Genomic DNA, 461,373 nt, shown 5'->3' with positions numbered 1-461,373 from the left:
ATAATTGCCTGTGGCTGCCCGGGACCGACCATGCCGGTATTGCCACCCAGGCGCGGGTAGAGGAAGCACTGGCGGCCGAGGGACTTACCAAGCATGATCTGGGGCGGGAAAAGTTCCTGGAACGGGTATGGGAATGGAAACATCTTTATGGCAACCGTATTACCAGCCAGCTGAGCCTGATGGGTTCTTCCTGTGACTGGAGCCGGGAGCGCTTTACCATGGATGAAGGATGTTCCCGGGCAGTTCGGGAAGTGTTTGTCAACCTTTATGAAAAGGGTTTGATTTATCAGGGAGACTACATAATCAACTGGTGTCCCCGCTGTCATACGGCTATTTCCGATATCGAAGTGGAGCATGAAGACAGTGACGGTTATCTCTGGCATATCAAATATCCCATCCAAGATTCCGACGAATTCCTGGTTGTGGCAACCACCCGCCCGGAAACCATGCTGGGGGATACAGGGGTAGCGGTTCATCCCGATGATGAGCGTTATACCCATCTGGTGGGGAAAAATGTGGTTCTGCCTCTGGTCAACCGGATAATTCCTGTTTTTGCCGATAGTTATGTGGAACGTGAATTCGGCACCGGTGCAGTCAAGGTTACTCCGGCCCATGACCCCAATGATTTTGAAATGGGTCTGCGTCACAACCTGGAGCAGGTGGTGGTCATAGATATTGATGCCTTTATGAACGGGAACGCCGGGCCTTATCAGGGGATGGAGCGTTATGAATGCCGCCGCAGGATCGTGCAGGATCTGAAAGAGCAGGGCTATCTGATTAAGGTGGAAGACCACCGGCATGCGGTAGGGCACTGCCAGCGCTGTGATACCGTAATCGAACCCCTGGTATCGAAACAGTGGTTTGTCAGGATGAAGCCTCTGGCCGAGCCTGCCATAAAAAAGGTTTTAAATGGTGAGATACGCTTTGTACCGGAACGCTTCACCAAGATTTATATAGGTTGGATGGAGAATATACGAGATTGGTGCATATCCCGGCAATTATGGTGGGGTCACCGCATACCGGTATGGTACTGCCAGAATTGCGGGGAAATCATTTGCAGCAAAGAAGACCCTGACCGTTGTCCCTCCTGCCGGTCGGCCGAACTGGAACAGGATGAAGATGTGCTGGACACCTGGTTTTCCAGCGCTCTATGGCCCTTCTCCACCCTGGGCTGGCCCCAAAGGACGGCTGACCTGGATTACTTCTATCCCACCAGTGTGCTGGTGACAGGCCGGGACATAATCTTCTTCTGGGTGGCGCGCATGATATTTTCAGGTATCGAGCATACCGGCCGGGTACCGTTTTATGATGTTAATATTCATGGGCTGATCCTGGACGGGCAAGGCCGTAAGATGAGCAAATCGTTGGGCAACGGCATCGACCCTATAGAGGTAATTGAGAAATACGGGGCCGATACCCTGCGCTTTTCACTTATAACCGGCGTAACACCCGGCAATGATGTGCGTTTTCATTGGGACAAGGTAGAGAATACCCGCAATTTTGCCAATAAAATATGGAATGCTTCCCGGTTTGTGCTTATGAATCTGGAAGGCTACGAAAAAATAGAGATCGACCCCGAAGAACTTACCCTGGCCGATCGCTGGATAATTTCCCGGCTCAATCAGAAAGCGGAGGAGGTTAACAGCCTGCTGGAACGCTACGACTTGGGTGAAGCCGCCAAGGTGCTCTATGATTTTAGCTGGGACGAATTCTGCGACTGGTATATAGAATTGGTCAAACCCAGATTGGGGAAGGAAGCCGGCCGGCGGGAAAAGCTGGTGGTGCAGAATGTGCTGAACGAGGTACTTACGGGTATATTGAGGCTCCTGCATCCCTTTATGCCTTTTATCACTGAAGAAATATACCAATATCTGCCCGGCCATAATGAAACCATAATGCTCGATCCCTGGCCGTTGAAAGATGACCGCCGGATATGGCCGGCCTCCCTGGATGAGATGCAGCAAATAATGAGCGCCATTCGCGCTCTGCGCAATATCCGGGCCGAGTTTAATGTTGCCCCCGGATCGCAGATTAAGGCGATTTTAGTGGTTGCTGACGATGACTGTCGCCAGGTTTTTGCCGCCAATCAATCCTATATCCGGCAGATGGCACGGCTGCAGGAAATGGAGATTGCAGCCAAGCTCAGCCAAAAACCAGCCCAGGCAGTTTCAGCTTTAACTGCTCAGACAGAAATATATGTACCTCTGGAAGGAATTATTGATGTAAACAAGGAAATAGCTCGGCTGGAAAAAGATTTGAAGGCTGCTGACGGTGAACTGGCCAAGGCCCGTGACAAGCTGAACAACGCCAATTTTGTCTCCCGGGCGCCGCTGGAGGTCATCGAGAAAGAAAAGTCCAAGGCTGAAGAAGCCGGAATCAGGAAAGAAGGTATTTTACAACGTCTGCAGATACTGAAAGATGCCTAGCAGGAGAACTGGCCAGAATAAGCATGCCCGGGCTTAGGCCCGGGCTTGAACGGATAGGGGTCCTGTTACAGGCTATGGACAATCCCTGTAAAGCTTATCCTTCCATTCACGTTGCCGGTACCAACGGCAAAGGTTCGGTAACGCTGATGATTGCTTCCGTATTGCAGCAGGCCGGTTACCGGGTGGGGCGTTTTATTTCGCCCCATATTCATTCTTACCGGGAAAGGTTCCTTATCAACGGGCAGGAAATAGAGGAAAATCTCCTGAAAAAATACCTGCAGGACATAGAGCGGAAGCTGGAGGCAATCAAAGGGCCGGCCTTCGCTGGGGTAACCGAATTCGAATTGCTGACCGCTCTGGCATTTAAATACTTTAAGGACGAACAGGTGGATTTGGCTGTACTGGAGACCGGTCTGGGGGGAACGTATGATTCCACCAATGTAGTGTCTCCCCTGTTATCGATAATTACCGGAGTAGACTATGACCATCAGGCTTATCTGGGTAACAGCCTGGAGGAAATAGCTCGCAACAAGGCCGGTATAATCAAGCCCGGGGTACCGGTAATAGTCGGTGACATGGAGCGGGAGGCCTATCTGATTATAGAAGAAAAGGCCAGCAGCCGGAATGCCCCGCTCTATCCTGGCGGCGCCTGCCGGATTCAGCGCCGCAACCGCCCTTCCCTAGATGGTCAGATAGTAGATGTGAACGGTGCAGGCATAAAAATGGAGGGGATACCCTTCTCATTGCTGGGGGATTTCCAGCTAAAGAATCTGGCAGTGGCTGTTACCGCCCTCATGGTGCTTAAACAGCAAGGTTATAACATTGCGGCAGAACACATGAGCCAAGCCCTGGCGGGTTTAAAACACCCGGGGCGCATGGAGTTAGTCAGCGAGCATCCTCCGATAATGCTTGATGTGGCTCATAACCCTCAAGCTGCCAGAGCGCTTAACCGCTCCCTGAAAAGCCTGTTTCCCGGCAGGCAGAGGATATTGGTCTGCGGAATATTGGATGATAAGGACAGTATGGCTATTCTGCGCGAACTGGGAGGGGATTGCCGGGGCTGTGTGGTTACCAGACCCGAGGGTGAGCGGGGGGCCAATTGGCAGCGGCTGGCAGAGCAGTGGCTGTCGCTTTACCCGGACAAGGAAGTGCGAATCAAAGAGGAGATCGAAACCGCGGTTGAGACCGGTGGGAAATGGTTGGAAGCTGGAGAATATCTGTTGGTGACGGGGTCGTTTTACGTCCTGGACCGCGCCCGGGCTCATTTTAATGAGTATTTAAGCTATTATTAACACATTCTTAACATAGAGTTAAACTTATTAGGTGTTATAATTGAGAAAAAGTATCTTGTATACATTTTAAGGAGGTATCGGGCTTGTCTTTTAGACTAAAGCCACGAGATGATAGGTTTTTCAAGTACTTTGACGACCTGGCCGAGGCCATATCGGAAGCAACCTTAATTCTTAAAGGTTTTATAGAAAATCAGAGCGATCCGGCGGTAAATCTGGAAAATATCAATAAAGTTGAAGAACGAGGCGATATTATCTTATCCGAGGTAATGAAGCGTATAAATAACTCCTTTATCACCCCCTTTGACCGCGAAGATATACTGCTCCTGACCCGGGAACTCAATAACGTATTGGACCATGTCCAGGGTACTATGGAGAAAATTGTAATATTTAAAGTGGGGCAGCCGCAGGATGTATATGTGCTAAAATTGGTACAGGTACTGGAGGAAGCCTCCCAGGAGATAAAAAACGCGGTAGCCAATCTCCCCCATGTAAGGAATATGAGCAAGGAAATTATTGATTCATGTGAAAAAATTCGCTCCTACGAACATGAGGGGGACTACCTTTACCGGGCGGGCATAGCCCTTTTGTTTGAGAACACCCGGAATGTTATTGACATTATCAAGTGGAAAGAGATTTACGAGCACCTGGAGACTACTTTGGACTACTGTGAAAATGTCAGCAACCTTTTAAAGGGAGTTGCTGTTAAATATGTTTAGTATTGGAGTAGTCATTGTAGTAGTATTTCTGGCCCTGGTTTTTGACTATGTCAATGGTTTCCACGATACCGCCAACGCAATTGCCACTTCGGTCTCCACCAAAGCCCTTTCGCCCCGCACCGCAATCTTTATTGCCGCCACTCTGAATTTCCTGGGAGCCATGAGCGGAACGGCCGTTGCCGAAACCATAGGCAAGAGTATAGTTGCCCCCGACATGGTAACTCCGCTGGTGCTGATAAGCGCCCTTATCGGCGCTATATTCTGGAACCTTTTTACATGGCGCTTCGGCATCCCCAGCAGTTCATCCCATGCCCTTATCGGAGGACTTATCGGAGGAGTTATCGCCGGGTTCGGTGCCGGTTTTGTCAATTGGCACGGATTTCTGGTCATTTTTACCGGACTCATTATCGCCCCGATTATAGGACTGGCTGCAGGAAGCTTGATTATGACCATATTGTTCTGGGTCTTTAAAGGAACTTCACCCGCCCGGCTTAACAACAATTTTCGTAAATTGCAGGTGGTTTCCGCTTGTATGGCTTCTTTTGCCCATGGTTCCAATGATGCCCAAAAGACCATGGGGATCATAACTATGATACTGGTGAGCAGCAGCCTGATTGCCGCCTTTCAGGTTCCCCTCTGGGTCAAGATTGCCTGTGCCGGAGCCATGGCTTCCGGAACCGCAGTAGGCGGCTGGCGTATTATCCGCACGATGGGAGGTAAAATATTTAGAATTGAACCTATAAATGGTTTTGCTGCCGATTTTACCTCCTCCCTGGTTATTTTCTCTGCCAGCCACTTCGGCGCTCCCGTCAGTACTACCCATGTTGTATCCTCATCCATTATGGGGGTGGGGGCGGCTAAAAGGTTAAAGGGGGTGCGCTGGAACATTGCCCGCCAGATAGTAATCGCCTGGTTTGTGACCATCCCCTCATCCGCCCTGGCTGCAATTCTTATTTACAAATTGCTAACATTATTAGTATAATAAGGGATATTCTTGACGTGGCCGATAAAGATATTTTCTGCCCCTATTTGTCGCGCTTTTTTTCACAAGGTGGTAAGATATAAAGAAGATATTAATTGAGAAGGAGTAAGGGAGCTTGAAAGTGTATAAGATTCCTGAAGCTACGGTAATGAGACTCTCAATCTATTCACGTTATCTGCATCAGCTGATAGATGAGGGCGTGGAAACTATTTCCTCGGGAGAGATTGCTCAGGGGGTTGGAGTCAGTTCCGCCCAGGTGCGTAAGGACTTGGCCTACTTCGGAGAGTTCGGTACTCGGGGAGTAGGATACAAAGTGGAAGAACTATACGGGCATCTCATGAAGATTCTGGGTCTGGATCGTAAGTGGAATATTATTATCATCGGAGCTGGCAAGTTGGGTTCGGCTCTGGCCCTTTACCATGGTTTTGCTGACCGCGGCTTTAATATCAGCGCAATCCTTGACGTGGATCAGGAAAAAATCGGCAATAAACTCGGCGACGTAGAGGTTGAGACGCTGGAACTCCTGGAACAGAGAGTAAAGGAATCCAACGTAAGCATAGGAGTAGTGACGGTACCGGCTCCAGTAGCCCAGGAGGTTACGGACAAGCTGGTGGAAGCAGGGGTTAAGGCTATCCTAAATTTCTCCCCCCGGGTGTTAAGGGTTCCTAGCCATACTGTACTGCGCAATGTGGATCTATCAGTGAATTTGGAAGTGCTAAGCTTTAATCTCGCTTTTAACAAGTAAAACTGACTATATTAATTTATTGAGCCGGATAAAGGAGGGAAGAGCTTCTGATGGGAGTTTTCACCTCCTTTGCCTATTTTATGGCGCAGACGGCAAAAGCGGCAAAGGTGCCTGAAGGGTCAATCTTGTTTTTACCTATTGGTAATGCTAAACTTTAAAAAACACAGCTTTGCTGGAGGGTAATTAATGACTGGTAAATCTCATGCCTATCCAGGATGGCAGGTTTTGTTGCTTCTACTGATAGTAGGGGGAATTATCGGCGGTTGGATAGGGGATGCTGTAACCGGAATATGGCCTGTACTGGGGGGACTGGGAAAAGTACAGAGTGTTGGCATTCCTCAGTTTAATCTCAATCTGAAAGTTTTTTCTTTATCGTTCGGTTTTATGCTCCATATCAGTTTCTTTACCATCCTGGGATTTATTCTATCCTATCTGGTCTATAAGAGATTATAATGGTGAGGTATAGTTTTTGAAGAATATTATCCTGGCATCAGCTTCCCCGAGACGTAAAGAACTGTTAGAGATTTTTGGACTCTGTTTTTCTACCATTTCTGTAGATATTGACGAGAGTCTCCTGCCCGAAGAGTCTCCCCGTGATGCAGTTAGAAGATTGGCCCGGTTAAAGGCTGACGCAGCTATGCCCGGGCTTAGCGGAGATAGCATAGTAATCGCTGCCGATACGATTGTGGTCTTGGATGGGCAGATAATGGGCAAGCCCTTTAATGAGGATGATGCCCGGCATAAACTTTCCCGGCTCAGTGGTCGTCAGCATGAGGTAATAACGGCTGTTTGTGTTAGAATTGGAGAGGAAGTCTGTGAAGTTGAGGATGAGACCACCCGGGTATTTTTCAGGCCTTTAAGCGTACAAGAAATCGCGGCTTATGTTGCCAGCGGCGAGTCGGCAGACAAGGCCGGTGCTTATGGCATTCAGGGTCGGGGCGGGCTCCTGGTGGATAAAATAGAAGGGTGTTATTTTAATGTGGTGGGATTACCTTTGAGCCGTCTTTACCTGATATTAAAAAAATATGGTATAGATCTGCTGGGGGTGTAAGCTGGTGAGTGGATACAGCGTAAACATTAAGGACATGCCCGTAAATATGCGGCCCCGGGAAAAACTTATGTCGCGGGGAGAACGTGACCTTAATGACGCTGAGCTGCTGGCGATTGTGCTGGGCATGGGGACTAAGAATATTAGTGCACTGGATCTTGCTACCGGTTTGCTGGTCAAATACGGCAGCCTGAGAAATTTAAAAGAAGCCAGCCTGGAAGAGTTAACCGGGGAAAGGGGAATCGGACCGGCCAAGGCGGTTGGGATTAAAGCGGCCATAGAGATGGGGCGCAGGATAGCAGGAGACGTTCATTCCAGAATTCCTATTAAATCGCCCGAGGATGTTGTCAGTACGGTTACCGGTATGACAATGGAAGAAATGAGATACTACGACCGGGAGCATTTCCGCGTTATGTATCTTGATCGTAAAGGCGGACTGTTAATAATGGAAGACATCTCGGTAGGAGGCCTGCACAGTTCCATAGTTCATCCCCGGGAGGTATTCAAGACAGCGGTCAAGAAAAGCGCAGCTTCAATGATATTGGTCCATAATCATCCCAGCGGTGACCCTACCCCCAGTCGGGAGGATATTGATATAACCCGCAGATTGCTGGAAGCAGGCAAGCTTATGGGGATAGAAATAATTGACCATGTAATAATAGGTGATAATAAATACTGCAGTCTAAAAGCCAAGGGATTAATTTAAATTAAGGAGGAACTACAGTGTTTGGCAAAGACTTGGGAATAGATTTGGGAACGGCCAATACTCTGGTGCATATAAAGGGTAAAGGCGTGGTTTTGACTGAACCGTCGGTAGTAGCGATTCAGAGCGATAACGGCAAGGTTCTGGCCGTAGGTGACGAAGCCAAGCGCATGATAGGTCGTACGCCTGGCAGCATAATCGCCATTCGCCCCATGAAAGACGGAGTTATTGCCGATTTTGACGTTACACAGGCTATGCTCAGTTATTTTATTAACAAGGTTCTGGGGCCGAGGACCCCGTTCATGCGCCCCCGGGTGATTGTAAGCATTCCAACCGGATGTACTACCGTGGAGGAGAGGGCGGTCAGGGAAGCTGCACTTCAGGGTGGCGCCAAAGAAGCCTATTTGATTGAGGAACCGATGGCTGCTGCTATAGGCGCGGGCTTGCCTGTGCATGAACCGACCGGCAACCTGATTGTAGATATAGGCGGAGGTACTACCGAGGTGGCAGTTATATCCCTGGGTGGAATCGTTACCGCCAAATCAGTCCGGGTGGCAGGTGATAACATGGATGCCGCCATTATGCAGCATCTCAAGAAAAACTACAATCTGCTTATCGGTGAGCGGACGGCGGAGGATATAAAAATATCCATTGGTTCAGCTCTCTGGGAAGGTGATGAGGAGTACTACGAAGTGCGGGGGCGTGATTTAGTTAGTGGTTTGCCCAAAACTATAAAGGTTTCCTCATTAGAGATTCAGATGGCTTTAAAAGAGACAGTTGACCAGATAATAGAAGGGATAAAGGTCTGTTTGGAAAAAACGCCTCCGGAACTGGCTTCCGATATAATCGACCGGGGTATAGTAATGGCCGGTGGCGGAGCCATGCTGCTGGGGTTGGATAAACTCATCAGCAAAGAAACCAATATGCCGGTCTATGCCTGTGAAGACCCCCTGCTGGCCGTTGCCCGGGGGACGGGTAAAGTGCTGGAGAATATTGAGGTTTTAAAAAGAGTGTTGGTACAGCCCAAAAAATCCATGTAAGACTGGGTGAGGAGTTTTGTTTAAGCTTTTCAAAAATAAGTTCCTCTGGTTGCTGTTGCTGATAATTGCTGTTTCCCTGGTATTGATGAATTCTACCACTGCCCACCGCAATAATATTACCTTGGCGGAAAAAATTGTTCGTGATGCCTTTGTTCCGCTGCAAAGCGGGGTTAGCAGCTTTAAAGGCAGCTGGGACGGGTGGACCGGGGTTTTTAGCGACAAGAACCGTTTACAGCAAAGAATCAAGGAATTGGAAGCTGAAAATGGCAGGCTCGCTTTCGAAAACCAGTCATTGCGGGAGTATAAACAGGAAAGCATGCGTTTGCGCCGGATGTTGAATTTTGAGGATACCAACCGGGATAATTACGATTTACTTGCCGCGCATGTGATTGCCCGCAGCCCCAATAACTGGTACAAGTGCATTACCATTGACCGTGGCTCCCGGCAGGGGGTCAAAAAAGATATGCCGGTGATAAGCACGGGGGGATTGGTGGGATTGGTAGCCAGCGTCAGCGAGAACTCGGCTCAGGTCAGTTTGATTACGGACCGGGAGATGGCGGTAGGCGCAATAGTTCAGGAGACCCGGGAAACTAACGGCATTGTAGAAGGTCTGGGCGACAGCAATCAGTTAAGAATGATTAACATCCCCTATTACTCAAAAATCAAGAAAAGCGACCTTATTGTAAGCTCCGGGTTATCAGCCATATATCCTTCAGGCATCATGATAGGAACAGTAACCGAAGTTACGCGGGAACCTAACGGCCTGTTGTTATTGGCCGAGATAAGACCAGCCGTAAATTTTGACAAATTGGAGGAGGTTTTTGTGGTAACCGGGTACCAGCCTGAGACGGGCGCCAAGGTGGAAGAGGAGTAACTCTATTGCGTATCCTGGTTCTGATATTATTGCCGTTGATGGCAATATTTTTACAGTCTACATTCTTCAGCGTCTATAGTATAAAAGGTACGACTCCAGATCTGGTTCTGGTTTTTGTTACCTTTTTTGCGCTTTTTAACCGGGTGGAAAAAGGGACTGCTTATGCATTTGCCTGCGGCTTGCTGGAAGATCTGTACATGGGACGATTCATCGGTTTAAACGCTCTGTCCAAAGGTCTAACCGCTTATATTGTAGGGAGGGTGCAGGGCAATGTTTTTAAGGAAAATATATTTGTAGGCCTTTTGTCTGTACTGATAGCTACAGCTCTAAATTCCCTGTTTCTTTTCCTCCTGAGCATCGTGGTTTTTGAAGTATTTCACATTGATGCTGGTATGCTGGATAGCATCCTCTATCAGGCTGCTTACAATGCGGTGGTGGCAGTACCACTCTACATCTGGTATTATAATTCAGCTAAAGGCGGCGTCCTGAAGACCCCGGGGAGGGTAAAATGAAACCCAATACCATTAAAACCAAGCTAAAAGTTTATTCCTATATAGTTATTGCTTTATTGACCGTTTTGGCTGCAAGATTGGCTATTGTGCAATTTTTTCACCAGCAGCTTTATCAGACCCAGGCCAAAGAAAACCGTATTCGACTGGTGGCGGTGAAGGCCCCTCGGGGGGAGATCTATGACCGGAAAGGAAAAATACTGGCAGCCAATGAACTGGTTTATACCTTAAGCTTGAGTTATCTAGGTTTGAGCGGGCAGGATACTGTGGTAAATAGCCTGGTTAAGCTGATGCAATCCTACTATCCGGAAATAGATAATCAATTTATAGAAGAAAAAATAAAACTGCAGAAATATCGCCTGTTCGAGCCGGTTATAGTCGTCCGTGATATTCCTTGGGAACTGGTGGTAAAACTGGAGGAGAACCGGCAGATTTTGCCCGGGGTCGCTATCACGGTTGAACCCCTGCGGTCTTATCCCGAAGCTGCTTTAGCCGGGCACGTGCTGGGCTATATCCATTCTATCAATGCCGAAGAGTTGGCTCGCAGTGAAGGCAAGTACAGTATCAACAGCCTGATTGGCAAAGCAGGTATTGAGAAACAATACGAAAAGGAACTGCGGGGCAGTGACGGCGCCCGGCGGGTAGAGGTTGACGCCAAGGGGAGGCCGGTAAGAGAGCTGCTCACCATGGAACCGACTCCGGGCAATAACCTTTACCTCACCCTGGACATGGAAATGCAAAAAGTACTGGAAAAAAGCATGGATGAAGTCTTGGCACAGTTGCAAGAGAAATACCCTAAAGCCAAAGTGGGGTCGGCGGTAGTAATTAATGTCAAAACCGGAGAAATACTGGCCATGACCAGCAGGCCAGGACTGAATCCGGATGACTGGAAAGGCAATCTCAGTGATGAAAGGGCTTCCTACTATTATCCTTCCGGCAAATATGACCCCATGAACCCCGGGGCGGAGGTCAACCGGGCTTTGCAGGAGAGCTATCCGCCCGGCTCGACCTTCAAACCTGTTACCGGTATGGCGGCTCTGGAAAAGGAGGCCATGGATCCCCTGCGTGATTCCGTAAACTGCGCCGGCCGTTACTGGATAGCGCCCAGGATAAAATGTACGGGAGTACACGGCAATGTTAACTACTATGCGGGTATGGCCCATTCCTGCAACACCTATTTCCAGGAGATGGGGCGCAGGGCAGGCAAGGATGAGATTATCAAAGTAGCCCGTGAGCTTGGGCTGGGCAGCAAAACCGGAATCGACCTGCCCGATGAAAGCAGCGGCCTGCTTCCCACTCCGGAATGGAAGAAGAAGGTTAATGTCCCGATACTTAACAGTCGTTACGAGAATTTGATTAAGGATTTAGATGCCAAGTATGAGTCTCTGCAGCGGGGCGTTACCGATGAAGAAGAATTGAAAAAACTGCAGCGTAAAAAACAGCAGGAAAAGAATAAGATAGATGCCGAACATGATAGCAGATATCGCTTTGATACTGTCTGGCAGGATTACGATACCTTTAATATGTCCATAGGCCAGGGGGGGAACGACTATACGGTTCTGCAACTGGCCAACTATGTGGCTACCATTGCCAACGGCGGCTATTTGATGAAACCCCATGTGATGGCTCGGGTGGTATCGGATAAGGGCAAAGTACTTAATACTACCAAACCGGAAGTTGTCCACGAGGCCGATATCAAACCTCCGACTATTGCTGAAACCAGAAGGGCCATGCTGGCGGTTGCCGAGCCGGGGGGAACGGCCTATTTCCTGTTTGCCCACTTCCCCGAAACGATCCGGGTTGCCGCAAAAACCGGAACGGCTGAAACCAGCAGGCAGGGAGACAACCCCAAAAAAGATTTTCACGGAGTGTTTGTAGCTTTTGCTCCTTTTGACGACCCGGAGATCGCCTTTGCCGGGGTAATAGAATACGGTTATAGCGGCGGTTCCTCGGCAGGACTGGTTGCCCGTGATGTATTTGAACATTATTTTGGCATCAAAGACCACCTGGCAGAGGAGAAAGCATTGGAGGCAACTGCTGCCAGTTCTGAAAACCAGGTGGATCCTAACCAGACTGGTGAAATCGACCCTTCGGCACGACCCCGTTAGGTAATTGGATTCAGTATTTTTAATGACTATGTTAAGCAGGTGAAATCAACCTGTTTTTTTATTTTTTACTAATAAAGGCCAAAGTGTGATAGGGTGAAAGAAAAAACATTGGTTTAAGTAATATCTGGTAGACAAAATGTTATTATGTGCCATAGTTGACACCGATAGCTTTTAATGTTGATAGGGAGGGTAAAAAGTGAAGAGGCTTTTGTGGATTGGAGGCCTGGTAATACTAATGCTGTCAGGCCTGCTGGTTTTTAACCACTTCTATTATTTCCGGCCCAATTTGTCGGAAGTGCAGATAAAAGAACAGGCGGAAAAAAAATTAGGCCGGGAATTGCCTGACTGCTTGCGCCGATATACTGATCCCTATGTAAAAACCAGCATACATAAGGTCGAAGTTTTGGATATCAGCCAGCTGGGCGGAAAAACCTATCTGGTATTCAAGGCGGATCTAAAAGTGGTTGGAAGCGGACAAGGATATTCAGGGCCTTTTCAGGGAGGAGGCTATATGGTAGGCATAAGGCTGGTGGAAGGCAACCTTGGCGGCATCAGCCTCAAGGATGGGATGGAGTTTACTACCGACCTGGTGGGGGGAGCAAATCCGGCTGAATGTGGGCAAATGCCAAACGGGATCTTTTTTGCCTTCTGCAAGGATCCCCGGATAGATAAAGTGGTGTTGGAACTTAGCGATGGCAATAATATCAAAGCCGAGGTCCGCAGCCGAGTTGTTATGGCCCAGATCCCCAGGGACCAGTCCGGGATAACCCCCCGCTTTTATGACAAGGAGGGCGTTGAGATAGAGCCTTCCTGGGGGATGAAGATTGCCTTTGTATCGCAAAACGAGAAGTATTACCGCCAGTACACCAACTATCCTCTCGAGTGGTGGAATATGAATGCGGAAGATATCGAGGTTATAACCCCGGCCATGGTAAATGGCATTTGGATTTTCCCTGATCAGCAGAAAAATACACTGCAGAAAGAACGGGCGAAAAAGCTGCTGGAATTGGCCGATGCCGGTGTTCCGGTGATTTTTGTGGGTATGAAGGATTTTAAAGAGTTAGAGGTACTGGGTTTGGACCGGAATGCAATTATAGACCCAGAGGTACCTGCCAAGGAAGTGGAAGCTCTTTATCTAGGCAGGAATGATAAGGGGACTGTTGAAGCCGGGGTGATAACCCTGGATGACGAGCAGGATTCGCCAGTTTTGATGAAGACGGTAAACCTGCGCTATCATATGGATTTGCCCGGCCAGACCAAGAGCAAAGCAGTGGCAGGTACTAAAACCATTAAAATACCGATGCAACCGGCCGCGCCGGTAGTCAAGGGTGTTGTATCAGGTGGGGGGAGGTAGTGAAAATGAATCGCAATCGTTTTAAAAAGCATACCCGTTTTTTATTCATACTAGGGTTGTGCATGGTTCTGGCATCGATTCCCTGCCTGCCGACATGGGCTGAAGGAGAGAGCGCCCCCTCCATCAAGGCTAAAGCCGGTTATAACGGCTATGTACGCACGGGAGAATTAGTATCCTTTAAAGTGGAGATCGAGAATCCGGGGTCGGAGATAAAAGGGACTTTGAAAATAAGCAGCAATCAATATGGGGCGCAGGTGGTGTTCAGCCGGGAGGTAGTTTTACCTTCAGGTTCCCGCAAGAGTTTTAACCTTTATGTCTCCGATGACCAGAGCCAGAGCTTTAACCTGCGTTTGGTTTCCGGCGGCAAAGAGATAGCTTCCACCCGCATCCGGATTAATCGCCTGCCACCTCAGGAGATGATGCTGGGGGTGCTGTCAAGTAATCCGGCGGCACTGAATCAACTGGGGGCATTGAAGCTGCCTGGCAATGCGCAGAGAGCTACGGTAATACACCTGGACGCACAGGATTTGCCAACCGATCCCCTGATGCTGGAGAGTCTTGATGTTTTGATAATGAGTGACTTTTCCAGCCGCAGCCTGAAAACGGAACAGCTATCCGGTATCCAAAGCTGGGTTGAAGGAGGAGGTTTGTTGGTAAGCTGTGGCGGAGCCAGCTGGGAGAAGACTCTGTCCAGCCTGCCGCCGGAACTGGTTCCGGTTCAGAACTCGGGCAGCATCCAGGTAAACCGTTTACCTGGTTTGGAAAAATGGACCGGACAGCAGCTTCCTGCAGGCAGTAATATTATTATAACCAAGGGGCAGGCCCGGGGGGCTACCTTGATGTCCAGTGACAACCTTCCAATTCTGGTGGGAGCCAAAATGGGGCGCGGCAACGTTTATTACCTGGCTTTTGACCCTGCCGCCGGTCCTTTTGAGAACTGGGTGGGTAATGAAAGCCTGTGGCTGAACATCTTTACCGGCAGCGATCCACATCAGATGATAAGTGCATCCAACTCCCGGGGCATGATGATGGATCGCAGGCACGATATGAACTGGGCTCTGCGCAGCATCCCCGCATCCGATCTCCCTTCCCGGGGAGGGCTGGCAGCGATACTGCTGGCTTACATACTTATATTGGGGCCGATTGTTTACCTGGTGTTAAAGAAAATGGATCGCCGGGAACTGGGCTGGGTAGTCATACCTTTAGCCGCCCTATTGCTGTTCAGTGCCACCTATCTGGTCGGCTTCAAGGGTAAAGGGCGGGATGTATTCACCCGGGTCATATCCATAGTGCAAATGGAACCTGGATTAAATAATGCCCGGGTAACCTCCTACATAGGCGCGTTTGCACCTACCCACCGGCAATATTCGATTAATCTGGCCGGTAACCGGCTGGTGGATGTATTGCCGATAGACAGTTACCGTGACCGGGGTATGATGGTGGGTACCGCTCAGTTACCGGTAATGGCAACGGTTAAGCAGGGTAAGGATACCACCGTTGAGTTCGGTGACTTAAGCCGTTGGTCCACCCGTTCCATCCAGACCCGCAGCAGCATGTACAAGCCGGGAAACATAGAAGCTGAACTGCATACGGAGGGTAACCGTATCAAGGGGACACTGACCAACAACACCAGCCAAACCCTGAATGAATGTACGATATACAGCCGCTATGGATATCAGAAGCTGAACAAGCTTAAACCCGGGGAGACGGTTGAAGTCGACCTGTCTTTATACATGACCGTACAAAGCCGGCCGTTGTACCTGCGCTTATTTGAAAGCTATCCTATTCATTACCCGCCGGGATATAATCCCTTCAGGGCTGAGAGTCAGAGCAAGATGAGAGTAATGGAGATGTATTTTAACGGCGGACAGGATCATGATAGTGATAAGCTCATGTTTATAGGCTGGTCCCAGGAAGAGGTGGAAGGCGTAATGGCAAGTCATGGGGCGGGGAAGACTTATCCGTCCACGGCATGGCTGTCGCCGCTTCCGGTAGAACTGCTGTATAAGGATAAGATATCGGTTCCTCCGGGGATAATAAACGGGCGTATTATCGATGTTAAAGCCAATCATTGTTCCCAAGATTTAAATGGAATTCAATTCGGTGGGGGGCCGGTTACCTTTCAACTGGATATTCCTTATGAGTTGAGCTCTATGCAGGTAAAGAAATTAACCCTGCTGGCTCCAACCGATAATTTCCAAACTGCCCGGGGATTAGCCATGGAGCTATACAACTGGTCAACCGGCAATTGGCAGGAAGTAAAATATCAGTTGATGGGCAATCTGATTCCGGACTGGCAGGATTACTTGTCGGAGCAGGGCAGCTTGCGGGTCAGGATAACCCCCTCCGGTACAGACGGTTTTGCTTATTTAAAAGGGGTGACCCTTTCGATGGAGGCTGTCTATCTGGATGATGCTCAGCAGCAGGCTGTGACCAGCAGTGGGGGGAGGTAAGGAAATGCTTCAGATCGAGAACTTGAGCAAGAAATACGGAAAATTGACGGCGGTAGACAATCTATCTCTTAATGTGGAATCAGGATCCATATTTGGCCTGGTTGGGCCTAATGGGGCGGGCAAGACCTCAACCATGAAAATACTGGCCGCACTCTTGACTCCTACGGCGGGCCGGGCTTGGATTGCCGGGGAGGAGGTCAGTGCCAATCCCGCCCGCATCAGGCAACTGGTTGGATACATGCCGGATTTTTTCGGGGTTTATGATGATCTTAAGGTGGAGGAATACCTGGATTTTTACGGTGCCAGTTATGGTATGCCGGCTCGGGAACGACGTGTGGTAATAGGTGATTTACTGGAACTGGTGGACTTAAGCCATAAAAGATATGCCTATGTGGATTCCCTTTCCCGGGGTATGAAGCAGCGTCTCTGTCTGGCCCGCAGCCTGGTTCACGACCCCTCCCTGCTGATTCTGGACGAACCTGCCTCCGGTCTTGACCCCCGGGCGCGGGTGGAGATGCGGGAGTTGTTAAAAGAGCTAAAATCCATGGGCAAAACCATTATAATCAGTTCTCACATACTTCCTGAATTGGCCGAGCTCTGTACCCATATCGGCATCATGGAAATGGGGAAATTGGTTATAAGCGGTACCAATGAGGAGATAGTGCATCATACCCGGGCCGGCAGAACCCTGCAGGTACGGGTTATAGGCCGGGCCGAGGAGGCCGGACTGATATTGCAGGATGAACTGGGCCTGACCGAAATACCGTTTCTTAACAATAGTGCGGTTCTTCCCTTTAGCGGCAATGATGAAGACTTGAACCGGATTCTCACCCGTATGGTTGAGGGCGGTATTCCAGTGGCATCTTTCAGCGAAGGCAGAAATAACCTGGAGGACATTTTCATGCAGGTGACGAAGGGAGCGGTGCAGTGATGAAGCGCATAGTTTTAAACCCGGTACTGGATAAGGAATTCCGTTCCCGGATGAGAACCTGGAAATCACCCCTTTTAATAAGTCTGTACCTGGGGGTTCTGGCTTTGATTACCCTGGGCTATTACTGGACTCAGCAGCAAAGAGCTTTTTATTCCGGGTTTGGCCCGGAAGTGGGACCGCAGATATATGTTACCCTGACCATATTTCAGCTGATGCTGGTTTCTTTCGTAACTCCGGCTTTTACAGCCGGGGTAATCAGCGGTGAGCGGGAGAGGCAGACTTTGGATCTGCTGGTTTGCACCAGGTTGTCTGCCACCTCCATAATACTAAACAAATTGCTGGCGTCAATCGCCTACATATTGCTGCTGATTATATCTTCACTGCCCTTTTTCGGTGTGGTCTACTTTTTTGGCGGTATTCTGTTAAGCGAAATCGGTCAGGTATTTCTGGTCTATCTGATGACCGCCTTGACCTTTGGAGCCATAGGGGTTTTTTGCTCGACTGTTTTCCGCAAAACCCAGGTATCAGTAGTGGTAACCTATGTGATCGTATTTTTCTTTCTGGCCGGCACCGCTGCCATAACCGTCTTCCTGGCAAATGTGCGCCCCGACTTTGGCGGCTTGCCTCTTATTGCCTATCTTAATCCTGTCGTAGCTTTGTGCTCAACCTTTCCGGGTTCTTTCTCCCAGGGAATGATCATGGGCTTCGGATTTGGCGCCGGCAGAATGGTTGGTGCCAATGCCCCGGCCTCGACCCTGCTGCCCTGGCAATACAATTTCATCGGCGATGGACTTATAATAGTGGTGTTTTTGGTCATGGCGATTGTTTTGCTTGACCCGGTCGGTCGTTTTTCCAGGGTTAAGCAATTGTTTGGACGTAAGAGCAAGGTGCAGGTGGAAACAGATGAAGAAATTGAAAGCGAAGCTCATCCCGGATAGTCGGATTTTTACTGACCGGCAGCTTCAAGAGGCTTTACGGCCTGTAATAACACGTCTGCGTGGGGAACACTATTTAATTGCTCTTTTGCGGGCCGCGGCGGTAGCAATGGCGGTCTCGTTGTTGCTGCTTATCTTTGCCTTTCTTCGCCCCTGGGCAGATGTCTTGACCTGCTGCCTGATTTTGACGGGGGCAATCCTGCTTCTGGCTGCGGCCCTGGCCGTAATCTCACGTCCTGGTTTATGGGAGGCAGCTTGTCAGGTGGATGCGAAGGGCTTGAAGGAGCGGGTCAGTACGGCACTGGAACTTTCGTGCCGCAGCTCTGGAACTGAGTTGCAAACCAGGCAGAGAGAAGATGCGTTGAGACATCTGCAGGCTCTGGATATTGAAGCCGGTTTCCCTCTGCGTTTGCCTCGTCGTGAGGGTAAGGTTTTATTGACCCTGGCCCTGCTGCTAGTGCTGGTAAATATAATTCCCAATCCCCAGCGGGGAGAAGTTGAACGGCAAATGGCCATTCGAAGGGAAATAGCCCAGCAGCAAAAACAGGTGGAAAAGGTTAAGAATGATTTGGTAAAGAAAAACGAAAAAGCCCCGTCAGTCCGCCGGGAGGAGGGCATTAAAGCCCTGGAGGATTTACAGCGGAAGTTACATGAGGCCAAAAAACAGGAACAGGCTATGAAGTCCCTGGCCAGTACGGAGGAACAGCTAAAGAAGCTCGTTTTGGATGGGCAGGAAGATGTAAACAGTGATTTACAAGGGTTATCCCGGGCTTTAAAGCAAGAAGAGATAGGTAGGGAAATGGGTGATAAACTGGCTGCGGGGGATAGCCGGGAGATAAAAAAGAGTTTTGACCGGATGGCAGAAAAAGTGTCGGCTCTGTCGACTGATGATAGGCAGAAACTGGCTGCCAGTCTGAATCAGGCAGCAACATCCGCCAATGACGGGGATTTAAAAAGCCAGCTGAATCAGGCGGCAAGGTCGCTGAACAGCGGGTCTGCGCAGGCAGCCGGGAGTAAACTAAGTGCTTTGGGTGCGACCCTGGGACGGATGGGTGAGCAGTCAGCCGTAAATGCAGATCTGGCCCGGGCGCAAATGGCCTTGCAGTCGGCCCGGACCGGGATAGCAACGGCAGCCAGCAGCGGAACTGGCGCCAATATGGCTTCTTCTGGTGCTAGTTGCCAGCATCCGGGCTGCAATACCCCCGGAAGCAATGGAACCTGACAGCTTGGTGGCAATACCCCCGGAGGGGGAAATTCACCAGGAGGCGGTGGCCAGGGGACAGGGCAAGGTTCTCAAGGTCAGGGAGTTGGGCAGGGAGCTGGCGCCGGAGCCGGCGCCGGTATAGGCAGCAGCAATCAGGATGGACAGGTACAAAGATCCTCTTCCGGCGGACCTGCCGGAGGGAACCTTCCGGCCAGCATGAGTGTTGGGGAATACGAGAAAATATATGACCCTGCCCGGCTGGGCAGAGCCGGAGAGACTTCCTATGTAAAAGGGCAGGAAGGCAGCGGGCCGCAGCAGACTGTGGATGTAAGCAATCCCGACATTAACCCGGGCAGCATGTTGCCTTACCGTCAGGTTATCGGGGAATACAGCCAGGCCGCCCGGGAGTCGCTTAACCGGAGTATAATCCCGGCAGGTACCCAGGATTTGGTGCGCGACTACTTCACATCCCTGGAGGAGAATTGATCAGAATTAAACGGTTTCAGTAGATTCTGCGTGAATTAAAAACGGGAGGATGTTTTGAATGCAGATAGATGATTTTGCCCCGGTGGTTAACGCGATAGAAAAAGAGATAGGGAGGGTGATGGTAGGACAGAAGGATATTATCCGGGAGACTCTGATATGTCTTTTGGCCGGGGGCAATATCCTGCTGGAAGGAGTGCCCGGACTGGGCAAAACCATGCTGGTCAGAACCGTCAGCCAGGTTCTGTCCCTGGACTTTAGCCGGATACAGTTTACGCCCGACCTGATGCCGGCTGATATAGCGGGAACCAATATTCTGAGCGAGGACACCGGCGGCGGCAAATATTTCAGCTTTCAACCGGGGCCGGTTTTTGCCAACGTCGTTTTGGCCGATGAAATTAACCGGGCTACCCCCAAAACCCAGAGCGCGCTCCTGGAAGCCATGCAGGAAAAAACAGTCACCGTGGGCGGCAAGACCAGGGCTTTGCCGCAGCCATTTTTCGTTCTGGCTACTCAGAATCCGCTGGAAATGGAGGGAACCTATCCCCTGCCCGAAGCCCAGATGGATCGCTTCCTGTTTAAACTGCTGGTGCAATATCCGGGGGAAGAGGAATTGAGCAGTATTATTAACATCACTACCGGAAGCAGTTCTGTTGATTTGAAGCAGATAGCGGGTGCGCAAACTATTTCGGATATGACTGCCCTGGCTCGGGAAGTGCCGGTTGGAGAAAGAGTCTTGCAAATGGCTACCCGGGCGGTTCTGGCAACTCACCCTGAGAGTGAATATGCACCGGACAGCGTACGCCAGTATGTGCGTTACGGCGCTTCCCCCCGGGGAGGCCAGGCACTTATAGCTGCGGGGAAGGTGCGGGCCCTGATGGAAGGCAGGTATAATGTAGCCTTTGAAGATATTGAAGCCCTGGCCTACCCCGCTTTGCGCCACCGCTTTTTCCTAAACTTTGAAGGCGAAGCCCAGGGATTAAGTACCGACCAATTGATCGCCGATATACTGCAGACTTTAAAGGTGAAATAATATGGATGATCTTTTTGACCAGCAATTCCTGGCCAGTCTGGAGCGGCTGGCCCTGCAGGGCAGAAAAATTATTGCCGGTAAACACAGCGGGGAGCGGCGCTCACCTAACAAGGGCAGTTCGGTGGAGTTTGCTGATTTCCGCAACTATACCAGCGGAGATGATTTCCGCCATATCGACTGGAATGCTTATGCCCGCAGTGAACGCTTGTTTTTAAAGCTGTTCATGGAGGAACAGGATCTTTTATTAACCATATTTCTGGATCTCAGTCAGTCCATGGACTGGGGGCAGCCTGCCAAAGCCAGAACCGCCCGACAGATTGCCGCTGCCTTCGCCTACCTGGCCTTGAGCAGCTTTGACCGGGTGGCGATAGCTGCCTGCTCTGACCGTTTAAGCGCCTTTTTGCCGCCCCTTAGGGGAAGAGGCTCGTTACACCGGGCATGGGATTTTATCGGCGGCCTTCCTGCCGGCGGCAGCACTGACTTAGACCAATCCCTTAAGGATTTCGGACGTTATGCCCGGGGTGGGGGAATGGCGGTGGTTATTTCAGATTTTATGTCCCCCCCGGGGTTTCAGGAAGGGCTTAAGTACCTGCAGTATTTGAAACAGGATGTGATTGTGCTGCAACTGCTGGCGCCCGATGAATTGAACCCGGCTTTAAATGGCGATCTGCGCCTGGTGGACTGTGAAAGCGGCGAAGCCCGGGAAGTAACCCTGACCCCGATGGTGATCAAAGCCTATAAACGGAAGCTGCGGCAGTATACCGAGACTATCCGTAATTTTTGCTATCAACGCAATATGGGTTACTGGCAGTTAAGCTCAGCCGAGCCCCTGGAGGACATTATCCTGAAGAGTCTTCCTGCCGCAGGAATTTTAGGGCGAAGGTGAGTTAACCAAATCAGTATAAATGTTTTGCAACAGAGGAGAAAATATTTTGCAGTTTTTTAATCCGCTGGCCTTGGGTTTTGCCTTTATAATACCACTTATAATTTTGCTTTATCTTCTGAAGCCTCGCCGCCAGGAGATTATCATTTCCAGCACCTATCTGTGGGAGCAGGTCTTAAAGGACATTGAAGCCAGTAATCCCTGGCAGCGTCTTAAAAAGAATCTGCTGCTGCTGCTGCAACTGCTGGCAGCGGTTCTGCTGCTGGCAGCACTGACCCGTCCCTACTTGCCGGTGGCTGAAAATGGCGCCCGCCACCTGGTGGTGGTACTTGACTGTTCCACCAGCATGGCTGCTACTGATGTACAGCCGTCTCGTTTTGAAGCAGCCCGGCAGAAGACGGCTAAAATGACTGACCAATTAGGACCCCATGACCGCATGACCCTGATTGCCATGGCGGAAAAGCCGGCCGTTTTAGTCTCGGCCAGCCGTGACCGCAAGGAAATAAAACAGGTGCTGGATGAGATGACAGTGACATCGGGCAGTGCTGATTTACAAGCGGTAATGGCCATTGTCTCCGCTATGGCCAAAACAGACAACAGCATTTCCCTGCTGATTTTAAGTGATGGCGGAGTATTGCCGTCCGATAATAAGATAAAATTAACCTGTCCGGTTAAAGTTGACTTAATCGGCAAAAGCTCGGACAATGTGGGTATAACCACCCTTGCTACCCGTCACCATAATTCCCGGATATTAACCCTGGCTAGAGTAAAAAACTTCAGCCCGGATAGGATAGAAACTGATGTTGAGCTTAGAAGTGAAGAGGTACTGCTGGATGTAAAGAAGCTGGCGCTTAATCCGGGGGAGATGCGGGATATAATCTGGGATGGCTTGCCTATAACTGCGGATATTATTGAGGCCCGTCTGTCAAGAAAGGATATTTATTCTCAGGATAATCGGGCCTGGACGGTGGTACAGGCTGCAGTTGAGAAGCGGGCTTTACTGGTAACCACGGGAAATGTCTTTATGGAAAAGGCCCTTACGCTTTCCGGCGCTCTGGATTTATATAAAACTGCTCCTGCCAATTACCTGGATTATAGCGAAGATTATGACTTCTATATCTTCGACGGCTGGCTGCCGGAACAGCTGCCGCATACGCCTATGCTGATATTAAACCCTCCCCCCGGCAATCCTCATATTACAGTGAGCGGTTCCAGACAAAACATAATTTCCATCAATGGCAGAGCGGATGAACCCTTGCTGAAATATGTGGATGTCAATGGGTGGCAAATGGCTTCCGCCCGCAATCTGCTTCTTCCTGCCGGGTTCAAAACCCTGCTTGACTATCAGACTGAACCTTTGCTGGCAACGGGTGAACATCAAGGCCAGCGGATGGGAATATTGGGCTGTGACCTGCACGAGAGCAACATTCCGTTGCAGACCGGCTTCCCTATATTGATAAACAATCTGCTAAGCTGGCTTCTGCCGGAAAAGCAGGGTAATGCTGCTGCAATCAGTTCTGATGCCTACAGTTTTACGATTATGCCGGGAAGCGAAGAGATTATAGTGCAAGAACCGGATGGCAAGGAACATAGATATAAGCCTCCATTTCCAGCTATGTTTCCGACCGGGAATCCTGGCCCCTACCGGTTCACTCAGCTAGCTAACGACAGACAGCAAACTGTTTGTGCAGTTAAGAATTCCGGAAATTTGCTGGAGTCTGACCTCAAACCCCGCAGCATAAGCTGTATACGGGCAGGAGGCAAGTCGGCGAATAATATAAGCAATCGGGAAATATGGCCTTACCTGGCGGCGTTGTGTTTGCTCGTACTCCTACTGGAATGGGAGGTGTACCGCCGTGGCTATTAGCTTTAATCAGCCTCTTTGGCTTCTGGTTTTACCCATTTTTGCTTACCCCCTCTACTTGTGGTACGGCAGCAGCCGGCATCTGCCGGGCTGGAGGCGCAACCTGGTTATGGGCTTAAGGATAAGCCTTCTGCTCTTTTTAATTCTGGCTCTGGCGGGTATGGAATTTCGCTTTCCCCTGCATAAGCAGAGTGTGGTTTTCGTGGTAGATGGCTCGGCCAGTTGCGAACAAGTCAGAGATAGGGCGGAAAACTTCATTCAACAGGCCTTGAAAAAAAAGAAGGCCGACGACCGGGCGGCGATAGTTCTTTTCGGCGACGATGCCCGGGTGGACCAGCCTCTGACGGCTGATCCCTCCTTTAATCGTATTGAAAGCCTGGTGAACCCCGATTATTCTAACCCGGGTGAAGGCCTGAAGCTGGCCGATGCCTTAATGCCCCGGGAAACCCTCAGAAGGGTGGTCCTGATTTCCGATGGCTATGAAAACAGCGGCGACTTGATGAAAGAAGCGGCGTTTCTGGCGGATAAAGGAGTCAGGGTGGACGTTTTACCCCTGCGGCAGAAGCAGGGTCCCGAGGCGCGGGTGGAGAGCATGGTATTGCCGCAAAGGCTCTATCCCGGAGAACGGTTTAATGTCAGGATCAAGATAGACAGCAATACCGCTGCTCCGGTAATGCTGCGCATATACCAGGATGGCGAAGTGATCGGCGAACTTGACAGTCAGGTTAACCGGGGCGAGAATTCCTTCAGCTTATCAGCCATGATCAAGGAGAGCGGCTTCCATAGTTTTAAAGCGGTAGCCGAATTTAAAAAAGACACCATTGCCGAAAATAACATAGCCCATGCTTTTACCATGGTTCAAGGGCCTCCGGCCATTTTGCTGGTGGAGGGTTCACCGGGGGAAGCGGCTTCTATTAAACGGGCTCTTGATTCCCTTGACCTGGACAACCGGGTGATTCCCGCCTATAAGTTTCCCGGCAGTGCAGATGAACTGCAGCGCTACGCCGTCGTGATCCTCTGCAACGTACCGGCCCAGGCCCTAAGTGCGGATAATATGGAAGCTGTTAATATGGCGGTGCAGAATATGGGAATGGGATTGATAATGGTAGGGGGAGAGCAGAGCTTTGGGCCCGGAGGTTATTTTAAAACCCCGGTGGAAAAGGCCCTGCCGGTGCATATGGATTTACGGGGCAAAAAAGAGATTCCCAGTCTGGGGTTGCTGCTGGTAATTGACAAGTCCGGGAGCATGTCAGAAAACGCCGGCGGCTATGCCAAAATCGACCTCGCCCGGGAAGCGGCGGTGCAGGCCACCGAGGTTCTTGGCCCCATGGATCAGATCGGGGTATTGGCCTTTGACAGTGAGGCCAAATGGGTAGTAAAGATGCGCAAGGTGGACGACCTGGCCGCCATTCAGGATGATATCGCTACTCTGCGGGCTGACGGCGGCACCAGTATTTATCCGTCGCTGGCTTTGGCCTATGATACTCTTAAAAAAGCTAAGACGAAATATAAACATATTATATTGCTCACCGACGGACAGTCGGCTACTACCGGGGACTATTATTTCCTGGCCCGGAAAATGGAAAAGGCAGGTATAACCATGTCCGCCGTTGCCGTTGGCGACGGCGCCGATACCGATTTGCTGGAACTGCTGGCGGAATGGGGGCGGGGACGATACTATTTTACCAACGAAGCCTATACCATTCCCCGGATATTTACTAAAGAAACCATTACGGCACTGCGCAGTTACATAGTGGAGGAGAACTTTTCCCCCTTAAAAGCATCCGGAAGCGAGATATTGCAAGGGATAAACGCTGTTCCCGACTTGCAGGGCTATGTAGCCAGTACGGTAAAGGACTCGGCCCAGCTGATGCTGGAAAGTCACCGCGGTGATCCGGTGCTGGCGGGCTGGCAGTATGGGTTGGGAAGATCCCTGGCTTTCACCAGCGATGCGGGTGGGCGCTGGGCAGCCGGATGGGCTGCTTGGGAAGGCTACAATCATTTCTGGGGCAACATGCTGTCCTGGGTTCTTCCCCGCAGTCAGGACAGCAGTCTGCAGATGGAGGCTTATATCGAGGGCGGTCGGGGATACATAAAAGTAGATTCTGATAATCTGACCGCAACCTCACTGATAAACCGGGCTAACATTATCACCCCTGGCCTTAAGAGTCAGAGGCTTGAACTGCAGCCGACTGCGCCGGGTAGCTTTGCCGGTAGTTTCAGTGCCCGGGAGCCGGGGGTCTATCTGATCAATGTGCTGCAGAAAAGGGGAGAAGAAACCCTGGGCAGTATCAGCGGGGGAGCAGCGTTATCCTATTCTCCGGAATATGGTAAAGTCTCCCGGGACGAATCCTTCTTGCAGCAGGTAGCCGCCCGAGGGGGAGGAAGTGTTATTTCCAAGCCGGAAGAGGCCTTTGCCGATAACCTGCCCCCTTTAAAAGGGATAGTGGAATTGTGGCCCTGGCTTCTGATTCTGGCTACCTGCCTCTTGCCCCTGGATATCGCTGTACGGCGCCTTAACCTTAGCCGGGCCGATATCAAAAAAGCAAGTTCAGGTTGGCGCAGAGCAACAGATAATGAGTTCCAGGAAGGATTATCGCCAACTTATACCCGTCTGCAGCAGCGCAAACAGGCTATACAACAGCACCGGAAAACCATGGCTGATAACAGCCGACCGGAAGCAGGCTCGATAACACCATCATCCTCTGAGTCCGGCGGCAGTCCCAGGGTTGACTCCAGCAAGCAGGACAAGAAACATGAAGAAGGTTCAGTGCTCAACACTTCCCGCCTGCTGGAACGGAAAAGGAACCGCCCCCGGGGATAATCATTCTTATTTATGCCGGGCAAACCTATCTTAACTATTAATCGCAACAATTTGCCAGGGGGCGGATCTGCCCCCTTTTGTCCTGATTTACCCCTGTTAAAAAAGAGGTTACATAAGTTGCAGAAGTCTTGTTTCGATTCATGTTGCTATTAACTGGCGTTAATTAATGTCGAAGATGAATGCGAAACTTGATAGAATTTTGTGCCCGCAAAACGACCGTAAATGAGAGGATTAGCGGAAAAATCCCCTCATTTACGGTTTTTCTTTGCAGGAAAATTATTACAATAATAGAAAGCAAGGATATACGCTTTTATAGCGTTCAGGATTGGGGGGTAGACATTGTCAGCAGCTCTCAGGAGTATCAATGGGGAAATACGGGTCGACCTAAGACCATTCAACACCTTTGCGGAAATTAAAAGCCAGCTGGAAAGAAAGCTGCAAAGAATTGACAACTATGCGCTGGGAACCCTGGTTGTTCTTGATATGGGCGACAAACATCTCAGCAATAAACAGGTGAGGGAAATCGAAGACATTTTACTGGATCACGGGCTGCATCTGAAGGAAATGCGGTCCGACGAGCCACCGGTGGGACAGGAGCCGGACGACTATCCGTTTGGATATATGCCCCAGTATAGCGATACTACCCTTATTTGCAGGCACCTCAGATCGGGGCAGAAGATTTTCTGTGAAGGAAACCTGGTTATTCTGGGTGACATTAACCCGGGAGCAGAGGTTGTCGCCGGAGGTAATATCGTAGTTATGGGAACCTTGAAAGGTATGGCACATGCCGGTGCATTTGGTGATGATACTGCTGTAATCAGCGCCTACCGTTTAAGCCCGACTCAGATAAGGATTGCCAACCACATTACCCGACCGCCTGATGGGGAGGTAATCGTAGTTTCGACTCCTGAGACGGCTCGTATCAGAGCCGGTAAAGTAGTGATTGAGAAGTTAAAAATATGATTGGAGGATTGGAGATGAAAAGTAGAGTTATAGTCATTACTTCCGGTAAAGGTGGAGTGGGCAAGACTACAACTACAGCCAACCTGGGTACTGCACTGGCTATGATGGATAAAAAGGTAGTCATGATTGACACCGATCTTGGCCTGAGAAACCTGGATGTAGTGATGGGACTGGAAAACCGGATTGTCTTCGATATAGTTGATGTAGTAAACGGAAACTGCAAATTGAAACAGGCTTTGATTAAAGACAAGCGGTTTGACGGCCTGTATCTGCTGCCTGCGGCCCAGACCAAGGACAAGACAGCGGTAAGCCCTCATCAGATGAAAAATCTGACCAACGAACTGCGCAGGGATTTCGATTATATCCTGGTGGACTGTCCGGCCGGTATCGAACAGGGATTCAAGAATGCAGTGGCGGGAGCTGATAATGCCATTGTGGTTGCTACTCCGGAGATTTCTTCGGTACGGGACGCCGACCGCATCATCGGCCTGCTTGAGGCCAGCGGCCTTAATAATGCCAGGCTTATTATCAACCGGCTGCGCAGTAAAATGGTAAAACGCGGTGATATGATGGATATAGAGGATATACTTGATATTCTCTCCATAGAACTGCTGGGGGTAGTGCCTGAGGATGAGTCCATTGTGGTATCCACCAACCGGGGGGAACCTGCGGTACTGGAAACCACTTCCCGGGCAGGAGGAGCTTATCGGCGCATTGCCCGGCGGATCAGCGGAGAAAAAGTCCCCATGTTGTCTGTTGATGAAGAAAACGTAAAATTCGTCGACAGGTTCAGAAAGATGCTTAAACTAGCCAGATAAGGAGGGGAGGTATGGCTTTGTTAGACATAATCACCAGATTCTTCACAAAGGACAGCGTCTCCAGCAAGGACGTTGCCCGGGAAAGACTGCGCCTGGTTCTGGTCCACGACAGGGCCTCGGTATCCCCCGAGTTTTTGAACCAGCTTAAAGAAGACCTGATCAAGGTCATCAGAGAATATCTGGATATAGATGAGGAAGCCCTGTCGGTAGACCTGGAAAATGAGGACGATTCCATCGCCCTGGTGGCCAATATACCGGTCAAGGGTTTCAAGAGAGCGGGGTGATAATTCCAAAACCTAAAATTGAATATCTGAGCTCTCAAACCCGGGGGAGACCCCGGGTTTTGCCCTATTCATCCCGGAGCCGGGCCGATTAGCTCACCGCGGTAAATTTGCTCCCGGCGCCAACCGATGCTTATACTCGGCATACTTTTTGCGGTTCATATAAGCTATGGCGGCGCAATCATCGAAAGTAACCTCGTAGCTTCTGCTGCTGGTAGGCTTAAGGGTCAGAACCCGGGCAAGATTGATGATATATGAATTGTGTACCCGGACCAGCTCTTCAGGCAGACGGCTTTCCAACTCATTCAGATTGCAGTTGGTTTCATATGACTTCTGATCAGTATGAATACTTGTTTTCCCACCCTTCTTTTCAATACATGCGATCGAATAAGGATTCAGAAAAATCATGCCTTTCTTTGTCTTTAGGGCCACCTTATATTCTGACCGTCTTTTTTTCTTGGAGATGATTTCAGTGAGCAGATCGGCAAGCTTCTCCTTTTGTATAGGTTTTAACACGTAATCGTAAGGGTGGGCCGAATATGCGTCCAGGGCATAGCGGCTGTAGCCGGTAAGAAAAGCGCAAACCGTATCGGGGCTTACCTTGGCTATCATTTGGGCGGTCTGGATACCGTTAAAAGAATCATCCGGGCCTAACTTAATATCCAGCAGGGCAACCTGCGGCCAATAATCCTTAGCCGCCGTTACTGCCGACTGAGAATTATTAACCGCGATTACTTTGTCCACTAAAGGATGTTTTTCCACCAAGAATTTAATAAATTCCAAAATATACTCTTCGTCTTCAAGTATAAGTACGGTCGCCATCTTATTACCTCATTAATCCGGAGTATTAAGCTGATATCAATAGAGCAATATACCCGGGTAGGTCATGCATGTATAGCCTCCATAAATCCACCTGATATAACTTTATATTCAACAATAACCGATTTTTTCCTCCCGAATACCCAGATGATTCTTATATGGCCTGGAAATAACATATTCAGGTCTATTTATGACGTTTTGTAGTTTTGGGCATTTAATATTCACTGCTGTCCGAAATCGTGTTATTCAGACCAATTTATGTAGTTTCTAGACCGGTAGATGTGCTAAATGGGAAAATATATAGATTTTTCCAAAATACAGGATTAATATAAAGACATCGTACGAAATATCAGCAGTGGCCATAGAGGGAAGTGATCTAAATCAAATAGAACATATAGTGTGTAAAATAAGGGAATAATAGAATAATTTTCCAGTTTGACTGGATGCTTGAAGAATTAAATGAACTAGAAGAAGAAAGCGAGGAAAGGAAATGAGAATTAAAAGATTTCTATGCATAGCTTTAAGTTTCATCTTGCTTTTTGGAATAGTAGGAACCGCAGGAGCGACTCAATTGCAGGAAAAAGTTGTATTTCAAGCTGCTGAAATTACAGATGAGAACTTAATCCAAGAAAGAATGGACAAGGGTATTACGGATGATTCTTCTATAAAAGTAAGCGCCGATGTAAGTGGGGATGTATTTACGGATGATTCAGGCCAAAAATGGAAAGTAGTTGCAGCTGACGTTAAATATACCTCACAAAAACTCAAAGAAGTTATTCGAGGAACACAGCGACAACAAGATTTTGTGGTTCACTCATCAGTTGAAGCTTTAATAGTTCCTTACGATTATGGTAACAACATACCAATAAACGATACAGACGGTGGATCAACCTCCATGGCCCAATTAGACCAAACATCCTATATGTCTTTTGAAGATGATATCACTGCAAATCCGGGAGGATACACTGGCGGAACTGCAACAAAGTTTCACAGTACTAAAGCTAAAATAACTAAGAATGAATCAACTGCGGAATTGATTTCATTAAGAGTAGGCCAGCATGGAGAAGGCTTGTCTTCTACCACAAAGACAGGGACGTATGATTATAGATTTCCTGATGATGACTTAAGGAATATTAGCCGCCCTAGTAACGGTACTTATTATAGTGTAACAGCAAACAAAACGAACTATTGGTGGTGGATAAAGCCAGGTCAAGCCCCCAGTGCAACAATTGGTGGATTCGCAGGTGCAACCGTAAAAAGAGGTACTCAAACTTATAATTATAGCACATCAATATATAGATCATTATAATATATGGTATGAGCTACTAAAGCACAATTCATATTGTGCTTTAGTAAGCTAATTGAAAATACAAGGAGAATAAGGGTATGAAGCAAATGGTTCGTTTCCTATTTTATTTATTGGGTATCTTACTAATTGGATACCTGTATAATTATGGTTTAGAGTTTACTAGATCGTTCGAAATATCATTTCATAGTTATCTTAAAGCATTCCTTATTGTGGCTTACCCAATGTCTATAGGTATTTTATTAGGTCTTATGGAAGTTATATCAAAGCCTAGAGTATCTAAATTAGAGTATAATTGGGTCTTTGCTCTGGGAGCGGGTATTCCCCTAGCTTATTTAACTTTCCAGCCTTTGCTTCTTCGATTCCATATCGTCCTGCCATATTTACCGCATTCGTTCAATTATCCCATTTCTGGGATACTTTTAGGATTTGTTTTAGTCTCTGCCATAAAAGGTATTCCCCCTTATGATCTGCTTCGCAAAAACTAATCATCCGCAATGTAAAGGTATAGCAGACACAGAAACGCAGGAACATGACACAGGAGGACGGTTCGAGACCACTGAAAAAGTACCCTTTTTAAGCCGCTCTTGCGGCTGCCTTTGTCCAACCTGGTGGGTTAATAACCAACCGACAGAACAAAAAGTTCAAATTTGGAGCCAATATCCCTTTTGAAGCGGATACTATATGAATACTCCAGTCATCGAGAGCGATGCGTCCGGTAGTTGAGAGCCACCCGTTGAAATGCACCCCAATTATTAGACACTATGATATAATCATTTCAATCATGAAAGGGGTGCTAAAATTGGGGTAAAGGGACAAAAACTCAAACATTATTCAGGGGACTTTAAGTGTAGCGCAGTAGAAGAAGTTTTAGTCAATCATATGGGGCTTAGAGAGACTGCCCGGAAATATGCCGTAACTCATAAGATGGTACAAACATGGATAAAATTGTATCTGGAAAAAGGCAAGGATTATCTTTACAACGGTGATAACAAACATAAACATGCGTTGATTGATAAGTCGTCAACCAGTCTGAGCATAGATCATACAGCCCCTGTAGAAACAAGAAAACACGGCATTCAAAAGTGGACGAATCATCATTACCTAATGAAGTTCGTGATGAACTGAATAAGTTGCGAATGGAGAATGCGTACTTAAAAAATTAAACGCCTTAGTCCGGAAGAAGGAAAAGTCACAAATAAGGACAAAGCTCAAATAGTGCACGAGCTAAGGCATAAATTCAAAGTCACTGAGCTGATAAAAATAGCTGGCATTCCCAGAAGCACATATTACTATCACATTAAGAATCAAAGTAAACCTGATAAGTATGCCTCGATTCGTCCTGTAATAAGTCAGGTATTCACAGATAATAAAGGTCGTTACGGATACCGTAGGATAACTGCAGCGTTAAAGAAACAAGGGCTGATTATAAATCATAAAACCGTACAGAGACTGATGAAAGAGCTGAACCTGTATTGCTATGTAAGAATCAAGAAATATAACTCATATCGAGGCGAGGTTGGAAAAGTTGCTCCTAACCTTTTAAACCGCGAATTTATAGCAATAAAGCCTAATGAGAAGTGGGCTACAGACATCACAGAATTTCATCTGTTTGGCCAGAAGATTTATTTGTCCCCTATATTAGATCTATATAATGGAGAAATCATCAGCTATAATATTTCAAACCATCCACGATTTTCACAGGTGATGGCAATGTTAGATCAGGCTTTTAAAAAGATACCAGACAATACAGACCTAATACTGCATTCGGATCAAGGTTGGCAGTACCGTATGGCAGCATACCATCAAGCTTTGAAAGAAAAAGGAATCCGCCAGAGCATGTCGCGTAAGGCCACATGTTTAGATAATGCCGTAATGGAAAACTTCTTTGGCCATTTGAAATCGGAATTATTATATAATCAGGAATTTGAGTCTGTTGATCATTTTGTCCAGGAACTGCATGCGTACCTGGAATACTATAATCATAAGAGAATAAAGAAAAAGCTTAACTATATGAGTCCTATAGAATATAGGTTGTTACTGGCAGCTGCTTAATATAGCTGAAATTATCTGCGACATTTTGTCTAAATTTTGGGGTCCAGTTCAATTCGGATAGGCCCCTCAAAATGAGACACGCAATTTTTTGTGAACGACCCTCAGAGCCTGATTTCTGGGTGTGTCCCGAAGTTTGTGTAAAGTCTAAAAAAACGTCCGCACCTCCTTTGCTGTATTTTTTACTTGCCAAACACACTTGGTTCTTTTCCATGTTCTTGGTCGGGCTGTTGACATGAAACGGATTAACTATAACAAGTTTGTGACCCTGGGATTTAAGGAAATCTACCATTGTGAACCAGTAGTGTCCTGTGGGTTCGAAGCCAACGATAATATCCGCTTTATCATGCTGCTGACATGCGCCTTGATCCACTGTCTCAGATAGTCGAAAGCTTCTGCCATGTTGGTTCTACAAATAGAACAACCCCGGCTGAATAATGCCTAGTCAGCTTTGCACATCATTAAACTTTTCCCAGTCCTTTTTAAACTTCCTTTCACACATTTCCTTCATTTGTTCCTTTTAAATAGTCAGATGGTGATTTTCAATCACGGGAGCCTTTAGGGACGATTGTTACACTTCCTTTGCTTCGCAACATGGCGAGAGAACCGCCCCCCCCTGTCACAAACTTAATTTGCCTAAAATAGCATTGATTGGAATTAATGGATACATTAGAATTAAAATTAGGAATATTCATAATATTTGTTAAATAAAGCAAGTAAGGGGGAGGGTTAGGATGTCCAGAGACTTCAGGCAAATGTACCGGGAAAAGTTGTGTTCAGCCGAAAAAGCGGTGCAAATGATTGAATCCGGAGACTGGGTAGATTACGGCATGTTTAACGGGAAACCGGTAGCATGTGATAAAGCCTTGGCAGCACGTAAAGACGAACTAAAAGATATAAAAATCATGGCCGCGGTAACAGTTCCGCCACTGCCGGAGGTGGTAACCAGGGATCCTCAAGGTCAAGTATTTACTTATCTGGATCTCCATTTCAGCATAGTCAGCCGGATTATGCAGCAACGCTGCGAGGGGGTCTTTTATAATCCCCTCTGCTATGGTGAAGCTGAAAAATATTTTGTCGATGGCCGGGTTGACCCGGACAACGTCGGGGCGGTACTGAGAAAGGCTTTTATTGTGCAGGTTACTCCGATGGATAAGGATGGATATTTCAATTGGGGAGCTCATAATTCCACCAGCTATGCTCAGGCTGTGAGCGCACACAAAATAATCGTCGAGGTTAATGAAAAACTACCTTTATGTCTGGGTGGAGCTCGGGAAAGAATTCATATCTCCCAGGTCGATGCCGTAGTCGAGGGCGAAAATCCTGACCTGGCTGAACTTCCGCCGGTTGAGGCCAGCGAGGTAGACCGAAAGATAGCGGGGCATGTGCTGGGGCATCTGCGGGATGGCTGCTGTATACAACTGGGGATAGGTGCGATGCCTAATTTACTGGGCAAAATGATAAATGACACTGACCTTAGAGATTTGGGCGGCAACACGGAGATGTTGGTGGATGCATACATGGAGCTGTGGGAATCCGGCAAGATGAACGGAAGCAAAAAGAATGTTGACCAAGGCAGGATAAGTTATACTTTTGCGCTGGGCGGAAAAAGACTGTACGAGTGGATGGACAGGAATGTGGGACTGGCATCATATAATGCGGGCAACGTCTTGCATCCGTCGAGGATCTCGCAGATTGATAATCTTATTTCCATTAACCAGGCGCTGCAGGTAGATTTATATTCTCAAGTTAATGCTGAGAGCTTGGGCTTCAAGCAGATATCAGGCAATGGCGGTTTGACCGATTTTGTATTGGGAGCTTACTGGTCCGACGGCGGACGCAGTCTCATATGCCTTCCGTCAACCTACACCAGTAAAGATGGCGCGGTCCTATCCAGTATAGTCCCTTCTTTTGCGCCGGGTTCGATTACCACCATACCCAGGCAGATGGTGCATATGATTGTTACCGAATACGGCTGGGTAACGATGAAAGGGGCTTCAACCTGGGCACGGGCTGAAAAATTGATTGCGATTGCCCATCCGGATTTCAGGGATGAATTGATAAAGGCAGCAGAGGAAAGAAAGATCTGGCGCAGGAGCAACAGGATAATTTAGAAAGCCATGATTGCGATGGCAAACCGGTGCATGTACATGACATCGGAGGCCATAAAAAGGGAATCTAAAAATTAAAAGGGGGTAGTTTTTTAATGGAGAATTATCGGGGAGTTTCTTATGAAACCATACTGGCATGGGCGGAAGGCGGAATTGGTTATGTGCAGTTTAACCGGCCTAAAGCAATGAATTCAGTAAATATTACACTGCTGGATGAGGCTTATGAGGTCTTAACCGCCTATAGCGATGACCCGGAGGTAAGGGTTATCATTATTTGCGGCAATGAAAACGTATTCTGTGCCGGGGCCGATCTGGCAGCAGCCAAAGAGATGAATGCTTTTGAAGCCCGTGAGTTTTTGGATCATGTTCACCGCACCCAGTTTGCCATCGAGGATAATAACAAACCGGTTATTACAGCAGTCAGGGGAATGGCTCTGGGTGGCGGCATGGAAATTATACTGGCCAGTGATATCCGTATCGTTGCCGATAACTCTACCCTGGGTCTGCCGGAAATCAGCCTGGGAATATTTCCGGGAGCGGGAGGGACCCAGAGATGGCCCCGCTCAGCATCAATATGCTCGGCCAAGCTTTATATCTTCACCGGAGACTTTTTCAATGCCCAGGAGGCTTTTCGCATGGGTTTGGTAAACATGTTGGTTCCGGCTAATGAAGTCATGGATACGGCGGCAAAGATAGCAAGGAAAATAGCACGCAAGTCTCCGCTATCCCTTCGGGCAGCCAAGCAGGCAATCAACAATTCGATGAATGTGGGCATTAAAGCCGGGTGCAGTGCTGAACAACTGGCCTGGTCGATGATGTTCTCATCCGAAGACCAGAAAGAAGGAATGAATGCTTTCCTTGAATCCCGCAAAGCTGAGTTCAAAGGCAAGTAATAGTAAATATCACCGAAGACAGGGGGAACTGCATGCCAGAAACATTCCCCCTGTGTCCGGTGGGGTGTGTTCCGATCAGCAGCAGGAGCCGCCGTTTTTGCCCATTTTGGTCATGACTTCCGGCACCAATTGGAGTAGTTTTTCCAGGCTCCCCTTTTGATTGAGCGAATAAACCTGCACCTCATTTTCGTCAACGATCAACAGCGCGGTCGGCGATATGCTGAGCCCGGCGCCGCCACCTTCACCTTTGCCCACCCCCTGCTGGGGCGCACTGCCTTCCCCTCCGCCGGTACCGAAACCTACCCGCACCGAGAGCAGCGGAATGACTGTCTTGCCGTTGCTCTGGATAGGTTCTCCGACTACCGTCTTGGCTTGGACCATGTTTTCCAGATGGGAAACGAGCGCTTCGATATTGTCTTTAAGCATACTGAACAGCCTCCTTATGTTTTCTACTGTTTTTTATCTTCGGCCACCAAATGGCTCTGACCGCCTTCTTAAAAATAAGCCTCAATCCTATGATCAGTATGTGAAGGGGAATAAACCATGCTTTAATATCCCCCCGCAGATCGACCGCCTCCCCGGCAAATTCCGGTTTGAGATCTATGGAGTAGCTCATTCCGGTGTTCAGGGCGGTCATTACCCCCAGCACAATTCCGGTCAGGGACGGATCGTCAAAACCATAAACCCCTGACAGTTTCATGTTTAGATGCAGGGCCCGCAGCAGCCGGCGGATAGATTCATATACCGCCTGCAACAACCGGAGGTTGAGGAAAGAGAGGGGGGAAAATTCCGATTGTCCTTTCCTCTTTTTTTTACCGGAACGGAGTTTCAGGCCGCCGGGCTGCTTTTTTTCTTCGGCGTTTTTTAAAGTTTTTTTCAGCCCCAGGCAGCCCGGGGTCAGCTCCAGCCTTCCTTCGCCGTGTCTCAGGTCCAGGCTCAGCAGCCCTCCGGCCCACCTTAACCGGCCGTGAAAACTCAGGGTTTGCGCATATTCCCCTCTGAAATCGATATGCACCGGAGCCAGCAATATAACGCCCAGCAGCGCGGCCAGGGCGATAAGCACGTAAAACATAACCTCGGTCACTTAGCGGCCCCTCCCTGGTTGCTCCGGGGCGGGAATAGCAGCCGCCGGGCCACAGACGCGGCCCCCGACATCAATTTGGGGACCTGATGACCGGCCGCGGAAATCAGGCTTATACCCGGAAAATAACTGGCCCCCAGTAAGGCGGGGCGCCAGGCTAATTTCTGGGCCTCCCAGTAACTTGGCGCCGTCTTCGAATCATCCGGTTGATTGTGCAGAACCTGATGAAGGGTCTGTGAGCGAAGATAAGATAGTTCCGCCGGAATTTCCTCTTCACCGTTCTGCCCCAGTTCCAGCCACAGCAGCTGCAAACGCCCCATTTCCTGGCGGCATGAGCGGCAGCGGGCCAAATGCCCTTCCGTTTCTTTTCGGGTCAAGGCGTCCGTTTCCCCGTCCAGATACATCTGCAGATTTTCCTGATTGCACTGCACCTTATATCACTCCCAAGCGTAGTAGGTGGAGAATTCTTTCCGCAGCGCGGCCCGGGCCCGGAATAAATGGGTTTTCACCGTACCCAGCGGCACTCCGGTCTGTTCGGCTATTTCCCGATAGCTCATCCCTTCCTGATGGCGAAGGGTTATCAATAGTCGGTATACCTGAGGCAGTCTGTCCAAAGCCTCCTGAAGAAAGCGGCCGGCCTCCCGCCATTCGATTTCCCGGGCCGGGTCCTCCGGGGAAGCAACCGTATCGGCCAGGGTGAGTTTGCCGTCCCCCAGCGGCTGATCTAAGAACAAAGGGGCAGACGAATGCCTTTGCAGGAAATTGACACAGGTGTTGATGGCGATCTGACGCAGCCAGGGTCTAAAAGGACGGTTTAACTGATAACTGTCCAATCCCTGAAAAGCCCGGATGAAGGTTTCCTGGGTCAGATCCAGGGCATCCTCCCGGTTGCCGGTCATGCTGCGGCAAAGGTGGTAGACATAGCCTTCATAGCGGCGCATCAATTCGCGATAGGCCTTTTCCTGCCGGTCACGGCACCTTATTACCAGTTGGCGGTCTTCCTCGGCCAACGATGCTCCCCCTTTCTTATCATTAATCTATACCCGCAATTATATTAAAAAGTTTCAATAAAACAAAATAATTTGCTCCGGGCAGACCATGGATGACAGAAGTAAAGGCGGGGGTATAAAAATGCCGATAGATGAAGAACTTAATAAACAAAAGTTAAGGGGATACTTAAATTAAAAAGCTATTTCGGGCGTTCAACTATCTAAAACTTAAATCAGCCAACGATCAAAAAAAAGACCCGGCAGTTGACGGCTGTAAGGTACAGAATATTCCCCGGTCCCTAGAACAGGCCAAGCTGGAGTTAAACCGGGTATTTGCTGACTGCGACGACTTCTGTTTACGGGAGATCTCATTGGGGACGGATGATGAAATAAGCATTATGATCGGTTTTATGGAAGGCTTGGTTGACAAACAGATGGTTAACGCAGACATCTTGAAACCAATAATGATTGAGTCCCATAAAATTGACTTGAAATACAGCAATATCATCAACCTCCTGCAAAAAGAATTACTGACTGCCAATCAGTTGACTGGGGTTTACAATTTTACTGATGCGGTAGTCTCTATTTTATCCGGCGATACCGTCATATTCATATCGGGTTGCCATACCGCTCTGAAAGCTGACACCAAAGGATGGGAAAAAAGACCGGTTGAGGAACCCGATACGGAGTCAGTGGTGCGGGGTCCCAGGGAGGGCTTTATTGAGAACTTGCAAACTAACCTGGCCCTGATTCGCCGTAAAATCAAAAATCCTAATCTGAAGTTTGAAAAAATGAAACTGGGCTCCCAGACCAATACTGACGTATGTATCTGTTACATCAAAGGTATCGTTCATGAAGGTATCGTGGATACAGTCAGGAAGAGATTGGAAGAAATAAAGATAGATGCTGTTTTAGAGTCGGGGTATATAGAAGAGTTTATTGAAGATGCGCCTTTTTCACTGTTCCCGACGGTCGGCAGCACGGAAAAACCTGATGTGGCTGCGGCTAAACTATTGGAAGGCAGGGTGGCGATTTTTTGTGACGGAACCCCTTTTGCCCTGACGGTTCCTTTTTTATTTATTGAATCCCTGCAAGCCAGTGAAGATTACTATTTCCGATTTTATTTTTCTTCGCTGGTAAGAATTATAAGAGCGGCTGCGCTGGTAATAACCACTACCCTGCCGGCCGCTTATGTCGCGTTAATATCCTTTCATCAGGATGTAATACCCTTTAAACTCCTGTTAAATATCGCGGCATCAAGGGAAGGTATTCCTTTTTCACCATTTGCCGAGGCCCTCTTTATGGGAATCACCTTTGAGTTTTTAAGGGAAGCCGGAGTCAGGATGCCGAGACCCATAGGCCAAGCAGTCAGTATCGTAGGCGCCCTGGTCCTGGGTGAATCTGCTGTAAGTGCAGGCCTGGCCAGTAACATCATGGTTATAGTAACTGCCCTCACAGCTATATGCAGTTTTATTTCACCTTCCCTGGGTGTGACCACAGTGTTTCTGCGCCTTATTAATTTGGCTGCTTCCAATATTATGGGTTTCCTGGGGCTGACCTTAAGCCTTACGGCATTTTTGATCCATCTTTGCAGTCTAAGGTCTTTCGGGATCCCTTATATGGCGCCGTTTACACCTCTAGCCGGAATGGATTTAAAAGATACCGTTATCAGATATCCTATGTGGGCGATGTTTACCAGGCCGAGGTCTATTACCAGGAAAAACGTGGACAGAATGGATTTTAATCAATTATAAAGGGAAGATGGTAAATGCCGAGTCAGGTCAAATTAACAATAATGGTCCTGCTTTTAAATTTAGTCATGTGCATTGCCACCGGCTGCTGGAATAACCAGGATTTGTCCGAAACCAGTATTGCTGCGGCTATGGGCTTGGATAAAGCTGAGGATAACAAAATCGAATTGACGGTACAATTGGTCAACCCATCTGCTCTCAAAAGTGCTCAGAAAGGGGGGGGGAGCGGCAATAAGGCGGCCTTGACCCTTTCCAAAACCGGCGATACTGTATTTGAGGCCAATCGTAATCTGCTCTCAACTGCCAGCAATAAGATTCTGCATAATCACATTCAGATAATTGTTATCGGGGAAACTCTGGCCCGGGACGGGCTTACTCAGATATTGGATTTTCTGGAAAGAGGCAATCAAACCAACCGCAAGGCTGATATCCTAATTGCCAAGGGAACTACTGCCAGAAAGATACTTAACCTTCAGAGTGAGCTGGAAACGATTCCTGCAATTAACCTGGCCGACACCATAGACAATGAAGACAGCATCGGCAAGATCAAAAAAATCATGTTTACCGACTTAATGAAAGAATTGGCCACTCCGGGAAAAGATGCGGCGATAGGGGGGGTGGAAATAATGAATGATAAAGAGCAGCCTTTTATTAAGGATATTAGAATAGAAGGAGCTGCAGCTTTTAAAAAGGATAAACTGGCATTCTGGTTAAATCCGGTTCAGACCAGGGGATTATTATTTATGAAGGATAAGATATCCAGCGCGGTAATAAATGTCGCCAACCCCCTTGACCGCAGGACCAAAGTGGCTATAGAAGTCATATCATCCAAAGCCAAGACAAGTGTAGAGCTTAAGGATGGAAGTCCTGTTTTTAATATAGAAATTAATGAGCAGGGAGATATTGTTGAGCAGCAGGGGGGCGGTGACCTAAGCTCTCCGGAAGTAGTAGAGAAGCTGAAAAAAGAGACGGAAAGAGCTATTGCCGATGAAGTGAAAAACAGCATCGAATTAGCCCTGGATAATCAATGTGATCTTATGGGGTTTGGGGATATATTACATAAAAAACACCCCCAATATTGGAATAAGGTTAAGGAAAACTGGGATGAAGAACTAAGCCGGGTTCAGTTTAATATCAAGGTTTCGTCAAATATTGGCCGAGCAGGCTTGGTAAAAACTTCGGTATTGCCTAAATAAAAGGAGAAACAATGATGGTCATCGGTCTCATTCTGGTGTTCGCAATACTCATGCTGATTGATATTCCGTATTTGTTAAAAAACCAGAGCTTTAAAATTATTTTAGCTTACTCATTTTTGATGACTCTGGGATTGGCTCTGAGCCTGATTCTGGCTCTGGACATTTCCATCACGACTCCATCCCAAATTATAGAAAGTATTGTTAACATGATGTGAGGTGAGTATGTGCCTGAATATATCCGTATTTCTTATGTTCAATTAACACTCTTGCTTACCGGATTTTTATTGGGCAGTTCAGCGATTATGAATCAATCCGACACAGCTCTGCAGGATTCATGGCTGGCGGTTATCCTGGCCATTATTGCAGGAATCGCAGTTATAAGCATGAACGTCTGGATATCGTTGCTGAACCCGGGGAAGTCTTTGATAGGAATCTTAAAAGATAAATTCGGAAATGTTTTCGGCACTGTGACCGCTGTTCTCTATATCTGGTATTTCATTCATATAGCGGCACTGGTTACAAGAGAACTAGCCGAATTCATGGTCACGACCGCCTATGCCGAAACCCCGATCGTATTTGTCGCCATTTGCATGGTTTTAGTCACAGCTTATCTAGTCAGACACGGACTGGAGGTAATGGCCAGGACAAGTGAAATATTGATACCGCTATTGATTGTCAGCGTTATTGCGATTTTCCTGGTAATGATAAACCTTCATGAGTATAATATAGAAAACCTTTTGCCTTTTAATGAGCGGGGAGTAAAGCCCATTTTACATTCCTGGTTTCTAATGACGACTTTCCCCTATGGAGAAAGCATATTATTCACCATGATTTTCCCTTATTTGTATCACAGAAAACTGTTAAAGGCCTCAATTCTCGGAGTATTAATTTCCGGATTATTAATACTCGGCATTACGGTTCGCGACTTGATGATTCTGGGACCGGACTTGATATCCAGAGTGATATTCCCGCCTCATATAACCACAGCCTTGATTCCCAACCTGGATATTACTCCGTTAGTAGAAGTTAATCTCATAATCGCTGGGGGAGTAAAAATAGCTATTTGTATTTTTGCTGCTGCTCTGGGGATCGCCCAGCTTTTAGGGGATCACGACCACAAGCCCTTTGTTGTCCCGGTAGCGGTGCTGACAGTTGTATTATCCATATGGGTATTCGACAACATATTGGCGTTTTTTCATTGGATAAACGCAGTATGGCCTTATTATTCGATTCCCTTTCAATTTGCCATACCAGTCTTGCTGTTGTTAATGTCGTGGCTGAAGACCAGCCGACGTACGGTCTAAGTCACGGTTCAATCCCAGGCAAATCATTCGGGTTGATTCCTGGACAATTTAAGGATATCATATTGATTAGCAATATTTAGCAGGAAAAATGCTGTTCTATAGATTTAAGAGCCGGTGTTTTATATGTTCATAGCTGATTTTCACATCCATTCCAAATACTCAAGAGCCACCAGCAAGGACTGCGTGCCGGAAATGCTCGAATTCTGGGCTAGGCGCAAAGGCATCGGCCTTATCGGCACCGGCGATTTCACCCATCCGGCCTGGCGGGAGGAACTGAAAGAAAAGCTGGTTCCCTCGGGGGAAGGGCTCTATACGCTCAAGGACGGTTTCCGCCGAGATGATCAAGTCGCAGGCGATCTGCTCAAGCCTCAATTTATCGTGACCGGTGAAATAAGTTCCATATACAAAAAGAACGGCAGGGTCAGGAAGGTTCACAACCTGATCATCTTACCCAGCCTGGAGCATGCCGAACTGGTATCGCGCCGGCTTGAGGCCATAGGCAATCTGCACTCCGACGGCCGGCCCATATTAGGCCTGGACAGCCGGGATTTGCTGGAGATCGTCCTTGACACGTGCGCGGAGGCCATCTTCATCCCTGCCCACATATGGACTCCGCATTTCTCCCTGTACGGAGCCTATTCCGGCTTTGACCATATCCAGGAGTGCTTCGAAGATTTAACCGGCTGCATCTATGCTCTGGAGACCGGGCTTTCCTCAGATCCTCCCATGAACTGGCGTCTTTCCGCCCTGGACGGTTTTACACTGGTTTCCAACTCGGATGCCCATTCCCCGGCCAAACTGGGACGGGAAGCCAATCTTTTCGATACCCCGCTTTCTTATCACAACATCCTGCAGGCGTTAAAAAACCGCCATAGCAAAGAGTTTTACGGCACTATAGAATTTTTCCCGGAAGAAGGGAAATACCACTATGACGGGCATAGAAACTGCAAGGTATGCTGGAAGCCTGCGGATACCAGGGCTGCGCAAGGCGTATGTCCGGTATGCGGCGGCCGGATTACCGTAGGGGTACTGCATCGGGTTGAAGCCCTGGCCGACCGGGAGGAAGGGTTCATACCACCGCAGCCCCGGCATTTTGAAAGCCTGGTTCCCCTTCCCGAGATAATCGCTTCCTCAATCGGGGCCGGGGCCGCCAGCAAGAAGGTGGGCGAAACCTACCGGAATCTGATCAGAAGCCTGGGACCGGAGTTGTTTATACTCCGGGAGGCGACGCTGTCGGATATTGAACTGGCCGCCGGTTCCTGGCTGGCGGAAGGGATCCGCCGGCTGAGATGCGGCGAGGTCAGCGTACAACCCGGATTCGACGGGGAATACGGTAAAATTGCGGTCATGGACAAAAGCGAGATTGAGCGCTTGTCCGGCCAGTTGTGCTTTTTCGACGATACCGGCGACATTCTGCCCAGCCCGCCAATGCCTCCGGTGCCAGCCGATGAAAAGGGTTCGGCCCGGCAAGACGTACTGCCGCCGATTGCAGCCGACGCCCATCCGCTGGAAAGCGGCGGTAAAACCCAAGGTGCGGCTGCCGCGGAAATTCCCTATGATCTGAACCGGGAGCAGTGGGAGGCCGTTTCCTCCTCCAGTCCGGCCATTGCCGTGATTGCCGGCCCGGGAACGGGCAAAACCAAAACCCTGGTCTGCCGCATCGCCTACCTGGTGGAAAAATGCGGCGTCCATCCCGCGCAGATAACCGCAGTCACTTTTACCAACAAGGCCGCCCGCGAGATGCGCGCCCGCCTGGAAAAGCATTTCGGGCAAAAACGGACCGCCGCCGCCATGACCATAGGAACCTTCCACTCCATCGGTCTGCAAATTCTGTCGCAAGCGCGGGGCGGGAGCGATGTCGTGATTATTGACGAATACAATGCCCTGGCCATTATCGAGGAAATCATAAAGAAAATGCAGCTGGAGATTTCTCCCCGCGATGCTCTGCGCGGCATATCGCTGCTTAAAAACGGCCTGGCTGTGCCGGAAGAAAAGCGATCCGGCCTTCAGGAGGGGATAGGCCCCGACCACCGGTCCGGCAGCGGAGGCCGGACGGCAGTCCCCGCTCAATTCTACGATGCCTATTGTGCGCAGCTTAAGCGTTACGGGGTAATGGATTATGACGATATCCTCCTGGAAGCGCTGCAGAGCTTTGAAGGCGGGAACAGCTTCTCCTATTTGCTGGTGGATGAGTTCCAGGATATCAATGAAATTCAATATCGCTTGATCAAAGCCTGGGCCCGGGAAAGCCGAAGCATTTTTATTATCGGCGATCCGGACCAGTCGATCTATGGTTTCCGGGGTTCGGATCTGCGCTATTTCGCACGATTCGAAGAGGATTTCCCGGCCCTCCGGCAGTTCCGCCTGACCCGGAATTATCGCTCCACGCCCGAGATCATCCTTTGCGCCCAATCGCTGATCTCCCCGAAAAACGCCGACAGTCCGGAGGGAATCCTGGAGGCGAGCAGGTCGGGGGGACTCAGAGTGCGTTTGATAGAAAACCGGGATGAGTTTTCCGAAGCTCTGTTTGTGGCCAAGGAAATAAACCGTATGGTCGGCGGCATTGATATGCTGGATACCCAGACCCTGGCGGCGTCTCGCCGTAAAAGACCAGGAGCCCGGCCGCCCCGAAGCTTTTCCGATGTGGCCCTGTTGTACCGCACCAATCAGCAGGCGCGGGTGCTGGAGCAATGTCTGGTAAAAGAGGGGATTCCCTATGTGGTGGCCGGGCGGGAGGACTTCCTGGCCGATAAGCCGGTGCGCCGGGCCCTGGCTTTTTTCAGGCTTTTGCTCAACCCCGGGGACATAGCTTCCCTGCTGCTGTGTCTGCAAGGGGAAAAGAACGATTTGATCGGCCTGAAGCAAAAAGTTCTGGCCAGCTACGCGGCCGGGGAGAAGAACCTGGCCTCTCTGTCAAGAATCATGGAAGGGATTCGGCCCTCCCTGGAGCAGCCGAATCAGCCCGAGAATTTCCCGGCAATGCTGAGCAAGTATGCGCTTCTCATCCATAAAGAAAAGCCGGGGAAAGTCATAGATGCCTGGATTGACGACCATAACCTGTCCGACCGCCAGTCCATGACCTTGCTTTCCCATACCGCGGTCATGTATGACGACATGCCCGCTTTGCTGCAGAACCTGATACTGGGCCGGGAAAGCGATGTGGTCCGCAGCGGCGGCAAATCCTATTCCCCGGAGGCGGTTTCCTTAATGACCATTCACGCGGCCAAAGGCCTGGAATTTCCCATCGTGTTCATCTGCGGCGTCAACGACGGCCGGATTCCTTTGCGGAACAGCCGTTCTGACGTTAATGTGGACGAGGAGCGGCGACTGTTCTATGTGGGTATGACCCGGGCCCGGGACGAGCTTCTTTTACTGACTTCCGGCATCCTTTCTCCCTTTGCCGGCGACCTGGCTGAGGCGCAGCTTACCAGGGAGCATGCTGCCGCCGCCAGACCAAAGCCTCAATACCGGCAAGCCGCTCTTTTCGATTAATCGGGCCGGCCCCAACACCTACTATTATTAAAATTACCAAAACATGCAAGCGGATCGGTTGACCGGCGTATATCATTATATATCGAATGTAAGAACCCAAAATATTGAAGGAGGCCGCGGAAAAATGAGATTTAACCGGAGGGCGGGAGATTTTGTGATGAGAAACATGCCGCTAGTTGCGCTGATGGTGTTCGCATTGGTTTTGGTTTTGTCACCGGTCCTTCCGGCTTCCGGTTCAGTCCAGGAAGATTCCGGCATCAAAGTATATTGCAACGGTGATTTCCGGGGCAGCACCGCCTACATCGATCCCGCCAGCGGAGTGGGCATGTTGCCTCTGGCCCTCATTGAATCTCTTCCCGGATTGCGGCTGAACGTCCGTGATAATCAGGCCTGGTTTGCATTGAACGGCCGGCAGCTGCGTACTACGGTGGGGAGCAATGCTTACACCATCGACGGGCAGAACAAGACCTGGCGGTGCGGTCTGCAGCCCTGGCGGTACGGCATCGCCGCCCCCGGACGCGATCTTTTCGAGGCCCTGGGGGCCAGCGTCCGCTGGGACGGCAACGAGAGAGCTATTTACATCGACGCTCTGCCGCCCACCCCGAACGCGCCTGAAAACCTCAGCCAAGCAAGCCTGCCGCTGCGCCTGGCTTTCATTCAGAATGAACAGTTGTGGCTGCTGGATGCCAGCGCTCCGGGAACTCAGCCTTTACCGGTGCCCGGCCGCAATATTGAACAGATCATAGGCTGGTCCCGCGACGGAAAATGGCTGGCCTATTTGCAGAGAACGAGCGACGATCCGTTCTCGGGAGAGAAAAATCTGTGGGTGGTATCGTCCGACGGGCAGCGGCGCCAATGCCTTGATAACTTGCCGCTGGCCTATCATACCCCGGTATGGTCGCCGACGGAAAATATTATCGCTTATCAGGTCCAACCGGAGAATCAAGCTGACATTCAGAATATTGCCTTGAGGGTCGCCTATCAGGAAAACGGACAATGGCGATATCGGGAACTGGCGAAATCGGGCGAACGTTCCCTGGGCTCGGGACTGGCCTGGTTTCCGGACGGGCAAAGTCTGGCGGTAAGCTGGGTGCATGATAAGAACAATTTGCCCGAACTCAGCCGGATTGATTTGCAGGGCAGGGCCTGCAGCCTGCTGGTGCTGCCGGCGGCTTTGGCCGGAAATTATCAGGATGGAATGTATATCCGGGACATCACCGGTCTGAAATTATCGCCGGACGGACGCTATCTGGCCTGTTTTCTGGGCATGAACTCCGCTTCCATAAATGCTGACGGCATGAATCTGCAGATCGTCGATCTGCAGCAAAGGACCTTGTTTCCAGTCGGCGGCGCCCTGGGGTACCCGGAATGGGTGGCCTGGTCTCCCGACAGCCGGGCAGTAGCGGTCATACTCGGAGGAGGCCGGGAAGCCAGCATTCATAAGCATCTGGCTATAGTGCAAATAGGCGAAGACGGATTCAAGGTGCGGGAATTGGGCGAAACCGGCCGGGTGGACAGCAGGCCGATATGGGCCCCGGACGGCAGCGCTTTGTATTTCAGCCGCGGTCCGGAGAGCCTGGCCTGGGAGGAAGAGGGCCGGCATCAGGAAGCGCCGGTTCCCGGACAGCAGATATTCAGCCGTCGGGCTGAACAGGCGCAGAGCCTGAGCGGGCCCGGAGAAGAACAAGCCGACTACCCCCTGTCCTTATCTCCGGACGGCCGTTATCTGGTCACGCAGAGGCTGGACTACGTCGATCTGGGCGCCCTTCACCTGATGGATTTAAAAAACGGGCAAACGCTCAAATTTATGGATAATTTGCAGGCCCAACCCGGTTATTACGGCAACTATTACCCGGATGGGGTCAGCGTTTACTGGATGGAATGAAAGGTGACAGACCAATAACGCAAAGGCATCCGGCTGTGAGTGACAAGAGCCGTTCCTCTTGTAATCAGTTTTATGACAGCGAATAATTACGGCCGGATTTATAATTTAATGCAGAGGCGAAGCTATATTAAAAAGCCATAAATCACTTTAGCCGGAGAGGAGTAATCTTATTATGCAAGAAATTGCTTATACTGATTATGTTGTACCATTTTTAAACCAATTGCCCCGGGGAGCTTTTCTGACGGTAAAATCAGGAGATAAAATCAACACTATGACTATCGGCTGGGGCACAATCGGCCGTATATGGAATAAACCGGTCTTATCAGTATTGGTGCGCTATTCCCGCTATACTTATGAATTAATTAAAAATGCGGCTGATTTTACGGTTAGCGTCCCCTTGAATAAGGATTTGCAGCGAGCCATGGCCATGGCCGGAACGCGTTCGGGAAGAGAAGCCGACAAATTTCAGGAATGCCGGTTATCCCCAGAGCCGGGTCACAAGATCGACAGCCCTTATATTGGAGAATGCGGGCTGATCTATGAATGTAAAATAGTATTTCGCCAAAAAATGGAGGCGGAATGTTTGGATAAAGAGTTAAGGGAAAAATTTTACAAGGACAATGACTGGCATGAGATCTTCCACGGAGAGATCGTGGGCTGTTATTTAGCCGAATAGTTTAAAACAAGTCAGATGAATATGAAAAGGTTATGACAAGGGGAAGTTCTTCTTGTCATATTGTTTTTTGAGTGATTTTTTAAATCTTATTGATGAGTCTGTAATAACCGCCAACATAAACATAGCAAAACCCAACCATACTAGCCACGACATGTGCACAAGCTGTCCGGCAAACCATAGAAAAGTACCGGCTATCAGTGGAGCAAGGATAAAATACTTGTATTTAACCGCGTTCCAGTTGATAGCTAAGTAAAAACTTAAGGTTAACAATGGGATTATGGTGTTAAAGGTAAGAACCATTATCATATACCTCAAAAGTTTAGGCGGCATTATCTTTCCAGCCCTATCATACCGCTCAACATCATGGGCCAAGGGAACCGCGTCCCTTGAGGGACAGCGGTCCTCTGGTCCCCTTATTCTTTTGGCGGCAGTTAAAACCCAGCTTTGAGCTTGCTGCTCGTATTTCAGGATCACCGGTAACTATTGCAGCATCTTTATGGGGCTTATATTATAAGAAAGAGGAGGTACCCTTAATATGAATATCAAACACCTGCTTATAAGTATTTTAATTGATTTAACTGTGATAATAATCAGCATACGACAGTTTAAGAAAGCAACAAGTTCTTATCGCAGAAGATTCTGGGGCTTAATGATAATAATTTTCCCTATTTTATTGATATGGTCAATTATAATATATATTGGAAAATAGTTGATGCATTATTTTCAGGCTTCCGGAGATTATGAAATTATCCACAAAAGATAAGGGTTAAGATGTAATCAGTAAGGGAAGGCGCTCTCGTCATAAAGGAGAAAACCCGGGGACGACCCCGGGCTTGTGCTGCGTTAATCCCGGCGCAGGGCCTCTATCGGATCCAGATTGGCCGCCTGGTTGGCGGGCAGGATACCGAATACGATGCCGATAGCGGCTGAAAAGGTAAAGGCCAGTAAGATAGTAGTCCAGGAGACCAGGGGAGGCCACTTGGCCAGGGCGGATATCAGGAAGGCTCCGCCGATACCCAGGGCCATTCCGATAATACCTCCCAGCAGACAGAGTACTATAGCTTCGATCAGAAACTGGATCAGGATATCCCGGCGTCGGGCGCCCAGAGCCATACGCAGACCGATTTCCCGGGTTCGTTCCGTTACCGAGACCAGCATGATATTCATAACGCCAATACCTCCCACCAGCAGGGAAAGACCGGCAATTATTCCAATCACCAGAGTCATCACACCGGTTACTTTGTTTACGGCCGCGATTTCTTGCTCCATATCAAAGCCGTCATAGAGGCCTTCACTCCGGTGGCGCCTTTCGAGTATTTTTATACTGCTCTCCATGGCGGTTTTAACCTCTCCCGGGCTGCGGGTACCTCCTTCGAGGTAAGATATGTTGCTTTTGGGGTAGATGTCCAGCCAGACCCGGGTAGGAATATAGACGTATTTGGCCCCCGAGCCGAAGAAGGAGCTCTCGGCTTTGACCAGTCCGCATACCACCAGTACCTGATTATCAATTATAATTCTCTGCCCTATAGCGTTATCCCGGGGGAATAGTTCCCGGGCCAGGTCTTCGTCGATCACGGCTACTTTTCTTCTCCCCTGACAATCGCTTTCGGTAAGAAAGCGGCCGGCTGTCATCTCCAGCGGATGCAGGCGGGCATAGTCGGCCTCGGTACCTCGAACCTGGGCAGTTTTAGACTTATTTTGTCCCTTAACCTGGGTATAAGCTCCGGCGCCCGGGAGCAGGTATTGTACTTCCGGCACATTGGCTTTTATGATTTCAATATCCTGCATATTGAATTCATTGCCGGTGGGAAGCTCATCCCGCCGCCAATCAACCGAGATCTGAAACAGATTGCTGCCGAACTTCTCCATTTCTTTCAGTATTGACTGCTGTCCGCCCTGACCGACTGCAACTACCGCGATAACGGCGGTGATGCCGATCATTATGCCCAATGTGGTAAGGACCGACCGCAGCAGATTGGCTCTGATTGAATCCAGAGCAACCCGTATGCTTTCACTCAGATTCATTTCAGCTCACCACCTTCAACTGAATCAGATGCATCTGTGAGGTGAGGGCTGAGTACTTCACTTATCAATCTGCCGTCCCGAAAATGCAGAACCCGGCGGGCATAAGCCGCGATGTCAGACTCGTGCGTGACCAGGACGATGGTGCGGCCTTCCCGGTGCAGGGACTGAAAAATATTCATGATTTCCAGACTGGTTGCAGTGTCCAGATTGCCGGTAGGCTCATCGGCCAGGATAATATCCGGACTGTTTACCAGAGCCCGGGCAATAGCAATACGCTGGCACTGACCGCCGGAGAGTTCGGAGGGGCGGTGATGCATACGATCCAGCATCCCTACCCGGCTTATGCAATCAAGTGCCCGGCTGTTGCGTTCATCTTTGTCTGTGCCGGCATAAAGCATGGGCAATTCTACATTGCGCAGGGCTGTCATACGGGGGAGCAGGTTGAAATTCTGAAAAACGAACCCGATCTTTTTATTGCGTATCACAGCCAGGTCGTCACTGTTCATGCTGCTGATCTCAACTCCGCCCAGCCAGTATTGGCCGGAGCTGGGAGTATCCAGGCATCCCAGTATATTCATCAGGGTCGACTTGCCGGAACCGGAAGGACCCATTATGGCAGCAAAATCTCCCGCCGCGATATGCAGGTTTATGTCCTGAAGTGCGTGCACCGGGTTGGATTGAGGGCGATATATCTTGTTAATCTGCTCCATTTTAATCATGATGGTCATCCTTTGCGGCTGCAGAGGGCAGGGGGGCCTGGCGCACCTTTTGTCCCTCCTTGAGTTGAGGAGGCGGGCTCGGTATAATGGCATCGCCTTTATTCAATCCCTTGAGTACTTCCAGGTAGAGTTCGCCTTCCAGGCCGGTGGTTACTGTCTGCAGACGGGCTTTTCCATCATCATATATCCAAACCTGTTGTTTGCCTTTACTATGGTTTAACGCTTCGTAGGGTATCACCAGTCGTTTCTTTGCGGCTACGCTGATAATCTCCAAATCTACTGAATAGCCGGGTTTTAAGCGGCCCGACTTATCCTCTACACTGACCCGAACCGGTACTTCTACCGAGCGGGTGTTATTGCTCTCTTTTACCCGGGCCAGACCTGATACTTCGGTTACCTTTCCGCTGAATTTTTTTCCCGGGAGGGCGGCAGCCTCTATTATTACCTTTTGCCCCGGTTTTACCCGGGAAGCATCTGCCTCACTTACCCCCACTTTGACCTGCAGGCGCTGAGGTTGTCCTATGGTAATAAGCTTGTCTCCGGCCTTTATCATGTCGCCCGGCTGATTTTCGAGATTCAATACCACCCCATCCATTTCGGCTTTGATGAGGTAACGAGCCAAATCTTCTTCGGCTGCCTGTACTGCACTTTGGGCCCGTTCCAATTTGGCTTCAGCGGCATTGCGTTCTGCGGTCCGGGGCCCATTGCAGAGAATGTCATAAGCTTTTTGAGCTTTGAGGAAGGCGGCTTCCGCAGCGGCCAATTCCTGACGGGCGGTCTCCGTTTCCTGGGCACTGATAGCTCCTGCATTGTACAGAGCTTCTTTACGCTGCCAATCTCTCTGTTTATTATCGTAAGCTGTTCTGGCCTGTTCGAAGTCTGACTTGCCTATTGTCAGATCTTCCCCGGACGGGTTGATAAGGCCCTGGTAATCGACTTCTTCTGTTGCCAGGCTGGCTCTGGCGTCAGTCAGTGCTTTTTCCTCGGCCAGACAATCCATAACCGCCAGTAACTGTCCCGCCTTAACCCGGTCGCCGGTTTTTACATATAACTGTCTCAATATCCTGGTATCCCGGGCAACTACTTCCTGTTTCTGCTGCAGTTCTATGCTGCCGCTGGTATATACCTTTTCCCCCATAGCCTTTTCTTCCACTTTAGCGGTATGTACCAGAGTCCCGCTATGGGTACGGTTACGCCACAGGTTAAGGCCAATTATCAGAGCAACGACAATTATAATCAGCGCAATCTTAAATGCTGGTTTTTTGCTTATGGTTTTAATATTCAGGGCAGGCACTTTTAAAAATTCACTCCTTGCCGTCATTATTGTTTGGAATAGTAGCTAGATCATAGCGCTCATTTTTGCTGCACTATAATAGCTGGTACCCAGAGCGTAAACCAGCCATACCAGGAAAACGTAGAGGCCTACCTTCTTGATTTTGCTTTTCATCAGGATAGCTCCTCCCAGGGCGGTCAGGTAAAGGCTCCATAGCATGAAGGGGTCGATCTGGGATGCCAGCATGGCCGCAAAACTATGGGAATCAGGAGGGAACAAGAGATAAAGGCTGGTGCAGACATTGCCGAAGCTTTCTACCGGGGTTGTCAGACCCAGTCCCAACTTTATCAGGAAAGACAGCAGCATAGGGAGGTAGGCATAGACACAGACTGCAAACAGCTTGCGGTACTGTATCTTATCTCCGGCAAATGCATTAAACAACTTCAGCAATAAAGCCATTATTAATGCAAAAAGTAAAGGTGCCAGTACTGCACCCACTACGGTTGCAATAACCGTCACCTTGGATGCTGTAGCAAGGGCTTCCGGATTGGATAAAGCTGGATTATTGGCCATCTGCTGCAGCTGTATAATCCCGTAGTCTTTAATCTTGGAGAGCAGGGGCAGGGTAGCGGCCAGGCTGACACCTGCGATTATTAATAAAGTAGCGAGCCAGGAATGATTGCGTTCCAGGTCTGTAAAAACACTGCTCGGGCTGGTAAAAATACGGGACAATCGCTGCCCCAGGGACAGGTTTTCATTATTAAGTTCCAATTCCATATTAATCCCCCTTTTTGGTTTTTGGCAAACCATCAACCTCCGTTGACAGGAAAGGTTGCTTCAACCCCCTTTTCAGTCTACGGGTCTGATATATTAATTCTTGCATATAGGATAATAATTCCTGCTTCAATGGAAATAAATTAGCCCTGATATTCCTATTTTTAGCTAGCCTTGCCGTACAGAGAATTCCAACCCCCATTCAAGTTGCCTGGAATGGGGGGATTTATGCAACCTCTTTAACTGTAATAATTAATAATCTCATTCATGAGCATTAACCAGGTTGTTATAGGAGTGAACGGTAAGCAGATAGTAGAGCAAGTAAATCAGGGTATAGACTGCAATCGTAATTACTGTAGGCATGGTCAGGTCCTTATAGAGTAGAATACCCAGAGCCGATAAGGCGGTAAATGCGTGGGCAGTTCCGACCAGCAAAGGAAACAGGAAAATCACCATAACCTGGCGGGATATGGAGGCATGGATTTCCTGGCGCTTGACTCCGATCTTACGCAGGATTGCATAGTTCATCTGCTCCTTGCCGGCTTCGTTTAATTGCCGGAAATAGATGATACTGCCGGTAGCCAGGAGGAAAACCAGTCCCAGGAAAGCTCCGACGAACATCATCATGCCGCTGGCTTCAAGTTGTTCTTTATATGTGCTGTAATAAGAAGACAGCAAATCGAAGTTCTGCTCCAAATCCCGGCTAAGTTCTGCGCTGTCTCCTGCTTTATCCACCACAATGCCTCTTATTATGACTGGTTCCCGGGCACCGGCCATCCGGGTAAAATCCTCATCGCTTACTACCAGGGTAAAGAACATCGTGTTCATAAGTAAATAGGACCTGGCTTCAGTAATATTCATTTTCTGTTTGATCCGACTATCATCGGTAACGATAAAATTGCGGCCCTGCATACAGGAAGCATTGGCCCTTTCAAAAAGGACAGCTTCACCAGAATTAAGCCGGATATCTGGTTTTAGACCACGTGCTCTCATTAGTTCCCGATAAGAACTCTCTGAAATAATCTGGGCATTACGGTGAAAGCCTTCCGGGCCGGATATCTTACCCCTGAATTGCAGATAGGGCAGTTTCACATCAGCCACCATCCTGTGCTGGGGATAGCGGGCAATAGCAGCATCCACCCGGCTATCCTGATTAGTTTTGCTTTCTCTATAAACATAACTGAAAGGTAAATAATCCGGCAGTTCCTCTTTCAACCCGAAGTAAAAGCTGTAGCTCATGCCGACAGCGGTGAGGGTGGTAGCACTTAAAACGGCAATGGTCGCCAGCATGTTGGCATTGCTTTTAATCCGGTATAAAAGATTGGAGGTACTGATGAGATTCATTCCCCGATAGTAATAAGATTGGTTACGGCGCACCCGCTGCAGGGCAAAAACCGAAAATGACTTAAACAGGGCGAAGGTTCCGCTGATGACCAGCCCCAGTACTGCCACGGCGTAGACCGGAAATATAAGCACCAGATGTGGATTTAAGGCAACTATATAGCCTCCGGCAATCAACAGTATAGACAAGAGGGCCAGCATCACTGAACTGCGGGGTTGGCTTTCTCCCAACTGTTCAGCCCGAAACAGCTCTACCAGCTGGAAACGGTAAATGATGCGGCGGGCATGCCAGGAGATGGCCAGGAACAGCAGCAGGAAGACTGCCACCGTGTTAAGCGCGGCGCGGGGGGAGATAAAAAAGTCGACCTGGACATAGTGGCCCATCAGGCTGAGCAACAGCATGGCAAAAAGCTTGGAAAAGACTGCTCCCAGGAAAATGCCTGCGCCCAGGGCTGCCAGGCCCATCACCAGGTTTTCATAAAAGAGCATTCGGGCTACCTGCCTTCGCTGCAGGCCAAGAAGAGTATAAAGCCCGATCTCCTTCTTGCGCCGACGGGTGAAAAAGGCATTGGAATAGCCCATAAAAATGGCCGAGAATATTGCGGTCAAGACCGAACCGAAGGAGAGGAGAAAATTCATCTTGTTTCCCACGGCATGAGCAATCTGTTCATTATAGTCAATGGAATTGAACATATAAAAAACCAGGATACTGAAGACCATGGATATGAAATAGAGAAAATAGGTTTGAAAGTTCTTTTTAATATTGCGCAAGGTCAAATCAAATAAAGTCACGGTTATCCCCTCCCATCACGGCCAGTACATCCAGAATTTTATGGAAGAAATCCTTGCGGGTTCCGCCGCGGACGAGCTCACAACAGGCTGATTATTTGCTATTTTAATAGTAGTAAATAGGCAGACTATAACTAGTAATATGGATTTTTGCCTGGAAGCGAACAGGGGACTTGGTGATGTTTAAAATTATGTTGGTCGAAGATGATCCCAAGCTGCGCCGCCTTATCCTGGAGAACCTTAATAAATGGGGTTTTGAGGGATGGGCGGCAGAGGATTTTCAGCTGCTTTTGCAGGACTTCCTGCGCTTTGAGCCCCATCTGGTTTTGATGGATATCAATCTGCCTGCTTATGACGGCTTTTACTGGTGCAGCAAGATCAGGGAGCTTTCCAAAGTTCCGGTGCTGTTTATATCATCCCGGGACAGCGATATGGATATCATCATGGCCGTTAATATGGGCGGTGACGACTATATTATAAAACCCTTTTCCCTGGAGGTATTGATGGCCAAGATCAATGCCCTCCTGCGCCGGACCTACTCTTACGCTGATGCTGAAGTTATGGCCGTCGAGTACCGGGGGGTGGTATTAAACTTGAAGGATAATCATCTGCGCTACCAGGAGGAAGCAGTGGAATTGACCCGCAATGAGTTCAAGATAGCTTATATGCTGATGAAAAGCCAGGGGCGGGTGGTCAGCCGCGACCAATTAATGCGGGGCTTGTGGGAGGATGAAAGTTTTGTTGACGACAATACGCTTACCGTCAACATCAACCGCCTGCGCCGCAAACTGATGGCGATTGGTCTTAATGATTTTATTGACACCAGGAAGGGGCAGGGGTATATCATTCCATGAGGCTGTACGAGTATTTGCTGGACCGCCGGTATTCTATTCTCTATTATCTGCTGTTGATGTCATTTGTTACGGCGGTAATTGCCCTCGACCCCGCGAGAAGGGTAAGTGCCGATAATATTCTATATATCAACAGTGTGGCACTATTTTCGTTTATAGTTTATCTTCTGGGCGGCTACGGGTTCAGGCGGCAATTTTACCGTCAAATCAGCAGGAGCCTTGAGGAGAACACGGCAGAGGCAGCCCATAGCCTGCCAACTCCGGGTAGCTTCGAACAAAAACTGTTCCGGCAACTGCTGGAAAAGGTTTATGCCGGGCAAAGGAGAGAGCTGGAGGGGCTTAATACCCGGCGCAAGGAGAATCTGGAGTTTATAAATAGCTGGGTGCATGAAATCAAAACCCCGCTGGCAACCAGCCATCTGCTCATTGAGAACAGCCGGGGCAGTTGCCCTGATGGGCTCCTGGACAGCCTGGAAGAAGAAGTGAGCCGCATGGATGGTATGGTGGAGCAGGTTCTCTACTACGCCCGGATGGACGATTTTGCCCGTGATTATTTTATCCCAGGAATATGAGTTAAGGCCTCTGGTAACTGAACTGGTAAAAAATCATGCCCGCATTTTTATCAGCAAAAAAATTCGCGTCGACATAGATGATTTTGATGTCACGGTACTGACTGACCGCAAATGGCTCTTGTTCATTCTAGGTCAGGTTATAAGCAATTCCCTCAAGTACACCCCGGAAGGAGGCCTAATCCGGATTCAAGCTGAGGCCGATACGGAGGGGAAGAGGCTGGTCATTACCGACAACGGGGTCGGCATCAAGCCCGAAGACATCGAACGGGTTTTTGAGCGGGGATTTACCGGTCACAATGGCAGGAGCTCCGGCAAGTCCACCGGGATGGGTTTGTACCTGGCCCGAAGCCTGGCCCGCAAGCTGGGCCATGAAATGTCGATAGAGTCTGAATTTGGGAAATATACCAGGATGAGCATATGCTTTCCCCGCCTGCGGGATTACTACCGGCTGAACTAAAAAATTCATCATACCTGCCTGAACTTGCAAGCTGGACACTTTATTTTCGTAAGCTTTATAATGTACAGGGAGGTACGGAGAATTGGAAATCAAACGTCTGAAGTTTATAGATAAGACCTATGTTATAACCCTTTTAATCCTGCTGGTCTTTGGGTTGGTGGTACTGACCAGTGCCAGCAGCAGCATTTCCAGCGATCCCTATTTTTATTTAAAGAAGCAGATAACTTCCATAGCTTTGGGTGTTCTGGCCATAATAATTATCCTGCGCTATGAATATATTGAACTTAAGCGCTACAGCTGGTTTTTGTACGGCTTGGCGATTCTTATGCTGATTGTGGTTCTGGTACTGGGGGAAGAAGTGCGGGGAACGACCGGATGGATCAGCGTCGGGCCGCTGCCGGCCGTGCAGCCGGCGGAATTTACCAAAGTCCTTTTGATATTGGCATTTGCCGATTTCCTGAATAGCAGGAAAGGGGAACTCAGTACCCTGGCGCAGATGCTTCCTTGCTTTGCCTTTATGGGTCTGCCGTTTCTGCTTATTTTAATGCAGCCTGATCTGGGCACAGCTCTGGTCTACATAGCTATCACCCTGGTAATGATGTATATTGCCGGAGCTAATCCCAAAATACTGCTCACGCTGCTGTTTTCAGGCATACTGCTTACCGTGCTGCTGTTCCTGGCCCATGTTCATCTCGGGCTGCCCCTGCCTCTGGAAGATTACCAGATAAAACGGCTGATAGTATTCCTGGACCCCTACAATGATGGCCAGGGAGGAAGAGGGCCGGGATGGAACACTATTCAGTCCCTGGTTGCGATTGGCTCCGGCGGGCTGACCGGCAAGGGCCTGTTTCACGGTACCCAGGTACAGCTGAACTTCCTGCCCGAGCACCATACTGATTTTATTTATGCGGTTATAGGTGAAGAACTGGGATTTGTCGGTGCTGCTTTCGTTATCATACTTTATGGCATCTTGATATTAAGGGCTATCAATATCAGCTATAATGCCAAAGAGCTCTATGGTACCCTGATGGTATTAGGGATAACTGCCATGTGGCTGTTCCATATTTTTGAGAGCATCGGCATGTCGATTGGACTGATGCCGGTAACCGGGATACCACTGCCGTTTCTAAGCTATGGAGGAAGCTCCATGTTAACCAATTTAATTGCGGTGGGCATTGTTTTAAATGTAAATATCCGGGGTAAGAAAATAGTATTCTAATTATTGAGCCATACTATGTTAGGGTGCTGAAAAGACATTACGTCGTTAACTGGGTGCTAAAATCAAACCCAGGACTTTTTAGGGGGTGCGGTATGAGTACAGATGAGAATCGCAGTGCTGCTATGACAACTTTAAAGGAAAGCCTTTTGTTTATACCCAATTTTCTCAAACTTATCTACCGGCTGGTTCAGGACCCCAATGTGAGCAAGACTGACCGGGCTCTATTGCTGGGAACGGCAGCTTATGTGCTTTCCCCCTGGGATTTTCTCCCCGATGTCGTGCCTTTCCTGGGGCAATTGGACGATCTCCTGCTGATAGCCCTGGTTTTAAAAAGACTGATGGACAGTGTCAGCCATGATACCCTGTTGTCATACTGGGATGGGGATGAAGACCTGCTGGGACTGATGGAAAGTATAATTGATCTGGCAGTGCAGTTTGTTCCCCAGGGAGTTTACCGCAAATTGGTCAGAAAATCCCGTCCCCGGGGTTATACCGATGTGGAATACGAAGTAAAGGGTTAAGCTTGATTATAATATGAACCGCTCCCTGTCAAGTAGACAGATGAAAAAAGAAACCATTTCGCTGGGCTCCGTAAGACGGGGTCCAGTTTTTTTAGGCTGCATTTCGAACAACTGACGGTAGGTCATCGGAGGTAGTTTGTTCAGTCTCCTTTGCCGGCGTTCGTAGTTGCTCGTCCCGGCTTTGAGCATCCTGTTCTCTGCCCGAAGGCGCTCAACTTCGGTAAGGATTTTTCCTTCGGCATTTAATACCATCTGGTAAATGCAACCAGAAGGAAAAGTATTTGGCGTAGTTTCTTTCGGACTAAAAACGGTTTTTGTATTTACTATATGCAGTATATCCAAATCATAAAAAAACTAAAAAAATAAGCTAAAATACCGCAATGATGTCTTTCGGAAAAAGGTAAAAGATATAGAATTAGATAAGGAGAGAAAAAAATGGCAATAACAGCCATGCAGAAAGGCGGCACTGGTAATTTATCATCATCTAGATCAGGTAACTTATTATGGAGGGTTACACTCAATCCAGATGAATTGGCACACTGCAAAGGTTATGCTACCGTAAGAAACAATTAATGTTGGGGTAATAACCTAACCGCAATAATGAAAATTCAGTACCTGAGACCCTACCACAGATATATCAACATCTGATTTGAAATTATAGGGGTATTACCCTATACCCCTATAATTTACTTTGGTAATAAGGTGGGAGCCGATTGAGGAAATTGTATAAAAAAACCATGCTGATATTCTTGCGGAGCAGAAACCTTATTGTTCCGTATTTGGTCGTGCTGGCAATATTATCGGTGTATACTGCCCTCCGTTTTCTTCAATACATAGAATTTCATAATATATTCATGACGATTCGTTGGTTAGTGATCCCCTGTGTTTTTTTAATTGCCTGCTTCATATATTTCAGCTACGAGCTGACTATCAAAATGTATGAAAATAATATGGCTGAGTACTTCCAAACATACCGGCAGGGATTATGGCAGGCTTATAGCGCCATCATTCTGTGCTTATTAACTTTGGCTGCCATACCGGCCATACTGTTTTTGCTTTTTATCCTGTTCTTTTATTATTATATTGATGTTCAATATTATCCATTTCTGGCCCATCTGTTCAAGGTATCCCTGCTTTATATCGGGCTGTCATTGATTGCCGGCATCATGTTGGGAACAGTAATGGCCGCCAAGCTAAAAGACAATAGATTGGCGGTATATAGTCTTACGGTCCTTTTTATACTGATAAACACTACTTTCACCTCAAGCCTTTTTTTCCATATATCATATATGCTTCTAAACTCTTACTCGTTCGAGAAAGCGCTTTTTGGCATTAAAGATTTTTTTACATTAGTTCCCCACCAGTTAGGCAGTAATTTTGCTATTGATCCGATTTATGGCTTGCCGATGGAGCCGGCCAGGTGGATATCAGCAGTATTTTGGATCGTATTCCCTTTTATTCTGATAATGAGCGAATGCTTCGGTCCTAAAGCAAAGAAAGCACTTACAGCTACGGCTGGCCTGGTGCTGGTACTGGGTGTCGTTTTGTTTTCTTTCAGAGGATCTACTTTAATAATGGATTTGCGAAACGATTCCTATCCTTATAGTGATATGCTTTATTACCAGGATAGACCGGAGGTCGATTACCGGGGACATAAAGCCGGATTTAACATTAATAAATATGATATGGATTTGACGGTGAGCAATGAACTGCATGCCATAGTGAAAGTTGCTGTCGATGATCGTGATCGGGACCGGTATGAATTTACTCTTTATCGCGGCTATATACTGGACCATGTTCGCACTGAAAAAGGAGCTATCCCGTTCAAACGTGAGGGTGATTACATCAGTGTAGGCAGCTTGAAAGGCGCAGACCGCCTTATCTTTGAGTATCATGGCAAATCACCGAAATACTATGCCAATCGGCAGGCCATAACCTTGCCGGGGTATTTTGCCTACTATCCCAAAGCCGGCAAATCCAATATATGGGATACAGGGCAGTCCGCCTATGTCATCAATCTCTCCCCCAACGAAAGCCGGTATGAGGTGAAGGTTCACTCGGATCTGGAAGTGTTTTGTAATCTGCCCGGAAGCAAGAATGCCTTTAATGGAAAAACCAACGGATTATCGTTGTTTGCCGGTATGTATGATGAGATAGCGAATAACATATATGCCGAACCGATGCGCAGCGATTTACCTCAAAAGCAGACTATACCTGAAGCGGAGCAAATCCTTTCTGACATTTTTAAGCGTTTGGAACGGCCCGAACCGGAAGCGCTGAAACATTTAGCGGGCAAGAAACTTTTTCAAGTACCTGGTAATTTTACATTAAACTCCGGTATAGAGGCAGCTGTCGTTATGAGTGACCATATTACAGCTGTTCATTGTGCTAACGGCCCGCAAGTAGCTAGAAGCATTATGCAGTCCATAATTAAGCCCCCATCTACCTCATACCGCTTAGAGTACGACTACTTATCCTATCTTTTTAACCAGAAAGACATGACTGATCCTGTATTTAAAAAATCCGTGGATTTGCAGCAGTTCCTGCAAGAGATAGACGAATGGCAGTATCTTAAAGCAAAATGTCAGGATGTAAATAACGAACAATATAAAAGTATGACTGAACAAGAAAAAGACGCTTTTGATACTGATGAAAGGCGTATGTTTGAATTAGTCTCCGACATCAACGATAAAGCGGCTTTATACTTGTTTTATCAATCGCCGCACAAAGCAGAGAACTTCCGCATTTTTTATGATTATTACACTTCGGGAAGCACGCAAGATTTTTGGGAATTGGTCAAAAGCATCATCGGGGAGGAAATGAAAGATGATTAAAGTTAAAAACTTAAGCAAGGGTTTTCAGCGTAAAAAGGTGCTTCACTCCATAAATCTCGTATTGGATAAGGGGGTTTATGGGCTGCTGGGGGCCAACGGCGCCGGCAAAACCACCCTGCTGCGCTGTATGGCAGGCCTATTCGAACCTCAGCAAGGGGAAGTATTATACTACGACGAACCGATATATAAATCCAAAAGCTTTCACCACGGCCTGGGTTACCTGCCCCAAGCTTTCGGTATGTTCCAGGAGCTCTCTCTGTACGAAATGATGGATTACATATGTTCCTTAAAGAACATAGCCTCCAGCCAATGCCCCGGCGCAATAGCCAGGGCGCTTGAGAGCGTCAATCTGGCGGATAAGGCCGGGGAGCGGGTTAAAACATTATCAGGCGGCATGCTGAGAAGGGCCGGAATTGCTCAGGCTATTATGGGAGATACCAAAGTTATGCTGCTGGATGAACCTACAGCCGGGCTTGATCCCAGTGAGCGAGCCCGGTTCAAGAACACGATAAGCTGCCTGAAGCAAGAAAAGAATAAAACGATACTAATCTCCACCCACATTGTGGAGGATGTCGATGCCTGCTGTGATAACGTCATCGTTATTGACGAGGGACAATTATTGTTCAACGGGTCTTGTGCAGAATTAAAAAATATCGCCCTGAATAAAGTATACCAGGTAAAGGAGACTGATTTGGCCGCCATTGCAGGGGATAATTTCAGTCTTAAGATAAACGAAGTAAGGGGAACGGTCTATCATAGGATACTGGCTCGGGATAAGCAGGCTTTTCCCGGCGAAGAGCCCAGCCTTGAAGATGGCTATATGTGCTTGGTTAAGGGGTTGGCATAGTGCGAAGGTTATATCTTGAACTGAAGAACCTGCGGTTTTATTATTATATTCCTATTATCGTTCTTTTTGTATTGGTACCTCTGACAGTTATCGCCACATTAAAAAAAGCCGGTGATCCTTTCCCGTCTTTTACTGTTATATGTCAGCTATATATCCCTTGTTTTGCCCCCTGGTGGACGCTTTTTATCTTAAAGGATTACCTTAACTCGCCCGGCAAGGAATTGCTTTTTGTATATAAACAAAGCCGGGATAGCCTTCTGAGGAAAACTATCATCTTATGGGTTTTATATGTCTTGCATATCTTGGTAGTGTTTTTGGCCGCCGCCTTTCTTTATGATTTTGTTTGGTTTTTGTTTATTGCGGTAATCATTCAAAGCGTGTTTCTAACCGCCCTGGCATATTTTCTGGCTATTTTGCTTTTAAACACCTTTGTCCCGCTGATAACCAACTTTACCTACAGCTTGGTATTTATGCTGGCGGGAGGTTATTCTCCTTTAAATATTTTTGTAGAAGGATTAGGCAATGCCGGCAGCTTGGATAAATCTGTTTTTGTTTTTATCACCGCTTTAATTCTTTTATACGCCGGCTATCATATGGAGAAACGCTTGTATAAAAACAGTATTTAAGTTCATAAACAGTCTATAGGGAAAGATATGCGCTTTTTGCAATCTTCAATTGCCTCACCTATGCCAAGCTCCGTTTGATAAATCTTTTCCAATTTTTCACCTTCTTCACAAGCTTGGTTATCTCTACGCCGAGTTCAACGGGATATATGGATATCGGCGTCTGACAGATGAACTGAACGCCGGCAAAGGAGACTGAACAAACTACCTCTGATGACCTACCGTCAGTTGTTCGAAATGCAGCCTAAAAAACTGGGCCCCGTTATTGACGGAGCCCAGAAAAAGGTTATTCTTTTTTCATCTGTCTACTGTCAATGGTCAGGGAAAATGTCACCCCTTTACCTAGATAACTCAGCAGCAGAAATGTCATCCCTGCTGCGGCTCTTAGAATAGAAGATTTCACTATATGCGAACCAAGGTGATTTGTTCTTTGGCTTGATTTTGGGCTGAGCCGGCAGGCTATTCAAGGAATTGTCCTGCTGAGGTATTTGTACTATACTTTCCTTGGGCTGAGTTTTGAGCAATTCGGGTTTAATAACGAGGCCTTTGTAAAGGACCTGCATTCCGATATGCTTACTGGTTGCTACAGTAATCGTATCATGAGGGGATGCAGGGACTTTTATATTTTCCACCTTGGCAGGCAGACGGTATTTATGGTTCTCAAAGGAAAAGGAAAGCCCTGAATCGATTTTTCTTGTTACATGCTTGGCAAAAATCAACTGCAATGCAGACATATCTTGCTTAGGCAAATAGGCCTTTTCCGGGCTGGCAGCCTGGACGGCGAATTTACGGTTGTAGTAGGGAATATAATGCTTTAGGAAATCATTAGCCTGTTCGATAGAAGAAATTCCTTTACGCTGCATATCTTTCGCCAAACGGTCCTGTAAAGTCTCCCAGAGCCTTTCAATACCACCTTTAGCCTGAGCAGACCGGGCAATGATTAACAGGATGTTGAGTTCTTTAAGGGCTCTGGCAAAGTTAGTCTGCTTTTCCACTTTGCCGGCCAATTCTTCTTCAAGGGTTAATTCCTTTTTCTTTTTGCTGTTATAAACAAAAACGGTTCTGCCATCAGTGTAGATTTCTCTTGGCAGGTGCCCATTCTGATTCATCTGAAACATCAGTTCACAATAACCTTCAAAGGTTTCTTCCTTTTCGAAATGAAGAGCCAGGATACGACCAGTGGCATCGTCAACCGCACCGTGCAGGTGCAAGTAGGAACCATTGCCAAGCCAATCAAAGCTGGAAGCATCCATCTGAATCATTTCACCCTCGCGCTCCCGGGCATTTCTGGAACGATGTTTCTTGGGTCTGCGCTTGGCCTTTGGAGAGCGAATACCACTGGCCCTAAGATACCTTGAGACAGTGCTTACCGAAACAAAAATATCTTTATCTTCAGCAAGCACATCGGTAGCATGACAAAAATTATATCCGGACAACTCCGTTTGATAAATTCGGCAGATTTTTTCAGCAACTTCAGGATCCAATGCATTAGCCGGTTTCCGTCCTCTATTCTTATGCAAAATACTTATAACCCCATTTGCGGATGCCTCCGCTTTCATCCGCTGTACTTGTCTTACACTGAGGTCTAAAAGCTCTGCAGCCTGCTTATTTGTAAACCGGCCTGCCAACAGTTCTTCGATGATAGTTATTTTTCTTGCTTCTTGTTTGCTCATTTCTAATTTCATCCTCCCATTATATCTTTTCTGGGGGATGACATTTTCCCTGAAGAGTTATACCATGACATTATCACTGATTAACGACACTTTTTTCATCTGTCTACTTGACAGGAAGCGGTTCATTATGATTCCCAGAGGGTTTTCTGATTTTTAATCCAGGTTGCGGCGGTCAAACACCCGTTTGCTTTTCTTCTCACTGCGGGGCAGGGTCTGGTAAGGGGTTACTTCCACGTCGGCAATGATATTTATTATCGCTTTAATATTATGTTTAAACTCCTTGCCTACTTTGGGATTATGCCGTTCGGGGTCTTCTTCCACCCGGATGAGTACCGAGTCCTTGCCGGCTTCACGCTCGATTATCATCTGATATTCACTGGATAACCCCGGGGTCATGCGAATGACATCTTCCACCTGGCCGGGATACACATTGACTCCCTTTATCTTGACGGTGTCGTCACTGCGCCCAAGGATGCGGCCCATCAGAGGGTAGGGCAGGCCACATTTGCAGGGTTCAGGGTTCAGATAAGTAAGGTCACGGGTACGGTAGCGCAGGAGGGGCATTCCTTCCTTGGCCAGAGTGGTTATAACCAGTTCGCCCAGTTCTCCCGGAGGTAAAACCTCGCCGGTCTGGGGGTCGATTATCTCACAATAAATATATTCCGGGAAATAGTGAATGCCGCAATGCAAATCACAGTCGATACCGATACCGGGGCCATAAATCTCGGTAAGCCCGTAAATATCATAGCTCTCCAGGCCCAGAATCTCTTCCATGCGGGTACGCATCTTCTCTCCCCAGCGTTCCGAACCGAATATGGCCTTGCGCAGCTTAAGCTGGCCCGCGATGCCCCGTTTTTTTGCTTCCTCGGCCAGCAGCAGGCCATAAGAGGCCGTGCCTATCAGTGCCGTAGCCTGCAAATCTACCAGCATAGCCAGCTGCTTATCAGTGTTGCCCGGTCCCATAGGTACTGCCATGGCCCCCAGGCGTTCGCATCCGGTCTGAAAGCCGATGCCTGCTGTCCATAGACCATATCCGGGAGTTATATGGACCCGGTCCCGGTTATTGAGTCCCACAATACGCATGCAGCGTTCCATCATTTCCGCCCAATCATCCACATCCTTGCGGGTGTAGGGGACAACTACCGGTTTGCCGGTAGTGCCGGAAGTAGAATGAATACGGACAATTTCTGATTCCGGTGCCGCCATCAGGGCCAGAGCTTCCTCCTGCCGCAATTCCTCCTTGTCGGTAAAGGGCAGGTGTTTTATATCATCCACCGTTTTGATGTCAGCAAAACTAATTCCCGCCTGCTCCAGTTTTTTCCGGTAAAAACAGGAGTGTTCCTGCAGGCGCTCCATCAATCTCCGCAAGAGAATGGACTGCCGCTCCTTAAGAAATACCGGTTGATACTCATCTCCAATAACTTCCGCTGCCTTGCTCATCTCGTCTCTCCCTCCACATATTCTCTTCCCCGGTTAAAGGCCCGGGTATTTACTTCCTGTACCTTTTTGGGCAGACGGCTCAGGAGTTCTTCCAGCAGCCTGCTCTCGTCAATATCGGGACATAATGCTGAAAATGCTCCCAGCATAACGGCGCTGAGTGCCTTGCTATTCCCGGCCTGTTCTGCCAGTTGCCGGGCGTTGATTAACACGATTCCCGGAACCTGCTCCGTGAGGTAGGCAATCATTTCCTCCCGGTTGTAACTGGATATACCCAGGTAAACGGTTGGGGGTACTATCATGGCGGTATTTACCAGGGCCCGGCCTTGAGCCTTTAATTTATCCAGGTTACGCACTGCCTCTGCCAGCTCGAATCCCAGGAGATAATCGGCAGCAGCGTCAGGAATCAGGGGACCCTCAAGCCCATTACCGATTCTTACCTGTGATACCACCGGGCCTTCCCGCTGGGCCATACCTATAATTTCGGATGTACGAACCTCATAGCCCTGAGCGATAGCGGCTTCGCCCACTACCCGGGAGGCCAGTACGGTTCCCTGTCCGCCAACACCGCACATAATTATATCCATTAGCGCTCCCCTCCTTTAATGGCATCAAAGGGGCATACTTCTACACACAGGCCGCAACCGGCGCAGCTTTCCAGTACCTGCGGCTGCTGCCCGGCCTCCATCACCAGAGCCGGACAACCTATCTCGGTGACACAGAGGCCGCAGTTTTTGCATTTTTCTAAATCAATTACCACCGGGGCTTCATTTTTGACCTCGGGCAGATTAACGCAGGCACGCTTCATTATAACTACCGCCGGGCCATCATAGGCCAGAGCGTTTTTAACGGCTGCTTCCGCCTCTTTTAGATTAACCGGGTCAACCTGGCGAATAGAGGCAACCCCGCAGCCGGCCAGTACTTGCTGCAGGTCGAGTGCCGCTACCGCTTCCCCGGTAGCCGTTTTCCCGGTCCCCGGGTGGGGTTGAAAACCGGTCATGGCGGTGGTGCTGTTATCGACTATCACCAGGGTGAGGGGGTATTGATTATAAACGGCATTTATTACCCCGGGGATACCGCTGTGAAAGAAGGTGGAATCGCCCAGAACGGCGATACTCCGGCGGCCAGGTTCGGCCCGGCCGATGCCCTGAGCCTGGGTAATAGCTGCCCCCATGCACAGGCAGGTGTCCACCGCCGATAGCGGCGGCATCATACCCAGGGTGTAACAACCGATGTCACCGGTAAATACCACATCCGATTTTTTACCTGCTGCCTTGCGAATGGCGTAAAAGGAAGCCCGGTGAGGGCAGCCGGCGCAGAGAATTGGCCTGCGTATGGGCAATTCCGGTTTAATCATGACCGTTTTGCTGCTGGTATTTTTACCAGACCAGCCGGCAATGGCCTTTGTAACCAAATCCACGTTTAATTCGCCGATACCGGGAACCATGGCATCATTTTTCCCGCTCAACTGCACATGCAGGCCGTTTTTACCTGCCAGGCGCAGCATCGCGTCCTCCAGTACCGGGTCCTGCTCTTCTATCACCAGCAGCTTCTCATGCTTTTTCAGATAGCTGACGGCCAGTTGTTCCGGAAAGGGATAAGGGGTGGATATTTTTAAAATCTCAGTATTATCTATTAGATTAAGCCGATAAAGGGCTTCTTTGACATAATGGTAGCTTACCCCGGAACAGGCGATGGCATATTCGCCCTGACCTTCCCGTTGGTTGAAACGAGAGGCAGCGAATTCCTCGCTCAAATTTTTTAAACTCTCCAGCAGCTCACCATGTTTGCGATAGGAAACACTGGGGAAAATCACCCAATCTCCGCCTTTTTCAAAGTGGGCTGAAGCTTGTTTTATATTTATTTCCGGCAGTTCCACATCCTGACCCACGTGGCATACCCTGGTGGTGGGGCGCAGTATCACCGGCAAGTGGTATTTCTCCGATAGGTTAAAGGCTTCGATTACCATTTCCATGGCTTCCCGGGGATCGGAGGGATCCAGTACCGGAACCTTGGCAAAACTGGCAAACCGCCGGGTGTCCTGCTCGGTCTGGGAGCTATGGGGCCCCGGGTCGTCAGCCACTACCAGAACCAGTCCGCCCTTTACTCCCAGATAAGTGCCGGACAGGAGAGGGTCAGCCGCAACATTCAAGCCCACCTGTTTCATAGTGACTATGGTGCGGGCGCCGCTAATGGCAGATCCGTACGCAACTTCCAGAGCTACCTTCTCATTTACACACCACTCGGCATGAAAACCGTAATGCTTGGCCTGGGCGGCCAAGGTGCTGAAGATTTCCGTGGAAGGCGTGCCCGGATAGGCGGTAGCCACTTTTACCCCGGCAGCTATGGCTCCCCAGGCGATAGCTTCGTTCCCCAGTAATAACTGTTTGGTCAATTCTTACACCTCGCCTATAAAATAAAAGGCCAGGTCAACATAATGTGCTGACCTGGCCCGATTATCCGCAACCAGCTCAACTAATCTCATCTGTACCTGTCTCAACTCAACTCATCTATTCTAGATCTTATTCTAGCATTGGATGTCGAACGTTGTAAATGACTTTATGTTCCGCAGCCGCTAGAAACGGGCTAAATTCCTTGCCAAAATAGCCCGGGCATCGCCGACCATCGCTTGAATCAGTTCCCCGCAGGTGGTTACCTCTTTTACCAGGCCGATGGACTGGCCAACCATCAGAGGTGCATTCTCCACCTCTCCCGTCTGCCAGGCATCAAAGGAGCGCTGCCCGGCCAGCAGGGGAATAAGTTCTTCTATTTTAGCCCCTTTGGCTTCCAGGTCCAGAATTTGCCGGGTGAGGTCATTCTTCAAGGCCCGGCCCTGGAGACCAACACTTTTACATATCAGGGTGGTCTCATGTTCCTCCCGTTTAATAAGCTCTTCCCAGATACGGGGATGAACTGTGCATTCCCGGGTAGCTATAAAACGGGTAGCCATCAGGACCCCTTCCGCTCCCAGGCTCAGGGCCGCCGCCAGGCTGCGCCCGTCAGCCATACCGCCGGTTGCTATCACCGGTATCTTTACACTTTCAGCAATGCGGGGAAGCAAAACCATGGTGGTGACATCATCATTCAAGGGATGGCCGCCTTCCTCAATACCGGCAGCTATAACCGCATCATAACCGTAGCGCTCAATATTTAAAGCATGTCTTACCGCCCCCACCTTATGCATGACTTTAACTCCGGCTTTATGACACATATCCAGGTATTTTACCGCTGGTTTGCCGGAAACTTCTATGGCGGTAACTTTTTCCTCGGCACAAACTCTAAAAAAATCGTCATATATTTCTTCGGTGAAACGCATGGAAGGAAGCAGGGTGATGTTAACGCCGATTGGTTTGCCGGTAAGTTCCCGGGTCTTATGGATGGCTGCTCTGAATTCTTCACCGCTGTTGTAATTACAGGCAGTGATATTGCCCAGTCCTCCGGCGTTGGAAATAGCGGCACAGAGCTCGGGAGTAGCCAGCCAGAGCATCCCTCCGCATATAATGGGATACTCGATACCAAATAACTCCGTTATCCTGGTTTTCAATAAAAACCCCTCCCTCAGATTTCTTATACCTATATATTACATAAACGAAATATCGATTACAAAAACCTTTTAACAAACTGATAACCGGACCGGAGCGGAATCAGTGGCATAAAATCCGGTGGGGAACTATATATTGTATAAAAAATGAGGTACAAGTTTTGATTCGAGGTGATGCAGGTGCTGGGAAGTTTTAAAACCCGTCTGTTGATAGTAATCGTAATAGTTACTCTGGCGGGATTGGCCATGCAGTCAAACAACGGCAGCCGGGAAGTGGTTGAACCGGTAATTGCTTATGTGTTAAAAGATTATGGAGTGGAGAAAAAAATAGCCACCTTCGTACATAATGTCCGGGATAACCGCAGCGTAATAGCGGTATCGGGAGATGCCGCCATGCAGCTTCCCTGCGAGTACCTGGAGCTCACCCGGAAATATGGCTGGTACTGGGACCCGGAAGAACAGAAGCAGAGCTTCCATCCCGGACTAAGTTTAAGGGTGAGAGACAACACTCTGGTCAAACCGGTAATGGCCGGACAGGTAGCCAGGATTTCCAGGGATAGCAAGGGGCGCACCGTGCTATTGCAGCATGATGACGGGGTTTATTCCCTGTACAGCGGACTGAAAGAGGTGCTGGTGGAGGAGAAAACCAGGGTAGGGCTGGATGACACCCTGGGCAAATGCGGCAGCAGCTTGTATCTGGAGATGAAAAATCAGGATGGACCGCTTAACGTCAATTACCTTTTTGAATAATGCGGCTGGGTAAGCTGGCCGGGGTTCTGGTTAAGGTTAACCCGCTTTTTTTACTGCTTTGTATCATATATATATATTTGGGACTGGCCCGGGAAATACTGGTGATACTAACCTCGGTACTGATGCACGAAATCGCCCACGGCATCATGGCTAAAATTATGGGGCTAAAAATAGCTGAGATCGATTTACTGCCTTTTGGCGGGCAGGCTAAGATTGAGGATTTTACCGGCCTGGACCCGAATAAGGAGATATACGTTGCTCTGGCGGGACCTATTACCAGCCTGTCCCTGGCAGCGGTTTTTTATTTTCTGCCCCTGAAGTTCGATCCCCCAACCCTGGATATGATGTTCAAGGTTAACCTGTTGTTGGGATGCTTGAATCTTTTGCCGGCCTTACCCCTTGATGGCGGGCGGGTACTGCGGGCATTGTTGTCGCCCTATCGGGGCTATAAGAAAGCCACCCGGGCAGCAGCTCTGGCCGGGGAAATAATGGGGGCATTGATGATTGCCGGAGGAGCTTATCTCCTCTGGAGCAGCCGTACCGGCATCAATTTCATCATACTGGGGGTTTTTCTGTTCTGGGCAGCCCGCCGGGAAGCCAGTTTTTTGGTCTATGCCTTTATGCGCTTTCTGGTTCACAAAAAAGGCGAGTTGGCCCGGAAAGGCTTCTTGACTTCCCGTCAGGTGGTAAGCTCAGAAAACACCACCATAAAAACCATCCTTGACTCCAGCCAGCCCAGCCACTACCTGCTGGTGGTGATAGTTGACCAGGACCATCATATAGCAGGCATGCGCAGTGAAGCCGAACTCATCGAATGCCTGTTTGAAAAAGGTCCCCGGGCTACTTTACGGGACTGCTAAAGCAGATTCGGTAAATACCTCAATCACGGCAGGGATTACTTCAGCCGCTACCCAGGGATTGGAACCGCCGGAAAGCACAAAGAGCATGGGTTTGCCGGCAGCAAACTCTTTAATCCGAACGGCAAATTGCCGGTAGGCTGCCGTACTCAGATAGAAATCACCGTAATCCTGACCATGCCCGTCATGCCCCAGTATTACGATTAAAAATTCATAGTCCCATTGCTGTTGCAGGTAGCCATCTACTGCCTGCAAAAAGACCTTATCATCTGCTCCGTCAATAAGTATTCCAAAATTCTGCCGCTCATGGTCGGCATAATTGTATTCTTCATCCCCATGATAATTGATGTGAATTATTGCCGGGTCTTTTCCCAGAATATCGCGGGTACCATCCCCGGAATGCGGGTCAACATCAATAATCATAATTTTTCCTATACCCAGGGAGCGCAACTTGTTTACTGCCATAGCCGCATCATTGTAATAACAGAAGCCCCAGGTATAGTTGTACCCGGCATGGTGACCGGCGCTGCCCACAAAACAAAAGGCAAAATCCAGTTCCCGGCAGGCCAGTTTCTGGGCGGCCTGCATCACGCCGGCGGCTGAGAGCAGTGCAACTTCGTGGTAGGGGGTGGATTGTACCCGGGCGATATGCTCCTTATGGTGGGTCTGTAAGAGCAGTTGATTGCTTTCCTCATCAATATACGGGGTAAAGACCTGGATTTTTTTACTTTGAATGAGCTTGTGCAGGGCATTAAAACCAGGCTCTACCCGGTGCCGCAGTGTTATATGCCCCTTTTTTGAAAAATCAGGGTGATAAAATACTCCTGCTTTCATATTTCGTAAAAACCCCCCCATACTGCAGGTCCAAGGCTTAAGCATAGTTTATATCATTTGGAGTATTTTGGCACTGACTGGAAAAAAGACAAATCCGTGATACTTTAAAAATAAATAACTTTGTTGCTGCTTTTAAAAAAATATGGTATTATAAGGAAAATATGTAGGCGTTTTGGTTTATCATATAAAGTAACAGTTAAACATTTAACTGTTGTGGTACAGGGCGGGCGAATGTTTATGGAACCAATGCCGTTATGTATATTTTTTCTGCAGTCATTCCCAGAGACCCTTATATTGACATACATAGGCTTAGCTTTAACGGGAGCGAAGCCCCCTAATCGACAAGTAATACTTATAGCCTTAATCGGTGCTTTTTTAAGTTATTTGATCCGCGTTTTTCCCATGCCGCCAGGATCAAATGTATTTATTCAACTCCCTGTCATAGCACTTATGCTTTTCATAATATGCAAACTTCCGTTATGGCTGGCCCTGGTCAGTGTCATATTGGGTTTTTTGGTTGTAAGTTCTTCCGAAATGCTTTTTATTCCGTTAATGTCCGATATCAGCGGAATTTCTATACAAGAGGCTTTAGATACTCCTCTTTGGCGTATACTATTCCCTCTTCCCGAATTTGCTTTTCTTACACTTTTGATTGTGTGCCTTAGACGTAAACAAATCCATATTTTCAACACATTTGATATGCCGGAGTTAAAAACGTACGGTAAACCGCTGGCGATATTGGGTTTTTCAGTAGGTTTGGTCGTCTTAGGTTTTTATTACCGGTTTTTCATGGAACCGGAAGCCTTTCGATCAGATTCCATATTAGCTGTTTTATTAGCCGTGATTCTGGTAGCAGTCGTGTTATCTCTGCTCTTGAGCTGGAAAATGATTTCTATGACCAGGCAGGAAAGACGGTTGGAACTTCAGCAGTTTCATATCTCTAATTTACAGGAAATGACGCAAATTATTAAAGCGCAGCGTCATGACTTTATCAATCATTTGCAGGTGATATATGGATTAGTCAGTCAGGAGCATGCCGACCAGGCAAAGCTGTATATAAATACTCTCTATAAGGACGTGCAAGTCACCAGCAATGTGTTACAGCTAGCAGTTCCTGAACTAAGCGCGCTTTTGCTGGTAAAGACGGGTGTTGCTACTGCACGCAATATCTCCCTGGTAATAAGCCAAGAATCAGATCTGTCTGCTCTTGCTGTGCCACCCATGGAATTAGCAACAGTTGTCGGAAACCTGCTCAATAATGCCATGGAAGCAGTAGAAAGTTTCAACCCTGCTTTAAGAACCGTTAGATTAAAGATTTACGAAAAATCCGGACTATATATAATCCAAACTCAAAATTCCGGATATATGCCTCCGGAAATAAAAAACAAGATATTTGAACTCGGCTTTTCGACTAAAACAGGTGACCGGGGAATAGGGCTTGCCTCAGTAAAATACCAGGTGGAAAAACGTAATGGGATGGTTCTGGTAAGCAGCCATCCGCAAAAGGGTACCCGATTTACAGTATGCTATCCAGGGAGGAGAGGAGCATGAGTATTCACGAGCTGTCAGTAAGATTTGCTGCTTACCTGGCACAGGAACTTAGCAGTGACCAGCGGCAGGAACTTAGAATGGCTTATGGACTGGAGATTCTCTTAGGAGAAATCGTGAAGTTGATAGTGATTATTTCATTTTCATGGATGCTGGGCATTCTACCTGAAGTTTTAACTATAACTGTTTCTGCAGGGATTTTACGCCTGGCTTCCGGCGGGGAACATTGCAGTGAATACTATCGCTGCCTTATAGGCGGTACCGCCTGGTTTCTCTTCCTGGGGTGGGGGATACATTGTCTTAATGCTTTTTTGAATCAATCAACAATAAACATAAGTGCGGGACTGCTGTTTTTCATATCCATTATCATAATCTTTAAATACGCTCCCGGTGAAACTGAGAATAAACCTATAAATAGTGATGAAGAACGAAAGAAGTTTAAAAAGTGGTCAGTATCAATAATGATCATCTACGGCGTCATTGTTGTGCTGTTTACTTATCTTGAAGTCTTAAATACCTTTGTTTTGCCCATGGCAGCAGGTATAATAGCGCAGGCCTTTACAGTATCACCCGCAGGTTACGGTTTCATCCATTTTGTAGATAGGGCTTTGGATTTTTCACGAGGTTAAGATATGAGAGTCCTTATAGTAGATGATGAGCCGGCTACAGGCTTTTTTCTTGAATCCATCATAAAAGAAGTGCCGGGGGTAATAACCGATGTCGCTGCCAGCGGCAAGGAGGCTCTGGTCAAGGCTGCAGTAAATAAGCCCCAGGCGGTATTCCTGGATATTGATATGCCGGATATGAACGGCATTCAACTTGCTCATACCCTGGCCGAAAAATATGAACACCTGGCGCTCGTTTTTGCCACCGCCTATCCCGACCATGCCTTGGAGGCCTTCGAGCTGTATTCGGTGGATTACATTCTTAAGCCCTTCAATAAAGAAAGAATAAAGAAAACGGTAAAGAAACTGGTCGATGCATCAAACCTCAGCCAGTCCGAAGCCTCTATTCCGATAAAGACCCCCAAACAGACGTTTTTCATCAAGCCCGGCAATATTTTATACATTGAAGCCCGAAGCAGAGGAAATATTATAAAGACCTTAAACAGGAGTTATACTACCAGAGAAGACATACATGCTTTTGAAATCAGGCTGCAGCCCTATAACTTCTTCCGCTGCCATCGGAGCTATCTGGTAAACCTCAAATATGTTAAAGGAATAGTTCCTTCCGGCCGCACTTACCAGATCGTATTAGATACGGGAGAAAGAATTCTGCTTAGCCGCAAACAGGAAAATTTGCTGAGAATAAAGCTTCAGTAGAAATAACAAAAAACACAATAAAGTAATGTTATTTTGCCGGTTGATCCCCGGTTATTTTTCGTTTCTGGATAATTCCTTCCCGTAACAAAACCCATTCAGGTCGGAATCCCACCCATTGGGCGCAAAAGGCTTGATTTTCATCTCCGGTTTAGTATATATAGTACAGGCGATCATTACCAATTGGAAGGAGGTGGAAAATATGATTAAAAATAAGGTGTTAAATGTGTTGTCTGTGTTTTTGTTATTCGTAGCCAGTGCAGGTGTACAGCCAGCGTGCTTGTTCCACTGGTATCAGCCGAAGCTGCCGGAATAGGAAAAAGTGTTTCATGGCTGAAGTTGGATTACTGATTTAGCCAGTAAAAGAATTTTTCCAATAAACGATAATATCTCAAGGGGGTATTTTTTATGGCAAAAACCAAAATGAGCATGGTTATGATTTTGAGCCTGATGATTTGCTTATTCTTATCTTTCGGGTTTGCCTCTGCTGCGGAATCAACTCCGGAAAAAAGTTTATCGCTTGACTTGCTAGAAATTCAAGATTTATCAAAGGATGTTGATGAGGGTCAAGTAAAACAAACCGATGAAGATGTAGCCATACTCGGATCAGCTCCTCCTCTGACCGATTTATTTATATATGCAGCAATATCGTCGAATTATCCTCAATATGAATATTTTGCCCGCAATCAAGTATCTTCGGTTCAAGATCATGGCGGAGCAGAAATGTATATTGTAACTTACGAAAGAGGCTATGGCAAAAATCGGTTTGCCAGGATGAATGGGGACCTACTTGATATGTATGACTGGCTCTGGTTTGATGATAACGGAGATAATGTTAACGATGGCGTTTATATTTGGTGGGATGCAAGCGGTTATCAAAATGGAAATTTCACTTATGAAAGCACTTCGCAAAACAATCCTTATAATACCATGTCTGATTTTATGTATATAAAATAACGCGATTTCAAGGGAAGGGGGTTATTGATAATTAACTCGGTATGCATCAATAACCCCGTCCCCATTTCTGGCGGTAAAACTCATTTGAAACGGATGACTAAATCCGATATTTATGAGGAGATGATATTTTGAAGGTTAATACAAGTGATTATCAACCCAATGCCTATCCATCCGCGCAGAGCAGAGCTCAGAGCAAATCAGACGCCGCCGTTTTTACGGTCGCTAATCCTGGTACCGGGTCCAAAGAGGCATCTAAGGATATCTGGGCGGAACTGGGCGGTAAATATGACATTCGCCATGCCACCTTTGATGAATTATGTGAAATAGCTATTACATTATATAAAAAAGGAGAGATATCAGGAGGCGACTGTGCAATAATGACTTTTGATTGGAAAAGAGCCGCGGACGATTTAAGGAAAGACCATCCGGATGTAGTGGCCGATTTAAACATAATCCCCGCAGATGCGGAGGGCCGAAGAGATTGGATTGCCGAGTTTGAAGCCCGGGCCAAACGTGCTTTTAGCCAGGGAAATGACGGCGGTTATGTACATAACCAGAAACTGGCGGACATACTCCTGCGGATAAGCCAGGAAAAGTCATAAGGGCGCAGTCTTCCTACAGCTGTGTGAAGAATGACTGAATCCGATATTTATGAGGAGATGAATATTTTGAAGGTTAATGCAAGTGATTATCAACCCAATGTCTATCCAGGCACGCAGAGCAGAGCTCAGAGCAAATCAGACTCCGTCGTTTTTACGGTCGATAATCCTGGTACCGGGTCAAAAGAGGTATCTGAAGATATCTGGGCAGAACTGGGCAGTAGATATGACATTCGCCATGCTACTTTCGACGAGTTGTGTGAAGTAGCAGATAAACTATACTCTGCTGGACAAATATCATTAGGTGATCTGGCCATCATGACTTTTGATTGGAAAAGAGCCGCGGACGATTTAAGGAAAGATCATCCGGATGTAGTGGCCGATTTAAATATAATCCCCGCAGATACGGAGGGCCGAAGAGATTGGATTGCCGAGTTTGAAGCCCGGGCCAAACGTGCTTTTAGCCAGGGAAACGACGGCGGTTATGTACATAACCAGAAACTGGCGGACATACTCCTGCGGATAAGCCGGGAAAAGTCATAAGGCTCATTGCAAGGCATTAAACGCTGTTTCTATTTCCGCCCAACTCTTACCGAAATGATATGATAAAATAATTTGAAATTAAGGTATATGATCATTAAAACAGGATTAAGTTTAAATCTCACAGGTACGACTTCAGGGACAACGGTAGGTTGAATCCCGGCGGTATGGCCCCGATACTCTTCCTAACAACGAATATCCGTTAAGACTCATACTTTTTGGAACAGTTCGGATTGGAACAACTATAATCAGGAAGGGGAGTGATAACTATGAAAAAGAGAACATCCATTATTATAGTAGTATGTTGTCTGGCCGTTATTTCAATAACATACTTAAGTGTATCGAAATCTATTGGGTCCTCCTTAAATTACGAGTGGGGGCAGAAATGGAAAGAGTTTATAGCTAACGACAATGACGAAACGGTTATGGTGGTAAATGAAGTGCCGGTAACGCAGAAACAGCTAAAATCTAAAATGAAATTTCTGGCGGCACAACAGGCAGGTGCTTCTGAAGAAGCAGCTCTGCAGGCGCTGATTAAACAAATTGTTTTACGGCAGGAAGCGGAGAGAAGAGGTATTTCCGTAAATTTACAGGAAGCGGAATCATTTGCGGAAACCATAAAAAAAGACCTGTTAGATAATCAGGATACTCCCGGAGCCAAGGAAACCCTTGAGTATATTTCTGCTACCGGACAAACGGTGGATGAGTTTTTTAAAGAAGCGGTTCCCGATTATCAGAAAGCGCTGATAGTAGGAAAGCTCCGTTCCCAGGTTGCAAAAGAGACCAGTATGCAGTTTAAGTCATTATCTCAGCAAGAGTTGGAAGTCAAGCAAAAAGCTGAATTTAAAAAGCTGGAGCAGGAACTGATGGAAAAGGCGCAGGTAAAAATAATCGAATAACATGATTATACCGCCTTTAAAATGCCACAGGATCATACTTCAGCAGCAGTAACAAAAAATATTATAAAATGACACTAATAGCCGGTTAATCTCCGGCTATTTTTCGTTTTTGGATAATTCCTTGCCGTAACAAAACCCATTCAGGTCGGAATCCGACCCATTCGGCGCAAAAGGCTTGATTTTCATTTCCGGTTTAGTATATATAGTACAGGCGATCATTACTAATTGGAAGGAGGTGGAAATATGATTAAAAATAAGGTATTAAATGTGTTGTCTGTGTTTTTGTTATTCGTAGCCAGTGCAGGTGTACAGCCCGCGTGCTTGTTCCACTGGTATCAGCCGAAGTTGCCGGAGTAATTAATATGTTAATCGTATGAATAATCTTCCCCATCTGTTGTGAGAGCAAACGGTAATGATCAGCAACTTTCTGATGCCCGGATTAAACCAATGCCTGATGTGGGAAAAAGGATATCCTTGTACAGATTGTTTGCTTGAAAAGGCCGATTCAGTAAAATCAGGGTCTGCTTATCAGCATCCACGGTTCCAACCGGCGCCAATAGTACTATTTATGGCGCTGATCTGGACAAGGCGCTGATTACCATGGCGTATCCTAATTTTACAGAGCCCGGCTAGGAAGCGAATAATTGTTTTAGGATAGCCTGGGGGATGGGTTACCTGTCCCCCAACTTAATGAATAAGACCGTTTGGAAAGAAGGATAATATTTTTTTAAAAACCTCGGCTTAATAAGGCCTGAATAGCAGTACAAAAACGCCCGTCTTGATTTTTGCATCGAAGCTGAGAAAAGAAAAATACTTGCGGAAGTAAAGGGCGTTACGCTAGAAAAAAACGGGGCGGCGCTATTGCCTGATGCCCCGAATGCTCAATCATTCCTTATAGCCTCCAGGGCACTGAGTTTCATGGCCCGGAGAGCTGGAGCATAGCCCGAGACCAGACCGATGAGGGTGGCGAATATTAAAGCGCCCAAGGCGAGTTGGGGTTCGATGATAGAAATCTTGCTCCCCCCTCCCATGTTCATCATAAAGCTCCCCGCCACCCGGTTTAAGAGCCAGGAACTGCCATAGCTTAGGGTCAAGCCTAGTATTCCTCCTCCTAGGCCCAGCAGGCCTGCCTCCAGTAAAAAGAGACGCCTGATGTCGGCGATGTCAGCTCCCAATACCTTTATAATACCGATTTCTTTGGTTCGCTCGTAAATGCTCATTATCATGGTATTGGCGATACCGATAGCGGCTACCAGCAAGCTGACCGCTCCAATACCGCCCAGTATCGCCTGCATAGCACGGGAGGTTTTTTTCATCGACTCCAGCATGTCGGTAAGACTGGAAGCCTGATATCCCAGGGCCTGAATCTGTTTTTGAATACCCTTGACCTCTTCCATATCTTTAATTTTGATTTTTATATTGTCATACTGGTTTTCCTGATCAGATTTGCGGGAGCGGGTTTCCCGCTTCGTAGTTTTGCTGTCTTCCGCCATGATTTTGCGCAGCGAAGTGATATTCATGAGAGCTTGATAATCCTTTTCACTGCCGCTTTCCTTCAGGATGCCTACACCTCTTATTTCATGGGGACGGGGTGGTTTGTAGTCAGCATCGGGGGTACCCTGGCTGCGCTCACCATACTGCATGTCAGCCGTCAGCAAAAGCTTGCCGCCGGTTAAATCTACCGGGGGGAGAGAGTCGGCATCCGGCCCCATGTAACCCATAGTATAACTGTTTCTGATGCGGGGGTTGCGGAAGTTATAGGCCACATATTTTCCGAAAATAGCGGCATCTTTGTCAGAGGCTAAGAGCAGGCGGCCGGTATCGACCTCGTAATCAAAAGCGGAAAGTTTTTCGGGATCAACTCCGGTGATTTGCACGTCGCCAACCATTTTACCGGCAACTACGCGCATAAAAGTCTGTTTCAGACCCATCACAGCTACCACTCCGGGAATAGCGGAGAAGCTGGCTATGGCCTCATCGTTTAGCTTAACATCTCCCTGCCTCCCGTGATTGGACACCTCTCCCCCTGCTCCGGGGTAGACATCGATAATGGTGAGACTCCCCATGCGGGCAATCTGTTCTTTGAAGCTCTGATCCATGGCGGTGCTGAGCGAGAGCATGATTACGATTGAAGCGGTACCGATTACCACTCCCAGGATAGTTAAAAAAGTTCGGGTCTTTCTGCGCCTCAGACTGTTCAGGCTCATTCTTAGCAGATCCGTTTTATTCATCGTCAAAATCCACTTCCTCTTGGGCATGTTTACGTTTCCTATATACTATAGCTGCGATCACCAGCAGTCCGGCAACAGCCCCGCCGGGGATCATCCATTTTTTCCACTGGCTTTTTTTAGCGGTATCCGGGACCGGCGGACCGGGCGGCATGGGTTCGGCTTGTTTGACCACCTGCAGGTTAAAGCTTTTGGACTGTTGGTAACGCTTGCCGCTGTCATCTTCATACTCCATAAATACTTTACCCGCTAACTTACCTGTTTTGTGAGGAATTATGGTTACGTCACAATAATCGTTTTTACCGCTTTCGAGATTGCCCAGATATTGTTCGCCATCCTTTATTTCAAAATTTCCCTCTACCCGCAGGCTAAGATTGCGGACCAGGGCCTTGCCTCCGTTATGGTAGCTGACCGATATGGACTGGGGATTGTCCAAGCCGATTTCCGGGGGCACTTCTACTGCTGATAGAACAAATTTGGCTTCTTGATTGACGGGAATGCTGATGACTTCTTTTTCGGTCAGTTTGGCACCCTTGCTATCCTGGAAATCGATTTCCGCATTTATGTTGTAGACCTGGCTTTCAGCATTGGCTTTAGGCATAAACATAAGGGTTTTTTGAATTATGCCCTGAGCTTCCAGCTTAGCAATATAGATGGAATTGCTGTTTCCTGCCGGGGAAAAAACCTGACCATCAGAATTGAAGCTGACCTTGATGTTGCATACCGGTTTCGTCTCGCTGGTATTGGCAAAGGTGAGGGTGAGGGGGAAAGCGGTTCCGGGCGTAACCGTAGCCGCTCCATAATCATAGTTCTCCAGTATGATTCTGGGGGTGAGGTCATCCTGGCTGTCTTTACCGGCCACCGGTATGTAAACCTTGCTTTCCCGGGTGTATTCCTGATTGTATTCATCCTGGTATTTCATAGCCAGGTCCAGGGTATAGGTGCCGCTTTTTACTTCCGGGTCTACCAGGATCTTGTAAGTAACCAGCTTTATTTCACCGGCTGTCATTTTACGTATATTCTGGGTCTCAGGCCATTTGTCCAAACTTATACCGTTGGCTGAAAATCCGCCCAGACGCAATTCGATATTCTGCAAGGCCAGGTCGCCGTCGTTCTGCATCTGAAGCTTGATTACGGTAGTCTTGCCGGCAGGGAGCTTCTCCCCTTCAAACTTCACATCTGTGCATTGGAGAATAGGCTGCTTATAGTCATTGACGATTTTTACGTAAACCGTTCCCGATGCCTGCCCACCTGCACCCGATGGTGTTGAATAGCTGATATTAACCGGAATTGGATAGGTTCCGGTTTTGATGTTGGAGGGTATGGTCATATTAAAAGTAACCGCGATTGACCCGGGAGTAAAATGGGAAACATAACGACTGAAGGACATCTTATCGGTCTTGAAAGGGAATTTTTCAGGATCACTGACGGCCAGGGATATATTGACGTTGCTGGCTGCAGCAGTGCCGGTATTGTCTATAGGTATATTCAGGCTTACTTTTTCACCGGCTTTATATTCCGGCATCCAACGATCATTAGCGATAACAATGTGAGGTTCTCCTCTGGGAATTGTACTCTCCGAATCTTCCGCTGCAGCGGCAGAAGAGCAAAGGATGTTGCAGAATAAGAGGCAGAGCGCCAAAAGTATATATGCAGATTTTTGCTTCATGAAATATTTACCTCGTTTCTGGGATTGTTTTCAATTCGTTCAATATTTCCGTCCAGAATCCGGACTATTCTATCGGCATAACCGGCTACATTGGGATCATGGGTTACAATAATCAGAGTTTGCTGTTTCCTGTGGGCCATTTCAACGATAAGTTCCATAACCTCTGTGCTGGTTCTGGAGTCCAGATTCCCGGTCGGTTCATCGGCAAAGACAACCGGAGGATTGCTGACAAAAGCACGGGCAATGCCCACCCGCTGCTGCTGGCCGCCGCTCATTTGCGAAGGTTTGTGTTCGCGGTATTTTTTAAGGCCTACCGCTTCCAGCATTTTTGAAGCCTGTTTATCCCTTGCCGTTTTGTTTATTCCCCGGAAGGTCAGGGGCAGGCTGACATTTTCCAGGGCGTTCAGGGTGGGCAGAAGATTATAGGATTGAAATATGAAACCGATATATTTCTGCCGAAAACGGGCCAATTGCCTCTCGTTCATTTTGGCTATATCATGACCGCGAATTAATATACTGCCCCGCGTGGGTTTTTCAAGGCCGGCCATCATATTCAGCAGCGTTGATTTGCCGGAACCCGAGGTACCCAGGATACAGCAAATTTCACCCCGGGGTATCTGCAGAGAGATATTATCCAGCGCGATTATTTTTTGGTCTCCTACCCGATATACTTTTCTAAGCTGCTCAATTGCAACGATATGTTGACTGATTTTTACATCCTCCTTCCCAGGAAGCAGTTTCAATAACTTACAGGGCTCTGGTTTAATTTTCCACCCAGTATTATACCTGAAAGTAATTATGGAAAACGGCTTTGAAATCTTGCACAATTTTTTGTTTTAAGTGTATATATTTGCAATTTGGCCGATGGGATACACTGCCATTTTATTTTAAACCTAATCTAGGTTAAAAGGAGGTAGAAATCAAGAGGGGATAGATGAGAATTACGATGGGGAAAAACAGTCACCGGCTCAGCTTAACAGAGATACTCTGGTATAATCTATACTATAAAATGCTTAAATGGAGGACTAATGTCTGCCGAGAAATTATTTCTTAATCGTTACAACCGCTATCAAAATCTTGAAAAACGGTATGTGCAGAGCTTTGACCGGATAAGCAATCTGCGTTTATTTGTATTCCTGGTGGGAACAGCGCTTACCATACTCAGTTCGTTCATGGGAACCGCAGCACTGGCCGTATCCATTTTTCTTTTCTTCCTCTGTATATTCCTGGTACTTGTTTTTAGGCATGCTAAAGTTGAACGGGAATTGCAGACAGTTAGTGCCATGCTGGAAATACAGCGCAGGTATTTGAGCAGAATGAACGGGGAGTGGGTTTCGTATGAAGATTGCGGCCTGGATTTTATAGACGGCAATCACCCCTATACCTATGACCTGGACATTTTCGGGCCCAAATCTTTGTTTCAGTGGATATCGGCGGCTAAAACAGATCTTGGCCGTTGCCATCTGAAAACCCTCCTGGCAAGCCCGTCAAAAAGACCTGATGCCATAAAAATGCGCCAAAATGCAGTTAGGGAACTGGCTACCAAACTGGAGTTCTGCCAGAAACTGGAGTGCCACGGATTGCTGGCAGATAAGGCATCGCAGGGGACAAGCGGATTAATTAGCTATGCTGAAGAATCCAGGGTACTCTCCAAGGGCATACACATCATTCGCTTTTTTCCCCTCGTTACCATCCTGGCTGTGGTGCTGTATATTTTACGATGGGGTATACCCGTACAAGTGCCTGCAGTACTTCTGGCTATGCAGCTACTATTTGGTTTCCTGGGGTATTTAAAAGTCTCTTCAGATCTGAGCAAGGTATATCCATTCCAGAAAAGTTTAGAGGCCTTTAGAAACATGTTCTTGTTAATTGAGTCTGAACCATTCAAAAATGATTACTTATCCACCCTTAAATCTGAATTGTACAGTCAAATAGAGCCTGCTTCCACTAGCATGAAACATCTGGAAAGAATATCGGATGCGATTGACCTGCGCTACAACCCCATTTTTTATTTCATATTTAATATCTTTCTATTATGGGATTTCCATTGTGCGGTTTATCTGGAACGATGGAAAATTCGATACGGCAATAGAATTAGAGCCTGGTTTGAAACGATCGGGGCTTTTGAAGCCTTAAGCAGTCTTTCGGCAGTATCACACCTACATCCGGAATGGGTTTTCCCTGAGCTTCAGGATGATGGTATGAAGATTCGAGCGCGGGAGCTTGGTCATCCCTTAATCCAGCCGGAAAAGTGCGTTCACAATGACATTGTAATTGATAACCGCTCTTGTATTATTACCGGTTCAAATATGTCAGGGAAAAGCACCTTCCTTAGAGCGATGGGAATGAACCTGGTACTGGCTTATGCAGGGACAGCCGTTTGCGCCCGGCAGTTTAGGTGTTCTATTATGGATATATTTACCTCTATGGTGATAAGGGACGACCTTATAGACGGTATTTCTACTTTCTATGCAGAATTGACCAGAATAAATATGATATTAAAGCATTCAGACCAACAGCAACCGATGTTTTATTTAATTGACGAAATATTCCGGGGGACAAACTCATTGGACAGGATTGCCGGTGCCCGGGTTGTCTTAAGAGAATTGAGCAAGAGGGGGGCAATCGGTTTGATTTCCACACATGATTTCGAGCTTTGCGATCTGGAAAAAGACAGCCCATTAAACTTCAGGAATTATCATTTCGAAGAACAATACGCAAAAGGCGGAATCCATTTCGATTATAAGCTTCGTCCCGGCCGGTGTACCACTTCCAATGCCCGCTACTTGATGAAAATGGTGGGGATTCATATTCCCGAACATTAGAATAGAATACGAGCTTCCCTGCCCCCAGTATGCCCGGATAAAATCCTGTTAAATTTTATTGAAATTATTAAACCTGCATTGTTTAAAATCAAATTATTGTTTTCAATAATTCCAAAGATACAGGGGGACACAGCGAAAACGCCCCCCTGTGTCCGATAGAATGAGATTTTGGCATATCACAGTTATGGGATATACTGGGCTATAGGGTTGCGGTTGCAGATGGTTATTGAACAACGAGTCAGCAAGGAGGCAAATCATGATAGAACAAATAAGGAACAATTTATATCGTATTGAAATCCCGCTGCCACAAAATCCGCTCAAAGCTTTAAATTCCTATTTCATCAGGGGCTCTAACAGAAACCTCCTGATTGATACGGGTTTTAACCGGGAAGAATGCCGTATTGCTATGGATAGAGCCATCCAAGAGCTGGACATCGCTTTGGAAGAAACCGATATTTTAGTCACGCATATTCATGCCGACCATTCCGGGCTGGCAGGATATTTGGCCCGGCCAGAAACAAGAATATACACTGGCGGATACACGCACAAGAGTTTAACCCAAACAAACAATCTATCGAATTATCATGCTGATTTTATTAAGCAAAGCGGCTTAATGGAAATGGGATTAACCCAGGATCTTTCGTTTCATCCGGGGTATCGCTATCGCAGCGCCCCGGTCAGCCATGGAACTGTTGTCCGGGAAGGAACCCTGATCCAAGCGGGGGATTTCACGCTGCAGTGCCTCATGACAACCGGTCATGCCCCGGATCATATATGCCTGTATGATCAGAAACATAAAATATTATTTAGCGGAGATCATATACTGGGAGGAATTACCCCCAATAACACGGTTTGGGATTCACCCTGGAACATCCGGATCGATTATTTGGACGAATATTTTAAAAGCCTGGAAAAAATTCAGGATCTGGATATCGAGCTTACTTTGCCGGGGCATCGGCGCATCCTGACCGATTGCCAGGGCAGAATAGAAGAGCTGAAAGTGCATCATCATAACCGATTGAATAACGTCCTGGATATTTTAGGGAATAAATCTATGACAGGTGCACAGGTAGCCAGCAAGATGAAATGGGATTTAAATATTAAATCATGGGAGGAATACCCCCCGGCGCAAAAACTATTTGCATCGGGAGAGGCATTATCCCACCTAACCCACCTGGTATTTAAAGGGGTTTTGGCAAAAGAGCTGAGAGACGGTTTGGTTTATTACCATATAGTTTAATCTTGCTTCTGCTGTCTGTTTCGCTGGTTTCTGTCAATTTTGAGAACAAAATGAGGTATAATTAGTTGTATTGGAAGGATGTTCCATACCGGCCTTGAAGGACGCCGATGTTGCGGTCATCGATATAATTGAGGCTCTGGGATTGTTTATTAACCCATTGCGTCTGGCAGTCACGTTGAGAAGATAATAATGCAGCGTTAGGTGAGGTTATATGAAAGAACTGCGTCTATTAATGATTTCCCTTTTTTTTACTATATTAATTGCCGGCTGCACCGGAGCCAAAGCAGATAATCAATCAGCCCAAATCGGAAAGCTGATAAATAAACAAGACCGGATTAAAGCCGTAGATATCATAGAATCTGCTACCGAAGAAAAGACCGTGACGCTCAGTGATGCAACCGATATTTCTACATTTATAAACATGATTAAGGAGATACCGGTTAACAAACTTTCGAAGAGCGAAGATAATGATTTCATGCTGGAGAGAATACGAGATGATTCCTTATTAAATGTTTGTTTCTATACAGATGATACTGCTCGCAAGTCAATGGCAGGAATGTTATTTATATGGCCCGATGGTTATGTTTATGCGGTAGATGTTGGTTCAATGCAGAGTAGTGAAAGGACAATTGCGTATCTGTCAGAATCCCGATACCCTGAAATTTACGAGCATTTAAAGAAGCACCTGCCCTAAACTGCTTCCGTTTGCCCAATCCTATTTGCCTGCTGGTTTATGATTCCAATAATACCGGGCTTATGATAAAGCCAATACAAACCTACTAAAAAAGGGGAGCAAATTATGGACATAAAAGATAAAAAAGAAGACAAACAAAGCAAACGCAAGATAGAAGAATATAAAAAACACCCAATGATTAATTTTGCGGATTCAATAAACCGTTCAATGATAGGTGACTTAGGGGAATTAACAAAAGGAGGCTGCCTTACTAAGATTATCACGGCAGTAATAATTATTGGAGTATTATTTTTCCTTTTTCGATGTTCTCATTAAGTTAAATTCATAACATGTTATTTATGCGGCATAGAGTTTAAATCAAATAACCATGAAGACAGAATTAATGGCTATATTATTACGGACTAGGAGGAAATACATATGAACAGAATAAGATTTACGTTTGCTCCGGTAGTAGTTTTGCTCACGTTTATTGTCTGCCTGCCTTCAGCTTTTGCCCAGCGGGATATAGGGCTGCAGGTACAGGGAAAACTGATGGGGATTGAGCCTGCTCCTTACATTGATGGTGACCGGGTCATGGTTCCCGTTCGGGAGGTTGCCGGTAATTTGGGGGCAGAGGTAACCTGGGACGGGGAAAAACAGGCTGTTAAGGTAGTCCGGGGAGAATACCAGATTACGATGGTTATTGGTCAGACCCAGGCCGTGGTTAATGGGGAAAACGTACAGTTGGAAGGTGCTCCGGTTATCACGGACGGCAGGGCTATGGCGCCGGTCAGGGTTCTGGCAGACGGTTTGCAGGTTCCGGTGTCCTGGGATAGTGCGACCCGGGTGGTCAGCCTCGGCAAATCAGCGTTGGTCGCAGGGAGTTCGCTCGATTTTCCTCCTTTTGAGTATAAAGAGGGTAATGATATCGTTGGTTTTGATATCGATTTAATTATGGCTATTGAAGAAATGTGGGAAGAAGATATTGCAATCCAAGACATTAGTTTTGACCGGCTGATACCTTCTTTGCTTTCAGGACAGGTTGATTTAATCGTTTCGGGGTTGACGATAACGGAAAGCCGCCGGGAAGTAATAGACTTTACCATACCCTATTTTGAGTGGGGCGAGATAATACTGACCCCCAAAGGCGCTGATAATGATATGGTGCTTGAAGATCTGGCCGGCCAAAAAATAGCTGTTCAGGGCGGAACCACTGCCCATGATCTGGTCGTTGCCCTGGCGAAAAAACACCCGGATACCCAACTCATACTGTTCGATTCATTAGAGGAAGTTTGGGCGGCAGTAGAAGAGAACAAGGCTTATGCAGCCGTAGTTCCTTATCCCCTGACCGCGCATTATTTAAATACCCATCGTGAAAATAATCTGCAGCTGGTTGGAAAAGTGTTCTCCGTTTATCCGGAGGGGATTGCTGTCCAAAAGGGGAATCAGGAACTGCTGGATAAGCTTAATAAGAGCCTGGAGACATTAAAAGAGAATGGAACCTATGATCGCCTCTGGGAGAAGTGGTTCGGCTCCGGGAGATAAAGGGGTTTAAAATGCCGTAAAAATCAAATTTGATTTTTATGGCATTTTTGTATCGTTAACGAATCGCTTTTCGTCAAAAGGTATGAAAACGGAGCAAAGCGGGGGAGAGGAATGAAAATATCATTGGGGATTGGGGTTATAGCCGCAATAATAGGGGGACTGACCGGCCTGATATTAAATGACTGGTCGATGACAGTAAAAATTTGCGGATATATGGGCGGCGGCTGCCTGGCTTTGGTGGGTTTGTTAAACGGCGCATTTATCAGCGGGGACAGAAACAGAGCGAATTACCACATCGAAACCAAGGATACGAGACAAGAAAAGGAAAGGATAACCAACAGTCTATTAATGATATCTGCCCCCAATATAATTGTTGCGATACTAACTTATATTTTCGGATAAAAAAGCAATACCGAAATTAAGGGTGCTATCCCAGGGGGGGGGGGAGCGTAGTTATGGCCCATAAACCAGAGTTCGGAGATGATTCACTCTGGCTTTTAGCAATTGAAAACTACTACCCGAGAATTGTTAATTACCTATATTTTTTAACTGAAGACCGATTTTTGGCCGAAGACATTGCTCAGGAAACCTTTGCCCGGGGCATGGAAAAATTCCACCAGCTTAAAAATCCGGACAAGTTTTTTCCCTGGCTGCTCTCTATAGCCGTAAATATCAGCCGCAGCCAGCTTAAACGGAATCGACGCACCGTACCTGCCTCAGGTATGATATTTTATATTTCCAGGTTACCCGTTGATGATTCCGCTGCAGAATTACTGGAACGAAAAGAAACGACGGCGCTGGTGTTGAAAGCCATCCGCCAGCTGTCCCGCCAGGAGCAGCAGGTAACCATTATGCGTTATTATTTAGATATGAAGGAAAAGGATATTGCCTTTGCTCTGGGGGTAAGTGTCGGAACGGTAAAAAAACAATTATCCAGAGCGCGTTCCCGGTTACATAATGATCTTCAGCAGTTGTCTGAAAGCGCAGGTGATGAAAATGCCCAAGGATAAATTGGATGACTTTTTAAGCAGTTCACTGAAAGCCGCCGAAATTAAAGTCGACCCCCCTATAAATGAACTGGAACAGATGATTGCCGAAAAAATAATAATCAACCGGCGCCAGAAACGCCAAAAGCAACGTCGCGTGATAGAGATCGCGGCTGCAGTGATTTTGTTACTGGCTGTATCCGGGGCGGTTTTCTTTCCCGGGCCGGCTTACGCCCTAAAAAAACAGCTGTTTCAAACTATAATTAATATAGGCCAAAGCTTAAACATCAGTCTAAGCAGCGATGCCGACCAGCTTCGGCTCCAAAACCGGATAGCTCAAGAAGTTGCTGCTATTCAGGAGGATGTACCTTTTGGAATCTTAGTTCCCCGCTATATACCTCCGGGATTTGATTTGGAGAGCGTCAAACAGAGTCCTACCGATGAACAGGCTTGTATTATTATGTCTTTTAGCGCGCCGGATGCTAACATACTATTTGTTCAGACCGGCATTACAGATAAATTCAGTTCTTCTGTAAATGTAGACGCCCAACAGGCCAAAGCCAGGAAAGTCTCGATTGATAGATACGAAGGCAATCTGATTACTTTTGAGGATGGTTCCGCCAGTTTATTGTGGATTACGGACGACCATATCATGTGTCAGATATTCGGGGATATCAATCCTGAGCAGGCTCTTGAGATGGCTGAGTCAATTTAGCGGTACAAAGGTGAAATAGCAGTGGGAAAATGCAATTACCACTGCTATCAACCATCTATTGAACCAGCAGCGCTTTGGAAACCGACGCCTTGGCGCTGTCAGCGCCTGCTTTTTCCGCGTGATGAACCGCCCTGCAGCGGTAAGAGTACCCTCCGGCTATTTTAATTGACGCGGAACCCCTGACATAAACGCAGGAACTATCGCTATAGGTGCGGCTGGTTACATCGACCCAGCTTGATCCGTTCCATCGCTGCAGGAAAACCTCCACATAAATATAATCGACCGTACCGTAAGCCATTGTTTCGCCGTAAATAGCAACGGTTCCATCCGAATTATCAGCTATGGTGCAATTCCATTGCTTAATCAGCGAAGATTCTTCCTTGGAGCCTTCCTGCATATTGACTTCGATTCCATTTTGCAGATCAGGATGAACTGTTTCTTCAGCCGTTACCGAAGATCCAATCTCTTCCGCAGCAGCCACCCCAGACAAACAGACCGTAAAAGTCAGCAGAGACAGCAGGGAAACTAAGATACGAGCGCTTCTTTTCATGAGTATACCGCCTTTCAGTTGAATTCAATAATAAGACCATTTGAACAGGGAAAAGGTTGACAAAAAATCTTTAAAATCTTTGTCAACCTTTTTGCCTGCTTATTTGTCTAGTTGTCAGATACCCAATAAGTGGGAAGAAGAAATGTTGGGGATAAGGAGGTGGTGCCTATGGAGATTAAAGAAGAAATAGCAAGGGAGGTGGAAGCTTATACTAGGCAGCTAAATTATCTAGCAGAAAGAAAGGAGTTGTGAGTTAGTTGACAACAACTAAAAGAAAAACAATACCCATAATTATTTTACTGGTATTCAGTTTATTATTTATTCCGATTGCCCCGTCAAATGCTGAAGATGTATCCCTTGATAAACCTAAAGCCCAAGTCATTCAAATCGAAGAAAACGGTAATCAGATATTGGAAGTATCCCAAAACGATAAGAAAGTATACTGTGTTTTTTCACATGGTATCATCATGGATAAGCCAAATGAAGTGGAAGATAACGGAGTAAGATATTATTTTAGCTTAACTGAAAATATAGATGAAGCAAAAGAAATTGTTAAGTATGATCCTTCAGCCAATGAGAATCAAGACGATTCAAGTGAATTGTCAAGTAGTTTCTGGCATGGGAGTTATATAGAGTCATACTCAAATTGGTTACATGTTCATCTGGCACCTGTCGATGTAAGTTATATAACGAGTTTAGGATGGGTTGCAGCTGACACTTTAGCTGCAATTTTAATCGCAACTGGTGTTGTAAGTATTACAGTAGGAGTTGCTTTAGGGGGGATTGCAACTGTTGCAATTATTAGTTACTCTTGGTATGTACAAAATAACGATGGATCGGTCGATATTGAGACTCAGATCCCCAGTTTAAACCCATCCCGATGGGTTAATCCTGGACAATATTTAGGTTGGGCTACGTCAGGAACGAATTGGGGACATGATTACTATTGGCCGTCAAATGCTCCCGCTTATGGGTATCCTTGATACAAGGGGGAATTTAGTGTTTATTAGTATCTTAAAAAAATACGTAGGAATTGTCATGTTAGCTATTATTACGTTATTAAGTGTTACAACTATTAAAATACACTTTATTAATGCCGGTTTAAATAATAAAAGCGCTCAGCTAGTAACAGTCATAATTATCGCATCATTTTTATTGGGATACGTTACAGCTTGGTTCACATTATCTTCTCATAAATAATAAAAGATGAAGATACCGATATTTCCAGTGTATCAATTGGATTAGGGGGCATTTGCTCCCAAGGGAAAAATACCCTACACCGGTTCAGGCTATGGCAACTATAATGAAAGAGAGATTCTGGACAAACATATAGAAACATACGACGAATTATGGGACGAAACCGGCGATTCCTTGTAGGAATTCTTGTATAAATTTGCCCAAACTCGCCAACATACCGCAAGGTAACATATAAGATATATTGATGTTATACTATGGGGTAAGATATGCTTGCCCCATAGTATTACCAGGAAGGGACCTTAATGAAAGAGTTAAAATGTTTTACAATTACCTTGGATTATGGCAACGGAGCGTTTCCCACCTTTGAACAATACATATCTAAGAAGAAATTATATGCCCGGTATGCGGTAAAGCCAATTGGCATCAATTAAACGATCTGCATATAGATACCAGCGTAATTAAGAAAAAGTCGCTCATTAAACCTTCCGGCAGCAGCGAGTATGGAAGCTTTATTCTGATTTCCGACCGGATGGCCAAGGTACTGGGGAATGAAGTCATAACCGGTTACGAACTGCGCCCGGTGATACATGTGGGCTCAGAGAGGAAGCGAAAAGAAGTTCATCAATTTACCGTAAATAATATTTTGCCTCCTTTCAGCAGTAGAATGCGGTTTGAATCCAGACCGGGAGAATATTGTTCTAGCTGCGGGATTACCAGCCGCTTCAAGTGGCCGCTGCATTACGATTCTTCCTCTTTAAGAGATGTGAAAGACTTTAACCTCAGCTGTGAATACACAGGAAACGGAGCCGGTTATGAGCGTGATATCGTAATCAGCCGAAAAGCCAGAGACTTATTGATAAATATGAAGGCGCAAAAAGAGCTTCAGCCGGTGATTATTGTCGAGCAATAGCAACACCATTCAAAAGAAGATCTAGAAAAAATTTATAAATTTTCAGGAGGTTATAATTTGGATAGAGGTAATAATAAACCGATTATTAAACAATTTGGTGAACTTACTTTACACGATTTTTATGAATATCCAGTATGGGTTCAGTGTCATGTAATGGATTATGAAGAGCCATGGTATGATGAAACTGATGAAGAAACCTTCAGGCCTTGGTTGGGTGAACTTCCTGTATCACCTTCTTTAGCAATATTCCTCGTTAAGTCAAAATTTATTTTGGCCGACGGAACAAAATATGACGGCTTTATTACTCCAGGAGAACCAGGCAAAAGTAATAATGTCGGGGGATTAGGGTATATTCAGCCCTATGTTTTTGTAAATAATAAGAAAAAAATCGGCTTTTGGTTTGGAATTTTATCAGATAATTATGTTAAAGAGGAAAAGAAACTTATTTATTCCCTTATAGGGAAAAAGCCGGAGGATATTTTCCCCATTTTATTTGAAGCGGACAAAAAGTTGGCAGGAGGGGTGGTAAAAGGAACTGTTCCAGGTTTCTGCCAAGACTCTAACAAAGGGCAAGTTACTGTAGAAATATAATTTATTGTATGCTTGCCCCTGCGGTAGAATGGCTGCGATTTCTATTACGTCCTTTAGTCTAAAGATTATGTGCCAATCCCCGATTCTCAGCCTTTGAGTTTTGATATGTCGCCTTGGGGCGGAACCACAGCTAATTTCTGAATTATAAGATACCAATTAATAAAAATTTATTAATAAAGGGGGAATTACCAATTAGTAAGGTATATTATCATTGATAATAATCTCGGCTTTAAAGATAATTTCCCCTATGACTTATATGAAACGCTATGGAAAAAATTGTTCATTTATATGCTGGATAAGGCGGACTTGCTGAGAATGTTTCCGGATAAAGATTGTCCCAATAATCACCACTGGAAGGTTTTTTCGGAAAACTTTATACCCGATAAAATCATAAACGGTGATTGGATTTTCAACATAAAAGACTTTAAAGAGAAAGTAATTGAGCATATTGATAGTATTTATTATCTTAGTATTCATCAAGTATTGGAGAAAAATGGGCAGGAAATTTTTTTCACCTATGATATGCCCAGTTCAATTTCTTTGTTAATTGAGAATAAAGCTGAACTGCAAGCTATCAAAGTTATTTTAGAGCAAAACGGGATTAGTGAAACCGAATTGCAGCAACTTAAATAATTTAGCCAATGGATACGATACAATAGATATTCATTATTTCAGAAAACATAAGAGGAATTTTACGTATTTTTTCGGGTCAATTTTCAAAGAAAATCGCCGCCGTAAGCTCCGCCTGTTCCCGCTCTTACTTCATTCATGATCTTTCTGGCTGCGCCCATTGGAGTCCTATCTGGTCGCTTATCAATATGGATGCCCATTTTATTTCTGTGATAAAATTGGAAAAACGTCAACTATAAAGCGGTAAGGACTAAGGAGGAATTAATCATGTTTTGGGAAAAACCCGGGCCTCAGAATACCGATGCCACGCTGCAAGCGGCGGTCAAACGGGCCGGGGAGCTGGGGCTCAGGCATCTGGTGGTGGCCAGTTGCTCCGGGAGCACTGCTCTCAAGCTGCCGGACAGCGGGCTGGATATAGTATGTGTAACTCATCATGTAGGATTTGCCGGCCCCGGCCAGGATGAGATGCCGGAGCAAAATCGGCAGCTGCTGCTCAAGCGGGGAGTAAAAATTTTAACCACCACCCACCTGTTGGCCGGGGTGGACCGGTCTTTGCGCAAGCAATTCGGCGGGGTGTATCCGGCGGAGATCATTGCTCAGACCCTGAGAACCCTGGGGCAGGGGGTAAAAGTGGCGGTCGAGATTGCCTGCATGGCCAAAGACGCCGGACTCATACCCCACGGGGTGGAAGTGGTGTCCGTAGGCGGCAGCGCCCAAGGCGCCGACGCGGCTATCGTAGTGGCGCCCGCCCATTCCAATAACTTCTTTTCCACTGAAATAAGGGAAATAATTTGCATGCCCCGGCTTAAATAATAAAAATTTACCGTCCTTTATATCTGATCAAGGCTTTAATGATGTTAGTATAACTTAGTTTTCAGCTTTTTTGTTTCACCCTACGGAAAGCATTATAGTTACCGGAGGGCCGATTTCTTCCGCAGCAGCAGCAACACCAGGCAAACAGACCGCAAAAACCGGTAGGGAAACTAAGGCACGGGCGCTTCTTCCATGATTATACCGCCTTTCAATTGAATTCAATAATAAGACCATTGGGGCAGGGAAAAGGTTGACAAATAATTTTTAAAATTTTTGTCAACCTTTTTGCCTGCTTATTTGTCTAGTTGTCAGATACCCAACAAGTGGGAAGAAAAATGTTGGGAAGGTGGTGCCTATGGAATTCAAAGAGGAAAAATAGTTAGAAAGGGGGTGTTAGGATTGAAGATCTTTACCTGAATTATAACTAAATATTCAGGACTCTTAACTAAGTAGGTATTGTGGAGGTGAAAATTTTACTGCCTTATGTTAATAAAATCTAAAGGAGCTGGTATTAATGAAAAAAAGCAAAGCTAAGTGGATTACTTCCCTGGTTCTAATTTTTATAATGACTATAACCACTGCGGCTTTTGCAGTTACATCAAGCAATACTTCAGAGTCATCAGGAACAAAGACTACACTCAGTTGCGATTTCGTAATGAGTCCAGATGCTGCAGCTGTCGGTAGTGATGTGGTTGCAGATGGAAGTGCTCATTGTTACCAACTTTGTGGATTAGGGTATTACCACTTTGATATGATGTTGTTAAAAAACCTGTAGTTACAAATCATAGCAACCTACCCACAAAAGAATTCAAACGTATAAAAAAAGATATATGGATGACTGATGATTATTGTTGGAGTTATGATTCGGGACTTGTTCTACAAACAAATGCCGACATGTGGATAGCACTGGAAGCAGAAGCTGAAACACAAACCGCTGGACGACACTGGGGTAAATGGGGAAGTGGTTCTTGGGCTCCGGATGTATTTGTCACGGATCATGTAGAAGTCTATTCTGAATAGAAAAATGATTTCCCTACGGAAATTTGTTGCAAAAAATGGTAATAATTGAGTTATTTTTATATAATTGAAGAATATTAGGTTTTCCCGTAGGGGAATCAAAAATTAAAGTAAAAATTAGGTGATAATATGATTGATTCTGCAATAATATCAATTTGGTTAATAGTACATGAATTTAGAAGAAATTTTATTAATTATTTAAAGCATTATATAATACTCAGTCTATTATTCTCAGCCTTGGTTGTCATATATAATTTGCCAGCGTCTTATGAACATATCAGATTGACACCTTATAAAACAGCTGAATATGATGTGGAAATATCCGGGGATCTTTATGAACAGGATTATTATAAACTAATCAATTCTGGAAAAGTTGCTAAGGTTGCGTGTATAGATGTATGGGACGGATTAATTATTGCAGGTGAAAATAAAAAGAAAATGCAAGCACGGGTTTCTTTTGTTAAGAAAGTAGACGAAGTAGCAGAACTTTTGCCAGATAACCCCGGCTTTTTAAGAATTGGTTTTTATAAGCAAAATGGCGCAGTAATTACAATATCTAGGAGCTTTCATCAACCACAATATACAGTCCCTTATATAATCACAGGAATATTGCATGATTCACAATATGGACCACATATAATCGCAGATTATCAAAATAGCGCTACTGTATTAAATAGCATAAATAAAAATTATGATTCGCCAATAGATTTTACTTCAATGTTTATTAAATTAAAGAGTAAGGATTTTTCTGAAGAAGAGATATTTAATATTCTAGGTTCTGAAAAGAATATCACCATTGAATGGAAAGATAATGTACTCCTTGTTGAAGAAAATGAAGTAGGAAAGTTACAAACAACAACCTTCAAGTATACTCAGATTGGTATAATGTGTATATATTTCCTTGTATTTACGGGATATTTATTAATACGAATAAAACAAAGAGAAAAATTATACGCTATTTTATGCGCAACTGGAGCTAGAAACAGTTTTATTTATACTCATTATATGCTAGATACTTTTATATTGTTTTTATTGGTGATCATAACAGGAGGTTTCATAGGAAAAGTCATTACGGAAAAATATTTGCTTATGTATTTTCCCACAAATATTTTTAGTGGTTTCTTTATTTTGCTTGCTATAAATATTGTTGTAATGGTATTCATTTTGAGCATTTCTATACTAAAAATAAAAAAAATTCCTATTTCTAATTTATTAACGAAGATATTATAAGATGTTTACGGAGAACTTCAAGTGACTCATATTGTATTTATTAATAGGATTTAAGCGCTATATTTGCATTAACCAATGCTGCGATTTCAAGGGGATTATATTATTAAATTATTCAGATGGGAGCAGTAGTTATGGAGACTATTATAGAGATAAAAAATATTACCAAAGTATATGATACTTACAATAGTAAAATAACAGTTTTTCAAGACACTTCGTTTAAAATAAAAGAAGGTGAATTTGTAATAATTATGGGACCTTCAGGATCAGGAAAATCAACATTTTTAAATATAATTGCCATGTTGGAAAAAGCCAATAGCGGATTAGTGAAATTATATGGAAATGATATAGATAAATTAAATTATAACGAAAAAGCAGATCTTCGATTGTCATCACTAGGAGTTGTATATCAGGGGTTTCATTTGATTCCTTTTTTGTCTGCCAAGAATAATGTAAAATTACCACTTATATTGGCACCTAAAACCAATAACCGTAAACAACTAAATCTTATTGCAATAAATATATTAAATCAAGTTGGCTTAAGTAAGCGGATAAACCATTTGCCATCTGAATTAAGCTTTGGTGAACAACAGCGAGTTGCTATTGCTAGAAGTTTAGTTAATAACCCCAATATTGTATTGGCAGATGAACCAACAGGAAGTTTAGATTCAATGACTAGTCAAGAAATTATCACCTTAATGAAACTATTAAACCAAAAAAGGAAAACCGCTTTTTTGGTAGCAACTCACGATGAAGCATTTTTGCCGGTTGCTGATAGAGTGTTGGTTATTAGTAATAAATCACTTACAGAAAAAGAATAGGAACACAAGGGGACTGTTCCCCTGTTTTAATATTTCAGGCAGCTTGGTAAGCGCGCCATAATAAACCTTGTAGGGGTCAGTGCTTTTAAGATATATGGCGTTCCCTTCTGTTTAACTTATGACATCAAGTAGGACCGTTTGAGCAGGGAAAAGGTTGGCAAACAATTTTTTTAAAATTTTTGTCAACCTTTTTGCCTGCTTATTTGTCTAGCTGTTAGATACCCGATTAGGGAGAAGAAAAAATATTGAAGAATAAGGAGGTGGTGCCTATGACAACGGAACGGCAGTTTCAATTCTATGAGATTCAAAGAAGAGGATAGTAATTAAAGGGGGAATTTCTTATGAGGGTAAAGGTAAAGAGAAATCTTTGCAGTTTACTGATCGCCATCCTTTTGCTGGGAGCATTAAATATTCCGGTAATTTCTGCAGAGAAGAAGTCCAATGTAACAATCGAGATAACCAATGTTGAAAAAGATAGCATAACTGGCGAGGCAACGAAACAAAAAATGAGCATGTACGGGTACCTCTATATTACTGTATATTGGAAAAAGGAAAATGGAACGACCACAATTACCGGCCTAAAACGAGCTTGGACTGATGACCCGTATATGAAATTGATAGATGCCTGGACTGCTTCAACATATGGGAAAGCAAATTTTTGGGATGATACCCACCATGCTGGTGATAGTGTGAGAATTGATGCGTCAGAAATCTAAAGAGACCCGGATAAAATTGAAGGGGACAAGGGTGACGGTTCTCTTGTTTAGCACAAATCCCGGAAACAATAAGGAAGGAAAAAACGGGGGAACCGTCCTTGAATGGGAATGAAATATCACTATTAAGCGGTTATGAATTGCGGCCGATGATACATGTTGGTTCGGAACATAAGCGAAAAAAATATACCAGCTCGTATCCACCAGTATTCTACCCCCTTTGAGCAAGCAAATGCACCTCGAACCCATGCCCAATGAGTACTGCTCTGTTTGTGGCCTTTATGGCCGCTTTCCCTGGCCGTTGCATTACGATAGCTTTTCTTTGACCGATATTAAGGATATTAACTATATGGCGGAATATTTGGATTATGGGATTTGTCTGCAGAGGTATCTTATAATAAGCGCCAGGGCCAGGAATTTGTTCCTCAAGCTGAACAAGACTAAAAAAATCCGCTTTGAGCCTGTTATACTGATTGATAATTGAATTTACCCAGCCGGCATATACCCTGATTTTCAATAATGGATCTACACAGCCTTTTGCACATGGACACCGGAATAATTAAAAAGGAATTTATGATTGGCACATGGGATAATGCTCAGTTTACAATGTGCTGAGAGTAGCTAATGCCCGGCATAATCCTTATTTGCCGGGGAGCACTGTACGGTAAGGGAGGGTCCCTATTTGAATCATAGAACGTATTATAAGCAAATTGTCTATACGATTATACTTTTCGGTGCCCTTTTAGGTTTACATTATCTCAAAACGATATACTTGAATTTGGAGGGTAATTGGTTTTTCTTCATAAACAGTATATTTCCCTTAATTTTGGGACTTATATTAGGCGGCAGCTGGATAATTAATCCAACCGAACCTGATAAAACATTGTGTATCAAGTGGCATCAGATAATCTTCCTGACCATTCCGGCGGCTATTCTTCATTTAATGCCATATCTTTACTTCAGCTGGGGAGTGATTTTTATTACCAATAAAAATCTTCTGAAGACCTTATTGCATCCCGGCCTTACTACATTGGCCGGGATAATATTAGGTTACAGTATAACCAGCAGTATAGAATTTAAAAACTTAAATCCCGATCAAGTAATTGCCGGCGGGTAAAAATGAAGCGCTTTTCCAAGCGCGAATACCTAGCGGATTTAACCAGCTGGAGTTCTTTTGAATGTACCCTAAACGGCAAAAAAACTTGTATTTCCTGACATCCCTGACATATAAAAAGTCGGGAAAGATTGCAAACTTTCAATGTCGAAGCCTCCCCTAGGCCGCCGTGTTCGAAAATGTTTTGCCTGTACCATTATTAGAGTTAAAAACTTCCCCCAAAAGCATTTACATATTTACCTACACTGCGTAGGCTAATGCTGAGCCACATGACATAGACTGACATTAAACAATCGTGTAGCGAAAGCAACGGAGGACTTAAATGAACAAAATTCAACGAATGTCAGACGCAGAAAAACAGATTATGGAGCTCATATGGGCTGCCGGTCGCCCTATTACTACCAGAGAGATAATTGCCAATTTGCCGGAAGGTAATAACTGGAAGCAAAGCACAGTCATTACGTTTCTGGCCCGGCTGATGGAAAAAGGGATTCTCAAAGCTACGAGAATCAGTAAGGCCAATTATTACGAGCCGTGCCTAACGGAACAGGAATACCGAAATTTTGAAACCAAGCAGTTTATTGCCGATGTTCACAAAGATTCGGTATTAAGTTTTATAAGCGCCTTATGCGATAATGGCGACCTGACGAAAGAAGACATTGAAAAACTCATGAAGCGCCTGAAAGAGTAGGTGATTATATGCTCTTAAGCTTTTTACAATCAGATATTGATTATATCGGTTGCAGGTGGAGGGCTATACCTTATTCTGAAGCTTTTAAACGTGAAGCAATTACCTCTGTAGAGGCTTACATAGATTCCTATAACAACAACCGCATCCATTCAGCTTTTGGATTACCAGCAAAGTATTCTACGAAATGTGCCTAACTGTGTTGACAATATGGGGGCAGTACAATCATTATTATATTTTATCCCCCAGAAATTACTTGGCGCACCGAAACAGCCCTTCGCTTTCGGGCTCTTCATTTTTTGAGATTTTTGCATATTAGCAGGGGAAACTGTAGGTTACAGTAAGTTTAGCTTTTACTCCATTCCAGTCTGTAATGTAAATTTTTAAAAAAATGTAAAGGAACCTTGTCAAAACTGTTTTGATGCGTTACAATGTAAAGGAAACTTGTCGTAACGTTAGGGGGGTGCTTTCTTGAAAAACAGAGTCGAACAGTTGAGAAAGGAGCGAAGGCTGAATCAGGAGGAATTTGCAAAAGCAATTCGCGTTTCAAGGCAAACTGTCAGTTCTATAGAGAATGGAAAATATAATCCGTCTTTGGAATTGGCATTTATCATAGCAGACTTTTTTGAGAAGCCCATAGAAGAGATTTTCATATATGAAAGGAGTAAGACGAATGAAAAAAAATAACCTTTTAATAGGCATACTGTATATGCTAAGCGGTGCTATTTGCCTAATTATAGCATTGATGTTTGATACAAAGTTAGACAGCTTATTATTTGGATTTGCAGGCGCGTTTATTGCGCCCGGGATTGTGATAGTAAACAAATATTTTTATTGGACTTCACCAAAAAACAGGAACAGGTACGCCGAGAGATTGGAAAATGAAAACATAGAATTACACGACGAACGAAAAGAAAAGTTGAGAGACAAATCAGGAAGATATGCTTATTTACTGGGCTTAGCGGTCACTAGTTTTTTTATAGTACTTTTTTCAATATTGGGAAACCTGGAAGTAATTACAAACTACGAACTTATAATTTTTTATTTAGGAGGGTATCTAGTTTTTCAGTATATGGTAGGTGTCGTTATATTCAGGCATCTTAATAATAAGTATTAAGATTGTTTAAATGGATTTCCATGTACTAAGGTGTCCAATAGCTATGAAAAGATGATAAAAGACAGCGGGGATCAACCCCGCTGTATGCTATCTAGAGCTCACATGATTCTATGCCGATATCCTTAAGTCTCCGGTTTTACAGGTTCAGCTGCAGGGCGGTCAGCGGAATTTCGAACTGGGGAATGCCAGCCGCATAGGGGGCGAGTTCGTAGAGAGGGAAATATATTACCAAATTACCGTCTTCAATATAGTAGGGCTGATCTTCGGAGATCCCTTGCCATTCAGTTAATGTTTCGGGGAAGTATTTCTCCGGTTCAAGCTGCATCTGGCGCTTAATCTCCTGGTTTATGATCGCTTTATAATCGACTCCGGGTTTAAACAAATCTTTTAACTGCAGTTCTTTGCCGGTTTTAAGGTCTATGTTGGAGTGCGCCCGATCTGTGAATCCATGGGCGCCGCCGGTATAGCTGTAATAGTCTACGTACAGGCTTAGCAGGTCGTTTCTACTGTAGGTTACCCGGTAATTGGTCACGGCGGCATATGCTCTGATGGGCCAGCCCTCTTTTTTGGCTTCCTTTACATACTCGTCCAAGCCTGCAAAGGTTTCGTCTTTAAACTGCAGAGCCTTCTTTTCAAAACCATTATTTATGCTATTCTGAGTCTCTTTATCCTTCAGGCCCTCTATCTGCGGAATGCTTAATTTGAGTTGAGAAGCTTCCCTATTGTTTTCAATATTTTTGCTGCTTACCTTGAGGCCGGTCTGTATGTCTTCGCTTACCAGAGTGATAAAAAATCCATTGTCATTAACCAGAAGATCAGCTCTGGGGTAGGATTTACAGCCCAGATAAATGACCATGGCCGAGTCATCGGGGGGATAGGCCAGGCGAATCGCTTGCAGAAGATTATCATCACTCAGCTTGACGGTTTCCAGGCCCAGCTTATCCTGAAGAGCTGCGCTGGCCTGAATGTCGCTCAATAGTATTTCCAGACGATATTCCCCCAGGCTGGGGTCTTGCACCTGGTTTTCACCTTTGAAGACCAGGTCATTCTTGCCCAGCACCTTTAACTGCGGCGCCCGGGCGGTGGTATTGGTATAAAAGCTTATATCCGCTTCTTTGCTGCTGTTAGTGGGAATGATGTAATCACTCAGTTCTGTCCTGCCTGCTGCTTCCTTATCGCTGCTGGTCAGGGAGATTGTGCGCTGGGCATTATCCCAGTTTACCTTTAAGCCCAGCTCTTCAGCGATGAACCGCAGCGGTACCATCGTTTTCTCCTCTTTGATGAAAGGAGCAACTTCCAACTGAGCCGCATTGGAACCGGCATTGCTGCTGACGGTAGCTTGCTTACTGCCGATACTCAGCTGTATCTGCTTTTCCCCGATTTTAATCATAACCGTACGATTTTGATTATTCCAGTCGACTCCAGCACCTAACTCTTCGGAAATAACCCGAACTGGTACCAGAGTGGTGCCGTTTTCTATAACGGGGGCAGCATCACTCAGGATGTATTGGCCATTCAGGCTTATCTTAATCATGCCTCCATTCGCCCCGCTAGTAGCTGCGGTGGAAGATGACGGGCCGCTCACTGCGGCCAGCGCAACTGCCAATAATAAGGACAACATACCGCAAAGTGTTTTCTTTCTGATTTTTTTCATATCCCTAAAATCCTTTCATTTAATTTTCTTAAGTATAGGTCAGGTTTTAATAAAAATCGTTACAAATTCATTACAATAGACAGGAATTATAAAGCGGGGGCGGAGTCCAGAGGCAAGCGAAGCACTACCGTGGTGCCCTGACCCGGCGTACTCTGTATCGTCAAATCTCCTCCATGCATGGTTGCGATTTCACGTGCAATACTTAGACCCAGGCCGCTTCCTGCCTCCCTTGACTCACCCTTGTAAAACTGTTTGGTGATGTGGGGCAAATCTTTTTCCCTGATTCCAACTCCGTTGTCACTGATCTGAAGCAAGAGCTCACCATCCTGCCGGGAGCTCAAGACCCGTATCTGCCCTCCCGGTGCGGTGAATTTCAAGGCATTGTCCAATAGGTTGATCAATACTTGTTTTAAGCGGTTATAATCACCATGGACAATCAGCTTTGGGGCTTGCTCGCCCATCTGCAGGTCGATATTTTTCTCCCGGGCTCGTATATAAAACTGCTCCATAAGTTCCGCCAGCAAACAGTTAATATCAAATCTTTCCCGGTATAGTTCCATCCTTCCGGCCTTATACCGGGAAAAGTCCAGCAGTTCCTCCACCAGGAGTATCATGCGGTCGGTTTCCTTGAAAATAATTTCCAGCCCCTGCCGGGTCTCTTCCTTTTTATTCGGGTCACCGGTCAACAGGGTTTCGCTCCATCCTTTGATGGAAGTCAATGGTGTGCGCAGTTCATGCGATATGGAAGCAATAAATTCATTTTGCAGACGCTCGTTGCGTTGTACCTCCTGAGCCAGGTGGTTGAAAGTGACTGCCAGGGTTCCCAGTTCATCACTGCGTTCAACCGGAGCACGGACGGAAAAATCGCCCTGGGCCATATGGAGGGCTGCCCCGGTTAGATTCTTAATGGGCCTGATCAGACCCCGGGCCAGGATTAGGCTGACCCCAATTACCAGCAGGACAACGAGCCCTCCCAGCAGCAAGGCCCAACCATGGATGCTTGCAAGTTCGGCGTCCAGTGCTTCGACCGAGCTGCTGTAACGTAAAATCCCGATGGTTTTCCGGTCAGAGAACAGAGGATGAGAAATAGCCAGGATACGGACTCCGGTGACCGGGTCCCGCCCTATAAACGTACTTTCCTTGCCATGCCGGATTGCCTGCTCCACATCCGGGGTAGTGATTTTTTTTCCGCTGCGCACTCCACTGTCATTAAGGATACAGACTCCGCTTATATCGATCACTTCCACCGTCGCATAAGCCTCTTCGGGCTTGTTCTCAAAGATGTATTTGGCGCGGCCCTCCAGTTCATAATTACCGGCGTAGCGATTATAAAAAGACGATGCGACTGAAATGCTGTTTTTAAGGGTAGTGACGGCGCCATTATAGTAATACTGCCGCACTGCCAGGTTAAAAATCCCTTCCAATAGCAGCACCGTGAGCAGGATGATAAGGCCGTAGCTCAAAACGATTCGACGACGCAAGCCCCGCATAGTTTTAATCGTCCTTTCTCCAGCGATAACCATAGCCCCAAACGGTTTCCAGATAAACCGGCCGGGAAGGGTCATCTTCAACCTTTTGCCGCAAACGGCGTATATTGACGTCAACCGTTTTTACATCGCCATAATATTCTTCACCCCAGATGCGGTTCAGGATTTCGTCCCGGGAGATCGCCCGGCCCGGTTCCCGAACCAGCAGATGGAGCAGGGAAAATTCACGCGGGGTAAGGGCAAGCTCCTGACCAGCTTTGAGCAAGGTGCGTTCCTGCAAATTCAGGACAAAGGGGCCGGAGATAAGCTGACCGCTTGTTTCGGCCGCCGCCGCACTGTCCAGTCGCCGGCTTAATGCCCGCACCCGTGCTACCAGTTCGAGCGGGCTAAACGGCTTGACCACATAATCATCCGCTCCGTGGTCCAGGCCCTTAACCCGGTCGCCTTCCATACCGCGGGCGGTGAGCATGATGATACCCACCCGGGAATCTCGCGAGCGAAGATGCCGGCATACTTCGAAACCATCGAACTCACCCGGCAGCATCACATCGAGAATAGCGATATCAATGGGACTATGGATATCCAGGGCTTGCAACGCTTCTTCGCCGGTGCGGGCCTCCACGACCTCAAAGCCATTACGGTATAGATTGAGCCGTATAAAACTGCGTATCGATTCTTCGTCCTCAAGTACCAGCACCCGCAAAACCGTAACCTCCTGCTAATTATTGGCTTTAGCGCTCCTTTAGCAAATGAAAGCATTGTTCTGTTTCCCTGGCATCCAATCCATAGGATGTGTTCTTCTGCAAAGGCACAACCGAGAAGAAGGTATAGCCATCGTGCTCACCTAAAAAGGAAACGGTCCTGCCTTTTTCCTTTAATCTGTCCTCAACCTTGGCGCGCAGACTGGTATCACAGGATACAATTCCCACATAATCTATACCCGTACGGGTGTCAACAAAATCTACCCGGAAATATTGCTCCTGATCACTTTTTTTAATGGTAATGCGATCACGCCAGTTGGCAGGAAAGTCAAAAGTAAAACCGTAACCGTAGTTCCCATACTGCTCCAGCACCAGATTTAATCCGTTTTTCCCATCCCATTGAAACCACTGCGTGATCCAGGCAATTTCAGCCATAGCCGCATTCTCATAGCCTTCAGGCTGCTTCAGATTGCCTATCTCTCTGATGCCATCCCCGTTGATGTCCTGACTTCCTACCGGATACGGCTGAAAGGTAAGCGCAGGCAATCCGCTATTATCAGCCGGTAGAACCTGCTGCAGACGTTGATTAACCGGAATCCTTAAATCGGAGAAAGCGCTGTGGGCACCCAGGCCCCCGTCGATAAACAGGCCCATCTGGTTTTTGCTGGCCCGGTCAATACTGAGATCGACCCCCAGGGTTTCGAGACCAAAGGTATCGATTGTCTGCAACCCACCTTTTTTATAGGCGAGCCAGCTTACTTGGCATTTATACTCCTCGAATTCGCGCTGGCTTACTACTAAATCGTCTGTCCCATCTTCATCAAGGTCTCCCGTGGTTAACGAATCATATAATTGTTCCGCGATGTTTGCAAGCTTCTTGTTTTCATATCGATAAATGTTCAGGCTTTTAGGAAAATCGGCCCCGCCAGACCAGCCGATCAGAAGTTCCGGAAAATCTTTGCCATCTATTTCTGCCCGGCCCACATAATCCACTTCACTACCCGGGGCCTCAACCGTAATGGCTTTGGACCCGTCACCCGGAAAAAGCAGGACTCCTACCGTCATTTCTTTATGCTTTTGATAAAAAGCCAGTATTTCTGGCCGCTGGTCCTGATCCAGGTCAATCTTCTGGATCGCCGAACTGCCGCGAGGGCTCCCGGGTAAAATCAACCGTGCCCCCGGAGGCAAGGACTTATGCACCTGATTGCGGATTGCTTCCGAAGGCTCATCCATGGGGGCAGGCCGCAGCAATTCCCCCGGGGTGTTGCCGCTGCAACCCGTAATAGTACAAAGACAGAGGAAAAGTAAGACAGTGGCTAGTTTTTTCATCCAGTTATACCCCTTCGCTGGTCACAACCTGAAATTTATCCCTATGTATAATGATCCCTTTATAGTGTATACTATTCTTCCTTTAAGGGTCGTTACAAAATAGTTACAGTTAATTACTGGCACAACAGAAATGTCCCCCTCTTCTTATTGACAAAATAGGTTTATCGCAATAAACTCAATTTATAAAGTTTATCGTGATAAACCTATCAGGAGGAATTGGTGATGGAAGAAATAGGTCTTTTCGACGCGGAATATAAATTCATGGACATTATTTGGGAACTTGAACCAATAAACTCTACTGAATTGAGTAAAGTCTGTCTGCGGAAGTTGGGGTGGAAAAAATCTACGACCTATACCATGATAAGAAAGTTAGCCGGGCGCGGCATTTTAAAAAATGAAAATGCTACGGTGGCAGCTCTGGTAAAGCGGGAAGAGGTGCGAAAACACGATAGTGAGATGCTGCTGAAAAAGTCATTTAATAACTCTCTGCCTATTTTTCTGGCAGCGTTTTTACAAGACAAAAAGTTATCTAAGCAGGAAGCGGAGGAAATCAAGAAAATGATAGAGGAGGCCACGAAATGAGCAGTTGTTTTATAACCGTATTAAATATGAGTCTTACTGCCAGTTATGCAGTTTTGGCGGTTATTATAGTCAGGCTGCTGCTTAAAAGAGCGCCCAAGATATTCTCCTATGCTCTTTGGGCGGTTGTGTTATTCCGGTTGGTGTGTCCTCTTTCATTCGAAAGTACTTTTAGTTTGATACCTAATAACCATGAAATTATCCCCCACGATATTATCTATTCCCAAAATCCCGCTATCAGCACCGGGGTTGCAATAGCCGATAAAACCATAAATCAATCTACACAATCTGCTTTGCCGCCGGTCAATCCGGCAGCCAGTGTTAATCCGATGGGAATCGCATTGGAGATAGGAGCAACAATCTGGATACTGGGAATTATAGTGCTTTTAGCCTATGGGTTAATCTCCTATTATAGATTGAAGCGCACATTATCCGCCGCTACATTGGTTGGTGATAATGTTTATGAAGCCGATGGTATCGGAACTCCGTTCGTATTAGGCCTGATTAAGCCAAGAATCTATATTCCTGCCATTCTTCCGGGAAATGAACTGGGTTATATCATAAAACACGAAGAGACCCATATCAGACGCTGTGATCATATCATTAAGCCGGCGGCGTTTTTGGCCCTGGTTATCCACTGGTTTAATCCTCTCATATGGATTTCCTATTTCCTTATGGTCAAGGATATGGAGATGTCTTGCGACGAAAGCGTAATCAAGCAGTTTAATCAGGATATACGGGCAAGCTACTCCAACTCCCTGCTTTCGTTTTCCCTTAAGCAGAGTGGGCTATTAAGTCCCCTGGCGTTTGGGGAGAGCAGTATAAAGTCCAGGATAAAAAATGTGTTAAATTACAAAAGACCGGCATTTTGGGTAATCATTGTGGCTGTCATTGCCGTGGCGGGGATGGGAATAGGCCTGGCAGCTAACCCGGTAGGGAGTGTTACATATAAGAACCTTAACTATGGATTTTCAATAGTACTGCCCAAAGATTTTGCCAACAACGTGAATATAAAACAAGAGGGAAATTTCATATATTTCACCCATAAAGAAATCCAGCAATTGTATCCTGATGGGATAATCGGTGTAGTGGGAAGAATTGAAGTCTATAACAAAAAAGAAACCACCAAAGACCAGTTAAAAGAGTTGGCGGACGCTTACAATCTGAAATATTTGGGGGAAAACGATACCTATTATTTCGGTTGGGCTCATGCCACCGATGTTCAAATTCCCCCCGATGCCTCAGACTCGGTAAAGGAAAACTATAGAGCTCTGGAAGAGGAGTTTGACCAGGTTATTAAAACTTTCAAAATAAAAGGTGGCTCTGATCAAGAAATAGCAGAAAAGAAAGGTAATGAGGTCGCTTATGAAATTCCGGAAGTTTTTAAGGATACCAATCTGGGGGCCGAGTTACCATTCATCGCGTATGAATCCGAGCATCAACTAATTTTCTATAATTACATGGGGATTTTTATTTATGATCTCGACAGAGCAGAAATACTTAAAGCACTTATACCATCGGATTTGCAATTTTACCATAATCAAGCGACTATAGTTGATTACAATATTGATGAGAAGATTATCAGCATTTACAGAGCTGGAAATCAAGCTGAATATTTTTATGCCTACGACATCGATAATGATAAGCTTTACCAATACCCAATAGATCAGTTGAAGGTAAGTCAGGATAGACCGGAAGTAACCGGGCGAATGGATACAAAGGACTGGACTGCCTGGAATTCGTGGTATACTTCTGAGTTAACCGGGAAAACTTATTATCCCTTCAGAAGCATCGCCAAGTGATTTTGATTACTGTGTGTATCATAACAACCAGAAGAACCTGTAGCTTCAGTTAAGACATTACTTATTTATAAGTATTAATCCAATGACACAAAATACTGCGCCAAAGATTTTGTTAATATCAAACCCTTCTTTATAAAACAGAATCCCAATTGGAATAAGCATAAGGGCAAGAGCTATATTGGCTACTAAAGAGCCCAGGCTTATTTTCCAACCCGCCCTGTATGCCATTAAATATCCGAATTCGAGACCCACAATCGCAACCCCCAGGGCTAAACTTGTCCAGTTCAGGCCCTTAAATGATTGGAAAAGACCTTTATCGGCATGGCTGAATTTAAACATGATAAAGGCTAAAAAAGCTGCGACTAAATAGGTAATTAACAATGCGGAAAAAGGGTTGGCATTTTGGGGGGTTGATTTTTGACATATATTATATAAGACATTTGACGCGACTATAAGTACGATTGAAAAAACATACCAAAACATAAATTTGCTACCCCAATTCATTCAAATCTAACTACATATTCTACTATGATATGATATCTTTGGCTATATAAATACGGAACAGGCTAGTATTCTCACGGCTTAGCGGTGAAGAAATCTTTACCGAAATCCAGCTGTCCCTTACTCAGTCCAGCATTAACGATCGCCCCTTTTTTATATAGTTATATAGTAAAATAGCAACATTATCGTAAAATGGTAAATGTTTTCGGCAGAATAAAAATGCAGCAAGAGGGGATGTGGACGTTACGCAATGATTTTACCCATATCGGTTATGTCATACCCAAGGCTGGCAAATTCAGTTTGGAAAGTCTTGGAACGGATGATACTTAGCATTGTCATAATTTCGTGGCTTTGCATATATTCTTTTCTAATCACCAAATCATAACTCTCCTTCTGGAGTGGAATAAAATCAATGTTCTCTACCTGTCTGGCAATCTTTTCAGTACCTATTGCTACATCAGCATCCCCTCTGCTTACCGCGCTGGCTACGGAGAAATGAGACTGTATTTGGTTTTTATAGCCCTTTATAGAACTGCCATAGATTCCAAGCAATCGTAAATGTTCATCAAGTAGTACTCGTGAACCAGCACCTTCTTCACGATTGACCATGGTGATATCGCTCCGGCCAAAGTCCTTCCAGCCAGTAATGTTTTTGGGGTTTCCTTTAGCCACATATAACCCCTGTATTCGGGTTGTCATGTGGATTATTACCGTTGCTATTCCCGGCAGCAGACGACGAACATAGGGGATATTATACGTATCTGAATCGCTTTCCCACAAGTGGGCGGATGCCACGTTGACTTCATCCCGGTACAGGGATATGAGACTGTCGTAGCTACCAATATATGCACGTAGAGCTGGGATACCTTGGTGTCGCATGTGATTTGAAAGCACGTCAAGAATCATATCCTGCCCACATAAAACAAATCCATTTGGTTTTGCATTCGGGTCTGAAACCGGCCTCTGCATCATGGTGTTCAAAAACTGCGATTGGTTTTCCTGCGCTTGTGCGATATAGTCATTGATATCATGTTCTGTAAAACGCATTTTGCGTCCCACCTTGTAAGCACGCAGTTGTCCCGACTTCACCAAATTGTATATTGTACTGTTACTTACATGTAAAATATCTGCTACTTGCTGGGTGCTTAGCGCCTTTTTCTCATCCATGGCTATCCTCCGTATGTGTGATTTCATATTTTTTCATGGTGTGTCACACACAAATAGCGTGACCCGGTTGATTTATTAAAAATATTGTGCGATATTGTGTCTGTTACTACATAAATGGCAATGTATATGCTTTTTTGTATTATATCGCACAAATTGACGCAAAACAAGAAAGGGCAAACTGCTTATGGAGCTGCTACTGAAACTCTTGATAACCATTCTTATTAGCAGCTGCTTCGGACTTTTAGTAAATAAGCTAAAGGTGCCGGGCGGACTTCTGGTTGGCGCCATTGTCGGAGCTGCATTATTAAATATTCTTTTTAGTGCTGCATATGTGCCGACACAAACCAAGCTGCTGATTCAAATTATTGCTGGTGCCTTTATTGGTTGTTCCATGGAAAAAAGCGATGTAAAGAGGCTTCCCCAAATTATCAAACCAACCATTATCATGATTACAGGTTTGCTTATTTTAAACCTGGGTGCCGGGGTGCTCATCCATTGGGTCAGTCCTTTGGATTGGGTAACTTCTTTTATGTCTGTAGTTCCGGGCGGTATCAGTGATACACCAATTATTGCAGCTGTTATGGGAGCAGATGGCCCCAAGGTTGCCGTTATGCAGATCGTACGTCAGGTTCTTGGGATTGGTGTATTTCCTTTATTGATTCTTACCTATGATAACCAAAGAAACAAATCAGAAGAGAATGCCTACCGAGAAGCTTATAAAGAAAAGCGGCAAAAATCCGAAACCAAATCTTGGCAGGCTTTATTATGCGCTTTGCTTGTTGCAACGATATTTGGACTAGTAGGGAGTAAGACGGGTATTCCCGCTGGCACTTTTGTCTTCTCCATTATTTCAGTGCTTATTCTGAAGCTTCAATTTGATTTTGCATATCTCCCGAGGTGGCTGAAAAAATTCGCCCAGATTCTTAGCGGCTGTTATTTAGGCAGTACGATTCTTATGTCTGATGTATTGGAATTACGATTTCTTTTGATTCCCATTATTATCATAATTTTGGGTTATATGGCTAACTGTTTTGTTACAGGAATCGTGCTCAGTAAAACCTGCGGTTTTACAAGAAAGGAAGCGATGCTTATTACGACCCCTGCAGGTGCTTCGGACATGGCCTTAATTGCCTCGGATATGGGTGTTGAGAATACCGATGTAGCCATCCTGCAGATTCTTCGTGCAGTTATTGTAATGACGTTTTTCCCGCAGATCATTAGCTTGATTCTGCATTTCCTTTGATCAATAAAAAGCAGGAGGTTTTAAAAATGGCAATTAAGGTAGCGATCAATGGATTTGGACGCATTGGACGGTTAGCTTTCCGGAAAATGTTCGGCAGCGGTGATTTTGAAATCGTCGCCATTAATGACCTGACCAGTACGGAGATGCTGGCGTATTTACTAAAATATGATTCTACCCAGGGGACCTTTGCATTGGCTGAAACAGTAAAGTACGGCAAAGGCTATATCATGGTGGATGGCAAAACCATCTCAGTGTTTAAAGAGACTGATGCAGCCAAACTACCATGGGGAGATTTGGATGTGGACGTGGTGCTGGAATGCTCTGGTGCATACCTTTCAAAAGAAAAATCCCAGGCCCACATCGATGCAGGGGCCAAAAAGGTAGTTATCTCCGCTCCTGCGGGAACGGATATGCCCACTATCGTTTTTGGTGTTAATGAGAATACGCTGTCAAAGGAGGATGTGATTATTTCGGCAGCTTCCTGCTCTACGAACGCATTGGCCCCTATGGTTAAGACACTACATGTACTCTTCCCTGTTCAGAGCGGAATCATGACCGTCGTTCATGGCTACACAGCTACACAGATGCTCCAGGATGCTCCCCAACGCAAGGGTAATTTACGCCGCTCTCGTGCGGCAGCAGTTAACATCGTACCCTCCACAGCAGAGGCGGCAAAGGCAGTTGGCAGAGTCATTCCCGAGCTGAATGGGAAACTAACTGGTTCGGCAATTCGAGTACCGGTTCCGGTAGGCGTTTTCATCAATTTTGTTGCGGTTGTTAAAGGAAAAGATATTACTGAGGAGAGAATCAATGCAGCCATGAAGGAGGCATCCTCTGAAATATTTGCCTATACAGAGGAGGAATATGTATCTACTGATATCGTAGGCCTTACCTGTGCTTCCATGTTTGATGCCACCCAGACTTTGGTAAGCAAGCTCGATGATGAGACTTATCAGGTGCGCCTTGCTGCTTGGTTTGACAATGAGAGCTCTTTTACCTGCCAAATGCTAAGGACTACTCAATATTCTGCAGGGTTAAATTAAATTATTTCTACTCATTTTGATATCGGGATCAAGAAAGTATTCCTGTAATGCAGAGAAAATGAACTTTGGCAAAAAAGAATACTCCCCTACAATGATGCACAGGGTCAGAGCCCTAATAAAAAAGTCATTGAGAGGAAGTATCCGCATGAATTGTACCCAAAATGATTCATAGAGACGATCAAGTACAAAAAGAGCAGGTAGTCAGCAATAATCACTCCATCAGAGCCAAGACTCGGTATGAAAGCATCGCTGACACTCATCTTGTGGATAGGCCTCGATTAATAGATGTTATACCGTGATACTGTTTGATTTATAAAACGGTTAGCTTATTTATCATCCGTTGCCCCGCCATCACCAAATACCGGTATAGCTTCTCCTAAGAAGGTTGGCTGGGGTTTGATGACTTTGCATAGCCAGAAATCCTTATTCCGGGCTGCCATTTCCCGCACTTCATTTATAGCCATACAAGATCCATAGTCATGAAGATCGGAAGGAACTCCATAGGCTTCCAGCCCCAATTCTCTTGCGATAAAAAGTGCCCGCAGGAGATGATATTGCTGGGTCACGATAATAACCTTTTTAGCTTGGAAAATATCCCTGGCTCTGTACATACTCTCGTAGGTACTAAAGCCGGCATGATCCATAAAAATATCCTGACCGGGCACGCCATTGCTTTTAATGAAGTCTTTCATCGTATTTACTTCATCATAATCCTTACGGCCATGATCTCCGCTTACTAATAACTTGGGAGCCTTGCCTTGTTTGTATAAGTCATACCCTACTGTTACCCGATCCCTAAGCATGCATGATAAGGTCCCATCAGGAAAAACGTAGGCCCCCAGGATAATAACTGCATCCGCGTCAGGAACCTTATCGGGAGAAGTTATATATTTAGCTCCAGATCGCTCAACATAGTGATTTGTTGCCAAAAAAACAACTCCCAGCAAAGTAACAATAAGCAAAAGTGATATCATGTGCTTTCGATGCTTTGGCAGAAAGGATTTCAAACTTCCGATTTCCAATGTGCTAATCTTCCTTTATCTATTTGTAACACGGACTATATGAGCCAGCTTATTGTTGGGACAACAAAAATAATGCCTATGGTGAACTATACCACGAATATCCCGGGCTAACAACGAATGGATTTACAAAACGAGCGGGGGCTTTGAGGAAGAGGAAGCATCGGGAAGCGTGGGGACGTTCTTCTTGCTTCCTTAGCAAAATCTTAGTTTCAGTTTAAGATACATTCTGTTATGGAATGCGAAATATGCATTTTATACTCTGCAAAGAAATTGACCGCCCACATTCACGCCTTAAACAATTGAGTGCCATAACTTATAGTATTATCGATTAACTTGTTTCCTCACTTAGTTTAAGGTTCTTGAAATATAAAATAACCAGTATCAAAAAAAATATGGACAGACCCCAATATAGCGAGATCCCCCCTGCGTTGGCGGTTTGGATATAGAATATTTTCAAAGTTTCACTCAGCCCTACTGGGAAAAGTAAGGTGAAGCTTTTTATAAACAAAGCAGGAGTCAATAACAATCCCAAGCCTAGTCCCTTAGCGGTCATAATAGCGATGATGATAAACAAAGGCATTATGAAACAGAGATCCATAATATAGATGGAGTAAGTGGCTTCGATTTTTTGCCCGGTCTGGATCAGTGGTAAAAGCTTACTGATCCAGAGGGGAAAGAAGAGTACCGGCACAAACAGTAAAAATCCTATCGATACATTGCGCATTAGCCTGGGAAGTTGAACTCTTTGCAGAATATCTTGCCGGATATTAACTACACCGTAAACTATGGAGTAAAAAGAAAGGCCAAATATGGCCATATAAAGAAAGTACAGCGCATTATAGAACTGCTCAATGACATAGATCCCATAAGCATAAAATAAATAAGCGATTATACCAAGAACGATAATCTGCTTTATAAAATCTTCTTTTTTGGTTCGAACGATACAAAATAATATAATAATTGATGCTATAATTGTTGTTAAATCCTGGGATATCACGCCGGGCAAAAACTCTGGATCTACTACTTTGCTATAAATACCAGGATTTAATGCTCCGATCAATGAAGCGATTAAGGAAAAAAGTGCAAGCAAGAACCATAAAATTTTGTTAATACCCAGCTTTTGAAGCATTTGTAGCCTCCTTTAAAAAAGAAAAGCATTCAAATTAATAATCTCTAAGATTATGATTGTTTACCTAATTCAACTATCAAACATTAAAATCCTTTTAGGCTAGCAATGTGCTGTGCATTGCAAAGAGAAGGCGCATCAGTATCTAGTGACTAATGGGCAGCTACCAATTTATAATTTTATTAGTGAGAAAAGATGAACAATGATATAAGGTCAATGGTATTGAGCTTTGGTGCAGATGTTTGCGGGATTGCAGCTGCAAAAGATCTTAGCAACGCACCGGAAGGATTTCGTCCAACAGATATTTTTGAAAAATGCAAATCTAGGATTATACGTGTAAGATTCTTTATATTTTGCGGAGAAATATTAATGAAAAAGGTCGTTATTTCTTTAATTTCATTTGTTGCGGGAATATTGACGACTGGTATACTATTTCTTATTCAAGGACGAACAAACTGAGCATACTCTGTAATGTATATAATGTAAATTATGTGCAATGAGCGAAGGACAGGATATAATTAATGTTACTAGAATAAAAATGTATTTGGTGAGGTGTGTAATGGAATTCAAGGTAGCCCTTTTGGCTGTGAAAAACGTTGAAACATCTAAACAGTTTTATAAAGAGTTATTTGACCAAGATGTCGTTCTTGATTTGGGTAAAAATGTGACTTTCAATGGTGGGTTTGCCATTCAGGAAGATTTCGCGTGGTTAACCGATGTACCATTGAATTCCGTTGTTGAAAAATCAAATAATATGGAACTGTATTTTGAAGTTGACGATTTTCAAGGATTCATCGAAAAATTGAACACTTATAAGTCAATTAAATATGTCCATAAACCAAAGAAACATGAATGGCAGCAAAGAGTAGTTCGCATTTATGATCCAGACTATCACATGATTGAAATCGGTGAATCAATGGCAGTTATTGCCCGACGCTACCTTTCCGATGGTTATTCTGTTGAAGAAACTGCCAGGATCATCCAGCATCCTGTTGAGTTTGTAGAAATGTGCAAGCAAGGCATATGAACGTTCAACACTACTACACATTGCAAAGAGATAATGCAGCATTATCCGCCGCAGATTTAATAATGCTGAAAGCCTTGCAAAGTATGCTAAGTTTAATGATACTTTAGTCTGCTTCTGACTTGTTAAATGAGGTTATAAAGAAGTATGTAAATAGAGTAACCGTTAAGTTTTGAAATAGCCCTCCCCATTGTCCCAGATAGTCTCTTAGTGGCCAATAATGCACCCACTCCAATGGAATCCGTGGGGTTATACTAACATATAATGAAGGCACACATACTGCCAGGAATACAATCCAATCAAATTTCCATACCCCGGATTCCTTAATGGTATTCATAAAACGGGGTAGAGCAAGCATCAGGTCTATTAGGGCAAAATAAAATGCGAGATAAGCCCAAACAACTGGTCTGCCGAATAGATAATATTCCAAATACTTTGACCCGGGTCGCTGTAAATTATAAAAACCATATTCATATCCGTATTTTAGAAATAGGATAAAGATGATTATATAAATTAAGTAGGCTATAAATTTGTTTTTGCTTTTTATGTTCATAATATCCCTCCTGCTGGTTCACCCCGTTCAGCAAAGGATTTCCCAAATAGCGTTTATTCTCGCTAATAGGGTACAATTTCCTATCATCCAGTAAAGCATGCAGTACCTTATCGCAATTTCCTGCAACAACGGTGCCCAGTTTTTTAACCCTGGCAAGCATGGGGACGCTCTTCTTGCTTCCTTAGCAAAATCTTAGTTTCAGTTTAAGATACATTCCATTACGGATGCGTAGCAAAAGCCCCCAATAAACCCAATAAATAATTGAAATTAAAACCACCGAACAATATACCAGCTATTAGAAGTAGCCTGAATGCTTGCCAAAAGGTTATTTGATTTAACCTAAATAAATCAGGCATTGTTGTATTCCATAAATATTGAAGAAGAGACGTTATTATGAATATTAACAAGGGTATTAACAACCAATACAGCCACACCTGTATCAACTCCTTCTGAAGAATTAAAAACTATAGCGAATAAAAAGTGAACTCCATAAAATCATACGATATTAGTTCTCTATAGATAATATTCTAAATACTTTGACCCTGGCCGTTGTACACGCGAAAAGAAAACCTTTTAAATGGTACTGTTGCTGAAATTGTGTAAAAGGAGGGACATAGAACTAGAGAACTGACGCATCACGTTATAAATACGTAGTACTATTGTGATTGTTTATTGAACACAGTAACTAGCACATAGCCAAACACTATTCCACTTATGGTAACAAGATTGTTATGAACAAAACCTATCTTCCCAATCAAAGGCATTTCAGTTGTAACTTGTGTAAGAGATAATAGCGCTAATAATACGACGCCGAATGTTGGAAGACCAACGGCTAGTAATAATGTCCAATCACATTTCCAATAACCTTGCTTATGAACTGTTGAAATAAATCTAGGCAATCCAAGTAACAGGCCGACAAAAACAGGGAAAAAAGCCAGAAAGCAAATCTGTATCAGATTATAGTATTTACTGAAGATTTGCATATATCTAATATAATCATCGGCCTGAATAACAACATAGCCAACAGCAATGACATATATGTAATAAGATATAAATCTAACAATACTCTTATTAATAGTAACCACCACCATATGGGTATTAATATAAAATCACTAAATTAACTTAATTATCCTTTTTATTAGGGCGGGTCAAAGAAACTGCGCAGCTCCTTACATTAATGAGCTATTTTGGTATATTTAGCTATAAAAAATTATATCATAAGGCTTCTGCTAAATGTTTACAAGCCTTACTTTAGGATAAATAGTTTTGGATGCCCAAAACTGCCATATTCGTTTCGAGATACGATATGACAAGCACCCCTCCTCTCAGCCCCCCAATTCTTATCCCTCTCTTCTACAAAGCCAGCGTTCTTTAATATTCCGACATTCTGCTTAAAAACTGCCCGATGGTATATGGAAATATGAGGAATATGCTATAATTTCCATATAAGTTACACTAAATTGTTGCATAGGCGTAGCAAACGTTAGTATTCAAGCTTGCAATGCTTAACTAGACTTATATTGTAATGTATCGGTGTTTTCTAGCTATTCGGCGGATGCCTGGGCTCTGAAGGTAAATTGCTTACTGCAGGGCAGAAGATGGTTTGTAGAAGTATAAGCATTAATTATGGAATTGTAAATTTTACTGAGTAAAAAAGGCGTGTTATGTCTATTAGGGGAAGCTCAAGTTTTATGCTGTGTACAGTTGCTTAAAGAACAAAGTGTTGGACTAAAAAATGTAAGCTTCTATTCTTATTGTACCAACCGGCAGGAGAAATTTATCCTGCAATAACATCTCGTTTTTGAAGCAATAAAACCGCCAATGGCAAAATATCTGAGTTAAACCGGAGTTATGCTGCTTTTGAATGAAAAGGGTTAATATACTTTGTTCTGAAAGAGGTGATGGTAATGCCATCAAAAAATAGAATAAGTTATGAAAACAAGATGCTACACTACAATGCTGATCTTGAATTAGTTGACATCTTATGTACTTCAATCAATTTAGGAGAATTGAAAGTAGAAAATGAAAGTGCTTTGTTTTCACATATTGATCCTACAAAACATCCTGTTCTAAGTAAGAGAAGTGTTTGTCAAGAAAATAGGCGTATGGCAGCATATCATTTGCGGCAAACCGTTTTTGGGTCATACATAAAAGATATGTATGAAGAATTTTCACGTTTTCTCAGGAATACCATTGCGGAAGCGGTTGCCAATTTAAAGATAAATCCAGATAGACTGGTCGGAGAACATAAAGTCAATTTATCAGCTAAAGAAATTTTGAGTTTAAGGACAATAACTGCAATTAATGAAAAGGTTGTGGACATCCTTTTCCAAACGCTAGAAGCTGAACAAAGCACCATTAAACTGATAAAAAAGACTTGTGATAAATTGGGTTTAGATATAAGTGATGATTTGATTAACAATGCTTTGCCATATTTAGAGTTGCGTCATAAGTTAGTTCATACTGATGGAAAACTTGACGCAGAATTCAAAAGGAAATATCCTCATATACGTTGTACAAATAGGGATTATGTGGATTTACGATACGTTATGATACGAGAAGCTAGAAATCACGTCAATAATTTAGTGTTTGCTATGGATGATGAAGCATTGACGAAAGGTTTTGTAAATCCTCACGTCAGCTGATTACTCTAATAACAAACAAAAGTTGGCAATATAGCAATAATAGGAAGTTGCATGCTTAGTAATGGTAGCAATGATTTGCCATGGCAGTGCAGGTTTTGGGCGACAACCAGTTTCGGGCTATCGCTAGGGAAACTGCCGACAAGGTTAGAAAGAATGCGCAATTGACTTTGCTATCAAGGAAACCGCCCGCGCCCGGATTATGGTTATCATTCGCAGGATACTCAATAAATACGGCTACCCGCCCGACAAACAGCCTGCGGCGATAGATTTTGTTATGAAGCAGGCAGATGTGTGGACAGTGGTAAAATAACGCGGTTCTAGCGAGCAAAGGAGATTGTATGAGCAGAATCAGCAGCAATTTTCGAAATCTACAAGATGCTGTCATACGCCACTCAGAAGCAGACGAGTGGTATTCAGCGGTAAATGAGTGGATTATTAATGATGTTGAAGAGGACGAAACGCTTACGGAGTCCTGCGTCTGTGGGAAAGAAAAACTCCACTATCTCTTTACAATTCGCAATATACTCAATGGGAACATACTGTATCCGATAGGCAGTTCGTGCATTAGAAGGTTTGAAAGGGATGACCTTGACGAGGAAGTAGACCTAAAGGTACAGCTTTTCGAACTACTTCATGCTATTGAGCAAAATGAGTTTATTGTTTTGTCATCGGACTTTTTCTCTCGTAAGCTGCTGAAATACCTGTATGATCTGGGAGCATTTATAGGAAGTGAATATAACAATTATGACCCGTTTAGAGATTATCAGTTTATGCTGGACATGTTCAACAAACGAATGCGGACGCAAAGGCAGGAGAAAAAAGCGACTGCAATCATAATGAGTTCTATTCGTCCGTTTTTGCGGAGAATGCTTCGAGATAAAATCCGCTGAGAGCTATTCCTCTTGGGGTCGTTGCCTGTGATGCAGAGAGTTTGTAAGCCAAATAATACGGAGGGGGCTAGGTTATGCCGTCGACCATCGCAGAGATAAAGCTCAAAAATTATAAGCGATTCAGGGATTACACCATAATGCCTAATCCACGGGTTAACATTTTGGTCGGCGATAACGAGGTGGGTAAAAGCAGTGTCCTTGAGGCGATAGACTTGGTTTCGAGCGGCAACGTGCGTAAAGTCGAATCGATAGGGATAGATAAACTTCTTAGTATTGAGGCGGTTAACGCTTTTAATGATGGTACGCGGTCATACGACAATCTACCCGTATTGACCATTGAGCTATATTTGAGCGGCGATTTTGATCATACGATAAATGGTCGGAATAATAGCAAGGGTATAGTCTGTGATGGAATAAGGCTGGTGTGTGCGCCAAATCAAGATTTCCAGACAGCTATAACCGAATCCCTGCAAGAACAGACGGACTATTTCCCTTACGACTATTATTCTGTTCGGTTCTCAACTTTTGCCGATGAGGGCTATAACGGTTATAAAAAGCAATTACAGAGCATTTTAATCGACAGCTCTAATATGAATTCGGATTATGCGACAAATGATTTTATAAGGCGGATGTATAGCCAATACACCGAAGATGACATTAAGGAAAGGGCGGTGCACAAGGGTAAGTATAGGCAACTAAAAACCCGTTTTCGTACAGATAGTCTTGATGCCCTTAACAGACGTATCCCGGCTGACAAGAACTATGCGTTTGGTTTGAAGCCCAGTTCTGTTTATGGGCTTGAAAGTGATTTAATGATATACGAGGACGATATCGGCATAGATAGCAAAGGCACAGGAAAACAGGTGTTTATCAAAACCGACTTCGCTCTGGAGCGGTCGGGGAAGAATGTCGATGTCGTGCTAATTGAAGAACCTGAGAATCATTTAAGCCATGTAAATTTGCGAAAGCTAATCCAGCGTGTTTCTGAAACCCAGAGCGGCCAGTTGTTTGTTGCTACTCATAGCAGCATGATCAGCACTCGTTTGGAGTTGCAGAACTTGCTTATTATGCATGTTGAAAATACAGGTTCCCCCATTCCTCTCAGCGGCTTAAGCACGGATACTGCAAAATACTTTATGAAGGCTCCGGTTGCGGGGATTCTCGAATTTGTTATTTCGAGCAAGGCGATTTTAGTCGAGGGGCCGTCCGAATATATGCTTTTTGAGAAATTCTATGCATCGGTGGCCGGAAATAAGCCAGAAGCAGATGGGGTACATATTATTGACGTGCATGGGCTGAGTTTCAAAAGATACCTCGAAATAGCACAGTTGTTAGGTAACAAGGTTGCGGTTATCACTGACAACGATAAAAACGCGCAGAAGAACTGTGTCGAGAAATACTCGGGGTTTAGGGCGGCGAACATTGAAGTTTTTTACGAGGCAGAAGAGGCCAAGTATACATTTGAAGTAGTTTTATATGGCGATAACGGGACGCTGTGCGATACCCTCTTTGGTGATGATGCGCTGAATTATATGCTAACTAACAAGACGGAGTCAGCATATTCGCTATTGGGGCAGGACGAAGCCATCGCTGTCCCTGACTATATTCGGAGAGCGATAGTATGGATAAAAGGATAGTTTTCGCCGTTGCAGGATCAGGCAAGACAACTCATATAGTAGATAACTTGTCCGCCGATAAACGTTCGCTCATTGTAACCTATACACATGGGAATTGTGATAACCTGCACAAGAAGATAACTAAGAAGTTTGGCGGCAAATGGCCTGAGAACATAACTCTATTAACCTATTTTACTTTTCTTTATCGGTTTTGTTATAAGCCGTTTTTATCTGATGAATATAAAACGAATGGTGTGATATATGAGCGTAATAGCAACAAGTTTGCCCGGCAGACTGACCTTAGTTACTACATGACAAGAAATCGGTATCTATACAGTAACCGTTTGGGCTTTTTCATGGAGCAAAGCGGGATTGTTGATGAAATAAGAGATCGTATTAAAAAGTATTTTGATGAGTTTGTGATTGATGAGGTTCAAGATATTGCTGGGCGTGATTTTGGTTTTTTGGAAAGCTTAATGGAGACTGACGTAAACATGCTATTCGTCGGAGATTTTTATCAGCACACATTTGATACGAGTCGTGATGGTAATGTTAATAAGACTCTCTTTGATGATAGAGCCGCTTATGAAACTCGCTTTACCCGGAAAGGATTCGTGTCGGACAATACGACACTGACAAATAGCTGGCGTTGCAGCCGGAATGTCTGTGACTATATTCGGCAAAATCTTGGCATTGCAATATCCTCTCATCGAAGTGCAGAGGAAAACACCTTGATTGAGTATATTACTGACGCTGAGCAGATCGCTGCCATTCTTGAAGATAAGCAGATCATTAAACTCCATTACCAAAACGGCGCAAAAGCTGGTCTGGGTCATAAAAATTGGGGCGAGTCAAAGGGGGAGGATCACCATCAGGATGTCTGTGTGCTGCTTAACGGAACGACTGCGAGTAAAAGAGCCGTAGGTAAATTAAATGAGCTTGCTGCGTCCACTAAGAACAAGCTATATGTGGCGCTAACTCGTGCTAGGGGCAATGTGTTTCTTGTGGATGAGTGAAAATGACTGGCGAGCCCATACACTTAAAATATCCTTCCGATAAGTAGCGCTCATCTTATTAGCCGAGGGGAGATAGTCGAATGTCACTAAAAATCGAAGATGTATTGCAAAAGCTTACGTTGCCTAAAATGTATTTTGATAACGACTTCGTTATATATGAAAAGTTAAAAGATGAGGCAAGAACCTTTATCTCGCTGCTTGAGCAATGTGATGGTAAGGAGTTTGATACTGATGGCGAGGCAGCTATCAGCGGGCGGATGCCTGATATATTGGGCGTGGCGCGAAAGAACATCAAATTGCTTCTTGAAGCTGTGGAATATTACGAAAATGCTGACCACAAGGCTGCTCAAGAAGCCTTTGACGATTTGATGGAGCTGATGAAGGATGATGTTTTTATCAGTACGATTGATGATTTTGTTCGACTAGTTTTTGATGGAAAGACGTACTGGCCTAGTTTTCGGATAACGCGGGGGAGCAGATATTACAGGGTACGCGCCGCTGATTACGAATCGTCTAGCATTTTAGAAAATGCTGATGAGCTATTTCATCTTCCGCTTTCAAAGCGGGCAAATGCAAATAATGAGCGCTTTAGTATAGCTGGTTTTCCAAGTCTTTATTTGTCTACAATGCTGCCTTTGGCATGGCAGGAGAGCGGATATCCGCAGAAATACTATTATTCGGAGTTTCAGTATGAGCGTGGTGACAAGCCGGAAAATCAACTATGGTTTCTTTCCTTGTATTCGCCGGATGAAATATGTAATTGGGGAGGAACGGTGAAATACAATAACTTCAATCTTTGGCTTGAGGTTATTGATAGATATTTGAAATGCTATCCTCTGGTACTGGCTTGCTCTTTTGTGAATCAGAGCGGAAAAGTGCCGTATAAACAGGAATATATTGTGCCGCAAATGTTGATGCAGTGGGTGCGGCGTAATAATTCGTTGGTTCAGGGTATTACGTATTTTACTTGCGTTGATCTCAGCTCGCAGCGAAGCCGATGGTGCGCGTATAACATTGCTATGCCTGCGGCAGTGCCCTATGATGACAAGGGGTATAGTAGTCTTTTGAGAGAGAAGTTTTGCTGGGCGATGCCCCTATTTTATACTGTGCCGATAGTGGACAGGGGGCGCAACCAAGTCGACAGAGGGACTGTGTACAACTTTTTAAGCGATTTAGGTAGCGCAATGAGGAAGCAGCGTTTTCCAAGCAAGCTGCATACTAAAATGATTGAGATGCTGGGAGCTGCTGGCTGTTTTTTGAGTCTGTTGGAGGATGGAGATACTGTTGGGATGGAGTTGGCGTTACATATTCTGAATTCTATCAGGAGTAATTGTGACTTGGTGCGTGTTCGGAATATCGAGGGGTATCTGGAGGAATTGTCAAAGGCGGCGGTTTATCCTCTTGAAGAGCTGACAGGGGAATGTGCCGATTTATATAAAAGTCTGTATAGTAAGTTTGTTGGAAATGACAAGGCTAACGAGAGCATAGAGACGCTGATTCATAAGTATATTGATTTTTGCTGGAATGACTTGCATCCGCATTCAAATGTGGAGATTGTTTACTCTGATGAGGCGGATATTATTGAGCCTTTACGGTGGTTGCGGGAAAATCATATACTGCGGTGGACTCGGAAAATAGACACGATTGAAAACCCCGTTGAGTTTATTAAGGGTATTGCGAAAAAGGCGGCAGTTGATGTTCAGGAGCTTTTTGATGAGCCTGTTGGGGATGATGATTGGCTGAAGGCGAATATCGGGGCAATTAAGACGCCGGTTTTTATAAAGCATAACAGTGTTAGTATTTATTCTCCGGACGGAACTGCCTCAGAAGAGTTTGTCCACATAGGATTTGATAAAAACATTTTAAGTACAAAATTGAAGCTCAACAAATAGAAGCAGAAGTCTTTGTTGGCACTCAACTATTCTTTTGAAGGGAAAATTGCCAGTTTCCAAACAGCCAACTTCGCTTAATCCATATTAGGTGGGACTTTTGGTAAGAACTGAATTTCCCATTATGTTTATAACCAACTATTCCTGCTGAGTTGTGAGTTTCGCGTTTGGCTAATAATCAGAAGCTGGTCATAATGGCGATTATAAATATTTAGTATTGCACATTCTGTTAAAGATGTGACACAAAATATTTGCTGCCTATCTACCCTGTTTAAACAGAAAAAAGCCGACCGCTCCTACCGAGCATGTAACGATAATAATTGCTAGAATTAACAGCAAATTGCCAATATCATAAGGCTGATGTACTGAACTGTTTAGCCATAGGAGTTCGCCAATTAATATAGCAATCCAAACTTGAAATTTTTTAGCCATTATAAATAAAACCTCTTTATAGCATTTTGGTATATATTGTAACACAACAGTTATATTCAACATACGGGTATGTCGTAGTCTAAAGAGAAAGTACGGCACTGGTTTGCCAATGGGTAACGGCGCGTTAAATATCTACAATCTATGCATCATCCATATATTCGCACATCAATTCATCAGGATGACAGCATCTGGTCATACATATTGGCGAGGCTTTTTCCAGCAAAACATACTGCCAATACACGGCATCGTAGTAAGCAAGGGGATGTTCTTGCTTCCTTAGCAAATCTTAGTTTCAGGATTCTGTTATATTCTGGACTTCGGTAGAAATTTGCATACCATCGTATTCTGGCAGTATGAGTACCTTCTGTGTGATTTCGATAAATATGTAGGGAACGCCCCCTGTGTCGTTCCAGATCAGGGACGGTGTTTTTATAAATTTGCCGGAACGGCACAGGGGTCGTTCCTACAATATAATAAGATTTAAAATGCCGTAGGAATCAGAATTGATTTTACGGCATTTTTGTATAATACTTAAAGAATGCTCTTAATATGGAGGCAAATGTTAATGAAGGATAGGTTGTTTCGAGATATATTACCCCAGGTGTCCAAACCGGCTCGTTATACCGGTGGGGAAGTTAATATTATTCAGAAGGACTGGGAGCAGGCTCAGGCTAAGATGGTGTTTGCCTTTCCCGATGTCTATGAGGTAGGTATGTCGCACATCGGCGGCAAGATTCTTTATGGTCTGGTTAATGAAAAGAGCAATCATCTGATGGAGCGCTCTTTTGCTCCCTGGCCGGATATGGAAGAGGTTATGCGGCGGGAGGATATACCTCTTTATGCCCTGGAGTCGTTTCGCCCTCTGGGGGATTTTGATGTAGTCGGGTTTTCCCTGCAATATGAATTGTCTATTACCAATGTGTTAAATATGCTCGACCTGTCCGGGATACCTTTGTGGTCGAAGGACCGCCCAAAGGGATGCCCGCTGGTGATTGCCGGAGGGCCGGTAGTGTTTAACCCGGAGCCTTTTGCCGAGTTTTTTGATGCTTTTCTCATGGGGGACGGTGAAGAGGTAACTCTGGAGTTTTTGGACTGTGTGTATAAGAACCGGGACATGGCACGGGATGAGCTGTTGAAGCAACTGGCCCGGATAGAAGGGGTCTATATACCTGCCCTTTACCAGGTGGAATATAAAGAGGATGGCACGATAAAAAAAATGGTACCGGTGGCCGAAGAGGCGCCGACCAAGGTGCGGCGGCGGGTGATAGCTGATCTGGATACGGCTTATTACCCGGACAAACCTATTTTACCCTACATGGATATCGTCCATAACCGTGCGGTATTGGAGGTAATGCGGGGCTGCCAGCGCAGCTGCCGCTTCTGCCATGCCGGTATGGTTTATCGCCCGGTGCGGGAGCGCAGTGTGGACACCCTTAAGAAGCAGGCGGCAGCACAGCTGGCCAGTACCGGCTATGAGGAGATATCGCTGACATCGCTCAGCACCTTGGATTACTCCGGGGTAAGTCCCCTGGTGAAGGATCTGGTAAAGGAATATGGCCCCCGGGGAACGGGAGTTTCCCTGCCTTCACTGCGGGTCGATGCTTTTTCCATCGATCTGGCCAATGAGGTGCAGAAGGTGCGTAAAACCACTTTGACCCTGGCACCGGAGGCCGGAACCCAGCGTATGCGCGATATAATTAATAAGAATGTAAGCGATGAACAGTTGTTTAATGCGGTGGAAGCTGCTTTTAAGTCAGGATGGAATTCGGTTAAGCTTTATTTTATGATTGGCCTGCCGGGTGAAACTGAAGCTGACCTGGACGGGATTATAGAATTGTGCAGACAGGTTAAGGCTATCGGTAACCGGTATTCGCGGCGACCGGTAGAAATTCGGGCCAGTCTGGCTTCTTTTGTACCGAAGGCCCATACTCCCTTTCAGTGGCGGGCCCAGAACAGTATTGAGGAACTGGATAATAAGCGCCGCTATATGATGCGGGAGAAACGTAAGAATATCAAGCTCAGTTTTCATGACAGTGAAACCAGTTACCTGGAAGGGGTTATTGCCCGGGGCGATCGCCGCCTGGCGGCAGCTATCCATACGGCCTGGCAAAAGGGCTGCAAGTTTGACGGCTGGTCTGAGTATTTCCATTTTGACCGCTGGATGGAAGCGATGCAGGAAGAAAATATTGACCCCGGCTTTTATAATCTGCGCCGCCGAGACTATGAAGAAGTATTCCCCTGGGATTTTATCGAAACCGGGATTGACCGGGAGTATTTGATTGAAGAAGATGAAAGAGCGGAGCAGGGGATAAGTACCCCGGACTGCCGCCAGGAAGGCTGCAGGGATTGCGGGGTCTGTATGACTCTGGGAGTAGACCTTCAGATTAAGGGGGGCAATGCCGATGCGGTTGAGAGTTGAGTACAGTGTGGGATCAGACCTGCGGTTTTTGTCCAACCTGGATATGATGAATCTTATGGCCCGGGCCTTGCGCCGGGCTCAGATACCGTTTGCCCTGAGTGAGGGCTTTAATCCTCATATACGGCTTTCCATGGGCACTGTACTGCCGGTGGGGCTGTGGGGGAAACGCGAGTATTTTGACCTGGAACTGGAGCGGGAGATGGATGCCGGCAATTTTATAGAAAATATGAACCAAGCTCTGCCTCCGGCTATGCATGTTAATGCCTGCCTGGAGATTGGGGCTAAAACACCAACGCTTATGAACAGCATCAACTGCGCCTGCTATTCCTTTGTCATTGATGCTCCGGCAGAGCAAATGGAGCCATGGAAAAACCGGATACTGCAGCAGAATGATATGATAGTCAAAAGCCGGGGCAAAAAAAAAGACCTGGACAAAAATTTGCGCCCCGGAATTTTAAAAATTGAAGTGAATCGTTTACAGGATTTTGCTATTATTGATATATGGGGAACTACCGGTGAACCCCTCAATGTGCGTTATGATGAGCTAAGAGACCTCTTCATGCAGACCGGTATCAATAAGGAAGCCATTTTGGATGTTTGTCGCAGCGGCAATTACATCCGCGAAAACGATGAATACTATACCCCACTGGAAAAGGTGAAGTGACTTGGAACGGGAAATTATTACGGAGGTCTATCCCTGGGAGTCGCGGGTGGCGATTGTGGAGGATGGGCGTCTGGTAGAGGTTTTTTGGGCGGACCAGGATGAAAATGTAGGGAACATTTACAAGGGCAAGGTAAAAGATATATTACCCGGTCTTTCCTGTGCCTTCATAGATATAGGGCTATCGAAGAATGCCTTTTTATATGCCGGGGATGTGATGATTCCCGGCCAAAGAAAGGTGAGCAACGGCTTGGATCTTTTAAAGAGCGGCCAGGATATTATGGTCCAGGTAAAAAAAGAAGCCTTTTCCGAAAAGGGGGCGAGGGTAACCGGGAATCTTACCATCCCCGGTCATTTTATCGTCCTTTTGCCTTGCCAGATTGATATATCCATTTCCCGCAAACTCACTGACGACCAGCGCCGGGAGCATCTGCGCCGGTTGATGGAAAAACATAAACCGCCGGAGATGGGAATAATCCTGCGTACCGCCTGCCAGGAAGCGGAGGATGAAGAAATCCTGGGGGAACTGCAGGATCTGGTGCAGGCCTGGGAGGAGATCAACCGGCGCTTCGAGCGTATGCGGGCTCCCAATCTTATATATGAAGATATTGACGTACTGGAGAGGACCCTGAGAGATTATCTGGATGGAGATATCCGTCGGGTGATAATCAATAATGAAAAATTAAAAGAGAAAATAACCAGCTATATGAATAAGAAAAAATCGAACTTCGATTTTACGGTTCAGTTTGAAGAGGGCGACCTGTTCGAAAAATTCGGACTGGAAAAGGATATCCGCCGCACCCTGCGCCGCAAGGTATGGCTGCGCAACGGCGGTTATTTAATAATCGATGAGACCGAGGCCATGACGGTAATTGATGTCAACAGCGGCAAGTATACCGGTAAAAATGATTTTGAGGAAACGGTCTTTAAGCTGAATCAGGAAGCGGCGGTGGAGATCCCCCGGCAGTTGCGGCTGCGCAGCCTGGGGGGGATCATTCTTATCGATTTTATTGATATGCGGGTAAAGGAAAATGTGGATAAAATAGTATCCACCCTGAAACGGGAACTGGCCAAGGATAAGGCCCATACCCGCATCATCGGCATGACCGGCCTGGGGTTTCTGGAAATGACCCGCAAGAAGTCGCGCTACGGGGTCTCCGAGTTTTTCACCGACGAATGCGCCCATTGCAATGGCCGGGGACGGATGATAAACATGTTTGCCCTGGCCTGTGAGGTAAAGCGCAAGCTGGCCAATATGGGCTATATGGAGAATGAAGAAATAATCTGCGAGGCAAACCCGCGTTTGCTGGAGTTTATTCATAATGATGAAAAAAACCTGGGCTATATCGAAAAGCGTACCCAGAAAAAGGTCAAACTGCTGGCCAACCCTGACCTGGCCCTGGTTGATTATAAGATTTATACCGAGTAAAACTACCCCCAAGCTCTTTGCTGTCAATGGTCAGGGAAAATGTCACCCCTTTACCTAGATAACTCAGCAGCAGAAATGTCATCCCTGCTGCGGCTCTTAGAATAGAAGATTTCACTATATGCGAACCAAGGTGATTTGTTCTTTGGCTTGATTTTGGGCTGAGCCGGCAGGCTATTCAAGGAATTGTCCTGCTGAGGTATTTGTACTATACTTTCCTTGGGCTGAGTTTTGAGCAATTCGGGTTTAATAACGAGGCCTTTGTAAAGGACCTGCATTCCGATATGCTTACTGGTTGCTACAGTAATCGTATCATGAGGGGATGCAGGGACTTTTATATTTTCCACCTTGGCAGGCAGACGGTATTTATGGTTCTCAAAGGAAAAGGAAAGCCCTGAATCGATTTTTCTTGTTACATGCTTGGCAAAAATCAACTGCAATGCAGACATATCTTGCTTAGGCAAATAGGCCTTTTCCGGGCTGGCAGCCTGGACGGCGAATTTACGGTTGTAGTAGGGAATATAATGCTTTAGGAAATCATTAGCCTGTTCGATAGAAGAAATTCCTTTACGCTGCATATCTTTCGCCAAACGGTCCTGTAAAGTCTCCCAGAGCCTTTCAATACCACCTTTAGCCTGAGCAGACCGGGCAATGATTAACAGGATGTTGAGTTCTTTAAGGGCTCTGGCAAAGTTAGTCTGCTTTTCCACTTTGCCGGCCAATTCTTCTTCAAGGGTTAATTCCTTTTTCTTTTTGCTGTTATAAACAAAAACGGTTCTGCCATCAGTGTAGATTTCTCTTGGCAGGTGCCCATTCTGATTCATCTGAAACATCAGTTCACAATAACCTTCAAAGGTTTCTTCCTTTTCGAAATGAAGAGCCAGGATACGACCAGTGGCATCGTCAACCGCACCGTGCAGGTGCAAGTAGGAACCATTGCCAAGCCAATCAAAGCTGGAAGCATCCATCTGAATCATTTCACCCTCGCGCTCCCGGGCATTTCTGGAACGATGTTTCTTGGGTCTGCGCTTGGCCTTTGGAGAGCGAATACCACTGGCCCTAAGATACCTTGAGACAGTGCTTACCGAAACAAAAATATCTTTATCTTCAGCAAGCACATCGGTAGCATGACAAAAATTATATCCGGACAACTCCGTTTGATAAATTCGGCAGATTTTTTCAGCAACTTCAGGATCCAATGCATTAGCCGGTTTCCGTCCTCTATTCTTATGCAAAATACTTATAACCCCATTTGCGGATGCCTCCGCTTTCATCCGCTGTACTTGTCTTACACTGAGGTCTAAAAGCTCTGCAGCCTGCTTATTTGTAAACCGGCCTGCCAACAGTTCTTCGATGATAGTTATTTTTCTTGCTTCTTGTTTGCTCATTTCTAATTTCATCCTCCCATTATATCTTTTCTGGGGGATGACATTTTCCCTGAAGAGTTATACCATGACATTATCACTGATTAACGACACCCCCAAGCTCTTTGCTTGACTTATTCCCTTATTTATGTTAATTTCTAGTGTGGGTTGCGTGTTTTTGCAACCGCCCGGTTCGGGCTCCTAAATGGCGTAACAGCCTGCCTTGGTTCCGGCGAGTCTCAAAAATATGGAGGTGCCTTAGAAGATGTATGCAGTAATTGAAAGTGGCGGAAAACAGTACAAAGTAAGCGAAGGTTCAGTTTTAAAGGTTGAGAAACTGGATGCCGCAGCCGGGGACCGTTTGACTATCGACCAGGTGCTCATGGTCAGCGACGAGAACGGCAAGGTCAAGGTCGGCGACCCGGTGGTTAGCAATGCCCGGGTCGAAGTCGAGGTAATGGAACAGGGCAGAGACAAGAAGGTTGTGGTTTACAAGTACAAGAAGAGAAAGAACTACCGCAGAAAACAGGGCCATAGGCAACCTTTTACCAGACTTAAGGTAATAAAGATAGAAGCTTAATGATTGAGGTTAAGATTAACTACCAGGGTAATGATATAGTATCTTTCCAGGTCAAAGGCCATGCTGGTTTTGCACCTGCCGGAGAAGATATATATTGTGCCGGTATATCGGCAGTAGCCCAGACCACCCTGCTGGGATTATTGAAAAACCTCAGCCGTAAACCGGAGCATCAGATTAAAGACGGGTGGCTCAAGTGCCAGCTTCCCGCCGGACTGGACCGGGAAGAAATGGATAAAGCCCAGATAATTCTTTCTACCATGGAAGCCGGGATGCTTTCCATGCACGAGGCTTATGGTGATTTTATAAAACTTGAAGTAAGGAGGTCATAAAATGTTTAGATTTGATTTACAGTTATTTGCTCATAAAAAGGGTGTCGGCAGTTCCAAGAACGGAAGAGACAGTGAATCCAAGCGCCTGGGAGTTAAGAGATACGATGGTCAGGTAGTTCGTGCCGGTAATATACTGGTAAGACAGCGGGGCACCAAAATCCACCCGGGCAACAACGTGATGATCGGCGGCGATGATACCCTTTTCGCCGTTGTCGACGGCAAAGTTAAATACGAGAGAAAAGGCAGAGACAAAAAGCAGGTCAGCGTATATCCGCTGGAAGAAACCGTCAGCATGTAGTCTGAAAACTATATCAAAAGGGTAGTACGTGGGGGGAAAGCTGAGCTTTCCCCTTTATCTTTTCAATCCGCTTCAGCGTATTAATGCGGCAAGGGTATCCCTGGAGCTTTTCCGGGCTTTTTGCTATTATTAGGTAATGCAGGGGGGAATACCATGGAAACCGAACGGGCAGTAGATATTCTGAGAAGAGTGAGGCATGATTTTGGCAATTATCTTCAGGTCATCCTGGGGTATATTGACCTGAAGCGGCCGGAGCAGGCCAGAGATTACATATTGGGAGTAGTTGAAGACCTGGCCTCGGAACGGATTATTTTTGAAAACCTGGAAGAGGAAGCAGTTCTGTATTTTTATCAGCAGCTTCTAATGGCGCGCGATTTGGGCATAATACTGAGGTATAAAGAGCTTGGCCGCATTTCCTGGGCTGTTTTGCAGGGCAAGCTGGAATCTTTATCCCGGAAATTTCGGGCAATGGAAGACGACCCCGTGGTAAACCTTTCCCTCTATGGCACCGAGGACGGGGTTAGGATGCTGTTTGCATGGCAGCAACCGGAACCAGGCCAGTTGGAGGTTATTATCGAGGAGTTGAGATAATGTTTGTTGATCATGCCAAGATATATGTGCGGGGCGGAGATGGCGGAAATGGCATAGTGGCATTTCGCCGGGAAAAATATGTGCCTATGGGCGGCCCTTCCGGCGGTGACGGCGGAAGGGGGGGCAGTGTTATTTTTGTAGCCGATGAAGGGCTCACTACCCTGATGGACTTCAAGTACCGCCATCATTTCAAGGCGGTAAGGGGAGCGCACGGTCAGGGCAAAAATATGCACGGGGCCGGGGGCGAGGATTTACTGGTAAAAGTACCGGTAGGGACAGTAATTAAAGATGATGATAACGGCCAGGTGGTAGCTGACCTTACCGAACACGGACAGGAAGCGGTAGTGGCCCGGGGCGGGCGCGGAGGCCGGGGTAATGCGCGTTTTGCCACTGCCATCAACAAAGCTCCTTCCGTATCGGAAAACGGAGAACCAGGGGAGGAGAAGTGGATTCGGCTGGAGCTGAAGCTGCTGGCCGATGTGGGCCTGGTGGGTTTCCCCAACGCCGGCAAATCCACCTTGATTGCGCGGATATCTGCTGCCCGGCCTAAAATAGCGGATTACCCCTTTACCACCCTGGTGCCGAATCTGGGCGTGGTAGTGACCAAAAGCAAAGAATCCTTCGTGGTAGCCGACATACCCGGTTTGATTGAAGGTGCCCACCAGGGTTCCGGACTGGGCCATGAATTTCTGCGCCATATCGAGAGGACCCGGGTGCTGCTCTTTGTCCTGGATACCGCCCAGACCGAGGGGCGTGACGTATTAGAGGATTATCGGATTTTGCGTCGGGAACTGGAGCTTTACCGGCCGGATTTAAAGGAGAGGCCTTACCTGATTGCAGCCAATAAGCTGGATGTACCGGAGGCCCAGGCGAACTATGAACGATTGCAGGCGGAATTTGGCGACCGGGTCTATGCTATTTCGGCGGTATCCGGTCTGGGGGTCGAGGCTCTGGTGGAGGAGACCTTTCGGCTGCTGCAGACTGTACCCCGGGATATGGTTGTCGGTGAGGAGCCTGTAGTCCGGCGTTTTGAAGAAGAAGAACCGTTTATGATTGCCAATGTAAACGGTGTGTTTGAAGTGAGCGGCAAAAGGATCGAAAAACTTCTGACTATGACTAATTTCAATACCGACGAAGGTTTGCAGCGATTCCAAAGGATAGTGGAGAAGATGGGGCTGGAGGAAGCCCTGCGTAAAAAGGGCATCAAAGCCGGGGATACGGTGAAAATAAGGGATCTGGAGTTTGAATACAGCGAATAGCGTTTGGGGGTGGGGCATTTGAGCAGCCGCGAAAATCTGAGGCGTTGTCAGCGGGTAGTGGTCAAAATCGGAACCAGTACCCTTACATACAGTAACGGACAGCTTAATTTACAGCGGATTGAGCGCTTAGTCAGGGAACTGGCCGATTTGCACAACCGGGACATAGAGGTTTTGCTGGTCAGTTCCGGGGCTATCGGTGTGGGCGCGAGCAGGATGGGATATAAGAAGATTCCCCGCACCATGCCGGAAAAACAGGCCCTGGCAGCGATAGGCCAGGGAGCGCTGGTGCAGCTCTATGAAAAACTGTTTTCGGAATATAATAAAACGGTGGCCCAGGTGCTGCTGACCCGGGGAGACCTGGATGAACGCCTCCGCTACCTCAATGCTGCCAACGCATTGCTGGCTATAGTAGGCCTGGGGGTAATTCCTATTATCAATGAAAACGACACGGTAGTGGTGGAGGAAATAAAATTCGGTGACAATGATACCCTGTCGGCTCTGGTCGCCGGAATCGTGGATGCGGATTTATTGATCATACTGTCTGATGTTGATGGCCTGTATGATTCCGACCCCAGGGCTAACCGGGACGCTTGTCTGCAGAAGGAAGTTCGGGAGATCACCACCGAGATGGAGGATAACTCCAAAAACCGGGGCAGCAGCTTTTCCAGCGGGGGCATGCTGACCAAACTGAGAGCGGCCCGCATATGTATGGCCGCAGGTGTGCCTATGGTTATTGGCAATAGTGATGATGATAATATTATCCGCCGTATTGTCGGCGGTGAAGAAATTGGGACCCTCTTTATACCCCGGGAAGAGAAGCTGCAGGCGCGCAAGAAATGGATAGCTTTCGGAACGGTAGCCCAGGGTTCGGTGCTGGTTGATGCCGGTGCCGAAGCGGCACTGCTTAAGAAGGGTAAGAGCCTCCTGCCGTCCGGGGTGGTGGCAGTGGAAGGTGATTTTGAGCGGGGCACGGTGGTTGCGGTTGCGGCGGCAGGCGACAGGCGGGAGATCGCCCGGGGAATGGTTAACTACAGCTCGGATGAAATCCGGCAGATTGCCGGCAAGAAAAGTTCGGAAATAGAAAGAATCCTGCAGGGCAAGGACTATGACGAAGTAATCCACCGCAATAATTTATGGGTGGAGCACTAGATTGGTAAAGGAGAGAGAAGGTATGGACAGCAGTTTACAGGCGGTATTGATGGAGCAGGGGAGGGAGGCCCGGGCGGCGGCGCGCTATCTGGCCACTGCATCGACCACGGTGAAGAACGGGGCTCTGATGGCTATGGCTGACGAGCTGGAGGCCCATGTCCCGGAGCTGTTGGAAGCCAACCAGATGGATCTGGATAATGGCCGTAAGCAGGGACTCAGTTCCGCCTTGTTGGAACGCCTGGCTCTTAATGAAGCGCGGGTAAAAGATATGGCTCAGGGCTTAAGGGAAATCGCGGCTTTGCCGGACCCGGTAGGGGAAGTGCTTTCGATGTGGCGGCGGCCTAACGGGCTGGAGGTAGGGCGGATTCGCACTCCCATAGGGGTAATTGGCATAATATATGAATCCCGTCCCAACGTGACCGCTGATGCCGCCGGACTTTGCCTGAAAGCCGGCAATGCCATACTGCTGCGGGGCGGGGAGGAGGCCCTTAACTCCAACCGGGCGATTGCACGTATTATAGCCGGAGCGGCTGCCCGGTGCGGAATTCCCGAAGGGGCTATCCAACTGGTGGATAGCGAGGAGCGGGAAGCGGCCGTAATTATGATGAAGATGAACGATTGCCTGGATGTCTTGATCCCCCGCGGCGGTAAAGGACTGAAGCAGGCGGTAATGGAAAACGCCACCGTGCCGTATATCATGACCGGCATGGGCAATTGCCATGTCTATGTAGACGAGTACGCCGATCTGGAAAAGGCCTATCCCATCGTGTTTAATGCCAAGGTGCAGCGGCCTTCAGTCTGCAACGCGGCCGAGACCCTGCTGGTTCATGCTGCCGTGGCCGAAGCATTTCTGCCCTCGATGATTAAAGAATTGGAACAAGCGGGAGTGGAAATCAGAGCCTGCGAACGCAGCCGGGCGGTTGTCCCCCGGGTAAAGGCTGCTGTTCCCGAGGATTGGGATACGGAGTATCTGGATTTAATCCTGGCGGTTAAGATAGTTGATGACCTTGAAGAGGCGATACAGCACATAAACGCTCATGGAACCGGCCATAGTGAGGCGATAGTGAGCCAGGACTACAGCAATGTGAGACGTTTTATGGCGGCAGTGGATGCGGCGGCGGTTTATGCCAATGCCTCCACCCGTTTTACTGACGGCAATGTCTTTGGCTTCGGGGCTGAAATGGGCATCAGCACCCAGAAACTTCACGCTCGGGGCCCTATGGGGCTGCAGGAACTGACCACCACCAAATTCGTCGTTTACGGGGATGGGCATGTAAGGTAGGTCGTCAGTCGTCGGGGGCGTAAGGGGCAAAGGGATCTTTTTTCCTCACCCCTCACGCCTCACCCCACTTAGGGAGGGAGATTTAATTGCTGGGACATATGCTGGCTCTTTTTGAAGCTTACGGCCTGTGGGGATTACTGGTGCTGGCATTTGCCGAGTCGTCCTTTTTCCCCATTCCGCCAGACCTGTTATTAATTCCGTTATGTCTGTCCAGCCCGACCAAAGCCATGGTTTATGCTTTGCTCTGTACTCTGGCATCCGTTGCCGGCGGCTACCTGGGTTACGTACTGGGCAAGGTCATCGGGCAGCCTTTACTGTACCGCTTTGCTTCGGCCCGGACGGTAGAAAAAGTAGAATCCATGTTTGCCCGCTATGGGGCCTGGGCCATGTTTCTGGCCGGACTTACTCCGATTCCCTATAAGGTATTCACTATATCCGCAGGCATATTTGCCATGAGGGTCCCTCCCTTTATACTGGCCTCCCTGTTGGGACGGGGACTGAGATTCTTTACCGAAGCCATTCTGATCATGGCCATCGGCGAACAGGCGGTCAACTTTATAGGCAACAATTTTGAATGGCTGACACTGCTTATGGCCCTGCTGGCCATAGGCTGTTATATGCTTTACAAGAGAGGAAAATTTCTGGGACACTTGCTGGATAGAGGGAACGCAGCTGTGGTGGCTCCACTGCGTGAAAGGCTGGCAAAGATTAATGACACCGCCTACAAGACGGTGGGGGAATGGATGGCGGCGCTGGGCAGCGGCGCTTTCTTGACTTTCTTTCTGGCGGATATTATTGAGGATACCCTGGCTCAGGAACTGCACCGCAGCGATGTACTGGCAACCGATATTTTTAAGCCCTACCTGGGAGAAGGCTGGCTTTTACTGGACAAGTTGTTTAATGAGTGGACCCTGTTGCTGCTGATAGTATTACTTGTCTGCATCTGGTTGCGACAGGGGGCTTACCGGCGGATAAGGTTCCTGTTTATCTCCTTGCTGGGTTCCGGTGCAGTTTTATGGAGTTTCAGCCGGTTGTTGGCTCATAGTTACCTGCTGAGCACAGGTGCTGTTTATACTATCGGACCCCTGCATTATTTCATTATTGATAATCTGTGGGCCTCGCTGGCTATTGTTTTCTTTGCCGGGGAAAGGCCCTTGATGGGTGGGAGGATAAGAAGCCTGCTGGTGGGGGGAGCACTGCTTCTATTGCTGGCTGCCGGCCGAATTGCTGCCGGATTTAGGGTCTCGGAAATTTTAATCAGTTATGCTACGGCTGGGTTATGGGCGGTGGTAATGTGGATAATATTTCTGCAAAAGGCTTCCCGCCGGGAAAAAACAATATAGAAATGACTAAGCCCCGCTTGTACGGTATGGTAGCGGGGCTTGTAAGTCAGATTAAAACAATTAGGCCTGGTTAATTTTAAATCTCTCTACCATTTCCTGCAAACGTCCTGCCATCTCAGCCAGATGGGCTGAAGTCTCGCTGACCTCAATCATAGCCTGGCTGTTTTTCTCGGTTCCCCGGGCAACTTCCTGGGCGCCGGTACTGCTTTGTGCTATGGTAGCCGCTACCGATTCTATGGCCCGATTGATTTCATTATAGGCATTGACTACATTATTCGTTAATTCGCCTACTTTCCCCGTGGCTTGTTCAAACTGGTCGGCATCATCGGCGTATTGTCGACCGATTTGATTCATATTCTCTAATTCTTTAAGTGCAATATCGTCAATAAACTTGAGCAGCTTATTGGAGCTTTCCACCAGATTGGCAATAGCGGTTTGAACCTGACCGGTAAGCTTGTGAATACTGGAGACGGTCGAAGCAGACTGTTCAGCCAGATTTCTCACCTCTTCCGCTACTACGGCAAAACCTCTGCCCTGCTCACCGGCGCGGGCGGCTTCAATAGCTGCATTGAGGGCCAGCAGATTGGTCTGGTCGGCGATACCTCCGATATTGGCAGCCAGGCTGGATATTTGGTCTACAACCCGGGCTTCCTCTATTGCTGCCAGCAGTTTGGCTTCGATGTTTTCATATACACTATGCGCAGATGCTGTTGACTGCTGAGCGTTCTGCTGAATCTCCAAAGCTCTTTGCTCGATATCCTTGGCCTGGTTATTGCTGTAAATCATTTCCCGGTCCACTTCCTCGAGAGCCGCACCGATTTCCTGTCCCGATGCATTCATCTGTTCAGTGGCAGCAGATACTTCTTCCAGTCCGGCGGCAACTTCTTCCGTAGCGGCTGACGCTTCCTGGGTCGTAGTTACAACATCTTCGGCAATCAAGGAGAGATGCTGGCTGCTGTCATTTACTTCACGGGCAGTCACTAAAATATTTCCCAGCAGGGCCGATATGTTGCGAACCATCTCATCCAGTCCTTGCGCCATTATTCCGACTTCATCCCGGCGTTTAATGAGGTCTGCCGATACATTCCTGGTAAAGTCGCCTTGCGACATCTCTTTCATATGGAGTGCTGCAGCTGATAGGGGGGTGGCAATATTTTTAGCCAGAAAGACGGCGACCCCGATTGCTAATATTGCTGCTACCAGTGTTAATACAATGATGTTTCTGGTAGCCCGCGAATATACCGACTGAGCTTCTTTGACCAGTCTCTGGGCTTCTTGCTCGTTATACTCTTCAAGTTTGTGGGTTGTGGTTACAATGATATTTTTATCGACTATTCCTTCTACCAGGGCTTCGGCAGAATTATGCTGGTCGTCATCAATCAGCATGATATAATTGGATACATATTTGGAGTAAGTATCGACTCCCTGTTTTAATCGGTGGATTTCCTCTTTTTCATTATCCGTGATGGGAAAGGTATCAAATTCATCCAGTATAGATTTTACCTTTATTAGGTTTTTACTAATATCTGCCTTGATGGCTTTCTTTTTTTCATCACTGGTGACTATACCGTACTTGAGAGCTTCGTCGCCGACCAGGTTTATGGCTGCATTTAGACTGGCAAGGTGCTGAGCCGGTATGACAACCCGGGCATGCATTTCTTCCGTCCCTTGCTGCACTTCTTGTATATCCCGCCAGTTTGTAAAACCAACAATGGCTATGAGTACAGCAAGGGCTAGGAAACCTGTAAAAAGTTTAGTCATCGTCTTGGTGTTGTTTAGGCTTATATTGGGTTTATGTAGCTTGATTCCTGGTTTGATGTTTAGTTTCACTATTACTTTTCCCCCTTGCAAATTGACTGCTTATAGCTTGATTAAGATATCCTCCCTTCAGCAGAATCACTATAATCCGACTTGTTTTTACAATAATAGAGATTATAATTCCCATTATCCAATTGATACCACATATCATAGAACTATTCAAATTGAAAGACAACTGAATAATTCGGTTCTTAGATGTATATTTGGCGCTCCTGGCTTAATTCAGAGTAATCCATACCACAATTCGATAATTTATTAAAAATGAAAAAGGATCGGGAAAATCCGATCCTTCTGTTTCAATCTTCTGCCTTTGTTCTCAATTATTCTATTACTTCTAATTGATAGGAGGCCAGCTTATCCAGATCCTGTTGGCTCAGGGCATAATCCCGCTCCAGCAATTGCCGTTTAACTTCCGAACCGCAGAGTTCGGAGGAGAGATAGCGCAGTCCGTTATCATTTATTATAGTAACGATGCATTTTAAATCCGGGTATTTTTGCGCTACTTTGCGGGCCGCGGCTACATTGCAGCCTGACGAGGTGCCGCAGAATATGCCCTCTTTCCTGGCTACTTCCCGGGCCGTTTCCATGGCCTCGTCGGAACTTACCAGGACAACGCCGTCTACGTATTGCAGGTCCAGTATTTCAGGAATGAGGCCGTCGGCTATGCCCTGCACCTTATGCTGGCCGATACGTCCATAAGCCAGTATCGGTGATTCTGCCGGTTCGGATATGAACACCTTGATACCAGGTTTCTTTTCCTTGAAAAACTTGGCGTTACCAGTAACCGTACCCCCGGTACCCTGGCACATTATAAAGGCATCTACCTTGCCCCCGGTCTGCTCCCAGATTTCCGGGGCGGTATTTTCCATATGAGCCTTAAGGTTATCCTGTCGGCAGAACTGGCCGATTTCAAAGACCTGGTCACCATACTGCTGTTTAATCTTCTCCACCTCTACCAGCACCAGGTCAACATCAGTTTCGGCTCCGGGGGTAAGCACCAGTTCGGCGCCATAAGCCTGAATGGTTTTCTTCCTCTCTTCGGTCATTCCCTGAGGCATGACAATTATCACCCGGTAGCCTTTGGCCGCTCCGACCATGGCCGTAGCTATTCCGGTGTTGCCGGTGGTTCCTTCCAGAAGAATCATTCCCGGCTTAAGTTCACCCCGCTGTTCGGCCATTTCCACAATTTTATGAACCACCCGGTCTTTTAAACTCCCGCTGGGGTTGGCGTATTCAAGCTTGGTGCAAATGTCGGCGTTAAGATCGGCTGCTATCCGATTCAGCCGTATCAAAGGCGTTCTGCCGATGGAGCCAAGCACGCTGTCCAGTATGCCTTTGTTAGCGTCCCAGTTCATTCAAAATACCTCCCGCTGTTAATAAAAATATCTGATACTGTTTCTGATTTCTAATTATAGCCTATAAAGGCCAATCTCTACCATAATTTATCGCCCTTTTGACGGATACCGTTTCCTTAGCAGGCAGCTGGCTGAAAAATTCCGGTATTACGGCAGTTTGCAGTTCAAATAGTGCCTGCAGTTCATTCCAAAACTGCCCCCGCTTTTCCTCATTCCTGAGTGTCAGGCCCTTTTCCTGCAGCAAGGCGGCAATACGGTTGTTCAGTTCAATTTCGTAGTCGGTAAGCCGGGCAAAAAAATCCTTCCAGGGGCGCAGTTTAGGTTCCTTCTCCCAGGCAATACCGGGACAGACGAAGTGCCGGCACACTGACTCGCGCAGATTCTGGTCGAGCAGACAGCCGCCGTCTTTACGGTGAAAATGACAGCGATAGCTGTCGCCGTCAATACTGTTGTTAACCGTTACCGAGGCATCCAAAACGGTGATGTTGTCTATACTGAATATATAGTCTATCAGTTCTGGTCTATGCTTCAGCAGATAAACCAGGTCACTGGCATAGAATACCGGTGAGTAAAAACCGCAGCAGCCCTTATCGTCCTGCCGGGGGCATTCACGGCAGAGATCCACCTCGATATAGCTGCGCAAGCCTTGATTATGAAAGACGATTTTTATATCCTTATGCATGCTTTAACCTCGTAAGCGGTGATATTATCATTATAGATGTTTTCTTTATACCGGCAAAGTATAAAGGGCTTGACTGCTGGTACGTTGCGTTCTTACCCCGGTACAGGTATTATTTATAGGTAGAGAATTACAATGCTCTGGATTTATCCTTATTCATCCGGGCAGCCGCATCTATTTTATTTCTCAACCGGGCAGGTGACATATGCAAAGATTTAATTCCCTGGGTATTATGGGCGGGACTTTTGACCCCGTACATTATGGGCATCTGATAGCCGCCGAATATGCCCGCCATGAGTTTAAGCTGGAACAGGTTGTCTTCATGCCTGCTGCTCGTCCGCCCCATAAGGAGATGGAGCAGGTACTGGACAGCAATCACCGCTATGAGATGGTAAGAAGAGCCGTTAAGGGCAATCCGGCCTTCGCCATATCGGATTTGGAGATGAAGAGAACGGGGAATTCCTACACCATTGATACCATCCGCCATTTCCTAGAAGAGTGCCCGGGGAGAGCTGTCTTTTTTATTATGGGAGCCGACTCGCTGCTGACCATGACGACCTGGAAAGATTATCAGAATCTGGCTCGGTTATGCCAATTTGTGGTGGTTACCCGGCCCGGCTATGTGATTAGCGAAAGCGAACCGGTTCTCAAGCAGCTGCCATCAGTGCTATGGGAGAATGTGCATTTTCTGCCTATCCCGGCACTGGATATTTCCTCCAGCGACATCAGGGAAAGGGTGGCCGCCGGCCGGCCCATTAAGTATCTCCTGCCGGACGATGTGGAACAATACATTGCGGAAACAGGTCTGTACCGAGGCCAGGAAGGACTGACATGATGTTGAGTGAACAGGAAGCATTGGCTGTTATCAGTACCCGATTGTCCTCCCGGCGTTACAACCATTCCCTGCAGGTGGCCCAAGTGGCCCGGGAGATGGCCGGGCATTACGGAATTGACCCGGACAAAGCTTATCTTACCGGGCTATTGCATGATTATGCCAAGGGTATGGCTGCGTCCGAGCTCCTGGATATTGCCATCACCAACCATCTGCTGGAGGATGAGGCGGACAGCCTGGTTCCTGACCTGCTGCATGCTCCGGTAGGCGCTTTTTTATTGCGGTCGGAACTGGCAGTTGATGACGAAGAAGTGCTGCAGGCGGTAAAAAAACATACCCTGGGAGCTCTTAACATGAGTGACTTGGACAAGATAATCTATCTGGCCGACATGATAGAGCCGGGGCGGGATTTCCCGGGGCTGGAGCGTCTGACGTGCCTGGCCTGGCGCAATCTTGACGAGGGGATGCTGTTTGGTCTAGAATCTACAATAAAATACTGCCTGGATGAGCACAGGATTCTGCACCCTTTGACGGTCAAAGTGAGAAATCATTTTTTAGAAGAAGTTAGGTTTATCCATTGCTAGGTATCTATTAACATTTCTAGGAGGGCTATAGTTGGTAGAAGAGGAAAAATTGGCGCAAATGATTGCTGATGCCTGTCTGGAAGAAAAGGCCTTCGACGTTCTTATTCTTGACGTAAGGGAACTTACGGTCATAGCTGATTACTTTGTCCTGGCCAGCGGCCGCAATCCTATACAGGTGAAGAGCATAGTCGAGAACGTGGAAAAAGAGCTGCTGGAAGAGGATGTCAGACTATTGCGGCGGGAAGGGCAGCAGCAAGGGCTGTGGGCAGTTCTGGACTATAATGCCGTACTGCTGCATGTTTTTCGCCAGCAGGAAAGAGAACATTACAACCTGGAAAACCTCTGGGCAGATGCCCGCCAGGTGCCGGTGGAGAACAGGTTCCTATAAAACACCTTTTCCCGCCAGGTTTTTGCGCTCCCACTGCAGCATGTTGAGTTTGGTTTGCACGCCGCCGGAGGAGGTGAAGCCGCCGGGACCATTGCTGGCCACCACCCGGTGGCAGGGGACGATCAGGGGCAGGGGATTGCGCTTCATAACCTGGCCTACCGCTCTGGCCGCTCGAGGTTGCCCTGCCGCCCGGGCCACTTCGGCATAGGTCATGGTTTGCCCGTAGGGTATGGTGCGAACCAGTTCCATTATCCTGCGGCTAAACCGGGGAAAGGCATCAAGTTTGAGTTCCGCTTCCCAGTCCTCAATTACCGCACCTTCATAATAGGCTCTGAATTTATTTATTACCCTCCGCGAGTTGTCGTGCATTGCAATCAGCCGGGCTGTGTGCCCGGTTGATCCTATATATCGACCTAAACTGGTCAGGGGGATAGGCAGAACGGAAGCGCTTATAACTTCTTTTTCGCCTAAGACAGCGGCCCATCCCCGGGCGGTAAGGAATATATGCCAATACATGCCTGATACCTCATTTGACAACGATATTAACCAATTTTTCAGGAACTACTATTATTTTTACAATTTTCTTGTCTCTGGTCAATTGGCTGATTTTATCGCTTTCCAGGGCGATTTGGCGCAGCTTTTCTTCCGCGAGGCCGGCTGGGACCGTAATCCGGTCTCTTACCTTGCCGGAGACCTGCACCACGATTTCCACTTCATCCTGGAGCAGAGCAGCAGGGTCATAAACCGGCCACGGCTGTATGCAGATACTTCCCTCGTTGCCGGACAGCTGCCACAGCTCTTCGCAAATATGCGGCGAAAAGGGGCTGAGCAACAGCAGCAGGGAATTTATCGCCTCTTTGACTACCGGAAGGTCCTGTTCCTCATTATCGCTGTAACTGCTCAGGGCATTGGAAAGCTCCATGATAGCGCTTATGGCAGTATTGAAATTAAAGCGCCCCCCGATATCTTCACTTACTTTTTTGATGCTGGCATGGGTTCTAAAGCGCAGCTTGCGAGCTTCGTTATCGAGTTCGGCAAAAACTGCCGGAATATTCACCTCACCAACGATATCCGCATAGGCAGTGACCAAACGCCATACCCGGTTCAGGAAGCGATAGCATCCCTCCACCCCTTGATCGCTCCACTCCAGGTCTCTTTCCGGGGGAGAGGCGAAAAGGATGAAGAGGCGGGCGGTGTCAGCCCCGTAGGTATTTATGATATCCTCCGGGCTCACCACATTGCCTTTGGATTTGGACATCTTGGATCCGTCCTTCAGAACCATTCCCTGGGTCAGCAGATTGGTGAAGGGCTCCTCACAGGGAAGCATGTTTATGTCATAGAGAAACTTGGTAAAGAAGCGGGCATACATCAGGTGCAGGATAGCGTGTTCCACCCCCCCGATGTACTGGTCTACCGGCATCCAGTAATCTGCGGCCTCCCGGCGGAAAGGGGTTTCGCTTTCCTGCGGGCTGCAGTAGCGGTCGAAATACCAGGACGAACAGACAAAGGTGTCCATGGTGTCAGTTTCCCGCCGGGCCTCTTTCCCGCAACAGGGGCAACTGGTTTTATAGAAACTTTCCACATAGCTTAAAGGAGATTCCCCATAAGGTTTAAACTCCACATCCTCCGGCAGCATTACCGGAAGTTCTTTTTCAGGTACCGGAACCATGCCGCAGTCCTCGCAATAGACGATGGGAATAGGCGCCCCCCAGTAGCGCTGTCTGGATATGAGCCAATCGCGCAGGCGGAAATTGATAGTCCCCTTTCCGATACCGTGTTCTTCCATATAGGCAATAATCTGTTTCTGGCCTTCCGCAACCTCAAGCCCGTTAAAATCACCCGAGTTGACCATCACCCCGTCGCCGGCATAGGCCTCTGCCATTTCTTCTCCCCGGGCGGGAGAATCAGCGCTTTTAATAACAACCCGAATGGGGATGTTATATTTGCGGGCGAAATCAAAGTCACGCTGGTCATGGGCCGGAACCGCCATAATGGCTCCGGTACCGTAGTCCATCAAGACATAATTGGCAATCCAGACGGGGACCCTTTCTCCACTCATGGGATTGATAGCATAGGCTCCGGTAAATACCCCTTCTTTTTCGGCATCGCTGGCAGTGCGGGCCATATCGCTGGTCGCTTTCATTTTCTTGATGAAAGCTTGAACCTGTGTTTTCTGGGGCTTACCGGCAGCAAGCTTTTCCACCAGCGGATGTTCCGGCGCCAGAACCATGTAGGTAACTCCAAAAACCGTGTCCGGACGGGTGGTAAATACGCTTAAAGCTTCTTTACTGCCTTCTATGGCCAGTGAAAACTGACAGCCCTCGCTGCGGCCTATCCAGTTGCGCTGCATGGTTTTAACCTTTTCCGGCCAGCCCGGCAGTTTGTCCAGGTCGTCCAGCAGACGCTGGGCATAGGCGGTAGTCTTGAAAAACCATTGTTCCAGCTGCTTCTTCTCCACCATGCTCTCACAGCGCTCGCAGCAGCCTTCCACCACTTGTTCGTTGGCCAGAACCGTCTGGCAGGAAGGACACCAGTTGACGGCTGATTTTTTCTTGTAGGCCAGGTTGTTTTCGAAAAGCTTGAGGAACATCCATTGGGTAAATTTATAGTAATCGGGTTTGCAGGTAGTCAATTCCCGATCCCAGTCATAGCTGATGCCCATGGTCTTAAGCTGGCTTTTCATATTTTCAATATTGGCGTAGGTCCAGCGGGCGGGGTGAACCGCGTTACGGATAGCAGCGTTTTCAGCCGGCAGGCCGAACGCGTCCCAACCCATCGGATGCAGTACGTTATAGCCGTTCATGCTCTTAAAGCGGGCTACCACATCACCGATGGCGTAATTGCGGACGTGGCCCATGTGCAGATGCCCGGAGGGATAAGGGAACATCTCCAGGTTGTAGTATTTGGGTTTGCTTTCATCCTCGTATACCTTGAAATAATGGTTCTCTTCCCAGATTTTTTGCCATTTGGCTTCAATGGTTCGAAAATCATAGCGCCTGTCCATAAACTTCCTCCTTATATAAAGCAGAAAAATAAAAAACCCCCATCCCGGAAAGGGACGAGAGCTTAACTATCCCGTGGTACCACCCTTATTGACAGATATAATAATGGTGGAGCTAGTGGGATTCGAACCCACGACCTCTTGAATGCCATTCAAGCGCGCTCCCAACTGCGCCATAGCCCCACATATCTGTCCACTCGGAAACGATAACGGATTTACCGCTGCAGGCTACGTATCACCTGCAAGGCTCCCCGGCGAGTTCAACTGACTCTTGCCATCTTGCACCAACCGACGGCTCTCTGTAACATGTCGGTTTACTACTCCGGTTCCCGGCCTGTCGCTATTCAATTAGCACATTAGCAATTATAAGGGAATAATGATGCAAAGTCAATAAAAACTAAGCGTTTTCCTGCTCACTTAAAGCGGTCCGCAATTCCTGGATCCTGTCTTCGGCTTGGCGGTTGAGATTGTTATTGCCGCCTTTGCGCACTATACTGTTGCGAAAATGTTTAAGGGCTTCTTCCTTTTGCCCCAGCCGCAGGCTTAATTCACCCAGCAGCAGGGTCAGGCGCTGATCCTGTTCCACAGAGGTATCACGCCGGGTATTGAAATAGGATTCACTGTAGGCCTCCAGCGCTTGCCGGCTGGTGAAGGTGCACATCTCATCATCCTCGACGTCGCTGTACAGCCAGGAAAGACGCAGCCAGATCTTGGCCGCTTTGCCGGGATCGACCTTTCCAACCTGCAGGGTCTGTAAAATCATATAGTAGGAAGTGAAAACCTCATCTATCTTACGGGGGGAACTGAAGTTCACTGCTAGCTTGGCCTTGAGTTCCTGGCCCTGCTCCATTATCTTCTTTTTCAAGGCGTCGCTTACCTGTTTGAATTCAAAGTTAAAATTGGCGTAGTAGCAATGGGGGCATATCCAGGCCGCATACCATAAGGGCTCAAAGTCATAGAAACGCTGGCGCAGATCGCTGTCGATCTTATCCAGCCTCAGTTTGGAGGAGCGTACCATTTTTACCGGAAACTTATTCTCGCAAACCGGGCACAGGGTTTCACTGTCGAAAAGGTAAGCGTTGTGGGCCTCCGGCGCGGTTGCCGGATAGGATTTATGACCCGGGGGATAAATGGCGCTGTTAAGCGGCAAGGGCGCAGAACTCCCGGCAGCATTACCACCAGCATCGTTTTCCTCCGGTTTAGGTCCCCGTTTGAGAAAACTGAGCTCCTCATTCTGCTGGCGCAGGCGGTTGCTCATGCCTTTCATGATTCGGAAGGCCAGGCTGGGCTGCTGGGCTATTACCTGCTCAAAGTTGCTTTCGTCTATTACCAGGCAAACCGTATCCTCCAATGCCGTAATAGTTGCGCTGCGCGGCATGCCTTCCAGCAGTGACATTTCGCCGAAGAAGTCGCCGTCTTTTAAAACAGCCACCTGTAAAGGAGAGCCGTCAAGGGAGTTAATAAATACCCCCACGGTCCCTTTCAAAATAATGAACATCTCGTGGCCCGGATCGCCAAAATGGAAAAATATCTCATCCGCACCGTATTTACGGACCCCGGCCAGGCGGGCCAAAGCGGCAATATCAACCATACTGTTCCTCCTTTGTTTTCACTTACTCTCTTTTCTCTATGTTGCCGGAATTGTCCTGCTGCTTTTTCTTATGAGCAAGAAAAATACCGAGGCGGCAGGTAAATCAGTATTGGTTTTCTGATTTACCATAGGTGACACGGGAGGAACAATGTTAAAATAAACATTTTAGCCCTGACCCTGGAAGAAAATACGCAGGTTAGTGCTGACGTTAGTTTCAGCCCTGTATACAACCCTGATGTAGCGCAGAAAAGTACTGGCGACCAAGACTTTGCTTTGGCCGGCTTTGATACGGCTGTTATCATTGGGTTCGTTTATCCAATGAACAGCATCCGGACTTATCTGTAAATAAACTACCGCGTTGTGCTCACCCAAATTTATAACACAGTGGGAATAGGTAGCAAGGTTTATGACATCTTGAACGGTTGAATTACCCAAAATGGGCTTGGCAATAACATCTTCAGAGATATCCTTGCTTGATTTGGCTGTCTCGATTTTTCCCTGCATCAGTACTGGTTCAAGGATGCGCTTAATGCTTTCCACTGAGTTAATGTTCAATCTGCCCCGAGCATCGGCATTAAACTTATCTGCCGGAAAAACGCGTGAAAATTCCACATCTTCAATCCAGATGGCGCCTGGTTCCTTAAGGCCGATTTCGATATAAGCATAGTCAACCCCGGAGTTGATAGTTACGGTACTATAATAATACTCATTTTCAGGATCGATGCTGAAATCCAGAGTGGTCTGCAGGAGGCGGGAAGAAGCGGAGACAAAATGAACGATAACAGTTGTATTTAGTTTTTCGTTTGACCTGCATATCATCCCTATCTTCCAGACTTGTGCCTCATAAACGGGAATGCTGAAAAGACGCTGCTGGCATATGCTGGTCATTAGCCGTGTCCTGTTTTTAATCCTAATACTGGCTATATCGTTATTATTCCAGTCAATACTGTTGGTTTTCCCGCTCTTGTATTTCTGCCAGCCCATGGGAAAGTTTCCCGATGGGCCGGGAAGGCGAAAATCGTGGTTGAAAACGTAATTCTGTTGGTATTCATGATTTGTATGCACTTTCTCCAGATCCCCTTTTCCCAGTTGCCGTTATAGTATCTATCCTTATAAATTATATAAACATACTGCCCCATTCAGAATTAACGTCTGCAATACCCTTGTGCAAAAACAGGTTAATTACCAGCGCTTTCACCATTACTTTAATATAAACATATACTTTTAGTAGTATTGCTATGATAAATTTAGCCTGGCTGGAGGTTGAAAATTGGATTTAGCCAAGAAAAGAATCCTGGTTACCGGTGCCGACGGATTCATAGGCTCTCATCTCAGTGAGGAACTGGTTAAATTAGGGTATGGCGTGCGTGCCCTGGTATATTATAATTCGCATAATTCCTGGGGGTGGTTGGATCATGTATCGCGGGATATACAGGATAATCTGGAGATATGCGCGGGAGATATCCGGGACCCGCATGGAGTTGATTTAGCCATGCAGGGCTGCGAGGTGGTATTCCATCTTGCCGCTCTGGTAGGTATCCCCTATTCTTATTATTCTCCTGACACTTATGTGGATACCAACATCAAGGGCAGCCTGAACATTTTTCAGGCTGCCCGCCGCCTCGATGTGGAAAAAGTCATTCACACCTCCACCAGTGAAGTATACGGTACAGCCCGGTTTGTCCCTATTAATGAAGAACACCCGGTGCAGGGCCAGTCGCCCTATTCAGCCACCAAGATTGCCGCCGATCAGATGGCTCTGGCTTTTTATAATTCTTTTCTTACCCCGATTGCCATTATTCGTCCTTTCAACACCTATGGCCCCCGCCAGTCCGCCCGTGCCGTTATCCCCACGATAATCAGCCAGATAGCCAGCGGCCGCCGAACAATAAAACTGGGTAGTATTCATCCGACCCGGGATTTTAACTATATAAAAGATACGGTGCGGGGATTCATTGCGGTGGCTGGATCAGATGCTTCGGTCGGTGAAGTAGTCAACATAGGCAGTAATTATGAAATATCCATCGCTGACCTGGTTGCGGTTATAGCAGAAATAATGCGGGCAAAAGTAGAAATACAGACCGAAGAGGTGCGCCTGCGTCCGGAAAAAAGCGAGGTGGAACGCTTATGGGCGGACCATTGCAAGGCGCAGAGACTTCTGGGCTGGGAACCTGAATATGCCGGGCGCGAGGGTTTAAAACGCGGTTTGACCGAGACCATTAAATGGTTCTGTGCGGCCGAAAATCTAAAAAGATATAGGCCCAACATTTATAATCTATGAAAAAAGAATTCAGTCTCAATGCAATTATTGGAGCCCTGCGCGGTGTCTTGCCACCTAACCGGGATTTCATTCCCCTGCATGAACCTTGCTTTTACGGCAATGAATGGAATTATGTTAAGGAATGCCTGGACAGCGGCTGGGTGTCTTCGGCAGGCAATTATGTCGGCCGCTTTGAACAACTATTGGCTGATTATACCGGGATAAAACATGCGGTAGCGGTAGTAAACGGCACCGCAGCTTTGCATATAGGTCTGCAATTGGCAGGGGTAACGGCCGGTGACGAGGTTTTGATTCCGGCATTGACTTTTGTGGCCACAGCCAATGCGGTAAGTTACGGTGGAGCTATACCCCATTTTGCAGACAGTGCCGAAAGCACCCTGGGATTGGACCCGGGCAAGCTGGACAGCTACTTGCAGGAAGTTGCCCGGGTCAACCTGCAAGGTTGCTTTAATCAAAAAAGCGGCCGCCGTATCAAAGCGGCGGTACCCATGCATACCTTCGGGCATCCGGTGGATATGGAGCCTCTGGTCGAGGTATGCCGTAAATACCGGTTGGAACTTATTGAAGATGCCGCCGAGTCTCTGGGGTCCTTTTATCAGGGCTGCCACACCGGGAGCTGGGGGCGGGTATCCATTCTCAGCTTTAACGGCAATAAAATTGTTACTACCGGCGGCGGAGGGGCCATAATGACCAATGATAAATGCCTGGCCGGTCAGGCCAGGCATTTAACCACTCAAGCCAAGCTGCCCCACCGGTGGTCATTTAACCATGACAGGCTGGGTTATAACTATAGAATGCCCAATATCAACGCGGCCCTGGGTTGTGCGCAAATGGAGCAGCTGCCGGAATTCGTTCGGAAAAAAAGAGCCCTGGCGGCAAGATACCGGGAGGCACTGGCTGCAATTGAAGGAGCGGAGGTTTTCATGGAAAGCAGTCAGGCCCGCAGCAATTACTGGCTGAATGTTCTCTTGCTGAATAAGAACTATTCTGACCAGCGCGATAACCTGCTGGCCTTGAGCAACAGCCAGGGCATTATGACCCGCCCGGCCTGGACTTTAATGCCTGAGCTGCCTATTTACCGCAACTGCCCCCGTATGGATTTAAAGACCGCAGCGGATCTGGAAAAAAGGATTGTAAACCTGCCCAGCAGTGCATATTTATAATTAAACCTTGATGCCGCTGTAAAAACCTTATTTGACTAGGGAATATACGGTCAAAAGATGATATGGGAATTTTTATTTTTGATTATGGCGGAAATATTCCGGATTTCTTCAATGGGAGTTGAGCAGTCATACGTGAAATTGAAATTGGGTCACGAATAATCGGGGAAAATCATCCGTGCTATATTATTGCCGAAGCCGGTGTCAACCATGACGGCAGTCTGGACCAGGCCCTGAAACTGGTCGACGCTGCTTACGGCGCCGGGGCTGATGCCATTAAATTTCAACTTTACCGGCCTGATGAACAGGTTTCTTATCTCGCCCCGACTGCCGGTTACCAGTATAGGGCTACCGGTGCCGGAAATATGCTTGAGATGGGGCAAAGCTATTACCTGCCCTGGGAAAAACATGGCCTTATTGCCCAATATTGTAATAAGGTCGGTATTACCTACATAGCCTCCTGTTTTGAACCCCTGGCGGTAGAGTATTCGCTTAAGATAGGGGGGCCATGCATTAAAATTGGATCCGGTGAAATAAGCAACTATCCGCTATTGGCCTCCTGCGCCCGCAGCGGTTTGCCGATATTGTTGAGTACGGGTATGTGCACCCTTCAAGATGTGGCAGGAAGTGTCGAGCATATTCGCCAACATGGTAATAGCCCTCTGGTTTTGTTTCAATGTGTATCCAATTATCCGGCTGACCCGTCCGCCGTCAATTTACGCGCTATGCGGAACATGGCTGAAGCGCTGGGGACCCTGGCAGGCTACAGTGACCATACCCTGGGAATGGTGGCCGCAATAGCTGCTGTTGCCCTGGGAGCCCGTATGATTGAAAAACATTTTACCCTGGATAAAAAGCTGCCTGGTCCTGACCATGCGATGTCCATGGATCCAGTAGAATTTACCGGCTTTATTAAAACAATCCGGGCGGCTGAAGCGGCCCTGGGTGATGGGGTCAAACGTCCCCATCCGGACGAGGCTGAAATCAGGATGCTTGCGCGCCGTAGTCTGGTCTCAAGCCGGGTTATTGAGGCGGGTGAACGGCTGGATGATGATAATGTCACCCTTAAGCGTCCGGCTACCGGTATCGACCCCCGCTTATGGGAAAGCGTACGGGGGCGAACCACGAAACAGTCTATTCCTGACGACGTGCCCATAACCTGGGAGATGCTGGAATGAGGCGGATTTTATTTATAAGCGGTTCCAGAGCTGATTACGGCCCTGCGCGACGGGTATTGCAGGCCATCCAGGCTGCTCCGGATCTTACCCTCAGTATTTTGGTAACCGGCATGCATTTGGATATTACTCATGGTGAAACCTGGCGGGAAATAGCTGCGGACGGCTTTACTATTGCCGAACGGGTTTTTGGGCGTATCAGCGGCGATGATCTGTCAGCCATGGCAGCATCGCTGGGATTGTACCTGCTGGGGATAAGCCAGGCGGTTGCATCCATTAAACCGGACATCGTCCTGGTTCTGGGCGATAGGGGCGAACAACTGGCCGGGGCGATGGCGGCAGCTTGCCAGAATATTACGGTGGTACATTTATGCGGCGGCAGTGTTTCCGGTTCTATCGATGATTCCATTCGCCATGCCGTCACCAAGTTTGCCCATTTTCATTTACCCGCCACAGAAGAACATGCCCGGCGAATTATCCGGATGGGTGAAGACCCTGCCCGGGTGCGGGTGGTAGGATTGCCCGGGGCCGATATCCGTCCTGATGTGATCTATTCGCGGGAAAAGATATGTGAGGATTTGGGTTTGCCTGTGGAGCAACCGTATCTGTTGGTGGTTCAGCATGCCGTTAGCCACACCCAGGAGCAAGCCGGTTATCAGATCGTGGAAACCCTGGAAGCGGTAGCTTCGCTGCCTTATCCGGCGTTGTTAGCGAACCCGAATGATGATGCCGGGAGCCGGGTCATTCTGGCCACCATGAAGGAATATGCCAGGCGCCATCCTCATCTTCACCTTCTCCCGCCGTCAGGCAGCCGCGAGCGTTTTGCCAGCATTATGGCTCATGCGGAAGCCATGATCGGCAACTCCAGCTCAGGCATAGTTGAGGCTATGAGTGTGGGCCTGCCGGTTATCAATATCGGTGACAGACAACAGGGGCGGGAGACCTTGGCGTGCCTGCTGAATACCGATTATGACCGGGAACAAATCAAACAGGCCATCCGTAACGCCATCTTTGACAGGGATTACCGCCAGCGGTTGAGTGAATTCAAAAGTCCCATGAGCCGGGCTGATACCGAACAGAAAGTGGTGGATTTTCTCGGTAATATAGATTTAAGGGTAGCCGACAGGGCTAAAACCTTTTGGGATGCGGAGTTTATTGCAGATGCCTGACTCAGGAGGAGATATTTTATGAACATAAAAGGCAAACGGGTCACATTGCGGGCTATAGAACGGGAAGACCTGTCCCGTCTCCATTACTGGAGCAACGACCCGGAAATACAGACCGGGCTGGGTGGGTGGCACTTACCCAGCTCCAGTTGGCAAATGGAAAGGTGGTGGCAGAAATTACAGTCGGACCAGTTGAATCAGCGTTTTGCCATCGATACCCCTGAGCATGGATTGATTGGCATGGCTAATTTAGTCGCCATTAACTGGAAGGACCGCAATGCTTTTCACGGCCTGTTTATCGGGGACGAATTTCTGCGGGGTCAGGGGTATGGTTCGGATACAGTCATGGCTGTCATGCGTTATAGTTTTGAAGAATTGGGCTTGGAACGCCTGGATACTACCGTTATCGAATATAACCAGGCCTCCCTGGGGATGTATACGGGCAAATGCGGGTGGAAGCAGGAAGGCAGGAAGAGAAACTGCTATTACCGTCAGGGACGCTACTGGGATCAGATTATTATCGGCATCAATCGTGATGAATACTATCTACTGCTCAACCAAGATAATTAAGGCCTATTGGTTATGGAAAGCTTACGGGGTGGACGTATTGGTTATTCCCGTAATTAAGGGGGGGAAGCGCTTATAATGCCTATGGGCGGAGAATTGGGCCTGGGTGTAGATATTTTCCTAAAGCCGTTGGTTAATGACCGGTTTATGCCTTATAACAAAAAACATCATGTGCTGGTTGACACCGGCCGTTCAGCCCTGTATTTAGCGCTATTGGGAATTATTCAGCAGGGGGGGGCCAAAGAAGCCTGGCTGCCGCGTTATTGCTGTGATTCCATAGTTCTGCCTTTTTATCAGCTGGGATTCGCCATCCATTACTATTCCATGGGTGGCAACCTCCGAAAACCGGCAATGTTGCCTTACCGGATAAATAAAGGGACATTTTTATTTATCAATTATTTCGGTAAAAAAAACGGGCCCATAATCAAGTGGTTGACGGAACAATCACGATATGAAGATTCTTTTTTTATTATTGAGGATAACGTCCAGGCTTCGCTGAGTACTAATCTGGGGCAGTGGGGCGATTTCATAATCAACAGTTATCGTAAATTTCTTCCTCAGCCCGACGGCGCCCTCCTGGCTTATGACCAACCGATAAACTTCAAGCTCGGCCAGCCGGATGAAACATTTATATCGGCCAAACTGTCGGCCAAGTTGATCAGAGAAAATAGGGGGAGTCCGGAGTCTTTTTTAGAGTTGCTGGAGCAAGCGGAAAATACCATTGATTACCGCGTAGAGCCGCGGGCCATGTCCTTTCTGTCCAGATTCATTGGGGCGAGAACTGATATAAGTGAAATTTCCGGAATTCGCCGCCGCAATTGGATTTATCTGCAGGGTTTATTAGCATCCCGAAAAGTGCTCACCGGTAATATCACAGCCTTATTTGATGAGTTGGAAGACGGGGAAGTACCGCTGGGCTTTCCCATAAAAACCAATCCCGAACATCGCCATAGATTAAGGAGATTCCTGAGCCGGCATAGTATTTATTGTCCCGTTCACTGGCCCCTATCCGTTAATAATGAAGAATCGGCATTTAAGGATGATCTGTGCCTTAGCCGGTCAATACTTACCCTGCCCCTGGACCAGAGGATAAATGAAGCGGATCTGAACTATCTGGTAGATAAACTGGCCTTTTTTTATGGCTGAACCCGTATGGCCGGATTAAATTCTTAACGGGAGGTATTAACCCATGCCGATTCAATATGACCGGGCCCTGGAGGTCTTTAAGCGCTTCCCGGGCCATATTACCGCTCCCGGTCTCCATCCTGACTATGTTATGGCCGATGCCAAAAGAAACGATTTTTTAACCCCGGTTTTTTTTGTATTTGAAGCAGGTGGAGATTATTATTACCATGGCTTTCATAAAACTCCTGTAGAGGGAACAGAACTGTTTGATATTCAGTCTCCCTATGGTTATGGAGGCCCAATCGCAAGTACTGACAATAAAAGATTTCTGGCTCGCGCCTGGTCGGAATTCTCTGCATGGAGCGCAGACCAAAATATCCTGCTGGAGTTTGTCCGTTTTCATCCTTTACTCAATAACTGGCGTTATTTTAACGGCGAAATAATTGATAACCGCCCGACAGTCTGGGTTGACCTGCAGGTTAACGACCCGGTATCGCTCTACCGCTCCCGGGTCAGGACCACGATTCGCAAAGCCTTAAAAAATGGCCTGCAGGTTGAATGGTGTGACAGCCGGTATTTTTTACAGGTATTTCCCCCGCTCTATATGGCGGCGATGAATGCATTAGGAGCGAAGCCCTATTACCTTTTCCCGCGGGCTTATTTTGAAGAGATGCTGGTCGGGGATCAGGCCTGCCTCGCCATTTGCAGGCTGAATGACGAAGTCCTGGCGGCGGCTGTTTTTCTTGCCGGAGCTTATATTATGGAATACCATCTGTCAGCCTCCACAGCCCAAGGTAAATCATTGGGGGCCGGCAGTCTGATATTACATGAGGCCGTTTCCCTTGGTCAGCAACTTGGCTGCCAGGTATTGCATCTGGGCGGAGGTACCGACAGCAGTCCGGATAACGCCCTGTTATTTTTTAAAGCCGGGTTCTCCCAAGTCAGGGCCCGATTTAAAATTGGTAAGAAAATATACCGGAAAGAGCAATATGAACAGATGCGGAACGAATACCGGCTCACCTGCGGGGAAACCCCGCACCGGGTAATATTCTACCGGTAACTGGTTTTGCTGGAGTGAACGACCGATTGTGACCAGGCCAGGTCCGGGCAGGTCAACTTATACTGCGCGCCAGGAATTGGAGCCCAGGCACTGCCAGCCGGACTTTAGCATATTATGCAGTAATCATAGATCTATTTATATGGAGCGCTTAATGGAACAGTGGAAAAAGTGCATTATTTATCCGGACCGGACCATTTTGGAGGCTATCCAGATAATCGATAAATCAGGTCTGAAAATTGCCCTGGTAATAAATGAAAATAATTATCTGCTGGGAACAGTAACCGACGGAGATATTCGCCGCAGTATCCTGAAAGGTTTCAGCCTGGATAACCCGGTCAGACTTACCATGAACACCAGGCCCCGGTTTATCAGGGTGGATGATGACCGTGAAAAAGCCTTGACCATTATGAAAAATACCACCCTGCATCATATACCGGTTCTTGATTATGATGGTTCTTTGGTGGGGCTGGAATTAATTGATGATTTGGTTAACCAAGGCATCCGCGATAACTGGGTGCTGCTGATGGCCGGTGGTTCAGGTACCCGTTTGCGGCCCCTGACTGAAGCTTGCCCCAAGCCTCTTCTCCATGTTGGCGGCAAACCGGTTCTGGAAACCATTTTAGAAAATTTTATGGAACAGGGATTCAAACATTTTTATATATCAGTAAACTACCGGGCGGATATGATCATGCAGTATTTTGGTGACGGTTCGCGTTGGGGAGTGGAAATCAGTTTTCTGCATGAAGATAAATACCTGGGAACTGCCGGTGCTATAGGGCTGCTTCCCCGTAAACCGGATGAGCCGGTTTTATTGATGAATGGCGATATCCTGACCAAGGTGGATTTCCGCCATCTCCTGGATTTTCAAGACAGTCAGAATGCAGTCGCTACTATGTGTGTACGGAACTATTCCCTGCAAATACCTTATGGGGTAGTCACGGTCAATAAACAGCGGCTGAACAGCATAGAAGAGAAACCGGTGCAGCGCTTTTTTATTAATGCCGGATTATATGTATTGCATCCGTCCCTCCTGAAATATGTTCCGGCCCAATCATATTTGGATATACCGGACCTGTTCCGCAGACTGCTGGCTGAGCGCAAAGAAATAGCTGTTTTCCCTATAAGGGAATACTGGATAGATATTGGCCGGATTAATGATTATAAACGAGCCAACATGGAGTATGCCGAGGTATTTGGTTAAGCGCTGGGGGTGAACCTGCGATGCGTCCTTACATTATTGGGGAAACCGCCTATCATCATGAAGGCGATTTTAATTATCTGGGCAAGATGCTGAACGATATAGCTGAAATCGGATTAAATGCAGTAAAGTATCATTTGTTGCTTAAAGCGGAAAGTTATCTGGAAAAAAACCATCCCCTGCTGGCGGCAACCAGAAAGGCAATATTCACCCCCCAACAATGGGATGAAATTTTTGCCCGGTCAAAACAGCTGGGCCTGGATATCATTGCTCTTTGTGACGACATTGAATCAATACAATACATTAAGCAGGAACATCCTTGCCTATCGGGCATAGAAATGCATGCCACTTCATTAAACGACTATTATATGCTGAACGAAGCAGCCGGTTTCCCCAACCGGATTATACTGGGGGTCGGAGGTTCCACTATTGATGAAATAGACTATGCCGTTGACCTGTTAAGACAACGCGGGAAAAACGATATGCTATTAATGTATGGCTTCCAATCATATCCTACTGATTACTCCAATATAAACCTGGCCAAAATGTTAAAATTACAGGCTGTTTTTGATGTACCGGTAGGCTATGCCGATCATACCGGATATGATGACGAAAACAATGTCTATATTTCCGCTATGGCTGCGGCCATGGGCATCAATATTCTGGAGAAGCATTATACCCCGGATATGGGAATAGCGAGGATTGATTATCATTCCGCCGTGGGCAAGAAGGAAATGAAAAAGATAAAGCAACTGATGGAAATATACTTGTCGGCTTACGGCAGCGGCCGTCTGTTAATGTCGCAGGAGGAAATGGCCTATGGCAGCACCGGGCCGATGAAAAAGGCTATTGTAGCCAGGAAAAAGATAATGAAAGGCGAGCGGCTCTCCCTGCAAAACCTGTGGTTTAAAAGGACTGCAAGGGAAGCAGCGCTTAAGCAAAAAGAATTCCTTAACTTAATCGGGTTAAGGGCACAGCGGGATATTGATGAAGATGAGATAATCGATCATACCAAGGTGGAATACCAATATAAACAGCCGGGCTTGACCGATTTGACCGGAGGACTGGAGGCTGGAAAATGAAAACGGGTTTTCTGATAACTGCCCGACTGAAGTCCTCCCGACTGCCTTTGAAGATATTGAGAGGGTTAAAGGGCAAAACCGTTATCGAACGGATAATAGATCGCGCCCGGGAAGTTCGGGATATATCGGAAATAGTGCTCTGCACTTCAGCCGATCCTCAGGATAAGCCGCTGGTGGACATTGCTCAAAAAAACGGAATATATTACTTCAACGGCAGTGAAGATGATGTATTGCAAAGGCTATTGGATGCAGCCCGCTTTTTTAATATGGACTACTTCTTGAGTATTACGGCCGACAACCCCTTGTTTTCAATATACTATGCCAACCTGACGGCTGATACCCTGAAAAGGCAGAACAAGGATTTTGTAAAAACCTCCGGCCTTCCGATCGGAGCTGGTGTATATGGGCTAAAAACCAGGGCGGTAGAGACGGTCTGTTGTTTTAAGAGCCTTATTAATACTGAGATTTGGGGATATCTCATTGACAGGCCGGAAATTTTTACGATTGGAGAAATAAAGGCCGCCGGAAAACTTAACCGGCCCGATTTAAGGTTAACCCTGGATTATGAAGAGGATTATCAGCTTATTAATAATGTTTATTCCCGTATCCCTTTCGACCAAGTGCTTGATCTCGATGATGTCATAGATTACCTGGTTGAACATCCTGCTGTTGCCCGGTCAAATCAAAACTGTGTTCAGCTTGATCTGGATGAGTTGACCAAAAGGGAAATAGATCATCAGTTCAGCCAACGACAGGCCGAATTGTTGAGCCTGAAAGACCGGTTTTACCCCTGAACCGTTTCCGGCGGCACGATTAAGGTTTAAAAATCATACAGTATGACCAGGAATAATTAGCAATCGACACCTGATGCTCATGCTCCCTTGTGGCTGATGAGGGTTAATTTCTTGGGGAGGCGCTATGAAGGTAGTAATTCTGGCCGGCGGGTTTGGCACCAGATTGAGTGAAGAGACGGTGGTGAAACCCAAGCCTATGGTGGAAATCGGCGGTATGCCTATTCTCAAACACGTCATGAAGATTTATTCGGCCTATGGCTTTAATGAGTTTATTATCTGCCTGGGGTACAAGGGATATGTCATCAAAGAGTACTTCTACCATTATTTTCTGTACATGAGCGATCTTACCGTTAACCTTACCGACAACTCTATCAGCATTCATGACAATTATGCCGAGCCCTGGAAAATAACCATGGTAGATACCGGCTTGAATACGCTTACCGGGGGGCGGGTAAAAAGGATTCAAACCTATGTGGGAGATGAACCGTTCATGCTTACTTACGGCGATGGGGTGGCTGATATTGATATTAAGGAACTGCTCGGTTTTCATTATCGCCAGAATAAGGCTGCTACCGTAACGGCGGTTAAACCGGCCGGGCGTTTTGGCTCGCTGCTTATAAATGAAAACGACCAGGTGATATCATTTATCGAAAAGCCGGTAGGCGATGGAGCCTGGATAAACGGGGGCTTTTTTGTTCTGAATCCTGATTTTTTCAAATACCTGAAGGACGATAGAACCAGTTTGGAACGGGAACCGCTGGAGGCTCTGGTCCGGGCCGGCCAGCTTGCCGCCTATAAACACTGCGGCTTTTGGCAGCCCATGGATACATTGCGGGATCGAAAACTGCTGGAGGAACTCTGGCACACAGGACACGCACCCTGGAAGGTATGGTAATTTGGCAGAATCATGGGCAGGTTTTTACAAGCATAAAACTGTTCTGGTAACCGGGCATACAGGTTTTAAGGGCTCCTGGATAAGCATGTGGCTGAAACGTCTGGGGGCAAAGGTGATCGGCTATGCTTTAGATCCGCCTACCATGCCCAGTCTTTATAACTTGTGCAAGGTAAACGATATGGTGACAAACATTAAGGGAGATGTGAGGGACTATGAGCATTTACATTGGGCAATTAAGAATTATCAGCCGGAAATAGTATTCCATCTGGCTGCTCAGGCATTGGTAAGACGCTCTTATCAGGAGCCGCTGGCAACTTATGCGACCAATATAATGGGAACCGCCAACCTGCTGGAAGCGATGCGGAAAAGTCCGGTGGTGAAAGCGGCAGTGATTGTAAGCAGTGATAAATGCTATGAAAACCAGGAATGGCTCTGGGGCTACCGGGAGAATGACCCCATCGGAGGCAGTGACCCCTACAGCAGCAGCAAAGGTTGTACCGAACTCATCGTCGGTGCCTACCTCAAGTCGTACTTTCCTGCGGCTCAGTACGGTAAACATGGTATGGCGCTTGCGACTGCCCGGGCAGGTAACGTTATTGGCGGCGGAGACTGGGCAAAAGACAGAATTATCCCTGATTGTGTCCGGGCTTTCATAGAGCAAAAGCCGGTTTCTATTCGTTCCCCCCATGCCATAAGGCCGTGGCAGCATGTACTGGAGCCACTGGGAGGATACCTGCTGCTGGCGCAAAAACTATACCAGTCGGGCTCGGATTATACCGGAGCCTGGAATTTTGGACCGCGGGATGATGATATTAAGACGGTAAAATGGCTGGTTCAGTACATAAGTGGGTTATGGGGAGAGGCCAACTCCTGGATTACTGATGAAGGATCTCATCCTTATGAAGCCAATTATCTGATGCTGGACTGTTCTCGCGCCCAAAAGCAATTAGGCTGGCGCGCCCAATGGAACCTTGAACTGGCGCTGGGCAAGACAGTGCAGTGGTATAAGGCGTATTATAGCCATGCGGATATGTTGAAAATAAGCCTGGAGCAGATCGCGGCTTATGAAAGACAACTGAACGGCAACCTTCCCGGAAAAATATAACCGCAAATGGATTAAAGCAAGGTAATTCCGGGCAATGCAGATTTTGTAATACCCGGCTGCAGCGCAAATCAATATTCCTGGGAGCTATGCCGTTGGCCAATTCGTATCTTGCCCGGGAAGAACTGCTCGCAAGGGAACTTTTTTATCCCCTGGAGTATGTATGCGGCAGGTGTTTCCTGGCGCAGACCGAGGAAATACAGAGCCCCCGCGCAATTGGCCCGCATAAGAGAATGGAATGGCAGGTCTGTTGCCTTGATACCGAAAGCGGGAGAGGTGTTTTAATGATTTTCACCCAGCTGCAATTGCCGGGAATTTATATTATTGAACCGGAACCGATAAATGATGAGCGCGGTTTTTTTGCCCGCAGCTTCTGCCGCCAGGAATTTATAGAACACGGGCTTAACCCCTGTATTGCCCAGTGCAATATTTCATTTAACCCATATAAGGGAACACTGCGCGGATTGCATTATCAAAATGCTCCTTATCCCGAAGCAAAAGTAGTTACCTGCATCAGAGGAGCGATATACGATGTGTTTATTGATTTGCGTCAGGACTCACCCGCTTATTTGCAGTGGGGAGCAGTTATTTTAAGGGCCCCGGACCGGCGGATGCTTTATCTCCCCGAGGGCTTCGCCCATGGTTTTCAGACCCTGGAAGATGATACCGAGGTTTTATACCGGATATCAGAGTTTTATCATCCTGAATGTGCCCGGGGAATAAGATGGGATGACCCGGCCTTTCTTATACACTGGCCTGAAGTTCCCCGGAGACTGGTCAGCGCCAGGGATAAGGAATGGAGCGACTTTATGATATGAGAAAAGTTATAGTTACTGGCGCCGGCGGCTTTATTGGCAGACATTGTCTGGAGCTGCTGGTGGGGGCAGGTTTTGAAGTTCATGCCCTCGGTTTTCCTGAGCCAGCGGCTGATAGCGAAAACCTGTACTGGTATACCTGCAACCTGCATGATTACTCCCAAACAGCCTGCTTGTTGCAGGATATAGAAGCGGGATATATGCTGCACCTGGCCTGGTATACTACCTGGGGCAGATACGCCCATTCGCTGGAGAATCTTCGCTGGGTGCAGTCCAGCCTGGAATTGGTCAAGAACTTCCGGGCCTGCGGGGGAAAGAGACTGGTAGCCGCCGGGAGCTGCTGGGAGTATGATCTCGATTACGGCTATTTACAGGAAGATATAACTCCTGACGGCCACAATTCTTTATATGGAACCTGCAAATCCGGCCTATCCAGAATGCTGGCGGCTTATTCCCGGGAAACGGGTCTGAGTTCAGCCTGGGGACGGATTTTTTATGTATATGGGCCTTATGAAGACCCCGGCCGGGTAGTGCCTTATGTAATTAATCGTCTATTAAACAATGAAGCCGCATTATGCGCCAATGGAGAAAAAGTCCTGGATTATCTATATGTAAAAGACGTAGCAGCGGCACTGGTTGCATTACTGCAAAGCAACGTCAATGGTATCATTAATGTTGCTTCCGGAGTTCCCATTTGCTTGAAAGACCTTTTGGCTAAAATCGGCCAAAAAATGGGAAAGGCAAATCTGATAGCCTTTAACGGTAAACCGCAAGTATCTGACGAACCAGGCTTTATCGTTGCCAGCAGCAAAAAAATGGGGACTCAAGTGGGATGGGAACCTGCTTATAACCTGGAAGTCGGATTGGATGAAACCATAATCTGGTGGAAAACGCTGGCCGCAAGGAGGTGAACCGTTGGTTAAAAGCAACAGCTGCCCGGTTTGCGGCAGCGCCAATCTTGAATTGCTCTTAAAACGGGAGCAGGTTCCGGTGCATCAGAATCTGGTTATAAGCGACTGCCGCAAGGCAGTAGATGTACCCCGGGGAGACTTGGAGCTTACTTTATGCGAGAATTGCAGTTTCGTTTTTAATTCCGCTTTTGATTTAAGCAAGATGCAATATGGAACTGATTATGACAATAGGCAGGATCACTCGCCCTCTTTCCAAACCTATATGCAGGAAATAATCAATTATTTAGGGGCTGAATGCAACCTGCCAAACCCAATAATTATCGAAATTGGCTGCGGCCGGGGCTCATTTCTGCAAAAGCTGATCGCCATTACCGGCGCCAGAGGCTATGGCTTTGATCCTGCCTACCAGGGACCGGCAACAGTTGCTAACGGTAAAATAACCTTTATAAATGATCTCTATGGAGCCCCATATCAGGATATTGCTGCTGACCTGGTCATCTGCCGCCATGTCATAGAACATATCGCTAAACCGCTGGATTTAATGCTGCCGATACGCGAGGCCTTAAAAGCTTCTCCCCGGGCAATAGTTTTTTTTGAAACCCCTTCACTCGACTGGATATTGGAAAATAGGGTAATCTATGATTTCTTTTATGAACATTGTTCTTATTTTAACCTTATTTCACTGGAGTGGGCCTGCCGCCAGGCAGGGTTCAGTGTCATCGATAAACGACTGGTATTTAAAGACCAGTATATGTGGATTAAAGCCCGGGTGAACGATGCGCCGGGAGAATTGCCGAAGCAGCTGGCGAATTGCCGGTTGGCCCTGTCATATGCTGCAGCGGAAAATAACCTGAAAAACAAGTGGACCGATAAAATTGCAGACTTGCGTAATAACGGAGAACTGGCTGTATGGGGTGCCGGAGCCAAAGGTGTGACTTTTTTAAACTTGATTGACCCATTGCACCAAAATATCGACTGTGCCATAGATTTAAACCCTAATAAGCAGGGGAGGTGTATCACCGGAACCGGACATCCGATAATTGATTACAGGGAAATCGGCGCCAGAAATATTTCCGCCATTATAATAATGAATCCCAATTACCGGGACGAGATAGCTGCGTTGTTAAAACAATCCGGCTTGGTCGTATCCCTTATATCATGGGAGGCTTAAGCATGAGAATAATTATTGATACCGAAGAGCAGGTGCTGGATATTGAAAACCGGCATGAATACCGGCGGGTGCATCTTTATAGCAGAGAGGCCTTTGAGATCATATCGGAACAATGGCTCAAGGTAAGCTGGAACGAGAAATATAGCTATACCTTTACCTGGCTGGGGAGACCCATTATCCAGTTCCCGGAAGATATGATACGCATCCAGGAAGTTATATACCGGATCAAGCCGGATGTCATTATTGAAACCGGTATAGCCCATGGAGGTTCGCTGATATACTATGCCAGTTTATGCCGGGCGCTGAATAACGGCCGGGTGATAGGGGTGGATATTGAAATACGGCACCATAACCGCCAGGCTATAGAAGGCCATGCCCTGTCATCGCTTATAACCATGATTGAAGGCAATTCGATTGATCCGGCCGTTACCGGCTTGATAAAAACTATGATCCAACCGGGGGAGAGCGTCCTGGTCGTCCTGGATTCCAGTCATTCCAAAGCGCACGTATCGGGGGAGTTGGAAGCTTACCATGAGCTGGTTACAGCAGGTTCCTATATTATCGCTGCCGATGGGATTATAGAAGAACTAAGCGATCTCCCGCGGGGAGATAAGCAATGGAACTGGAATAATCCGGCTGAAGCGGCCCGGGAATTTGTTAAACGCCATCCCGATTTTGTGCTCGAACCGCCTTCCTGGATCTTTAACGAAAGCAACCTGAAAAAACCCCTGAGCTACTGGCCGGGGGCGTGGTTAAGGCGGAAGGGAAATTATGCCTGATTTTAAAGCGACGGTATTGATACCTACTTATAACCGTTCCCATTATCTTTTGCGTTTACTGCGCTATATAAGCGATCACTTTGACCGGCAGGAGATAAGATTTACGATTCTGGACGGTTCGGACAGAGAGGCCTTAACCAATCAGCGTTTATGCTGTGAACAGGGCTTTGAGTATCGCTATTATGATCCGGACACAGCTTTGATGGACAGATGGCTGGATGGGTTGAAAGGAGCAGGAAGTGAATTCGTCTCTTTCCTTGCGGATGATGATATCCTGCAGCCGGACGGTTATCATGCCTGCCTGGATTTTTTAAGTTCCCATCCTGAATATGCGGCGGCCCACGGTAGTTATGCCTGGCTGGCGGAACAGGACGGGCATATCCAACTATACCCCGGGTACCAGACTTTCTCTATTGAAGATGATTCTCCCCTGGAGAGGCTCTTTGTTTTTCTGGCCGATTATGTTCCCATAACATACGGTGTTTATCGTACGAAAATATTACAGACTGCTTATGCAGCCACCGTAGCCGCTATAGACAAGGATAATCTCCATTTTACCGAGCTTTTAAGCGGCTGTATACCGGTGGTGCTGGGTAAAGTGAAAAAAATAAATTATGATTATTACTGGCGCAGTTTGGCGATACCGGCTCCCCAGCCGAAAACAGTATATCCGCAATTGCTTTTTGCCCGGGATTTTTCCAAACGCTACAGCAGCATCAAAGCCGCTTTGAAAAAATTCCTGGAACCAAGCATTAATGCCGAAATCATAGATGACGCTATTGATTTCTGTTTTGCCGCTTATTATGGAAGGGTATTGGACAGAAAGAGGGTAACCCAGTATTTCACCGGGTTACTGGCTAAACAGCACCCAGCCGAAAAAACCTGATTTATCAATCCTCCTCCAACTGCAGTTCTTTATCCTCATACCTTCAAAAAATGAGTGTTCCCGCAAACCTATATGCTTAATCCCGGACCTCTCTCGTAATATCTCATTGCGGTAATCGGCAGGCGTTTTAACTTCGCCCCAACGATGATTCTCCCCGGGTCACAAGACTTGATACCGGACCATAATATATATAAAAAAACCATGTTTTTCTGGATCACTAAAAGCAGGGGGGAGATTATTATTTTAGAAAAAAACATGAATCTGCTCAAAGAACATTTTCCCATGGTGTGGAAGCGGCTTAAAGAGATGGAAAAGAACCTGGACCGGAAATTGATCAAACTCAATACTTCCGGTGCGGATATACTCAATTTCCGAGTAAAAAACAGAAAGAAGAAATCATTTCATGATAAAGATGACCCCTTGCAGGAAGCAGAAAATATCATTGAGCAGTACCCCAACGTAGAAGAATACACCGACATCCTGTTTTATGGAACTGGTCTCGGTTACCACATAAATGCTTTTGTCAAGAAGTATCCGGGGATGATTTTTTCCATATATGAACCGGTACCCGAAATCTTTTTTGCATTCTTGGCTCATGTTGATCTGGGAGAAATACCGGTGGCGTCAATTAAATATTTATTTATTGAAGACAAACCGGCCTATGCAGGTACCATTGCCCATGAATTTGTGGGCCAAATGCGCGATTCGGTATCGGTAATAGATTTTCCGGCTTATAAAGAGCAGTTTCCCCACAAGTATAACGAGTTTTTCACCAGATTTGAAGAAGCCGTCAATGAACGGAAAAGTGCGGTAAATACCACCTACGCTTTTGAAAAACTCTGGACCTTGAACAGTATGATGAATCTGGACAAAGTTATATCCACTCCTAACATATTATTAGCCCCAAAAAACGCGCTTAAAAACAAACCGGCCCTGCTGGTCGGAGCCGGACCTTCTTTGGATGATGAAATCGAAAACCTGCGCCATATAAAGGAAAATGGTCTGGCCTATATCTTTTCCGCCGGAGCAGCGATCAATACTTTAATTGACCATCATATTCACCCTCATGCCGCCTGTACCTACGATCCTTCCGGCCGCAACCATATTGTCTTTGAAAAACTGATTAATCAAGGTATTACCGATATTCCCTTAATATTCGGCAGCAGTGTAGGCTACCAGACCCTGCGAAAATACCCCGGACCTAAATTCCACATGCTGACCAGCCCGGACAAGGTGTCTCCTTTCTACCTCAAAGCGAAGTCGGGCGAAAAATTAGGAATAATCAGCGACGCCCCCTCGGTGGCTTCTATTGTATTACAGATTTTAATCAATCTGGGCTTTAACCCGATCATACTGGTTGGTCTCAATCTGGCATACAAGGATAATAAACAGCATGCCGCCGGATTGGATTACAGCAATCCTTCTCTTACCGAAGGACATATTAAAACAGCCTTAAAAGTGGAAGATGTCGACGGCAACGAGGTGCTGACCAACCCGACCTACAACCGAATGAAAATGCAGATGGAAATGTATACTGACTACTATAAGGATTTAACCATAATAAATACTACCCGCGGGGGCGCTAAAATCAACGGAACCGGCTTTCAGCCGCTGGATGAACTTATCCGGTCCAGGTTGAAGCAAACAGTTTTTGAGCCCCGCTGGCTGAATCTCGATGCTTGCAATTATGACCAAAAACATCTAGTAAAACAGTATCTGACCATGAACCGGGCCCATGAAAAAATGCATCAATTGATTATGACCATCAATTATTTTCTTTACAAAATAGACAGACAATCAGAAAGACGTAAATTCCGCAACATGGAATACATGTATGCCGCACTGAACGACGCCTTATCCAGGTTAAAAAAGAATGAATTTTTTCATACATTTATCATGCCAATGAATCAGCTGGCGGACGAGGTTCTGCAGCGGGGCGTCAACAATGTGAACCGGGAAAAAGACAATTACCAACAGGCCCGGAAAATGGTGGGCGAATATGAGGAGTATCTCTATAGCTGCGAAAATGATATCCAGATGATTGCTCCGGTTTTCCAAACCATGAATCGGGTAATCGAGAATTTCATTCAGGAACAGATTAAAGCCCAGGCTAAGAAAATCAAAATAATCATCATGAACTATGACGGCGTTCTTACTGATGGGAAAGTTTGCTGTTCCGGCAGTACGGTCAGGGCAACGTTAAACCGCCGGGATAAAATCGCGATAGAGCGCTTTAAACAGCAGGGGATAAAACCAGTCGTAATCAGCCGGGAAAAAAGCAAAAGCATAGATAATGCCTGCAGATTGCTGGGTATCCGGGATATTTTCATGGATGTAACGGATAAGAATTCGGTGCTGGAAGCAATATGTTCAGAACAGGGCATAAGTTATGATGAGACAGCATTTATTGTTGACGATATCAGCGACCTTGAGGTGGCCGGGAGACTGGGCCTGAGTTTTGCCGTCAACGACGCACTGGAAAAGGTTAAGGAAAGGGTCGATTATTTATGTCTGCTAAAAGGGGGAGAAGGAGTGCTGCGGGAAGTTGCGGAAGTTCTGCTGTCAGACAGTTTCCCTGTTCACGGCACCATAATCCGCGCCTAGGGTTTTGGAATTCAGCTTTTGCCGGGTTATGGTAAAAGTCTGGGGATGCTCTGTATAGAAGAATAAAACACCCCGGTCCCTTCCGCATAAAGCCAAAGGCAGGTTTTGCCTGCCTTTGGGCTATATAGGGTTATCCCCTCTGTCCCTGGAAATACCAGTGTACCCCACCGCTTCCTCCGGTATTCTTTACGGCAATTCTTGCATATTTCAAGAAAACGTCGGTGACAAAATATTTCCAGGCACCGCTGGCAATAGTTTCCCAGGTACCGTTTTGATCCCACCAGTTGGTTCCATCAGCGCTGATTTGCAGTTTAACGTCTACAGTTCCTGCACCGCCTGATTTTTTAACAGCATAGGTCCAGTCTTTATATTCCAATACATTCCATACGGTTGTTCCTGAGCCGCTTGACCCGGCGGCAAAAGCTACTCCGGTGCCTGAATCCATGGTAATGATATCAGAGGAAACTATCAGAGCACCGCTTGCCATCTGCAAAGCAGTGATGGCGCCACTCTGGCTGGCATACAATTTAACTACCAAACCGCCGCTATCTGACCGCAGGGGGACCATCGCCCCGCTTGATTCTGCATACGGCGCAGTTATCAGGCCGCCACTATCCATCTTTAAGGCAGTAGCTGCACCGCTTTGGGAAGCATACACTTTTACCCGCGCGTTTTCCGGAATATCCTGAAAAATCTTGTAATTAGGCACTTATTCTCACTCCTTTCAAAAATAAATAATATCGAAGCCATCCTCAAATAAAGAACTCTCATTCCCCGATAAACTGTTGTTTCCATTGAAAAACCCGGCGGGAGAATAGACTTTGGCATTGAAATCACTGTTGAGCTGCGGCATTGGCTTCCCGTTGTTATTTTTAAGATATAATAAGTCCCTTATTGAGTGGTGAACTCCTGCATTATCCTATTAAAATTTCCGATTAACTGTTACTTCCATTAATGGTATAAATAATATTCATAAACAAGATATTCGGGGTTGCGGTTTCAGACCAGAAACTTAAAATAAAGAATAATGAATTATATTCCATAAAATAAATATTTAATTAATTATGGAGGGAAATTACAGACATTGAAGAATAGAGCTACTGGGGGGCAAAATCATGAACATGGAGAAACGCTGGGTGGCAGTAGGGGTATTTGTATTGCTCATCTTCTTCAGCGCCGGGGTCAAGTATTCAGACTTCAAGCATCATAAGCAGGCTGAAGAGGATATCCTTTTGGAATCGGCAGATAATATGCCGGGTGAGGCTGAAGCGGAAGCTGAAAAAAAGATTATTGAGGTCTATGTTACCGGAGCGGTAAAAAACCCCGGGGTCTACCGGCTGAAAGAAGGCGATAGAATGCATCAGGCGGTGGAGTTGGCAGGAGGTACCCGGGAAGATGCCGATGCGAGGTATCTGGAAATGGCTCGTCTCCTGGTGGATGGTGAGACTATACCGATACCGGTCCAGGGAGAAGTCCGGGAGACAATGGCCGTTACCGGTGGGGGCTACAGCAGCCCGGCTGGTTCCGGTCACAGTTCCGGCGGCCGGGTGAATATCAACACCGCCTCCGCCCGGGAAATGGCCGATAGCCTGGATGGTATCGGCCCATCACTGGGTCAGAGAATAGTAGATTACCGCAATAGCAACGGCATGTTCAAAGACATAACGGAAATCAAGAATGTCAGCGGCATAGGAGATAAAAGATTCGAAGCGATAAAGGATAAAATAACTGTTCGCTAGAGGGGAGTGAAGGGGGAGGGATTATAAAAGAGTCTGCGTTAGTCATAAGAGCCAGCTTCCTAAAAGCGGCCAAAGGGAACATCAGTGTTCTCCGTGGGTATGTCCGTCTGCGTCCAGTTCCTTGTTAAAACCCGTGCAAATCCTATATAATCCATGGGATCCGCGTCCATTTAAAGGTCTATTTTCTAATTAAGTGGGATAATAACATGTTTCCGTTATGGTTTTTAGTTTTTATATTTTTATCTGCAGCTATACTACTGGCCAATTATCATTTATGGATACTGGCTTTTTTTGTTGCGGGGGGCTTGCTTGTAGCCGGATTCTTTAGCGAAAAGTATTCCCGGGAAGCTATAATCGGTGCAGCGGCGCTTATTATCGGAGTTCTTTATTTTAACCTTTTGACAACCCCGGCGCCGGAGCGTTTGCCGGTTATAAATAATACCGAGATCAATGGAATAGTTAAAGACTACCCCCGCCATGACGGTCAAAAAGCTGATTTTACCCTTCAGACTGACAGTAACAGCAGGTATGCTCACCGTATCAAGGTTTATTGCAATTTTCCGGTCAAGGTGAGGAAGGGTGACCGGGTATGGCTGAAGGGGTCCTTAAAGCCGCCTTCCCGGGCCGGCAACCCCGGGGAATTTGACTATCGCCAATACCTGGAGCAGAACGGAATTTATTATATCCTGTCAGTTAAAGATGAAAAAGATATTCAAATAAGGGAGCCGGCTGAAAATCTGCAGGCTCTGGTAAATTCTTATCGCTCCCATAGCCAGAAACAGATTAAAGAGGTACTGTCAGCCAGTGATGCTGCTATAATGCTGGGTATGCTGCTGGGGATAATCGAAGGTATTGACAGCAGCGAATACTCTGATTATCAAAAAACCGGTATCGTGCACATATTTTCGGTATCCGGTCTGCATGTTGGTTTTTTGCTGGTCCTCTGCGCATGGATAGGTTCGCTCCTGGGTCTGTCGCGCAAGGCCCGCATGCTTGCAAGCATTACCCTTCTGTTACTGTACGCCAGCCTGACCGGTTGGCCGGTTCCGGTGATACGCTCGGTCATCATGGGGGGACTGGGTTTAACCGCTTACTACAGCGGCCGGGAAAACCAGCTTATCAATACCCTGGGCCTGGCCGGTATAGTTATACTGCTTATCAACCCCTGCGCCCTGCTGCAGATTTCTTTTCAACTGTCGTTTGCCGCCGCCTGGGGACTGGTCTACCTCTTCCCGCTGCTGAAACGAAGAATAAATTATAACCACCGCTGGGGAGACCTGCTGCTGGTTCCTATCTGCGCCCAATTGGCGGTGCTGCCTCTTACCGCCTGCCATTTCAACCTGTTTAGCCCCTTGGCCCTGCTGGCCAACATCCCGGTAACCTACCTCTCCGGGGGAGCGGTTATCCTGGGGTTCTTAACCCTGCTGGGCGGGGGGATAATGCCTTTTATAAGTTCCTGGCTCCTTTACCCGGCGGGCCTGTGCATAGACTTGATTCGGGCGGTCAATCAACTGGTAGTCAGTATTCCCGGGGCCTATCTGCGGGTGGCAACTCCGGGCCTGGCTCTGACAGTGCTCTATTATGCAGGCTTGATTCTGCTGATTTACGGGTTTTGCCATGTCCGGGAGGAGAGGCGTGCATCGGCATGGATGGGTTGGGGTACAGGCCTGATGGCAGTTTTTATCTTAATCCTATGTTTGCCGGGGAGTGTATATAATCGCGGCCAGGTGGAACTGAGCTTTATCGATGTGGGCCAGGGGGATTGCATTTTAATCAAGACTCCCCGGGGCAAATTTATACTTGTTGACGGGGGAGGCAGCGAATTCACCGACCCCGGTTCCCGCAAGGTCCTGCCTTACCTCTATCACCGGGGGGTGCGTGAATTGTTTCTGGCCCTTAACACCCACCCTGACACTGACCACCTGCAGGGTTTGGAAACGGTATTAAAAGAGATGCCGGTGCGCTATGTTGCCGTCCCTGCCGATCTGGCTGAATCAGAAGAGTATCAGGGCTTAAGCCGGGTTATGGCCGATAAAAAAGTGCCTTTTATCCCCCTGGCGGCAGGAGATTCTATAGACACCGGGGAAAACCTGCAAATAAAAGTTCTGCATCCGCCGCCGAATTTTGGTTCTGATAGCGCCAATGATCAGTCACTAGTGCTGCGGATCGATTTTAGCGGTTTTTCTGCTCTTTTAACCGGAGATATAGGCATGGAGCCTATGCGAAAATTGGTAGAGCGACGGCAACTGCGTCCGGTCACCGTCTTAAAGGTCCCTCATCACGGCAGCAAAAATTCGCTGCTAATGCCTTTTTATGAAGAGACCAGACCCGAGTGGGCCGTTATCAGCGTAGGGGAGAACAACCTGTTCGGTCATCCCCACGACTCCATACTGGCAGCCTTGAAGGGAAAAAAGGTTGGAATCCTCAGAACCGACCGTGACGGAGCTGTTATATTCCGCACTGATGGCAAAAGGGTTAGATTGACAACAGGTCCGGGTGGTCTTAACCTGTTATCTCCGGTCTATAAATAATTACGATCCGGTTAATCAACGCAGCCCGGCCCGCCGGCAAACTCTCTGCAGCGAGGCCTCGGCTGCATTTTTTGTTTTCTCCTCATCAATGCTAAACAAATGACCGTCTTTCATGAGCAGGCGGCCGTCAACTATAGCGGCAGTGACATCACTGGACTGAGCCTGGTAAACCAGCTGGGAATAGACGCCGGCAGCATTGCGGGGCCGGGTGTGCCAGCCATCCAGGCTGATGAGAATCATATCGGCCTTCTTGCCTTCCTCCAGGCTGCCGATTTCATCTTCCAGTCCCATCGCCCGGGCCCCGCCCAAGGTGGCTGTTTCCACTACGGTTTGAGCGGGCATGGAGCGGGGGCCATGGAAAGGCTTCTGGACGAGTGCGGCCAGGCGCATCTCCATAAACATGCTGAGATTATTGTTGCAGGGCGCCCCATCAGCTCCCAGTGAAACCCTGGCCCCCATTCGGAGCAGGGTAGGGATGGGCGCAATACCGGAGCCCAGCTTCAGATTGGAACCCGGGCAGTGGGCGATATTAGTCTGGCTTGCGGTCAGTATCTTTATTTCGTCATCATCCAGATGGATGCAATGGGCCAGAATCAGGCTGGCATTACAAAGGCCCAAACTATCCAGGTAAATCACGTTGCGCATACCCCGCTCCCTTTCCACCAGTTCTATTTCTCCCCGGTTTTCCGAAGCGTGAGTGTGTACGGGTATATGATATTGCCGGGCCAGGGCGGCCGCTTGGCGCAGCAGGTTATCACTGCAGGATACGGCAAAACGGGGGCACAGGGCGTAACGGATACGTCCATTATCATAATTGTGCCAGCGTTGAAACAGGTCGAGGCTTTCATGCAGGGCCTGGTCAGGGGAATCCAGCAGTGCGGACGGTACTCCGCCGCCGTGATCCATCAGGCACTTGCCGCCCAGGTAGCGGATTCCCGCCTGTTTGACGGCGGTAAAAACGGATTCTGTATGTTTTACGGTGGCCATATCGATGACAGAGGTGGTGCCCCCCCGCAACAGTTCGGCGCAACCTAAAAGGGAAGAGCAGTACAGGGATTCTTCATCATGACTGGCTTCCAGGGGCCAGATGCGCTGCTGCAGCCAGTCCAGCAATTCCAGATCATCTGCCATGCCCCGGAAGAGTACCTGGCAGAGATGGACATGGCTTTGAATGAATCCGGGCAGCAGCAGCTGGTTACGGGCGTCTATAAACATATCGGCTGCGCAGCGATCCAGTTTGCCTATACGGCTGATGCGGTCCTTCTCGATAAGAAGGTCGCCCTTCAGAATATCCCGTTCCGGGTTCATGGTGACTATAGTGGCGTTTTTTATAAGTATGGACATATTAGCCTCCCTTTCTCCACAGTTATTGCCTGATAATCGACGCGGATTACGCGGGTTCTAAAAAATATAACTCAATCCCCATGGCCGAAAGCCGTACGGGCATACCCGGAAGGCTAACCGCGTATATAATTAAAAACCTTTTAAATCCGGGTTAATCTGCGGCTATTCCCGTCTATTTCTTATTAATATAAACAGCATAAGATATTTAATTAAAGCATAATTATCAAAAGGGGGTGCATTGCCAAATTATAGTCGAACCTCATGTTATTATGACACAAAAAGCAGGTCGGTGCACAACCGCTAAATTATAGGGAGGTGATACTTTGGAAAAATGGTTAAAAAAGGCAGTCGGTTTTGATACCATGATCACCCCATTTATAATAAAAATTGTTTTCTGGATTGGAGTAATAGGCTGTGTTGTGGGTGGCATAGGTATGTTCTTCAGCGGCGCCGGCGTGGTCAGCGGTTTGCTGTGTATTTTTCTGGGGCCTCTGGCGGTACGGATTTATTGTGAGTTAATCATGGTCATATTTAAAATATTTGAGGCTTTAAAGCAGATCGAAGAAAAGCAATCCGATGCCGGACCCAAATACAGCACCAAACCTGACATCCAGTTTGCTGCACCGCCTGCAGAACCGCCTGGTTTGATTGAATAAAGACTCCTCCATCCCGGGGCTATCCCGGGTTTTTTAATTAATCGGCAGTCTGCTTCCTTAAATAGCGGCCAGAGGGTAGAGGGTGGTTTTTTTACTGATATACCTCTTCCGTGCATATGCTTAGATGGGAGGAGGGCGAAAGCATAAAAAGCGATTACATGTTGAGTAAAAGCGTAGGCCGGCTGTTGCTGAAGCTGTCCCTCCCGGCCATGGTCGGCATGTTTGCCTACTCCCTGTTCAGCCTGGTGGACACCTTTTTTATTGCCCGCCTGGGAGCCCAGGCCTTGGCGGCAATAACCCTGACTATTCCTATACAGGTATTGATAAGCTCTCTGGCCTCGGCCACCGGCGTGGGTCTTACTTCTCTTATATCCCGGACTCTGGGCCAGGGTGATATCAGGTTGGCTGATAATATTGCCTGGCATGGATTATTCATCGGCATTGTTTACGGTCTGTTTTTTTTAATGGCGGGCAATCAGTATCTGGATCAACTGCTGCTGCTCTTCGGCTGCAACCAGGAAACCTTTCTGCTCTGCAAACATTACCTGAGTATAATCCTTAAAGGGTGTATTTTTACCTTCATCCCCATTGTCCTGAGCAGCATTATTCAGGGGGAAGGAAACACGCTCCTGCCTATGCTGGTGTCCCTTCTGGGTGCGGCGCTTAATGTTCTCCTGGACCCGGTTTTGATTTTCGGTTGGGGGCCAGTTCAGGGCATGGGACTGACTGGCGCAGCTCTGGCAACCGTTCTGGCTCAGTTGATTACGTCTATAATTATTCTGCTGGTAGTAGTCAGGAAACGCATTTACCTGAGTTGGTCGATCGTTCACTTTCGACCCAGCTTGGCGGTTTTGGCGGGGGTTTACCGGGTTGCTCTGCCTACCGTGGTGATGGAGATATGCAGTGTCCTTATCATGGCATTTATGAATCGCGTGCTTACAGCCTATAGCTGTACTGCGGTAGCAGTCCTGGGGATATTTATGCATGTACGCTCCATAATATATATGCCTGTGTATGGGCTGGCCCAGGGGGCCGCGCCGGTGGCGGGGTTTGCTTATGGAGCCGGAAACAATGACCGTTTGAAAGAGACTCTGATCAAGGCTTCGGTTATAGCTCTATTTCTGATAGGGTGGGGCTGGCTTATCGTCCAATACTGGCCCCTGTGGGTGATGCGCTTCTTTTCTGATGATCCGGCTTTGCTTATAATGGGGGTCAGTTGCTTGCGTCTGGCAACTATGGTTTTGCCGCTTATGGGCCCCATTATTATTCTTTACTCGGTTCTCCAGGCTATGGGCAAAGGCACCACCGCCATGTGGCTGTCACTCATCCGCCAGGGCGGGTTTTTCCTTCCCCTCTTGTTTATTTTACCCCGTTATTATAATATCCAGGGGATATGGCTGGCCTTTTCCGTTTCGGAGCTGCTGTCAGCGTTGCTGGCCCTGGCATTTTTCATCAGCCTGTGGAAGGAACTGCAGACGAGAAGAAGACCGGTAATTCTGATGTTCTTAAAAGGAGGATATAGCTTTAAGCGCCTGCTGGCCTGGCTTAAATGGTAAACCTAACCTGATGGTTTTCTATTGCAGCCGGCAAATATGTTATCATTTAACAATAGGATTATTATACTTGAGGTGACCGAAATGGCAGAAGCAGTACGCTTTGATACAAGTAAAACTATTTTAGAAACTCTGGGCATCAAAATAATAGAATTTACCCCGGAAAAGGTTGCGGCCACCATGCCGGTAACCCCCAAAATACATCAGCCGTACGGCCTTATGCATGGCGGGGCTTCCGTGGTGCTGGCTGAGACGGTAGCCTCGGCGGGCAGCTATCTTTTTATTGACTCCGCCACCCAACGGGCGGTGGGGCTGGAGATTAACGCCAACCACCTCCGCAGCAAGAGTGATGGCGTAGTTAAGGCGGTAGGGGTACCGGTGCATGTGGGACGGAAAACGATTGTCTGGGATATCCGCGTGCTGGATGAGGATGAGCGCTTAATTTGTATTTCACGGTGTACTATAGCTGTTGTTGATGCCAGGGATTAGGAGTGTTTCTGTGGTGGTCGGTAAATTGTATTTTATTTGGGGAGAGGAAGCTTTCCTTATTGACCGGAAGATAAAAGAAATCCATAGTCTTATGCAGCAAGAGGGCGGGGAAGAGGCAGAACTGCTTTATCTCGATGCCGATGAGCTTAACCCCCGGCAGCTATTGGAGGAACTGGAGTTTAGTCCGCTGTTTGCCCTGCAAAGAATGGTGGTTATAAAAAGACCTTCCTGGCTGGGCAAATCCCAGCGCAAAGCTAGTCGCAATGACGGAGTGCTAAAGGTTTTGCAGGATTATATACAACGTGATCCGGGAGGGCAAACCCTGGTGATTACTGGTGCTGAGCATAACGGCAGCAATCCGCTGGTCAGGCTGCTGGATAAAGAAGCGATAGTGTTTGAATGCAAAGCCGCTACCCCACAGTACCTGTCGGGATGGATCAAAGATGAGCTCGCCGCCCGGGGGCGCAAAATAGACGCCCCGGCGTTAAGCATGATGGTCAAAAGCGGTCAGGATATGTACTACCTCGGCAACCTGATAGATAAAATCTGCCTGGCCTATCAAGGGGGAACAATAAGCGTACAGGAAATCGAGGAACAACTGGATAGCCGCGATGAAATAAAGGTCTTTAAACTGACCGATGCCCTTTTGGAACGGAATGCGGCCGCCTCTTTCCGCTCTTTTTACCAGCTATTGGAGCAGGGGGAGCACCCGGTTTTCATACTGTACATGACCGCAAGGCAGTTCCTTTCCTTGGGGAAAGTTAAGCACCTGCAGGGAATTGGGGCCGATAGTAAAGAAATATCCCGGCTTACCGGGATGAAGGATTTCTCTATCAGAAAGCTTCTGGGTCAGGCCCGCAATTTTACCTGGGATGAAATAGAGGATCTGTTTAAAAAATTCCTGGAGGCCGACATAAAATTTAAAAGCAGCGGTCAGGATGAAAAGATCATCATGGAGGGCTTGATCATAGAAATCTGCACAAAAAAATAAACCTGTCCGCGAGACAGGTTTATTAATTACTGGCCTATACTGTTAAATTTCTTGGTCAGGGCCGATTTTCTCCGGGCAGCCGTATTCTTGTGCAAAATCCCCTTGTTTACGCTTTTATCAATAAGGGAGGTTACTTGTAAGAGATTATCCCTGGCAGCCTCCTGACTATCTTCTTTCAGGGCTGACTCGTATTTCTTAATAGCGGTTTTCAACCTGCTCTTATAAGCTTTATTATTAAGGCGATTTGCCTCTGCTCTTCTGGCTCTCTTGGCTGGAGTCTTACTTTTTGCCACACTTTCACCTCCTTGGATTCAAAGCTAACAGAAATACTATATCATTACCGGTTTCAAAATGCAATCTTAGAATTAATAATAGCCCTAAGATTCTCTGGCGCAAACGGAATTGCCGGGCCAGTTTAAATAGTTTGAGAATTCCTGCGTTCTATTCACCCGACAGCAGCCATAAACTTAATAAGATAAGCCATGGATGGTGGATAGGATGCAGGGCAATAATTTAATTACCTTCATAAAAAATATATTTTATCTGCAGCTATTTTTAATTGTTATAATAGCTGGGGTAGGAATTGATTTTGGCGGTATCGGGATGGTGCGGCCGGAACAGCTTGACCGCTATAGTTTGCGCCTGCCTTTGCCTACTGTAGCTATTGACTCGGATATGGCGGCAAACCTGGTGGCTTTCAACAGTGTGGCTCTGGCCGGTCAGAATAAAAAGACCGGGCTGTGGCCGGAACAGGGCGGGATGGGGATACCGCAAAAACTGATGGCGGCTAATTTTAATATACCCGTTTCCCGGGGTGAACCGGCAAGCATGCAAAAAGCGCGGGAAACTGAATTGCCTTTGGATAAGCAGGAGAAAGAGGACTATGCCGGCAGGTATTATGATACCCTGAAGGACTATAAAGTGGTGTTGTATTGTACCCATAGTTCGGAAAGCTATATACCGGACAGTGGCCAAGCCAGCCTCGAAGGCAAAAGAGGTCTGGTAAACTCGGTTGCCGGAAGTATGGCCGGGAGTCTTGAATCAGGCGGAATAAAGGCAGCGGTTATTGACCGGATTCATGACTATCCCGACTATAATAAGAGCTATACCGCTTCCCGGGAGACGGTAAAAGAGGTTGTAAACGGCGAAAAAAACCTGGCGGCACTTTTTGATATCCACCGGGATCACATACCCGATGCGGAAAGTGCAGAGACTGTAAACATAAAAGGCCGGATGGCAGCCCGTATTCTTATAATAGTGGGAACCGACGAACGTAAGGACCATCCCCGTTGGAAGGAGAACCTTGCTTTTGCAGAAAAGCTGTACCAGCAGGGGGAAAAGATGTACCCGGGACTGATAAAAGGGATCAGGACCAGGCCGGGTACATATAACCAGGAGTTCTTTGACCGTTCCCTGCTGTTGGAATTCGGCACTGATTTTAATTCATTGGCTGAAGCCAGACATGCTGCGGAGCTGATGGCCGAAATATTGCTTGAGGTTCTGGAGGAGGAAATGACAAAATGAGATTTTACCAGCTGTTAATGCTCATAGGACTTGTCATGTTGGTAATATTGGGGCTTAATACCAGCAATCAAGGCATCAATAATCTTACCCGGGAGGAACGGCAGGCGGTATTGGATGTGGACTACAGCAAAGGCAATATCAAGGTTGAGGCCTTGGGCAACAGTTACAGCTATGCGCTGGACAGGCCTGAAACCGGTTGGGCTGGACTGAAGCAGCAGGGCCGGAGAGCTGTCAATGGTTTTACCGATTACCTCAAAAAGATATGGACCATATTCGATGCGGTATTTCTTTATGAATAATGGCAAATTGGGGTTAACAAGCCTGCTTTTTATTTGCTATATTAGATGTACTGTGAAAAATAACTAGCGGGTGGAGCTGAGATACTTGAGTGATACAGGAAAACATGTAGCCCGGGCGGCAATACTCTTGATGGTTACGGTGGTTCTGTCAAGAATTTTGGGCTATGGCCGCGAAGTGGTCATGTATACCATATTCGGCCAGAACTATTTGACCGATGCCTACCGGGCAGCGTTTTCCATTCCTGATTTCCTGTACATGCTGCTGGTCGGAGGAGCCTTGAGTTCCGCCTTCATTCCCATTTTCTCTTCCTGTGTTGCGACTGACCGCACCGATGAAGGGTGGAAATCCGCCAGTATAGTTTTTAACTATACGGTGATTTTTTTACTGGTACTTACGGTATTTGCTTACCTGTACACACGCCCCCTGATTGTCCTGCTGGCTCCGGGATTACCTGCCCAGTATATTAGTCTGGCCGTAACTCTGACCCACATAATGTTTCTGCAGACCTTTTTTATGGCTTTGAACGGCTTTGCCATGGGCATACTCAATTCTTACAATCATTTTGCCGCTCCGGCTATCGGTACCCTGGTTTACAACCTCTTGATTATACTGGTTGGGGTAGCCCTGGTTAAACAGATAGGGATTGCGGCATTTTCCTACGGGGTGGTGATCGGTGCGGCCCTCAACTTCCTGGTGCAGATCCCGGCCCTGCGGCGGGTAGGCTTAAAATATACTTTCTCTTTTGACTACCATGATCCGGGCTTCCGCCAGATCATGATTCTGATGATTCCGGTTCTGGCCGGGTTGGGAGTAGTACAGATAAACCTCTTTGTTACCCAGCACCTTTCATCGGGTCTGGGGTCGGGGACCATAAGCGCCCTTAACCTGGCGCAGCGGATTATGAACCTGCCCATAGGTATTTTTGCCGTTTCCATCGCCACCGCCATATTCCCCACCCTTACCACCTTGACCGCCCGGGGAGAGCTGGACTCGTTTAAACGTACCAGCTCATTGGGTTTACGGGCTATTTTTCTGGTAACCATTCCGGCTTCACTGGGGCTGATGGCAATTGGGGAACCGTTGATCAAGCTGCTGTTTCAGCAAGGCGAATTTACTGCTGCTATGGCTGTCGCGACCAACGAAGCCTTGTTCTTCTACTGCATAGGGTTATTCGCCTATTCTTCGATTCAGGTCTTGAACCGCAGCTTCTATGCCTTAAAGGATACCCTGACACCGGTAATTGCAGCAGCAATAACCATTGGTTTCAATATACTTCTCTCGATTAGGCTGGTTGAGCCTATGGGTCATACCGGCCTGGCTCTGGCCTATTCGCTGGCTGGATTTTTAAACCTGATCTTTTTGCTGACGGTTTTAAGAGTCAAGGTAGGCAAGCTGGGAGGCAGCAAAATTATACTCAGCTTCAGTATAGCTGCAGGGGCATCTTTATTAATGTACGGAGCCGTCCGTTTTACCATTGATAATCTTATGAGCATCATGGGCTTGGCGTTCAAGCTTAACCTGCTTATCAGTGTGGGTGTCGGCATACTGTTGGGGGCTTTCCTCTATGCCGTGATTGTCTATCTGTTCAAACTGGAAGAGAGTGAGTTGATACTTAATATGGTAAGGAAACGTCTTCCCGGCAGAGCATGAGACTATTGCCGATCCTCCTCCCCGTCCGGCATCTCGTCTACATCAGGTATATACGGTTCGCCCGCGTCAATGACCACCACCGTAAAAAAGATTATTAACCCGGCTACAGTAAAGCCTAAAGCAGTATTCCCCGGAGTACCCATGAGGCTGCTGCCGATAAACCACAGGCCGCCGCCGGTAAACAGGAGCAAGAGTCTGCCGGGATGGTCCTTGATTCGCATCCAGGTTCGCCCCAGGTAAAGAGCAAGAACTATAAAGGGTAAAAGTACAGAAAAAATCTCCCACATTGTCATCAATCCTTTCAAAAAAACCACAAAGTCAGCGATTCCCAATAGCTTATACTACCACTTTATTGGCGGATAGTGAAATACCGAAAACCTTGACCTTAATTTAATTGCCCAACAGTGAACCAAAATTTGTTGTGTACATATAATAATAATAAATCTGACCAAAGCAGTGCCGGGTTGGTTATAACTGGAGGTAAAATGCTGCTCGAATCTGGAGTTCACAATGCCAAAATACGTTTTCGGGGATTAAAGCCGGTGATTTATAATCCCTGTATGGGAAGCGGGCTGGGCGAAAAAGGCTTTATTAAGTTTATGAAGGATAGGGCGGATAATGCTTTTACAGAAGAGGAGACGGATTTCCAGGTACTTGAAGGTATATATGCCCTGGATCATGTTGGCCTGCTGCGTGAGCTCCAGGAATACGGTGACCGGAGTTTTGGGGAAATAGAACTGCGCTTGTCCGAAAAAATACGTTCTGAATTAAAGGCCGTTGATGCCAGTGTTCTCCGAATGGTTACGGAAATCGTCCAGGCGCATGGGAAACAGTCGGAGGCTAAAATGGAAAACAGTTTGATTAGGATAAGACACCGCCTGCAAGCCCTGGAGGAAGAGATGCATTTGTCCCAGGCCTTTATTGATGAACAGAAAGAAAACCTGCGCGCAAATACAGAACGTCTGCATCTAAAATTCTAATAGCAGCGGGCAGGAAATGTCCCCGTTCACCCCTTTATCTTCCAAACACTCACTAAAAATGGCTACCGGAAAATAAAATTACCTTAAAAAGTAAATGCAGGAACCTTTATTTTTTAAAGCTCATACTATGCAATAGACCAGAATCGATTATTTTGGATAAAGGAGTGAGTTACCTTGGCTATTATTCGTATCTGTGCGGAAGAGGTCTCATCCATCAATGAGAACTTTGCCCAGAGCCTGACTTGTACTGATCCCGATTACACGCCGGTGGGGCCGGGAACAGACGCTAATGCTGCTGTCTACAACGTCTCCGTTGACCTGGCCACTTCCCCGCCCCAGCTTTGCTTTTCCTATGATGTGCAGCTGGAATACCAGTACCTGAACAACGGTGTTACTTTTTTGGAATTCTGCCACATAAACGACAATTCTTCCTGCCTGGCCTTGCCGGAGAGCCTTACCTTGTGTGTTTGCGGGTTGTTGCCTACGTTTTCCTTCAATTCTGCAGTTACGGTTACCGGAGCTACGCCGACATCGGTCAGCGGGGATCTGAGCATTGATTTCAGCGTGAGCGACCTATGTGTGCCAACCTCCTTCTGTGTCAGCACCACCGATTGTCCTATCTAAGAGCAAAAGGGAGGCATAATCCGTGCCTCCCTTTATTCCTCCCATTGCACCAGCCTGGGCCGAGGGTCGAGAATAGAGTGATACTGCCTGATATCTCCGTATTTGCCATCCCCGTCCAGCTTTATATAGCGCTGGTACTTACTCCGGCGGTCTTCTGCCCGGGACCAGCCCAGATGGATCAGGCGCAAATCGCTTAAACCGGTGGGCAATTCATTGATATTGACCGGAAAACGCCCGCAGTGTAAAGGAGTTTCCAGCCACTGATAGGTAAACCCGGGCTGGTAGCGCAGCAGGTAGGGCTTATAATGCAGGTGCGCCTGCCATAAACTGTCTTCGCGGTAATGGTTCGAATCCCAGAAATCAAAGGTACGAAAACCGTAAACATCCACATCCGGCTGCCGGATCAGCTGGCTTATGGCCAATACTGCCCTTTCTTCAAACAGTTCATCGGCATCCAGGATGAGGAGCCAGTCGGGTTCCTGCTCCAGGAGCAGTTCCCATAGTTGCTGGCGCAATTGCAGTTCGTTATAAAAGCCCGGCTCCCGGTTAGAGTGGACAAACAGAGGCAGATCCCGTAAACAGTTGCGGCAAACCGTAACGGTGTTGTCACTGCTGGCATCATTAAGAATAACAGCTTCATCGATATAACAGGCTGCATGCCGTAATACCCGGGGTAAAAAACGATCGGCTTCGTTATGCACCAGCATTCCCAGAGTCAGCTTGGAGGGCGATGCCTTTACCCTGCGGGTCAGGCCGCTGTAGACCTGGTTTTTATAGCTGGGTTTGCGCTGGCTGGGGCAAGGTTCTTCATAACGGAGCGTATCAATCTTCCAATTGCCATCATATCTGCAGTCTATTTTCAGGCTGCTTGCTTCCTGAAACCGGCCTCCCCGGCGCGACCCCCTTATCTCGGCTTGAAGGTTAAGACGACTGAAATCATCGGTAAAGTCTTCTATTTGGATAGAAGACAATTCGGCTTTTTGAATGCTTTTATGGATTTGCCAGCCCTGGGCGGCGTAAATTTTGTCCAGAGCGCTCCAGCCCTGACTGGTAAATATAAAACGATAATTATTCACAGGATTTACCCGGCGAAAGTCAAATGAAAGGCAGCTTTCCAGAGCTGAGTGCAGCGGCCCTCCGATCCAGGCTTTATAATGACGGTGTCTGACTTGGGGCTGAGACTGTAAAAATGGGTATACGCCCAGGAGGTCCCGCGGGCGATATATATGGTAGCAAGGAAAGCAGGTATCTGCCCAAAGCTCAAAGCCCAGAGCAGCAGCACGTACGCACAGGTGACGGTCTTCGCCCGCTAACGACAGGTTATAGATTTCAGCATAGCTAACTCCAGCCTGGAGGCTGCGCCGGCTGAAAAGGGTACAGGCGCCCAAGCCTCCAACCCGATATGTTCCCGGCTGACGCAGCATCACTAAAAATTCCCGGATCCGCCGCCTGGCTTCTTCCGGGGAAACCTGCTCCTCCCGCTGGGCGGGATAGAGCTTATAGTCATCCCGCAGCCAGACATTGGGCAGTTCCGTGCTATCGGCCTGAAACCGGGTCCAGAAGATCTCGGAAATAATATCTTTATTATTGGCAATCAGGTGGAGAAGGGTTTCTGGGTGCAGGAGCAAATCGGAATCAACCAGCAGAAGGTAATCATATCCTCCGGTTAGGCATGCCTGCATGATCAGATTTTTATTATGCGCTACCCGCCAGACCAGTTGCTCATTCCAGCGATGGGTAATATTATCTTTTACATAGGGAACAATTTGGTGACTGCCCGGCAGACAGCTTACCCGGGCAGCAAGCGGCCGGAAAGCCCGCAATAATTGTGATGATCCCGCTTCATCGTTATCATCCACAAAGAAATAGTCCGCCTGGCATCCGTCCTTGCGTAGGTCACGCAGTGAATCCAGGAAGTATTTGAGAGTACGCTGATCTTGCCGAACTGTACTACCTATCAGCACCTGCTTCATAACAGCCTCTCCTCTCGGCATAGTTTTAATAGGCGCGATGCCGGGGTCATCTGCGCAAGCTGAACAGCGAAAATCCGCAGCAGTTTTTCGCTGCTGTCAAGCAGCTGCGGCAGATTTTCTTTTTTCTCAGCGGTTAATTGCACCGCGGTCTGAAGATACTGCCAACATTCACGATAACGGTTCATCTGGGCGTAGTTAAGCGCGATAGTAAATAAATTATGTGAATTCCAGAGCCGGCTTTGCTGCATCCATGTTTCCAGGGGGAAGAATGCTCTATCCTTGAGCAGCAATATTCCGCCTATAACCAGATTGAAAGCTCCAGGATAAAGGGCCGCCCGGGTAAGGTATTCCAATGCCCGCTCCGGCTGTTTCCGGGCGGCGTAAACGGCGGCAAGGGATGCCATAGCCTGGTAAGTCCCGGCGCCGGAAGCGCAAACATATTTCTCCCAGGGCTCAACCGAAATTTTTATACAGTACAGCAAAATTTCCTCTGCCTCCGGTCCGTTTCCCAGGGCATACTTGGCTAAGGCCAGAAGGTAGTGGAGGTCCAGGTAATCAGAATATATTTCCCGGGCCGGTTCCAGCAGCCTGACCGCGCTGCCATACCGGGAGAGGCCCATCAAGGCCAGGGCATAATGGTAATAGAAGGCGGGAGAGATGCTGGATGGTGCCGTCAACAGCGATTTTTCCATCGCATCGACTGCCCGGGTATAATCACGGGCATAAAGGTGCACGCGGCCTTTGGCATACCAGCCGCCGGCAGGATCATGACGGCACAGCGCGGCGGCCTTTTGCCGGTTCTGCTGTTGCTTGTTTGCGCTGTAAGTATTGGAAATAAGGAAATGACGGTGTTTTATGGGAGCGTTTAAAACCGGGAATGGCTTTGCGGTTAAGTCTGGAGCCGGGCAGGCCCGGCGGAATAATCTGACCTCTCCCCGCAGTTCGGATTCAGCATCTGATGTGGCACGAGGGGTAAAGACGGGAAGAAGGTAAGCCTGATTTTCTGTTTCCAGTGAGGAAATAAGCTGCCGGCAGCCTTCCCGGGATAGAGATTCGTCCGCCTTCAGCAGGAGTATCCATTCTCCGCTGGCATAATCCAGCGCCCGTTGATATAGCTGAGTGCGGTTATCGGGCCACGGCCCTGAAAAAAACCTGGCCCCAAATTGCTCTGCAATTTCTCCGCTTGCATCTGCAGACTCCATATCCAGGTATAGCAGTTCATCTGCCAGTTCGTTGACCGATTTAATGGTCTCGGCCAGAGCTTCCGCCTCATCCCTCCCATAGATGCAAACGCTCAGAACGGGGTGATTGGCTTCCAGACGTTCCGGCTCGACCTGCTGCAGCAAGGCCTCCGCGCTGAGACCGAAAAGGTTTCTTTCACTGGGGTACCATGAGGGGGAAGCAGGCCGAGCCCGGTACTTTTCCAGAATATGGGCGGCCTGGCTGAAACGGCCGATATTCAGATAGCAGACTGCTTCCAGCATAAGCAAATCGTTAAAGTCGGGATAAATGGTCTGGTAATAACCTAATTGCCTGATAGCTTCCTTGTACTTACGCAACTCCATGAGGGTAATCACGGTCTTTTTGACCAGCATAGGGGCGAATCCCTGCCGCGGCGGGGTTTGCTGAACCGAGCGCTCAAAGCAGGAAAGGGCTTTTTCTCTTTGCCCGGCTCTAAGGTACTCGCTTCCCAGATTGTAGTAGTAAAAGCTGTCTTTATGCTGGTCGGGGTAAGACTCCAATATGTTCAGATTTCTTCTGCTTTTGGCAGGAATATTGGCCTCATTGGCATTATAGCCGTGGTGCAGGATCTCGACCTCACTTTGCCCGATGCTTGCCTGCGGAGAATGTTCCATAATGGAAGGGATTATCTGTTCATGGATGCGTCCTTGAAAACGGTAGCAGCTCCGGTTGCGGAACAAGCGGATAGACGGGAGTTTTAAAGAGCTGTTGGTTTCGGTGGTATTTATCACCTGAACAAAAAACGCTTCATATTCATTTTGCCTGACGGTCTTTTGCAGTATTTCCCCGCTGCCCGGCACCAGTTCTTCATCACCGTCCATGAAGAATACCCAATCACCCGCAGCCAGTTCCAGTGATTGGTTACGGGCTTTGCTGAAATCGTCGTCCCAGGTATAATGTGATACCTTGGCCCCCCACTGGCGGGCCAGGGCAACTGTTTGATCGCTGGAACCGGTATCTACCAGCACGATCTCATCCACATAGTTTCTTACGCTGGAAAGGCAGCGAGCGAGCCGGTGCCCCTCATTGCGGGTAATCATACACAGGCTTAAGGTCATTAACTGCACTCCCATCTGAACAGCTCTTCCCCGGTGCTTATGGCAGGGCTGGCGCAATAGATGCTTCTTTTTTCCACGCTGCCCAGACGTATTATTTGCTGTATGGACTGCGGGGTTTGGTTTTCAGCCTCCAGCAGCAATACCCGGAGGCTGGCGGCCCATTCGGATAGGGCCAGGGCCAGGATACCTTCATCCCTTTGTTCCTCAGCAATCTGCCAGCAGCAAAGAAAAGCTTGCGGATGGTCGCCTTCAGCCTGACAGGCCTGGGCCAACGCCAAGAGATCTTCGCTTTCAGGATTTGTTACCCTTTCCAGCAGGCGCCGGGCCAGAGCATAAAGCTTATGGGCGAAAGCAGTCCTGCCCAAAAGACGGTAGGCTGCTTCTCTATTATGGGCGCTGAGCACTTCGGCAATGGCCAAAGCTAAATCCAGGTCATTTAACCGGAGCAGAGCAACTGCGATCTCCAGCAATTCCTGCCGGCAATCATCACCAGGGTTATCTCTGCCGCCTGGGAATATAAGCCGGTTAATAAATCTGCAGGCCTGGACCACAGGGTGTTCCGGTAAGTTTACTTTATCCAATAAAGGAGCGGCATTTCTGCGGGGCTGCTGCTGCCAGTAAAAGAGGCAGGTCTGTTTAATTAAAGCGGCCGAGTCAGGCAAATTTTGATTTGACCATATTATTTGTCCGGCCTCTTCCCATTCGCCCTGCAGATGCTGCAGGCATTGCAGCTTCAGGATTGCCGCCTCGGGACTGTCCGGGGAGTTTAGCAGAAGATTGAGACATTCCGGGTAAAAAGAATGGGCATAGAGAGTTGCGGCAACAGCTTCAACATCCAGGTCGGTCTCATCAAGCAGGTATTGCCTGAATATCTCTCCCCCGGACTGGGTTTGCCGCAACAACCTGCCGTAGCGGTTAAGCAGGGAATCGGTCTTGATAGTTGCAAGCGCCAGGCGCGTGTAGTGTATAGCTGCGCCCAGGTCATGCACCCGTTCGTTAATTTCGGCCAGGTTTGCCAAGGCCAGGCGGCGGTTTATCCCCACGGCGCTTGCATAATTAGCCGGGGTTTCATTGAAATTGATGTATTGCTGAAATGAAAGGCCCGACTGCTTTAACAGACCGGCATCATAATAGATCAGACCCTGTAAAAAGCAGAGGTCGGCATAGTCCGGGAACAGGGCCAGGCCCTCACCCACTATTCCCATAGCCTGGTATATGTTGCCCTGAGCCCGCAAACAGATTGCATAGTCACGGTATAGCGAGGGTATTTTCCCGGCATCTTGCCGGGCCTGTTCAAAAAACAGGCAGGACTCATGCAATTGCCCCGAGTTATATAGACCTAGCCCCAGCTTATACCAATAATCGGATTGTTCCGATTCATCCGCCAGATTTTGGCAGTTCTGCGAACATGGTTTAGAACTCTTTGCTTCATCGCCCATTGCAATGCCCTGACTTGTGCCGGATTTATCTACCATTTTTTATTCTTCCTCCTCTATCCATACTATGCTACGCCGACCCGAAGAGTTATGGCAAAATAGCATGGCGGCTGTATCATTTGGATGCCGGCGGGAAATTCATCAAGGTTCTTTAATTGAAGAGAGAATTCCAATCGGGTATAATTTAAAGCATGATTTTTTGGCATTAGATGCCTAAGAAGGAGTATAGCTTGCAGGACAGAATACGAAATTTCAGCATTATCGCCCATATAGATCACGGTAAATCCACCCTGGCGGATCGCTTGCTGCAGTTTACCGGCGCTCTCAGCGACCGGGAAATGCGGGAGCAGTTTCTGGACAAAATGGATCTGGAGCGCGAAAAGGGTATAACCATCAAACTTCAACCGGTACGTCTTAATTACCGGGGCCGTGATGGAAAGGACTATATACTCAACCTTATCGATACCCCGGGGCATGTGGATTTCACCTACGAGGTATCCAGGAGCCTGGCTTCCTGCGAGGGCGCCTTGCTGGTGGTGGACGCTTCCCAGGGAATAGAAGCCCAGACTCTGGCCAATGTATATATGGCCATGGATCTTAATCTCGAGATTGTGGGTGTAGTCAACAAGATAGATCTTCCGGGAGCAGAGCCTGGCCGGGTCAAGCAGGAAATGGAGGACGTACTGGGCCTGGACAAGGAAGAAGTACTGCCGATATCAGCCAAACTGGGTACGGGAATTGAAGATGTCCTGGAAGCGGTAATTAAACAGGTACCGCCTCCCCGGGGAGAAGAAGACGGCCCTTTGCAAGCCCTGATATTCGACTCCTACTTTGATTCCTACAAAGGAGCCATTTCCTATATCCGGGTGGTGAACGGCAGCGTTCGTCAGGGCGATATTATTCGTATGATGTCAAGCGGCAAGGAATTCGAGGTATATGAGATCGGAGTGCTGTCGCCGTATATGACCGAAGTTGAATCCCTCAGCGCCGGTGAAGTAGGTTACCTGACCGCAGGAATCAAAAATGTAAAGGACACCCGGGTTGGCGATACCGTAACTCTGGCGGCCCGGCCGGCAGATAAAGCTCTGCCTGGTTACCAGGAGGTCAAACCTATGGTGTATTGCGGGCTTTATCCCCTGGAAAACAATGACTTCGAGAGGCTGCGCGACGCTCTCGACCGGCTGAAATTGAATGATGCCTCTCTCTTTTACGAACCGGAGACCTCCGACGCACTTGGTTTCGGCTTCCGCTGCGGTTTCCTGGGGCTTTTGCACCTGGAAATTATTCGGGAAAGATTGGAGAGAGAGTACGATCTGAGCCTGCTGGCTACCGCTCCCAGTGTGGTCTATAAAATCGTCTTAACCGACGGCAGTGAAATATTGGTGCAGAATCCTGCCCACTGGCCTCCGGCCCAAAGAACCGAGCGCATCATGGAACCCTTTGTTAAAGCTTCCATTATGGTTCCCAACGAATATGTGGGGACTATTATGGAACTATGCCAGGAGAAGCGGGGCAGCTTCATAACTATGGAATACCTCACTTCGCAGCGGGTAATGATCAGCTATAAACTCCCCCTGTCGGAGATACTCTATGATTTCTTTGATGCCCTGAAATCCCGTACGCGGGGCTACGCATCCCTGGACTATGAAATCAGCGGCTATGAGGTTTCCGATTTGGTTAAAATGGACATCATGCTCAACGGGGAAATCGTAGACGCCCTGAGTTTTATTGCCCATCAGGATCGAGCCTATTACCGGGGACGGGCTATTACGGAAAAACTGCGTAAAATTATACCCCGGCAGATGTATGAAGTAGCTATACAGGCAGCTGTCGGGAGCAAAATAATAGCCCGCGAGACGGTCAAGGCCATGCGCAAGGATGTTCTGGCCAAGTGCTACGGCGGTGACATTACCCGCAAGAAAAAGCTGCTGGAAAAGCAAAAAGAGGGGAAAAAGAAGATGAAGCAGATCGGCCGGGTGGAAGTACCGAAAGATGCTTTCATGAGTGTGATGAATATAGAGGATGAATAAGGAATCATAGCGCCGCAAACTGCAGATTACATCATCGGTGGCATGGAGGAGTAGAAGTGGCAATAGGGAATTCCGAATCGAAAATTAACTCATGGCGGATGGGGATGTATATACATATCCCCTTTTGCATTAAAAAGTGCCGTTACTGCGACTTCTACTCTCTTCCCGGAAAAAGTGGATCCGATTTGGATAATTATGTCCGGGCGCTGTTAAAGGAAATTAAGATTCGGGGCGGGCAGATGCCGACGGTGCAGCTGGAAAGCATCTATCTGGGAGGGGGAACTCCGAGCCTGCTGGACGGGCGGCAGTTGCGGTCTATTATAAAAGCCTGCGGCGATTGTTTTAATATTTTGCCCGGAGCTGAGATAAGCATGGAAGCTAATCCGGCCACCCTGGATAAGGCCAAGCTGGCAGCAATGGAAGCAGCGGGCATAAACCGCCTGTCGCTTGGAGTGCAAAGCTTTTTTGACGATGAATTGGACTTGATGGGAAGGGTACATGATGCGGCCGCGGTAAGGGAAACGGTGGATCTGATTCATAGCCGGGGGTGGAAAAACTTTAACCTGGATCTTATTTACGGTTTGCCGGGCCAGTCACTGGGCAGATGGTTGCAGAACCTCAAGCAGGCGCTGGATTGTAAGCCTTGCCATCTGTCGCTCTACCTGCTGCAGCTGGAGCAGCACACCCCGATGGGAAAAGATGTAGCCCGGGGCAGGCTGCAGATGTTGGATGAGGATGAAGAATGGCACATGTACAACCTGGCTATGGAGTACCTGGCCAAAAGGGGTTTTGACCACTATGAAATATCCAACTTCTGCCTTCCGGGCAAGGAATGCCGTCATAATCTGGTCTACTGGCAGGGAAGGGAATATCTGGGTCTGGGAGCGGGAGCAGTGAGCTTTGTTGCCGGCAGCCGCTATAGCAACCAGCCAAACTTAAAACTGTACACCGAAGCTTTACTGTCCGGCAAACCGTGGCCGGTAGAAGAACTGGAGCATATGTCGGGACGGGACTTAATGATTGATGCCCTCATACTGGGTCTGAGGTTATGTGCGGGCATTGATTTAGCCGATTTTAAGCAACGTTTCGGGGCAGATATTTCCAGCGAGCATAAAGAAATAATTGCGCAATATATGGACAGGGGATTATTGAATATGGAAAACGGGCGCCTTAGCTTTACTAAAGCGGGTTATTTTCTTTCAAATCAGGTTCTAAGCCATTTTATAGACTGATCCAGAGGCTTGACAAAGGATAAAACAGGTGCTATTTTTTAGTAAATACTGATTAGCACTCAATTAAAGAGAGTGCTAACAGGCAGGTGGGAAAAATGACGCTGGACGAAAGGAAAAAATTGATTCTGGAATCCATCATCAGGGATTATGTAGAGACGGCGGAACCGGTTGGCTCGCGGGCGGTGGTCAAAAAGCATAGCCTTAAAATCAGCGCGGCTACGGTACGTAACGAGATGTCCGACTTGGAAGAAATGGGTTATCTGGAACAGCCCCATACCTCGGCCGGCCGCATCCCGTCCCAAAAGGGTTTTCGCTATTATGTGGACTGCATGATGGAAAAAGAAAGCCTCGATGAGAAAGAGACCGAGTTTTTGTTTCGCCTGCTTGATGACAGTTTCCAGGAATTGAATGAACTGATACAGAAAATCGGCCATTTTCTGGCCCAGATCACCAACTATACTTCTTTTGTCATTATACCCTCGGCCAACCTGAGCAAATTCAAATATCTGCAATTGATACCGATTGAGGAAGGAAAGGCTCTGGTACTGCTGGTAACTGACCTGGGGGTGGTGATGCACCGCCAGATTGAAGTGCCCGGATCGATTAAGGCTCCCGAATTGGATTTGATTGGGCGGGTGCTCAATCAGGTTCTGGCCGGAAAAAAGCTGGCGGAGATACAGCGCAGCGACCTGCAGGAATTGAGGGAAGAACTTAAGCAGCGCAGACAAGTAATCGACCACGCTCTGGAAGCTATAGAAAGTCTGTTGGCAAGCTCCAACGAGGAAAGAGTAATGATAAGCGGCACGCTTAATATCATGAACGAACCCGAGTTTAAAGATGTCGATAAATTAAGAAAGATACTGGCTTTTCTGGAAGAGGAAAGCCTGCTTAAAAACCTGCTTCCGGATGCGGTTGGTGATAATATCGATATTCGGATAGGGGAGGAGAACCAGTCCCAAGCCATACGGGAATTGAGCCTGGTGTTTTCCGGCTACCAGACCCAGGGTGAAAAAGGACGGATGGGACTGATGGGGCCGATACGTATGGAGTACTGGAAGGCGGCCGGCAGTCTGGATTCAGTCCGGGAAATCATAGAAGAAATAATAAGAAAACGCTTTTAAAAATCAAATTGTAGGAGGCTTTTATGCCGGATAAGCTGCTTGCCGATGGTCGGGAAAAAGATGATAGATTCCAGACCCTTCTGAACAATACCAATGTTGCCCGGGTTATATCTTCGACGGTGGAGGGGACCATTGGTCCCCGGGGATTGGACATAATGATGGTTGATCGCTTTGGTGATGTGGTAGTAACCAATGATGGGGTCACCATATTAAAATACATGGACGTCAGCCATCCGGTTGCCCATATGATTGTAAATGCCGCCCGGGCTCAGCAGGCGGAAGTGGGAGACGGTACCACCACTGCTACCATAATTGCCAGTGCCCTGGTGGCTGAAGGCGCAGCCCAGGTTTTAAAGGGAGTACCGGTTACCCGGGTAATAGAAGGAATTAACAGCGGTGTAAAAACCGCCCTGCAGAAACTTGAAGCGAACAGCCTCGGGGTAGAATCCCTTGACGATCAGAGGCTGGTCGATATCGCCTTCACAGCCGGTCGGGGGCAGCAGGATTTGGCCGGACTGGTGGTGGAAGGCGCCAGGCTGGTGGGCAGGGATAAACTGCTGGAACCTGATTTTAAGCTGGCTGATGCGGTTATCGCCCGGGAAGGAACTCAGAACCAGGTTTTCAAAGGGGTACTGATTAATAAGCAGGCGGTAAATAAAGAAATGCCATCCAGCCTTGAGAATGCAGTGATCCTGGCTGTAGACGACGCCTTGCAGCCGGAGGACTTGAACCGGGAAGCCATGAAAACCGAAGCTGGCTTCCAGTATTACCTGCAGGCCCGACAGCAGTATGAAGATAATTTAACCCGGTTGATTGAGCTGGGGGTAAATCTCGTAGCAGTCGACCGGAGTATAGATGCGCTGGCGGAAGAAATACTTACTGAGGCGGGGATAATGGTTATACAGAGAGTCTCCTCCCGGGAGATGGATAAGCTGTGCCAGCACACAGGAGCCAAGAAAGTGAAGACCAGTGCCCTGAACCGCCCGGCCCAGGTGCTGAGAAAATATCTGGGTTATGCTGAGCGGGTCAAGATAGATGAGAAGCTCAAACATACCTGCATCTATGGCGGAAAAGCTCAGAATCTGGCCACCTTGATAGTTGGCGCTTCTACCGGGGAGGTAGTGGATGAGCGGGAACGCATGGCCAAAGACGCAGCTTCTGCCTTGCAGGCCGCCCTGCGGGGCGGCATCGTACCCGGTGGAGGAGCCCTGGAGGTATGGCTGGCAGGTGAATTGGAGGAACTGGCCCGGGAAGATGGGGGCATGAGTTCTTACGGAGTGCTGGCGGTACGCGAGGCCCTGCTCAAACCGTTTACCTGCATGGCCGGTAATTCCGGTTTTAACCCTCTGGAGAAGCTGGGGAGCATTATCGCTGCCCAGAAGAAGAGGGATAAAAACAGCATATCTTTTGATGCGGACAGCGGTGAGCTGATAGACGTTATGGAACATGGGATTTTTGATCCCGCCCCGGTAAAGCTGCATGCCCTGAAAACGGCCGGAGAAGTGGCGGTTGCCATATTACGCATCAATACCGTTATTAAAATGAAGAATGATGAGGCTGACCCTGACGATATAAACATTACGGAATAGAGGTGATTTAAATCCATGGAAAACAAAGACATGGAAAACCAGGAACAGATTAAGGAAATAATAAATGAACAGGAAAGCGGCACCGCAGCGGATGAAAAAAAGGAAGTGGATGAAATCACTGCTTTAAGAGATGAGCTGGAAAAGCAACAGGAGGAAAATAAGAAATACTATGACCTTTATCTGAGATCACTGGCAGAGATGGATAACTTTAAAAAGCGCAGCGCCCGGGACAAGGAGGAATATAGCAAATATGCCGCCACTCCGTTGATTAAAAAACTGCTGCCGGTCATGGACGATCTGGAAAGGGCCCTGACCCAGTTCAACAGCAGCAAAGATCTGGAGGCCCTGAGCAAGGGGGTAGAGATGATCGCCAGAAAACTGCAGGAGGTCATGAATAGTGAAGGGGTGGAGCAGGTGGAAGCCCTGGGAAAACCGTTTGACCCCGAGTACCATCAGCCCCTGCTGGTGGAAGAAAGCGACGAGCATCCTGAAAATACAATTATTGAAGAGCTGCAAACCGGGTATACCCTTCATGGCCGGGTTATAAGGCCCAGCCTGGTGAAGGTTAGCAAATAACAGAACCTGACTTTTCTATATTAATCTGGAGGTGTTTTTATAATGAGTAAGGTTGTCGGGATCGACCTTGGTACTACCAACTCATGTATTGCTGTCATGGAAGGCAACGAAGCGGCTGTTATCGCCAATGCCGAGGGTGAACGCACCACTCCTTCGGTAGTCGGCTTTTCCAAATCGAATGAGAGATTGGTGGGACGCATTGCCAGACGGCAGGCCATTACCAACCCCGAGAGAACCGTAGTATCCATAAAAAGAAGGATGGGTACTGATTATAAAGTAGATATTGACGGCAAGAAATATACTCCCCAGGAGATATCCGCCATGATTCTGCAAAAGCTAAAAACGGATGCGGAAGCTTATCTGGGCGAGAAAATAACCCAGGCGGTAATAACCGTTCCGGCCTATTTTACCGACTCCCAGCGCCAGGCCACCAAGGATGCCGGTAAAATTGCGGGCCTGGAAGTCTTGAGAATTATCAATGAGCCTACCGCTGCAGCTCTGGCCTACGGCCTGGACAAAGACGATACCCAGACCATCCTGGTTTTTGACCTGGGGGGAGGGACCTTTGACGTCTCCATACTGGAGATTGGCGATGGGGTATTCGAGGTTAAAGCTACCAGCGGCAACAACCGCCTGGGCGGCGATGATTTCGACGACAAAATCATCAGTTGGCTGGTCGAGGAGTTCAAGAAGGAAAAGGGATTTGATTTACGCAGTGACAAGATGGCTATGCACCGCCTGAAAGAGGCGGCAGAGAAAGCCAAGCACGAACTTTCCGGAGTAATGACTACCGATATCAATATTCCGTATATTACAGCTACCCAGGATGGCCCTTTGCATCTGGAGAAAACCTTGACCCGGGCCAAGTTCAATGAAATGACCTCTGATCTGGTGGAAAAAACCATGGGCCCGACCCGCCAGGCGCTTAAGGATTCGGGCCTGAAGGCCGGCCAGATTGATAAGGTCATCCTGGTGGGTGGTTCTACCCGCATACCGGCGGTACAGGACGCTATCAAGAATTTTATCGGCAAAGAGCCCTTCAAGGGCATCAATCCGGATGAAGTGGTGGCTATCGGCGCAGCCATCCAGGCCGGGGTGCTGTCCGGGGAAGTTACCGATGTGGTGCTTCTGGATGTAACCCCGCTGTCGCTGGGTATTGAAACCCTGGGCGGAGTCTTTACCCGGATTATCGAACGCAATACCACCATACCTACGGCCAAGAGTCAGGTGTTTACCACTGCCGCCGACAACCAGACCTCGGTTGACATCCATGTGCTGCAGGGAGAAAGAAAGATGGCCCAGCATAACGTGACCCTGGGCCGGTTCCAGCTGACCGGTATTCCGCCGGCGCCGCGGGGAGTACCCCAGGTAGAGGTCAAGTTTGATATTGACGTTAACGGTATTGTCCACGTTACCGCCAAAGACCTGGCTACCAACAAAGAACAAGCGATTACCATCACTTCTTCCAGCGGACTTAATGACGACGAGATTGATAAAATGGTTAAAGATGCGGAGAAATTTGCCGAAGAGGACGAAAAGCGCCTGAAGGAAATCGAAGCCAGAAATAATGCGGATAGTATGATTTACCAGGCAGATAAAATCATGAAGGAAAATGCCGACAAGATGGATGAAGAAGCGAAAGGCAAGATCGAGGCGGCCAAAGAGGATTTGACCCAGGCCCTGCAGGGGGACGACATTGCCGCTATCGAAGCCAAAACCCAGGCTCTGACCGAAGCCATTTATGCTTTTACGGCCAAAATGTATGAGAATGTGGATCAGCAGCAGCAAGAACCGGGTTCGGATGAGGTGTTTGACGCCGATTACAATATCCCGGACGATGACAAATAAAGCGGAACTCTTGCCAGACAGGCGGCTAATGCCATATAATTTTATAGTTTAGGGAAACAGGATGATTAGTCTGCAGGTCGTAGCATAATATATACAGGACTGGACTTGGGAAGAGGAATTACCCGGAAGCTCTATCGTTTCCGGGTTACCCTGTTTTTCAGGAAGGTGGGGAATAATGGCCACAAAGAGAGATCTATATGAGGTTTTGGGGTTATCCCAAAACGCAACTCCGGAAGAGATTAAAAAAGCTTACCGGCAGATGGCCCGCAAATACCATCCCGATGTTAATCGTGATGACCCTGATGCGGCGGATAAATTCAAGGAAATAAATGACGCCTATGAAATACTGAGCGATTCGGAAAAACGGGCGGCCTATGATCGTTTCGGCCATGACGCCTTTGACCCGACCCGCAATAACGGCGGTTTCGGCGGAGGTTTTGGCGGCTTTGGAGATATGGGCGGCATTAATGATATTTTCGACCTTTTCTTTGGCGGCGCCGGTACCGCCGGGCGGCGTGCCCGTACCGGTCCCCAGCGGGGTGCGGACAGGGAAATCCGGCTGGAAATAAACTTTGAAGATGCGGTTTTTGGTTTGGAGAAAGAGATCGAGATATCCCGGGTGGAGAAGTGTGAGAAGTGCAGCGGCAACGGAGCCGAACCCGGTTCCAGTATAAAGAATTGCCCTGATTGCCACGGCAGTGGTCAAGTTCGTAATGTACAGAGCACGCCCTTTGGACGTTTTGAGACGGTCAGACCCTGCAACCGGTGCCACGGTGAAGGAAAGGTTATCGAAAAGCCCTGTTCCGCATGCCGGGGTACGGGGCAGGTCAGAAAGAACAGAAAAATCCAGGTACGCATTCCCGCCGGAGTTGACAGCGGCTCCCGCATGAGAATCCAGAACGAAGGGGAGCAGGGAATTCGGGGAGGACCGCCGGGAGATCTTTATATCACCATACTGGTAAGACCTCATCAACGTCTGCAAAGGGAGGGCTATAACCTCGTCACCACCCAGACCGTCGACTTTGTCCAGGCTGCCCTGGGAGCTCAGGTGGAAATACCCCTCCTGGGCGGTACCAGCCATATGCTTAACATCCCTGAAGGTACGCAGCCAGGCGATATAATAACCGTTAAGGGTAAGGGCATTCCCCACCTGCACAGCCATCGCCAGGGAGATCTGCAGGTGATAATAGAAGTGAGCATCCCCAGACGCTTAAGCAAGCGGCAGCGGGAATTATTGATGGCTTTCAATGATGATAATGACGAAGACAGAGCGGGTAAAAAAGGATTGTTTGAAAAATTCAAAGATGCTATGGGATAGAGGTACCGGTATGAAATGGAAAGAAGTAAGCGTACTAACCGAAGGAATATGTGTGGAGGCGATAGCGGGTATTTTTCACCGCCTGGGTTCGGGGGGAGTCGTAATCGAAGACCCTCAGGCCGCCAGAAAATACGTTAATACCGAGACCTGGAGCCCGCAGTCGGTATCACCGGACTTCCTGGATCATGAATTTATAGTGGTAAAGGCCTATTTCCATGAGGATAAAGAAATCATGGATCAGTTTTATACCTGCCTGGAAGCAGTAAAGAGCAACTTTGACCATCCCAAACTAAAGGTTTTCATAGATGAGGTAAGAAATGAGGATTGGGAACAATCCTGGAAAAAATACTATCATACCTTCAGGGTGGGAAAAAAGCTGGTCATAAAGCCCTCTTGGGAAGAATACCAGCCCCGTGATGCCGAGGTTATAATCGAGATAGACCCGGGTATGGCCTTTGGAACCGGCATTCATGCCTCCACCCGTTTCTGCCTGCGCTTTATTGACCAGTATGTTAAAGGCGGGGAGTACATAGTTGATGCCGGGTGCGGTTCCGGTATCCTCTCTATTGGAGCAGCCAAGCTCGGGGCCTGCTCTATTTTTGCCATGGACGTAGATGATGTGGCAGTTAAAGTGGCCCGCGGGAACATTGCGCTTAATAAATTGGAGGATATTATCGAGGTAGAAGAAGGAGACATAACAGAGGTATTACAGGATAAAAAAGCCGATATGATACTGGCTAACATAACTGCTGAAGTGGTGACCAGCCTGATTCCGGAAGCAGCCAAAATTTTGCCTTCCGGAGGATATTTCTTCGGTTCCGGCATAGTGGACAGCCGCTGGCCCGGGGTGGAGAAGCAACTGGAGAAAAACGGATTTATAATCGAACAGGTGCTTAGCGACGTAGACTGGGTAGGTGTAGCCGCCCGCAAAGTATAAAAGCCAGCCGGATAGCTACCGGGCGAAGGTTCGAGATCGCTGAAAAGCACCACTTTCAATGCGGCTTCCAGGCATTGCATCATAGAAAAGATGGCTTTTTCAGCAGTCTCGTACGGTTCTCCTGACACCATCAAGAGAGGGCGTCAGGAGAACGTCCCCTGTCGCCTTGCGTCATCCCGTGCCTGTAATAGGAGACTGTAATCGAGATGCGCCGCTTTTTTATTGAGCCAGAAAACATACAGGATAGCAGTATATGCATACCCCCGGAAGAAGCCCGGCATATTGAAAAAGTCCTGCGGCTTAAAACCGGGGATATTGTTATGTTCTTTGATGGAACGGGACAGGAATACCAGGTCAGATTGGACGGAAAGGAAAATGGAGTTTTAACCGGACGGATTATGCACCGGGATTTGAAAGATAGTGAACCGGCTCTAAAACTATACCTGGCTCAGGGTATAGCCAAAGGTGAAAAAATGGACGCTATAATACAGAAAACGGTGGAAATAGGGGTCAAGGCTGTATATCCGGTCAGTTGTGAGCGCAGCGTGGTACGTCTGGAAGGGGAAAAGGCTGATAAAAGGGTAGAACGCTGGCAGACCATTGCCCGGGAAGCGTGCAAACAGTGCCGCCGCAACGTGGTGCCGGAGATAAAGCCGGTAATGGGCTTCCCTTCCCTGCTCCAAACAATCGGAGAACGACCAGCCCTGATGCTATATGAAGATGAGCACCGAAATGGCCTCAAGGCCTGGCTGCGGACTGAACCGTATAATAGGTTAAAAGAGATGTTTGTCCTGATTGGCCCCGAGGGCGGTTTCTCGGATAATGAAGTTCTCACAGCGGTAAAGCAGGGCATTGATATCGTCTCACTGGGCCCCAGAATTTTAAGAACCGAAACCGCCGGTCTGGCAGCAGCCAGCATGATACTATATGAATACGGGGACTTGGGTTAAACCTGGTGTTAGGGAATGATTCTAGCCACGCCTGCGCCTTCCCGTGCGACAAAGGAGCAAATACGGTGAAGAAGATCGCCTTTTACACCTTGGGATGCAAGGTCAACCAGGTGGAAACGGAACAAATGAAAGAAGAATTTATTCATCGGGGTTATGAAATAGTTGATTTTGCTGATGAAGCCGATGCTTATATCATAAATACCTGTACGGTTACCCATGTAAGCGACCGTAAATCCAGGGCCATGGTCAGACGGGCGTCCCGCCACCCCCATGCCCTGGTGGCGATAACCGGCTGTATGGCACAGGTGGCCGGGGAGGAGCTCGCCGATCTGGAGGGCGTTGACCTTATCGTTAATAACCTTAACAAAGAATCCATTGCCGATATCATTGAACAACTTGACCCGGAGCAAAAAAGACCGGTGATTATAAACGGGGCATCCGACAAGGCTCGAAATCTGCGGCCGGTATTATACTCCCGTCAGCACGAACGCACCCGTGCCTTTGTAAAGATTCAGGACGGCTGCCAGAGCGGCTGCTCTTATTGTATAGTACCCCGGGCTCGCGGCCCCGTGCGCAGCAAATTGCCCCAGGATGTTTTACGGGAAATAAAGCAGCTTCTCTCCCTGGGGTACCGGGAAATTGTCCTGACCGGGATTCACACCGGGTTTTATGGTATAGACCTAAAGAGTGGGGATTTGCTTCATCTCCTGGAGATGATTCTTAATGAAACCGGGGGAGATTACCGGATTCGCCTGAGCTCGCTGGAGCCGCTGGAAGTAACCCCGGAGATTATTGGCCTCGCAGCCCATGATGCCAGGATGTGCCGCCACTTTCACATTCCCTTGCAGAGCGGCAGCAATAAAATACTAAAAGCCATGAACCGGCGTTACAGCCGGGAGTATTATTACGATTTGCTTAAAACCATTGCCGGCAGCATCCCCGGCGTAGCCCTTACGGCAGATGTTATGACCGGCTTCCCCGGTGAAGAGGACAAGGATTTTGAGGACAGCTATGATCTTATCGATAGCCTGCCCTTTATGGATTTGCATGTATTTCCCTACTCCCGGCGTCCGGGTACCAGAGCCGCTTCTATTTCCCCCCAGATACCTCCCCGGGAAAAGCAGGCCCGCAGCCAGAAACTGTTAAGTCTGGCCCGGCAAAAGCACAGTGATTTCGTTCATAGCCAGGTGGGGCAAGAGTTGATCCTGCTGGTGGAAAGACAGGCGGAAAAGGGGGAATATATCGGCCTCAGTGACAACTACATCGAAGTCAGCTTTAATTCGCTCTATGACCGCCGCGGCGAGTTCGCCCCGGTCAGGGTCGAAGGATTCGATGCAGGCCGAATCGAAGGCAGCATTTCTGACCCTTGAGCTAATCCTCAGCCCCCTGGCACCTGTAACCACGGCCATCTGCTTAATTCTGGCTTGATTCTGACCGGCAGGGCTCTGTCCCGCTGACAGGCTGGTTTTCCTTAGTTTGACCACGGGACTGGATTACAATAAAGGCTCCGGCCAGTACCAAAAGTCCGCCCACCCATTGGGCCGCGCTGAGCCGGTCATGGAATAGCAGTGAAGAAATAGTGATGGTAACCAGGGGTTCAACGATACTCAGTATGGAAGCGCGGGTGGAACCAAGCAGCTCCATACCGCGGAACAGGGTAAGAATAGCAATGGCGGTAGAAAATAAAGCGATACCTACTATAGGAAACCAGGCTGCAGGCTGAAAACTAAAGTTAAGGCTGTGGGTTATACTGCCCATGACCAAGAAGGCGGCAGTTGCCGACAGGCTTATATAAGCGGTGGCGACGTCAGGCAGCACCTCTTTTAGTACCCGGTTGCTCAGGTTCAAATATATCGCATAAACAACGGCCGCCCCCAAGGCCAAAAAGGCTCCGGGCAAATTAATATTATGAAATGAAGTACCGATTACCAGGCACATTCCGGTCAGCGCTACAGCAATAGCAGTCACAAGTCGTAGATTTAACCTTTCTTTATAAATAACTATGGCTATGATGGCGACAAATACAGGATAGGTATAGAAAAATAAAGCCTGCAGCGATACCGGTATATATTTTACCGAGGCAAAATACAGGCTGGATTGCAGGGTATATAAGACGGCCCCGATAAAGACCAGCTTCAATAACAAAGGCAATTTGACGGCAACCGGCTTTTTTCTATAGAAAAGGTAAGCAAAGAGCAGCAGTGAAGCCAGGGCAAAGCGTAAAAATAAAACCGTGTATAAATCAGCCTCGCCTTTATAGGCGTAGACAGCGAGGATAGGCATAAGGGCAAAGCTGGATGCGGAGATTAATACCAATAAAACCCCGGTGCGATACCTATTCATTTCTCATTACCCTCCTGAATGCAAGTTAAAAAGTTAAAAACCAACCATTACAAATGCAAAATATATACCAGCGTTATAAAAGAAAATTGGCAAAAGAGCGAGGGCAGCAGTCGCTATACAAGGCTTGTTTAATGATATCATTACCCCCGCCGTCAATATTGCCAGGCTGGCAAACCGCCGGAACGCAATTGGATAGTACCCTGCGGCCCGTCTCAAAACGATACGAGGCTCATTTTGAGACGAGCCCTATAATTCATAATAATATTGCTTGACCGCCTCATATTGAGACAAAGCTATAAATATGCCTTTCTGCAGGATTTAATTCTACCTGTCAAAAAAGCCGGACTTTTTGAAGATCCGGCTTTTTTTATGCAGTTGGCACATTGTATGCAAAACAGATCGGCAAGGGTGCGCACCCCGGACGATTGTGAGAGGAGGCCAGTAATGAAAGCCCTTGAAGGAATCAAGATTATCGACCTTACCCAGGCTTATAGCGGGCCTTTCTGCACCATGCATTTGGCTGACCATGGTGCAGAGGTAATAAAAATTGAAAGGCCCGGTATAGGCGACCAATCCAGAACCTGGGGCCCGATCAAGAACAACTATAGCGCCTATTATGCATTCTTAAATCGGAACAAGAAAAGTATATCACTTGATTTGGGAACCAGCCAGGGGAAAGAGATATTTCTTAAACTGGTGGAAAATGCAGATGTAATATGTGAGAACTTTAAGGTTGGTACCATGGAAAAACTGGGACTGGGATACGATGTCATAAAAGAAATCAACCCCAGGATTGTCTATGCTTCGATTTCCGGATTCGGACTTAATGGTCCTATGGCAAAGCTTCCCGCCTACGATATTGTCGCCCAGGCCATGAGCGGTCTTATGACCATCACCGGTTTTCCTGACAACCCCCCTACCAAAGTAGGTCCCTCGGTCGGTGACAATTACACCGGAACCTATCTGGCACTGGGAATAATGATGGCGTTGTATCACCGCGAACTGACAGGAGAGGGTCAGAGATTGGATGTATCTATGGTTGATACCCTGTTTTCCATTCTGGAGAACGCAGTAGTGCAATATACCGTGGCCGGTGAAGTACCTGGCCGCAGCGGTAACGCCGACCCTGGTATTGCTCCCTTTGACGCCTTTATGGCCAAGGACGGAATGATAGTTATGGGAGTAGGGACCAATGCCATGTGGAAGAAACTGTGCGATATCATGGGCCGGCCCGACCTGTTTGAAGACCCCAGGTATCTGAATAATGATGCCCGCTGCCGGAATTACCTGCCTGATTTGAAGAATGATGTGGAAAGCTTTACCCGTACCAAAACCAAAGAGGAATTGGAAGTCTTGATGAATGAAGCCGGAATCCCCTTTGGACGCATATTTACGGTAGCCGAGGTGGCGGAACACCCTCAGTTGCAGGCCCGGGAAATGCTGGTAGAGGTTGACGACCCGGTTCTGGGCAAGATTAAGATCCAGGGAGTGCCGGTCAAACTGCACAGCACCCCGGGAAGCGTGGAGCAACCAGCCCCGATGCTGGGTGAAAATACCACCGAAATCCTGCTGCAGATGGGATATTCCAGAGATGATATCAAGAACTTGCGTGACCAGAACGTTATATAGAAATCTCACGAATTGAAAGGGGCGTTTATATGGAAAGCCGAAGCCCAAAAGGCTCTTACACCCTGCCCTTACTGGTGCTGCTGGCTATAGGAGGATCCGTATTTGCCATGCACTATGGCGCTTCCTGTATGCTGTGGCCAACTACCTGGGGGCGTAATTCAGGAACTTCAGTTCTTCCGGCGTTTATTGGCTTTGCCTTTACCGGTTTGGCCTTGCCTTTTCTGGGATATTTTGCCGTAAACAAAGGAGGCGGCCCGCTTTTTACCCTGGCCAGCAAGGTCGGCCCCAAATTCGCTCAGATCTTCGGCGCATTCACGGTTTTAATCATGGGGCCTTTCTTTGTTATTCCGCGTATGAGCGCCGCGGCCTGGGATGCGGTATCTAAAATATTCAATATCGAAGGTTCATCTTTTATAGTATTGCTTCTGTTTACCGTAGGCTATTATGCGATAACCTACTGGTTCATCTACAAGCAGACCGACATCGTAGATAAAGTAAGCAAAATCCTGGTGCCGTTGCTGTTGCTGATGGAAGTAATTATCATTGCCAAATGCCTGTTATTCCCTATCGGTACCCCGGTTGCCAAGATGTATCCGGACAATCCCCTGGCCTATGGCTTCATCAACGGCTACCAGACCATGGATCTGCCCGCAGCCTTGATGTTTGCCGGAATAATCCTGACCGATATAGCTAATCGGGTAAAGACCAAAGATAAATCAGTAATATTCAGCAATCTGGTTAAAGCGGGAATCATTGGATTTCTGATGCTGGCTTTAATCGAACTGGGAGAGTTTTTCCTGGGAGCCTCCACCGGAAGCGTATATGGCGACCTGGATTATGCCAAGCTTTTTGCCACGGTAGTTTTACAGCAGTTCGGTTTTATTGGCGCCATGGTGTTTAATGTAGCCCTGGTGTTTGCGGCCATGACCACTGCTATCGGATTAACGGCGGGGACGGCGGAATACTTTGTTGATGCCAGTCACGGCAAATGGGATTATAAGAAAATAGCCATTGTGACCCTGGTGGTAAGCACCATAATCAGCGTTGCCGGCTTAAACCAGATTGTCACCTGGACTGCCCCCATCCTTAATATGATTTACCCCCCCTGTATTGCCCTGGTGCTGTTTATAGTATTCTTCCCGCCTAGATTTAGAGGAGCCATGAAAGGCGCCTGTTACGCCTCCCTGGGCTGGGGGATAGTGGAAGCGGTCAGAGGGTACCTGCAGCTGGGCGGGGTGGAGAACGCCCTTCAGGGTCTCTACAATATTGTACCCGGAGCCAATATAGGTTTTGGCTTTGTCATCTTCTTCATAGCCGGTGCTGTCATCGGGCATTTTGCCTTTAAGAATACCCCTGACAGCCCTGAAACGACCATGGTTGAAGCTGCCTGAGCACGTTTAATAATATATCAAGGAGGATTAATTATGAGAAAAGCAATGATTAGATTGAGAATGAGTGAACATGATGCCCATTACGGGGGAGGATTAGTTAACGGCGCCCGTATGCTGGACCTTTTTGGCGACGTTGCCACCGAATTGCTGATTTTAAGCGATGGGGATGAAGGTTTGTTCAGAACCTATGAGCATATCGACTTCCTGGCTCCGGTTTACGCTGGTGACTATATCGAAGCAGTAGGCTGGTTTACCAGGATGGGCAAGACCTCCCGGGAATTCAAACTCGAAGCCTGGAAAGTAATCCGTCCGGTAGCAGGGGCTGAGAGCCCGTCGGCCTGTGAAGTCCTGGCCGAACCCATACTGGTCGCCCAGGCTACCGGCATCTGCGTGGTGCCTAAAGAATGCCAGAGAGGCGCGCAGGTTCCGGTAGAAGAATTAATGGGGGATTTCCTGGCTGAAGCCCAATAAATATATGCGCTGGCCTGAAGACGATAACTTGCAGCGGGACTGGATCCCAAGACAATAACTGACTTGACAGGGGCTGTGATCAGAAATGTTTAAAACCGTTTTCACAGCCCTTGTTACTGGATTATTTGTACAGGAAGCCGTCAAGGAGGAAGAAAATGGAGTGGCAAATATGGTTTGCTGGTTTGCTTTTCTTAACCGTATATACAGTAATCATTTCGGAAAAAATTCACCGTACCATTGTAGCCCTGGCAGGAGCTTGCCTGTTAGTGCTACTGGGAGTTCTGGACTTTACCGAGGCGGTAGGCAAAGTTGATTTCAATACCATCGGCCTGCTGGTAGGCATGATGATAATTGTGGGCATCACCCGCCGGAGTGGGGTATTCGAATATATGGCCATTAAGGCAGCTCATAAGACGGGGGGCGACCCAATTAAAACCATGATCGCCCTGAGCATCGTTACGGCGGTCGCATCGGCTTTCCTTGATAATGTCACCACCGTATTGCTGGTGGTGCCGGTCACCATATCGATTTGTTCGGCCCTGGAAATAACTCCCGTACCGATTTTAATTGCAGAGATACTGTCTTCCAACATTGGGGGTACAGCTACCTTGATAGGTGATCCGCCTAATATCATGATCGGCAGTGCCACCGGTCTTGGTTTTATGGATTTTGTATATAACCTGGCCCCCGTTGTGCTAGTAGTGTTTGTGGTAACGCTATGGCTCTTAAAGCTGATTTACGGTAAAAGGATGCATAGCACTGAAGAAAACAGAGCCCGGTTAATGGCTATGAATGCCGAAGGAGCGATAAAAGACCCGGTTTTGATGAAAAAATCTTTATCCGTGATTGGTATGGTCATACTGGGTTTTATCACCCACGGAGCTTTAGGGTTGGAACCTGCTGCCATTGCCCTGACCGGAGCATCGCTGCTGCTCCTCCTGACCCGGGAAAACCTTGATGAAGTATTGCATACGGTGGAATGGGCCACCCTGTTTTTCTTTATCGGCTTGTTTATCCTGGTAGGAGGTCTGGAAAAGGTCGGGATAATTGAAGATATGGCCCGGGGAGCAGTTGCTATAACCCATGGCAATCTGAAGGCTTCTACCATTTTGGTACTATGGCTGTCAGCCGTAGCTTCGGCCTTTATTGACAACATACCGTTTGTGGCGACATTTATTCCGCTGATAAAGGAAATGGCGGTAATCGGACATATGAATGTTGCCCCGCTCTGGTGGGCATTGGCGTTGGGAGCCTGCCTCGGCGGCAACGGAACTATTATCGGCGCCTCCGCCAATGTCATCGTATCAGGAATTGCGGCCCGGGAAGGGCATCGCCTGACTTTCATTTCCTATTTTAAAATAGCTTTCCCGTTGATGCTGGTTTCGATAATGCTTTCTACGGTCTATCTGCTGCTGCTTTATTTTTAAAGCCTTAGGGAATTTCTGGAGCCGGGACATTGTCGCCAGACAAAAAACGACCAATAGCGATAAAATTTTCTAATAACAGACTTTTAATATTACGGTATAATTAATAATAAATTAACATTTTTAGTCACCCTGCGCTCTCATCGAAGCAATTGTCGAACCAACTATATACAGGCATTCTTTAATGGCAATATAACCAGTGCTTTTTGTTATTCAACCGTAATTAACCCCCAAACTGGAAGCTAAATAAATGGAAAGATTTGTGGTGGCGGTATGGGAGAAAGAAAAGTAAAAGCACCAGGCCAGAGACAGATGTCTGGTAGTAGAGCAGGCGGTCCATCACTGCCTGAAAATGGGAATAACGCTACTACGGCCTATCTGGATTACGCTCAGGTAAAAAGCAGACAGGAAGAACGCATGGACTTGGATTCTTTGGTTCAGTCACTGTCTGAGCTGCTTGCCTCTTCCGGGACTATAAGCAATGAACTGCTGGTAACCGATGAAGAGGGCTTTGTGCTTTATCGGCTCAACCGCAAATCTGCCGGGGGCGTACCGGAAGGCTGCTGCCTGGCGGTAGAGGCAAGCGGGGTGAACGCTCTGGGTCTGGCCTTGAAAAGTCTTGAAACCGTTAAAATAGCGGGAAAGAAGCATAGCCGTTCCGGTTTTAAACAATGCATTTCCCTGGGTATTCCTATTGTGGACGGGGGCAGGCTGATAGCTTGCGTGGGCTATATTTTACCGGAGAACAGCTCCAACCTTTTGGATTCCGGTATACTGGATAATATTATCCGTACCCTGGTACAGGCAGCGGTAAAGATGTTGGAAGCCCGAAAAAGTTTGGACGAACTATACCTGCTGAAAGAATTTTTTAATCATCTGGACCCTAATCAGGGCAACATGGTAGTTGATAGTGCTTTAAATATTATTCAGGTCAACCGCCAGGCAGAGATCCTGCTGGGCCTGCCCAAGGAAGAGCTGATCGACCTTTCCCTCCCGGACATAACGGTAAGCCTGCCCCCGGACATTTCTAATAAAGATTCCTGTGAGAGCCGCACGTGTAAACTGCTTACCTGTTCTCCTGCCGCAAAGGTTGAAATTTTAACCCGAATCAGCCCGGTATGTTCGGATTATGACCGCTGCGTAGGCTGGCATCTCTCATTTGAAGCGGCTAAAAATGATACCCGTAAAGAAAGTAAAAAAACACTCAATAAATATGAATTCAAAGATATCGTAGGGCAGAATAAAGAATTTATGAAGCTGCTTGGCCTGGCCAATGCCGTGGCCAAAAGTCCTTCCAATGTCCTCATAAGCGGAGAAAGCGGTACCGGAAAGGAACTTTTTGCCCAAGCCATCCATAATGCCAGTGCTTGCGCCAATGGCCCCTTTGTAGCCATTAATTGCGCAGCTATTCCCCGGGAATTAATTGAAACCGAAATGTTCGGCTATGTGGAGGGGGCGTTTACCGGGGCACGGAAACAAGGCATGCAAGGCAAGTTTTTGTGCGCCCATAAGGGCAGCTTGTTTCTGGATGAAATCGGGGATATGCCTCTGGAACTGCAGCCGAAACTGCTGCGCGTTTTACAGGAAAGGTCGATAGTACCGGTGGGGGGCTCTACTCCCATACCAGTTGATATCAGGGTTATCTCCGCCACCAACCAGAAACTGGAGGAGCTTATCGCCGCCAATAAATTCCGGGCGGATCTGTTCTACCGGCTCAACGTCATCAACCTTCGCCTGCCGCCCCTCAGGGAAAGGAAGGATGATATCCCTTTGCTGGCACAATTTTTTATCGCCATGGTAAATAAGAAGCTGCATAAAAGGGTTGAAAAGATAAGCGATGCAGCTATGCAAGTATTCATGGATTACCATTGGCCGGGGAATATACGCCAGCTCGAAAACACAATCGAAACGGCTGTCAACCTGGCTGATGATATTATTGACCTTGAACATATTGGTTTACTGCTGGGGGAAAAGGCCGCTGCTTCTTCAACTGCGGCGCCCGGGAGTGCACCGGTTGTAAACACTCTGGAGGAAATGGAAAAAATAGAAATTGCACGGGCTTTAAACCAATGCGACGGCAACGTTACCCAGGCGGCTCTTATCCTTAATATCGGACGGGCTACCCTTTACCGGAAAATCAAGAAGTATCAGATTCTATAGCATGTAAATAGTTGGCTGGAGGGGAATATTGTGAATGACAGTATTGAAAAGCGTCTACTCGTGTATATCCTGGCTATAACTACTATCTTCTTGCTCGGGATCAGCGTAGTAAATTATTCCTGGGCCAGGTATCAGGTGGAAAACCTGAGCAAAGACAAAGCTACCGCCATAGCTGATAGCGCCACTGCCAGGATAGAGTCCTATCTTCTGCAGAGAGGGCAGAATGCCTGGACTCTGGCCCAAAACGAGCAAATCCATGCCTTTGCCCAAAAAGTTAAATCTCAGCCGGTGGATTTGGAGCATGACAGGGATTATAAGGAAATGATGACCTCTTTTCAAAGAATAGTCAGCCTTAATCAGGATATAGGATTTGTGTATGTGGCCGCAGCTAAAACCGATCGCTTATTTGGCAATATGGAATTCACCTACCCTAAAAATTATGATGCTACCAATCGTCCCTGGTATCGGGCCGCAGCCCGGGAGGGAACCCTGGTTTATACCGCCCCCTATGTTTGCCCTTTAACCGCGAAATATGTGGTTACCGCCTCAGCCCCGTTTTATGACCAACAGGGCAACCTTTTAGGGGTCGCTGCGGTGGATATCCCGGTAGAGCGCATGCAAAAAGCCATTGAGGAAATCCATATCGGCAGTACCGGCTATGCTTTTATGCTGGATGAGAACGGAGAGCCCATTGCCAATCCCAAGAGCCCGTATTACCAAAAATATATAAGAAGCCTGAAGGAAAACAAATCGGTAATGGATGAGATTAAGAGCAAAATGATGACCGGGGAAAAGGGAATAGCCGAAATTTCCATGCAGCAAGTCAACAATTATCTATTATACTCGCCGGTTTCCGAAGTTGGTTGGTCGGTGGGGGTAATTGTACCGGTGGATGAAATAAGACGGGATGCCAATCGCCTGGGACAGTTTTCGCTGGTAACCGTAATAATAGGTATGATTGTGATTTCCCTGCTGATAACGGGCTTGACCTCGAGGATAACCAAACCGATCATGGAGTTTGCCAGCATTATGCGAAGGGTAGAAAAAGGGGATTTCACAGTGCGAGCAACGGTTGACGGCCAGGACGAAATAGGCATGCTGGGCAACAGCCTCAACCATATGCTTAGACAGCAGGAAAACCTTATTCGCCAAGTTATAAGTATGGCTAATAAAATGGGCATGACCGGGCATGAACTGGCAATAACCATGAGTGAATCCAGGACTACGCTGCCGGTAGTAACCAGTGAACTCAGCATGCTGATTGGCAGGTCTTATGTACAAGGGGCTGACAACCGCGATTCACTGGAGAACCCGCCTAATATACAACTGTTTATGGAAAAAATGATTGCCTGGAATCATCTGTGCCGCTCGGTTTTTAGCCAGATAGAAGCCTTGAGGGAAACGATGCCGAAGCTTGAAGATGCCGCTCCTGCTCTTCCGGAGGATTCCCTCATGAGCTGCGATATTAAATCTTTGGCCCAGAAGACGAAAGAATTGTGTAAATCATCCGAGTCGCTGCTGATTGATTATATTGACATCTACAACTATGTAAACGGAGTAGGCCGAAATCTGGATGATTATCAGAATACCCTGCAGATTGTCAACCAGCAGATTAACAGCATAGCCAATATCCAGTTAGATGCCACCCACCGGGCAACGGAAACAGCCGGGGAACTGGTAAAATACTCCCGAACCCTGTTCGAACTGGCCTCGTCTTTCCATATTCAAAAGGACGAGGATGAATCAGTGTAAACCGGCGGCCCGAAAGAGAACCGGTAGCATTCTATAATCTTCACGCAGGGAACAAATAATTGCTTCCCGACGTCTAACTGATGACCGCGCAGAAAGGGGCGTCAATACCGTACGTTTTTTAAAAAACTAAAGTATGATATAAAAGGCCAGGTACTGCTTATAACGTACCTGGCTTTAATTTTGGGGGTGAAACTACATGTTCTACATTAACGCTCTATTGCAAAACTTAATAGCGCCTGCGGGTTTTGCTATTGACCTGATCGGTGCGTATCGGATGGAAATCATAAACCTGATTGCAGTTTTTGGCTTAAATCTGTTGAGTACCACCCTGGGCAATCTAAAAACCATACTACTGACCAGAAAGGTTATGAAGCTGGTTTATGTTACCACTTTTATTGATGCCATGGTATTTGCCCTGGCCTTCAAATGTCTGGCTACCTCGTCCAGCCTGGCCTTCCTGGTAGTATTTGCTGCCGGCCGGTTGGGCGGGGTCTACCTGGGTAGTATTATTGAGAATAAACTGGCGCTGGGTACGCTGGAGGTAAGCATTCACAAGCATCTGCAGGAGGGGATAAAGCTGGCCGACCAACTCCGTGCCCTGGGTTATTCGGTGACTACCTTCAAGGGCTATGGGGTCAACGGTAATGAGCGTCTGGTTGTAACCGCCGTCATTCCCCGCCGGGAAATGGCCGAACTGAAACCCTTGCTGGGCAGCAGGATTAATATGACAGTCAAGGATGTAAGCAAGGCCTATGGTAAAATCGGCCGGGTACAAACCAACTAAACCACGAAGAGTCCCGGGTATATAGGGAAAGCTGATGCGCCCGGGACACACCTTTCTGCGGGCATACTTGCGCATCCAAACCTGGTAAGGCATTGCAATTGCGGGTCACCTTGACCTGCCGCCGGCTTGCCTGCTGTCAGCGGTTTCGTATTAATCACACGCTTGAAGCAATAATGCCTGGCCCCACACCGCTAACCGCTCTTTCAGGGAGTGATACCATTGACAATGATGTTTATTGTGTATATTCTGTATATATAATGCATATACAGTTGTGGAGTCATAGACTTAAAGAGGAGCTTCCCAATGAAGATTATTATCTCCAATGCATCCGACCAGCCGTTATATCAGCAGATAAAGGAGCAAATCAAAGCCGCCATACTGCATGGTGAACTACAGGGAGGCGACCTGCTTCCCTCCATCAGGGCATTGGCAAATGACCTGCATGTGAGTGTTCTTACTACTAAAAGGGTATATGATGAGCTTGAATCAGAACGCTTTATTTTAACCAAAGCCGGAAAAGGAACATTCGTTGCATCAGAAAACCTCGAACTCTTACGGGAAACGAAGCGTCATCTGGTGGAAGTAAAGCTCGCCGAAGCATGGGAAACGGCTCGTTCCCTGGGAATCAGCAAAAGTGAACTGTATGCTATGATGGATTTACTTTTTGAGGAGGATGATGAAAACTGAACGCGATTTTAGAGGTCGATGGACTGCAGAAAGATTTTCCCGCCTTTAGTCTGCAGGATGTCAGTTTCTCCTTGCTGGAGGGTTGTATAACCGGTTTCATCGGGGTGAATGGCGCGGGAAAGACCACAACCATAAAAGCGATACTGGGGTTGGTTTTAAAAGATGCCGGAAATATCAAATTATTGGGCCGGGAAATGAGCCGGAATGAACGAGAACTGAAAAACCATATCGGCATCGTATTTGATGAAGGTTATTTTTACGAGGATATGACCATAAAGGAAATGAAGAATGTTATAGCTTCGGCCTATTCCAACTGGGATGAAGCCGTGTTTGAAGGCAATATGAGGCGTTTTCGGCTACAGCCCGGACAGAGGATCTCTACCTTGTCCAAAGGCATGCGGATGAAGTATGGTATCGCCCTTGCCCTTTCCCATCATGCGGACTTGCTGATTATGGACGAACCGACCAGCGGACTTGACCCCTTGGTGCGAAGTGAGCTGATGGATATACTTTTAGAATTCATGCAAGAGGAGGGGAAGGGTGTTTTCTTTTCCACTCATATTACCTCCGATCTGGATAAGATAGCAGATGTGCTGATTTTAATCGACAAGGGCAGAATTATATTTAACGAGGAAAAGGATGTTTTGCTGGACAAACATGGTTTGGTTAAGGGGGACCGGAGACTGCTTGACGAGCAGACCCGGAGAATGTTTTTAACCTTGCAGGAAACTGAATATGGATTTGAAGGCGTTACCGACCAAAAATCCGAGGTGCGCCAACAAATGAAAGGCGTACTGATAGAAAGGCCGACCATCGAAAACATTATGCTGGCTTATGTGGGGAGGGATGACAATGCTCTTTGATCTGGTCAAAAAGGATTTTATTCTGGCTAAAAAATATTGGCTGCTCATGCTAATCTTTGTCACGGGAGCGCCAATTTACGTGGAAACCCAGACCCATGCCATGAGCGGAGGCCTGCTCGGCTTTTTGGTTACCGTTCTTTTGGCGGAGTATATGTTGTTTAATTCGGTATCTATATCCGAGGATAAATACAAGGGGGCGGCATTGCTCAGCGCAACTCCCTATACCAGAAAAACATTGGTAAAAGCAAAGTACCTGTTTATAGCGGGGATTTTTATTGGCTGCTATATCCTGTACACAATTACCGCTTTTCTGCTGCCGGATTATATTGTAATGCTGAACCTTCTGACTTTGGGGATATCATTCTTAACAGTAACGGTATACTATGGGGTTATCGTACCGCTGCAATACCGGTTTGGCTACGAAAAAGTAAGATATATAAGCTTTTTTGCCATATTTGCGGTACCTTTCCTGTTCCCTTATATATGGAAGCGGATCCAATCCCGTACTATCGATTGGCAGACAATGTTTCTTTTTCCGCCGGTCATTCAAGAGTTCCTGCCCTTTTTCCTGGCCTTGCTCATTGGCCTGATCTCCATGGCGGTATCTATACGCATTTACTCCCAAAAGGATTTGTAGCAGGGGGATTCTTTTTCCGGAAAACATGGTACCCATAACCTGCTGTAGCTTTTGCCTGCCGCAGTTTAACTGTATACCCCGGCTCTACCCGCCTGTCAGCGGCGATTTGGCCCCGGAGGATAAGGCTCCCTGACAGGTTTTACAGACTCTCGACAGCCCTTTTGGCCCACCCGGAATCTTTGTATATAGCTCTGCCTACCCCGATAAGATCAGCTTTGCCCTCGGCGAGCAGCTGTTCCGCTGCTTTGGCATCAGTTATTCCACCGGTCAATATGACCGGGATGGAGACCACCTGTTTTAAAGCTGCGGTAAGAGGAGAAAAATATCCCTGACCAGTCAGCCCCGGGACAATGTATCCGCAGAAGCCTCCGGAAACATCCAGCACATCCACCCCGGCTCGTTCGAATTCCCGGGCTGCAATTTTACTGTCTTCTATGGTAGTTCCCCCCTCCCGGTAATCAGAAGCGCCCAAGCGGAGAAAAATGGGGAAACTATCGCCAACCGCATTGCGCACCGCTTTTATAACTTCGAGATGCATCCTGATCCTTCCCCGCACATCCCCGCCGTATTCATCGGCTCGTCTGTTGCTGAGGGGCGAGAAAAACTGATTTAGAAGGTATCCATGAGCGGAATGAATCTCTACCCCGTCAAAACCGGCCTTTTTAACGCGCAAAGCGGCATCGGCAAATCGCTTTATCAGCTCTATGATGTCCTCTCTGCCAAGTTCTCGGGGAATACCGCCCGTCCTTGGATTAGCTGCCGCTGACGGGCCTATTGGTTCATAACCGGTGATATTCTGACTGCCTGCACTTCCGGCATGATTAATCTGCATTACCGCCTTGGAGCCGTTTTGATGAATAATCCGGGCCAGGTCGTTTAATTTTTCTATCATGCTATCATCGGCTGCGGAGAGCTGATTTACGTTAGCCTTTCCGGATTGGGCAATAAAGCTATGCTCGATGATGATCAAGCCTATGTAGCCGCCCTGTGATTTTTCATCATAATAGTCCAGGATTTCCTGGCTGACCTTGCCGTCCCGGCCGGATTTCGAAGTAGCCATAGGCGGCATAACCAGCCTGTTTTTCAGGGTAAGGTTCCTGATTTTCATGGTTGACATTAAATGCGGCATTATAAATCTCTCCTTAAATAAATCAGTTTTATCATATCAAACTTGCACCGCATATTCGATCAGCATAGCCCATAAATATTGTAAATGTCTCTGGTAAGCAAATTTAGAAACTTCCGGCAAAAGAATTTGGTTTTACCCGTATTATTTGATAAAATAAAAACAAATATTTACTACTTCTATCCATGCAGTTGGAGATTATACCGGAGGGGGTGACTAATTAGCATGTCGGATTGCTTATTTTGCAAGATTGCAGCAAAAGATATACCGTCCCAAGTAGTGTACGAAGATGAACTGGTTATTGCTATCAAGGACATCAATCCTTCGGCTCCGGTGCACATTCTTTTGATACCCCGAAACCACATTGCTTCCCTCAACGATATTAGCGCTGCTGATGAATTGCTCTTGGGCCATACTCAGCTGGCAGCCATGCAGATAGCCAGGGAACAGAATATCGCTGCGGATGGATACCGCCTGGTATTAAACTGCGGCCCCCTGGGGGGGCAGGAGGTCATGCACCTGCATTATCATCTGCTGGGTGGCAGAGAAATGCTCTGGCCTCCGGGCTAAACTTGACTGAAATGGCTATATAATAGTAAAATGTATGGGTATTTTATTTCAGCCTAGTCGGATGAGGGGAGGGAAACAATGAGCGAAGTAAAAGTAGGAAAAAACGAATCCCTTGATAGTGCTCTTAAGAGATTTAAACGTTCCTGCCAAAAATCAGGGGTTATGCAGGATATAAGAAAACACGATCATTATGAAAAACCGAGCATAAAGAGAAAAAAGAAGTCTGAAGCTGCCCGTAAGAAAAAGAAATTCTAGGGCTTGATGTTTCAGAGTTACCTTCCCGAGCTGAGTGAAGACGTTAAGAGCAATTGTAGGGGATGTAATCGAAAGTATGGAACAACCGGTCCGCAGGACATGGGTAGAGTAACAAAAAGTTCCATTTATAACTTGTAAACCGCATTAACTTAGACCGAAAAACAGGCCCGGCAACAGAATTACTTTGCCGGGCTTTGAATTATGAATTTTATCCCTATCCTGGAGCGTAATGCCGCTCCAGTTTACAAATTTAAGACTATCCGCCTTCCGGGGGGTGATTGGCATTGAGTTTTATGAATAAAGGCATGCAGAATAAAAAACAGAAGACCTTTGTTTGGATTATAGTAAGCATGGTCATATTATCGTTTCTGGTCGGTATTGTAGCCGTATCGTTTTACTAATCGGCCGTGTTTTGAGACTGGGCATGACTCGAAGAGTAAGGAGTAGTGCGAAAAATCGATTTTGGCGCTATTCCTTTTTTTATTTTTCCTTAATTGTGACCCAGTATTTAGCCGGCCCTGTTCCCAAGCGAATGCTCCGATAAGCCTCCTTTCCTCAGCGCCGGGAAGGGGGCTTATTTTTGAATGCAGCGCATTTTAATGACATATATTTGACTAGAAGGCGCTGGATGTGGCCTTAAAAAAATGGAGGTGCCTTGGATGGAGAAGCGCAAGGATGTTATCCGGCAGGCTATGGCCGAGTTTCTGGACATACCCAAAGACCTGGTGCTGGATTTGCCCAAAGTAACGGTAGTGGGGAGAAATGAGCTCTATATCGAAAACCACCGGGGTATTATCGAATACAATCTTAATCGCCTGCGGGTAAATTTAAGCCGGGGCTTCCTGGAGATTGAAGGCAGCGGTCTGGAAATCAGAGCCCTGATGGCTGATGAAATGAAGGTAACCGGTGAAGTAACGGCCATTAGGTACTTGGACTGACGGGAGGAATAAGATGGCTAACAGATTATTTGACCAGGTAGGGGGGACCATAAAGGTTGCACTCAAGGGCAAGAATCAGGAAAAGATTATCAATATGGCAGCCAGCCGCGGTATTTACATATGGGATATTAAAAAAAACGGCGACAATATGAACTTCAAGGTGCGTACCAGCGGCTTTAACGCCCTTAAAGCCCTTAGCGAGAATAATGGCTATGACCTGGATGTAACCGGTAAACAAGGCCTGCCTTTTTACCGCCATCTTTTTCAAAGAAGGCTGGGGTTTTTTACCGGAGCCCTGATCTTTATAGCGGCGCTGTATATCATGTCCTCCTTTGTCTGGTTTATTGAGGTAAATGGCAATAAAAAGACGGAGACCGGCAAGATTATGCTTACGGCCGCCAAGCATGGAGTCTACCAGGGAGCCGCCAAATGGAATTTCAGCCGTACCGAGGTGGAGGAGGCCATGCTCAGGGACCTGACCCAGCTCAGCTACGTCAAGCTTGATATTCATGGAGTCAAAGCCAGGATTGAGGTGGTGGAGAAAATCCTGCCCCGCAACGATATTGCGGGGCCCTGCCATCTGGTAGCTACCCGGGACGGGATTATTGAGGAGGTACTGGCGCTGGACGGGCAGGCCGGTGTCAAACCCGGTGATGTGGTCAAGAAAGGGGACATACTTATATCAGGCGTTGTTTTTCCCGAAAAGAGCCCCTACATAGTGCAAAGTCCGGAGGAAGAGGAGGACGAAGAGGGGCTTAAGCCTTACACGGTAAAAGCCCGGGGGCAGGTCAAGGCCCGGGTATGGTATGAAGGCTATGGCGAGTGCCGCCTGCATGAAGAAAAAATGGTTTTAAGCGGCCGCAGGTTAAGTAAAATATATATAGAGACGCCTTGGAAAACCGTTTTCCTAAAGGGACAGAGGGAGAAGTCCTATCCCTTTTACCAACAGGCAGTAGATAAGACGGTGATAAAAAGCCCCTTGGGAGATTTCCGGCTCTACCGGCTCAAAATGGAGGAACAGGTTAAAGAGGCCCGGGACTTTTCCGAAAAAGAGGCGGTAAAGATTGCCCGGGAGAGGGCTATGAAACCCCTGATGCGCAAGATGGGGGGAGACAAGAAAATCAATGAGTCCCGGGTGGATATTTTGTCCCGTCCCAGTGATCCGATTTTAAGAGCCCGGGTTTCGGTAGAGACTATTGAAGACATAGCTGCGGCCCAGCCTATAAATGTATCGCCAAATGGTAATTAATAATGCATATATGCTATAATAACTAGGATATAGCATGACAGTAAAGAAGTAGGGGGATTTTTATTGGCCGAAAAGGAAGCGAGAATATCTCTAAAGGACAATAAAGAAGCAGCTATTTTTTTTGGCAGTGGAGACGCTAATTTCAAATACCTGAGAAGCATATGCCCGGCGGATATTTCCGCCCGGGGTGCAGATATTTATATCAAAGGCGATACCGAAGATGTAAATGCTTCCTTTGATCTGGTGCACAGCCTGATAGACATTGTTGAAAGTGAAGAGCAATTAAACATCAGCGATATCAACTATATGCATAACCTGCAGCAGCGGGGCGACAAGACCAGGCATCGGGATATCGTATCCGGCACTATTGTTACCACTGCCCGGGGCAAGGCCATAAAAGCCAAGACTATCGGCCAGAAACGCTATGTTCAGGCTATATTGAGGGATGACGTGGTATTTGGTATCGGCCCTGCGGGTACGGGAAAGACTTATCTGGCTGTAGTGATGGCCGTCAATGCTCTGAAAAACAAGGATGTTGAGCGCATCGTACTGGTGCGCCCGGCGGTGGAAGCGGGGGAAAAGCTAGGCTTCCTGCCGGGAGACTTTATCGAAAAGATCAATCCTTACCTCAGACCTCTGTATGACGGGTTGTTTGATATACTGGGAGTGGATGTTACCCAGCGCTATCTGGAAAAAAACATTATTGAAATTGCACCTCTGGCTTATATGAGAGGGCGGACGCTTAATAATGCATTTATTATTCTGGATGAAGCTCAGAACACGACTCCTCAGCAGATGAAGATGTTTTTAACCCGGTTGGGGTTTGGCTCCAAAGCTGTTATTACCGGTGACATAACTCAGGTGGACTTACCGAAAGAAGAGTATTCAGGCCTGATTGAAATACAAAAGATACTGGGCCAGGTAAAGGGTGTATCATTCGAGTATCTGAGCAAGGAAGACGTTATTCGCCATCCCTTGGTACAGAAAATAATCGATGCTTATGAAGCCTATGAGGTGGCAACTGAGCACCGACCGTAAATAACCCGGGGCTTTTGAGCCTGATCCAGCGCCTGAGCTCCTTTCATTAATTGGCAATTCGATTATTTAAGGGGATTATTCATGAGAATACCTGGTATCTCCGATATAATCAGCAAAAGATTATTGGCATTTCTGGGACAATCCAACACCAAAAAGGTGCTGGGGGTTCTGATTTTCTTTTCTATAACCATTTTAATAGTATTCAGCAATTTTAACCCCAAACAGGTGACTTTGAAACCGGACGAGGTCGCCCGGCGCAATATTCAGTCCAACACGACTTCGGTAATCATTGATGAGGCTAAAACCGAGGAACTGAAGAGACAGGCTGCGGAGAAAGTGCAAAAAGTTTATCAGGAAGATACCTATGCCCTGACCGCGACCAGGAATGAAATAAACGGCTTCTTTAGCATGGTTAATGCCATCCGGGCTGCGGGTGAAGGAAACAATGACAAGCTCCGGGAACTGCTCGAGAGCACCAACAAAGAAGGAAGAAATGTTGAAACCAAATACGATGCCAATCAGATGGCCGGCTACCTGGGCAATGTAAGCCCCGAAGACCTGCAGCAGATGCAGGCGGCATCGATCGGCATTGTCCAGGGCCTGATGCAAAAACCAGCCACCGAAGAAACCCTGGAGAGTGTTTTTGACCAGGCGGCCAAACAGATTGACCAGCTGGAGTATTCCCTGCAAGCCCGGGAAATAATGAAAATAACGATTATTAATGCCATAAAACCCAACCTGGTTTTTAATAAGGAAGCTACCGATAAAGCTATAAAGGAAGCTATGGACGGGGTTAAACCGGTGCAAAAAACGGTAAAGGCGGGAGAAATAATCGTCCGCGAAGGCGACCGGGTTACCGCCGAACAGATTTCCACCCTGGAACAATTGGGTATCCAAAGAAGCAAAAGCTATCCCCTGACCCTGATAGGTTCGGCTATCTTTGTCCTGCTTACCTTCTGGCTGACTATAGAGTTCGTACGCCGCTATTACAAAAAAATATTTGAAAACCATATGCTCATGCTCTTAATCGGCCTGATTTTTATTCTCATACTGTCATTTACCCGTTTCCTGACCGTAATAAAGATTGGCGATATGCCGGATATAAACGTTTTGATTGGCTATCTGGCGCCGGTAAGTGCCGGTTCCATGCTGATTGCCATCCTGTTGGACAATCGCCTGGCTTATTTTATGACCATGATAATGGCCCTTTATGTCGGACTTTTAACCGAGGGCAACCAGTTGTTCTATGCTATAACCGCCTTCGTTGGCGGAACCGTGGGAATATTCCAGGTTTACCGCCTGAACCAGACCTCTGATCTGGCCCGGTCAGGTTTCTATATTGCCGTAGCCAATATAACCAGTATTCTTACTTTGACCCTGATAGGAGGGAATGTAACCCTCAACCTGATATTGACAGGAGTAGCCATTGGTGCGGTAAACGGCATTCTTTCCGCCGTTTTGATGATTGGGGCGCTCCCTTATCTGGAATCAGCGTTTTCTATTACCAGCATGATTAAGCTCTTGGAATTATCCAATCCTAATAATGAACTGTTAAAAAGACTGCTGATGGAAGCTCCGGGCACCTATCATCACAGCTTGATGGTAGGTAATCTGGCGGAAGCATCGGCAGAGTTCATAGGGGCCAACCCTCTGCTGGTAAGGGTGGGAGCCTATTATCACGATATAGGCAAGATCAAGCGGCCGGATTATTTTGTGGAAAACCAGCGGGGATTTGACAACCCCCATGAAAAGATTGCCCCGGCCCTGAGCGCCTTAATAATTACCTCCCATGTCCGGGAAGGGGTGGAACTGGCCCGGGAAGCCCATCTGCCTCAGGATATAACCAATTTTATTGAGCAGCACCATGGCACCAGCCTAGCCAAATATTTTTACAGCCGGGCTTTGGAAGAGGACCGGGAGGGAAACCTCAGTGAAGATAGTTTCCGTTATGAAGGCCCGAAACCCCAGAGCAAGGAAGTGGCGCTGGTTATGCTGGCAGATTCGGTCGAGGCCGGAGTAAGGTCATTGCAGGATCCTACCCCGGACAAGATAAGAAACATGGTGCGCAGGATAATCCGGGATAAACTTAATGACGGTCAGCTGGAAGCCTGCGATTTGACCTTTAAGGATTTGGACGTTATTGCGGTATCATTCTGTAAAAGTCTTGAAGGGCTGTACCATAAAAGAATCGAATATCCTGAAATAATAGTCCGCGAGTTTGAAAAAAGGAGAGAAAAGCATGGAGACCATGATAATAAACCAGCAGAACAAGATTAATTACGGGAAAGAGCTGCAACAGATAATTGTAAATGTATGCAATACTGTCGCCAAGGTTGGCCGTTTACCCAAGAACAGCGAAGTGAGCATAATGATAGTCGATAACAGTTATATTCAGGAACTTAATTTTATTTATCGCCAGCAAAATCGGCCCACCGATGTTCTCTCCTTTGCTATGAATGAGTTGTCGGATGAGGAGCCGGAGTATGATTCCAGTCTGGAAGTCAATATCTTAGGCGATATAGTGATTTCCCTGGAACAGGCAGCTCTGCAAAGCCAGGAATATGGTCATGGCCTGGAAAGAGAACTGGGTTATTTGGTAGCCCACGGTATGCTGCATTTATTAGGCTATGACCATGAACTGGAGGAAGAAGCCCAGGTAATGCGAACCCTGGAAGAGAAAATAATGCAGTTGGTTAAACTGGAAAGGTGACCATTTAAGATGCGCAGGCTGAGAGAAAGCTTTTCCTGTGCCTTTGCCGGCCTAAGCTATTGTTTTAGGACAGAAAAGAATATGAAAATACATGTTCTGGCCACAGCAGCAGTAATAATTATCGCCGTGCTGAGCGGGATAAGCCGTATGGAATGGGGATTGCTGGTACTTAGTGTTTTTATGGTACTGGTGGCGGAAACTATTAATACGGCCATTGAGAAGACAGTCGATCTGGTGACACCGGATTTTCACCATCTGGCCGGTCTGGCAAAAAACCTGGCCGCCGGAGCCGTATTGCTGGCAGCTTTTAACGCTGTCGTAATGGCGGTGATAATCTTCGGGCCACATATTGGGAAAGTTTTAAATTAACGCCCTGGGACCGCATAGCCGCAAGAGGATATTTTATAACTGTTTTGCCCAAAGATTCCTGACGCAGGAAATCCGTTCGGAAAACGCGGCAAAATTTATATAAAAACCGCGCAATTCCTTATTAATAATATGAGAAGGGGTCAGTAAATGATCATCGACGAACTGATTATAAAAGCTAAAGCAGCCAGGGAAATGGCTTATGCTCCTTACTCGGGTTTCAAAGTCGGCGCCGCTTTGCTGGGTAAAAGCGGCGCCGTTTATACCGGAGCCAATGTGGAAAATGCCTCCTATGGCCTTACCCTATGTGCGGAGCGGATAGCCGTATTCAAGGCGGTAACCTCCGGCGAGAAGGAATTTGAATCTATTGCTGTCACCGGGAGCGGTCGGGGCTATATTTATCCCTGTGGAGCCTGCCTGCAAGTTTTGGCCGAATTTTCCCCGGATATGAATGTAATAATTACCGATGAAAAAAATAGCTACAAAGAATATAATTTGAGTGCAATGCTTCCTCAAATTTTTTCTCTTGAAAAATAGGGAGGTTACCAGGTGAAATCAGGTTTTGTAAGTATAGTGGGGCGCCCCAATGTGGGCAAATCCACTTTGATGAACAAGGTTATCGGAGAAAAAATAGCTATCGTATCGGACAAACCCCAGACTACCCGCACCCGCATTCAGGGAATATATACTTCCGGGGATGGCCAGATCATCTTTATTGACACTCCTGGCATTCATAAACCCAGGCATTTGCTGGGGGAATATATGGTCAAGGTGTCTACCCGCAGCCTGGAGGAAGTGGACTTGATTTATTACATGACTGATGTCAGCCGCCCCTTTGGGGGCGGTGAGCAGTTTATTCTAAATCAGCTCAAGGATGCTGCAGTTCCCATATTCCTGCTGGTAAACAAGATCGATCTGGCCGATGAGGCCAGAGTACAAGCGCACATAAGGGATTTTACCAGTTATATGAGTTTTGCGGAAATTATATCCCTGTCGGCTACAGAAGGAACCAATGTTGAAGGGCTGCTGGGGAAGACCTATGCTTATCTGCCCGAGGGACCGCTTTACTATCCGGAAGATGATCTGACCGACCAGCCGGTGTCCTTTATTGCCGCCGAGCTGATCCGGGAAAAAGCCTTAATACTGACCCGGGATGAAGTGCCGCATTCGCTGGCGGTGGAAATCGAGGAATTCGACAGTGAGTCCCAGACTAAAATCTATCTGCGGGCCGTCATATATACGGAACGGGATTCCCAAAAGGGAATTATCATAGGCAAGAACGGGCAAATGCTAAGAAGTATCGGGGAAAAGTCGCGCCAGGATATCGAGGCTATGCTGGGAAGACCGGTATATCTTGATTTATGGGTAAAAGTCAAGAAGAATTGGCGCGATAACGAAGTTAATCTCAAACAGCTGGGTTATCGTTTTAGCGGAGGGGATTATAAATGATCGCCGCCTGTTTGGACAGCACCAACCTTAAAGCTGAGGCCATACAGGAGGATATCAGGATATTGTGCGAAGAGGCAGTCTGCTACGGTATGACTGCTGTTTGCATCCACCCCTGGCGCTTGGCCCGAGCCCGGGATTACCTGGCGGGAAGCAGGGTGAAGCTATGTACGGTCATAGGCTTTCCCTTGGGGGCGGAAGGTGGCGCCACCAAGCTATTTTCCGCCCGTCAGGCTCTTGTGCAGGGTGCTTCCGAGCTGGATATGGTTATAAACATCGGGGCGCTGAAGGACAGGGATTATAACCTGGTAAAACAGGAGATAAAAAGTCTGCTCAGCCTGAAGCAGGAATATGATTTTTTGCTTAAAGTGATTGTGGAAACCGCCCTGCTGAAAAAAACAGAGTTGGAAGCAGTTACACGGCTGGTCAGTGAAAGCGGAGCTGACTTCATAAAGACCTCCACCGGTTTTTCCGCCCGGGGGGTCAGCCTGGAGGACATCCGTATCATAGGGGCTCACAAGAGTAAGGAATTAAAGATTAAGGCCAGTGGCGGGGTGAGGGAGCTTGAGTTTGCTTTACAGCTTATAGAAGCCGGGGTGGATCGTATCGGCAGCAGCCATGCCGCGGCTCTGGTGAAGGAATACCGGCAGGGGGGAGGACTATTGAAAGGATAGTCCGGCAATGTTTCAGAAAAGGCTCTGTCTCCTTATTATACTGATCGGCTTTTACACCGCCGTCATGATTAATTGCCCTTCTCCCTGGCTGAAAGCAACCGGTTACCGTCAGGGTCTGGAGCTATATGCCCGTATGGTTTCCCCCCGCAGCAGTTATCAGTTTATTCATAACCCGGGCTTGCGTAAACTTGAAACATCCCGGCCCGTAAAAATAGGCGCCGTGACTCCGGAGGCAGGTACTGATTTCGCTTCCTTGCTGGACCAACATCTGGCTGCCGGTAAAAGCTGCATCGTTGAATGCTCCCAATTGGACACCTGGCATAGCAGTCCGGCAGGAACAGCCTATCTGCAGAAAATGAGACCCGGCGCTTACCGGGCGGTAATCTTTGATGGGGGGCATCATCTGCCTTCCTTGGGATTGGCTCCGGATTTAATCATAATTCCCGCCTGGCGCGGTTATGCGGTGCATAGTTTTATGCTGGACGGAATAGAGATAGCGCAAATACAAAGATTGGCCCGGGAATGCGGCAGCCCCAGTGTTATAGCAACCGTTCCCCGTATGGCCCTGGTCAAAAATGAAATTTCGATGGCGAGTATTACCGGGAAGGTACTGGCCTCATGCCGGTTCGTCGTGAAAAATGAATTCAAGCCGGTTGCTCAGCCGCGCATGAGCAAATACAATGGCTTTATTTTTGCTTATATAGACAGCCATTATGCCCGCAACCCGCAACTGTTTATCCGTCGGGCAGAAGCATTGGGCCTAAAGGATGTAAAACAGGTTTATCTGGCCTTTGATTTTAAGTATAGCAGCCGGCAGCAAGCCGGCCTTTACTGTGCTGAACTGGAGCAGGCTCTTGACCGGCCGGTGGAGTGTGTCAACCATCCGGTCAAGGCGGCCAGTTTATTCTGGGGTGGGAGATAGGTGTATTATCAGAGTCGTTCCCTTATTATCAAAAGTATGGATTATCGGGAAAGCGATAAACTGGTTACCGTTTTTTCGGAAAAAGAAGGCAAGCTAAAGGCTATTGCCCGGGGTATAAAAAAACCGGGCAGCAGCCTGCGCGTTTGCATACAGCCGTTCTGCCATTCGCTGCTGTTTTTTCACAGCGGGCGGGAACTGGACTTGATTACCCAGGGAAGGCTGCTTGATTTCTATGGCGACAGCCGTGAAGATATTAAACGCACCCTGCACTGCGTCTATATTATGGAGCTATTGGACAAGTCCCTGATGGACCGGGTAGCCATGCCCCGCCTTTATAGCTTGACCCTCTCGATCCTGCAGCACATAAACGATAACGGCTTGAATTTTCTGGTTTTACGCTACTATGAGTTGCAACTGCTGGTGCAGCTGGGTTATCGGCCGGTGCTTGATAAATGCGTCAACTGTGGTCATCGGGGCAACGGACTGAGAAATTTCAGTCTGGCGGCCGGGGGGATGCTTTGCCCGGACTGTGCCGCCGGGAATCAAAATTGTATCGCCCTTTACGGGGAAGTGCTGGGGCTTTTAAGGCTTATGGCAAGCGGTAACCTTAATACCCTGCAGCGGGTGCGGGCTTCGGACGTTGCTCTGGAAAAGCTGGAATTCTTCCTGGAGAGATATCTGGAATACCACTTGGAGCGGCGGTTCAACCTCAAAAATACTATTCGCATATTAAAAAAGACCCTATCCTGAAATTATTCCTCCCGTGTTAAAATAAGGGTAAGAAGGATATTGCAGTATGGTCGGCTCTGGTCGGTTAAGAGGCTTCAGGGAGGAGTAAGCTATGAGTGATCGCGGGGATATAGCTGATAAATTCAGACTGTTCCTTACCAATCTCAGGATCGATAACCAGGAAGTGATAAACAGCAGATGTCGGGAAATAGTGCGGATAGTTAACCTTAAATATTGGAAAATCAAATCAGACACCCGCAACCTGCATTACCTGGGATCTTATGGCCGGGAGACGGCCATTAAAGGGCTGAGTAATATCAATATGCTGGCGCTTCTGCCCTGCCAGGTTTACCAGTATTTCGCCCCCCGCCCGGGAAACGTCCAGGAGGCCCTGCTGCTGGAGTTAAGAGATACGGTGAGAAAAAGCTACCCGGATACCTTGGTTAACGAGCAAAAATATCTTATAGTTCCTTTTCCGGATGGGATGAAGATAGAGATCATCCCCGGCTTCAGCGGCCCCCGGAAAAGTAACATTATATATCCCGAACCCAGGGGGGAAGGCAGCTGGCAGAGCTTTAACCCCCTCCGCGAGATTGAAGTAATCAATGAATACAATTATAACTACGGCGGCAAAATCCGCCACCTGGCCCGTATTACCCGGGCCTGGAAAAACCTGCACCAGGTACCTATTCCGGGAATACTGATTGATACTATGGTAATGATGTTTATGGACGAGTGGGAGGGGAACCAGGGCTCTTTTGCCTACTATGGGGAAATGGTGCAGGATTTTATGGAATATCTGGCGGGACGGAAAAAGGAGCAGCTGCACTGGTATGCCAAAGGGAGCAATCGCAGGATAGAAAGGGAAGAGGATTTTGGGGCGTTTGCCAATATAGCATTTAAAAAGACGAAACAGGCTCTGCTTTTCGAGGACCGGGGGGATGGTTATAATGCCAATCAAATCTGGAAAGAAATATTTGGTGATACCTTCTTTTCTCCGGTGTCCTGACGCTGCCTAACCGGTCTAAAAGTCTTGGCGGTAAAGGGTCCCTAGCTTGCATCGGGGCACATTCGCTTCTGTCCGGTTACGCCCTTTGTTTTTGGCCAAATAGAGCAATTCATCAACCTGGGTGACCAGTTGATCCAGTTCTTCGCCGGCATATTCGCATACCCCAATACTCATGGTAATCCTGATGTTTTGGCTGGTAAAGGGGCACTGCTCGATCTCGTATCGTATTCTTTCCGCTACTATCTGGCCCTCGGCAACGCCGGTGTGGGGTAAAATAATCATAAACTCGTCTCCGCCAAAGCGCCCGGCTATATCGGTTTCCCTCAGGCTGCTGCGGATAATGGCGGCAACTGTAGCCAGAACCTTATCACCTGCCGGGTGCCCGAACCTGTCATTAACCTCTTTAAAATGGTCGAGATCCAGCATAATTATGGTAAGCGGCTGCCGGTAGCGCTCGGCTCTGCCCATTTCTTTCTCCAGGCTGGCAAAGATGTAGCGATGGTTGTATAGGCCGGTCAAATCATCGGTAACGGCTTGGGTAACCAGCATACGGTTCAGCTTTTCCAGTTGCCGGTTTTTTTCCTCCATGGCTTTTTGCATGGCTCGTATTTCAGTGATGTCATTGATCATGGTCAGCAAATAGTCCTTACTGCCGATCCGGATGCATTTAACCGAACAAAGACCGATCAGTTCTTTTCCGGTTTTGGTTCTGAGTATTATTTCGTAATTGACCAGCTTACCTTCGGCAGTAATAATCTGTTTGGCCCGGTCACGTTGTCCGGCATCCAAAAGTATACCCAGCTCCAGAGAGGAATGACCGATCAATTCATCCCGCGTATACTCAAACTTTCGGCAGTAGCTCTCATTGACATCAAAATAATAGCCGTCTTCCAGAGAAGAAATAGACATAAGGGTAGGATTAAAGTGAAAGGCATGGGAAAACTTTTGTTCCGAAAGCATTAAGTCGGATATGTCCTTGCTGACGGCAAAAAATACCTCTTCACCGCTCCAGATTCCCTTAACTATACGGGACTCAACCGGTATCTGCGCTCCATTTTTATGCTGCAGCGGAATCGTGCAATACTTTTCCCGGCCCCGGATCATAGCCGAGAAAATACGACGGAATTCTTTATGCTGCTCGCGGGGGTAAAGCAGCCATACATGGGTATTCTTCAATTCTTCTCTGCTGTAGCCCAGGCCGTCAAGAACGGTGCGATTTACATACTTAATACAGCCGTTGGTATCGAGGACAAAGACAAAGGCATCTATGGAGTCAAAGAAGGTGCTGAAGTTTCTTCGTTCTTCCCTGATAGCGGATTCGGTTTTCTTTAAACAGCTGATATCGCTGAATATGGTTATAAAGTGGTGCGTTTCAACATTATAAGCGGTGATATAAAACCAGCGCCGCAGCGGAGCCCAGTAGTATTCAAAAGCCTCCCGGCCTCCATTTTGGCATACCTTCTGCAGGCGGTTGACCCAGGTACTTATGAAATCGCGCTGGTCGGGGAATAGGAGACTAAATGAACAGTTAACAATCTCTGAGCTTTTATATCCGGTCAACTCCTCGAAGGCGGGGTTTACTTCCAATAATTCATAATCAATGGCATTACCGGTTTCGTCGGTAATAATGCGGCTATAAGCAAAGGCGTTAATCATTCTGTCCACGATGAAATGATAAAATCCTTCTGAATGGCCCATACAGTTCTCCTCTAGGCTGCAAACCATTAACATTACATTTTACTAGTTTATATGAGCAATTATGACATTATATGTCAATAATAGAATAGCATTCGGCTAAGCCAAAGTCCATGAAAATCTTTCCCAGTGGTCATAACTACCACAACAGGAAACTATATGCTAAAATGATGAACACGGCCCAGAGTTACTGAAGCGGTGGAATTGGAAAAACTGATGTGTTTAGTAAACTGAAAGCAGGTGTCGGCAAATGGGAAAAAAAGTTGTAATCGTCGGCGGGGTGGCAGCCGGGGCCAGTGCAGCAGCACGCCTGCGTCGGCTTGATGAGGAAGCGGAGATAATTATATTCGAACGCGGTGAATATGTTTCCTTTGCCAATTGCGGTTTACCCTATTATGCCGGAGGCGTTATAGAAAAACGCCGGAATTTATTGGTGCAAACCCCCAAATCCCTACATCAGCGATTTAACATTGATGTCCGCGTTTTAAATGAAGTGGTGCGCCTCATGCCTGAACAGAAACAGATCGAGGTCAGGAATATGCTTGAAGATAAAACCTATAAGGAAAGTTACGACTTTCTTATTCTCTGCCCCGGTGCGTCTCCGGTAACCCCTGCCATAGCGGGTATGGACAGCAGCAATGTTTTTACCCTGCGGAACCTGCCCGACAGTGATGCGATAAAGGAATATGTCAATATGCACCGTCCCGCCAGCGCCGCAGTCGTGGGCGCGGGCTTCATTGGTCTGGAAATGGCTGAAATGCTGAAGCTGAATGGAATCGATGTGAGTATTATTGAAGCTGCTCCTCAAATAATGGGAGTGCTGGACTATGAGATGGCAGCGCTGGCACAGGATTATCTGCTGAATCAGGGGATAGAGTTATATCTTGCCGACAGGCTTGTTTCCGTGGCAGGGGGGTCCCGGGTGGAGGAACTGGTTCTGGCCAGCGGCCAAAGGATTGCTGCCGACCTGCTGGTACTTGGCATTGGGGTAAAACCGGAAAGCGGTTTAGCCCGGGAAGCGGGACTGGCGATAGGCTCAACCGGGGGGATACTGGCAGACGAATATCTGCGTACCTCCGACCCTTTCATCTACGCCGCCGGTGATGCCGTCCAGACTAAGGATATTGTTTCCGGGGAGGATTTTTTACTGCCCATGGCCGGCCCTGCCAATCGCCAGGGATGGGTGATAGCCAATAATATTGCCGGACGCCCGATTCCTTATAGGGGGGCCCAGGGTACAGCCATTGTAAAGATATTTGAAATGGCTGCTGCCTGTACCGGGCGTAATGAGAAAGAGCTGCGGAGGCTGGGAATAGATTATCGGGTATGCCATATATACCCGGCATCGCATGCCGCATATTATCCAGGCGCCAGCGAGCTGGCAGTCAAAATTTTATTTACCCCCGATGAGGGCAAGCTGCTGGGTGCGCAGGTGGTTGGCTTTGAAGGGGTAGATAAGCGTATAGATGTTTTGGCCGCCGCCATACGGGCAGGAATGAGTGTTTTTGAATTGCAGGAACTGGAACTGGCTTACGCGCCTCCGTTTTCTTCAGCCAAGGATCCGGTAAACCTGGCCGGATATACCGCGGGAAATATGGTCAATGGTGATATAAAGGTAACTTACTGGGAAGAAGTCGCAGCCCGGCTTCACCAGGGAGCTTATCTGCTGGATGTGCGCACACCGATGGAGTATAGCGCCGGAGCTGTGCCGGGTGCACATAATATTCCAGTTGACAGCTTGCGGGATAATCTGGAAAAGATCCCGGTTGACCGGGAGGTGCTGGTCTATTGCCGTACCGGTTTAAGAAGCTATATCGCCTGTCGGCTGCTTGATCAGCATGGCTGCCGGGCGCTGAATATTGATGGCGGATATAAGCTCTTTAAGCAGGTAAAGAGGCCGGAATTTTAGCGACGGTTTCTGCAAAAAAAAAGCCCCGGATATCCGGGGTCTTGGGGTTCCAAGTCTTTAAGTTTTGGAGTTGACTAGTCTTTCAAAGGGGTGAAAACCCAGTTTTCATCCAGTTCGTAATCGGCCAGACTATTCCCCCGGCAGTCATTCCAGTCTCTCCATTCTCTTAACTCGGGATCCCATTTTTGCAGCCAGATCAAGCATCCTCCTGCCTGTTTCTCACATAATCTGAACTCGGCATGTAATATATCCATTACAATAAGAGCAACTTTGGGGTCAGGCACTTCATAAACTCTAGGTGAGGAAGTTCTTTGATAGATATTGGTTCTTACACATAAACGATAAAAATTACTGCTTAACCCCCGGGCGTCAACTTCGCCCTCAAGCTGTCCGGCCAGTGATTCAAGTACCGGGTTCAGTTTAATGGAGTACGGCATAAGATTATCCCGCATAATAATCCCCCTTAAATGTCTGAATTTTCTCTATAAACCCAGCCACTTTACTCAACCCAGCCTGCAATATTTTTTTTATCTCTCTAAAGTATATTATAGATAATTATGTACAGTATTGGCAATTTTAAGGAAAGGAGATTTTTTGAGAAATAGGCTTAAAGATGAAGGGAAAGCGGCAAGGGATTTCTTGGGCCGAGATTGACAAGGACCCGGGGGGTTGGTAAACTAAATAATGTTTAACTGAATATCTGGTGATGAAGAGGAGTAGTAGAAGGGCCTAATCCTTACAGAGAGCCGGGAGTGATGGGAACCGGCAGGATAAACCTTTGAAGGCGCCTTGGAGCTGCAGGAGGAACGCCTATGAGGTTAGTAAAACCTGAACCGTATAAGGTGGGCTTTTAGCCAATCAGGGTGGAACCGCGGGTTGCCCCGTCCCTGTCCGAAAGGACAGGTTTTTTTGTTTCCAGGGGGAATTCGGAAGCATTGAAACCAATGACCGCAAGGCATACTTGTGGGGCATAGGCAGGCAGCCATGGACAAAAAATCGGATACTAAACCTAGCGCCGTTAATGGCGGGGAAAGTGAACGTCAGAGCCCTCGCAGAGGGTGGCGGTTATTTATCTATTAATTGCCTATAGAAGATATTAAGGAGGTTGCCCGATGAATTTTCAGGAGATTATCCTGCGTTTACAAAACTACTGGGGTAAACAGGGCTGCATTATTCAACAGCCCTATGATGTGGAAAAGGGTGCGGGAACCATGAATCCGGCCACTTTTTTGCGCTCTCTGGGACCGGAACCCTGGAAAGTGGCTTATGTGGAGCCTTCCCGCCGGCCTACCGATGGCCGCTATGGGGAAAATCCCAACCGGCTCCAGCATTATTATCAGTACCAGGTGATACTCAAACCGTCACCGGATAATGTGATTGACCTCTACCTGGACAGCTTGCGTGATCTGGGCATTGAACCTGACAAACATGACATCCGGCTGGTAGAAGATAACTGGGAGTCCCCAACCCTGGGAGCCTGGGGGCTGGGATGGGAAATATGGCTGGATGGCATGGAAATAACCCAGTTTACGTATTTCCAGCAATGCGGCGGCTTCGATTGTTATCCGGTTTGCGCCGAGATTACCTACGGCCTGGAGCGGATAGCCATGTATATTCAGAACCGGGAGAGTGTTTTCGATATCGAATGGGTAGACGGCATTAATTATGCCGATGTCCACCATCAGGCGGAAGTGGATTATTCTCATTATAATTTTGAACTGGCTGACGTAAGCTCACTCACCGCCATGTTTAACCTGTGCGAGCAAGAGGCTCAGAATATTGCTGACCGCCACCTGCCTCAACCGGCCTATGATTATGTACTGAAATGCTCCCACCTTTTCAATCTGCTTGACGCCCGGGGCGCTATCAGTGTGACCGAGCGCACCGGCTACATTGCCCGGGTTCGCAACCTGGCCCGGCTGGTAGCGGGGGAGTATCTGGAACAGCGCAAGAAATTGGGTTATCCCCTGATAAAGGACGAAAGGCTTAGGAAATCCCTGCTGAACGACGAGGAGGTGCGGTAATGGCCAGAGACCTGATATTGGAAATAGGGGTGGAAGAAATACCATCTGTCTATATGAGCAAAGCTATCGTCGACTTGAAGTCAATAGCAATACAGAAGCTGAGCGACGCCCGTCTTGGTTACAAAACAATAGAAAGCTTCGGGTCGCCCCGGCGGCTGACCCTTTTTATCGGGCAGTTGGAAGAGCGGCAGCCGGATGCGGTTATCGAAAGCCGGGGACCCAAGAAATCCATAGCCTTGAACCCGGAGGGGAAGCCCAGTAAAGCAGGATCGGGCTTTGCCCGCAGTCAGAAGGTGGATTTCAAAGATTTGGAAGTTCGGGAAGTGGGGGGGATCGAGTATATATTTGTAATAAAGAAGGAACACGGTAATGCCAGTACTGCCATCCTCCCCGGGATACTGCAGGATATAGCACACAGCCTGAGCTTTCCCAAGTCCATGCGCTGGGGTTATTATCACACCCGCTTTGCCCGTCCCATCAGGTGGCTGCTGGCCCTCTTCGGTGATGAAAGGGTAGCCATGCGCATCGAAAATATTGAAAGCGGCAGGTATACTTACGGGCACCGTTTCTTATCCCGCGGTCCTCTGGAGGTAAAGGACCCCCAGGACTATTTCCGGGTGCTTAAAGAGAATCACGTGGTTTTAAACCAGGAAGAGAGAAAAGAGCTGATCAGACAGCAGGTGGTCAACGCAGCCGCCGATGCGGGGGGGCGCCCCATGGATAATGACGACCTGCTGGAGGAAGTCAATTATTTGCTGGAATATCCCACTGCATTCTACGGCAGCTTTTCCCCCTCTTACCTGGAGGTGCCGCCCGAGGTGCTGACCACTACTATGATCGAACACCAGCGTTATTTCCCGGTATTCGATTCCCGGGGGAAACTGATGCCGGGATTTATTGGAGTCAGAAATGGGACCGACCATAGTCTGGATATGGTCAGGGCTGGTAATGAGCGGGTACTGAAGGCCCGGTTGGAGGACGCCCTGTTCTTCTGGAACGAGGATACCCGTAAGCCGCTGGAAGACATGGTGCAGGGACTTCGCGATGTCCTCTTTCATGAACGCCTGGGCAGCATCATGGATAAGGTGGGAAGGCTTGAAAACCTGGCCCTGTATATAGGCCAAGTTTGCGGATTAAGTGATGAAACCGTACTCCGGCGGGCTGCCCATTTATGCAAAGCCGACCTTTTAAGTAATATGGTGTACGAATTTCCCGAGCTGCAGGGAATCATGGGGCGCTATTATGCCCTTAACCAGGGGGAGGAACAGGAAGTATGCGAGGCCATTCTTGAGCATTATTTGCCCCGCTTTGCGGGCGATCGGCTGCCGGTTACCGGAAGCGGAAAAGTGCTCAGCCTGGCAGAGAAAATAGATAATCTGGTCGGCTTTTTTGCTATCGGTATTAAGCCCAGCGGTTCCCATGATCCCTATGCTTTAAGACGTCAGGCCATGGGCATGGTCAATATAATACTGGACAGCGGCTTAAGCCTAAATCTGGCATCTGTTGCCGGTACCGCCTATGATAATTACGCGGCGGCTAAAGCCGGTATCAGCCGGGAAGATACCGTTTCCGAGGTGCTGGAGTTTATAGGTCAGAGAATGCGGGGAATTCTACTGGAGCGGGGATTTTCCCATGACCTGATCGATGCCGCCCTGGCCATACCTTCGTATGATATTACAGAAGTATACGGCAGAATCACGGCTCTGCAGGAATTGCGCCGATCCGATATCTTTGAGGATTATATGGTAGTCTATAACCGCTGCCATAATCTGTCCAAAAAATGGGAAGACGATACGGTAAATGCGGATATACTCGTGGATGAAAGTGAAATCAACTTGCACCGCAGCTTTAGTCTTATCAAATATGATGTCTACCGTTCCATAAATCAACGGGATTACCTGTCTGCCTGTAAAATGCTGGCGGACTTGCGCCCGCAGGTAGACGCGTTCTTTACTGCGGTAATGGTGATGGCGGAGGATAAGGAGCTGAAAGCCGCCCGCCTGGGTTTATTGAAATCGATAGCCAATTTGTGCAATTTCATAGCTGATTTTTCTGTTATTGTGGCGTAAAATAATTTTTGCCAACAGGATTTTTTTAAATGATATAGTATATATAATTAGTGTCATTTAAGCTAAAAAGTATAGCACATAACAGGCGGTGGATATTATCGAACTGAGTGACCGACAGGAGAGAATCCTGGAGATTGTAAAACATCAGGGCCCCATTACCGGGGAAAAAATTGCCGAGATTTTAAATGTGACCCGGGCGGCTTTAAGGCCGGATCTGGCAGTACTGACTATGTCCGGATTCCTGGAAGCCAAACCGAGGGTGGGTTATACCTTCAAAACCGAAGGCTTTGGCAATGAACTGAGAAGGCTGCTTAATCAATACCGGGTTCGGGATGTGCAGTCTCTGCCGATAATACTCAGGGATAATTGCAGTATCTATGATGCGGTTGTCACTTTGTTTATGGAGGACACCGGCAGTATATTTATTGTTGATGAAGAAAACTTCCTGAGCGGAGTAGTTTCCAGGAAAGACTTTCTCAAGACTACCCTGGGGCAGGCCGACATCCACAGAATGCCGGTCAGTATCATCATGACCCGCATGCCTAATATCATTACCGCCGGAATCGATGATACTGTGGTCGAGGCAGTCAAGAAGATAGTCGAGCATGAGGTCGACGGCCTTCCGGTGGTAAAGAGCTTTATTGACCCGGAGGGAGACGAGAAACTCGAGGTTGTAGGTAAAGTCACCAAGACCAATATTGCCAGATTATTTTTGGATTTGGCCAGTGACGGGTATTAGTCCGGAATGCTGACAGTCCCCATGGAATCAGGTTAAAAAGAGTTCTGATCTTGCTGTGAAAGCCTGGGCGGTACAAAAAGGCTGTTTTCCGTTCAGACAAACCAGGCTGCAGGATTAGTTGAAAAATGGAGGTTTTTGCTTTGCTCAATCATTTACCGGGAGTATTTATCGTTTCAGATTCTATCGGTGAAACTGCGGAGATGGTTGTCCGTGCGGCAGCCAGTCAATTTAACTCCGGTACCATGGAAATCAGAAGGATACCTAATATAGCGGATACCGACACCTTGGACGAAATAGTGCACCAGGCCGGCACCAGCCATGCCATAATTGCCTATACCCTGGTTATAAAAGAGCTGGCGGAACATCTGCGGGCAGAGGCGCTTAAATATAACGTGGTCTGTGTGGATATCCTGGGTCCACTGATGGAGGCCTTCAAAAGCGTCAGTGAAATAGAACCGAAAAGAGAACCGGGACTTCTCCGCAAGGTGGATGAAATGTATTACCGCCGGGTAGAGGCAGTAGAATTTGCCGTTCGTTATGATGACGGCAAAGATCCGCGCGGCATCAACCTGGCCGATATTGTTCTGGTAGGCGTTTCACGGACTTCAAAGACGCCATTGTCGATGTATTTAGCCCATAAAAGGATTAAGGTGGCCAATGTGCCGCTGGTGCCGGAGGTGACTCCGCCGGAAGAGCTTTTTAAGGTAGAACGGGGCAAAGTCATTGGCTTAACCATTAATCCGGAGCAGCTAAACCATATACGGGCGGAAAGGCTGAAGACCCTGGGGCTTAAGGGTCAAGCCAGTTATGCCAACCCGGATCGGATCCTGGAGGAAATCGAGCATTCCCGTACCATCATGAAAAGGCTTGGATGTCCGGTGATAGATGTAACCAACCGGGCAGTGGAAGAGACTGCCAGCAAAATATTGGAAATCTACTATAGGAGGTTAAGCAATGTCTAGCAAAAAATATGTGTATCTATTCGAAGAGGGGAATTCGGACATGCGTTCCCTGCTGGGGGGCAAAGGTGCCAATCTGGCTGAGATGACTCGCATCGGCCTGCCGGTTCCTCCTGGTTTTACCATAAACACGGAAGCCTGTAACGAATATTTAGCTTCCGGATATGAATTTCCGTCCGGTGTTCTGGATCAGGTTTTCAGCGCTCTCAGCCAGCTGGAAGCTCACACCGGCAAGGGCTTTGGTCAGAAGGATAACCCCTTGCTGGTTTCAGTCCGTTCCGGGGCAGCCGTTTCCATGCCGGGCATGATGGATACCATTCTTAATTTGGGTCTTAATGATGAGACGGTCCAGGGTCTGGCTCAACTTACCGGTGACGAGCGCTTTGCCTATGATTGTTATCGGCGCTTTATCCAGATGTTCAGTAATGTGGTACTGGAAATGGAACATAATCAGTTTGATGAGATAGTGGAGAAATTTAAACGCAAGCTCAGTCTGATTTTTGATTACGAAATCCCCGCTTCGGAGCTGAAGCAAATCATCAGTGAATACAAACTTCTGGTCAGACAAGGCAAGGGTTCCGATTTTCCCCAGGATGTTAAAGAACAACTGGTTCTCGCGATAAAGGCCGTTTTCAATTCCTGGAATAACCAGAGAGCTATTGTATACCGACGCCTGAACAAGATTGATGATAATTTGGGGACGGCGGTAAACATACAATGTATGGCCTTCGGCAACATGGGACAGGACTGTGGAACGGGGGTAGCATTCACCCGTAACCCTTCCACCGGTGAACGCGAATTATACGGTGAGTTTTTGGTTAATGCCCAGGGTGAGGACGTGGTAGCCGGTATCAGAACCCCTATGCCGATTTCCCGCCTGCAGGAGGAATTGCCTTCCGTTTATCAGCAATTCCTGGATACCTGCCAGAAGTTGGAAAACCATTACCGGGATCTGCAGGACATTGAATTCACGGTCGAAAAAGGAACGCTGTATATGCTGCAGACCAGAAATGGCAAACGTACGGCGCGGGCATCGGTCAAGGCAGCGGTCGATATGGTCAGTGAGGGATTAATCAGCAAAAACGAGGCACTCTTGAGAGTAGATGCTGAGCAGATCAATCAACTCCTGCACCGCCAAGTGGATAACAGCGTGAAACTGGACCCCATAGCGGTAGGACTTCCCGCTTCTCCCGGAGCTGCTTGCGGTAAGGTGATATTTGATGCCGATATGGCTGAAAAACTGGGCGAAGCCGGAGAAAAGGTGGTACTGGTCAGAAGTGAAACTACTCCTGATGATATTCACGGTATTATTTATGCTCAGGGAGTTTTGACTTCCCGCGGGGGAATGACTTCACACGCAGCGGTTGTGGCCCGGGGGATGGGCAAACCCTGCGTATGCGGTTGTGAGGCGATCAAGATAGATCCACCCGGTAAATGTTTTTATATAGGTGAACTTATCATTCGTGAAGGCGATACTATCACCATCGACGGAGCTACCGGGAGGGTAATGCTGGGCGAAGTACCCATGATAGAACCTACCCTGTCCGATGAATTTGAGGCCCTTTTGCGCTGGGCGGATGAGACCAAACGCCTGGCAGTCAGAGCCAATGCCGATACTCCGCAGGATGCTGCCCGGGCCCGGGAATTCGGGGCGAAGGGTATTGGCCTCTGTCGCACCGAGCACATGTTTATGGCCCAGGAACGCCTGCCTATAGTGCAGGAAATGATACTGGCCGAAAGCCTGGAGGAAAGGGAAGCTGCCTTGGCCCGTCTGCTTGAGTTTCAGAGAGATGATTTTTATGGGATACTGAAAGCGATGGCTCCTTATCCGGTAACCATTCGGCTGCTGGATCCGCCTTTGCATGAATTTTTACCGGATAAAGAGACCCTGTTGTTGGAAATAGCAGATCTTAAATACCAAAATGCCGACCACTTGGTTATTATGGGCAAAGAAGACCTGCTTAAAAAGATAGAGAGCCTGTCCGAAGCCAATCCCATGCTTGGTCATCGGGGGTGCCGCCTGGGCTTGACCTTCCCGGAGATATATCGTATGCAGGCCCGGGCGGTTTTTGAGGCCATGGTTCAGCTCCGGCAGGAAAAAGTAGAAACCCTGGCTGAAATTGAAATACCATTGGTTATGGATGTGGCTGAATTTGTGTATCTTAAAGGCGAGATACTTGATGTCTACGAAGAGGTCAAGACCGGGAGCGGGGTTGAATTGCAGTTTGTTCTGGGTACCATGCTGGAATTGCCGCGAGCCTGTATAGTTGCCGATGAGTTGGCGGCAGAAGCCGAGTTTTTCTCCTTTGGCACCAATGATCTGACCCAGACTACCTTGGGATTCAGCCGTGATGATGCGGAGGGAAAATTTATACCGGTATACCTGGAAAAGAAAATCATAAAAGACAATCCCTTTGCGGTTTTGGACCGTAAAGGAGTTGGAAGCCTGATGCGTATAGCGGAGGAGAAAGCCCGGGGGGCTAAAAAGAACATACTGATGGGAATTTGCGGAGAGCATGGCGGAGATCCCAGCTCGGTCGAGTTCTGCCACATAATCGGGCTGGATTATGTCAGCTGTTCCCCCTACCGTATACCGGTAGCCCGGCTGGCTGCCGCCCAGGCTAAATTAAACAACGACTAGCCACCTAACCCTCCCCGATACCATCGGGGAGGGTTTAAAACTTGTCGGTATGAATAACTATCCGTTGTTCGTCAGGGTCATAATACATACTGATGTTTCTTAGCCTTTCTTTAAGCTTGACAGGGTTCTGCTTTATGGTAAATAACATACCTGCCTCTATGCCTCCGCCAATTTCTATGACTCCTTCCCCCCGGGTATTTTTTAAAATATTGACAAGATGGCTGCGTTTTTCCACCAACTCATCAAACTCTTCCGAAAGATGAATAAATTCTGGAATCCTCTGCTGCAGCTTTATGATGGTCTGGGGATCATCAAGGGTGCTGCGGTAGGTGCGAATTAAATCCGACATCAAACCGAGACGGTTCTCCAGTTCCTCAATCTTGACATTAAGGCTCTTGATCTGCTCATAGTAAAGGCGGCGGTTAATCCCTTCCACCTGCAGGTCAAGGGATTCAGAGTTCTGAATATTGGCAGCCTTTATCTTAGCCCGGGCACAGATGGAGTTATTCCCCAGAATAATTCCGCGCCGCCCCTGAATAAGCACGGAATCACCCGACTTAATATTGCAGCGCAGCACGTACTCATTAATAAAGATGTTTTGACCGGATTCCAGGGTTGCTTCCTGAGCAAATTTAGCAGCTATATTTTTCTGAGCACAGACCAGGCTCCTGACGCCGATAATACCTTTGTGAACGGTAACAGACCCCCGGCGTGATACTACATTGGCATTGCTTATCCCGCCCCGTACTTCTATATCGTCGTCGGCTTCGACCCTGAACCCGTCCTTGATACTGCCTTCGACCAGAACTTTGCCCATAAAGGATATGTTGCCTACTGAGAAATCAACGTCTCCAGGTATGACAAGCATACGAATAACGCTTACTTTATTATTGGACCAGGATAGGGCCCCGTCAAACTCAGCCAGGGCATAGTCCCTGTTGACAATGATGCCGCTGCCAACGGCAAAGCTTTTATCCTGACCATTCCGGGCCGGAATCTCCTCACCGTTAATATTCATTCCCGGCTGCCCGGGGACGGCAGGCTGGCGCCGGGCGACAATGTCACCTGCCTGTACGCCGACAATGCAGCCCAGTTCATAGTAATCCACCCTGCCGTCTTCATCCAGCACCGGTCTTATCTGGGGCTGCTGGTGCAGATACTCGATTTGCGCATCCCGGCCATCGACCGGATATATGCCCCGGGCTACTTCTACCGATTCACCCGGGCTGTTTACGGCCTGGTTTATGGCCTGCGGATTGATTCCGAAAACAATACCGGCTTCCTGCAGCTGATTTAATATATATTGCTCACCCACTTTACCTTCAGTATGGGTATTAATGGTGAGATAGGCATTCATTCGATCAGAGCCGACGGATAGATTAAGGGAATTGTCATCATTATCCAGGTTAAGGCTGTAGAGATGCTCCTGGGTATAAACATCCTGATCGAGGCGTACAACTGCGCCTGCTCTGCTATTCAAGATTTTGGTCAAGACAGCCTGGGAAGGAGTTATGCCCAACTGATGCAAATAATTTAAAAGCTCATAGCTGTTTATAGTAGAACCATACAAATGGAGAAAGATACCATCTGCTGTCTTTGATACCTTAAATTTGGCTTCCCGTCTTTTTTTCAAAACCGACACCTTCTGCAATAGGTTAAAAAGCCAGCCCATAAAATAAACTTATTGACTTTTTAAGAATATATTAGTACCTGAAAGAAAACAACACTCGGATTGTAAAAATATTACTTAAATTACAGAAAAAACAGGATGTTCATCCTATAAACGCTCTTTACACCTATCGTTTTGGATATCAGCAGGATATCTTTATTTGATTGTAGTATAGAATAATTATTAAGGAGGTGGCGTTATGCCAAGGCTGTTAGTTGTGGCAGTTAATGGAAGTCCTAATCAGAATGGAAATACATCTTTTTTATTGCAGCAGGCTATGGAGGAGTGCGCCCGCCAAGGTGCGGATACGGAATTTATATTTTGCCGGGAGGTTCTAAAAGATCAGAAGATCCCGTTCTGTGTTGATTGCTCTTCACCATGTTCGGGCAAATGTTATAAAAACAAGGAAGTGACCAAAGCCTATGATTTAATTTCTGGGGCTGACGCCTTGATTCTGGGCAGCCCGGTTTATTTTGGAACTGTTTCGGCCCAACTGAAGGCTTTCTTTGATAAAACCCGGGCCTTGCGAGCGGAAAAAAAGCTGCTTAATGTGGTTGGAGGGGCAATTACTTCGGGTGCATCCCGTTTCGGGGGACAGGAAACCGCCATCAGGGCCATGCAGGACATCATGCTGGTTCATGGAATGATAATCGTAGGTGACGGATATCTGGAAGACGACTGCGGGCATCTGGGAGTTGCTGCCCAGAAACCGTCCCGGGAAGACCAAAATGCTATTCAACGCAGCCGGATCATAGGCAAGCGGATATATGAGGTGGCCAAAGCCACCGGCAAGCTGAGAAAAAGATGATTGAGATCAGGTGAATACCAAGGAAAAGGAATGGGGTGCGATATGTTAATTCGTGAAGAGATAGAGCAGCGAGAGGCAGATACGTTAAGTCCCTTTGCCCTGCCGGCCCAAAATTCAACTGGTCGGGTGATATACGAAGAGCCTGACCCTATTCGCAGTTGCTTTATGGTTGACCGGGATCGAATTATACACTCCAAGTCTTTTCGGCGCTTAAAACATAAGACCCAGGTATTCATTGCTCCGCCGGGCGACCATTACCGCACTCGCCTTACCCATACCCTGGAAGTCAACCAGATTGCCCGCACTATAGGAGCGGGACTTAACCTTAATTTGGACCTGATTGAAGCTATTGCCCTGGCTCATGATGTAGGCCATACCCCTTTCGCCCACGCCGGAGAGCAAGTATTGAACGGGCTGCTGAGCACGGGCTTTCGCCATAATGAAAATAGCATAAGGGTATTGACCCGGGTGGAACAGCACAAAGACCGGAAAGGCCTGAACTTGAGCCGGGAAGTCCTCGACGGGGTACTTAACCATAGCGGATACGGCCAAGGCGATTCTGCGGCTGCTACCCTGGAGGGGCAGGTAATTCGCCTAAGTGACAAGATAGCTTATGTACAGCATGATATCGATGATTCAATCCGCGCCGGGCTGCTGACCTTAAAGGAGATTCCGCCGGCATATCTGGAGGTGCTGGGCGAGACCCACAGTAAACGTATTGCCACGCTGGTAAGTGACACCATTCACAACACGCGTAAGATGATGGCAGGGAGCAAAACCGTGCGGGTAGCTCCGGGAGCAGCGGTAGAACAAGCCTTAATCGGTTTGCGGGGGTTTATGTTTAAAGCCATATATACCGGGCCGGTTTGCCAGGCGGAACGCACCCGGGCGGCATTTGTCCTGGAGCACTTATTCAGCTATTACCGCCAGCACCCGGAAAAGATGAGCCGGGTTTATCGGGAGATAGCTGACGAAGAGGGGCTGGAAAGAGCAGTGGCCGACTATATATCCGGTATGAGTGATGCCTATTGCATCAGCCTGTTTCGGGACCTGTACATACCTCAATCCCTGGTTCCCGGGGTTCAGAAGGGAACGGCAACCGATGGCTAGTTGTCAGGTTGCCGAGATTTTCATTAACAATTTGATAAAAATTATCAAATAATCTATCTTTTTAAGAATTTAATTATAATTTTAAATTACTGCAAAAAACTTACCATCAACCGTCACCGTTAACCCATAACCAGATAAAGATAGCAGAACAAAGGCGGCTGATAATAATATTCTGAAATCCAGTTTCTGTTCCGGACTTTGGCATAAGATTTGCATATATATAGGTTGGGGCAGACAGATGAAGATATCAACCTCACTTAACCTTGTTACGATGGCAGTAGGTCTGCTCCTTATAGAATAACCTCTATTGTACACCGGGCAGGACAACCCGGTGACGGGCAATTCGCTGGGTCCCTAACCCTATGGTATATATATAACCCCCATGCCGCTGGACCGTTTAACTTTAAAAGGTCCAGCATTTTTAATTATACCGATATTTCAGTGCCGCAGTCCTGGTACAACCGCAGCGGCCAGATAAATTTATGCGGGATAAAGGAAAAATAGGCTTGCTGTAGAATAGATAGACATTATGGAATACCAAGACACCAAAAAGAGACAAAAAACGACCCAAAAGAAGGATATTAAATAAAGATATAGAATATTGGTGATGAAAATGACTGCTTTTGATGATCGGGATGTTCGGGAAGTTTCCGAGCGTCTCGATATAGTGGACATAGTGGGGGAAACCGTTAAACTAACCCGAAAAGGAAACCGCTATTGGGGCCTATGTCCTTTTCATGCGGAGAAAACCCCTTCATTCAGCGTAACACCAGACCGTAACATGTTTTACTGTTTTGGCTGTCATGCCGGTGGAGATATTTTCTCTTTTGTCATGAAACGTGACCATATCGAATTCAGGGAAGCCCTGGAATTGCTGGCCGCCCGGGCAGGGGTAAGGCTGGCTTCCGTTTCGGGTGGTGATAGGGAATCGGACCGCAGAAAAAAGGTCATAGAAATAAACCGGGCAGCAGCAGAGTTTTATCACCATGTATTACTAAGCCCCCAGGGGAAGCCTGCCCGGGAATACCTTTATCAACGCGGCATTGAGAGGGAAACGATAGCAGCCTATCAATTAGGCTATGCCCCCGGTGAATGGAATGCAGTGGAAGAATATCTGCTAAAAAAAGGTTTTCCCCAGGAACAGGTGAAATCATCCGGTTTAATTAAACGTAATGAAAACAAACATACTTTTTATGACTTATTCCGCAGCCGCCTGATGTTCCCTATTTTTCATTATAACGGTGACATTGTGGGGTTTGGCGGCAGGGTGCTTGATGATAGTCTGCCCAAATATATAAATACCCCGGAAACTGATATATATTCCAAACGCAAGGTTCTTTACGGGCTTTTTCAAGCCCGGGAGCATGTTCGTGCCGCCAATCAGGCTCTGCTGCTGGAAGGCTATATGGACTGCATCAAACTGCAGCAGGCGGGATTGCGTAATTGCGTAGCCTCGCTGGGAACTGCACTGACCCACGACCAGGCCGGCCTTTTGTGTCGCTATACCGAAAATACCGTAGTCCTTTATGACGGCGATGAGGCGGGGCAGCGAGAAACGTTAAGAGCTATCGATATATTAGTTGAAGAAGGCCTGAAAGCGCAGGTGGTGACCCTGCCTGGCGCTAAAGACCCGGATGAGTTTTTAGAAGTTAATGGAAAAGAGGAATTTTTACAATATATACAGAATAATAAGATAAGTCATATAGAATTCAAAATTAATAGATATTTAAAAGAGGAAAAATCACCTAATTTGGAGACCAAGGTCAAGATAGTAAAGGCTTTAAGGAATGATATCAACCGATTAAACAGTGAAATAGAAAAAGATTATTACGTTAAAATCCTGGCCCGAAAGTTGCTGCTGGAAGCCAACTTGATCCACCGGGAATTAAGGGCTGCAGATAATCGCCAGAACCCGGTGAACAGGAATAAAACGCTAATATCTAGGGATAATATACAGTACGGCAATTATAGCAAAGATGAGAAAATATTGGCAGCCATGCTGAAGAGCCCGAAAGTATTTGCCAGGATCAAAGCCAGTCTGGGGCTGAGCTTTTTCGCCCGCCCGGAGTATGCGACCATGGTAAATTGCTATGATCAACTGGAGGGAAGCGGAGAAAAAAGACTCAAACAGCTGGGGGAAATAATGAATCAGAAGGGCTTGGCTGCCAGCTATGCCAGAATCATTTTCCTGATGGAAGAGTTGGCTGTGGACGAAACCCAGATTAATGAATTTGTCCGCCGGGTGCAAGCGATCAAAACGGAAGCACGCTGGCAGAAGATATATCAACAGATTATTTTTCTCAAATCAGAAGGAGATTTTAATCACTTGCTCAAATTCATATTGAACCTGGACAGCTTTTTAAACAAAACCCGGGAAGGGGGGATAGAATGAAACTGGATAGAAAGCTTGCAGAAACGATTAGCGCCCTGGCTGAAAAAGGAAAATCCAAAAGGAATCTGAGTTATGAAGAAATTATGGAAGACCTGCATGAATTCAGTCTGGGACCGGACAATATAGAAGACATACTTGAACACCTTCAATCCTTGGGTATAAGCGTGGGCAATGAAGCTGATGCCGATGCTGACGCTGACGGCGATGATTCCGGAGATCATGAAAGCCTGGAAACGGAAGAAGTAGTCATTCCTGACGGCATTGAAATAGATGATCCGGTGCGCATGTATTTGAAGGAAATTGGAAGGGTTCCCCTGCTTACAGCGGATCAGGAGATAGATCTGGCTCAGAGGATAGAAAATGGCGACGAAGATGCCAAAAGGCAATTGGTAGAAGCCAATCTCAGGCTGGTTGTAAGCATAGCCAAGCGCTATGTTGGAAGAGGCATGCTCTTTCTTGATCTGATTCAGGAGGGCAACCTGGGCCTTATGAAAGCAGTAGAGAAATTTGATTACTGTAAGGGGTTCAAATTTAGCACTTATGCCACCTGGTGGATCAGGCAGGCCATAACTCGCGCTATTGCCGATCAGGCTCGTACCATCCGTATTCCGGTGCATATGGTGGAGACTATTAACAAGCTATCCCGCGTGCAGAGAAACCTGCTGCAGACTCTGGGACGTGAACCTACGCCCTTTGAAGTGGCAATTGAGATGGACATCCCGGTAGATCGGGTCATAGAAATTATGAAGGTAGCTCAGGAACCGGTTTCACTGGAAACCCCTATCGGGGAGGAAGATGACAGCCATCTGGGTGACTTCATAACTGATGAAGATGCGGAATCACCGGAGGAATCAGCTTCTTTTGTGCTTCTGCGCGAACATCTGGATGGCATCCTTAATACTCTTACCGAAAGGGAGGAGAAGGTTCTCCGCCTGAGGTTCGGGCTCGATGACGGCCGGCCCCGTACCCTGGAAGAGGTAGGCCAGGAATTTGGAGTTACCAGGGAAAGAATAAGGCAGATAGAGGCCAAGGCTCTGCGTAAACTCAGACACCCTTCCCGGAGCAAAAAGCTCAAGGATTATATCGAATAAAGGCAATTACGCAGTTGACAAGCGGCTTATAGGAAGATATAATATTTCTCGTTGGGGCATTCCTCGATAGCTCAACGGTAGAGCATCCGGCTGTTAACCGGAGGGTTGTAGGTTCGAATCCTACTCGGGGAGCCAATGAACATTCCCGGCGGTAACCCTGCAGAAGTTACCGCTTTTTATTTGATAGAATCCCGCAAAATAAGAGAGTTTGGCTCTTGACCTTTTAAATGGTAGTTTGGTATACTAACTCTTGCGGGGTTCCGCAGTACTCCGGGCCTATAGCTCAGTTGGTAGAGCTACCGGCTCATAACCGGTTGGTCCCAGGTTCGAGTCCTGGTAGGCCCACCATTTCAGAAGTCAGAGGTCAGAAGTAGGATGTCAGAATCTTCTAACCCTGGCGGGTGATTAGAGGTTATAAAACGAAGTCAAACCAACCTCTGTCGTCCGACTTCCGGCTTCTATCGTGGCCCCTTGGTCAAGCGGTCAAGACACCGCCCTTTCACGGCGGTAACGGGGGTTCGAGTCCCCCAGGGGTCACCATTGCAAGGGCGATTAGCTCAGTTGGGAGAGCACCTGCCTTACAAGCAGGGGGTCGGCAGTTCGAGCCTGTCATCGCCCACCATAGAAAATCGGTAAACCGCGGTAGATTCCGCGGTTTATTTTTATAGGAGCAATTTAAAAGAATTCTAAAATTAATCCTTCTCGGGGAAGGATTTTTTATTATAGATAACTAATTAGACTTTTAAATGAAAGTGTTCCATTTATGTCCATCAGTTGATTTTTCACAAGGTACCGGCAAAGGAGCGGTTGAGGGAAAGTTTAGTTGCCGCCCTGCGTTTAGGAAGGTGATGGGAATGGTTATTAGGGGATTCTTTTATGCATGAAGTCGATAAGATTGCCAAACTGCTGGGAATAATAAAAAGGCTTAATCAAACTAGAGAGAATCTGGACAAAATTCCCGACGAGTTACAGCGAAGGAGGTTAAAGAAGAAATATTACATAAATCAGCTGATAGCACTGAAATTTACCTGTCGGGCCGTAAATGCACTTCTGGATAACACCCCGGCAGCGATAATAAGCCGAAATACTAAATTTTCCATCCGGAATCATTTTGGTTCCCTGGTGCTGGCGAGCACCTTATCCATGGAAGATGACAGAATAAAGCTAAGCCGCGATGAAATTCGGGCGATTCTAAATATATCCTTGCCCGGCTGGAAGGGTGTATACGGATATTATCAGCCGGAGAGCATCGCCCAACCTTTATTGTCGGGCTTAAGCCAGGAACCGATGGTCAATATGGCACAGAATGCAGCCAGTAATCTTATAAGCCGGGAGAACAGGCACGCAACCAGGGAGTTACTGACTTTATTGGGGATATGGTAAGCTCCAGCCAATAACCGAATAGGCTCACCTTTACCGGGAAAGACTAAGAGCGGAGGTGGTTTTGTTGCAACTGGATAAAGGCGAGCACAGTGTTTTTTCATTTTTTCCTTCTGCCGACAAGGCCCAGGAGGCTGCACAGGCACTGAGGGATGCCGGGCTGGTTCCTGAACCTGGCTCTATACAGGTTGACCAGGTGACTCGCTATAGTCCGGCCCGGGAAGAGGAATACAATAACCCTGTAAATAACGCTGTTACCCTGAGCGGTGTAACCCTATATTCGGCCAGTGAAGGGGAAGAAGGTACCAGTCCTTTATTGGCTGCCACGGATTCAGCCAGCGGGGTAGGGAACCCTGATGCTGGTGTCCCGGGAAAACATGGTTTTATGGTAACCCTGGTTACGGCCGAGGAAAATGTGAACAAGGCTCTGCAGATAATTCGGGCTCATGAAGGCGGCACCTGAAATCTCCCTGCATAAACAGAAACGATGTCTAAAGAATAAGAGCCTGGAAGCTTAAGAATATGGAGAGGATGATAAGGGGGATGGTCATGAACAACACCGGGCAATTGATAGACGACCTGGAATCAAGGTTAAAAAATGAGCCGAACGATGTTGAGGTTTTATTGAAGCTGGCTGCTGCCTTTAAAAACGGCGGCGACTATGAAAAAGCGAAGGCGTGCTACCATAGGCTGACCGAATTAGATGACTCAAATAGCGGGGCCTGGTTCCATCTGGGGAGTACCGAATATAATTTGAGGCATTTTGCAGAGGCCGAAAAATGTTTTGTAAAGGTAATCCGGGGCGGCGACCAATCAGGCTGGCCTTGGTTAAGGCTGGGGGATACCTATCGGGCGAAAAACCAACCGGCTGAGGCCATGAAGAGCTATGTCAGAGCAGCTGATATCGAAGGTACCGCTAATTGGGCCATGCTGTCCTTGGGGGATTTATTCAGGCAGGAGGATTTGACCAAAGCCGGGGAGTATTACCGGCAGGCGCTGCAAATTGCCCCGGATTTTGGGTGTGCGATAGCCGCTATGGCGGATATATTATTGGAGCAGGAGCAAAAATGGGAGTATCCTTGCCTGCAGTTTACTCTTAGCTGTAAGCTCGGCTCCGTGTAGAGGTATCCCTGGGAATACCTCCCGAAAGATCATTTACCACTTTCTGTTTAAACCAACTGAAGAATTTGACAATTAGGTTAGGTTTAGGCTATAATTTCTGTGCCTTGTTCTTGAAGGGATCTCCTTTTTGGGGAAAACTAAGTCCAAGAGTAATCCCGGAAGGGAGATGAATTAATGTTTGAAGACAAGTATCTAGTGTGCAAGGATTGCGGAAACGAGTTTTTGTTCTCAGCATCGGAACAGGAATTCTACGCGGAGAAAGGTTTTCAGAACGAACCGGGTCGCTGCCCGGCATGCAGAAGAAACCGCAAACAGCAACGCAATGGTTACAGTTCCCGCCCCAGAGAGGATCGCCCGGTATTTACGACAGTTTGTGCTGCCTGTGGTCAGGAAACAACCGTACCGTTCGAGCCCAGCGGCGACCGACCTGTATATTGCAGGGACTGTTACCAGGCTAAACGCAGTCGCTACTAAGGTTGAAACAGAAGGAAGGGTTAGATAATAACCCTTCTTTTTTTATGCCCTCTTTCCTTTAGGCAGCCGCTTATATCATTTTTGGACTTTTTTCCCGAATAATCAATAGGTCTAACATGGTCCTATTAAATGATAAAAGTCCTATTAAAATTGTGACTAAAGGTGGATGAAAACTGGCGGTACATGGAGTAATCTGAATACAATGTTCAGGGCGGATAATGGAAAAGCCTTGGCGCTACATTTCCATATCTCTATGGGGGGATTGTATGAGGCGGGTTTATACAGAGGAACTGCGGGCTGGAATGGTAGTGGCACGAAAGGTAATGGGGGCAGAGGGGCGTCACCTTATCACTGAGAATACGGAGCTGACCGAAAGCTATATTGATAAACTGAAACAGCTCGGAATCGGTTCGATTTATATAAAGGATAACCTGGATGATATAGATGTGCCGGAAATGGTTTCCGAAAAGATACTTGGCATTGTATCCGCTAATTTGAAGAATTCCCTGCATGCATTTTCAGCAGGCAAGGCCTTGGATATGGTAACCCTGAGGAAGAGCGTTGCCATGCTTATTGACGAGGCGGTTAGCAATCGCAATAACCTGATTCAGACTGAAGATATTCGCAGCTACGACGATTACCTCCTCTTTCATGCAATCAATGTTTCAGTATTCTCCGTTATAACCGGCCTTAGCTTGGGGTATACGGAAAGCAGTCTGGTCGATCTGGGGCTGGGTGCGCTTTTACATGATATTGGCATGGTTAATATTGACCCCAGTATTATCAGTAACCCTGGGGCGCTCGACAAACACGAAATGGACGAGATTAAGCAACACCCCGCTATCGGGTTCAACATTTTACGTTCCTACCGGGAATTATCAATACCTGCCGCCCACATTGCCTACCAGCATCACGAACGGGTAAATGGGTCGGGCTATCCCCGGGGACTGGGAAACAGGGATATAGTGGAATATGCCAAAATTGCTGCAGTTGCCGATACTTTTGATGCCATTATTTCCGACCATCCTTATCGTAAGGGCTATTCTACCAGCGAAGGCTTAACGGTTTTAAAAGGTCTGCAGAACAGTTACTTTGCCCCGGAGATAGTTGAGGCTTTTAGCGCCAATGTTGCGGTTTATCCGGTCGGAAGCCTCGTCGGTCTGGGCAACGGGCGGATTGGCGTAATTCTGGCAGCCAATAAATTTAACGCGGATCGTCCGCTGGTGCGGGTAATCTGCGACCAAAAAGGAAATACCGTTATCCCCCCGTATGAACTGGATTTGCAAAAATCCAGGGATGTGAAGATAATAAAAAGGCTTAGCCAAGCAGAAAGTGACCTGATCCGCAATAAAGTTACAGATAACGCATTTGCATCTGGGCAAAGGCCCATAAAGGCCTCCTCGTAAAAGAAGAATTTAATCGAACGCAAAGAAGATGCCGAAGACCGGGGAAGCCTATCGATACCCGGTTGAGCAAAATTCCGGAATAGGAAGCAGCAGCAGTAAAAAGGCTGCTGCAAAGGTATCGGCTTGCTTAGGCTTTACGGTTATTTCACTACCGGGCAGTGAAAAGCAGTGAATTTAGCCTCCAATTGCTGCAGTAATTTCCCGCCTTTGTCATAATCAGAGGGCTGTATATTCCTTTTATTTATCCCTGTTTCTATAACTATGGCCGGGTTTCCCGGGGATAGGGTGCTGGTGTATTTAACCTTTTTAATATCCGTAAAAGCAATACTGGAGCTCTGGCCACCTTCGTTAAATATTATACACCTGTCCAAAACCTCTATGGAGTCGCCTTCCTTGCTCTTGCCCCTTCTATCGTTGATAAGCATGAACAGAAACCCGGCAGCGGCCAGGACTGCAGCCAGGGAAGACGATACTTGCCACCAGGCCAGCACAGCGCCGATAAATAATATAGTCAAAACAGGCCAGTAACGGGTATAGTGGTTTTTGTCTGCTACATAAAATTTGTTCAAACAGGTTCACGCCTTTGCTGATTATTACTGTAAACCCATTTCGCTAATTTATAGCTTTTTTCCTGCTAACCGATGGGATTTTACTGTTTGTCCAGGCTGAGTGCCGATATTTTCCACCGATTCCCATAATATTTCATCTCCACCCGGTAGACATAGCGGTCGTTGGGGGAGTAGCAGCCGGTGAATTCTTCGGAAAAAACTATATTGCGGTCATTAATCCGGTTGCAGGTAAGAGGGGGAAGGTCCCCTTCATGTAAAATGGGTAAGCCGTCACAGGGCTTAATTGCCAGGCAGCCCCGCTCCGGTATTATCCAGGTATATTCGTCTATTATGGCTGTAGCCAGCTCAGTTTCAAAACCAAGGCTTAGATACTCGATAGCCGCTTCCCGGGTTATCCCGTGCCGGGATAATTGATAGCCCTGCTGGTAGTCAAAATCGTTGAAAAAGGAGTGGTACAGCTTGAAGCTTTTTACCATTGCTTCCAGGGCTATTTCCTCGGGTGACGGCCCGGCATCGGTTATACAGGTTGAAGGTGAAGCCGGTATGAAGGATGAAAAAACGAATGCCAGGCAGAGCGCCGCAGATATTAAAGATAGGATTAGGGTCTTTTTATAGGGCAAATGCCAATCTCCTCTTCAAGTAATACTAACATTATAACATAATGGCAAATATTTACAATAACGTGATATAAAAAAACCGGCGTGCACAGTTACCATTCACGCCGGTAAATACCAGCAAATGCAGTCTGTTTTTATACTTCGTAAAAACTTATTCCCAGCAAGCCCGGTCCGGTATGGACGCCCAGGGCGGGACTAATATCCGATGTAATTATTTCCTTGATGTTGGGTAATTTGCGCAGCCTCTCCACCAGCTTTTCGAATTCGGCGGCTGCTCCTCCATGCATGATAGCCAGCTTTATTTGTTTTTCCTTGACCGCTTTTTCCACTATTTCCACCAGTTTATCTATCGATTTCATACGACCCCGGGCTTTGCAATAGGTAAAATAGTTTCCTTCCCGGTCGACTGAAATAATCGGTTTCAGGTGCAGGAACTCTCCCAGCATGCTGGCAACCCGTCCGATCCGCCCACCCCGGCGCAGGTATTCCAAGGTTTCGATTATATAGTAAACCTCGACTTTGGATTGAATGTTATGCAGGCTCTCGGTAACCTTGTCAAAACAAAGGCCGCTGGCGATGTTGCGGGCAGCATCCAGTACTATCCATCCGGTTCCCATGGAAAGGGTCTTAGTGTCAATCACGCTTATCTTGAGGTTTTTTTCAAAGTCCCGGGCTACCATCTTTACTGCCTGGCCGGTTCCGGAGAGGCCGCCGGAAATGTGCAGGGCCAGCGCATGGGTAAATCCCTCTTTACAAATAGCCTCGATGGTTTGTCTTATATCATGCAGGCAGGGCATGGCAGTCGTAGGAATTTCATCCGGCATCCGCTGATATACGTCCTCAGGCTGGATATCTACCCGATCATTGTATTCCTCGCCAGGGTAAATAATCTTGGCAGGCAGGACCTTGATCCCAAAGCGGCTAATAATCTCATGGGGCAAGTCGCACATGCTGTCCACTATCAGGGCTATTTTTTCCTTCACTCCACCAACTCCTCCAAATTGACAAATTATAAGCTAGTCCGACTAAATTATATCATGTGGCTTGAAAAACCGGGAGGGTTTATAAAATTAAAACCTGAAAGATTCCGCAGCCATAATTAAAGTGCGGGGCAGCTTGACAGCAAGCCAAGCTGCGGCTAAAATTTATCTGTAAAGCATATTACCTTTACACATGGAGAAGCAGCCATGCTGGAGAAGCGAAGCCAAATAATTTTACTGAAGGATTTCTACGGTCCGTTGCTGACCGAAAAACAACAGGACGTTATGGACCTTCATTATGAGAATGACTGGTCCCTGGCAGAGATTGCTGACCATATGAAGATCACCCGGCAGGGTGTCTACGATATTCTGAAAAGGGCCGAAACCGCTCTCAAGGAGTATGAGGACCGACTTGGGCTGGTAGGCCGGTTTAGGGAAACACGCCATCGCCTGCAGGAAGTATACGAGCTTATACTTGATCAGCCTGAGGGAATGGCAAAATATAAAGCCTTGCAGATATTAGAGGAAATAAGCGCTATGCTTTAACCGAAGGAGAGGTAACGTGGCATTTGAAGGTTTATCTGACCGCTTGCAGGACATATTCCGCAAACTGCGGGGTAAGGGCAAAATAGGTGAAGAAGACGTAAAAGTTGCCATGCGGGAAGTTCGCCTGGCTCTGCTGGAGGCTGACGTTAATTTTAAAGTGGTAAAGGATTTCGTTGGCCGGGTACGGGAGCGGGCCGTAGGACAGGAAGTTCTGCAGAGCCTGACTCCGGGGCAGCAGATTATTAAAATAGTTTATGATGAAATGACCGAACTGATGGGGGGCTCGGAAAGCAAACTAAACTTCTCTTCCCGTACGCCCGGCGTAATTATGGCAGTAGGCCTGCAGGGATCGGGAAAGACCACCACGGTGGCCAAGTTAGGCAAAAAGCTTATCAGTCAAGGACGGCGCCCTCTTTTCGCAGCCTGTGACGTTTACCGTCCGGCTGCTATAAAACAGCTGCAAGTACTGGGTGAGCAGGTTGAGATACCGGTTTTCGCCATGGGTCAGGCCAATCCGGTTGATATCGCCCGGGGGGCATTGGAATATGCCCGCAGCCATAACCGGGATATGGTAATTCTGGATACGGCCGGACGCCTGCATATCAATGAAGAACTGATGAATGAGCTGAAAGAGATTAAAGCAGCCGTAACCCCGGAGGAGATACTGCTGGTAGTGGACTCCATGACCGGGCAGGACGCCGTCAATGTTGCGGAAAGTTTTAACCGCGAGCTGGGAGTAACCGGCGTGGTACTTACCAAGCTGGATGGGGATACCCGTGGCGGAGCCGCGCTTTCGGTCAAGGCTGTCACCGGTTGTCCCATCAAGCTGGTAGGTTTGGGAGAGAAGCTGGATGCCCTGGACGTTTTCTATCCTGACCGCATGGCATCCCGGATACTGGGAATGGGAGATGTCCTTAGCCTGGTGGAAAAAGCCCAGGCTACTTTTGATGAGAAAAAAGCCCGGGAGATGGAACGTAAAATCCGGCAGCAGGAATTTACCCTGGAGGATTTTTTGGATCAGATGCAGCAGGTTCGCTCCATGGGCCCGCTAGAGGATTTGCTGGGTATGATCCCCGGCATGGGCAAGCAGTTAAAAGGGGTCAAACCTGATTTCGACGAAAAAGAGTTGGGCCATGTGGAGGCAATTATCAAGTCTATGACCCCGGATGAACGCCGCAACCCCGCCCTGATCAACGGCAGCCGCAAAAAGCGCATTGCCCGGGGGAGTGGAACCAAAGTTCAGGAAGTAAACCGTTTGCTGAAGCAATTTGAAGAATCGCGCAAGCTGATGAAGCAATTTGCGGACATGGGTAGCCGTAAGGGTAAAAAAGGCGGCATGCCGCCTATGAAATTTCCCTTTTAAATACAGCTAAGCTTAACCAGTGAAACCAGCCGCCCAGGCATTAAGGAGGTGAACATATGGCAACAAGAATCAGACTGAAAAGAATGGGAGCCAAGAAGAACCCTTTTTATAGAGTTGTTGTGGCTGATGCCAGGTCCCCCAGAGATGGCAGATTTATTGAGGAGATTGGTTACTATGACCCCTCAACCAACCCGGCGACCGTCAAAATCGATGAGGAAAAGGCTCTGAAATGGCTGAGCAGTGGAGCTAAACCATCTGATACGGCCAAATCCCTTTTTCAGAAGCAGGGTATTATGGCCAAGTTTGCAGAAAGCCGTAAGTAGTTAATCTGGGCAGGGGGTGGAACATAAGTGAAAGATCTAGTCGAATTTATTGCCAGGTCTCTGGTTGATGACCCGGATGCGGTTGACGTGACCGAGATTGAGGGAGAGAGATCAATCATTCTAGAGCTCAGAGTTGCACCCGATGATATGGGGAAGGTAATTGGCAAACAGGGTAAAATAGCCAAGGCTATTCGAACTATTACCAAAGCGACTGCAGCTAAGGAAGGAAAAAGGGTTGTCGTGGAGATACTAAGATAGGGCTAAATTTTAGCCCTATCACTATCTATTGGCGGTTAAGAGGTGTCGGCTTGAAAAGGGAAGATTTGATTAATATAGGAAAGGTAGCGGGAACCTACGGTTATCAGGGGATGGTACGGATAGCCCCCCTGACTGATTTCCCGGAGAGATTCAAAAAACTGAAAAAGGTTATCGTATCCCATAATGGCGCCGTCCGGGAAGTGTCGGTGGAAGAAGCCCGTCCTCACGGCCAAGCCTATCTGCTGAAACTGGTGGGCATCGACAGCCGGGAAGATGCTCAGGAATACCGGAATGCGCTGCTGCAGATCGAATCAAGCCAGCTTTATCCCTTGCCGGAGGGCTGCTTCTATCATTTTCAGCTTCAGGGGTTATCGGTTTATGACGAGGAGAAGGGTCTCCTGGGTGAACTGACCGAAATCCTCGAAACCGGAGCCAATGATGTCTATGTGGTTAAATCGGCGCAGCATGGAGAAATTCTGTTGCCGGCTATTAAAGAGGTAATACTAGAGGTTGACCCGGAAGCCAAGAGGATGTTGGTTAGACTGCTGCCAGGGTTGTTATAGGATGTTGAATTCAGGCCGCAATTCCCAGGCGTTACCTATCAAGGCTAGGCTTTTGCTTCCTCAATTTAAAGTTCATCATTAAAAACAGGTGATTGCGATGAAGATCGACATATTAAGCCTTTTTCCGGAGATGTTTACTTCACCATTTAATGAGAGCATTATTAAGAGGGCTCGGGAAAAGGGCTTATTGGAAATCAATTTGATAAATGTCCGGGATTTTGCTCCGGGAAAGCATCAGCAGGCTGACGACTACCCCTTCGGCGGCGGCGCCGGCATGGTGATGAAGGCCGATGTGGTAGTTCCGGCCCTTGAAAACTGCAAAGATACCGATTCCTGGGTGATTTATCTCTCCCCCCAGGGCCGCCCCCTGAGTCAGGCAAAGGTGGCGGAACTGGGCCGAAAAAGTCATCTGGTTCTGCTTTGCGGGCATTACGAGGGTATTGACCATCGGGTCTTCGATATGTTTGATGAAGAGATATCCATTGGCGACTATGTTTTAACCGGCGGGGAATTGCCGGCTATGGTTCTGGTTGATGCCGTTTCCCGGATGATACCGGGAGTACTCGGGGATGAGGAATCAGCGATAGAGGAATCCTTTACCCATAACCTGCTGGAATACCCCCATTATACCCGCCCCCGTGTCTTCCGGGAAAAAGAAGTACCGGAGGTTTTGATTTCCGGGCATCATGAAAAAATACGCTTGTGGCGTAAAAAGCAAAGCCTCTTGATGACCTTGCTCAAGCGCCCGGAACTGCTGTTAAACCGGGAATATGACAGCGAAGAAAAGCAGCTGCTGCTGGAAATACTATTTAATAGGGAGCCATAAAAAGGTGAGAAAGGCAAAGGTCTATATAGCGCTTCTGCATTATCCCATGTACAACAAGCGGATGGATACCATTACCACCTCCGTTACCAACCTGGATTTGCATGACATTTCCCGGGTGGCCCGGACTTATGATGTGGAGCGTTTCTTTGTGGTTCACCCTTCCCCCGGCCAGCACCGCTTGGTTGAAGAGATTGTTTCCTACTGGCAGCAGGGCTTTGGGGGAAGCTACAACCCGGATAGAAAAGAGGCCTTCAGCCGTTTGCAGATAGCCGACAATCTGGGTGAGGTGCTTGCTGTTATTGAGGATGAGACCGGACTGCAGCCGGATACTGTAGCCACAGATGCCAGGGTATATCCTAATACGGTCTCCTACAAGCGGATGAAGGATGAGATTCATAACAGTGCAAGACCTTTTTTAATTCTTTTTGGCACCGGCTGGGGAATGGAGAAGGGCTTGATGGATTCCTGCACCTATGTATTGGAACCGATCGAGGGGGATGCCGGTTACAATCACTTGTCGGTACGCAGTGCGGTCTCTATTATTATTGACCGCCTATTGGGCGGCCGCTGGTTTGAGTAGCCACTTTTTTCTTGAGTTATGTATAAAGGTTATGATATAATACCAATGTTCTGTGTAACGAAGGCGGTCCGCTGCATTAGGGACAATGTACGAACGCCTGCTGGAAGGAGGTCGGAATAGTGAACGATATAATCAGATCAATTGAAAATGAATACTTCAAAAAAGACATACCGGATTTCGCCCCCGGGGATAACGTAAAGGTACACGTCAAGGTGGTCGAGGGCACCAGGGAAAGAATCCAGATCTTCGAAGGTACGGTGATTAAAGTTCGCGGCGGCGGATTGTCCCGGACGTTTACGGTCAGGAGAATATCTTATGGTGTAGCCGTGGAGAGAACCTTCCCGATTCATTCGCCTAAAATTGCCAGGATTGAAGTTACCCGCAGGGGCAAAGTCCGTAGAGCGCGTCTGTTTTACCTGCGCGGCCTGACTGGCAAGAAGGCCCGGGTTAAGGAAAAAGGCAGATTTTAATTTCAGTAAACATAACGCATCAGTCAGGGAGGAGGATACCGCCGGGTATTCTCCTTTTATTTATCAAACAAAAACTTGTTGCCCCATACCCATAGGTTGCAAGCAGGCAACCGCGGATGATAATAAACCGCCAAGGTTTGGGCGCAGCTAATAGCAGTGTTAATCTGTGGTTATTTAAGCATCAATTCTGCCAACGGAGGGCGAATCGTGAGTATTAACTGGTTTCCAGGCCATATGGTTAAAGCCCAAAGAGAGATACGGGAAAACTTGAAGCTGGTGGATTTAGTCGCCATGCTGGTAGATGCCCGGGCTCCCTTTTCCTGCCGCAACCTGCAGCTGGAAAAAATCATTAGTCCCAAGAAGACCATTATTGTCTTAAATAAGATGGATCTGGCGCCGGCGGCGGATACCAGCCGTCATCTGGAGATCATCCGGAATGAAGGCCATCTGGCGGGGGCTATGGATTCAAGCAGCGGCAAAGGTTCCCGTGAAATTTTGCAGATTATTGCCGCTGCCTTTGCTCCCCTATTGCAAGACCTGAAAAACAGGGGGAGAAGGCCCCGCCCGGCGCGGTTGATGATAGTTGGCGTACCTAATGTAGGAAAATCGAGCTTTTTAAACAGCCTGGCCGGTAAAAAGGTGGCCGCAACCGGAGCCCGGCCCGGTGTAACCCGGGGTAAGCAGTGGGTACGAATACGGGAGGACATAGAATTTATGGATACCCCGGGTTTGATGTGGCCGAAAGTCGAAAGCGAAGAGCAGGGCCTGAACCTGGCTTTGCTGGATATAGTAGGAGAGAAGGCTTATCAGGAATATGATGTTTGCCTTTACTTGTTGCGGGTATTAAAGGAAAAAGCTCCGGACATCCTGCGGGAAAAGCTTAAAATCGGCTCCCTGGAGCGGCCGGAGCAGGAAATATTGGAGGATATAGCCCGGAGCAAGGGACACCTTGTCAAGGGCGGGGAAGTGGATGCGGACAAAACCTGTAATGTTTTGTTACAGGATTTTCGCAAGGGCAGATTAGGACGGATAAGCCTGGAATAATAGAAACTGCAGGTAGTCTTGCGAAGCATGATTAGGGTAAACGCTTCAGGTTACCGTCACGTAACAACCAGGCCAGGAGAAAAGGCGCTCCTGGCCTGGTTATTATTTATGATTATTACTTGCTAAAAATAATAAATAAATTATTCGAAATTTAGGAAGGATTAAAAAAATCTCTGCAGAATAAATATGTCTATAAAGCAAAAACATTTTAAGTATAATGAAAAGTTATGCTTAGCAAGGAGGGTAAGTTAACAGTGAACAGAAACAAGTGGTTTATTCTGTTGACCGGGCTGGTTATCGGGGCCTTTGCCGCTATTCTGGTCAAACTGGGTAACCCGGGCAACATGGGATTCTGTATAGCCTGTTTTGAAAGGGATATTGCAGGAGCTTTAGGCTTGCATCGGGCAGGAGTGGTACAGTATATGCGTCCGGAAATAATAGGACTCATACTGGGGGCCATGTTTACCGCCATGTTTAGCGGCGAGTTCAGGGCTCGGGGAGGGTCATCCACTCTGGTGCGCTTTGTTATGGGCGTATTCATGATGATTGGCGCCCTGGTTTTTCTTGGCTGTCCTCTGAGAGATGTGCTGAGAATGGCCGGTGGGGATTTCAACGCGGTCGTAGGCTTTATCGGCTTTATAGCCGGCGTAGGCGCCGGGGTATTATTCCTGAAAAAAGGCTTTAACTTAGGCCGGTCGGAATACAGCCATTCCAATGTCGGCGGCTATTTGCTGCCTATTATCTTTGCCTTTTTCCTTTTCCTGCTTTTAAAGGGCACAATCTTCAACCCCGAAGCCGGAGGCCCGCTGTTCTTCAGTAAAGAAGGGCCGGGCTCCATGACGGCGCCCCTGGGCATATCTCTGATGGCCGGTTTGGCGGTTGGATTCTTGGCTCAGCGTACCCGTATGTGCCTTAGCGGTGGAATCAGAGATTTCATACTGATAAAGGATAATTATTTATTGATTGGGTTCCTGGGTATATTTGTCGGAGCCCTGGTTTTAAACCTGGTATTCGGATTCTTCAAGCCTGGATTTAACGACCAGCCTATAGCGCATACTATGCAGCTGTGGAATTTTTTGGGACTATTCCTGGTCGGTCTTACCGCCACCTTGCTTGGGGGCTGCCCCTTGCGGCAATTGATTCTGTCTGGTGAAGGTGATATGGATGCTGCGGCTGTTGTGATAGGAATGACGGCAGGGGCTGCCTTCTGTCATAACTTCATGCTGGCGGCTTCACCGGCAGGGGTAGGAAATTACGGCCAGATTGCTTGTGTCATCGGTATCATATTAATGGTATGGATCGGATATAGTTACCGGGAAGAGTAGGAGGTGCTCATTAAAAATGGAAAAGCTGGATGTACGCGGGCTGAGTTGCCCGGTTCCGGTGTTGCGGGCTAAAAAGGCTATTGATGCAGGAGCCCGGGAGTTGCACATACTGGGCAGCAGCCAGGTCTCGAAAGAGAATGTAAGCAAACTGGCCTTGTCGCAAGGCTTTGCAGTAGACATCAAGGTAGATAACAAGGATTTGTGGGAAATGGTAATCCGCAGATAAGCATCAGCGTTTTAAAAGAGACGGGAACGGAATAAAACGTTACAATAAAGAGGAACCGATTAGAAGTTCCTCTTTATTTTTTGCAGAAAATAACCCCGAGGAGGATTATCTTGTTTAAGCGTGCTGGCCTTGTAGTATTGCTCGTATGTCTGGGCTGTTTGGCGTCTATAACGATTTATCAGGAAATGCAGGCTGAGTCGGGTAAAAAAACCGAAAGTAAAGACGCAGTCTCGGGAGAAGTGAAAAAAGCTCCCCGCATAGTGGGTATTACGCTTACGGCGGCGGGTGACTGTTTGATGCATAACACGCAGATTAAATCAGGACTGCAGGCGGACGGAACCTATCGCTATGACCATTTTTTTGCCGAGGTGAAGGAGCTGATAAATGAAGGGGACTACAGCTCTATTGATTTTGAAGCCGCACTGGCCGGACCTGAAAGCGGATATACCGGCTATCCTACCTTTAATAGCCCTGATGCGATCGCTACAGCCTTTAAGGAAGCCGGGTTTGACTTGGTGATTACCGCCAACAACCACTCGCTTGACCGGGGTTACCATGGCGCTATGCGCACCCTGGATGTGCTTCAGGGTGCAGGCCTGGATACAGCGGGGACCTATCGCAATGAGGAGGAAGCCCGGTCTTTTCTGATTAAGGATATCAAGGGAATTAAAGTCGCATACATAGCTTACAGTTATGGCACCAATGGCATACCGGTACCCAAAGAGCACCCGGAGTTTTTCAATTTCCTGGACAGGGGCAAGATCGAAGCGGATATCAAGGCGCTGCGCCCCCAGGCGGATGTAATAATATTGGTGCTGCACTGGGGGCTGGAATATACGCCCCGGCCCACCCAGGAGCAGGTGGTGATGGCCCGCGAATTTCTGGAAGCAGGGGCAGATGTGATATTGGGAAGCCACCCCCATGTGATTCAGACTATGGAAGTAGTCAAAGTGGGGGGAAAGGATAAATTTGTTGTCTACTCCATGGGGAATTTTATTAGTGCCCAGCATGGCAAGGAGCGGAACAGCGGCATCGTTCTTAAAATGAAATTCAGCAAGAATATGGAAAACGGGCAGACCTTGCTGGACGAGGTTTCCTATACTCCGACTTTTTCTCATCCCTATAATGACGACGGAAAACTAAAATACCGTGTAATACCGGTGGAAGCCGGTATCGAAAAAATAAATCAGGGTCGGGACCCTTATCTGAGCAGGGGCGACCTTCCCGTCCTGCAAGCGGTTCTGGAATCCACCCGCAGCCAACTGGGAGAGCCTTACTATCGAAGCAATTAGATAGAGATTAAATTAAACCGGCGTTATCCGCGTATATTCTGCGACAATAGATAAATTACTGGGAGGGATATTGATGGGACGATTTCCGGCGCTTTTTTCGCCGCTAAAAATTGGCCGGGTGATGCTTAAGAACCGGGTGGTGATGGCACCCATGGCGGTAAACTATGCCGATCTCAATGGCGAGGTGAGTGAAAGGCAGATAGCCTACTATCAGGCCCGAGCCCGGGGAGGGGCAGGCTTGATAATTGTTGAGGCTGCCTGCGTGGATGCGCCTGCCGGGAGGGAAGGTTTTGGTCAGATACTAATCGACCATCCCCGCTACATAAGAGGTTTAAACCGTTTGGCCGAGACCATAAAGGCAGCCGGCAGCAGAACGATCATACAGATCTTTCATGCCGGACGCCAGGCTCATGCGGCCATTACCGGGATGCAGCCCGTGGCTCCATCACCCCTGCCGTGCAAAACCATCAAGGAGATTCCAAGAGAACTGTCCCCGGAGGAAGTGGAGGATATCCGGGACAGGTTCATTACTGCCGCCGGCTATGCTTATATGGCTGGATTTGACGGGGTTGAGCTTCATGCCGCTCATGGGTACCTGATTAACCAGTTTCTCTCCCCGGATTCCAACCTGCGCTCGGACCGGTATGGGGGAACCCTTGAGAATCGGTCCCGATTGCTGCTGGAAATAGTGGCCGGGATCAAGCGAAGCTACCCTGACCTGCTCTTGGGAGTTCGTCTTAATATTGACGATTTTGTGCCCGGCGGTTTGGAAATGACCGAGTCGCTTGAAATATGCCGGCTGCTGGAGGCGGCGGGAGCGGATCTGATTAACTGCTCCTGCGGTACCTACGAATCGGGACTTACCAGTATTGAACCGGCATCTTATCCCGAAGGCTGGCGCAGCTATATGGCGGCAGCGGTAAAACAAGCGGTGCGAATACCGGTCATTAGTGGCGGTGTTATCAGAGACCCGCGGACGGCGGAGGAAATCATTGATAAGCGGCAGGCCGACCTGGTTTTCCTGGGACGGGCTCTGCTGGCTGACAGCGATTGGCCCTGCAAGGCCGAGAATGGTGAGCTTAAGGATATACGCCCCTGTATAATGTGCAATAACTGTATTGAAAGCAATTTCAAAAGTATAAATGTGAGCTGCACGGTCAATCCTGCCGCGGGTCGAGAACGGGAGATCCCAGCCAGGAAACGTTTGAATGCCAAGAACAGGCCTGGCGTCAGCGTGGTGGGCGGAGGCCCGGCGGGGATGCAGGCGGCGCTGGCTCTTTCTCGATATGGATTTGCCGTAAACCTGTTTGAAAAGGAGGGAAAACTGGGGGGGTTGTTAAACCTGGCAGCGGTGCCGCCCCATAAAGAGAGGATAGCGCTTTTCCGGGATTACCTGATAAGGCAGGTGCGGAGGAGTCCGGTTAACATAAACCTCGATCAGCCTTTTAAAGCGGAATACCTGCAAGATGAATGTCCCGTACACCTGGTTGTTGCCACCGGCTCAAAACCGTTGCAGCCGGCAATCAAGGGCTGGGATGGGCGAAAATGCCTGCAGGCGGAGGCTGTGTTAAGCGGCCGGTTCCGGGTTAGCGGCCGGAAGGTAGTTATCGTGGGTGGCGGAAGCAACGGCTGTGAAACCGCCGATTACCTGATTGGGGCTGGCAATGACATTACCATAATAGAGCAAGCGGAGTTTATGGCTCCGACGATGGAAAAGAAAAACCGGCGGGATTTGCTCAATCGCTTGCAAAATGCCGGGGTTTCCTGCCTGACCGGCAGTAAAGTGCTGGAGATAAGCCCTCCGGGTTTGCGGATTACCCGTGCCAATGGTCAGGAGGAAACGCTGCCGGCCGATTATGTGGTGGCGGCGACAGGCTATGAGCCCGATAATGAAATATATACCCAGGCTTTAAGTCTGCATCCCAGTGTATTTGTGATTGGAGACGCCCGGGCGGTTAAAGGCATAAGAGAGGCGATACTGCAGGGCGAAACACTGGCAGCAACGCTGGCTTATCGTGAAAGTTTAAAAGACCAGAGGTAGACCATGGACGATGCTTTACGCAAAGAGAGGCAAAGAATCAGAAGCCTGTATAAATATGAAGAGGAAGCGTGCCAACAGGGGTTTCAATACATAGCCGGCATTGATGAAGTGGGGCGGGGGCCGCTGGCCGGGCCGGTGGTGGTAGCAGCGGTAATTTTGCCCCGTAAAACCTTTATTGCCGGTGTTGATGATTCCAAAAAACTGAGTCCGGGTAAGAGATTAAGACTGGCAGCCCAAATTAAACAGGCTGCCGTATCCTGGGCAATTGCGGCGATAAATCCGCCTTACCTGGACGAAATCAATATCCTCAACGCTACCCGCGAAGCTATGTATACGGCTGTGGCCGAGCTGCGTCCGCGACCTGATTTTCTGCTCATTGATGCCCTTAAACTACCCGATATAGATATTAAACAGCAATCCCTTATCAAAGGTGATAGTTTAAGCTTTTCCATTGCCTGCGCTTCCATTCTGGCCAAAGTCGAACGGGATGCGGGCATGGAGGCTCTGGAGCTAATTTATCCCGGCTATGGATTCAGCAAGCACAAAGGATACGCAACCCGGGAACATATGCAGGCCTTGATGGCAAAAGGGCCCTGTAGCATACACCGGCGCAGCTTCGAGCCGGTAAAATCCTTGTTATCAGGAGGTGTCTATGGAAGGCAACCAGGTCTCTTTGACCAGGATGATGCTTAATATTGCCACCCCTTCCGACCAGGGCATTTCCTTTTCCCGGGGTGAGATTTTGCAGGGTACGGTTCAGGAAGTCAAAACTGACGGGCTGGTGGTAATGCTGCTTAAAGGCCGCTTAATCGAAGCGGCTACCGAAGTCATGGTCAAATCGGGTCAGCAGCTTTTTCTGATGGTAGACGACTTCAGGGACGGTAAAACCTATTTAAAAGTACTCAGCCCCGAACGGATGGAAAAGGTAGAGAGTGCCAGCTTATCAGCCAATCTGCAGACCATAGGTATTCCTGCCCGGGAAGATACGGTTGTTATGGCCCGTAAGCTGCTGCAGCATAATCTCCCGGTTACTCCCCATAACCTTAGTGAAATGGCAAAGGGCATTAATCTATTGGATGGGGCAAACCAGCGTAATCTGGAGGCGGTCGCTTTTGCCCTGTCCCGTAATCTGCCGGTGAATCGGCCGATATTAAATGCCCTGCTTCAGTTTACTGATCCGGAAAGCGACCTGGGCAAGCTGCTGCAAACCCTTACCCGGAGCCTGGATGAGCTTTTGCGCCCGGCCGCCGGCCAGCTTCCCCAGCAAGCTGATCGCTTATCTTCTGCTATAACCAGGTCTCCGGCAATGCAGACGGCTGGTAATAATGCTGCGGAAGACAGTGTTACCGGCCGCAGCCAGATCCAGCTGCCAGGGCTGCAGCATGGCGAGTCGACGGCGAACCGGTCGGCGTCAGTGGCAAATATTCCGGTTCAACCGGCAGCTGCAGAAACAGAGGGTATTGCCCGGCCGCCGGAACCATCTGCACCTAATCGGGAAATGCCGTCTGCCGGGGCATCCCAGCCCCGGGCAGGAGACGGACAGCAGCAGGCCAGGCCAGAAGCCCCAGCCGCTTTGGCGGTATCGGTACCTGGGGATACAGATGAGAATCCCTCAAACAGCGTGACCCGTCCGCCAGCCGAAAGGGCTGGCCAGGGTGCCGCTCCTGAGCGGCCTGTAAACCCGGGCATGCCTTCAACCTTGGCGGACGGAGAAGAAGGGGCAGCCGGCACTGTCAACCGGCCTGTTGCCGAGAAGGGCGACAGCCAACAAGCCGTGCCGGGGAGGACTTTCCCCGGACTGAATGCAGAAACGCCGGCCCCAGCCGGTGGAGATAGAAGTGCCGGCATATTGACGGGACTTAAAAATGAAGGTGAAGCAGTCAGAGCTGCGGAACTTCTTCGTCCCCTTTTGGACCTTTTGCAGATGCGGGCCGGCGATAAGCCTGCGGTTACGGCGGATAAAATTCAGAGCTTGTTTCAGTCCGAAAAGGAACTCATACGAGGTCTGCTGCTGCTGGAAGATATAATAAAAAGCGTGAACAACGGCTCAAAATCACCGCTGCTTACGGAACTGCTCACCAGAATAGAAGGCATGGAAAAGGAAATCAGCGGGCAGCGGATATTTAATTACCTTAGCCGTTTGCCGGATTCCAACTTCAACTATTACTACTTCTCCTTTCCGGTCAAGGTTAACAATGAATACCGTTTATGTCAGTTGCGGATTAATCGGGAAGCGGGTAAAAAGATAATTAAAGATCAGGATAATATTAAATTCATTGTATCCTTGGATACCGCCAACATGGGCATGGTGCTCTTCCACGTGAACTGGAGCCGCAATAAGGCGTTGACCCTGCAGGGAGTAGTTGAAGGGGAAAAGGTGATGAACTATCTAAACCGTAACATAGGGCAGCTTGTTACCGGCCTTGGGCAACTGGGCTACAGTGTAATTAACCTGGGAGTCAGAGTGGCCCAAAAGGATGAGCAAACCGACAAATTAAGACCCCAAATGGAAGAATTGCCGGTAAAGTTTCGCCCCTTTTCCATAGATGTAACGGTGTAGGGGGGAAAGTTATGACCAATGGTTACGAAAAGGACGAACTGCAAAAGGCGGTAGCCCTGCGCTATGACCCGGAAAAAGACCGCGCTCCGGCAGTGGTGGCCCAGGGCCGCGGCTACATCGCCGAGCGGATCAAAGAGGTGGCCCGGGATAGTGGAGTACCTTTAAAAGAAGACCGGGAACTGGTAGAATATCTCATGGCACTTGATTTGTATGAAGAAATCCCCCCGCAACTTTATGCAGTAATTGCAGAAATACTGGCATTCATATACTCCATGGATAGAAAGTATTGAACAGGGGTAGGTTATGAAACGGCAATTGGGATTGCGGGGAGAAAATACCGCGGCACGTTTTCTGCAGAGTAAGGGATATGACATTCTGGAGAGAAACTATCGTACCCGCTATGGGGAACTGGACATAATATGTGAGAAAGACAGAAAACTGGTTTTCGTAGAGGTGAAAACCAGGAGAAATACCGGATTCGGCTCTCCCGAGGAGGCGGTCACCAGGCAGAAGATACGCCGCCTGCGCAAGGCGGCTCTGATATACTTAAATAATCGGAAAGGTCCTTACCGGGAAATTCGATTCGACGTTATCGCCATACTTATTGATGCCAGCAACCAGGCAAGTATTAATCACATCGAACAGGCATTTTAAAAACGACACGGAGGGAAATATGTTAATTTACGGGAAAGAAATACGAGAAAAAATAAAGCAAGACGTAGCCCGGGCGGCCCAGCAGACCGATATGAGCATGGTCGTTGTACGCATAGGCGATGATAAAAGCTCATTGGCCTATGTGAACGGCATAAAGAAATTTGGGGATGAGACCGGGGTAAAAGTAGGGATAACCAATCTCTCGGCCGGTGTCAGCCAGGAGGAAGCAATTGGATATATTGAGGAATTAAACCGCGACCCCGGCGTCAACGGGATCATGCTGCAGACCCCGCTGCCGGCTCATCTGCAAGCCGGCGTGCTGGTCAACGCTGTCGACTGCCATAAAGATGTGGAAGGCATACATAATTTCAACCTGGGCAAGTTAATCAGCAAGCAGGCTGGGATCCAGCCCGCCACCCCCAGAGCAGTTATCAGTATGCTGAAACATTACAGCATAGATATAGAGGGGCGGAAAGTATGCATTGTAGGCCGAAGCGCTATTCTGGGCAGTCCCCTGGCCATGATGATGAGTTCTGAAAACGGCACCGTCACCCTCTGTCATTCCCGGACCCGGAACCTGGGGGATGAAACCCGCCGGGCCGATATCCTGGTGGCTGCAGTGGGAAAGGCCGGTTTTATTACCCCGGATATGGTAAGGGAAGAAAGCGTAATAATAGATGTCGGTATCAACTTTGATGAAAATGGCAGGATGGTAGGCGATGTCCATGAAGAGGCCAAGACCAAGGCGCGTATGGCCAGTGCCGTACCGGGTGGAGTCGGGCTCATAACGGTAGCCGAACTATTTAATAATTTAAGAATCATAAGTCAGAGCAGATAGCCCGGAGATTCCGGGTTTTTTTTTCATGCCTGTTTTCCATCCGTCTCCGCTTGCCGGGATTATTGATTTTAAACAAAAGGGTAAACTATTGTAATTAGTAAATCGCCTGCGTTTACCATATTATTAGAGGTGATGAAGCCGACAAGCGTGTATTTACGACGGTTTAAACCGGCGCAGGAAAATTAGTGCTGATTAATAATAAAAGTGCTATAATAGCGCAGGAAAAAATTATTGTATAAAGAAGGAAATCAACCGTGAAGAACAAACAGTTTGCTGTTATTGGTATCGGCCGGTTTGGTGAAAGCCTGATAAGAGAACTTAGTCATATGGGATATGAAGTGCTGGCCATCGACAGTGATGAAGAAAGGATAAACTATGCCATAGATATAGCCACCCATGCAGTTCAAGCCGATTCCATGGACGAAGCGACGCTTAAAAAGCTAGGGATTCGGAACTTCGATGTGGTAGTCGTGGCTATAGGCGAAAATGTTCAGGCCAATATACTTACCACCATTATCCTTAAAGAGCTGGGGGTAAAAAAGGTTATAGCCAAAGCGCAGAATGCTCTCCATGGCAGGGTGCTGGAAAAGATAGGAACTGATTTGGTTATTTATCCGGAAAGGGATATGGCTGTAAAACTGGCACGTTCTCTGGCTTCGCGCAATCTCCTGGAGCAGATCAGCCTGTCTCCCGAGTACGGGATTATTGAACTATTGGCTCCCCGGGTATTCAACAACAAAAGCCTGGTCGACATCGGGTTAAGAAAAAAGATGCGGGTAACCATACTGGCCATAAAAAGAGGCAATGACATAATTGTAGCTCCGGGGCCGGAAGAAAGGCTTTATGATGGAGATATACTGGTTGCCTTGGGAAGCAATGAAGACCTGCAGAAATTATCTGATTGGGAATAGGATAGCGTTTAAAAATGGAGCATAAAATAAGTCCCGCCCAATGGCTGGCTCTAAGTTTTTTTACCGTAATAATGGCGGGCAGTCTTTTGCTTTTTTTGCCCGGAGCATCTGCAAACGGCCACACCAGTTATATAGACTGTCTCTTTGTAGCGACTTCGGCAACCTGCGTGACCGGTCTGGTAACAGTAGATACGGCCACTAACTGGACCCTGGGAGGGCAGATTATTATCCTGCTGTTGATTCAGGTAGGAGGTCTGGGAGTAATGGCTTTTGCGGTGGTATTTGCCATGCTTTTGGGGCAGAAGATACAGTTGCGCCAGCGTCTGGTGATGCAGCAGGCCATGAATCTATCTGAAGTGGGCGGGGTAGTAAAGGTTTTCCGGTATCTGCTTGCTTTTACATTTGCGGTGGAAGCCTTGGGGGCGGTGTTGCTGATGCTGCTGTGGGGAGCAGAATTGGGCTGGGGGAAAGCCTTGTGGTACGGAGTGTTTCACTCGATATCGGCTTTTAATAACGCCGGCATCGATCTGATGGGAGGCTTTCGCAGTTTAACCGGCTATACAGCCAATATTGGCGTTAATCTGGTTATAAGCACTTTGATTATTATCGGAGGGCTGGGCTTTTATGTAAACTATGAACTTTACCATTATCGTCAGACCCGGGGACTGTCCCTGCATTCCCGGGTAGTATTGCTTATGACCGCCATACTCATAGTGGCTGCAACCCTGCTCCTGTTTATCGGCGAGTACAATCATGCGCTGAAGGGCTTGCCCCTGGGAACCAAAATACTGGCTGCCTATTTTCAAGGCGTGGTTCCCCGCACAGCAGGCTTTAACACTATCGACTTAAATAGCCTTTTTTTATCTTCCCAGTTAATAATCATAATATTAATGTTTATAGGCGCATCCCCCGGTTCAACCGGCGGGGGAATAAAGACCTCGACCTTTGCCATACTTCTGCTTGCCATCTACAGCCAGCTTCGAGGTAAAAGGGATATAGAATTATTTGAGCGCCGCCTGGAAAGCAATGATATTATGCAGGCTTTTACCTTATCAATTATGGCGGTCTTCACGGTAATTATAATGGTCATTTTGCTATCGCTTACCTATGAGGCGCAATTGCATAAAATAATATTTGAAGTTGTCTCCGCTTTCGGTACCGTAGGGCTTACCCTGGGACTCACCACTCAGTTAAGCCCGTTAGCTAAAATACTTATAATTATCACCATGTTTCTCGGCCGGGTGGGCCCGCTTACCTTGGGTTTTGCTCTGGCATATCGGCAGAAACAGCCTGAAATCCGCTATGCTAAAGGAAAGATAATGATAGGCTAATAAGGCCGCCCTCCACGAGGCTCTTGGGGTATGCCCCCGGGCAGGGAGGGAATAGGAAAAACAGATAAATCGGCATATAAATGAGGCCCATGACCGGGCCTCATTTTGTCGTTCCTTGACCCATTTAAGAATTTTATAAAGAAAAATTGATAATCAAGCAGGAATATCCGAAGCCCTATAGAAATAAATAAAAAGCAACGAAACCAAACTCAAACTAAAACAAAAATCTAAAAAACAAAATATCAGCCAACTTTACATAACTAAAAAACAGCCGTTTTACAACCTGCCTTCAAAATTGGCCTTTTATGAAAGGAGACTAGGGTGCAGACAGTTTTCAAGCCCAAAATCGCAGCAACAGTAAATAGAAAGGGCAATGCTTGGAGGATTGCGGCTCTTTTAATTGCGCTCATACTTATCTTTATTCTTTCCTTTGTTCTGGGGCGATACTCGGTACCTCCCGGTCAGCTCTTGGAGGTTTTAGCCGCCCGGGTATTGCCCCTGGAACAAAGGTGGGGCGATACGGTGGAAACAGTCATTTTTCAGGTGCGCTTGCCCCGCATCCTGGCCGCCATAATGATAGGAGCGGCACTATCTACTGCGGGAGCTGCCTACCAAGGGATGTTTAAAAATCCGCTGGTTTCTCCGGATATACTTGGGGCCTCAGCTGGAGCAGGCTTTGGAGCAGCTCTGGGTATATATTTTTCCTTTAGCATGGTTGGGATACAAATAATGGCGTTTATAGGCGGCTTGGCGGCAGTTGCATTGACCTACGGAATCAGCCTGAAGATTCGGCATGACCCCATGCTGGCTCTGGTACTATCCGGCATCATGATTGGCTCACTGTTTACGGCGGCTATTTCCTGCATCAAATATGTCGCTGACCCCTATGATAAGCTGCCGGCTATTACCTTCTGGTTAATGGGGAGTCTGGCTTCCATTGCTCCCCAGGACATATATATGGTGGCGGCGCCGATAATGGCGGGAATGATACTGCTTTTTCTACTACGCTGGCGGCTTAATGTTATGGCCATGGGGGAGGAGGAGGCTCAGGTACTTGGCCTCAATACCAGACGCTTAAAGGCAATAGTTATCCTTTGCTGTACCCTTATGACGGCGGCATCCGTCTCCATCAGCGGCCTTATTGGATGGGTGGGCCTGGTGATACCACACCTGGCCCGGATGATTGTAGGTCCTAATTACCGGGTATTGCTGCCGGCGTCTATTTTGCTGGGCGGCGGCTATCTGCTGTTAGTTGACGATTTGGCTCGCCTGCTGGCCAGCATGGAAATACCGCTGGGGATTCTGACTGCGCTTATAGGGGTACCTTTTTTTCTATATTTATTATTAAACAGCAAGTGGGGATGGAAATGAAACTGGAGCTTTTAAACCTGAGTTGCGGATACGGGCAGCGAAATGTGATTGACAGCATTTCCCTCAGAATAAACGAGGGGGAAGTAATCGGTCTCCTGGGAGCTAACGGTTGCGGTAAAACAACCCTTATTAAAACCATTCTGGGATTGTTGCCGACCCACGGAGGGGAGGTGCTGCTGGACGGTAAAAACATCAAGCACTGGACTTCTGCCCAGATTGCCCGGGTAATCGGCTATATTCCGCAGATGCATACCCCGCCCTTTCCCTTTCAGGTGCTGGATGTGGTTCTGATGGGGCGGACCGCCCATATCAAGCCCTTCGCTTCACCTTCCCCCAAAGATGTGAAAATCGCCGAACGGTCTTTGGAAATGCTTAATATCTCATACCTGCGGGATCGGATTTATACCGAGATAAGCGGAGGGGAGAGGCAGCTGGTCCTGATTGCCCGGGCGCTGGCTCAGGAACCGAAAATCCTTATTATGGACGAGCCTACCTCCAGTCTCGATTTTGGCAATCAAATCAAGGTCTTAAGCCACATCAAACAACTGGCGGGACTTAACCTGGCCGTCTTGATGTCGTGCCATTTTCCTGAACATGCCTTCCTCTATTCTACCCGGGTGGTGCTTTTAAACGAGGGAAGGATTTTGCACAGTGGAACCCCGGCCGAAGCTATAACGGCTGAAAGGCTCAAAATTCTCTATGGTGTGGAGGTGGAAATTTTATCGGTCAGGAACCGGTTTAATAAGGAGTTAAAAGTCTGTATCCCTTCCGGCTATCAAATACCGGAGCGGGAATCGGCCCCAACAAAAAAATCAGACCCAATCTATGCCCTGGCATAGGGCTGGAAGAGTTTTCATACCTGTAAAAACTGGCAAAACGATAGGAGGTTATATCTTGCTGAAAGGAAGAAAATTAGTAATCCTGCTGACCATACTGGCTCTGGTTATGAGTTGCTGCTTGGCTGGCTGCGGGCAGGAAAAGGCAAAGGGAACAGGCAAAACAGCAGAACCTGAAACCCGTACTATTACGGATATGGCGGGAAGAGAGCTTACAGTACCGGCTAAGATTGACAAGGTCTTCTGCGTCAGTCCGGTCGGCACCATTTTAGTTTATACTTTAGACCCCGACTTGCTGATTGGCTGGAACTATGAACTGCGTCCGGGAGAGAAAGAATATATACTTCCCGAGTATCATAACCTTCCCAATCTGGGGGGCTGGTATGCTAAAGCTACCTGTAATACCGAGGAACTATTAAGGATCAACCCTGATGTAATTCTGTCCGTAGGCTATCTGGATACCGAGCAGGCAGATAAAATTCAGCAACAAACCGGCTTGCCCGTGGTAATGATTAATGGCGATGATTTGATGCAGTTGGATAAAGCGTATGAATTTGCAGGCAAGCTGCTGAATATGGAAAAGCGGGCCAACGAACTGGGGGCTTACTGCCGCGAAACGGCTAAGGATATCCAAACCAAAGCCAAAACTATTTCAGAAGATCAGCGTATCAGAGTATATTATGCCGAGGGAGCCGGCGGTTTGGAGACTGACCCGAAGGGATCGCGCCATACCGAGACCCTGGATATCGTGGGCGGCGTAAATGTGGCTGAGGTAGCTATGAAAGGCGGCATGGGCATGACTCCGGTTTCGCTGGAACAGGTGCTGGCCTGGAATCCTGATGTTATTCTGAGCTGGAACGATACTCAGGGTGGATATTACAGCAAGCTGCTGACTGATTCCAAATGGCAAAGCATTGCTGCGGTAAGGAATAAAAAGGTCTATGCTGTTCCTAGCGGTCCGTTCAACTGGTTTGACCGTCCCCCTTCGGTAAACCGGATAATAGGCTTGAAATGGCTGGGGAACCTGCTTTACCCCGATGTCTATAAATATGATATGGCAAAAGAGACCCGGGAGTTCTATAAAAAGTTCTATCATTATGATTTGTCTGATAATGAATTAAAGTCCTTGCTAAAGAATTCCGGCGACTTGTAAAGCAATTCCCATCAATCGGTGCAGGTACAGGGGGCAAGGGGGCAAGCTGACACCCTTGCCCCTGATATAATTTGCGAGATTATTAAGGAGGCCAAACGGTGCAATGTAATATCTGTGAAAAAAGATGCAACCTTAATGAAGGCAGAATTGGCGCTTGTAAGCATTACACCAGTCATGGTGGCCAGATTCAGGAGCTCTATTCCAATCGTTTTTTACAGGTCGGAGCTATTCTGATTGAGACCATGCCGATGCTGCACTTCTTCCCGGGAAACCGTTTTCTTCAAATTACTACCACCGGCTGTAATTTTAACTGCAGCGGCTGTATTTCTTCAGTGATTGTGCAACAGATGGATCCCGCCAGTTCGGCTCTGCGCAATGCGACCCCGGCAGAGTTGGTAAACCAGGCGCTGGAAGAGGATTGCCTGGGCATCGCCTTTGTCTTGAACGACCCTATAGTATCGTTCAAGACATTCCTCGATGTCGCCCGCGAGGCTAAAAAGCAGGGATTGCTGGTAGGCTGTTCAACCAATGCTTATTTTACCGAAGATGCTCTGGAACAACTTCTGCCCTATCTGGACTTTATCAATGTGGGCCTTAAAGGGATGAGTGATCAGGCTTATCAAGCCTGTGGCGCGTCGTCAATAGCGCCGGTTCTAAGAAATATCGAAAGGCTTTACAGCCATGGGGTGCACCTGGAAGTATCCTGCATGTACCGGAGGGACAACCGGGAAGAGGTAATGGCTCTGGCAGCATATTTGGCCGGGATTTCTCCCCGCATACCCCTGCAATTAATGCGGTTCATCCCCTTCGCTGCTGCCGATATCAGTCTGGAACCGTCAATCCAGGAAGCGGAAAAGCTGTGTGTCGAATTAAAAAAATCAATGGATTACGTATATCTGTTTAACTCGGCCGGAAGCGATTATATCAATACTTTTTGCCCGGTTTGCGGAGAACTGATTGCTGACCGTGATTTCTATGGCCCCATGGGTGCAAGAAACCGTGGGCCTGATATGAGTATAATAACGGAAAACGGAAAGACCTGCCCTGGTTGCGGGCATGAAATCTACTATACCGGTCAGGCAGCGCCGTCAGAAGAGGAACAGGATACCGGTTTCACCGGGGGATATCCCTTTACCCGGTCCCTGGAAATGATAGAGGCCATACTTGTCAGTATTGGCCTGAAGGATAAGGAAAAGCTGGTTCAAACCTGGGAAGAAGTGCTGCAAAACAACGGTTTCCAACAATTGTACCGATTTTACCAGAACCTTGATTCCTATATAGAAACTATACGTGAGTTTGGCAGCGCGGTTGGCGAAGAAGAAAAAGCAGGGGAACTTGCTGCCTATATGAAGCAAAAGGTACAAAGCATCCGGCAGGGATGGCAAGACATGACGGAATTCCCGCGGGTCTACTATTGCATGGGTAAACCGCTATTCTGCATCAAGGGTGAGCGTCTGGAAAATCAGTTGGTGGAAGCGGCGGGCGGCATTTCTGTTAACCGGGAACTGGTTAACCAGGGGCGGCCCGGGCAGCGGGTAGAGGTGGAAAGGATTGTTGCCTTGAACCCGGAGTATATTTTCACCTCAACTTTTACCGCCTGTTCTCCGGAGGCGTTTTATCAGGATTGCCTGGAGCTGGGACTGGATGTTGATGCCGTAAGAAACAAGAGGATTTACGCCCATCCTGCCCCCGGGTGGGATTTCGGCAGTCCCCGCTGGATTCTGGGGTTAATGAACATTGCCAATATCCTTCACCCGGATATTTTTAACTTTGACCTGGAGAAGGAGGCCCAAAACTTTTATCAGCGATTTTATGGCATTGATTTTTCGGCCGCCGAAATCAACCGCTCTTTTAGCAGACCGCAGCGCAACTGGAAATGGTTATAAGCCGAAAAGGAGGAAGTGAACATGGAAATTAACGCTGTTGAATTCGATAAGATTGCCCGGGAAGTTTTCGCCCCGATATATCCGGTAATAGCAGAACAAATAATTGCCCGGACCGGGATAAAAAGCGGCTGCTGCCTGGACATCGGATGCGGAGGCGGGTACCTGGGACTGGCTCTGGCGCGAATCACCGAATTGGAAATGATACTGTTTGATGAATCTCCTGAAATGCTGGATCTGGCTAGGGGTTATATCCATGACAGCGGTTTGGAGGCCAGGGTTAAAACCCTGCAGGGGGATGTGCATGCCATACCTCTGGCGGATGGAAGTGTTAACCTGACGATTAGCCGGGGTTCCCTGTTTTTTTGGGAAGATCAGGCCCGGGCCTTTCGAGAAATCTATAGGGTACTGGCTCCCGGGGGAATGACCTGTATCGGCGGGGGGTTTGGCAATAAAGAATTGCTGAAGCAAGTGGAAAAAGAAATGCTGTTACGGGACCCGGATTGGAATAACCTGCGCCAGCAGCGGGTGGGCAAGAGCAAAGCGGCTGATTATAAAGCCAAACTGGAGCAGGCCGGAATAAACGATTTTGAAATAAATCAGGATGAAACCGGTTTATGGATAATGATAAGGAGGTCGGCCTGATGCGGTGCTGGATTTGCGAACGGGGATGTTATATTCCCGAGGGAAGAACGGGAGCCTGTGGCATGTACCGGAATTCAGGCGGCGATATAGTAGAAATATATCCGCATCGCTATCTGGTTTCTTGTCCTATTTCCGTAGAAACCATGCCGGTGCTGCACTTTTATCCCGGGGGCAAATTCCTGCAGATTACCACAGCCGGATGCAACTTTAGCTGCCCGGGGTGTATTTCCACCGTAATTGTTGGGGAAATGAAGCCTGCCAGCAACGCCCTGCAACCGCTTTCTCCGAAACAGGTGATTGACCTGGCTCGGGAAAACCGTTGCCTGGGGATAGCTTTTCTTATGAATGACCCGCTGGCTTCTTTTCTTACTTTCCTGGACTTGGCCCGGGAGGCAAAAAAGGCGGGACTACTGGTGGGATGCTCGTCTAATGCGTATTTTACCGAGTCTTCCCTGCAAGAGATTATTCCTTACCTGGATTTTATTAATATCGGCATCAAGGGACTTGCCGACGAGTCATACAAAAACTGCGGAGGGAGCACAGTGCGGCCGGTGCTGCGCAACCTGGAAAGGCTTTACCGGCAAGGGGTGCATGTGGAAGTGTCATGTATAGCTGAAGGGAACAAGCAAGGGGAGATTACAGCTCTTGCTAATGTTATAGCCGGCATATCCCCTGATATTCCCCTGCAGGTTATGCGCTTTCTGCCTATGGAGGTAGCCGCTTTGGACAAAGAAATGTCCATTCGGGAAGCGGAAGAACTGGTTGCCGCGCTAAGAAATTATTTAAACTATGTTTATCTGTTTAATTCACCCGGGACCCGATACCTCAACACCTTTTGCCCGCAATGCGGCCGGCTGCTTTACCGTCGTGACTTCTACGGCCCCATGGGGGCTAAATTAAAAGCTGCTGGGACCGGAGAAAAGGGGGATGAGTGCCCCCAATGCGGTGGCAGCATTGCCTTGAAGGGGCGGGCGGCAGTTGAGCTGTACCAGGAGGGAAGCTTTCAGGGCGGATATCCCTTAACCCGGGCGATGGAAATGATGGAGGCTGTATTGCTGGCTATAGGTGTAAGGGAAAAGAAAACCGTAGTCGAGCTCTGGGAAGACGTGCTCCTGAACGACGGCCTGGACAAGTTGCACCATGACCTGCAGAACCCGGATAAGTACCTGGGCTTGATCAGGAGTTACGGCGTCAGAGTTGGCCGGTTGGAAAAAGCGGAAGAACTGGCCTCATATATAGAAGAGAAGATTAGAATAATCAGAAATGGCTACGGCCGCATACAGGAAAAACCAAGGGTATACTATAGTATGGGCAAACCTCTGTTCGCGATTAAAGGCGAACGTTTTGAGAACCAGATGGTAGAACTGGCCGGCGGAATTAGCGTCAACCAGGAGACTGAGTTAAAAGGTCGTCCGGGTATGACTTTAACTCCGGTAGAATTGGAGAAGCTGAATCCGGATGTAATATTCATATCTGCTTTTCTTTCTGTTTCCCGAGAGGATTTCTTGGATGAATGCCGCCGGCAGAAGCTAGGCATCAGAGCAGTACAGGAAGAGAAAGTGTATAATTACCCGTCTCCAGGCTGGGATTTCGGCAGCCCTCGCTGGGTACTGGGGCTTATGTACATGGCCAACATGCTGCACCCCGAGATATATCATTTTGATTTGCGGGCCGAGAGTTTGCTCTTTTATCGCCGTTTTTATAATATGACCTTCGATATTGCCATGGTCAACCGGTCATTCAGCAAGCCCAGTAACAGCTGGCAGTGGCAGGCTTAAAAGGTCAAGCCGCTGGTTAAAGGCGAAGTTTTTGTTGATAGGGCAGGCAAAAGAAGCAAAATATATTAAAAGATGGATAAAAATAAAGACTGTTTCAATATAAGCCAGCTGACGGGACATATTGGACAATAATAAGCTCAGAAAGCGCTTGCCATTAAAAGTGTACTTAATTTATACTCTAAATAGAGAAGTGTAATATTTATTAAAACGCTCCTTACTTATCGTAACCTAGTCTGATTCTATAGGCGTTAGAGGTTGCACCGGCCTTATTAATGTCTGCAGTTTCGGACTGAAAATAACTTAATTTATGGTAGTTTAAGGAGAAACCTGAGGTGGCTCCGAAAAGACCAATATTTATGAAACTATTGCTTTAAAATGCGTAGTTAATGTAAATATTGGCTTTGTTTTTTATTAGGGTTGGATTGGGAATTTTAAAAAATGGCAGGGGAATAGTGATGGCGCCTTGTATAAATATTACCGAAATTATTGATAAGGAGGAGGGTATCAGGCATAAGCTAAATGAGCAGGAGCGCAAAAAATTACAGCATGAATTTAAAGTCCATATGGAAAAATATTTTAAGCAAAAATTGGGTAAGGGTGTTGACTATACCAAGATAATTATCTGGGACGATATGCTGGTAATCAGGGGAGAAGGGTTTCTCACAATGCCTGAGAAATTCATTAATGAAACTCCGTCAGGAAGAGAGGTGGTACGAGCAGCACGAATGCAGGTGGTCAAGCAGCATTCGCTGCTGGATAACATCCCATATTTCGAAGAAAGATTGAAGGCCAGGGCTATACATGAAGCCTATGAACTAGAACCGGAAAATGATTTTTGGATGCATGCGATAGTGTTTGATCGGGTATTATGCGAGTAAAAAGCAAAACGCAACTTTAGGTGGTTTGCGGAGAAACCTGATACAGGTGGCTCCAGGTGAAGACCTATGTTTTTATGAAGTGCTTTTAAAAGATTGACAGCTTCGTAAATAATATGGGCCTTTTTTTGTGGGTAGAATTTATAGAGGAAAGTAAAATTACAGGAGGTAATTATAATGGCTGATACCATGAAAGCTTTGGTTTATCGCGGCCCTGAGAAAATAGCCCTGGAAGATGTTCCGGTACCCAAGATTATTGAGCCCGATGATGCTATAGTACGGGTCACTACATCAACTATCTGCGGAACTGATATTCATATCTGGCATGGCGGCATGCCCGAAGTAGAGCCGGGAAGAATTATCGGTCATGAATTCGTCGGAGAAGTCGTGGAGGTAGGCCCCGCAGTTCGGAATAACAAAGTGGGGGACAAGGTTGCCGTTTCCTGTGTGACCCAGTGCGGCGAATGCTTCTATTGCGTACGGGGCGTCTATTCTCACTGCACCACCGGCAGCTGGATTTTCGGATACATGATCGACGGTTGCCAGGCCGAATACGTTCGGGTACCCCATGCCAACCTGGGCATGTTCACCATACCGGAAGGGCTGACGGAAGAAGATGTGCTTTTCGTCGGCGACATACTTTCCACCGGCTATTTCGGCGCCGAACAAGGCCGCATTGAGCCTGGCGACACAGTGGCCGTGATGGGCGGCGGCCCGGTGGGCATGTGTGCCATGACTACCGCCAGGCTATGGGGACCCGCTGAGATTATTGCGGTTGACATCAATCAGGATCGTCTGGATTTCGCGGTCAAGAACGGTATTGCCGACGTGGGCGTTAACCCTAATAAGGTAGCCAGTGTCGGAGATGCGATCAGAGAGAGGACTCAAGGCCGCGGCGCCGATGTCACCATTGAAGCCAACGGTTTCAAGCCAACCTTTGATATGGCTATAGACAGCGTCAGGCCAGGCGGCACCGTTTCCCTGATCGGCGTATTTGAAAAGCCCCAGGAACTTGCCATGAACACCTTATGGATTAAGAACATCAGAATCAGCATGGGGCTGGTGAACGCCAACCGTATTCCCGAGCTGATCAAGCTCATTGAAAAGGGCAAGATCAGCACCAACTTCCTGTGCACCCACCGTGCTCCTTTAAATGATATCCTTAAAGGTTATGATGTTTTCGGCGGCAAAAAAGACAATTGCCTGAAATGGATAGTAACTCCCTATGAAAAATAGAATACGCTAAGATTTCCTTAGGCATTCTCTCGTTCATTTGCCCTAGGATTCATGTTCAAAGAAGGCCGGAAGCACCCTCTGATTATGGGGGTGCTTCCGGCCTTGGTATGCCTGCGCCTGCCGGATTGAGTGGAAAAAACATTTTAATCTTATATAATGTTAGTATCAGGGTGATTGCCTGCCCGCTGGATTCCTCCATCTTGTCAAGCCAAGCGGCTCCATTAAGTATGCCGAAGAAATAATCAATAATTAGGAGGGGAAAACAGTGACTGACAGAAAATATCTCCGGCTGATGTTAATATTATTGATAATCCTGCTGGCGGTTATGGGATTACGTTACTGGCGGGCCAACCAGGACGGTGGGGGGAAAACTATTACCGTCACCGACTGCTTGGATCGCCGGGTGCAAGTCCCGGCTAAAGTTGAACGGGTGGCCTGTTTATATGCTTTTGCGGGGTATGCGACCGCTATGCTGGGCCAGGGTGACAAAATTGTTGCCGTACCTGATGATCTGAAGCAAGATGTATTGCTGAATGAAATCTATCCGGACATAAGCCGGGCGCTGGTACCCGTTGCAGAAGGCTCTATAGATATTGAAGAGTTACTTAAAGCCGACCCGGATGTGGTATTGGTTAAAAACAGTACCGCAGCCGATCCGGCCGAAGCGAAAAAACTGGAAAAATCCAATATTCCTTACCTGGCGGTGGACTACTCCGGTATAGAGGAACAGCAGCATGCTGTTACGGTTATCGCTCAGGCTCTGGGGGCAGCAGAGCGGGGGAAGCTATATAACGATTACTATCAGAATTGTATTTATAAGGTCCGGAAAGTGGCGGCAACTATTCCTGAAGCAGAGCGGGTGCGGGTCTACCGCGCAACGGACGAAGCCACTGATACGGATGGGCCGGACACTTTGGCAGCTGATTGGACCCAGACAGCTGGAGCCATAAATGTATCGGTGGATCAGCCTTTGCGGCATTTTGGAGGCAAGAATTCTGCCAGCCTGGAACAGATACTGCAGTGGGACCCGGATGTGATCCTGGTAAATGAACCTGAGACAGCAAAATATATCAGCGGCAGTTTCCGGTGGTCCCCCTTAAAGGCGGTAAAAGAAAGCAGGGTTTATCAGATGCCCGGCGGCATATCCCGCTGGGGTAATGCCGAGGGGGTGGAAACACCGCTGGCCGTAATGTGGACTGCGCATCTGCTTTATCCCGAACGCTTTCCGGATATAAATATCAAGCAGGAAGCCCAGGATTTTTATCAAAAAATCTTTAATTATCAAGTGTCCGGGGACATGCTGGACATCATATTGAACGGCGAGGGCATGTGCGGACAGAACGAACAACCCGGTTGACGTTACGCTCCACCGCAGGGCGGGAAGTAATGAGAGTAATTGGTAAGGATTATCATGAATCGGAGGCGGTCAACGTGCAGATACCGGTTGTCCGTCGAGGATACGGATGATTCAGAAAGCAGAGGGTCAGGAGAACCAGCTGTTGTAAATCTCCTGAACTTCATAACCGTATTAAAACGATATAAAATTTCTTTATTAAACCCATCGTAAAAACATATAGGCCAAATTTCATGCATTAAACGTTCTGATATCTAATTCTTATCATGCGGAGTATAAATTAATTTTATACTTACCATTAAATGGTTTGACATAAATTCCGACTTCTCCTAGAATAATTACAAATATTTACTATAAATTTAGAAATATTGCAAAAAATCAAGATTTCTTTCTCTGAGCCTTTTAGCCCAAATTTTGCCAGCCAGGGTTACTGGGCTGGGTACCGGGGGAAACGCCTCCCCGTTTGCGGAAGGGAGCACATTATCCGTCTGTTTTATTTGGAGAGGTGTAGTGTGCTTTTTACCAGTACCCTGTCTTTTATGACCCGGCTCCGGTCAGGAGACAAGCTCCGGGCTGTCGGACTGGGGCTTTGGCCTATGGGTAGAGGGGAACACCTTGTGCCTCCATGTACTGTGGAAAGGAGTACCTGATAAACGTTCTATCGTGGGACGGGTGTAGCGTACTTTTTTGTCACTAGCCTGTCTTTTATACAAACAAGTTGCTCCGAGCTTTTTAACCTAAGGTGATTTACTATGGCTAAAAGGCCTGGGTGCAGAGGGAAACGCCTGTGCCTCCCCGTATTGTGGAAAGGAGTTGCAATATAACTATTTGTTTTTATCAAAACAGGTAGCTGTATGTGCTTTTTGCCGGTACGGATACCTGTTTTCTGTGTATATGGATAAATAACCGGGCGGGGAATTCTCTGTCTGGCGAATGATTAAGGGAGGGGGGATTGAAGAAAGGCCTGCCGTTTTACATTGCTCCGAGCTTGGTATGCCTAAAGCCGTAAAGCCATGGTGTAAAGCCGATAGGGTGAATCTGGAAACAGGTTCGCCTCCCGATTTTGGAAAGGAGCCCGAGACCGCCTGATAAGGACCAGATAATTGCTATTTCTGGACTTCTTTTAGCTGTATCCGGTGCAATTATTTGAACCTCCAGGTTAGGCGGGGGTTTTTTTGTTTTTTTATCTGACTTGAGAGCAAGCAAGAGTTATGGAAGGAGTGATCGGAGTGGGAATGGTCAAAGTGATCATTGATGGAAAGGAGGTTGAAGTTGCGGAAGGTACTACTATAATGCAGGCAGCCGACCAGATAGGGATAGAAATCCCCCGGCTCTGCTATGACCCGGAGTTAAAACCCCTGGGAGCCTGCCGCCTTTGCGTAGTACAAGTGGAAGGAAATCGTCTTTTCCCGGCATCCTGTGTAACCCCGGTTAGTCCAGGCATGGTAGTGCATACGGAGTCCCCGGACATCGCGGAAGCCAGGCGCACCATTCTGGAATTACTGGTGGCCAATCATCCCCTGGATTGCATGACCTGTGATAAACTGGGCGACTGCAAGCTGGCTGACTACTGCTACAAGTATGGGATCAAAGAAAGTCCCTTCCAGGGAGAAAAGCACGATTATGCCATAGACGATTCCAATCCTTTTATTATCCGTGACCTCAACAAATGTATTCTTTGCGGCGCCTGTGTCCGGGCCTGTGAAGAATTAACCGGCGCCGATAACCTGAGTTATATTAACCGCGGGTTCCGGCGCAAGGCTACTACTGCCGGCGATGTGGATTATATCGATTCCGAAAGTTGTGTTTTCTGCGGACAGTGTGTGGCCGTATGTCCGACCGGAGCCCTGCAGGAAAAGAGTATGGCCGGCAAAGGCCGTCGGTGGGAGATCGAACGGGTCAGAACCACCTGCCCCTTCTGCGGAACGGGCTGCAATTTTGACCTGGCGGTAAAAGACGGCCAAGTAATCGGCGTTCTGTCCAATCCGGACAGCCCGGTAAACCAGCGCCGGCTCTGTATAAAAGGCCGTTTTGGCTGGGATTACATTTATAACGAAAAGAGGCTTACCACCCCGCTGATCAAGAAAAACGGGCAATTTGAAGAAGCCGGTTGGGAGGAAGCCTTCGACCTGATAGCAAAACGTTTTGGTGAGATTAAAGAAAAATACGGATCGGGCTCTTTTGCCGCTCTGAGCTCTGCCCGCTGTACCAATGAAGAGAACTACCTGGTTCAGAAATTTACCCGCGCAGTTATGGGCAACAATAACGTCGACCACTGCGCCCGAACCTGACACGCGCCGACTGTGGCCGGTCTGGCCACTACATTCGGAAGCGGCGCTATGACCAATTCCATCAATGAGATTTCCACCGACGCCGAGCTCATGTTCCTTATAGGAACCAATACTACGGAAGCTCACCCGGTTATTGGCTACAAAATGCGACAGGCAGCCCGCAACGGCTGCAAACTGGTCGTCTGTGACCCGCGCCACATAGACCTGGTCGATGAAGCCGACTACTGGCTGCGTCAGAATCCGGGTACCGATATTCCTCTTCTCAACGGACTCATGCATATCATTATCAAAGAAGGCCTGGAAGACAAGAAATTTATAGAAGAACGCACCGAAAACTATGAAGAAATGAAAGCTATAGCAGAAAACTATCCTCCGGAAAAGGTTGCTGAGATAACCGGCATTTCCGTTGAGGATCTGTATGCTGTTGCCCGCCTCTATGCCACTACCGACAAGGCTATGCTTTTCTATACCCTGGGAATAACCGAACACATTTGCGGAACCCGTAATGTTATGAGCTGTGCCAACCTGGCCATGCTGACCGGGCACCTGGGCCGTCCCGGGGTCGGCGTTTGTCCTATCCGCGGACAGAACAACGTTCAGGGAGCCTGTGACCAGGGAGCCCTGCCCAATGTCTACTCCGGCTACCAGAATGTAACCGTACCTGAAATAAAGGAAAAATTTGAAAAAGCCTGGGGCAGACCTATGTTGGACAAAGTGGGCCTGAAGATTCCTGAGATGTTTGAAGCAGCTCATGAAGGCAAGATCAAATCGATGTATATCCTCGGTGAAAATCCGGTTCTTACCGACCCTGACAGCAACCATATCCGCGGAGCCCTGGAAAAATTGGAATTTCTGGTAGTACAGGAATTATTCCTGTCGGAAACGGCGGAATATGCCGATGTTATCCTGCCCGCAGCCAGTTTTGCCGAATGTGACGGTACTTTTACCAACACCGAACGTCGGGTGCAAAGGGTACGCAAGGCGATCGAACCTATTCCCGGGCGGGCTAACTGGCAGTCTATCTGCGCCATGTTCAATGCCATGGGATATCCGGCCGACTATGACAGTCCCAAGGACATATGGGATGAAATGGCTTCACTGACTCCTTCCATGGCCGGCATCAATTATGAGCGGATTGATAAAACCGGTATTCAATGGCCCTGCCCCAGCTTGGAGCATCCCGGAACCCAGTTCCTGCATGCAGGCAAATTCACCCGGGGCCTGGGATCATTCCAGCCTTCCGAGCATATACCGCCTGGAGAAATGCCGGACGAGGAATATCCCTTCCTCTTATCCACCGGCAGGATTCTGCAGCACTATAATGTCACTACTCCCTACTCCAAGAGCATCATGAGTATATGGGATCGTGAGTGGGCGGAAGTAAATCCCGCCGATGCAGAAAAAATCGGCTTAAATACCGGTGACAAGATAAAAGTTACCTCCCGCCGGGGAGCAGTTGAGACTGCCGTCAAGGTTACCGACCGGGTTCTTCCGGGTGTAATCTGGATGTCGTTCCATTACAGTGAAACTCCTACCAACGCAGTTACCAGCCACCACCTGGATCCGATTACCGGAACTGGCGAATACAAGGTCTGTGCGGTTAAACTGGCAAAATTGTAGGAGGCATCAATATGAAGAAGGTACCTGTTCAAGAGGCAGTGGGGCTGCAGCTCTGCCATGATATTACCAAAGTAATACCCGGACAGGAAAAATATAGGGCCTATCGCAGGGGACAGCTGATAACCCCGGCTGATATTCCTAATCTGCTGGACATGGGCAAGGAACATATCTACGTATGGGAGCCGGAAGATAATATGGTCCATGAGGATGAGGCCGCTACCAGGTTGGCCGGCCGAGCAGCCGGCCAGGGCTTGAGATTGACTGAACCCAGCCAGGGAAGGGTTAATCTCTGTGCCCGATATGACGGGTTACTGAAGGTAAATGTGAGCCGGCTGAACTGGATTAACAACCTGGAGAACATCATCCTGGCTACTATGCATAATAACCGGGCTGTGGTCCAAGGTCAGACCGTTGCGGGAACCCGGGTGATTCCTCTGGCAATTGAACGGCATACCCTGGAGGAAGCCGAAAAATTAGCTTCGGCCCCGGAACCGCTGATTTCAATTATGCCTTTCCATCCGCTGTGGGTAGGGATCGTTACTACCGGCAGCGAAGTGTATAATGGTCAGATTAAAGACGGCTTCGGCAAGTTGATCCGCAAGAAGGTGGCTCCATTTGGGGGCAGGATTATGGGGCAGGTAATCGTTCCGGACAATGCTGAAATAATTGCCCGGGAGATTCACAATTACATCGAAGAAGGGGCTGAGCTGGTTGTGGTTACCGGGGGCATGTCAGTGGATCCCGATGATGTAACTCCACTGGGTATAAGGGCTACCGGCTCCGAGGTTGTTTTCTATGGCGCCCCTGCCCTCCCCGGTTCCCAGAATATGCTGGCTTATCGCGGGCATGTTCCTATTTGCGGCGTACCTGCCGGGGCTCTCTATAGCCGTATCACAACCTTTGACCTCTTATTGCCCCGTATATTTGCCGGTGACCGCATAAGCAGGGCGGATATAGTGGCGCTGGGCCACGGCGGTCTATGTGAAGAGTGTAAAGTTTGTCATTACCCGCTCTGCCCCTTTGGCAAGAGCATTGGCCCTTAAGAACGGAGGTCGGATCATGCAGCTTAATGTGAGTCTGGAAGAAGCTCAGCGGCTTTTATTGCAAAACCTCATATCCTTACCGGTGGAAAGATTACCTCTTTTGCAGGCCGGCGGACGGGTACTGGCTGAAAAAGTGGTCGTGGCGGAAAACCTGCCGGCTCGTGCGTTAGCGGCTCGCGACGGCTATGTCGTCCACAGAGATGACCTTAAAGGTCAAAAAACCCTTTCCATCACCGGTTCATCACCAGCAGAGCGGCTACCTCTTCCTTTGCAAAAGGGAGAGACGTTTGAAGTTGCTACCGGGGCAGTGATTCCTGAAAATGCTGCTGCTCTGGTCCCCTATGAAGAAGCAGACGTCCGGGAAAAGAAGGTATACCTGGGCCAAGCTATAGCCGATGGCAGTTTTATTCGCCCGGTTGGTGAAGACTTCAGGACGGGCGAATTATTGGCCCAGCCGGGAGATGTAATTACTCCCGGATTACTGTCGGCCCTGGCCGCGCTGGGGAAAAGCGAATTAGCGGTATACCCACGACCGCGGGTAGCGGTGCTCAGTCTGGGAAACCGGCTGGTATCGTGGGAACGTGAACCGGCTTTCGGGGAGATGAGAGACAGCAATGGTCCTTTATTGGTATCCCAAGCCATTCGGGACGGGGCTCATGTAACAGCGGCGGGGGCCGTTGATGCTAAGGCAGGGGAGCTTGTTACCCGGATGCGGGAAATAATGGCGGAGGCAGACTTGTTGCTCACTATAGGCGGAACCTATGCCCGGGAGCAGGCAGAATCAAGCCTGTTATTTCACCGACTGGGAGGGGAAATCCTTTTCTGGGGAGTACCTATTCAGCCTGGCGGACATAATGGTGCGGCGGTTTGCAATAAAAAAATGCTGATTTCTCTATCCGGCAATCCTGCCGCCTGTGCCGTAGGTTATGAATTGCTGGCTGCTCCGGTAATTCGCGCTCTGCAAAAAAAAGAGCCTTATTGCCCCCGGGTCGAGGCTCGATGCCTGGACGCGGTAAGCGGCAAGGGCGGACGCCGTTTTGTACGTGCCCATTTAACTGCTGATGACGGCAACTGGAAGGTAAAGGTTTTACCCGGACAAAAGCCGGGAATGATCCGTTCACTGATAAACTGCAATGCTCTGATTGATCTGCCTGCCGGGAGTCCGGCGGTTGAAGCAGGTACCGCAGTGTCGGTTATTATCCTAGATACCAGTAGTATCTGGTTTTAGAATCTTTGAGATATGTGATTGGAAAACGGATTAGTGTTATTTCTTTGATAATAAGATTGAGAACAGGCTTAACCTAGAGGGAGGTGAAAAGTAATGGCTGACTATAAGGCAATAATCGACCGGTATAAGGAACTGCCGGGCGGAATTATTGAAGCTTATCACGCGCTGCAGAGAGAGTACAATTATATACCCGAAGATGCCGTAGGCTATGCAGCCGGGGTTTTTGATATGAGCAAAGCGCAAGCCTATGGAGTTGCCACTTTCTATTCCTATCTTAAAATCGGCGGGCGCGGCAAATATATAATCCGGATTTGCGAGAGCGCACCCTGTCATGTGGCTGGTGCGCACGAAGTAGTACATGCGCTGGAAAAAGAACTGGGCATCAAAATGGGGGAGACCACGGCCGATGGCAAGTTTACCCTGGAGTTTACCGAATGTGTAGGACAGTGCCAGGCCACACCGGTCATAACTATCAACAGTAAACCGTATGGTGATATGACTGCAGAAAAAATACCCGCTGTTTTAGCTGAATGCAAATAATTAATGAAGTTGAAAGGAGGGAACAGCATGGCTGAGGAAATGCGCATCGTGCTGCGCAACATGGGCAGGATAGATCCTCTGAAAATAGAAGACTATATCAATGCCGGGGGTTACAAATCCCTGGAAAAAGCCTGCGGCATGGGGCAGGAAGCTTTGATCGAAGAAATCAAAAAATCCGGGCTGCGTGGACGTGGCGGGGCCGGATTTAATTGCGGTATGAAATGGAGCTTTTCCTATAAAGTACAGTCCGAGCAGAAATATGTAGTCTGCAATGCTGATGAAGGTGAACCTGGAACCTATAAGGATCGCACGATAATGGAGAATGACCCCCATTCAGTGCTGGAAGGTATGGCTATCTGCGGTTATGCCATAGGCGCCGCCAAGGGTTATATCTACTGCCGCGGGGAGTACCCTTATGTGGTTGAAATCCTTAACCAGGCCATAGCCCAGGCCAAGGAAAAGGGCATATTGGGTGGTTTTGATATTGAAGTAAGAATGGGAGCCGGGGCCTATGTGTGCGGTGAGGAAAGCGCCCTGATTGAATCCATAGAAGGGCATCGGGGCGAGCCCCGATTTAAACCACCCTTCCCGCCGGTAATCGGTTTATGGCAAAAACCCACCATAGTAAACAACGTCGAAACCTTTGCCAATATTCCGGTAATTCTGGAAAAGGGAGCAGATTGGTACAAGGCTATTGGGGCGGAAAAATATCCGGGCACCAAGGTTTTGACCTTAACCGGCGATGTCAATAGCCGCACCGTTTACGAAGTTCCTACCAGCACCACCATCCGTCAGGTCATATATGATTTCGGCGGAGGCATCAGAGGTGACAAAAAGTTCAAGGCGGTGCAGATTGGCGGGACGTCGGGAGGTTTCATCCCTGAATCCATGCTGGACACACCGATTGATTTTGACTCCATGACCGCTATCGGCGCCGTGCTTGGTTCAGGTGCAGTATTTGTAATGGACGAAACTAGGGATATTGTAAATGTGGTAGCCAGAATTGCAGGCTTCTTCGAACATGAGTCCTGCGGCAAGTGTTCGCCTTGCCGGGAAGGAACCAAACGCATGCACGAATTAATGGAAAAAATGGATGCGGGTCAGGGCGCCGGCGCAGATTTGTCCCTATTGGAAAGATTGGGGACGGTCATGTCCAAAGCTTGTCTCTGCGGCCTAGGTCAGGCAGCTCCAGCTCCGGTACTTACTACCTTGAAGAATTTCCCCGGTGAATACCAAGCTAAACTAAACTAGTCGTTCACAGCCCCTGTCCCGGAGAGACCGGGACAGGGGCAGATATAAGAGAGAGTGAATGAGCTATGCAAAACGCAAAGCTTCTCCTATCCGGAGAGGCTTTGCGCTTTTTGTCATTATCAGCCCCACGGAACACCCCAAGGGCGTATCCGTGGGGCACAAGCTGTTTCCGCAGAGGATGGTTAGCCGCATCCTTTTCAATGGGACATGGGACTGAAGTGTCCGAAAATGAAACGATATTGTACACCGGATGTCGAAAAAACATACGGGAAATTACTCCTGCAAAATATATTGGGACTAATATTTGGGACTTTTGGGGTATTTCCTGATTATGGCACGTTTTTTGCTACTTAAATATAAATTGACAGTGGATTATATCCAGGAGGTGGGGCCTTTTGACAAATGTTGATGAACTAGTCGCCAATTTAAATGACGGGGATGAGAAAACACGGGCTTTTGCTGCGGAGGATATCATCTTTGAGGAAATACCCGGAGGGGTGCAGCTCTTGATCAGCAGGCTGATGATAGAGACTTCGCGTTATGTGCGGGAAGTGATAGTTAATTGCCTCAAGGGGATCAAGGGCAGGGATGTCGTTGAAAAGATAGTCCCACTGTTAAGCAGCGATGATGCATTTATTCGTAATGCCAGCATAGAAATACTGTCTACCCAAGGAGAATTCGCCACCGAGTTTATGAGAAAGCTCCTGGGCGACCCCGACAAAGATATCAGGAAATTTGCTCTGGACATTTTATTCCAGCTAAAGATTCTCAGCACTTCGGAATTGATTGCCGAAGCCTTAAATGACCCGGACATTAATAATCTGATTACCGCGGTTGAATATCTGGGCCATATGGAGGATACCAGTTGTACCTACCGGATTAACCGATTATTTGCCAGAACGGATAATGTGCTGCTGCGGTGTACCTGTCTGGAAGCCCTGGCCCTTATTGGGGATGAGGAGTCTGTTCGCTGTATAAACAAGATGTATCCTCGTTATGAGAATATCAGCTTTCTGGAGCAATATTCCTTCCTTAAATTTGTGGCCCGCAAAGGCGCCGATATCCACCTGCCTTTGATTATTGCTTTAATGCAGGAGAAGGGTCAGGTAATGCACAAGGAAATTATCAATGCCATAGAAGGCATACTGGTGCGCTATCCCCGTGAAGAAATACCATCCGAACTGCTGCAGGCCTTGGCGGCTTATCTTAGAAGCGATATTACCGCTATCAATAAATATGAATTGCTGGTGCTGCTGGGCCGGTACCGGAACCAGGAAATATACCGGCTGTTAATCGAGTATCTGGAAAATGACCAGACGCTTATCCGTATGGGAGCAGCGGAAGGTTTGGGCCTGTATGGAAACCCTGAAGCGGTGCCCATTTTAATGCAGCTTAAGGATGAGGCGGGTGATCCCGACCTGTTGGAAACGATTGAGCGCTCTGTATCCAAACTCAACCAGCAAATGGGGTGTTAGATTTGGAATTGCCTCTGGAATACTTCATCAAATTAAGGAACCTGATTTATGAGCGTACGGGAATAAGTTATGAGGAAAACAAAATCTACTATATAAAGAAACGGCTGCAGCAACGTATGGATGCCGGGGGTTTTGAAAGAGTCGAGGACTATATCAGGCACCTTAAAATATTTGATCCCAAAGGTAGGGAGTTTCAGGAATTAATGAATCTTTTAACCGTAAATGAAACCTATTTCTTCCGTGAATTTTCCCAGTTGCAGGTGTTCGCTGAATCCTGCCTGGAGGAAATCACCCGGGAGAAGTTGGACGCCGGCAGCAGGACCATCAAGGTGTTTTGTGCCGGTTGCTCTACCGGGGAGGAACCTTATACCCTGGGCATAATCTTAAGGGAAATGCTGGATGGTTTTTCCGCCTGGAGGGTATTGATCAAGGCGGTTGACATCGACGAAAACGTACTGAAAGTTGCCCGACGGGGAGTGTATGACCGGCGTTCAGTAAAAGATGTTCCTCAAGCCTACCTCAAGGAATACTTTACCGCACCTTCGGCGGAAGAATATGCCATAAGCCAAAATATAAAGGATATGGTTGCTTTTGAACACCTTAATCTTATGGACAGAAAGGCATTGCGCTACGAAGAGGATTATGATTTTGTCTTTTGTCGTAATGTGCTGATTTACTTTGATGATGTCTCGCGCAAACAGGTAGTAGATAAATTCTACGGCATGCTGCGCAGGGGGGGATTCATTTTCCTGGGGCATGCCGAGTCTCTGAGCCGTATCAGTACGGCCTTCAGGATACGCCGCCTTAACGAGCAGATAGTTTATCAACGCTGATTACAGATGCAAAGCCCGTGGCAGATGCACGCAACCCATAAGAAACTTTTTGGTTAGGAGGGGAATTCATGGGCGAGAAAGTCCTCATAGTTGATGATTCGGAGATGATACGTAACTTTCACAGTTATATTCTCAAGAGTATCGGGCTGGAAATAGTGACTGCCCTGGATGGGGCGGATGCTCTGGAAAAAATATACAGCAGCGACGGGGAACTGCTGATTTGTCTTACCGATATAAACATGCCCAACATGGATGGGTATACCCTGATCGAACGCTTGCGGGAAGACCCCCGCTATGAAGATCTGCCCATAATCATCATCTCCACCGAAGATGAACTGCAGGATAAACAAAGGGGATTTGAAGCAGGCGCCAACCTTTATATAGTAAAACCTACCGACCCGGATGAGTTGGTAGAGAATATCCGTATGCTTTTAGGCAAATAGAGAAGGGTGGCTTGGATTTGAAATACACCTTTGAAGCTGACGACCTGGAAATATTACATGGCATTTTAGAGGAATCTACCGAACACTTGCATGGGATTGAAGAAGGTATACTGCGTCTGGAAATTGATTTTGCCTCTGATTTGCTGGATTCAGTCTTTAGAGCCATGCATTCAGTTAAGGGTGTAGCAGGTTTTTTGGATCTTACCCCTATCAAGGATACCGCCCACGTCCTGGAGTCTTTCCTGACCGATATGAAAAAAGGCCTTTATACCAGTAACTCAGAAATAACCGATGCCTTGCTGCGGGGAGTTGATATATTAAACGGCCTTATCAGGCAACTCGGCAGTCAGGTTAGCAAACTTGAAGGTGATCAGGTTGATGATGTATTTGAGATAGAACTGAACGAACTGGGTTATGAAGCGTTTATCAATGAAGTAGAGGAATTGCGTAAAAGGGAGTTGGCTTCGGCTGAGTCGAACCCGGGCACGACCGGGGCTGATAGCGGCGCCGATGCTTCAATCAAGGTGCAGCTCTCGCCCTTATACGAGCAAATGATGGCGGATTTTATTGAAGAGACGCTGGAGCACCTGGAAACTATCGAGCAAAAATGCGTTGAAGCGGAAAAATATCCGGAAGACTCTGAGATTCTTAATACCATTCTGCGGGGGTTCCACAGTATTAAAGGCGGAGCAGGGGTAATTACCAGTATGCAGGAAAGCAATAGCCCCGCTGACCCGATCGCAGCCATCAAGGCCCTGACCCATGCCGCCGAATCGCTGCTGCAACAGCACCGTAATCTGTCCCGGCGGCTTTCGCCGGCAGTAGTTGATATAATTCTGGCGGTGGTAGACAAAACCACAGTACTGGTGGCAATCCTTAAAGGAAATGAAGTTGAAGGCTTTTCCCTGGAGAACTTGCTGGAACGCATAGACTCATTATCTCAGGAAAAGCAGGAAGCCGTAGAGAAGGGGCCGGGAGACGACAGCAATAAAAAACTGCCGCAGCAACTGGCCGCTTTTATGAATATCAGCAATCAGGCCCTGGAGTCTATGCTGGGTATAATCAATACCATAAAACAGGGTCAGACCATGAATTCCAAACGCACCAAGCAGTATATCCGGGCACTTAAGAGTATAGCTTCCACCGCCCGTTACCTGGACTACGAAGAGTTGATGACCGAAGTGGACAACTCGCTCAAGTTTTTAGATAAATATACACCGGAAGAGGATATGGTTACTCACGAACTTCTGCAATTTCTGCACTCCAATTATGAGACCATGCAAAGGCTGATGAACCTGAAGATAGGAGGCATTCGTTTCCTGCTTGACAACGTACCGCCTGAGTACAGTGAGAAAAAGATAGGTGAGATACTTATATCGGAAAAGAAACTGACTCCAGAACAGCTGGCTTGGGCCTTAAACCAGCAAAAACGACTGGGGGACATTCTGGTGGATGCGGGTACGGTAAAAGAGGGCGACCTGGAAATAGCCCTGGCTAAACAGGCCATAGCCCGGGAAAAAGAAACCCAGGTGGTTGAACAGGCCAAGAACAGTGAACTTGGCGGCCAGTCCATCAGGGTAAGCCAGGAAAAAATGGACCGGCTTATGAACATGATTGGGGAATTATTAATATCGAAAAACCGTATCTTCCACCTGGCCGCGACTATCGGGCTGGACTATGACATGCCGGCTCTGGCCCGGGAGGTTAAAGGGGTGGCAGCGGAACTGGCGAGAATATCAGATGAACTGCAGAATGCCATCATGTCTGCCCGCATGGTTCCACTGCGAGTCCTTTTTCAGCGTTACCCCCGTACGATTCGGGATACTGCCAGGAAGACAGGCAAACAAGTGGACTTCATTATCGCAGGTGAAGACACTGAGCTGGACAAGACGGTAATCGAGGCCATCAATGACCCCCTGGTACATATGCTGCGTAATGCCGTTGACCACGGCATCGAAAACCCCCGGGAACGCGAGTCCAAAGGTAAGAATCCTGCGGGACAGGTTCGTTTGACGGCAGGATATCAGGGCAATCACGTATTGATAGAGATCATCGATGACGGCAAAGGGCTTAATCCCGATGAAATCAAGCTTAAAGCATTGAAAAAGGGTCTGCTGACAGCGCACCAGATAGAAAATACGAGCAGTGAGGATGCTTTTCAATTTATCTTTGCCCCCGGCTTCAGTACCCGGGAAGAGGTCAGCGAGCTTTCCGGACGGGGGGTAGGTATGGACGTAGTCAAGACCAACATAGAAAAAGTAGGCGGGTCGGTCAGCTTGAACAGCAGCCTGGATCAGGGTACCCGCATCTCGTTAAGAATTCCGTTATCTATGTCCATTATTCGCGGTCTCATGGTAGAGAGCTATGAGCAGCGTTTTATCATTCCCCTGGATGCGATAGAGGAAACGGTTAAATTACCCGGCAGTTCAATTCGCACTTACAACAACAACATGGTGGCCGATATAAGAGAGGAAATAATTCCGCTGGTCAGCCTGCACGATGTGCTGCAATTCGGAAATGACAGCGACGCGGTAAAAGAATGCGCCGCCCGGGAAGCGGTTTCGGTTGTGGTAATAACCTGTGATGGTTGCAAATTTGGGCTCATAGTTGACAGGTTTAAAAATGAACAGGAGTTTGTGGTCAAAGCCCTGGCCGAGGAACTGGCCGGATTAAAGATATATACAGGCGCTACTATCATGGGCGATGGCAATGTGGTGTTGATCCTAAATCCGTCGCACTTGCTTCAAGCCCGGGTAGCGGTATGAAACAGGAGGCACGCTGATGGCTACCATAATTGCTTTGGCCAACCGCAAAGGTGGCAGCGGCAAAACTACCAGTACGGTGAACCTGGCAGACGCCCTGGCCCGCAAAGCCAACCGGGTGCTGGTGGTGGATGCCGATTCCCAGGCTCAGGCCACTATCAGCTGCGGTATCCTGCCCTTCCAGCTAACTGCCAGCCTGTACGAATTAATGCGCCGGGCAGCTAAGCGCCAGATGTTGGAGGGAGAATTGGATACAGCCGTAATTCGTGGTCATAAACCGTTTGACTTGCTCCCCGCCAAACCCGACCTGGCCGCCCTGGAAATAGAGCTGGCCTCCGCAAGCGATAATCAGGTCTTGCTTAAAGACCTCCTGCTGGGTTGGGAAAACATCTATGACTATATTTTAATAGACCTTCCCCCGGCTTTGGGCTTAATAACAGTCAACGGTCTGATTGCCGCCCGCTGGCTAATCATACCTATTGAGCCCACCTTCCTCAGCATGGATGGTCTGGCCCAGATGACCGGGATATTATACAGAATCAATGCCGGTTTGAACCCGGATTTAGGCTTAATGGGGATTTTGCCGGTTAAATGCGACCTGCGGACCAACCTGGCCCGCAGCGTAATCCGGGAAATACAGCAGAACTTTGGCGAGAACCGGCTTCTGCCCCCGGTCCGCCCTGATATTAAACTGGCGGAGGCGCCCAGTTTCGGCAAGACCATTTATGAATACGCACCCTCCTGCCGGGGGGCTTTTGACTACAAGCAGGCGGCGGCAGCTATCCTGACCAGGAGCGGTGATTAGGATGGCGATAAAAAGAAACCTGGGCATTGGTCTGGATGTTCTTCTTACTGCCAACGAGGCTCAGCCGGGTTTCCCGCCGGGTCAAAAAATTCTAAGCCAGGCGCGGTTATTGTATGGGCAGGCCCTGGAACAGGACGAAAGCGGTAATACTTATGAAGCTTACCATCTTTACCGGCAGGTTATGGATCTTGTTGGCAGCAAGGCTTTAGATAGCACGGAACTATCCCGGCTAGTTTCCCGCACCTGCAACAATCTGGCGGTGCTCCTTTTTGAAAGCGGCCATACCGCTGAGGCAGCCGGTTATCTGCGGCAGGCGATAGCCGTATATCCCCAGAACCGTACCGCTATTGAGAACATGAAATTAATAAGAGAATAGACGCGGAAAGCAGCCGCTTGAAATTGTAAAAACCGGGCTCCATTAAAAAGAGGAATTCATATTAAGCAGCTTCTGTAAAAAATCCGTGAAAATTTAAGCCTATGGAGGAGGGAAACCTGGTGATTGTTGGCATAGACCTGGGCACCACCAATTCTCTGGTAGCCTTTATCAATCAGGAAGGCAAGGCGGAGATAATCATAAATGAGCGGGGCAGCCGCCTGACTCCGTCGGTAGTATATTTTAAAAGCGAACAGGAAGCCATGGTGGGCGAATTGGCCCGTTCCCAGCTCATACTGAAGTCAGACCGGACCGTCAGCGCTATCAAAAGGAAAATGGGCACCAATCACCAGGTTAAGATAGGGGAGCGCAGTTACACGCCCACTGAGATTTCCGCCTTGATACTGCGCAAACTGCTGCAATACGCAGGGGATTACCTGGAACAGGATATCGAGGCTGCGGTGGTCACGGTGCCCGCCTATTTCAACGATAATCAGCGGCAGGCTACCCTGCTGGCCGGGAAACAGGCGGGGATAAAGATTCTGAAACTGCTTAACGAGCCTACGGCTGCAGCTCTGGCCTATGGCTTAAGCCACCCCGGCCATGCCCAAAAGATTATGGTGCTGGATATTGGCGGGGGGACATTTGACATCACCTTGATGGAATATTGCGACGACATATATAAGGTGATCGGCACGGGAGGCTCAAACCGGCTGGGGGGCATGGATTTTGACCGCCGGCTGGTGGAATACATACTGGAAACGTTCAAGGCCACCGGTGGCCCTGACCTGACCAATGACCCTATTGCCCTGCAGCAAATCCATATCAGCGCCGAGAAAGCCAAGGTCGATCTTTCCAGTGTCAACGAATGCTCGGTACTGATACCTTACATCACTATGGGGCCGGCCGGACCGGTTCATCTTAATCAAACCATCCGGCGGGAGCAGTTCAATCATATCTGCGGGAGCCTGTTTAAAGAAATCATCCAGTTGATAAAACAAACCCTGGCCGGCGCCGGTGTGTCTGAGAGCTGGGTGGAGGCTGTGGTTCTGGCCGGCGGGGCCTCCCGCATGTCCGGCTTCAAGGAGTTGGTAGCCCGTCTTTTACCCGGGGCAGAGCTGCGGGCCGAAATAAACCCCGATGAAGTGGTGGCCCTGGGAGCGGCGCTGGAAGGCGCTATTCTATACGGAGGGCTTAGTGATGTAGAATTGCATGATGTTACCAGCCATACCCTGGGGCTGGAGGATGACCAGGGTGAGTTTGTGGTGTTGATCCCTGCCAATACCCCTTACCCGGTTAGTCAATCCTCTCTTTTTACAACCGTGAATGATTTCCAGGAGGAGGTGATTATTCACATATTGCAGCGGGATGAGATGGGTGATGCCAGTGAGACTATGCAGGTATCGCTGGGACAATTCCACCTGGAAGGGATACAGAAGGCTAAAGCCGGGGAACCCAGTATAGATGTTACCTTCACTATCGATGCCAACGGCATACTGAATGTGGCGGCCATGGATATTGATACCGGCACCCGGAACCAGGTGGAGATAACCGAACCTGGCTATGCCGGTGGGGGTAAGATTTTAGCCCGCAGGGGCAAAGGTTTAACCGTTCTCTAAAAAATATAAGGAGTGATGATTGTGGCCAAGAAGTTAGAGAAGCCAACAAGCATGGAGGTTAATGAAAAAACCGGAATTGCGGTAAAAAGAGAGAGTGACGACGAAATCGTCCGCAAGCGGGAACAAGCCCGGAAAATGGCTCAGGAAAAAGCCAGGGCACGAACTCTGGCCAAACAGCAGGCCATGGCGGAAAGGATTGCAGCCGCATCAGAACAGCTGCTGGCTGGGATTGAAGAATCCAATGCTGCGGCTCAGGAATTTTCCCGTCTCATGGACGAACTAACTTCCAATGGCCAGCAGGTAGGCAGCAGCAGTGAAGAAATGCGGGCAGCAGCGGTGCAGGTGAACCGTTCCGCCGTAGAACTGGAAAAAAGCCTGGGCTTATTGAACAATAATGCCCGGAACGGTACCGACGCTGCCCGGGAATCGATTGTTGCTATGGAGGGGATGGTAAGCCAACTTAAAGAAGCTGCCGACAAGAATTCCCAGTCAGGTAAACGCATAACGGAATTGGAAGTACAATCTCAAAAAATAGGCGACATTGTCCAGGCAGTAGTAATGATTGCCGACCAGACTAATCTGCTGGCTCTGAACGCTGCCATCGAAGCCGCCCGGGCCGGAGAACATGGGCGGGGGTTTGCCGTGGTGGCTGATGAAGTCAGGAATCTGGCCGAGACATCGGAGCGTTCGGCCCGGGATATCCGCGGGGTGGTAGACGAGATACGAACCGGAGTAGAAGTAGTGGTTCAGGACATTAATAGCGTTGTTGATGAGTTTAACAGCATGCAATCTGACTTGGAAGAAACCAATAAAGGCTTTGAACGGATGGGGACCCTTTTCGGCCGCTACGCGGAGATGGTCTATCAGGATGCCAGGCTGTCCAATGAACTGCAACAGATGTCGGATGAATTTCTGGGGGTAGCGGAATCTATAGCAACCGCTTCGGAGCAAATTTTGGCCGGTACTGAACAATCGTCCAAAGCGGTAGCCGAACAGAGTAAGGCGATCAGTGAAGTCAATACTGCTACCCAGGAACTCACGGAGATGGCAGAAGAGCTGAAAACTTCCACCAATATAAACAAATCGGCGGAAGAGGTGGCGGCTACGGCGGAAGAACTCTCAGCCAATATTGAAGAACTCAGTACGTCGGCAACCCAAGTGGCCGGCGCCCTTTTGCAGATGGCCGACGGAGCCAAATTGGTTCTGGCCGAAAGTGAAAAAGCGGCCGCCTTTGCCGAGGGCTGCCAGGACAAGGTAAATGAAATTATCAGGATTGCCGGGGAAGCGGCAGATATCAATCAGGAGATAGCCCAGATGTTAGAAGACTCACGCATAGCAGCCCGCGAGGTATGGCAGCGGCTGCAGGGCTGCATCAAATCCTATGATGCTACCAACCAAGCCATTGAAGCCTTACAGGATAAAATTCGCCGGATTGAAAAAATCGTTGATACCATAGAGAATGTCTCCATTCAGACCAATATGCTGGCGGTCAACGGCTTTGTGGAGGCAGCAACTGCCGGTGAGCACGGGCGCGGTTTCTCGGTAGTGGCCGGAGATATCAGAAATCTGGCTACCGAATCGGCGGAAAATGCAGATAAAATTAAAGACCTGGTCAGGGATATCCAGATCCAGATGAGTAAAGTAGCCCTGGAAATATCCCAGTCGGAAACAGCATCCCGCAAGGCTGAAGAGCAAGCCGGCGTGGCTGCTCAGAAAAACGGGCTGGTGACCAAGGAACTGGAGGATATTTACAGAAACCGGGAAGTGTTAAACAAATGCATCGACGAGAGCCAGACAGCCATAGCTGAAGATGTAAAAGAAGCAAAACGGGTGGCTGAGATTATCAACGCTACGGAGGAAGAGGTGGAAGAGGCTTCGCGCATTGCCCAGGAACAGGCTAAAGCTATTAACGAGCTGGCCAATTCAATTGAAGAAATAGCTTCTATTGCCGATGAAATGCAGATCAACTAATGTGGGGAGAATGAGATTCAATCAAGGAGGGATTTTAAATGAGTGCTGATAATATGTTCTCCTCCGATGAAATGCAGCTGGTTACCTTTACTCTGGGACAAGAGAACTTCGGTATTGATATCATGAATGTACAGGAAATCATAAGGATTCCGTCAATAACCATGGTACCCCAGGCTCCCCCCTATGTAGAGGGGGTAACCAACTTGCGGGGAGAAATCCTGCCGGTGCTTGACACCAGGATAAAATTCGGTATGGAAAGGATAGCGCGTGACGTCTCCAGCCGGATCATTGTGGTGGATGTGGGAGGAAAAAAAGCAGGTTTAAGTGTTGATGCGGTATCGGAAGTGCTCCGGGTGGAAAGCGGCCGCATAGAGGCAGCGCCGGCTTTGGTTTCAGGGGTTGACGCCGGTTCGGTGGTTGGAGTGGTCAAGGGTAATGACGGTAAAAGCCTGGTAATGATACTGGAAGCAGGAAACCTATGCAGCATAGACGCAGATGCAGATAATGAAACCGGCGCCATTAAAGCAGGAAGCGACAGCAGTAAAGGGGTAGTGGAGAAAAAACTGGAAGAGGTGCAGCTGGTATCATTCCTGCTGGGGCCAGAAGAATTTGCTCTGGAGATAGAGAGTGTCAGGGAAATAATACGCTATCCGGATATTGTAAAAGTGCCCAATATGCCTGCGTACATCAAAGGAGTAATATCCCTGCGGGATAACCTTATGCCCATTATTGACATGCGCATCAAACTTAACACCGCCAATGACGGTATTACCGACAGCACCCGGGTGGTAGTAATCGATGTTGATAATGCTCGTATTGGCCTGGTGGTAGACCGGGTCTACGAGGTGGCCCGGATTCCCAAAGACACCATCTTTGCCCCACCCCAGGCCTTGACCGGTGAGAATGGCGACCGTTTGAAGGGGATTGCCAGGGTTGAAGGGGGCAAGCGTATCATTATGCTGTTAGACCCCGGTGACATAATGACCCGGGAGGAGCTTGAGGATATAGGCACCTTGGAAAACGCGGAAGCAGGAACGGCGGAAGAAGAAGAGGGGCTCCTGGATGGGCTGGATGAAGAACAGATGGTGGTTTTTAAGCTGGCGGACGAACAGTATGGAGTGCGAATCACCCAGGTACAGGAAATCAACCGCTTGGCCAAAGTAACCAAGGTGCCTCGCGCCCCCCGTTTCGTCGAAGGAGTTATCAACCTGCGGGGAGATGTGATTCCGGTCATTGATTTACGCAAGCGTTTTGAAATCGACTATAAGGATTACACTGAATTTACCCGGGTCATAGTCAGCGATATCAACAATAAAAAAGTCGGCATAATTGTTGATGAAGTGCTGGAGGTCCTGCGCATCCCCAGGCAGCTCCTGGAGGATGCTCCGGATATACTGAGCAACCAGCATTGGCAAAGCTTCATGGATGGTATAGCCAACCTGGAAAACCGGATGATAATGATGCTTAACCTGGAAAATATACTGGTGGAAAAAGAATGGCAGAAGCTTCAGGAAATGAACCATACGGAAAAGGCCGGCCGCCCATCCAGGGCAGGCAAACTTAAAAAACAGGGCAGGGGCGAGAAGCTTGATAAAAGTACTGATAGCTGATGATTCTGCTTTAATGCGCAAAACCCTTAAGAGCATACTGGAGACCGATGCGGAAATGGATGTGGTAGCTGTTGCCCGGGATGGCAATGATGTAGTGGAAAAAGCGCGGGAGCACAGGCCCGATGTTATCACCATGGATGTCAACATGCCGGGACAGGATGGGATAACTGCCCTCCAATACATAGTTCATGAAAAAATCTGTCCGGTAATCATGGTATCGTCTCTTACCCAGGAAGGGGCGGTGACCACCTTTGAAGCGCTGGAACTGGGGGCATTTGATTTTATAGGCAAGCCGGGGGGGACCGTTTCCAGCGACATGAACAGCGTGGCCGGCGAGCTTATAAATAAGATTAAGCTGGCGGCCAGTATCAAGCAGAACGGCAAGGCAGCGGAACGGTTGTATCGGAGCCGGAATAAGCCGGAATTAAAGCTTAAAGCCCCCCGGAGCGGTAAAATAACAAAGGCTGTAGCCATGGGAATCTCTACCGGAGGCCCCAAGGTTATTTATGAAGTTCTGCCCCTGCTCCCGCCCGATATTAACGCTGCATTATTCCTGGTCCAGCATATGCCGGCCAACTTTACCACCACCTATGTCAGGAGGCTCAATGAATCCTGCCAGCTGGAGGTGGTGGAAGCCCAGGCAGGCATGAAGGCGGAAAAGGGGATTCTGTATGTGGGCAGCGGAGGGCGCCATCTTAACCTGGTAAAGAGTTCTGGCGGAGATGTACTGATAAGACTTTCCAGCAAACCCGACCATTTATTTATACCCTCAGTCAGCGTGATGATGGATTCGGTATTGAAGATTTACGGTTCCCGCACGGTGGGGGTGATAATGACCGGAATGGGAAACGATGGTGCCGATTCTATGGTCAACATTCGCAGAGCCGGAGGAATAACCATTGCCGAGTCCGAAGAAAGCGCTATTGTTTTTGGCATGCCGGGTGAGGCCATAAAACACGGAGGGGCGGAAATAGTAGCGCCTATATGGGATATCGCCCGGGAAATAATTAAAGCGGTTGATCGCTGATAAGGAATTGAAAAAATGACGGTTTGTCGGCCGCAGGTTAACCGGATTTATACTGATTTTTAAGGATTCATAGTAGGGGGATTTATCATGAAAGGTTTACGTAAGGATGGAAGCGCCGTCAGAGTGATGACGGTAGACGATTCTCCGGTGATTCGCAAGCTGATTAAAAAAGCGCTGGAGCCGGAGGGTTTTGCAATCATTGGGGAGGCGGGAAACGGCAGGGATGCAGTGGAACTCTGTTTTAAGCTTAACCCCGATATTATTACCATGGATATTACCATGCCGATAATGGATGGTCTGGAGGCTGCCCTGGCTATCAAGGAAAAAAATCCCCGGCAGAAAATTATTATGCTCAGCGCCATGAGTGATCAGGATATCGTTGCCGACGCCATGTCCCGGGGGATAAACCATTTCTGCTCCAAGCCGTTCAAAGCTGAAGATATGATAGCGAAGATTTTACAGGTGATAAACGAATAGGGGTGAAAGAGTGGAGCTTACGCAAACAATTGCGCCATTTGTCAGGGCCAGTAATAACGTTTTTAAGCAAATGCTGGATTTGGGAATAAACAAAGGCCAGGCCGAACCGGAGGGGGACAGCTTTATCTCGCAGGGCTTTACCGTCATGATAGGTTTGACCGGAGGCTGGCATGGCTGGTTTTTCCTTGACATGAGCCAGGATACGGCAATGAAATTGGCCGGTATCATGACCGGGGAGGAGTACGAAACGGTGGAAAACGAAGAAGTCCTGCTGGCGGGCGCAGAGATTGCCAATATCATCAGCGGCAATGCCATTACCGATATCAACAACATTCGTTCCGGCCTTAATATCCGTCTGACCCCGCCCAGCGTCTTTGCCGGTGAGGGTATGAGCATGTTTAACGTCAGGCTGAACGCTTGTTCGGTTCTTTTGCAGACCGATGCCGGCAACATTAAGCTCAACGTGGTAATGAAGGAGGCGAAATAGCCTGTGGATATCAAATATGTAAATGCCTTTATTACCGCTTTGATTGAGATATCGGGGATGCTGGGGATAAACAGCCTGACCCGGACAGGACTGGATAAGCGGGAAAAACTCAAGACCGAAAATGAGGTTAATGTCATTATCGGTCTGGTAGGGGATATCAGGGGAAATGTGGTATTGTCCCTGCAGGAAAATACCGCCGTCAATATTGCTTCCAAAATGATGGGGGGTATGCCGGTTACGGAGTTTGATTTAATGCCCAAAAGCGCGCTCTGTGAACTTTCTAACATGGTCAGCGGCAGAAGCGCCAGTGAACTGGAAAGAATGGGGGTCATAGCCAGCATTACTCCCCCTACCCTGATTCACGGACATAATATGATATCACTTATCAGCCAGGTGGAAACCCTGGTAGTTAGATTTTCAACTGCAGAAGGTATGTTGGAATTGAATATTGCCATGGAGGATTAATTGTTCCGGTTGGCTATACACTGCAGGCGATAATAAAGCGTACTGCGGGCTATGCCCAGATAGCGGGCGACGGCCGTTTTATTTCCGTTGTGCATTTTAAGAGCCCGCAGGATGATATCGTCTGATAGTTTATGAAGGGGCATGGCATCTGCGGGCAGAAAAAAATCGTCGGGAAGCAGGGGCTTTTCCAAGCTGCTTTCATAGTTATCGCACCGAAGGTTTAATCCCATGCTGCTCAGATGGCTGGCTTTTATCCGGGTATCGTCGCACATGAGCACTATCCACTCAATGACATTGCGCAGTTCCCTGATATTGCCGGGCCAATTGCAGCTTTCCATAATGCGGGCGGCCTCGGGAGTTATTGTTCTGAAGCGCCGCCCCGACTGCTCGGATATTTCAGCCATAAACAGCCTGGCCAGGGGCAATATGGCTTCCGGTTGTTCCCGCAGGGGAGGAACAAAAACATAGCCGGTATTCAGGCGGTAGTAGAGATCCTGCCTGAAGGCGCCCTGTCTTACCAGTTGTTTCAGGTTTTGGTTGCTGGCGCAGATGATTCTGACATCCGTCTTTACCAGCGACAGCCCGCCTACCCGATAAAACTCTTTTTCCTGAATCACCCGCAGCAGCTTGGCCTGCTGGTCGAGGGGCAGCTCCGATATTTCATCCATGAACAGAGTACCCCCCCGGGCCATATCCAATTTTCCCTGCTTGCCCCGGGGGAGTCCCCCGGAAAAGGTACCGGGCTCGTAGCCAAAAAGCTCGCTTTCAAAAACATGGGCCGGCAGGGCCGCGCAGTTCAGAGCGATGAAGGGAAGCTGCTCTCTTTCATCACCGTAATGAATATAGCGGGCTACCAGTTCCTTGCCGGTTCCGGTTTCACCCTCGATCAGCACCGGAATAGAGCGGTTATAATGCAGCTTCAAGGCCAGGGCAAAGATATTTTTCATACCTTTGGAATAGATTCCGACTGTGTTCCCGGAGGCAGCGGAAGGATTAATGGTAATATTCCGGTTTTCATTGTTTTTATAGCTGCAAACAGAATCTTCATCATTGGTTTCATTTATCTCGACCTGATGCCGGGCTACCCTCTCGGTGGTTCTGACCAATTCCTCAACGTCCAGGGGCTTCAATAAATAATCGAAGGCACCTGAGCGGATGGCGGCGATACTGCTATCCATATCGGCGAAAGCGGTAAAGAGAACCTTATCCATATTCCTGGCTTCAGGCATTAAGGAAAGCTGTCTCAATAAATCCAGTCCCGACATTTGGGGCATACGGTTATCGGTAAGCAGCATATTAAACCGCTGGGCGCTGATAAGATTAAGCGCTTCCTGACCATTACTGGCTTCTACCACATGATGGCCCATTTTACGCAGAAAATCGGCTGTATGTAAACGACTGCGAGCTTCATCGTCAACGATGAGAATGTCCATGCTTGCCACCTCCATGGTTACATGTATAACAGTATTTAGACGCTTACGTAGTTCAAATTATGGATGTGTGGGCATATTTATCGGCCAAAATTATATAAAAGGAGGTAGTTTTATAGTGAAGCTTGCCCCCCCATCCCCGTTGTTATTGGCTATAACCCTGCCCCCCATGCGGGTTATAACAGTATGCACTACCGACAACCCCAATCCCATTCCGTGGCGGGAGGCTTTGGTGGTAACAAAGGGCTCAAAGATATAGTCCAAAATATCCTCATCGATGCCGATGCCATTATCAATGATTTGCAGAACTACATGATCTGCTTCCGGATAGGTGCGGCAGATCAGCTCTTTATTATTATGTTCGACCCTGTCCAGTGACTGCATGGCGTTGGTAAACAGATTTACCAGTACGGCATCCAGACGATTCAAATTAGCGTTGACCGGAGGGAGATCCTCCGTCAGCTCGGTTGTGACATTGATTCCATGCGCTGCCAGCTGCCGGCTTAATAATCTTAAGGTTCGGGTTACGCTGTTATTTAGATTACAGGCTTCCAACTCCGGTTTTTCACTAAGGCTGGCAAAGGAACGCATATGGCGGATAATCTCGTCAATCCGGCGCATTTCTTCTGATATTTCATCTAATTTGTCCAAGACCTCCCTGGCATAAATCCGGTAAGAATTGCTATGCCAGTAGCGCAGACCTTCAACTATCATTTTTATCGAGTTTAACGGCTGGGCTATCTCATGGACAATGCCTGCGGACATGGCACTAAGTGAGGCCGATTTTTGCATAGCCGCATTAAGCTCCTGTAAACGCAGCTGCTCCTGCTTAAGCTTTTCTTCTCCGGTTATGTCGGTAAAAATAGCAACCCTGCAGGCTAATTCCCCCTTCTCATTATGGAGGGAATTGATTGAAAGCAGGCAGGGAAAGGTATTTCCGTCTTTACGGCGAACCGTAACATTGCCCCGCCATTTTCCGGTTCTATGCAGGTTTTTCCCCATTTCCCCTATTGGCCCATCAGTCAAAAGAGATAGGTTGAAACTGAAAAAATCCGTCCCCACTACTTCGTCAAATTTATAACCGGTTAACAAGGTAAAAGTCTGATTGACCCAGTTGATCTTTTCCGGGGTGAAAACCATAACCCCTTCAGATATTATATCGATTAACCGGATGGCAATATCCAGTCTTAAGTTTGCTTTCTGGCGCCCCAGGGCGTCAATAAAAATCTCCGACATAATTCTTATAAGGGTAATATCCTGTTCCGACCATGCCCGCCGGTCTACCGTGGCGTAGCCCAGAAAACCAAGCAGGTTTGTTTTGTAAAGCATGGGCAAAGCCATAATCGACCCGGCTCCTTCTCCCAGCAGCCGGTTAACCTCGGCCGTGGTCAGAGCTAATGAATACTCCCATCTAGCGGTATTATGGGACGAATATAACTTGCTTATCAGATCGGAGAAGTCTGACAGGGTAGTTGCAGTAAGCATGGTATCAGGAGTTTGGCTGCCGGCCGCGGACCATTGGCAGGTATGCAGTATACCCTGGCCGTTGCCCTTTAGCAGAATGACAAAGCCATCGTCCGCGCCTATAAAATCTCCTATATATCCGAGAGTATTGCTTATTTCCGAGTAAATTTCAGTGCGGTCCAGGCTGATAAACCGAACTGCCGTATTATATAACAGTTTTTTAAAGGCGTTTTGATAATGCAGAGCTTCCTGTAATTCCTTTTCTGCAGAAATATCGGTAATAAAACCATAATACAGGATGAACCCTTCATCCGGATATTGCGCCTGGCGAACCGTGTATCTGATCGGCACCAGACTGCCGTCTTTACGCCGCAGCAAGCGGTCTGAGCGAACTATTTTGGTTTTCCCTTTTATGATGCGGGAAAGAGATTCCTCTTTTTTAGGGGTCAAGGCATGTATCCAGTTCATATCCCACAATTCTTCACTATTGTAACCGGTCAATTCCTCGAAGGCGTCGTTCCAGTATACTATGCGCCCATCCAGATAACCGGCCGCAAACGGATTGGCCGAACGGGATACGATATCCTCGAACATATTTTCGTATTTATCTATATAATTTTGCCTCATTTTTAATATTGAATGCTTTGAAGACATTTCAAATTCTCCGATAAAAATCGTTTCAACAAGCCGGACGGTTGAACCAAATAATCCCGTTGATATGTTTGTAAAACATATTAATATATTCTACATCTGCATCTTTTTACCTTTATATTTCTTTATCGTCGCAGGTTTCTGCGCACTGGTAAAACAAGGCGGATGTTGCGAATTTATCCGGAATAGCTATACCTTATTAATAATAATAATATTAGGCAGCCTTGACAATTGGCATTATTAGCCAATATCGCATAACTTGCTCCGGGTCGGGCCACAGCGTGCTGTCAAAAATTTAAAAGCTGGGGGGAATGTTTGAAACATGAACGGAAAAGCAGACACAGAGCTGTGAAAAGCCTTCCTGCGAGCGCATCCGGTATCCGAGACGGCGGATGGCGTGCGGCGTTCAGGACCATAATTTTGCTAATATGGTCTTGTGAGGGAGGATATTGGGCGCAATTTAGCGAAATCTCCATACCAGTATCAAGTGTGGAGTGAACCGCTATGCTCGCCACTGTGAACACCTTAGTAATAACCGGGATAGAAGCCAAGACGGTAAAGGTAGAAGTTGACCTAATGGCAGGGCTGCCTGGTTTCGAATTGGTGGGATTGGCCCAGGCCGCCCTGAAGGAAGCCCGGGAAAGGGTCAAATCTGCGCTAAAAAACTCGGGCTACGAATTTCCCAACCGTAAAATCATCGTTAACCTGGCTCCGGCTGATCTTAAGAAAGAAGGCAGCCATTTTGACTTAGCCATAGCTCTGGGCATTCTGCTGGCATCCGGGCAATTACTGAATCCCCCTGACCCTAACCTGTTTTTTTCAGGGGAACTTTCTTTAGACGGCAGCCTGCGCCCCGTACCCGGGATTCTCCCCATGTGCTTGGAACTGCTTAAAACCGAACCTGACCGTACCTTTATTATCCCGCCCGGCAACAGCCGGGAAGCTTCTCTGGTAAGCGAAGTCCGCTCACTGACCGCCGGCAATTTACGAGAAGTCTGTGCTTATCTGGATAACAATGCCGAACTTTCTGGCGTGAGCAGTGATAAAACGGTACCGCCAGGCGGCAGCATGCCTGATTTTGCCGATGTAAAGGGCCAGGAAACCGCTAAACGGGGGATTCAGGTGGCTGCGGCTGGTTCCCATAATCTCCTGCTGATTGGACCGCCGGGGGGTGGCAAGACCATGCTGGCCCGGCGCATGCCCGGTATCATGCCGGAAATGACCCGCGATGAAGTACTGGAAACGACCCGCATCTATTCCGTAGCCGGTCTGCTGAATCCGGATCATCCGCTGATTGACACCCGTCCCTTCCGGGCTCCGCATAAAAATGCCTCTTCCGCCAGCATAATCGGCGGGGGCCGGATACCCCGGCCAGGGGAAATTTCCCTGGCCCAGAATGGGGTCCTGTTTCTGGACGAATTGCCCGAGTTCGGCCGCGATGTGCTGGAAGCCTTGCGTCAGCCTTTGGAAGATAAAATAGTGACGGTAGCCCGGGCTCAGGCTACCCATACCTACCCTGCCGATTTTTCCTTAATCGCTTCCATGAATCCGTGTAGCTGCGGTTTTTACGGCTCAGAGCTGGAATGCACCTGCACCCCGCTGCAAATCCAAAAATATCTGAGCCGCATCAGCGGACCGCTCCTGGACCGGATGGATCTGCATATCGAGGTGCCCCGGGTAAATTATGAGCAGCTGCGGGATCGGGGCAACGGTCAGAGTTCGGCTGCCATGCGGGAAAAAGTAATCACAGCCCGGGAGATGCAAAAGAAACGTTTTGCCCGCCTTAAAATAAATCTTAATTCCCAGATGCGTCCGGCTGATGTAAAAAAACACTGCCGTCTGGACGATGAATCGGAAATACTCTTAAAGAACGCCTTTGACAAGCTGAAAATGAGTGCCCGGGCCTATGACCGGATTCTCAAAGTAGCCCGTACCATTGCGGACATGGAGGGTCGGGACAATATTCGATTGCAGCACTTGGGGGAGGCGCTGCAGTATAGGAGCCTGGATAGAAAATACTGGAGAAACTAAGCTGCCGAACCCTTTTAAAACATGCGGAACCGCTTTTTATCGGATATGCCTTCAAACCAGGCTGGCCATATTTTGCTTTCATCTTCTGACTGGAAAGGTATGCCCCTTTTAAAATTTGCAGACCTCATATTTCGTCTATATTTTTTTTGCCGTTCGATATTTCGATCTATTTATTGCATTTACAATAGGTCTAAAGTCCTTATAAAATTTTTTTCCATGAAAAAACAGGATATATGGGAGAATTTATTGAATGTAAAAAAGAGGATATTGTGGCATATTTCAGAAATAGTATTTAAACCTAAGAGTCTGGAGGAAGGCAATTGTACCAAACACCCCTGATGTTACTTGTTACCGGATTTGTAACCGGTTTTCTGAGCCCCTTGATTGGCTTATTGCTGGTCAATATCAAACCTAATTTATTAAGGTTAATTATAGTTGCATCATTTTACGGCATAGCAAACCTTATAGTTCGCAGCTTCCCAATTCCGTTTGGTACTCATTTTGTCATTTTGACAGTCGTGTTGTATATCATGATTATGGTGAGCTGGAAGTTAAGCTTTTTTAGAGCTTTAATACCCACTGTAATAGGCACACTGGTTTTGGTGCTGGGTGAAACCATATGCGTTTCCATGGTTATCAAAATATTAAAGATTAATATGTTAGACTTGTTGCAGGATTGGATGTGTCTCTGGTCTTTGATACCACAGGTAATCCTAATCCTGTTAGTTGCTGCAATCATTAATTGCTTTAACCTTCATGTTTTTGACTTTATTGTTGTGAATCCCTATGGCTTTGACAATGTTAATAATACCAGGTCCAATTTAGTTTCTATCCTTACGGGCGTAATGCTTATCCTGTTGATTTTTCAATTTCTCCTGAATTTCAGTATTTTATATGCCTTACCATCTAACTTTTTAGGTATTGAAATAGAAGATGCCGGTATCTTGAGCAGCAGCTTGATGGTAATAATTTTTTTAATGATAATTATCGTGATTAATCAGTTATTAGCATTATCTCGGAAGGAAAACGAATATCTGGTGCAACTGGCGTATCTGAACACCCTGGACGAGCTGTATACGGCCATAAGGGCCGAAGGGCACGACCGTATCAACCACCTGCAGACTCTGTACGGATTCGTGCAGCTTGGCAATCTGAACGAGACCCGGAAATACCTGGAGGAATTGATGGGGGACACCATTATATCGCAACATCATGCGGTGCAGGGCAATCCCGGATTATCTGCCCTATTCTACATCAAATCGGGGATTGCAGCCAGCCAGGGCATCCAGTTTAATCTCGAAATCCGGAGCGAGGTGGCCCAGATAGCCGTCCCCTCATATGAGTTATCCCGGATTATAGGCAACCTGATCAATAACGCCTTCGACGCGGTGGCTGATTTAGAAAGGGGTGACCGCTGGGTCAACGTCAGTATCTATGAACAGGGCGCAGATTATGTGTTCAAGGTCTCCAACCATGGCAATATTGACCAGCAGACAGCAAAAAACGCCTTTTCCCGCGGCTATACTACCAAACAGGGCGGCCACAGCGGAATGGGCCTCTATATAATAAGGCTATTGATAGAAAAATACCAAGGGAAAATAGTGCTTGAGACTGCCCAAAACGTAGTGGAATTTACCGCAGTCTTACCGAAATCTAAAAGGGAGTGGGAATTGGATGCATTATCTGGCCCAAAAACTGGCCCGGAGCTTAAAGGCGAACTCAGGGCCGACGGTTGACGAGGATGTGATTCGCTATGGGGCTGAGGTGATATTAGGAGCATTACTCCAGCTGGGCATTTTTTTAGCGACAGCTTGCTTGTGCGGCCTTTTTTATGAAATGGCCGCAATATTGGCGGCTTCGGCCTTGCTGAGACGTTATTCCGGCGGAGCTCATTGCAGCAAATACTATCGCTGCACGCTGTCGGGCTTGCTTACTTATCTTTTACTGGCTTATCTGGTGCGCTATGTGAGCCACGAATACTATATTTTCTGCCTGACTATCACGGCCTTAGTTGGTTATGGGGTAATTTACCGGTTGGCTCCGGTAGATAACCCGTCCAAAAGGATAGCCGACGCCATACAGCGGCGCGGCCTGAGAAACAAGAGCTATATAGCCCTAACTATTCTATTGCTGCTATCAGTGATATTCCGCCAGCAAGACTGTACGGTAGCGGCCCTTGCCATTCTGGTCGGATTATTGTGGCAGTCCTTTACCTTGACACCAGGAGGCGGTCTGTTTATTGCTGCCTGGGATAGATTCTTAACAGGAATCGAAGCACTATTTGAGAGGAGGAAACATGATGTTCCACCGGCTTAAGACTTTCATGTCCACTTCACTCGCAGTATTCTTTGCTTTCGTCGCAGCAAGTAACTTTCAGGTTTGTTGCCCTATAATATATTACCAACCGGAACTTCCGGAAAAGAAATAGCTGCTACATAGACTAAACCTTTGGCAGGCTAAAGGAGGCCTGCCCTTTTTTTATTTGCAATAATTTCATACTATTTTGATGATATTGAATAGTTATGCGTGTTAGAAGGAATCATAAAGATGAAAAATATTTTTCTTGGAAAGGAGTTTTTTTGGTGCTAGGTACGATTGTACGTTTTATAGTATCCGCCCTGGTTTTACTGCTAATAGGTTACCTGCTTCCCGGCATCACCGTATCCGGTTTTGTCGGCGCGTTGATTGCCGCCGTAGTTATCGCAGTTCTGGGATACATTGTGGAAAGTATCCTGGGGGAAAGGGTTTCTCCCCGCTCCCGTGGAATAGTAGGCTTTATTACCGCCGCCGTGGTCATCTATGTAGCCCAGTTTATTGTTCCCAGTTACCTGTCAGTATCATTGCTGGGCAGTCTCCTGGCAGCTTTCGTGATCGGGCTGGTGGATGCCTTTATTCCAACCGAACTTCGCTGAATAGAGAAGCAAATGCAAAAAAGACATATTTTTTTAACTTATAGACCAGTTTCTGCGCTGGTCTATAAGTTTTTAAACTGTCAATCGGGCAAGCTTGCTTGACATAAATGGAAAAGCATTGAACTTATGATTAAAGCAAAGTACAATGTAAAAGTAACAGGCTTTGACATGGAGGATTAATAGGGGGAAGGATTATGTATGGCTTCATCGGTAACATCGGACCATGGGAACTGGTATTTATACTGGTTATAGCTTTAATCGTTGTCGGCCCCGGAAAACTTCCCGAAGTTGCCAAATCAATGGGCAAGGCAGTAAACGAGTTTAAAAGGGCTACTACCGGAGTCAAAAAAGAATTCCAGGATGCAATAAAGTTCGACGAATCCCCGGTCGATAGACCTGCTCAGCCCATACCCCAGGAAATTAAGGCGGAAGATGTGGAACCGGAGGATAAAACGGAAACCAGCAATAATTAAAAATGCAGATTGTTATTTATAATATACTCTTATCCAGAGAGGTGGAGGGACTGGCCCGATGAAACCCGGCAACCGCCTGTTAAGGTATGGTGCCAATTCCTGCAGGAATATCCTGGCAGATGAGAGGCGATGATAATTTTGGCCCCTCATTTTTGGAGGGGCTTTTATTATAAAGCTTTTAAAGGGGGAGAGTTTAGAATGAAACCTGATTTATCGGATTTATTGAAAGAAAGGGTTTTGATACTGGATGGGGCTATGGGCACCATGCTTCAGGAGCAGGGTATGATGCCCGGGCAATGTCCGGAATTGTTCGGTATTGAGCACCCCCGAATGTTAAGCCACATACACCAGCAATATGTTGAGGCTGGCTCAGATATAATAGAGACCAATACCTTTGGCGGCAATCGCTTCAAACTGGCCGAGTACGGCCTGCAGAACCGGGTGGAGGAGATAAACGGCGAAGCGGTCGGCATAGCCCGCCGGAGTGCTGGCGGCAAAGCCCTGGTGGCTGCCTCCATAGGACCCAGCGGCAGATTGCTGTCGCCTATGGGAGATATGGATTTTGACCGATTGTACGATGCGTTTACTGAGCAGGTGGTCGCCTGTGAAAAAGCCGGCGCGGATCTTATCTCCATCGAAACCATGACTGATATCGGCGAGGCCAGGATCGCTTTGATAGCCGCCCGGCAGAATACCCGTTTGCCGGTTATAGCTCATCTTAGTTTCGAAAGCAATGGCCGCACCATGATGGGAACCGATCCGGTGACGGCCCTATTGACCCTGGAGGCTTTGCGGCCCCTGGCTATAGGCGCCAATTGCTCCGGAGGGGCCAGAGAACTGCTGCCGGTAATTGAAAGCATGGGAGACTATGCCAGCGTACACCTGTCGGTAGAACCCAACGCCGGTCTGCCCTTGCTGATCGACGGCGAAACAGTTTTCCCGGACAGCCCCGAGGAAATGGCGGAATATGCCCTGCGCTTGCGCGATGCCGGGGCTGGAATAATCGGGGGATGCTGCGGAACCACCCCGGCTCATATCAAGGCTATGGCCGGCGCCTTGCGGGGGGTGCCGCCCTCCAAAAGGATGAGGCGTAAAATTTTTGCGCTGACCTCCCGCAGCCGGCAGGTAGTGATTGGAAAAGAACAGAAGCCGGCTTATATCGGAGAACGGATTAATCCGACCGCCAGAAAAAAACTGGCCGCCGACATTGAAGCAGGGCAAATGCTGATGGTAGTAGACGAAGCTCGCCAACAGGTGACGGCGGGCGCACCGATACTGGATATCAATATGGGGGTACCGGGAATTGATGAGGCGCTGGCAATGAAGCAAGCGGTCGCTTCGGTTCAGGCCGCGGTAGATGTTCCCATAGCGATAGATTCGACTAATGCTGCGGCGGTGGAGGAAGCTCTGAAGAATTTTGTGGGGAGGCCGCTGATTAACTCGACTACCGGAGAAGACCGCCAACTGGATATTATTTTACCGTTGGCCCAAAAATATGGTGCGGCAGTACTGGGGTTATGTCTCGATGAGAAAGGCATACCCGACCAAGCGGAGGGCCGCCTGGAGATTGCTCGTAAAATATGCAAAAGGGCCAGAGAATATGGCCTGCGCGAAGAAGATATCTATATCGATTGTTTGGTCAAGACCGCCAGTGCCGAACAGGGGCAGGTTATGGAAACCATTACCGCTCTGGCCCAGGTCAAAGAACAATTGGGGGTGGGGACGGTCCTTGGGGTGAGCAATGTTTCCCACGGCCTGCCGGCCCGGGATATATTGAATTCAACTTATCTGGCTATGGCTTTACTGGCCGGTTTGGATCTCCCCATTATCAATCCCTTTGATGAAAGGATGCAGGATACCGTGATGGCGGCAGGGGTGCTGCTTAACCGCGATAATAACTGCTCTGCCTTCATCAATAAATACAGGGATCATAAGGGAGGGGCAAGTGGCGGCGGCAAACCCCGGCACCATATATGTGAACGCTGCAACATACCTGAGTTGATTGCCACACCGGTGCAAACAGCCAGTGAATCAGACAACCATACGTCCGCCTCCGGGAACAGAACCGCATCAATTAATGAACAGTTAAAAATGGCGGTCCTGGAGGGAAACCAGGAAGGGATTATGAAATTATTGGATAAGGCCCTTAACGAACAATGCCTGGACCCGCTGGTCATTGTTAATCAGGGCCTGATCCCCGGAATAGAAGAAGCGGGGGAGATGTATGACCGTAAGCAGTATTTTTTGCCCCAATTGATGATGGCGGCAGAAACCATGAAAAAGGCCTTCACCATAGTTAAACCGCTGTTAAATCAGCAGGCCGGCCAAAGCAGGGGGACGATTGTTATGGCTACGGTTGAAGGGGATATACACGACATCGGCAAGAATATCGTCTGTGTTTTGCTGGAGAACTATGGATTCAGAGTAGTTGATTTGGGCAAGGACGTAAAGCCTGAAGTAATTATTGATGCCGCCGAAAAGGAGAATGCAGACATAATTGGGCTCAGCGCCTTAATGACCACTACCATGCCGGCTATGAAAAAGGTGATTGAACAGGTGCGAACGCGGGATTTGAACTGCAAGATCATGGTAGGGGGAGCGGTACTGACCCCCGAATATGCCGAAAGCATAGGTGCTGATGCCTATTCTGAAGATGCCCGGGCGGCTGTACTGGCAGCCCGGAAACTATTGAATTAAGACGTGCTATGAAAAGTCAATAGGTTTAAAAAAGTTCTTTGACAATCACATAGAGATTCCGGTTACCCATTGGGGTTTGTGGGCGACCAGGTATAATTCGGGTCAAAGGGGCGATTTTCTTTCCAAAGAGAATAGATCAAATGCACCAAACGCCGCGCTACAGCTCCGGTAGCCACACTCGAATGCTTGCCCTGGCTGCACTTCAATTCGTAAAAAGCTTTCAGTTCCGGATTGAATCTGCGGGCCGAAACGGCAGCCAGCCATAGGCTGTTGCGTAAAACAGGGGAGCCCCGTTTAGACATCCGATTACGGGTGCCCTCAAACTGACCCGAAGAGCGAACCGTAGCATCAATACCGGCATAAGCCACCAAAGCCTTGGCATTAGGGAATCGACTAATATCGCCCACCTCGCCAATGATGGCAGCAGCCAGTACAGGACCGATGCCAGGAATGGTCTCCAGAACATGGCGGTAAGGCGTATCAGGGCTGGGGCGCATTTCCTCCATGACCTGGTTGATGGCTTCCTCAATGACAGCGATCTGATCTTCAATGAATTCAACCTGTTCAACCATAAGGCGGAGTTCTAGAGTAAAAGCGTCCAAGGCCAGGTTAATCCCAAACGTACCCTTGGCCAAAGCCTGAATCTGTTCAGCCCGTTCTGCACCGAGGCGGCCGCGGGAGTGCTGCTTAAGAAAGCCAGTCAATTCTGAGATATCCAACTCGGCGATTTCCTCGGGTTCACAATAGCGCTTAAGCAATTCCTTGGAAGTGCGAATAAAGACATTAGAAAAGCACTTGGGGTATTCAGGAAAGATCCGGTCGAGGATACCAAGTACCCTGTTCTTTAAAGCGCCGATCTGGTGCACAAATTCAATTCGAATACGAGAGAGGGTTTGCAGCTTCATTACCGTTTCCGAAGCCAGATTGGCTTCAGGGGCAAGACCAAGACGCAGCATCTCAGCCAGGAGCAAAGCATCCTTCTCATCGGTTTTGATTTTGCGAATGTAGAGATTGCGCAGGGCATCAGACTGAATAGGATTAATAACGCTAACCTTATAGTCCAGCTCCTTAAGATGGCAATAGAGAGCTAACCAGTAATGCCCGGTAGCTTCCATGCAGAACCGAACTCCATCAGGAGCAACTTCTAAACCATTGATCGCTTGCAAAAGCTTTTCAAACCCCTTGTGAGTATTCTCGATAAAAATCTGCAAAACCGGTTTACCTGTCTCATCAACCAGGCAAAGCTCGTGACGGTGCTTGGCGATGTCAATACCTGCATAGAACATACTAACCCCTACTTTCACAAAATACGGCAGGTTCCCTTTAGCCCCTACGAGCCTCAACCTTGCGCGTAACTCGCAGCATGCGGCAAGCCGCATCAACAACGTGCTCATTCGAGTCCTCTCGTACGGGTGGGGCTTCACTCTTAATTTCGGGACAGAGCAATACTTCCCAAGGAGGACCTTCGAAGCCCCCTGCCTTTACGAGAATATTTATCCGAGTTACCCCGGAATTCCTATGTGATTGTCAAAAGAACTAAGCTTTTTGATTTAGGTACGTCTAACTACAATGTACAAGGGAGGAGAATTGGATGGCATACCAAAAGACCTATGAGGAAATCAATGCGAAGATAAAACGGGGCGAAGCGGTAGTAGTAACGGCGGAGGAAGTCATCGACATCGTTGCTCAGGAAGGACCGGAAAAAGCCGCCCGGGAAATAGATGTGGTTACCACCGGCACATTTGGACCGATGTGTTCTTCCGGAGTTTTTCTGAACTTCGGGCATTCCAAGCCTCGCATAAAGATGAAGAAGGTATGGCTCAACGGGGTTGAAGCCTATGGCGGGATTGCTGCCGTCGATGCCTACCTGGGAGCGGCCCAGTTGCCGGAAAACGACCCTGAAAACAAGGTTTATCCGGGCCGTTTCAGCTATGGAGGGGGTCATGTTATTCACGACCTGCTGGCAGGCAGGGACATACGTCTGGAGGCAGTTGCTTATGGCACCGACTGTTATCCCAACAAAAAAGTAGATACGGTCATCAGACTGGAAGACCTTAACGAGGCCATTTTGTTTAATCCCCGCAATGCCTACCAGAACTACAGTTGCGCGGTGAACTTGAGCGAACGCACCATATACACCTATATGGGCATCCTTAAACCGCAGCTGGGCAATGCCAGCTATTCCACCTCGGGGCAATTAAGCCCGCTGCTGAATGACCCTTATTATAAGACTATAGGGGTGGGAACCCGGATATTCCTGGGCGGGGGGACAGGTTATGTGGCCTGGAACGGCACCCAGCACCATCCCAATGTTTTGCGGGGCGAAAACGGCGTTCCCAAAGTCGGCGCCGGTACCCTGGCAGTCATAGGCGATTTGAAGCAGATGGACCCCAACTGGCTGGTAGGCTTAAGCTATATCGGTTATGGCGCCACCATGGCGGTGGGCATCGGCATACCCATACCGATTCTGGACGAAGAGATACTGTGTTATGCCGCGGTCAAGGACGAAGATATCTATTGCCCGATAGTAGACTACAGTGAGCAATACCCTTATGGAAAAGACATGGATTTGGGCTTTGCCAATTTTAAGGAACTTAAAAACGGCAGGATAAATATTAGGGGCAAGGAAGTAATTACCACACCCCAGTCCAGTATTTTCAGGGCGCGCAAAATTGCCCGCATCCTGAAAGAATGGATACAGTCAGGCAGCTTTGAATTGACTAAACCGGTTGCCCCGCTGCCTTCAGCTGATGCCGCTATTGAATTTAAATCCATCCCCGAGCGCAGCCCGAATGGTAATAATAAACGATAGGAACAGGAGGGAGCAGTATGAAAAACAGGGTAGTCTGTTATTTTTCCACAGCACAGTCAGAGCAGCCCATTATTTATCAATTGATTAAAAACTACGATTTGATAGTAAATATACTAAAGGCGGACATCAACCCCCAAAAGGAAGGCTATCTGGTAGTAGAGCTGGAAGGCGGCCGGGAGAAATACAAGGCCGGGATTGATTACCTGAAAAGCCTGGGTATAAGTGTTGAGCCCCTGAGTGAAACCGTAATCTGGAGCGAGGAGACCTGTATTCAGTGTGGCGCCTGCCCGTCATTTTGTCCCACTCAGGCCTTAAACCTTGACCGGGAGACCATGCTGGTATCGTTTGATAACTCCAAGTGCGTTATCTGCGGTATGTGTCTGGATTGCTGCCCCACCCGGGCTATAAAGCTGTATTTTGAAATCAGGGAAGCAGTATAGTGCTGGCCTATGGATAGAGAGCAGAACTATGTGGACCGAACCTACCGCTCCCTGCATCAGGCCGGCGATCTGCATTATTTTAATATTCGATTCAAACAAAGTGATCTGGCTATCGGGGTGGACTTGGCAAGCTACTCCGATAGCCTCCTGCCGTTATGCCAAAAAGCATTGCTGCGCATGCGGGGGGAACTGGAGGATTATATCAGGCTGCAGCCGGAATTTATGAGCTCGCTGGCACCGATTCAGCTTCTTCCCGGAGCACCGGAATCAGCCCGGAGAATGGCGGCGGCAGCCTTTATGGCCGAGGTGGGGCCTATGGCGGCAGTTGCCGGGACATTCGCCCAAGCCATGGGGGAAATATTAAAAAACCGGTGCCGGGAATACGTGATTGAAAATGGGGGGGATATCTATATACGCACCTTACACCCCCGAAGTGTGGCGGTTTTTGCCGGGCCTTCACCTTTCAGCTACAAGATTGGGGTAAAAATATATCCCGAAGAAGGCCCTTTAAGCATTTGCACCTCTTCCGGCACGGTGGGGCCCAGCCTTAGTTTCGGCCAGGCTGACGCGGTGGTGATAAAAGCCGGAGACGCCGCCCTGGCAGATGCGGTGGCGACTGGCGCCGCCAACCGGGTTCAAAATGAAAATGATTTGATTAAAGCCATTGATTACGTGAAGAATATTAGCGAGGTAGCAGGCATTCTGGCCGTCAAAAACGACAGGATGGCCGCCTGGGGCGCAATAGAACTGAAACCATTGACAGGGAGGCGGGACAATGAAAACAGCTAAAAATGTGCTGGAACTGATTGGGCAGACGCCGATTGTAAGTCTAAACAACATGGGGCATACCGGTGCTGAGGTTTATGTAAAACTGGAGGGCTTTAACCCGGCCGGAAGCATCAAAGACAGACCGGGGCTATATATGATCGAAAAAGCGGAAACCCAGGGGGAATTGAGCCGAAATTCTATCATTTTGGAAGCCACCAGCGGCAATACCGGCATTGGCCTGGCTATGGCCGCATCTCTGAAAGGCTATCCGCTGGTTATAGTAATGCCTGAAAACATGAGCGAGGAGCGCAAGAAGATTCTTAAGGCGTATGGGGCGGAGCTGCTGCTCACACCTGCAGCCGAGGGCATGCCGGGAGCAGTAAAAAAAGCCCGGAGTATGGCCGCAGCCGACCCCAGATACTTTTTGGTGAAGCAGTTTGAAAATCCTGCCAATGCCGAATGCCACGAAGTATCGACCGCCCGGGAAATATTGGAGCAGATGGGGAAGGACCTTCATGCCGTAGTCTGCGGGGTCGGCAGCGGTGGAACCATAACCGGAATAGCGCGGCTGCTGAAGCAGGAAATTCCAGGGATAAAGATAGTTGCGGTAGAACCGGCAAATTCCGCAGTATTAAGCGGGAATCCTGTCGGTTCACATAAAATTCAGGGGATTGGGGCAGGATTTATTCCCCCGGTGTTGAATTTAGAATTGATTGACAATATTATCCCTATCCGGGATGAAGATGCAATATCGACCTGCCGCCGCCTGGCTCGCCAGGAGGCGCTGCTTTTAGGTATATCATCCGGTGCTGCTGTTTTTGGAGCTTTGCAACTGGCCCGCGAGCTGGGGAAAGGTAAAAAAATTCTGGCTATTGCTCCGGATAGTGCCGAAAAGTATATGTCTACAGAATTGTTTGATTAGGGGGAGGAATGTAAACCCATGAACTGTGAAGCTGTGGTTCAACATCTGGTCAACTGGCTGCAAGAAAAAGTACGTGAAGCTGGTGCCTCGGGTGTGGTACTGGGCGTCAGTGGTGGTATTGACTCGGCTGTAGCGGCAGTCCTGGCCAAAAAGGCTTTTCCCGACAACTGCATAGCTCTGGTCTTGCCCTGCGAAAGCCATATCGATGACCTGGTGCACAGTCAGGTGCTGCTGGATAAGTTCGGGATAGCCTACCGGGTGGTGGAACTGGATAATGCCTATCAGCTTCTGGTAACCCAGTTCGAGTCGTTTTTAAAAAAGGACGGCTTGAAAGGGCGGCTATTACGCTCCAATTTAAAACCCCGCCTGCGTATGACGACCCTTTATTATTCGGCTCAGGCCAGGGGCTATCTGGTTCTGGGCACAAGCAACAAGAGCGAAATCACAGTGGGCTATTCCACCAAACATGGCGATAGTGGAGTGGATGTTCAAATCCTGGGGGATCTGGTCAAACGGGAGGTGCTCGAGTTAGCCCGCTACCTGGGTATTCCTTCGATTATTGTCAATAAACCTCCTTCCGGCGGACTCTGGGAAGGTCAGACGGACGAGGAGGAAATGGGTGTAAGTTATCGGGAACTTGACGACTATATCCGATATCAAAAAGGTGAACCGGAAATAATTGCCCGTATCGAAAAGCTCATCGAGAGCAGTGCGCATAAGCGGCAGATGCCGCCGGTAGCGTTGATTCCCCGGGACTTGCGTTAAAAGTCAACCGCTTCAGGGAGGAACAGATGTTTTGAATAGCAGAATAAAAAATGTAATTATCCGTATGGTTATATCCATCATAGTGTTTATCTATATAAGCTATCTGGCCTGGCAAAGCCTGCCCCGATTTGATTTTAAAGTAATCATGGCTTTTTTTGCTGTTTTCCTAACCTGGTCCGTTATCGAGACGCTGATTTACAAAGACCCCGATACCCTGGCCGCAGAAGATGGAGATCGGCGTTCTTACATATATCTGCAGCTTTCATCACTCCTGGTTCTGTTTTATGCCTTGATGGATTTTATGGAATACCATTTCAGCAGAATAAATGCACTGGAGCCGGGTATTATAATTGCCGGGTTTGTCGTTTTTATCTTAAACTCGGTTCTGCGTTATCAGGCCATTACTGCCCTGGGAGCATTTTATAACCCCCGGGTGGCAATCTACCAGGAGCATACTCTTGTTACCGCCGGTATTTACCGCAGTATAAGGCATCCCATGTATCTCAGCGCCATTCTCAATGTTATAGCGATTTCCCTCATCTTCAGCTCCTGGGGAGCTCTTCTGATAATGCTGTTTGCGGTTTTGCCCGCAGTGGTTTATCGTATTAAAATAGAGGAAGAATTCCTGCTCAAACACTTGGGAAGCGAGTACCAGGCGTATATGGAGCAGAGCAAGAGAATGATTCCGGGAATCTGGTAATCAGTTAAGGAGGTACATGAATGTCAGGACATTCAAAGTGGGCCAATATTAAGCACAAGAAAGCAAGGTCCGATGAGAAAAGAGGAAAAGAATTTACCAAAATAGCCAAGGAAATAACCATAGCCGTCAGAACCGGCGGCGGCGGCGACCCGGAAGCAAACTCCAAATTAAAGCTCGCGGTTCAAAAAGCAAAAGCAATTAACATGCCCAACGAAAATATTGCCCGGGCGATTAAAAAAGGTACCGGCGAGATGGAAAGCGAAGCCATAGAGGAAATCCTATACGAAGGCTATGCCCCGGGAGGGGTGGCTATAATGCTGGATATTGCTACTGATAACCGTAACCGCACCGCCTCGGAAATACGCCATCTTTTTTCCAAAAACAATGGCAATCTGGGTGAAAGCGGATGTGTAGCCTGGATGTTTAAAAGGGCCGGTTTTATTAGTATAAGCAAAGAGGAACCGGCCATGGATGAAGAAGGACTGATGCTGGCCGCCCTGGATTTGGGGGCCGACGATGTTCGCGAAGATGGGGAAAGCTTTGAAATCATAACCTCTCCGGAAGCTTTCATGGAGGTCAAGGAAGGGCTTGAATCTCAGGGAATTAAGCTGGAAGATGCCGATATTGTAATGCTGCCGGAGAACAGTGTGGAAATCAATGACCTGGATACGGCCGCCAAAATAATAAAACTGGTTGATTTACTGGAAGACCACGACGATGTGCAAAACGTATATACCAACATATCCATACCGGACGAAATTATGGATAAGCTATAGCATGCAGCGAGGATAAAGGGAGCGGGAAGCATAAGCCTCCCGCTTTCTATCGTCCCATAGAGAGCCGTCCCCATGGTGGTATAAAAGCCGCTGCTAAAAACTTTTAATCGGCTTCTTTATTTTTATTAACCCCGGGGCAGTTCCAGCCGCAATTCACCATTGACCACGCTGGTTTTAATCCTGTATTGGTCGGTCCCGGTTGCCAGGTGGGACAGCAGATTTTTCAGGCTATGATTCTGCTCCGCGGCTGAATTTATAAGACCCGGTAACTCAGCCTGCAATACCAGCCGGTTTTGCTGGCTGTATATTTTAAGCGGCAGCTCCACTACAACGTTCTCCGTCTCCCTGGCCGGAAGCGGGTCGGAAGCAGAAAGGATATCTACCGTCCTGGCCGGCCAGCCTTCGAATTCGCTAAAAATGTTGCCCGAGGCTTCTTCCCGGTGTTCTACGGTTTGCTCCAGCTCGACTTGCACCGGGGACAAAGCTGCATCCTTATCAGCCCAGATGCCTTCCGTTTTAACTGCTTCTTCTATTTCCTTAAAAAGCTCATCCCAGTCTCTGTTCTGCCTGCTGCGGGCAAGCAGTTCCCCGGCATAGGCTTCATATTCCTGCAGCCATACGTCGTCAAACAAAACCGGGCTATGCTTGCCGTGGATAATCGGGTCGGATAAGTCCGTTTTCTTCTGCTTAGCTTCTGCCGGCATCTCCCAATGGGCCAAGACCGGGTCGATAATCCCATACCCCATCTGTTCAATAGTTAAGAAAGTCTCCTCCAGCATCTTTTTCATAACCTTCGCCTCCTGGATAAAAATTTTCCGTATATCCCATACCTAATCCGATTCCGCTGGCAAAAAACCCGGTTTTTTAGAAAATTCAGAATCTATTTGACTTTTATTTGACTTTCATGTGTCTATTATAAACCATTAAAATCGATTTTATGCAAGCTGAAATTGATAAATTTGCTGTAATGAAAAAGCAAAACAACAAATAATTGGAATAAACCAATAACTTTATGCAATTAACACCTGTCTGTATAGGGCAGGAATCAATTGGAAAGAATAAATTAGGAGGTGAAAAGTAGTGAAAAACAAAAGGATCTTAACCATAATGGCAGTGGCTGTAATTATTGCCGGAACTGTTAGCGGCTTTATCTTAAGCGACATTTTCACCAGTGTAAGCAGCGAAAAAAAACCGGTAATTGAAATAGGTGATAAAGGCAAAGTAGTTGGAGCCCGGACCAATATAATCTATGAAAGGGAATACGAGAAATGCGGGCATACCGTGGTTTCCCCTTTTAACCGGGCCAAAGACCTGGAAGGAAAAGACCTTCATCAAATCCGGCGCGTCTACAGCTCCGACCTGGGTTACAGCATTAGCTGGCAGGGTGACACCCTGATTATACGCCAGCGTATAAACCAATTTTGCCCGGCTGACAAGGATGTATACCGATTAAAGGAATATAGGGGTATGGTAGCCGTTTACCGGGGAATAGAGCAGGAGGAAGTATTGGAAAGAGTGACCGAAATCCGTATGGACTTGCTGCCGGCTCCGGTTCAGGAAGACATAAAGTCGGGTAAATTCGTTTTTAAAGACCGGGCCACCCTGAACGATGCCCTGGAAAACTTCGATGAATACTTGTAACGCTCTTCCATTCAACCGGCAGCCGGGTCATAAAAACTTTTTTGACGCGGAATACAGGGGACCCGCTGGGAATAACGCGGAAAAGTTTAACCCACTTCCCTGAGATTCCGCGTGTTTCGCGTCTGTCGGCTTGTCAATCCCTCTGTTCTTCGCTATTTTACTTCACTTTAAATTAATCGGGTTATAGTAGTTGCGCCATTTTTAAAGTAATATATAAGGTAGTATTTTTATAGGGAAGGCGAAAAGATGAGAGCTTTGGGGATCGACCCGGGTACGGCTACAACCGGTTATGGCATAGTAGATTACCTGGCAGGCAGGGAAAAGCTGGTACACTACGGTACTATCAGGACAGCAGCGGAGATGGACATGCCGATTCGGCTTTGCCGGATAAAGGGTGAACTGGATAGGCTGCTGCAGGAGTACCAGCCGGACGTGGTGGCGGTAGAAGAACTGTTTTACCATCGCAACTCCAAGACGGTCATAACTGTGGCCCAGAGCCGGGGAGTAGTCCTGATGACCGCTGCTGCGGCCGGTCTGCCGATTGCGGAGTACACCCCCTTGCAGGTTAAACAATCTGTGGTAGGTTACGGCAATGCTGATAAAAGACAAGTGCAGATCATGGTGCAGCGGATTCTTGCTATGAATGAGATGCCCCGCCCGGATGATGCGGCGGACGCTCTGGCTGTTGCCATTTGCTGCCTGCATTCCTATCGCCTCTCCCGCTTCATAAAGGATGGGAATTTATGATTGCGCTGGTTAAGGGTTTTATATTCGAACAACGGGACGACATGGTTGTAGTGGACGTAAATGGAGTAGGCTATGAAATAATTATGTGTCCCCGGGCGGCAGCGAAACTGCCGGGCCGGGGCAAGAGCATACTGCTGTACACTCATCTGCAGGTGCTGGAAAATGAGTTTAAGCTCTATGGTTTCCTGGAAAAGGAAGAACTGCATCTTTTTAAGCGGCTGCTGGGCGTCTCCGGCATGGGAGCCAAAGGCGCCCTGAATATCCTGGATTTTATTGACCCCAGGGGTTTTTACCAGGCTATCGTCAGCCAGGATGAGAAACTGCTGGTGAAGATACCGGGTATCGGCAAGAAAAGCGCCGGCCGCCTGATTTTTGAGCTCAAGGATAAAATCGGGCAGGAACAGCTGGCGGTCTTACCCGACCGGGATGACAACAGCATAAATGATGTTTTGGAAGCCCTTGAAGCTTTGGGATACGGGCGCAGCGAGATTTTCCCCCTGGTTATGGAGATGCAGTCCCGGGGAGAACTGGGCGCCCATGTGGAAGAAAATTTGAAAAAGGTTCTTAAAGCCCGGGCCCTGCAGATGAAGGGCTAGGAGGGGGGATAAAGATGCAGGACGACGACAGGTTGATATCATCGCACTGGCGGGAGGAAGACGACAGTGCGGAATCCTCTATCCGGCCGTTAAGACTGGTTGATTACATAGGTCAGGACAAGGTGAAAGAGAATATCGGCATATTTATTGAAGCTGCCCAGGAGAGAGGGGAGAGCCTGGACCATGTGCTGTTGAGCGGCCCCCCGGGATTGGGCAAGACCACCCTGGCCAGTATTGTGGCAGCCGAGTTGGGAAAACCTATCCGCAAAACTTCAGGCCCGGCCATTGAGCGTCCGGGTGATTTGGCGGCCATATTGACTAATCTGGAGCCCGGAGAGATACTTTTTATCGACGAAATTCATCGTCTGAACCGCAGTGTGGAAGAGATCATGTACCCGGCCATGGAAGATAATGTTATCGATATAATAATCGGCAAAGGGCCGGCGGCCCGAACTTTGAGGCTGGATCTGCCTCCCTTTACCCTGATCGGGGCAACCACCCGCCCCGGGCTGTTAAGTTCCCCGCTCCGGGATCGGTTCGGCATAAACTGTCGTTTGGACTTTTATACGGTAAAGGACTTGAGTCGGATAATTCTCAGAGCCGCGGGAATTCTTGGCCTGACTATAGATGATGAGGGAGCCTGGGCCATCGGCCAGCGCTCCCGGGGGACGCCGCGGGTAGCCAACCGGCTCTTGAAAAGGGTGCGGGATTTTGCTCTGGTGCGGGCAGATGGTATAATTGACCGGGATGTGGCTTTGCGGGCCCTTGACTTGCTGGAGATAGACGCCCATGGACTGGATACCATGGATCGCCTGATACTGGAGGCCATTATTTATAAGTTCGGAGGCGGTCCGGTTGGGCTGGACACGCTGGCAGCAGCCGTATCCGAGGAAGGCGATACTTTAACCGATGTTTATGAGCCCTATCTGCTGAAGCTGGGTTTTATACAGAAAACCCCCCGCGGACGGGTTGCTACCGAGCACGCCTACCGCCACCTGGGCTGCCCGGAGCCAGAAAACCCGGAGGCCAACCTCTTTGAGGATTAACCGGTGAATAATAAGGTGATTTTTATGCCGAAAGTGCTTATTCATATTTGCTGCGGGCCCTGCGCCAGTTATCCGGTGCCGGTTTTACGGGAACAGGGATATGAGGTTATGGGATATTTCTATAACCCCAATATTCACCCTTACAGCGAGTACCTCAAGCGCCGGGAGGCTCTGGAGGAGTTTTCCCGCCAGACCGCTTTGCCGGTTATCTATGATGAAAAATACAACCCGGTACAGTATTTCCAGAATATCTCCTACCGGGAAAGCCGGCGCTGCCTGTTTTGCTACCGGCTGCGTCTGGAACAGGCAGCCCATATTGCCAAAAAGGGTAAATTCGATTATTTCACCACTACCCTGCTGGTAAGCAAATACCAAAAGCACCAGCTGATAAAGGAAGTGGGTGAGGTCATGGGGGAAAAATACGGAATACCGTTTCTCTACCAGGACTTTCGCGAGGGATTTAAAGAGACGGTTACGAGGTCGAAGGCGATGGGCCTCTACCGCCAGCAATACTGCGGCTGCCTCTACAGCGAGATGGAACGCTACGCCCCCCGCGATCTGGTCAGGGAAGTATTCCCTAAGGAATAGGGCTGGATAAAAAGGTCGGGCCAATTGTGATTCTACCGCAAAACTCGGTTCGGATGCATAAATATGCAGGAGCCGTTAGCCAATTATAAGTCAAAAACCGCGTGATTCCGATCCGGGGGGTATGGTGATTGGGTATGAACCTTGAGGCTATGGCGAAAATATTAATAGGGATCGGGTTATTTATCGTACTGGCGGGCATTATGCTGTATGGGCTGTCCCGCCTGGGAGCATACGGCATAAAGATACCAGGGGATGTTTATATCAAAAAGGGAAACTTCAGTTTTTATTTTCCGGTAGTATCGTGCCTCATAATAAGCCTGCTCCTTACTTTGATCATTAATCTGATAGGCAGGCGTTAATATATGCTGAAAGACATGAACGACAATCTTTATGATCTGCAGAGCTACCAGTTTGATTTACCGGCGGATTTGATAGCCCAATACCCGGCTGAACCACGGGACCAGTCCCGTTTGCTGGTTCTTGACCGGAATAGCGGAGGCGTACGCGGCCTTCATTTCCGGGATATTATTGGTTATCTGCAGCCTGGCGATACCCTGGTGCTTAATAATACCAGGGTCATTCCGGCCCGGCTTTATGGAACCAAGGAAAGCGGAGCCAGGGTGGAGATGCTCCTGCTCAGCCGGCGCGGCGAATGGTGGGAAGCCTTGGTCAGACCGGCCAAACGCCTTAAGGCGGGCAGCAGGGTGATTCTTGACGGTGATGCCGGGGTCGAGGCGGAGATAATGGAGGAACTGGATAATATGGCCGGAGGGAGGCTGCTCAGGCTTAAAAATTGCCCTGATGAAACGGCCTTTATCGACCGGGTGGGCAGGATGCCTCTGCCGCCGTACATCAACCGTCCGGCGGAAAAATCCGATAACAGCAGTTATCAAACGGTTTACGCCCGGGAAAGAGGTTCGGCCGCCGCCCCTACCGCCGGTCTGCATTTTACCGCCAGCCTGCTGGAACAGATCGGGGCAAAGGGGGTTAACCTGGCTTATATTTTACTTCATGTGGGATTGGGCACCTTTCGCCCGGTTAGCAACGGAGACATCAGGCAGCATGAAATGCATCATGAATATTACCGCATAGAAGAGGAAACTGCCGCCTTGCTCAACCAAACCAGGTTAGCCGGTAAAAATATTGTTGCTGTGGGGACGACCGTGGTGAGGACGCTGGAAACAGTATATAATAAGCATGGTTTTTCCGCCGGCGAAGGCCGGACCAACAAGTTTATCTATCCCGGCTATGAATTTAAGGCGGTGGACAGGATGGTAACCAACTTCCATCTGCCCGGTTCGTCACTGATCATGCTGGTGGCAGCTTTTGCCGGCTACGATAGAACCATAGCAGCCTATCGCCATGCGGTACAAAACCGTTACCGGTTTTTCAGTTACGGTGATGCCATGCTGATAATATAGTTGTTTTAGGAGAAGGCGATGTTTCAATTTGAAATCCTCAAGCGGGATGAAAGCAGTGCCGCTCGTCTGGGGCGGATAACGACCGGACACGGGATCGTCGACACCCCGGTCTTCATGCCGGTGGGGACCCAGGCTACGGTAAAGACCCTTACCCCGGAAGACCTGTATGAGATAGGAGTGCAGATCATGCTCTCCAATACCTATCATCTCTATTTGCGCCCGGGTGAAGAACTGGTCAAGAAAGCAGGAGGACTGCACCGCTTCATGAACTGGAAAGGCAGCGTCTTGACTGACAGCGGTGGTTTTCAGGTGTTCAGTCTGGCTAAATTGAGGCGCATAAGTGATGAGGGGGTATATTTTAATTCTCATATCGACGGTTCGGTGCATTTTCTCAACCCGGAAAAGGTTATGGAAATAGAGCAGAAATTGGGGGCCGATATTGCCATGTGCTTTGACGAATGTGCTCCCTATCCCTGCAGCTACGAAGAAGCCGATAGGGCAGTGGCCAGAACATCTCTCTGGGCCAGGCGCTGCCGGGAGTCGCACCGGCGGGAAGACCAGACCCTTTTTGCGATTGTCCAGGGCAATGTTTTTCCTGGCCTCAGGGAAAAAAGCGCCCGGGAACTTATGCGGCTGGATTTTCCGGCCTATGCCGTTGGGGGGCTCAGCGTTGGCGAGCCTAAAGAAGATATGTATAATATACTGGAACTGATGAATGACCTGCTGCCCGATACCAAACCCAGATATCTGATGGGGGTTGGTACTCCGGAGGATCTTTTGGAAGGGGTGAAAAGGGGGGTGGACATGTTTGATTGTGTACTGCCCACCCGTTTGGCCCGGCATGGAACCGCATATACCGCCGAAGGCAGGATCACGGTGCGCAATGCCTTCTATGCCGATGACTTCTCCCCCCTGGACGGCTCCTGTGAGTGCTATGTCTGTCGCAACTATAGCCGGGCTTATCTGAGACATCTGGTTAAGGCTGAAGAGATGCTGGCGCACAGGCTGCTTAGCTACCATAATGTTTACTTTCTGGTTAAATTGATGGAAAATATAAGAAGCGCTATTAAAGCAGGAAGTTTTTCAGCTTTTTACCACCATTTTTTTAGTACGTACAGGTTTTGACAAGAGGATTCAGCCTGTAGGTGAGGAATATTAATAAAGTTTGCTAAGGAGTGATCAAACAGATGAGTAGTAACCAAAGTTGGGTGTCTATGCTGATTTACTTAGGGGCGTTTATAGCAATATTTTATTTCTTCCTGATAATGCCCCGCAAAAAAGAGGAAAAAAAGCACAAGTCCCTGCTGGAAAGCCTCAAGAAAGGAGATAAAGTGGTATCTATCGGCGGAATTAACGGAACCATCAGCCGCATCAAGGATGATACCGTAATGTTAAAGGTCAATGAAAACAACGAAATTGAATTGCTGAAAAAAGCTGTGGCCTACAAGATTGAGGATTAATAGGCCATGGTAAGCCTGGAGGATGTCAAGCGGAACCGGGTGGTAAAAATTTTCATTGAAAAGGGTAATGAACATCTCGGTGTAATGGGATATACTGATCACGGGTATCTGCATTTATCCCTGGTAAGCCGGCTCAGTCAGGAGATAATGCTTAAACTGGGTTATGAGCAGCGTACAGCCGAGCTTGCGGGGATTGCGGGTTATATACACGACCTGGGTAACGTAATCAATCGTAATGGGCACAGTCAGAGCGGAGCCCTGATGGCGCAGGAGATTCTGCGCCGTATGGGTATGGATGTCAAAGAAGTAGCTATAATATGTGCAGCGATCGGCAACCATGATGAAGGCAGCGGACACCCCGTTAACGAGGTGGCGGCGGCTCTTATCCTGGCTGACAAATCGCATGTACATAGAAACCGGGTGCGCAACCAGGATGTTGCAACTTTTGATATCCACGATCGGGTAAATTACGCCGTGGAATATTCGATCTTAAACATTGATGAGGAGAATCGGGTGATTACCATGGAACTGGCTATCGATACCAGTATCTGCCCGGTAATGGAATACTTTGAAATCTTCCTGAGCCGCATGCTTATGTGCCGCCGGGCCGCCAATTTTTTAAACTGTGAATTTGAATTGATTATTAATGGAGCCAGGTTATTATAGAAGGCTAAAGTAGTTGGAAGGAGGATACGAACGGTGCAGGAGAAAAGCCCCAGTATTCTGGTTATCTCAGTGATTGTAATCGCACTGGGCTTATTGACCTATTTTCTTTACCAGCCCATTTTGAAAAACCTCAATCTGGGCCTGGATTTAAGAGGGGGACTTCGGGTGGTTCTTGAAGCCCAGGAGAAAAAGGGTCAGGAGGTAACACCGGATACAATTCAAAAGGCAGTTGGGATACTGCGAGACCGGGTTGACAAACTGGGAGTAAAGGAGACAGCTCTCTATCCCCAGGGAAAAAACCGGGTGGTAGTTGAGATAGCTGGTGAAGACGACCCCGAAGCTGCGGTCGATATTCTGAAGAATACCGCCCAGCTTGAATTTTGGGATGTTGACAACAAGGTGCTGGTAACCGGCAAGCATCTTAAAGATGCCCAGGCCCGCATCAGCCAGGACAAGCAGGGCGCGGAGGTGCTGATTGACTTCGATAAAGAAGGCAGCAAGCTTTTTGCCGAAGCGACCTCAAACAATGTGGGAAAACCAATCAAGATTGTTCTTGATGGCAAGGTAATTCAAGCTCCCACGGTGGACGAACCTATAACCGACGGAAGTGCCCGCATAACCGGGGGATACACGGCGAAAGAAGCTCAGGATCTGGCGGTATTGCTGCGTTCCGGAGCCCTGCCGGTCAGCTTTAAAGTAATAGAAAAAAGGTCGGTTGGCCCTACCCTGGGGGCCGATTCCCTTAACAAGAGCATAAAGGCCGGGATTATAGGACTTATTGCCATACTCATTTTTATGCTGGGTTATTATCGCCTGCCCGGATTGGTGGCAGATTTATCCCTGGTGCTGTATTCACTGCTGGTTCTGGGCACCATGTCGCTCTTGGGGGCAGTTCTGACCTTGCCGGGCATAGCCGGTTTTGCCCTATCGATTGGCATGGCCCTGGACGCCAACATAATTATCTATGAGCGACTGAAAGAAGAACTGCGCTATGGCAAAACCATGCAGGCAGCCATAGATGCCGGGTTCAAGCGAGCCTTCTGGGCCATCTTTGACTCCAACCTCACTACCCTGATTAGCGCCATTGTTCTGATGTACCTGGGAACAGGACCGGTAAAAGGTTTTGCCGTCACCCTCTCTATCGGTGTCGTAGCCAGTATGCTGACAGCTCTTACCTTTACCCGTTACCTGTTGGGCGTGACTGCCAATATCTCGAAAAATAAAAAACTATACGGAGTGTAAGGGGGGAGAAAAATGCAGTTTTTTATAGAAAAACGAAAGATATTCTATATCATATCTTTATTGATTATTATACCGGGATTAGTTTCCCTGGTTACCAAAGGACTGAATCTGGGGATTGACTTTACCGGGGGATCTATAGTTCAGGTAAAAATGGAATCTTCCGTGCAATCTGCAGAGGTTCGGAGCGTATTAAAGAAAATCGGGCTGGAGAGAGCTGATGTAAGCAAGAGCGGCAGCGAATTTTTAATCCGCACCACCGAGCTCGATCAGGAACAGACCCGGGAATTGCTGGACGCCCTTGAAAGCAAGTTTAAGAATGTGGAATTCCTGGGTGCTGAAAGCGTAGGGGCTTCCATCGGCAAAGAGCTTGCCAACAAGGCGCTGATGGCTGTCATTATTGCCGCTCTGGCCATGCTGGTCTACATCTCTCTGCGCTTTGAATGGACTTTTGGGGTATCGGCGGTTATAGCCGAAATACACGACATATTGTTCGTATTAGGCATTTTCTCCATTTTTCAATGGGAGATCAACACCCCCTTTATAGCCGCCATGCTGACCATAGTAGGTTACTCCATCAACGACACCATAGTAATCTTTGACCGTATCAGGGAGAACCTGCGCCTGAAGCGTAAGGAAGACCGGGCCAATCTGGTTAATCGCAGTATTTTCCAGTCGCTTACCCGTTCCATCAATACGGGTTTGACCAGTCTGTTTGCCCTGATCGCCCTCTTTGCGTTCGGCGGCGGCAACATCAAGTATTTTGTTCTGACTATGATTATAGGTTTTATTATCGGGGCTTATTCCTCTATTTTTGTTGCCAGCCCGATATGGTATGATCTCAAGAATCGTGCTTAAAGCCTGGTGAATTCTTGAGCTTGGGAAATGGGGTATGGCCATGCAGGTTTATTTGCTGGGAGCACTGCTGTTTTTTGTGGCTTTGGCCGTATTTGTCTTTCAAAATACCGCTATGGTGACAGTGCATTTTCTCAACTGGGTCTCGCCGGATGTGTCGTTGGCGGTAGTGGTATTGATTGCAGCCTGCGCAGGAGCCCTGGTTACCTTCCTGGTAGACAGTTTTCGTTATTTTAAGATAGCCAAACGAATCAAAGAATTGACCGGCATGAACAAAAAACTGCAGAATGAAGTCAGAGATCTGAAAAACCGGTCTTCCAAAGAAAAAAAAGGGGAAAAGAAGGCCGAACCCGATCCAGGGCAAGGGCCCGAATAATAACAACAGCTTAATATCGACAGAAAAAGGAATTTCCGGGCCAAAATGGCCCGGATTTCATATTATATATAGGTTAAGAAAGGAAAGTGAAGGTTACATTAATTATATGAAAATTGCAACAATTTTACCATATGGTTACAGCATTTGACGAAATGTATAATGTATATCTGTCCGGTAAGATTGACCGTCTATCAGGCGGAATGTTAAAATAAGCACTACTTGCAACAGTCGGGGGAGTGGATTTTTTGCATTTGACCGGAACCATGAAAATAAATAACCGGGGGCACCTGGAAATAGGAAATGTCGACAGCCTGGAACTGGTTAGAGATTTTGGCACCCCGTTATGGGTTATTGACGAAGCCGGATTGCGCCAGAATTGCCGCAGCCTGAAGCAGGCGTTTGCCAGGCTGGGTGAATCGCTGGTCATATATGCCGGCAAAGCCCTTTGCACCTCCGCTATATGCAGGGTAATAGCCGATGAGGGGCTGGGTCTGGATGTGGTATCCGGTGGTGAACTTTATACTGCTGTCAAAGCCGGTTTTCCGGCAGAAAAGATTTTTTTTCACGGCAACAACAAGAGCCGGGAAGAAATAGTTATGGCCGTACAGGCAGGAACAGGCCGCATAGTGGTGGATAATTTTTACGAGCTTAAGCTTCTGGACACCATATGCGCCGAGCTGGGCAGGAAGCAGGATATATTACTGCGAATCACGCCGGGAGTGGAAGCCCATACCCATGAATATATTCAGACCGGACAGATAGACTCGAAGTTTGGTTTTACTTTGCCCGACGGGCAGGCTATGGAAGGGGTAATAGAAGCCTTAAGCAGAGAGAATGTCAACCTTGTGGGGCTGCATTGTCACATTGGTTCGCAAATCTTCGCCATGAGTTCTTTTCAGTACACCGCTTCTATAATGATGGATTTTATGGCCGAAGTAAAGAAACGTGCCGGTTACGAACTTGATGAACTGGATATGGGCGGAGGTTTCGGCATCTATTACTACCCCGGAGATGAGATCTGTGATCCTGAAGACTGGGCCGAAGCGGTGATGCTTACGGTAGAAGCCAAAGCCGGGGAGTTAGGTATTAAGCGCCCCCGGGTAATAGTCGAACCCGGCCGCTCCATTGCCGGCTCGGCAGGAATTACCCTGTATACGGCCGGTTCCGTCAAGGAGGTAACCGGAATAAGAAAATACCTGGCGGTGGACGGGGGCATGGGCGACAATATCCGCCCCGCACTCTACGGCTCTCAATATAGCGCTGTTATTGCCAACCGGGCTGCGGAAGAGCCCGCCGAGAAGGTGTCTATTGCCGGCAAGTGCTGTGAATCAGGAGATATGCTGATCTGGGATGCAGAGCTGCCGCCGGTAAATCCCGGGGACATTATAGCTGTTTTTGCCACCGGAGCCTATAATTATACCATGTCCAGCAATTATAACCGTCTGCCTCGACCGGCAATGGTTTTGGTTAACAACGGCTCTGCCGACCTCATTCTAAAAAGAGAAAGCTATGAAGATTTAATCAGAAATGATATTATTCCTGGCAGGCTGGGAAAAGAGATTAACGCAGACCCAAGTGTATGGAATTTACACAGCTGTAATAAAGTCGGGCCACGAATTACATGATAGATATGCGGTGGCTGTTTGAAGCAAAAAAAAGGGGGTTATTCCCCCTCTTTTTTACGGTTGAAAACATTTTTGATATCATCCTGAAACTTATCCAGAGCATCCGGCTGCGAGAAGTATATGCAGCAGTCCTTGTAAGCTTGCTGCCAGAATGTCCACCGTTGATTGTACTCTTCGGGGTCTACCCACTCCGGGATTTCACGGGCCGCACAATTTAAGGCTGCCGTTAAAGAATACTGTGCCAGTTCCCCTATGTGCATGCAGCCCTTCTGGCTCATGATTTTTTCTCTGATGGTTCTGATATAACCGTTACCGGCCTTCAGCCCTACCAGTTCCTTTATGACCTCCACACCCTGCTGACAGATGTCAAAAGGCGCCGCTGCCACCTCGACGTCGGCTTCCAGAACTTCATAGGAAAGGAAGTCGAAAAGTATGCGGGTGCGAATATCGTGGATGTCATCCTTCCACTGACCCTGCACTTCATAGCCCCGGAAAGGCACCAGGTTTACTTTATAACGTTCCAGTTTCTCGTACAAATTTATTGCCCCCTGTTAAAAAACATATATGGACTATTATAGGAAATTGAATCAAGTAAAATCAAGTGCGCAGGAAATTGCCGAAAATTCTGTATTTTTAACCATAACGGGCTGTGGCGGCTTGGTACCATAGACGGGGCGGTTGTGATATAATGCTCTTAACTTATTGGGGGGAGAAAAACTTGGAAATAATAACTTCGCACAATGCTCTCGATTTTGACGGTCTGGCGTCAATGGTTGCAGCAGGAAAACTTTACCCGGCAGCGGTGAAGGTCTTTTCGGGAACATTATCTAAAAACGTAAAAAAGTTCATGGCTCTGTACAAAGATTTATTGATGATTAAAACTCCCCGGGAGCTTGATTTGAATCAGGTCAGCCGGATGATTGTGGTTGATACCGCTAACATCAACCGTCTGGGGCATTTACGGGAAATAGCCGCCCGGTCCGATGTGGATTTTTTGATTTATGACCATCATCCGGCTGCTTTTGACGACTTAAGCCGGGGGGCAAGAGAAATACATCAGGTCGGAGCCGCGACCACTATCCTGGTTGAAGAGATCATAGCCCGGAACATAAGCATCAGTGCTTTTGACGCTACTATTTTAGCCCTGGGTATATATGAAGATACGGGCAGCCTTCTCTTTACTTCAACTACCCCTCGTGATCTGAGCGCAACCGCATTTTTACTGAGCAAGGGGGCTAATCTGTCGGTGGTCGCCAATTTTATGGATCAGCCGTTTTCAGGTGAACAAAGGCAGCTTCTGCAGGTTTTGCTCAATAATGTGCAGCACTATCGGATCAACAATCTGGATGTAGTTGTCGCCGTGTCGGAAACAGATGAGTTTATTCCCGGTCTGGATGCGGTAACCTACCGGTTGTTTGAAGTGGAAAACAGTGACGTCATATTTGTTTTTGCTTTAATGGAGGGCAAGGTTAACGTGGTCGCCCGCAGCCGCAACAGCAATGCCAGAGTTAACGAGACTTTGCGTGTACTGGGGGGGAGGGGGCATGAAAAGGCAGCTTCGGCTATCGTAAAAAATAAATCCACCCAGGAGGCAGTAGATATCATCTTGCAGCAGTTGGGCAATATCAATCCGGGGCTTCTGGCCCGTGATATTATGTCTACACCGGTAAAAACCGTACCTACTCATTTTACTATGGAGGAAGCGGGCAGAATAATGCTGCGCTACGGTCATACCGGTATGCCGGTGGTCGAAGGACAGACTATGGTGGGAGTAATATCGCGCCGTGACGTCGATAAGGCCAATCTGCACAATCTGGGGCATGCACCGGTAAAAGGGTTTATGACGTCCAACATACTTCAAACCTCTTCCGACACCCCGGTGGGAGAACTGCAGAAGATTATGGTGGACAATGACATTGGACGCTTGCCGGTTGTCGATAATGGCAGACTGGTGGGAATAGTATCCCGTACTGACATATTAAGAACCTTGCATGGGGACGATTATCCGGAAGATCATGAGGTTCTTTACTCTCTGGGCGGGGAAGAACTGAATTGCCTGAGTATGATGGAGGAGCGGCTGCCCGCCAAGATTCTGGCGATACTCCGGCTGGCCGGTCAGATAGCTGATAATCTGGGCAGTACCGTATACTGTGTGGGGGGGTTTGTACGCGATTTCCTGCTGCAGGTTCCCAATTTTGACCTGGACCTGGTGGTAGAAGGAAACGGTGAGGAACTGGCGGCCGGTTTGGCCGAAAGACTGGGGGGCAAAAAACGTATTCATGAGCGCTTTCGCACCGCTGTGATCATCCTGCCCGATGGCGCCAAGATAGATGTGGCTACAGCCAGAACCGAATACTATGAATTTCCCGCTGCTCTGCCCCGGGTGGAAAAATCCTCTATCCGTGAGGATCTATACCGGCGTGATTTTACTATCAATACACTGGCTATCTACCTTAATCCCGATTGTTTCGGAGATCTTATCGATTACTTCGGAGGGCGCCGGGATTTGGAAAAGGGAATAATCCGCATCCTCTACAACCTCAGTTTTGTTGAGGACCCTACCCGTATCTTAAGGGCGATCCGCTTTGAGCAGCGTTATAGCTTTACCATAGAGCCGGATACTTTGCGTTTTGCCACTGATGCCATAGAACGGCGTATGCTGGGCAAATTATCTTACAAGCGCATCCTGCATGAGCTGATTCTGATACTGAGCGAAAAGGACCCGGGCAACTCCCTGGATCGGATGAAAGAAATCGGGTTATGGAAATATATCCTGCCCGAGGTGAAGCTGGAACACCTTAACCGGGTTACGCTGAAACGCATATCCATAGTGGTAGCCTGGCTGGAGGAGCGCTATTATCCTGTCAACGTAAAGTCCTGGCTGGTTTATATCCTGGTTCTGCTGGCTCGTTTGAGTGATGACGAGGTAGAGGGGGTCCTGGTGCGCTATCCTTTCGATAATTATGCCATACGGGCAATTAGAGAGTCCCGCCAGGTACCGGCCACCGCGGAGCTCCTTACCCAAAACGACCGTCTGGCGCCCCACCGGGTTGATAAAATATTAGGCGAGTGGACTCGGGAAAACATAGTATACCTGTTGCTTCTGGTTCGCGATGAGGCTGCCTGGGATAACCTGGTTCATTATCTTGACCGTAAGGAACGGGTCCAGATTGAAATAAACGGGAATGACCTTAAAGAAATGAGTATAAAAGAAGGCCCGGTATATCGTATGATTTTTGATAGGCTCTACCAGCTCAAACTCGACGGACTGATCCTCAACCGCGAGGACGAACTGGTTCAGGTGAAGAGATGGATGGAGGAAGGTAAATTTGCTGACAAAATGGTTGATTGAATCCGCAATCTGGTTACCGGCGATACTGATTGCTCTGACCTTTCACGAATACGCCCATGGCAGGGTGGCATACCACCTGGGGGACGATACTGCTTATCTCCAGGGCAGACTAACCCTTAATCCGGTTCCCCATATAGATCTGGTGGGATTCCTGATGCTGCTCTTTTTTAAATTCGGCTGGGCCAAACCGGTACAGGTAAACCCCTATAACTTTGCCAAGAGCGGTATAAAGAGCGGAATGATGCTGGTTTCTCTGGCTGGTCCGGGGATGAATTTGTTATTGGCTTTTGCTGCCATGGTAATGTTAAAAATCTGGGGTTTTCCCCTGGATATCAATTCTTTTTTCTATATCATCGGTAATTTGAATTCCGCCGTTGCCCAGCTTAATGTGTTTACCGGCCTGGCCCTTATTCTTTATACCCTGGTATACATTAACCTGATACTGGCCGTATTCAATCTTATCCCACTGCCGCCCCTGGACGGCTCCAAAATTCTGGCCGGGTTGCTGCCCGACTCCGGAGCCCGGTTAATATACTCACTGGAGGCCTATGGACCTTTAATTCTTCTGCTTTTAATCATAACCGGCGCGTTTTCCAAGATTTTGATACCTATGGTGACCTTGATGTATTCTTTATTCAGCGGCTTACTCATGTAAAATATGACTGGAGGTAGCTAATTGGAGTACCTGGTTGACCTGGAGGCTTTTCACGGGCCCCTGGATTTATTGCTCTATCTGGTGGAAAAGAATCAGGTGGATATCTATGATATACCTATTGCGGTTATCAGTGAGCAATACCTGGAATATCTGCAAGCCAGCGGCGGTTTTGATTTGGAACGCTTGGGCGATTTCTTGCTGATGGCATCTTATCTGCTTAGTATCAAGTCCAAGCTGCTGCTCCCCGCCGGTGTACTGGAAGCCGAGGAGGACGAGGAACTGCCTGATCCCCGCCAGGAACTGATAGAGAAGCTGCTGGCCTACAAACAGTTCAAGGAGGTTGCCGGATGGCTAGAGAACCGGCAAAGCGGCTCCGTTGAGCGCATTTACTACCGGGATGAGCAGCCGGGCAGCCAATCCCGGGAGGAGCTGGTGGCAGATCTGCGGTCTCTGGTTAAGGCTTATAAGGCTGCACTTGAAGCTATTACTGAAACCGTTGATGACTATGAAATACCTCAGGGGGATGTTAATGTCAGCGAAAAAATGGAAGAGATCCTGGAACGTCTGCAAAAGGTGCCTCAAGGTATCGTATTCCAAAAGCTGTTTATCGGAGTTGTCAGCCGCAGGGAAGCCTTAGCCCTATTTCTGGCCCTGCTGGAGCTGATCCGCCTGCAGCAGGTAGAAGCCGCTCAAGGGAATCCCTTTGCTGATATAGAAATAAGATTGATAGACGCAGATTACACGGATTTATAATATACACAGATTTTTAAAAATTTCCCCCTTTATTGACCGCCCATGGCCGGGAGCCGCAACCAAAATATGAAAATAGTCCAACGGTTCTTTTTTGACGCGGGATTCCGAAATCTGCGCCTATTTTCGTATCAAAGATCAGTTACTGGAAAAGGCGGTGATGTGATGTTAATGCCGGATGAAATAAAGGCATGTGTGGAAGCCATTCTTTTTATGCGCTCGGAACGGGTGGGCCTGGATGAACTGGTTGAACTGCTGGAGGTTCCGCTGTTAGACCTTAAAGTCTTATTGGATGAAATGATTCTGGAGTATAATAAAAATAGCAGGGGAATACAAATTATAGCGGTTGATGGCGGTTACCTGATGTGTACCCGCCCTGAATACGCCGGCATTTTGACCCGGGTAGACCAACCGGCCCGGAAACGCTTGTCATCCTCGGCTATGGAAACCCTGGCTATAATAGCTTACCGCCAACCGGTAAGCAGAGCTGAAATAGATAAAATCAGGGGAGTTAAATCGGAAAAAACCATTCATAATCTGTTGGAAAAAGGCTTGATTGAAGAAGCGGGCCACAGGGAGACGATTGGTAGACCAGTCATTTATGCGACTACGGATGAGTTTCTGCGTTTGTTTGGCCTGGTCAGTCTGAAAGAGTTGCCGGTGCTTAAGGGGGATGCTTAGCATAATGGCGGAAAAACCACTGGATGAAGAAATTAAAATTGCGGCCCAGAAAGCTCGCAAGCTGGCTCGCTATATGAGCAGCACGGAGGACTTGGTGGAAAGGCAGATTGAAAAGGCTCGCCAGCGGGGGGATTTCGATAATCTAAAGGGAGCGGGCAAACCCGTGAGCCTGGAGGAAAACCCCTTTGAGCCTGCAGAACTGCGTATGGCATTTAAAATCTTGAAGGATAACGACTTTGCCCCCTATTGGATAGAGCTGGGCAAGGAAATTGATAATGACGTAAGCAGATTCTGGAAAGAGGTTGAACATTTTAAACAGTATACCAAAATCTTTTATCAAGACCGGCACAGCCCATCTGCCAACGAACGCTATGAAAAGAAGAAGGCCTACTTTTATTTCGAGCAGCGTCTGACTTTGGAAAAAATAAATAAAAAAATATTGAACTACAACCTGCATTGTCCTACCTTCAGGCTGGGTCGGGGCAGTTTAATAATAGATGATGAGATGTATAGGGTAATTAGCCAGGTTGAGAAGTTGATTGCAGAGCTGCAGGAGCCCGGCAAGTCCAGACAGCCTTAGCCTGTATCCGTATAAAGAACAGCAGCGAGGGGATAATATGGCAAGATAGGAAGGATAAGATATGCTGGGCTTATACATCTGTACAGGTTTTGTCCTGGCAGTTTTGTTATTTTCGCTGTTATACATAAAAGTAAGGATAAACCTGGAGTTCTATACCAGCCCCGGGAATACCATGCTGGCCGTAAATATAAGCTCAATTTTCAGCCGATTGCAGAGAAGGTATCCTCTGCGGGATATCAGCGCCATTCTTAACTATGCCACTGAAGCCTGGAAAAGGCGCCAGGAAAAAAAGGAAGAACCGTCCGGGAGTAAAAAAGGCAAGCTTTCGCCCGGCGCCTACTACTCCCTGGCGACGTTCGCCATGAAGCGCATGGTAGTAGAAAGATTAGACTGGAAGAGTTACATTGGTTTAAACGATGCTATGTATACAGCTTTAAGCAGTGGCGGACTATGGGCGGTAAAAGGCATATTCACGGGCCTGTTGAGCAGCAAAACCCGGCTGCAGGATATTAATTTGCAGGTTGAGCCTGATTTTAATAGCGATAAGCTGGTCAGCCATATATACTGTATATTAAAGATGCGGATAGTACATATTATCCTTATAGCATTCTATTTTCTTGTTTTAGCAGTCAGGGGGTATATAAATGGATACAGAACAGGAAAAGCAGACCCATCCCATTGAAGCACTTATGAAAACGGCCATGCAGGCAATTAAAGAAATGGTGGATGTAAATACCGTAGTCGGTGATGCGGTGGAGACCAATGATGGTACCGTCATTATTCCCATATCCCAGGTTGCCTGTGGTTTTGCCGCCGGTGGCGGTGAATACGAAACTTTAAGCACGTCGAAGTCATCGGCCCTGCCCTTCGGAGGGGGCAGCGGCGCCGGAGTATCAGTAAAACCGGTAGGTTTTCTGGTGGTCCGAATGAATGATGTACGGCTTATATCGGCTTCCGGCAACCAACTGGCAGAAAGGCTGATCGATATAATCCCTCAGGTGCTCGACAAGTGTGATAATATGCGTGCCAGACATACCCGGAAAAACAGTGAGGAATATTAGAACGGTGTCCGGGGGGGGGGCAGATACCGGGTATAAACTGGTACCTGTCCCCTTTTTGGCTGTTTAAACCCGGTAACAAGTGTGTCGGGAGAGGCTCTGTGTTCAGGCCTGTCAGCGAATGGCCGCAACACGGATTAAAAGAGATAAAGGCGAGGGAAAGCGAAGGTATGCTCCTGACCCGGGATGATCATTAGTCGGTTGCGTCAGTTCTGCCACAACCGAAGACCGGGCTTTTAGCAGCATTAATCGTACCCGCAGGCCACATCAGATGCCCCCGTAGGGGGGGAATATTGCTGACACCTCTTCCGCTCTCGCACACCTTTACGGGCGGTTCTATTTTTCTGCCGCCAGACATACCCTTCTACAAAGCTGATGCTGGAGGAATGGGTATGTTAAACGTAATCTGGCTGCTGCTGCTGGCTTCCGGGATTGTAGTAGCGGCTATAAATGGGAATATTGAGGTGGTTACCGAGGCAGCCCTGGGGTCGGCCCGGGGGGCGGTAAAAGTCTGCTTTGACCTTGTCGGGGTTATGGCCTTATGGCTGGGTATTATGAAAATCGCTGAAAAAGCGGGTATGGTCAAGGGAATAGCCCTGATAATGAAACCGATTATAAAACGCCTCTTTCCCAGCATACCTCCGGAGCATCCGGCTATGGGGGCGGTGATACTAAATATCAGCGCCAATATGCTGGGATTGGGCAATGCGGCTACGCCTTTTGGCATGAAGGCCATGCAAGAGCTACAGCAACTGAACGGACAGTCTGACGAGGCTTCCGAGGCCATGTGTACATTTCTGGCCCTTAATACCTCCTGTATTACTCTGGTACCAGCTACTATAGTAGGGGTACGGGTGTCGTTCGGCTCGGTAAACCCGACCGAAATAGTTGGGCCCTGTATCTTTGCCACCGCGGTTGCGATGACCATTGCCATATCGCTTGATTACTGGTTCCGTCGTTTCAGCCGCTGGCGGAGGATACCTTAGATGGCATTATCCCTGCTGGATACTGTCTCCCGCTGGGCCATTCCGGTTCTCCTCCTGGTTATACCCCTTCTGGGTTTTTTGCGTAAAGTGCCGGTTTATGAAGCTTTTGTCGAGGGAGCCGAGGAAGGGTTTGCTACGGCAGTTAAAATTATACCGTTTTTAGTAGGCATGATGGTAGCCATATCAGTCTTCCGGGCTTCCGGAGCCATGGAAGTCCTGGGCCAGGCTCTGCAACCGCTGACCGCACGGGCAGGCGTACCCTCGGAAGTCCTTCCCCTGGCCATTATGCGTCCGCTCTCGGGGAGCGGGGTACTGGGAATGGCCACCGAATTAATGAAAACCTATGGCCCGGATTCACTGATTGGCCGTATGGCTTCAGTTATGCAGGGTACAACCGATACCACCTTCTTTGTCCTGACCGTATATTTTGGTTCAATTGGCATTAAAAAATACCGGTATTCTGTAGTTACCGGACTAACCGCGGATATTACCGGGTTTATTGCCTCCGTATATATATGTAATTTAATATTTAAATAACTGATAGGAATGTAATTATAATCACGCTTGACATATAACCGGCAAGAGGGTATATTGACCACAGGGAATTGTTAAATACATCACAAACTTAATAGCTGTGTATGATGGATGCGGGAGAATGGGTTGTAACCCATACCGAAGGAGCAAGTTGTTCATCTACCCGGATGGACAATGAAACTTTCAGGTGACAGGACCGTATCCGGACAGACTCTGGAAAGTCTGACAAGACGCCGAAGGAGCAAACCTTTAAGGTGAATCTCTCAGGTAGATAGACAGAGCACGGGATAATATTAAAACCCGTGCTTTTTTGTTGCCGCAATCGGCCATGATGGCGAAGGGTTTTTCAGGGGGGGGATAAAAAAGCCTCTAAAAGGGAAAATAGTAAGCAACCAGTTTTTCAGGGGTCAGGGTAGAAAAAATATTGATTTTCGTTATTGATCATAGCTGATAATTACGATGGTAGTTGGGTAGGAGACTAGTAGCCGCAGGATATTTGGTATGGATATGGCAATCGCAACAGCAGATATAAGTTTGTTTAAACCAGACCCCGTACCCCTGATTGAAATGAAAAAAACTATAATTGGATGAAGGGTAGCGAGAGAGTGGAGCATTGATCCCGCCGAAGGAGCAAGTCGGGCACTTGTCCGGTCCTGATGAAACTCTCAGGTTTAAAAATATCGCACCTGGACAGATCTCTGGAAAGTCTATAATGACACCGAAGGAGCAAACCGTTGGGTGAATCTCTCAGGTAAGCAAACAGGGGACAAGGATAATCTTGATCGTCTGTTTTTTTATACCCTTTAGCAAAAATGGAGGATTTTAACAGTGGGTTTACGGCAGGTTTTAATAATAACTAATAACCCAATGGTAAAAAATACGAACAATGCGGAAATCTGCTTTGTCACCGGTGACTGCCGGCATGTTCTCTATCAGGCTTTCAATAAGGTGGCAATGGGCCACAGGCTTTTATCCCATCCGCTGGCAGGAAGCATTAAACCTGAAACTAATCCTTACCGTTCAGTAGTATTAAGCAGGCTCAAAACCGGTGTCGAATTATCAACCCTAGCTATGCTGGAAAGATGCCTGGAAAAAGTTGAAGCCGGGATCGGAAAGAGGGCAGCCGCCGGGAACGATTTATCTTTTGCCCAGGATTTCCAGATGATTGATAAAGAGTTATTGGAGGCCGCAATGCAATCACTAGGAGAAAGGCAGGTGTAGTGGTATGGAACAAATTTATGATTTGCTGGTTCTGGGAGGAGGCCCTGCCGGGCTGGCAGCAGGGATGTATGGCGCCCGGGCAAGAATGAAGACCGGCATTATCGAGAAAGGCAAACCCGGAGGTCAGGCAGCGACTACAGAAGATTTGGAGAACTACCCCGGATTCGGTCGGGGGACAACCGGACCTGGGCTGACTCAGGCCATGGCTGACCATGCGGCGTCATTTGGGGCCGAGTTTATCAAGGACACAATAGTATCACTGGATCTCAAATCTTCTCCCCAAAAAGTAATAGGCAAAAAGGGGGAATACCTGGGCAAAGCCGTAGTTTATGCCCTGGGAGCAGAACCCCGTATGCTCAAGGCGCCCGGTGAAGGAAAGCTGCGGGGAAAAGGGGTCAGCTATTGTGCCACCTGTGATGCCGATTTGTTTGAGGAGTTGGACGTAGCGGTGGTAGGCAGCGGTGATGCGGCTATCGAAGAAGCCGAGTACCTGAGTAAATTTGCCGACAGCGTAACCGTTATCGTGATCCATGAAGAGGGCAAGGTTGACGCCAATCAGGTCTCATTCGAACGTGCTCAGCAAAATCCCAAGTTGAAGTGGATATGGAACTCGATAGTTAAAAGTATCAATGGTGAAGAACTGGTGGAAAGCATAACCCTTAAGAACATAAAAACCGGGGAAGAAAGTGATTACCCGATCAACGGCGTGTTCATATTTATTGGAACCGTTCCCCTTACGGAAATCCTGGCCGGCCAGGTGGAACTAAACCAGCAGGGTTATGTTATCACTGATGAGAAAATGGCAACCAGCGCGGAGGGCGTTTTTGCCGCCGGTGATGTCAGAGCCAAATACCTGCGTCAGGTAGTCACTGCTGCCAGCGATGGTGCCATAGCAGCGGTGGCGGCCGAGAAGTATGTCCACGAAACGGAGCTCTGGGAAAAAGAAGTGCTGAAAGCACGGAAGCCGGTTCTGGTCGCTTATTACAACCCCACTGATATGAGCGGTACCGAAAAAGTTGGCATTGTTGACCGCTTTGTGCGGGAAAACAATGAGCGCTTCTCGCTGGTAAAAGTTGACGCCACCCGCAATGAATTGGTGGGCAGGCGCTATCACGTTGACCTTGACCATTTGCCCAAGCTTCATCTGTTTATTAACGGAGAAGTTAAAAAGGAAATGGATGATATCGGTGAAAACAGCCTTAAGGCTTTAATTAAATCATTATAAGGAGGTAGTAGCATGATCGAAGTCACCAAGGACAATTTTGATGCTGAAGTTCTAAATGCCCAGGGGATAGTAATGGTTGACTGGTGGGGGCCCAAATGTGAACGCTGCCTGGAACTGATGCCTCATGTAGAGGAGCTGGCCGGCAAATACCGGGACAAGATTAAGTTTTGTTCGGTTGACACCTCCGGAAACCGGCGCCTGGCTATCGGCCAAAAAGTTCTGGGGCTGCCTGCGATTCTCTTTTATCAAAATGGTCAAAAAATAGATGAAATATCCGGGCAGGAAATAGCCCCGGAGGATATTGAAGCCAAGCTGCAACAATACTCTAAATAGACAGGAGGGATATTCGTGCGATTGGAATTAGGTAATATCCTGGTGAAAGATGTCCAATTCGGGAGCAAGAGCGAAGTCAAAAATGGGGTCGTTTATGTAAACAAACAGGAATTAATGGATGCTCTAAAAGACGACCGCCTGGCCCAAATCGATATCGATATTGTGCGCCCCGGAGATTCGGTCAGAATCTGTCCGGTCAAAGATGTCCTGGAACCAAGGGTCAAAGTCGAAGGCAAGGGCCAGGTATTCCCCGGATTATTCGGCAACGCCGAGATGGTAGGGAGCGGCAAAACCCATGTTTTAAAAGGTATGACCGTTCTTACCGTAGGTAAAATAGTTGGTTTTCAGGAAGGGATTATTGACATGTCCGGGCCTGGGGCCGAGTATACTCCATTTTCCCGGACTATCAACCTGGTGGTCCTTTGCGATAAGGTGGATGGCCTGCCCCAGCATGAACATGAAGAAGCAGTCCGGATGGCAGGATTGAAGGCTACCCGTTATATTTCTCAATTGGCCAAGGACGTGACCCCTGATGAGACCGTAGCCTTTGAAACCAAGCCTCTGGTCCAGCAGATGGCAGAGTTCCCCGGATTGCCCAAAGTGGCTTACGTCTATATGCTGCAAACCCAGGGCCTGATGCATGACACTTATCTTTACGGTCTGGACGTAAAAAGGATTCTTCCCACTTTTCTATATCCTACCGAAGTTATGGATGGTGCGGTAATAAGCGGTAATTGTGTATCCGCCTGTGACAAAAACACCACCTATCATCATCTGAATAACCCGGTAATAGCCGACCTTTCGGCCCGGCACGGCAAAGACCTCAACTTTATCGGCGTGGTGGTAACCAATGAAAACGTTACTTTGCTGGACAAGGAACGCAGTTCCAATTTTACCGCCAAGCTGGTCGAGAGTCTGGGGGTAGAAGGGGTGATCATCAGTGAAGAGGGGTTCGGTAATCCCGATGCGGACCTCATTATGAACTGCAGGAAAATTGAAGCCCTGGGAATCAAAACCGTACTGGTAACCGATGAATACGCCGGGCGTGACGGCGCTTCCCAGTCTCTGGCCGATGGAAATCCGCTGGCCGATGCGGTGGTCAGCGGCGGCAACGCCAATGCTGTGATAGAGCTGCCCCCCATGGCCAAAGTTATTGGCTATACCGATGCGGTGGAAGTTATTGCCGGAGGTTTTGACGGGGCTTTGAAGAAAGATGGCTCCATTACGGTGGAAATCCAGGCCATTACCGGAGCTACCAATGAACTGGGGTTCAACCGTATGGGCGCGTTGGAGTTCTAGGCTTTTAGATGTCAACCCTTGGTGCGAATGACATACGAGCGGGATTTCATTTGTACTCACTGCGATCATAATCAAGCGAAAGGAAGGAATATTCATGGATAAAAATTTTTTTGCCGATAAGAAAATCTGTATTTTAGGAGACCGTGACGGCATTCCGGGGCCAGCCATAGCCGAATGCATGGCAACCATAGGGGGCGAAGTACTTTTCACCAGCACCGAATGCTTTGTTTGAACTGCAGCCGGGGCCATGGACATGGCCAATCAAGCTCGCATCAAAGAAACTGCTGAAAAATTCGGTTCTGACAAGGTAGTCGTTATCTTGGGCGGGGCGGAAGCGGAATCGGCCGGATTAACTGCTGAAACCGTAATTAACGGTGATCCCACCTATGCCGGGCCTCTGACTAATATAGCCCTGAAATTGCCGGTGTATCATATCTTTGAAATAAAAGATCTGGTTGCGCCCGAAGTCTATGACGCCCAGATCAGCATGATGGAAATGGTACTAGATGTCGATGCCATAAAAAATGAAATGGAGAGCATCAGGCAGCAGTTCAGTTAAGCAAAAAGGGGGAACGAAACATGACCAGTATAAGGGTTGTCCATTATCTGAACCAGTTTTTCGGTCAGATTGGCGGCGAAGAAAAAGCCGATATAGTCCCATTCAGCAAAGAAGGGCCGGTCGGGCCGGGAACTGCGCTAGCCAAAGCCCTGGAGGGCGACATGCAAATCGTTGGTACAGTAATCTGCGGTGACACCTATTTTAATGAAAACCTGGAAACCGCTACGGAGAAGGTAATTTCGCTGATAGCTGGTTTTAAGCCTGATTTACTGGTTGCGGGACCGGCATTTAATGCCGGCCGTTACGGTATGGCCTGCGGAGCGGTTTGTGCCGCCGTTCAGGAAAGACTGAAAATACCTGCGGTAACCGGTATGTATGAAGAGAACCCGGGCGCTGATATGTACAAGAAAGCGGTTTATATAGTAAAGACCGGAAATTCGGCGGCCCAGATGAGAACGGCCGTTCCGGCTCTGGCCCGGCTGGCCGGAAAGCTGGCCCGGGGGGAAGCGATGGGATCTCCCGCCGAGGAAGGGTATCTGGCCCGGGGTATTCGCAAAAACGTTTTCCATGAGCAGCGGGGCTCAGCCCGGGCAGTGGAAATGCTGCTAAAAAAATTAAAAGGTGAACCCTTTGCCACGGAATACCCTATGCCGGTATTTGACCGGGTAAGCCCCCGGCCTGCCGTCAAGGACTTGAGCAAGGCCAAGATAGCCCTGGTAACATCCGGAGGGATAGTTCCCAAGGGGAATCCCGACCGGATAGAATCTTCCAGTGCCTCCAAGTTTGGGCGTTATGACCTGAGCGGAATTAACGATCTGGATGAAAACACCTTTGAGACTGCCCATGGAGGCTATGATCCGGTCTACGCCAATCAGGACGCGGACCGGGTACTGCCGGTGGACGTTATGCGCCAGTTGGAAAAGGAAGGTGCCATAGGCCAGCTGCACAATATTTATTATGCCACGGTCGGCAACGGCACCTCGGTAGCCAATGCCAAGAAATATGCCCATGCCATTGGGGAAGAACTGAAACAGGAGAAGGTAGACGGGATAATCCTGACTTCCACCTGAGGCACCTGTACTCGTTGCGGTGCAACGATGGTAAAGGAACTGGAGGAAGTTGTAGACGTTCCGGTAGTTCATGTTTGTACGGTTGTCCCTATTTCCCTGACCGTGGGCGCCAACCGGATTGACCCGGCTGTTGCTATTCCTTATCCGCTGGGCAATCCCCAGTTGAACCGGAATGAAGAGTTTGCCCTGCGCCGGGGTATAGTGGAAAAAGCTCTGCAGGCACTAGCCACTGATGTCAGCGAGCAAACGGTATTTTAAAGCTTGATGATAGGCGCGGAAGGACGTGGAACCGGCAAGGATGAGGATAACCGGTCAAGGGTAGGCAGTGCTGCCGCATCCTATCCTTGCCGGTTCCGCGTTGTCCGCGCTTTCTAAACTTTAAAGGAGGGAGATATCATTGACTTTTCCGGTAATTAAAGCGGCGGGTTATATTCTGGTGCACGCCCCCAATATTATGATGGAGCATGGCACTACCATTACCATGGAGAAACAGAATAACCCTGATTCCAGCTATCTGCAAAACATAGAAAAAAAGGTCCGTGACTTTGACTCGGCGGTAAAGTATCCTCCCAATCAGGTATATATAGGCAATCTAACCCCGGAGGACCTGCGCCGGATACCTCAGCCCTGGTATGATAACCTGCTGGGGCAGGACAGACAAGGCAAATATGGTGAGATAATACCTGAAAGCGAATTTTATGCCGCCATGAAGATAGCGGACAGCTTTCAACTGGTAGAACTGGAAGAAGGATTTGCCGCCCGGATCAAGAATGCCCTGGCGGCAAAAAACATCTATAGCGAGAAACAACTGGCCCTGTTTGATCGGAGCAGCAGCCGCGACCATATAAAAGATTTGGTTTCCTCCGGCACGGCTGAAGGCTTGTATGATGGGGACCAACTGGTCGGATGTGTGCGCCGGGCCCATGAAAGCGACCCCAACCTCTCGGCCCATGTTATCTTCGAAAATCTGGTGGCCAAGGCCTCCGGGGTTCTGGCGGTAAAGAGCCTGCTGGGTAAAAACCGTCTGAATCCGGACGATATTGACTATATCATCGAAACCTCGGAAGAGGCTGTCGGTGACATGAATCAAAGAGGCGGCGGCAATCTGGCCAAGGCTATCGGTGAGGTAGCGGAGTGCATGAACGCCACCGGTATAGACATGCGGGGTTTTTGCGCCGGGCCGGCGCATGGGATACTGACCGCAGCGGCCCTGGTCCAGGCGGGTATTTTTAAAAACGTGGTGGTAATGGCCGGAGGGTCTTCCGCCAAGCTGGGGATGAACAGCCGCGACCACGTAGCTAAAGGCATGCCGGTGCTGGAAGATATGGTGGGCGGTTATGCCGTGCTGGTCGGTGAAAATGATGGCAAGAACCCGGTAATAAGAACTGATATTGTAGGCAAGCACAAAATTTCTTCCGGTTCTTCGCCCCAGGCGGTCATACAGGCCATCGTAGTTGACCCGCTGGAGAAGAACGGCCTCAAGATAACCGATGTGGACGTTTATGCACCTGAACTGCAGAACCCGGAAATTACCGCCCCGGCCGGCGCGGGCGACGTACCTCTGGCCAATTACAAAATGATCGGAGCCATGGCCGTTAAGCTTGGCGAGATTACCCGGGATAAATTGAACGACTTTACCTCTCAGCATGGTGTTACCGGATTTGCGCCCACCCAGGGGCATATCCCCTCGGGAGTTCCTCTCCTGGGTTATATTCGCGATTCCGTTCGGGACGGCAAAATGCAGCGGGCGATGATAATCGGCAAAGGAAGCCTGTTCCTGGGGCGAATGACCGATCTTTTCGACGGCGTCAGTTTTATCATAGAAGCTAACCCCGGGGTAGTTGAGACCGGAGGTATAGGTGATGCCGAGGAGTTTAAGCAGGAGATCAGAAATATGCTGGCTGATGCCATACAGGAATTAGCCAGGTCAGTGGCCGGGAGGTGACTTTCGGATGAACGTGATGTATAAGAAAATGGTCGGGGAAGTTCTGGATGAGACTATTGAGGTGCTGAGAACCGGTAAAACAAGTAAAAAAGTAAAGATCGGCCTGACCACTTGGGGCAGTGAGATTGCTCCCCGGGAACTGGTTGAGGGCGCCCGGCTGGCCATGAAAAGAGAGCCGGGACTGCAGGTAAGTATCATCGGCCCGGCTCCGGAATGTGATTTGCCTGTCTATCAGGCGGACACGGAAGACGAAGTCCATACCATGCTGGAGACACTGCTGGACGGCAAGGAATTGGACGGGGTAGTTACCATGCATTATCCTTTCCCTATCGGAGTGGCTACCATAGGCAAGGTTGTAACCCCGGCCCGGGGTAAAGAGATGTATATAGCCAGTACCACCGGAACGGCTGATACTGACCGCATTCAGGCCATGATCAAGAATGCGGTATATGGTATCGCCGCCGCCCGGGCTGATGGGATAACAAATCCTACCGTGGGCATTCTAAATGTAGACGGAGCCCGTCAGGTGGAAAGGTACCTCAATACTATGCAGGCAAACGGATATGAGTTTAGCTGGGGCGAGTCCCGGAGGGCAGACGGCGGACATGTCCTGAGGGGAAATGACCTCATCCTGGGGAGTGTTGATGTGGTAGTCTGTGATACCTTGACCGGCAATATTTTAATGAAGCTCTTCAGCTCTTTTAACAGCGGCGGGGATTATGAGACCGGAGGCTACGGATACGGGCCCGGTATAGGAGATAATTTTAACCGGCTGATATCAATAATATCCCGGGCTTCGGGTACCCCGGTGATAGCCAATGCACTGACCTATTGTGCTTCCATGGCAGACGGGGGTTTAAACAGAATAAGCCGGATGCAGATTCAAAAAGCAAAAGAGGCCGGCTGGCAAATGCCTGCCGCACCTAAAGCCGAAGCTGAAGCCAAAGAAGATATAGCTCCTCCGCCGGCCAAGGTTACCGGGGAACAAATCCCTGGCATTGATATCCTGGAGCTCGAAGAAGCCATGAAGTCGCTATGGAAAGAACAGGTTTTCGCCTCAACCGGTATGGGGTGTACCGGGCCGGTTATTCTTATCGCCGAAGAAGATAAATCAAAAGCCATACAAATTCTTAAGGCAAATCGATATTTATAGGTTAAAATAGAATCATTATCCAGAAGGAGGCGAACTATTTTTTCATGAAAAGCGATATCGAAATAGCCCAGGAAGCAAAGATGCTGCCTATAACTGAAGTGGCCCGGTCAGTAGGACTAAGCGAAGATGACATTGACCTCTATGGTAAATATAAGGCCAAGGTCTCCCTTGACGTCTGGCGCCGGCTGTCTGACACCCCTTCGGGCAAACTGGTTCTGGTGACAGCTATCACCCCGACCCCGGCAGGCGAAGGAAAGACTACTACCACCGTCGGTTTAGGACAGGCACTAAACCGGATAGGCAAAAAAACCATTATTGCTCTGCGGGAGCCCTCACTGGGGCCCAGCTTCGGCATAAAAGGCGGGGCTGCAGGCGGCGGTTATTCCCAGGTAGTGCCGATGGAGGATATCAACCTGCATTTTACCGGTGACATTCATGCTGTAACCACGGCCCATAACTTGCTGGCAGCGATGCTGGACAATCACCTGCACCAGGGTAATGCATTGAACATCGACCCGCGCCAGGTGGTTTTGCGTCGGGCCATGGACTTGAATGAAAGAGCATTGCGCAACATTGTCCTGGGGCTGGGCGGAAAAATTAACGGGGTTCCCCGTGAATCCGGTTTTGATATCACCGTGGCCTCGGAGGTCATGGCGGCCTTATGTCTGGCTACTGATCTAATGGACCTGAAGGAACGATTTAAGCGCATAGTGGTGGCTTATACCTATGATGGCCGCCCGGTAACGGCTGACGACCTCAAGGCAGCCGGTTCCATGGCTCTGCTCATGAAGGATGCCATAAAGCCAAATCTGGTACAGACCCTGGAAAACACCCCGGCATTTGTCCATGGCGGTCCTTTTGCCAACATTGCCCACGGAGCCAACAGTATTATGGCTACCCGCATCGGCATGAAACTGGCTGATTATATGATAACCGAGGCCGGTTTCGGCGCCGACCTGGGAGCGGAAAAATTCTTCAATATAGTATGCCGCTACGGTCAGATGCAGCCGGCGGCAGTGGTTCTGGTAGCTACCATCAGAGCTCTCAAGAACCATGGCGGAGTAGCCAAGGACAAATTGGGAGAAAAGAATATGGCGGCCCTGGAAAAGGGTATTGAAAACCTTATAAAGCAGCTGGAAAATATTCAGAAATTCGGACTGCCGGTAGTGGTAGCGCTAAACGAATTTCCCACCGATACCAGGGAAGAGGTTGATTTTGTCATCGACCAATGCGCCGCCATGGGAGCGGATGTCGCTCTCTCCCGGGTATGGGCCGAAGGCGGCGCCGGCGGTGAAGAATTGGCTCAAAAAGTGGTGGCAGCGGCTGAAAAGCCTTCCGCTTTCAAATTCCTGTATGAGTTGGAGCAGCCGCTCAAGGCCAAAATCGAAACTGTTTGCCGGGAAATCTATGGTGCTGATGGAGTCAGTTATACTGCTGAGGCAAGTCGCCTGCTGCAGAAGTTTGAAGATTTAGGTTACGGCAGCCTGCCGGTATGCATGGCCAAAACTCAATACTCCCTTTCCGACGATCCGGACAAGAAAGGGCGTCCCCGCGACTTTACCGTCAACGTTAAAGAAGTGCGCTTATCGGCCGGAGCGGGATTCGTGGTGGCCCTAACCGGCACCATCATGACCATGCCCGGCTTGGGCAAGACCCCGGCAGCCGAGAAAATCGATATCAAACCCAACGGCGAAATCGTGGGCCTATTTTAATCACAAAAAAGAGGCTGGGAAAAGCAATCTTTCCAGCCTCTTTTTTATTGGTCGCAGATTGGCGTAGATTTGACCCCGGTTTCTGATGCTCGCTATACTCGCAATTAAGGTTGCCCGTATTTCATTTAATCCCGAAAATATATGGATACTGGTTTACTTTACCTGATGGCTTTTAATGTAGTCATCGATGATGGCGTCATACCCGGCCATAATATCCCGGATAATCTTATTGCTGCCGGAATTGATACGCTGGTCGTCGACCTGGCTTACCGGCAGTACCTTGGGGGAAGTGCCGGATATGAAGATGGCGTCCATGTTGAGCATTTCTTTAAGGCTTATCTCTTTTTCCGCCACCCGATAGCCCCGGTTGCGGCAGGCGGCAAAGACCATCTGCCGGGTTATTCCTTTTAATACCTTGTCGGCCGGAGCCGTATATACAATATCTCCTTTAAGCATGAATAAATTTGACCTCCCCCCCTCACTTACGTTGCCCTGGCGATCTGTCAGCAATGCCTCATAAGACCCGCTCTCACGTATGGCGTCGTCGACCACGCGGCGATATTCGGCCCGGTCTACCTTGGCATTGGGATTGGGCCGTTCTACCTGAACCAGAACTGTTTTTACCCCATTTTGATAATCGCTCTTAGAGGGGTAACTGTGCTCGACAAAATAAGCATAAAAATCGGCCGCTGCACCCGAGGGCGGATAATTGACCACTATCTTGACATTACCGGTATCTGCCTGATTGCTGGAAATCAAATCATGCAGACGTTTCCGGATAGCGTCGTCATCAAGGGGCAAAGTCAGCCTGGTTAGCTGAGCGGTGTGCTTTAACCTTTCCAGGTGTTGCTCAAAAAACAGCGGTATTCCCTGAATTACCCTCAAAACCTCATACAGGGAAATGCCGTGCTCAATAAAATCGGCCGGTAAATCTTGCTGTTCCATTATCTGGTCATTCTTTACCCAATGTTTCTGGTAGGAAATTTCCATCGTAAATACCTCCATTTTTTACTTTCTAACTAGCTTTTCCCGCCCCGATGAGATTATTTATCTCGGCAAAGCAAATACAATACCATTTTATGCCAAGAATAGTCTCGAGAATTAAGAAAATACTAACTATTGATATATTCTGGAAGGAAGTGATTACTACAGTACAATCAAGGTTAAATTAAAATTTTCTGCCAAAAGGCGCTTTTAAAGAAATTATACAAAAAGGAGGCTAAATTGTGGATAAAACCAGTACCACCTGTAAAGTTAAGAGTTGTGCCTTTCATCATCCGGACGACCTTTGTGCGGCAGGTGAGATTCAGGTAGAAAACAGCAGTCATGCAGCAGTGTGCGATACCTTTTATCCCCGCGATGTAAACAAACAATTTGTAAGCGGCAAAGACGTGCAGGCGGGAACAGACCTGCGTGACTCGGTAATGGCAGATGATAATCTGGGGATCAATGCTGCCGACTCCAGTCATATTTATGAAAGCGGTGCCAGCAACCTTACCCCGCTGGTAGCCTGTAATGCAGATGATTGTAAGTACTGGGGGCATGACGTCTGCAGGGCGGAAGAGATTACTATAGATGGGCCAGCCGCTGCCATTTCCGGTGACACCCGGTGCAAAACCTATGACCCGGAATAAAGGGGCTGGTGGCCTACCTCCTGAGAACCCTGATTTTGTACCAAGAAGCATATGAATGGAGGAATCAGAATGCATAAAAAGCCGATTGTTTACCCTTATATACCCAACTCGGTTCCGGAGATAAAGGCGCAGATGATGAAGGAAGTCGGCGTAACCGAGCCGATGCAGCTTTATGAGGAGATTCCGGAGCATCTGAAATACAAGCAGCAAATGCAGCTGCCGGAACCAATCCTGGACGAATACTCAATTCGCCGGCATACCGATGAAATCTTAAGCAAGAATAAGACCTGTGACGAATACCTTTGCTTCCTGGGCGCGGGCTGTGCCCAGCATTTTGTCCCCGCGGTTTGTGATGAAATAAATGGCCGGGGCGAATTCCTGACCGCATATGTAGGTGAGTCAATGGGCGACCATGGCAAGTGGCAGGCCCTGTTCGAATACTGCAGCCTCATGGGCGAGCTGATGGATATGGATGTGCTCAGTATTCCCATGTATGATGGAGGTCAGGCAGCTTCCAGTTCCCTGCGTATGGCCAACCGTATCAACGGCCGTAAAAAAGTCTTGCTGCCGGCGACCATGAATCCGGAGATATCCATGATAGTGGAGAACTATCTGAGTTCCGTACCGCAAGCGGAAATTCAGATAGTGAAAATAGGTTTTGATGGGAATACCGGGTTGCTGGATCTTAATGAGCTGAAAAAGAACATGTCCACCGACGTAGCGGCGGTCTTTATTGAAAATCCCTCCTATTTGGGATTTATTGAGACCCAGGCGGAGGAAATCGGTAAAATTGCCCGGCAAGCGGGGGCCGAATTTATTGTCTATACCGACCCGATATCTCTGGGAGTAATGGAGGCGCCCGCTAATTATGGAGCCACCATCGCTTGCGGAGACTATCATCCGTTAGGTTTGCACCTTGGTGCCGGAGGCTGCCAGGGCGGGTTTATTGCTACCCATGATGATATGAAGTATGTTTCCGAATTCAAGGATCTTATGTTCGGCCTGACTGACACCATGCAGGAGGGCGAGTGGGGATTCGGCGAGGTTCTGTTTGACCGCACCTCCTATGGTTCCCGGGACAAAGGTAAGGAGTTCACCGGAACCAGTACCGGGCTCTGGGCTATAACTGCCGGAGTGTACCTGTCCCTGATGGGACCTAAAGGAATGCAGGAAGTAGGGACCACTATAATGCAGAATTCCCAGTACGCCGCCAAAAAGATGGCCGAACTGCCCGGGGTTAAAATTCAGATGTCCTCTCCTTTCTTTAAGGAATTTGTAGTTAATTTTGACATGACCGGCAAGTCGGTAGCTCAGATAAATAAACATTTGCTGGAGTTTAAAATATTTGGCGGCAAGGATTTGTCCCGAGACTTTCCTCAGTTTGGTCAGAGTGCCCTTTACTGTGTGACCGAGGTGCATCAACATAAAGACCTGGATAAACTGGTCTACGCTCTGCAGGGGGCTGTCTCCTGTTAACGTTATAAACCAATCAACAAGGAAAGGACTGAGATATAAATGGCTAGAAGAAAGAAACTGCTTAGAGATAATTACCATCAGGCAAGATGGGATGAGCCTATCATATTTGAGATGAGCGTTCCCGGTGAAAGGGGCGTATTGGTTCCCGTGGCCTGTGAAGCCGTTGCCGGTCAGGTCGGGGACGGAGTTTCATCCATACCGGCAGGTTTGCGGCGCAAAAAGGCGCCGGCTCTTCCGGAAGTAAACCAGATGCGCGTAAACCGCCATTATTACCACCTTTCCCAAGAAACCTTGGGGACTGATGTAACCCTGGGCATAAGCGAAGGCACCTGCACCATGAAATACAGCCCCAAGGTACAGGAGCATATGGCTGCCCGCCACCCCGGAATCGTTAATGTCCACCCTCTGCAAAATCCCGAAACCATGCAGGGTATTTTGGAGATTTACTATAAAGTGGAACAGTTCCTCAAAGAAATTTCCGGCATGGATGCATTCAGTTTGCAGCCCGGCGGGGGGGCTCATGGGGTATATGCCAACGCCTCCATGATCAGGGCGTATCACCGCGCCCGCGGAGACAGCAATAGAACCGAGATAATCACTACCATGTTCTCCCACCCCTGTGATGCGGCTACACCGAATACGGCCGGATTCAAGGTAATAACCCTGATGCCGGATGAAAACGGGTACCCTGATCTGGAGGCCATGAAAGCAGCCCTGTCAAATCGTACTGCCGGAATAATGATAACCAATCCTGAAGATACCGGCATCTACAATCCCAGAATCGAAGAGTATGTAAAAGCAGCTCATGCGGTGGGCGCCCTGTGTTCTTATGACCAGGCCAATGCCAATGGAATGTTGGGTATCCATCGCGCCCGGGAAGCCGGCTTCGACCTGGTCCATTTCAATCTCCATAAAACCTTTTCCGCCCCCCACGGCAGCATGGGCCCGGCAACCGGTGCTATCGGAGTCAAAGAATTCCTCAAGCCCTACCTGCCGGTGCCGCGGGTGGAATTTGACGGCCAGAAATATATGCTTAACTCCAACTACCCTGAATCCATTGGCAAGGTGAGAAGCTACTTCGGCAATACCAACGTAGTTCTCAAAACCTACATGTGGATCATGCAGCTTGGAGCTGAAGGCTTAAAGGAAGCAGCCATATGTTCGGTGTTGAACAACCAGTATTTTATGAAAAAGATTGCGGCCATACCGGGCGTGGTTATCTGGTATGCCAAGGGTAAGCGGCGTCTGGAGCAAGTACGCTATTCCTGGGAAAAACTCAAACAGGATACCGGCGTAGGCACCGACGATGTCAACAAGCGTATCGTAGACTTCGGTATTGAGCATTACTGGACCTCACATCATCCCTGGGTGGTACCCGAACCTTTTACCCTGGAACCATGCGATTCCTACAACAAGGAAGATTTGGATGAATATGTGGAGGCCCTGGCCCGGATTTCCAAGGAAGCCTATGAAGACGCGCACTTCGTAAAGAATGCTCCGTACAAGGCTGCTTCTCATCGACCTACCCATGAGGCCATAGATGATGCCGATTTAATTGCTGTTACTTGGAGGCAGTACCTTAAGAAAAAGGGACGCAAATAGATTCCTGCAGCCATCCCTGCCCCCGGGCAGGGATGGGACTAAATAAAAGAGCGGTGATATTAAAGGATGAAAAAACTGGGGGTAATTGTTAATCCGGTAGCCGGCATGGGAGGCAGGGTCGGATTAAAAGGCAGTGATGGGATCGAAATACTAAGGAAAGCCCGGGAGTTGGGAGCCCGGCCGGAGTCTCCCCGCCGGGCGGTAGAAGCATTGAAGATTATCGCCGGGATAAAGGAAGCGATAGAAGTACTGGCCTATCCGGAGGAAATGGGAGCCAATGAATGCCGTGAGGCCGGTCTGAACCCGGAAGTTATCGGAAATATCGAAAGCGGCGCCACCGGTCCGGAAGACACTATGGAAGCTGCCCGCCAGATGGCTGACCGGGGAGTCGACCTGATCCTGTTTGCCGGCGGAGACGGAACGGCGCGAAATATCTATACCGCCATAGGCCCTGGGATTCCGGTGCTGGGAATCCCGGCGGGGGTAAAAATCCATTCTGCCGTTTATGCAATCAACCCCCGCAGTGCAGGAGAAGTAGCCAGTCTTTACCTGCAGAACAAAGTGCTTGATCTGCGTGAGGCAGAGGTAATGGATATCGATGAGGACGCTTTCCGGGAGGGGCGGGTCAATGCCCGGCTCTATGGTTATCTTAAGGTGCCGGTGGAACGAAGGGTACAGAGCGTGAAATCAGGCGCCCGTTCCGAACAGTCTGAAGTAGAGGGTATGGCGGCAGATGTGATCAGCAATATGGAGCCGGACGCCCTCTATATAATCGGCCCCGGCACCACCACCCGCAGCATCATGAAGCAGCTGGGGTTAAAAAACACCCTGCTGGGAGTGGATGTGGTGCTTAATCGGGAACTGATAGCCGGCGATGTGGGTGAAAACCAGCTCTTTAAACTGGTTGACCAGCACCGGGGCGGGAGCCGGATTGTAGTTACGGCTATAGGCGGACAGGGACATGTTTTCGGGCGCGGTAATCAGCAGATAAGCCCGCGGATAATCCGGCTGGCAGGAAAAAACAATATTATCGTGGTGGCCAGCCGGGATAAACTGGTAGCCTTGCAGCCCCACCCCTTACTGGTCGATACCGGCGACCCCGACCTGGACCAGGAATTAAGCGGCTATATACGGGTGGTTACCGGATGGGAAGATAGCATTATGTACCGCATAAGCAATGATGCCGATTGATGATACCAAGAATCATGAATGCGCATTTCAGGTTTTTTAAAATCAGTTTCACCAGGCTAAACCGGCGTATTTGCATTATTTAACAGTACTAAAGGAGTGATATTACTTGGCAAGAGGCTTAGAACTTTTTCAACAGAGCGCGGTAGGTTTTACCCGGCAAATAAGCCCTTATGATACCCTGGTCTATTCCACCGTCAATCCGGGTCTGATGTACGCTCTGGTTTACCTGATGTGGGCTCCGTTTCTGTATCCTGGCGGACATATGCCCTGGGCCATACTGACGGTATCGCAGATGTTTGTTATCGCAGGTCTTTACTGGCTGCTTTCGGTGGCCATGCCCCGGCAGGGTGGTGAATACATCTATATCAGCCGCATACTGCATCCGGCTTTGGGGCTGATGTCGAGTTTCATGATATCTTTTACCGCCATATCCTGGACCGGCGTATGTTCCGACTGGGCCCTGAAATATGCTTTGGTAGAATTTTTTGCTTCCATGGGTATTGTCAGCGGGAATCAGACCTGGTTCCAGTGGGCATCAATATTAAACGCACCCAATGTGCGGGCCGTGCTGGGTACCATCATGATATTAATCATCTGGGTGGTGTTCTACAAAGGCAGTCGGGCGATGATGAAAATGTCCTGGATGGCTTTGATCGGTACCGGTATCGGAGCCTTAACCTTTATCGTTGCAGCTCTCATGGCTGACCCCGGAACATTTGCGGCCAACTTCACCCGCCTGACAGGTTTGAACTACAACCAAGTCATACCCCTGGCCGTTCAGGCCGGGCACCCAACCAAATTTCTTTTTGGCGCCACATTGATGGCCGGTTCTACTTATATTATTCTTAACACTTTAGGCGCTACATTCGGCGCCAACCTGGCAGGAGAGGTTCGCAGCGTGCAAAAGTCACAGCTGCTGGCCATGTTTGGTTCATTGGCTCTTTTAATGAGTGCCTGGGCCATATTCTACGGGCTGAGCTATAAAATTTTCGGCAGCCTGTGGACCAATGCCCTGATGTACCTGGCGGGAACCGGAAACCCGGCTTATCCCTTTGGTCAGTACGAACCGTTTGCAACCATACTGCTGGGTATCCTGACCCAGAGTCCGGTGTTTATTCTTCTGATTGCCATAGCCTTTTTTATGGCTACCTATGGCTCCTGTGCCGGAATGAGCTTCGGCCCCAGCCGTAACATCTATGCCTGGGGATTCGACCGCCTGGTACCGGCGAAGGTATCGGAGATAGACCCCAAATCAGGTTCCCCGGTTATTGCTTCAACCATTGCGCTGGTGGTGGCCGAACTTTTCCTGCTGCTGGACGTTTATGTACCAGCCTGGACCGCCTATATCGGTTATACTATCTTCACCTGGTTTCTGGCCTGGATATTGCTGGGCATATCCGGTATAGTATTTCCTTACCGCAGAAAACTGCTGTTCGATTCGGCCCCTCCGGTGGTACGGGGACGGTTCCTGGGATTACCGGTGGTGACCTGGCTGGGTATTCTGACCACTATCATCAGCGTATCCATCTGTTCTTACCTGCTGATACCCTTCTTCAAGGGGGATATGCCCTATACCATGATAGTGATGTCCATTATACTGCTGGTTTTGCCGTTGATAATATACTATCTATCCAAGGGCTCCTATGCCAGACAGGGTATAAATATAGACATTCAGTTCCTGGAAATACCTTCGGACTAGGTCAAACTTAAAATTAAGGAGTGAACCGTCTTGAAGATTTTTTACGCAAGCGATACCCATGCGGCCGAGAGCACATTCCGTAAATTTACCAATGCCGGACCGTTTTACAAAGCGGATTTGGTCATATACGGGGGAGACTTTGTGGGCAAGGCAGTAGTCCCTATAATAAAGACCAAGGAGGGTGTTTACGAGGCCACTTACTATGGTTCGACCGTGCGAATCAAGGATGAAAGGGAGCTTCCGGATTTACAGAAAACTCTTCGCGATGCCGGCTTTTATTGGGTGATGCTGAGTGAGGAAGAACTTGAGCGAATCGAAGAAAGCGATGTGGAGCGTATCACCAAGGAACTGCAGATTAAACAGATGGAAGAGTGGGCCAAGCTCATGGATGAGCGCTTTAAGAAAAATAACATTCCCTGTGTGGTTACGCCCGGCAATGATGACCCGTTTTACATTGATGAACAACTGGGCAAGATGGAATATGTCAAAAATGGTGATGGTAAGGTATTGGAAGTAAGCGGATTGGAGATATTGTCCCTGAGCTATGGTCACCCCACTATTTTTAAATATCCCCGGGATATCAGTGAAGAGGAGCTGACCCAAAAAATTGACGACCTGGCGTCCCAGGTCAAGAACATGGACCGGTGTATCTTTAATATTCATGTCCCCCCCAGGGATACTGATTTGGACCAGGATACCCTTTATGACGAGGATCTTAATCCGATTTTGGACGGCGATTCGCTGGCTACCGGTCCGGTAGGCAGTAAAGCCGTAGCTGAGGCCATTAAAAAGTATCAGCCTATATTAAGTTTGCACGGACATGTGCATCCCAGTCGCGGTATCAGCAAGATAGGCCGCACCACCTGTGTAAATCCGGGCAGCAATTACGACGAAATCCAGTTGCGCGGCTGTTTAATCGATATCGATGACAAAGGTAATGTCGATACCCCTACTTTAACCTCCGGTTAGGCAGTATCCCTTTGAACCCGCCGCCGCTGCAGATATTGGCGGGTTCAAGCTTCCCGATAAAGCTGCAGGCGATATGCAAAACCCGTATTCACCTGTAGCTGATGAAATAGGAAGGTGAACTTCGATGTTAACTGTAAACGATGATCAGGTAGTCTACAGTATGGGCCCCAAGAACTTTCCGGTGGCAGAAGTCAATTCCGGCGAGACTCTGATGTTCATGACCAAAGATTGCTTCAGCAACCAGATAAAAAGCGAAGGAGACCTGTTCGAATCGGTAGGATGGGCTACTATCAATCCGGCTACCGGCCCGGTTGCCGTCAAGGGCGCCAAACCTGGTGATACTCTGGCAGTGCATATCCGGGATATTGAGACAGCCGAGCAGGGGTGCATGGTAACTGTGCCAGAAATGGGGGCGGCCGGTGATATAATCAGGGTCAGCGAAACCAAGATTATAAATATCACTGATGGCAGGGCCCGGTTCAGTGATAAGATATCGATTCCGGTCGACCCCATGATTGGCGTTATCGGAACCGCACCGGAAAAAGAGGATATCCCCTGCGGCACCCCGGGGCGCCATGGGGGAAATATGGATACTCGTCTGATAAAGAAGGGGAACACTATTTACCTGCCCGTATTCGTTGATGGCGCTTTGCTGGCAATGGGGGATCTGCACGCGGTAATGGGTGATGGCGAAGTTTCGGTTACCGGTCTGGAGATACCCGGAAAAGTGACGGTGAAAGTTGACCTTATAAAAGAAAAATCCGAACCCTGGCCGGTGCTGGAAAGCGACGATTACTGGTATGTTATAGCCTCAGGAGAAGACCTGGACGCCGCCGCCGATCTGGCTTTAAAGGCTATGCTTGAATTTCTGGGCAAAAGAACCGATTTGAGCCTTAACGACAGAATCTCTTTATTGAGCGCCTGTGGCAATATGGAAATCAGTCAGATAGTAGACCCTTTAAAAACCATCCGTTTTGGTATAAGCAAAACCATCATGAAAAACTACGATCTCAGGTTTTGAATTAACTTGTGAAAAGATTGAGCCAAGGGAATTCCCTTGACTCAATCACTTTAGCGCATAATCAAGGAAAACAGTTCGGCTCTGGTTTCCGAACGGGTTTCGAACAGGCCGCGTACGGCTGAAGTCACTGTGGTTGAGCCCGGCTTTTTAATACCCCGCATGGTCATGCACATATGCTCGGCTTCAATAACTACACCTACTCCAAAGGGCTTCAGGTTTTCGTTGATGCAGTCCGCTATTTGCGAAGTTAACCTTTCCTGCAACTGGGGGCGGCGGGCATAAGTTTCAGCTACCCGGGCCAGCTTGCTGATGCCTACCACCTTGCCTCCACGGGGAATATAGGCTACATGGGCTTTGCCATAGAAGGGAAGCAGGTGGTGCTCGCAAAGCGAGTAGATGGGTATGTCCCTGACCAGTACCAGTTCATCATGGAATTCGGTGAAAGATACCTGCAGGAACTCACGAGGTTCGACATTAATGCCTGCAAAAATCTCTTCATACATATTAGCCACCCGGCGCGGCGTTCCCTGCAGCCCTTCCCGCTCCACATCCTCGCCGATAGCTTCCAGTATTAAAGTAACTGCCCGTTCAATCTTCTCTTTATCCAGATTGTTCATGTTAAGCCTCCGTTTTCAAAAATCCTATGCTACAAAGCAATAATAGCACAGAAACAAATTGTTTGACCGGTTTTGCAATAAGTCTACATAATCTATAATCTCTAAATTATCTTTTTTTATCAAAAGGGGAAAAAGCCTGTTATGTTGAATAATAAGCCATAAATAAGGAATTATAAAATAATATTTTAACACAGAGCTTCAAACGCTGTAACTTTTCGCAGCATAACCCAATATAGATTCTAAAGAGGTAATAAATTGAGACTGGCAAAATATTTGGCCGATGCAGGAATTGCTTCCAGGCGTAAAGCCGAGGAATTGATAATTCAGGGTCGGGTCAGGGTGAATGGGGCACCGGCGCTGGAAAAGGGATACACAATTGTGCCCGGTGTGGACCAAGTCGAGTTTGACGGTCGTTTGATTGAAAAAGAAGAAAGCATATACATATTGCTGAACAAGCCTGCCGGCTGTATCAGCAGCGTATATGACCCTCAGGGCCGGCCTACGGTATTGGCTCTCCTAAAGGATGTGACCCAGCGGGTTTATCCCGTAGGAAGGCTGGATTATGATACCGAAGGTATTTTGCTTCTGAGTAACGATGGGGAATTTTCCAACCTGATGATGCATCCCCGCTATGAGACGACCAAGACCTATCAGGCGTTGGTACGCGGAATCCCCGGGGAAAAGGCCCTAACGACGCTTCGCCAAGGTATGGAGCTTGAAGATGGCCGCACCGCACCTGCAGAGGTGCAGGTCTTAAACCAATATGAAGACAGAGCCCGGCTGGAAATAAAAATCCATGAAGGCAGAAAGCGGCAGGTGAAAAGAATGTGTGCGGCAGTTGGACACCCGCTGATTGAACTGAAAAGGACAGCCATAGAAAATTTGACCCTGCGCGGGGTCGCCCCAGGTGAATATCGCTTTTTGAGCCCCGGGGAGGTACAAAGCTTGAAAGATAAGGCTTTGCGCCATAGGAGGTAAAGGTGTGCTTCTAATCTTTACGGGCAATGGTAAGGGAAAAACCAGCAGTGCCGTCGGTATTGCCTTAAGGGCATGGGGCCAGGGCAAGCGGGTACTGTTTGTCAGCTTCTTGAAAGGAAACAATAGAGCCGGTGAGTTTAAAGCTATACGCTGCCTTAATACCCCTTTCTTCAAAGTATATTCTTTTGGCCGTGAATGCCCTTATTCGGAAGCAGATTGTTGCCCGGGTAAGCGGGAGTGCATAGTTTACGGGGATAATATCAGTGCCGGGGACTATCAAAGGGTGCAGCAGGGATTGGACCTGGTGGGAAGAGAAATGGCTGCCGGTGATTGGGATTTGATTGTGCTGGACGAGATGGTAAATGTATTTAACCTTTTTCCAGCCTGCCGGGAAACGATTCTTAAGCTTATGAACGGCAGAAAACCAGGGATGGACATGGTTTTAACCGGCAGGAACTGTTCTCCTGAACTTGCTGCCCAGGCGGATCTGATTAGCGAACTGGTTGCCGTCAGACATCCTTTCAGCCGGGGCTCAAAGGCGAAAAGGGGCATAGATTATTAATGGACAGTATACCCAGATGGACGGCAATGGGCCGCATAGCGGGCTGGCATAAAAAATTGGAGTCCCTGGGATGCAGTTGCAATAACGGTATTTTAATCCTTTTCGCCGGCGACAATGGAATCAGTCATGAACATACCGGCAGCTACCAGCCTATGCAATCGGCCCTTATAGTAAAGGAACACCTTGAAGGCAGGTCGCCGGCGACCAGACTGCTCAAGCAGGCGGGCAGCAGCGAAGTTATTATAGATGTCGGGCTGGCAAGTCCGGTGGCTGATGGCCGCGTAATAGATTGCAATATTCGCAGAGGGAGCAGGAACTTCCTGTATGAAGACGCCTTACAGGAAGCGGAAGTCCTTAGCGCGCTCGAAGCAGGCGCACAACTGTGGGATGAAATTGCAGGCACGAATTTTGATATAATATTAGTAGGAGAAATTGGGGTTTCAGATACCCTCTGTGCAGCAGCCGTTGCCAGTTCTGTGACCGGTATAAATCCCGTTCATCTGACCGGGAAAGGTTCCGGGGACAGTAAAGTAATAGAAAAAAAAGTCGATATTATATCCAGAGCGATGGCATTGAGAAGGCCTCAGCCGGACAGTGTGGCCGATATCCTGATGAGGTTCGGCGGGTTGGAGATAGCAGCGTTAACCGGGTTTATTACCCGGGTCAGGGAAAAGAGAATTCCAATCATATTGGATGGGTATGTTACTGCGGTAGCGGCTTTGCTGGCCAGCTGCATTGATTCCAGCTTAGGTGAATACCTTCTGGCACCCAGCCTATCCGATCAGACCGGGCACCGCTTAATAATAGAACGATTGGGCCTGGAGTTTCTGTTTGATATGGATATTAACTATGGGGAAGGGTTGGCAGCAGTTCTGGGGCTCCATCTGGCACGGCTGATAAAAAGCGCTTTGCCGGAAGATAAATAAAATATGATGGGGGAGGAACCATTGAACGGGTTAAGATTAAGGGTTCGCTTTGATTATATGGGGAGGGCAAAGTCCGGGAAAAAATTCTTCGGCAGCAAGGGTGTTGAACAGATAGCTGAAGAAATGAGACAGCATAAAGTCTCGCAGATACGCAATATACCCATTCAGGGAATACATATTGAAGACATTGACATGAGCCAGGAAGTGTATTCGGTGATCGATGAAATCACCGGCAGGGAAATGTGCTATGCCCCGGTTATTATTGTGTTTGGCGCCGATTCGCTGGAAGACGTAATACATTTTATAATGAAAGAGGAATTCCGTACGGTGGAAATACTTCAGCCTGACCAGCTCACATTTTCCAAACTGGAAATGGAACGTTTACTGTTAAGGGTTAATGAACAGCTTATCAGCTATCGCCATTATCTGGAGCGCAAGATCGATAACTGGAAGTAAGTACAAGGGAGGGTTTGCTAAAGTGGGAAAAATCAGTGTTGAATCAATCGTGGAAGCGGTAAACGACCTGCCGGCATTGCCTCATGTGGTGGTTCAGGTAATAAAACTTACTGAAGACCCCGATTCCACTGCCCAGGATATAAACCGGGTTTTAAGCCAGGATCAGGCCATAACCGCCCGGGTTCTGAAAATGGCCAACTCTGCCTTTTACGGTTTTCCCCGTCGGATTGGAAGTGTCACTGACGCTATCGTGCTTCTGGGTTTTCGCACCCTGCGCAGTATCGTTATGGCTGCTTCGGTGAGCGACATACTGGTTCAGGAAATGCAGGGCTATGCCCTGGAATACGGGGAATTGTGGCGCCATTCGCAATGTGCTGCCATGGCTGCCCGCCTGATTGCCCGCAGATCAAAGTTTGCCCTCCTGGATCTGGCCTATACCGCCGCACTGCTGCACGACATCGGCAAAGTGATCCTTAACAGCACCATGCAGGAGGCCTACCGTGAGGTGGTAGCCAAGGTTACGGATGACAACATTTCTTTTATCGATGCCGAAGATGAAATATTAGGATTCAACCATGCCCAGGTAGGTGCCCGGGTAGCAGAAAAATGGAACCTCCCGCCGGAAACGGTTGAAGCCATCCAACTCCACCACAGTCCGGATGAGGCTCAAGTTAATAAGCGCCTTACCGCCATAGTCCATCTGGCAGATGCAGTAAGCGTAGCTATGGGAATTGGCATGGGCATAGACGGCATGCTCTACCCGATGTCTGGAGAAGCCATGCAGTTGCTGGGCTTGGATGAGATAGAAATAGAAAATATTATTTCCGAATTAATAGATGTCTTTTGCGACCAACAGATTTTTGAGGTTAAATAGCCCGATCCATCCATGGATTACCTCTTGTCAACCTTTCATATCATGGACATGCCCGTAAGTACAAGCAAGTAAGCAGGCCGTTAAGAGGCACGCAGCCACGTTGATGAGCGCCTTATGCCTCGTGGCCCGTCCGCCTGCATCATGTTTGTGCCAGCCCGCTGATTCGTTGATAGTGAAACTTATATCAATCGGTGCGGAAAACCGCGGGAAAATCCTTCTATGAGGCCTGTCTTGCAGCCATATTGGCCATTGCCTTTCGAGTTTTTTTGACTTTAATCCCTATAACTTAATAAAATTAAATTTTTACCTTGAATTTTTGGTTGATTTTCGTAAGGGACTGTTATACAGTATCCATTAAGAAATTTTTTAAGGGGAAGAGATCTTGGGCAGTCTGGCTATATTTGCCGGAGGTTTTGGCAGTGGTAAAAGTGAGATCGCAGTTAATTTTGCAATCGACATGGCAGGCAAATCGAACCGTACGATATTGGCCGACCTGGATCTGGTCAACCCCTTCTTTGCTTCTCGAGACGCCAGGGAGAAGCTTGCCGAGCAAAACGTCAAACTGATTGCGCCCGGTGGGGACTTAGCTTTCGGAGATGTCCCTAATCTGCCTACGGAAATAATTGCCTTGATGAAGCAGGATAACGACATGCTGATCGACCTGGCAGGCGATGAGGTCGGATCACTGGTTGTCGGCTACCTCAATAAGCTGGTTATACAGCGGGGCAATTATGAATTTTATTTGGTTATTAATCCTTACCGTCCGTTTGCCCGTGATTGGCGAAGTTTGGTGGAACTTAAAAAACTTCTCGAAAGTGCCGGATTGGTTAGATTTACCGGAATAATCAGCAACCCTAATATGGTCGAGGAAACTAACCTGGACCTGGTTCTTGACGGACACCGCAGGGTGGTAGAGTTTGCTGTGAAACTGGAATTGCCAGTGAAATTTTTAACCGTTGGCGAAAGACTGGCGGGTTGTTTACCCCCCGAATTAAAACCTATTGCCAAAAAAATAAACTTGTATTTGCGGCCAAGTTGGTTGCAGGGTTCTTGAGGAGGAATGTAGGATGGCCAAGGGCAGGGTTAGTTTCTTTAATGACAGCTGTAAAGCCTGTGGGCTCTGTATCCATTTTTGTCCCAAAGATGTATTGGATTTTGATGAAGATACTATTAACCCTTTGGGATTCCGGCCCGTTATTGCCGTGAAACCGGAAGCGTGTACGGGATGCGCGATCTGTGCCTTAATGTGTCCGGATTTAGTTATTGAGGTGGAAAAGGGGTGATAGTATGAGTAAAGTTTTGATGAAGGGTAACGAAGCGCTGGCAGAGGGTGCAATTTTAGCCGGCTGCCGGGGCTTTTTCGGCTACCCCATTACACCTTCGAGTGAAATTGCGGAATATATGGCCCGGAAACTGCCCCGGATCGGGGGAGTGTTTATCCAGGCGGAAAGCGAACTGGCCGCGATCAACATGGTCTACGGCGGAGCTTCGGCCGGAGCCCGGGTAATGACCGCCTCCTCCGGACCGGGCTTAAGCTTGAAACAGGAGGGGATTTCCTTCATCGCTGAAGCTGAGCTGCCCTGTCTCATTGTCAATGTTTCTCGCGGCGGTCCGGGTCTGGGAGGGATACAGCCTTCCCAGGGCGATTATTTCCAAGCAACCCGGGGCGGGGGGCACGGGGACTATCATACCCTGGTTCTCGCACCGGCCAGTACCCAGGAAATGATGGATTTTGCCATTAAGGGCTATGAATTGGCAGACCGCTACCGCATACCGGTTGTGATTATGGCCGAAGGTACCCTGGGCAATTTGATGGAACCGGTGGCCCTGAGGGACGAGCAAACCGATTTTCCGGAAAAGCCGTGGGCAACCAACGGATGCCGGGGGAGAAAGCCTAACATTGTCAATACCTTGCACCTTCCGGCCGAAGAGTTGGAAGCAAGAAACCGGCATCTCTTCCGAAAATATAAAGATATAGCCCAAAATGAGAAGCGGGCTGAAACCTTTATGGTTGAAGACGCCGATATAGTCGTAGTGGCTTTTGGCCTGCTGGCCCGGGTGATCAAACGCTCGGTGGTGGAAGCCCGTAAAAGAGGAGTCAAAGCGGGATTGATTCGCCCCATAACCTTGTGGCCGTTCCCGGACGAACATATTAAAGAGGCAGCTAACACCTGCAAGGTGATGCTGGCGGTCGAAATCAATATGGGGCAGATGATTCAGGATATCAGGCTGGCGGTAGAAGGCAGAATCCCAGTCGAATTCTATGGGCGTATAGGAATCCTTCCCAATCCCGAGGAGGTTACCCGGGAGATTCTGGCCGTAGCAGAAAGGAAGGGATTCTAATGGCAACTGTATTTAAAAGACCGGAAAGCCTGACTGATGCTAAATTTCACTATTGTCCCGGATGTACCCATGGAATAATCCATCGTTTAATAGCTGAATGCATGGATGAAATGAATATAAGGGAAAAAACCATTGGTATTTGCCCGGTAGGGTGTTCGGTTCTCGCTTATGATTACTTCAACTGCGATATGCTGGAAGCAGCTCATGGCCGGGCTCCGGCTATAGCGACAGCTATCAAGCGGCTGCTGCCGGACCGTTTCCTGTTTACTTATCAGGGTGACGGCGACCTGGCCTCCATAGGCATGGCGGAGATAGTGCACGCCTCCTTACGCGGCGAGAAGATCAGCGTGTTCTTTATAAACAACACCCTCTATGGTATGACGGGCGGGCAGATGGCCCCCACGACCCTTATCGGCCAGGTAGCCACCACTTGTCCTTATGGCCGTAAAGTGGAGAACGAGGGTTACCCGGCTAAAATGGCCGAGCTTCTGGCAGGAAATGAAGGTTCTGCCTATATCAGCCGGGTGGCAGTTAACACCCCGGCCAATGTGATGAAGGCCAAAAAGGCTGTTAAAAAGGCTTTTGAAACCCAAGCTCGGGGGCTGGGCTTCTCGATGGTGGAAATATTATCAACTTGTCCCACCAATTGGGGACTTAACCCGATAGATGCCATGAAATGGATGGAAGAAAATATGATTCCCAATTACCCCCTGGGTGAGTTTAAGGTCAAGGAGGACAGGTAGCATGGAAGACGAAAAACAGATTCTGATAGCAGGGTTCGGCGGCCAGGGAGTATTGTCCATGGGGCAGTTTATAGCCTATGCTGCTATGAGCGAGGGGAAACATGTTTCCTGGGTTCCATCTTATGGAGCGGAAATGCGCGGCGGTACGGCCAACTGTCTGGTGACCATATCCAGCGAGGAGATCAATTCCCCCTTGACGGAAAACCCGTTCATGGCGGTAGTGCTGAACCGTCCTTCGCTGGATAAATTCGAAAATCGGGTGAAACCCAATGGGTGGCTGATCATCAATTCCTCCATGGTAGACCGGGATCCCGAGCGAAAAGACGTAACGGTCTTAAAACTGCCGGTCAATGAACTGGCAGAAGAATTAGGCAACATTAGGGGGGCCAACATGATTCTGCTGGGAGCTTACCTGCAGAAAACCGGGGTGGTAAAGGTGGAGGATGCCGTCGGCCTGTTTGAGGTCATTTATAAAGGCAAAAAACCCCAAATCATCCAAAAGAACCGCGAAGCCTTTCTGGCTGGGGTGGAATGGGCGAAAAAAAACTGGTAAATGGTTAAGGTCAGGTCACAACAGGCACGAAACGCTTCCGTACCTGTCGTGGCCTGACCTATTTTAACAACATGGATAATCTCTCCTGCGGAGGCATAAGATAGAGGAGAAATAACTCCCGGGGGAGATGATTGCCTTTAGGAAGATTATAGACAGAGTGGAAAAATACCTTATACGCACTATTCTCATGAGTCTGCTGGTGATTGTGGTAGTGCAGGGGATAATGACCCATGACCCCTTACGGCTGTACCTGAGCTGGAGTGAAAGGATGGAAGGGCAAGTGGTGGAGTATCCTGTAGCCGGGGATGCGGCGGGAAATGCCGGGAACAAGCAGCAGACCGATGTCCTTAAGGCTCGATCCCCCCAAACCGGGATAATAATAACCGTTGAAGACTTCTCCTCTTTGCCGCGAACCGTCGTACTGGTTAACGGCAGTGAAAAGGCCCGATTCCAAAACAAAGAGGTAAAACTCCTGCTGCAAGCCGGAGATGTGCTGGAGATAGACTCCCGTGCCTATAGCTTTCCGGTAAAGTATAAAATAAAAAATACTTCTGCCAATCTGTCTTTCCCTGAAGGGGGGACTGTGTATACAGCCAATCAAGGCATAGTAATGATTGGCAAAATTATAGTAAAATAGAGTTACAGTCTATAACAAAGGTGGAATCGGCGATGGAAGCAGGCAGTAAAATAGTGGCTACGGCTGCAATAAAGATGGCGCTTACCTCGACTCGACAGGAAGAAAGCCACTTAAAGAAGGTATTGCTGGAGGAGCAAGCCGTAAGGGCAGTTGCGGTTGATTATGGCGGAGAATTCATCAGTTCAGTGGGTAAGATCGTAGAACGGGCCGTAGTGGCAGCTAAAAGGGAAGGGGTTATAAAGGACAGCCATGCTGACGAAGGCGCGGTAGCCGGTGCCGCCCGGGAAGCTATTGCTCAGATTATGCCCAAAGCCCTGGGCTTGAATGTGGGTGGCAAGATTGGCATCGCCCGCCACCATGACCATGTGAGTGTGGCCATATTTATGGGTATTGGCCTGCTGCACCTGGATGAAGTTGCTATCGGTCTGGGCCACCGGGCAGTAGCTTAATAATTGTGTTAGTGGTGAATTGAGCATGATAATGAGGGGAATCCGGGGAGCTACAACGGTAACAGAGGACAGCGTAGAGGAGATTATGAAGGCAACACGGGAGCTGCTGCAACTGATGCAAGAGGAGAATGACTTTGCCATCGGTGATGTTGCCAGCGCTCTTTTTACGGTAACCTCCGACCTGAGGTCAGTTTTCCCGGCCGCTGCAGCCCGGTCTATTGGCTGGGACAAGGTGCCTTTGATGTGTTTTCAGGAAATTGAAGTACCCGGTTCCCTCCCCCTCTGTATCCGGGTAATGGTGCATGTGAACACCGATAAAAGCCAGCAGGAGATAAAACATATTTACCTCAGGGAAGCCCGCAATCTCAGACAGGATCTAATAGAAGGCGATTAATTATTCTCCCATTACCTTAATGATCAACCTTTTCTTTCTTCTGCCATCGAATTCGGCATAGAATATCTGCTGCCACGGTCCCAAATCCAGGTCGCCTGCAGTAATTGGCACTATTATCTGATGATGAACCAGCAGGCTTTTCAGATGGGCATCTCCGTTGTCCTCACCGGTATGGTGGTGCAGGTAATCGGGACCCAGCGGGGCAATGGACTCCAGCATGTTATCGATGTCGCTAAGTATACCCGCTTCGTTATCATTAACAAAAACCCCGGCACTGATATGCATGGCACTTACCAGGAGCATGCCTTCCTTGATACCGCTCTTTTGGCAGACCTCCCTTACCTTGTCCGTAATACGAATATACTCCCGCCTCTTTTCAGTATGGAACCAAAGATATTCGGTATGAAACTTCATAATAACCTCCGTTATAATTAATCGATTTGTCCTGAGTGTTTTCTTATTATTATAATCGTTAAGCAGTTTATCGGCATACACTGTGCAATTTTTTTCACCGGTTTCCGCAGGCATTCTGCACCCTCCTCGGATTCTGGCCTTCCTGGCGGCGTGGCGGACAGAGAACCGTCCTCATCAACGCATCAATAAAAAAATATTGACATGTACTATAGGGTGGTACACTATATTTATATAATCATCTTCCAAAAATAATAGGCGGTGATCATATGGACGAGATAAAGAACTCCTGCCCCGGTTGTCAGGAAGGCTCGGAGGATGGGGGACGGCTTAGCCATCACAGTGAAAAAACCATCCGCGAACTGGTCGGCCGAATGAACCGGATAGAGGGGCAGATTCGCGGTATCAAGGGTATGATTGAGCGGCATGTGTATTGCGATGATATTTTGAACCAGATTGCCTCCGCTCAGTCCGCTCTCTATGGAGTTTCCAAGCTGTTGCTGGAAAAGCATATGAAGTCCTGCGTCATGGAACAGCTTCAGGCCGGTGATGAGGAAGTTATCGACGAAGTTGTAAAGACTATCTTTAAACTGATTAAATAGGGTGCTTGCATCCGTTTTGGGAGGTTGCTATGGCGGATAGGCCGAAAAATATGGCTCGGGCTGAGATGGAGATTCCCGTTTATGGTATGTCTTGCCAGCATTGTGTGCGGCGGGTAAGCGAAGCTCTGAAAAAACTGCCGGGCGTGGCAGAGGTGCAGGTATCTTTGGCGGGCTCCAAGGCCAGTTTGCGCTTTGATCCGGGGCAGTTTGACAGATCCGCGCTGCGGGCAGCGATTGAGGAAGCGGGATATTCTACCCGGCCCCTTCCCGGCCAAGACGCGGATGAATCCCCGGCAGAAAGCGGCGGCATGGTACCGGAGGGGGAACCCAGCCTGGACGCCGGGCAAAAAAAGCGGTTCAAAATTAGTGGCATGACCTGTGCCAATTGTGCCTTGACGATAGAAAAGGGCCTGGAAAAGATGGAGGGCGTCAGGTCGGCCCGCGTTAATTTTGCTTCCGAGAAATTGATTCTGGAATTGGACGGCTCCAAAGCCAGTGAAGAGGAGATCCTGGCCAGGATTAAAGACCTGGGCTACAGAGCCCGAAGCGAAGATGGCGAAGGCGGCAGACAGCAGTTTAAGGTAAGCGGGATGACCTGCGGCAACTGTGCTTTGACCATTGAGAAGAAGCTTAAAGGAACTCCCGGCGTCAGAATGGCCTCCGTGAACTTTGCCAGCGAGACGGTTACGGTGGAGTATGATCCCGGGACGATCAATATCAGCGATATTTTCGGGAAAGTCAGGGACGCGGGCTATATTCCCCTGGATAGCGGGGACGAAAATGAGAACGATCTTGACGCGCTGCGGCAGCGCAACTGGCTCATCTTCAGCGCTATTCTTTCTTTACCTATCATGCCTCTCATGTATCTCCCCATGTCCAGACCGGTGATGTATACGATTTTTGCTCTGGCTACCGTCGTGCAGTTTACGGCGGGCTGGATTTTTTACCGCGGCGCTTACCACGCCCTGAAAAACCGCTCGGCCAATATGGATGTCCTGGTAGCCATGGGCATCACCGCTTCTTATGGCTATAGTGTGATGACGGCCCTTAATATGTGGTTCCCCGGCCTCTTCTTTGCAGGTCCGACCTTCTTCGATACCTCAGCTTTGCTGATTACTTTTGTACGTTTCGGAAAATATCTGGAGGCCAAGGCGAAGGGGAGGGCCGGTCAGGCCTTAAAACGCCTGCTGGAACTTCAGGCCGATAAGGCGCGTCTGCTGGTCAACGGGGAAGAAAGGGAAGTCGCTGCGGCTGACCTTAAAACCGGCGATGTGGTTCTGGTCAAACCCGGAGAAAGGATACCGATGGACGGTGAAATCATTGCCGGAGAGGCCAGCATCGACGAAGCCATGCTGACCGGGGAGTCCATCCCGGTCGATAAAGGCGTCGGCGACCCGGTGGTCGGAGCTACCATTAATCGTTCCGGCAGTATCAAGGTCAAAACCACCAGGACCGGTAAAGATACGGTGCTTTCCGGTATTATCAAGATGGTGGAAGAAGCTCAGGGGGTTAAACCGCCCATCCAGCGTCTGGCCGACCTCATTGCCAATTATTTTGTCCCTGCGGTGGTAACCCTGGCTCTGATCACTTTCTTCATCTGGTATGGGGCTCTGCACAGCACTTTTGTTTTTGCCTTTACGGCAGCCGTTGCGGTTTTGGTTATCGCCTGTCCCTGTGCCCTGGGGCTGGCCACTCCGACGGCGATCATGGTGGGCAGCGGCGTCGGTCTTAACCGCGGCCTCCTTTTCAAATCGGCGGCAGTGCTGGAAGCCGTCTCCGGCATCCAGGCCATCGGCTTTGACAAGACCGGGACGCTCACTAAAGGCGCTCCCGAGGTCACGGATATCATAGCGGCTGCCCCTTATCAGGAAAAAGATATCCTGCAAATAGCGGCCGCCGGGGAAAATCCCTCCATACATCCCCTGGCCCAGGCGATCACGGCTCGGGCGCGGAAGGAAAACCTGGAAATAGCCGAAGTCGAAGATTATCATGAGGAGAGCGGCCACGGAACAGCCTGCTCCTACCGGGGAAAAAGCCTGCTGATCGGCAATATGAAACACATGCGTAAACACGGAGTCGATCTTGACGGTATTGAGCAAGATTTTCAACGCCTGGCCGGGGAGGGGAAGACAACCATGCTGGTCGCTCTTGACGGCCGCAGCATCGGCTTAATTGCCCTGGCCGACGTCCTTAAAGAGAGCACTCGGGAAGCGGTTCAGCGATTGCATGGACTGGGCCTGAAAACCTTCATGGTCACCGGGGATAATAAAAAAGTAGCTCAGGTTGTGGGGGAAGAAGCCGGCATTGACGAGATAGATGCCGAGGTTCTGCCCCAGGATAAGATCAACATTGTCAGAAAATATCAGGACCAAGGGCTGAAAGTGGCTATGGTGGGCGACGGGATCAACGATGCTCCCGCTCTGGCCCAGGCGGACATCGGGATTGCTATCGGTTCCGGAACCGATGTGGCCAAGGAAACCGGCGATATCATTTTAGTGCGTAACGACCTGCTGGATGTGGAAAGGGCCATCCGGCTGGGAAGAAAAACATTGGGCAAAATTAAGCAAAACCTCTTCTGGGCTTTGATTTACAACGTCGTCGGAATTCCGGTGGCGGCCGGCGTCCTCTACCCTTTGACCGGAAAACTCCTGCCGCCGGAATGGGCCGGGCTGGCTATGGCCTTTTCCTCGGTTTCGGTGGTGACCAATTCCTTGCTCCTTAATGGGTATGGCAAGAAATTGATGGACTGAGCCGGGTTCTTTGACGGCGGTTCCTGGGCCGCTGGGGAAAGCTTGAACCGATTCTGCCAAGGGAGGTGAAAATGATGAGTGAAACGGTGCTTAAGATCGAAGGCATGACCTGCAATCATTGCAAAATGGCGGTGGAAAAAGCCCTGAAAGGAGTAGCGGGGGTAGCCGAGGCTAAAGTGGACCTGGACAAAAAAGAAGCCGTAGTTGCCGGTTCGCCGAATCGGACGGCTCTGGTGCAAGCCGTTGACAAGGCCGGATTCAAAGTGGTGGGTTAGGGCTTGTCATATTCGGGGTTTGGTTTCCGGTAACTTAGCTGATACACGTCCGGGCGGCGGTGTTGCAGCAGGGGCAGCTCCTGGCGGATTTGCTGCAGCAGCTTGAAATCCAGGTCAGCATATACGATGTTCTCTGTTTCTCCGGCCTCAGCCACAATCCTGCCCCAGGGGTCAACCGCCATGGAATGCCCCCAGACCTGATAGGAGGACTCAGGGTTTCGTGCCGGCGATGCCGCAACTACATAGCACTGGTTGTCTACCGCCCGGCTGCGCATCAGCATATCCCAGTGGTCTTGACCGGTGGCGGCAGTAAAAGCTGCCGGTATAACCAGCAACTCGGCGCCTTCCAATGCCATAGCCCGGCTGAGTTCATTAAAACGGCAATCATAACATATCATTAACCCGAAGCACAGCTTATTATGTCTGACAACGGTAATATTGTCTCCGGCGTGCAGGGTATCTGATTCTCTTACGGCAACTTTGCCCGGCAGGTCAATATCAAACAAATGGATTTTGCGATGGCGGGCCAGCAAATTTCCGGTTTCATCAAAGACAAAACTGCTGTTGTAAAGCTTGCCGGAGATGTCCTGCTCTATGATTGAACCTCCTACCAAGAGCACCCTCTTTTCCCGCGCCAGGCGGGCCAGCATTTCAGTGGTCGGGCCGGGATAAGGCTCGGCGTACTTAGGAAACAGTGCGGTCTGGTAAGGAGAATTAAACACTTCGGGTAAAACTACCATCTCCGCTCCCTGCCGGTGGGCCTGGATTATCATAGCTTGAGCCTTGCCAAGATTGGTCTCTTTATCATCGGTCACCGGCATCTGAATAATGCCTACCCTAAAGCAATGCATATTTTTCTCCTCGCATAAAGCAGCTTGTTTCTTGATGATAATATAACATAAAATATTTACAGGGAATAAAAATGATCCGGGGTTGTGGAGGATAAATGATGCAACCATTTAGAATGGCTTCCAGGGAAGACCGGGAGGGCGATACCCTGATACAGATAAGTACCGCACCCAGAAAGGTTACCGTGGGGGAAGGCTATTGTACGATTATTGCCGGACCCTGTGCGGTGGAATGCAAGGAATCCTATATCGATATGGCCGTATTCCTTAAGGCTGCGGGCGCCCATATACTGAGGGGCGGTTTGTTTAAACCGCGTACTTCGCCCTACTCTTTTAAAGGTCTGGGGGGCCCGGGAATAAATATTATAAAAGAAGCCCGGGAGATAACGGGACTGCCGGTTGTTACCGAAATCATGGATGTTCGCGACCTGGATATCTTATACGATAGCATCGACATACTGCAGGTAGGCAGCAGGAATATGCAGAATTTTTCCCTCCTGGAAGAACTGAGCAAATTGGACAAACCCATCTTGCTTAAGCGGGGTCTTTCGGCCACCATTGAGGAATGGCTGCTGGCGGCGGAATATGTTCTGAACGGAGGCAACGAAAAAGTCATCCTCTGCGAACGAGGAATCAGAACTTTTGAGCCCTATACCCGCAATACCGTGGATATTGGTGCGGTTCCTCTAATCAAACGCCTTTCCCATCTGCCGATAATTGTAGACCCCAGCCACGCTACCGGAAAGTGGCATATGGTAACACCGATAGCCAAGGCAGCAATAGCTGCCGGAGCTGATGGAGTAATGGTAGAAGTACATCAAAATCCTGATTATGCCTTGTCTGATGGCAAGCAGTCGCTTACTCCCGACAATTTCCGCGGAATGCTGAGACAGGTTACCGATATAGCCTGCCTGGAAGGTAAGATCGTGATTTAAAATAACGTATGATGTTTTTCTAAACCCTTCCGAATGATGTATGGGAACTCTTGTTGCGGCATTAATTGCTCTACTGCGAACAGCAGGGCAAAAGAAGGAGGAGTTATGGAGAAAGAACAACGGAAGGTATAAATATGGGCTCTTTAAGCGATATAGTAATAATATTTGGCTTGGCGGTAGGAGTCATATTCATCTGTTACCGATTGAAAATACCTTCTATTGTCGGTTTTCTGCTGACCGGGATACTAGCCGGTCCCCATGGCATGGCCCTCATCAAATCTTCAGAACAGGTGCAGGTAACCGCTGAAATCGGGGTCATTTTCCTGCTGTTCAGTATCGGGTTGGAGTTTTCCTTTAAGAATCTGAGAGAAATAAAAAAGACCGTCCTTCTAGGGGGGAGTTTGCAGGTATTGCTTACGGTGGCTATTACTGCAGTTATTGCCTGGCTCCTGGGTATGCCGGTAAACCAGGCGATTTTCCTGGGCTTTTTGGTTTCCCTCAGCAGTACCGCCATTGTATTGAAACAATTGGGGGAAAAGGCGGAAATGGATACACCCCAGGGAAAAATCAATCTGGGGATTTTAATCTTTCAGGATATAATAGTGGTAGCCATGATGCTTTTTACCCCTCTGCTGGGAACCGGAGCGGCAGAAATGCAGTCGCCGGCCCTTATTCTGGCTAAGACGGCCGGGGTTATTATACTGGTGATAGTGCTGGCTATATACGCAATTCCTCCGCTGCTTTATCAAATTACCCGGACCCAGAGCCGGGAGCTGTTTCTGCTGAGTATTATCCTTATCTGCTTCGCGGTTGCCTGGCTGACTGCCAGTGCCGGATTATCACTGGCCCTGGGGGCATTTCTGGCCGGCCTCATTATTGCCGAATCGGAATACAGCCACCAGGCTATGGCCAATATTCTGCCCTTCATTGATACTTTCACCAGTATTTTCTTTGTTTCCATCGGTATGCTCCTCAATGTCCATAGCATGGGGGAGAATCTGGTACTGGTAGCCGGTTTTACCTTAGCGCTGCTGGTGGTAAAGAGTCTGGTCGCCCTGTTTACAACCATCGTTCTGGGATATCCGCTGCGAACTGCTGTTATAGTTGGTTTCAGCCTCTGCCAGGTGGGGGAATTCTCTTTTATATTGGCTCAGACCGGCATTGACCACGGTCTGCTGGGAGGAAACCTCTATCAGGTTTTCCTGGCGGCTTCCATATTAACCATGATGATGACTCCGTTCCTTATGAATTTTGCTCCTCGTCTGGCGGGTGCTATCTACCGCTGGCATCTGCCGGAAAGGTTGAGGAGCGGGATTATGCCCTGGGCCGGTGACATGGAGGAACAGGTGCAAATGAAGGATCATCTGATCATTGTGGGCTACGGCATAAATGGCAGAAACCTTTCCCGGGCGGCATCTTTTGCAGGAGTTCCCTATGTCATACTGGAAATCAACGGCGAAACGGTAAAGGCCGAAAAGGAAAAGGGAGAACCCATTTTTTATGGAGATGCTACCCACGAAGTGGTTTTGAACAAGGTCAATATCGAATCAGCCCGGGTGCTGGTTATAGCCATATCGGACTCAGTTGCGACGCGCCGGATTACTGACTCGGTAAGGCGGATAAATCCGGCTATTCATATTATAGTACGAACCCGTTTTGTAGCTGATGTTCACGACCTGTACGAACTTGGCGCCAGTGAGGTTATTCCAGAGGAATATGAGACCTCGGTGGAGATTTTTGCCCGGGTTCTGAACCGCTACCTGATACCGGACAATGAGATAGAATGCTACATTGACCAGGTAAGAAAAGAAGATTACGAAATGTTCCGCAACCGGTCCCGCAATGCTGCCGGACAGCTGCCCCTGCCTCTGAGCGGGGTTGATATTGGTACGGTATGGGTGGAACCGTGGTATGGTGTCAACGGCAAGAGCCTGGCAGAAATTGATTTACGCAAACATGCCGGAATAACGGTGCTGGCTATTTACCGGGGGCAGGAAATTATACCAAACCCGGGTGCGGATGACGTCATTAAAAGCGGAGACAAACTCATTATCATAGGTGAGCCCGCCCGGCTGCGGCAGGTCTTCAAAAATCTGGCCCATAGGTCGTCTGACCGGAATTAAAACCGGGCAAACATTTCTTAATGATTAAAGTTTCTGCCCTAACTATTTTTAGCGTGGTTGCGCGACTGCGCCCGCAGGATATGCCCTTGAACAGCCGATAAGGGCAATAAACCGATATGAATCTGCGGTCAACTTTAATACGCTGCTCTTGCAATTTGCCGCCGGTTATTATATCTTAAAAACTGTAGGACGGAATACTGTATAAAATGGTAGGACGGTAGGATGGTGGGAAACAGGCACTGGCATAATGCCATTGGTGATTTCTTCACTGATGGCTTTTCTGTTTTTTCTCACTTTCCATCTGCAGGGTTTAAAACCGGGTAACCAGCCACAGACCTTAAAAGGAGGAAAGAAAAGATGATTATTGTAATGGAAAGAAACACCTCTCCGGATGCGATTGCAATGATAACCGGCAAACTGGAGGATAAGGGATTTCAGGTACACTTATCCCAGGGTGTGGAAAGAACTATTATCGGAGCAATAGGCGAAAGAACCCAGGCAACCATGGAGATGTTTGAGACCATGCCGGGAGTGGAAAAAATCGTTCCGATTTTGCAGCCCTTCAAACTGGCGTCACGAGAGTTTAAACAGCAGCCCAGTACGGTAATGGTGGGGAATAACATGGTCGGCAGCGGAAGCCTGCAGGTAATAGCCGGACCCTGTGCCGTGGAAGGGCGGGAGCTCTTTTTGGAGGTGGCCCGGATGGTAAAAGAGGCTGGGGCCACCATGTTGCGTGGGGGAGCATTTAAACCGCGGACTTCACCCTACTCTTTTCAAGGGTTGGAAGAAGAGGGGCTGGAAATACTGGCCGAAGCCCGGGAAGTAACCGAATTGCCGGTAGTCACTGAGATTATGGACCCCAGAATGATTGCCCTGGTAGCTCGCTACGCCGATGTATTGCAGGTAGGGGCCAGAAATATGCAGAATTTTTTCCTGCTGCGGGAATTAGGTAAAATCGATAAACCCATATTGCTTAAGAGGGGACCCTCTGCTACTATCGAAGAATGGATAATGGCGGCCGAATACATTATTTCCAGCGGTAATCCCCGGGTGATAATGTGTGAACGGGGGATACGCACCTTTGAAAAATACACCCGCAATACGCTGGATTTAAGCGCGGTGCCGCTGATAAAGCAGCTTACCCATCTGCCGGTCATAGTTGACCCCAGCCATGGCACCGGAAAATGGAAGCTGGTTGAGCCCATGGCCCTGGCGGCAGTTGGCGCCGGTTGCGACGGATTGATGGTCGAGGTTCACCAGAACCCCAGTGAGGCTCTTTCCGACGGCCCCCAATCCTTGACCCCGGAGAATTTTAATTCTATGGTAAAAAGGATAAACAATCTAAAAGCGGCACTGCAGTAGTGAACAGGAGATATTATATGCCATCTAACGTGTTCATAATCGGACTGGGACTGATTGGGGGTTCGCTGGGGCTGGCTTTACGGGGGACAGCCCCGGCGGCACAGGTTGCCGGTACGGACAGCGACCCGGAAACGGTGCAAAAGGCATTGCAGATAGGGGCTATAGATGTCAGTAGGCCACTGTCCCAGGGCGCGGCTCAGGCCGATGTAATAGTGATCTGTACCCCTCTCAGCGCCTATCCCGGTATAATAGAGCATATTAAGCCCCATTTAAAAGCGGGCTGCATCATCAGTGACGTGGGAAGCACCAAAAAAACAGTTATGCAGGCTTTTCAGGGGTTGCCGTCCCATAGCTGGGGGATAGGCGGGCACCCCATGGCAGGAGCCGAGGTTAAGGGCATAGTCGGCGCTGACCGTTACCTATTTGAAAACGCAGTATATGTTCTGACCCCGGGGGAAAACGTTCCCCAACAGCAGATAGAATATCTGAGCGGACTCCTGGCAGCTACCGGCGCCAGGATCAGGCTTATGGAGGCTTCCCTGCATGATTGCCTGGTGGCAACAGTCAGCCATGTTCCCCACCTCTCAGCCGTGGCGCTGGTAAACCTTACCGGCGGACGCGAGGACGACCTCATGATGGCGGCAGGAGGATTCAGAGATACTACCCGCATAGCTTCATCTGCCCCGGAACTGTGGGAAGACATATTAATGTCCAATCGGGATATACTCCTGGATAAACTGGACGGATTGATAAATGAGTTGACGGAAATGAAAATGGCACTGCATCACGGTGATACTGCAACCCTGCACAACAAACTAGCCCGGGCTAAAGCCATCAGGGATCTTATACCCCGGGTGCGCCGGGGATTAATGCCCGGCTTCTCCGATATTATCTGTATAGTGCCCGACCAACCGGGGATTATTGGCACGCTGGGCTCGATTCTTGACCGGCATGGAATAAATATAGTGGATATTGAGATCCTGCGCGCCCGGGAAGGCGATGGAGGAACCATTCGCCTCGGAGTCCCTTCACCCCAGGATGCCGGGCAGGCAGTGAAAGCCCTGGCGGCAAGCGGAATTAGGGCCTGGGTCAAATAAACGAGGAGCGGGCCCGGTATTACCCATAGGAGGTAGGAGATGGACAGCAGAATTATCCGGAAGACAAGAGGGCTCAAAGGTGAAATTAGGGCGGCGGCTGACAAATCAATATCGCATCGCGCGGTAATTTTTTCCTCCCTGGCCGGGGGGCAGAGCGTAATTAGAAATTTTCTCCAGGCTGAAGACACCATGTCGACCTGCAGGTGCATGAGAGCTCTGGGCGCAGGTATAACAGACACAGGCTCCGAGCTGGTAATTGACGGTTGCGGCCTGCGCGGGCTGAAAGAACCCCAGGGAGTGCTGGACTGCGGGAATTCAGGAACTACTATGCGACTGCTCACCGGTCTGCTTGCGGCGCAACCCTTTTTTACCGTTCTGAGCGGGGACGGTTCTTTGAACCGGCGCCCCATGAGGCGGGTAATTGACCCCCTGGAGCTGATGGGGGCGGAAATCCGGGGACGCCAGGGCGGCAAACATCCGCCTCTGGCAATTATGGGGAAGAGTTTGCAGGGCATTCAATATGAATTGCCGGTAGCCAGTGCTCAGGTCAAGTCAGCCGTAATGCTGGCCGCTCTTAATGCCGATGGAGTTACTGAAATCATAGAACCGGGGAATTCCCGCGATCATAGCGAAAACATGCTGGCGGCCATGGGGGCTGCAATCGAGGTGGATGAACCCAGCATCAGGATTCGTCCCGGCAAGGAATTGGGGGCTCAGGATTTCCTGGTACCGGGAGATATTTCTTCGGCCGCTTTTTTCCTGGTAGCAGCCGCTATTGTGCCCGGTTCCGAGCTGAAAATAAACCAAATCGGGATCAACCCTACCCGGGCCGGAATAATAGAAGTAATGCAGCAAATGGGAGCCCGGATTAGATTGGAAAACAAGCAGATAATAGGGGGGGAAGCAATCGCTGATCTTATTATTTCTGCCTCGCCGCTAAAGGCGGTGAGAATTGAAGGGGAGATAATACCCCGGTTGATAGATGAACTGCCGGTTCTGGCTGTAGCCATGGCTGCGGCCGATGGAGAGTCGGTAGTAAGGGGAGCGGGGGAACTGCGGGTAAAAGAAACCGACCGCATAACTGCTGTTTGCAGTGAACTTAGTAAAATGGGGGTAGCGATTGATGAGATGGAGGATGGCTTTACAGTAAAAGGAAAGGGAGCCCCTCTCAAGGGGACTCAGGTAAACAGTCACGGCGACCATCGTATCGCCATGAGTTTGGCGGTAGCAGCGCTAATAGCTGACGGTGATTCTACCATAAACGATGCCGGGGCGGTAAGTGTTTCCTTCCCCGCATTTTGGCAACTGCTTGATACAATATGCCGGTGAGCCAACATTTTTTGACTCACCGGCAGCTTTAATCATCTTCCCGGGAGGGGGAGGAGGCCGCCCTCGCAGTTGGGTTGGTTTTGCTTTTGGGCAGACGCCCCGACTCTTTAACCGCATTGCGCAATATATATTCGATATGGGCGTTGACACTGCGAAATTCATCATCAGCCCATCGTTCCAGGGCATCATAGAGCTCCGGGTCCACCCGGAGCAGGAATTTCTTTTTTACTGCCATTTTCTTATACCGCCATTACTAGTAAATGCTCCCGGTGTTAAGAATCGGTTGCGCTCCCCGGTCGGAAACAATCGCCACCATCAGGTTATTTATCATTGCTACTTTACGCTCTTCATCCAGTTCGACGATTCCTTCCCTTTCCAGTTGCGCGATAGCCATTTGGGCCATTCCCACTGCCCCCTCCACGATCTTCTGCCGGGCGGCAATGATGGCGTTGGCCTGCTGACGCTGCAGCATGGCGCTGGCTATTTCGGTGGCATAGGCCAGATGGGTCAAACGCGCCTCGATGACCTCCACCCCTGCAACCGCCAGTCTTTCCTGTAATTCCCGAGCTAATTCCCGGGCGACTTCATCGGCGTTGCTGCGTAATGAATAACCGCCTTCTTCAAAATCATCATAGGGATACTTGGTGGCGACGTGGCGCAGGGCCGTTTCGCTCTGAATTTCCACGAATTCCTCATAGTTGTCCACATCGAACAGGGCTTTGGCTGAATCAATCACCCTGAATACCACCACCGCAGCAATCTCTACCGGGTTGCCTTCAACATCATTTACTTTAAGGGTTTTGCTGTTAAAGTTGCTGACCCGCAGGGAAACCTTCCGGTGGATTGAAAAAGGTACTTTTAACCATATTCCGGACTCGCGGATGCTGCCGATGTACTTGCCGAAAAAGGTTATCACTTTGGATTCATTGGGTTGGACCACAGTAATGCCGGTTAATGCAATGACAACTAATATTGTGAGCATGATTCCGGCAACAATGTGCAGGCTGATAAACAGATAAACGACGGCCGCAGTCAACAGCATTGCCAGTAAAAGGGCGATAAATCCATTTAATTTCCATGCCTTGTGTTCAGTCATCTGGTTGTACCTCCTAAATAATATTTAAATTATATCTAAATGATATCATATAAATATTAAATGGCAAAAGAAATATTCTGGTTTTTACTTTCAGGTTTTACCTCCAGCACAGGTATGCTACAATTAAAATTAATATATGTAGGTGGTTGGGTAATGAAGATTGCTATCGATGGGCCGGCCGGTGCTGGAAAAAGTACCGTTGCCCGCAGACTAGCCGAAGAGCTTGGCTTTGTTTATATAGACACCGGTGCCATGTACCGGGTTCTGACCTGGAAAGCGCTCCAGAGGGGGTTGGACCTCTACCATGAAGAAGAATTAAATAGACTTGCTTCCAGTATAAAAATTCATTTCGAAAATGATTGTAAACAGCAGAAGGTGTTATGTGACGGTAAGGACTTAACCGCTGCGATCCGCCTGCCGGAAGTGAATGCTGCTGTCTCTACAGTTGCCTCTCATCCCACTATCCGTAGAACAATGGTTGAACAGCAACAGCATATGGCATCCAGCATTTCTGTCGTTATGGATGGACGTGATATCGGGGAATGCGTGCTGCCGGATGCGGAATATAAATTTTTTGTTACTGCCAGTGTTGAGGAAAGAGCTCGAAGACGTGCTGCCGAACTGGCTGCGAGCGGCTTGCACATTGACTATAATACGATTTTACAGGAAATAACCAGGCGCGATAAAAATGACTCCGAAAGGCAAACCGGGGCTCTGAAGATTTTACCTGATTCGATAATCATAGATAGCAGCGAGATGAGCGTTGAACAGGTTCTTCAGAAAATGCTGGCCATCATTCAGGGGGAATGATATGGTTTATTACATTGCCCGGGGCATTGCCAGATTATTATTGCTGGTTTTAAATCTAAAAAAAGAGGGACTGGGCAAGCTGCCCCCTAATGGCCCGGTAATAGTTGCTGCTAACCATGTGAGCAACTGGGATCCTGTAATCGTCGGCACGGCTTTATCAAGGCCGGTTCATTTTATGGCGAAAGTTGAGTTGTTTAATAACGTTTTTCTGGGTAAATTATTAACAGCCCTGCATGCTTTTCCGGTCAGAAGGGGAGCGGCTGACCGCAGGGCGATTCGCCAGGCTCTCGATCTTCTGGCAGAAGGTGAAGTCGTAGGCATCTTTCCTGAAGGCGCCCGCCAGAAAGTAAAGCCTGATATCCAGGTTCATGGCGGAGTTGCTTTGCTGGCCTTGAAATCAGGCGCAAAAGTAGTGCCGATGGCCTGTATAGGTACGGATAAGAATTTTCCTTCAGGATGGTTTAGGCCTCTGATAATTAGGATGGGTGACCCTATCATCCTGGATGAATACAGAAATCAGAAGATCAGCTCCGCCTTATTGGAAGAAATTAGTATGCGGATTATGCAAGAAATTAATTCACTTTTAGACAAATAAAGAAGGATTTAGGTATATTATTACGAAAATAAATACTTAGGTGTTTGGCGGGGTGTGATTATTGCAAACACGGCTTGCCAGGAATGCCGGTTTTTGTGCTGGAGTCAGGAGAGCTGTAAGAATAGCCGAGGAAGCTGCCGGCCAGGGGGGCAGGTGGTACAGCCTGGGGCCTCTGGTGCATAATGACGCAGTCGTAGCCGACCTGAAAGAAAAGGGCATAATTCCGGTAAACCGGCTGGATGAAATTCAGGCTGGTGAAGACGTCGGCATAATTATAAGATCGCACGGCGTACCGCCTGAAATAATTAAACAAGCACAGGAAAGGGGATTGGGAATTAAGGATGCTACCTGCCCGCTGGTAAAGCGGGTACATGATATTGTAGCATTATTACGAGGTGACGGGTATGAGATAGTAGTCTTCGGTGATGCTCATCATCCTGAAGTGCAGGCAATTACAGGGTGGTGCGGCTATCAGGCCAGAGTAATCGCCGGTGTGGATGAAACCTGTAAAATGACCAAGGTGGATAAATTGGCGGTAGTCTCGCAGACTACCAAGGATGAAAACGATTTCTATGCCGTAGTTGCCGCTCTAGCACCTATGGCTGGAGAAATAAGGGTATTTAATACCATATGCAGGGCGACCCGAAAAAGACAACAGGCTGCCCGGGAATTAAGCTCCGAAGCAGACCTGATACTGGTGCTGGGGGACCCGAAAAGCTCGAATACAGCCACTCTAACCAGGGAGTGTAAAAATACTGGGGTTAAGACTGTTCAGATTTGTGGTGCATCTGATATCTCGGCTGATTGCCTGCAGGGAGTATCCAGGGTAGGAATCACCGCAGGAGCTTCAACCCCGGACTGGATAATTAAGGAGGTATTGGATAGGATGACAGAGTTCGAGGAAAAGAGCCAGCAGGAACTGGAACAGGAAAAGGAACAGGATACAACCGCTAGCGAGGAATCATTTGCCAAAATGGAAGCTGAGATGGCAGACTTTGAAACTCCTGGTCGGGGAGATATTATAAAGGGAACTGTTATTCAGGTCCAGGATGATGAGGTAATGGTTGATGTAGGGGGCAAATCAGAAGGAATTATTCCGTTGCGGGAAATGTCTTTAAAGGATGCCGGTTCCGCCCGTGATCTCATCAATGTAGGTGATGAAATTGAAGTCATGGTGCTTAAATGGGATGATGATGGAACCATATTGCTTTCCAAGAAAAAGGTTGATACCCAGAAGGTGCTGGATAAGCTGGACGAAGACTATAAGGAAGCCAAAGTTATTGAAGGCACCATAACCGGCACGGTCAAAGGCGGCTTGCTGGTAGATGTCGGCATGGTTGCTTTCCTGCCCGCCTCCCATGTTGAGGATGGCTATGTCAAAAACCTGGAGCAGTATATCGGGCAGACCCTGCAGTTTAAAATCATTGAGTTTAACCGCAACAAGAGAAGAGGCTCCCAGATCGTTCTTTCCCGCAAGGAGCTGGTGGCAGAGGAAAAGAGCCGTCTGAAGAAAGAGTTCTGGGATAATATCGAGGAAGGCCAAACTCGCCGGGGCAGAGTAAAACGTATCGTAGATTACGGTGCCTTCATTGATTTAGGCGGTTATGAAGGGCTGCTGCATGTATCGGAAATGGAGCACCGCAGGGTCGAGCATCCCTCCGATATATTAAATGAAGGCGACGAAACCGATGTTTACATTTTAGCCTTGGACCGGGAAAAGGAAAGGGTTTCCCTGAGCCGGAAAAAACTGCTCAAGAGTCCCTGGGAAATTGCGCAGGAGAAATATCATGAAGGGGACATAGTTGAGGGTACGGTAGTTAGAATTGCTCCCTTCGGAGCTTTCGTCGAGCTTGATCCCGGGGTGGACGGACTGGTTCATATTTCCCAGATGGCCAATTACCGGGTGGAAAAACCCGAAGATGTGGTCAGCGTCAATGACAGGATAAATGTGAAAATAATAAGTATCGATCCGGAAGACAAACGGATTGGACTATCAATCAAACAGGCTCAGGATGAAAAGGAGAGCAAGGATGTTCAGGAATACCTGGATAGTCAGAACAATCCAGAAGCAGGAGCCGAGTAAAATTAATTTCGGGGTGATATAATGCCGATTTTTGATTTTCTCTGTCAGAATTGCGGTAAAAAGTTTGACATAATGATTGCCAATGCCGACAAAAACAAGGTAAAGTGTCCCGAGTGCAATTCGTCGGAAGTTAAGCAATTATTGTCCCTATTCAATACCGGAGGAACAAAATCAGCCCCGGCCGGTTGTCAGGGATGCAGTGCCGGTGCCACCGGTGGATGAGGTTTGAAGTTTTAGGCTGCCGTAGGCAGCCTTTTTTTAACCGGGATGAGGTGTAAGCGTTGCAGACTAGTGGTGTAATCCTGGCCGGCGGTAAGAGCTCCCGTATGAAGTTTAACAAAGCCTTTGCTGAGATAGAGGGAAAGCCGGCGGTTCAGATAATTATTGATAAATTCCGGGCTTGTTTTCAGGAAATTATTATCATAAGCAACGAACCCGAACTTTTTACCGGATTCCATTTGCCGGTCTACCAGGACATTTACCCTTATCTGGGGCCGGTGGGAGGTATACATTCGGCCCTGGTCAACGCCAGTTATGATCGCATGTTTGTTTTAGGTTGTGACATGCCTTTTATGGACATGGGGCTGGTTCAGTACATGCTGGCCCGACTTGATAATCACGATAGCGTAGTTCCGGAAATAAATTCATTTCTGCAGCCCCTGGCAGCAGCCTATAACCGAAGCTGCCTTCCGGTATTCAGTGATTGCCTGCAGAATAATAAATTGAAACTGGTGCGCATATTCAGCGAGCTGGATGCATTGGTGTTGAAGGATGATGAATTGGAGATGTTCGGCGGCATAAGAGAAATATTCTTTAATGTCAATGACCCGGCGGCGCTGGCAGAAGCCAGAAATATCGCGGGGAGGTTACTATAATCAGAGGTCAGCGTAAAATAGAACACATTCGCATAGCAGGTAAGACGCCTGATGGCCCTCGATCAACCGGGCTGGAAGATGTGCGCCTGCTAAACTGCTCGCTTCCTGAGCTGGATATGGAAGAAATCAGTCTTAACTCCAGTCTCGGGGATAAGAAACTGCAATTTCCCCTGGTAGTTAACGCTTTAACCGGTGGCAGCAAAGAGGCCCGCAATATTAATCGCGATTTGGCTATTATGTGTCGGCAGTATGGATTGGCCATGGCCGTGGGTTCACAAACTATTGCTCTGGAGGACCCGGGATGGAAAGATAGTTTTACTATTGTCAGAGATTATAATCCCAACGGAGTTGTGATTGCCAATATCAGTGGTACGGCCGAAAGAGAAGCGGCAAGGGCAGCGGTTGACATGATTGCGGCCGACGCATTGCAGCTGCATTTTAACGTACCCCAGGAGTTGGCTATGCCCGAGGGTGACCGCTGTTTTAAAGGCATACTGGAAAAGGTGGCCCGGATAGTCGAGATTTGCCCGGTGCCGGTAATTGCCAAAGAAGTCGGTTTTGGTTTTTCCCGGGAGAGTGTGCGGCAGTTGTATCAGGCCGGGGTGAGGATATTTGATACCGGCGGACAGGGAGGAACCAACTTCATTGCCATAGAAGATAAACGCGGCGGCATGTTCGGGGGAGAACTGGACGCCTGGGGTATACCTACCGCCGTGAGTCTGGCGGAGATAGCAGCTTGTGACTTGCCGGTAAGCATTATTGCATCAGGAGGGATAAGATCAGCCGCCGACGCTGCCAAGGCTTTTGCTATGGGGGCGGATATGGTAGGGATAGCCGGGCCGCTGCTCAGGATTCTGGTACGGGGAGGGATTGAGGAACTGGATCGCTGGATTAATGATTTCCTGTATCGCCTGAAAGCGGTTTTTTTGATGAGCGGTGCCCGAAATTTGGCTGCTATGCAGGGGAAACCTCTGATAATTTTAGGCCAAACCGCCGAATGGCTCAGAGCCCGTGGTATCGATCCCCATCTATGGGCTCAACGTTGAGACAAGAACAAAAAATTTTTGCCATAAAGCCAGAAAGCCACCTGCCGCAGGTGGCTTTGCTGTGCCCGCATTACATAATCTCATAACAAAGGGGAAAAATATTTTAAAGAAAAACCATAAGAAAGGATGAAAAGCATGGCCAATTTCCCCTTTGGATTGATAGCCCTGGTAGTCATATCTATCCTGATATACTTTGGCGTGGCTCACCGGGTGCTGGACAGATTACGACTAACGGATAAAGCGGCTCTGGCAGTTATTGCTGCCATAATTATCGGTAGCTTTATAGATATTCCGTTAGGCTCCAGGATAGTAGTTAATCTGGGCGGACTTATTGTGGTAGGTCTTGCCCTTTATGTTTTGCTGGGGGCAGGTACAGCCTATGAAAAAATACGCGCCATTATAGCTGCAGCAGTAACTGCACTGGTACTGTTTTTAGCCGGGCGTTATCTCGGTGCGGAACCGGAGAACATGTTCATTGACCCGATGTATATCTATCCCATTGTTGCAGGTGTTGTAGGTTATCTCGCCGGCAGATCCCGGCGGGGAGCATTTTTTGCTGCTGTTATGGGGGTTCTGGCCCTGGATGTGGGACAATATTTTTATTTGATTCGGGCAGGTCAGGCGGGGACAGTTCACGTCGGTGGTGCGGGAGCTTTTGATGCTCTGGTGCTGGCTGGCATATTGGCAGTACTGCTGGCTGAAACCATCGGTGAAACTCTGGAGAGAGTACAGGGGGGGCCCAAGGTTGAAGGAAGACCGGAAGAGCTGGTTAGAAATTTAAGAGAACCCGAACCGGCGCGTAAACCAATCGAAGAATATGAGAGCGGAGAAGGCAGAGCGAGGCGCGAAGAGCGGGGCAAGGCGGATGAAAGCGAAGATAAAAGAGAAACAGGTGAAGATGGGGGTGATACCCGTGGCTAAACGTTATGTTTTTCTATCGGCACTATTGGTGCTGACGTTTGTATTAACCGGAGGCGCTGCTCTGGGAGCTCACTATGATATGCCCAGAGGGCAGTATTTTACTCTGCTGGACGAGAACAACAATGTTATTCACCAGACGGGAACGAAGGTATACAAGGGTGATGAATATATCGCTGCCGATAATTCCCGTTATAAAGTTATAGACATTGATGGCACCACTGCGCGCTGCGCCTATCAAGGCCAAGAGAAAATGCCGGCGCTGGACTTCAGTACCCGGAAAAATGCCTGGGTTTTTGGCGGGAGCCGGTTAGCCCCGGTACAGGCCAATAAAAAACCGACCATAGCCCTTTATCATACGCATAGCGACGAATCCTATGTTGCAGGTGACGGGGCGGAAAGCGTCAACGGCAAAGGCGGTATTTATGATATAGGTCAGACGCTAAGCAATCGTTTGCAGCAGCTCGGCTTTAACGTTCAGTATAATCGCAACAATCATAACCCGCATGATGTCAACGCTTACAGCCGCTCCCGCAAGACGGCGGCAAGTCTGCTGAAGCAACAGCCGGACGTTATCCTGGATATACATCGCGATGCTGTTCCTGCCAGCCAATATCAAACAGAAGTTGCAGGCAAAGAGGTCACCAAAGTAAAGCTGGTGGTAGGTAATCAAAACCCCAATATGAAGACTAACCTGGAGTTTGCCAAACGCATTAAGGCGGCTATGGATAATAAGGCCCCAGGCCTTTCCAATGGTATCTTTATTGGTAAGGGAGATTACAATCAGGATCTTAGCCCCAGAGCCATGTTGATAGAGGTGGGAGCTCATACCAACCAGAAAAGTGATGCCAAAGAGGGGGTAACAGTTTTCGCAGACACCCTGCCCGGTTTAATGGGCATGAACACTGTTAACGCCAATAATGCACCTGCTGCCAAGCCTTTGACCGGCCAAAGTCAGGGGGCGGGAACCACGATTTTAATAATTTTGGTAGTTGTTGCTGCAGCTGCCGGAGGTTTTTATCTGCTCAACCGCGGCAGCACCAGCAAATAGATGGAAAGATACGGGTTAGCGATATTAATGGGGATAACGGTAGGATTTATGGACAGGTGGGCGATGCTGCGCAGCGACTACCGCCATTATCCCACTTATCCCCATGGCCAACTGAATCATCTGGCGCTGGGGTTCATTGCTGCCAGTCTGGGGGCTGTGGCTGTTCCCGCCATAGCTAAACCCGACTATGTGGCTGTGACCTTTCTGGTTCTGGCTGCCCAGCAGTTCAGAGATGTGCGTAACATGGAACGCGAAAGTCTGAACAAACTGGAAGAAACCAAACTTATAAGGCGGGGAAGCGACTATATCGAGGGAATTGCCCGGGTATTCGAAGCCCGCAATTACCTGGTGATATTTGCGGCTTTAATCAGCAGTGCGGCTGCTTTTTGGCTCGGGTGGCAGTATGGCCTGTTATTCGGTGCGGTTGCGATAATATTATCCCTGTGCTTAATGAGCGGGAGCTATATCGGCGATATTGCCGAAGTATGCGCCGGTAAAGTCCATTTTAAAGAATCCGTACTAATGGTCGATGATATCGTCATCATGAATGTCGGACTGCCCGCCGCCAGAAAAAAGATTTTGGAGGAGGGAATGGGCGTAATCATCAGTCCGAAAGATGACGATGCCCGGCTCACCCTGGACTCGCCCGGGCAAAGGATGGCTATAGTACATGACGTTGCGTCCATATTGGGAAGCAAAGTGGAGATAAATGAGACGGAACTGATGCCTATGGCCAGAAAACACCCGGACAAGGGATACCTGGGTTTTTTTCTCGTAGCCAACGAACCTGATCTTGATTATCTAATGGAAATAATACGAAAGATTCCAGTACTGGAGTCAGCCCGGGGTACGGCGTTAAAAAGCTATTTTGGCAGAAAGGCGGCCGATTGAATGGATACCGGAATATCCGATTATATATTGGCCCTGGTAACGGTTGATGCCAGCAAAATTGTATCCGGCGGGTGCCCGGTATTTCTGGCCGCCGATCAGCAGGAACAGGAAAAAATAAGCCTTTTGCTGGCTCGAATCCTGGGCGGCATAGTTCATGACCTTGAAAACGGGGTCTATTTTATATGCCGGCATTAAGCTTGGAGCAAAGGGGCGGTTCTATTGTGTGATCATAAATAACGCAACCGGACCGTCCCCTTGTGTCAAACCGTAAGAAGGGAAGGAAGGGCACAGTGAAGATCATCTACCATTGTTATGGCGGGTCACACTCGTCGGTGATGGCAGCGGCATTGCATCTGGGTCTCATACCTAAAGATCGGATACCTACCGAAGATGAGCTTATGACCATACCCTATTATGACAAAACCACCGATGCCGATTTTGGTTCCATAAGATTTATGGGCATTGACGGCTTTAAAAATGAAGTGTACGTGCTGGGGAAAAAAAGCATGGGAGACCGGTATTCCCGCCTGCTTATGGGGGTTGCCGATATTTTGGGCCGCGGTGGTGACGTACTGGCGGTTAATTGCATGAACCGGGTAAATCTGGCCATGAAACTGGGGGGGTTTGGCTCGCGCAGAATGGGAGCAGTGTCCCTGGGCAGGCCGGTACTGGTTCGCGGCAGCCAAAAAGCGTTTATGGAACTGGTCAACCTGGTAGAAATTACCCGTTTGCGGGCCATGCATATGGTGTAGGCCATGGATATAATTTTCTTGGGAACCACCGGAGTCCATCATGCACTGATAGCGGCCAATATTTACCTTGAAAATCTACCGGATGAAAAATATTATAACCTGCGGGATTATGCCGATCTGGAATTGGAGTCCAGAGGTTCTCCTGTATATGTCGGCCGGGATAAGCAGGGGAGACGGGTTTACAGCCTGGGCGGGGGAAAAGATCTGGGGATGGCTAAGAAGTCCATAGAAGACTTAACCGCTTTACTGGGGTATTCATCTCATGACTTGCTGGTACAAACCGTTACCATCCGGGGTGATAAGCTGTTGGCAACTCTATGCGGAATCCCGCCGGTACTGGGCGGCAGGTTATGGAACTGCCTGGCTGCGGCTATATTACTCAAAAACCAGTTGCCAAGCATCCGCGAAAAAATAGGACATATATCGGTGGAGCAGATACCATAACAGCTATAGAGGCGCCGGAGGACGGGGTTACGGACAGACTTCGCAGAGAGCGTACCGCCCCCGCTTCTCTGATATGTCTATATTTACTTGCGGTTGGACTGGTTTTATTGGATAATGTTTACGAGTATGCACCAGCAGGAGGATCATTGTGAGTGCTCCCATTATAGATGTAAGCACCGGCAGTATTGCTGAAGAAATGGGCATAGAGGCAGGCGATAGCCTGGTATCTATAAACGGTCAGGAAATTGAGGATATCATAGACTATCAGTTTCACTCCCAGGATGATTTGATCGTCCTGGAAATTAAAAAAGCCGACGGCGAGTTATGGTCGCTGGAGATTGAAAAAGACTGGGATGAAGAGCTGGGCCTGGTTTTTGACGATGTTATATTTGACCGGATGAGGGTATGCCGAAACCGTTGTTTATTCTGTTTTGTCGACCAACTGCCGCCGGGAATGCGCCAAACGCTTTACATAAAAGATGACGATTACCGCTATTCCTTTCTTTATGGCAATTATATAACCCTGACCAATCTAAAGGAGAAGGACTGGCGTAAAATCATTGGCCTGCATCTAAGCCCGCTTTATGTTTCGGTCCACTGTATGGAGCCGGAATTAAGGGCAAAGATTTTAGGAAGTAAACGGGCGGCAGGTATCCGCAAGGATTTACAGCGTTTATATGATGCGGGTATCAAGGTTCATACCCAGATAGTTTTGTGCCCGGGAATTAATGATGGGGCGGTGTTAGAGCAAAGTATAGAGGAACTGGCCGCCTTCTATCCCTGTGTCCAATCGGTTGGGATTGTTCCGGTGGGGCTTACCGGTTATCGGGCCGATCTTTTTGCTTTGCAGGCATTTACGGCAGGGCAGAGCCGGGATTTGATTCAGCTGGTTGACACCTATCAATCAGAATATAGAAAATCAATGCCAGGCGGCTTTGCCTATCTGGCTGACGAATTTTATATTAAAGCGGGGGATAACATCCCCCCGGCCTGTTATTACGACGATTACTGCCAAATTGAAAATGGCATTGGCCTGGCCCGGGTCTTCCTGGACGAATTCGCTGCCCTGGAAGAATCCCTTCCCCAACAGATAGCTGACCGGGAAGCATATATTGTCACCGGCATATCAGCTATCCCCATACTGGAAAGGCCATGGCGGCGTCTGAGTCAGATCAAAGGTTTAACCCTGGGTTTATTGCCGGTAGAAAACCGTTTTTTCGGAGGCAATGTAACTGTTACCGGCCTGTTGACCGGCAGGGACATAATGGATGCCTTGGGCGATAAATATAAGGGTAAGCGGGTAATTCTGCCGGAGATTATATTCAGGGAAGGCTATGATATCCTGCTCGACGATATTGGCCTGGATGATATACGCCGGCGTACCGGAGCCGATATTCATACAGTTGACGGCAGCGCCGAATCCTTGGTTCAAGCTGTTTTAGGATTTTGAATTAACGTTTAGCAATCGGAGGAATGGTGAATGGCGAAACCGATAGTGGCCATAGTTGGTCGGCCCAATGTTGGCAAATCGACCCTTTTTAACCACCTTATCGGCCAAAGAAAGGCTATAGTGGAGGATGTCCCGGGAGTTACCCGGGATCGGCTCTATGATAATTGCGATTGGACCGGGCGGGAGTTTATGGTCATAGACACCGGAGGCATTCGCTTTGAGGAAGGTGACATCTTCGCCCGCGAGGTCAAATTGCAGGCTGAATTGGCCATAGAAGAAGCCGATGTGATTCTCTTCGTGGTTGACGCCCGGGAAGGGATAAGTGCTGAGGACGAACAGGTGGCGAACCTGCTGCGCAGATCCGGCAAGCCGGTGGTTCTGGCTGCCAATAAAGTGGAAAATTTTGACCGGCAGCTGGAATACTACGAGTTCTATAAACTGGGTTTGGGCGATCCCATACCGGTTTCAGCCATGCACGGCCTTAATACCAACGACCTTCTGGATGAAGTGGTAGCTTGTTTCGCTCCGGCCCAGACCTATGAGGAGGATGACAATGCCATTAAGATTGCCATTGTAGGCCGCCCCAACGTGGGTAAATCTTCACTGGTAAATGCATTCCTGGGTGAGCAGAGGGTGATCGTCAGCGATATCCCCGGTACCACCCGCGATGCTATCGACACTCCTTTCAGGTACGACGGCACTGACTATATCCTGATTGATACTGCGGGGATCAGGAAAAAATCCCGTATCAAGGAAGCTACTGAACGCTACAGCGTAATCCGTTCCCTAAAAAGCATAGAGCGGGCCGATGTGGTTCTGGTTATGCTTGATGCCACGGCCGGGGTGATTGAGCAGGATCAGAGGATTGCCGGTTATGTGCACGAAGCGGGCAAGGCTAATATTATTGTGGTTAACAAATGGGACCTGGTGGAAAAAGACGGGCACACTATGAACAAGTTTGATAAAGATATCAGGCAAGACTTGAAATTCCTGGCCTATGCACCTCTTATGTATGTTTCCGCCCTCACCAAACGTCGGATATTCAAGCTTCTGGAACTGGTCGATTTTGTTGCCGAACAGCATAGCCGCCGTATAAATACGGCCGAATTAAACCGGGTGGTTAATGAAGCCATGATGTTAAACCCCCTGCCGGGAGGGGGAGGGAAAAAAGTGAAAATCTATTATACCACCCAGGTTCGCACGGCTCCGCCGACCTTTGTTTTTTTTGCCAATCAGCCGGATAGCGTTCATTTTACTTATCTGCGCTATCTGGAAAACGTTTTGCGGCAGAATTTTGGTTTCGAAGGTTCTCCTATCCGTCTATTGGTTCGTCAGAAGAGCGGAAAAGACTAGACAAGCATAGGGGGGTTGGGTTTGAGAGAATTCTTGTTGATACTGCTGTGTTACCTTATTGGCTCTATACCGTTCTCCTATATTGCAGCCCGGGTTCTGGCCCATACTGACGTACGTACCCGGGGGAGCGGCAATGTAGGAGCAACCAATGTATTTCGCACCTCAGGGACCGGGGCGGCATTGCTGGCTCTGGCGGGAGACCTGATAAAAGGCGTGCTGGCAGCATGGCTGGGTTTAACCCTGGGCGGGTTACTTTTGGCTGCGCTTTGTTCACTGGCTGCGGTCATAGGGCATTGTTATCCTCTGTTTTTAAGATTCCGTGGGGGCAAGGCGGTAGCCACAGCCGGGGGGGTAGTGCTGTGGCTTATGCCTAAAGTCGTAATTATTCTGCTTTTGATATTTATAGCAGTGGTCTATGTCAGCCGCTACGTATCCCTGGCATCGATAGCGGTGGCTGTTTTACTTCCTGTTATTGCCTTGATGCTGCACAACCCCTGGGAGTACATCCTGTTAAGCGTCTTAATGGCAGCGTTGGTAGTGTATCGGCACCGGGAAAACATCAGAAAGCTGAGGCAGGGCACCGAAGCTCGAATAGGAGATAGGGCCTAACCATAGTTGTGGAGGTAATTATGGACAGAATCGCAGTTCTGGGAGCAGGCAGCTGGGGTACGGCTCAGGCCATCCTGCTCAGCGGCAAAACCAGGCAGCTTGCTCTTTGGGGCAGAGCTGAAGACGGATTGGAATCAATAATGAAAGAGCGGGAAAACAAAAAGTTCCTGCCTGGAGTAATCCTCCCCGATAATATTGAAGTGGTAAATGAGCTGGCCGCAGCCGTTGCCGGTGCAGAATTGATAGTGCTGGCCGTACCCTCTCAAGCCTTGCGGTCAGTATTAAAACTGCTGCAGCCGCTGCTTAGACCGGAAACGGTCATGGTCAATACCGCCAAAGGGCTGGAGATCGAAACCGGTATGCGGATGAGCCAGGTGACAGCGGATGTTTTGGGAGAGGATATATTACAGCGCTATGTAGTTTTATCCGGTCCCAGCCATGCCGAGGAAGTGGCCCGCAGGGTGCCAACGGTAGTCACGGTAGCCTCTCCTGCTCGTGATACTGCTTTTTTGGTTCAGGATACATATATGTCACCGGTGTTTCGGGTCTACACCAACCCCGATGTTGCAGGCGTGGAGCTGGGTGGGGCGCTAAAGAACATAGTAGCATTGGCAACCGGTATGTGCGATGGTTTGGGATTCGGAGACAATACCAGAGCTGCCTTGATGACCCGGGGCCTCACGGAAATAACCCGCATGGGGGTAGCCATGGGGGGGGATTACCGTACCTTTTCCGGTCTCAGCGGCATGGGGGATCTGGTTGTCACCTGCGCCAGCAAATACTCCCGCAACCGCAGGGCGGGCGAGCTCTTGGGGCGGGGTTACAGCATGGAGCAAGCCTTGCAGGAGATAGGTATGGTGGTGGAAGGCGCTCACACCGTTCGCGTAGTTAATACCGTTGCCGAGCGTCTCAGGGTGGAGATGCCCATAAGCCGGGCCTGCTACGGCATCCTATATGAAGCCCGGTCGACCCGGGAAACGGTTGAAATGCTGATGAAAAGGCGAAGAAAACATGAACTCGAAGAAATTGCGGTAAATATAAAAGGGTGGTAAAGGCTAAAAAGTGTGAAATCAAACACACTTTTTTTCTTTTCTGGTTATATTACCTGAATTTGATAAATATATTTATACTGTTATAGCGCAACCATGATTAAGGGGTATCCGTATTATCGAAGGGAGGGTGCCTTAAAAAGTCTAAATCCAAGGGAGGGAAAAAGAGAAGTGGAAGGAAACATTATCTTAAATGATATTGCTGAAAGAACTGGAGGCGATATCTATCTGGGAGTAGTAGGCCCGGTCAGAACCGGCAAATCAACGTTTATAAAAAGATTTATGGAAATGATGGTGATACCGAATATAAAAGACATTTACGACCAGGAACGGGCCAAAGACGAGCTTCCTCAGAGCGGTGCGGGGAGAACAATCACTACTACGGAGCCCAAATTTGTGCCCAACGAAGCAGTAGAAATCAGTACCACCAACGGTATCAGCCTGAAGGTGAGAATGGTAGACTGCGTTGGCTATACCGTTGAAGGCGCACTGGGCTACGAAGAAGATGAAGAACCTCGTATGGTAAGAACTCCCTGGTTTGACTATGAGGTTCCCTTCGAGGAAGCAGCCGAAATAGGAACCAGGAAGGTTATTGCCGACCATTCCACCATCGGTCTGGTAATCACTACCGACGGCAGCATCAGCGATATCCCCAGAAGCAGCTATGAGGAACCGGAGGAAAGGGTAGTCAACGAACTGAAAGAGCTGAACAAACCGTTCATTATCATACTGAACTCTACCCGTCCCTATGACCGGGAAACCCTGAATCTGGCCGAAGAGTTAAGTGACAAGTATGGCGTTAGTGTTATACCTGCGGATGTAGCCTTAATGTCGGTAGATCAAATGCTGGGAGTACTGGAGGAAGTCCTCTACGAATTCCCGGTGCAGGAAGTAAACATCAAACTGCCCCGCTGGGTTGATGAGCTGGATGAAGAGTTCTGGCTGCGGGAGAACCTGGAAGACTCCATCAGGGAGGTGCTCAGCGGAATCAAAAAGGTACGGGACATCGACCGTGCCATCGAAAAACTATCGGATATCGAAAACATAAGTTATGTCAGCCTGGAGGAAATGAGCCTGGGTACCGGCACCGCTTCCATTGACGTAACCGTACCGGAAGAACTGTTTTACCGCTCCTTAAGTGATGTGAGCGGTTTTAGCGTGGAAGGAACCCATGACATCATGCGGCTGATGAAAGACTTGAGCATTGCCAAAAAAGAATTTGACAAGGTATCATCAGCCTTGGACGAGGTCCGCGAAACCGGCTACGGGGTAGTTACCCCCAGGCTGGAAGAGATGTTTTTGGAAGAACCCGAACTTATAAGGCAGGGAAGCCGGTTTGGGGTCAAACTGAAAGCCAAAGCCCCATCCCTTCATATAATCCGGGCTGATATAACCACTGAGATTACACCCATAATCGGTACCGAAAAGCAGTGTGAGGAACTGGTACGCTACATGCTGGATGAGTTCGAGGAAGATCCCACCAAGATTTGGGATTCCAATATCTTCGGCAAATCCCTGCATGACCTGGTACGGGAAGGCATACAAAATAAACTGCACCGGATGCCGGAAAACGCCCAGGTTAAACTCCAGGATACCCTGCAAAGAATTGTCAACGAAGGCAGCGGCGGTTTAATCTGTATAATAATATAGTAATTAAGAGGACTTTTTCAAGGGGGTCTGCCCGCAAGGCAGGCCCTTTTTATTTATCTGGTGGTTAATCCCGGCCAGGCTCTGTCGGCATCAGGGGACAGTCGTAATACTTGAGCCGGTATTTCTTATCCATCGCCAGTTTTTCAGCATCAGCGTGATAATGGGGGTCAACCAGACACAGGGCCGGGTTGTCTTTCAAGTCATCCATACCGGCCCTGGTTCCATTAACCAGAATACCGTAAACCATTAAATCGGTACTATTAACGGCAGAGTCAAAATAAAGCTCGGCTATGTTATCCAGAGCCTGTCCTATGTTATTATTCTCCACTTTATGGTTGGGGTTTTGGTTGCCGCAATCCTTTGGCGCAGTGGCCCAGATTCCTGAAACCGCAAGATGGTTAGCCTTGATGAACGCCCTTAACTGCTCATTAGTCAAATAGTTACGAAAAACCAGCAGGGCTTCAATACTGCTGTCAGCATTGTCCGCGGCCAGGCGGGTTAGTACATCCGAGCGCTCCTCTATGTATGATTCCAGGGTTTGCCGCTCCGGGGGACAGCCGATCATTACGTTTACTATCTTTTCCCCCTCATCCAGTCCGAACGACGGAGACTGTCCCCACCAATTGCCGTAAGTAAAAGCTGATATGATGCCACTGATAAGTAGAACCCCAATTACGATTAGTATCCTCTTGCTGATTTTTGCCCGCATAAAACCGTGTTCCATGACCAGCCTCCCGGTATGCCCAAAAATATCATTCTAATTATACTCCAATTCGGTGAAAGTGTTGTGAAAAACAGGATGCTCCTCCGGCTACCAGACAACATCCCCTATCCTTAAAAGAGGATTGCGGCAATTTTCGGATAATGTTATAATGTCCGCATACGAAAGATTAAATTCCACCCAGCATGGACGGGAGGTGGTTTTTTATTGCCTGAAAAGAAGTACTACCTGGTCCGGGAGGACATTTTACCTGAATCAATACAAAAGACCGCAGCGGTGAAAGAAATGCTGATCCGGGGAGAAGCGGACAATATCCAGGATGCCGTGGACAGACTGGGCATAGCCAGGAGCACTTACTATAAATATAAAGACGGGGTTTTCCCCTTTTTCAATGCCGACAATATGGCTATTATCAATATTTCCTTGCTGCTTAAACATATTTCAGGTATTCTATCAGGGGTATTAAATTGCATTGCCCAGCTGCAGGGCAATGTCTTGACTATCAACCAGAATCTGCCCCTGCATGGGGTAGCTTATGTCACCCTGTCTATCAGTATCGAAGAAATGACGGTAGCAGTAGATGAACTGCTGGCTCGTCTGCAGAGCCTGAATGGCGTTATCAGCACTGAGATAGTCGGAAAAAGTTGATAGCTAGGAGGTAGGAAATGATCAACATTGGACTGCTGGGCTGCGGGACGGTTGGTTCCGGAGTGGTGGAACTGCTGCGGAAAAATGCCGAAGCCATTGCCCGAAGAACCGGAGATAATATTGCTGTTAAAAGGGTGCTGGAAAAGGAACCGGATAAATGCCGTACCCTGGGTCTTCCTGAAAATATGCTTACCGGGGATATTGATGCCATATTAAACGACCCGGATATCAACATTGTAGTGGAATTAATCGGGGGGATAGAACCTGCTTTTACCTTTATTATTAAAGCCATGCAGGCGGGCAAGCACGTAGTTACTGCCAATAAAGACCTTATAGCGGTAAAAGGCAGGGAACTTTTTGAAACAGCAGGGGAGAACGGGATTGATTTCTACTTTGAAGCCAGTGTCGGCGGCGGAATACCGGTTGTATACCCCTTGAAACAATCTCTGGCGGGCAATTGCATCCAGGAAGTAATAGGCATACTGAATGGAACCACCAACTACATCCTTACTAAAATGAGTCAGGAGGGACGGGAATTCAGCCAGGTTCTGGCTGAAGCCCAGCAGATGGGATATGCCGAGTTTGACCCGACCGCTGACATAGAGGGCCTGGATGCCGCGCGTAAAATAGCCATACTTTCTTCCATAGCCTTTAACAGCCGGATTACCCTGGATGATGTTTATGTAGAGGGGATCACCTCCATAACCCCGGCCGATATCACATATGCCCGGGAACTGGGCTATGTCATCAAACTTTTGGCCATCGCCAAAGAGGATGAGGCCGGACGGGTACAAGCTCGGGTGCACCCGGCTTTTTTACCGGTCAACCATCCGCTGGCTTCCGTCAATGACGTTTTCAACGCGGTTTTTGTCCGAGGCGATGCTGTGGGTGAAATTATGCATTTTGGCCGGGGAGCAGGGAAAATGCCTACCGCCAGCGCCGTGGTCGGGGATATAATAGAAATCGGACGCAACCTGCTGCACCAGTCCAATGCCCGTATCGGCTGCACCTGTTATGAAAACAAAACCATAGTAGGAATCGAGGAACTGCAGGCCAAATACTATGTAAGGATGACCGTAAAGGATCGTCCCGGGGTGCTGGCAGGGATTGCCGGCGTTTTCGGCAACAACAATGTGAGTATAGCCAGTGTGCTGCAAAAAACCAGTGAAGCCGATATGGCTGAACTGATAATGATAACCCACCAAGTACGGGAACAGGATTTGCGTGATTCATTAACGGTTCTTAAAGGCATGAGCATAGTTGGAGCAATCGACAATGTAATCAGGCTGGAGGGCAGTGGAGAATAGGAGTGAAAAAGGATTTGGCACGGATAGTATGTAAATTCGGCGGCAGCTCGGTAGCCGGCACAGAGAAAATAAAAAATGTGGCATTACGGGTGAAAAGCCTGCAGGAACAAGGCAATGAGGTGATCGTCGTGGTTTCAGCGATGGGAGATACTACCGACGATTTACTGGAGCTGGCAGCAGCCGTTGGCAATGACCTGAACCTGCGCGAAATGGATGCCCTGCTGGCCACGGGAGAACAGCAGTCGGCAGCCCTGCTGGCCCTTACCCTGGATAAAATAGGCTGCAAAGCTATTTCTCTGACCGGCTGGCAGGCAGGGGTCAAAAGCGACTCCAATTACAGTAAAGCCCGAATCAACGGTATAGATACCAGCCGTGTGGAAAAGGAATTGAGTTCCGGCAAAATAATAATCATTGCAGGTTTTCAGGGGCTATCCAGAGAAGGTGATGTCACCACTCTGGGCCGGGGCGGTTCTGATACCAGTGCCGTTGCTTTGGCGGCCAGCCTGGGGGCAAAACGCTGCATGATATTCACTGATGTGGAAGGAGTGTATACGGCTGATCCCCGGATAGTTAAAGATGCGAGTAAACTCCGGTCCATCTCCTACGAAGAAATGCTGGAGATGGCCAGTCTGGGTGCGGTGGTAATGCAGCCCCGGGCAGTTGAATTTGCCATGCTCTATAAGGTGGAGGTGGAAGTACGCAGCAGTTTTAACCTGGAACCGGGAACCATTATAACGGAGGTTGCGAATATGGAACAACAAAGAATCGTTACCGGAATTGCCCATGATATCAAATGCGCCAAGATAGGTATATTTGATTTGCCCGATAAACCTGGCGTGGCCAGCTTGATTTTTAATGATCTGGCCCGGGCCGGAGTAAACGTGGATATGGTAATACAGAGTGCCACCCGGGAAGAACATAATGATATAGCTTTTACTGTTTGCAGTGATGATCTGCCGCTGGCTTTGCCCGTAGTAGAGAAGCTGGTAGAAGAAATCGGCGCTTCGGGCATGGCTTACGGGGATAAGGTAGCCAAAGTTTCCATCGTGGGTGCGGGCATGCAGAGCAACCCCGGAGTAGCGGCTGCCATGTTCGCCGCCCTGGCTGATGAGAACATAAATATTGAGATGATAAGCACTTCCGAAATCAAGGTGTCATGCATCGTAGACGAGAGTAAGATAAAAGCTGCGGTAAAGGCGCTGCATAAACAGTTTGAACTGGAGCAGATCAACGGGTAATAAGGATTCATTATAAATGCCCGTTTAAAGCACAATCACTCTTGACGGGGTACTGCTTCTGGTGTACAATATTCCTTGCGTCGGGGTGTAGCTCAGTTTGGTATGAGCGCTACGTTGGGGACGTAGAGGCCGCTGGTTCAAATCCAGTCACTCCGACCATTTTTAAACTTAATCTTTGATATAATAGGAAGCCCAGCAGTGCTGGGCTTTTTGGTATTTCTGCGTGCCCAGCAGGCACGCACATTCTAGCCGGTGAAAGTCCGGGCGGGGTAGGTACCAAGGCGCCCCGTAGCTAAAGCAGGAAAACTATCCCGATTAAGTGGACGTCTTCCTGCTTTTTTGCGTACTTTATAGAACTCTTTTATTTCGAAATCAGATTATACAGCACTTGCGCCATCTCTGCTCTGGTGGTCGTAGCAGTCGGGATCAGCTTTCTGCCCGAGCCGCTGATAGTACCGGTTTTGACCAGCAAATCAATGGCGTCAATAGCCCATGAGGATACCTGTCCAGCATCGGTGAAGTCAGAGAGTATCTTGCCCGAATCTCCTTGCGGTAGCTGGCCAATGACCTTCAGCGTATTGTATAGCAATGTGAACATCTCCTGACGAGTGATTTCCTTGTCTGGCATATACATATTGTTACCTACGCCTGACGTAATCCCGAGCCGCTTTGCCGCCGCAAGATAGCCGGTGTAATAGGCGTTGCCAGCATCGGAGAAGTTATCCGTGGGGTTTGCAACAGGAGAAATGCCATAAGTTCTCATTGTCAGGACAATCAATTCGCCGCGGGTCAGCTTAGCGTTAGGGCTGTATTTGCCTCCGCCAGTACCTGTCGTGATTTCCCTTGCGGCGATGAAGCTCACCGCGTCTGAATACCAAGCGGTATTAGTCACGTCACTGAAGACTACTTTATTGAAAGCAACCGCATAGTCACTTAAATGAGTGGTGCTGAAGGTGACCATGCCTGTCGCCACATCATAGCGTCCGTTGGGAGTGGTGACAACGTTGCCGCTGCCGTCGATGTACCAGACGACGATGCTTTCAGGATTTGCAAGCTCCTCCGCAGTCGGCATATAGGGTATGGATACTGTTACCTGCGCAGCGGGATTGCTCCATTCGATCAGTCTTCCGTCAATGGACATTGTGATCCGGATGAGAGGTCTAACCCCGATGACGGCTTTCACCTTGTCAGGCAGATTGTTTTTATCTCCCTCTCCGATGGTGATTTGCGCCTTCTTTCCGTTCGTTCCTTTAATGCCTGTCAGCATATTAGACGGAACAATTATGCTCCCTTTTTCGGTATCAACGGTCAGACTGCCATGCGTATCGACCGTGGACAGATCCGGTATCGGTATGCCGACTGAATAGGTATCAACATTAGGAATGGAGGGTATCGTTATAATGGCGCTTTTCCCTTCGGACATCAGATTGCTTTGAGAACTTGCATCGACGGAGGCACTGCCGGAATGTCTGTCAACCGTTACCGGCAGTCTGGAGCCGGCGCCACCGGCTTTTACATCCGCTTGATATGTCTGCGTGGGCGTGGAATTCCCGCCACCGCCTCCTGTTGAAGGCGCCTGCGGCGTTACGCTGTTAGACGCCGCAGATGCCGCGCCTGTGCCTGCGCTGTTAGTCGCCGTTACGGTGAAGGTATATGCCGTACCGTTTGTAAGACCCGTCACTGTTATCGGACTTGCGTTCCCTGTGGCGGTAATACCTCCAGGACTTGCTGTAACGGTATAGCTGGTTATAGCCGCACCTCCGTCAGATGCCGGAGGTGTAAAGCTGACGGTGACCTGTCCGTTCCCCGCTGTCGCAGTACCGATTGTCGGCATGCCGGGAGCAGTGGGGATGATAATTTTATAATTTGCCGAGCAAGCTGTGCCGGTGCCGGCATTTCCTGCTGTGTCTGTTATTCCCGTAAGGTTCACAATAATTGTGTTAGTGTCGTCATTAACGCTGGCAGCAGTGAAGGCAGCGGTGTAGGTTACACCGCCGTCTGCCGAGCTTACGGCAGCCAAAATGCCGTTGTCAATCGTTATATCGTCGTTGGCAAAGCCGGTTACCACCTCTGAGAACGTGAAGGTCACGGTGCATGTCTGTCCTTGCGCCAAGGTGGCGCTGCTCATCGCCACTGTCGCCGTCGGATGCTTTGTATCAATCGCGTAATTATTGGACTCTGTTGTGCCGACGCCTTCGTTTCCAGCCGCGTCAAGCACGCCTGTATTATTCAGCGTAATCACATTGGCGTTATCTTCAATATCGGCTGCTGGCGTTAAAGTCGCAGTCCATGTGATTCCGCCGTCCATCGAGTTGACAATACTCAAACCGCCGTTCGCAATGGTCAGGTCGGCATTGGCAAAGCCGGTTACCGCCTCCGAGAAGGTGATGGTAACCATGGACGTTTCTCCTGCTTTCAAAGCGGTATCGGCAACTGTGATTTCTGCTGTGGGCGCCGTCGTATCAATAACAATCGCTTTATTGGCCCTTAGTGATCCCGGGGCACCCGGAGTGGGCAGAACAAGGCTTGCAGCAACGCCGCTGCTCGTTATGGAACCGCCGTTGAGCGTGAGGGAAGCGGTGCCCACATAATCCAAATCACCGCTGGTATCACCCGACTGAACGGTATAGTTGAAAGTTAATGTAGTTGTTCCCGAACCGGATGTATAGTTGATTGTCCTGTCCGTAGTGCCGGTTTCCAGAAGCAGTTGCGGGGTACCTGTTACCGTCACGGCCGCGTTGAATGTTATGGTAACGGCAATAACATCTCCTGCCTTGTAACTGCCGTCGGTCGTTGCACTTGAAACACTGACGACCACCGGAATATCGTCATCCAGAATGGTGATCGTCTGCTGCTGGACTCCGCTTTCAATGCCCTTCGAGACGCCGGCAATATCAATGATAATGGTTTCGTTGCCTTCCGGATCGGTATCCTGTATTGCCGTAATGCCTGTTACGGCATTGGCGGACAGGCTTCCGGCAGGAATGGTGATGGTCGTGCTTGCATTGTGGTTGTAATCGGTTCCGCTGGTTGCGGTTCCGGAATAGGACAGAGTAACAACTACGTCCTGGCTTGAAATTTCTGACAGCGTTGCTGTAATGGTTGACGTGCCCCCATTCTCTGCAATATTCGCGGAGCCGACGCTCAGGCTGACCGATGGGAAGGACTGGATTACAATGGCCTTGTTTGCTCCCAGTGATCCTGCCGTATTCGGTGCGGGCAGGGTCAAAACGGCGTTTGTGTCTCCGCGCTTAATGGTTCCGCCGTTAAGTGAAAGGGAATTTGTGGCTTTGTAATTTAGATTGGGAGACTCGTCTCCCGCCTGCGTCGTGTAGGTAAAGGTCAGCGTATTCGTTCCCGAGCCGATCGAATAATTGGCGGTTCTGTCAACCACGCCGGTTTCCAATGCCAGTTGAGGTGTGCCGGTGACCGTAACGGCATGACTAAATTCAACTGTAATTGCAATCGTTTCGCCGATGCCGTAAGTGCCGGCGTTATTCGTAGAGGTCACATTCGTTACGGTCGGAGCAATCGTTGTGATGTCGATATTGACGGTACCGAGGGAAATATCCCCGCCGCCGCCTGTGCCTGTGTATCCGCAGTCGTTTGCGATGAGGGTCAGGGTATCGGCATTGTTGCCGTGCGAGCCTTCTGCGCCTGTATACTGGATATTTGAGGCGGTATTCAGGTAAGTATCAATATTTGCGGCTGATCCGGTTAAGGTTAAAGTGGGCGTTCCCGAACCCGAAACGGTAATCCCGCCGCCTGATGTGGCCGAGAGTGTGCCGGAATTAACGGACAGAGTCAGCGTAATGCTGTTCCCGCCAGAATCGGCATCGGTCAGCGTGACAGCCGACAAATCAACATTGCTGGGCGTATTTTCTGTTACCGTTATATCAGAAGGCAACCCCGTTATAAACGGATCGTCGTTGGTTGGATTGACTGTAATACTAAATGTCGTTGCCCCGATAGTTCCGCCCGCTCCGTCGGAAGCGGTGAAGATGAAGCTGTCGGCCAGAGTCTCATTTCCGTTGTGGGTATATGTAATCCTGCTGTTGTTTATATCGTCTTGTGTAAAGGTTCCCCCGGCCGACATAGCAACACCGCTCTTATAAAGTGTTCCGTTGACAGGTGCTGTGCTTATTGTATAGGTTAGGGCGCTAACCCCGCTATCGATGTCGGTTACCTCAAGCGCAGATTGGGTAATGGTGACGGCTTCTCCCTCGTCTGCCGTTACCCCGGTGTTGCTCGCTATTACTGGCGCATCGTTCACTGGGGTTATGTTAATAGTAAAGGTATTTCCGGCAAGGGTGTTCATGCCGTCTGTGACCGAGAAGGTAATTTCATCCATGTTGTTTGCATTCGCATTTGGCGTATATGTAATCAAAGCTGTATCTATATCGGACTGCGTAAAGGTATCACCGGCATTTAATCCGGTGCCGCTTTTTTTCACAGTGCCCTTCACCGGCGCTGTGGTCAATGTATATATGGCAGAGCGTCCGGCGTTGACCGTTGTTTTCAGGTAAGTATTGGTGATGACCGTCGCGGTAGCGTCTTCATTAAGTGTTAGCGCGCTGTTAGTCGTGACAACCGGGTTTTCATAAGCATCGGTTACCGAAATGACAAAAGCTTTTTCATAATAAACGCCTGCCGCATCCGTCGTCCTGACACGGATACTGTAAGCGGATTTTGTTTCGTAATCAAAGACCGCGTTCGACCGCAGCTCGTTGCCTGCGATAGCAAAGCTGGCATTATCGTTATCGCCAATACCCGATACAAGCGAGTAGGTATGTGTATCGCCGGTATCAGCGTCAGTGGTGGTGAGTGTGCCGATTGTCGTGCCCGGGGCGGCGTTCTCCGCGATCGTGCTGCTCCCAAGAGATATCTCTGTCGGCGGCGCATTTGTCGTTCCTGGATTTGAGATCGTAAAGGAATCCAAGCCTATATTTGCTACATCTCCCGTTGTTGGGGCCGTTACCTGAAAGTCAAAGGAAACGATCCCTGTGATTCCGGTCAGGTCAATTGTTTCTAACGCCGCTTTGCTGTCGCCGGTAACGCTGGCTGTTACGGTGCTCCCGTTTGACTTATGCCCGATAATCGTGACGGTATAGGTTTTCCCGGTGCCCAAGACATCAAAAGTCATTGACGAGAGGTCAAACATACCTCCTGTAAACTGTTCAGCGGCTGCAATATTAAAGGAAACGGTAAGTGAGCCACTATTATTGATCCATATGCTTGTTGCATCACTGCCTAATGTGACGCTGCTGTTCCCCTGAATCGTGAATCCGTTATTAAGGTTCTCAACCCAGGCCGAATTGAGATCCTGCGTTAAAGCCGGATATTCTGTACCGGACTCCGCTTGGCCGGAAACGGATATCTTTGCCGTTACCGGTGTGCTGGTGCCGCCGTCGCCATCGCTGACAGTAATGGAAATGGTACGATGGCTTGCAGGTTCATCGGATGTATTCTTATATGTGATAGCCCTTAGCAGCTCAGTAGTCCTTGCAGGCGTCGCATTGGCGTTCAGAGTGATAATCAGAGACGTTCCGTTGGTGCCCCCGCTTATGGTTCCGATTTGACCGACTCCCGAATAGTTAACCACATTGCCTGACAATGAGATGTTTCCAATATTGCCGACAGACAGTTGATCTTGTGCTAAGGGTGTTCCGCTGTAGGAAACCGTAACCTGTCCTCCGTCAAAATCACCCGATTCATTGTCCGTAACTGCAACATCCGAATCGACCTGCAGGAAGTCTGCATTGACAGCATTCTCCAAGTAAGTGACATCGCTGAAACCTGATATGACGGGCGAGGTGTTAATATTGCCCGCTGATTGTGGATTTGCAATTGTGAAGGAATCCAATCCTATATTTACTACATCTGCCGTTGTTGGGGCCGTTACCTGAAAGTCAAAGGAAACGATCCCTGTGATTCCGGTCAGGTCAATTGTTTCTAACGCCGCTTTGCTGTCGCCGGTAACGCTGGCTGTTACGGTGCTCCCGTTTGACTTATGCCCGATAATCGTGACGGTATAGGTTTTCCCGGTGCCCAAGACATCAAAAGTCATTGACGAGAGGTCAAACATACCTCCTGTAAACTGTTCAGCGGCTGCAATATTAAAGGAAACGGTAAGTGAGCCACTATTATTGATCCATATGCTTGTTGCATCACTGCCTAATGTGACGCTGCTGTTCCCCTGAATCGTGAATCCGTTATTAAGGTTCTCAACCCAGGCCGAATTGAGATCCTGCGTTAAAGCCGGATATTCTGTACCGGACTCCGCTTGGCCGGAAACGGATATCTTTGCCGTTACCGGTGTGCTGGTGCCGCCGTCGCCATCGCTGACAGCAATGGAAATGGTACGATGGCTTGCAGGTTCATCGGATGTATTCTTATATGTGATAGCCCTTAGCAGCTCAGTAGTCCTTGCAGGCGTCGCATTGGCGTTCAGAGTGATAATCAGAGACGTTCCGTTGGTGCCCCCGCTTATGGTTCCGATTTGACCGACTCCCGAATAGTTAACCACATTGCCTGACAATGAGATGTTTCCAATATTGCCGACAGACAGTTGATCTTGTGCTAAGGGTGTTCCGCTGTAGGAAACCGTAACCTGTCCTCCGTCGAAATCAGCCGATTCATTGTCCGTAACTGCAACATCCGAATCGACCTGCAGGAAGTCTGCATTGACAGCATTCTCCAAGTAAGTGACATCGCTGAAACCTGATATGACGGGCGAGGTGTTGCCGCTGCCTGTCTGATTTGCAATTGTTAATCCCTGGAATTCAATATCAGCTATTTTTGTACTTATATTTTGTACCGTGATCCGAAATTTAGTAATCTGGGTAAAATCAATTCCCGAAAATTGTTTTGTCAGCTCAGTGCCGGAGGTCCATGAAAAGTTTTTGCTTACTTCGGAGCCATCGCTTTTTTTTGTGCCTGTAACTGTAAATTCAAATGTGATTGCTGGATTTTCATATTTCCCCAGAGTAACTGAGGTCAAATCAAAAGCTTCCAGTCCTTCACCGGGGTTTGCAGTAAATTCTATCCATTCATTGCTTGTTGCCGTCGAATCAATCCAAATTGAATTATTCTCATATTTGATTTTATCAGAACCTAATGATGAATTCGGTTCAAAAAAGCCATTAGTCGCGTCTGTTTTCCAGGATAAATTCAACTCCTGAGTAGCTAAGACTTCCGCGTTTGCTGGCAGCGTCAGGGTTGTCATCAGACTGATCACTATCGCCATGACTAAGAAGAAAGAAAACAGCTTTCGTTGAATAATGATTTTCATTACTATTCCTCCATGCTCATTGGATTGTATTATAAGTCAAATAAAAACTGAGGACTTCCAAGCCTCTCTGGTACAATGCTTTTGCTAAGAAGCTTCTGTTCAGTTTAAGATTCGTTTTTTATTTCCAATTTGATCTTTCTCAGCAGCTTTGCGTATTCCTGGCACTTAATCAGCTCCCAGTGATAGGTCCAGTCGATGGGCCGGAGGCGGGGGTCGTCCTCTGCCAATCCAGTTAAACGTAAAAATTGTACATAGTTTGTATCGAAAGTGTTCAGAAGCTGTTGTTTCAATTCATTGACATTTCGCAGCTGCGTATCAATTAAACCAATTCTCTCGTCTTTGCTCAAGATTCCGGAAAAAAAGAGCTGCATTAAAAACAAATCGCGGGAGATGAAATCATCAATGGTATTTTGCTGTATTAGTTTTAGATTCTCTTCCCTCCCTCTGTCCGTGATTGCGTAAACCTTCCGGTCAACGGTTTCTCCCTTTTTCTGCTCCTTGAGCTCGACCAGCCCTTCCTTTACGAGTTTTTTCAGCGTTCGGTAAATCTGCGTCTGATCTGCCGGCCAGAAGTAAGCGGTGGACATATCGAACAGCTTTTTCATATCGTAACCGGAAAGAGGCTTCATTGACAAAAAACCTAACATTCCATTTTCCAGTGACACCCTGTAAATCGCTCCATTCAATATAGGATTTGTAGTATATTTCGATTATATAGAAACATAACTTTTTTTGTCAATTCTCGGTACTTGTTTAGCGGTTTGATTACAATTAATTGCCTATTAATTATTGACAAAGGAGACCGTTACACAAAGAAGCATAAGCGCGAGGAATTAGGTTGGAGTACTACCGGTCTTCATGTCAGCTTATTTTGCAGTGGTTCAAATGTTTTACTCATATTTATATTGTTATTGACATCATCAATCGCAGCCAGAGTTTCAGCGTTTGGTTTTTCAATGCGGAGTTCAAAAGGAATGCCGCCATAGCGCACGCAATAACGTAGGAAAATATTCATTGCCGTTGACATATTTAGCCCAAGCTCGGCAAATATGGCCTCAGCCCTGCGTTTTAATTCCTCGTCGACACGAATGTTTAAGTTGGTTGTATTAGCCATTGTATCAACTCCTTTCTAACCTTGATCGTAAAGCATTATATACAATCAATAAAAAAAAATACTTAATTTGCTTTACGACGTCATTACGAATTAAGGTTTTTTTACAGTGTGGCGAAAATGGGGAGTAGTGGTATAATTTGTATTGGTAATAGATAGTGATATCGACGTTGCAGGTATATCTGTCTTTGAAGGAAGCTGAGGACAGAGCATAAATATTAGATCAGACCCATTTGTCATAATTGGGAGTAATAAATTATGTTATCTTTCGGTCTGTACGAACAAGTCATAAATAACATTATGCAGCAGCACTTGGATCAGATCAGCAACGAAATGACCATGGTGCAGACCGGCACGATTGATTCAGCTGAGTCGTCCAAGATTTTGTCTGTTTACCTGGCATTAGTTATAAGAGATGTTTTGGACTATATAGAAGGCGAAAATGGAGCCTTGGATAATCGCATAGCGCTGTGCAACAATTTGATCGAATATATCGCCGCTGCCATCGAAAAAGGTGAATCAGGCTTTAAACCCAGCTGCCAATTGGCTGATTTGGTCAGAGATAAAATCATACATAAAGACGCGAAATTATTATTAGCCCTGGTTGATAAAAAAGGCACCAAAATGGCTCTTACCCCGCAAAAGGCCACGCTCATTCGTCCCGATACCTCAATTGCCGAAAATTCGCTGTTTACCGGGGCCATTCATGAACCCAGCATGGTTTCAGAATTAAAAAAGGAAATCAGGACCTGTAATCGGATAGAACTTTTAGTCTCGTTTATTAAATGGAGCGGATTGCGGCTGATTTTCAATGAACTCCAGGAATTCACCTCCCATGGCGGAAGCTTACGGGTTATTACCACCTCTTATATGGGTGCTACCGATTTCAAAGCCATTGAAAAGCTCTCCAGCTTGCCTAATACAGAAATTCGTATTTCCTATGATACCGAAAGAACCCGCCTGCATGCCAAAACCTATGTGTTTTGGCGGGATACCGGATTCAGCTGCGCTTACATCGGGTCTTCCAATATATCTGAATCGGCTATGACCAGCGGATTGGAATGGAATATTAAACTCAGTGAATACGATTCCCAGGATATATTAAAGAAAGTTCAGGCCACCTTTGAGTCATACTGGAACAGCCATGAATTTGTCAAATTCATCCCGGAATTGGATGCGGATAAGCTGCGCCGGGCTCTTAAATCGGAGCGCTATAATGCCGGTGATGAGGAGCACAAATTTGCCTTCAGATTTGATATTACCCCCTATTACTTTCAACAAGAAATATTGGACCAACTTAAAGCGGAAAGAGAGATTCATAATTCCTATAAAAATCTGGTGGCAGCGGCTACCGGTACCGGGAAAACGGTGGTGGCAGCTTTTGATTATAAAAGGTTCGTGCAGGAGAATCCCGGCAAGCTTAACCGGTTGCTGTTTGTAGCCCACCGGAAAGAAATATTGCAGCAAAGCCGCGACTGCTTCCGGGCCATACTGAAGGACTATAACTTCGGTTCACTGATGGTGGGAGGCAGCAGTCCGGAAAGTCTGGACCACCTCTTCGTATCCATTCAATCACTCAATTCCAGGGATCTTACCTCAATAACCAACCCGGATCATTATGATTTTATTATTATTGATGAATTCCATCATGCCGCTGCTCCGTCTTACGAGGAATTGCTTACATACTATCAGCCCCGTATATTGCTGGGCTTGACGGCGACCCCTGAGCGGCCTGATGGCAAGAACGTTTTCCAATATTTCAATGGACGCATCTCCGCCGAACTGCGGCTGAATGAGGCCATAGAGCGTAAACTGCTCAGCCCGTTTCACTATTTTTGTGTAACTGATACGGTGAGTTTGAAAAATGTACAATGGACAGCCGGCAAATATGATCAAAAACAACTGGACAATTTATATGTCTTCGAGTCCGCCCCGGCCCAGCGCCGGGTTGGCAACATAATTCAAGCTATCGATAATTATTGCTCAGACAAATCGGATATTATTGGCTTGGGATTTTGCGTTTCCAAGGACCATGCCTGCTATATGGCCGATAGCTTTAACCAGGCGGGAATAGCATCAGAATACCTGGTGGCAGAATCAGAAGAATCAGTACGCAGTACGGTAAAACAAAGGCTGGTTAACAAAGAAATAAAATTCATTTTTGTTGTTGATCTTTATAATGAAGGCGTAGACATTCCTGAGATAAATACAGTCCTATTCTTACGGCCCACAGAAAGTTTAACCGTATTCATTCAGCAACTGGGTCGAGGCTTAAGGCTGTGTGAAGGGAAAGAAGCCCTTACTGTGCTTGATTTTGTAGGCCAGGCCCATAGAAAGTTCAATTTTGAGGAACGGTTCAGGGCACTCCTGGCACGAACCCGGAGAACGGTGGAGTATGAGATAGAACACGGCTTCATTCATGTGCCCCGGGGATGCTCGATTCAAATGGAAAGACAAGCCCAGGAATATATATTGGAGAATATCAAAAACATCATTAACAACAAGCACAATATTAAACTGAAATTGAAAGATTACTTTGAAATACATAAAAAGATAGATACTCAAGAATTTTTCGAAGACTACCATGTCCAGCCCAAAGATATATATTCCAGACATTTCACTTTAAGCTCGCTGGCAGCAGAGGCAGGTTTGGTTGATAAAAATTCAGCCGATGATCAGAATGAACGGATGTTAGCCAGCGCTTTTCTGCGTTTGTCCAGCGCCAATTCCCGCCGCTGGATCACATTCTTATTGGACGTATTACCCAGAATCAAATCGAACCATGGCTATATTGCGGATGAATTATCCGGTATTGAACGAACCATGCTTACAATGTTCCATTATACGGTTTACGGCAAAGGACTGGATGATTTGGCAATACCTTTTCAAGCATAGAAGAAGCCATCTACAATGCCATAAAAAGCGACCTGGTCTACAACGAGTTAATAGGTTTACTGCAGTATCAGTATGAATGGATTGAAATCGTGGATAAACCGTTGGATTTAGATTTTGCATGCCCTCTGGACTTGTATTGCAAATATACCCTGGACCAGATACTGGTTGCCTTAGGGCGGCATACGCAAAGTAAACGAAAACATTTCCAGGAAGGGGTATTATATCTGCCGGATAAGGGGGTGGATGTGTTTTTCGTTACTCTGAATAAATCTGATAAAGACTACTCGCCATCGACTATGTATCGGGATTATGCCATCAATGAGGAAAAGTTCCACTGGCAATCACAGAGCATAACCAGTGTAGAATCAACCACCGGGCAGAGATACATTAATCAACAACAAAACGGAAACCGAGTACTAATTTTCGTGAGGGATTATAAGAAGGAGGGACAGGCAGCTGTTCCCTATACATGTATTGGTTTAGCTGATTACGCAAGCCATTACGGCTCTTCTCCTATAAGTATTGTTTGGAAAATGCACGAACCCATGCCGGGATTTGTGTTGAAGGAGGCAGTTACGGTGTAAGTGCGACAATATTTTAGTTAGATGCTGAAAATTGGGATTATATGCAGGAGTAGAAGGATTTGACATAGAATTCATACAAAAACTGCCAGTTTGTATTGAAAATAGCTTCGCAGCGGTTGGACTATTTGAAATAGAACGGAATGTTATGTCTATAAATAATCTCAAATCGTATTTAGGAGACTTATATGATGACCAAAGAAGAAATCGCAAAAAGACTAATTGATAATGATTCGCTGTTTAATAAAATTCATGTTATACAGCAGAGCTTTGATATTCTACCTGCTGACAAAGAACATCTCGGCGCCTGCATAAAATATCAAGACTTAGCCGAAATGCGCGATGAGTTCATTAATGAATTAGTTGACTCTGTACTGGATTGGGTTTATAGCTCTGAAAAATATAAAGAAATGATTGATACCATAACAGTAAAAGGTAAAAGCGTAGCTGCGGCAAATTCAGAGCTCAAAAGAAAAGCTCACCAGAAATTCAGAACGGGTGACGGTTCCAAATTACTTATTCAGGGGCAGCTAGGCGAGCTGCTGCTATTTCACTTTATTCAAAGATACTTTAAAGCGATACCCATTTTGCGCAAAATGCCAATTCTCACCTCGCCTGAACATGAGCGCTTTGGGGCTGATGCTATTCATTACAAAATCGACGAGGACAAAAATATTATTATTCTGGGTGAGGCAAAAACATACATAAGCGACTATAAATTTAATACTGCTTTTGAAAAAGCCTTGGATAGCATTTTGGATACATATAAAAAACATAAGAAAGAAATGAATCTTTATGTACATGAAGACTTCCTTGATGCTGCGATGGATAGAGTTGCAGAATCTTACTTAAACGGAACAATGGAAAATGTTGAAGTTCATCTAGTCAGTATCATAACATATAGCGAAACTGAGAAAATCAATATTACAAATCAGGTAAATATATTAGCGTAAATAGAAGAAATCATAAAAGACCGTTATCGCAACTTTGATAACAATAAAATAGACATAACAAACAATCCGATATTAAATCGTATCACCTATATTGCTTTCCCCGTGTGGGATTTAGATCAGTTAGCACAAGCATTTCAAGAATTAATATAGGATTAGGAAAAATCAGAGGTTTATTTATATGAAGGAGCTTATGGATTCTGTTTTGAACAGATGGCTTGAAATTGAATACTATGCTATCGCGAACAAAGCTAAATTTATTTCATATTCGGCCAAGGTAGATTATGAACTTGTTATGGATACAGTTCGTTGCTTAGACTATATAACGGCGATGGAGAAGGATAAGCATTAAAATTACGTTATAACAGTCATCGCGCTTATGTGGGAACACATAGATAAAACTAAGTATGATATTAAGAACTTTGTATTAAAGATTCTGACTCGTATAGGCTATCCAACTTCCGCCATAATAATTGACGAAAAATTTTCACAAAGTGGCGGCAAGTTTTTTAGACCAAATAGCATTCTGGATATGCTCACCTTAACACTGAATCAACAGCGAAATGAAGTCGTAATAAACGAACATAGTTTTTTACTAACTGATTTCCAAAAAGAAATATGGGACGCAATGGATACAAACAAGCTTATGGGCATTTCTGCGCCCACCTCTGCAGGAAAATCTTTTGTATTGTTGCTGAAAATAATATCTCGCTTAGTCAGCGACGAACTTGATATTGTATACATCGTTCCCACCCTGAGTCTGCTCAATCAGGTAACTGAAGATTATAATAAAATGTTAAAAACGCTTAGTATTACTAACTGCAAAATAGTAAATAGCTTTATTCCTAACAGCAAAGCAGATTCTTCAACTATCTATGTTCTTACTCAAGAAAAGGCACTTAGTGTTTTCTCAAATGAAGAGCCTGTGTTTTCAAAAAAGCTAATACTTATTGCTGATGAAATTCAAAATATCGAACGGATCCAACATTCTACGGATTTGCGCGCAAAGATATTATATGACACCTTAATTGAGTTCCGGCAAAAGGATAATATCGAACAAGTAATTATATCAGGACCAAGAATTGATGATATTGATAATCTTGGACAAAAAATCTTTGGTAAAGCTACTCTCGAATTAAGAACACCTGTCAGTCCCGTGCTAAATTTGACCTATAGCATCAAAAAAGAGAAAGAGAAATACTATTTAAAGCAGTATTGCACCCAAAGGTTTGGAGCATTCTCCAAAGAAATTACTAACACAACATATATAGCAGGGTATGGGAAAAAGCGTTATACCGATGAGTATATGGGGTATTTAAAGACCTTAATTGAGAATATTGGTTCCGGGGATCAAAACATAATATTTGCACCTACATCAAATACTGCAAAAGACATAGCGATAGCTATTTCGAATGAAAATACAGAATCGAAAGGCCCCTTAGAGGATTTAATCAATTATTACGCAGATACAATTAATCCAAACTACGCAATGTGTACTACTCTTCAAAGCGGTGTTGGATATCATCATGGAAAACTTCCGATGCATGTGCGGCGCACACTCGAAAAAGCTATTTCCGAAAAAAAGATAAGAAATGTTGTGTGTACTACAACGTTGATGCAGGGTGTCAACATGCCAGCGCAAAATGTTATAGTGCGAAACCCTCATTTATATATAAAAAAATTGAGCGATTCAGCAGAGTTGTCTTCATATGAGATGGCAAACTTACGCGGACGTGCCGGAAGGCTATTAAAAGATTTTGTTGGCCGCACATTTGTGCTAGATGAAAGTGGCTTTGAGGGGCTCGAAGAATACGACCAAATGGATTTGTTTGAAGATACCACGTTAGAAATACCTGCTGGATACGGCGAAAAGTATGAAGAGTTCAAAGAAGCCATCCATGATGCAATAGAAAATAATAGATTTGTTGATTTTGATATGCAAAAGTATGGGTATTTGGTATCGTATATTCGTCAAACCGTATTGCGTTACGGCGATTCAGCAAAGGAAAAAATGAATCAAGTAGGTATTATTCTTTCTAAGGAACAAGTTGCTGCTATTATATATAAACTGAATGCAATAAATGTACCCAAGGATGTCTGCTATAAGAATCGTTATTGGGATCCTCTGGTATTAAATACGATTTATAACGAACTAAATATCAAGAAATTGCCAAACATCCCGATAGAACGAGGGGCGAAAGCAAGGCTTGATGATATGCTAAAGTTCTTGCGCGACAATGAATCCACAAATTCTATGTACACTCGTTATATTCCTGAATTATATCGTGATGGTCGCGGTAGGTCTGCTCTATGCCGTGCTTGCATGGATTGGTCATGCGAAAAACCCTTATCAGAAATCCTCAGCGGTGACAAATATATTGGTGATGATGCAACAGAAAAAATCGATGATACGATAGACTTATTACAGAAGTACGTATCTTTCAATGTGCCGCTCTTATTAAAGCCTATATTCGATATGTTTAATCCTGAAAGCGTCTTTCTTCTTTGTATGCAAACCGGGGCATATAAACCGTTTACAAGAAGAATGATTGAGATTGGAATACCCAGAGAGACTGCGATTTTTCTCAATTCTCATTTATTCAGTAAAAGCGATATACAAGATGTTAATGAAATTGAAAACGAGATTAGGACCGTAATATCTAAAAATTATGATAGCCTACCGTATTGGATACAGGTACAATTAGATTTTATGGTTTAGCATAAGATTTTTACTTCAACGCGCTGATCCGGTTAATTTAATTAGGTATTGTACATAACCTTATACATTATCCATCACATGGGTTACTGGATAAGCTTCTCATTTGGCTAAGTGTGTCCTGAAAATCCGACTGTGCAAAGGAAAGAATGGTGTTACAGTCGGACATGCTTTGTAAGAGATGAGGGTAGGCCCCTAGGAACCGGCATGCAGGTGCAGGTTTCAAACCACCATTGGGTGCTGCAACCAAAAGTTGTGGTGCTGAGCGCGTATGAAAAAGGCTGTGATAGCAGTCAGGTGTGTATCGTGAAGCTGAACGAAAGTGAATAGCCCGTGAAGTGTTTACACCGGCCTCAGAAAGCCACGGTTCCGGGCAACAGTGAGCCATAGTGAACTGGACCCCAAAATTTAGACAAAATGTCGCAGATAATTTCAGCTATATTAAGCAGCTGCCAGTAACAACCTATATTCTATAGGACTCATATAGTTAAGCTTTTTCTTTATTCTCTTATGATTATAGTATTCCAGGTACGCATGCAGTTCCTGGACAAAATGATCAACAGACTCAAATTCCTGATTATATAATAATTCCGATTTCAAATGGCCAAAGAAGTTTTCCATTACGGCATTATCTAAACATGTGGCCTTACGCGACATGCTCTGGCGGATTCCTTTTTCTTTCAAAGCTTGATGGTATGCTGCCATACGGTACTGCCAACCTTGATCCGAATGCAGTATTAGGTCTGTATTGTCTGGTATCTTTTTAAAAGCCTGATCTAACATTGCCATCACCTGTGAAAATCGTGGATGGTTTGAAATATTATAGCTGATGATTTCTCCATTATATAGATCTAATATAGGGGACAAATAAATCTTCTGGCCAAACAGATGAAATTCTGTGATGTCTGTAGCCCACTTCTCATTAGGCTTTATTGCTATAAATTCGCGGTTTAAAAGGTTAGGAGCAACTTTTCCAACCTCGCCTCGATATGAGTTATATTTCTTGATTCTTACATAGCAATACAGGTTCAGCTCTTTCATCAGTCTCTGTACGGTTTTATGATTTATAATCAGCCCTTGTTTCTTTAACGCTGCAGTTATCCTACGGTATCCGTAACGACCTTTATTATCTGTGAATACCTGACTTATTACAGGACGAATCGAGGCATACTTATCAGGTTTACTTTGATTCTTAATGTGATAGTAATATGTGCTTCTGGGAATGCCAGCTATTTTTATCAGCTCAGTGACTTTGAATTTATGCCTTAGCTCGTGCACTATTTGAGCTTTGTCCTTATTTGTGACTTTTCCTTCTTCCGGACTAAGGCGTTTAATTTTTTTAAGTACGCATTCTCCATTCGCAACTTATTCAGTTCATCACGAACTTCATTAGGTAATGATGATTCGTCCACTTTTGAATGCCGTGGTTTTCTTGTTTCTACAGGGGCTGTATGATCTATGCTCAGACTGGTTGACGACTTATCAATCAACGCATGTTTATGTTTGTTATCACCGTTGTAAAGATAATCCTTGCCTTTTTCCAGATACAATTTTATCCATGTTTGTACCATCTTATGAGTTACGGCATATTTCCGGGCAGTCTCTCTAAGCCCCATATGATTGACTAAAACTTCTTCTACTGCGCTACACTTAAAGTCCCCTGAATAATGTTTGAGTTTTTGTCCCTTTACCCCAATTTTAGCACCCCTTTCATGATTGAAATGATTATATCATAGTGTCTAATAATTGGGGTGCATTTCAACGGGTGGCTCTCAACTACCGGACGCATGGCTCTCGACGACTGGAGTATTCAGTGAAGCGTCGTTAATGGGTTTGTTGCAGTCAAAACCAGATGATTTAGCCACAACTGGGACAAAGTCCGGCGGGTGCCTGTTTATTGGCCGGATGGCTGTCGGCGTAAAGGCTACAGGAGCACGATATAGGCTCTTATAAGGAACAGGAGAAAACTGAACCTTGATGATAAGCGAAAAATCCAAGCGCTGACACGACAAGGATGAAAGTAGCGATGCAAGGTTTAGTCTCGGAAGAATTCATAGTAGTGAGGAAACTGCTGTAATGGCAGTGGAGCGAAGGGATTCTGTTATCTGCACTTCGGAAATTAAACAACCAGAAATGGGAGGATTTAATGAAAGAAGGAAAGCCGTTTGAGATTTCAAAACATCAGGTAATGAAAGCGTACAGACGCCTAAAAGCGAAACATGGCGCGGGTGGAACTGATGGAGTAGATTTCACCGAATTTGAGAAAGACTTGAAAAACAACCTATACAAAATATGGAACAGGATGTCATCGGGATGCTATTTTCCCGCTGCAGTCAGAGGAGTGGAGATTCCGAAAAAGGATGGTAAGAAAAGATTACTCGGAATCCCAACCATCAGTGACAGGGTTGCCCAGATGGTGGTGCGAATGAACTTCGAACCACAGGTGGAGCCAATATTCTGTGATGATTCTTATGGATACAGGCCGAATCGGTCTGCACTGGATGCAGTGGGGGTAGCTCGTAAGCGGTGTTGGGAAATGCCGTGCGTCATTGATTTGGACATCAAAGGTCTATTTGACAACATTGACCATGAACTGATGATGAAAGCAGTACGTAAACATACTGACAGCAAATGGGTAGCTCTGTATATTGAAAGGTTTCTGAAAGCACCAATTGCTATGCCGGATGGAACCGTTCAGGAACGGAATGCCGGAACGCCACAAGGAGGAGTAATCAGCCCGGTACTAGCAAATCTGTTTATGCATTATGCATTTGATTGGTGGATGAAACGAAACCATCGGCAAAACCCTTGGGAAAGATATGCAGACGATGCTGTAATTCATTGCCGGACTGAGGAAGAAGCAAAGACACTGCTGATGCAGCTCAATAAACGCATGGCAGAATGCAAGCTAGAATTACATCATGAGAAAACGAAAATTGTATATTGTAGAAGTGATGTAAATCCAGGGCATTATGAACATGAGTCTTTTGACTTTCTTGGATACATTTTTCGGCGGCGTATTGTGAAGAGCAAATATGGTAACTTTTTCAATGGCTTTACACCGGCAGTTAGCAAAGGCGCAAGCCAACATCTGCGAGACAGTATCAGAGAGATACGTAGAAACCACAAAACTGCTTCGCTTGAAGAGCTGGTTGAGCGGATGAACCCTGTTCTTAGAGGTTGGATGAATTATTTCTGCAAGTACAGTGCAGGTGAGGCAAGAAATGTGCTCAACTATGTAAATCTCACACTGATCCAGTGTATTAGGTATAAATACAAATCGACAGGCAGAAAGCATTTGAAGTTTCATAAATTACTTGGTCGCATTTGTAAGGAGCAACCTAACCTTTTTTACCACTGGCAGATGGGGCTTCGCCCATCGGTTGGATAACAAGAGCCGTTGACGCGAGAGTGTCACGTACGGTTCTGTGAGAAGCTCAGGGCGAAATTCCCTGGGTTTACTCGACTAACATGAAGCCCGGATATAAGTCATTGAATACTAATTATTATATTAGGCGGTGTTAAAATATGCAGAAAATTCACTATAGAACAAACGATAATGAACTTGATACTGCTGTTTTTATAAATATGGCAAATCAAGTATGGGCGGGCAATTATCATCAACAATATACGAAAGAAGCATTGGAAAAGACAATAAATACAACCGCTTGGGATAATGAAAAATTGGTAGGTTGTGTCAGAGTATTAACTGATGGCTATTTCTTTGGTACTATAACAGAACTTCTTGTTTTACCTGAATATCAAAAGCAAGGGATCGGAGAAAAACTAATGTCACTTGCATTTGAAACATCGCCAACTTCTTTGTTTTTTGGAGCGCAGCCGGAAGCCATAGCTTTTTATGAAAAAATCGGTTATGAAAAATCACTCCAATCGTTTAGTAAAAAGAAACCGCGAAAAAAATAATTTTCGCAGTATGAGCATACTGGGTATTTCAAAAATAACAACTTGAGCGTCACATTATCCATAAAACTAGACGCTTAACCTCTAGATACATACATTTCCCCCGGAGGTGAACACCTTGCAGTTAAACCAGGAACAAAAGCGGATTATTAATGCCAAACCGAATGGCCATACCTTATTAAAAGGCGTGGCTGGTTCAGGGAAAACAACCATAGCTGTTACCCGCCTGCCTTTTTTATTACATAATTACTGCTTTGACGTAGATGACCGGATATTGCTGGTTACCTACAATAAGACCCTGGTCAATTATTTCAAGTATCTGTACAGCAAGGTTGAGGAAGAAAGCCAGATAGGTTTTGAAAGTCTTTTTCAAACTGATGGTGAGAAGATAGATATCACCACGATGGACAGTCTGATGCATAAGTATTTTGCGAGATACAAGAAGAGAACCGGCTGTAAATATGAAATAACAATAATAAAAAATATGATGTAATGGATCAGTGCCTAGCGGAAATGCAAAAGATTTATCCGGCGGTAAACCTGATCGATCAGAAGAACAAACAGTTTCTATTGGATGAGATCGATTGGATTAAAGCCTGCAATTATATGGAACCGGAAGAATACTAAAATGCCGACCGGGTTGGGAGAATGAGAAACAACGTCCCGGAGGGGCGGCAGGCGCTGCCAAAGAATTCTCCCAAACGGGAGGCAATTTTTGCTGTTATGCAAAATTATACTGAACGCATGAAGAGGCTGGGATATATTGATTTTAAAGACATGGCCTTAATGGCTTTGGAAGAGGTCAGGCTGGGTGTGGACCAGCAGTATACTCACATTCTGTTGGATGAAAGTCAGGATTTGACCAGAGTCCAGCTGGAATTCCTGAAGTTGTTGTACAATGGCAAAGACTATTCCAGTTTATTGTTTATCGCGGATACTGCCCAGAGTATTTATTCGCATTCCTGGCTGACCAAGGGAAGAAGTTTTGCCAGCATTGGTTTTGATATGACCGGCAAAAGCAATATTCTGGCCAAGAACTATCGGACAACCACTCAGATTGCCCAGGCGTCCTACAGCCTGATAGAAAATGACCTGGAGATTGTGGGAGACGAAAACTATGTAACCCCTTCCCTGATAGACAAACCGGGGGCTTATCCTGTATATAGATGCTTTTCCAATATGCAGGATGAGGCCAGGTACTTTGTTCGTGAGATCAAAGATAATCTGTTGCGGCAATACAAATTACAGGATATTGCGGTAATAAGTAAAAACAAGAATCAGCAGGAAATCATGAAGGATGCCCTTGAAGCAGCCGGAATTCCCTGTGTAAAGGTTGACCGCGATAATGCTGATTTTATGGATGAATCGATCAAACTACTAACCATGCATTCGGTCAAGGGTTTGGAATTCAAGGTGGTAATAATCATCGGCCTTAATGATGGGATTATTCCGTATGTTTCTTTCAACGGAAGATATCCACAAAAAAATATTAAGTCAATATCGTAAAGTAAATCTTCTAATTCTGGATGAATGGATGCTGGTAAATAGAAGCCAGGGATTTACTTGAAATCATCCATGCCAGACATAAAAAAGCATCAATAATTGCTCCTAATTCTCTCCTGCCGGATGGCACGCAAAGATTGGAGAAGCAACCCTGTCAGACTATCCTGGACAGGATCGTCCGTGACTCTTACACCATAGAAATACGCAGTGATGGTTCTGATCGTTCTATGCGGGAAGTGTATGGAATTTATAAAGAACATGTATATATTCTGGTATAATTTACAGCCGGAATGTTTGTAACATTTCTCCGGACGGGCTGTAACCACCCGTCCGGAACAGGTGAGTTTTTTAATCGGTATATGCACAGTTCATTGTCAATCATCCCTGAACACCTTGTTTTTGTGTTCAGGTTATTTTCTCACCTTTTTTGAGGCCTCATATGTGTGAAGTTTTTTACGCTTACTTTTTGTGGAACCTATTCCACTGATTAAGCAAATAGTACGGATGCCTGGTAAAAATAAAGCTAATTTATAAATTGTGGATATAAATACATAATTTTGCCTGAATTGGTTTGAATGCCTGTATAATTATAACCAAGAGGTGATTTGAGTGCTCATGATGGCAATCGCTGCAATAGAAAGCGATGATGATAAGGCCTTTATGTTGAATTTATATACAGACTACTATGGTCTGGTGCGAAAGAATATTTACAATATAACTCATGATGTGGATCAAATAGAAGACCTGGTTAACGATACTTTCATAAAACTAATAGAAAAAATATCTTTAATTCGAAATATGGACAGTTGCAGTACAGCAGCTTATGTTGTCTATACTTCCAGGAGTGTGGCGATTGACTATATAAAACATAGAAATGTTGAGAAAAGGCATGTTTATTCGGGAGGCGAATTAGATTTGGCGGAAACCCTCCAAGATGTTAAAGATGACATGGAATACAGTATTATTCGTCAGGAAGAAATTAATGAAATGGGGAAGGCTGTATCAAGGCTTCCGGCAAAACATAAATACCTGTTGTATTTTAAATATATGTTGGAAATGAGTGACAGGGATATAGCGGGAGTATTAAATATAGCTCCGAACAGTGTCCGCCAGTATCTGACCAGAGCCCGGAGAGAAGCCAGAAAGCTAATAGACAAGGAGATGAATATATATGCCGAACAACAGTCCGGAACAAATACAGAAAAAGCTTTATGAGGAATATGAAGATAGTCTGTTCAAATTAGTCATGCACAATGCAGCAGCAAAAGAAGGCCAACTTTTCCTGGAGGAAAAAGCCAAGCTCAAAAATGATCTAGAGTTTCAGCCATCCCCGGCAGCGGTACGTAATTTCAGGCATCAATTGGATATTCATCTAAAAAAGCAACAGGCTTATGCCAGAAAGCAACGCATCTTAAATACAATTAACAGAGTTGCAGTTGCTATGGTGATTATGCTGGTTTTATTAGGTTCTGTCGTGATGACCGTAGAGGCTGTTAGAGTCAGGGTACTCAATTTTATAATGAATGTTGAACCGGAATATACGTCTTTTGAATTGAAAGGCAATGATAAAAGTGGAAGTGCTATTGTAGACTGGCATAAAGCTTATGTACCAACCTTCATACCGGCAGGATATGAAGTGAGTGGCGTATCCACTGGCCAGTTTGAAAAAAGCATAGAGTTTAAAAACAAGCAGGGCTTACTTATCACATACATGGAATTAAGTGAAAGCAGCAAGCCTCAGTTGGATACGGAAAACGCTTCCACTATTAAAACAATCAATATCAACGGATACGAAGGGAAGCTTATTGTGAAAGACTCGCTGGTTACCGTTATATGGCCAATGAATGACCATATGTACATAATTCGCGGACAGATTAAGGAAGAAACAGCGGTAAAGATAGCGGAAGGAGTAAAATATATAGATTAATTACAAGAAAAATTCAGAAAAAGTAGAAAAAATTGTTGCAGAAAACCTTCTTAGTCGTCTTTTATTTATGAAAGACATTTTAAGGAGGTTTTTTATATGAGAAAAATTATCTGCATGGGAATTCTTGTTCTAATGATCTTATTCTGTGCCGTTCCGGCTGAAGCCGCTGGCGGAGATGGGAATACAGGGCAACAAGGCGTATAAATTGGCAAGAATATCCAGTTGAAAAGAAGTGTTTCTATAAAAAAATTCGTCCGGGAGATTTTCTTAAGATTTAATGGGGAGGTAAATTTGAATGAGATTTAAAGCGTTGACGTTCGAAGAATACGCGATATTAGCACTTTTTGCAGCTGTTGCCTTTCTTTCGCTGGTTTTTGCCGGATATATATCGGATACTTACAATAAAGAGAAATTAAGCCAGGGATACTACGGTTCAAATACGGTTTATATTCAGGTCAATGACCCTTCTAAACAACTTGATCAAAAGTCCATATATGCGAGTATTAAGGATGCTATCATTTTCCAGGAATTGGCAGGGGAGCGAGTACGTGCTGTCTTTTTCCGCGGCAATATTGAGCCGCCGCCTTTATTAAAAGGAAGATTTTTCAAAGAAGCTGATTTTTTTTGTGGAAAGAAGCTTGTTGTTATAGGGAATGCCTATAATCCTATCATTACAGAACGCAAGGGGCATGATTATATTAAGATAAATCAGGAAAATTACGAAGTAATCGGGCATTGTGGAGGTAATGAAATAAGCAAGTTGGATTATATGCTAATGGTGAATGCGGATGCAATTGACCCAGGACATGGCGGCCTTTACGCAATCGATGGAAATTCCAAACAAAACATTGCTGCAGCAGTACAGTCTTTTAAAAATGAGGTGGGAAAAGCCGGCGGATCTTATTCAGTAATAGAACGTGAGCCTACGGGCATCAAGCGCCTTATGAAAAGTGAGCAGACCAATACACTGCTGTATTTCGTTCTTGTTTTGGTATTTATATTATCAAGTGTTGCGGTAAATTTATCGCTCTATGAAAAAAAGAAGCGGGAGATTGCGATACAGCGTCTGCTGGGGTTTAGTTCCAAGAATATTATTGGGCAAATACTGAGAGATTATACCTTCCTTGCACATGTCGGCTTTTTCTTAGGCCTTTTAGCTGCACTTTTTCTTGCCTCCTATAATAAAATACACTTATCTAGTCCGCTGGCAGTTGTAGCTTCCTATTTGGCGTTAATGATTTTTGGCTTGCTGCTGATTATCCTTCCAACTATACAAACTCTTCACAATCAAACTCGTGAATTATTATCTGAGTAAGGAGTATTTATGATGCGTGCTGAAATAATTGAGAGTATCAGGCAAAGTGCTTTTCTTGGCTTAATCATTATTTTGCTGACTGCAACTGGGTTGGTCTTTGCAGCGATTGGTACCCTTGGATTTAACCAGTTACATGGTCGGCTGCTTGATTTTTCTGCCAAATATAAAGCTGAGCATATATTTCATTTGTATGACCCGTTCAATTCGGAAAATATATTGCGCAGTTTCCGCAATGAAAGTGATGCGGAAGAAAGGCTGATGCGCTTTCATGAGCGATTAGAGAACAATCCCTATTTCCGATATCTGGATCTAAACTCGCAAAGCATTTACATACAGAATTATTCGGGACCCAAAAAGTTTATAAAAGGTTATGAAGATGGCAGGGCGGATCTGAATAAACCGGTTGATATCAGTGGAAATTTATACAGCTCAGTTAAAGGAATGCAGTTCAGTGAACTGGTGTTTACTACCTTTGAACCTTCCCTCCAATCAGGACGTTATTTTCTATCCTCAGAGTACAATTATCGGGAGGATCAGCCCATACCGCTGATTCTTGGCTCTGAATACCAAGAAATATATTCTTTGGGTGACCAATTAAATATCTATTTTTTAGGCCTTCATAGCCGGGCCAGAGTGGTTGGTTTTTTTAATAAAGACAGTTACGTATTTTTGAATGGCGATATTTGTTACCTGAACCGTCAGATGGTTATGCCCAGTCTTGAGTTTGTTTATCCGGCTCTGGGGACGCCAATACCCGATTATTTATTTGCTTTTTATCATGTGAAAACTTCTGGCTACGTTATGAGCAAGGATCTCAATGCAGATGAAGTGCAAGTTCTGATAAACCAGTTTTGTAAGGAATGTCGCCTCACCGGATGGCAGATTGAAGGTACCCATGTCAACAATTTGGATATTCTTAATCTTGAAAGTCAGGCGTTTTTTATTTCTTTCCTGATCATTAGTGTGGTTGTTTTTCTTTTTACTTTTATAAGTATAATGTTGTCGTTGTCCCTTAAAATTAAAAAAAACCTGCATACCTATGCAATACACCTTATTAGTGGTGCCACACCGGGCGATATTAAAAAAGCAATTGCCGCCGAGACTGCTTTTTACCTCATTATTGCTAATATTTTAGCGGCATCATTTGCTTACTTGAAATTCGCTTATATAGGATTTAATCCAACACCCCTGGCAATATCCATCATCATTGGGGTGTTGTCCTTAATTTACCCGTTTCATCAGATTAACCAGCTTAATATCAGTATGTATTTAAGGGGGAAAAGCTAATGTTAATTGAACTAAATGATATATATAAAAACTATGGACAGGGTGACAATCTGGTCAGAGCCTTGAGGGGCATTTCACTGCAGGTGGAAGATGGTGAGATGGTAGCAGTTATGGGCAAGAGCGGCTCTGGCAAATCCACACTGCTGAATATTATTGGCGGCTTGGACGCTTTTGATCAGGGGGAGTACTACTATAGCGGCCAAAAGGTAGTCTTTAAAAATCAGGAGCAAATGGCTCGGTTCCGTCATAACAAAATTGGTTTCATTATACAGAATTTTGCCCTGATAGAACACAAAACAGTTTTTGATAATGTTGCTCTTCCGCTTCGGTATAACCGCTTATCCCGCAAGGTCATTGAAACCAAGGTTATGCAGGAATTAAGCAATATGGGTTTACAGGATAAAGCCAAGCGTTATCCCTATCAACTCTCTGGCGGACAATGTCAGAGAGTCGCTATTGCCCGGGCATTAATCAATGAGCCGGATTTAATTTTGGCAGACGAGCCTACCGGTGCTTTGGACAGCAATACTGAAGAGGAGGTTATTAATATTCTGCTGGATTTTAACCGGCAAGGCAAAACCATGATTATTGTTACCCATGATCGCAATATTGCTGCCATGTGTAACCGTACCATTAACATTTTGGATGGCAAAGATGTATCGGCGTAGAGATAGGCAAAGGATGAAATTTCGCCATGACTCTATAATTCGCCTGGCCTCGCCAACATATCTGAACCAGTGCTGGTTTAAGCATTCATCGCGAAGCTTGCCATTAAAGCTTTCAACATAGCCGTTTTGTATGGGTTTACCGGGTTGAATGAACAACTGAGCCACCCGAGCGGTATAGTGCCCCCCCGTTGTCATTCTCCCTCCAGAACATACCCGGCAATATTGCTGCAGTGGTCACCGATGCGCTCCAGGTTGGCCAGCATATCCAGGAACACTGCTCCGTTACTGCCATTGCATAATCCTTCGTTCAACCTCCTGATGTGGGCTTTGCGATAAGTTGCCTGAAGTTTGTCTATCTTCTCTTCATGGACCAGCACCTGCCTGGCAACGGATTTGTCCTGCCTTTCCAGGGCTCTATAGGCCAGAAGGAGCGTATTATTAGTAACTTCCAAGATGTTGTCCATTTCCTGTCTGGCTTCACCGGAAAAGCTGACGTGATACAGGGTAGCATCGGTTGCCTGTTCGATTATATTTTCACAGTGATCCCCAATCCGCTCAATATCATTTAAAGATTGTAAAATTATATAAGCGTGATTGGACTCCTCTGTAGATAATTGTTTCTGGGAGGCCAGTACTACATAGTCGGTTATTTCCCTTTCCAACGCATTAATCGCATTTTCCAAATCCTTGGCTTTTTTCACCAGGGGTTCCTGGCGGGTATTAAAATATTCTATGGCATTAATGAACGCTTCCCGGGCCAGGTAACCCATGCGCAGGGTTTCTCTTTTAGCCTGGGAAAGGGCCACGGAAGGATTATTCAGGAGCCTGCGGTCGATATATTTAGGCCGGTAGGGGTCGTCAGCATCCTGTTCTTTGTCTGGAATCAGTTTGGTTACAATAAAGGCCAGCACAGCGACCATAGGCAAATGAATAAGGGTGTTGCTGATGTTGAAAACCGCATGGGTCTGGGCAATCTGCAGTTTAATGTTCAGGGTATCCCAGGTACCGGCAAAACCGGGGAGGAGCACAAACAAATAGTTGGTAAAGAGGACTACTATTTGTTTAAAGAAACCCATTAAGAAGAGGGGAAGAAAAATGATGGTTCCCACTAGATTGAATATAAAGTGGGTAAGAGCCGTCCTTCGGGCTGAAACACTGGCCCCGAGGGCGGCCAGCAGAGCCGTAATAGTAGTGCCGATATTATCTCCAAAGAGAATAGGAACCGCCTGGTTGTAGGTGACCGCGCCCTGATAAGCCAACTGCTGCAGGACGCCTATGGTAGCGCTGCTGCTTTGCACCAGGAAAGTAAAAAACATCCCTAACAATACACCGATTATCGAGTTGTTATCAATGCTGGTCATCAGGTCAACAAAGATAGGGAGGTCTTTTAAAGGCTGCATCCCATTCCCCATAACCGTTAAACCAAAGAAAAGGATGCCAAAACCAAACAGGGATTGCCCTATAACTTTAAATTTCTTGTTTTTGGCAAATAAAAAGACCAGTGCCCCCAAGCCCAGGATGGGTAGGGCGTAATCCTGTAAATTGAAGCCAATCAGATATGCGGTCAGGGTAGTACCTATGTTAGCCCCCATTATTACCCCGATGGCCTGGCGCAAGGTGAGAAGTTGGGCATTAACCAGACCTACTGTCAGTACGGTTGTGGCACTGCTGCTCTGGATTAAGGCCGTGACCAGAGCTCCGGTCAATACCCCCCGGACCGGACTCCTGGTTCCTTTTTCCAGTATAGTTCTCATCCGGTCACCGGCTGCTGATTGCAGACCGTCAGACATGAAGCGCAAACCGAACAGGAATAAACCTAAACCGCCTATAAATGAAAAAATTATTTCCGGTAAGGATATGTTCAAAAAAGATTACCTCCCATAATTACTGCCTTTAAATCTTATCTTTTGCTACCCTTCATATTGTATCAAATTCAACTAAATTCTTGGGTTAGTTTATTCTATAATTCCTCATGCAATCAATATTATAATTATCTGACAGCATGGGCGAACTGGTTCCAGACACTTGATTTTTCATGCTGTATACTGTATTATCTTTAATGGTTCAGTTAAAATTACAGGTGTTTGAAAAAATCCATAATTTAGAACGGTCAACGTGGTATTCGGCGCAAGCTGATACCATGAGCTGGAATTCTTAAAGCATAAGGTTTCCGGCTAAGAGGAACCGGCTTACTGGGGTGGGTAGCCATGGGCTTGCCTGCCCCTGTTTATATTTACGGTTCAAGGGGAAAATAGATTTGTAGAAAGGGTGTAGAAATGTTTGCTTTCTGGTTGGCAGTAATTATCTTTTTAATGGCTTATGCGATGATCATCGTCGAAAAGGTGCATCGTACCATAATTGCGCTGGTCGGTGCTACCGTAGTCATTGCTCTGGGGCTGATAACCCAGGAGGAAGCGGTCCGGGCCATTGATTTTAATACCATCGGATTGCTGGTAGGGATGATGATAATAGTAGGTATAACTCGTCGAAGCGGGTTATTCGGCTACCTGGCAGTTAAATCAGCCCGGCTGGCCAAAGGCAGGCCGATAAACATACTTATCGCCTTAGGTTTTATAACCGCAGTCTTATCAGCTCTTTTGGATAATGTAACCACCGTATTACTGATAGTTCCGGTAACCTACGTTTTAACCGACCGGCTTGACATATCTCCGATCCCCTTTCTTTTTACCGAAATTATCTGTTCCAACATAGGCGGTACGGCAACCCTTATTGGAGACCCCCCCAACATAATGATAGGCAGTGCAACTGGTCTGGGTTTTATGGATTTTATCGCCAATATGGCGCTTCCTGCCATAGTTATATTGCTTATAACAATTGTCATCCTGGCGCTTTGGTATAGAAAAGACCTGTTTGCAGACGATGATAAAATAAAGAGCATTATGGAATTGGATGAGATGGAGTACATAAAAGACTGGGGAATCTTGAAAAAGTCCCTCATTATATTGGGACTGACGATACTGGGCTTTTTTCTCCATCAGACCCTGCATTTGGAATCGGCGACGGTTGCCCTTTTGGGAGCGGCGTTCTTGATGCTGATCACGGCGGAAGAACCTGAAGATGTGCTGATGCTGGTGGAATGGCCGGTCATATTCTTTTTCCTCGGTCTTTTCGTTTTGGTAGGATCACTGGAGGCCAACGGGGTAATTGAGGCTCTGGCAACCAAGTCCCTGGAGGTAAGCGGCGGTAACCTGCCTTTGACCGGTATGCTTATTCTCTGGATGTCAGCCATTGCCTCTGCTTTTGTAGATAATATTCCTTTTGTAGCTACCATGATACCGCTGCTGCAAAGTGTCGGGCAGGCTTCGGCCATGCCTATGGAATCCCTATGGTGGGCGCTGGCCCTGGGGGCTTGTTTAGGCGGTAACGGTACCCTGATTGGAGCTTCAGCAAACATCACTGTGGTTGGGATAGCGGAAAGACATGGCAACATTATTAAATTTATTGATTTTCTTAAAGTTGGGTTCCCATTAATGATTCTTTCTGTTATTATAGCCAATATCTATCTGTATCTGTTTTTTTGGATGTAAATCGGCTGTTGACCGCGTGGCTCAAAACTGCAAACCTAATTTATGTAACATAGCAATCAATTCAGATTCGGATGGGGGAGAGCCAGGTCGTAAATCCAGGGAGGGTAAACCGGCTGCTTCCAAAGCTTTATGGGTAAACCGGTCTGCCAGTTGTTTTTTCTTGCCTTCTATCTCGGTTTCGAAGTTTATTGCCGCTATGGGCTTTAGATCCTGAGCCGCACAGACTAGCAGGTCAAGACTTCTTTCTTTTATCCGATTGGTATGTTCTATCCGGTTGCGGGCCTCGGGAGAAACAATGACCACATCTGCCAATCTTACCCGGGGGAGGACTACGTAGCTTTCGCCTGGCAGAACTTCCAGGAGCAAATGATAAATCGCCAGTTCTCTTCCCGGGAGCAAATGCTCGCGGCGGCTGTACTGCATATCATCCAGGTCTATCCAGGCATTGCTTAGGTCAATTACCTCGCCCCCTTTCGAAGAAGGGCGGGAATTGGTTTTTTTCTGCATTTGTTCCTTATAAACATCCCACAAGAGCTTAACTAAAACCGTTGCTATAACTACAATAATAAACTGGGCCAAATTATTACCTCCTGAAAGTTTGAGATTGCAGGGGAGTATTTACTATAGCTTTCCTCAACCTATTTATTTAATAATATAAGAAAAACCGTAGAACGTCACCCAGGGGGTTAAAATATACTTTAAGCCGGCAGATAATAAGTATAATATTATAAAGTGATAATGTACCTTAAGGGAGGTTTTTTTTTTGCAGTACCAGAGCAGCAGGGGAGAGTGCCGGGCAGTCAGTGCGGCTCAGGCCATAACCATGGGCATATCCCCGGATGGAGGCTTGTTTGTGCCTGGCTATATCCCCAGCATAAATGCGGATACCTTAAAACAGATGGAATCCTGGTCCTACCAGGAAATAGCTGTTTACATTATGGAACAGTATCTGGAAGATTTTTCTTTGCAGGAAATAAAGGAATGTGTTTACGGGGCTTACAACCGGGATAGATTTGACCATGAGGAGATAGCGCCCCTGGTGGAGCTTGAGCCCGGATTCTATATTCAGGAGCTATGGCACGGTCCTACCTTGGCCTTCAAGGATATGGCCTTGCAGATTCTGCCCCGTTTCCTTACCGTTAGCGCCCGCAAGACAGGAGAACAGAGCGAGTTCATTATACTGGTAGCCACCTCGGGAGATACCGGCAAGGCTGCGCTGGAGGGTTTTAAAGATGTTCCCGGCACCAGGATTATTGTATTTTTCCCTCAGGATGGGGTCAGTGAAATCCAGAAGCTGCAAATGATTACCCAGGAAGGCAGCAATGTCTGTGTTGCCGGAGTGACCGGTAATTTTGACGATGCTCAGAGCGGGGTGAAGAGCATCTTTACCAGCGACCAGGTTATAGAACAACTGGGCCGGCACCATATGAAAATGTCCTCGGCTAATTCCATCAACTGGGGGAGATTGCTGCCGCAGATAGTCTATTATGTCTCGGCCTATGTGGAACTGTGCGGCAGGGGAGCGGTGCAAGCGGGGGAAGCCATAAATATTGTGGTGCCCACCGGTAATTTCGGCAATATCCTGGCCGCCTATTACGCCAGCCGGATGGGGATTCCGGTCAAGCGCTTAATCTGTGCTGCCAATTCCAATAATGTTCTGACTGATTTTATCAGGACCGGTACTTATGACCGCAACCGCAATTTTGAAAAAACCGTTTCCCCTTCCATGGATATCCTGATATCGTCCAACCTCGAGAGACTGCTTTTTGAGTTGACTGACCATGACAGTATACGGATAAGCAGGTGGATGGAGGAATTAAAAAACAGCGGACGCTATACGGTTGATGACTCCACCCGCCGGCAGGTGCAGCAAATGTTCTGGTCGGATTGCTGCAGCGACGCTGAAACCCTGGAAACCATAGCATCTGTCTGGAAAGAACATAATTATCTCCTGGATACCCATACGGCTGTTGCCGTCAATGTCTATAATAAATTCCGGCAGCAGGCCGGGGACAGCAGCTGTACGGTGATAGCCTCCACTGCCAGCCCCTTCAAATTCGGCAGCAGTGTTGCCCAGGCCGTACTTGCAGATGAACTCGTCAAGGGTAAAGACGAGTTCCAGACCCTGGAGGCCCTGTCCGCTGAAACCGGCATCGATATACCGGCAGGAATCAAAGGCCTGAACCGGCGCCCCATAAGACATGAAAAAGTAACATCCACCCGGGATATGGAGAAAACCGTACTATCATTCCTAAATCTAGGTTGACATAGTGCGGCCTTTAGTATTTTGTGATGGTCATTTTGTCCATTTTTTTGTAGAGGGTCTTTCGGGTTATCCCTAACTCGTGGGCTGTCCGAGTGATGTTGCCATGGTGCTTTTTTAAGGCCTCCTGGATGGCACTTCTCTCCAGTTGTTTCAGATTACCGGCTGCTGGGGGTATCGAGGGATAGTTTTGCAAGTAAGAGGGAAGATTCTCAGAATTAATCGTGTCTCCGTTGGTGCGAATTAGGCTGCTTTCGATAACATTTTGGAGTTGACGGACATTTCCCGGCCAGGAATAAGCACATAGGATATCCATGACCGATTTATCAATTTTGATACTTCCTGAGTTATTACGGGTACAAAGCTGTTTTAGCAAGTATTCTGCTAATAGTGGTATATCCCCTTTATGTTCTCGTAAGGGGACCATTTTCAAATTAACTACATCAAGTCTGTAATAAAGGTCTTCCCGGAAGTTGCCCTTTGTAACCTCATCCAAAAGACAGCGATTGGTAGCTGCTATAATACGAACATCTATTCTTCGCTGATTATTGCCACCCACTCGGGTTACAGTTTTTTCCTCCAAAAAACGAAGAAGTGATACCTGCATATTTATGGGCATTTCTCCAATTTCATCGAGAAAAATAGTGCCGCCATCGGCAAGCTCAAATTTACCTGGACTTCCACCTTTTTTAGCCCCAGTAAATGCACCTTCCACATAGCCGAAGAGCTCGCTGTTAAGTAATTCCTGTGGTATGGAGCCACAATTTATGGCAATAAATTTCCCTTTACGGCCGCTCTCATTATGAATAGCTTGGGCCATTAATTCCTTTCCAGTTCCGCTTTCTCCCTCAATTAGAATATTGGAAATCGTGGGGGAAGCCTTTCGTGCTAACTCAATAATTTTCAAGAAAGCGGGGGCATTCCCGATCAGACGTGCAAATGAATCGGCTTTTTGGATGAGGGTGCAATTCCTGTTATTAATCAAGTTGATGGTAAAAAGGAACAAAACATTGTTGTCACCATATTTTACAATAGTTCGCCGGTTAACGTGGTACATACAATTATTGGACGTGTACCGGTTTATTTTGGTATGGATTGGCACATAAAATGAACCATCTGCCTGCATGGTAGATAATAAATCTATATCAGATTGATCTACTAAATAGGTGCCTAGTGAGTTCCCAATTACACTTTCGCTGGTAGTATTAAAAAGGCTAAGGCATTGCGGTGTAATCCCGACAATAAGCCCCTCACCATCCACAAGCAGCGCCGGCTCATTTATGCTTTCCATTACAGACAGGGATGTATCAAGTAACAACTCCCGTTTTTGTAACCGCGATTCAATCAGAAGCGCTGCCATGGAGACGGTCTGCATGGTGAACTGAAGGCAGGGCCCATCAATATTGAGGACAGCCAGAGCCCCAATAATTTCTTTGTCTTTATTACGCAGGGGAGTCCCCAATGAATGCCAGTTTTGAGCATTAGGATACACATTTTCATATCCAGTAACCTCCATACCTACCCCATTAATAAGGTTAGGAAAGGCTCCGTTAGATACTAAAAGGGTTTGGTCGCAGTAATGCCCAGGATTAACAATATCATTGGCATAATTAATACGATAATTAACAATACCCTCCTGGTCCAATACCATAATGGTAAAATGCTGCATATAATTCTTTAGCATGTCTACCAGATCACCGACAACATCGAAAGATGCTTCAATCAAAGCACTGTTTCTATTTTGTTTCAATTTAACAATGTCGTTAGGGAGTGGTTCAGGCATTCCCAAGCCATTTTTTTGCTTTATGCATTTATACCAGGATTGGGTAATATTAGGTTTAATAATATTTGGCTCTATTATGCCCTCTTTCTTGAGTCGCTGCCAGGCCATTTCCATATCTCGTTCTGTCCTTTCGGTCATATGCTGATACATACCAACCACTCACTTTCGTCAACGATTAACGTTAAAGGAAGAAGCGCTAACGGTAAAATTATATTTTTATTATAGCTATAAGATAAATATAAAACTAGTCTGCAATCGGCTATTCAAAATGCATAGCAAGAATCTCATGCTAAAAAGATCGAGTGATTTCTTAGCCACGTTTTCTTATTTTTGGTAAAAGTTCACTTCCTAATATATGAAACAAAGCATGCTTATCACCCCTGGAATAAAGATGACATCCATAACCAGTTTAAAGATGCACGATCTTAAACAACCCTAAGTTTCTTTCTAACAAAAACTGTATCGAAAGTCTACATTGTTTACTGTATACCCCTATTCCTGATTTTGCTTATCAACTGCTAGAACCCGTTGTTATGTGATTATTTCTATTTACAGAGAATGGCATACAAATTGCAATAACACTTTTCGACACGAAATATCGTATCGGATTAAAATCAAGGAGGTTTGAAAAATGTGGTTTATGACCGAAGAAAGAGAGTTAATGCGTAATGTAGCCCGCGATTTTGTTCAAAACGAAGTGAAACCAGTTGCGGTTGAACTTGACAAGAAACGTGAATATCCGCTGCAGCTGTTTAGACGAGCTGGTGAACTTGGTTTGGTGGGCTGTGTTCTTCCTGAGGAATATGGCGGTTTGGGTGGTGACTGGATAACCAAGATGTTGATAACCGAAGAGATCGCCAAAGAATTGCCTACTCTAGCTATTGTAATCGGTACCCATATCGCTTTGGCAGGCGGCATCGTCAATATGCTGGGGACTCCGCAGCAAAAGGCAAAATATCTAACCCCAGCTGCCAAAGGAGAACATATCTTGGCTTTTGCCTCTACTGAACCGGCAGGATGTTTCGCTCATCCAGACTTCGAGACCCGGGCGGAGCTGGTGGGAAATGAATGGGTAATCAATGGAGCCAAGATTTTCATTACCAATATTGGCTATGCTAATACTTATGTAGTGGTTGCCAAGACATCGGAGCCTATTGATCCAATAACCCGTAAAGGACTTAGCATGTTCCTGGTAGAAAAGGATTCTCCGGGCTTTGAGGTTGGCAAGGTAGAAGAAAAATATGGCTGGCACGGCTCTAGTACTGGCAGTCTCTACTTCAGGAACTGTCGCATACCAAAAGAGAATCTATTGGGACCGTTGGGTGAAAGTCTTTCTGCTATGGTAATCAGTGCCACCGATGAATTTATGGCCTGTGGTGCCCTCGGTCTTGGAATTGCTGAGACCTGCTATGAGAAGGCCAAGAAATACACCCGGGAGAGGATTCAACTTGGCAATTCTATGTATAACAGTCACCAGGTCATTCGGCATATGCTTGCTAAAATGTCTGTTGAAATCGAATCCCTGCGGGCATTGACCATGACTGCTGCTGCCCAGAGAGACAGTGGACAGTTCCCATTAGTGCTGGGACGTATGTGTAAGATCAAGGGCTATGAGACCGCCATGTTCTGTGCCAACGAGTGCGTACAATTGCACGGCGGGCTGGGTGTTATCGAAGATACCGGAGTCGAACGGCACCTGCGTGATGCCAGGTTGATCGGCATCGCTGGTGGTGCAATTGAGGCCATGATGGATCAGATTGACAAAATGCAGATGGGTTAATTCCAATACGTATGAAAGTGAGGAGAATTATATGATCAACCTTAATGGAAGAGGAGTTGCCATTACTGGCGCTGCGAGTGGTTTTGGCATGGGTATGGCAAAACGATGTGCTAAAATGGGTGCTAAATTGGCTTTGGCAGATATTGATGCGCCAGGTTTGAAAACGATCGAGACGGAGCTAAAGTCTGAAGGTGCTATCGTGTTTTCCATGGTGATCGATACTGCCAAACCTGAACAGATGGAATCTTTTGCAAAAAAGACTTTTGAGACTTATGGAGATGTTGGGTTGTTTTTTAATAACGCTGGGGTAGAAATTGCCGGCACTACGTGGGAATTATCTGCGAAAGACTGGCAATGGGTTTTTGGTGTTAATGTATTGGGCATGGCCTATGGAATTCATTCCTTTATTCCCCGAATGATTGCTGAGGATAAGGAAGCCCTAATTATTAACACTTCATCACTGGCTGGTTTGGTTCAAGGTAATATTTCTCCTATTTATTTTAGCGGTAAACATGCGGTAGTTGCTATGACCGAGTCATTAGAGATTGATCTGCGGGAAAAAAACACCAAGATTAAATCCTATGTCTTCTGTCCGCGTTTTGTCAAAACCCAGCTTAATACCTCAGGCCGGAATCGTCCGGCTGAATTGCAGAATGATCCTAATGATTCCTATTACCAGACTGCGGATCACAAACAGAAACAGGCTATGATGGAGTATGCTGTTCACAATGGGATTGAACTGGAAGAATCCATTGACATGGTTTTTAATGCTCTGGAACAAGATAAGTTCTATATCCATACTGCCCCCGAACCCTGGCCCTCAGTGCAGGAGCGCTGTGACAAGATCATTGAAAATCGGCGACCAGGGGAGGTAAAAATTGACCCTAATACCCAAAAGTAATTACTGTGCCGGTACATTTACGTTAAAAGGCAACGGTTAAGTGTGATGGCAGGGGGTTCCAGAGAATAGCTTCTTTGGAATCCCCTCATGATTTGCCGGAAGGGGTAAAAATACTTCCTTTTCCGTATGATCATATAGCGCTAAATAGAAAAATTCTGCAAACCTGTTGCTTGACTCTGGGGTACTTGCTTGATTAATTACTTAGGAAAGCGCGAGTTAAAAATAAAATTTATAAAGAAGGGAGTATTCCCATGAATAATATAATAGCCTGCTATAAATGGGTCTTGGATGAAGCCGATATTAAAATCGATGCAGATTTATCTGTAGACAGCAGCAAGGCCAAAGGCAAAATCAGTGATTATGACCGTAACGCCATAGAAGCAGCCGTGCAGATAGCCGCTCAGACCGGAGGCAAGGCGGTGGGCTTGACCTTCGGCAACAACAAAGTGAAACCATCACTCAAGGATGCTTTGTCCCGCGGTTTGGAAGCCGCCTGCTGGGTGAAAACAGAGCAAGCCCAGCAGGCAGACGGCGCTGTAACTGCCCGTGCCCTGGCCGGAGGCATAAAAGCCTGGGGAGATATCAGCCTGGTGATCTGTGCCGAAGGTGCCAGTGACACCTATTCCCGGCAGACGGCCCCTCGCCTGGGAGCCCTGCTGGATATGCCGGTGCTGACTTCAGTGTGTCAAATGAAGCTGGAAGGGAATACCCTAACCGCAGTAAGAAAACTGGAGGATGATTTGGAAACGGTTGAGGTCGAGCTGCCAGCGGTTGTAGCCGTACTGCCCGAAATCAACCAGCCCACCATCCCCGGACTGAAAGCGGTTATGGCGGCCGGGAAGAAACCTGTGACTGAATGCCGGGCCGAGGACCTGGATATTGATATGAATCCTTGCAGAGAAATCCTGGCGGTTAAGGGCTACGCCCAGGAGCGCAAAAACATCATGATTGAAGGGGACGATGCCCAGAGCGTTGTAGCTGAACTTGTAGCCAATCTAAGGAAAGAAGGTGTGCTCTAATGGCAGGCATCTATATATATAGTGATAAAGACAACATTGCGGCGGAATTGATCGGTTTTGCCAAAGGAGCCGGACAGGAAGCCCGGGTTATCGTTTTCAGTCAGGAAGCTGCCCAAGCTCTAAAGAATGCAGGAGCCGACCGGATATACATTTTAAAAGGAGAGAGCCCATTACCGGAAAACTACGGTAAAGCCCTGGCCCGGCTTCTAAAAAAAGAAGGGGCAGAACTCCTGGCAGTAGGAGCTACCGCCCGGGGAAGAGATCTGGCCGCCCGGGTGGCAGGATACCTGGATTGCGGCATGGTAAGTGATGTATCCAGCGTAAATTATAAAGAAGGGAAAGCAAACACCGAGAAACTCATCTACGGCGGAGCCGTAGTACAACAGGAAGTAATGGACGGATTAAGTGTAGTCACCGTGCCGGCCGGCCGATTTGAAACCAGGCAAGGCGAAGCGGAAATAGTAACAATTGAGGCGGAAGCTGACCTGCGGGTCAAGCCGGTAGCAACCGAGCCGATCAAAAAAACAGGAGTGGAGCTGGGGGCAGCCGAAAAAGTCGTTTGTATAGGCCTGGGGATTGACAAAGAAGAAGATATCCGGATGGCCAGAGATCTGGCCGGGGTTCTGGGGGCGGAAATCGGCTGTACCCGGGGAGTAGCTGAAGAAAGACACTGGCTGCCGCCGGAACGGTACATTGGCATATCAGGAGCGGTAATCAAACCGCAGCTCTATCTGTCCATGGGAGTATCCGGCCAGGTACAGCACACGGTAGGTATCCGCGACGCTAAAATCATCGTAGCAGTGAACCAGAACGAAAAAGCCCCGATATTCAGAGCGGCTGATTACGGGATAGCAGGGGATATGTATGAGATTATCCCGCTCCTGACGGAAGCACTGCAGAGTAAATAGGGTAAAAAAGACCCCCAATGAACAACACAAAAGGGCGGTGGAGAAATGAGCCAAGCTGAACAATTTGATGCGATAATAATCGGCGCAGGGCCGGCCGGAGCCGCCTGCGCCTACACCCTGGCCCAAGCAGGTAAAGAAGTCCTGATGATAGAACGAGGCGATACGCCGGGCGGCAAGAACGTAACCGGGGGGAGGCTTTACACCTACGCCCTGGAAATAATAGAGGAAGGCCTTACCGCCGAAGCTCTCCTGGAAAGGAAAATAACTCATGAGCAAATCATGATGCTAAGTGATGAACGGTCTATCAGCATTGATTACCATGACCCGTCATTCAACGACGAAGATAAAGTACCGCAATCCTATAGTCTTCTAAGGGCCGGCTTTGATGAGTGGCTGGCAGGCAAAGCTGAAGAAATGGGGGCCATGCTCGCTTGCGGCGTCAAAGTTGACGACATAATCGAAAAAGACGGAAAAATCGTTGGAGTCATGGCCGGAGAAGACGAGATGTATGCCAAAATTGTGGTGGCAGCCGACGGAGTAAATTCCTTCATGGCACAGAAGGCCGGGCTCATAAAAGACATACCCGCGCACAGCGTGGGAGTAGGTGTCAAAGAAATCATAGAACTACCGGCGCAAACCATTGAACAGCGCTTTAACCTGAAGCCGGATGAAGGAGCAGCCCGGATGATATTAGGCTGTACGGAGGGGATACACGGGGGGGGATTTCTCTATACCAATCAGGATAGTATTTCCTTAGGAGCCGTATTTACACCTGAAGAAGCAGCCAGGCACGGTAAATCAGTACATGACATATTCCAGGACCTAAAAATGCACCCGGCCATATACCCGTTGCTTGAAGACGGCGAAACAGTGGAATACTCAGCCCATCTGGTCAGTGAAGCCGGCTATCGGGGCATACCGCAAAATCTATATCGGGAAGGCTTCTTAATGGTCGGAGATGCGGCAGGTTTTGTAATCAATACCGGTTATTCCATCCGGGGAATCGACCTGGCCATATTAAGCGGTGTCGCTGCCGCCCGGGCTATAATTGCTACAGCCGATACAGCCAAAATTGGCCCGGCCTATACCAAAGAACTGGATAACATCAAGCTGCTCCCCACCATGAAAGCAGCAGACGGTTATTTTGACGTACTGGAAATACCCCGGATATATAGCAATTATCCAAAATTAGCCGTTTCCGTATTTGCCCATCTGTTTACTGTGGATGGCAGAGTGCCGGGAAGAATGATGACCGAAGTAAAGAGCTTGATGAAAGAAAATGGGATTTCCACCTGGCAACTGATAAAAGACGGCTTCAGGGGGGTTAAATCGATATGAGCATAAAAATAACGGAAGCACCGGAACTCTTGAGCCTGAACAAATTCAATGTGGACGAAGAAGAACCCCATATCCTCTTAGACAAGGCTATTTGCGCCCAATGCAAGGAAAAACCCTGTCTGGTGGTTTGCCCGGCCGTTCTTTACAAACTGGACAAAAATGGCGAGATCACCTTTGACTACGCCGGCTGTCTGGAATGCGGCACCTGCCGGGTGATGTGCCAAAACAAAGGAATCATCAGATGGGAATATCCCCGGGGAACCTTTGGCGTAAGTTTTCGCTGCGGGTAGATATGCCGTTCAAAATAGAGAAAAAATAAATAGGATACAGAAGCAGAAAAGGCTGGTTAGGCATGGCCAGGAGGTTGAACCCGATGCTACGTGGGTGGACCAACTACTTTCAAATAGCCAACTGCAAGAAACTATTTTCCAAACAAATGGGATGGATAAGGCGAAAATTAAGGATGAAACAGATGCGGGAATGGAGCGAACTATAAGCAGTTACACAAGGCACTGAAAAGAATAGGAGATAAGGGCGAACTTAAAAAAATATCCATGACAAGATGAAGAAATTCAGCCAGTCCACTTCTCAGTCTGGCTTTACCTAATAGCTGGTTTGATGAAATTGGACTAATAAATCTTCCGGGATTTTGCCATTCTATTATGAAAGATAAGATTTGCCAGGAGCCGTATACGAGGCCCGTACGTACGGGCCTGTGAGAGTGATGGTGCTGCAGCAAGCTACTGCAGCACCACCCTACTTGATTAAGGTGCAAATTAACCTTTGATAAAGCGGTCCATTAAAGTATATCCATCAGCTACAAATATCCCTTTGGCAGCAGATTTTTCATCATATTTTCCCACCCCATCGTTTACCGGGTTGTTTTTATCAAATATAAGGAATGGAACCGGGTCACTGCTATGGGTGCGTATAGATAGCGGTGTGGGGTGATCAGGGAGTATCATAACCCTAATCTGGTCGAAATCATCCAATTCCTTAACCAGCAGACCTACTACCTCTTTATCCACCTGCTCGATAGCCCATATTTTACTCTTAAGATCACCCTGGTGGCCAGCTTCATCAGGAGACTCGATATGCATATAAACAAAATCCTGTCCCTTTTTCAACTCATCCAGGGCGGCCCTCGCCTTGCCGGCAAAATTCGTTTCCACACTGCCGGTTGCTCCTGCCACCTTGACCGGAGTCAACCCGGCACATATGCCCAGTCCCCGCACCAGGTCAACTGCGCAGACTACCGATCCATTTAGGCCATATTTATCCTTAAAACCGGGCAGAGACGGCCGCCGCCCCTCTCCCCAGAACCATATCGAATTGGCCGGGTTTTGCCCCTTTTCCATGCGAGCCCGGTTTACCGGATGATTTTTAAGTATATCCTGACTCTTAAGCATAAGCTCAAGTAATATGGAACCATCTTTACCCTGAGGCAGGTATTCGCCCACCACCCGGTCGGAAATATCGTGAGGGGGAGTAAGCTTCAGGTTTTTATCACAACCGTTTTTCCATACCACCAGATGCCGGTAGCTGATTCCGGCATGGAAACTAAAGCTTTCATTACCCAGTTGGGACTGCAAATCGGCTATCAGACGTCCCGACTCCTCAGTGCTGATTTCACCGGCGCTGTAGTCCTTCATACACTTATCCCGGTAACTTTCCTCACCGGATAAAGTCACCAGATTACAGCGCAGAGCCAGGTCGCTGTCGGCCAGTTCCACCCCCAGGCTGACTGCTTCCAGGGGTGAGCGCCCGGTATAATAACTGAGAGGGTCATAGCCCATTACCGCCAGATTGGCTACATCGCTGCCGGGAGAAAGGCCCGCAGGGATTGTTTGCACCAGCCCTATCAGGGCATTACGGGCCAGGATATCTATATTAGGAGTCCGGGCATATTCCAACGGCGTTTGCCCGTTTAATTCCGGTATATCGTAGTCTGCCATACCGTCGGAAAGAATAATCAAGTACTTCATAGCTTCAACTCCTAGATAAAAATTCTGCTGTTATTTCAGTATAGCATTTGCATAACGCTATGAGGATTTTTAATCAATATTGAGCTTTTTCATCCTTCGGTAGAGTGTAGTGCGGGCTATGCCAAGTGCAAAAACTGGTCTTTGCCAGTTTATTTTGCATTTTTTTTTGACTTTTTGGCTTGATTAATATTCTTCATTTTCCTGTATAAAGTAGTACGTGCTATGCCAAGTGCTTTGGCGGTGGCAGATATGTTACCTTCATATTTTTGCAACAGGGAGATTATAGTTTGTTCTTCAATTTGCCGCAAGGTATTTTGACTGCTTGCAGGCTTTATAGACAGTTGGTCAAAGGTCAGCTTTGAGGTATTGGAAACAATAAGGGCATTTTCAATGATGTTTCGTAGTTCCCTTATATTGCCTGGCCAATCGTATGTCAATAGTTTTTCAAGTCCAGAGGTACTGATTTGTTTATGCTCAATACCATATTGCGTGCAGATTTCATCGATAAAATAATCCGTCAGTAAGGGGATGTCTTCTTTTCTATCTCTTAATGCAGGCATTTTAATATTAACCACATTCAAACGATAATACAGGTCCTGGCGGAAAGAGCCTTCTTCGATACTCTTTAAAAGATCCCGGTTAGTTGCAGCTATGATTCTAACGTCAACGTATCTTGAACGATTATCACCCAAACGAACTATTATCTTATCCTGTAGAAAGCGAAGCAGGCTGACTTGCATGTCTATAGGCATCTCACCTATTTCATCCAGGAACAAAGTTCCTCCGTCAGCTTGCTCAAACTTGCCAACTTTTCCGCTTTTTTTTGCTCCAGTAAAAGAGCCTTCTACATAACCGAATAACTCACTCTGCAGCAATCCCGGGGGAAGACCGCCGCAATTTACTGTTACAAATGAACCTTTACGATTGCTTTCCAGATGAATAGCTTGGGCCATCAGTTCTTTTCCGGTGCCGCTTTCACCCTCAATCAAAACCGTAGCGGGCATTTTAGCAACTTTTTCCCCGATTGCAATCACTTTGTTAAGCTTGGGAGAATTTCCTACCAGCCTCGAAAAAGGCGCTTCAAGATTTGACTGCGGGTGATCAGAGACAAATTTATACGGATGGTGTGTGGATGTTTTATTTTGAAACAATAAAATAAGATGAGTGTCTCCGAAAGGAGGATACAGCACTTGCTTACCAATAATTTTAGACGGAATACTCTGACCGCGATTAGCACTTCTAATTATATTTATACTTTGAAGGCAATCTGGATCAGTAAGGTTATCCTCTAAATCTTCAAAAAAAACAGAAACAGGTTCCCCTATGATATTCAGCTTATTATCGGCATCAATCATATCCAAAAAGTGATTGTTGGCATTTGCAATCATGCCCTGGTTGTTAACTATCAAAGCGGAAACATCCATAGTATTGATTATGGAGTTAGTGTATTTTTCAAATTTAAGCCATTCATCATAGTCATGACTGATAATGTGATGGATAATACAAATCGCATTGACAAGGTCATCAGGAACTTTACCATCCAGCCTGGTAACACACAGACATATTGAAGAGTTCAGATTGCTAATGGGTAAGCTCACTAAGTTAGCATGGGTATTATTATAGTACAGATTGACGGCATTGCCATTCAGTAAGCAGTTCTTAAGCTCCTGTTCACTATTAATATAAACGCTTCCCGGACAGAAAATACCAATACGATTATCATAGAAACTGTATACGACACAGCCATCTGAAGTAACTAAAGAAATATCCATGTTTTCTTGGAGGGTAGGGACAACTTTTTTAATGACAGGCGAACATATATATAAGAAATTCCGGTAATGGGCTAAATTGTACTGCACGGTCTGCTCTGCCAAATATTCGTGTTTAGGTAGCGAAATGGCAGATAATTCAAAAACATTGACCATATCCATAGATGGGATGGCCGGAAGCGGGCTTTTGACTATTTCCTGATGAACAATACCAAATGTCATTGTAAACTACACCTCAATTCAAATTGCTTGTTACTTACTTCACGCTGCCTAACCAATGCCAGAATAACAACTCGGAAGTGTAAAAACCAGAAAAATTGAGACAGACAGCCAATTAGATCAACATACCAAAATATGCCTTGTAGATTACTAATGATTATACGTGGACAACGAAAAAAGTCCGCAAATTGAGTATAGTACATACTGTTGGAAAACGCTAGGTTAGTTTAATGCTAGTAGTCCTTCTGAAAGGCTGTATTCTCATTGGTTGTTGTAGCATTTCGTAATACTGGTGGATAACGGTTTGAGGAGCAATTGAAGTTGCACTGAACCACTAGTATTTCTCCGCTCAACGGCTTTATTTTTTGTTTAGCAATCGCATATGCACTAGCTAGGCTCTGTATGGGCAATGCTAGCTGCTTATCTCATAGCAGCGGGATTCATATCCGTGCTCAGATATCTATTGCTCCCTGGCTATTCTCGTCTCCCCAAGGTGCCGTTTCATTCTTCTTTCAAGGCTTGGGTAGTGAAACCCATATTTAAATAAATCACGTAATAACTGTTTTTCTTTTACCTGTAGCGTTTCGAAGCAATTAATAATCAAGAGGCTATGGGGAGTTCAGTGGGAGCAACAGTGGTATGTAGCGATTGGCTATATTGTTTATGACTTTCAAGCCTCAAAAACCTCAAAAAATCGGTCTTTTATCAATGGCATAATAATTGCTACTAATAAATAGTGTATCCAATATTGTGGGACTTCCAGTTATAAGAGAGAGGAGGTGCTGGGGAGGCAGCTTTTGTTAACAGGCGAGCAAAAGATGTTATTTTTAGGGAGTCAGGCAATATTACCATAAACCATAAAAGGAGGTCAGATGCTATGGAGCAAACACCTAAGATTCACCCGGCTTGGCTGGTAATGATAGGCTGCTGCCTGTTAATGGCAACGTGTTTTGCACTGCCGGCGACATGTGCGACCCTGTTTATTAAACCTGTTTGCGAAGCTTTGGGATTTGAACGAGGGCAATTCGTAATTTATGTAAGTATCATGTCGCTGATACAGCTAATATCTATGCCGATGGCAGGGAAAATTCTTGCAAAATATAATAGTCGCCTGATCATTTCAATTTGTGTAGTTTTAATGGGAGCTTCTTTTTGCTTCTTATCACAAGCCAGCGCTCTTATTCATTGGTACATTGCTGCTGCAGTCATGGGAATAATAACTCCTTTATGTACCGTAGTCGGAGTAGCAGTAATTATCAGTAACTGGTTCAAGGATCGCTTGGGTTTGGCTATGGGAATTACTATGGCATCTTCAGGTTTAGGGGCAGCAGTATTAAGCCCTATCGTAATATCGCTTATCACCAATCTGGGATGGCAACAATCGTATCTAATAATAGGTATATTCACAATAATTGTTGCTTTACCATTAAGTGCTACTGTACTGAGATTCCATCCCTCCGAAATTGGTATAAGAGCTTATGAAATTAAGGGTAAGGTTCAGGGTAAGCCTGCTGATGCGGGTCCTGATGTCACAACTGCTGAGCAGCTAAAAGGTCCCATGCTGGCCGAAGCAGTTAAGTCTCCCGTATTCTATTTACTGTTGGTGGTTACAATTCTGTTTGGCTTTGCCGCATCAATCAATACCCATGCAGCGCCATTAGTTGGGGATGTATTTGGAGCGGTCATGGCTGGAATCATAGTATCGGTTATCATGCTCTCGGTGACAGGAGGCAAGGTATTGCTGGGTTGGATTAATGATCGTTTTGGCATAATACCGTCGGTTTCAACCGGTTGTCTTGCCATGGCTTTTGGCGTGGTCTTACTCACTATAGCGTCTGCAACCGTCAATGTATTTCTGGTATACGGCGCAGGTGTTGCTCTTGGCCTTGGGTTAGCTACGGTAACGGTTGAACCGCCATTACTGATAGCAGCAGCCCTGGGAAATAAGGATTATGCTTCAATCTTTCCTGTTATCATGATGGGCTTTACCATTGGCGCTGCTGCCGGTGCCCCTATATTAGGGATGGTTTACGATGCCAGCGGTTCATATACCAGTGCTCTGGGAGCCATTGCATTATGCGCAGTCATAGCCTTGATTTTGGCCATTATGGCAGCGAATTCAGGGAAGAAACTTCTTCAAAAAACAGCTTAGTAATTAAAAATTAAGACATGCCGAAAAAGTCAAACTCGTTAGGATATCAGGAACAGGAGGGAAAAAGACAATGAGTCATTTTTTAAATGAAGAACAGATGCTGATACAAAATTCTGTACGGGAGTTTTGTAATGATCCGGCGATTAAGGCCCTTGCGGCCAAGGACAACCAGCGAGAGCCGGGAACGTTAGAGGAAAATTGCTGGAAAGAAGTTGTCAAGATGGGGTATCTGGGAGCGTGGGTTCCGGAAGAGTATGGAGGAATGGGCTATAGCCTGACTACCTATCTGGTTATTCTGGAAGAACTGACCCGGAACGGCTTCCCCGGTGCAGGTCCGATGACATGTCAGGATTTAGCGATGCTGCCCATTGCTTATTGGGGAACCAGAGAGCAAAAGGAAAAGTTTCTCCTGCCAATGGCCTCAGGTAAAGTCAATGCCTGTGGCGCGGTTACCGACCCGGCCGGGTTGGGCAACTTTGCGGAATGGGGACTTACGGTTACCGAAGACGGAGAGGATTATGTCCTTAACGGAGCCAAAGTATGCGTTACTTCTCCCCATATAAGTGACGTAAAAGTAGTTTTTGGGAGAGCAGACAACAGCGATTTCAGCAGCAGTGTATATTACGTTGAAAAAGGCATGCCCGGGCTGGAAACGGGATTTCGGGAAAAGAAGATTATGGACAGTTTATCAGACTGGGGAACAATTTATATGAAGAATCTTCGCGTTCCGAAAATCAACCGGGTGGTTGACAATGGATTTGGCAGTGCCTGGATGGGCCCCAGTTATTTGAATGTAGCCATAATGGCGCTTACCATGTGTGAGAATGCATTTAATATGACCTTGAAATTTACCCAGCAGCGTACACGCTATGGCAGGCCTTTGACAGATTTACAGCGCGTTTCTCATCGTCTGGTTGATTTTGCCATTAGAAATGAAAATATCCGCAACCTCATTTACACCGCGGCTCGTCTGTGGGATGAGGAACGGTATCAGGAAAGCACGCGCTTGTGTTCCATGGCCAAGATTTACGCTACCGAGGCTGCCAGCGCCAGTCTGCATGATGCAACCGTCCTTCATGGTGGAGTTGGCTTTACGGCTCAGGCAGGTATTGGCAGGATGTGGATGGGGACCATGGGTCTCGAAATTGCGGAGCAGCCTCCCGATGTACATCGTGATATTGTGGCTAAAACTTTTGGAATCAGAGAAGGATGGAAAAACGGACAACAGTAGTTTTTACCGTAAGCATAGGAGGAATGAATAATGTTTGATTACCAAGGAAAAGTAGTTGCGATAACCGGCGGTGCTTCCGGTATTGGCAAACAGATGGCTATGGAACTGGCGGACAGAGGCGCGAAGTACTTTGCTCTAGCCGACATGCGCGCACCAGAACTGAAGACGACAACAGAAGAATTGCGGGCCAAGGGTGTTGAGGTTATCAGCGCAGCATTCGATGTTACCGATGATGATGATTTTGAATATTTTGCCAAGCTGGTATTCAATAAATTCGGTTGCTGTGATTTCTTCTTCAATAACGCAGGCGTTAGTCCCAATCATGTGATGTGGGAGATGCCGCTGAAAGACTGGCAGTGGGTCTTTGACGTCAATGTTTTCGGGGTTGTACGTGGCATTAACGCCTTCGTTCCTAAAATGATTGCCAGCGATAAGGAGTGCTATATTTTCAATACATCCTCGCTGGCCGGTCTCGCTACTTTCTGGGGGGGCGGTGCCTACATCAGCAGCAAACACGCGGTAGTGGGGCTCACAGAGGTCCTAGAATTGGATCTCCGCCATTTTAATACCAAGGTTAAAGCTTATGCGATCTGCCCGGGGTTCGTTACGAGCAACCTCTACCGTTCGGATACCTACCGTCCCGAGGGCGAGGATTGGATGCCGGTCGGACCAGCCTATCAAACCGATGCTTATCAGGAAATCGTGGCCCGTTCCAGCGCCTCAGCGGTATTGAACATGCCCACCGATGAAGCGGTCCGCAACATTCTTGAGGAGTTTGAGGCTGACAAGTTTATCCTTTTGACCCATCAAGCAGTCGGTACCCGCTGCCTGGAGCGCTATGACCGTTTTTTCAATAAAAAATTGCGTCCTTTTTATGAACAACCAAAATCAATGGATCAGGAACTTGCCAAGAAAAAGGCGTAGACCTTCATACCGGTTATAACGCTATTATGTTTTCAAAAACCATTAGACGAGGAGGTTAATTATTATGAATGATTATACTGGAAAAGTGGTTGCCCTCACTGGTGCCGGAAGCGGACTGGGCAAGGAAGTCGCCGACCGCTTCGGTGCACATGGCGCTAAACTCTCCCTGGTAGATTATAACGAGGAAAGAATTAAAACTACGGAAAGAGAATTTAAGGAAAAGGGTTATGACGTTATAGTTTTCGCTTTTGACTGCACTGACCTTGACAAAGTGCAGGAATGGGCAAGAACTACTTTCTTAAAATACGGCCATGTAGACTTCCTTTTTAACAACGTTGGTATCACCTCTCCCGGAAGGCTTTGGAACATCCCTTTAAGTGACTGGAAACGTACTTTTGACATCAACGTTTTTGCCATGGTTAACGGTATACATGCTTTTATGCCCTACTTCGCAACTACCGACAGGGAAATCCATATCTGCAATACTGCCTCTGATGCCGGTCTTAGTATTAACGGCTTATTCGCTCCCTACAATGCTTCCAAGAGCGCCGTAGTCAGTGTCTCCGAGTCCCTGGCCTTCCAATGCCAGACCTATTATCCGCATATCAAGACCCATGTGTGGTGTCCAGGAGCGTCACCAACGGATATCTGCTATGGTCGTGAGCAGGACCTGGTTGACAAGAGTGACCCGTATTATTCTTCTGGTGAGTTCCGCGAATTGGACAAAATCCTCAAAGACGGAATTGCAGCCGGCTACCCGGTCTCCGAAGCCATCGACGGCTTCTTTGAAGAATTCGAAAAAGATTATTTCTATATCCGTCCTGCAAAACACGAAGATCATCTGATTCAGTACAAGATTGACAGAATTCTGGACAAACAGCGTCCTGTACCGGTACATTTACGTTAAAAAGCAACGGTTAAGTGTGATGGCAGGGGGTTCCAGAGAATAGCTTCTTTGGAATCCCCTCATGATTTGCCGGAAGGGGTAAAAATACTTCCTTTTCCGTATGATCATATAGCGCTAAATAGAAAAATTCTGCAAACCTGTTGCTTGACTCTGGGGTACTTGCTTGATTAATTACTTAGGAAAGCGCGAGTTAAAAATAAAATTTATAAAGAAGGGAGTATTCCCATGAATAATATAATAGCCTGCTATAAATGGGTCTTGGATGAAGCCGATATTAAAATCGATGCAGATTTATCTGTAGACAGCAGCAAGGCCAAAGGCAAAATCAGTGATTATGACCGTAACGCCATAGAAGCAGCCGTGCAGATAGCCGCTCAGACCGGAGGCAAGGCGGTGGGCTTGACCTTCGGCAACAACAAAGTGAAACCATCACTCAAGGATGCTTTGTCCCGCGGTTTGGAAGCCGCCTGCTGGGTGAAAACAGAGCAAGCCCAGCAGGCAGACGGCGCTGTAACTGCCCGTGCCCTGGCCGGAGGCATAAAAGCCTGGGGAGATATCAGCCTGGTGATCTGTGCCGAAGGTGCCAGTGACACCTATTCCCGGCAGACGGCCCCTCGCCTGGGAGCCCTGCTGGATATGCCGGTGCTGACTTCAGTGTGTCAAATGAAGCTGGAAGGGAATACCCTAACCGCAGTAAGAAAACTGGAGGATGATTTGGAAACGGTTGAGGTCGAGCTGCCAGCGGTTGTAGCCGTACTGCCCGAAATCAACCAGCCCACCATCCCCGGACTGAAAGCGGTTATGGCGGCCGGGAAGAAACCTGTGACTGAATGCCGGGCCGAGGACCTGGATATTGATATGAATCCTTGCAGAGAAATCCTGGCGGTTAAGGGCTACGCCCAGGAGCGCAAAAACATCATGATTGAAGGGGACGATGCCCAGAGCGTTGTAGCTGAACTTGTAGCCAATCTAAGGAAAGAAGGTGTGCTCTAATGGCAGGCATCTATATATATAGTGATAAAGACAACATTGCGGCGGAATTGATCGGTTTTGCCAAAGGAGCCGGACAGGAAGCCCGGGTTATCGTTTTCAGTCAGGAAGCTGCCCAAGCTCTAAAGAATGCAGGAGCCGACCGGATATACATTTTAAAAGGAGAGAGCCCATTACCGGAAAACTACGGTAAAGCCCTGGCCCGGCTTCTAAAAAAAGAAGGGGCAGAACTCCTGGCAGTAGGAGCTACCGCCCGGGGAAGAGATCTGGCCGCCCGGGTGGCAGGATACCTGGATTGCGGCATGGTAAGTGATGTATCCAGCGTAAATTATAAAGAAGGGAAAGCAAACACCGAGAAACTCATCTACGGCGGAGCCGTAGTACAACAGGAAGTAATGGACGGATTAAGTGTAGTCACCGTGCCGGCCGGCCGATTTGAAACCAGGCAAGGCGAAGCGGAAATAGTAACAATTGAGGCGGAAGCTGACCTGCGGGTCAAGCCGGTAGCAACCGAGCCGATCAAAAAAACAGGAGTGGAGCTGGGGGCAGCCGAAAAAGTCGTTTGTATAGGCCTGGGGATTGACAAAGAAGAAGATATCCGGATGGCCAGAGATCTGGCCGGGGTTCTGGGGGCGGAAATCGGCTGTACCCGGGGAGTAGCTGAAGAAAGACACTGGCTGCCGCCGGAACGGTACATTGGCATATCAGGAGCGGTAATCAAACCGCAGCTCTATCTGTCCATGGGAGTATCCGGCCAGGTACAGCACACGGTAGGTATCCGCGACGCTAAAATCATCGTAGCAGTGAACCAGAACGAAAAAGCCCCGATATTCAGAGCGGCTGATTACGGGATAGCAGGGGATATGTATGAGATTATCCCGCTCCTGACGGAAGCACTGCAGAGTAAATAGGGTAAAAAAGACCCCCAATGAACAACACAAAAGGGCGGTGGAGAAATGAGCCAAGCTGAACAATTTGATGCGATAATAATCGGCGCAGGGCCGGCCGGAGCCGCCTGCGCCTACACCCTGGCCCAAGCAGGTAAAGAAGTCCTGATGATAGAACGAGGCGATACGCCGGGCGGCAAGAACGTAACCGGGGGGAGGCTTTACACCTACGCCCTGGAAATAATAGAGGAAGGCCTTACCGCCGAAGCTCTCCTGGAAAGGAAAATAACTCATGAGCAAATCATGATGCTAAGTGATGAACGGTCTATCAGCATTGATTACCATGACCCGTCATTCAACGACGAAGATAAAGTACCGCAATCCTATAGTCTTCTAAGGGCCGGCTTTGATGAGTGGCTGGCAGGCAAAGCTGAAGAAATGGGGGCCATGCTCGCTTGCGGCGTCAAAGTTGACGACATAATCGAAAAAGACGGAAAAATCGTTGGAGTCATGGCCGGAGAAGACGAGATGTATGCCAAAATTGTGGTGGCAGCCGACGGAGTAAATTCCTTCATGGCACAGAAGGCCGGGCTCATAAAAGACATACCCGCGCACAGCGTGGGAGTAGGTGTCAAAGAAATCATAGAACTACCGGCGCAAACCATTGAACAGCGCTTTAACCTGAAGCCGGATGAAGGAGCAGCCCGGATGATATTAGGCTGTACGGAGGGGATACACGGGGGGGGATTTCTCTATACCAATCAGGATAGTATTTCCTTAGGAGCCGTATTTACACCTGAAGAAGCAGCCAGGCACGGTAAATCAGTACATGACATATTCCAGGACCTAAAAATGCACCCGGCCATATACCCGTTGCTTGAAGACGGCGAAACAGTGGAATACTCAGCCCATCTGGTCAGTGAAGCCGGCTATCGGGGCATACCGCAAAATCTATATCGGGAAGGCTTCTTAATGGTCGGAGATGCGGCAGGTTTTGTAATCAATACCGGTTATTCCATCCGGGGAATCGACCTGGCCATATTAAGCGGTGTCGCTGCCGCCCGGGCTATAATTGCTACAGCCGATACAGCCAAAATTGGCCCGGCCTATACCAAAGAACTGGATAACATCAAGCTGCTCCCCACCATGAAAGCAGCAGACGGTTATTTTGACGTACTGGAAATACCCCGGATATATAGCAATTATCCAAAATTAGCCGTTTCCGTATTTGCCCATCTGTTTACTGTGGATGGCAGAGTGCCGGGAAGAATGATGACCGAAGTAAAGAGCTTAATGAAAGAAAATGGGATTTCCACCTGGCAACTGATAAAAGACGGCTTCAGGGGGGTTAAATCGATATGAGCATAAAAATAACGGAAGCACCGGAACTCTTGAGCCTGAACAAATTCAATGTGGACGAAGAAGAACCCCATATCCTCTTAGACAAGGCTATTTGCGCCCAATGCAAGGAAAAACCCTGTCTGGTGGTTTGCCCGGCCGTTCTTTACAAACTGGACAAAAATGGCGAGATCACCTTTGACTACGCCGGCTGTCTGGAATGCGGCACCTGCCGGGTGATGTGCCAAAACAAAGGAATCATCAGATGGGAATATCCCCGGGGAACCTTTGGCGTAAGTTTTCGCTGCGGGTAGATATGCCGTTCAAAATAGAGAAAAAACAGAATAGAGAAGCAAGCAGCCGCTGCGGCAGCCATGTATCTGGCTTAATGCCAGGCAGCGGATAAATTTCCTGCTTGCCAACTAACCCGGGACGCATGTACAATTAGTAGCAATACTATATGGAGGTGGAATAATGGCGAAGAAACTGGGTATCTATAAGTGCGAGATCTGCGGTAATATCGTAGAAGTCCTGCACGAGGGCAAAGGAGAACTGGTTTGCTGTGGCCAGCCCATGAAGCTATACGAGGAAAATACTGTTGAAGCCGCCTTCGAAAAGCATATTCCCGTGATAGAAAAAACTGATGGCGGAGTATTAATCAAGGTGGGAAGTGCAGTTCACCCCATGGAGGAAAAACACTATATCGAATGGATTCAGATTTTGCAGGGCCAGAAATCTTATCGCCAGTTTTTGAAAGCGGGAGACGTTCCGGAGGTCAAATTTGAGGTGGAGGATTCAGACGATCTGGTAGCCAGAGCTTATTGTAACTTGCACGGCCTATGGAAGGGATAAAGTAAACCCTGGTGCAAGCCGTTGTCGATACCAATGCCGATATATTTAAGTAAAAACGACCCTGTCAGATGGCAGGGTCGTTCTATGCAAGGCTCTGCTTGTGCACTAAAAAAGCACTTCTGCTGCAAGAACATTGCCCTCTTAATCGGGGGAGGGGGGCATTGGAGTCAAGTTTAAATGATATAATTGATTCTGCTTCCGGGAAATAGTTTATTGACATTAGCGCCAAAGAAATCCTTCATTTCTGTAAGCTTTTCATCGCTGTAGACGAACTTGCCATAGCCGAACTGGCCATACTTAAACTTGCGGTCGGCTGTTTCCTCCATCGGCAGGCCGGTTTCAGGGAAAACTTCAACAATATTGCTCCGGGCCCGGCGGGTGAAGCGGTGGGAAATGACTTCCATTTCTATATGGGGATAAAAAGACGAAGGGATTATTCCGGCCATCTGCTGCAGTAAATCCAGGTAGTCTTTTTGCCATCCCTGCTCCAAGATAACTGGTGCGATAATAACCCCTGCCGGATAACCGGCGTGCAGCACCGCCGCCAGACCCTCCAACCGCTGGTCCAGTCCGGGTGTGCGGTGTTCATAACGACCGATTACCTTATCGCTATTGATGCTGAAACGTATACGGGTATGTCCTCGGTGATCAAGCCCCAGCAGACTATGAACGTAGGGGAATTTGGTTACAAAGCGCAGATATCCCAGTTCCTGACCGGCAAAAAACTCTATCGCCCGGGCCAGAATTCCGGTATAGGGCTCCACCGCTACCGGGTCGGAGGTGGAAGCGGCTTCAAATACGGTTACTTCAGGCGTTCGCCCGGTAATATATTTCTGCGCCTGCTGCAGTATCTCATCCAGGTTTACATAAATCCGGGTATAAGGCTTTTTACCCAGCCGGGTGTTAAGATAACAATACTCGCAAATACCTTCACAACCGGTTACCAGGGGAAGCTGGTAATGGGCTGAAGGTTTGCATCCGGCAAAATCCAGGCTCCTTCTTACCCCGACCACCAGGGTATTTTTGCCTTGAAAGAAGGCCTCGCGGGGACTCTCGCCCGGAATGCCGGTTACCCGGTTATGCGACTGCAGGAATTCTATAACATGACCGTCGTTTTGCAAACGCTGCAGTATTTCCCTGCCCAGGGGGTAATTCAGAGCATCACGTTCAAAATATATTCGTTTGTATCTAAAGGCTGCTTTCATCCTGCGCTCTCTTTCCCGTTTTATTCTATTCTGTGCAGCTTAATGCTAATCTACACCCGCCAGGGATTCCTGAAAAAATAATCTAGGGGTGTGGGGGCATGCGCCAAATAATTTCATGTAGCTGACGCCGGCAGGCAATTAGTGAGTTAAGGCATAAAAATTGCCGGGTTGTGTTGACTATTGTTTTAGCTGATGCTATAATAAACTTCGTTGCGGAGCCGTGGTGTAGCGGTTAACATGTCGGCCTGTCACGCCGAAGATCGTGGGTTCAAATCCCATCGGCTTCGCCATAAGCCTCGGTAGCTCAGCAGGTAGAGCAGCGGACTGAAAATCCGCGTGTCGGTGGTTCAACTCCGCCCCGAGGCACCATTAGTCAGGCGGAAGTGGCTCAGTGGTAGAGCATCGCCTTGCCAAGGCGAGGGTCGCGAGTTCGAATCTCGTCTTCCGCTCCATTGGAAAGCAGGCGTTACACGGTAACGCTTTTATTTTGCCCGCAGTAGTCCGAAGCTTATGGCTTTATTACCCTTGCAATAAAGGATGAAAGTTGATACAATAATGCTTGCGCGAGAGATAAACAAATGGGCGGATGGCGAAGTGGCTAACGCTGTGGTCTGCAAAACCACCATTCACCGGTTCGAGTCCGGTTCCGCCCTCCATAATTATAAAACCAGGCACACCCTTTACGGGTGTTTTTCTCTTTCTCCTTCGAACCTGGAGGAATACCACACAGGAACTATATGAGAAATAAACACTAGTGCTATTACCCGGTAGGGTCCCCGGACTTGATCAGGATGGAAGACAAAAACTGCATATTTATAAACGATAGGGTGAAATGAATGAAGCGTAGTTGGAAGAAATGGCTTTTAATGCTCCTGATACTGGGTATGGTAGCTGGTTATTCAGCCTTTTTTGTTCGTGTATATGCCGATTATCAAAACAGTGCCCGCTGGGCCAGAGAGCAGGCCCTGGCGGATAAACCGGCAGATAATGAAGAAGTTCCGCCAACAACGAATAGCAATGCCGATCCTAAAGCATCAGCCGGTACCGCCCACAGCATTAAAAATAAAGAGTTGGGCAAAATAACCGGTCAGGACTGGGGTAAAATATCGGCTGACGAAAAATTTAAACTGGTAAGTACCGTTTTAAATGGCCTGAAACTTACCGGCAGCAATATTAAAGCTGATGAAAAAGAGCTTGTTGCCACCCTGGATTCCTTTTACCAAGACGAAAACCGGAAAAGTACCGACATAATAACAGCTGTCACTTGCATAGGTGAGAAACGGGGATTTCTCAATCAGCAGTAAACCGACCGCAGTCTTAATCCTAAACAGACGCGGACAACCGTCCCCTACGGAGCACACCCTTCGGATAAATAATGCTCGCTTGGCTGTTGATCTTTTAGAGTTCTGCCTGTATATGATTATTTCATTTGCGGCTGCAGCTGTGATCATGGGGAGTTAACTTGAAATACGCGCCTTCATGATCGGTAGCAGAGTCGAGCTTTCAACCTTGCAAAAAGAGCACAAATTTGATACACTAAATCTTGCGCAAGAGCTGCGGTAAAAAAATGACCGGCTCAAAACGCACCAAGTTAATATGCCCGGGTGGCGGAATAGGCAGACGCACGGGACTTAAAATCCCGCGAGGTTTACCCCTCGTGCCGGTTCGACCCCGGCCTCGGGCACCATTATTTAGGACTTTGCTGAGATTGTATCTCAGCTTTTTTCATTTCATTTTGCTTTTGACCCAAATTCATCTATTTTATTTATCACTACGGAATCTGTTTTTGTTCTGATGTGCTGATAATGAATTGTGCTTCTTTTTGTCTAACATTTTCTCGGCGGTGACTATGGCTTGCCGCACAGTAAGAGCACAAGCTCAAGGCCTCACATAATGAGAATG

Annotated in this window: 429 protein-coding genes, 11 tRNA genes, 5 pseudogenes, 5 riboswitches and 2 other annotated features (1 of these 452 cut by a window edge); of the genes and pseudogenes, 367 read left to right on the top strand and 78 right to left on the bottom strand. The window is 47.8% G+C overall.

Annotated features, from left to right (window positions below):
• From ACU70B_RS11510 to minE, 26 genes are all read left to right on the top strand, one after another.
• Positions 1–2,426: the 3' portion of a valine--tRNA ligase gene (locus ACU70B_RS11510; protein ID WP_447183677.1), read on the top strand. The gene continues 229 nt to the left of window position 1, outside the view; only the last 2,426 of its 2,655 coding nucleotides appear in the window; the start codon falls outside the window, past its left edge; it ends in the stop codon at positions 2,424–2,426.
• A 23-nt stretch (positions 2,427–2,449) separates the two neighbouring features.
• A complete protein-coding gene (locus tag ACU70B_RS11505; RefSeq protein WP_447183676.1) occupies positions 2,450–3,718 on the top strand; it encodes a bifunctional folylpolyglutamate synthase/dihydrofolate synthase in 1,269 nt (422 codons plus the stop codon).
• An 83-nt stretch (positions 3,719–3,801) separates the two neighbouring features.
• On the top strand, positions 3,802–4,434 hold the full coding sequence (locus ACU70B_RS11500) for a DUF47 domain-containing protein (RefSeq protein WP_447183675.1): 633 nt from the start codon (positions 3,802–3,804) through the stop codon (positions 4,432–4,434).
• Entirely contained in the window at positions 4,427–5,416 is a 990-nt protein-coding gene (locus ACU70B_RS11495; RefSeq protein ID WP_447183674.1) for an inorganic phosphate transporter, read from the top strand. The genes ACU70B_RS11500 and ACU70B_RS11495 overlap by 8 nt, the downstream gene beginning before the upstream one ends.
• 115 nt (positions 5,417–5,531) lie before the next feature.
• Positions 5,532–6,161 carry a redox-sensing transcriptional repressor Rex gene (locus ACU70B_RS11490; RefSeq protein ID WP_447183673.1) on the top strand — a complete coding sequence of 210 codons (630 nt, stop codon included), beginning with the start codon at positions 5,532–5,534 and terminating at the stop codon, positions 6,159–6,161.
• A gap of 186 nt (positions 6,162–6,347) precedes the next feature.
• Positions 6,348–6,614, top strand: a complete 267-nt coding sequence (locus tag ACU70B_RS11485) for a DUF4321 domain-containing protein (protein WP_447183672.1) — start codon at positions 6,348–6,350, stop codon at positions 6,612–6,614.
• 16 nt (positions 6,615–6,630) lie between these two features.
• Positions 6,631–7,212 (top strand): Maf family protein, encoded by a 582-nt coding sequence (locus ACU70B_RS11480; protein ID WP_447183671.1) that lies wholly within the window; start codon positions 6,631–6,633, stop codon positions 7,210–7,212.
• A 34-nt stretch (positions 7,213–7,246) separates the two neighbouring features.
• Complete coding sequence (gene radC / locus ACU70B_RS11475) at positions 7,247–7,915, top strand: RadC family protein (protein ID WP_447185763.1); 669 nt, start codon at positions 7,247–7,249, stop codon at positions 7,913–7,915.
• A gap of 17 nt (positions 7,916–7,932) precedes the next feature.
• Positions 7,933–8,952 (top strand): rod shape-determining protein, encoded by a 1,020-nt coding sequence (locus ACU70B_RS11470; protein ID WP_447183670.1) that lies wholly within the window; start codon positions 7,933–7,935, stop codon positions 8,950–8,952.
• A 16-nt stretch (positions 8,953–8,968) separates the two neighbouring features.
• A complete protein-coding gene (mreC, locus tag ACU70B_RS11465; protein ID WP_447183669.1) occupies positions 8,969–9,826 on the top strand; it encodes a rod shape-determining protein MreC in 858 nt (285 codons plus the stop codon).
• Positions 9,827–9,831: 5 nt separating this feature from the next.
• On the top strand, positions 9,832–10,338 hold the full coding sequence (gene mreD / locus ACU70B_RS11460; protein ID WP_447183668.1) for a rod shape-determining protein MreD: 507 nt from the start codon (positions 9,832–9,834) through the stop codon (positions 10,336–10,338).
• Positions 10,335–12,443 carry a penicillin-binding protein 2 gene (locus tag ACU70B_RS11455; protein ID WP_447183667.1) on the top strand — a complete coding sequence of 703 codons (2,109 nt, stop codon included), beginning with the start codon at positions 10,335–10,337 and terminating at the stop codon, positions 12,441–12,443. Before mreD ends, ACU70B_RS11455 begins: the two co-directional genes overlap by 4 nt.
• A gap of 196 nt (positions 12,444–12,639) precedes the next feature.
• Positions 12,640–13,797: a leucine-rich repeat domain-containing protein gene (locus ACU70B_RS11450; RefSeq protein ID WP_447183666.1), complete on the top strand. Its 1,158-nt coding sequence runs from the start codon at positions 12,640–12,642 to the stop codon at positions 13,795–13,797.
• A gap of 5 nt (positions 13,798–13,802) precedes the next feature.
• Complete coding sequence (locus ACU70B_RS11445) at positions 13,803–16,250, top strand: DUF8815 domain-containing protein (protein ID WP_447183665.1); 2,448 nt, start codon at positions 13,803–13,805, stop codon at positions 16,248–16,250.
• A 4-nt stretch (positions 16,251–16,254) separates the two neighbouring features.
• Positions 16,255–17,181: an ABC transporter ATP-binding protein gene (locus ACU70B_RS11440; protein ID WP_447183664.1), complete on the top strand. Its 927-nt coding sequence runs from the start codon at positions 16,255–16,257 to the stop codon at positions 17,179–17,181.
• Entirely contained in the window at positions 17,181–18,119 is a 939-nt protein-coding gene (locus ACU70B_RS11435; protein WP_447183663.1) for an ABC transporter permease, read from the top strand. Before ACU70B_RS11440 ends, ACU70B_RS11435 begins: the two co-directional genes overlap by 1 nt.
• Positions 18,085–19,338, top strand: coding sequence for a hypothetical protein (locus tag ACU70B_RS11430; protein WP_447183662.1), 1,254 nt, complete (start codon positions 18,085–18,087; stop codon positions 19,336–19,338). The genes ACU70B_RS11435 and ACU70B_RS11430 overlap by 35 nt, the downstream gene beginning before the upstream one ends.
• Complete coding sequence (locus ACU70B_RS11425; protein ID WP_447183661.1) at positions 19,328–19,462, top strand: hypothetical protein; 135 nt, start codon at positions 19,328–19,330, stop codon at positions 19,460–19,462. Before ACU70B_RS11430 ends, ACU70B_RS11425 begins: the two co-directional genes overlap by 11 nt.
• A 74-nt stretch (positions 19,463–19,536) precedes the next feature.
• A complete protein-coding gene (locus tag ACU70B_RS11420; protein ID WP_447183660.1) occupies positions 19,537–19,806 on the top strand; it encodes a DUF8809 domain-containing protein in 270 nt (89 codons plus the stop codon).
• Positions 19,807–19,864: 58 nt separating this feature from the next.
• The gene (locus ACU70B_RS11415; protein ID WP_352399003.1) at positions 19,865–20,836 is read left to right on the top strand and encodes an AAA family ATPase; all 972 of its coding nucleotides are present in this window, start codon (positions 19,865–19,867) and stop codon (positions 20,834–20,836) included.
• Between the two features lies 1 nt (position 20,837).
• A complete protein-coding gene (locus ACU70B_RS11410) occupies positions 20,838–21,722 on the top strand; it encodes a DUF58 domain-containing protein (RefSeq protein ID WP_447183659.1) in 885 nt (294 codons plus the stop codon).
• A gap of 46 nt (positions 21,723–21,768) precedes the next feature.
• Positions 21,769–23,586: a vWA domain-containing protein gene (locus tag ACU70B_RS11405; RefSeq protein WP_447183658.1), complete on the top strand. Its 1,818-nt coding sequence runs from the start codon at positions 21,769–21,771 to the stop codon at positions 23,584–23,586.
• Complete coding sequence (locus tag ACU70B_RS11400; protein WP_447183657.1) at positions 23,576–26,407, top strand: VWA domain-containing protein; 2,832 nt, start codon at positions 23,576–23,578, stop codon at positions 26,405–26,407. The genes ACU70B_RS11405 and ACU70B_RS11400 overlap by 11 nt, the downstream gene beginning before the upstream one ends.
• A gap of 339 nt (positions 26,408–26,746) precedes the next feature.
• Positions 26,747–27,370, top strand: a complete 624-nt coding sequence (gene minC / locus ACU70B_RS11395) for a septum site-determining protein MinC (protein WP_447183656.1) — start codon at positions 26,747–26,749, stop codon at positions 27,368–27,370.
• A 14-nt stretch (positions 27,371–27,384) separates the two neighbouring features.
• Complete coding sequence (gene minD, locus ACU70B_RS11390) at positions 27,385–28,188, top strand: septum site-determining protein MinD (RefSeq protein WP_447183655.1); 804 nt, start codon at positions 27,385–27,387, stop codon at positions 28,186–28,188.
• 17 nt (positions 28,189–28,205) lie between these two features.
• The gene (gene minE, locus ACU70B_RS11385) at positions 28,206–28,472 is read left to right on the top strand and encodes a cell division topological specificity factor MinE (protein ID WP_447183654.1); all 267 of its coding nucleotides are present in this window, start codon (positions 28,206–28,208) and stop codon (positions 28,470–28,472) included.
• Between the two features lie 93 nt (positions 28,473–28,565).
• On the opposite strand, the gene ACU70B_RS11380 is transcribed toward minE, so the two are convergent.
• Positions 28,566–29,291, bottom strand: coding sequence for a LytR/AlgR family response regulator transcription factor (locus tag ACU70B_RS11380; protein WP_447183653.1), 726 nt, complete (start codon positions 29,289–29,291; stop codon positions 28,566–28,568).
• Between the two features lie 487 nt (positions 29,292–29,778).
• Here ACU70B_RS11380 and ACU70B_RS11375 point away from each other — a divergent pair, with 487 nt between their 5' ends.
• From ACU70B_RS11375 to ACU70B_RS11350, 6 genes are all read left to right on the top strand, one after another.
• The gene (locus tag ACU70B_RS11375) at positions 29,779–30,597 is read left to right on the top strand and encodes a hypothetical protein (protein ID WP_447183652.1); all 819 of its coding nucleotides are present in this window, start codon (positions 29,779–29,781) and stop codon (positions 30,595–30,597) included.
• A gap of 77 nt (positions 30,598–30,674) precedes the next feature.
• Entirely contained in the window at positions 30,675–31,082 is a 408-nt protein-coding gene (locus ACU70B_RS11370) for a hypothetical protein (RefSeq protein WP_447183651.1), read from the top strand.
• Positions 31,083–31,395: 313 nt separating this feature from the next.
• Complete coding sequence (locus ACU70B_RS11365) at positions 31,396–31,722, top strand: helix-turn-helix domain-containing protein (RefSeq protein WP_447185762.1); 327 nt, start codon at positions 31,396–31,398, stop codon at positions 31,720–31,722.
• 33 nt (positions 31,723–31,755) lie between these two features.
• Positions 31,756–32,649, top strand: coding sequence for an IS3 family transposase (locus ACU70B_RS11360; protein ID WP_447185761.1), 894 nt, complete (start codon positions 31,756–31,758; stop codon positions 32,647–32,649).
• 731 nt (positions 32,650–33,380) lie between these two features.
• Positions 33,381–34,760, top strand: a complete 1,380-nt coding sequence (locus ACU70B_RS11355; RefSeq protein ID WP_447183650.1) for an acetyl-CoA hydrolase/transferase family protein — start codon at positions 33,381–33,383, stop codon at positions 34,758–34,760.
• A 92-nt stretch (positions 34,761–34,852) separates the two neighbouring features.
• Positions 34,853–35,650 (top strand): enoyl-CoA hydratase/isomerase family protein, encoded by a 798-nt coding sequence (locus ACU70B_RS11350; protein WP_447183649.1) that lies wholly within the window; start codon positions 34,853–34,855, stop codon positions 35,648–35,650.
• Positions 35,651–35,725: 75 nt separating this feature from the next.
• On the opposite strand, the gene ACU70B_RS11345 is transcribed toward ACU70B_RS11350, so the two are convergent.
• The 4 genes from ACU70B_RS11345 to ACU70B_RS11330 are packed head-to-tail and all read right to left on the bottom strand — an operon-like array spanning position 35,726 to position 37,741.
• Positions 35,726–36,076, bottom strand: coding sequence for a GerW family sporulation protein (locus tag ACU70B_RS11345; protein ID WP_447183648.1), 351 nt, complete (start codon positions 36,074–36,076; stop codon positions 35,726–35,728).
• Complete coding sequence (locus ACU70B_RS11340) at positions 36,069–36,734, bottom strand: hypothetical protein (RefSeq protein ID WP_447183647.1); 666 nt, start codon at positions 36,732–36,734, stop codon at positions 36,069–36,071. The genes ACU70B_RS11345 and ACU70B_RS11340 overlap by 8 nt, the downstream gene beginning before the upstream one ends.
• Positions 36,731–37,162 carry an anti-sigma factor family protein gene (locus ACU70B_RS11335; RefSeq protein ID WP_447183646.1) on the bottom strand — a complete coding sequence of 144 codons (432 nt, stop codon included), beginning with the start codon at positions 37,160–37,162 and terminating at the stop codon, positions 36,731–36,733. The genes ACU70B_RS11340 and ACU70B_RS11335 overlap by 4 nt, the downstream gene beginning before the upstream one ends.
• 6 nt (positions 37,163–37,168) lie before the next feature.
• On the bottom strand, positions 37,169–37,741 hold the full coding sequence (locus tag ACU70B_RS11330) for an RNA polymerase sigma factor (protein ID WP_447183645.1): 573 nt from the start codon (positions 37,739–37,741) through the stop codon (positions 37,169–37,171).
• 170 nt (positions 37,742–37,911) lie between these two features.
• On the opposite strand from ACU70B_RS11330, the gene ACU70B_RS11325 reads away from it, so the two are divergent.
• The 7 genes from ACU70B_RS11325 (at position 37,912) to ACU70B_RS11295 (ending at position 48,024) form a co-directional block, all read left to right on the top strand.
• Positions 37,912–39,474, top strand: a complete 1,563-nt coding sequence (locus ACU70B_RS11325) for a spore germination protein (RefSeq protein ID WP_447185760.1) — start codon at positions 37,912–37,914, stop codon at positions 39,472–39,474.
• 14 nt (positions 39,475–39,488) lie between these two features.
• Entirely contained in the window at positions 39,489–40,667 is a 1,179-nt protein-coding gene (locus ACU70B_RS11320) for a Ger(x)C family spore germination protein (RefSeq protein WP_447183644.1), read from the top strand.
• 11 nt (positions 40,668–40,678) lie between these two features.
• Positions 40,679–40,882 (top strand): hypothetical protein, encoded by a 204-nt coding sequence (locus ACU70B_RS11315; RefSeq protein WP_447183643.1) that lies wholly within the window; start codon positions 40,679–40,681, stop codon positions 40,880–40,882.
• A 9-nt stretch (positions 40,883–40,891) separates the two neighbouring features.
• On the top strand, positions 40,892–41,971 hold the full coding sequence (locus ACU70B_RS11310; protein ID WP_447183642.1) for a GerAB/ArcD/ProY family transporter: 1,080 nt from the start codon (positions 40,892–40,894) through the stop codon (positions 41,969–41,971).
• Positions 41,972–42,094: 123 nt separating this feature from the next.
• Positions 42,095–45,463 (top strand): UvrD-helicase domain-containing protein, encoded by a 3,369-nt coding sequence (locus ACU70B_RS11305; protein ID WP_447183641.1) that lies wholly within the window; start codon positions 42,095–42,097, stop codon positions 45,461–45,463.
• Positions 45,464–45,587: 124 nt separating this feature from the next.
• Positions 45,588–47,348 carry a hypothetical protein gene (locus ACU70B_RS11300; protein ID WP_447183640.1) on the top strand — a complete coding sequence of 587 codons (1,761 nt, stop codon included), beginning with the start codon at positions 45,588–45,590 and terminating at the stop codon, positions 47,346–47,348.
• A gap of 172 nt (positions 47,349–47,520) precedes the next feature.
• The gene (locus ACU70B_RS11295) at positions 47,521–48,024 is read left to right on the top strand and encodes a flavin reductase family protein (RefSeq protein ID WP_447183639.1); all 504 of its coding nucleotides are present in this window, start codon (positions 47,521–47,523) and stop codon (positions 48,022–48,024) included.
• A 30-nt stretch (positions 48,025–48,054) separates the two neighbouring features.
• Here the strand turns inward: ACU70B_RS11295 and ACU70B_RS11290 are convergent, their stop codons facing one another.
• From ACU70B_RS11290 to ACU70B_RS11265, 6 genes are all read right to left on the bottom strand, one after another.
• Positions 48,055–48,498, bottom strand: coding sequence for a hypothetical protein (locus tag ACU70B_RS11290; RefSeq protein ID WP_447183638.1), 444 nt, complete (start codon positions 48,496–48,498; stop codon positions 48,055–48,057).
• A gap of 369 nt (positions 48,499–48,867) precedes the next feature.
• Positions 48,868–50,049: an ABC transporter permease gene (locus ACU70B_RS11285; RefSeq protein ID WP_447183637.1), complete on the bottom strand. Its 1,182-nt coding sequence runs from the start codon at positions 50,047–50,049 to the stop codon at positions 48,868–48,870.
• Entirely contained in the window at positions 50,046–50,768 is a 723-nt protein-coding gene (locus ACU70B_RS11280) for an ABC transporter ATP-binding protein (RefSeq protein WP_447183636.1), read from the bottom strand. The genes ACU70B_RS11285 and ACU70B_RS11280 overlap by 4 nt, the downstream gene beginning before the upstream one ends.
• Positions 50,761–52,062, bottom strand: a complete 1,302-nt coding sequence (locus ACU70B_RS11275; RefSeq protein WP_447183635.1) for an efflux RND transporter periplasmic adaptor subunit — start codon at positions 52,060–52,062, stop codon at positions 50,761–50,763. Before ACU70B_RS11275 ends, ACU70B_RS11280 begins: the two co-directional genes overlap by 8 nt.
• A gap of 45 nt (positions 52,063–52,107) precedes the next feature.
• Positions 52,108–52,818 (bottom strand): Yip1 family protein, encoded by a 711-nt coding sequence (locus tag ACU70B_RS11270; protein WP_447183634.1) that lies wholly within the window; start codon positions 52,816–52,818, stop codon positions 52,108–52,110.
• A gap of 258 nt (positions 52,819–53,076) precedes the next feature.
• A complete protein-coding gene (locus tag ACU70B_RS11265) occupies positions 53,077–54,948 on the bottom strand; it encodes an ABC transporter permease (RefSeq protein WP_447183633.1) in 1,872 nt (623 codons plus the stop codon).
• Positions 54,949–55,124: 176 nt separating this feature from the next.
• Here ACU70B_RS11265 and ACU70B_RS11260 point away from each other — a divergent pair, with 176 nt between their 5' ends.
• The 8 genes from ACU70B_RS11260 to ACU70B_RS11225 all read left to right on the top strand — a co-directional run bounded on the left by ACU70B_RS11260 (position 55,125) and on the right by ACU70B_RS11225 (position 62,872).
• Positions 55,125–55,799 carry a response regulator transcription factor gene (locus tag ACU70B_RS11260; protein ID WP_447183632.1) on the top strand — a complete coding sequence of 225 codons (675 nt, stop codon included), beginning with the start codon at positions 55,125–55,127 and terminating at the stop codon, positions 55,797–55,799.
• Positions 55,796–56,368: a histidine kinase dimerization/phospho-acceptor domain-containing protein gene (locus ACU70B_RS11255; RefSeq protein WP_447183631.1), complete on the top strand. Its 573-nt coding sequence runs from the start codon at positions 55,796–55,798 to the stop codon at positions 56,366–56,368. The genes ACU70B_RS11260 and ACU70B_RS11255 overlap by 4 nt, the downstream gene beginning before the upstream one ends.
• Complete coding sequence (locus ACU70B_RS11250; protein ID WP_447185759.1) at positions 56,343–56,825, top strand: ATP-binding protein; 483 nt, start codon at positions 56,343–56,345, stop codon at positions 56,823–56,825. The genes ACU70B_RS11255 and ACU70B_RS11250 overlap by 26 nt, the downstream gene beginning before the upstream one ends.
• Positions 56,826–56,907: 82 nt before the next feature.
• Positions 56,908–58,044, top strand: a complete 1,137-nt coding sequence (rodA, locus tag ACU70B_RS11245; protein WP_447183630.1) for a rod shape-determining protein RodA — start codon at positions 56,908–56,910, stop codon at positions 58,042–58,044.
• A gap of 92 nt (positions 58,045–58,136) precedes the next feature.
• The gene (locus ACU70B_RS11240) at positions 58,137–58,565 is read left to right on the top strand and encodes a YkvA family protein (RefSeq protein ID WP_447183629.1); all 429 of its coding nucleotides are present in this window, start codon (positions 58,137–58,139) and stop codon (positions 58,563–58,565) included.
• Positions 58,566–59,500: 935 nt separating this feature from the next.
• On the top strand, positions 59,501–61,399 hold the full coding sequence (locus ACU70B_RS11235; RefSeq protein ID WP_447183628.1) for a hypothetical protein: 1,899 nt from the start codon (positions 59,501–59,503) through the stop codon (positions 61,397–61,399).
• On the top strand, positions 61,392–62,246 hold the full coding sequence (locus ACU70B_RS11230) for an ATP-binding cassette domain-containing protein (RefSeq protein WP_447183627.1): 855 nt from the start codon (positions 61,392–61,394) through the stop codon (positions 62,244–62,246). Before ACU70B_RS11235 ends, ACU70B_RS11230 begins: the two co-directional genes overlap by 8 nt.
• Positions 62,246–62,872 (top strand): hypothetical protein, encoded by a 627-nt coding sequence (locus tag ACU70B_RS11225; protein WP_447183626.1) that lies wholly within the window; start codon positions 62,246–62,248, stop codon positions 62,870–62,872. The genes ACU70B_RS11230 and ACU70B_RS11225 overlap by 1 nt, the downstream gene beginning before the upstream one ends.
• A gap of 335 nt (positions 62,873–63,207) precedes the next feature.
• Here ACU70B_RS11225 and ACU70B_RS11220 read toward each other — a convergent pair whose 3' ends face one another.
• The 5 genes from ACU70B_RS11220 to ACU70B_RS11200 all read right to left on the bottom strand — a co-directional run bounded on the left by ACU70B_RS11220 (position 63,208) and on the right by ACU70B_RS11200 (position 69,523).
• Complete coding sequence (locus tag ACU70B_RS11220) at positions 63,208–64,542, bottom strand: ISNCY family transposase (protein ID WP_447183053.1); 1,335 nt, start codon at positions 64,540–64,542, stop codon at positions 63,208–63,210.
• A 153-nt stretch (positions 64,543–64,695) separates the two neighbouring features.
• Positions 64,696–65,982 (bottom strand): phenylacetate--CoA ligase family protein, encoded by a 1,287-nt coding sequence (locus ACU70B_RS11215; RefSeq protein ID WP_447183625.1) that lies wholly within the window; start codon positions 65,980–65,982, stop codon positions 64,696–64,698.
• On the bottom strand, positions 65,979–66,566 hold the full coding sequence (locus ACU70B_RS11210; RefSeq protein ID WP_447183624.1) for an indolepyruvate oxidoreductase subunit beta: 588 nt from the start codon (positions 66,564–66,566) through the stop codon (positions 65,979–65,981). The genes ACU70B_RS11215 and ACU70B_RS11210 overlap by 4 nt, the downstream gene beginning before the upstream one ends.
• On the bottom strand, positions 66,566–68,374 hold the full coding sequence (gene iorA, locus ACU70B_RS11205; RefSeq protein WP_447183623.1) for an indolepyruvate ferredoxin oxidoreductase subunit alpha: 1,809 nt from the start codon (positions 68,372–68,374) through the stop codon (positions 66,566–66,568). The genes ACU70B_RS11210 and iorA overlap by 1 nt, the downstream gene beginning before the upstream one ends.
• Before the next feature lie 180 nt (positions 68,375–68,554).
• Positions 68,555–69,523: an NAD(P)H-dependent flavin oxidoreductase gene (locus ACU70B_RS11200; RefSeq protein WP_447183622.1), complete on the bottom strand. Its 969-nt coding sequence runs from the start codon at positions 69,521–69,523 to the stop codon at positions 68,555–68,557.
• 177 nt (positions 69,524–69,700) lie between these two features.
• Here ACU70B_RS11200 and ACU70B_RS11195 point away from each other — a divergent pair, with 177 nt between their 5' ends.
• Positions 69,701–70,270 carry a M23 family metallopeptidase gene (locus ACU70B_RS11195; RefSeq protein WP_447183621.1) on the top strand — a complete coding sequence of 190 codons (570 nt, stop codon included), beginning with the start codon at positions 69,701–69,703 and terminating at the stop codon, positions 70,268–70,270.
• Positions 70,270–71,130, top strand: a complete 861-nt coding sequence (locus ACU70B_RS11190; protein WP_447183620.1) for a M50 family metallopeptidase — start codon at positions 70,270–70,272, stop codon at positions 71,128–71,130. Before ACU70B_RS11195 ends, ACU70B_RS11190 begins: the two co-directional genes overlap by 1 nt.
• Here ACU70B_RS11190 and ACU70B_RS11185 read toward each other — a convergent pair.
• Entirely contained in the window at positions 71,116–71,961 is an 846-nt protein-coding gene (locus tag ACU70B_RS11185) for an arginase family protein (RefSeq protein WP_447183619.1), read from the bottom strand. The genes ACU70B_RS11190 and ACU70B_RS11185 overlap by 15 nt on opposite strands.
• 237 nt (positions 71,962–72,198) lie before the next feature.
• On the opposite strand from ACU70B_RS11185, the gene ACU70B_RS11180 reads away from it, so the two are divergent.
• From ACU70B_RS11180 to ACU70B_RS11135, 10 genes and pseudogenes are all read left to right on the top strand, one after another.
• Positions 72,199–73,512 (top strand): sensor histidine kinase, encoded by a 1,314-nt coding sequence (locus tag ACU70B_RS11180; protein WP_447183618.1) that lies wholly within the window; start codon positions 72,199–72,201, stop codon positions 73,510–73,512.
• On the top strand, positions 73,509–74,138 hold the full coding sequence (locus ACU70B_RS11175) for an accessory gene regulator ArgB-like protein (RefSeq protein ID WP_447183617.1): 630 nt from the start codon (positions 73,509–73,511) through the stop codon (positions 74,136–74,138). Before ACU70B_RS11180 ends, ACU70B_RS11175 begins: the two co-directional genes overlap by 4 nt.
• 3 nt (positions 74,139–74,141) lie before the next feature.
• A complete protein-coding gene (locus ACU70B_RS11170) occupies positions 74,142–74,831 on the top strand; it encodes a LytR/AlgR family response regulator transcription factor (RefSeq protein WP_447183616.1) in 690 nt (229 codons plus the stop codon).
• Between the two features lie 199 nt (positions 74,832–75,030).
• Complete coding sequence (locus tag ACU70B_RS11165; RefSeq protein ID WP_447183611.1) at positions 75,031–75,144, top strand: cyclic lactone autoinducer peptide; 114 nt, start codon at positions 75,031–75,033, stop codon at positions 75,142–75,144.
• A 92-nt stretch (positions 75,145–75,236) separates the two neighbouring features.
• Positions 75,237–75,785, top strand: coding sequence for a DUF4879 domain-containing protein (locus ACU70B_RS11160; RefSeq protein ID WP_447183615.1), 549 nt, complete (start codon positions 75,237–75,239; stop codon positions 75,783–75,785).
• A gap of 128 nt (positions 75,786–75,913) precedes the next feature.
• Positions 75,914–76,387 carry a hypothetical protein gene (locus tag ACU70B_RS11155; protein ID WP_447183614.1) on the top strand — a complete coding sequence of 158 codons (474 nt, stop codon included), beginning with the start codon at positions 75,914–75,916 and terminating at the stop codon, positions 76,385–76,387.
• A gap of 66 nt (positions 76,388–76,453) precedes the next feature.
• Positions 76,454–76,927, top strand: coding sequence for a hypothetical protein (locus tag ACU70B_RS11150; RefSeq protein ID WP_447183613.1), 474 nt, complete (start codon positions 76,454–76,456; stop codon positions 76,925–76,927).
• A 266-nt stretch (positions 76,928–77,193) separates the two neighbouring features.
• Positions 77,194–77,823, top strand: a complete 630-nt coding sequence (locus tag ACU70B_RS11145) for a hypothetical protein (RefSeq protein WP_447183612.1) — start codon at positions 77,194–77,196, stop codon at positions 77,821–77,823.
• A 243-nt stretch (positions 77,824–78,066) separates the two neighbouring features.
• On the top strand, positions 78,067–78,180 hold the full coding sequence (locus ACU70B_RS11140; protein WP_447183611.1) for a cyclic lactone autoinducer peptide: 114 nt from the start codon (positions 78,067–78,069) through the stop codon (positions 78,178–78,180).
• 414 nt (positions 78,181–78,594) lie between these two features.
• Positions 78,595–78,765, top strand: a pseudogene (locus tag ACU70B_RS11135) (DNA/RNA nuclease SfsA); the annotation flags it as partial.
• Here ACU70B_RS11135 and ACU70B_RS11130 read toward each other — a convergent pair.
• The 3 genes from ACU70B_RS11130 to ACU70B_RS11120 are packed head-to-tail and all read right to left on the bottom strand — an operon-like array spanning position 78,705 to position 82,463.
• Complete coding sequence (locus ACU70B_RS11130) at positions 78,705–80,054, bottom strand: ABC transporter permease (protein WP_447183610.1); 1,350 nt, start codon at positions 80,052–80,054, stop codon at positions 78,705–78,707. The pseudogene ACU70B_RS11135 and the gene ACU70B_RS11130 sit on opposite strands and share 61 nt — an antisense overlap.
• Entirely contained in the window at positions 80,047–81,720 is a 1,674-nt protein-coding gene (locus ACU70B_RS11125) for a COG1361 S-layer family protein (RefSeq protein ID WP_447183609.1), read from the bottom strand. The genes ACU70B_RS11130 and ACU70B_RS11125 overlap by 8 nt, the downstream gene beginning before the upstream one ends.
• Positions 81,717–82,463, bottom strand: coding sequence for an ABC transporter ATP-binding protein (locus tag ACU70B_RS11120; RefSeq protein ID WP_514393151.1), 747 nt, complete (start codon positions 82,461–82,463; stop codon positions 81,717–81,719). Before ACU70B_RS11120 ends, ACU70B_RS11125 begins: the two co-directional genes overlap by 4 nt.
• 285 nt (positions 82,464–82,748) lie before the next feature.
• On the opposite strand from ACU70B_RS11120, the gene ACU70B_RS11115 reads away from it, so the two are divergent.
• The 8 genes from ACU70B_RS11115 to ACU70B_RS11080 all read left to right on the top strand — a co-directional run bounded on the left by ACU70B_RS11115 (position 82,749) and on the right by ACU70B_RS11080 (position 89,704).
• Positions 82,749–84,545: a MutS family DNA mismatch repair protein gene (locus ACU70B_RS11115; RefSeq protein ID WP_447183608.1), complete on the top strand. Its 1,797-nt coding sequence runs from the start codon at positions 82,749–82,751 to the stop codon at positions 84,543–84,545.
• A gap of 256 nt (positions 84,546–84,801) precedes the next feature.
• A complete protein-coding gene (locus tag ACU70B_RS11110; RefSeq protein WP_447183607.1) occupies positions 84,802–85,785 on the top strand; it encodes an MBL fold metallo-hydrolase in 984 nt (327 codons plus the stop codon).
• 211 nt (positions 85,786–85,996) lie between these two features.
• Positions 85,997–86,479, top strand: a complete 483-nt coding sequence (locus ACU70B_RS11105) for a hypothetical protein (RefSeq protein WP_447183606.1) — start codon at positions 85,997–85,999, stop codon at positions 86,477–86,479.
• 105 nt (positions 86,480–86,584) lie between these two features.
• The gene (locus tag ACU70B_RS11100) at positions 86,585–86,794 is read left to right on the top strand and encodes a DUF6366 family protein (protein WP_447183605.1); all 210 of its coding nucleotides are present in this window, start codon (positions 86,585–86,587) and stop codon (positions 86,792–86,794) included.
• A gap of 102 nt (positions 86,795–86,896) precedes the next feature.
• The gene (locus ACU70B_RS11095) at positions 86,897–88,003 is read left to right on the top strand and encodes a transporter substrate-binding domain-containing protein (protein WP_447183604.1); all 1,107 of its coding nucleotides are present in this window, start codon (positions 86,897–86,899) and stop codon (positions 88,001–88,003) included.
• A 111-nt stretch (positions 88,004–88,114) separates the two neighbouring features.
• Entirely contained in the window at positions 88,115–88,405 is a 291-nt protein-coding gene (locus ACU70B_RS11090; protein WP_447183603.1) for a DUF5316 domain-containing protein, read from the top strand.
• Positions 88,406–88,458: 53 nt separating this feature from the next.
• On the top strand, positions 88,459–89,013 hold the full coding sequence (locus tag ACU70B_RS11085; RefSeq protein WP_447183602.1) for an RNA polymerase sigma factor: 555 nt from the start codon (positions 88,459–88,461) through the stop codon (positions 89,011–89,013).
• Complete coding sequence (locus ACU70B_RS11080; protein WP_447183601.1) at positions 89,000–89,704, top strand: DUF4367 domain-containing protein; 705 nt, start codon at positions 89,000–89,002, stop codon at positions 89,702–89,704. The genes ACU70B_RS11085 and ACU70B_RS11080 overlap by 14 nt, the downstream gene beginning before the upstream one ends.
• A gap of 55 nt (positions 89,705–89,759) precedes the next feature.
• On the opposite strand, the gene ACU70B_RS11075 is transcribed toward ACU70B_RS11080, so the two are convergent.
• The gene (locus ACU70B_RS11075; protein ID WP_447183600.1) at positions 89,760–90,254 is read right to left on the bottom strand and encodes a hypothetical protein; all 495 of its coding nucleotides are present in this window, start codon (positions 90,252–90,254) and stop codon (positions 89,760–89,762) included.
• Between the two features lie 257 nt (positions 90,255–90,511).
• Here ACU70B_RS11075 and ACU70B_RS11070 point away from each other — a divergent pair, with 257 nt between their 5' ends.
• The 13 genes from ACU70B_RS11070 (at position 90,512) to ACU70B_RS11010 (ending at position 101,092) form a co-directional block, all read left to right on the top strand.
• Positions 90,512–91,237, top strand: coding sequence for a hypothetical protein (locus ACU70B_RS11070; RefSeq protein ID WP_447183599.1), 726 nt, complete (start codon positions 90,512–90,514; stop codon positions 91,235–91,237).
• Between the two features lie 516 nt (positions 91,238–91,753).
• Positions 91,754–91,882 (top strand): hypothetical protein, encoded by a 129-nt coding sequence (locus ACU70B_RS11065; RefSeq protein ID WP_447183598.1) that lies wholly within the window; start codon positions 91,754–91,756, stop codon positions 91,880–91,882.
• A gap of 98 nt (positions 91,883–91,980) precedes the next feature.
• Entirely contained in the window at positions 91,981–92,361 is a 381-nt protein-coding gene (locus ACU70B_RS11060) for a hypothetical protein (RefSeq protein ID WP_447183597.1), read from the top strand.
• 57 nt (positions 92,362–92,418) lie between these two features.
• Positions 92,419–92,952 (top strand): hypothetical protein, encoded by a 534-nt coding sequence (locus tag ACU70B_RS11055; RefSeq protein ID WP_447183596.1) that lies wholly within the window; start codon positions 92,419–92,421, stop codon positions 92,950–92,952.
• Positions 92,953–93,267: 315 nt separating this feature from the next.
• The gene (locus ACU70B_RS11050; protein ID WP_447183595.1) at positions 93,268–93,585 is read left to right on the top strand and encodes a hypothetical protein; all 318 of its coding nucleotides are present in this window, start codon (positions 93,268–93,270) and stop codon (positions 93,583–93,585) included.
• A 264-nt stretch (positions 93,586–93,849) separates the two neighbouring features.
• Positions 93,850–94,395, top strand: coding sequence for a pyruvate kinase alpha/beta domain-containing protein (locus ACU70B_RS11045; protein ID WP_447183594.1), 546 nt, complete (start codon positions 93,850–93,852; stop codon positions 94,393–94,395).
• Positions 94,396–94,909: 514 nt separating this feature from the next.
• Entirely contained in the window at positions 94,910–95,170 is a 261-nt protein-coding gene (locus ACU70B_RS11040) for a hypothetical protein (RefSeq protein ID WP_447183593.1), read from the top strand.
• 371 nt (positions 95,171–95,541) lie between these two features.
• Positions 95,542–96,642, top strand: coding sequence for an ABC transporter permease (locus ACU70B_RS11035; protein WP_447183592.1), 1,101 nt, complete (start codon positions 95,542–95,544; stop codon positions 96,640–96,642).
• Positions 96,643–96,773: 131 nt separating this feature from the next.
• Positions 96,774–97,460, top strand: coding sequence for an ABC transporter ATP-binding protein (locus tag ACU70B_RS11030; RefSeq protein WP_447183591.1), 687 nt, complete (start codon positions 96,774–96,776; stop codon positions 97,458–97,460).
• A 341-nt stretch (positions 97,461–97,801) separates the two neighbouring features.
• Positions 97,802–98,176 carry a hypothetical protein gene (locus ACU70B_RS11025; RefSeq protein WP_447183590.1) on the top strand — a complete coding sequence of 125 codons (375 nt, stop codon included), beginning with the start codon at positions 97,802–97,804 and terminating at the stop codon, positions 98,174–98,176.
• Between the two features lie 1,433 nt (positions 98,177–99,609).
• Complete coding sequence (locus ACU70B_RS11020) at positions 99,610–99,978, top strand: BlaI/MecI/CopY family transcriptional regulator (RefSeq protein ID WP_447183589.1); 369 nt, start codon at positions 99,610–99,612, stop codon at positions 99,976–99,978.
• 468 nt (positions 99,979–100,446) lie between these two features.
• The gene (gene relB / locus ACU70B_RS11015) at positions 100,447–100,662 is read left to right on the top strand and encodes a type II toxin-antitoxin system RelB family anti-toxin (RefSeq protein ID WP_447183588.1); all 216 of its coding nucleotides are present in this window, start codon (positions 100,447–100,449) and stop codon (positions 100,660–100,662) included.
• Entirely contained in the window at positions 100,649–101,092 is a 444-nt protein-coding gene (locus tag ACU70B_RS11010; protein WP_447183587.1) for a hypothetical protein, read from the top strand. The genes relB and ACU70B_RS11010 overlap by 14 nt, the downstream gene beginning before the upstream one ends.
• A gap of 136 nt (positions 101,093–101,228) precedes the next feature.
• On the opposite strand, the gene ACU70B_RS11005 is transcribed toward ACU70B_RS11010, so the two are convergent.
• The 4 genes from ACU70B_RS11005 to ACU70B_RS10990 form a co-directional block, all read right to left on the bottom strand.
• Positions 101,229–102,746 (bottom strand): stalk domain-containing protein, encoded by a 1,518-nt coding sequence (locus ACU70B_RS11005; RefSeq protein ID WP_447183586.1) that lies wholly within the window; start codon positions 102,744–102,746, stop codon positions 101,229–101,231.
• An 86-nt stretch (positions 102,747–102,832) separates the two neighbouring features.
• Positions 102,833–104,236 carry a sensor histidine kinase gene (locus ACU70B_RS11000; protein WP_447183585.1) on the bottom strand — a complete coding sequence of 468 codons (1,404 nt, stop codon included), beginning with the start codon at positions 104,234–104,236 and terminating at the stop codon, positions 102,833–102,835.
• 4 nt (positions 104,237–104,240) lie between these two features.
• Positions 104,241–104,936, bottom strand: a complete 696-nt coding sequence (locus ACU70B_RS10995) for a response regulator transcription factor (protein ID WP_447183584.1) — start codon at positions 104,934–104,936, stop codon at positions 104,241–104,243.
• Between the two features lie 28 nt (positions 104,937–104,964).
• The gene (locus ACU70B_RS10990) at positions 104,965–106,263 is read right to left on the bottom strand and encodes a hypothetical protein (RefSeq protein WP_447183583.1); all 1,299 of its coding nucleotides are present in this window, start codon (positions 106,261–106,263) and stop codon (positions 104,965–104,967) included.
• 222 nt (positions 106,264–106,485) lie between these two features.
• Between ACU70B_RS10990 and ACU70B_RS10985 the strand changes: the two genes are divergently transcribed.
• Positions 106,486–106,845: a BlaI/MecI/CopY family transcriptional regulator gene (locus ACU70B_RS10985; RefSeq protein ID WP_447183582.1), complete on the top strand. Its 360-nt coding sequence runs from the start codon at positions 106,486–106,488 to the stop codon at positions 106,843–106,845.
• Complete coding sequence (locus ACU70B_RS10980; RefSeq protein ID WP_447183581.1) at positions 106,842–108,644, top strand: M56 family metallopeptidase; 1,803 nt, start codon at positions 106,842–106,844, stop codon at positions 108,642–108,644. The genes ACU70B_RS10985 and ACU70B_RS10980 overlap by 4 nt, the downstream gene beginning before the upstream one ends.
• Before the next feature lie 57 nt (positions 108,645–108,701).
• Here ACU70B_RS10980 and ACU70B_RS10975 read toward each other — a convergent pair whose 3' ends face one another.
• Positions 108,702–109,127: an EamA family transporter gene (locus ACU70B_RS10975; protein ID WP_447183580.1), complete on the bottom strand. Its 426-nt coding sequence runs from the start codon at positions 109,125–109,127 to the stop codon at positions 108,702–108,704.
• A 261-nt stretch (positions 109,128–109,388) separates the two neighbouring features.
• Complete coding sequence (locus ACU70B_RS10970) at positions 109,389–110,312, bottom strand: helix-turn-helix transcriptional regulator (protein WP_447183579.1); 924 nt, start codon at positions 110,310–110,312, stop codon at positions 109,389–109,391.
• A gap of 184 nt (positions 110,313–110,496) precedes the next feature.
• Here ACU70B_RS10970 and ACU70B_RS10965 point away from each other — a divergent pair, with 184 nt between their 5' ends.
• Entirely contained in the window at positions 110,497–111,555 is a 1,059-nt protein-coding gene (locus ACU70B_RS10965) for an AbrB family protein (RefSeq protein WP_447183578.1), read from the top strand.
• Positions 111,556–111,581: 26 nt separating this feature from the next.
• Entirely contained in the window at positions 111,582–112,598 is a 1,017-nt protein-coding gene (gene gap / locus ACU70B_RS10960) for a type I glyceraldehyde-3-phosphate dehydrogenase (protein ID WP_447183577.1), read from the top strand.
• A 326-nt stretch (positions 112,599–112,924) separates the two neighbouring features.
• Here gap and ACU70B_RS10955 read toward each other — a convergent pair whose 3' ends face one another.
• Together ACU70B_RS10955 and ACU70B_RS10950 are read right to left on the bottom strand one after the other, a co-directional pair.
• A complete protein-coding gene (locus tag ACU70B_RS10955; RefSeq protein ID WP_447185757.1) occupies positions 112,925–113,572 on the bottom strand; it encodes a SanA/YdcF family protein in 648 nt (215 codons plus the stop codon).
• A gap of 376 nt (positions 113,573–113,948) precedes the next feature.
• Positions 113,949–114,749, bottom strand: coding sequence for a hypothetical protein (locus tag ACU70B_RS10950; RefSeq protein ID WP_447183576.1), 801 nt, complete (start codon positions 114,747–114,749; stop codon positions 113,949–113,951).
• A gap of 192 nt (positions 114,750–114,941) precedes the next feature.
• Between ACU70B_RS10950 and ACU70B_RS10945 the strand changes: the two genes are divergently transcribed.
• Together ACU70B_RS10945 and ACU70B_RS10940 are read left to right on the top strand one after the other, a co-directional pair.
• The gene (locus ACU70B_RS10945) at positions 114,942–115,205 is read left to right on the top strand and encodes a hypothetical protein (protein ID WP_447183575.1); all 264 of its coding nucleotides are present in this window, start codon (positions 114,942–114,944) and stop codon (positions 115,203–115,205) included.
• A 100-nt stretch (positions 115,206–115,305) separates the two neighbouring features.
• A complete protein-coding gene (locus ACU70B_RS10940; protein ID WP_447183574.1) occupies positions 115,306–115,773 on the top strand; it encodes a glyoxalase/bleomycin resistance/dioxygenase family protein in 468 nt (155 codons plus the stop codon).
• A gap of 103 nt (positions 115,774–115,876) precedes the next feature.
• On the opposite strand, the gene ACU70B_RS10935 is transcribed toward ACU70B_RS10940, so the two are convergent.
• Positions 115,877–116,323, bottom strand: a complete 447-nt coding sequence (locus ACU70B_RS10935) for a hypothetical protein (RefSeq protein WP_447183573.1) — start codon at positions 116,321–116,323, stop codon at positions 115,877–115,879.
• Positions 116,324–118,230: 1,907 nt separating this feature from the next.
• On the opposite strand from ACU70B_RS10935, the gene ACU70B_RS10930 reads away from it, so the two are divergent.
• The 9 genes from ACU70B_RS10930 to ACU70B_RS10890 all read left to right on the top strand — a co-directional run bounded on the left by ACU70B_RS10930 (position 118,231) and on the right by ACU70B_RS10890 (position 129,320).
• Positions 118,231–118,968 carry a hypothetical protein gene (locus ACU70B_RS10930; protein WP_447183572.1) on the top strand — a complete coding sequence of 246 codons (738 nt, stop codon included), beginning with the start codon at positions 118,231–118,233 and terminating at the stop codon, positions 118,966–118,968.
• Positions 118,969–119,128: 160 nt separating this feature from the next.
• Positions 119,129–119,278 (top strand): type I restriction enzyme endonuclease domain-containing protein, encoded by a 150-nt coding sequence (locus ACU70B_RS10925; protein ID WP_514393155.1) that lies wholly within the window; start codon positions 119,129–119,131, stop codon positions 119,276–119,278.
• A 28-nt stretch (positions 119,279–119,306) separates the two neighbouring features.
• Positions 119,307–119,858 (top strand): hypothetical protein, encoded by a 552-nt coding sequence (locus tag ACU70B_RS10920; RefSeq protein WP_447183570.1) that lies wholly within the window; start codon positions 119,307–119,309, stop codon positions 119,856–119,858.
• Positions 119,859–119,932: 74 nt separating this feature from the next.
• Positions 119,933–121,495 (top strand): ATP-dependent nuclease, encoded by a 1,563-nt coding sequence (locus tag ACU70B_RS10915; RefSeq protein ID WP_447183569.1) that lies wholly within the window; start codon positions 119,933–119,935, stop codon positions 121,493–121,495.
• On the top strand, positions 121,480–122,490 hold the full coding sequence (locus ACU70B_RS10910) for a DEAD/DEAH box helicase (protein ID WP_447183568.1): 1,011 nt from the start codon (positions 121,480–121,482) through the stop codon (positions 122,488–122,490). Before ACU70B_RS10915 ends, ACU70B_RS10910 begins: the two co-directional genes overlap by 16 nt.
• An 80-nt stretch (positions 122,491–122,570) precedes the next feature.
• On the top strand, positions 122,571–124,382 hold the full coding sequence (locus ACU70B_RS10905) for a hypothetical protein (RefSeq protein ID WP_447183567.1): 1,812 nt from the start codon (positions 122,571–122,573) through the stop codon (positions 124,380–124,382).
• 994 nt (positions 124,383–125,376) lie between these two features.
• Positions 125,377–127,230: a TIGR03960 family B12-binding radical SAM protein gene (locus ACU70B_RS10900; protein ID WP_447183566.1), complete on the top strand. Its 1,854-nt coding sequence runs from the start codon at positions 125,377–125,379 to the stop codon at positions 127,228–127,230.
• A complete protein-coding gene (locus ACU70B_RS10895) occupies positions 127,214–127,894 on the top strand; it encodes a TIGR03936 family radical SAM-associated protein (RefSeq protein ID WP_447183565.1) in 681 nt (226 codons plus the stop codon). The genes ACU70B_RS10900 and ACU70B_RS10895 overlap by 17 nt, the downstream gene beginning before the upstream one ends.
• A 1-nt stretch (position 127,895) precedes the next feature.
• The gene (locus ACU70B_RS10890; protein WP_447183564.1) at positions 127,896–129,320 is read left to right on the top strand and encodes an Rne/Rng family ribonuclease; all 1,425 of its coding nucleotides are present in this window, start codon (positions 127,896–127,898) and stop codon (positions 129,318–129,320) included.
• A gap of 50 nt (positions 129,321–129,370) precedes the next feature.
• On the opposite strand, the gene ACU70B_RS10885 is transcribed toward ACU70B_RS10890, so the two are convergent.
• Positions 129,371–130,705 carry an ISNCY family transposase gene (locus tag ACU70B_RS10885; protein WP_447183053.1) on the bottom strand — a complete coding sequence of 445 codons (1,335 nt, stop codon included), beginning with the start codon at positions 130,703–130,705 and terminating at the stop codon, positions 129,371–129,373.
• A 148-nt stretch (positions 130,706–130,853) separates the two neighbouring features.
• Positions 130,854–130,931 (top strand) — a sequence feature (ribosomal protein L21 leader region).
• A gap of 15 nt (positions 130,932–130,946) precedes the next feature.
• Here ACU70B_RS10885 and rplU point away from each other — a divergent pair.
• The 8 genes from rplU to ACU70B_RS10845 all read left to right on the top strand — a co-directional run bounded on the left by rplU (position 130,947) and on the right by ACU70B_RS10845 (position 137,512).
• Positions 130,947–131,261: a 50S ribosomal protein L21 gene (gene rplU, locus ACU70B_RS10880; RefSeq protein WP_447183563.1), complete on the top strand. Its 315-nt coding sequence runs from the start codon at positions 130,947–130,949 to the stop codon at positions 131,259–131,261.
• Positions 131,261–131,590 carry a ribosomal-processing cysteine protease Prp gene (locus tag ACU70B_RS10875; protein WP_447183562.1) on the top strand — a complete coding sequence of 110 codons (330 nt, stop codon included), beginning with the start codon at positions 131,261–131,263 and terminating at the stop codon, positions 131,588–131,590. Before rplU ends, ACU70B_RS10875 begins: the two co-directional genes overlap by 1 nt.
• Position 131,591: 1 nt before the next feature.
• Positions 131,592–131,888: a 50S ribosomal protein L27 gene (gene rpmA / locus ACU70B_RS10870; protein WP_447183561.1), complete on the top strand. Its 297-nt coding sequence runs from the start codon at positions 131,592–131,594 to the stop codon at positions 131,886–131,888.
• A gap of 153 nt (positions 131,889–132,041) precedes the next feature.
• Positions 132,042–132,479 (top strand): Spo0B domain-containing protein, encoded by a 438-nt coding sequence (locus ACU70B_RS10865; protein WP_447183560.1) that lies wholly within the window; start codon positions 132,042–132,044, stop codon positions 132,477–132,479.
• Complete coding sequence (obgE, locus tag ACU70B_RS10860; RefSeq protein ID WP_447183559.1) at positions 132,479–133,738, top strand: GTPase ObgE; 1,260 nt, start codon at positions 132,479–132,481, stop codon at positions 133,736–133,738. The genes ACU70B_RS10865 and obgE overlap by 1 nt, the downstream gene beginning before the upstream one ends.
• Positions 133,739–133,756: 18 nt before the next feature.
• Positions 133,757–134,887 (top strand): glutamate 5-kinase, encoded by a 1,131-nt coding sequence (gene proB, locus ACU70B_RS10855; RefSeq protein WP_447183558.1) that lies wholly within the window; start codon positions 133,757–133,759, stop codon positions 134,885–134,887.
• A gap of 22 nt (positions 134,888–134,909) precedes the next feature.
• Positions 134,910–136,169: a glutamate-5-semialdehyde dehydrogenase gene (locus ACU70B_RS10850; RefSeq protein WP_447183557.1), complete on the top strand. Its 1,260-nt coding sequence runs from the start codon at positions 134,910–134,912 to the stop codon at positions 136,167–136,169.
• An 86-nt stretch (positions 136,170–136,255) separates the two neighbouring features.
• Complete coding sequence (locus ACU70B_RS10845) at positions 136,256–137,512, top strand: YqaA family protein (protein WP_447183556.1); 1,257 nt, start codon at positions 136,256–136,258, stop codon at positions 137,510–137,512.
• Between the two features lie 60 nt (positions 137,513–137,572).
• On the opposite strand, the gene ACU70B_RS10840 is transcribed toward ACU70B_RS10845, so the two are convergent.
• From ACU70B_RS10840 to ACU70B_RS10830, 3 genes are all read right to left on the bottom strand, one after another.
• A complete protein-coding gene (locus ACU70B_RS10840; RefSeq protein ID WP_447183555.1) occupies positions 137,573–139,342 on the bottom strand; it encodes a methyl-accepting chemotaxis protein in 1,770 nt (589 codons plus the stop codon).
• A gap of 308 nt (positions 139,343–139,650) precedes the next feature.
• Positions 139,651–140,685, bottom strand: coding sequence for a PLP-dependent cysteine synthase family protein (locus ACU70B_RS10835; protein WP_447183554.1), 1,035 nt, complete (start codon positions 140,683–140,685; stop codon positions 139,651–139,653).
• Positions 140,686–140,746: 61 nt separating this feature from the next.
• Positions 140,747–141,367 (bottom strand): hypothetical protein, encoded by a 621-nt coding sequence (locus ACU70B_RS10830; protein ID WP_447183553.1) that lies wholly within the window; start codon positions 141,365–141,367, stop codon positions 140,747–140,749.
• Positions 141,368–141,569: 202 nt separating this feature from the next.
• On the opposite strand from ACU70B_RS10830, the gene nadD reads away from it, so the two are divergent.
• The 3 genes from nadD to rsfS are packed head-to-tail and all read left to right on the top strand — an operon-like array spanning position 141,570 to position 143,168.
• Positions 141,570–142,199 (top strand): nicotinate-nucleotide adenylyltransferase, encoded by a 630-nt coding sequence (gene nadD, locus ACU70B_RS10825; protein ID WP_447183552.1) that lies wholly within the window; start codon positions 141,570–141,572, stop codon positions 142,197–142,199.
• A complete protein-coding gene (gene yqeK, locus ACU70B_RS10820) occupies positions 142,196–142,780 on the top strand; it encodes a bis(5'-nucleosyl)-tetraphosphatase (symmetrical) YqeK (protein ID WP_447183551.1) in 585 nt (194 codons plus the stop codon). Before nadD ends, yqeK begins: the two co-directional genes overlap by 4 nt.
• Before the next feature lie 31 nt (positions 142,781–142,811).
• The gene (gene rsfS / locus ACU70B_RS10815; RefSeq protein WP_447183550.1) at positions 142,812–143,168 is read left to right on the top strand and encodes a ribosome silencing factor; all 357 of its coding nucleotides are present in this window, start codon (positions 142,812–142,814) and stop codon (positions 143,166–143,168) included.
• On the opposite strand, the gene ACU70B_RS10810 is transcribed toward rsfS, so the two are convergent.
• The 5 genes from ACU70B_RS10810 to ACU70B_RS10790 all read right to left on the bottom strand — a co-directional run bounded on the left by ACU70B_RS10810 (position 143,163) and on the right by ACU70B_RS10790 (position 148,825).
• Complete coding sequence (locus ACU70B_RS10810; protein WP_447183549.1) at positions 143,163–143,684, bottom strand: methylated-DNA--[protein]-cysteine S-methyltransferase; 522 nt, start codon at positions 143,682–143,684, stop codon at positions 143,163–143,165. The two genes, rsfS and ACU70B_RS10810, sit on opposite strands and share 6 nt — an antisense overlap.
• A gap of 10 nt (positions 143,685–143,694) precedes the next feature.
• Complete coding sequence (gene leuS / locus ACU70B_RS10805; RefSeq protein ID WP_447183548.1) at positions 143,695–146,172, bottom strand: leucine--tRNA ligase; 2,478 nt, start codon at positions 146,170–146,172, stop codon at positions 143,695–143,697.
• Between the two features lie 104 nt (positions 146,173–146,276).
• Positions 146,277–146,352: transfer RNA gene (locus ACU70B_RS10800), tRNA-Ala, on the bottom strand.
• A gap of 214 nt (positions 146,353–146,566) precedes the next feature.
• Positions 146,567–147,760, bottom strand: a complete 1,194-nt coding sequence (locus ACU70B_RS10795) for a DUF2225 domain-containing protein (protein WP_447183547.1) — start codon at positions 147,758–147,760, stop codon at positions 146,567–146,569.
• Positions 147,761–147,925: 165 nt separating this feature from the next.
• On the bottom strand, positions 147,926–148,825 hold the full coding sequence (locus ACU70B_RS10790) for a DUF6385 domain-containing protein (RefSeq protein WP_447183546.1): 900 nt from the start codon (positions 148,823–148,825) through the stop codon (positions 147,926–147,928).
• A gap of 205 nt (positions 148,826–149,030) precedes the next feature.
• Between ACU70B_RS10790 and ACU70B_RS10785 the strand changes: the two genes are divergently transcribed.
• Positions 149,031–150,041: an NAD-dependent 4,6-dehydratase LegB gene (locus ACU70B_RS10785; RefSeq protein ID WP_447183545.1), complete on the top strand. Its 1,011-nt coding sequence runs from the start codon at positions 149,031–149,033 to the stop codon at positions 150,039–150,041.
• Positions 150,038–151,204 carry a LegC family aminotransferase gene (locus tag ACU70B_RS10780; RefSeq protein ID WP_447183544.1) on the top strand — a complete coding sequence of 389 codons (1,167 nt, stop codon included), beginning with the start codon at positions 150,038–150,040 and terminating at the stop codon, positions 151,202–151,204. Before ACU70B_RS10785 ends, ACU70B_RS10780 begins: the two co-directional genes overlap by 4 nt.
• Before the next feature lie 149 nt (positions 151,205–151,353).
• Here the strand turns inward: ACU70B_RS10780 and ACU70B_RS10775 are convergent, their stop codons facing one another.
• Positions 151,354–151,584, bottom strand: a complete 231-nt coding sequence (locus ACU70B_RS10775) for a hypothetical protein (RefSeq protein ID WP_447183543.1) — start codon at positions 151,582–151,584, stop codon at positions 151,354–151,356.
• Here ACU70B_RS10775 and ACU70B_RS10770 point away from each other — a divergent pair.
• The 16 genes from ACU70B_RS10770 to ACU70B_RS10695 all read left to right on the top strand — a co-directional run bounded on the left by ACU70B_RS10770 (position 151,477) and on the right by ACU70B_RS10695 (position 168,531).
• Positions 151,477–152,379, top strand: coding sequence for an N-acetylneuraminate synthase family protein (locus ACU70B_RS10770; protein ID WP_447185756.1), 903 nt, complete (start codon positions 151,477–151,479; stop codon positions 152,377–152,379). The genes ACU70B_RS10775 and ACU70B_RS10770 overlap by 108 nt on opposite strands.
• Positions 152,376–153,545 (top strand): UDP-N-acetylglucosamine 2-epimerase, encoded by a 1,170-nt coding sequence (gene neuC / locus ACU70B_RS10765; RefSeq protein WP_447183542.1) that lies wholly within the window; start codon positions 152,376–152,378, stop codon positions 153,543–153,545. The genes ACU70B_RS10770 and neuC overlap by 4 nt, the downstream gene beginning before the upstream one ends.
• An 18-nt stretch (positions 153,546–153,563) precedes the next feature.
• Positions 153,564–154,112 carry a GNAT family N-acetyltransferase gene (locus ACU70B_RS10760; protein ID WP_447183541.1) on the top strand — a complete coding sequence of 183 codons (549 nt, stop codon included), beginning with the start codon at positions 153,564–153,566 and terminating at the stop codon, positions 154,110–154,112.
• Positions 154,113–154,187: 75 nt separating this feature from the next.
• Positions 154,188–155,255 (top strand): hypothetical protein, encoded by a 1,068-nt coding sequence (locus ACU70B_RS10755; RefSeq protein WP_447183540.1) that lies wholly within the window; start codon positions 154,188–154,190, stop codon positions 155,253–155,255.
• 43 nt (positions 155,256–155,298) lie between these two features.
• Positions 155,299–156,294, top strand: a complete 996-nt coding sequence (locus ACU70B_RS10750) for a GNAT family N-acetyltransferase (protein ID WP_447183539.1) — start codon at positions 155,299–155,301, stop codon at positions 156,292–156,294.
• Between the two features lie 151 nt (positions 156,295–156,445).
• Positions 156,446–157,495, top strand: a complete 1,050-nt coding sequence (locus ACU70B_RS10745) for a nucleotidyltransferase family protein (protein WP_447183538.1) — start codon at positions 156,446–156,448, stop codon at positions 157,493–157,495.
• A 20-nt stretch (positions 157,496–157,515) separates the two neighbouring features.
• Positions 157,516–158,574, top strand: coding sequence for an N-acetylneuraminate synthase family protein (locus tag ACU70B_RS10740; RefSeq protein ID WP_447183537.1), 1,059 nt, complete (start codon positions 157,516–157,518; stop codon positions 158,572–158,574).
• On the top strand, positions 158,571–159,368 hold the full coding sequence (locus ACU70B_RS10735) for a cytidylyltransferase domain-containing protein (RefSeq protein WP_447183536.1): 798 nt from the start codon (positions 158,571–158,573) through the stop codon (positions 159,366–159,368). The genes ACU70B_RS10740 and ACU70B_RS10735 overlap by 4 nt, the downstream gene beginning before the upstream one ends.
• Before the next feature lie 124 nt (positions 159,369–159,492).
• Positions 159,493–160,263 (top strand): glucose-1-phosphate cytidylyltransferase, encoded by a 771-nt coding sequence (rfbF, locus tag ACU70B_RS10730; RefSeq protein WP_447183535.1) that lies wholly within the window; start codon positions 159,493–159,495, stop codon positions 160,261–160,263.
• A gap of 1 nt (position 160,264) precedes the next feature.
• Positions 160,265–161,368 carry a CDP-glucose 4,6-dehydratase gene (gene rfbG, locus ACU70B_RS10725; protein WP_447183534.1) on the top strand — a complete coding sequence of 368 codons (1,104 nt, stop codon included), beginning with the start codon at positions 160,265–160,267 and terminating at the stop codon, positions 161,366–161,368.
• Positions 161,365–162,183 (top strand): dTDP-4-dehydrorhamnose 3,5-epimerase, encoded by an 819-nt coding sequence (gene rfbC, locus ACU70B_RS10720; protein WP_447185755.1) that lies wholly within the window; start codon positions 161,365–161,367, stop codon positions 162,181–162,183. Before rfbG ends, rfbC begins: the two co-directional genes overlap by 4 nt.
• Positions 162,180–163,091, top strand: a complete 912-nt coding sequence (locus tag ACU70B_RS10715; RefSeq protein ID WP_447183533.1) for an NAD-dependent epimerase/dehydratase family protein — start codon at positions 162,180–162,182, stop codon at positions 163,089–163,091. Before rfbC ends, ACU70B_RS10715 begins: the two co-directional genes overlap by 4 nt.
• Positions 163,092–163,095: 4 nt before the next feature.
• A complete protein-coding gene (locus tag ACU70B_RS10710; protein ID WP_447183532.1) occupies positions 163,096–164,262 on the top strand; it encodes a class I SAM-dependent methyltransferase in 1,167 nt (388 codons plus the stop codon).
• A gap of 2 nt (positions 164,263–164,264) precedes the next feature.
• Complete coding sequence (locus tag ACU70B_RS10705) at positions 164,265–165,041, top strand: cephalosporin hydroxylase family protein (protein WP_447183531.1); 777 nt, start codon at positions 164,265–164,267, stop codon at positions 165,039–165,041.
• Positions 165,034–165,927 (top strand): TIGR00180 family glycosyltransferase, encoded by an 894-nt coding sequence (locus tag ACU70B_RS10700; protein WP_447183530.1) that lies wholly within the window; start codon positions 165,034–165,036, stop codon positions 165,925–165,927. Before ACU70B_RS10705 ends, ACU70B_RS10700 begins: the two co-directional genes overlap by 8 nt.
• Positions 165,928–166,233: 306 nt before the next feature.
• Positions 166,234–168,531, top strand: a complete 2,298-nt coding sequence (locus ACU70B_RS10695) for a 6-hydroxymethylpterin diphosphokinase MptE-like protein (RefSeq protein ID WP_447183529.1) — start codon at positions 166,234–166,236, stop codon at positions 168,529–168,531.
• Positions 168,532–168,661: 130 nt separating this feature from the next.
• Here the strand turns inward: ACU70B_RS10695 and ACU70B_RS10690 are convergent, their stop codons facing one another.
• A complete protein-coding gene (locus ACU70B_RS10690) occupies positions 168,662–169,240 on the bottom strand; it encodes a DUF6385 domain-containing protein (protein WP_447183528.1) in 579 nt (192 codons plus the stop codon).
• Positions 169,241–169,646: 406 nt separating this feature from the next.
• Here ACU70B_RS10690 and ACU70B_RS10685 point away from each other — a divergent pair, with 406 nt between their 5' ends.
• Both ACU70B_RS10685 and ACU70B_RS10680 read left to right on the top strand, forming a co-directional pair.
• Complete coding sequence (locus ACU70B_RS10685) at positions 169,647–170,270, top strand: helix-hairpin-helix domain-containing protein (RefSeq protein WP_447183527.1); 624 nt, start codon at positions 169,647–169,649, stop codon at positions 170,268–170,270.
• Between the two features lie 206 nt (positions 170,271–170,476).
• A complete protein-coding gene (locus ACU70B_RS10680; RefSeq protein WP_447183526.1) occupies positions 170,477–172,801 on the top strand; it encodes a DNA internalization-related competence protein ComEC/Rec2 in 2,325 nt (774 codons plus the stop codon).
• Between the two features lie 15 nt (positions 172,802–172,816).
• On the opposite strand, the gene ACU70B_RS10675 is transcribed toward ACU70B_RS10680, so the two are convergent.
• Positions 172,817–174,145, bottom strand: coding sequence for a 5'-deoxyadenosine deaminase (locus ACU70B_RS10675; RefSeq protein ID WP_447183525.1), 1,329 nt, complete (start codon positions 174,143–174,145; stop codon positions 172,817–172,819).
• A 323-nt stretch (positions 174,146–174,468) separates the two neighbouring features.
• Here ACU70B_RS10675 and ACU70B_RS10670 point away from each other — a divergent pair, with 323 nt between their 5' ends.
• The 4 genes from ACU70B_RS10670 (at position 174,469) to holA (ending at position 177,834) form a co-directional block, all read left to right on the top strand.
• Positions 174,469–174,801: a DUF4282 domain-containing protein gene (locus ACU70B_RS10670; protein WP_447183524.1), complete on the top strand. Its 333-nt coding sequence runs from the start codon at positions 174,469–174,471 to the stop codon at positions 174,799–174,801.
• A 158-nt stretch (positions 174,802–174,959) separates the two neighbouring features.
• On the top strand, positions 174,960–176,357 hold the full coding sequence (locus ACU70B_RS10665; RefSeq protein WP_447183523.1) for an MATE family efflux transporter: 1,398 nt from the start codon (positions 174,960–174,962) through the stop codon (positions 176,355–176,357).
• Positions 176,358–176,438: 81 nt separating this feature from the next.
• Positions 176,439–176,843 carry a hotdog fold thioesterase gene (locus tag ACU70B_RS10660; RefSeq protein WP_447183522.1) on the top strand — a complete coding sequence of 135 codons (405 nt, stop codon included), beginning with the start codon at positions 176,439–176,441 and terminating at the stop codon, positions 176,841–176,843.
• A 10-nt stretch (positions 176,844–176,853) separates the two neighbouring features.
• On the top strand, positions 176,854–177,834 hold the full coding sequence (gene holA / locus ACU70B_RS10655) for a DNA polymerase III subunit delta (RefSeq protein WP_447183521.1): 981 nt from the start codon (positions 176,854–176,856) through the stop codon (positions 177,832–177,834).
• 26 nt (positions 177,835–177,860) lie between these two features.
• Here the strand turns inward: holA and rpsT are convergent, their stop codons facing one another.
• Positions 177,861–178,127 carry a 30S ribosomal protein S20 gene (rpsT, locus tag ACU70B_RS10650; protein WP_447183520.1) on the bottom strand — a complete coding sequence of 89 codons (267 nt, stop codon included), beginning with the start codon at positions 178,125–178,127 and terminating at the stop codon, positions 177,861–177,863.
• Positions 178,128–178,332: 205 nt separating this feature from the next.
• On the opposite strand from rpsT, the gene spoIIP (ACU70B_RS10645) reads away from it, so the two are divergent.
• The 3 genes from spoIIP (ACU70B_RS10645) (at position 178,333) to murJ (ending at position 181,308) form a co-directional block, all read left to right on the top strand.
• Entirely contained in the window at positions 178,333–179,358 is a 1,026-nt protein-coding gene (gene spoIIP, locus ACU70B_RS10645; protein ID WP_447183519.1) for a stage II sporulation protein P, read from the top strand.
• Entirely contained in the window at positions 179,355–179,657 is a 303-nt protein-coding gene (locus tag ACU70B_RS10640; protein ID WP_447183518.1) for a hypothetical protein, read from the top strand. Before spoIIP (ACU70B_RS10645) ends, ACU70B_RS10640 begins: the two co-directional genes overlap by 4 nt.
• Positions 179,658–179,742: 85 nt before the next feature.
• Positions 179,743–181,308: a murein biosynthesis integral membrane protein MurJ gene (gene murJ, locus ACU70B_RS10635; protein ID WP_447183517.1), complete on the top strand. Its 1,566-nt coding sequence runs from the start codon at positions 179,743–179,745 to the stop codon at positions 181,306–181,308.
• A 2-nt stretch (positions 181,309–181,310) separates the two neighbouring features.
• Here murJ and ACU70B_RS10630 read toward each other — a convergent pair whose 3' ends face one another.
• Complete coding sequence (locus tag ACU70B_RS10630) at positions 181,311–181,595, bottom strand: hypothetical protein (protein WP_447183516.1); 285 nt, start codon at positions 181,593–181,595, stop codon at positions 181,311–181,313.
• Positions 181,596–181,793: 198 nt separating this feature from the next.
• Here ACU70B_RS10630 and ACU70B_RS10625 point away from each other — a divergent pair, with 198 nt between their 5' ends.
• Both ACU70B_RS10625 and ACU70B_RS10620 read left to right on the top strand, forming a co-directional pair.
• Positions 181,794–182,288, top strand: coding sequence for a hypothetical protein (locus tag ACU70B_RS10625; protein ID WP_447183515.1), 495 nt, complete (start codon positions 181,794–181,796; stop codon positions 182,286–182,288).
• Between the two features lie 174 nt (positions 182,289–182,462).
• Entirely contained in the window at positions 182,463–182,912 is a 450-nt protein-coding gene (locus tag ACU70B_RS10620; RefSeq protein ID WP_447183514.1) for a hypothetical protein, read from the top strand.
• A gap of 32 nt (positions 182,913–182,944) precedes the next feature.
• On the opposite strand, the gene ACU70B_RS10615 is transcribed toward ACU70B_RS10620, so the two are convergent.
• From ACU70B_RS10615 to ACU70B_RS10605, 3 genes are read right to left on the bottom strand one after another with little or no spacing between them, the layout of a single operon-like run.
• The gene (locus ACU70B_RS10615) at positions 182,945–184,885 is read right to left on the bottom strand and encodes a glycosyltransferase (RefSeq protein WP_447183513.1); all 1,941 of its coding nucleotides are present in this window, start codon (positions 184,883–184,885) and stop codon (positions 182,945–182,947) included.
• Positions 184,882–187,200 carry a glycosyltransferase gene (locus tag ACU70B_RS10610; RefSeq protein WP_447183512.1) on the bottom strand — a complete coding sequence of 773 codons (2,319 nt, stop codon included), beginning with the start codon at positions 187,198–187,200 and terminating at the stop codon, positions 184,882–184,884. Before ACU70B_RS10610 ends, ACU70B_RS10615 begins: the two co-directional genes overlap by 4 nt.
• Complete coding sequence (locus ACU70B_RS10605) at positions 187,185–188,660, bottom strand: tetratricopeptide repeat protein (protein WP_447183511.1); 1,476 nt, start codon at positions 188,658–188,660, stop codon at positions 187,185–187,187. The genes ACU70B_RS10610 and ACU70B_RS10605 overlap by 16 nt, the downstream gene beginning before the upstream one ends.
• A 170-nt stretch (positions 188,661–188,830) precedes the next feature.
• Here ACU70B_RS10605 and lepA point away from each other — a divergent pair, with 170 nt between their 5' ends.
• From lepA to mtaB, 10 genes are all read left to right on the top strand, one after another.
• Complete coding sequence (gene lepA, locus ACU70B_RS10600) at positions 188,831–190,651, top strand: translation elongation factor 4 (protein WP_447183510.1); 1,821 nt, start codon at positions 188,831–188,833, stop codon at positions 190,649–190,651.
• Between the two features lie 98 nt (positions 190,652–190,749).
• On the top strand, positions 190,750–191,883 hold the full coding sequence (hemW, locus tag ACU70B_RS10595) for a radical SAM family heme chaperone HemW (protein ID WP_447185754.1): 1,134 nt from the start codon (positions 190,750–190,752) through the stop codon (positions 191,881–191,883).
• A 95-nt stretch (positions 191,884–191,978) separates the two neighbouring features.
• The gene (hrcA, locus tag ACU70B_RS10590) at positions 191,979–193,004 is read left to right on the top strand and encodes a heat-inducible transcriptional repressor HrcA (RefSeq protein ID WP_447183509.1); all 1,026 of its coding nucleotides are present in this window, start codon (positions 191,979–191,981) and stop codon (positions 193,002–193,004) included.
• A 23-nt stretch (positions 193,005–193,027) separates the two neighbouring features.
• On the top strand, positions 193,028–194,593 hold the full coding sequence (locus ACU70B_RS10585; RefSeq protein ID WP_447183508.1) for a TCP-1/cpn60 chaperonin family protein: 1,566 nt from the start codon (positions 193,028–193,030) through the stop codon (positions 194,591–194,593).
• 15 nt (positions 194,594–194,608) lie between these two features.
• A complete protein-coding gene (grpE, locus tag ACU70B_RS10580; RefSeq protein WP_447183507.1) occupies positions 194,609–195,169 on the top strand; it encodes a nucleotide exchange factor GrpE in 561 nt (186 codons plus the stop codon).
• Between the two features lie 42 nt (positions 195,170–195,211).
• Positions 195,212–197,017 carry a molecular chaperone DnaK gene (gene dnaK, locus ACU70B_RS10575; protein WP_447183506.1) on the top strand — a complete coding sequence of 602 codons (1,806 nt, stop codon included), beginning with the start codon at positions 195,212–195,214 and terminating at the stop codon, positions 197,015–197,017.
• 175 nt (positions 197,018–197,192) lie between these two features.
• Positions 197,193–198,335, top strand: a complete 1,143-nt coding sequence (dnaJ, locus tag ACU70B_RS10570) for a molecular chaperone DnaJ (RefSeq protein WP_447183505.1) — start codon at positions 197,193–197,195, stop codon at positions 198,333–198,335.
• A 10-nt stretch (positions 198,336–198,345) separates the two neighbouring features.
• Positions 198,346–199,272: a 50S ribosomal protein L11 methyltransferase gene (gene prmA / locus ACU70B_RS10565; RefSeq protein ID WP_447183504.1), complete on the top strand. Its 927-nt coding sequence runs from the start codon at positions 198,346–198,348 to the stop codon at positions 199,270–199,272.
• A 206-nt stretch (positions 199,273–199,478) separates the two neighbouring features.
• On the top strand, positions 199,479–200,222 hold the full coding sequence (locus ACU70B_RS10560) for a 16S rRNA (uracil(1498)-N(3))-methyltransferase (protein WP_447183503.1): 744 nt from the start codon (positions 199,479–199,481) through the stop codon (positions 200,220–200,222).
• A 65-nt stretch (positions 200,223–200,287) separates the two neighbouring features.
• Positions 200,288–201,592 carry a tRNA (N(6)-L-threonylcarbamoyladenosine(37)-C(2))-methylthiotransferase MtaB gene (gene mtaB / locus ACU70B_RS10555; protein WP_447183502.1) on the top strand — a complete coding sequence of 435 codons (1,305 nt, stop codon included), beginning with the start codon at positions 200,288–200,290 and terminating at the stop codon, positions 201,590–201,592.
• Between the two features lie 43 nt (positions 201,593–201,635).
• Here the strand turns inward: mtaB and ACU70B_RS10550 are convergent, their stop codons facing one another.
• A complete protein-coding gene (locus tag ACU70B_RS10550) occupies positions 201,636–202,565 on the bottom strand; it encodes a DMT family transporter (protein ID WP_447183501.1) in 930 nt (309 codons plus the stop codon).
• Positions 202,566–203,009: 444 nt separating this feature from the next.
• Between ACU70B_RS10550 and ACU70B_RS10545 the strand changes: the two genes are divergently transcribed.
• The 10 genes from ACU70B_RS10545 to ACU70B_RS10500 all read left to right on the top strand — a co-directional run bounded on the left by ACU70B_RS10545 (position 203,010) and on the right by ACU70B_RS10500 (position 214,363).
• Positions 203,010–204,194 (top strand): CaiB/BaiF CoA transferase family protein, encoded by a 1,185-nt coding sequence (locus ACU70B_RS10545; RefSeq protein ID WP_447183500.1) that lies wholly within the window; start codon positions 203,010–203,012, stop codon positions 204,192–204,194.
• 29 nt (positions 204,195–204,223) lie between these two features.
• Complete coding sequence (locus tag ACU70B_RS10540; RefSeq protein WP_447183499.1) at positions 204,224–205,585, top strand: branched-chain amino acid transport system II carrier protein; 1,362 nt, start codon at positions 204,224–204,226, stop codon at positions 205,583–205,585.
• Between the two features lie 33 nt (positions 205,586–205,618).
• Positions 205,619–206,056 (top strand): 3-aminobutyryl-CoA ammonia lyase, encoded by a 438-nt coding sequence (gene kal, locus ACU70B_RS10535; protein WP_447183498.1) that lies wholly within the window; start codon positions 205,619–205,621, stop codon positions 206,054–206,056.
• A 155-nt stretch (positions 206,057–206,211) separates the two neighbouring features.
• Complete coding sequence (locus ACU70B_RS10530; protein ID WP_447183497.1) at positions 206,212–207,483, top strand: ArsB/NhaD family transporter; 1,272 nt, start codon at positions 206,212–206,214, stop codon at positions 207,481–207,483.
• 270 nt (positions 207,484–207,753) lie between these two features.
• On the top strand, positions 207,754–209,640 hold the full coding sequence (locus ACU70B_RS10525) for a sigma-54 interaction domain-containing protein (RefSeq protein ID WP_447183496.1): 1,887 nt from the start codon (positions 207,754–207,756) through the stop codon (positions 209,638–209,640).
• A 30-nt stretch (positions 209,641–209,670) separates the two neighbouring features.
• Entirely contained in the window at positions 209,671–211,392 is a 1,722-nt protein-coding gene (locus tag ACU70B_RS10520) for a cache domain-containing protein (protein ID WP_447183495.1), read from the top strand.
• A 196-nt stretch (positions 211,393–211,588) separates the two neighbouring features.
• Positions 211,589–212,176 carry a hypothetical protein gene (locus tag ACU70B_RS10515; protein WP_447183494.1) on the top strand — a complete coding sequence of 196 codons (588 nt, stop codon included), beginning with the start codon at positions 211,589–211,591 and terminating at the stop codon, positions 212,174–212,176.
• A 303-nt stretch (positions 212,177–212,479) separates the two neighbouring features.
• Positions 212,480–212,863, top strand: a complete 384-nt coding sequence (locus ACU70B_RS10510; RefSeq protein WP_447183493.1) for a GntR family transcriptional regulator — start codon at positions 212,480–212,482, stop codon at positions 212,861–212,863.
• On the top strand, positions 212,860–213,726 hold the full coding sequence (locus tag ACU70B_RS10505) for an ABC transporter ATP-binding protein (RefSeq protein ID WP_447185753.1): 867 nt from the start codon (positions 212,860–212,862) through the stop codon (positions 213,724–213,726). Before ACU70B_RS10510 ends, ACU70B_RS10505 begins: the two co-directional genes overlap by 4 nt.
• Positions 213,716–214,363, top strand: coding sequence for an ABC-2 transporter permease (locus tag ACU70B_RS10500; protein WP_447183492.1), 648 nt, complete (start codon positions 213,716–213,718; stop codon positions 214,361–214,363). Before ACU70B_RS10505 ends, ACU70B_RS10500 begins: the two co-directional genes overlap by 11 nt.
• 139 nt (positions 214,364–214,502) lie before the next feature.
• Here ACU70B_RS10500 and ACU70B_RS10495 read toward each other — a convergent pair whose 3' ends face one another.
• Positions 214,503–215,492: an NADH:flavin oxidoreductase gene (locus tag ACU70B_RS10495; RefSeq protein ID WP_447183491.1), complete on the bottom strand. Its 990-nt coding sequence runs from the start codon at positions 215,490–215,492 to the stop codon at positions 214,503–214,505.
• A gap of 222 nt (positions 215,493–215,714) precedes the next feature.
• Between ACU70B_RS10495 and ACU70B_RS10490 the strand changes: the two genes are divergently transcribed.
• The 14 genes from ACU70B_RS10490 to ACU70B_RS10425 all read left to right on the top strand — a co-directional run bounded on the left by ACU70B_RS10490 (position 215,715) and on the right by ACU70B_RS10425 (position 227,395).
• Positions 215,715–216,059: a histidine triad nucleotide-binding protein gene (locus ACU70B_RS10490; RefSeq protein ID WP_447183490.1), complete on the top strand. Its 345-nt coding sequence runs from the start codon at positions 215,715–215,717 to the stop codon at positions 216,057–216,059.
• Positions 216,060–216,137: 78 nt separating this feature from the next.
• On the top strand, positions 216,138–216,314 hold the full coding sequence (gene rpsU / locus ACU70B_RS10485; protein WP_447183489.1) for a 30S ribosomal protein S21: 177 nt from the start codon (positions 216,138–216,140) through the stop codon (positions 216,312–216,314).
• Between the two features lie 659 nt (positions 216,315–216,973).
• A complete protein-coding gene (gene yqfC / locus ACU70B_RS10480; protein WP_447183488.1) occupies positions 216,974–217,252 on the top strand; it encodes a sporulation protein YqfC in 279 nt (92 codons plus the stop codon).
• Between the two features lie 13 nt (positions 217,253–217,265).
• Positions 217,266–218,501 carry a sporulation protein YqfD gene (yqfD, locus tag ACU70B_RS10475; protein ID WP_447183487.1) on the top strand — a complete coding sequence of 412 codons (1,236 nt, stop codon included), beginning with the start codon at positions 217,266–217,268 and terminating at the stop codon, positions 218,499–218,501.
• A 63-nt stretch (positions 218,502–218,564) separates the two neighbouring features.
• The gene (locus tag ACU70B_RS10470; RefSeq protein WP_447183486.1) at positions 218,565–219,539 is read left to right on the top strand and encodes a PhoH family protein; all 975 of its coding nucleotides are present in this window, start codon (positions 218,565–218,567) and stop codon (positions 219,537–219,539) included.
• 81 nt (positions 219,540–219,620) lie between these two features.
• Complete coding sequence (locus tag ACU70B_RS10465) at positions 219,621–221,816, top strand: HD family phosphohydrolase (RefSeq protein ID WP_447183485.1); 2,196 nt, start codon at positions 219,621–219,623, stop codon at positions 221,814–221,816.
• Positions 221,779–222,249: an rRNA maturation RNase YbeY gene (ybeY, locus tag ACU70B_RS10460; RefSeq protein ID WP_447183484.1), complete on the top strand. Its 471-nt coding sequence runs from the start codon at positions 221,779–221,781 to the stop codon at positions 222,247–222,249. Before ACU70B_RS10465 ends, ybeY begins: the two co-directional genes overlap by 38 nt.
• 9 nt (positions 222,250–222,258) lie before the next feature.
• Positions 222,259–222,618, top strand: a complete 360-nt coding sequence (locus tag ACU70B_RS10455; protein ID WP_447183483.1) for a diacylglycerol kinase — start codon at positions 222,259–222,261, stop codon at positions 222,616–222,618.
• Positions 222,619–222,765: 147 nt separating this feature from the next.
• Positions 222,766–223,152, top strand: coding sequence for a cytidine deaminase (cdd, locus tag ACU70B_RS10450; protein WP_447183482.1), 387 nt, complete (start codon positions 222,766–222,768; stop codon positions 223,150–223,152).
• A gap of 12 nt (positions 223,153–223,164) precedes the next feature.
• Positions 223,165–224,064 carry a GTPase Era gene (gene era, locus ACU70B_RS10445; protein ID WP_447183481.1) on the top strand — a complete coding sequence of 300 codons (900 nt, stop codon included), beginning with the start codon at positions 223,165–223,167 and terminating at the stop codon, positions 224,062–224,064.
• A complete protein-coding gene (deoC, locus tag ACU70B_RS10440) occupies positions 224,061–224,735 on the top strand; it encodes a deoxyribose-phosphate aldolase (protein WP_447183480.1) in 675 nt (224 codons plus the stop codon). The genes era and deoC overlap by 4 nt, the downstream gene beginning before the upstream one ends.
• Positions 224,736–224,742: 7 nt before the next feature.
• Entirely contained in the window at positions 224,743–225,657 is a 915-nt protein-coding gene (locus ACU70B_RS10435; protein WP_447183479.1) for a hypothetical protein, read from the top strand.
• Entirely contained in the window at positions 225,658–226,407 is a 750-nt protein-coding gene (recO, locus tag ACU70B_RS10430; protein WP_447183478.1) for a DNA repair protein RecO, read from the top strand.
• A 91-nt stretch (positions 226,408–226,498) separates the two neighbouring features.
• A complete protein-coding gene (locus ACU70B_RS10425; RefSeq protein ID WP_447183477.1) occupies positions 226,499–227,395 on the top strand; it encodes an SMODS domain-containing nucleotidyltransferase in 897 nt (298 codons plus the stop codon).
• Between the two features lie 15 nt (positions 227,396–227,410).
• Here the strand turns inward: ACU70B_RS10425 and ACU70B_RS10420 are convergent, their stop codons facing one another.
• Positions 227,411–229,093, bottom strand: a complete 1,683-nt coding sequence (locus tag ACU70B_RS10420; RefSeq protein WP_447183476.1) for a sensor domain-containing diguanylate cyclase — start codon at positions 229,091–229,093, stop codon at positions 227,411–227,413.
• Between the two features lie 247 nt (positions 229,094–229,340).
• Here ACU70B_RS10420 and ACU70B_RS10415 point away from each other — a divergent pair, with 247 nt between their 5' ends.
• Complete coding sequence (locus ACU70B_RS10415; protein ID WP_447183475.1) at positions 229,341–230,999, top strand: FAD-dependent oxidoreductase; 1,659 nt, start codon at positions 229,341–229,343, stop codon at positions 230,997–230,999.
• Between the two features lie 74 nt (positions 231,000–231,073).
• On the opposite strand, the gene ACU70B_RS10410 is transcribed toward ACU70B_RS10415, so the two are convergent.
• Positions 231,074–231,451: a hypothetical protein gene (locus tag ACU70B_RS10410; RefSeq protein WP_447183474.1), complete on the bottom strand. Its 378-nt coding sequence runs from the start codon at positions 231,449–231,451 to the stop codon at positions 231,074–231,076.
• Positions 231,452–231,696: 245 nt separating this feature from the next.
• Positions 231,697–231,891, top strand: a binding site (T-box leader).
• A 220-nt stretch (positions 231,892–232,111) separates the two neighbouring features.
• Between ACU70B_RS10410 and glyQ the strand changes: the two genes are divergently transcribed.
• The 5 genes from glyQ (at position 232,112) to ppdK (ending at position 239,431) form a co-directional block, all read left to right on the top strand.
• A complete protein-coding gene (gene glyQ / locus ACU70B_RS10405) occupies positions 232,112–233,023 on the top strand; it encodes a glycine--tRNA ligase subunit alpha (protein ID WP_447183473.1) in 912 nt (303 codons plus the stop codon).
• Complete coding sequence (gene glyS, locus ACU70B_RS10400) at positions 233,023–235,092, top strand: glycine--tRNA ligase subunit beta (protein WP_447183472.1); 2,070 nt, start codon at positions 233,023–233,025, stop codon at positions 235,090–235,092. The genes glyQ and glyS overlap by 1 nt, the downstream gene beginning before the upstream one ends.
• Before the next feature lie 97 nt (positions 235,093–235,189).
• Positions 235,190–235,831, top strand: coding sequence for a transcriptional regulator CcpN (gene ccpN / locus ACU70B_RS10395; RefSeq protein WP_447185752.1), 642 nt, complete (start codon positions 235,190–235,192; stop codon positions 235,829–235,831).
• A 140-nt stretch (positions 235,832–235,971) separates the two neighbouring features.
• A complete protein-coding gene (locus ACU70B_RS10390) occupies positions 235,972–236,793 on the top strand; it encodes a pyruvate, water dikinase regulatory protein (protein WP_447183471.1) in 822 nt (273 codons plus the stop codon).
• A complete protein-coding gene (gene ppdK, locus ACU70B_RS10385) occupies positions 236,786–239,431 on the top strand; it encodes a pyruvate, phosphate dikinase (RefSeq protein WP_447183470.1) in 2,646 nt (881 codons plus the stop codon). The genes ACU70B_RS10390 and ppdK overlap by 8 nt, the downstream gene beginning before the upstream one ends.
• A 34-nt stretch (positions 239,432–239,465) precedes the next feature.
• On the opposite strand, the gene ACU70B_RS10380 is transcribed toward ppdK, so the two are convergent.
• The gene (locus ACU70B_RS10380; protein WP_447183469.1) at positions 239,466–241,064 is read right to left on the bottom strand and encodes a flagellar assembly protein A; all 1,599 of its coding nucleotides are present in this window, start codon (positions 241,062–241,064) and stop codon (positions 239,466–239,468) included.
• A 235-nt stretch (positions 241,065–241,299) separates the two neighbouring features.
• On the opposite strand from ACU70B_RS10380, the gene ACU70B_RS10375 reads away from it, so the two are divergent.
• The 13 genes from ACU70B_RS10375 (at position 241,300) to ACU70B_RS10315 (ending at position 250,883) form a co-directional block, all read left to right on the top strand.
• Complete coding sequence (locus ACU70B_RS10375) at positions 241,300–241,908, top strand: flavodoxin family protein (protein ID WP_514393150.1); 609 nt, start codon at positions 241,300–241,302, stop codon at positions 241,906–241,908.
• Positions 241,909–241,950: 42 nt separating this feature from the next.
• Positions 241,951–243,018 (top strand): deoxyguanosinetriphosphate triphosphohydrolase, encoded by a 1,068-nt coding sequence (locus tag ACU70B_RS10370; protein ID WP_447183468.1) that lies wholly within the window; start codon positions 241,951–241,953, stop codon positions 243,016–243,018.
• A gap of 613 nt (positions 243,019–243,631) precedes the next feature.
• Positions 243,632–245,410, top strand: coding sequence for a DNA primase (dnaG, locus tag ACU70B_RS10365; protein WP_447183467.1), 1,779 nt, complete (start codon positions 243,632–243,634; stop codon positions 245,408–245,410).
• A complete protein-coding gene (rpoD, locus tag ACU70B_RS10360; protein ID WP_447183466.1) occupies positions 245,407–246,501 on the top strand; it encodes an RNA polymerase sigma factor RpoD in 1,095 nt (364 codons plus the stop codon). Before dnaG ends, rpoD begins: the two co-directional genes overlap by 4 nt.
• A gap of 60 nt (positions 246,502–246,561) precedes the next feature.
• Positions 246,562–246,636 (top strand) — tRNA-Asn (locus ACU70B_RS10355).
• 137 nt (positions 246,637–246,773) lie between these two features.
• A tRNA-Ile gene (locus tag ACU70B_RS10350) sits at positions 246,774–246,849 on the top strand.
• Between the two features lie 117 nt (positions 246,850–246,966).
• A tRNA-Glu gene (locus tag ACU70B_RS10345) sits at positions 246,967–247,041 on the top strand.
• Between the two features lie 6 nt (positions 247,042–247,047).
• A tRNA-Val gene (locus ACU70B_RS10340) sits at positions 247,048–247,123 on the top strand.
• Between the two features lie 254 nt (positions 247,124–247,377).
• Positions 247,378–247,884 (top strand): hypothetical protein, encoded by a 507-nt coding sequence (locus ACU70B_RS10335; RefSeq protein WP_447183465.1) that lies wholly within the window; start codon positions 247,378–247,380, stop codon positions 247,882–247,884.
• Between the two features lie 64 nt (positions 247,885–247,948).
• Positions 247,949–248,344 (top strand): hypothetical protein, encoded by a 396-nt coding sequence (locus ACU70B_RS10330; RefSeq protein ID WP_447183464.1) that lies wholly within the window; start codon positions 247,949–247,951, stop codon positions 248,342–248,344.
• A gap of 59 nt (positions 248,345–248,403) precedes the next feature.
• Positions 248,404–249,003: a tetratricopeptide repeat protein gene (locus ACU70B_RS10325; protein ID WP_447183463.1), complete on the top strand. Its 600-nt coding sequence runs from the start codon at positions 248,404–248,406 to the stop codon at positions 249,001–249,003.
• Positions 249,004–249,177: 174 nt separating this feature from the next.
• On the top strand, positions 249,178–249,477 hold the full coding sequence (locus tag ACU70B_RS10320; protein WP_447183462.1) for a zinc-ribbon domain containing protein: 300 nt from the start codon (positions 249,178–249,180) through the stop codon (positions 249,475–249,477).
• 266 nt (positions 249,478–249,743) lie between these two features.
• Positions 249,744–250,883 carry an HD-GYP domain-containing protein gene (locus tag ACU70B_RS10315; protein ID WP_447183461.1) on the top strand — a complete coding sequence of 380 codons (1,140 nt, stop codon included), beginning with the start codon at positions 249,744–249,746 and terminating at the stop codon, positions 250,881–250,883.
• Positions 250,884–251,023: 140 nt separating this feature from the next.
• On the opposite strand, the gene ACU70B_RS10310 is transcribed toward ACU70B_RS10315, so the two are convergent.
• The 3 genes from ACU70B_RS10310 to ACU70B_RS10300 form a co-directional block, all read right to left on the bottom strand.
• Entirely contained in the window at positions 251,024–251,452 is a 429-nt protein-coding gene (locus ACU70B_RS10310; RefSeq protein WP_447183460.1) for a hypothetical protein, read from the bottom strand.
• Between the two features lie 80 nt (positions 251,453–251,532).
• On the bottom strand, positions 251,533–252,072 hold the full coding sequence (locus ACU70B_RS10305) for a hypothetical protein (protein WP_447183459.1): 540 nt from the start codon (positions 252,070–252,072) through the stop codon (positions 251,533–251,535).
• A gap of 131 nt (positions 252,073–252,203) precedes the next feature.
• Positions 252,204–253,052: a DegV family protein gene (locus tag ACU70B_RS10300; RefSeq protein WP_447183458.1), complete on the bottom strand. Its 849-nt coding sequence runs from the start codon at positions 253,050–253,052 to the stop codon at positions 252,204–252,206.
• A 204-nt stretch (positions 253,053–253,256) separates the two neighbouring features.
• Here ACU70B_RS10300 and ylxM point away from each other — a divergent pair, with 204 nt between their 5' ends.
• The 47 genes from ylxM (at position 253,257) to ACU70B_RS10065 (ending at position 303,651) form a co-directional block, all read left to right on the top strand.
• Positions 253,257–253,595, top strand: coding sequence for a YlxM family DNA-binding protein (gene ylxM / locus ACU70B_RS10295; protein WP_447183457.1), 339 nt, complete (start codon positions 253,257–253,259; stop codon positions 253,593–253,595).
• A gap of 16 nt (positions 253,596–253,611) precedes the next feature.
• Positions 253,612–254,958, top strand: coding sequence for a signal recognition particle protein (gene ffh / locus ACU70B_RS10290; RefSeq protein ID WP_447183456.1), 1,347 nt, complete (start codon positions 253,612–253,614; stop codon positions 254,956–254,958).
• A 56-nt stretch (positions 254,959–255,014) separates the two neighbouring features.
• Positions 255,015–255,281 (top strand): 30S ribosomal protein S16, encoded by a 267-nt coding sequence (gene rpsP, locus ACU70B_RS10285; protein WP_447183455.1) that lies wholly within the window; start codon positions 255,015–255,017, stop codon positions 255,279–255,281.
• Positions 255,282–255,308: 27 nt separating this feature from the next.
• Entirely contained in the window at positions 255,309–255,539 is a 231-nt protein-coding gene (locus tag ACU70B_RS10280; RefSeq protein WP_447183454.1) for a KH domain-containing protein, read from the top strand.
• A 50-nt stretch (positions 255,540–255,589) separates the two neighbouring features.
• Positions 255,590–256,102 carry a ribosome maturation factor RimM gene (rimM, locus tag ACU70B_RS10275; protein ID WP_447183453.1) on the top strand — a complete coding sequence of 171 codons (513 nt, stop codon included), beginning with the start codon at positions 255,590–255,592 and terminating at the stop codon, positions 256,100–256,102.
• Between the two features lie 97 nt (positions 256,103–256,199).
• Positions 256,200–256,928: a tRNA (guanosine(37)-N1)-methyltransferase TrmD gene (trmD, locus tag ACU70B_RS10270; protein WP_447183452.1), complete on the top strand. Its 729-nt coding sequence runs from the start codon at positions 256,200–256,202 to the stop codon at positions 256,926–256,928.
• Between the two features lie 4 nt (positions 256,929–256,932).
• A complete protein-coding gene (locus ACU70B_RS10265; protein ID WP_447183451.1) occupies positions 256,933–257,508 on the top strand; it encodes an RNA methyltransferase in 576 nt (191 codons plus the stop codon).
• Positions 257,509–257,627: 119 nt separating this feature from the next.
• Positions 257,628–257,978, top strand: a complete 351-nt coding sequence (gene rplS, locus ACU70B_RS10260; protein ID WP_447183450.1) for a 50S ribosomal protein L19 — start codon at positions 257,628–257,630, stop codon at positions 257,976–257,978.
• Positions 257,979–258,185: 207 nt separating this feature from the next.
• Positions 258,186–259,022: a ribosome biogenesis GTPase YlqF gene (ylqF, locus tag ACU70B_RS10255; protein ID WP_447183449.1), complete on the top strand. Its 837-nt coding sequence runs from the start codon at positions 258,186–258,188 to the stop codon at positions 259,020–259,022.
• Between the two features lie 254 nt (positions 259,023–259,276).
• A complete protein-coding gene (gene yedE / locus ACU70B_RS10250) occupies positions 259,277–260,347 on the top strand; it encodes a YedE family putative selenium transporter (RefSeq protein ID WP_447183448.1) in 1,071 nt (356 codons plus the stop codon).
• 16 nt (positions 260,348–260,363) lie between these two features.
• On the top strand, positions 260,364–260,573 hold the full coding sequence (locus tag ACU70B_RS10245) for a sulfurtransferase TusA family protein (protein WP_447183447.1): 210 nt from the start codon (positions 260,364–260,366) through the stop codon (positions 260,571–260,573).
• 110 nt (positions 260,574–260,683) lie between these two features.
• Positions 260,684–261,865, top strand: coding sequence for a CapA family protein (locus tag ACU70B_RS10240; RefSeq protein WP_447183446.1), 1,182 nt, complete (start codon positions 260,684–260,686; stop codon positions 261,863–261,865).
• Between the two features lie 73 nt (positions 261,866–261,938).
• Complete coding sequence (locus ACU70B_RS10235; RefSeq protein ID WP_447183445.1) at positions 261,939–263,906, top strand: oxidoreductase; 1,968 nt, start codon at positions 261,939–261,941, stop codon at positions 263,904–263,906.
• 3 nt (positions 263,907–263,909) lie between these two features.
• On the top strand, positions 263,910–264,599 hold the full coding sequence (gene rnhB / locus ACU70B_RS10230; protein ID WP_447183444.1) for a ribonuclease HII: 690 nt from the start codon (positions 263,910–263,912) through the stop codon (positions 264,597–264,599).
• Entirely contained in the window at positions 264,559–266,466 is a 1,908-nt protein-coding gene (locus tag ACU70B_RS10225; protein WP_447183443.1) for a hypothetical protein, read from the top strand. Before rnhB ends, ACU70B_RS10225 begins: the two co-directional genes overlap by 41 nt.
• 11 nt (positions 266,467–266,477) lie before the next feature.
• Positions 266,478–266,756, top strand: a complete 279-nt coding sequence (locus ACU70B_RS10220; RefSeq protein WP_447183442.1) for an EscU/YscU/HrcU family type III secretion system export apparatus switch protein — start codon at positions 266,478–266,480, stop codon at positions 266,754–266,756.
• Between the two features lie 13 nt (positions 266,757–266,769).
• Positions 266,770–267,120, top strand: coding sequence for a YraN family protein (locus ACU70B_RS10215; RefSeq protein WP_447183441.1), 351 nt, complete (start codon positions 266,770–266,772; stop codon positions 267,118–267,120).
• Positions 267,121–267,139: 19 nt separating this feature from the next.
• On the top strand, positions 267,140–267,958 hold the full coding sequence (locus ACU70B_RS10210) for a bifunctional 5,10-methylenetetrahydrofolate dehydrogenase/5,10-methenyltetrahydrofolate cyclohydrolase (RefSeq protein ID WP_447183440.1): 819 nt from the start codon (positions 267,140–267,142) through the stop codon (positions 267,956–267,958).
• 254 nt (positions 267,959–268,212) lie between these two features.
• Positions 268,213–268,869 (top strand): potassium channel family protein, encoded by a 657-nt coding sequence (locus ACU70B_RS10205; protein WP_447183439.1) that lies wholly within the window; start codon positions 268,213–268,215, stop codon positions 268,867–268,869.
• Positions 268,870–268,883: 14 nt separating this feature from the next.
• Positions 268,884–270,200, top strand: coding sequence for a TrkH family potassium uptake protein (locus ACU70B_RS10200; RefSeq protein ID WP_447183438.1), 1,317 nt, complete (start codon positions 268,884–268,886; stop codon positions 270,198–270,200).
• Positions 270,201–270,521: 321 nt separating this feature from the next.
• Entirely contained in the window at positions 270,522–271,571 is a 1,050-nt protein-coding gene (locus ACU70B_RS10195; RefSeq protein WP_447183437.1) for a FecCD family ABC transporter permease, read from the top strand.
• Positions 271,568–272,410: an ABC transporter ATP-binding protein gene (locus tag ACU70B_RS10190; protein ID WP_447183436.1), complete on the top strand. Its 843-nt coding sequence runs from the start codon at positions 271,568–271,570 to the stop codon at positions 272,408–272,410. The genes ACU70B_RS10195 and ACU70B_RS10190 overlap by 4 nt, the downstream gene beginning before the upstream one ends.
• A 55-nt stretch (positions 272,411–272,465) precedes the next feature.
• Complete coding sequence (locus ACU70B_RS10185; protein WP_447183435.1) at positions 272,466–273,560, top strand: ABC transporter substrate-binding protein; 1,095 nt, start codon at positions 272,466–272,468, stop codon at positions 273,558–273,560.
• A 98-nt stretch (positions 273,561–273,658) separates the two neighbouring features.
• Positions 273,659–275,446 carry a radical SAM protein gene (locus tag ACU70B_RS10180; RefSeq protein ID WP_447183434.1) on the top strand — a complete coding sequence of 596 codons (1,788 nt, stop codon included), beginning with the start codon at positions 273,659–273,661 and terminating at the stop codon, positions 275,444–275,446.
• 21 nt (positions 275,447–275,467) lie between these two features.
• Positions 275,468–276,088, top strand: a complete 621-nt coding sequence (locus tag ACU70B_RS10175; RefSeq protein WP_447183433.1) for a class I SAM-dependent methyltransferase — start codon at positions 275,468–275,470, stop codon at positions 276,086–276,088.
• Positions 276,088–277,866 carry a radical SAM protein gene (locus ACU70B_RS10170; protein WP_447183432.1) on the top strand — a complete coding sequence of 593 codons (1,779 nt, stop codon included), beginning with the start codon at positions 276,088–276,090 and terminating at the stop codon, positions 277,864–277,866. Before ACU70B_RS10175 ends, ACU70B_RS10170 begins: the two co-directional genes overlap by 1 nt.
• A 455-nt stretch (positions 277,867–278,321) precedes the next feature.
• Complete coding sequence (locus ACU70B_RS10165; protein ID WP_447183431.1) at positions 278,322–278,744, top strand: Na-translocating system protein MpsC family protein; 423 nt, start codon at positions 278,322–278,324, stop codon at positions 278,742–278,744.
• Between the two features lie 174 nt (positions 278,745–278,918).
• Positions 278,919–279,977 (top strand): alcohol dehydrogenase, encoded by a 1,059-nt coding sequence (locus tag ACU70B_RS10160; RefSeq protein ID WP_447183430.1) that lies wholly within the window; start codon positions 278,919–278,921, stop codon positions 279,975–279,977.
• Positions 279,978–280,242: 265 nt separating this feature from the next.
• Positions 280,243–281,334, top strand: a complete 1,092-nt coding sequence (locus ACU70B_RS10155; RefSeq protein WP_447183429.1) for an ABC transporter substrate-binding protein — start codon at positions 280,243–280,245, stop codon at positions 281,332–281,334.
• Positions 281,335–282,040: 706 nt separating this feature from the next.
• A riboswitch (molybdenum cofactor riboswitch) is annotated at positions 282,041–282,160 on the top strand.
• A gap of 139 nt (positions 282,161–282,299) precedes the next feature.
• A riboswitch (molybdenum cofactor riboswitch) is annotated at positions 282,300–282,421 on the top strand.
• 139 nt (positions 282,422–282,560) lie between these two features.
• The gene (fdhF, locus tag ACU70B_RS10150) at positions 282,561–285,242 is read left to right on the top strand and encodes a formate dehydrogenase subunit alpha (RefSeq protein ID WP_447183428.1); all 2,682 of its coding nucleotides are present in this window, start codon (positions 282,561–282,563) and stop codon (positions 285,240–285,242) included.
• A gap of 11 nt (positions 285,243–285,253) precedes the next feature.
• The gene (locus tag ACU70B_RS10145) at positions 285,254–286,285 is read left to right on the top strand and encodes a molybdopterin-binding protein (RefSeq protein ID WP_447183427.1); all 1,032 of its coding nucleotides are present in this window, start codon (positions 285,254–285,256) and stop codon (positions 286,283–286,285) included.
• A gap of 16 nt (positions 286,286–286,301) precedes the next feature.
• A complete protein-coding gene (locus ACU70B_RS10140) occupies positions 286,302–287,513 on the top strand; it encodes a molybdopterin molybdotransferase MoeA (protein WP_447183426.1) in 1,212 nt (403 codons plus the stop codon).
• 93 nt (positions 287,514–287,606) lie between these two features.
• Complete coding sequence (locus ACU70B_RS10135; RefSeq protein WP_447183425.1) at positions 287,607–288,053, top strand: NADH-quinone oxidoreductase subunit NuoE family protein; 447 nt, start codon at positions 287,607–287,609, stop codon at positions 288,051–288,053.
• Between the two features lie 27 nt (positions 288,054–288,080).
• Positions 288,081–289,304 (top strand): NADH-quinone oxidoreductase subunit NuoF, encoded by a 1,224-nt coding sequence (gene nuoF, locus ACU70B_RS10130; RefSeq protein WP_447183424.1) that lies wholly within the window; start codon positions 288,081–288,083, stop codon positions 289,302–289,304.
• Positions 289,305–289,699: 395 nt separating this feature from the next.
• Complete coding sequence (locus tag ACU70B_RS10125; protein WP_447183423.1) at positions 289,700–290,779, top strand: HEAT repeat domain-containing protein; 1,080 nt, start codon at positions 289,700–289,702, stop codon at positions 290,777–290,779.
• A gap of 2 nt (positions 290,780–290,781) precedes the next feature.
• Positions 290,782–291,612: a CheR family methyltransferase gene (locus ACU70B_RS10120; protein ID WP_447183422.1), complete on the top strand. Its 831-nt coding sequence runs from the start codon at positions 290,782–290,784 to the stop codon at positions 291,610–291,612.
• A gap of 68 nt (positions 291,613–291,680) precedes the next feature.
• The gene (locus tag ACU70B_RS10115; protein ID WP_447183421.1) at positions 291,681–292,055 is read left to right on the top strand and encodes a response regulator; all 375 of its coding nucleotides are present in this window, start codon (positions 291,681–291,683) and stop codon (positions 292,053–292,055) included.
• A 17-nt stretch (positions 292,056–292,072) separates the two neighbouring features.
• Positions 292,073–294,820, top strand: a complete 2,748-nt coding sequence (locus ACU70B_RS10110) for a chemotaxis protein CheA (RefSeq protein ID WP_447183420.1) — start codon at positions 292,073–292,075, stop codon at positions 294,818–294,820.
• Positions 294,821–294,836: 16 nt separating this feature from the next.
• Positions 294,837–295,622: a ParA family protein gene (locus tag ACU70B_RS10105; protein WP_447183419.1), complete on the top strand. Its 786-nt coding sequence runs from the start codon at positions 294,837–294,839 to the stop codon at positions 295,620–295,622.
• Position 295,623: 1 nt separating this feature from the next.
• On the top strand, positions 295,624–295,998 hold the full coding sequence (locus ACU70B_RS10100) for a tetratricopeptide repeat protein (protein WP_447183418.1): 375 nt from the start codon (positions 295,624–295,626) through the stop codon (positions 295,996–295,998).
• A 119-nt stretch (positions 295,999–296,117) separates the two neighbouring features.
• Complete coding sequence (locus ACU70B_RS10095) at positions 296,118–297,614, top strand: Hsp70 family protein (protein WP_447183417.1); 1,497 nt, start codon at positions 296,118–296,120, stop codon at positions 297,612–297,614.
• Positions 297,615–297,635: 21 nt separating this feature from the next.
• Positions 297,636–299,585, top strand: a complete 1,950-nt coding sequence (locus ACU70B_RS10090; RefSeq protein WP_447183416.1) for a methyl-accepting chemotaxis protein — start codon at positions 297,636–297,638, stop codon at positions 299,583–299,585.
• 38 nt (positions 299,586–299,623) lie between these two features.
• Entirely contained in the window at positions 299,624–301,195 is a 1,572-nt protein-coding gene (locus ACU70B_RS10085) for a chemotaxis protein CheW (RefSeq protein ID WP_447183415.1), read from the top strand.
• On the top strand, positions 301,173–302,222 hold the full coding sequence (locus tag ACU70B_RS10080) for a protein-glutamate methylesterase/protein-glutamine glutaminase (RefSeq protein WP_447183414.1): 1,050 nt from the start codon (positions 301,173–301,175) through the stop codon (positions 302,220–302,222). Before ACU70B_RS10085 ends, ACU70B_RS10080 begins: the two co-directional genes overlap by 23 nt.
• Positions 302,223–302,309: 87 nt before the next feature.
• On the top strand, positions 302,310–302,699 hold the full coding sequence (locus tag ACU70B_RS10075; RefSeq protein ID WP_447183413.1) for a response regulator: 390 nt from the start codon (positions 302,310–302,312) through the stop codon (positions 302,697–302,699).
• Positions 302,700–302,709: 10 nt separating this feature from the next.
• Positions 302,710–303,186, top strand: coding sequence for a chemotaxis protein CheX (locus ACU70B_RS10070; RefSeq protein WP_447183412.1), 477 nt, complete (start codon positions 302,710–302,712; stop codon positions 303,184–303,186).
• A gap of 3 nt (positions 303,187–303,189) precedes the next feature.
• Positions 303,190–303,651 carry a chemotaxis protein CheX gene (locus tag ACU70B_RS10065; RefSeq protein WP_447183411.1) on the top strand — a complete coding sequence of 154 codons (462 nt, stop codon included), beginning with the start codon at positions 303,190–303,192 and terminating at the stop codon, positions 303,649–303,651.
• On the opposite strand, the gene ACU70B_RS10060 is transcribed toward ACU70B_RS10065, so the two are convergent.
• Positions 303,648–305,084, bottom strand: coding sequence for a sigma-54-dependent transcriptional regulator (locus ACU70B_RS10060; RefSeq protein WP_447183410.1), 1,437 nt, complete (start codon positions 305,082–305,084; stop codon positions 303,648–303,650). The genes ACU70B_RS10065 and ACU70B_RS10060 overlap by 4 nt on opposite strands.
• Positions 305,085–305,174: 90 nt before the next feature.
• Positions 305,175–307,199 (bottom strand): PAS domain-containing sensor histidine kinase, encoded by a 2,025-nt coding sequence (locus ACU70B_RS10055; protein ID WP_447183409.1) that lies wholly within the window; start codon positions 307,197–307,199, stop codon positions 305,175–305,177.
• Between the two features lie 501 nt (positions 307,200–307,700).
• Here ACU70B_RS10055 and ACU70B_RS10050 point away from each other — a divergent pair.
• From ACU70B_RS10050 to ACU70B_RS10020, 7 genes are all read left to right on the top strand, one after another.
• Complete coding sequence (locus ACU70B_RS10050) at positions 307,701–309,227, top strand: YifB family Mg chelatase-like AAA ATPase (RefSeq protein ID WP_447183408.1); 1,527 nt, start codon at positions 307,701–307,703, stop codon at positions 309,225–309,227.
• A gap of 320 nt (positions 309,228–309,547) precedes the next feature.
• Positions 309,548–310,963 (top strand): sensor histidine kinase, encoded by a 1,416-nt coding sequence (locus ACU70B_RS10045; RefSeq protein ID WP_447183407.1) that lies wholly within the window; start codon positions 309,548–309,550, stop codon positions 310,961–310,963.
• On the top strand, positions 310,902–311,543 hold the full coding sequence (locus ACU70B_RS10040) for an accessory gene regulator ArgB-like protein (RefSeq protein WP_447183406.1): 642 nt from the start codon (positions 310,902–310,904) through the stop codon (positions 311,541–311,543). The genes ACU70B_RS10045 and ACU70B_RS10040 overlap by 62 nt, the downstream gene beginning before the upstream one ends.
• Positions 311,524–311,655 (top strand): cyclic lactone autoinducer peptide, encoded by a 132-nt coding sequence (locus ACU70B_RS10035; protein ID WP_447183405.1) that lies wholly within the window; start codon positions 311,524–311,526, stop codon positions 311,653–311,655. Before ACU70B_RS10040 ends, ACU70B_RS10035 begins: the two co-directional genes overlap by 20 nt.
• A gap of 151 nt (positions 311,656–311,806) precedes the next feature.
• Complete coding sequence (locus tag ACU70B_RS10030) at positions 311,807–312,139, top strand: phage holin family protein (protein ID WP_447183404.1); 333 nt, start codon at positions 311,807–311,809, stop codon at positions 312,137–312,139.
• Between the two features lie 194 nt (positions 312,140–312,333).
• The gene (locus ACU70B_RS10025; protein ID WP_447183403.1) at positions 312,334–312,612 is read left to right on the top strand and encodes a Sec-independent protein translocase subunit TatA/TatB; all 279 of its coding nucleotides are present in this window, start codon (positions 312,334–312,336) and stop codon (positions 312,610–312,612) included.
• Positions 312,613–312,638: 26 nt separating this feature from the next.
• Positions 312,639–312,738: riboswitch (SAM riboswitch) on the top strand.
• Positions 312,739–312,810: 72 nt separating this feature from the next.
• The gene (locus tag ACU70B_RS10020; protein ID WP_447183402.1) at positions 312,811–315,309 is read left to right on the top strand and encodes a homocysteine S-methyltransferase family protein; all 2,499 of its coding nucleotides are present in this window, start codon (positions 312,811–312,813) and stop codon (positions 315,307–315,309) included.
• A 62-nt stretch (positions 315,310–315,371) separates the two neighbouring features.
• Here the strand turns inward: ACU70B_RS10020 and ACU70B_RS10015 are convergent, their stop codons facing one another.
• On the bottom strand, positions 315,372–316,595 hold the full coding sequence (locus ACU70B_RS10015) for an IS110 family RNA-guided transposase (RefSeq protein WP_447182946.1): 1,224 nt from the start codon (positions 316,593–316,595) through the stop codon (positions 315,372–315,374).
• Positions 316,596–316,900: 305 nt separating this feature from the next.
• Between ACU70B_RS10015 and ACU70B_RS10010 the strand changes: the two genes are divergently transcribed.
• From ACU70B_RS10010 to ACU70B_RS09980, 7 genes are read left to right on the top strand one after another with little or no spacing between them, the layout of a single operon-like run.
• On the top strand, positions 316,901–318,121 hold the full coding sequence (locus ACU70B_RS10010) for a homocysteine biosynthesis protein (RefSeq protein ID WP_447183401.1): 1,221 nt from the start codon (positions 316,901–316,903) through the stop codon (positions 318,119–318,121).
• A gap of 17 nt (positions 318,122–318,138) precedes the next feature.
• Positions 318,139–318,561 carry an NIL domain-containing protein gene (locus tag ACU70B_RS10005; protein WP_447183400.1) on the top strand — a complete coding sequence of 141 codons (423 nt, stop codon included), beginning with the start codon at positions 318,139–318,141 and terminating at the stop codon, positions 318,559–318,561.
• Between the two features lie 9 nt (positions 318,562–318,570).
• Entirely contained in the window at positions 318,571–319,350 is a 780-nt protein-coding gene (locus tag ACU70B_RS10000; protein WP_447183399.1) for a UPF0280 family protein, read from the top strand.
• Entirely contained in the window at positions 319,337–320,251 is a 915-nt protein-coding gene (gene cysK / locus ACU70B_RS09995) for a cysteine synthase A (RefSeq protein WP_447183398.1), read from the top strand. The genes ACU70B_RS10000 and cysK overlap by 14 nt, the downstream gene beginning before the upstream one ends.
• Before the next feature lie 18 nt (positions 320,252–320,269).
• A complete protein-coding gene (nadE, locus tag ACU70B_RS09990; RefSeq protein WP_447183397.1) occupies positions 320,270–321,016 on the top strand; it encodes an NAD(+) synthase in 747 nt (248 codons plus the stop codon).
• Between the two features lie 31 nt (positions 321,017–321,047).
• Entirely contained in the window at positions 321,048–321,716 is a 669-nt protein-coding gene (locus tag ACU70B_RS09985) for an isoprenylcysteine carboxylmethyltransferase family protein (protein WP_447183396.1), read from the top strand.
• A 20-nt stretch (positions 321,717–321,736) separates the two neighbouring features.
• Entirely contained in the window at positions 321,737–322,492 is a 756-nt protein-coding gene (locus ACU70B_RS09980; protein ID WP_447183395.1) for a YebC/PmpR family DNA-binding transcriptional regulator, read from the top strand.
• Between the two features lie 125 nt (positions 322,493–322,617).
• On the opposite strand, the gene ACU70B_RS09975 is transcribed toward ACU70B_RS09980, so the two are convergent.
• Entirely contained in the window at positions 322,618–323,280 is a 663-nt protein-coding gene (locus tag ACU70B_RS09975) for a hypothetical protein (protein ID WP_447183394.1), read from the bottom strand.
• A gap of 292 nt (positions 323,281–323,572) precedes the next feature.
• Here ACU70B_RS09975 and ACU70B_RS09970 point away from each other — a divergent pair, with 292 nt between their 5' ends.
• The 14 genes from ACU70B_RS09970 (at position 323,573) to lysA (ending at position 334,752) form a co-directional block, all read left to right on the top strand.
• Positions 323,573–324,133 (top strand): hypothetical protein, encoded by a 561-nt coding sequence (locus ACU70B_RS09970; RefSeq protein ID WP_447183393.1) that lies wholly within the window; start codon positions 323,573–323,575, stop codon positions 324,131–324,133.
• A gap of 246 nt (positions 324,134–324,379) precedes the next feature.
• Complete coding sequence (gene ruvC, locus ACU70B_RS09965) at positions 324,380–324,880, top strand: crossover junction endodeoxyribonuclease RuvC (protein WP_447183392.1); 501 nt, start codon at positions 324,380–324,382, stop codon at positions 324,878–324,880.
• A complete protein-coding gene (gene ruvA, locus ACU70B_RS09960; protein ID WP_447183391.1) occupies positions 324,877–325,476 on the top strand; it encodes a Holliday junction branch migration protein RuvA in 600 nt (199 codons plus the stop codon). The genes ruvC and ruvA overlap by 4 nt, the downstream gene beginning before the upstream one ends.
• Positions 325,477–325,490: 14 nt before the next feature.
• The gene (gene ruvB / locus ACU70B_RS09955; protein WP_447183390.1) at positions 325,491–326,522 is read left to right on the top strand and encodes a Holliday junction branch migration DNA helicase RuvB; all 1,032 of its coding nucleotides are present in this window, start codon (positions 325,491–325,493) and stop codon (positions 326,520–326,522) included.
• Positions 326,523–326,546: 24 nt separating this feature from the next.
• Positions 326,547–327,110, top strand: coding sequence for an epoxyqueuosine reductase QueH (locus tag ACU70B_RS09950; RefSeq protein ID WP_447183389.1), 564 nt, complete (start codon positions 326,547–326,549; stop codon positions 327,108–327,110).
• A gap of 134 nt (positions 327,111–327,244) precedes the next feature.
• Positions 327,245–327,469: a DUF2905 domain-containing protein gene (locus ACU70B_RS09945; protein ID WP_447185750.1), complete on the top strand. Its 225-nt coding sequence runs from the start codon at positions 327,245–327,247 to the stop codon at positions 327,467–327,469.
• 3 nt (positions 327,470–327,472) lie between these two features.
• Positions 327,473–328,531: a tRNA preQ1(34) S-adenosylmethionine ribosyltransferase-isomerase QueA gene (queA, locus tag ACU70B_RS09940; RefSeq protein WP_447183388.1), complete on the top strand. Its 1,059-nt coding sequence runs from the start codon at positions 327,473–327,475 to the stop codon at positions 328,529–328,531.
• 18 nt (positions 328,532–328,549) lie between these two features.
• Positions 328,550–329,656, top strand: a complete 1,107-nt coding sequence (tgt, locus tag ACU70B_RS09935; RefSeq protein WP_447183387.1) for a tRNA guanosine(34) transglycosylase Tgt — start codon at positions 328,550–328,552, stop codon at positions 329,654–329,656.
• A 62-nt stretch (positions 329,657–329,718) separates the two neighbouring features.
• On the top strand, positions 329,719–329,991 hold the full coding sequence (gene yajC / locus ACU70B_RS09930; protein WP_447183386.1) for a preprotein translocase subunit YajC: 273 nt from the start codon (positions 329,719–329,721) through the stop codon (positions 329,989–329,991).
• 6 nt (positions 329,992–329,997) lie between these two features.
• Positions 329,998–330,657, top strand: a complete 660-nt coding sequence (locus ACU70B_RS09925) for an HD domain-containing protein (RefSeq protein WP_447183385.1) — start codon at positions 329,998–330,000, stop codon at positions 330,655–330,657.
• A 33-nt stretch (positions 330,658–330,690) separates the two neighbouring features.
• Positions 330,691–331,899 carry a protein translocase subunit SecD gene (secD, locus tag ACU70B_RS09920; RefSeq protein WP_447183384.1) on the top strand — a complete coding sequence of 403 codons (1,209 nt, stop codon included), beginning with the start codon at positions 330,691–330,693 and terminating at the stop codon, positions 331,897–331,899.
• Between the two features lie 12 nt (positions 331,900–331,911).
• Positions 331,912–332,754, top strand: coding sequence for a protein translocase subunit SecF (gene secF / locus ACU70B_RS09915; RefSeq protein ID WP_447183383.1), 843 nt, complete (start codon positions 331,912–331,914; stop codon positions 332,752–332,754).
• Between the two features lie 40 nt (positions 332,755–332,794).
• A complete protein-coding gene (locus ACU70B_RS09910; RefSeq protein WP_447183382.1) occupies positions 332,795–333,127 on the top strand; it encodes a LapA family protein in 333 nt (110 codons plus the stop codon).
• A 245-nt stretch (positions 333,128–333,372) separates the two neighbouring features.
• Positions 333,373–334,752: a diaminopimelate decarboxylase gene (gene lysA / locus ACU70B_RS09905; protein ID WP_447185749.1), complete on the top strand. Its 1,380-nt coding sequence runs from the start codon at positions 333,373–333,375 to the stop codon at positions 334,750–334,752.
• Between the two features lie 38 nt (positions 334,753–334,790).
• Here lysA and ACU70B_RS09900 read toward each other — a convergent pair whose 3' ends face one another.
• Entirely contained in the window at positions 334,791–335,288 is a 498-nt protein-coding gene (locus ACU70B_RS09900; protein WP_447183381.1) for a DUF2889 domain-containing protein, read from the bottom strand.
• Positions 335,289–335,470: 182 nt separating this feature from the next.
• On the opposite strand from ACU70B_RS09900, the gene ACU70B_RS09895 reads away from it, so the two are divergent.
• From ACU70B_RS09895 to ACU70B_RS09810, 18 genes are all read left to right on the top strand, one after another.
• The gene (locus ACU70B_RS09895) at positions 335,471–338,104 is read left to right on the top strand and encodes a CBS domain-containing protein (protein WP_447183380.1); all 2,634 of its coding nucleotides are present in this window, start codon (positions 335,471–335,473) and stop codon (positions 338,102–338,104) included.
• Positions 338,082–338,759: a site-2 protease family protein gene (locus ACU70B_RS09890; protein WP_447183379.1), complete on the top strand. Its 678-nt coding sequence runs from the start codon at positions 338,082–338,084 to the stop codon at positions 338,757–338,759. The genes ACU70B_RS09895 and ACU70B_RS09890 overlap by 23 nt, the downstream gene beginning before the upstream one ends.
• 21 nt (positions 338,760–338,780) lie before the next feature.
• Positions 338,781–339,512 (top strand): segregation and condensation protein A, encoded by a 732-nt coding sequence (locus ACU70B_RS09885; RefSeq protein WP_447183378.1) that lies wholly within the window; start codon positions 338,781–338,783, stop codon positions 339,510–339,512.
• A 162-nt stretch (positions 339,513–339,674) separates the two neighbouring features.
• Positions 339,675–340,190: an SMC-Scp complex subunit ScpB gene (gene scpB / locus ACU70B_RS09880; protein ID WP_447183377.1), complete on the top strand. Its 516-nt coding sequence runs from the start codon at positions 339,675–339,677 to the stop codon at positions 340,188–340,190.
• Between the two features lie 4 nt (positions 340,191–340,194).
• Positions 340,195–340,770, top strand: coding sequence for a DnaJ family domain-containing protein (locus ACU70B_RS09875; protein WP_447183376.1), 576 nt, complete (start codon positions 340,195–340,197; stop codon positions 340,768–340,770).
• A 61-nt stretch (positions 340,771–340,831) separates the two neighbouring features.
• Positions 340,832–341,452: a DUF2953 domain-containing protein gene (locus ACU70B_RS09870; protein WP_447183375.1), complete on the top strand. Its 621-nt coding sequence runs from the start codon at positions 340,832–340,834 to the stop codon at positions 341,450–341,452.
• Positions 341,415–341,831, top strand: a complete 417-nt coding sequence (ytfJ, locus tag ACU70B_RS09865; RefSeq protein ID WP_447183374.1) for a GerW family sporulation protein — start codon at positions 341,415–341,417, stop codon at positions 341,829–341,831. Before ACU70B_RS09870 ends, ytfJ begins: the two co-directional genes overlap by 38 nt.
• A 389-nt stretch (positions 341,832–342,220) precedes the next feature.
• Positions 342,221–342,814: a nucleoside recognition domain-containing protein gene (locus ACU70B_RS09860; RefSeq protein ID WP_447183373.1), complete on the top strand. Its 594-nt coding sequence runs from the start codon at positions 342,221–342,223 to the stop codon at positions 342,812–342,814.
• Positions 342,815–343,351, top strand: coding sequence for a spore maturation protein (locus ACU70B_RS09855; RefSeq protein WP_447183372.1), 537 nt, complete (start codon positions 342,815–342,817; stop codon positions 343,349–343,351).
• Between the two features lie 101 nt (positions 343,352–343,452).
• A riboswitch (glycine riboswitch) is annotated at positions 343,453–343,557 on the top strand.
• 479 nt (positions 343,558–344,036) lie between these two features.
• A riboswitch (glycine riboswitch) is annotated at positions 344,037–344,121 on the top strand.
• A gap of 55 nt (positions 344,122–344,176) precedes the next feature.
• Positions 344,177–344,569: a GrdX family protein gene (locus tag ACU70B_RS09850; RefSeq protein WP_447183371.1), complete on the top strand. Its 393-nt coding sequence runs from the start codon at positions 344,177–344,179 to the stop codon at positions 344,567–344,569.
• Positions 344,570–344,573: 4 nt separating this feature from the next.
• A complete protein-coding gene (trxB, locus tag ACU70B_RS09845; RefSeq protein WP_447183370.1) occupies positions 344,574–345,794 on the top strand; it encodes a thioredoxin-disulfide reductase in 1,221 nt (406 codons plus the stop codon).
• 12 nt (positions 345,795–345,806) lie between these two features.
• Positions 345,807–346,127 carry a thioredoxin TrxA gene (gene trxA, locus ACU70B_RS09840; RefSeq protein WP_447183369.1) on the top strand — a complete coding sequence of 107 codons (321 nt, stop codon included), beginning with the start codon at positions 345,807–345,809 and terminating at the stop codon, positions 346,125–346,127.
• 15 nt (positions 346,128–346,142) lie between these two features.
• The gene (locus ACU70B_RS09835; RefSeq protein ID WP_447183368.1) at positions 346,143–347,426 is read left to right on the top strand and encodes a glycine/sarcosine/betaine reductase component B subunit; all 1,284 of its coding nucleotides are present in this window, start codon (positions 346,143–346,145) and stop codon (positions 347,424–347,426) included.
• Positions 347,427–347,520: 94 nt separating this feature from the next.
• Entirely contained in the window at positions 347,521–347,985 is a 465-nt protein-coding gene (grdA, locus tag ACU70B_RS09830) for a glycine/sarcosine/betaine reductase complex selenoprotein A (protein WP_447183367.1), read from the top strand.
• 20 nt (positions 347,986–348,005) lie between these two features.
• On the top strand, positions 348,006–349,313 hold the full coding sequence (grdB, locus tag ACU70B_RS09825; protein WP_447183366.1) for a glycine reductase complex selenoprotein B: 1,308 nt from the start codon (positions 348,006–348,008) through the stop codon (positions 349,311–349,313).
• Positions 349,314–349,452: 139 nt separating this feature from the next.
• Positions 349,453–351,000: a glycine/sarcosine/betaine reductase complex component C subunit beta gene (gene grdC / locus ACU70B_RS09820; RefSeq protein ID WP_447183365.1), complete on the top strand. Its 1,548-nt coding sequence runs from the start codon at positions 349,453–349,455 to the stop codon at positions 350,998–351,000.
• Between the two features lie 7 nt (positions 351,001–351,007).
• The gene (gene grdD / locus ACU70B_RS09815; RefSeq protein ID WP_447183364.1) at positions 351,008–352,153 is read left to right on the top strand and encodes a glycine/sarcosine/betaine reductase complex component C subunit alpha; all 1,146 of its coding nucleotides are present in this window, start codon (positions 351,008–351,010) and stop codon (positions 352,151–352,153) included.
• Positions 352,154–352,197: 44 nt separating this feature from the next.
• Positions 352,198–353,865 (top strand): formate--tetrahydrofolate ligase, encoded by a 1,668-nt coding sequence (locus ACU70B_RS09810; protein ID WP_447183363.1) that lies wholly within the window; start codon positions 352,198–352,200, stop codon positions 353,863–353,865.
• 153 nt (positions 353,866–354,018) lie between these two features.
• Here ACU70B_RS09810 and ACU70B_RS09805 read toward each other — a convergent pair whose 3' ends face one another.
• Positions 354,019–354,855 carry an aminotransferase class IV gene (locus ACU70B_RS09805; protein WP_352400290.1) on the bottom strand — a complete coding sequence of 279 codons (837 nt, stop codon included), beginning with the start codon at positions 354,853–354,855 and terminating at the stop codon, positions 354,019–354,021.
• 236 nt (positions 354,856–355,091) lie between these two features.
• On the opposite strand from ACU70B_RS09805, the gene ACU70B_RS09800 reads away from it, so the two are divergent.
• The 7 genes from ACU70B_RS09800 (at position 355,092) to ACU70B_RS09770 (ending at position 363,457) form a co-directional block, all read left to right on the top strand.
• Positions 355,092–355,499: a DUF1540 domain-containing protein gene (locus ACU70B_RS09800; protein WP_352400291.1), complete on the top strand. Its 408-nt coding sequence runs from the start codon at positions 355,092–355,094 to the stop codon at positions 355,497–355,499.
• Positions 355,500–355,568: 69 nt separating this feature from the next.
• Positions 355,569–356,975, top strand: a complete 1,407-nt coding sequence (gene gcvPA, locus ACU70B_RS09795; RefSeq protein WP_447183362.1) for an aminomethyl-transferring glycine dehydrogenase subunit GcvPA — start codon at positions 355,569–355,571, stop codon at positions 356,973–356,975.
• 39 nt (positions 356,976–357,014) lie between these two features.
• Complete coding sequence (gene gcvPB, locus ACU70B_RS09790; protein ID WP_447183361.1) at positions 357,015–358,577, top strand: aminomethyl-transferring glycine dehydrogenase subunit GcvPB; 1,563 nt, start codon at positions 357,015–357,017, stop codon at positions 358,575–358,577.
• A gap of 66 nt (positions 358,578–358,643) precedes the next feature.
• Positions 358,644–359,768, top strand: coding sequence for an ATP-NAD kinase family protein (locus ACU70B_RS09785; RefSeq protein WP_447183360.1), 1,125 nt, complete (start codon positions 358,644–358,646; stop codon positions 359,766–359,768).
• Positions 359,769–359,874: 106 nt separating this feature from the next.
• On the top strand, positions 359,875–361,467 hold the full coding sequence (locus ACU70B_RS09780) for an APC family permease (RefSeq protein WP_447183359.1): 1,593 nt from the start codon (positions 359,875–359,877) through the stop codon (positions 361,465–361,467).
• A gap of 30 nt (positions 361,468–361,497) precedes the next feature.
• Positions 361,498–362,436: a metallophosphoesterase family protein gene (locus tag ACU70B_RS09775; RefSeq protein WP_447183358.1), complete on the top strand. Its 939-nt coding sequence runs from the start codon at positions 361,498–361,500 to the stop codon at positions 362,434–362,436.
• A 124-nt stretch (positions 362,437–362,560) separates the two neighbouring features.
• A complete protein-coding gene (locus tag ACU70B_RS09770) occupies positions 362,561–363,457 on the top strand; it encodes an acetamidase/formamidase family protein (protein WP_447183357.1) in 897 nt (298 codons plus the stop codon).
• A 50-nt stretch (positions 363,458–363,507) separates the two neighbouring features.
• Here ACU70B_RS09770 and folE read toward each other — a convergent pair whose 3' ends face one another.
• Complete coding sequence (gene folE, locus ACU70B_RS09765) at positions 363,508–364,074, bottom strand: GTP cyclohydrolase I FolE (RefSeq protein ID WP_447183356.1); 567 nt, start codon at positions 364,072–364,074, stop codon at positions 363,508–363,510.
• Between the two features lie 255 nt (positions 364,075–364,329).
• On the opposite strand from folE, the gene ACU70B_RS09760 reads away from it, so the two are divergent.
• The 13 genes from ACU70B_RS09760 to aroH all read left to right on the top strand — a co-directional run bounded on the left by ACU70B_RS09760 (position 364,330) and on the right by aroH (position 372,989).
• Positions 364,330–365,052, top strand: coding sequence for a pseudouridine synthase (locus ACU70B_RS09760; protein WP_447183355.1), 723 nt, complete (start codon positions 364,330–364,332; stop codon positions 365,050–365,052).
• 4 nt (positions 365,053–365,056) lie between these two features.
• A complete protein-coding gene (locus ACU70B_RS09755) occupies positions 365,057–365,614 on the top strand; it encodes a cob(I)yrinic acid a,c-diamide adenosyltransferase (protein WP_447183354.1) in 558 nt (185 codons plus the stop codon).
• Positions 365,614–366,540: a nicotinate-nucleotide--dimethylbenzimidazole phosphoribosyltransferase gene (locus ACU70B_RS09750; protein WP_447183353.1), complete on the top strand. Its 927-nt coding sequence runs from the start codon at positions 365,614–365,616 to the stop codon at positions 366,538–366,540. Before ACU70B_RS09755 ends, ACU70B_RS09750 begins: the two co-directional genes overlap by 1 nt.
• Before the next feature lie 21 nt (positions 366,541–366,561).
• Positions 366,562–366,996 (top strand): hypothetical protein, encoded by a 435-nt coding sequence (locus ACU70B_RS09745; RefSeq protein ID WP_447183352.1) that lies wholly within the window; start codon positions 366,562–366,564, stop codon positions 366,994–366,996.
• Positions 366,997–367,018: 22 nt separating this feature from the next.
• A complete protein-coding gene (locus ACU70B_RS09740) occupies positions 367,019–367,870 on the top strand; it encodes an HDOD domain-containing protein (RefSeq protein ID WP_447183351.1) in 852 nt (283 codons plus the stop codon).
• A 382-nt stretch (positions 367,871–368,252) separates the two neighbouring features.
• Positions 368,253–368,924, top strand: coding sequence for a hypothetical protein (locus ACU70B_RS09735; RefSeq protein ID WP_447183350.1), 672 nt, complete (start codon positions 368,253–368,255; stop codon positions 368,922–368,924).
• A 13-nt stretch (positions 368,925–368,937) separates the two neighbouring features.
• The gene (locus tag ACU70B_RS09730) at positions 368,938–369,153 is read left to right on the top strand and encodes a 4Fe-4S dicluster domain-containing protein (protein ID WP_447183349.1); all 216 of its coding nucleotides are present in this window, start codon (positions 368,938–368,940) and stop codon (positions 369,151–369,153) included.
• A 4-nt stretch (positions 369,154–369,157) separates the two neighbouring features.
• Positions 369,158–370,213, top strand: a complete 1,056-nt coding sequence (locus tag ACU70B_RS09725; protein WP_447183348.1) for a 3-methyl-2-oxobutanoate dehydrogenase subunit VorB — start codon at positions 369,158–369,160, stop codon at positions 370,211–370,213.
• The gene (locus tag ACU70B_RS09720) at positions 370,213–370,956 is read left to right on the top strand and encodes a thiamine pyrophosphate-dependent enzyme (protein WP_447183347.1); all 744 of its coding nucleotides are present in this window, start codon (positions 370,213–370,215) and stop codon (positions 370,954–370,956) included. Before ACU70B_RS09725 ends, ACU70B_RS09720 begins: the two co-directional genes overlap by 1 nt.
• A gap of 1 nt (position 370,957) precedes the next feature.
• Complete coding sequence (locus ACU70B_RS09715) at positions 370,958–371,509, top strand: 2-oxoacid:ferredoxin oxidoreductase subunit gamma family protein (RefSeq protein WP_447183346.1); 552 nt, start codon at positions 370,958–370,960, stop codon at positions 371,507–371,509.
• A 127-nt stretch (positions 371,510–371,636) separates the two neighbouring features.
• Positions 371,637–372,146, top strand: coding sequence for a hypothetical protein (locus tag ACU70B_RS09710; RefSeq protein ID WP_447183345.1), 510 nt, complete (start codon positions 371,637–371,639; stop codon positions 372,144–372,146).
• A 32-nt stretch (positions 372,147–372,178) separates the two neighbouring features.
• Positions 372,179–372,595, top strand: coding sequence for a HutP family protein (locus ACU70B_RS09705; RefSeq protein WP_447183344.1), 417 nt, complete (start codon positions 372,179–372,181; stop codon positions 372,593–372,595).
• Positions 372,596–372,620: 25 nt separating this feature from the next.
• Positions 372,621–372,989 (top strand): chorismate mutase, encoded by a 369-nt coding sequence (aroH, locus tag ACU70B_RS09700; protein WP_447183343.1) that lies wholly within the window; start codon positions 372,621–372,623, stop codon positions 372,987–372,989.
• On the opposite strand, the gene ACU70B_RS09695 is transcribed toward aroH, so the two are convergent.
• Positions 372,990–373,403: a secondary thiamine-phosphate synthase enzyme YjbQ gene (locus ACU70B_RS09695; RefSeq protein ID WP_447185748.1), complete on the bottom strand. Its 414-nt coding sequence runs from the start codon at positions 373,401–373,403 to the stop codon at positions 372,990–372,992.
• Between the two features lie 266 nt (positions 373,404–373,669).
• On the opposite strand from ACU70B_RS09695, the gene ACU70B_RS09690 reads away from it, so the two are divergent.
• The 3 genes from ACU70B_RS09690 to ACU70B_RS09680 all read left to right on the top strand — a co-directional run bounded on the left by ACU70B_RS09690 (position 373,670) and on the right by ACU70B_RS09680 (position 377,027).
• Complete coding sequence (locus ACU70B_RS09690; RefSeq protein WP_447183342.1) at positions 373,670–374,002, top strand: metal-sensitive transcriptional regulator; 333 nt, start codon at positions 373,670–373,672, stop codon at positions 374,000–374,002.
• A 29-nt stretch (positions 374,003–374,031) separates the two neighbouring features.
• Positions 374,032–376,752 (top strand): heavy metal translocating P-type ATPase, encoded by a 2,721-nt coding sequence (locus tag ACU70B_RS09685; protein WP_447183341.1) that lies wholly within the window; start codon positions 374,032–374,034, stop codon positions 376,750–376,752.
• Positions 376,753–376,826: 74 nt separating this feature from the next.
• Entirely contained in the window at positions 376,827–377,027 is a 201-nt protein-coding gene (locus tag ACU70B_RS09680; RefSeq protein ID WP_447185747.1) for a CopZ family metallochaperone, read from the top strand.
• Here the strand turns inward: ACU70B_RS09680 and ACU70B_RS09675 are convergent.
• Positions 377,024–377,878 carry a carbon-nitrogen hydrolase family protein gene (locus tag ACU70B_RS09675; RefSeq protein WP_447183340.1) on the bottom strand — a complete coding sequence of 285 codons (855 nt, stop codon included), beginning with the start codon at positions 377,876–377,878 and terminating at the stop codon, positions 377,024–377,026. The genes ACU70B_RS09680 and ACU70B_RS09675 overlap by 4 nt on opposite strands.
• A gap of 95 nt (positions 377,879–377,973) precedes the next feature.
• Here ACU70B_RS09675 and aroF (ACU70B_RS09670) point away from each other — a divergent pair, with 95 nt between their 5' ends.
• The 5 genes from aroF (ACU70B_RS09670) (at position 377,974) to aroA (ending at position 384,721) form a co-directional block, all read left to right on the top strand.
• Positions 377,974–378,810, top strand: coding sequence for a 3-deoxy-7-phosphoheptulonate synthase (gene aroF, locus ACU70B_RS09670; protein WP_447183339.1), 837 nt, complete (start codon positions 377,974–377,976; stop codon positions 378,808–378,810).
• Positions 378,811–378,944: 134 nt separating this feature from the next.
• Positions 378,945–380,933 (top strand): monovalent cation:proton antiporter family protein, encoded by a 1,989-nt coding sequence (locus ACU70B_RS09665; RefSeq protein ID WP_447183338.1) that lies wholly within the window; start codon positions 378,945–378,947, stop codon positions 380,931–380,933.
• 357 nt (positions 380,934–381,290) lie between these two features.
• Positions 381,291–382,295: a 3-deoxy-7-phosphoheptulonate synthase gene (aroF, locus tag ACU70B_RS09660; protein WP_447183337.1), complete on the top strand. Its 1,005-nt coding sequence runs from the start codon at positions 381,291–381,293 to the stop codon at positions 382,293–382,295.
• Between the two features lie 17 nt (positions 382,296–382,312).
• Positions 382,313–383,392 carry a prephenate dehydrogenase/arogenate dehydrogenase family protein gene (locus ACU70B_RS09655; protein WP_447183336.1) on the top strand — a complete coding sequence of 360 codons (1,080 nt, stop codon included), beginning with the start codon at positions 382,313–382,315 and terminating at the stop codon, positions 383,390–383,392.
• A gap of 39 nt (positions 383,393–383,431) precedes the next feature.
• On the top strand, positions 383,432–384,721 hold the full coding sequence (gene aroA / locus ACU70B_RS09650; protein WP_447183335.1) for a 3-phosphoshikimate 1-carboxyvinyltransferase: 1,290 nt from the start codon (positions 383,432–383,434) through the stop codon (positions 384,719–384,721).
• Positions 384,722–384,749: 28 nt separating this feature from the next.
• Here aroA and ACU70B_RS09645 read toward each other — a convergent pair whose 3' ends face one another.
• Entirely contained in the window at positions 384,750–384,956 is a 207-nt protein-coding gene (locus ACU70B_RS09645; RefSeq protein WP_447183334.1) for a type II toxin-antitoxin system antitoxin, read from the bottom strand.
• 18 nt (positions 384,957–384,974) lie between these two features.
• Positions 384,975–385,817: an SPFH domain-containing protein gene (locus ACU70B_RS09640; RefSeq protein ID WP_447183333.1), complete on the bottom strand. Its 843-nt coding sequence runs from the start codon at positions 385,815–385,817 to the stop codon at positions 384,975–384,977.
• Between the two features lie 153 nt (positions 385,818–385,970).
• Here ACU70B_RS09640 and cmk point away from each other — a divergent pair, with 153 nt between their 5' ends.
• From cmk to spoIVA, 17 genes are all read left to right on the top strand, one after another.
• Positions 385,971–386,627, top strand: coding sequence for a (d)CMP kinase (gene cmk / locus ACU70B_RS09635; protein ID WP_447183332.1), 657 nt, complete (start codon positions 385,971–385,973; stop codon positions 386,625–386,627).
• 1 nt (position 386,628) lies between these two features.
• Complete coding sequence (locus ACU70B_RS09630; RefSeq protein WP_447183331.1) at positions 386,629–387,222, top strand: lysophospholipid acyltransferase family protein; 594 nt, start codon at positions 386,629–386,631, stop codon at positions 387,220–387,222.
• Positions 387,223–387,283: 61 nt separating this feature from the next.
• Positions 387,284–389,305, top strand: coding sequence for a bifunctional 4-hydroxy-3-methylbut-2-enyl diphosphate reductase/30S ribosomal protein S1 (locus tag ACU70B_RS09625; RefSeq protein WP_447183330.1), 2,022 nt, complete (start codon positions 387,284–387,286; stop codon positions 389,303–389,305).
• 21 nt (positions 389,306–389,326) lie between these two features.
• A complete protein-coding gene (locus ACU70B_RS09620) occupies positions 389,327–389,527 on the top strand; it encodes an FmdB family zinc ribbon protein (protein WP_447183329.1) in 201 nt (66 codons plus the stop codon).
• 59 nt (positions 389,528–389,586) lie between these two features.
• Entirely contained in the window at positions 389,587–390,180 is a 594-nt protein-coding gene (mobA, locus tag ACU70B_RS09615) for a molybdenum cofactor guanylyltransferase (protein ID WP_447183328.1), read from the top strand.
• Entirely contained in the window at positions 390,177–391,226 is a 1,050-nt protein-coding gene (fni, locus tag ACU70B_RS09610; RefSeq protein WP_447185746.1) for a type 2 isopentenyl-diphosphate Delta-isomerase, read from the top strand. Before mobA ends, fni begins: the two co-directional genes overlap by 4 nt.
• Positions 391,227–391,361: 135 nt before the next feature.
• Positions 391,362–392,147 (top strand): DUF1614 domain-containing protein, encoded by a 786-nt coding sequence (locus tag ACU70B_RS09605; protein WP_447183327.1) that lies wholly within the window; start codon positions 391,362–391,364, stop codon positions 392,145–392,147.
• Positions 392,092–393,195, top strand: a complete 1,104-nt coding sequence (spoIIP, locus tag ACU70B_RS09600; protein WP_447183326.1) for a stage II sporulation protein P — start codon at positions 392,092–392,094, stop codon at positions 393,193–393,195. Before ACU70B_RS09605 ends, spoIIP (ACU70B_RS09600) begins: the two co-directional genes overlap by 56 nt.
• Entirely contained in the window at positions 393,196–394,086 is an 891-nt protein-coding gene (locus ACU70B_RS09595) for a YIEGIA family protein (protein WP_447183325.1), read from the top strand.
• Positions 394,087–394,281, top strand: a complete 195-nt coding sequence (locus ACU70B_RS09590; RefSeq protein WP_447183324.1) for a capping complex subunit for YIEGIA — start codon at positions 394,087–394,089, stop codon at positions 394,279–394,281.
• 95 nt (positions 394,282–394,376) lie between these two features.
• Positions 394,377–394,838, top strand: a complete 462-nt coding sequence (locus tag ACU70B_RS09585; protein ID WP_447183323.1) for a DUF3189 family protein — start codon at positions 394,377–394,379, stop codon at positions 394,836–394,838.
• 3 nt (positions 394,839–394,841) lie between these two features.
• Entirely contained in the window at positions 394,842–395,282 is a 441-nt protein-coding gene (locus tag ACU70B_RS09580) for a DUF3189 family protein (RefSeq protein WP_447183322.1), read from the top strand.
• A 148-nt stretch (positions 395,283–395,430) separates the two neighbouring features.
• Positions 395,431–396,732 (top strand): DUF512 domain-containing protein, encoded by a 1,302-nt coding sequence (locus ACU70B_RS09575; protein ID WP_447183321.1) that lies wholly within the window; start codon positions 395,431–395,433, stop codon positions 396,730–396,732.
• A 30-nt stretch (positions 396,733–396,762) separates the two neighbouring features.
• Complete coding sequence (gene der, locus ACU70B_RS09570; protein ID WP_447183320.1) at positions 396,763–398,085, top strand: ribosome biogenesis GTPase Der; 1,323 nt, start codon at positions 396,763–396,765, stop codon at positions 398,083–398,085.
• Between the two features lie 21 nt (positions 398,086–398,106).
• Positions 398,107–398,694 (top strand): glycerol-3-phosphate 1-O-acyltransferase PlsY, encoded by a 588-nt coding sequence (gene plsY, locus ACU70B_RS09565; RefSeq protein WP_447183319.1) that lies wholly within the window; start codon positions 398,107–398,109, stop codon positions 398,692–398,694.
• 20 nt (positions 398,695–398,714) lie between these two features.
• Positions 398,715–399,746 carry an NAD(P)H-dependent glycerol-3-phosphate dehydrogenase gene (locus tag ACU70B_RS09560; protein ID WP_447183318.1) on the top strand — a complete coding sequence of 344 codons (1,032 nt, stop codon included), beginning with the start codon at positions 398,715–398,717 and terminating at the stop codon, positions 399,744–399,746.
• A 168-nt stretch (positions 399,747–399,914) separates the two neighbouring features.
• On the top strand, positions 399,915–401,393 hold the full coding sequence (gene spoIVA, locus ACU70B_RS09555; RefSeq protein ID WP_447183317.1) for a stage IV sporulation protein A: 1,479 nt from the start codon (positions 399,915–399,917) through the stop codon (positions 401,391–401,393).
• A gap of 64 nt (positions 401,394–401,457) precedes the next feature.
• On the opposite strand, the gene ACU70B_RS09550 is transcribed toward spoIVA, so the two are convergent.
• Positions 401,458–402,117: a hypothetical protein gene (locus ACU70B_RS09550; RefSeq protein ID WP_447183316.1), complete on the bottom strand. Its 660-nt coding sequence runs from the start codon at positions 402,115–402,117 to the stop codon at positions 401,458–401,460.
• A 204-nt stretch (positions 402,118–402,321) separates the two neighbouring features.
• On the opposite strand from ACU70B_RS09550, the gene ACU70B_RS09545 reads away from it, so the two are divergent.
• The 4 genes from ACU70B_RS09545 (at position 402,322) to ACU70B_RS09530 (ending at position 405,466) form a co-directional block, all read left to right on the top strand.
• Positions 402,322–402,762: an ACT domain-containing protein gene (locus ACU70B_RS09545; protein WP_447183315.1), complete on the top strand. Its 441-nt coding sequence runs from the start codon at positions 402,322–402,324 to the stop codon at positions 402,760–402,762.
• A 17-nt stretch (positions 402,763–402,779) separates the two neighbouring features.
• Positions 402,780–404,069: a homoserine dehydrogenase gene (locus ACU70B_RS09540; RefSeq protein WP_447183314.1), complete on the top strand. Its 1,290-nt coding sequence runs from the start codon at positions 402,780–402,782 to the stop codon at positions 404,067–404,069.
• 2 nt (positions 404,070–404,071) lie between these two features.
• Positions 404,072–405,307: an aspartate kinase gene (locus ACU70B_RS09535; RefSeq protein WP_447183313.1), complete on the top strand. Its 1,236-nt coding sequence runs from the start codon at positions 404,072–404,074 to the stop codon at positions 405,305–405,307.
• 81 nt (positions 405,308–405,388) lie between these two features.
• Positions 405,389–405,466: transfer RNA gene (locus ACU70B_RS09530), tRNA-Pro, on the top strand.
• Positions 405,467–405,668: 202 nt separating this feature from the next.
• Here ACU70B_RS09530 and ACU70B_RS09525 read toward each other — a convergent pair.
• From ACU70B_RS09525 to ACU70B_RS09515, 3 genes are all read right to left on the bottom strand, one after another.
• Entirely contained in the window at positions 405,669–412,598 is a 6,930-nt protein-coding gene (locus ACU70B_RS09525) for an Ig-like domain-containing protein (RefSeq protein ID WP_447183312.1), read from the bottom strand.
• Between the two features lie 104 nt (positions 412,599–412,702).
• Positions 412,703–413,263 carry a PadR family transcriptional regulator gene (locus ACU70B_RS09520; protein WP_447183311.1) on the bottom strand — a complete coding sequence of 187 codons (561 nt, stop codon included), beginning with the start codon at positions 413,261–413,263 and terminating at the stop codon, positions 412,703–412,705.
• A 191-nt stretch (positions 413,264–413,454) separates the two neighbouring features.
• The gene (locus tag ACU70B_RS09515) at positions 413,455–413,712 is read right to left on the bottom strand and encodes a type II toxin-antitoxin system RelB/DinJ family antitoxin (protein WP_447183310.1); all 258 of its coding nucleotides are present in this window, start codon (positions 413,710–413,712) and stop codon (positions 413,455–413,457) included.
• A 255-nt stretch (positions 413,713–413,967) separates the two neighbouring features.
• On the opposite strand from ACU70B_RS09515, the pseudogene ACU70B_RS09510 reads away from it, so the two are divergent.
• The 3 genes and pseudogenes from ACU70B_RS09510 (at position 413,968) to ACU70B_RS09500 (ending at position 420,854) form a co-directional block, all read left to right on the top strand.
• Positions 413,968–417,188: pseudogene (locus ACU70B_RS09510) on the top strand (DEAD/DEAH box helicase).
• Between the two features lie 185 nt (positions 417,189–417,373).
• On the top strand, positions 417,374–418,138 hold the full coding sequence (locus ACU70B_RS09505; protein WP_447183309.1) for a HamA C-terminal domain-containing protein: 765 nt from the start codon (positions 417,374–417,376) through the stop codon (positions 418,136–418,138).
• A gap of 376 nt (positions 418,139–418,514) precedes the next feature.
• On the top strand, positions 418,515–420,854 hold the full coding sequence (locus tag ACU70B_RS09500) for a DEAD/DEAH box helicase (protein ID WP_447183308.1): 2,340 nt from the start codon (positions 418,515–418,517) through the stop codon (positions 420,852–420,854).
• A gap of 438 nt (positions 420,855–421,292) precedes the next feature.
• On the opposite strand, the pseudogene ACU70B_RS09495 reads toward ACU70B_RS09500, so the two are convergent.
• Positions 421,293–422,467: pseudogene (locus ACU70B_RS09495) on the bottom strand (IS3 family transposase).
• 530 nt (positions 422,468–422,997) lie between these two features.
• Between ACU70B_RS09495 and ltrA the strand changes: the two are divergent.
• From ltrA to ACU70B_RS09445, 10 genes and pseudogenes are all read left to right on the top strand, one after another.
• Positions 422,998–424,242: a group II intron reverse transcriptase/maturase gene (gene ltrA, locus ACU70B_RS09490; RefSeq protein WP_447183307.1), complete on the top strand. Its 1,245-nt coding sequence runs from the start codon at positions 422,998–423,000 to the stop codon at positions 424,240–424,242.
• 137 nt (positions 424,243–424,379) lie between these two features.
• The gene (locus ACU70B_RS09485) at positions 424,380–424,775 is read left to right on the top strand and encodes a GNAT family N-acetyltransferase (RefSeq protein WP_447183306.1); all 396 of its coding nucleotides are present in this window, start codon (positions 424,380–424,382) and stop codon (positions 424,773–424,775) included.
• Between the two features lie 115 nt (positions 424,776–424,890).
• The gene (locus ACU70B_RS09480) at positions 424,891–425,265 is read left to right on the top strand and encodes a UvrD-helicase domain-containing protein (protein ID WP_447183305.1); all 375 of its coding nucleotides are present in this window, start codon (positions 424,891–424,893) and stop codon (positions 425,263–425,265) included.
• Positions 425,266–425,420: 155 nt separating this feature from the next.
• Positions 425,421–426,278, top strand: a complete 858-nt coding sequence (locus tag ACU70B_RS09475) for a 3'-5' exonuclease (protein WP_447183304.1) — start codon at positions 425,421–425,423, stop codon at positions 426,276–426,278.
• Positions 426,241–426,553, top strand: a pseudogene (locus ACU70B_RS09470) (ATP-binding protein); the annotation flags it as partial. The gene ACU70B_RS09475 and the pseudogene ACU70B_RS09470, both read left to right, overlap by 38 nt.
• Positions 426,554–426,890: 337 nt before the next feature.
• Positions 426,891–427,490, top strand: a complete 600-nt coding sequence (locus tag ACU70B_RS09465) for an RNA polymerase sigma factor (protein ID WP_447185745.1) — start codon at positions 426,891–426,893, stop codon at positions 427,488–427,490.
• Entirely contained in the window at positions 427,447–428,202 is a 756-nt protein-coding gene (locus ACU70B_RS09460) for a DUF4367 domain-containing protein (RefSeq protein ID WP_447183303.1), read from the top strand. Before ACU70B_RS09465 ends, ACU70B_RS09460 begins: the two co-directional genes overlap by 44 nt.
• Positions 428,203–428,497: 295 nt before the next feature.
• Positions 428,498–429,517 (top strand): ABC transporter permease, encoded by a 1,020-nt coding sequence (locus ACU70B_RS09455; RefSeq protein WP_447183302.1) that lies wholly within the window; start codon positions 428,498–428,500, stop codon positions 429,515–429,517.
• A 9-nt stretch (positions 429,518–429,526) separates the two neighbouring features.
• The gene (locus tag ACU70B_RS09450; RefSeq protein WP_447183301.1) at positions 429,527–430,804 is read left to right on the top strand and encodes an ABC transporter permease family protein; all 1,278 of its coding nucleotides are present in this window, start codon (positions 429,527–429,529) and stop codon (positions 430,802–430,804) included.
• Positions 430,804–431,472 carry an ABC transporter ATP-binding protein gene (locus ACU70B_RS09445; protein WP_447183300.1) on the top strand — a complete coding sequence of 223 codons (669 nt, stop codon included), beginning with the start codon at positions 430,804–430,806 and terminating at the stop codon, positions 431,470–431,472. Before ACU70B_RS09450 ends, ACU70B_RS09445 begins: the two co-directional genes overlap by 1 nt.
• Positions 431,473–431,493: 21 nt before the next feature.
• On the opposite strand, the pseudogene ACU70B_RS09440 reads toward ACU70B_RS09445, so the two are convergent.
• Both ACU70B_RS09440 and ACU70B_RS09435 read right to left on the bottom strand, forming a co-directional pair.
• A pseudogene (locus tag ACU70B_RS09440) lies at positions 431,494–431,631 on the bottom strand (integrase core domain-containing protein); the annotation flags it as partial.
• Between the two features lie 32 nt (positions 431,632–431,663).
• Positions 431,664–433,337, bottom strand: a complete 1,674-nt coding sequence (locus tag ACU70B_RS09435; protein ID WP_447183299.1) for a Na/Pi cotransporter family protein — start codon at positions 433,335–433,337, stop codon at positions 431,664–431,666.
• A 411-nt stretch (positions 433,338–433,748) separates the two neighbouring features.
• On the opposite strand from ACU70B_RS09435, the gene ACU70B_RS09430 reads away from it, so the two are divergent.
• A complete protein-coding gene (locus ACU70B_RS09430) occupies positions 433,749–435,020 on the top strand; it encodes an ArsB/NhaD family transporter (protein ID WP_447183298.1) in 1,272 nt (423 codons plus the stop codon).
• 21 nt (positions 435,021–435,041) lie between these two features.
• On the opposite strand, the gene ACU70B_RS09425 is transcribed toward ACU70B_RS09430, so the two are convergent.
• Positions 435,042–435,599, bottom strand: a complete 558-nt coding sequence (locus ACU70B_RS09425) for a DUF2726 domain-containing protein (protein ID WP_447183297.1) — start codon at positions 435,597–435,599, stop codon at positions 435,042–435,044.
• Between the two features lie 184 nt (positions 435,600–435,783).
• Between ACU70B_RS09425 and thrC the strand changes: the two genes are divergently transcribed.
• Entirely contained in the window at positions 435,784–437,286 is a 1,503-nt protein-coding gene (gene thrC / locus ACU70B_RS09420) for a threonine synthase (protein ID WP_447183296.1), read from the top strand.
• Between the two features lie 13 nt (positions 437,287–437,299).
• On the opposite strand, the gene ACU70B_RS09415 is transcribed toward thrC, so the two are convergent.
• Positions 437,300–439,174 carry a sigma-54 interaction domain-containing protein gene (locus ACU70B_RS09415; RefSeq protein ID WP_447183295.1) on the bottom strand — a complete coding sequence of 625 codons (1,875 nt, stop codon included), beginning with the start codon at positions 439,172–439,174 and terminating at the stop codon, positions 437,300–437,302.
• Positions 439,175–439,697: 523 nt separating this feature from the next.
• Between ACU70B_RS09415 and ACU70B_RS09410 the strand changes: the two genes are divergently transcribed.
• The 7 genes from ACU70B_RS09410 to ACU70B_RS09380 all read left to right on the top strand — a co-directional run bounded on the left by ACU70B_RS09410 (position 439,698) and on the right by ACU70B_RS09380 (position 445,508).
• Positions 439,698–440,846, top strand: coding sequence for an acyl-CoA dehydrogenase family protein (locus ACU70B_RS09410; protein WP_447183294.1), 1,149 nt, complete (start codon positions 439,698–439,700; stop codon positions 440,844–440,846).
• Between the two features lie 31 nt (positions 440,847–440,877).
• Complete coding sequence (locus tag ACU70B_RS09405; RefSeq protein WP_447183293.1) at positions 440,878–441,747, top strand: SDR family NAD(P)-dependent oxidoreductase; 870 nt, start codon at positions 440,878–440,880, stop codon at positions 441,745–441,747.
• 251 nt (positions 441,748–441,998) lie between these two features.
• Positions 441,999–442,766, top strand: coding sequence for an electron transfer flavoprotein subunit beta/FixA family protein (locus tag ACU70B_RS09400; RefSeq protein ID WP_447183285.1), 768 nt, complete (start codon positions 441,999–442,001; stop codon positions 442,764–442,766).
• Positions 442,766–443,674: an electron transfer flavoprotein subunit alpha/FixB family protein gene (locus ACU70B_RS09395; protein ID WP_447183284.1), complete on the top strand. Its 909-nt coding sequence runs from the start codon at positions 442,766–442,768 to the stop codon at positions 443,672–443,674. Before ACU70B_RS09400 ends, ACU70B_RS09395 begins: the two co-directional genes overlap by 1 nt.
• A gap of 45 nt (positions 443,675–443,719) precedes the next feature.
• Positions 443,720–445,012 carry an FAD-dependent oxidoreductase gene (locus ACU70B_RS09390; RefSeq protein WP_447183283.1) on the top strand — a complete coding sequence of 431 codons (1,293 nt, stop codon included), beginning with the start codon at positions 443,720–443,722 and terminating at the stop codon, positions 445,010–445,012.
• On the top strand, positions 445,009–445,302 hold the full coding sequence (locus ACU70B_RS09385; protein WP_447183282.1) for a ferredoxin family protein: 294 nt from the start codon (positions 445,009–445,011) through the stop codon (positions 445,300–445,302). The genes ACU70B_RS09390 and ACU70B_RS09385 overlap by 4 nt, the downstream gene beginning before the upstream one ends.
• 83 nt (positions 445,303–445,385) lie before the next feature.
• On the top strand, positions 445,386–445,508 hold the full coding sequence (locus tag ACU70B_RS09380; RefSeq protein WP_447183292.1) for a group II intron maturase-specific domain-containing protein: 123 nt from the start codon (positions 445,386–445,388) through the stop codon (positions 445,506–445,508).
• 280 nt (positions 445,509–445,788) lie between these two features.
• Here the strand turns inward: ACU70B_RS09380 and ACU70B_RS09375 are convergent, their stop codons facing one another.
• Both ACU70B_RS09375 and ACU70B_RS09370 read right to left on the bottom strand, forming a co-directional pair.
• Entirely contained in the window at positions 445,789–446,997 is a 1,209-nt protein-coding gene (locus tag ACU70B_RS09375; protein ID WP_447183291.1) for a cofactor-independent phosphoglycerate mutase, read from the bottom strand.
• Positions 446,998–447,146: 149 nt separating this feature from the next.
• Positions 447,147–448,988, bottom strand: coding sequence for a sigma-54 interaction domain-containing protein (locus ACU70B_RS09370; RefSeq protein WP_447183290.1), 1,842 nt, complete (start codon positions 448,986–448,988; stop codon positions 447,147–447,149).
• 874 nt (positions 448,989–449,862) lie between these two features.
• Between ACU70B_RS09370 and ACU70B_RS09365 the strand changes: the two genes are divergently transcribed.
• From ACU70B_RS09365 to ACU70B_RS09325, 9 genes are all read left to right on the top strand, one after another.
• Positions 449,863–451,137 (top strand): MFS transporter, encoded by a 1,275-nt coding sequence (locus ACU70B_RS09365; RefSeq protein WP_447183289.1) that lies wholly within the window; start codon positions 449,863–449,865, stop codon positions 451,135–451,137.
• 70 nt (positions 451,138–451,207) lie between these two features.
• Positions 451,208–452,368: an acyl-CoA dehydrogenase family protein gene (locus tag ACU70B_RS09360; RefSeq protein WP_447183288.1), complete on the top strand. Its 1,161-nt coding sequence runs from the start codon at positions 451,208–451,210 to the stop codon at positions 452,366–452,368.
• Positions 452,369–452,398: 30 nt separating this feature from the next.
• Positions 452,399–453,292, top strand: a complete 894-nt coding sequence (locus ACU70B_RS09355; protein ID WP_447183287.1) for an SDR family NAD(P)-dependent oxidoreductase — start codon at positions 452,399–452,401, stop codon at positions 453,290–453,292.
• Positions 453,293–453,356: 64 nt separating this feature from the next.
• On the top strand, positions 453,357–454,199 hold the full coding sequence (locus tag ACU70B_RS09350; RefSeq protein ID WP_447183286.1) for an SDR family oxidoreductase: 843 nt from the start codon (positions 453,357–453,359) through the stop codon (positions 454,197–454,199).
• Between the two features lie 225 nt (positions 454,200–454,424).
• Complete coding sequence (locus ACU70B_RS09345) at positions 454,425–455,192, top strand: electron transfer flavoprotein subunit beta/FixA family protein (RefSeq protein ID WP_447183285.1); 768 nt, start codon at positions 454,425–454,427, stop codon at positions 455,190–455,192.
• Entirely contained in the window at positions 455,192–456,100 is a 909-nt protein-coding gene (locus tag ACU70B_RS09340; RefSeq protein ID WP_447183284.1) for an electron transfer flavoprotein subunit alpha/FixB family protein, read from the top strand. The genes ACU70B_RS09345 and ACU70B_RS09340 overlap by 1 nt, the downstream gene beginning before the upstream one ends.
• 45 nt (positions 456,101–456,145) lie before the next feature.
• The gene (locus ACU70B_RS09335; RefSeq protein ID WP_447183283.1) at positions 456,146–457,438 is read left to right on the top strand and encodes an FAD-dependent oxidoreductase; all 1,293 of its coding nucleotides are present in this window, start codon (positions 456,146–456,148) and stop codon (positions 457,436–457,438) included.
• Positions 457,435–457,728 (top strand): ferredoxin family protein, encoded by a 294-nt coding sequence (locus ACU70B_RS09330; RefSeq protein WP_447183282.1) that lies wholly within the window; start codon positions 457,435–457,437, stop codon positions 457,726–457,728. The genes ACU70B_RS09335 and ACU70B_RS09330 overlap by 4 nt, the downstream gene beginning before the upstream one ends.
• 160 nt (positions 457,729–457,888) lie before the next feature.
• Positions 457,889–458,266 (top strand): desulfoferrodoxin, encoded by a 378-nt coding sequence (locus ACU70B_RS09325; protein ID WP_447183281.1) that lies wholly within the window; start codon positions 457,889–457,891, stop codon positions 458,264–458,266.
• A 173-nt stretch (positions 458,267–458,439) separates the two neighbouring features.
• Here ACU70B_RS09325 and splB read toward each other — a convergent pair whose 3' ends face one another.
• Positions 458,440–459,471, bottom strand: coding sequence for a spore photoproduct lyase (gene splB, locus ACU70B_RS09320; protein WP_447183280.1), 1,032 nt, complete (start codon positions 459,469–459,471; stop codon positions 458,440–458,442).
• Positions 459,472–459,685: 214 nt separating this feature from the next.
• Here splB and ACU70B_RS09315 point away from each other — a divergent pair.
• The 6 genes from ACU70B_RS09315 (at position 459,686) to ACU70B_RS09290 (ending at position 461,158) form a co-directional block, all read left to right on the top strand.
• Positions 459,686–459,761, top strand: a tRNA-Asp gene (locus ACU70B_RS09315).
• Between the two features lie 3 nt (positions 459,762–459,764).
• Positions 459,765–459,840 (top strand) — tRNA-Phe (locus ACU70B_RS09310).
• 8 nt (positions 459,841–459,848) lie between these two features.
• Positions 459,849–459,923 (top strand) — tRNA-Gly (locus ACU70B_RS09305).
• A 128-nt stretch (positions 459,924–460,051) separates the two neighbouring features.
• Positions 460,052–460,127: transfer RNA gene (locus tag ACU70B_RS09300), tRNA-Cys, on the top strand.
• A 180-nt stretch (positions 460,128–460,307) separates the two neighbouring features.
• A complete protein-coding gene (locus ACU70B_RS09295; RefSeq protein ID WP_447183279.1) occupies positions 460,308–460,775 on the top strand; it encodes a hypothetical protein in 468 nt (155 codons plus the stop codon).
• Positions 460,776–461,069: 294 nt separating this feature from the next.
• Positions 461,070–461,158, top strand: a tRNA-Leu gene (locus ACU70B_RS09290).
• The last annotated feature ends 215 nt before the right edge of the window (positions 461,159–461,373 follow it).

The sequence above is a fragment of the Syntrophomonas curvata genome (genome assembly GCF_052976825.1).
Note: the sequence above shows the minus strand (reverse complement) of the source record. Positions and strands in the feature narration are given on the sequence as shown.

What these genes read in the sequence shown, in the direction of transcription:
- ACU70B_RS11505 (WP_447183676.1), top strand. Translation starts at nt 2,450, where the DNA reads ATGCCCGGGCTTAGGCCCGGGCTTGAACGGATAGGGGTCCTGTTACAG.
- ACU70B_RS11495 (WP_447183674.1), top strand. Translation starts at nt 4,427, where the DNA reads ATGTTTAGTATTGGAGTAGTCATTGTAGTAGTATTTCTGGCCCTGGTT.
- ACU70B_RS11485 (WP_447183672.1), top strand. Translation starts at nt 6,348, where the DNA reads ATGACTGGTAAATCTCATGCCTATCCAGGATGGCAGGTTTTGTTGCTT.
- radC (WP_447185763.1), top strand. Translation starts at nt 7,247, where the DNA reads ATGCCCGTAAATATGCGGCCCCGGGAAAAACTTATGTCGCGGGGAGAA.
- ACU70B_RS11455 (WP_447183667.1), top strand. Translation starts at nt 10,335, where the DNA reads ATGAAACCCAATACCATTAAAACCAAGCTAAAAGTTTATTCCTATATA.
- ACU70B_RS11445 (WP_447183665.1), top strand. Translation starts at nt 13,803, where the DNA reads ATGAATCGCAATCGTTTTAAAAAGCATACCCGTTTTTTATTCATACTA.
- ACU70B_RS11440 (WP_447183664.1), top strand. Translation starts at nt 16,255, where the DNA reads ATGCTTCAGATCGAGAACTTGAGCAAGAAATACGGAAAATTGACGGCG.
- ACU70B_RS11435 (WP_447183663.1), top strand. Translation starts at nt 17,181, where the DNA reads ATGAAGCGCATAGTTTTAAACCCGGTACTGGATAAGGAATTCCGTTCC.
- ACU70B_RS11430 (WP_447183662.1), top strand. Translation starts at nt 18,085, where the DNA reads ATGAAGAAATTGAAAGCGAAGCTCATCCCGGATAGTCGGATTTTTACT.
- ACU70B_RS11425 (WP_447183661.1), top strand. Translation starts at nt 19,328, where the DNA reads ATGGAACCTGACAGCTTGGTGGCAATACCCCCGGAGGGGGAAATTCAC.
- ACU70B_RS11420 (WP_447183660.1), top strand. Translation starts at nt 19,537, where the DNA reads ATGAGTGTTGGGGAATACGAGAAAATATATGACCCTGCCCGGCTGGGC.
- ACU70B_RS11415 (WP_352399003.1), top strand. Translation starts at nt 19,865, where the DNA reads ATGCAGATAGATGATTTTGCCCCGGTGGTTAACGCGATAGAAAAAGAG.
- ACU70B_RS11410 (WP_447183659.1), top strand. Translation starts at nt 20,838, where the DNA reads ATGGATGATCTTTTTGACCAGCAATTCCTGGCCAGTCTGGAGCGGCTG.
- minD (WP_447183655.1), top strand. Translation starts at nt 27,385, where the DNA reads ATGAAAAGTAGAGTTATAGTCATTACTTCCGGTAAAGGTGGAGTGGGC.
- ACU70B_RS11380 (WP_447183653.1), bottom strand. Translation starts at nt 29,291, where the DNA reads ATGGCGACCGTACTTATACTTGAAGACGAAGAGTATATTTTGGAATTT.
- ACU70B_RS11375 (WP_447183652.1), top strand. Translation starts at nt 29,779, where the DNA reads ATGAGAATTAAAAGATTTCTATGCATAGCTTTAAGTTTCATCTTGCTT.
- ACU70B_RS11370 (WP_447183651.1), top strand. Translation starts at nt 30,675, where the DNA reads ATGAAGCAAATGGTTCGTTTCCTATTTTATTTATTGGGTATCTTACTA.
- ACU70B_RS11355 (WP_447183650.1), top strand. Translation starts at nt 33,381, where the DNA reads ATGTCCAGAGACTTCAGGCAAATGTACCGGGAAAAGTTGTGTTCAGCC.
- ACU70B_RS11350 (WP_447183649.1), top strand. Translation starts at nt 34,853, where the DNA reads ATGGAGAATTATCGGGGAGTTTCTTATGAAACCATACTGGCATGGGCG.
- ACU70B_RS11345 (WP_447183648.1), bottom strand. Translation starts at nt 36,076, where the DNA reads ATGCTTAAAGACAATATCGAAGCGCTCGTTTCCCATCTGGAAAACATG.
- ACU70B_RS11320 (WP_447183644.1), top strand. Translation starts at nt 39,489, where the DNA reads ATGCCGAGTCAGGTCAAATTAACAATAATGGTCCTGCTTTTAAATTTA.
- ACU70B_RS11315 (WP_447183643.1), top strand. Translation starts at nt 40,679, where the DNA reads ATGATGGTCATCGGTCTCATTCTGGTGTTCGCAATACTCATGCTGATT.
- ACU70B_RS11305 (WP_447183641.1), top strand. Translation starts at nt 42,095, where the DNA reads ATGTTCATAGCTGATTTTCACATCCATTCCAAATACTCAAGAGCCACC.
- ACU70B_RS11300 (WP_447183640.1), top strand. Translation starts at nt 45,588, where the DNA reads ATGAGATTTAACCGGAGGGCGGGAGATTTTGTGATGAGAAACATGCCG.
- ACU70B_RS11295 (WP_447183639.1), top strand. Translation starts at nt 47,521, where the DNA reads ATGCAAGAAATTGCTTATACTGATTATGTTGTACCATTTTTAAACCAA.
- ACU70B_RS11285 (WP_447183637.1), bottom strand. Translation starts at nt 50,049, where the DNA reads ATGAATCTGAGTGAAAGCATACGGGTTGCTCTGGATTCAATCAGAGCC.
- ACU70B_RS11280 (WP_447183636.1), bottom strand. Translation starts at nt 50,768, where the DNA reads ATGATTAAAATGGAGCAGATTAACAAGATATATCGCCCTCAATCCAAC.
- ACU70B_RS11270 (WP_447183634.1), bottom strand. Translation starts at nt 52,818, where the DNA reads ATGGAATTGGAACTTAATAATGAAAACCTGTCCCTGGGGCAGCGATTG.
- ACU70B_RS11260 (WP_447183632.1), top strand. Translation starts at nt 55,125, where the DNA reads ATGTTTAAAATTATGTTGGTCGAAGATGATCCCAAGCTGCGCCGCCTT.
- ACU70B_RS11255 (WP_447183631.1), top strand. Translation starts at nt 55,796, where the DNA reads ATGAGGCTGTACGAGTATTTGCTGGACCGCCGGTATTCTATTCTCTAT.
- ACU70B_RS11240 (WP_447183629.1), top strand. Translation starts at nt 58,137, where the DNA reads ATGAGTACAGATGAGAATCGCAGTGCTGCTATGACAACTTTAAAGGAA.
- ACU70B_RS11235 (WP_447183628.1), top strand. Translation starts at nt 59,501, where the DNA reads ATGTATGAAAATAATATGGCTGAGTACTTCCAAACATACCGGCAGGGA.
- ACU70B_RS11230 (WP_447183627.1), top strand. Translation starts at nt 61,392, where the DNA reads ATGATTAAAGTTAAAAACTTAAGCAAGGGTTTTCAGCGTAAAAAGGTG.
- ACU70B_RS11220 (WP_447183053.1), bottom strand. Translation starts at nt 64,542, where the DNA reads ATGAGCAAACAAGAAGCAAGAAAAATAACTATCATCGAAGAACTGTTG.
- ACU70B_RS11215 (WP_447183625.1), bottom strand. Translation starts at nt 65,982, where the DNA reads ATGAGCAAGGCAGCGGAAGTTATTGGAGATGAGTATCAACCGGTATTT.
- ACU70B_RS11210 (WP_447183624.1), bottom strand. Translation starts at nt 66,566, where the DNA reads ATGGATATAATTATGTGCGGTGTTGGCGGACAGGGAACCGTACTGGCC.
- ACU70B_RS11190 (WP_447183620.1), top strand. Translation starts at nt 70,270, where the DNA reads ATGCGGCTGGGTAAGCTGGCCGGGGTTCTGGTTAAGGTTAACCCGCTT.
- ACU70B_RS11185 (WP_447183619.1), bottom strand. Translation starts at nt 71,961, where the DNA reads ATGAAAGCAGGAGTATTTTATCACCCTGATTTTTCAAAAAAGGGGCAT.
- ACU70B_RS11180 (WP_447183618.1), top strand. Translation starts at nt 72,199, where the DNA reads ATGGAACCAATGCCGTTATGTATATTTTTTCTGCAGTCATTCCCAGAG.
- ACU70B_RS11175 (WP_447183617.1), top strand. Translation starts at nt 73,509, where the DNA reads ATGAGTATTCACGAGCTGTCAGTAAGATTTGCTGCTTACCTGGCACAG.
- ACU70B_RS11170 (WP_447183616.1), top strand. Translation starts at nt 74,142, where the DNA reads ATGAGAGTCCTTATAGTAGATGATGAGCCGGCTACAGGCTTTTTTCTT.
- ACU70B_RS11165 (WP_447183611.1), top strand. Translation starts at nt 75,031, where the DNA reads ATGATTAAAAATAAGGTGTTAAATGTGTTGTCTGTGTTTTTGTTATTC.
- ACU70B_RS11160 (WP_447183615.1), top strand. Translation starts at nt 75,237, where the DNA reads ATGGCAAAAACCAAAATGAGCATGGTTATGATTTTGAGCCTGATGATT.
- ACU70B_RS11145 (WP_447183612.1), top strand. Translation starts at nt 77,194, where the DNA reads ATGAAAAAGAGAACATCCATTATTATAGTAGTATGTTGTCTGGCCGTT.
- ACU70B_RS11140 (WP_447183611.1), top strand. Translation starts at nt 78,067, where the DNA reads ATGATTAAAAATAAGGTATTAAATGTGTTGTCTGTGTTTTTGTTATTC.
- ACU70B_RS11130 (WP_447183610.1), bottom strand. Translation starts at nt 80,054, where the DNA reads ATGAATAAAACGGATCTGCTAAGAATGAGCCTGAACAGTCTGAGGCGC.
- ACU70B_RS11125 (WP_447183609.1), bottom strand. Translation starts at nt 81,720, where the DNA reads ATGAAGCAAAAATCTGCATATATACTTTTGGCGCTCTGCCTCTTATTC.
- ACU70B_RS11115 (WP_447183608.1), top strand. Translation starts at nt 82,749, where the DNA reads ATGTCTGCCGAGAAATTATTTCTTAATCGTTACAACCGCTATCAAAAT.
- ACU70B_RS11110 (WP_447183607.1), top strand. Translation starts at nt 84,802, where the DNA reads ATGATAGAACAAATAAGGAACAATTTATATCGTATTGAAATCCCGCTG.
- ACU70B_RS11105 (WP_447183606.1), top strand. Translation starts at nt 85,997, where the DNA reads ATGAAAGAACTGCGTCTATTAATGATTTCCCTTTTTTTTACTATATTA.
- ACU70B_RS11100 (WP_447183605.1), top strand. Translation starts at nt 86,585, where the DNA reads ATGGACATAAAAGATAAAAAAGAAGACAAACAAAGCAAACGCAAGATA.
- ACU70B_RS11095 (WP_447183604.1), top strand. Translation starts at nt 86,897, where the DNA reads ATGAACAGAATAAGATTTACGTTTGCTCCGGTAGTAGTTTTGCTCACG.
- ACU70B_RS11090 (WP_447183603.1), top strand. Translation starts at nt 88,115, where the DNA reads ATGAAAATATCATTGGGGATTGGGGTTATAGCCGCAATAATAGGGGGA.
- ACU70B_RS11085 (WP_447183602.1), top strand. Translation starts at nt 88,459, where the DNA reads ATGGCCCATAAACCAGAGTTCGGAGATGATTCACTCTGGCTTTTAGCA.
- ACU70B_RS11080 (WP_447183601.1), top strand. Translation starts at nt 89,000, where the DNA reads ATGCCCAAGGATAAATTGGATGACTTTTTAAGCAGTTCACTGAAAGCC.
- ACU70B_RS11075 (WP_447183600.1), bottom strand. Translation starts at nt 90,254, where the DNA reads ATGAAAAGAAGCGCTCGTATCTTAGTTTCCCTGCTGTCTCTGCTGACT.
- ACU70B_RS11065 (WP_447183598.1), top strand. Translation starts at nt 91,754, where the DNA reads ATGAAAGAGTTAAAATGTTTTACAATTACCTTGGATTATGGCAACGGA.
- ACU70B_RS11060 (WP_447183597.1), top strand. Translation starts at nt 91,981, where the DNA reads ATGGCCAAGGTACTGGGGAATGAAGTCATAACCGGTTACGAACTGCGC.
- ACU70B_RS11050 (WP_447183595.1), top strand. Translation starts at nt 93,268, where the DNA reads ATGTTTCCGGATAAAGATTGTCCCAATAATCACCACTGGAAGGTTTTT.
- ACU70B_RS11045 (WP_447183594.1), top strand. Translation starts at nt 93,850, where the DNA reads ATGTTTTGGGAAAAACCCGGGCCTCAGAATACCGATGCCACGCTGCAA.
- ACU70B_RS11040 (WP_447183593.1), top strand. Translation starts at nt 94,910, where the DNA reads ATGAAAAAAAGCAAAGCTAAGTGGATTACTTCCCTGGTTCTAATTTTT.
- ACU70B_RS11035 (WP_447183592.1), top strand. Translation starts at nt 95,542, where the DNA reads ATGATTGATTCTGCAATAATATCAATTTGGTTAATAGTACATGAATTT.
- ACU70B_RS11030 (WP_447183591.1), top strand. Translation starts at nt 96,774, where the DNA reads ATGGAGACTATTATAGAGATAAAAAATATTACCAAAGTATATGATACT.
- ACU70B_RS11025 (WP_447183590.1), top strand. Translation starts at nt 97,802, where the DNA reads ATGAGGGTAAAGGTAAAGAGAAATCTTTGCAGTTTACTGATCGCCATC.
- ACU70B_RS11020 (WP_447183589.1), top strand. Translation starts at nt 99,610, where the DNA reads ATGAACAAAATTCAACGAATGTCAGACGCAGAAAAACAGATTATGGAG.
- ACU70B_RS11010 (WP_447183587.1), top strand. Translation starts at nt 100,649, where the DNA reads ATGAAAAAAAATAACCTTTTAATAGGCATACTGTATATGCTAAGCGGT.
- ACU70B_RS11005 (WP_447183586.1), bottom strand. Translation starts at nt 102,746, where the DNA reads ATGAAAAAAATCAGAAAGAAAACACTTTGCGGTATGTTGTCCTTATTA.
- ACU70B_RS11000 (WP_447183585.1), bottom strand. Translation starts at nt 104,236, where the DNA reads ATGCGGGGCTTGCGTCGTCGAATCGTTTTGAGCTACGGCCTTATCATC.
- ACU70B_RS10990 (WP_447183583.1), bottom strand. Translation starts at nt 106,263, where the DNA reads ATGAAAAAACTAGCCACTGTCTTACTTTTCCTCTGTCTTTGTACTATT.
- ACU70B_RS10985 (WP_447183582.1), top strand. Translation starts at nt 106,486, where the DNA reads ATGGAAGAAATAGGTCTTTTCGACGCGGAATATAAATTCATGGACATT.
- ACU70B_RS10980 (WP_447183581.1), top strand. Translation starts at nt 106,842, where the DNA reads ATGAGCAGTTGTTTTATAACCGTATTAAATATGAGTCTTACTGCCAGT.
- ACU70B_RS10975 (WP_447183580.1), bottom strand. Translation starts at nt 109,127, where the DNA reads ATGTTTTGGTATGTTTTTTCAATCGTACTTATAGTCGCGTCAAATGTC.
- ACU70B_RS10970 (WP_447183579.1), bottom strand. Translation starts at nt 110,312, where the DNA reads ATGGATGAGAAAAAGGCGCTAAGCACCCAGCAAGTAGCAGATATTTTA.
- ACU70B_RS10965 (WP_447183578.1), top strand. Translation starts at nt 110,497, where the DNA reads ATGGAGCTGCTACTGAAACTCTTGATAACCATTCTTATTAGCAGCTGC.
- gap (WP_447183577.1), top strand. Translation starts at nt 111,582, where the DNA reads ATGGCAATTAAGGTAGCGATCAATGGATTTGGACGCATTGGACGGTTA.
- ACU70B_RS10955 (WP_447185757.1), bottom strand. Translation starts at nt 113,572, where the DNA reads ATGATATCACTTTTGCTTATTGTTACTTTGCTGGGAGTTGTTTTTTTG.
- ACU70B_RS10950 (WP_447183576.1), bottom strand. Translation starts at nt 114,749, where the DNA reads ATGCTTCAAAAGCTGGGTATTAACAAAATTTTATGGTTCTTGCTTGCA.
- ACU70B_RS10945 (WP_447183575.1), top strand. Translation starts at nt 114,942, where the DNA reads ATGAACAATGATATAAGGTCAATGGTATTGAGCTTTGGTGCAGATGTT.
- ACU70B_RS10940 (WP_447183574.1), top strand. Translation starts at nt 115,306, where the DNA reads ATGGAATTCAAGGTAGCCCTTTTGGCTGTGAAAAACGTTGAAACATCT.
- ACU70B_RS10935 (WP_447183573.1), bottom strand. Translation starts at nt 116,323, where the DNA reads ATGAACATAAAAAGCAAAAACAAATTTATAGCCTACTTAATTTATATA.
- ACU70B_RS10930 (WP_447183572.1), top strand. Translation starts at nt 118,231, where the DNA reads ATGCCATCAAAAAATAGAATAAGTTATGAAAACAAGATGCTACACTAC.
- ACU70B_RS10920 (WP_447183570.1), top strand. Translation starts at nt 119,307, where the DNA reads ATGAGCAGAATCAGCAGCAATTTTCGAAATCTACAAGATGCTGTCATA.
- ACU70B_RS10915 (WP_447183569.1), top strand. Translation starts at nt 119,933, where the DNA reads ATGCCGTCGACCATCGCAGAGATAAAGCTCAAAAATTATAAGCGATTC.
- ACU70B_RS10910 (WP_447183568.1), top strand. Translation starts at nt 121,480, where the DNA reads ATGGATAAAAGGATAGTTTTCGCCGTTGCAGGATCAGGCAAGACAACT.
- ACU70B_RS10905 (WP_447183567.1), top strand. Translation starts at nt 122,571, where the DNA reads ATGTCACTAAAAATCGAAGATGTATTGCAAAAGCTTACGTTGCCTAAA.
- ACU70B_RS10900 (WP_447183566.1), top strand. Translation starts at nt 125,377, where the DNA reads ATGAAGGATAGGTTGTTTCGAGATATATTACCCCAGGTGTCCAAACCG.
- ACU70B_RS10895 (WP_447183565.1), top strand. Translation starts at nt 127,214, where the DNA reads ATGCGGTTGAGAGTTGAGTACAGTGTGGGATCAGACCTGCGGTTTTTG.
- ACU70B_RS10885 (WP_447183053.1), bottom strand. Translation starts at nt 130,705, where the DNA reads ATGAGCAAACAAGAAGCAAGAAAAATAACTATCATCGAAGAACTGTTG.
- rplU (WP_447183563.1), top strand. Translation starts at nt 130,947, where the DNA reads ATGTATGCAGTAATTGAAAGTGGCGGAAAACAGTACAAAGTAAGCGAA.
- ACU70B_RS10875 (WP_447183562.1), top strand. Translation starts at nt 131,261, where the DNA reads ATGATTGAGGTTAAGATTAACTACCAGGGTAATGATATAGTATCTTTC.
- rpmA (WP_447183561.1), top strand. Translation starts at nt 131,592, where the DNA reads ATGTTTAGATTTGATTTACAGTTATTTGCTCATAAAAAGGGTGTCGGC.
- ACU70B_RS10865 (WP_447183560.1), top strand. Translation starts at nt 132,042, where the DNA reads ATGGAAACCGAACGGGCAGTAGATATTCTGAGAAGAGTGAGGCATGAT.
- obgE (WP_447183559.1), top strand. Translation starts at nt 132,479, where the DNA reads ATGTTTGTTGATCATGCCAAGATATATGTGCGGGGCGGAGATGGCGGA.
- ACU70B_RS10850 (WP_447183557.1), top strand. Translation starts at nt 134,910, where the DNA reads ATGGACAGCAGTTTACAGGCGGTATTGATGGAGCAGGGGAGGGAGGCC.
- ACU70B_RS10835 (WP_447183554.1), bottom strand. Translation starts at nt 140,685, where the DNA reads ATGAACTGGGACGCTAACAAAGGCATACTGGACAGCGTGCTTGGCTCC.
- ACU70B_RS10830 (WP_447183553.1), bottom strand. Translation starts at nt 141,367, where the DNA reads ATGCATAAGGATATAAAAATCGTCTTTCATAATCAAGGCTTGCGCAGC.
- nadD (WP_447183552.1), top strand. Translation starts at nt 141,570, where the DNA reads ATGCAAAGATTTAATTCCCTGGGTATTATGGGCGGGACTTTTGACCCC.
- yqeK (WP_447183551.1), top strand. Translation starts at nt 142,196, where the DNA reads ATGATGTTGAGTGAACAGGAAGCATTGGCTGTTATCAGTACCCGATTG.
- ACU70B_RS10810 (WP_447183549.1), bottom strand. Translation starts at nt 143,684, where the DNA reads ATGTATTGGCATATATTCCTTACCGCCCGGGGATGGGCCGCTGTCTTA.
- leuS (WP_447183548.1), bottom strand. Translation starts at nt 146,172, where the DNA reads ATGGACAGGCGCTATGATTTTCGAACCATTGAAGCCAAATGGCAAAAA.
- ACU70B_RS10795 (WP_447183547.1), bottom strand. Translation starts at nt 147,760, where the DNA reads ATGGTTGATATTGCCGCTTTGGCCCGCCTGGCCGGGGTCCGTAAATAC.
- ACU70B_RS10780 (WP_447183544.1), top strand. Translation starts at nt 150,038, where the DNA reads ATGAAAAAAGAATTCAGTCTCAATGCAATTATTGGAGCCCTGCGCGGT.
- neuC (WP_447183542.1), top strand. Translation starts at nt 152,376, where the DNA reads ATGAGGCGGATTTTATTTATAAGCGGTTCCAGAGCTGATTACGGCCCT.
- ACU70B_RS10760 (WP_447183541.1), top strand. Translation starts at nt 153,564, where the DNA reads ATGAACATAAAAGGCAAACGGGTCACATTGCGGGCTATAGAACGGGAA.
- ACU70B_RS10755 (WP_447183540.1), top strand. Translation starts at nt 154,188, where the DNA reads ATGCCTATGGGCGGAGAATTGGGCCTGGGTGTAGATATTTTCCTAAAG.
- ACU70B_RS10750 (WP_447183539.1), top strand. Translation starts at nt 155,299, where the DNA reads ATGCCGATTCAATATGACCGGGCCCTGGAGGTCTTTAAGCGCTTCCCG.
- ACU70B_RS10745 (WP_447183538.1), top strand. Translation starts at nt 156,446, where the DNA reads ATGGAACAGTGGAAAAAGTGCATTATTTATCCGGACCGGACCATTTTG.
- ACU70B_RS10740 (WP_447183537.1), top strand. Translation starts at nt 157,516, where the DNA reads ATGCGTCCTTACATTATTGGGGAAACCGCCTATCATCATGAAGGCGAT.
- ACU70B_RS10735 (WP_447183536.1), top strand. Translation starts at nt 158,571, where the DNA reads ATGAAAACGGGTTTTCTGATAACTGCCCGACTGAAGTCCTCCCGACTG.
- rfbF (WP_447183535.1), top strand. Translation starts at nt 159,493, where the DNA reads ATGAAGGTAGTAATTCTGGCCGGCGGGTTTGGCACCAGATTGAGTGAA.
- ACU70B_RS10715 (WP_447183533.1), top strand. Translation starts at nt 162,180, where the DNA reads ATGAGAAAAGTTATAGTTACTGGCGCCGGCGGCTTTATTGGCAGACAT.
- ACU70B_RS10705 (WP_447183531.1), top strand. Translation starts at nt 164,265, where the DNA reads ATGAGAATAATTATTGATACCGAAGAGCAGGTGCTGGATATTGAAAAC.
- ACU70B_RS10700 (WP_447183530.1), top strand. Translation starts at nt 165,034, where the DNA reads ATGCCTGATTTTAAAGCGACGGTATTGATACCTACTTATAACCGTTCC.
- ACU70B_RS10695 (WP_447183529.1), top strand. Translation starts at nt 166,234, where the DNA reads ATGGAAAAGAACCTGGACCGGAAATTGATCAAACTCAATACTTCCGGT.
- ACU70B_RS10685 (WP_447183527.1), top strand. Translation starts at nt 169,647, where the DNA reads ATGAACATGGAGAAACGCTGGGTGGCAGTAGGGGTATTTGTATTGCTC.
- ACU70B_RS10680 (WP_447183526.1), top strand. Translation starts at nt 170,477, where the DNA reads ATGTTTCCGTTATGGTTTTTAGTTTTTATATTTTTATCTGCAGCTATA.
- ACU70B_RS10675 (WP_447183525.1), bottom strand. Translation starts at nt 174,145, where the DNA reads ATGTCCATACTTATAAAAAACGCCACTATAGTCACCATGAACCCGGAA.
- ACU70B_RS10665 (WP_447183523.1), top strand. Translation starts at nt 174,960, where the DNA reads ATGTTGAGTAAAAGCGTAGGCCGGCTGTTGCTGAAGCTGTCCCTCCCG.
- ACU70B_RS10660 (WP_447183522.1), top strand. Translation starts at nt 176,439, where the DNA reads ATGGCAGAAGCAGTACGCTTTGATACAAGTAAAACTATTTTAGAAACT.
- spoIIP (WP_447183519.1), top strand. Translation starts at nt 178,333, where the DNA reads ATGCAGGGCAATAATTTAATTACCTTCATAAAAAATATATTTTATCTG.
- ACU70B_RS10640 (WP_447183518.1), top strand. Translation starts at nt 179,355, where the DNA reads ATGAGATTTTACCAGCTGTTAATGCTCATAGGACTTGTCATGTTGGTA.
- ACU70B_RS10630 (WP_447183516.1), bottom strand. Translation starts at nt 181,595, where the DNA reads ATGTGGGAGATTTTTTCTGTACTTTTACCCTTTATAGTTCTTGCTCTT.
- ACU70B_RS10625 (WP_447183515.1), top strand. Translation starts at nt 181,794, where the DNA reads ATGCTGCTCGAATCTGGAGTTCACAATGCCAAAATACGTTTTCGGGGA.
- ACU70B_RS10615 (WP_447183513.1), bottom strand. Translation starts at nt 184,885, where the DNA reads ATGAAGCAGGTGCTGATAGGTAGTACAGTTCGGCAAGATCAGCGTACT.
- ACU70B_RS10610 (WP_447183512.1), bottom strand. Translation starts at nt 187,200, where the DNA reads ATGGGAGTGCAGTTAATGACCTTAAGCCTGTGTATGATTACCCGCAAT.
- ACU70B_RS10605 (WP_447183511.1), bottom strand. Translation starts at nt 188,660, where the DNA reads ATGGTAGATAAATCCGGCACAAGTCAGGGCATTGCAATGGGCGATGAA.
- lepA (WP_447183510.1), top strand. Translation starts at nt 188,831, where the DNA reads ATGCCTAAGAAGGAGTATAGCTTGCAGGACAGAATACGAAATTTCAGC.
- hemW (WP_447185754.1), top strand. Translation starts at nt 190,750, where the DNA reads ATGGGGATGTATATACATATCCCCTTTTGCATTAAAAAGTGCCGTTAC.
- hrcA (WP_447183509.1), top strand. Translation starts at nt 191,979, where the DNA reads ATGACGCTGGACGAAAGGAAAAAATTGATTCTGGAATCCATCATCAGG.
- ACU70B_RS10585 (WP_447183508.1), top strand. Translation starts at nt 193,028, where the DNA reads ATGCCGGATAAGCTGCTTGCCGATGGTCGGGAAAAAGATGATAGATTC.
- grpE (WP_447183507.1), top strand. Translation starts at nt 194,609, where the DNA reads ATGGAAAACAAAGACATGGAAAACCAGGAACAGATTAAGGAAATAATA.
- dnaK (WP_447183506.1), top strand. Translation starts at nt 195,212, where the DNA reads ATGAGTAAGGTTGTCGGGATCGACCTTGGTACTACCAACTCATGTATT.
- dnaJ (WP_447183505.1), top strand. Translation starts at nt 197,193, where the DNA reads ATGGCCACAAAGAGAGATCTATATGAGGTTTTGGGGTTATCCCAAAAC.
- prmA (WP_447183504.1), top strand. Translation starts at nt 198,346, where the DNA reads ATGAAATGGAAAGAAGTAAGCGTACTAACCGAAGGAATATGTGTGGAG.
- ACU70B_RS10560 (WP_447183503.1), top strand. Translation starts at nt 199,479, where the DNA reads ATGCGCCGCTTTTTTATTGAGCCAGAAAACATACAGGATAGCAGTATA.
- ACU70B_RS10550 (WP_447183501.1), bottom strand. Translation starts at nt 202,565, where the DNA reads ATGAATAGGTATCGCACCGGGGTTTTATTGGTATTAATCTCCGCATCC.
- ACU70B_RS10545 (WP_447183500.1), top strand. Translation starts at nt 203,010, where the DNA reads ATGAAAGCCCTTGAAGGAATCAAGATTATCGACCTTACCCAGGCTTAT.
- ACU70B_RS10540 (WP_447183499.1), top strand. Translation starts at nt 204,224, where the DNA reads ATGGAAAGCCGAAGCCCAAAAGGCTCTTACACCCTGCCCTTACTGGTG.
- kal (WP_447183498.1), top strand. Translation starts at nt 205,619, where the DNA reads ATGAGAAAAGCAATGATTAGATTGAGAATGAGTGAACATGATGCCCAT.
- ACU70B_RS10530 (WP_447183497.1), top strand. Translation starts at nt 206,212, where the DNA reads ATGGAGTGGCAAATATGGTTTGCTGGTTTGCTTTTCTTAACCGTATAT.
- ACU70B_RS10525 (WP_447183496.1), top strand. Translation starts at nt 207,754, where the DNA reads ATGGGAGAAAGAAAAGTAAAAGCACCAGGCCAGAGACAGATGTCTGGT.
- ACU70B_RS10515 (WP_447183494.1), top strand. Translation starts at nt 211,589, where the DNA reads ATGTTCTACATTAACGCTCTATTGCAAAACTTAATAGCGCCTGCGGGT.
- ACU70B_RS10510 (WP_447183493.1), top strand. Translation starts at nt 212,480, where the DNA reads ATGAAGATTATTATCTCCAATGCATCCGACCAGCCGTTATATCAGCAG.
- ACU70B_RS10500 (WP_447183492.1), top strand. Translation starts at nt 213,716, where the DNA reads ATGCTCTTTGATCTGGTCAAAAAGGATTTTATTCTGGCTAAAAAATAT.
- ACU70B_RS10495 (WP_447183491.1), bottom strand. Translation starts at nt 215,492, where the DNA reads ATGCCGCATTTAATGTCAACCATGAAAATCAGGAACCTTACCCTGAAA.
- ACU70B_RS10490 (WP_447183490.1), top strand. Translation starts at nt 215,715, where the DNA reads ATGTCGGATTGCTTATTTTGCAAGATTGCAGCAAAAGATATACCGTCC.
- rpsU (WP_447183489.1), top strand. Translation starts at nt 216,138, where the DNA reads ATGAGCGAAGTAAAAGTAGGAAAAAACGAATCCCTTGATAGTGCTCTT.
- yqfC (WP_447183488.1), top strand. Translation starts at nt 216,974, where the DNA reads ATGGAGAAGCGCAAGGATGTTATCCGGCAGGCTATGGCCGAGTTTCTG.
- yqfD (WP_447183487.1), top strand. Translation starts at nt 217,266, where the DNA reads ATGGCTAACAGATTATTTGACCAGGTAGGGGGGACCATAAAGGTTGCA.
- ACU70B_RS10465 (WP_447183485.1), top strand. Translation starts at nt 219,621, where the DNA reads ATGAGAATACCTGGTATCTCCGATATAATCAGCAAAAGATTATTGGCA.
- ybeY (WP_447183484.1), top strand. Translation starts at nt 221,779, where the DNA reads ATGGAGACCATGATAATAAACCAGCAGAACAAGATTAATTACGGGAAA.
- ACU70B_RS10455 (WP_447183483.1), top strand. Translation starts at nt 222,259, where the DNA reads ATGCGCAGGCTGAGAGAAAGCTTTTCCTGTGCCTTTGCCGGCCTAAGC.
- cdd (WP_447183482.1), top strand. Translation starts at nt 222,766, where the DNA reads ATGATCATCGACGAACTGATTATAAAAGCTAAAGCAGCCAGGGAAATG.
- deoC (WP_447183480.1), top strand. Translation starts at nt 224,061, where the DNA reads ATGATCGCCGCCTGTTTGGACAGCACCAACCTTAAAGCTGAGGCCATA.
- ACU70B_RS10435 (WP_447183479.1), top strand. Translation starts at nt 224,743, where the DNA reads ATGTTTCAGAAAAGGCTCTGTCTCCTTATTATACTGATCGGCTTTTAC.
- ACU70B_RS10425 (WP_447183477.1), top strand. Translation starts at nt 226,499, where the DNA reads ATGAGTGATCGCGGGGATATAGCTGATAAATTCAGACTGTTCCTTACC.
- ACU70B_RS10420 (WP_447183476.1), bottom strand. Translation starts at nt 229,093, where the DNA reads ATGGGCCATTCAGAAGGATTTTATCATTTCATCGTGGACAGAATGATT.
- ACU70B_RS10415 (WP_447183475.1), top strand. Translation starts at nt 229,341, where the DNA reads ATGGGAAAAAAAGTTGTAATCGTCGGCGGGGTGGCAGCCGGGGCCAGT.
- ACU70B_RS10410 (WP_447183474.1), bottom strand. Translation starts at nt 231,451, where the DNA reads ATGCGGGATAATCTTATGCCGTACTCCATTAAACTGAACCCGGTACTT.
- glyQ (WP_447183473.1), top strand. Translation starts at nt 232,112, where the DNA reads ATGAATTTTCAGGAGATTATCCTGCGTTTACAAAACTACTGGGGTAAA.
- glyS (WP_447183472.1), top strand. Translation starts at nt 233,023, where the DNA reads ATGGCCAGAGACCTGATATTGGAAATAGGGGTGGAAGAAATACCATCT.
- ppdK (WP_447183470.1), top strand. Translation starts at nt 236,786, where the DNA reads ATGTCTAGCAAAAAATATGTGTATCTATTCGAAGAGGGGAATTCGGAC.
- ACU70B_RS10375 (WP_514393150.1), top strand. Translation starts at nt 241,300, where the DNA reads ATGCCAAGGCTGTTAGTTGTGGCAGTTAATGGAAGTCCTAATCAGAAT.
- ACU70B_RS10370 (WP_447183468.1), top strand. Translation starts at nt 241,951, where the DNA reads ATGTTAATTCGTGAAGAGATAGAGCAGCGAGAGGCAGATACGTTAAGT.
- dnaG (WP_447183467.1), top strand. Translation starts at nt 243,632, where the DNA reads ATGACTGCTTTTGATGATCGGGATGTTCGGGAAGTTTCCGAGCGTCTC.
- rpoD (WP_447183466.1), top strand. Translation starts at nt 245,407, where the DNA reads ATGAAACTGGATAGAAAGCTTGCAGAAACGATTAGCGCCCTGGCTGAA.
- ACU70B_RS10335 (WP_447183465.1), top strand. Translation starts at nt 247,378, where the DNA reads ATGCATGAAGTCGATAAGATTGCCAAACTGCTGGGAATAATAAAAAGG.
- ACU70B_RS10325 (WP_447183463.1), top strand. Translation starts at nt 248,404, where the DNA reads ATGGAGAGGATGATAAGGGGGATGGTCATGAACAACACCGGGCAATTG.
- ACU70B_RS10320 (WP_447183462.1), top strand. Translation starts at nt 249,178, where the DNA reads ATGTTTGAAGACAAGTATCTAGTGTGCAAGGATTGCGGAAACGAGTTT.
- ACU70B_RS10315 (WP_447183461.1), top strand. Translation starts at nt 249,744, where the DNA reads ATGAGGCGGGTTTATACAGAGGAACTGCGGGCTGGAATGGTAGTGGCA.
- ylxM (WP_447183457.1), top strand. Translation starts at nt 253,257, where the DNA reads ATGCTGGAGAAGCGAAGCCAAATAATTTTACTGAAGGATTTCTACGGT.
- rpsP (WP_447183455.1), top strand. Translation starts at nt 255,015, where the DNA reads ATGGCAACAAGAATCAGACTGAAAAGAATGGGAGCCAAGAAGAACCCT.
- trmD (WP_447183452.1), top strand. Translation starts at nt 256,200, where the DNA reads ATGAAGATCGACATATTAAGCCTTTTTCCGGAGATGTTTACTTCACCA.
- ACU70B_RS10245 (WP_447183447.1), top strand. Translation starts at nt 260,364, where the DNA reads ATGGAAAAGCTGGATGTACGCGGGCTGAGTTGCCCGGTTCCGGTGTTG.
- ACU70B_RS10235 (WP_447183445.1), top strand. Translation starts at nt 261,939, where the DNA reads ATGGGACGATTTCCGGCGCTTTTTTCGCCGCTAAAAATTGGCCGGGTG.
- rnhB (WP_447183444.1), top strand. Translation starts at nt 263,910, where the DNA reads ATGGACGATGCTTTACGCAAAGAGAGGCAAAGAATCAGAAGCCTGTAT.
- ACU70B_RS10225 (WP_447183443.1), top strand. Translation starts at nt 264,559, where the DNA reads ATGGAAGGCAACCAGGTCTCTTTGACCAGGATGATGCTTAATATTGCC.
- ACU70B_RS10220 (WP_447183442.1), top strand. Translation starts at nt 266,478, where the DNA reads ATGACCAATGGTTACGAAAAGGACGAACTGCAAAAGGCGGTAGCCCTG.
- ACU70B_RS10215 (WP_447183441.1), top strand. Translation starts at nt 266,770, where the DNA reads ATGAAACGGCAATTGGGATTGCGGGGAGAAAATACCGCGGCACGTTTT.
- ACU70B_RS10210 (WP_447183440.1), top strand. Translation starts at nt 267,140, where the DNA reads ATGTTAATTTACGGGAAAGAAATACGAGAAAAAATAAAGCAAGACGTA.
- ACU70B_RS10200 (WP_447183438.1), top strand. Translation starts at nt 268,884, where the DNA reads ATGGAGCATAAAATAAGTCCCGCCCAATGGCTGGCTCTAAGTTTTTTT.
- ACU70B_RS10190 (WP_447183436.1), top strand. Translation starts at nt 271,568, where the DNA reads ATGAAACTGGAGCTTTTAAACCTGAGTTGCGGATACGGGCAGCGAAAT.
- ACU70B_RS10175 (WP_447183433.1), top strand. Translation starts at nt 275,468, where the DNA reads ATGGAAATTAACGCTGTTGAATTCGATAAGATTGCCCGGGAAGTTTTC.
- ACU70B_RS10170 (WP_447183432.1), top strand. Translation starts at nt 276,088, where the DNA reads ATGCGGTGCTGGATTTGCGAACGGGGATGTTATATTCCCGAGGGAAGA.
- ACU70B_RS10165 (WP_447183431.1), top strand. Translation starts at nt 278,322, where the DNA reads ATGGCGCCTTGTATAAATATTACCGAAATTATTGATAAGGAGGAGGGT.
- ACU70B_RS10160 (WP_447183430.1), top strand. Translation starts at nt 278,919, where the DNA reads ATGGCTGATACCATGAAAGCTTTGGTTTATCGCGGCCCTGAGAAAATA.
- ACU70B_RS10145 (WP_447183427.1), top strand. Translation starts at nt 285,254, where the DNA reads ATGAAGAAGGTACCTGTTCAAGAGGCAGTGGGGCTGCAGCTCTGCCAT.
- ACU70B_RS10140 (WP_447183426.1), top strand. Translation starts at nt 286,302, where the DNA reads ATGCAGCTTAATGTGAGTCTGGAAGAAGCTCAGCGGCTTTTATTGCAA.
- ACU70B_RS10135 (WP_447183425.1), top strand. Translation starts at nt 287,607, where the DNA reads ATGGCTGACTATAAGGCAATAATCGACCGGTATAAGGAACTGCCGGGC.
- nuoF (WP_447183424.1), top strand. Translation starts at nt 288,081, where the DNA reads ATGGCTGAGGAAATGCGCATCGTGCTGCGCAACATGGGCAGGATAGAT.
- ACU70B_RS10115 (WP_447183421.1), top strand. Translation starts at nt 291,681, where the DNA reads ATGGGCGAGAAAGTCCTCATAGTTGATGATTCGGAGATGATACGTAAC.
- ACU70B_RS10105 (WP_447183419.1), top strand. Translation starts at nt 294,837, where the DNA reads ATGGCTACCATAATTGCTTTGGCCAACCGCAAAGGTGGCAGCGGCAAA.
- ACU70B_RS10100 (WP_447183418.1), top strand. Translation starts at nt 295,624, where the DNA reads ATGGCGATAAAAAGAAACCTGGGCATTGGTCTGGATGTTCTTCTTACT.
- ACU70B_RS10085 (WP_447183415.1), top strand. Translation starts at nt 299,624, where the DNA reads ATGAGTGCTGATAATATGTTCTCCTCCGATGAAATGCAGCTGGTTACC.
- ACU70B_RS10075 (WP_447183413.1), top strand. Translation starts at nt 302,310, where the DNA reads ATGAAAGGTTTACGTAAGGATGGAAGCGCCGTCAGAGTGATGACGGTA.
- ACU70B_RS10060 (WP_447183410.1), bottom strand. Translation starts at nt 305,084, where the DNA reads ATGGACATTCTCATCGTTGACGATGAAGCTCGCAGTCGTTTACATACA.
- ACU70B_RS10055 (WP_447183409.1), bottom strand. Translation starts at nt 307,199, where the DNA reads ATGTCTTCAAAGCATTCAATATTAAAAATGAGGCAAAATTATATAGAT.
- ACU70B_RS10050 (WP_447183408.1), top strand. Translation starts at nt 307,701, where the DNA reads ATGCTCGCCACTGTGAACACCTTAGTAATAACCGGGATAGAAGCCAAG.
- ACU70B_RS10040 (WP_447183406.1), top strand. Translation starts at nt 310,902, where the DNA reads ATGCATTATCTGGCCCAAAAACTGGCCCGGAGCTTAAAGGCGAACTCA.
- ACU70B_RS10035 (WP_447183405.1), top strand. Translation starts at nt 311,524, where the DNA reads ATGATGTTCCACCGGCTTAAGACTTTCATGTCCACTTCACTCGCAGTA.
- ACU70B_RS10025 (WP_447183403.1), top strand. Translation starts at nt 312,334, where the DNA reads ATGTATGGCTTCATCGGTAACATCGGACCATGGGAACTGGTATTTATA.
- ACU70B_RS10020 (WP_447183402.1), top strand. Translation starts at nt 312,811, where the DNA reads ATGAAACCTGATTTATCGGATTTATTGAAAGAAAGGGTTTTGATACTG.
- ACU70B_RS10015 (WP_447182946.1), bottom strand. Translation starts at nt 316,595, where the DNA reads ATGTTCTATGCAGGTATTGACATCGCCAAGCACCGTCACGAGCTTTGC.
- ACU70B_RS10010 (WP_447183401.1), top strand. Translation starts at nt 316,901, where the DNA reads ATGGCATACCAAAAGACCTATGAGGAAATCAATGCGAAGATAAAACGG.
- ACU70B_RS10005 (WP_447183400.1), top strand. Translation starts at nt 318,139, where the DNA reads ATGAAAAACAGGGTAGTCTGTTATTTTTCCACAGCACAGTCAGAGCAG.
- ACU70B_RS10000 (WP_447183399.1), top strand. Translation starts at nt 318,571, where the DNA reads ATGGATAGAGAGCAGAACTATGTGGACCGAACCTACCGCTCCCTGCAT.
- cysK (WP_447183398.1), top strand. Translation starts at nt 319,337, where the DNA reads ATGAAAACAGCTAAAAATGTGCTGGAACTGATTGGGCAGACGCCGATT.
- nadE (WP_447183397.1), top strand. Translation starts at nt 320,270, where the DNA reads ATGAACTGTGAAGCTGTGGTTCAACATCTGGTCAACTGGCTGCAAGAA.
- ACU70B_RS09980 (WP_447183395.1), top strand. Translation starts at nt 321,737, where the DNA reads ATGTCAGGACATTCAAAGTGGGCCAATATTAAGCACAAGAAAGCAAGG.
- ACU70B_RS09975 (WP_447183394.1), bottom strand. Translation starts at nt 323,280, where the DNA reads ATGAAAAAGATGCTGGAGGAGACTTTCTTAACTATTGAACAGATGGGG.
- ruvC (WP_447183392.1), top strand. Translation starts at nt 324,380, where the DNA reads ATGAGAGCTTTGGGGATCGACCCGGGTACGGCTACAACCGGTTATGGC.
- ruvA (WP_447183391.1), top strand. Translation starts at nt 324,877, where the DNA reads ATGATTGCGCTGGTTAAGGGTTTTATATTCGAACAACGGGACGACATG.
- ruvB (WP_447183390.1), top strand. Translation starts at nt 325,491, where the DNA reads ATGCAGGACGACGACAGGTTGATATCATCGCACTGGCGGGAGGAAGAC.
- ACU70B_RS09950 (WP_447183389.1), top strand. Translation starts at nt 326,547, where the DNA reads ATGCCGAAAGTGCTTATTCATATTTGCTGCGGGCCCTGCGCCAGTTAT.
- ACU70B_RS09945 (WP_447185750.1), top strand. Translation starts at nt 327,245, where the DNA reads ATGAACCTTGAGGCTATGGCGAAAATATTAATAGGGATCGGGTTATTT.
- queA (WP_447183388.1), top strand. Translation starts at nt 327,473, where the DNA reads ATGCTGAAAGACATGAACGACAATCTTTATGATCTGCAGAGCTACCAG.
- tgt (WP_447183387.1), top strand. Translation starts at nt 328,550, where the DNA reads ATGTTTCAATTTGAAATCCTCAAGCGGGATGAAAGCAGTGCCGCTCGT.
- yajC (WP_447183386.1), top strand. Translation starts at nt 329,719, where the DNA reads ATGAGTAGTAACCAAAGTTGGGTGTCTATGCTGATTTACTTAGGGGCG.
- ACU70B_RS09925 (WP_447183385.1), top strand. Translation starts at nt 329,998, where the DNA reads ATGGTAAGCCTGGAGGATGTCAAGCGGAACCGGGTGGTAAAAATTTTC.
- secF (WP_447183383.1), top strand. Translation starts at nt 331,912, where the DNA reads ATGCAGTTTTTTATAGAAAAACGAAAGATATTCTATATCATATCTTTA.
- ACU70B_RS09910 (WP_447183382.1), top strand. Translation starts at nt 332,795, where the DNA reads ATGCAGGTTTATTTGCTGGGAGCACTGCTGTTTTTTGTGGCTTTGGCC.
- scpB (WP_447183377.1), top strand. Translation starts at nt 339,675, where the DNA reads ATGTTAATGCCGGATGAAATAAAGGCATGTGTGGAAGCCATTCTTTTT.
- ACU70B_RS09875 (WP_447183376.1), top strand. Translation starts at nt 340,195, where the DNA reads ATGGCGGAAAAACCACTGGATGAAGAAATTAAAATTGCGGCCCAGAAA.
- ACU70B_RS09870 (WP_447183375.1), top strand. Translation starts at nt 340,832, where the DNA reads ATGCTGGGCTTATACATCTGTACAGGTTTTGTCCTGGCAGTTTTGTTA.
- ytfJ (WP_447183374.1), top strand. Translation starts at nt 341,415, where the DNA reads ATGGATACAGAACAGGAAAAGCAGACCCATCCCATTGAAGCACTTATG.
- ACU70B_RS09860 (WP_447183373.1), top strand. Translation starts at nt 342,221, where the DNA reads ATGTTAAACGTAATCTGGCTGCTGCTGCTGGCTTCCGGGATTGTAGTA.
- ACU70B_RS09855 (WP_447183372.1), top strand. Translation starts at nt 342,815, where the DNA reads ATGGCATTATCCCTGCTGGATACTGTCTCCCGCTGGGCCATTCCGGTT.
- trxB (WP_447183370.1), top strand. Translation starts at nt 344,574, where the DNA reads ATGGAACAAATTTATGATTTGCTGGTTCTGGGAGGAGGCCCTGCCGGG.
- trxA (WP_447183369.1), top strand. Translation starts at nt 345,807, where the DNA reads ATGATCGAAGTCACCAAGGACAATTTTGATGCTGAAGTTCTAAATGCC.
- grdD (WP_447183364.1), top strand. Translation starts at nt 351,008, where the DNA reads ATGAACGTGATGTATAAGAAAATGGTCGGGGAAGTTCTGGATGAGACT.
- ACU70B_RS09810 (WP_447183363.1), top strand. Translation starts at nt 352,198, where the DNA reads ATGAAAAGCGATATCGAAATAGCCCAGGAAGCAAAGATGCTGCCTATA.
- ACU70B_RS09805 (WP_352400290.1), bottom strand. Translation starts at nt 354,855, where the DNA reads ATGGAAATTTCCTACCAGAAACATTGGGTAAAGAATGACCAGATAATG.
- gcvPA (WP_447183362.1), top strand. Translation starts at nt 355,569, where the DNA reads ATGCATAAAAAGCCGATTGTTTACCCTTATATACCCAACTCGGTTCCG.
- gcvPB (WP_447183361.1), top strand. Translation starts at nt 357,015, where the DNA reads ATGGCTAGAAGAAAGAAACTGCTTAGAGATAATTACCATCAGGCAAGA.
- ACU70B_RS09785 (WP_447183360.1), top strand. Translation starts at nt 358,644, where the DNA reads ATGAAAAAACTGGGGGTAATTGTTAATCCGGTAGCCGGCATGGGAGGC.
- ACU70B_RS09770 (WP_447183357.1), top strand. Translation starts at nt 362,561, where the DNA reads ATGTTAACTGTAAACGATGATCAGGTAGTCTACAGTATGGGCCCCAAG.
- folE (WP_447183356.1), bottom strand. Translation starts at nt 364,074, where the DNA reads ATGAACAATCTGGATAAAGAGAAGATTGAACGGGCAGTTACTTTAATA.
- ACU70B_RS09750 (WP_447183353.1), top strand. Translation starts at nt 365,614, where the DNA reads ATGGACAGTATACCCAGATGGACGGCAATGGGCCGCATAGCGGGCTGG.
- ACU70B_RS09730 (WP_447183349.1), top strand. Translation starts at nt 368,938, where the DNA reads ATGGCCAAGGGCAGGGTTAGTTTCTTTAATGACAGCTGTAAAGCCTGT.
- ACU70B_RS09725 (WP_447183348.1), top strand. Translation starts at nt 369,158, where the DNA reads ATGAGTAAAGTTTTGATGAAGGGTAACGAAGCGCTGGCAGAGGGTGCA.
- ACU70B_RS09720 (WP_447183347.1), top strand. Translation starts at nt 370,213, where the DNA reads ATGGCAACTGTATTTAAAAGACCGGAAAGCCTGACTGATGCTAAATTT.
- ACU70B_RS09715 (WP_447183346.1), top strand. Translation starts at nt 370,958, where the DNA reads ATGGAAGACGAAAAACAGATTCTGATAGCAGGGTTCGGCGGCCAGGGA.
- ACU70B_RS09710 (WP_447183345.1), top strand. Translation starts at nt 371,637, where the DNA reads ATGATTGCCTTTAGGAAGATTATAGACAGAGTGGAAAAATACCTTATA.
- ACU70B_RS09705 (WP_447183344.1), top strand. Translation starts at nt 372,179, where the DNA reads ATGGAAGCAGGCAGTAAAATAGTGGCTACGGCTGCAATAAAGATGGCG.
- aroH (WP_447183343.1), top strand. Translation starts at nt 372,621, where the DNA reads ATGATAATGAGGGGAATCCGGGGAGCTACAACGGTAACAGAGGACAGC.
- ACU70B_RS09695 (WP_447185748.1), bottom strand. Translation starts at nt 373,403, where the DNA reads ATGAAGTTTCATACCGAATATCTTTGGTTCCATACTGAAAAGAGGCGG.
- ACU70B_RS09690 (WP_447183342.1), top strand. Translation starts at nt 373,670, where the DNA reads ATGGACGAGATAAAGAACTCCTGCCCCGGTTGTCAGGAAGGCTCGGAG.
- ACU70B_RS09685 (WP_447183341.1), top strand. Translation starts at nt 374,032, where the DNA reads ATGGCGGATAGGCCGAAAAATATGGCTCGGGCTGAGATGGAGATTCCC.
- ACU70B_RS09680 (WP_447185747.1), top strand. Translation starts at nt 376,827, where the DNA reads ATGAGTGAAACGGTGCTTAAGATCGAAGGCATGACCTGCAATCATTGC.
- ACU70B_RS09675 (WP_447183340.1), bottom strand. Translation starts at nt 377,878, where the DNA reads ATGCATTGCTTTAGGGTAGGCATTATTCAGATGCCGGTGACCGATGAT.
- aroF (WP_447183339.1), top strand. Translation starts at nt 377,974, where the DNA reads ATGATGCAACCATTTAGAATGGCTTCCAGGGAAGACCGGGAGGGCGAT.
- ACU70B_RS09665 (WP_447183338.1), top strand. Translation starts at nt 378,945, where the DNA reads ATGGGCTCTTTAAGCGATATAGTAATAATATTTGGCTTGGCGGTAGGA.
- aroF (WP_447183337.1), top strand. Translation starts at nt 381,291, where the DNA reads ATGATTATTGTAATGGAAAGAAACACCTCTCCGGATGCGATTGCAATG.
- ACU70B_RS09655 (WP_447183336.1), top strand. Translation starts at nt 382,313, where the DNA reads ATGCCATCTAACGTGTTCATAATCGGACTGGGACTGATTGGGGGTTCG.
- aroA (WP_447183335.1), top strand. Translation starts at nt 383,432, where the DNA reads ATGGACAGCAGAATTATCCGGAAGACAAGAGGGCTCAAAGGTGAAATT.
- ACU70B_RS09645 (WP_447183334.1), bottom strand. Translation starts at nt 384,956, where the DNA reads ATGGCAGTAAAAAAGAAATTCCTGCTCCGGGTGGACCCGGAGCTCTAT.
- ACU70B_RS09640 (WP_447183333.1), bottom strand. Translation starts at nt 385,817, where the DNA reads ATGACTGAACACAAGGCATGGAAATTAAATGGATTTATCGCCCTTTTA.
- cmk (WP_447183332.1), top strand. Translation starts at nt 385,971, where the DNA reads ATGAAGATTGCTATCGATGGGCCGGCCGGTGCTGGAAAAAGTACCGTT.
- ACU70B_RS09630 (WP_447183331.1), top strand. Translation starts at nt 386,629, where the DNA reads ATGGTTTATTACATTGCCCGGGGCATTGCCAGATTATTATTGCTGGTT.
- ACU70B_RS09620 (WP_447183329.1), top strand. Translation starts at nt 389,327, where the DNA reads ATGCCGATTTTTGATTTTCTCTGTCAGAATTGCGGTAAAAAGTTTGAC.
- ACU70B_RS09605 (WP_447183327.1), top strand. Translation starts at nt 391,362, where the DNA reads ATGGCCAATTTCCCCTTTGGATTGATAGCCCTGGTAGTCATATCTATC.
- spoIIP (WP_447183326.1), top strand. Translation starts at nt 392,092, where the DNA reads ATGAAAGCGAAGATAAAAGAGAAACAGGTGAAGATGGGGGTGATACCC.
- ACU70B_RS09595 (WP_447183325.1), top strand. Translation starts at nt 393,196, where the DNA reads ATGGAAAGATACGGGTTAGCGATATTAATGGGGATAACGGTAGGATTT.
- ACU70B_RS09590 (WP_447183324.1), top strand. Translation starts at nt 394,087, where the DNA reads ATGGATACCGGAATATCCGATTATATATTGGCCCTGGTAACGGTTGAT.
- ACU70B_RS09580 (WP_447183322.1), top strand. Translation starts at nt 394,842, where the DNA reads ATGGATATAATTTTCTTGGGAACCACCGGAGTCCATCATGCACTGATA.
- der (WP_447183320.1), top strand. Translation starts at nt 396,763, where the DNA reads ATGGCGAAACCGATAGTGGCCATAGTTGGTCGGCCCAATGTTGGCAAA.
- ACU70B_RS09560 (WP_447183318.1), top strand. Translation starts at nt 398,715, where the DNA reads ATGGACAGAATCGCAGTTCTGGGAGCAGGCAGCTGGGGTACGGCTCAG.
- ACU70B_RS09550 (WP_447183316.1), bottom strand. Translation starts at nt 402,117, where the DNA reads ATGGAACACGGTTTTATGCGGGCAAAAATCAGCAAGAGGATACTAATC.
- ACU70B_RS09540 (WP_447183314.1), top strand. Translation starts at nt 402,780, where the DNA reads ATGATCAACATTGGACTGCTGGGCTGCGGGACGGTTGGTTCCGGAGTG.
- ACU70B_RS09525 (WP_447183312.1), bottom strand. Translation starts at nt 412,598, where the DNA reads ATGAAAATCATTATTCAACGAAAGCTGTTTTCTTTCTTCTTAGTCATG.
- ACU70B_RS09515 (WP_447183310.1), bottom strand. Translation starts at nt 413,712, where the DNA reads ATGGCTAATACAACCAACTTAAACATTCGTGTCGACGAGGAATTAAAA.
- ACU70B_RS09505 (WP_447183309.1), top strand. Translation starts at nt 417,374, where the DNA reads ATGATGACCAAAGAAGAAATCGCAAAAAGACTAATTGATAATGATTCG.
- ACU70B_RS09500 (WP_447183308.1), top strand. Translation starts at nt 418,515, where the DNA reads ATGTGGGAACACATAGATAAAACTAAGTATGATATTAAGAACTTTGTA.
- ltrA (WP_447183307.1), top strand. Translation starts at nt 422,998, where the DNA reads ATGAAAGAAGGAAAGCCGTTTGAGATTTCAAAACATCAGGTAATGAAA.
- ACU70B_RS09485 (WP_447183306.1), top strand. Translation starts at nt 424,380, where the DNA reads ATGCAGAAAATTCACTATAGAACAAACGATAATGAACTTGATACTGCT.
- ACU70B_RS09475 (WP_447183304.1), top strand. Translation starts at nt 425,421, where the DNA reads ATGAGAAACAACGTCCCGGAGGGGCGGCAGGCGCTGCCAAAGAATTCT.
- ACU70B_RS09465 (WP_447185745.1), top strand. Translation starts at nt 426,891, where the DNA reads ATGATGGCAATCGCTGCAATAGAAAGCGATGATGATAAGGCCTTTATG.
- ACU70B_RS09460 (WP_447183303.1), top strand. Translation starts at nt 427,447, where the DNA reads ATGCCGAACAACAGTCCGGAACAAATACAGAAAAAGCTTTATGAGGAA.
- ACU70B_RS09455 (WP_447183302.1), top strand. Translation starts at nt 428,498, where the DNA reads ATGAGATTTAAAGCGTTGACGTTCGAAGAATACGCGATATTAGCACTT.
- ACU70B_RS09450 (WP_447183301.1), top strand. Translation starts at nt 429,527, where the DNA reads ATGATGCGTGCTGAAATAATTGAGAGTATCAGGCAAAGTGCTTTTCTT.
- ACU70B_RS09445 (WP_447183300.1), top strand. Translation starts at nt 430,804, where the DNA reads ATGTTAATTGAACTAAATGATATATATAAAAACTATGGACAGGGTGAC.
- ACU70B_RS09430 (WP_447183298.1), top strand. Translation starts at nt 433,749, where the DNA reads ATGTTTGCTTTCTGGTTGGCAGTAATTATCTTTTTAATGGCTTATGCG.
- ACU70B_RS09415 (WP_447183295.1), bottom strand. Translation starts at nt 439,174, where the DNA reads ATGGCCTGGCAGCGACTCAAGAAAGAGGGCATAATAGAGCCAAATATT.
- ACU70B_RS09410 (WP_447183294.1), top strand. Translation starts at nt 439,698, where the DNA reads ATGTGGTTTATGACCGAAGAAAGAGAGTTAATGCGTAATGTAGCCCGC.
- ACU70B_RS09405 (WP_447183293.1), top strand. Translation starts at nt 440,878, where the DNA reads ATGATCAACCTTAATGGAAGAGGAGTTGCCATTACTGGCGCTGCGAGT.
- ACU70B_RS09400 (WP_447183285.1), top strand. Translation starts at nt 441,999, where the DNA reads ATGAATAATATAATAGCCTGCTATAAATGGGTCTTGGATGAAGCCGAT.
- ACU70B_RS09395 (WP_447183284.1), top strand. Translation starts at nt 442,766, where the DNA reads ATGGCAGGCATCTATATATATAGTGATAAAGACAACATTGCGGCGGAA.
- ACU70B_RS09390 (WP_447183283.1), top strand. Translation starts at nt 443,720, where the DNA reads ATGAGCCAAGCTGAACAATTTGATGCGATAATAATCGGCGCAGGGCCG.
- ACU70B_RS09385 (WP_447183282.1), top strand. Translation starts at nt 445,009, where the DNA reads ATGAGCATAAAAATAACGGAAGCACCGGAACTCTTGAGCCTGAACAAA.
- ACU70B_RS09380 (WP_447183292.1), top strand. Translation starts at nt 445,386, where the DNA reads ATGCTACGTGGGTGGACCAACTACTTTCAAATAGCCAACTGCAAGAAA.
- ACU70B_RS09375 (WP_447183291.1), bottom strand. Translation starts at nt 446,997, where the DNA reads ATGAAGTACTTGATTATTCTTTCCGACGGTATGGCAGACTACGATATA.
- ACU70B_RS09370 (WP_447183290.1), bottom strand. Translation starts at nt 448,988, where the DNA reads ATGACATTTGGTATTGTTCATCAGGAAATAGTCAAAAGCCCGCTTCCG.
- ACU70B_RS09365 (WP_447183289.1), top strand. Translation starts at nt 449,863, where the DNA reads ATGGAGCAAACACCTAAGATTCACCCGGCTTGGCTGGTAATGATAGGC.
- ACU70B_RS09360 (WP_447183288.1), top strand. Translation starts at nt 451,208, where the DNA reads ATGAGTCATTTTTTAAATGAAGAACAGATGCTGATACAAAATTCTGTA.
- ACU70B_RS09355 (WP_447183287.1), top strand. Translation starts at nt 452,399, where the DNA reads ATGTTTGATTACCAAGGAAAAGTAGTTGCGATAACCGGCGGTGCTTCC.
- ACU70B_RS09350 (WP_447183286.1), top strand. Translation starts at nt 453,357, where the DNA reads ATGAATGATTATACTGGAAAAGTGGTTGCCCTCACTGGTGCCGGAAGC.
- ACU70B_RS09345 (WP_447183285.1), top strand. Translation starts at nt 454,425, where the DNA reads ATGAATAATATAATAGCCTGCTATAAATGGGTCTTGGATGAAGCCGAT.
- ACU70B_RS09340 (WP_447183284.1), top strand. Translation starts at nt 455,192, where the DNA reads ATGGCAGGCATCTATATATATAGTGATAAAGACAACATTGCGGCGGAA.
- ACU70B_RS09335 (WP_447183283.1), top strand. Translation starts at nt 456,146, where the DNA reads ATGAGCCAAGCTGAACAATTTGATGCGATAATAATCGGCGCAGGGCCG.
- ACU70B_RS09330 (WP_447183282.1), top strand. Translation starts at nt 457,435, where the DNA reads ATGAGCATAAAAATAACGGAAGCACCGGAACTCTTGAGCCTGAACAAA.
- ACU70B_RS09325 (WP_447183281.1), top strand. Translation starts at nt 457,889, where the DNA reads ATGGCGAAGAAACTGGGTATCTATAAGTGCGAGATCTGCGGTAATATC.
- splB (WP_447183280.1), bottom strand. Translation starts at nt 459,471, where the DNA reads ATGAAAGCAGCCTTTAGATACAAACGAATATATTTTGAACGTGATGCT.
- ACU70B_RS09295 (WP_447183279.1), top strand. Translation starts at nt 460,308, where the DNA reads ATGAAGCGTAGTTGGAAGAAATGGCTTTTAATGCTCCTGATACTGGGT.